This is a genomic window from Winogradskyella sp. MH6 (genome assembly GCF_022810765.1).
Lineage (GTDB): Bacteria > Bacteroidota > Bacteroidia > Flavobacteriales > Flavobacteriaceae > Winogradskyella.
In genome coordinates this window covers 346029-807401 of record NZ_CP094494.1, presented here as the reverse complement: position 1 = coordinate 807401, position 461373 = coordinate 346029, and the positions used below count along the sequence as shown (strand labels likewise).

Sequence of the window (461373 nt, the reverse complement as noted above, 5' to 3'; positions counted from 1 at the left end):
GGACCAAACATGTCTGGTAAATCAGCTATTTTAAGACAGACAGCTTTAATTGTTTTGTTGGCACAAATAGGAAGTTTTGTGCCTGCTGAGGAAGCTAGAATTGGACTTGTAGATAAGATTTTTACACGTGTTGGTGCCAGCGATAATATTTCTATGGGTGAATCTACATTTATGGTAGAGATGAATGAAACGGCATCTATCCTTAATAATATTTCTGAGCGTAGTTTGGTATTGTTAGATGAAATAGGACGAGGTACGAGTACTTACGATGGTATTTCAATAGCCTGGGCAATAAGCGAATATTTACACGAGCATCCTGCAAAGCCCAAAACGCTTTTTGCTACGCATTACCATGAGCTTAATGAGATGACAGAAACATTCACTAGAATAAAAAACTTTAATGTTGCTGTTAAAGAGTTAAAAGACAACGTTCTTTTTGTTAGAAAGCTTGTTGAGGGTGGAAGCGAGCATAGTTTTGGAATTCATGTAGCTAAAATGGCAGGTATGCCTCAGCAAGTTATTAGACGCGCAAATAAAATTCTTTCTAAACTTGAAAAATCACATTCTAGTGAAGAATTAACCGATAAGGTAAAGTCTTTAAAAGACGATATGCAGTTGAGTTTCTTTAATTTAGATGATCCTTTACTAGAAGAAATCAAAGAAGAAATTCTACATACAGATATAGATACATTAACACCAGTTGAAGCATTAATGAAACTCAATGAAATTAAGCGAATGCTGATCAAGAAAAAACAAGCTTAAAATAAATTATATTTATTTTTAAAAAAGGCTTTGCATTTATAAGATTTATTTTAAATTTGCATCCGCTTTTACAGCGAAATAGTTCTTTAAAAACTGCGAAAGTAGCTCAGGGGTAGAGCATCACCTTGCCAAGGTGAGGGTCGCGGGTTCAAATCCCGTCTTTCGCTCTACAAAAATATATACCAATTAAAGTTACAGTCTGTAACTTGGATGCTGAAGTGGTGGAATTGGTAGACACGTTGGACTTAAAATCCAATGGCCATTATGGCCGTGCGGGTTCAAGTCCCGCCTTCAGTACAAAAAGCCTTGTTAATCATTTGATTTTCAAGGCTTTACTTTTTTTAAGACCCTTTGTTGGTCAACCATAAGTCAACAAAGGTAAAAAAAGGTGTAAATCAACACAAAACGTACTATTTACATACTGGTTAGGAAATACTCTATTTAAGGCTTGAATATTTGTCTAAAAGATATCCGGTTTTAAAGCTTTTGATTGTGTCGATTTTATTTGTTTTAGGATTGTAGCTTACCTCAACAAAAAAACGTCCTATTGCATAAAGATTACAACGTTCTGAGTCACTAACAAAGTTGTCAATGTAAGTGCCTAAATCCCATAATTGTTTTAATTGCTGGTCTCTAGTTAGAAGGTTAAATTCGTATAGAGTCAATCTTATTTTTTTTCTTTTGCTCGAAGCTTTTTTATTTTTTTGTCATAGGCTTCATGAAGCGCACTCATGTTAACTAAAGGAAGGGATTGTCCTGTATTCAATGTTAATGAAGTGAGATTAAAAAATGCTAGTCTCAGATGATTAATGCCTAGTGATAAACTGCCGAAATGATATAATGAGTCATATTCCTTTTTTTTAACCTCTTGTTTTATTTTATAATGACCTTGAGTAAGAATGTTTAAACTTAATGCGTCCTCATCATTTTGGTTTTTTTCATTAATTTCAAGCGCTATAAGTATGTAGTGTTCCCTATCATCTTGATTATTAATATAAAGGTCGTATTCAATATTAATTTCGAATAATTCCGAGTCTAACAAATTTACGTTAGTTTCATTATTAACTCTATCCGAATAATGAGCTTCTAATACTCTTTGTTCTAAAATTTCTATATCAGAGAAAAAGTTTGTCTTTTGCATCTCAGTTTTTTGTTATTTAACCGTAAGTTTTTATTTCTTTTCCAGACTTAATGATTTTTCCTTCAATGATGCGTTGTTTCGTACTTTTTCGTATTACACCAGTTATCGTGTTTTTTGAAGAGACTTTATATGAGGACTGGCATTCGTTTACGACTAAGCTATACGCACAACTAGAATAAACTCTATTTTTCAATGGATTTTTATCTTTAAAATTTTCTGAAACCCAAATAAATTTTGCAGTTTCAAGAGGTTCGTCATTTTCATTATAAAACTTATTGTTGTGAGCTTCTTTAGATAAAGCTGTAGGTGGTTGTAGTATAACACCTAGAGCTTCTTGAATTAAGGCAATATGCCTCATGCTCAATTTCTTTTTATTGTTAAATATACTACTTAAAAAAGGTTGACTTAAACCTGTAAGTCTTTCTAAATCTGATTGATTATATTCTTTTTCATCCATTATCTCGAGTATGGAACTTAAAATACGTGATTGTACCATTTGAGTTTCATGTTCAATATCGAAATTCGGGTTTGTAAGAATGTTTTTGAATTTATTCAATGATTTCATAATCATAAGTTGAAACTATTTTATATCTATTGCTTAACTGTTTGTCAATACCGTTTGTTTTTTTACTATAATAAAATTCGGACATAATAATGCATTTCTTTCGTCGTTTTCTGTTTTTTACATTACAAATAATTCTATCATTTTCTCTATTTAAGAATGGCTTCATCGCCTTAGTGCCGAATGGCTCATCGCTATATTTTTTAGACTTTAGCCCCTCAAGTATTTGACTGAAGATTAACTTCATTTCTTTAAAGTGACTTGCGTCTTGCATTACATATTGCATAAACTCATCTAGGAGGTCGATATCACAACAAATATCAAATTTTGTACCTTTTCTTAATATGACCGCCTGTTTTTTCAATATAAATATAACTTATAGGTTATAAAATATGGCAAAATTAACATATTTTTTTACTTAGAGCCTAATTCACAAGTTTTTAAATGATATATTTTTCTACTAAAAACAAAAGGATTACAATGAGGAGGTATATTATGCCTAATTTAAAGCTGTCCAAATATTTTTTAGAATAGTTGTCAAAGTAATCATTATACTTTTTTTTGTTTTTCTTTTTGTATCGTTTCATACTGTAAGGTAATAAAAGTAAAACAATACGCGCGCGAGGTAAATTTATTGCATTTGAAAAAAGATTGAATATTCAAGTTTTTTTTATGTGTGAAAATCAAAAGTGATGTTTTGTATATTAATTTTCTTGATGTGTAATGATTACTACATTATATTAATCGTTAATTATTACACAGTTCTGTTTTAAGGTTTCTATTATTTGAATACTTATTTCACTTTGGATTTTATCAGAATACTTTAAAATTATATTCTTTAAGTACTTTTTTTGTCTGTCTCTTCTGTTTGGCTTTAGGTTCTGCCAGTATGAAGGGTTGCAAAAGTCTTTTAGTTTGTTTCTTTGGATTGTGTTTAGACTGTCAACTTTAATGGTATAATCGAACATTAAAATGTTATTCCACATCTCAACTAATTCGTTGTTAAAAAAAGTTAAGTGCTCATTTGATAATAAGTCTGCGAGGGTATTTATTCCTTTTTGATTTAGTTTAATCATTCTTTCAAAGCGCATTTCAAATCTTAGAATGTTTTTATTGTTGACTAGATTTAAATACTGTTCTGATTTATTATAAACTTTTAAGTGATAACGTTGATGTTCAAACCTAAAGTCAGAAAATCTCGGTTTTAATGGTGCTTGGTTTTTGTGAAGTAAAAGGTTGTTAAGTAAGATGTTGATATTATGCTTTGTTTCTATGTTTACACCGTACTCAATATTTTTGATAATACAGTTTTTAGCTTCTATTGAAAAAATATCTAAGAAGATTGAGACTGAACTAATAAAATTGTTAATACTGAACTGATTGTAATTGTGTTGTCCATTATTGTGAAATTTATGAAAACTTCCATAAAGATATAACTTGTCATGTTCTGAAAAATGATGGAATGATAAGCACTTGTAATGATAAACGGTTTTGTGAATGTGACCGAGTTCATGACAAAATGTATTCGTCTTATCAAATCCATCAAAATTCAAAATATGATTAGAATTGACTAATTGTAATTTAAAGCCATCAAACATAGCTCAAAAGGCTATTCAAATAAATCTAATTGGCTTTTAGGTGGAAAAAATTTGGGATTTGTTGTTAGGTATTCAACGAGTTGATTTGTGATTGCGCAATAGTCTAGTTTTACAACTACTATTTGATTATTGTCTCTCATCATATCAACATACCTACAAACATTTTGTATCATAACTTCTGTGCCGAAAGAAGCCATTAATCTTGATTTAGGTGCTTCAAAAAAAGAGATGAACACCTTCTTGTATTGAGTCTTCATATCTTTTAATTTTTAAGTTTAACGATTGCGTTTTCAATATCAGCACGTTTGAAATAAATGCGACCTGATATTTGGTAAGGTATTAGAATGCCTCGTTTAGTCCAATTGTAAACAGAACTAACATCAATTTTAAGCATTTCTGAGACTTCAGCTCTTGTAAGATACTCAGTAGGCTCTTTTGGTTTAAAATGTTGCTTAAGGTCGTTTAATTGAATTTTCACACCATCAATTATGGCTTCTTGTAGTTGTTCTGGTGTTACCTGAACAAACTGAATACTTTTTGTACTCATTTTATTAAATCATTAGGTTAATAAATTGGGTACTTATAAAAGCAACTAGTAAATATCTTTATTAAATATCAACAAGAAAGTGTTGATATATTTAGAAGCAACAATAATTATTTTTAATAAAAAAAATGTAATTTTGTTTTAGTTAAGACTTAAACCTCCAAGTTAAAAGTCTTTAAAGATATTTAAGGGTGCTTTTATAGTGCCCTTATCTGTTTATCAAAGGTATAAAATCGTTTAAGGTTTAAACTTTTAAAATTCCCCTTTTTTTTAACACTATTATTAACATAGAGATAACGTTAAATAATTATCAATGAATTAGGTGTGTTGGATGGTAATTCTGAATTTATTTTAAAAAAATGCAAATTTCAATGAGTTATTCTCATTGTTTTTTTTGGTTAAATAGTTTTGAACAAATATTTAACAATAATAGCTTATTAGGCATTTAATTCTTATGTGTTAAAGATTTTTTACAATCTTTAGTTGAGGTTCTTTTTTATCTTTTATGGACTGTAAAGCATAATAATCTGCAATTTGTTGAGCAAAGTCTAAAGAGTCTTTCCCTATGTAATTAAGGAACATTTTTTCTGTACTGTGTCCAGTAATTTGCATTATTAATGCAGTCGGTAATTTTCCATAGTTGTTTGTAGCAAATGAGCGTCTACAAATATGGCTGGTAATTAACTTATGTTTAGGATAAAAGCCTTGCTTTTTTCTTTTGCTTTCTTTGTCTAGTAGTTTTCCTTCGACCTCAGCATTGATTTCAGCGAGTTTGCAAATATCTTTTATGTATTTGTTGAACTTCTGAATTGATATCTTGTAAGGTAATCCAGTTTCAATAATTTCTTTTGTTGTTGGTAATACTGGAATTGTTATGTTTTTGCCTGTCTTTTGTTGTTTCAGTTCAATAACGTCATATCCATTTCTAGTAATGAAATTATTTTCGGTAAGATTAAGTAAATCACCACCTCTTTGACCTATATTACAGCCTAATAAAAGCCATTTACGTGCGTTTTGAAGTGCTTCTGATGATAACTCTAAGTCTTTTATATTAATCAATTCTAACTCGCTTAAATAGATTACAAAATCGTTCTTTACCTTAAGACTTTTTATTTTTCTTAATTGTGAGTTTACTTTTATTCCTTCTGACTCAGCCTCAAAGCAAACGGTCTTTAAATCAGCTATTTTTTTTGTAGCATAGGATTTTGAATAATTACACTCAGTGAGCATAAATCTGAGAAAATCATCAGCAAGTTTTTTGTTTACCTCTTTTACTTTATAGGATTTGTTTTTCTGAAATGATGTAAATATCCTTTTTAATGACTTGTAAGAGTCTTTTCTGCTTTTAGATAAACCAATACCGCCTTTAGAGTTCTTGCGTAAATCAGCGTTATCGATTAGGCTTTGAATTATGTCGATAACATATTCGCTTTTTTTGTTTTCTGCTATCCTTTCAAAGTGCAAGTCGATTTGATATTGTAGCCATGTTCCATTAATAATCTCGCCTTTTGTTTGTGCTTCATTTACCTTGTCAAAGATTTTGTCTTTTAGTTTTCTTAAATCGAAAGTAAGATTTTTGTTTTGTGCAGTCGTTTGTTTGGGTTGCTTTTTGTCTTTGTTCCATTCTTTAGGATTGATTGATAAGCCTGTTTTGCGTTTGTAAACAGCATTTCTCTTTAGCGATAATCTTAAATAAATCGGTGCGTTGTTGCTTGTGCTTTGTAGTAAATAGTTTATTGTTGCCATAATTCACATCCTTAATTCCTTCAATAAAAATAGTTCAAATTTTATATTTAGTCAACGATTAGTCAACAAAAATTAATTCTATTTAGGACTCATTAAATTATTTTAGATTTCAGATGCAGTTTGTAAAGCGCCGTAAAATATCGTATTTATCGGTAAATGTGCTTTTTTATTGATTTAAAGTTGTTGATGATATTTTATGGTTTCAAGTCCCGCCTTCAGTACAAAAGAAAAGCCGAAACGAAAGTTTCGGCTTTTTTGTTTTTAAACGTGTTCTGTTTATAAAAAATATCTATTTACTATAGAAGAAATAAAGATTCAAAATACAGAATAGATTATGTTTTGGAGTTTGTTTACTTTAGTCACAGGTAAGCGTGATAAAATATTTACCTTTTCCATTAGAAGACATGTCAATTTTTTTAAATCCAAACTGGCGACCATCAACATTTTTACGATGTTCTCCGCCCCAATAACTACCTGTACTGTCTTCAGCATAGTAATAGAAAATGGCATTTTTAGTATCGGCAAGGTAACCTTCTTCGTTTGTTTGTAGATTAAACCATGCTTTGGTAGTCCAGTTATCTGTTTTCATATCTAAAATACGCAGTGCTACTTGTGCTTTTTTACTGCATTTATTTTTAAAGTAGATTTTGTAATAATCTATACGCTTTTCATAGCCTTCACTTGCTTTAGATTCTAACTTGCCATTTACCCAAACTTCTTTATCTACTATAGTATTGCCTTTTATAATATATTTAATGGTTTTAATAAGTTTGTTGTTTTTGTAATGTTTTTCACCTTCGGTGTAGTAACTATTATCAGTTTCGTCGTATTTAGAGATATATTCAATACCGTCTTTTACTTTTTCAACTTCATCACCGTTTTTGTATATTGTGTAGTATTCTTGCTCTTCGTTTCTATTGTAAAAAATCCATTTGCCATCTCGTTCGCCATTAACGTAGTTGCCTTCACTGTATATTCTATATTTTTTGGAGTGGTGGTTGGTTAAGTAAATTTTCCAATACCCATTTTTTTCATCTTTTTTATAAGGACCTTCTTCTTCAATATTGCCATAAGAATCATATAATTTCCAATAGCCAGACTTTTCGTCGTTTTTGTAAAAGCCTTCTTCTTTTAGTTGTTTTTTGTCAATGTTCCAATCTTCGTATCTTCCTTCTTTTTGGCCGTTGTTGTAGGTGGTAAGTTCGCTAAGTTCTCCGTATCTGTATTCTTTTCTTACACCATGGCGCTCACCGTTGAGAGCTTCTCCAGTCTCTGATAAAGTACCATCTTTATTGTATTCTTTGTAAGGACCATCAGCAATATCATTTTTGTAATTGGCTATTAACGCAATTTGTCCGTTTTCATAATACTTTTTATGAGATCCATGCTTTTTTCCGTCTAAATATTGTGCTTCTTCTTTAAAATTTCCATTAGAATAGTACTTGTTTTCAATCCATAAGCCTACCTTTTCGCCATTTTTATAAGTGCCTTTTTCCCTTATTTTGTCAACGTCTTCATATGCAATATAGTCACCTTCTAAAACACCATTGATAATAGTTGCTCTTCCTTGTAGGCTACCATCTTCAAAATAGGCTAGTGCTAATCCATTTGGTACACCATTTACGTAGTTTGCTTTGGTTTCCAACTGACCATTTTCGTAGTATGAAACCCATTCACCAACCTTTACACCCTCATCATAATTCTCAATAGCATATAGTTGACCGTCATCGTAATAATACTTCCAGGTGCCATGTGTTTTGTCGTTTTTATATTGGCCTTCTTCCTCAACCTTACCGTTATCGTAATAGGTCTTATGTTGTTTTAGTTGAGCAAATGATGATGAAATAATTGAAATAGAAAGCAATACAAATAGAAGGTGTTTGTACATCATGATAAATTGAGGTTAGGGTTTTTAACGTAAGTTAAAAGTAAATTAATTTTGTCTAATGAAAAATTATTCGGAATTATTTTAGATAACCCCTCATATTTATTCCATTTTTACATAAAAACAAGGATTTATAATATTAAAAAAGGCTTCTCTTAGAGAAGCCTTTTTGCTCAAATAAACACTTAATAATTAGAGCTTGACTAACTTAGTTGTCTTAGTTTTATTACTATCCTCAACTTTTATAATGTACATTCCTGTGTTTAAACTAGAAATATCAAAGGTGTCATTTTTAGTAAAATCACCTTTAAAAGATTTCACCATTTTTCCGGTTAAATCATAAATTTCAATATTAGAAACATTAGAGTTTATATTGAATGACGATTGAGTTGGGTTAGGGTATATTGTAAATACTGATAGTACTTCGTTGTCTATACTTAGAACACTCGATGGTCTATTTCCAAGGATTCTAAACTGACCAGCAGGTATTGATATAGTTGTTGTTGAATTTGAAACCGTAGTATTACCAGTTGCATCCATTAAATCATACCATGTAGCTGTTACGCCAGTAGGGAAATTAGTGTTAACGGTTTGCGTATTAACATCAAAGTTTGCTAAAATTATAACATTTCGAAGTTCAGTTGTAGGAATAGAGGTGTCAAAAACATCTATTCTAGGTGTAAAATCACCTGAAGACATAGTGTAGCTGCCTTCAAAAACAGGTTCTTCAATTTTAAGCTTATGTAATTTAGACCAATCTTCGTAAATCTGCGCTCTTACAGCATCTGTTAACCAGTTATTAGCCCATTGCGGTTGTGGTTTAGTGTCTAACTTACAATCGCCAGGTGTGGCATCATCAGAGGTGTTTACTGTACCATTATTACATGTGAATATGGAATTGTTCATTCCTAATTCTCCAAAATGCCAAATCATTTTTGGTCCAGGAACCATAACCGATACAGCAGCTAAAGCCGACATGCGTGATAGTGCTGTATTTAAATCTTGAACGTTATGGCTGCTATTACTTGTGTTTCCATATTGAAGATTCTTATACATTAAACGTTCTTCATCGTGACTTTCAGGATAACCCATCACTCTTGGTCCATTGTATCCTGTACGAGCATTATGACCAATTCTATCTATATTTCTATCTCCATTCTGTCCCATGGTTAATTCATTGTACTGATGAGTCATAATTCCCCACATCATAACGCCTTTACCTTCATCAAGGCGGTAATTTGCCCATTCTTTTTCTTCATTGTCAGTGCCTAAATGCTCAAAAATCACATAATGATCTGGGTCTAAAGACCAAGAGTAATCAGCATATTCTTTTAGTACATCAACTCTATCTTGTTGGTAGCTATTTGTACAGCCTTCGTTACTAGCAGAGCAATTTTGAGTAAATCCTTTGGTAAGATCCCAGCGTATCCCATCTATTTTAAACTCTTGAATCCAATGTTTTAATGTGCTTTTTACGAAGTCTTTAGTGCGTGGATTAGAATGGTCAAAATCATTACCAACACTATAAGTATGCGTTGCTACTTGGTTGAAATATGGGTTGTCTGAACTTGGTCCACCCCAACCATCTCCATCAGGATCGTCCATCCACATGCGCACCATTGGGTTTCTTCCAAAAGCGTGATTAAAAGCTAAATCCAATATTACGGCAATGCCATTTTGGTGGCAAACATCGATAAGTTCTTTGAATTTTTCTTCTGTTCCGTAGAATTTATCTAAAGCCATGTGAAAAGAGGTGTTATAGCCCCAACTTTCGTTGCCTTCGTACTCCATAACAGGCATTAATTCTATGGCATTGATGTTTAAGTTTTTGAAGTAATCTATTCTATCAATGATATCTTGATAGTTTCTGTCGGCATCAAAATCTCTAACCAAGAGTTCGTAAACAATTAAGTCTTCTTTTTTTGGTTTTTCGAAATCAGTTACCTGCCAGTTGTATGGTGTTTGTCCGGTTTGTAAAACGGTTACTTCTCTTTCTTGACCTGCAGGATATGTAGGCATGTTTGGATAAGAAGCTGTAGAAATATAAGGATCATCAAAAGGAGAAAGGACTAATGTAGAGTATGGGTCAGCAGTTTTAACCAAAGTAGGTGAGTTTGCTACAGGAGTTTTATCCACTACCCAATATTGATAGGTTTCGATCTGGCCAGGCGTTAGTCCTGTTAACTCAATCCAAAACTTGTTGTTTCTTGTTGGGTCTTTTTTCATTGCATAAGATGCATCAGGTTGATAGTTGTTAAAACTACCAGCTAAATACACAAAATCTTTACCTGTGGCATATAATACCAATAAAGCAGTATTGTCATCAATATAATTGATGCCATCTTCATAGTCAGTGGTCATTATACCAAAATTAGAACCAGGATCTACCAATACGCTAAAAGTTCTTGTAATTGTTGTACCATTTAAGGTTGCTGTTAATTCGTAGTTTTTGTTTTCGGTAATATTCATATCTGTATATGAATAACTCGAAATAAAATTAGCAGTATCAATAACAGAACCATTTGCAGATAATGTATAGGTGGCAGGTCCACCAATATTAGAGGCAGATATGCTTAGGCTTTCTCCAGAATTTAGTATTGTTGTTTCAGAACTTGGTGAAGATAGACTCATCTGGAAGGTACCAACATCAAAAAAGAAATCTTGGCAGCCATTGGCTTTAAGTTCTTGAGAGCCATCAGCACTTCTAAAAACCATACCCATTCTAACCACATTTGCAGCTTCTGATGCACTGAGACCATAATAAGTTTCAGGTACAAAGCTAATGGTCCAAATACCACCTCCTTGGTTTGTCATTTCTCCAATTCCATCATCCATTCCCCAATTACCCACTACATGAGTCCAAGGGTCTGTGGTATCACCTACACCAGAGTGTAAATATACTTTTGAAGGGTTACTAAGCCCATTACAATCAGTAGCTGTACTGTTTACATTTAGTGTAATAGTGATAGACTCGTCAACCTCAAACGGATTTGGTGTTATTGTAACTTGACTATAGCCTACTAAGGAAAATATAGCAAGTAATGTAAATATGTAAATCTTTTTCATAAGGCATTATTTAAAAAAAGGGCTGACATTAATCAGCCCTTTTGGGTTAATAATAAGATATTTTATTATTGAATTTTATTCAGTTCATAGGTGCCATTAGCAACATCCATTTTTACACGGTATAAGCCAGCTGTAACAACAATATTATCTCCGCCATCGTCTAAAGTACCATCAGCACCAGTGTCACCGTAGTTAGTTCCCCAATCTTCATTAACTCTAAATTTAATTTCACCATCTAACAGTTCTACAATTTCTGCTTCATATACATCTGGTTGTACTTGTGTGAAACTATAATCAGCAGTAGCTCCCCAGTCGTTATAACCAGAACCTACAATACCAAAAACATTTCCAGTTTCCATTGTGTAAGCATTATTGTTGAAATCTAAAGTAATATTATAGAATCCAGCAGTAACTACAATATTATCACCACCATCTTCTAAAGTGCCATCAGCACCAGTATCACCAAAGTTTGTTCCCCAGTCATTATTTAAACGGAATTTAATTTCACCATCAATTAATTTTACACCAACTTTAAAAGTGTCTGTTGTATAATCGTAATAGAACTTAGCATCTGGAGTAGCTCCCCAATCATTATAACCAGAACCTACAACTCCCCATGTGAAAGGTTCCATTGTATAGGTGTTGTCATTAAGATTCATAGTTATTTTGTAAGAACCAGCAGTAACAGCGATGTTGTCACCACCATCATCTAAAGTTCCGTCAGCACCTGTGTCTCCGTAATTGGTTCCCCAATCATTATTTGCTCTAAATTTGATTTCACCGTCAATTAAATTAGCATAAGCCACAAAAACATTGTCTTCAGAAGTAGTGTAAAAAACACCATCCAAACCAGCACTGCCCCAATCATTATAACCAGAACCAACAATTCCCCACATAGAAGGCTCAATTCCTGATCCTCCACCTGAAGTTTCTTGTTGTAATTCTACATTAAGTCCTTGAATAGCGGAATAAGATGGTAAACCGTCATCACCAATAACCGCCATTAATCTGAAATAAAGTGTACCTGTATTTGTACCTTCATTATTGTCTAATCCTGCAGCGTTGGCTAATGCAATCATTTGTCCAACTGTTACAGGTATTTCATTAGCTTCAGGATTTGCAGTATTGCTTCCTAAATCATAAAGACTTTCTCCTGCTACGTAATCTGAAAAATCAGACATTGTAGCGCCTTGTAAATAGTATGTGATATTAGTTGGTACCCCAAAATCGGCACTTCCCCATGTGAAACGCTCAGCTAGATTCCCCGAAACAGATGAGTTTAATACATAGTTATCTAAAAATGAAGTATTAAACATCAGTCCTTCTGCTTCATTTGCCACAAACTCTAAATCGTCATCTTGCTGGCAAGCAGTAAAGCTAGCCACAGTGACAAATAGCAATAAAATTAATTTTATTTTTTTCATCATTCTTTGTTTTTTGTTTATTAGTAATTTGGATTTTGTGTTAAGTTAGGATTTGCTTGTAAGGCAGTTGCTGGAATTGGGAATAATCTATAACTGTCTGGTATAGATGATCCTGAAGCTGATCCGCCTTTCCAAGGCCATATGTAGCTACCTCCTGTAAACATACCAAAACGTATTAAATCTGAACGACGATGACCTTCTAAATTAAGTTCTCTACCACGTTCGTCTATAATAAAATCTAATGTTAAGTCTCCACTTGTAATTGTACTAGCTCCAGATCTAGATCTAACAGCATTAACATAACCCAAGGCATCTCCCATAGATGTGTTAGCAGCACCTCTTAGGGCTAACTCAGCATACATTAAATATGCGTCAGCTAGACGATAGAAAGGGAAATCTGTAGCAGAAAAATCAACCGCACCACCTGATCCGTCTGAGGCTGTATTTCTAAATTTAGTTACAGGGAATCCGTCTGTCCACTCTCTGTAATCATTCATTTCGTAGTTATGTCCATCTGTCCAAAATAAACTTGCTCTTACATCATTAGAAGCTTGTAATTCTGCAACACTATTTCCAAATAATCCGTACCATCCTTTTGAAGATCTATGGCCTGTCCAACCTTGAGTAGCACCAAATTGAGCTAAAGGCATAGTGTCTGCACTTAAGCTACCGTTAACAATGTACGTAGTATTACCATAACTTTGACTAGTTACAGATTCTGCTATAAGAGGAAAGATAATTTCTGGTGACATATTATTATCAGAAGAGAACATTCTAATAAAATTAGTATCTAAACTATAACCACCTTCATTAATTACTTTGTTAATGTAAATTGCTGCATCATCCCATCTTTCTGTACCTGTGTATACTTCAGCGTTGATGTATAATTTTGCTAAAAGCATATCTACCACATACTTATTAGCTCTACCATAATTAGAAGTTTCACTAATAACAGGTTCTATTGCTAATAACTCAGTTTCTACATAGTTAAATAAGACTTGTCTTGAAGCTTCAGGTAAAGGTTCTGACTGACCAAAGTTTTCATCTGTTGCTAAAACACCTTTGCCAAACACATCAATAATGTTGTAGTAAGCAAGCGCTCTTAAGAATCTTGTTTCTGCCACAATGTTTTCTTCATTAGGGAAATCTGCGATTTCTAATGCTTGTAAGAAGTTATTACATTGTGGTATAGTATAATAAGCTCTATCATAGAATAATCTAAAAAACTTATTATTTCTGTCCCAAGCAGATGTTGTGGTAAGCTGATCTAAACCATCATCTCCCCAACGATTTTTCATAGCATCTGCTGTAAAATCTTGCAAATTAATAATTGCTCTCAAAAAAGCTCCTTCACCTGCATCTGGACTTTCAATATCTGAACTACCAGGGCCACTTGGTCCTGTTAAAGCGTATGATGCATATAATCTAGAAACCAGTCCTTCTACTGCATTAGGATCGGAAGCTAATAATTCTTCAAGTGTTAATTCAGTTATAGGCTTTGTATCTAGGTCGTCTGTACAAGACATATAGAAGCCTATAATTGTTAAACTGAATAAAATTAAAATTCGTTTTTTCATAATTCTTTTTTTAAAAATCTATATTAACACCCAATGTATAAACAGTAGGTCGAGGATAAAAGTTTCTATCAATACCTCCAAAGTTTTCTGGGTCTTCACCAGAGTAATCAGTTATTAAGAAAGGATTAGTTACGGCAGCATATAAACGCATAGAACCATCCTTAATCAAGTCACTGAAGCGATACCCTAAAGCGATGTTGTCACATCTTAAGAATGTAGCATCTTCTAGGTAGTAATCTGAGAACTGGATGTTACCATTTACATTTTGGATGACATCATTAGCAGAACCATCATAGAAATTTAATACATTGGTTAAGTTATTTTGACTGCTAAAGACAGCACTGTCGGTCCAACCATAATTAAGTTGTGCAAAGTTATACACGTTACCGCCAATCTGACCTCTAAAGCTTGAGCTTAAATCCCAGTTTTTATAGTTTACATTAAGGTTAAAACCATAAGTCCAGTTTGGTGCAATTTGTTTGTAGTAACGGTCTGCATCAGTAATTTGATTATCTCCATTTAAATCAACAAATGCATTTGGAATAGGATCTCCATTGGCATCGTATACTTGTTTAAATACATAAGCACTTCCTGCTTGTTGACCAACAGCATGTCTTAATAAGTCTGCACCTGTACCTCTAAGTGTACCACCTGCATTTATATTATCAAGACCATTTAAGTCGGTAACTTCTGTGTTGTTGTAGGATAAATTCCCACCAATATTGATGGTTAGATCTTCTGTGCTTACTGGAACTAAGTTAAGATTAAGTTCAAAACCTTCACTTTCTGTTTCTCCAATATTGTCGATAAAAGCATTGGTTAAAGCTTGTCCTGGTGGTACAGGTGCTTGAGCCAATAGATCTCTAGTTTTACGCTTATATATATCGAAAGAACCTGATAGCAATCCGCTATTGAACAATGAGAAGTCTAAACCTAAGTTATAGGTTGTAGTTTTTTCCCATGTTAAGTTAGGATTGAAAGGTTGTGCCGAATATAAAGATGAATTAGGGAAATACTGACTATTAGCATCACCCGCTAAGAATAGTGGAATTGAAGGATAAAAGCCTACTACGCCTGTAATATCCTGTTGCCCAGTTTCACCCCAACTTAATCTTAATTTTAAGGAGTTAAAAACTTTAGAATCTCTTAAAAATGCTTCTTCGTCTATTTGCCATGCTAAAGCAGCTGCAGGGAAATAACCCCAACGATTTTCTTTGGTAAACAATGAAGATCCATCAGCTCTAATAGAAGCTGTTAATAAGAAGCGCTCAAGTACACTTACGTTTGCTCTTGCAAAATATGATTGTAAATTTAGAACGTTATAATATCTAAAATTAGGATTAGCCTCGTTATAAACTAATTCTCTTCTACCAGTATCTGTGTTGTATTGATAGCGAACTTGATTACCGTCATTTTTAAAGTTTTGATAAGAATGACCTACCTGTACATCGTAGCTGTCTATGAATTTATCAGTTAACTCCTTTTTGTATTGTAAGAAGGCATCAAAAGTAGTATTTGTAATATGTTGTTGCTCTTTATAATTAACACCAGGATTAAATACACCAAAACCTGTAGTATTGTCTAATCTAAAAGTTTCAAATGCACCATTAGTAAAACGTTCTTCTATTTTAGAACCAGATGCATCTAAACCAAGATTTACAACTGCTCTCAGTTCTGGTAAAAATGGCATTGTGTAGTCAAATTCTGCATTACCAACAAAACGATAAACATTTTCAGGACGCTCTCTTTGTTCTAATCTTGCAAGTGGGTTAGCTTGAAATATACCAAAGTTACCACCTCCATTGAGTGTTAAATAGTAATTTTGAAATCTGTTGTTTGGAGCTCTATTAAAGATTGGTTTAGTAGGGTCAGAATTAAGAGCTTCACCTATTGCACCACCAGCATCAACAGCATTTTTAAAAGCGAAAATACTCTTAGCGTTAATGTCTAACTTAAGATTATCATTTAATAAACGAGGTGTTAACTTTACAGACATCGTTAATCTTTCGTAGTCATCATTTTTTACAACACCTTCAGCGTAGGTATAACCTACAGAACCTCTAAAAGGAATAGCATCCCAAAGATTTGCTCTCGCACTAAAATTAGTATTAGATGTCGTTGCGGTTCTTGTAATAGCATCTCTCCAGTTGGTGTTGTAAATGGCTCTTCCGTTTATTATTTGTGCTACATTTTCGTGAGTGTTAACACTTCCAACAGGAACTCCTAAGCCACCAATAGTTGTTGCATCTCCAACTCTAGTTGGATGATATTCTTGGATAAATCTTGTAAATTCATTCCCGTCCATCATATCCAATCCATCTCCTAAAGAAGATACAGAATAGTCGGTAGTGAAATTATATTTTGCTCCACTAGATGTCCCTTTTTTTGTTGTAATGATAATAACACCATTAGATGCTCTAGAACCGTAAATTGCAGTGGCAGAGGCATCCTTTAATATTGAGAAACTTTCAATATCGTTAGGGTTTACTAAAGTTAATGGATTAGATACACCAGCAGGATTATCGTTACCAATAGGTACACCATCAATTACAATTAATGGATTGTTTTGCGCATTTAACGAAGATCCTCCACGAATTCTAATGTTAGGTGCAGCATCTGGTGAACCTCCATTGTTAGTAATTCTAACACCTGCAGCCTTACCGTTTAAAAGTTGATCTGTAGAAACAATTGCTCCTTGATTAAAATCTTTTGATGATACAACATCAACAGATCCTGTGGCATCTTTCTTAGTAGTAGAACCATAACCAATAAGTACGACTTCGTCTAATTGTGCTGCATCCTCTTCGAGTGCAATATCAAGACTAGATTGACCGTCAAATATTAATTCTTGAGTTTTGTAACCAACATATGAAACGATTATAGTTTCTCCTTGGTTGACTTCTAAGGTAAACTTACCGTCAAAATCGGTAGAAGCGCCTCTAGAAGTCCCTTTTACCAGTACATTTACGCCTGGTAAAGGCATAGCGTTTGCTTTATCTGTTACTGTACCTGAAACGGTTGTTTGAGCCAATAAAGTTGTAGGCACCATTATCAAACAGAACAGTAAAGCATTTAAGAATGTTTTCATACAATGTTTTTAAGTTAATTGCTTAGTTTATTGATTTATATTTTCACTTCTTGGGTTAAATCTATGTAAATTTAGTGTGATTCGTGTGTTAAAAAACATGACATAAGTCACGAAAACGTTTTCGTGTTAAAAACTTTTTAACAATCATTAACATTTTTAGTAAAATAGCGAAAAAATGAGGAATTCGCAATTAGATCTAGTTAAAATTAAGGAGTTTGGAATTCGATTTGTTAAAATAAGGTTATCTTCGTTCATTGATTTATGGCTAAAAATATGAAACGAAAAATTACATTAAAGCAAATTGCTAGAGAGTTAGAAGTATCCATTTCTACGGTGTCTAAAGCATTGAGAAACAGTGCTGAAATAAGTGAGGATACGAAGCAGAAAGTACAAGCGTTTGCAAAGTTGTATAACTATAGACCTAACAATATTGCTTTAAGTTTAAAAAACCGTAAAACAAACACCATAGGCATCATCATTCCTGAAATTGTACATCACTTCTTTTCTAAGGTGATCCGAGGAGTTGAGTTGGTGGCCAATAAAAGAGGTTATAATGTTATAGTAGGGCTTTCAAACGAGTCGTTTTCCAAAGAGGTAATTAATATGGAAATGCTTGCTAATGGTAGTATTGATGGTTTTATTCTTTCAATATCAAAAGAAACACAGCAGTTGCAAGATTATCATCATTTTGAAGAAACGATGAGTCAAGGAATGCCCATCGTTATGTTTGATCGAGTAGTTTCAGATATTAACTGTGATAAAGTTATTGTAGATGACTTAAATGGGGCGAAAAATGCTGTTGAGAAATTAATAAAGAATGATTGTAAGTCCATTGCGCTAATCACTACTAAAGACTATGTTAGCGTAGGTAAACTTAGAACACAAGGCTATCTTGAGGCTTTGGAGAATCATAAAATACAACCTAAAGCTGAACTTATTTTAAAAATCGATGACACGCTCGATTATGAATCGCATTTAGAAGCTTTAGAAAAAGAGATAGAGCAGCTTTTTAAGTCTAATAAAGATATTGATGGCATATTTGCTGTTAATGAGCTTTATGCCTTATCGGCAATGAAAGTGGCTAGAAAATTAGGATTAGATATTCCAAATGATATTCAGGTTATAGGGTTTACAGATGGTGTGTTATCTAAGCATTCTACACCGAGTTTAACTACTGTAAGTCAGCATGCGCAACAGATGGGAGAGCGTGCGGCAGACTTATTGATAAACAAATTAGAAAACAAAATAGAATCTGAAGAAGAAGAGTTTCAAACCATTGTTATTGAAACCGAATTGATTGAGAGAGAGTCTACCAAATAGAAATTTAACATTGGCTTTCTAAAATCTTTTATATCTTTACAGCTTAAATCAAGACTTATATTTTCACTTCACAAATAAGTTTTGATAAGCATAGCTTGTCAGAATAGTATAAATCAATAACATACTATTATGAAAAAGCGCAGGTTAAGCTTCATGGAAATCTGGAATTTAAGTTTCGGGTTTTTAGGAGTCCAAATGGGTTTTGCTTTGCAAAACGCTAATGCGAGTAGAATACTTCAAATTTTTGGTGCAGACGTACATGAATTATCATGGTTTTGGATTGTTGCTCCATTAACAGGATTAATTGTCCAACCTATTATTGGTCATTACAGTGATAAAACTTGGACAAAGCTAGGTCGAAGAAGACCTTATTTTTTGGTAGGTGCTATATTGGCATCTCTTGGTTTGATTTTAATGCCTAATTCTGATATGTTTACGGCATACATGCCAGCATTGTGGGTTGGAGCAGGTATGTTAATGATAATGGATGCTTCATTCAATGTGGCAATGGAACCATTTAGAGCACTGGTTGCAGATGTACTGCCTTCAGATCAACGAACATTAGGTTTTAGTGTTCAAACTGTATTGATAGGTATTGGTGCGGTTATTGGGTCTTGGTTACCATACGTATTAGCTAATTGGTTTGGGGTAACTAATGAAGCTTCTGTTGGCGAGGTGCCTTTAAATTTACTCTTGTCATTTTTTATTGGAGCAGCAGTTTTAATAGGAAGTATTTTAATTACTGTAATAACTACAAAAGAATACACACCAGAAGAAATGGAGCTTATCCATGAAGCTGAAGGTGAAATTTTGGAGGAAGAGTCTTCAAGTTTACTAAATATCTTTTCGGACTTTGCTAAAATGCCAGATACCATGAGGCAGTTGGCTTGGGTTCAATTCTTTTCTTGGTTTGGTCTTTTTGGTATGTGGGTGTTTGCAACACCTGCAATAGCATCTCATATCTATGGTTTAGATATATCAGACACGCATAGTAAAGGTTTTCAGGATGCGGGAGATTGGGTTGGAATTCTTTTTGGTGTTTACAATTTAGTTTCTGCTGTATATGCATTTTTCTTACCAGCAATAGCAAAAAAAGTTGGTCGTAAAAAGACCCACTCATATTCATTAATAATAGGTGCTCTGGGACTATTGTCTCTTTATGTTCTTCCTGATAAGAATTGGTTGATTCTGTCTATGGTTGGTGTTGGAATTGCTTGGGCAAGTATTCTAGCTATGCCTTATGCTATTTTAGCAGGTTCTATTCCTGCAAGAAAGATGGGTGTCTATATGGGTATTTTTAACTTTTTTATAGTTATACCTCAAATTTTAAATGCACTAATAGGTGGTCCAATGGTGAAGTACTTATATAATGACAAACCAATTTTTGCACTTGTTTTAAGTGGTGTGTCCTTTATTATAGCTGCTTTATTAGTGTCCAGAGTTCATGATGTAGATGAAGTAATAGAAAATAATTAAATGAATAAAAAAGGATTCATATTCGATTTAGATGGTGTCATTGTAGATACCGCAAAATACCACTTCTTGGCGTGGAAAAAACTAGCCAACGACTTAGGTATAGACTTTACCGAAGAAGAAAACGAACAACTAAAAGGTGTAAGCCGAGTAAAATCACTCGAAAAGATTTTAGCTTGGGGAAATAAAACCCTTTCAGAAAAAGATTTTAATCAGCAAATGGCTAAGAAAAATGAAGATTACTTAAGCCATATTGCTAAAATGGATGAATCCGAAATTCTTCCAGATGTACCAAAAGTACTTAACTTCTTAAGTAAAAATAATCAACCTATATCGCTTGGTTCGGCAAGTAAAAATGCCAGAACCATTTTAGAGCGTGTTAATTTAAAAGAACAATTCAATGCTATTGTAGATGGAAACGATGTTACCAAAGCAAAGCCAGACCCAGAAGTGTTTTTGATAGCTGCAAAACTATTAAATGTAGCGCCAGAAAACTGCATCGTTTTTGAAGATTCAGTGGCTGGTGTAGAAGCGGCTAATGTTGCCAATATGATTTCTATTGGTATCGGAAGTGAAGATGTATTGGGACATGCCGATTATGTATTCAAGGATTTTACTGAGATCTCAGAAGAATTCATAGAAAAATTGATAAACGAATAAAAATAAGCCTTTGTTCTTGGCTCAAAATAAGAAATAAATGAACTTAGATTATATCATACCTAACGCTTGGTCAATCATCGAAGAAGGATTCGACCCAAACAAAGTTAAAGCTTCAGAAAGTATCTTTAGCTTAGGAAATGGTGCAATGGGACAACGTGCCAATTTTGAAGAGAGGTATTCCGGACCTACGTTTCAAGGGAGTTACATCGCAGGTGTTTACTATCCAGATAAAACTAGAGTAGGTTGGTGGAAAAATGGTTATCCAGAGTATTTTGCTAAGGTGTTAAATGCACCAAACTGGATTGGTATCAACGTTATGATTAATGATGAAACTTTAGATCTGCATACGTGTAAAAAGGTTGAAAACTTCAGACGTGAACTTAGTATGAAAGAAGGTTGGCTGTCTAGAAGTTTTACAGCAACACTTCAAAATGATATAGAAGTTGAAGTTAATGTGAAACGTTTTCTAAGTCTTACAGAAGATGAAGTTGGTGCTATAAATTATGAAGTAAAACCACTAAATGCTGACACTAAAGTAACCTTTCAGCCATATTTAGATAGTGGAATTACAAATGAAGATACCAACTGGGACGACCAGTTTTGGGATACGCAAGATGTAGTTCAAGATGGTGAAAAAGCATTCATCAAAGCCAAAACAATGAAAACAGAGTTCCATACCTGTACATTTATGGAATCTCGTATTTTCCATAATGGAAATGAAGTTGAAGCTAACGCAACAGTTGATAAATCTTCAAACAAAATAGCATTTACATATACGCAAAATGCAAAGCAAGGCGAGACCGTTGCTATCCATAAATTTGGTGGTTACACGGTTGATAGAAATCACGATAAAGACCAATTAATCAATGCAGCAAGTTCAGTTTTAGACACAGCTGTAAAAGCTGGATTTTCAAACTTGTTAGAATCTCAAAAAGAAGCTTGGGCTAAGATTTGGGATATGGCAGATATTACCATTGATGGAGACTTAAAAGCGCAACAAGGTATTCGATTCAATATCTTTCATTTAAATCAGACCTATTTAGGAACAGACCCACAATTAAACATTGGTCCAAAAGGATTTACAGGCGAAAAATATGGTGGGAGTACGTATTGGGATACCGAAGCGTATTGTATTCCATTTTATATGGCGACCAAAGACCAAAGCGTTGCCAGAATGTTGTTAACCTACAGATATAAGCATTTGGAAAAAGCCATTGAAAATGCTGAAAAATTAGGCTTTAAAAATGGTGCAGCTTTATATCCAATGGTAACAATGAATGGTGAAGAATGTCACAACGAGTGGGAAATCACTTTTGAAGAAATCCACAGGAATGGAGCTATAGCATTCGCTATTTACAACTATTTCCGTTACACAGGAGACTTCAGTTATGTGCCAGAAATGGGACTTGAAGTATTGATTGGTATCGCAAGATTCTGGCACCAACGTGCAACCTTTTCAACATACAGAAACAAGTATGTCATTCTTGGTGTAACTGGTCCAAATGAGTACGAAAACAATATTAATAATAACTGGTACACGAACTACATTGCACAGTGGTGTATTAAATATGCTGCAGAATGCATAGACAAGGTTGAAGCTGATTATAATACAGATTACACACGTATTATGAATAAGGCTAAATTATCTAAAGCTGAGGTTTCGGAGTGGTTAGAAGTAGCAAATAATATGTACTTCCCACATTCTGAAGAACACAATGTATTCTTGCAACAAGACGGTTTCTTAGATAAGGAATTAATCACTGTGGCAGATTTAGACAAGTCACAACGTCCAATTAACCAAAAGTGGTCTTGGGATAGAATTTTACGTTCGCCATACATTAAGCAAGCAGATACTTTACAAGGGTTTTATTTCTTTGAAGACCATTTTACCACTGAAGAGTTAGAACGTCATTTCGATTTTTATGAACCATTTACGGTTCACGAAAGTTCATTGTCGCCTTGTGTACACAGTATTCAGGCAGCTAAGTTAGACCGAATGGAACAAGCTTACACGTTCTACTTAAGAACATCGCGTTTAGACTTAGATGACTATAACCACGAAGTACACGAAGGACTTCACATCACATCAATGGCTGGTACCTGGATGAGTATTGTAGAAGGTTTTGGTGGTATGCGAGTTAAGGACAATATGCTAACTTTTGAACCTCGCATTCCTGAGCAATGGGAAGGCTATTCATTCAAAGTGAATTTTAGACATCAAATTTTAAAAGTTATCGTTAATCAAGGTAAAACACACTTTGAAGTTGATGGTGACAAAGATTTACAAATAATAGTTAATGGGGAAAAGGTAACCATTTCACCAAATAACTTAGTGACAGTTTAAGCTGCTAAGTTTTACAAGAACATTAAATACATTAATTATGAAGAAATTATCATTAGTTATAACACTTTTTTCAATCGTTTTAATGTGGTCTTGTAAAGAAAAGGCAGATTCTACAACGACTGAAACTGAAGATCAGCCAGTAGTTGAAGCAAATGATATTGATAAGATTGAACCGCCATTTTGGTGGACAGGCTTTAAAAACAAATCGCTTCAACTTTTAGTAAAACATCCAAATATTGGAAGCACCAAAGTTGAGATTTCAAAATCTGGAATCACACTTAAAGAAGTCCACAAAGCCGATAGTCCAAACTATCTGTTTTTAGATTTAGAAATTGCTGAAGGTGTAAAGCCAGGTCAATTCAATATTGTTTTTAAACAGGAAGATGGCACTGAATTAACGCAAACCTACGAGTTAAAAGCCAGAGAAAAATCTGCTGAAGATTATGTAGGTTTCAATAGTTCTGATGCTATTTATCTTATTACACCAGATCGTTTTGCAAATGCCAACCCAGATAATGATGAGGTTGAAGGTTTACTGCAACAAGGCATCGATAGAACGGATGGTTATAAGCGTCATGGTGGAGATATTCAAGGAATTACTGAGCATTTAGATTACATTGATGAGATGGGCTTTACTGCGGTTTGGCCTTGCCCAGTTTTAATCAACGATATGCCAAGAGGTTCGTATCATGGTTACGCCATGACCGATTTTTATAAAGTAGATCCACGTTTCGGAACCTTAAACGAATATAAAAACTTAGCCAACCAACTTCATAGTAGAGATATGAAACTTATTATGGACCAAGTGGCTAACCACTGCGGATTAGAACATTGGTGGATGAAGGATTTACCATTTAAAGATTGGGTAAATTACCAAACGCATTACGAGCAGAACAAGGATAATTGGAACAGAGAAACAACAAAAATGTCTAATCATAGACGTACTACAAATCAAGATCCTTATGCTTCCAAAGCAGATTACGAAGGCATGTCACAAGGTTGGTTTGTGCCTAGTATGCCAGACCTAAACCAGAAAAACCCATTTATGGCTAAATATATTATTCAGAATAGTATTTGGTGGGTAGAAGTTTTAGGTTTGGATGGCATTAGACAGGATACTTATCCATATCCAGACAAGGATTTTATGAGCGATTGGGCAGGAGCCATTATGACCGAATATCCAAATTTCAGCATCGTTGGAGAAGAGTGGAGTTTAAATCCGTTGCTAATTGCGTATTGGCAAGAAGGACATGTCAATAAAGATGGCTATGATTCTAATTTAACATCGTCAATGGATTTTGCGATGCAAGCAAAATTAGTTGAGGCTTTAAATGAAGATGAAAGTTGGAACAATGGTTTGGTAAAGATATATGAAGGTTTAGCAAATGATTTTGCTTATACCGCACCAGAGAAGATTATGGCTTTTCCAGATAATCACGATATGAGTCGAATTTTCACTCAGCTCAAAGGAGATATTATCAATACAAAAATGGCATTGAGTTATCTTTTGATGTTGCCGAGAATTCCACAAATTTACTACGGAACAGAAATCTTAATGAACGATTTTGATAAGCCAGGAGACCACGGATTAATCCGTACAGATTTCCCAGGAGGTTGGCAAGGCGATACAGTAAATGCATTTACAGGTGAAGGTTTGACATCAGACCAAAAAGAAATGCAATCCTTTTTAAAGACCGTTTTAAATTACAGAAAAACGAGTGAAGCTATTCACAAAGGCAAGACAAAGCATTTTGCACCTTTTCAAGGCACTTACTTTTTATACCGTACCAATGGAGACGAAACAGTGGTTCATATTATGAATAAAAATGATGAGCCTATTGAAATTGATTTAAAGTATCACGAAGAAATGGGATTGAAAGGCAAAACCTTAAAAAACATCATTACAGGAGAAACTTTAACTTGGGGAGATAGTATAAAACTCAACGAGAAAGGAAGTTACATCTATACCACAAAATTGTAATTATGAAGTCTTTAAATATCCTTTTTTGCTTAAGTCTGATAGTTTTTTCCTGTAAAAATGAAAACGCAAAACAAGAAACTTCTGAATCCGAAACAATTGAAAAATCAACAATTGAATTCAAAACGGTTGAAAATGCCAAACTAGCTGCTGGGAAACTGTTGCGAGTAGAAGATTTTCCGTCAGAATACATTAAACCAAGACCAGTTGATGTTTGGTTGCCTGAAGATTATTCCGAAGACAAAAAATACAATGTCTTATATATGCACGATGGCCAAATGTTGTTTGATAGTACCACAACTTGGAACAAGCAAGAATGGAAGGTGGATGAATGGGCTTCAACCTTAATGTCAGATAGAAAAACTAAAGATTTTATTGTAGTTGGTGTTTATAACATTGCAGATATTCGTTGGCAAGATTTATTTCCTCAAAAAGCTTTTGATTACATTTCTGAAGAAGCAAAATCAGAATTAAAAAGTATAGCAGGTTCAAAAGATTTTAAGTTGAATGGTGACAACTATTTAAAGTTTTTGGTTGAAGAATTAAAACCAGTAATAGATAGTACGTATTCAGTTTATAAAGATCGAGAACATACATTTGTGATGGGTTCTAGTATGGGAGGTTTAATGTCTATGTATGCCATTAGTGAATATCCAGAAGTGTTTGGTGGTGCAGCCTGTATATCCACGCATTGGGTTGGTGCAATGCCAATTGACAATAACCCTTATCCAGATGCCATTTTTAAGTATATGGAAGCCAATTTGCAACAAGCTGGACAACACAAATTGTACTTCGATTACGGTAACAAAACTTTAGACGAACATTATCCACAATACGCACCAAGAGTTGACGCGATTTTAAAACAAAAAGGATACACAGAAGATAACGCCAAGAACTTGTTTTTTGAAGGTACAGACCATTCGGAAAATTCTTGGAACGCTAGGTTAAATCAACCTTTATTGTTTTTTTTGGGAAATAATTAATTGGCTTTGTCATTCCTGCGAAGGCAGGAATCTATTTTAAATTATATGAAACATATCATCCTATACATCTCTATTTTCTTCATAACGGTTTCAGTAGTTGCACAAAACCCAAACCGTGTATACCAATCGCATCAACTTGAAAATGGAAAATTAAGTGTTACCACTAACGATGGTGAATATGTATTTCAATTTTATTCTCAAAATACTATTGAGACCACGTTTATTCCAAAAGGCGAAAGTCAAAAAAAAGAAAGTCACGCTGTAGCTCAACATAATAAAAACTCTGATGTGAGTCTTAAAATAACTGATGGTGGTATTATAGAATTTATTGGTTCAAACAGTTTAAAGGATTGTTTGCCTTCAAACCTCAATTGTAACTATTTTACAACAGTAAAAATCCAGAAATCCCCCTTCCAAATCTCATACTACTACAAGGACAAACTCATTACTTCTGAAAAACGTGGTTACTACAAAAGTAAGCACGAGCCAATGGATATGGTAAAAGGCAATATCGTTGCCGATTCCACCGAAAAAATAGAATTCAATTTATCAAAAGATGAAGTGTTGTACGGAGGAGGAGCAAGAGCTTTGGGTATGAATCGCAGAGGACATCGTTTGCCATTATTCAATAGAGCGCATTATGGTTACGAAACATATAGCGAATTAATGAATTTCACAATGCCAATCGTATTATCGTCTAATCAATATATGATTCACTTCGATAATGCACCAATTGGATACTTAGATTTAGATAGCAAAGACGATAACACCTTAACTTACGAAACAGTTTCAGGACGTAAAACCTATCAAATTATTGTAGGTGAGTCGTGGTATGACATGCTGAATAATTACACCAATCTCACAGGAAAGCAACCTATGTTGCCACGTTGGGCTTTGGGCAATTTTTCAAGCCGATTTGGGTATCACTCACAAGAAGAAGTTGAAAACACGATTTCAAAATTCAAAGAAGAAAAAATTCCTGTAGATGCTATTATTTTAGACTTGTACTGGTTCGGAAAAGATATACAAGGTACCATGGGAAATTTGGAAGTCTTTAGAGATTCATTTCCAGATTTTGAAGGCATGGTAAAGCGTCTCAATGATAAAGGTGTAAAAACCATAACAATTACAGAGCCTTTTGTGTTGACTACGTCAAAAAAATGGGATGAAGCAGTTGCCAAAAACGTATTAGCGAAAGATTCTGTAGGCAATAATGCTAGGTATGATTTTTACTTTGGTAATACAGGACTTATTGATATTTATAAACCAGAAGGAGATCAATGGTTTTGGAACATTTACAAAGATTTAGCCAACAAAGATGTGGCTGGTGTTTGGGGAGATTTAGGTGAGCCAGAAGTGCATCCAGATTGGGTGCAACATCATACTGGTTCAGCTTCAGAAGTTCATAATATTTACGGTCACGATTGGGCACGTTTAATCTATGAAGGTTATCAACGCGATTTTCCAGAAACAAGACCATTTATTTTAATGCGTGCTGGTTATTCTGGTAGCCAACGCTATGGAATGGTGCCATGGTCTGGTGATGTTAACAGAACTTGGGGAGGATTGCAAAGTCAGCCGGAAATTGCGCTTCAAATGGGAATGCAAGGGTTGGCCTATATGCATAGCGATTTAGGTGGTTTTGCAGGCGCAAATTTAGATGACGAATTGTATGTGCGTTGGTTGCAGTATGGTGTCTTCAATCCAATATTTAGACCTCATGCTCAAGAAGAAGTGCCAAGTGAACCAGTGTTCAGAAGTGAAAAAGCAAAGCGATTGGCAAGTTATGCTATTGCGATGCGATATAGGTTGCTGCCGTATAACTACAATTTAGTTTATGAAAATCACAAATACGGAAAACCATTAATGCGTCCACTAATGTTTGAAGAGCCAAGTAATCCTGAGTTATTCAATTATACCAAAACCTATTTATGGGGAAATGATATTTTGGTATCACCAGTTTTAGAAGCTGGTAAAAAAGAGCAAGACGTCTACTTCCCAAAAGGTTCAAAATGGTTTGATATTGAAACCGATAATATTACCGAAGGAGGTACAACAAAAACCGTTCAGTTGCGAGAAGATTTTATCCCTGTTTATGTTAGAGCAGGTGCTTTTGTTCCTTTAACCGATGTGGTTCAAACTACCGAAAATTATGATGATAGTACATTTCAACTACAATACTATCACGATACTTCTGTAAAAGAGTCTGAGAGAGAATTCTATTTTGATAATGGAAAAACAGCCAATTCAATCGAGAATGAAGCTTTTCAAATTTTAGAGTTTGAAGCCGAAGTTGATGGCAATTGGTTAGAAGTAGAGTTTGAAGCTAAAACAGGAGCTAACTATTCAGCAGACACAAAAAACATTGCTTTAACAATCCACAACATTGAAAATAAACCAAAGAAGATTAAAATAGGAAAGGAAAAGGTTGAAGGGAAGTATAATTCAAAATATAAAACTCTAACGCTTAATGTGACTTGGGATACTGCAACCGAAAAAGAAATTAAAATAAAATTAGACAGATAAAACTAAATACCAAGACCTAGTTAGGTTTTCAAAACCTTGCAGGTCTACAATTGATAATGAAAACAAAAACAACATATATTATAGCTTTTCTATTGCTTACCTTTTTGGCTTGTAAAAATGAATCAAAAGAAAAGACTACACTTACCGAAAAAACAGTAGAAAAAATGCCCAAAATAAAAAAGAAGGAAGTCGTATATCAGGTGTTTACACGTTTATTCGGAAACACAAATACAACCAATAAACCTTGGGGGACACTTGAAGAAAATGGAGTTGGTAAATTCAACGACTTTACAGACAAAGCACTTGCTGAAATCAAGGATTTAGGAGTGACGCATATTTGGTACACAGGTGTACCACATCACGATGTAATTACAGATTACACAAAATACGGCATTTCAAATGATGATCCAGATGTGGTGAAAGGTCGTGCAGGTTCCCCTTATGCTGTAAAGGATTATTATAACGTGAATCCTGATTTAGCTGAAAATGTTGAAAATAGATTACAAGAGTTTGAAGCTTTAATAGAGCGTTCACATAAGGCAGGCTTAAAAATTATAATCGATATTGTGCCAAATCATGTGGCGCGTAATTATCAAAGTCTAACTAATCCTGAAGGTACAACGGATTTTGGTGCAGAAGATGATAAAACCGTGACTTACGCAGTCAATAATAACTTTTATTACAATCCAGGCGAAACTTTTGAAGTGCCAAATTGGGAAAACGGTTACCAACCTTTAGGTGGCGAAAATCATTCAGAAGCCGATGGTAAGTTTGAAGAAGTTCCAGCAAAATGGACAGGCAATGGTTCAAGAGCGTCGCAACCTAAAATGCACGATTGGTACGAAACTGTAAAAGTTAACTACGGAATAAATCCAGACGGTCAAAAGGATTTTGATGAATTGCCTGAAGGTTTTGATAATGAAGATTACAAAGCACATTATAACTTTTGGAAAGACAAAACCGTACCAAGTTCTTGGGTAAAGTTTAAAGACATAGCCTTGTATTGGACAGCAAAAGGCATTGATGGTTTTCGTTTTGATATGGCAGAAATGGTACCTGTGGAATTTTGGAGTTATATGAATTCGCATATCAAGATGAAGAATCCTGATGCATTTCTATTAGCTGAGGTTTACCAACCACATTTGTACAGAGATTACATTAAAAAAGGAAAAATGGATTATCTGTACGATAAGGTGCAATTGTACGATACCTTAAAACACGTAATGCAAGGTCACGGTAGCACAAACAATATTCCACCAATTCAAGAGGAATTGAAAGATATTGAACACCACATGCTTCACTTTTTAGAAAACCACGATGAGCAACGTATTGCGAGTCCAGATTTTGCAGGTAATGCCGAAAAAGGAAAGCCAGCAATGGTGGTTTCTGCAACTATAAGTACATCGCCAACAATGGTATATTTTGGTCAGGAATTTGGTGAAAAAGCTGAGGAAGATTTAGGTTTTGGCGACCCAACACGAACTTCGATTTTTGATTATGGAAGCGTGCCAAGCGTTGTGCGTTGGGTAAACAATAAGCAGTTTGATGGTGGTCAATCTACCGAAGATGAAAAATCATTGAGAGACTTTTACAAGCGCTTATTAAACTTCACGATTAGCAGTGATGCCTTAATGGGAGACTATCAAGATTTACAACATTACAACCAACAACATACAGAATGGTATAATGATAAAGTATTGAGTTTTGCACGTTGGAGTGAAGATGAAAAACTAATCATAATTTCAAACTTTAATACCGAAAACAATTATGGTTTTGAATTGCAATTACCAGAAGATTTGGTCTCAAAATTAGAGTTGAAAGATGGGAATTATGAAGTTGAAGACCAGTTGTACAAGAATTATACTTCAACTTTAAAAGTTGAAGACGGTAAAGCCCAAGTTCGTATTGATATAAAACCTTTAGAATCATTCATACTTAAAATAAAGTAATCATGAAAAAACTAATATTTACCTTTTTTGCAATTGCTCTGTTTGCAAGTTGCAAAGAAGAAAAAAAGGAAACTAAAATAGTAGAAGACGAGCCAAAAACCAGTGTAGAAATCGAACCGATTTCAGATGAGATTTTGGAAACGGCTGTAATCTATGAAGCCAATATTCGTCAATACTCGCCAGAAGGTACTTTTGATGAATTTACCAAAGACATACCAACGCTAAAAGAACTGGGTGTAAAAGTCATTTGGTTAATGCCAGTCTTTCCTATTTCTGAAACCAAACGAAAAGCCGAGGGAGGAAAGTTTGCTTCAGAATTTCCAGAAGAGGAACAGGCTAAATATTTAGGGAGTTATTACGCAGTAACCGATTTTACTAAAATCAATCCTGAATTTGGAACTAAAGAAGATTTCAGAAAATTAGTTAAAACGGCTCACGAGAATGGCATTTATGTCATTTTAGATTGGGTACCAAACCATACAGGTTGGGATCATGAGTGGCTAAAAAATCATCCAGATTATTATACACAAAACAAAGATGGCGAAGTTGTTCATCCAGAAGGTACAGATTGGACGGATGTTGCAGATTTAAACTACGACAATCAAGACATGCGTAAGGAAATGATTGAGGATATGTTGTATTGGGTAAAAGATGAAGGTGTAGATGGCTTTAGATGTGATGTTGCAGGTTCTGTGCCTGTCGATTTTTGGGAAACGGCTATTTCTAAGTTAAGAAGCGAGAAAAACGTTTTTATGTTAGCTGAAGCTTGGGAGCCAGAATTACTAAAAGGCGAACTGTTTGATATGGCGTATGCTTGGAATGGTCACCATTTAATGAATGGAATGGCAAAAGACGAAAAAACAACTCAGGATTTTGATGAGTATATGGCTAAAGTTTCAACGGATTATGAAGCCGATGATATTCTTATGAATTTTGTGACCAATCACGATGAAAACTCATGGAATGGAACCATAAAAGAGCGCATGGGAGATAAAAAAGACATATTTACTGCACTAGAATATATGATGCCAGGAATGCCATTAATTTATAGTGGACAGGAGTATGATATGGCGCATCGCCTTAAGTTTTTTGAAAAAGATTCTATCCCGAAAACTAAGGGTGAATATTTCAATTTGTTAAAAAAACTAGGAGAGCTTAAAAACACCAATCCAGCCTTGAATGGTGGTAAAAATGCTGCTGATTATAAGCGTTTGGAGTCAGAAACTGATATTTTAATGTTTGAACGTTCTAAAGGTGATGAAACTATTTTGTTTGTTGGGAATTTTTCAAACGAAGGAAATAAAATCACTATTCCAAAAGGTGTATACTTAGATTATATAACAAACAATAAAGCGATACTTTCAGGTGATGCTTTTGATATAAAGCCTTGGGCATTTCACATTTTAATCAAACAATAATGTACAAATATTTTTTAGTAACCATTATAGCTTTTTCAATGCTTAGCTGTAAAGAAAATAGAACTGTAGTCGAAGAAAAACCAAAGGCGCCATTTGTTTGGGAAGGAGCGAATCTCTATTTTTTGTTAACCGATAGGTTCAATAATGGGGATACATCAAACGATGTTAACTTCAATAGAACAAATGAAACAGGAAAATTGCGTGGTTTTGAAGGTGGCGACATCAAAGGGATTACACAAAAAATAAAAGAAGGCTATTTTACCGATTTGGGCATCAATGCCATTTGGATGACACCAATCGTAGAGCAAATCCATGGAGGAACAGACGAAGGAACAGGAGTCACTTACGGTTTTCATGGTTATTGGGCAAAAGATTGGACAAGTATAGATCCAAATTTTGGTACTAAAGAAGATTTACACGAATTGGTAAAAGAAGCGCATGCTAGAGGCATTCGTATTGTGTTGGATGCAGTGATTAATCACACAGGTCCTGTAACAGAAAAAGACCCAGTTTGGCCAGAAGAATGGGTGCGTACAGATGTACAGTGCACTTATGATAATTATGAACATACCGTAAGTTGTACTTTGGTGAAAAACCTACCAGACATCAGAACTGAAAGCAATGAAAATGTAGAGTTACCTCCGCAACTGGTTGAAAAATGGAAAGCTGAAGGACGTTTTGAGCAAGAAGTAAAAGAGTTAGACGAGTTTTTCGAAAGAACTGGCCACCCAAGAGCACCACGTTTTTATATCATGAAGTGGCTTACAGATTACATCACCGAGTTTGGTGTTGATGGTTATAGATGCGATACAGTAAAACATACCGAAGCCTATGTGTGGGAAGAATTCAAAAAAGAGTGTGATTATGCTTTTGCGGAATTCAAAAAGAACAATCCAGAAAAAGTTATGGATGATAATGATTTTTATCTGGTAGGTGAAGTTTATAACTACGGCATCAGTGGAGGAAAAATGTTTGATTATGGTGATAAAAAAGTGAACTATTATGATGATATGTTCAATGCGCAAATCAATTTCGAATTCAAATGGAATGCTAAAGGAAATGGTTACGAAGAATTATTCAAACGTTATTCAGGTATTTTAAATAACGAGTTGAAAGGGTTTGGTGTATTAAATTATTTAAGCTCTCATGATGATGGTGATCCATTCGATCCTAAAAGGGAAAAACCATTTGAGACCGCTAACAAATTACTGTTATCTCCAGGAACATCACAAGTATATTATGGTGATGAATCTGCAAGATCTTTAGTGATTGAAGGCACTCAAGGTGATGCAACCTTACGTTCGTTTATGAATTGGGATGCTGTAAAATCAGATATAAAAACAAAAGAAGTCCTAGAACACTGGCAAAAATTGGGTAAATTTAGAGAGCGTCATCCGTCTATTGGAGCTGGTACTCACCAGATGATAACTCAAGAACCGTATCTGTTTTATAGAAGTTATCAAAAAGGTGACTTTAATGATTTGGTTGTTATAGGTTTAGATTTAGATAAAGGCGAGAAAATTATTGATGTATCCAAAATTTATGAAGAAGGCACTGTATTGAGAGATGCTTATTCAGGTGAAACAGCAACCGTAGAAAATGGAAAAATTACTATTAATTCAGATTTTAATATCGTACTCATCGAAAAAGAATAACTATGAAATTTAAATATATTTTACCTCTATTTGTTTTAGCGCTTTATGCTTGTTCAACAGAAAAGGAACAGATCCTAGAGGTCAAATCACCTAACTCTGAAATAGCTGTTAACTTTAATGTTAATGCAAAAGGAAAACCGTTTTACACTGTTATGTTTAACAATAAAACAGTTGTAGATACATCGTATTTAGGTTTCGATTTTAAGGATGCTGAAGACTTTGGCGAAAACTTCAAAATAAAGCATACAGCAACATCATCTTTTAACGAAACTTGGCAAATGCCTTGGGGTGAACAATTGGATGTAGTAAACAATTACAACGAGTTAAAAGTAGAACTTCAGGAAAATAATGAAGCTGCACGCTCAATGAACATTGTTTTCAAAGTATATGACGATGGTATTGGGTTCAGATATGAATTCCCTGAACAAAACGGTTGGACAGAAGCACTGATTAAAGATGAGCATACAGAGTTCAATTTAACCGAAGACTATAAAACGTTTTGGATTCCTGGTGATTGGGATATTTATGAGCATTTATATAATACAACAAAACTATCAGAATTGGATGCATTGCAATACGCTAACCATAATGACTTAGCGCAAACGTATATCCCAGAAAATGCGGTTAACACACCTGTGACAATGGTTGGTGAAGATGGCACGCATTTAAGTTTTCATGAAGCCGCTTTATTAGATTATTCAGGAATGACTTTGAAGGTTGATACTGAAAATTTTGACTTAAAAAGTAACCTTGTTGGTTCTAGAAACACAGACTACAAAGTTAAAAAAACAGTGCCTTTTCACACTCCTTGGAGAACCATTCAAATCACTGATAATGCATCAGAATTAATAGAGTCAAAACTTATTGTGAACTTGAACGAACCAAACAAGTTAGGAGATGTGTCGTGGTTTGCACCAATGAAATATACAGGTGTTTGGTGGGAAATGCACTTAGGGAAATCCTCATGGGACTATGGTATGACACAGAATATGAGTACTTGGACAGACACAGGAGGAGCACACGGTAAACACGGAGCTACAACTGAAAACGTTAAGAATTTTATAGACTTCTCAGCAAAAAACAACATGAAAGGTGTTTTGGTTGAAGGCTGGAATACAGGTTGGGAACACTGGATTGGTTTTGAGGATAGAGAAGGAGTATTCGATTTTGTGACGCCATATCCAGATTACGATTTAGACGAGGTAACACGATATGCCAAAGAAAAAGGTGTTCAAATTATCATGCACCACGAGACATCTGCAGCAACAGAAACTTATACAAAACAACAAGATACAGCTTATGCTTTAATGCAGAAATATGGTATGCATTCGGTGAAATCGGGTTACGTTGGTAAGATTCTTCCAAAAGGAGAATACCATCACGGACAGTATATGGTAAATCACTATAACAATGCAGCTATAAAGGCAGCGGAATATGAAGTTGCAGTTAATGCGCACGAGCCGATTAAAGCAACAGGTTTACGTAGAACTTATCCAAATATCATTTCTCGTGAAGGTTTAAGAGGTCAAGAATTTAATGCCTGGGCTAGTGATGGTGGTAATCCGCCAGAGCATTTGCCAATTGTAGCTTTTACAAGAATGTTGTCTGGTCCTATAGATTTTACACCTGGTATTTTCAATATTAAGTTTGATGAATACAAACCAGACAATCAAGTAAACACCACTATTGCTCAGCAATTAGCTTTGTATGTGGTGATTTATAGTCCTATACAAATGGCTGCTGATTTAGTAGAGCATTACGAAGCGAATCCAGAGCCACTTCAATTTATAAAAGATGTTGGTGTAGATTGGCAACAAACCAAAGTGTTAAATGGCGAAGTTGGAGATTATGTAACTATAGCAAGACAAGAACGTGAAACAGGTGATTGGTTTGTTGGTGGTATTACAGATGAAAACGCAAGAACTTTAGATTTAACGTTTGACTTTTTAGATGATAACCAAAAGTACGAAGCTATCATCTACAAAGATGGAGAAAATGCACATTGGGATAATAATCCATTAGATATAACAATTGAAAAAATAGAGGTTTCTAAAGGTTCTAAATTAAGTCTAAAATTAGCTGAAGGTGGTGGTTTTGCTATAAGTATAAAGAAGATTTAGTTCTTGGTTTATTATAACAAATATTAGTGTAAGTTCGTCTAAATAAACACGACTACATTAAAAATTTGTAACTTAGGAAATAAAACTACTTTTATTCATTGAATATTTATAACCATAAAGAGTCGCCTTTAAATATAAAGGTTAGCTTTAATAAGCTACTAGAAACGTATGAACTGCTTATGCACTCCGATAGTAAAGCAGTGGTCTCTAATGCTGAGCGCGTATTAAAAATAGCTAAAGAAAACCCTATTTTAAGAGACGGTTTTAGCGATCCTTCTTTGTTTGAAAAGTACGAAGATGAAATAGCAGGTATCCTTCAAGATTCATTCAGTCCTATTTTAACTCATAACGAAATTAAGACGGCATCAATTCCTTTACAGGATGTGGTGTTTAATGCTTCCGAGCGCTTTAAAACGATTTTGAAAGATGCTGGTGAAGATTTCGAATTAGAAATTAAAAATCTTCCAGAGGATCATAATTATATTATTGCTTGTTCTATTATACTAAAGGTTTGTTATGGTTATGACCTAAGTTTTAAAAGGCCTTTTTTTTATGAAATTCCAGATAAAAAAGGCGTAATGCGTTATTATAAAATTCTGTATAATGCAGATTTTATAGAAATCACTCCAAATGAGAATGCTATAAAGATTACTCCTGAGGATTATGACCAACTCATAGATGGTTTTGAGGATTTAGAACTCTGGAAAGCAAAATTCCCACCAAATAGTTACGACTTCAAAGGATTTGTAATCTCAAATGTTTTTGATGTTACAGACGACCAATCTATATCTAACATAAAATCGTCTTTACTCGGTAAAGGCAAACGAAAAGACGAAGCCTTTATGGAAGATTTCCATGAAATTTTTCGTTCGCTTTTAGGGATAAAGGATATTAATGTTGGTTTTTCAATTTACAATAAGGATGACGATTCTTTCGTAAGGGTATATGGTACCGGAATGACAAGCTATCTTCTCAATGAGTTAGAAGCTTCTTACTGTAAAGATGCCTTATGTGAATGGTCTTATAATAGGTTGCTTAAAGAGAAGAAGTATTTTACTATTTCTAATGTAAAAAACATGTATGAGGATTCAGATTGTGATGAACCTCACATTAAAGTGTTGTATGAACAAGGTATACAAAGCGCCATCTTTGCACCAATTGCAAATGACGAAGGGTTGATGGGTATCTTAGAAATAGTATCTGAACAGCCAAGGGTTTTAAATAGTGTTAATGTTAATAAACTTGTGGATGTTATGCCTTTTATCGTTTCTGCTGTAGAACGATCAAAAGCAGAGGAAGAGAATTTAGTAGAAGCTATAATTCAGAAAGAATGTACTTCAATTCACTCTAGTGTACATTGGAAGTTTGTACAAGAGGCAAGAAATTATATCAAAAAACAATACCAAACTGGTGAATCACCAACGTTTAAGAAGATAGCTTTTGATAATGTATATCCATTATTTGGGCAAATAGATGTTAAAGGGTCTTCTAATGCAAGAAACGAGGCAACACAAAAAGATTTATCGCTTCAATTAAGTTTGGCAGAAAAAATATTGAATAAAACACTTCAGAAGAAGAGTCTACCTATTTTAGAGCAGATTAAATTTCAGGTAAATGAATACTGTAATGATTTAAGGTCAAATTTTAAAGTAGATAGCGAGCATGCAATCTCCGTTTTTTTGAAGGATGAGGTTAAACCTGTTTTTGAGTTGATTGCTCAAACCGAACCTGATATCAAAGAGGACATCGAAGACTATTTTAGTAAAATAGATGAAGATTTAAATGTTATTTATTTCTACAGAAAGCATTATGATGACACGGTAAAATTAATCAATACCAATATGTCCTCTTTACTTGATGAAAAACAGCTAGAAGCGCAAGAAATGTACCCTCATTTCTTTGAACGCTTTAAAACTGATGGTGTAGAGCATAATATGTATATAGGCGAATCTATTACTAAGCAAGATAGTTTTAATACGATTTACCTCTATAATCTAAGGTTGTGGCAGTTACAGGTAATGTGCGAAATGGAAAATTCGTATTATCAAAATCAACACGAATACCCGATAAGTTTAGATGTTGCTTCTATGGTATTGGTGTTTAATCAGCCGCTTTCAATTCGTTTTAGAATGGATGAAAAACGTTTTGATGTAGATGGTACTTATAACGCACGTTACGAAGTAGTTAAAAAGCGTGTAGATAAAGCTTTTATAAAAGGAACAGAAGAGCGAATTACCGAAAAAGGGAAGCTAACCATTGTCTATTCTCAAAAAGAGGATGAAGATGAATACAAAAGGTATATTAGCTTTCTGCAGTCTAAAAACGTCCTAGATAAAGACATGGAAGTTTTAGAGCTCGAAGACTTACAAGGTGTCACAGGATTAAAAGCATTAAGGGTAAGTATTCTGTATCATAATGAAAATGATGATAAGAACTTCTACACTTACAATGATTTAATGGAAACCATTAAATCATAAAGTCAATATTGCTTTCTTTTTTTGAATTTATAAAACCTGTTTCGGTATTGGTTTCGGGCAAAACATCTTTAATGTCAACGTTAGGATTGTCTTTTACAGCAATAGCAAATGATATTAAAGAGGTTATAATTCCTATCATAAATACAGTATAGGTTATTCTTAACAATCTGTATTTACGTTCCAAAACTTTTCCCAGAAAGTATAAATCTTTCGTAAGTGCCTTATAAATATAATCTTTGTCTTTTACCATTTCTCCTATAGCCCATTCAAACTCTTTGAGTTCCATTTTATGAAAGTTTCCAAAAAAACTAAGATTTACCTCTTGGTTTTCTACATCTTCTTTGGTAAACTCTCCACTAGTAACGTTGGGTCTAGTTGCTACAATTGAGAGCACCATAGAAATTACACAAAACGATAAAAATATTACTGTAGGCCACGTCAAATAAGGATTAGTGTCTAATTTTGAAATAAGATTGGCAAGTACAACCGAAATTATAATAGCATTAACCGAGAGTAGTATATTGGCTTTTGTATCGGCAATATCACTCAGTTTAATGTGATTTCTTAGTGCAGTTCTATAGAATGTTTGTACACCACGCTCTGGGCTTTCATTTTTGTATTGTGCTTTGTATTTAGCTTTTAGTTTTTCAACATCGAGTTTCTTTTTGCGTTTTTTCTTTTTGCCCATCAACTTAGCCAAGTTCTTCTCTTTTCGAGGCTGCCAGTTTTTTAAGGCATATTCTGTGTAAAAACTATGAGCAGTAAGAACTTTAATGTTTTCTGCTCGCCATTCAGCAGGCGAATAGCTTTTAATAGCTCTAAGCTCAAGTTCTTTTCTAAGAAATTCACTAGCCTCATCAAAATACTTCTTGCCAAAATGCGATATATCAGCATCTCTAATAATTTCTTCAAGTTTGTTGCTAGGTGCTTTATCATATTTTGTTGCCATAATGCAATCTGATACAGCTTTGATGATAGCCTCATCAACATCGTTTTCTTTTAAGAAAGTTTCAGCAAGCTTTGCGCTTTCAGCCTCATGATTTTCAGCGCTAACAGTATAACCTATATCATGTAATAAGGCAGCAAGTTCCAGTATTTGAGCTTCTTCTTTAGTAACTTTAGAATTCTCAATAAGTTCTCGAGTACTTTTTAATACGCGTTGTGTGTGTGTGTAATTATGGTATATAAAAGTGTTAGGAAGTTTATCGGATAAAAGATTAAAAACATATTCCTGTGTGTCTTCAATAAGAGACTTTGCCATAAGTAACGTAGATTATTAATTAGGTCTAAATTACGAAAATTACAAGACTTAACATTTAATTAGTTTAGTTAGTAATTACTAAATTGTATTTTTATACATAGATATTACAATAAGTCGCAACCACCAACATTACATTTCAGACTTAAGAGTCTTCATAACGTCTATATGGAATTAAAAATAGCAGATAGTTTTAATAAGGAGTTATCGCCCGACACCAATTTGGATAATGCCAGAAGAAAAGTATTTGGTGCTATGTATTCTTATGTAAAGCCAAAAGTACCTTCATCTCCAAAATTAATTCATGTATCTCAAGAAATGATTGAAAGTTTAGGGATTGATACAGTTGATGTTGGTTCTAAGGATTTTTTAAATGTTTTTTCAGGTATTGAAGTTTATAAAAATACAGAACCATATGCTATGGCTTATGCAGGACATCAGTTTGGTAATTGGGCTGGACAGTTGGGAGATGGCAGAGCAATCAATTTGTTCGAAGTTGTGCACAATCAAAAACGTTGGGTTTTACAGTTAAAAGGAGCAGGAGAAACTCCTTATTCTCGCCAAGGAGACGGATTAGCAGTTTTAAGATCATCTATTAGAGAATACCTTTGCAGCGAAGCCATGCACCATTTGGGAGTGCCAACAACTAGAGTTCTGAGTCTTATGCTTTCAGGAGATGATGTCTTAAGAGATATGCTATACAATGGTAATGCAGCTTATGAGAAAGGCGCAATTGTTTGTAGAGTGGCACCAACGTTTGTTCGGTTTGGTAATTTTGAATTGTTTGCGTCTAGAAATGATATTGAAAATCTCAAAAAGCTTACAGATTATACCATAAAATACTTTTATCCTAAGCTTGGTGAACCTTCTAAAGAAACTTATATCAAATTTTTTAAAGCGGTTACAGATAGAACTTTAGATATGATAATCCATTGGCAACGTGTCGGTTTTGTGCATGGTGTTATGAATACAGATAACATGTCAATTTTAGGCTTAACGATAGACTATGGACCTTATGGTTGGTTAGAAGATTTTGATTTTGGGTGGACACCAAATACCACAGATCGAGAACATAAACGTTATCGTTATGGTAATCAGCCAAATATTGCACTTTGGAATTTATTGCAACTTGCTAACGCATTATATCCTCTAGTTGAAGAAGCAGAACCTTTTGAAACTGTTTTAAATCAGTATCAAACAGATTTTGAAATTCAATTTTTGAACATGATGCGTTCAAAATTAGGATTAGAAATTATTGAAGAAGGAGATAAGAAATTGGTTGAAGATTTAGAAGAATGTCTTTTATTGTCTGAAACCGATATGACCATTTTTTATCGATTACTGTCTAATCATAGAAAAGGAAAAGCTGAAGAAAGTTTAAAGGTTGTAGAAGAGGCTTTTTACAAACCTGAAGAGATTAAGGACGAAATAGAAATGAAATGGAAATCTTGGTTTAATAATTACGACAAAAGATTAAAATTAGAAGAAGCAAATGACCAACAACGCCAAACCCAAATGAATGCTGTTAATCCAAAATATGTGCTTAGAAATTATATGGCACAATTGGCTATTGACGATGCAGATAAAGGTAATTACGATTTGTTGAATGCGCTGTTTCAATTACTAAAGTATCCTTACGACGAACAGCCAGAAAATGAAAAATGGTTTGCTAAACGACCAGAATGGGCAAGGCATAAAGTAGGATGCTCTATGTTGTCTTGCAGTTCTTAATTTTGGTTAGTATAGTTTTTTATGCTATAATATTTAAATATGAAATTGATATACAGAAAAATTACCATACTTGTTTTAGTGATTTTAAGTCATGCTTGCGCCACATACAAAGCGCAGTACGCAGAAGATGACTTTACGCTTCAGAGTTTGCCAGATAAACCAATCGACAATGTATTCTATTTAGTAGGTGATGCAGGCAAATCACCTATGAATGGTTACTCAGACGGACTAGAGGCTTTTAAAAAACATCTGGCTGAACAACAAGTTTCAAAAGAAGATTACACGCTTTATCTCGGAGATAATATTTATCCGGCAGGATTACCCAAAAAGGAACATAAAGACAGAGCAGAAGCTGAGAATGCTCTTAACGCCCAAGTTGGAGCAGTTGAAAATTTTATTGGCAAAACAATATTTATTCCAGGTAATCACGAGTGGTATGCAGGTGGATTAGAAGGCGTAAAGCGTCAGGAAAAATATATTGAAAAAGCCTTAGGGAAAAACACGTTTCAACCAGAAAATGGTTGTCCGTTAGAAAGTATAGACGTTAGTGAAACGGTTCAACTTATTATCATAGACACGCAATGGTATTTAGAAAATTGGAACGATAATCCAGGTATTAACGACGAATGCGAAATAAAAACCAGAGAACGATTTTTCTTAGAAGTTGAAGGTGAATTAAAAAAAGCCCAGAATAAAACAATAGTGTTTGCTATGCATCACCCAATGTATACTAATGGTGTACATGGAGGTCAGTTTGCTGCTTCAAAACATATTTTTCCAGGTCAAAAGAAAATACCAGTTCCAGGTTTAGCAACGCTAGTGGCTCAGGTTAGAACTCAGGGAGGAGTTTCTATTCAAGATCGCTACAATGAGCGTTATAACGAGTTAATGAAACGTTTAGAAACTCTGGCAGTAGATAGTCCAAAACTTGTTTTTGTATCTGGTCATGAACATACCTTACAATACATAGAGGAAGGGAGAATAAAACAAGTAGTCTCTGGTTCTGGCTCAAAAGAATCTTATGCAACCTTAAGTGATAATGGGTTGTTTTCTTATGGAAAACAAGGTTTTGCAAAACTTGTAGTATACAAAGATGGTAGTTCTTGGGTACAGTTTTTTAGTGCCATAGGAGGAGAACCAAAAGTAATATTTCAAAAAGAAGTTATACCGCCAAATAAACCAGATTTTGATATATCAACATTACCAGATAGTTTTCCTAATACAGTAGAAGTTTCTATTTATTCAAAAGAGGAAACAGATAAATCAGGTTTTTTTGAAGCCATTTGGGGAGAAAACTATAGAGATGTGTATAGTAAAAAAATAACAGCAAAAGTTGCCACATTAGATACGTTATACGGTGGTTTAGAAATTGTTCGCAAAGGAGGAGGACACCAAACACGCTCTTTGCGATTAAAGTTAAAGGACGGAAGAGAGTTAAACATGCGTGCCTTAAGAAAAAGTGCAACACAATACATTCAAACTGTAGTTTTTAAAGATAATTTTGTTAAAAATGAATTTGATGAAACCATTGTTGAAGATCTCATTTTAGATTTTTACACAGCAGCACATCCTTATGCTTTTTTGGTGGTTCCTAAACTATCTAATGCAGCACAGGTTTTACATACCAACCCAAAATTATATTATATACCCAAGCACAAGCATTTAGGCAAGTATAATGATGAATATGGCGGTGAGTTGTATATGATAGAAGAGCGGCCAGAGGATAATTATTCTAACGATAAAAACTTTGGATATGCAGATGATATCGAAAGCACCCACGATATTATTGAAAAAATAAGAAAAGATGAGGAGTATAAAATAGATGAAGTCGCTTTTGTTAGAGCACGACTCTTTGATATGCTTTTGGGAGATTGGGACAGACACCAAGATCAATGGCGATGGGCTCAATTTGATCAACCTAATGGTGATAAACTTTACAGAGCAATACCAAGAGATAGAGATCAGGTGTTTTCTAATTTTGATGGTACTTTGCTAGACATTGGAAGAACTATATCTAGCTCCACAAATCAGCTACAGGTATATGATTCTGAATTAAAAGACATCAAATGGATAAATAGCGCAGGTCACAAACTTGATAAAGCTTTAATAAAGCAATCCGACAAATCTGTATGGTTAGAGCAAGCCGAATTCCTTCAAAATGAGATTACAGATGAAATTATAGAAGAGGCTTTTTCAAATTTACCAGAAGAGATTCAAGGTGAAACTATAGAAGATATAAAAACCAAATTAAAAGGAAGGCGAGACAATTTATTGGATATCGCAACGCGCTATTCTAACTATTTAGATGAATTGGTGATTCTTACAGCAACAGATAAAGACGATTTTATAGAAATAACCAGAGTTGCCGATAAAGAAACCAGAGTACAAATTTGGAGAAATAAAGGTGGAGAAAAAGCAGATGTTATTGTAGATAGAACGTATCATAGAGATATTACCAAAGAAATTTGGGTTTATGGCTTAGATGACGATGATATTTTTGAGGTCAATGGTAAAGCCAATAACTTAATTTATACGAGACTTATAGGAGGGCAAGGTAATGACACTTACATCATCAATGAAGGAAGACGTATTAAGGTTTACGATCATAAATCCAAAAAAAATACTGTTGAAAAAAATAAAGGAGGTCAAATAAAGTTTACGGATAATTATAAGTCTAACCTTTATGATTTTCAGAAGTTTATAACAAAGACAGGTGTTATAACACCAAGTCTTGGTTTTAATCCAGATGATGGTCTTAAAGTCGGTATAAGTCTAACCAAAACTAAAAAAGGTTTTGAGCGTAATCCGTTTTCTCAACAGCATAGGTTTAAGGCAGGATATTATTTTGCTACAGAGGGTTTTGATGTTAGATATAATGGGCAGTTTGCCAATATTTTTGGAGATTGGAATTTAAAGTTGGGTGGTATTTTTACCAGTGAAAATTTCACCAATAATTTCTTTGGTTTTGGTAACGAAACAGTAAATAATGATGATGACTTAGGCTTGGATTACAATCGTGTAAAGACAGGAATAATAGGCCTAAATGTAGGTGCGGTTAAAAATTCTGGATATGGTAGCGAATATGGATTTAAAGCAGTTTTTGAAGGTATAGAATTAGAGGAGACAAGTAATAGATTTATTACAGATTTTGCTCCTACGGCAGATGAAGAGTTTTTTGAAAGACGCTTCTTTACCGCTTTAGAAGCTGAGTATGATTATCATAGTGCAGACGACGAAATTGCAACTTCAAGAGGTATGGATTTTAATATTATAGCTGGTGCCAAAACAGAGATTAACGAGTTGAATAATATTTTTGGTTACGTAAATGCCCATCTTGGATTCTATAATGCATTGAGTATTAATAGAAAGCTGGTTCTAAAGACAGATATAAGAACACAATTGCGATTTGGAGATGATTTTTTGTTTTTTCAAGGAGCCAATATTGGTGATGGTGGAGCAGGATTAAGAGGTTATAGAACCGAGCGTTTTACAGGAAAAAATTCTTTAGTAACCAATGCAGATTTAAGGTATAGCTTTAATAGTTTTAAAACAAATTGGTTTCCAATACAAATTGGAATCTTTTCTGGTGTAGACCTTGGTAGAGTTTGGGTGAAAAATGATACATCAGAAAAGTGGCACAACTCTTATGGAGGTGGATTTTGGGTTGCAGCAGCAGATTCTGTAGCAGGAACATTTAATTTCTTTACAGGAGAAGATGGTTTAAGATTTTCTTTTGGTTTTGGGTTAAACTTTTAGTTGAGTTTAAAACTGTAAATATTGCCGCCTTCATCTCCATTACGTTCATCTGTTATGTAAACCATAGAGTTATTTTTAAAGCAAATACCTTCTTTTTGAGAGTTATGGTCAAAAAGTATCTCTTCAATATTTCCAGAGAAGAAATCATCATTTTTAAAATCTGTGAGCTTCCACAATTTATTATGGTTTAGAAGTACTATGCTTTTGCCATCATCACTAATGTCAGCAGCAGTAATTTTATTGTTTTTACCGTCTAAATTAAAATCAGATCTTAAAATAGCTTCATGTTTTCCTGGTGAGTTAGGTACTTTTAATGTGATGAATTTCTTCGTTTCTTTACTAAAAAGATAAAATGAATTATTGTACAAAAAGAACGCTTCAAAGTCTTTAGAATATTTCTTTTTTGGTACAGTAAAGTCGATAATTTCAGCTTCAGCAGTTTCGCTATCTAAGTCGTTATGATTGATTTTTAAAATCCTAAAATGCTCTCTTTTTTCATTGTTGTTTCCAAAATCGCCAATGTAGATATTTCCTTGCGCGTCAGAAGTTAAATCTTCCCAATCAATATTACTGGCATTAGTAATCGTTATTTTTTTTACAATTTTTCCACTAGAGTCTAATCCGAACAAATTACTGTCGTTTCCAGAATCTTCAATAGTCCAAATTAAATCCGATTGAGGTATAACTTCAGCAGCAGAAGCCTCTTTTATAGAATTATTAATACTACCTTCTATTTTGAGTTGACCAGCAGATTGACAAGAAACCGCAATCAGCGTTATTAATATTAATCTTTTAAAGTGTATCATTGTAAATATTTTCATAGGTTAAGAATAACTATAGAAGTTAGTTTTAACAAAGATTTACTCATAAAATCTTCTTAAATCATCATTTTGAACGCACAAAAAGACATAATTGTTATTGGTGGAGGTGCAGCTGGATTTTTTGCTGCAATAAACATATCGGAAAAGCATCCTGAATTATCAGTTGCCATTTTAGAACGCGGTAAAGAAGGTTTGCAAAAGGTGAAAATTTCTGGTGGTGGACGTTGCAACGTTACACATGCAGAGTTTATACCTTCAGAATTGGTGCAAAATTATCCAAGAGGTGAAAAGGAGTTGCTTGGACCTTTTCATACCTTTATGACAGGAGATACTATTGCATGGTTTGAAGAGCGTGGAGTAGAATTAAAGATAGAAGAAGATGGTAGGATGTTTCCAGTCTCAAATTCGTCTCAGACTATCATAGATTGCTTTTTGTTTGAAGCTAAAAAGCATAAGGTTGAGGTGTTGTATAACCATTCTGTAAAATCAATAAAACCTACTGATAATGGATTTACAGTTAATACATCACAAGGAGATATTGAAGCAAAAAAAATAGTTTTGGCCACAGGAAGCAACCCTAAAGTCTGGAATCTTTTAGAGGATTTAGGACATTCTATAATTCCGCCAGTCCCTTCGTTATTTACTTTTGATATAAAAGATAAGCGCATAAAAGATATACCAGGAGTTGTAGCGCAAAATGTAGAAGTAAAAGTTTTAAATACAGATCTTTTTTCTGAAGGTCCTTTGCTTATAACTCATGTAGGTATGAGTGCGCCAGCGATTTTAAAATTATCGGCTTATGGTGCAGTAGAGTTAGCAAAGCTTAATTATAATTTTAAGATTGAAATTAACTTTATAAAACAAGATTTTGAAGATTGTCTAGATCAATTAAAAGATTTAAAACAAGATTTAGCCAAGAAACAGATTTATGGTACTGCACAGTTCGATTTGCCAAAGCGATTGTGGAGGAAATTAGTCTTAGCTTCAAATATTTCAGAGAATGAACGTTGGGCAGATCTTAATAAAGAGCAACTGACTGCTTTAGCAGAGCAGTTAACACAGGCGGTTTTTCAGGTAACAGGCAAGAGCACCTTTAAAGAAGAGTTTGTTACAGCAGGAGGAGTAGATTTAAAGGAAGTAAACTTTAAAACCTTTGAAAGTAAGTTAGTTCCAAACTTATATTTTGCAGGTGAGGTTATTAATGTAGATGCAGTAACAGGTGGTTTTAATTTTCAGAATGCTTGGACCGGAGCTTATATAGTTTCTCAATCAATTGCTGGTAAATGAAAACATACATAGCTTTACTAAGAGGAATTAATGTTGGCGGACACAGAAAGGTGCCAATGGCAGAGTTAAGAGACTTGTTAACTAAGATTGGATTTTCTAATGTAAAAACTTATATCCAAAGCGGTAATGTGATATTTAAAGTTGCAGAAACTAATGTACAAGAGATAGAAAATTCAATTCAAAAGTCCATTGCTGATCATTTTGGATTTGATGTATCTGTGATGGTAAGAACAAGACAACAGCTGCAAAAAATATTTGATAATTGTCCGTTTTCCGAAGACAAAAAAATCAACAGCTATTTTGCCATATTATCTCATAGTCCAGATAAGGATTTGGTTCAGGAAGCTTATGAGAAAACCTATGAAAATGAGGAGTATCATATCACAAATGATTGTCTTTATTTCTATTCAAACAAGGGTTATGGCAATGCAAAATTTAGCCTTAATTATTTTGAAAGAAAACTTAAGGTTAATGCCACGGCAAGAAACTATAAAACAATGCTAAAGTTACTATCTTTGTCGGCAGAAAATTAGATTATGATAGCCGAAGATTTTATTCTTAAAAATTACAACTCTAATGTAGAAAGTGGCTCAGTGAAATGGGAGTCTCCAAGTAATATTGCATTGGTAAAATATTGGGGAAAAAAGGAAAATCAAATTCCAGAAAACCCTTCAATAAGCTTTACGCTTTCTAATTGCAAGACTATTACGCAGCTTACGTACACTAAAAAAGAAAGTAAAGGATTTAGTTTTGATGTATATTTTGAAGGAGAACAAAACGAAGCCTTCAAACCAAAAATCCTAACCTTTTTTGAGCGTATTGAAGAATACGTGCCATTTTTAAGAGATTATCATTTTAAGATTGAAACCTCTAATACCTTTCCACACAGTTCAGGTATTGCCTCTTCGGCATCAGGTATGAGTGCTTTGGCATTGTGTTTAATGAGTGTTGAGGTAGATATAGGTGCTGATTACACTTCAGAATATTTCAATAAAAAAGCGTCCTTCTTAGCCAGGTTAGGCTCTGGTAGTGCCTGTAGAAGCATTGAAGGTGAGTTGGTAGTTTGGGGACAAAATGAAAGCACAGAAAGTTCAGATTTGTACGGAATTAAATTTGATGGCGAAGTACATCCTAATTTCAAAAATTATCAAGATACCATCCTTTTAGTAGATAAAGGCGAAAAGCAGGTGAGCAGTACAGTTGGTCATAAACTAATGTTTGGTCATCCTTTTGCTGAACAACGTTTTGCTCAGGCTCATGATAATTTAGCAAAACTCAAAAAAATTTTAGCATCTGGTGATTTACAAAACTTTATAAAAATTGTTGAAAGTGAAGCATTAACGCTTCATGCTATGATGATGACGAGTATGCCTTATTTCATTTTAATGAAGCCCAATACTTTAGAAATAATCAATAAAATCTGGAAGTATAGAGCCGAGAATAATTCTAATGTGTGTTTTACTTTAGATGCAGGCGCAAATGTACATATGTTATATCCTGAAAATGAAAAAGAAAGTGTGCTAAAGTTTATAAATGATAAATTAGCTGAGTACTGCCAAAATGGTCATTTTATCACTGATTTTACAGGTAAAGGTGCACAATTAATTGAAAAATAACATGGCTTAGGTCTTGAATGCAAACCATATAGCAGATTAATCCGTATATTTGTTAAAAGAAATTGTTTAATACCAATATGAAAGGACCTCTTTTCTACTCAAAAATTCTACTCTTTGGTGAGTACGGAATCATTAAAGATTCTAAGGGTTTATCTATTCCTTATAATTTTTACAACGGAGCTTTAAAGGTTGATGAAAATCCCTCTGAAGAGGCTTTAAAATCTAACGAAAGTTTAAAACGTTTTGCGTCTTATTTAGAAAGTTTAGACAAAGATTTAGTGTCTTTTGATATAGATAAACTTAAGGAAGATATTGAAGCTGGTATGTACTTCGATTCGTCTATACCGCAAGGGTATGGTGTAGGAAGTAGTGGAGCATTGGTTGCGGCAATTTATGATAAGTATGCTAAAGAAAAGATTACAGTTTTAGAAAATTTAACGCGCGAAAAGCTATTAAAGCTTAAAGCTATTTTCTCTGAAATGGAATCGTTCTTTCATGGTAAATCTTCTGGGTTAGATCCTTTAAATAGTTACTTAAGTTTACCAATATTAATTAACTCTAAAGATAATATTGAGGCTACAGGCATACCATCTCAAAGTACAGAAGGTAAAGGAGCTGTATTTTTATTAGATAGTGGTATTGTTGGCGAAACTGCACCAATGGTTAGTATTTTTATGGAAAACATGAAGAATGAAGGATTCCGTAGTATGCTAAAAGAGCAGTTTATTAAACATACCGATGCTTGTGTAGATGATTTCCTAAAAGGTGATATTAAATCTCTGTTTAGAAATACAAAGCAGCTATCTAAGATTGTATTAAATAACTTTAAACCTATGATACCAAATCAATTCCATGAATTATGGAAAAAAGGTATTGAAACTAATGACTACTACCTTAAGCTTTGTGGTTCTGGTGGAGGTGGCTATATCTTAGGCTTTACCGAAGATATAGAAAGAGCTAAAGCAGCTCTAAAAGGTCAGAAATTAGAAGTTGTTTACAACTTTTAGAACTAAAAATATTACATTTAAACCTCACAGATTCTAGTAATTTGTGAGGTTTTTTAATTCTAAATATATGCTAACAAGAAGGCAGAAACATATTCTGTTAAAATTCTTCAGCCTGTTTTCGGTGGTGCGTGGTTACAATATCTTGGTTGTAGTCATTGCTCAATATCTAGCATCTATCTACATTTTTGCACACGATAAGCCTTTAAAAGAAGTATTGTTTGATGTTAATTTGCTTATGTTGGTATTAGCATCATCTGCAACAATAGCCGCAGGTTATATTATCAATAACTTTTACGATTCCGAAAAAGACTTAATTAATAGGCCAAGAAAAACTATGTTAGACCGTTTGGTAAGTCAAAATACAAAGTTGTCATTTTACTTTGTGTTGAATTTTTTAGCAGTTGTCTTTGCAAGTTATGTGTCCTTTAGAGCTGTTATATTTTTTGCGCTCTACATTTTCGCTATATGGTTCTATTCGCATAAATTAAAGAAGCAACCAGTTATTGGTAATTTGGTGTCTGCTATACTTGCCGTAACTCCGTTTTTTGCCATATTTATTTATTATCGAAATTTTGAATTGGTCATTTTTGCCCATGCCATCTTTTTGTTCTTGTTGGTATCTATGCGAGAGTTTAGCAAAGACTTAGAGAATATTAAAGGAGATTTAGCATTAGATTATAAAACAGTTCCTGTAGTTTATGGAGAGCGAACTTCTAAGGTAATGTTAACGGTTTTAGCATTACTAACAATAGGTTCGGCAATAGCACTAATTTTGTTTTTTAAAATAGGGTATATGTACTATTTCTTTTATTTAAGTATAGTGTTGCTTTTACTTTTCTTGTTAATCCTATGGAAATCGAACAAAAAAACGCATTACCTCATTCTTCATAACATTTTAAAATTCATCATAGTAGCAGGAGTGTTTTCTATTTTACTCATAGATGTTTCAGTGGTTTTAAATCGCTTGTAATGTTTTTGTTGTAAGAACAAACAACCAAAAAATAAAGTCGTTGGTATTAACTAATATTATACCTTTGCCAAAAATTTAAATATGAGCAGACATCAAGATAGCAAAGGAAAAGGAAAAACTTCAGGAAGAGGACAAGCTAACAGCAAATCTAAAAGTTTTGCGAGAGGTAATGCTCCTTTCAAAAAGAAACCAAAACCAAAAGCGACATCTAATCCAGATGAAATTCGCCTAAATAAATATATTGCCAATTCTGGCATGTGTTCGCGTCGTGAAGCTGACGAAAACATAGCCATTGGCTTAGTAACTGTTAACGGAAAGGTCGTAACCGAAATGGGTTACAAAGTAAAGCGTACAGACGATGTGCGTTTTGATGGTCAGCGTATTGCGCCAGAACCTAAGGTATATGTGTTACTAAATAAGCCAAAAGGGTTTGCAACAACTACAGCAGAAGGTAAGGGTAGAACGGTAATGGATTTAGTAGCCAATGCAACCAGTGCTAATATTAGACCAATAGGTCGTTTGGGTAGAAATTCGCTTGGACTTTTGTTATTTACTAATGATGACAACGTAGTGCAAAAATTTACCAATTCTAAAAATGGTGTAGCACGATTGTTTCAGGTAGAGTTAGATAAAAACTTAAAGTTTGAAGACTTAAAAAAGATAAAAGAAGGCTTTAATGTAGATGGTAATTTAATTACTGTTGAAGATATAAGCTATGTCGAAGGAGAGTCTAAAAATAAAGTAGGCATAAAAATCAAAAACACTGGGAATACCATATTACGTACCATATTTGATACGTTGAAATACGATTTGGTAAAAATAGATTGTGTAGCTATTGGTCACTTAACCAAAAAAGATATTCCTAGAGGACATTGGAAACATCTTACAGAACAAGAGGTTAATACCTTGAAGATGTTGTAATCTTAGCCAAATAAATCTGAAGACAAATACCGATCTCCACGATCACAGATAATACTAACTATAACACCGCTTTCTAACTCGTTAGCAAGTTTTAAAGCGGCAGTTGTAGCACCTCCGCTACTCATACCAGCTAAAAGACCTTCTTCTTTTGCCAGTCTACGAGTCATAGCAATAGCTTCTTCTTGGCTAACTTCTATAACACGATCTACTTTAGAAGCATCAAAAATTTTAGGTAAATAAGCTTCTGGCCATTTTCTAATACCAGGTATTTTAGAGTCGTCTGTAGGTTGCACACCAACAATCTCAACACCTTTGTTTTGTTCCTTTAAATATGTTGAAGTGCCCATAATTGTACCAGTGGTTCCCATGGCAGAAACAAAATGCGTCACAGCACCTTCAGTATCTCTCCAAATTTCTGGACCAGTAGATTTATAATGCGCCCTCCAATTATCATTATTTTCAAACTGATTAAATGAAAAGTAGCCTTCGTTTTTAACCTTGTCTATGGCATAATCACGAGCGCCTTCTATACCATCAGGATGTAGAGTTACTTTAGCGCCATAAGCTTTCATAGTTTGCACACGTTCCTTTGTTGCTGTCTCTGGCATAACAAGTTCTATATCTAATCCGTAGATAGCAGCAATCATAGCAAGGGCAATACCAGTATTTCCACTTGTGGCTTCAATTAATTTTGAAGATTTGTTTATTCGCTTAGCTTCCAAGGCACTTTTAATCATGTTGTGGGCAGCTCTATCTTTAACACTGCCACCAGGATTATTACCTTCTAGCTTAAAATAAAGACTCACATTAGGATTAGTGTTTAAAGCTATCGATTTTACAAGAGGAGTATTTCCTATTCTATCAATTAACGTCTTGTTCATTTAGCCTGTGTTTTTTTAGAGTAAATTTCAACTTTATGATTGTGGATTACTGTGGAGTTTTTTGGTACTGAGGTTGTTAACCAAGTGTTGCCACCAATAATACTATTTTCGCCAATAACAGTATCTCCACCAAGGATTGTTGCATTAGCGTAAATCGTTACATTATTTTTTATTGTTGGGTGACGTTTCGTAAACTGATCTTGTTTCCTTACGATTAATGCACCTAATGTAACACCTTGATATATCTTTACATTATCGTGTATTTCTGTGGTTTCACCAATTACAACACCTGTACCATGATCTATAAAAAAGGAACTACCTATAGTTGCTCCAGGATGAATGTCTATACCTGTTATTTGATGTGCATATTCAGTCATTAACCTAGGAATTATAGGAAGCTTTAAGTTGTGGAAAATCCTTGCCATTCTATAGATTGAAATAGCAAAAAAACCAGGATAAGCCATATAGATTTCCTCGAGCGATTTTGCAGCAGGATCGTTATTAAGAATAGCTTCAGCATCTTTTTTTAAACTGCAATACAAATCTGGAATGTTTGTTAAAAAGTCAGTCCAACGTTTGCAAGGTTTACCTTTGGTTTTTGGGCAGGCAATATCTCTTAAAGATATAAACAGAGGTTCTAAAACAATAAATGCCTCTTCGGTATTAGTGTCACTATCAAAAAAAGCTTTAAAGAGTAATTTGGTAAAACGTTGAGATTCCTCTTTTAAAATCATAGGTACTTTAATAGCAGATTTCTGCTCATTTATTACCATTAATAACTTCTTATCCATTCTTGCCTTTTCTGTATGTTAACGACACTTATTAATCGTGTCTAAATAACGAATTTAGTGAAAGTGAAGTTGAAAGGAAAAAGCTTAACACTAATTTATTATTGTTAATTTATAGAAGTGCAAGTCTATTTTTTAACGTCAACAGTGTAAGTTGATATTAAATCATCATCGATATACAGATGCACATCATAAAAACCAGTTTGGTTAAACTGATGTTCCAGCTCTAGAGATTTATCCTTAATAGAAATTGAAGTAGGTTGGTCTTTCCAGGTACTAAAACCATTGTCAAAACCAAGTTTTACATTTTTTGGCTTTGTGTTGTTTTTTAATTCATACTTGAATACCACTTTTTGATGAGGCTTTATAGTATGATGCATTTGTTGAGGAGCATTGTGCAGCTCTAGATTTTTATAGGCATTACCATACAATACTGGCGCTTTTAAAAAAGTATCAAATGTAGGAATCTCATCATCATCTAAAAGCCACCAACGTTTATCAACAGGAAAATGATTTATGGCAAACAGCTTTGGGTTTGCTAAAAAGAAGCCATCGTTATAATGAAAATAGAATCTGTTGGTCTTAGGGTTTGGAATGCCACTGGCCCAAGTAGGATCACACAAATACCATTTGCTCTTAAGTTTTACAGCATTCCATGAGTGATTGGGTAAATCTAAAGTTTCAATATTTGTGGTACTTACACGACCAAAACCTTGTACTATCTCACATTTTAGATTGGCAAAATCAGCTAAAGTTTTTACCAAATAGGCATAACCTGTGCAAATAGTTCGTTTTTTCTTAAGCAGCCTGCTAAAAAGCTTAGATCTAAATTTTGTACTCCAGGTATCAAGCTTTAAGCTATCATCTTTAAAACGTTGTCGTTGTCGGTCGTTTTGTAGGTAAAGATTGTAGTCGTTAGCAATATTGTCGCAAACCCACTTATAAATGGCTCTAAACTTTTCTACATCTGTGTTTAGTGTATTGGTGAGTTTAAAAGAAAGTTCAGGTAGATTTGTAAGGCTTTCACCTTTTAATGATAAGGCAATACTATCTGCTTTTTTAAAATCTATATGGTCAAAGTCTGCGATTTGAGCATTAAGCCTACATAAACTTAAAAAAAGCAGTAGTAGTAATAGAAACGTTTTTTGCAAAACTTACACTTAATTCTTTTTGCGTTTAGACTTGTAAGGTTTGTTGGTGTCTACAGCGCCAATCATTTCTACCATATCTGGTGTAAGCTCTAAAATAATAAAGCTTGTTTTATCTGTTATAGATACCTTTTGGGTTTCGTAACCAAGATAGCTAAAGACCAATACATCACCAGTTTTTAATTTCTTCGGAAATGTAAATTTACCTTCATCATCTGTTACAGCGCCAACTCTGGTGCCATCTAATGTAATGTTAGCACCAGGTAAAGGACCATCTTCGTTAGATACGAGACCTTTTATGGTACGCTCTTGTGTAACTTCTTTAGTTTGACCGAAAGCGGTATTAAACGTAAATAATGTCATCATTAAAACCATTGCAAAACCAAAAGTTTTGAATGTGTTGCTCTGTGTTAATGTTTGTGTTTTCATAAAATCTAGGTTTTGTTTACCTCTAAACTAAAGCGTTTGGTTAAAGATATAAAATACACTTTAGTTATTAATACCTTTGGTTGAGTAAAGTGCTGATTGTAGTGAGGGAATTTTCATGTCTTAAACAACAAAAGCTCCTTAATGGTCTAAAAATCTTGTTTGGATTTTGAATTGCGTCCAACGGTCTCGGCTATGAGTAGTTGCGTGGGTTAGCACTAACTTTTACAAGTACACACCAAACTGAAAATCCGCAGGGATTTTCAGAAGTAGGCTCTCACTATCAATGGATTATATACGTTGTTGCCTGCTGGCTTTTTTATTCAAAATTTTTGTCATTCCAACTATAAGTACAATTCCAAATGAAATTAATAACGCTATGGTTTGATAATTATATATTAATTCCAGTTTATCTTTATCTCTAAAAACTGCTAATAGATAGTAGGTTGTGATATTATAAAACAAATGAGCAAAAATGTTCAAATAAATACTATTTGTTTTAAAGTAAATATAGGCTAATACTATTCCAGCGATGAAAGACGGTAAAATTCCAGTATCAGAATAGATATGAGCAATTGCAAAAATAAAAGCCGAAATCCAAATTCCTTTTCTAATTCCGAGAGTGTTTTTAATATTTTGTGCTAAAACTCTACGAAATAAAACCTCCTCGAATATTGATATAGAGATTAGAATTGGAACCATTAGATTCAAACCAATGATAATAGGATGCTTAGTGATGTCGATTCCAGCCATCTTGCTCGCAAGAACAGGAATAAGATTACAAACGGCTATAAGTCCGATTATTCCAGTTATAATTCCAATAATCTTATTGATTTTAAATTCGGCTTTTTCTTTTTTAGGAAGCTTTCCTTTTTCAGATGCGATAAGAATTAGTCCAGCTAAAGCCATTATTCCTAGATGATACAGATGAGCAATCCATAAATTATTTAATTCAGACGTAAAGTAAAAACCTACTAACAGAACTGAAATAAAAAGTAATAAATTCAGGTAGAGGTTTTTCGTCATTTTGATTTGGTCGAGTTGGTTTTTTCAGCTTGCAGGTAACGGTCTCCTTTACTTTGATATCATTAAATTTAACAAGAGAAGAGAGGAGAACTCGAACGGTCTTTAGATAATATCCATTACACGTAATAGTCCTCTCTGTCTCTTGTAGGATGTTTTGAAGAACTAATTGGAATACCTAGCCCTATAGGCTCATTAAAGGAAATAGTTACAAAACATCATTAATGATAATTTTTTTAAATATATGAAAAATGTTAGAGATGTAATCGGGATAGATGTATCCAAGAAAACCATAGATGCTACAGCATACCAAAGCGAGCATCATGCTGTATTTACCAATGATAGAGCAGGTTATTCAAAACTCCTTAAATGGGCAAATCACCAAGTTGGCAGTGATTCTTATTTTTTATGTTTCGAAAATACGGGCAATTACTCACTAAAGCTATCTGTTTTTTTATCAGAAAGTGGAGTTTGTTATGTAGAAGAAAGTCCTATGCGCATAAAGCGCAGTACAGGTCTTACAAGAGAGAAGACAGACAAGCTAGACTCTTATATGATAGCCAGGTTCGGATGGATGTATAGAGAAGAGCTTCAGCCAAGTCATATGAAACCACAGATCTTTCAAGAACTGGGAAGAATACTCTCATTAAGAGACCAATTGGTTAAAGATCGAAGTGGGTTAAAATCTACATTAAAAGAAAACAAGCACTTGCTGTCAAGCCCATCCACAGATGTTTGCTGCAAGATTTTAGAACGATCTATAAAACATATAGACAAACAAATAGAAGCCTTAGAAAGCCAGATGAAAACATTGGTAAAGACCGATGATACCTTAAGGCAAAACTATGAGTTGCTGCGTTCGGTAAAAGGCGTAGGTCTTATACTTAGCTGCCAATTGCTCTACCACACCTCTAACTTTATTAAATTCAGTACATGGAGAACCTTTTCAAGTTATTGTGGTATAGCACCGTTCGAGTACAGTTCAGGAAGCTCAATAAGACGGCGAAAACAGAGCCATTATATAGGTGATAGAAAAATGAAGACCCTATTGAGCATGGCAGCCGTATCAGCTATTCAATCAGACCAAGAACTTAAGAAATACTACCATAGAAAACTCGAAGAAGGTAAACACAAAATGATAGCCTTAAACAATGTTAGAAACAAAATATTGGCAAGAAGTTTTGCAGTAATAAAAAGAGGTACGCCCTTTGTAAATATAGCAGCTGTAAATTATTAAAAAAACACTTGTTTTTTACCTTGGAATACGTATAACTGTCAGTTACGGGATTAAAGATAAAGTTTTTTAGTTAGGTCTTAGTATAAGCCAGTTTTTTATTATCGCAAATAGAAGCAGCACAGAAAGCACCATTTTCATGTTTAACTCGATAAAAAGGGTAGTAAGCAAAAAAAAGCACTGTGCAATCATATGTATTTCCACAAAATACCATTATAAGTAAGTTAAACAAGGTAAAAGCAGCTATCCAAACCCAATTTATACCAAATATATACCGACTATATGCCGACTTTATGCCGTGTTAAAAGTGGGGCTACTAGCCCTATCATTAAGGTCATATGTAAAAAAAATACAAAAAAGTGTTGCGTATTAAAAAATAGTATACATTTGCTGCGAAATTTAGAGTCACTAACACAACAGATTCTAAATTTAGCTGAACACATTGAAAACTGTTTTTACGTTCGGGCTTTTGAAAATTAGGAAGTCATATTCAAAAGCAGCTTATAAGATAAGCATCCGAAATTTAAAGCTAACTCCCGTTTCTCCGATAGCTGCTAGCCAGCATAGTTATGGCTTTGTGCCAACTACAGAAAGCCAATTTCAGATTTGATATAGAGTTAACATTAATTGTAAATATATCTTTATACCTTTATTTTTTTTCTGAAAAACACAAACGAGAATTAAACAAAAATGAATACAAAATACATTGATCTTATCGATCAATCCTTTTACTTTCCTCAAGAAGAATTTCACCTAGAGGAAAACGCACTTCAATTTCATGGTATAGATTTAATGAAATTGATAGAGCAATACGGTGCACCTTTAAAGTTCACCTATTTGCCTCAAATATCTAACAACATACAACGTGCCAAGTCGTGGTTTGCAGATGCTTTTGCAAAACATAATTATAAAGCAACATACAATTATTGTTACTGTACAAAGAGTTCGCACTTTAAGCATGTATTAGACGAAGGTTTAAAGAACAATATTCATATCGAAACCTCTTCGGCTTTCGATATTGATATTGTAAATAGCCTTAAGAAAGAAGGAAAAATTACAGACAAAACCTTTGTAATTAGTAACGGCTTTAAGCGCGAAAAGTACATTAATAATATTGCCGATTTAATCAACGGAGGTCATCAAAACTGTATACCAATCATAGACAACTATGAAGAGTTAGATTTACTTACCGAAGAGATTAATGGCAAATTTAAAGTAGGTATTAGAATAGCTTCTGAAGAAGAGCCTAAGTTCGAGTTTTATACGTCGCGCTTGGGTATTGGTTACAAAAACATTGTGCCGTTTTATAAAAATCAGATTCAAAACAACGAGCAAGTAGAGCTTAAGATGCTGCACTTCTTTATCAATACTGGTATTAGAGATAATGCATACTACTGGAACGAGTTGACCAAATGTCTTAAAGTATATACGTCGCTAAAGAAAATCTGTCCGTCTTTAGATAGTTTGAATATTGGTGGAGGTTTTCCAATTAAAAACTCACTGGCTTTCGATTTTGATTATGCCTATATGGTAGATGAAATTGTTAACCAGATAAAAACTTTTTGCGAGCAGGAAGAAGTAGACGTACCACATATTTTTACTGAGTTTGGAAGTTTTACTGTGGGTGAAAGTGGAGGTGCCATTTACAAGGTGTTATACCAAAAGCAACAAAACGATCGTGAAAAATGGAACATGATTAATTCATCTTTCATTACAACATTACCAGACACTTGGGCAATAAACAAACGCTTTATCATGTTGCCAATCAACCGTTGGCAAGAAGGTTATGAGCGTGTGTTATTGGGTGGATTAACTTGCGATAGTGATGATTATTACAACAGCGAACAACACGTCAATGCTATTTATTTACCAAAGTATCACAAAGACAAACCGTTGTATATAGGCTTTTTTAATACAGGAGCATATCAAGAAACGATTGGTGGTTTTGGCGGATTGCAACACTGTTTAATACCAAGTCCAAAACATATATTAATTCAACGCGATGATAACGGAAACTTAACAACCGAAGTTTTCGCAGAACAACAAAAAAGTGAAGATTTACTGAATATTTTAGGATATTAGAAGTATTCAGAGTCAAATAAAAACAAACAATAAAAATAAATAATTAACTTCCCTTTCAGGAATTAAAAAAATGAAAACAAAAACTTACGCTGGTATTCCAGCAGAGCATTCAAAATTAGATCAGTCAAAGATTGTTTTAATCCCAGTACCTTACGATGGTACAAGTACATGGCAAAAAGGAGCAGATAAAGGCCCAGAGGCGTTTTTACATGCGTCAGAAAACATGGAATTGTACGATATCGAAACCGACTCTGAAGTGTATCTTCAAGGTATTCACTTAGCAGATGCGGTTACGGAAAATGCGTCACCAGAAGCTATGGTAGAGGCTGTGCACGAAGCAACCAAAAAGTACATTAAAAAGAACAAGTTTGTAACAGTTTTTGGTGGTGAACATTCAATTTCTATTGGTACTATTAGAGCTTTCAATGAAATGTTTGAGGATTTAACAGTGTTGCACATTGATGCGCATGCCGATCTTCGCGAAAGTTATGAAGGTTCTAAGTGCAACCATGCTTGTGCAGTGTATGAAGCTAGCCAAACAACAAACCTTATTCAGGTTGGTATTCGTTCTATGGATGCTATCGAGAAAACAGTAATGGACGAAGAAAAAACGTATTTTGCTCACGAAATGGCTGTAGATGATAACTGGATGGATTCAGCAATAGATCAAATGACGGATAATGTTTTTATTACTTTTGATTTAGATGCTTTTGACCCTTCTATTATGCCGAGCACTGGTACACCAGAGCCAGGAGGATTGTTTTATTATGAAACACTAGAGTTTTTAAAACAAGTTTTTGAAGAAAAGAATGTTGTTGGTTTTGATATTGTTGAGCTTTGCCCAAATGAAAATGAAAAGTCTTCAGACTTTTTAGCAGCAAAGCTTTACTACAAAATGTTAAGTTATAAGTTTCAAGATCAAGACGTAGACGACGATTTTGAAAGTAATTTCAATAACAATTCAAACGGAAATAATAAATTTTCTAAATTTAATGACGAAGATGAGTACTAATAAAGGACACATAACACAATTTATAGAGAAGTATTACCTACACTTTAATGCAGCAGCTTTGGTTGATGCAGCAAAGGGGTACGAAGATCAGCTTAATAATGGCGCTAAGATGTTAGTGTCTTTAGCTGGTGCTATGAGTACCGCAGAGCTAGGTAAGATTTTTGCTGAAATGATTCGTCAAGATAAAGTACACATCATATCTTGTACAGGTGCAAACCTTGAGGAAGATATCATGAATTTAGTAGCACATAGCCATTACAAGCGTGTGCCTAACTACCGTGATTTAACTCCGCAAGAAGAGTGGGATTTGTTAGAAAAAGGTTTAAACCGAGTTACAGATACTTGTATTCCAGAAGAGGAAGCATTTAGACGTATACAAGAACACATCGTAAAGATTTGGAAAGAGGCTGAAGCTAAAGGTGAGCGTTACTTGCCACATGAATACATGTACAAATTATTATTGTCTGGTGCATTAGAAGAGTATTACGAAATAGATTTGAAAGACTCTTGGATGTATGCAGCAGCAGAAAAGAACTTACCAATTGTTTGCCCAGGTTGGGAAGACAGTACTATGGGTAATATTTTTGCAAGTTATGTGCTAAAGGGTGAGCTTAAAGCCAGTACAATGAAATCTGGTATTGAGTACATGACCTTTTTAGCAGATTGGTACACAGATAACTCAGAAAATGGAATTGGTTTCTTTCAAATAGGTGGAGGAATTGCAGGAGATTTCCCAATCTGTGTAGTACCAATGTTATACCAAGACATGGAACGTACGGACACACCATTTTGGAGTTACTTCTGCCAAATTAGCGACAGTACAACAAGTTATGGGTCGTATTCTGGAGCAGTACCGAACGAAAAGATTACTTGGGGAAAATTAGATATTAACACACCAAAATTTATCATAGAAAGTGACGCAACTATTGTTGCGCCATTAATTTTTGCGTACCTTTTGGGTATGTAATCCAACCTAACAAGATGAACAGAAAAGACCAACACTTAAAACGCGTCATTGTAGACTTTAAAAAACTAACACCAGAAATACTAGCCTTATTGGTGGAGAAATATCCTGATGGTTATGATGAAGATCATATTATAACATTCAGAAATGCTAAAAACGAAATTATAGATGCCGTTGAGGTAACTACCGAGGATACCAAGTATTTGGTTAAAGTTAGTACAAAATTAGCGGTAACCATGGAGAATTACGATGAGGATGATTATGAGGATTATGACGATGATGATCCAGAAGCAGTACAAGATCCTGAGATTGCTGAGGATGCAGAAGATGATGATTTTTAATAATTACCGTAATTGGTGTTATATAATTTTGTAACTTTCTTTATATTAAAAAGTTATAAACTCTAAGTGCTTAAATTATGGAAACGTCATTTCACATGTCATTACCGTGTTTGAGTGTAAAGGAAACCCAAGACTTTTACATTAATAACATTGGAGCATCTGCAGGAAGAACCTCAGAAAACTGGGTGGATATAAATTTGTTTGGTCACCAGATAACATTTATAAAAGCCGAAAAATTTAACTTCAATAATCCAAATTATGTATTTGAAGGTAAGATTTTGCCATCCTTTCACTTTGGTGTTATTGTAGATGTTGATAATTGGAAAAAAATCTATACCAAGCTTACCAAGCAGAAGTTAGAGGTTGTAACCAAAACCACTTTTTTAAAAGATAAAACAGGAGAGCATCTATCATTTTTTATTAAAGATCCTAATGATTACATGTTAGAGTTTAAAAGTTTTACAGAACCTAAGGATATGTTTACTACATAATGTTACCAGTTGTCGCTTATCAGGTAGCAAATACTATCAGTATAAAATCTAGCAAACCGCAATTGTGTTGGCAGTTGTTGTTTCAAGATAGTGATGAGTTGTTTTATCTACACTCAAAAGACAAGTATATTTATTTGTTTCAATATGGAATGGTGAGCTTTTTCAACCTTTCAAAAGCAGAAATAAATGAAGCCTTGCAAGCTATTAAACCGTTTTGTGATACTTATTTTGCTGATAAAATTTCCGAAGAGGTTAACGTAGAAATACAAGCCAATACACTTCAAGTAAATTTTGAAAGTATTGTGTTGCCAGACTTTAATAGCGAAATGATACGATTAGTGATGCTTAATGCATCGCAATCTGTAGCCTTAAACCGTTTTTCGGAAATTACAGAAGCCTTATTAATAGAGACTAATGAACACACCAAATATTTAGAAGCTAAAGGAAAGCTCGATATTTCAGGGAATAAGTTAAAACGCTTCATTGGTAAGATTCTAAATATAAAAAACAAGATTTCTGAAAACCTGTATATTTTTGATTCACCAGAAATAACTTGGGAAGACGAACAGTTAAACAAGTTAAATTCTGATTTAAAACAGACCTTCGACCTTAAGGATCGTTACCATGTTATCCATGATAGGATAGAGATTATTAAAGAGAATTTAGAACTCTTTAAAGATATTATGGATCATAGAGAAAGTAGTCGACTAGAATGGATTATTATCATTCTAATCTTAGTAGAAGTTATAGATATGTTTATTCTAAAATTGTTTTAGACAAAGGACAGTAAATTCTTCACAATTATACCACAGATATCATTGTCTTAGATAGTGATCTAAAAGATATGGGCTTGAGGTGGTAAACTCCCAGCAATAAAACAAAATAAACAAAAGGTGTTTTCTAGATGTATAGACAATGAGAATGCCTATAAACGTATAAATTAAAATGAAAAACAAACATTTCTTAGTATTCGTGTTTTCAATTATAGCGTTTAGTGTAAACGCAATTGACGAAAATAAAAAAGTGACAAAAGAACAAGATACAGAAACAATCATGGCTACTTTTGATGGTTATGATGAAGAAGATGGTTATGCCTTTTTGGTGCAAGGTGAAGACGATGAAGATGATGAGGATATTATGTATTTCTATGAGGTAACAGAAGAGGTTTTAAAAACAGTAAACCTAAAATCGGATGATATGATAGGTGAGCGTTTTCAGATAACCTATAAGATTGAAACCTATGAGGAAGAAGATGAATATGGTTACAAAGAAACCTACGAAAAATATACTATTATAAAGATCGCAAAGATTTAATATTAAAGAGACTGCTAATTAAATTGGCAGTCTTTTTTTTAGAATGACTTCCCAAAAGAAAGCAGAAAATACTACGAAGTATTCTAGAGCAACAATCCACAAATTTTCAGATTTATCTGCTGTGCCAATACCAATGTAAGAGAGATAGCTTAAGATTATAATTGCACTCCAAATAAGTGTATACCTGTAGTTAGTGAATATGCAAAGCATTACCAAAGTAGCAATATACCAAGGATGTACTGTAGTACTTAAAAAAAGATAAATTGTAAAAACTAGTAGTATGGATGTACTAAGTTTAGGTATGGAATTATTTTTTTTAAAAAAGGAAAAGCCTAAAATTGCCAAAATTGAAATTAGAGGCAGAATCTTACCAATTATACCAATTTCATTATAACCAGTAATAGCATAACCAATAGCTCTTAATACATAGTAGATGCTGGCATTAAATTCAAAATTATTAAACCACAGTCCGACCGTTTTAGAGTAGTTGTCTACAAATGCCATTGAAAAGAATGGAAGGAAAAATGCAATTAAGGTGATGCCAACAATGGTATAGAATACAGATAATCTAGTCATTCCTGCGAAGGCAGACAAATTTTTAGGTTCAGCGTAGCTAATCCATTTTTGTGGGCTTCTATCTTGATTACTGAGCTTAGTAGAAGTGAACCACCAAAAAAACAAAGGCAAAAACATTAACGGAATCAATTTTACTGAAACCGAACAAGCAAAAACAACAGCAGCCCATTTCCAATAGCCTTTATGCAATAGATATAAACTCCAAACTAGGAAGAAAATCATAACACCCTCAAAATGGAGATTGCCAGTAAGTTCTATGATGATAAAAGGATTTAAGATGTACCAAAAGATTCGATTAGAAGGTAGTTTTAAAGCTTCTAAAAGTTTTTTTCCAAAATAGAGTGTTCCTATGTCGGCAGCAATGATAATGAGTCGCATACCAATAACTGAGCTCAAAATACTATGACCAGGAAAGAGATTGCCAATTACAAAACATAACTGATTTAATGGAGGATAATTAGTAAAGTGAGAGGAGCTAAGTGCTCCCATTCCATTATACAATTTTTGTGCTAAAGGAATTTTAGTCTCACCTTGATTTATTATAACATCTGGTGTATATAAATAAGGATTTAGCCCTTCTAAAAGCATCTGCCCATCCCAAATAAATCGATAGAAGTCTTGTGATAAATTAGGGATAGCAAATAAAAATAACAGTCTGAATATAATAGAGGCTATTACTAAAATTCTAAAGTAGAATCCAGACGTTTTCAAAATTTGGAAACCTAAAATAAATAAGATGCTATAAAGTAAAATGAGTTGTAAAGCATCGGTTCGCTTTGTGTAGTATGTAAACCATATGTAAAGCATACAACTTATTAAGATGTAAGCTAATGTTATCTTTTTGTATTTGTAAATATTGGCTAATCCAAACATAATAGAACCAAAGATAGAATTATTTAAATCTGCTATGTCTTAGATGTAAAAAAAGAATAATAACTTTAAATGGAATTAAAATGTATAGTTATGAGCCATTCTATTTATTTCAATTTTATGATTAATACAGATAAATTCAGTGTTTATAGAGCTGTGTCAGAGCCAGAGCATTTGGTGAATTGGTGGCCTTTAAAGTGTTCTGGAGTTCCGAAAGTAGGAGAGGAATACAATTTTAATTTTACAGATCAATACGATTGGTATGCCGAAGTGAAAAGCGTTCAAGAAGGGGAATACATTCACTATAAAATGACAAAGTCTGATAAAGACTGGAATCCTACAACTTTTGGTTTTGACCTAGAAGAAAAAAATAATGGTATTTATCTTCACTTTTTTCATGAAGATTGGCCAGAGTGTAATACACACTTTAAACATTCCTCCTTTTGTTGGGCAATGCTCTTAAAGGGTTTAAAAGATTATTTGGAAAATGGGATTATTGTGCCGTTTAAAGACAGAGAATAGTATTTATACTTTAGAGCCTAAAGATTTAAAAAATACATACCCAAATCCAATACAAAGCATTAAATGAAAAGGAAACAATCCAAAGTCTCCACCTTGGTCACCTACTATAAAAGCGCTATAAAGTCCAAATGCAAAATACAACATCAAAATACCTTCTAGGACGACGTTTTTAGATAGCGATTTTTTAAGGTACTTGTTGTTTTTCCAGTTGTCTTTAAAACTCTTAATATTAAACTTTGGTGTTCTAACAAACTCACTTTTTTTACCTACATGACCTTCTATTACAGCAATAGAGTTGTGAAGTGAAAAGCCCATAGCTATTGAGAAAAAAGTAAAGAACATACCAATGTAACTAAAGAATTTTTTGAAACCACTTCCGTAGATATTTCGGTACATAAACCAGTAACATACAAAGAAGATGATGGTACTCATTATAAAGAAACTCATAACATAGAAGTAGTCTCTTAAATGTGCATATTCATTCTTTATATACAACATCGGAATACTTAAAATAGCGACAATAAAGATGCTTAAAAACATAGAGCTATTAAGTAAATGCAATAAGCCGTGAACTTTGGTTTTTGCAGAAATATTTTTAGACTTAATAACACGCCAAAGCATTTTTCTAAAATTCTCTGCACCACCTTTATTCCAACGAAATTGCTGGGATCTTGCAGCACTAATAACTATTGGTAATTCTGCAGGAGTTTCTACATCTTCAAGGTATTTAAATTTCCAGTTTTTGAGCTGTGCTCTATAGCTTAAATCTAAATCTTCGGTAAGTGTGTCACCTTCCCAGTTACCTGCATCTATAATACATGCTTTGCGCCATACCCCAGCAGTACCATTAAAATTGATAAAGTGTCCTTTGCTGTTACGCCCAACTTGTTCTAATGTAAAATGTGCATCTAGAGCAAAAGCTTGTATTCTGGTAAGTAAAGAATAATTTCTGTTAATGTGTCCCCAACGCGTTTGTACAACACCTATTTTTTCATCTTTAAAATAAGGTACAGTGCGCTTTAACCAATTAGGTTTTGGTAAGAAATCGGCATCAAAAATGGCAATAAATTCACCTTTAGCAATTTCTAAACCTTCTTTTAAGGCACCAGCTTTAAAACCAACACGATTGGTTCTGGTTATGTGTTTTATATCTAAGCCTGTAGCTGCTAATTTATCTACATGTGCTTTGGTAGAATGCACAGTTTCATCTGTAGAATCGTCTAAAACTTGAATCTCTAATTTGTCCTTAGGATAGTCTAGTAAAGCAATGTTGTCTAGCAGGCGTTCCATTACATACATTTCGTTAAAAACAGGTAATTGTATAGTAACGTAAGGCACTTCTTCGGGATTATTTAAGTCAAGTTTTTCGCAAGTACTGCGTTTCTTTTTGGACGATAAATAATTATAAAGAAGGTTTAATTGCGCCAATGCGTACATAAAAATAAGTACGATAGCAATAGTATAAATTACAATAATGAAGTAATGCAGGTATATCACTTAAAACTATATTTAAAAATCCATCCAAGGATTTTTACGCCTGCAAATATAGCACCTTTTATCGTTCCTGAAACTTTTGAGACACCTATTCTGTTTTTATATTTTACAGGAATCTCTCGGTAGCTCAATTTTTGCTTTAGTGCTTTTAGTTGCATTTCTACCGTCCAGCCATAAGTTTTGTCTTCCATTTTTAGGTCTAAAAGCTTTTGGTATTTAATGGCTCTAAAAGGGCCTAAGTCTGTAAAGGTAGACCTAAAAAATAAGCGCATTAATTTGGTAGCTAGCCAGTTGCCAAAAATTTGAGGGTCAGTCATGGAGCCATCTTCACGAAATTCTTTAACACGAGCACCAACTACAAAATCGACATCGTCTTCTAAAATGGGCTGAACAATTTTTGTAAGCTCTTCAGGGTAATCACTGTAATCTCCATCTAAAAACACTATAATGTCTGGTTGTAGTTCTTTTTTAAATCCAGCAATATATTCCATGCCTTTTAAGCACGCATAGCCATAACCTTTTTGTTTTTCAATTAAAACTGTAGCACCTGCTTGTTTGGCATTTGTTTCGGTATTGTCGGTAGAATTGTTGCTTACAACAATAATTTCATCAACAATAGAAGGAATATCTTTTATTACAAGAGGAATGGAGGCTTCTTCGTTGTAAGCCGGAATGATGACTTTTATTATGGGCATTTTAGGCTGTCAAAGCGCAAAAATACAATTTAGTTTTTGTTATTTTCTAACTTTTGCTGCCTATATTCTTCTTGTTGTGCAGGTACAATGTGTTTGTCAAAATACCATGATGACCACTTCTCTAAAGATAAGAATATACCAACTCCTAAAACGGTAATAGTTAAGATAACAAGGATGAGGTTTTTCTTTTTTCTTTTTGGGTCAATAGAACATTGATTTTGCTTTTTTCTGTACATGTAGATGCCATATAAACCAATAACTACTGCAACACCTCTTAGAATCCAAGAGCCTAATCCAATAGAACCATCTTCAGCATAAAAAAAATCGGCAAAAGATATAGCGTAAACACCTCCCATTAATCCAAACATAAATAATACCGCAGGCGCAACACAGCATAAAATTCCTGCAATTCCAGCTGATGCGGCAAACTTAAATGCCCATTTAATAATGTTTGGTTCTGCTTCTTCCTTTTTTGTTTTTAAATTAGCCATAGTTAAGTTTTATCTTGTTACGGACTTCAGTCTAACAAATTAAGTAAACCTTTCAAAGTTAATTTAACTATTAATTAGAATTAACTAAATTTTAAGTATGAGAAGTATAGTATTACTTTGTATATTTTCTTTGTTGAGTGCATGTTCAATGGCACCAGTAAAGCAAAATAAAATTAATGGTGTGAGTTTTGTAGCTGCTAGAGATATTGTGGATAGTACACATGTTGAACCTGTAGTAAAAGTGAATGCGAATTATGCTGCTATTATGCCGTTTGGGTTTATTAAAAATCTTGAACACTCAGAAATTATTCACAACACAGACAGACAATGGTTTGGTGAAACCAGAGCAGGAGCAGAGCAATACATTTCTGAATTACGAAAAGCAGACATTAAGGTTATGATTAAACCTCAAATTTGGGTTTGGGGAGGCGAATTTACTGGTGAAATAATGATGACAACAGAAGAAGATTGGAAAGCTTTAGAAGCTTCTTATACAAGCTTCATTTTAGAATATGCAGATATGGCAGAAAAGGTAAATGCAGAGATATTTTGTATAGGTACAGAGTTAGAGTTATTTGTAAAATTTAGACCAGCATATTGGTCTCAACTTATTGAAAAAATTAAAACGATTTTTAAAGGAAAACTCACCTATGCAGCCAATTGGAATGAATTTGCTAAAACACCGTTTTGGGATCAGTTAGATTATATCGGTATCGATGCTTACTTCCCACTTAGCGATAAAAAAACACCGAGCTATGAGGATTGTTTAGAAGGCTGGAAGTCTCATAAATCCATTATTGAAAAACTTTCTAAGCAACAAGACCGACCAATTTTGTTTACAGAATATGGTTATAGAAGTGTAGATTATTCTGGTAGACAACCTTGGGTGTCAGATCATACCATGAGAGATGTAAATCTTGAAGCACAAGTAAATACCACAAAAGCCTTATTTGATACTTTTTGGCACGAGGATTGGTTCGCAGGAGGTTTTGTCTGGAAATGGTTTATTATGCACGACGAAGTTGGTGGACATGACAATCCTATGTTTACACCGCAGAATAAACCTGTTGAAGAAGTTCTGAGAGAATATTATAAGAATTAGTATTTTTGTGTATTAACTACACAAAAATGGCACTCATACAAAATATAAAAATTGCTGTAGATGCAGTGGTTTTTGGTTACGAATCCAAAAAGTCCTTATCCGTTTTATTGATTAAAAGAGGAGTAGAACCCTTTAAAGATACTTGGGCTTTACCTGGTGGATTAGTTTTAGAGGAGGAATCTTTAGAAGCAGCTGTTAAAAGAGAACTTAAGGAAGAAACAGGTGTTACCATTGATTATTTAGAGCAATTGTACACTTTTGGTGAGCCTAAACGAGACCCTAGAAATAGAGTAGTAGCCGTGAGTTATTTTGCTTTGGTAAAACCACATCATTTTAAAATTGCAGCTAGTACAGATGCTGTTGAAGCCCAATGGTTCACCCTTGATAAATTACCAAAATTAGCATTCGACCATAAGAAAATTTTAGAGATGGCGAAAGAGCGTCTTAAAGCTAAGTTAACCTATCAACCTATTGGGTTTGATTTGTTAAATAAAGAATTTCCGTTTTCAGATCTTGAACATTTATATACTTCCATTTTAGAAAAAGACATTGATAGACGTAACTTCAGAAAGAAAATCTTAAGCTTCGATATTCTAGAAGAGACAGATAAGATAAGCCAAAAAGGAAGTGGCAGACCAGCTAAACTCTTTAAGTTTAATCAAAAGAAATACAACGCACTTTTACAGGAAGGTTTCCATTTTGAAATTAAGTTTGTGTAAAAAAAACACAAATAATTTTTGTGGCTGAGTAAATTTAATCTAAATTTGTGTAAAAATAACGCAAAATGTATTTAAATTTAGATACTCAATTTCAGCCTTTTCAATCAGAAAATAACATTCAGTTTGAGGTTTTTACCTTTTCTGGTGGTGAGCCTCATATTAAGATTTTGACAGATGTTTCTAATCAAACCGAAGTTACTATCACGACTAGGATTCAATCTTTTAATGATTTTGGCTTGTTGCTCTTAGCAGTAGATGCACTAAGACGGTATGGTGTAGAGAAATTAAATGTATTCATGCCTTATTTTCCGGCAGCGAGGCAAGATCGAGTTATGGTAAAAGGAGAACCGTTGTCGGTAAAAGTGTATGCAGATTTATTAAACCAGTTGAATTTAAATAAAATCACTATATACGATCCTCATTCTGAAGTCACACAAGCGGTTCTAAATAAATGTGAGGTAATTACTAATCATACATTTATCCAAGAAGTCGTATCTGATTTGGGTAAGGATGTTTTGTTGATCTCACCAGATGGAGGAGCGTTAAAAAAGATTTATAAAGTATCTGAATTTTTGGGAGGAATACCAGTGGTAGAATGTTCAAAAAAACGAAATGTCAAAAACGGACAATTGGAAGGCTTTAGAGTTTTTGAAGATGATCTACTAGGCAAAAATTGTTTAATTGTAGATGATATATGTGATGGTGGTGGGACTTTTATTGGTTTGGCTAAAGAACTGAAAAAGCATAATGCAGGCAATTTGTATCTAGCTGTAAGTCATGGTATTTTTAGTAAAGGTCTTGAGGAACTCAATCAATATTTTACAAATATTTTTACCACCAATAGTTTTAAAAAAATAGATGAAGGGGTAGAACAGATCGGATTAAAGGAATTGATAAAATGAAACTTAAAATAAAATTACATAACGAACAAATAGAAAAGTGGCCACAACAAGGTCACCATATCATGGCGCAATATGATAATGAGAAGATTATTGTATACCAGTCATACAGACCAGAAATAGGAAATTTTGCGGTGCAAAACCAATATTTTGGTGGAGCTTTTAGTCTGAATAGAATGACCTGGATTAAACCAAATTTTCTTTGGATGATGTACCGTAACGGATGGGCAACAAAAGTTGGGCAAGAAGTTGTTTTAGCTATTCACTTAAAACGAGAAGCCTTTGAGCGCTATCTCAAGCAAGCGGTTTATTCGAGTTATCAATCCGATTTGTATATGTCTAGAGATTATTGGCAAGAACAAGTGAAAAATTCTTCTATTCGTTTGCAATGGGATCCAGATCACAATCCCTATGGAGCCAAACTAGAACGACGAGCGATCCAAATTGGTATAAGAGGAAAGGAAGTTGTAAACTATGCAAAAGATGATATTTTAGAAATAGAAGACATCACGCCTTTTGTAAAAGAGCAATACCAATTTGTTTTAAATAAGCAATTGGATCAATTAATGATTCCAGAGGAGCATCCTCTTGTGTTTAATGATGAGGTATTGAATAAAAATTTAAGATTACAATGAAATCAAAAATACACTCAGCATTATTTGGTTTGTCGGTAGGAGATGCTTTAGGTGTTCCTGTTGAATTTAAAAGCAGGGATTATTTAAAGCGATTTACAGTTGCCGATATGATGGAATATGGTTCGCATCGCCAACCAAAAGGAACGTGGAGCGATGATAGTTCGTTAGCGTTTTGTTTGGGTGAAAGTTTAGTCGAGGGTTTTGATTTAAGGGATATCGCATTAAGGTTTACGCGATGGGTATATTCGGGATTTTGGACACCGCACGGAAAGGTTTTTGACATAGGAATTCAAACTAGAAGCTCAATATATACATTACAAAAATACTGAATCAAAAAGATTATGAAGCCTTAGAGTTGTTAAAGTACGAAGCCGATGAGTATACAAACGGTAATGGTTCTTTGATGAGAATATTACCACTGCTATTTTATGTGAAGGATAAAAATATAAAAGAACAATTTGAAATAATTTGGAAAGTATCTGCTTTAACTCATGGACACATTAGAAGTGCGATATCATGTCTAATTTATTTGGTTTTTGCTGAAAAAATTATATATGGTTACAACAAGCAAGAAGCTTATGTTTTAACCCAAAATGAAATAAAACAATTCTTTAAATCCGAAGAGATGTCAGATTATGAAGTGAATAAATTCTCTAGATTAATTTATAGTGATATCTCAAAACTAAATGAAAGCGAAATAAGTTCAAGTGGTTATGTGCTAGATACTTTAGAAGCTAGTTTTTGGTGCTTACTTACTTCGAACACTTATGAAAAGAGTGTCCTGAAAGCAGTAAATTTAGGTGATGATACAGACACTACGGGAGCAGTAACAGGAGGTCTAGCGGGTCTATTATATGGCTATGAAGCAATACCAGAAAAATGGATAGATGTTCTGGCAAGGAAAGAGGATATCACAGATTTATGTGATAAGTTGTTTATTAAATATGGATAAAGATGAATGAAAAAGATAAAAAACAAATAAGTAAATTTTTAAGTTTGGTGCTACGACACCAACCAGACTATATTGGTTTACACTTAAATGAAAATGGTTGGGCAGATATTAATGAACTTATTAAAAAATCAAAACTCAAGAACTTAAATTTTTCATTTGAAGAATTGGAGGACATTGTAGTAACAAATGATAAACAACGTTTTGCCTTTAATGAAGATGAATCTAAAATAAGGGCAAACCAAGGTCATTCAGTTAAGACTATAGATTTGCAATTGCAAGCCGTTCAACCACCAACCCTTTTGTATCATGGTACAGTAGCTAAGTTTATGCAATCAATCAAAGCGAAAGGATTACAAAAACGAAGCCGACAACATGTACATTTAAGTGAAGATAAAGATACAGCAACCAAAGTAGGTAGTAGAAGAGGAGTTCCTGTAATTTTAAAGATTAGGGCTTTAGATATGCATCAAAAAGGCTATGAGTTTTACCGTTCAGAAAATAATGTTTGGCTAACGGATAGTGTGCCTTTTGAATTTATAATTTTTGAGTAAGATGAAAAAAACATACGCCATAGGCGACATACACGGAGGTTTAAAAGCCTTACAACAACTGTTAGAGCGTTTAGACTATTCCGATAAGGATACATTCATCTTTTTAGGAGACTATGTTGATGGTTGGAGCGAATCTGCTCAGGTCATTCAATTTTTAATCGAGTTTTCTAAAGTACATAAGTGTGTGTTTATTAAAGGTAATCACGATGCTTGGTGCGAAGAGTGGTTAGCTTCAGGTCATATAAACGAGGTTTGGTATGCACATGGAGGAAAAGAAACCATTATAAGTTACTTGGAGTTTTCAAAAGAAGATAAGAAAGCACATCTCAATTTTTTTGAAGCTATGGATATGTATCACATGGATGATAAAAATAGGTTGTTTGTTCATGCTGGTTTTACTTCAATGCATGGAGTAGAAAAGGAATACAATATTCAAACGCTATATTATGACCGTACATTATGGGAAATGGCATTGACTATGGATGCACGCATACAAAAGCAGTCAGAGCTTTATCCAAACCGATTAAAACATTATGCAGAAATCTACATTGGTCATACACCAACAATCAATTATTCTAAAATGTATCCAATGAATGCCATAAACGTTTGGAATGTAGATACAGGCGCAGCGTTTACAGGGCGACTATCAGCTATAGATATAGATACAAAGGAAGTCTTTCAGAGTGACGAGGTAATGTCTTTTTATCCTGAGGAAACAGGTAGAAATGATATATCGTATAAGAAGAGAATAATCAATTTTAAACGACGATTATAGAAATGAAGTACACAAGAGAAAATACAATTCAACGGTATAACTCAGGTGAGAATTTAAAGTTTTTATTTTTCTGGGGACATCAACCTAGTAAAGATGGCTCAATTAAAAGCAGTTGTTTTAGCCAATGGTGGGAATCTGACTTCAATGTGTCTGATATAACATATAAAACAGCAGAACATTATATGATGGCTGAGAAAGCGAGATTATTTGAGGACGAAAGAATATTAAAAGAGATTCTACTTTCAAATAATCCACATGAAGCTAAAATGTTAGGAAGAAAAGTAGCCAATTTTGATAATGAACTTTGGGAAAAGTTTAAGTATGAGTTCGTAAAGCAAGGTAATTATCATAAGTTTTCTCAAAATAAAAAATTAAAAGAGTATCTACTTACAACTTCAAATAGAGTTTTAGTAGAGGCAAGTCCAGTCGATCGTATTTGGGGAATAGGATTGGCTAAAAATGATGAGAAAGCACAGAATCCAAATCTTTGGAGAGGAGATAACTTATTGGGGTTTGCTTTAATGGAGGTACGAGATTTGTTAATTTCTTAAATAATGGTTTATACAGCTTTCAGTCCCTTACCGTCAAAAGAAAAAGAAAATTCATATTACTTTTTAGCGGGAAGTATTGACTTTAAAGCGTCAAATCCTTGGAGAGAAAGTTTGTGCAAAAACTCAAATGAATTCATTCATTTTTTTGATCCAACAAGACCAGATCATCATCTTTTAAAAGATAAAGAAATGAAGCAGCATATCAATTGGGAGTTAGATGCTTTAGAACTGGCGGATAAAATTTTTTTAAATTTTTTATCAGAAGCAAAATCACCTATCTCTTTGGTTGAACTAGGCTTATACTCAAAATCAGGTAAACTTGTAGTAATTTGCCCTCACGATTTCTATCAATATAGGTATGTAGAAACTCTTTGCGAGAAGTATGATATACCTCTATTTCAAAAGCTCGAACAAGTTAAATTTTAATATTGTGTATTTTTTACACAAAATAATTGTTTTGCAAAAAAATTCATTTTATATTTGTGTAATAATTACGCAAATTAATATATCATGAACCCATTATTATTCACAGACGGTTATAAAGTAGACCATCGCAGACAATATCCAGAGCAAACAACTTTAGTGTATTCTAATTGGACACCTCGCAAAAGTAGAATAGAAGGAATAGAAGAGGTCGTGTTTTTTGGGTTGCAATACTTTATCAAAAAATACATGATTGAAGCGTTTAATAAAGATTTCTTCAATCAGCCAAAAGATGCAGTTTGTCAGAAATATCAAAGACGTATCAATAATTATTTAGGCGAAAATAAAGTAGGTATAAAACATATCGAGGACCTACACGACTTAGGTTATCTGCCAATGGTTGTAAAGGCGTTACCAGAAGGTGTTTCTGTGCCAATTCGTGTGCCAATGCTAACCATGTACAATACAAAACCAGAGTTTTTTTGGCTAACTAATTATTTTGAAACGTTATTATCTACCACACTTTGGTTGCCATGTAATTCGGCTACTATTGCGAAACAGTATCGCAGGATTTTAGATAAGTATGCTGAAGAAACTTCAACAATACCAGAATTTGTAGATTGGCAAGGTCATGACTTTTCAATGCGAGGTATGGGAGGTTTGGAAGCTGCTATCATATCTTCAGCAGGACATTTATTGAGTTTTACAGGAACAGACACCATTCCATCAATTGATTTTTTTGAAGAGTATTACAATGCCAATTCAGATACAGAACTAATAGGAGGATCCGTTGCGGCAACAGAACATTCTGTTATGTGTATGGGAACCAACGAAGGAGAGGAAGAAACCTTCAAACGTTTAATCACAGAGATTTATCCTAACGGTATTGTGTCTGTAGTTTCAGATACTTGGGATTTATGGAAAGTGTTAACCGAGTATCTTCCAAATCTAAAGAATGAAGTCCTAAGTCGAGAAGGAAAAGTCGTCATCAGACCAGATTCTGGCGATCCTGCTGACATCATTTGTGGTAACCCAAATGGAAAAACAGAAGCTGAAAAGAAAGGAGTTATACAACTACTTTGGGAAATTTTTGACGGAAAAACCAACGAGAAAGGTTACAAAGAATTAGATAGCCATATTGGTGCTATTTATGGTGATAGTATCACTTTAGAAAGAGCTAAGGACATTTGCGAACGCCTTAAACAAAAGGGTTTTGCGTCTACCAATGTGGTGTTGGGTATTGGCTCATTTACTTATCAATACAACACCAGAGATACGTTTGGTTTTGCCATGAAAGCAACTTACGGAGAGGTCAATGGAGTTGGAAGAGAAATTTACAAAGATCCTATAACAGATGACGGCACTAAAAAATCAGCTAAAGGCTTAATTAAAATTGAAAAAACTGAAGGTGGTTATATTATGAAAGATCAGGTATCTTGGGAAGAAGAACAACAAGGCGAACTAAAAGAAGTCTTTAAAGATGGCGAGCTATTGATAAATGATACTTTACAAGAGATTAGAAATAGAGTGAAAAATAATCAGCCAATCCTTTTTTTATAATAATTATGCAATTCACTAGCTGAGGCTCCAAACCATTTTTTGAGATAAATTATTAAATAATAATACTGTAATTTCCAGACTCCAACTTTTTTGTAAAGTCTCGCAGAGGTTGTGATTTTCTGGTTAATTACAGTGAATTTATTACGCTTATAAAGTTCGTTTATTAGGATGTTATCTTCGTAAATGATGTAGTTTTCATTATAACCACCAATAGTGTTAAAAAGAGTTTTGGTGATAAACAAACTTTGGTCGCCACCACGACATACTTTTAGGTTGAATTTTGTAAGCCAGCCTGTAAGGTTTAGCCACCAATGTTTGCTGTTAAACTGCATTCTAAAGCAGCCTGCTTCATGCCCTTTTTGTACTTTGTCTAAAATGAATTGATCAAAGTCTTTAGGAGGAAACGTGTCGGCATGTAAGAAGTAAAGAATGTTTCCTGTTGAAGCTTTTGCTCCAGCATTCATTTGTTTGGCTCTTCCTTTTTTTGAAGATATGAGTTTAACGTCTGTTAGAGAGAAATTCTTTACAATTTCAGCTGTTCTGTCAGTGCTTTCGCCATCAACAACAATGATTTCTGAAACATTTTTAGACGAAGAATTCTCAGTAAGATAACGTAATAAACGGCCAATGTTTTCAGCCTCGTTGAGTACTGGGATTATAATCGATATTTTATTTAAATCCTTTGTCATTCTACCGAGTTCAGTCGAAATGTTGATACAGAATCATGTAAATTGAGATATGCAGAAATCAATTAATCATTCAGATCCCAACTATAATCTTTATAACTCTTTTTTGCTTTATTTGAAATTTCAATAGCAGTGTATTTGTTTAAGAAATCAATCAAGCTACCATCTTGCTCAAAATCCTTCTTAAACCATTTAAATATTTTAGAGAGTTTTATTTCGTTTTCTGAAATTTCATTTTTTGAGGTGTCTGCCAGAAATTCTTGAGTTGCTTTGGTGAGTTGCTCTTCTAAATTTTCAGCGGTAAATGCTGTATTCTGAAGTTTTGGGCAAGACTCAGAAGCACAAACAATCGCAAAGTGAATGCGAGGCTCGTTCATTTTGCGGAGAATGTTGTGTTCTATTTCATCTAAATTATAATCTAGGTCAGCTAGTTTCCAAAGACGTTGTTTCCAAGGGTCTTTGATGTCTTTTATGCTTTCTAATGGATAATTCCGTAGAATTAAATCTATGGTAAGCGCATTGTAAGCATTAATCCAGAAGGCAATTTTTTTGGTTTTCGAAAATGATTCAAAATACTTACTCTCATGCATCAAGCTTAAGCAATAAATATAATCGAGTAATTTTTTGTGCTCCGTTTTAAAAGATTTGTAATTTACTTTACCGTCGTTAGAAACATGCTTTTGTAATAATTCGTCCCAAAGTTCGTGATCTTTCAAAAGGCGTTTTATAACTGTTATATTATTTTTTAAGGTTGAATCTACTTTTGTAATGTTGGTATTTGTTGAATCTACAGATGTTTTGTGTTGAGCCATAGCATAGTTGGGTAGAAGAAAAAGGAGAATAAATACTAATGCATATTTCATAACTCTACTTTTCTTTTTTTGAAAATGCAGGATATAACTCCTGACTTACAAAATCCTTTGGGAAATCCTCATCACCTTCAAAACCTAATTCTATGTCGCGACCATCATGAGGAATATAATCAGTTTTAAAAAGGTAATCCCAAAGACTTAAGGTAATCCCAAAGTTAACACCATATCTTGCGTGTTTAGGAAGCTCCTTTGCATGATGCCAAATATGCATTTTTGGGTTGTTAAAAATGTATTTAAGAAATCCGTAGTTCCAACCTAGATTGGCATGATTAAGATGACCAACAGTAATGTTAAAAAAGTGAACGATGGCAACATCTTGAGCATCAAATCCACCAATAATAGCAATTGGGATATAGAGTAAGGATTTGTACATCACAGGTTCCATCCAATGGTAACGCAAATGCGCTGCAAAACCCATTTCTTTTACACTGTGGTGTACTTTATGAAAATTCCACAACCAATCAAAACGGTGAAGTAATCTATGTGTATTCCATTGTACAAAGTCGGCAACTATAAAAAAGATAAATAAGCCCAACCATGTTGGTAAACTGTCAATATCAAACAGCTCGAAATCTTTTATAGATAAACCAACAATTCCGAGTATATCATTAAAAAACTCTGCAACAGTATTAGATAAAGCTATAAAGACAATGAGATTTAGTAAAAAGAAATTAAAGAACATATAGAATGTATCTAACCAAAAATCTTTTCTAAAAATAGCTTGGTTCTTTCTCCAAGGAAAAGCGATCTCTAATAGCCATACAAGAACAGAAATACCAATAAGCCCATAGAAGTAATTGTCCCAATGGTTTATATCAATGAGCTCGTGTTTTAGATAGTTCCAATATCCTGAATAGGAGTTTTTGATTATGTCTATATACTTTTCCATAGTAATGTGGTCTAACAGCACCCACCACCATCATAGTGATATGTTGATTCACTAATAAAAATATCATCTCTGCCTAAACTAGCTAGTGCTCCAGCAGTTTTATCACAAATAGCTAAAGGTTGATTTTTTAATAATACATGTCCTGCTTTATCATCAAAATAATCATCTTCGCCATAATAGATAGCCGCTTTTCCTGTAAAAATACAAGGTCCATCTGCTGGCATTGGATCTTTGATTGCTGCAACTTCAATAGACTCTATATAGATTAATTCATCTGTTGGGTAATGTTTTGGGTCTAAAATTCGGTAGGGTTTACGCGCTCTAATTTCAATAGTGCTAAATCCAGCATCTGTAAGTGCTTTTACATAATCGGCAATTGGCAAACTACCACTGAGGCAAAGTGCTCTTAAGCGTTCGTCGTTTCGTAAGTCATCGTTCATAGGTTGCTCGCAAGTAGGATCGCTCATAACCAATCTTCCATGAGGTTTTAGCACACGATACATTTCTGCAATGGCTTTCTTTAGATCTTCAGCTTTGAAAATATTGAACAAACAATTTTGTGCAGCGACATCAATGCTATTATCTTCAACCGGAAGATTCATGGCATCTCCTTTTTTAAGATCAACAAATTCAGATTTAAACCAATCGTTTTGTTCTTCTGCAATTTTGAAATTTTTACGAGAAGCCTCTAACATTTCATCAACAACATCTACACCAATAACTCCACCTTTTTGTCTGCTGAAATAAGAAAATTGAAGCAACTCCATGCCACCACCAACACCAACATAGAGTGTTTTTGGATTATTGGTTAAGTCTCGAGCATGAACTGTAGAGCCACAACCGTAGTTCATCTCTTGCATAATTTTTGGGATTTTTAAACCTGGTAATTCCCAAATAGGATTTGTTGTGCAACACAAGCCAACATCTGGTGTTAATGCAGCTTCTTTATACACGTCTTTTGTGGTTTCTAAGTAACTCATGCTGACGATTAAATACTTTTAATTAATTCTTTAAATAGCGTAATCATATCAGGTTCAGCTTTATTGGCCATAGCTATGATTTCTGCGATGTCTACAGGTTTTAAATTATCTGGGTCGCATTCATCTGTTAAAACCGAAACTGCGGCAGCTTTTAAGTTAAGGTGATTAGCAACAATAATTTCTGGAACTGTGCTCATGCCAACAGCATCTGCACCCATAATTTTTAGCATTCGGTATTCTGCTCTGGTTTCTAGTTGAGGCCCTACAACAGAAGCATACACGCCTTTGTGTAATGTAATATTGTGTTCTGAAGCAATGCTTTCAAATTTTGAAATAATTCCTGCATCATAAGGTGCGCTCATATCTACAAAACGTTCGCCAAGTTTAGAAACACCTTTAAAAGCAAGTGGAGAACCTCCTTGAAGGTTAATATGATCATCAATTAGCATTAATTCACCTTTTTTAAAATCTAAATTTACTGCGCCAGCAGCATTAGATACTAAGAGTGTTTTAATACCCAGTTTTTCCATAATTCTTACAGGAAAAGTCACATCCTGAAAGGTGTAGCCTTCATACACATGGAAGCGTCCTTGCATAACGATTACTTTTTTTCCTCCGAGTGTGCCGTAGATTAATTTTCCTTTGTGGAACTCTACAGTTGCTGTTGGAAAATTTGGAATATGGTTGTAGCTCGCTTGTGCTATAATATCTATTTCGTTAACTAATTGTCCTAATCCAGTACCTAAAATGATACCAACTTCTGGATTATCAAAACCTTTTTCTTGAAGGTATTCTGTGCTTTCTGTTATTTGTTTAATCATTAAGCTGCTGTATTTTTTCTTGTAATTTTTGGTTGTTTTTGTAAAAATCTGAAGCGATTAAATCTTCATAAGTGTCAATATCATTTAAAGTCTCTAAAGTACTAACTGAAACATTTAAATTGTGTAACTCTTGTAACGTAGTTTTTAGTAAAGTAGATTGGCTCCAAGGTTTATTTTTGAATAGTTCTGGTATTAAACTGCTAAGTCCAATAAGATAATAACCACCATCTTCTGCTGGCCCAAAAACAACGTCGTTTTCCTCTAATGCGCTCAGCCCATTTTCAATATGCGATGTGCTAATGTCTGGTAAATCTGAGCCAATGAGTACAATATTTTTATAGCCATCTTCAAATCCATCTTTAAAGGAGTTAAGCATGCGTTCGCCCAAATCAATACCCTTTTGAACGGTTTTAAATTCATTGGGCCATTTGTTTTCAATAACAGCATCAGAGAAATAAATGCGTTTGTCAATTTGTAAATCTATAGTAGCCTTTTCGGTGATTTTTACCAATTCAGAATATACTTCAAAAGCGCCATAATCACCTATGGTTTTGGCCAACCGTGTTTTTACGGTTCCTAATTTCATGTTTTTTACAAAAACAATCACAAGAGCATTAGTCATAAATCTTATTACCTTTTAAGAGCCATTTGCTCCATTTTTTAGAAAATGCATGCACATTTTCGGTAGGTTCTTCTTTATTATCGTAAACTTTATGGTTGTTATTTTTCCATTCAAAAATACCGCCAAAAAGGTTATAAACATTGGTGTAGCCTTCTTTTTTTAATTGCTCTGCAATGTCTTCAGACCTAACACCCAAAGAACAATACACAACAATCATTTGGTCTTTATTATTGAGTTGTTTGGTGGTGTTTTTTAGGTTGAATTCATCATAGCCAACATACAGCGCATCCTTTAAGTGACTAACTTCATATTCCTTAAGTTCTCTGGCATCTAAAAGAATAGCATCTGTTTTTTGCATTGCTAATTCTTGAACTGAAATGTAAGGTATACTTTCGTTATTGTACTTTTTTAATAATTCTGAAAGGGATTCCTGAGAAAATATAATTCCTGATAAGAATAGAAAAATGTATATAATTTTATTTTTCATAGTTATGAGATTCCTGCGAAAGCAGGAATATGTTACGCTACAGTGCCTTGGCAACTACTACCTGCACCAGCTGTGCAGCCGTAGCAATGTTGAGATATTACAATGTTTCGGTCTTCTAAAAGATCTTCGTTATAGTCTGATATGTGTTTTGCTTTGCTATTTACAGGTAATTCTAACATTTGGTTAAAATCACAGTCGTAAAGATACCCATCCCAACTCACTGAAAGCGTATTGGTGCACATCACATTGGCAACAGCAGCAGGATTGTATGCATCAACCAATTGATACATGTAATCTTCATAATTTTCTGAAGCGATGAGATAGTCTAAAAAACGACTTATCGGTAAATTGGTAATGGCAAACAAATTATGAAATTGAATGCCAAAATCTTCCATTAAAGCTTTTTTGAAGTCTTTTTCCATTGAAGCTTGGTCGCTTGGCAAAAACGCACCTGAAGGATTGTAAACCAAATCTAGCTTTAAAGAACTTTCAGGCATACCATAACCAACTGCGTTGAGTTCTTGCAATGCTTTTATAGATTTGTCAAACACACCATCACCTCTTTGTTTATCTGTTTTACCGCGTGTCCAATGTGGCATAGAGCTTACAACATGAACGTTATGTTTTTTAAAAAACTCAGGTAAATCGTGATACTTTTTATTAGCGCGAATGATGGTGAGATTAGAACGTACTATAAAATCCTTAATACCTGCTTTTGAAGCTTCTTCTACAAACCATCTAAAATTAGGGTTCATTTCTGGAGCTCCACCTGTTAAATCTAGTGTGTGAGCACCAGTATTTTTTATGACCTCCAAACATTGTTGCATGGTTTCTTTGGTCATTATTTCTTTACGATCAGGACCAGCATCTACGTGGCAATGTTCACAAACTTGGTTGCACATATAGCCAACATTAATCTGAAGAATTTCGAGTTTTTTTGCTTTTAACGGAAACTGATTGGTTTCAGCAATTTTATTTTTAAAAGTAGGCAGTTCTCCATTTTGAAAAATTCCGTTAGACAGAATTTCTAGCTGCTTTTTACTTTGGGCTAATACGTTTTCTCGTTTGTGTAAAGATTTGGTAATCATTAATAAGGTTTTGCTCTTTTGCTTTGCAATTAGCTTTTAGATAAGCTAAAAGAAACTTTTATCCATCTAGTTTATTCACTTTATTCATCATTTGTACACCATGTACAAGCGTGGCTCCTCCTTTTATGGCTGCGCCAACATGTATGGCTTCCATCATTTCTTCTTTGGTTACTCCTCTTTGTAGTGTGTCTTTAGTGTAAGCGTCAATACAATAAGGGCATTGTTCTGTATGGGCAACTGCTAATGCAATCAATGCTTTTTCACGAGCGGTTAAGGCTCCTTCTTCAAATACTTTTCCGTAGTAGTCAAAAAATTTGTTGCCGAGTTCTTCGTCCCATTCGGTAATGTTTCCAAATTTTCTTAAATCGGCCGGATCGTAATAGGTTTTAGACATTTAATAATTTTTAAGAATTGTACGAAAAATCAATATAGCACTTTTTGTCGAGGATAATTATTAAAGATTACAGAAAGTATTCAAAAAATTATCTGGATTTTTTGCTTTTTCGTTTATAAAAATGAGAGTAATCTGGGTTTAATATTCGGTTTTGTCTTCTTTTTTCTCCCATTCAACAAATGGCTTAATGGCAATCTCTGGAGCTAATTGCTCAAAGGGAATGCTTCTTTCGTTGTATGGCAATGGAATTTCTTTATAAATAAATTCGTCATCAAAACCTATGTTAGCGGCATCTACTTGGTTGCTACCATAGTATACTTTATCTGGTCTTGCCCAATAAATGGCACCCAAACACATTGGGCAAGGTTCGCATGATGTGTAAATTTCGCAACCTTCTAATTGAAATGAATTTAAGTTTTTACAAGCATCTCTAATGGCTGTAACTTCTGCATGTGCTGTAGGGTCGTTGGTTGAGGTCACTTTATTATTGCCCTTGCCTACTATTTTTCCATCCTTAACAATTACACAGCCAAAAGGACCTCCTTCGTTGCTGTGCATTCCTTTTAGAGCTGCGTTAACGGCTTCGAGCATAAATTTTTCTTTCTCTGTCATATTTCAAAAAATCAATAGTCTTGTTTGTTCTGTAAAAATAAGTAATGCTAAAGTTGAATAACAATAATTTAATGCCTAAATATTAATAATTGCTTTAGCGTTACGTCTAAAAATAATATCTTTAAGATTCTGTAATTCGCCAAAATAATAGGCTTTTAAAACCTAATTAAATTTTATGCACACTGAACCAAAATTAGCACGTTTCAACCAAAATGTTCTTTCTAAATATCAGATTTACAATAGTATTTTTATGACGTTACCGTTTGATACATTATCAAAAACCGTAGCGTTGTTACCATTGTTTTATGAAACATGCAAATTAGGATTTGAAGACAAAAATGATCCTACAACTATTGTAAATACTTTTTTTGATAAGTATCAAAGTCAGTTGAATGAAAAAGGGCAGATAGATTTACTGTTCCGTTTTATACAGTATATAGAGCGTCAAGTGGTATTGTTTGATGCTGTAGAGGATGCGGCTTTCCCTATTGTGAATAACATGGAAGGTGTTGGATCCTTGAGAAGTTTAAAGGAAAATGCAACTGCACAACATAAGAAAGCACTTTTAAAAAGTTATCTAGAGACCTTTAATGTGCGTATAGTTTTAACAGCTCATCCTACGCAATTTTATCCTGGAGCGGTATTAGGTATTATTACAGATCTAGCTGAAGCTATTAAAACCGACAATTTAACTGAGATTAGTGAGCTACTAGGTCAGTTGGGTAAAACACCATTTTTTAAAGACCATAAACCAACACCTTATGATGAGGCTGTTAATTTAATTTGGTATCTAAAAAATGTTTTCTACCAATCCTTTGGAAGTATTTATGATTATGTGCAGCAGAATATCTTTGATTATGAAGAAATCAATAATTCTTTGGTAAATATTGGTTTTTGGCCAGGAGGAGATAGAGATGGTAATCCGTTTGTAACTCCACAGATTACACTAGATGTTGCTAAAAAATTAAAGGAGTCTATCATTAAAAACTATATTAAAGATATAAAGTACCTGAGAAGACGATTAACTTTTAGAGGTATTAGAGAACGTATTGTAGACATAAATCACAAATTGTATAATACGCTATTGCTCAAGGATGATCAAATCACTTTGGAGGAATTAAAATCTGAATTACATGAGATTAGAACCCGACTAATTGAAGATCATCAATCTTTGTATTTAGATAAGGTGACTTCGATGATAAACAAAACAAATTTGTTTGGTTATCATTTTGCCAGTTTAGATATAAGGCAAGATAGTCGTGTGCACGATGCAATGTTTAGGTCTCTTGTTGGTGAATTAATTGCTAATGGGAGCGAATTATTCCCAGAGAATTTCTTTGAGTTTTCTGAAGAAGATCAAAAATTACATTTGACAGCCATAAAAGGATCGATTGGAAATATTGAGTTTAAGGAAGAGTTATCACAAGATATTGTGGCGACCATAAAAGCTATGAAATCTATACAAGAAACCAATGGTGAAATAGCTTGTAGTCGTTATATAATTAGCAACAATCAAACCACAATGAATGTTTTGCAGTTATTCGCTATGTTAAAGATTGTGGCATTCCATGAGAAACTAACAGCAGATGTTGTGCCGCTATTTGAAACCGTAACAGATTTAGTAGCTGCACCAAAAGTAATGGAAGAGTTGTATGCAAATCCGCATTACCGCGCTCATCTAGAAAACAGAAACAACAGGCAAACGATAATGCTTGGTTTTAGTGATGGCACAAAAGATGGAGGTTATCTTATGGCAAATTGGGCAATCTTTAAAGCAAAAGAAGCCTTAACGACCTTATCGCGTCAATACGATATTGATGTTATATTTTTTGATGGTAGAGGAGGACCGCCAGCTCGTGGTGGTGGAAAAACACACCAGTTCTATGCATCTTTAGGCCCAACGATAGAGGATAAGGAAATTCAATTGACCATTCAAGGACAAACGATTAGCTCTAATTTTGGGACATTGGATTCTTCGCAATACAACATGGAGCAACTTATAAGTTCTGGTATTATGAATCGTCTAAATGATAAAAACCAAGAAATGGCACCCGAAGATAAAACGGTGATGAATCATTTGGCAGAATTAAGTTATCAGGCTTATGTGGATTTTAAAGGGCATCCTAAATTTTTATCCTATTTAGAGCATATGAGTACCTTAAAATATTATGCAAAAACAAATATAGGAAGTCGTCCTTCAAAACGTGGAAAATCTGAAGGATTAGATTTTAAAGACCTTAGGGCAATTCCGTTTGTAGGCTCATGGAGCCAGTTAAAACAAAATGTACCAGGTTTCTTTGGTGTTGGTACAGCCTTAAAATTTTATGAAGATAAAGGTGAATTTGAAAAAGTTCAACATTTATACAAAGAGTCTCGTTTCTTTAGAACACTAATTGCTAATAGTATGATGTCTTTATCAAAGTCTTTCTTCGATTTAACACGTTATATGGCAGACGATAAAGAATACGGTGAGTTTTGGAAATTGATTTATAAAGAATACGAAACCACTAAGCGTCTTATTTTAAAACTCTCAGGATTCAATGAATTAATGGAAAACGAACCAGTAGCAAAAGCGTCTATTGCTGTTAGGGAATCTATAGTATTACCACTACTGACCATTCAGCAATTTGCACTAAAGAAAATGCAGGAATTAAAGAGCGCTGATCAAAAAGATGAAGCTAAAATTGCTGTTTTTGAAAAAATGGTGACAAGGTCATTATTCGGAAATATTAATGCCAGTAGAAATTCAGCTTAAGTTTTTAAGACTGTGATGAAATAAAATACCCTCTCGATTATATTCAAGAGGGTGTTTTCCACAATTTAAATTAAAACAAGTATATAAAGCTTAATGTTCGTTCAATCTAAAGTCAGGATAAGCGTCCATGCCATGTTCATAAGCATCTAATCCTTCCAATTCTTCAAGTTCAGAAACTCTTATTCCAACAGTTTTCTTCAATGTAAAAATGATTAAAAACGACGAAACAAGGCAAATGGCAGCGTAAGCCAATACTCCGTAGAGTTGAGGTAAAAATGATAGTGCATTAGCTGCGTCTAATGTAGAAGCTACCACATTGCCGTCTGCATTTAAAAATTCTCCTGCATCATTGGTTAAAGGTTTAAAGCCAAAAATACCAACAGCTAAAGTTCCCCAAATACCGCAAACAAGGTGAACTGCTATGGCTCCAACTGGGTCGTCTAGTTTAAGCTTGTCTATAAAACTTACTGCAAAAACAATAATAACTCCAGAGATAGCACCGATTACAATAGCATCTGTAGGGGTCATGACATCTGCGCCAGCAGTAATGCCAACCAAACCACCTAGAATACCATTTAAAAACATAGTAAGGTCTAGGTTTTTGAACATTATTGTTGAGGTAATTGCAGAAAATACTCCGCCAGAAGCAGCAGCAAGACAAGTTGTAACTAATGTGAGTGATGTAAGTTCAGGATCTGCGGATAATACAGAGCCTCCGTTAAAACCAAACCAACCTAGCCAGAGAATCAATACGCCAGCTGTGGCAATAGGTATATTATGACCTGGAATGGCTTGAATTTTTCCGTCTTTAAATTTTCCGATTCTAGCTCCTAATAAACATACAGCGACCAAGGCTGCCCAGCCACCTACTGAATGGACAAGCGTTGAGCCTGCAAAATCATAAAAACCAAGTTTGTCTAGAAATCCGCCTCCCCATTTCCATGAGCCTGCTATTGGATAAACTAAACCGACATATAGCACAGTAAAAATCATAAAAGGACCAATCTTAATCCGTTCTGCTACAGCTCCAGAAACTATGGTTGCTGCTGTTGCTGCAAACATGCCTTGAAATAAAAAGTCGGTCCAATAGGTGTAGCCTTCGTTATAGGTTAGGTCTAAAGTGCCAGACTCGGTGAGTGGTGCTTCTAGTCCAAAACCTGAGAACCCGATAAAACCATTAAATTCTCCAGGATACATAAGGTTGAAACCTACAAGGTAGTACAGTAGTAGACCAACTGTAATGATAAATATGTTTTTGAATAATATGTTTATGGTGTTTTTTTGACGTGTTAAACCAATTTCTAAGAAAGCAAACCCTAAGTGCATAAAGAAGACCAAGGCCGTGCAAATCATCATCCAAATGTTATTGGTGGTAAATAATTCCATGGTGTTAATTTAAAGTTTGACCTCCTTTTTCTCCGGTTCTAATTCTGTAGCATTCTTTAATGTCTGATACAAAAATTTTACCATCACCAACTTCACCAGTTGCGGCAGATTCTAAAATGGCTTTTATGGTAACTTCTTCAAAATCGTCATTCACTACAATAGATAAGTAACGTCTTTGTATATCGCTAGTGCTATATGAAACGCCTCTGTATACATGTCCTTCTTTTTCGTTGCCAAGACCTGTAACATCCCAATAGGAGAAGAAATTTACGCCAACATCATGTAGTGCGCTTTTAACAGCAGAAAATTTAGATTTTCTAATAATGGCTTCAACTTTTTTCATTGAAATAAATTTTGAAATTTATTCAAATTTATAATAAATAAAATTATAGCCCTTAAAATTTTAGGGTATGAATAGTATAATTATGATAAAATCAATTTTTAACCCTAAAAATTAAGGGGTTCGTAATTTGAAAATAGATTGAAGTAGATTAAGGGTTGTTTAAAAGAAAATGTTTTAGTTGATTATAATTAGAAATTTTAATAGACTTCTTTTCTTTGTGTAGTATAGATTTAGTCTGTAATGGCATTTCCATATTGTCTGCTATTTGTTTTGGTATTACAGGTAAGAATTTAATAGGATGTGCAGTTTCTAGGAAAATACCGAAGGAATCAGGATTTTGGTTTAAGTAGTTTTTTAGTGCTAAATAACCAATGGCTCCGTGAGGATCTGCGATGTAATTATGATGTGTTTTTAAATAATTGATAGCATCAATAGTTTCAGAATCGGTATAGCTGTAACCTGAAAGATTTTCTTTTAATTGCTTAAAGCTATTATTGTGTAGTTCTTCAATCCTTATAAAATTACTTGGTGCACCAACATCCATAGCGTTACTTATTGTAGCTACGGATGGTTTGGTTTTGTAATCGCCTGTTTTTAAATATTCTGGTACAATATTGTTGGCGTTAGTCCCAGTAACAAAATGCTGAATTGGCAATCCAAGTTTTTGAGCCATCATACCTGCGCAAATGTTACCATAATTGCCACTAGGTACAGAGAAAATCAGTTTTTTACTTTTGTCTTTTAAAGTTTTATAGGCAAAAAAGTAGTAGAACATTTGTGGTAACCATCTGGCAATATTTATGGAGTTTGCTGAGGTAAGCGTTCTGGCTTTTTTTAAATCTTCATCTAAAAATGCAGTTTTTACCATGGTTTGGCAATCGTCAAAAACACCATCAACTTCTAAAGCCGTAATATTTTGCCCAAGTGTAGTGAGTTGTTTCTCTTGAATATCGCTAACCTTTCCGCTTGGATACAAAATAACAACGTCTACTCCGTTAACACCCAAAAATCCATTAGCAACAGCTCCGCCTGTATCTCCAGAAGTAGCCACTAATACCGTGACATTTTCGGTGTTTAGATTTTTGCTATTGAAATAACCAAGACAACGTGCCATAAAACGTGCTCCAACATCTTTAAACGCCATAGTTGGTCCATGGTATAATTCTAAAGTAGCAATGCTTTTATCAATTTCAACTAAAGGGAAATCAAAGCTTAAAACATCTTTTAAAATTTCTTTAAGTTGAGCTTCAGGAATTTCATCACCAACAAATTGTTTAATGGCCTCAAAAGCAATATCAACATGACTTAGGGTTTCAATATTTTGAAAAAATGAATCTGGTAATTGTTGAATGGTTTTCGGAAAGTATAAGCCCTTATCTGGCGCTAATCCTCTAACGACAGCTTCTTCAAATGTAACTTCTGGTGCGTTATGGTTTAAGCTAAAATATGTCATTGAATTCGTGTTCCTGTTTTACTAATATGAGATACGTATGTGCTGTATTCAATACCTGAATTTTTATAAACAGTATCCATTGCTTCTTCCACTTTTTTGGCCGTTTCTATATTTTTACTCAGTGCAAAAATTGAAGGTCCAGAACCTGAAATCCCAGCTCCTAGAGCACCTGCAGAAATAGCAGATTGCTTAACATCGTCAAAAAGTGGAATTAATTTTTTGCGGTTGGGCTCTGCAACTAAATCAACCAAAGAGCGACCAATTAAATCAAAGTCATTGCTGTGCAAGCCGCTGATGAGTCCACCTACGTTAGACCATTGCGTAATGGCAGTTTTTAGCTCAATTTGTGTTGGTACAACTTTACGAGCGTCTTCTGTTTTTATTTCAATCTGAGGATGAATAACTGTAGCCACGAGATTTGTAGGTGTTGGTATACTTACGATATCTAGCGGAACATAACTTCTAACCAAAATAAAACCTCCGTAAATTGCAGCAGCAACATTGTCTGCAATGGCAGAGCCACAAGCCACAACTTCACCATGCATGGCAAATTTGGTGAGTTCTAAGTTAGAATAGGTGTTGCCTAATAAATGGTTTACAGCAAATGCGGTTCCTGATGCACTTGCTGCACTACTCCCTAAACCACTACCTGGTTTAAAGTTTTTAAAGATTTGAATGTCTAGCCCAAAATTAGCATTACAGTCTTTTAGCATCATTTGCGCAACCACTCCAGCGGCATTTTTATGAGCTTCATACGGAAGATTTGCGCCTTCTATTTTAGAAATGATAACGTCTTTGGAGTTTGTTTTAGTAAAAATCATGTCATCACCCAAAGTCTCTAATGCAAATCCCATAGCATCGTAGCCACATGATACATTGGCAACAGTTGCAGGTGAAAAAACTTTAATTTGATCCATTTTTTAATTTCTTCCTAAGGTGATAATATCTCCAAACAAGCCAGATGCTGTTACTTCTGCGCCAGCACCAGCTCCTTTAATTATCAATGGTTGCTCAATATATCTTTCGGTAAAGAACAGTACGATATTGTCTTTTCCTTTTAGGTTGTAAAAAGGATGTTCTTTGTTAATTTCTTTTAGTCCTACACGAGCTTTACCGTTGTTAAACTCGGCAACATATTTTAGTTGACAGTCATTGTTTTTGGCAGAATTGTATAGTTTGCTAAAATGCGAAGCTTCAGTTTTTAAGGTGTTGTAAAAATCATAGACTGTTTTTGCTTTTAGACTTTCTTTTGGTAAAAACGATTGATTTTTAATGTCTTTTAAATCGAGTTTAAAACCTGCTTCCCTAGCAAGAATTAAGATTTTTCTAGCCACATCAACACCACTTAAATCTATTCTTGAGTCTGGTTCTGTGTAACCTTCTTCTTGGGCTTGTTTCACGATGTCATGAAAACTGCTGTTGTCATCAAAATTATTGAAAATAAAATTCAGACTTCCAGATAAAACGGCTTGAATTGAAGTAATCTTATCTCCTGAATTTATTAAATTATTAAGTGTGTTTATGACTGGTAATCCTGCGCCAACATTAGTTTCGAATAAAAACGAAGCATTGTATTTTCTCGATAAATCTTTTAACTCTTGATAGTCGGAATATTTAGAAGAACAAGCAATTTTATTACAGGCAATTACCGAAATACTTTCTTTTAAGTAGTCTTTGTATGTTTTTGCAACTTCTTCGTTTGCGGTTACATCTACAAAAATGCTATTGCTAAGGTTGAATTCTTTAACGGTATCAAAAAAAGATGTGTGAGATCGTTTTTTTCCTTTTTTCAACTGTTCGTTCCAAGAGTTGAGATCAATTCCTTCCTCATCAAAAATCATTTTTTTAGAATTACTAATGCCAACAACTTTGACATTAAGCAATAGATTTTCGTTCAGGTAGCTTTGTTGTTTGTTTATTTGATTTAATAAAATAGCACCAACATTACCAACGCCAACAATAAATAAGTTGAGGGTTTTGATTTGCTTTTCAAAAAAGCGGTTATGAAGTGCCGTAAGTGCTTTTTTAATGTCTTTGTTAGAAATAACCGCTGAGATATTTCGCTCTGAAGCTCCTTGTGCTATAGCTCTTACGTTGACATTGTTTTTACCCAATGCTCTAAACATTCTGCCGCTAATGCCTTGATGGTTTTTCATATTGTCACCAACAACGGCAACAATAGCCAAACCATCTTCAACCAGCAGAGGTTTTATTTTCTTTTTTGAGATTTCATAAACAAATTCTTCGTCAACTATTTGTTTTGCTTTTTTTGCATCAGCACTGTAAACACCTACACATATAGAGTGTTCTGAAGAAGCTTGAGTAATTAAAACTACATTAATATTACTTCTCGATAATGCAGAAAACAAACGCTTAGAAAAGCCGGGAACACCAATCATGCCATTGCCTTCTAATGTTAGTAGGGCAATATTTTCAATATGACTTATGCCTTTTACAGGTTCTTTTTTGTCTTTACTTTTTTTGGTAATAAAAGTGCCTTTGTCAGTTGGTGCAAACGTATTTTTTATGTGAATAGGAATATTCTTTTGCAAAGCAGGTTGAACCGTTGGTGGATACAATACCTTAGCGCCAAAATGCGATAGTTCCATGGCTTCCTGATACGAAATCTCTGTAATAGGAAAAGCTTGCTTTACCAATTTTGGGTTGGCTGTATACATGCCGCTAACATCAGTCCATATTTCTAAAACGTCTGCTTTTAAAGCTGAAGCAATTAATGCTGCCGTGTAATCTGAACCACCTCTTCCTAATGTTGTGGTGTCGTTGTTTTTGTTTCTGGAAACAAAACCAGGTAACAAAACAACTTTGTCTTTGTTCTTTTTAAAAAACGTTGAAATGTTAGTTGAGGTTTCCTTTGTTTTTACAATAGCATTTGTAAATGTAGAATCTGTTAAAATGAGTTCTCTGCTATCTTTTAAGGATGAATTTTGAAGAGTTTGTTCTAAGGCTTCAGAAATAATATAAGATGATAAAAGCTCTCCAAAACTTACAATTTTATCAATGGTTTTGTTAGAAAACTCGTTGATAAGGTAAATGCCTTGAAGAATTTGTTTTAACTCTTCAAGCTTTGAATTGACTTGTTTTAGAACGGTTTGCTTTTTTTGTCCTTTAATTAATCCTTCGACAACATTATTGTGACGATCTGCAATTTGTTGAAAAACCTCTAAGTAGTTTTCGTCTTTAGCTGTAGCAAGCTCACCAGCTTCAATTAGCATGTCTGTTGTACCACCAAGAGCTGACACTACAACAGCGATTTCATATTTTTTAGATTCGTTTTCTAGAATCTTAATGACCTTTGATATGTTTTCGGCATTGGCAACTGAAGTGCCTCCAAACTTGAGTACTTTCACTTGTAAATTAATCTTTTAACAATGATATTAAAAAATGTGTAAAAAAGGTACTTGCCTAAAGTAAATATATTATAGAAAGTCTGTGATAAAGGTGGTTATAGGATAAAAAACAAAATAAAGCAGTTATCTCTTTAAAGCAAAATGTGCCCTAAACTCTTTTCTCTCGCCTGAACTTGGCTCGTTATACTCTACAACAAACCAATAATCGCTAGATGGCATAAGGTTGCCATTATATGTACCATTCCATCCAGCACTATTAGCACTGATTTGTTTTAATAATTTGCCATACCTATCAAAGATAGAGATTAGTGCGTCTTGGTTTTCTATTATGGTTATATTCCATGTATCATGAATACCATCTCCATTAGGTGTAAAGTATTTAGGATAACCCATTACGGTTACTATATCATAGCTTTCACCACAGCCAAATTTATCTCTAACGGTAATAGTGTGTTCGCCTATAGAAACATCTGAAAAGGTTGAAGAGTCTTGCCAAGAATCACCATCTAGACTATATTCATAGATACCGCTTCCGGTTACAGTCACTTCAATACTATTAGAATTTGAAAATGCATCAGATGTAATATTAGCTTCAACTATTGGTGGTTCGCTAATGGTTACGGTTGTGCTAACTTCAAATGATTCACATTGCGTGTTGCTATTTGTTGCAATAACACTATAAATGCCTCCTTGCGATGGAAGATATTGTCCTTCATTAGCGCCTTGTATTTCAATACCGTCTTGATACCAGACAAAAGCATAGTCTGGTGTGCTTAATCCAGAATCTAAAATAGGCGAATCAATAATTTCGCTACCATTGGTGTTTATACAGAGTATATATTCATCATCTAGACTTACACGAGGTAAAGAGTTTACTTCTATAGTAGCGGAAGTTACATCATAGCAAATAGAGGTGTCGTTACCAGCCGTATCTAGAGTGTTGTTGTCTACTCTTATCCAAATTGTTTGTGGATTAGCAATGTTTTCATAATCTGTAGATAAAGGGTTTATCGCTAATTCAGCATCAGTTTCATTAAGATAGTAGCTTACAATGTAATTATTAGGATCTTGACCATCTAAAACTTCTTCGTTTAAAGTTGTTAAATCAAACGTAGCTGTATTGTTTGTGTCAACATTGTCATTATCCATTTCATCATCACAAATCTGATAAGTTAAATCTTCACCATCACTATTGGCAAGAGCTCCTTCTTGAACTTCGATATTAAAACTAGCTGAACTTACAGAGCAACCTGTTTGAGTATTTGTTAGCGCTACAAATATTTGTTGCGGATTACTAATATTGGTGTATGGACTTACAAGTGCATTTTCAATATTGTCGGCATCTTCTTGCGAAATATGATAGGTTACTTCGTATAATGTGGCATCAAGACCGTTTAAGATTTCGTCATTCTTTGATGCTAAATCAAAGTTGTAAATGTTGTCTGAATTTACCTCACAAACAATAAAATCTGTAATGGCGCTTATCTCCGGAAGTGGCAATACTTCAATTTCAAAATTTACGATGGTATAGCAGCCCGTTGTATCATTAGTAACCCTAACATAAATAGTTTGAGGAGAGCTAATGTTGCTATACATGGTTGGGTCTGCTATAGCTGCTAACCCGTTTTCAGCATCTTCATTTGAAATGTGATAAGTCGGTGATACACCATTTTCGCCATTGAGTAATAATAATTCGTGTGTAGTTAAATCAAATAGCTCCGTGTTGTCACCAGAATTATTATCGTCGCATAACTCAATACGAGGTAAGTTTTCTGTTGGTGTTGGGTTGGGTAAAACCCTTAGTGTTAGCGTTGTGTAATCTACACAGCCAGTATCTGTATCTGTAACAACAGCATATATTGTTTGCGGATTTGCTGCAGCTCCATTAACAGAAGTGTTAGTGTAAGCTTCGGCATTAATAGCATTGGTTTGCATTTCTGCCTCCTCTTGAGTTTCGTAATAACTTACTTCGTAACTATTATTTCCACCTGTTATTTCAGCGTTTTTATCTGTGAGATTAAAAACCGTTACTTCATCATCTATCTCATCATCACAAAGCTCTAATGGAGTGGGAGATATCGCAACAGGAGGTAACTCTACACTAATGTTAAATTCGCCTGTAGCATAACAATCGTTAATCGTACTTGCTAATCTTACATAGATTGTTTGAGGGTTGCTTGTATTTGTAAAATTTTGCGGATTTGATGTAGGATTATTACCAGATTCGGCATCTACCTCAGAGACATGGTAAGTTAACGCTACATTAGTTTGAGTACCTAAAATTTCAGTATTTTGAAGGGTTAAATCGAAAGCTGAAAATCCATTGTTGTCAGTGTCGCAGATGGTAATATCTTCTAAAGCCGAAGGAATTTCAGGAATTGCTAAAACAGAAATAGTTAAGGTTTCTGAAGCGTTATAACAACCTGTTAAAGTATTGGTGAGCCTAATATATATGGTCTGGCTATTTATAGAAATATTGGTGTAAGGACTAACTAGCGGGTTTATTCCAGAATCAGCATCGCCAAGGGTTTCGTGGTAGGTGACCTGGGTGTTTAGCTCTCCACCAATAATTTCTAGTGTTCTATCTTCTAGATTGAAACTGGTAAAACCGTCATTATCATCATCACAAACCTCAAGATTTGTTGGTGGAGTAGGCGATGGTATTGGGTTTACTCTAATTAACATAGTTATTGTACTTACACAACCTGACTCGTTAGTAGCTCTTACAAAAATGTTTTGCGGATTAACAATGTTAGTATAAGGACTTGTTATTGGATTGTCTCCATTATCTGCATCTAATTGTGTTAGGTGGTAAGTAAGGCTAATTCCAGTCTGTCCATTTAATATTTCATTAGAAGTATCTTCAAGATTGAAAGTTTCAATTTCATCACCTGAATTGTTTTCGTCACATAAATTTAAAGGTGAAGGTTGCGTTAAGACAGGTAATTGATTAACAATCAACTCTAGCGTTGTCAACTTATAACATCCAGAATTAACATCTTCTACACGTACCCAAATGATTTGGGTATAGCTGTTTATATTAGTAAAATTGTTTGGGTTTACTATTGAATTGGTTCCGGCTTCAGCATCACTTTCAGATATATAATATGAAACTGTATATAAAGTTGGATCAGCTAAATTTTGAAGAATTTCTGTTTCTTTGCTAGGTAAATCAAATTGTGCAAAACCATCTCCAGAAGCATCGTCGCAAACTACCAGTGGAGTAGGTACAGCACCTAGTTGAGGTGTTGGATTTACGATTAAATTCAATTCAACAATAGTTTCGCAATTGGTTGCAATTGTTGAACTTTCAACCCTTGCATAAACCGTTTGCGTATTAGCCATAATGTTATTATATGGGCTTACTAAAGCATCTACATTATTAGACGCATTCGCCATAGTGTCGTGATAGCTTACGGTAAGTGTTGGATCACCACCTGTAATTTCAAGATCTTTACTGGTTAAGTCAAAAACACCAAAGCCATCACTGTCTTCGTCACAATATTCTAATGGTGTTGGTGTATTGGCAGAAGGTGCTTGCTCTACAATCAGTTCTAAGGTGGTTGTGTTATAACATCCGGTATTAATATCTTCAACTCTTACAACTACAACTTGTCCGTTTACAGTATTAGTATATGGAATAGCTAAAGGATTTGCATCATTGTTGGCATCGTTTAAATCGATATGATAGCTCACGCTATAGTTGGGATTACTGGCTGTTATTTCTTCATTTTTTAATGTTAAATCTATACTTGTAATACCATCTGGAGTACCGTCGTCACAAACCTCTAAAGGTGTTGGGTCTATAATAGTAGGAACTGGAGTTACAATTATATTGAAGGATGAAATGGAATAACAATCTGTATTAAAATCATTTTCGGCTCTAACATAAATGGTTTGTTGCTGAATGTCTGTATTGGTGTAAGGACTTGCTAACGGACTTATATTACCCTCAGCATCTGTTAAAGAAGCGTGATATGTTATTGTAATATCTGTTGCGCCATCTAAAAGTAATGGAGTTTGCGTATCTAAATTGAATTGGGCAATACCATCATTGCTAGCATCATCACATTCATCTAGAGGTTGTACAGTAGCAACGGTTGGCGTGTCAAAAACTTCGAGAGCTATAGGAGCTATAGTAAAACAGTCGGTGGCATCAGAATCTACACGAGCATACACCGTCTGGTTATAAGCTGTAGTATTTGTGAACAAGGTTGGGTCTGCAATTTGTGGAGTTCCAGCTATAGCCTCAGTTTCAAGTACGTAATAAGTAACTGTTATTGCTTGTGTGTTTCCTGCTATAATTTCTGCCTCAGCATCTGTAAGATTAAAAGTTCCAATACCTTGGTTAGCGGCATCACAAGATTGAAGAGCCATTGGTGTATTGGCAATTGGAGCATCAATAACTTGCAGATTTAGTGTGGTGTAGTCTACACAGCCCAAATCGGTTTCAACACGAACAAATACCGTTTGGTTTGCCGAAGTGCTATCGTAAGGAGATACTAGAGCGTCTCCTGTATTTCCAGTTTCGGCTTCTAATTGTGTTTCATAATACGTTACTGTAACATTTGCTTCGTTATTTGAAATTGTAGCGCTTTGGGCATCTAAATCAAACGTTGCGGAATTAGGATTAGTACCATTGTTACAAGCCAAAAGTGGATTTGGGTCAATTACTGTTGGTAACGGATTTACCGTAATGGTTTCAGTAGAATTTATATTTAACACACAGCTGGCTGCGCTTGGACTGGTTACCGAAATAATATCAATAATAGTTGTTGCTGTTAAGTTAGCTAAGGTTAACGTGAAATTTCCTGTAGCATCTAACGTTAAATTTTGATTGGCTCCACCATCAACAGTATAGGTGATTTCGGTGTTTGCATCACCAGAAAACTGAAGTTCACCATCTTCGCCTTCACATATTGGGGAATTATTAATTACAGTTGGAGCGTTCAATGAAACAACAGTTACAGTTTCTGAATCGGTTTCTAATTGAGAGCAAACAATGGTTCCGTCGGCTGCTAAAACTTGAGCATTTTCTAAACTAACCGTAATGTCTACTGTTGGTGTCTCTGTTAAGATTGCTGTGCCAGAAGCATCTAATGTAATTTGCTGAGTTGTACCACCATCGATGTTATAATTTACAGTAGCATTTGGTGTTCCGGTAAATGTGAAATTTATAGAATCTCCTTCACAGATTTCGGTATCTGAAACCGCCATTGTAGCTTCTGGAATTGGAGAAACAACCAAATCGAATTCGGTGATATTATAGCAATCTGTTGAACCATTTGTTGCTTTTGCATAAATAGTCTGAGGATTTGAAGCATTGGCATAAATACCTGGCAACTGATTAATATTATCAACAGCATCTGCTAAACTTGCAAAATATTCAACTGTGGTACCAGCTTCAGAATTAATTGAATTACTAAGACCGTTTAAATCAAAAACAGCTAAATCTTGTGTGCTGCTACATTGTACAACGTCGTCAATTTCGTTTATATTTGGTTGCGATGGAAATGCACCTGTACCTTCGTTGGCAGTTCCTGTCCATTGTAATTCAAAACCGCCATCACCTGCAGGTCTGTCTATAACAATGAAATAAGATTCGCCTACATTTACATTAAGCCAATACACATATCCGTTTCCATTAGCTCCGGGACCTGTTTGCGTTAATGTTGTACTTCCGTTAATTCCTGTGTGATTGTTTGGAAGACCAGCCTGGTTTGGATTTGTTGTAGCGCATCTAATTGGGTTGCCAAGTGTGCCACAATTAACATTAGGACCATATACCCAAAAATCGTAATCTACATTAATATCTGGATCGTTAGGAATAAGGTCAAACCCTAAGGTTCCTGCTTGCACAATATTTACTTCTAGCCATAGAGAATTGTGCTCAAAGCCACTACAGGCATTTACTTCAAATTCATTACCAGAACCAACAGCATTAGACATAAAGTTACCGTTACCACAAACCGTTATAGCATTAACACAATCGTTAGGTTCTTGTGCAGATAACTGTATTGCAGAAAAGACTAAGCAAGTAAAAAATATTAAATGTTTCATATTAATACTCATAACACATTTTTCTATTTTCATTTGTATTTATAACAAGTAACTATGTAACCGTTTTAGACTAACTTCTCCTAGTTAAATTTTTAGTTCTTTTTGATTAAAAACTCTGACCTTCTGTTTTTAGCATCTTGGCTATCTGTGCAATTTGGTGTGCACTTAACAAGAGGTTCATTGCTTCCAACACCTTCAGAAGATAATCTAGATTTGTCAACACCTTTGGATATGAGATATTGTACTGTTGATTCAGCTCTTCTTTCAGATAATTTTTTGTTGTAATCTACAGCGCCTTTTGTGTCTGTGTGAGATCTCACTAAGATTTTCATTTCTGGATAATCTTTCATGATTTTTACCAATTTATCTAACTCTAATGCACCTTGTTGGGTGATGTTACTTTTATTGAAAGCAAAGTAGATGTTATTTAATTTAACTTCTCTTTCTGTAATGATTTCATTGATCGGCTCTAGGTCAACATTAATAGTTACATCATTCCCTTCTGATTCTTCAACAGGAATTATAATATCGTTGTAGCCTTTTTTTGATACTGAAATACTATACGAGTCCTCACAGCTTACATTAAAGTCTGTTTTTCCATTTTTATCAGACTTTTGAGTTGCTATTTCGCGATTTTGACTATCTAAAATAGTGATTTCAGCATTCTTTACAAATGCATTAGTAATTCTATCTTTTACAGTTATTAAGGTTTCAAATTGACAAATAGGAATAGCAAGATAGATATTGTCTGAGCCAGATCTGTTTGAAGAAAAGTAGCCGATTTTATTTAGAGAATTAACACTAAAAGAAAAATCGTCACTTTTAGTGTTAATCCCGTTTCCCAGATTTTCGGCTTTTGTATTGTTTTTTAAATCGCATTTAAAAATATCAAAACCACCAAAACCTTGTCTTCCGCTTGATGCAAAATAAAGAATGTCATCTTCGGCAATAAACGGAAACCCTTCTTTACCAGAAGTATTAACGTTATCTCCTAGGTTTACAGGCTTACCGTAGTTACTGCCATCAATGCTAATTTTCCAAATGTCTGTATCTCCTTGTCCACCTGGCATGTTAGAAGCAAAATATAAAGTTTTACCATCTGGACTCAGGCTTGGATGACTTACCGTATAGTCATTGCTATTAATAGGAAGTGCTGTTATGTTTTCCCATTTTCCATCAATTAAAGTGGCTCTATAGATGCCTTGTTGAGCTAGTTTTACTTTATTGTTTTTAATTTTTTTGTAAGTACCCATACTGTGCCCATCTCTAGAGAAATACATGGTTTTACCGTCTTTACTTATTGTTAGAGGGCCATCGTGGTACATTGTGTTTAGCTCTGCAACTTCCTCTGGTGTAGATAGTGTTCCGTCTTCGTTTCTTATAGATTTATAGATATCCAAGTAAGATTGTTTTGTCCATAAGTCCTGTTTTTTTGAACTCTTTCTTGTACTTACAAAGTATAAGATGTTATCGTTAGAGAGCACAGCACCAAAGTCGCTCTGCTTATCATCGTTGATAGAGGTTTCTTCAATATTGAACAGTTTGTCTTTTTCTACTAATTGCGGAATGTAATTAGGGTTTTTTAGATAGTTTTTTGCACGTTCGTCATCAGGTAATAGTTTAGCAAATTCGTCCATTTGCTTATTAGCTAACTTGTATTTACCTTGAGATTTTAATACCTGTGCATATTTGTAATAAGTTTCCGCACTTGGCTGTTTTTCTAATGCAGTTTTATACCATTTAGCAGCTTCCTCTATATTATAAATATTATAATAGCTGTCTGCCAATTGTGTGCTTATGTATGTGCTAATACCCTTATCTCCTGAGAGTTTTAAATACTCTTCTATAGCATCTACATATTGATAACTATTATAAAGCTTATCGGCTTTTTCTGTTTTTTTGTTTTGTCCTAAGCTAATGGAAGTAATTAGCAGTAGGCAAAATAAACTAATAATGTTTTTCATTTTTTTTGAAATTTTCATTTATATATTAGAAAAATCTAGGTGATATAGACACTTTCTTTGGGAAATTTAAATCGAATAAAAGCATAACTTCATGCGAAGAGGACGTTGCTCCACTTAGTTCTGAAGTTATGTGGTCGTAAGCATAGCCAACTCTTATGCTTGGTGATACAGCAAAATTTGCCATGGCACCTATAGAATCATCTAAACGATAGGTTGCACCAATTTCAAATTTATTATACAATAAAAAATTGGCTGAAACATCCAGCGAAGTTGGTGCTTCAAAAGCAGACTTCATTAAGAATGAAGGTTTAAACTTTGTGTTTTCTGAAAGATTAAACACATAACCTGCTGATAAAAAATAATGCAGCACTTCAGAGCCATAAGTATATTGTTGTCCGTTATTGCTAATGTCTAAAAACGTATTTTTTAGCATATTAGGAATAGAAAACGATACATAGTAATTGTCTGTGTAATAAAACAATCCTGAACCAATATTAAGATTAGCATTGCTAACGTCTTCGCTAAAAGCTTCATCATTAGAGTCGTTAACAAAACCATTTCCTATATCGCTAAAAAAGCCTATGTTTTGTAGTGTTACTCCTGCTTTTAGGCCAAAAGCCAAACGGTGTTCTCCACCCAAGTTTAAGGTATAAGAGAAATCTGCGTAAATGTTATTTTCTTCAACAGGTCCAATTTTATCTGAAATTACAGATAAACCTAAACCTACATTTTTGCCTATTGGACTATGAACTGATAGAGTTCCTGTTTTGGGAGCATCGTTAATGTTTATCCATTGGGTACGATACAACAAGCCTATAGCTAAATTTTCTTTAGAACCAGCATATGCAGGGTTTACTACATTCATGTTGTACATGTATTGCGTGTATTGAGGGTCTTGTTGCGCTTTAGAGCTTGTGATAAAAGCAATAGCAATACTTATAGTGATATATAATTTTTTCATTGGTATTAAATCTTTCATGTTTACTATTGATTAATGAGCTCTGTTTATGTATACCCAACCTGTAATGGTGCTGCCATCATCTTTTCTAATGCTATAGAAATATGTGCCATCAGGAAGTTCATCTCCTTTATTAGACTGTCCATGCCATTGGTTGGTGTAAGTACCTTTATATCTATATACTTCTGTTCCGTATCTGTTGTACATATAGATTTCTGTAACACCAAAGCCAGTTAAATCAAACGTATCGTTCTTTCCGTTGCCATCTGGTGAAATACCTCTTGGAATATCTCGGCATGCAGAACGCTCTGCTGTAAAAGATTGCGTTACCGAACAACCACCAAACTCTACAAGAACTGTAAACGTTGCTGGTACGCTAAATCCTGAGTTTTGATCTGCATAATCTGTTACATTGAATACCTCTGAAGTTTGATTGGTTACATTTCCATTGGCATCCATCCATGTGTAAGTTGCTTCATTTGGATTGTAAGAACCATCAACTGGAGAAGCTGTAAGTGTATAATTTTCAGCATTACATTCTCCAATGATAACAACTTCTATAGCATCTAAAATTGTAATATTGAAGCTGCTAGAACCACTTTCTGTACAGCTTGTTTCATCTGCAGCAATTGTGTAGGTTACTGTATAATTACCTAAAGAACTAGACGCTACATCTATTTCACCTGTTGAAGGGTTTATAATCAAGCCATTTTCTGCTGTGAATGTTCCACCTTGTGTAAAATCTGTATCAGTATTTGGGAATATAGCTCCGGCATCACCACAATAAATATCTTCATTATAAGTAAATGTAGTTACTGGAGTAGTCACTTCAGTTATTTCTATTGTTGTTGTAAACGTACCGCCCAAAATACAATTGGTTGTATCTTCTTCAAAAGTGTAAGTGATATCGTGTGAGCCTGCTGTTGCAGAAGTAATATCTATAGCTCCTGTGGTGCTATCAACATCTAAAGTAAGTGAGCTAAAGGTGCCACCAGATGTAAATCCTGTGGTTAAAACTGGAGAGAGTTCAGTAATTCCAATTGGGCAGATTACAGTATCTCCATAATTGAATTCAGTTTCTGGTGTTACTGAAGCATTAATCGTTATGGTAAACTCACTATTGCTGCTTGTTGTACAGTTAGCTAAATCTTCATCAATTGTATATGTGATTGTATAAGTTCCAGATGTGCTTGTATCTAAGTTTACGTCACCTGTTGTTGCATCTAAAGTAAGTCCAGTAGTAGAACTAAATGTTCCTCCCGTTGTAAAGTTGTTGCTAGGTACAATTGATATAGTTCCTGTGTTCTCACAATAAGTAGTTTGTTCGTAACTAAAATCTGTAACAGGATTTACAGTTGCAACCACTTCAATAGTTGTAGTGAATGTACTGCCTTCAATACAGTTGTCAATACTTTCTTCAATCGTATAAGTAATATCATGATTGCCTTCGGAAGCTGAGGTTAAATCAATTTCACCTGTAGAGCTATTGACAGTTACTGTAGTAGATGAGAATGTTCCTCCAGTTGCAAATCCAATTTCTAAAACTGGAAGTGCTGTAGTGCCATTAAGTAAACAGAAAGCTTCATTGCCATAGTTAAAAGTTGTAACTGGTGTTTCGGCAGCTGTAAATGTAATTGTTGTTGTAAAGGTTCCGCCTTCTAAACAATTGTCTTCATCTCCATCAAAAGTATATACAACATTATGTTGACCAGCAGAAGCTGAAGTCATATCAATTACTCCAGTAGTAGTTTCTACTGTAAGTGTGGTTGATGAGAATGTTCCTCCTGTATTAAAATCATCACTTAATGTAGGTGTTGGATTAACATCAGATAAAATACAAGTATCGTCATAACTAAATACTAATTGCGGTGTAAAGGACTCGCTTACAATAACTGAAATTTCAGCTCTAGGTCCTTCGCAACCTTGACTATCTTGATAAGCTACATAGTAAGATGTAGTACCTACAACAGAAGTATCTGGTGTTGGCGCTGTGGTGCTTCCCGTTCCTCCTGTAGCTACTGTGTACCAGACAAGGGTTAATGCATCAGTAGGTGTTGCCGTAAGTTGTTGGGCTGTATCATTTAAACAATATTCTACAGGCGATTCTACCGTTGGTGTTTCTGCTACACCATTATAGGTAATCTCTAAATCATAAGAACAGTAGCTAGTTTGCCATGTAAAAGTATATGTGCCTGGCTGAACAAAATCTGTAATATCTGTAGTATTATTATTTGGTGTTGCGATTGTAATATCACCAGGATTAGTGTCGCTGGCTATCCACATACCCATTCCATTAGCCTCAACGGTTGCCATGTTGTTGTCACAATCTATGGTAAGAGGTTGGGTAATAATTTCGTTATTAGCAACAAAATTAATAGCATCTAAGACGTTACCAATATCGTCGCCATCACTAGCTCTAAATATAAATCTAGTTTCTGTTTGATCCGTTGGAACCATATATTGCCCTGTTACCAAATCCCATCCTTGGGTTGTTCCTAGGTGGTTATTAATCATGGTGTAAGGACCACCAACAGGACCAGCAAATAGTTGAATTGTGTTACCATCAAATCTAGCTAGATGAGCAAAACTATAATCCATTAATGTCATTTGCGATGTGTCAAAATCTCGGTATAGCCCTTTAATGTTAGGATCGTTAGGATCTATAGTTGTGCCTTGGTCTGATAAAATTTGAACACATTGTCCGCCTTCATAAGGTGTAAATCCAGGAGCGTTTAATGATTCCCAATAAAAAATGTTATTAGATGAGTCTAAATTTGATCGCCATCCAGGAATTGTGTTTAAGGATATGATAGTGTTTATACCACTTAAGCCATTCAGTACAGGTTCTTCAAAACCTCCATTAACGGTATCAACTAAACATAAATCTTCTGGAGTTTTAATGCAAATACTAAATCTATATTCGGTAGATTCTGTAGTGTTTAGTGTAACTCTTACTTTGTAATTGTCTCCTACAACTAATTCTGAAGAATACATAGCAGCTAAAGCATTGTCATAGCTACATGTAATTTCTTCGAGAATGCCACCATTGTTTCTATACAGTGTGGTAATCATTTCGTAATAGGTAGGATCTCCTGCACTGTCTCTAAGACTTCCGTTAAAATTATTTAGTTCAATGATGTGAACTCTAGATTCGGCAGTAAAATCAAACCAAACATCTTTGCCGTTTTCACCTTCGCAAGTTCGTGCTTCAGGAGATACTGTCGCATTTAAAAATGAAACTTCAGTGATAGATTCCATACAAACGGTTGTATCATTTATTGGAACCGTTATAGCGTTTGAAACATCATCGTTTCTAACAAACTCAAAAGGTCCAGACCAGTAACTTTCATCATCTGTACCACAAACTGCTCTTACAAAATACTCGTAAGTAGCTACATTTAAATCTGTGAAATCATCATCAGATGGTGTATATGAATTTGTGGAAACTATGGTGCCAGATTGAGGTATTGTACCATTACCAAGAGGTTGTACGGCTACTTCCCATTGTGTTTCACTACCAGCTGGAGTCCAAGAGAATTCTGAAAATTCATTTATAGATAAGTTGGTAGGTTGAGGGCAACTTATAGCACCACAGACGGCTGTGCCTTCGTAAACAGTTGTTCTTAGAGGAATACCTGTTGGACTTGAATATACTAGGTTATTTGATGCGTCTAAAACATCAAACTGGTAGCTGTCGTATTGTGGTTGCGAACTTCCGAGAGTGTAAAAATATACTGAAAACTCTGTGCCAGAGCATAAGAATACAGTAAATGAGTCTCCTGTGTTGCCTTCAAAAGGAAGTGATTGCAAAAATTGATTGTTTTGCGAAATGTCTAATCTAGCTGAAACATCAGAATCACTAGTTAACACAAATGTGTATTGACATAAATCATCAAAATTACATCTTGTTGTTACAGATATAGGACCTGTCCATTGGCTATCTCCATCACATACAGCCCTAACATAGATGTCGTACATGGTTGAAGGATCTAGGTTTGTAACTGTAAAAGGATTTGTTGGAGCATTATAAAGGTAACTTGGGTCTGTGTCTCCAACTGGTGCTGGTGTTCCTGCTGGCTGTACTGAAATTTCCCAAGCTGTTTCAGATCCGTTGGCATCCCAAGAAACCTGTACCTCAGTATCTGTAATGTTATTTAATACGATGTTTGTTGGTTCTGGACATTCTGGTATGTCTTCAATATTTACATTGTCTATAGCTAGAGTTTGCCCTCTGTAAGATTGTGTGCTTGCATAAAATGGTACATGAAATGCAATATTAATATCTCCTGTAATACCTGAAGGGAAGTTTATAATCTTAACTTTGTATTCTACATTATTTATAATTTCTGTATCACTATCAGAATCGTATAGTACTGTGGTGAATTGATCTAAACCAATACCGTTTGTAGATAGAAGAACATCTAAATCTTCTGTAAAAAAGCTATCATTTACTCTGTAATAGTAGCGTAAACGTTGATTTTCTGTTATTGTGATGGTTGGTGAAATTAACCAATCGTCGTTTAGACCATTTGTACCAGTAAACATTACTGCTGCTTGGTCTCCTTCGTAAGAAAAGCCTGTGGTGTTTAGTTCCCAAGTTTCAAAATCGTCATTATTGTTAATTACGATCCAACATTCTTCTGTTGTTGAATCATAGTTAAAGGTTTCTGTAAAAGGAGAAGTGAAAGACTCACATAAAGTTGTAAATGTTACAGGTCCTACCCAATCACTTGTTTCTGTGCCACAGTTAGCTTGTACATAAAATTCATATTCTGTATTTGCTAACAAGTCTGATGCTGTAAAATTTGATGCTAAAACAGCTTCACCTGTAGTAGGTATGCCAGAACCTGCCAATTGTACAGCGATATTCCAGTCTGTTTCTTCAAAACCTTGTGTCCATGACAATTCTGCACTATCAGAAAATATGGTATCTACCGTTAATTCTGATGGGTTAGGACAAGCAGGTGCGTCGGTTATGCTTACATCATCAAGACTAAGTATTGACCAGCCTCCTGTAAATTCTGGTGGTACTCTAAAAGCAATGTAAACTGTTCCTGTAGCTTCAATAAATATAGATTTTTCTTCATATGAAGAATTTGTAAAAACTTCAAGAGGTGAAATAACTGTAAAACTACCAGGATTTGTATTGGTGGTTGACATTAATACCTCAAGACCAAATCGAGGAGGACCAGAGAAGAAAGAAAAATCGGCTCTATACTTATACTTTAGTTCTTTTACACCATCCATGTTAATAGCTGGTGATATTAGGTAATCATTAAAGCCAGAAGGAGGTGAAAAAGGTGGTGTTTGTATAAGTGCGTGATCTTCATCAATAGTCCATGTTGAACCGTCTGTATTTGCATCATTTATTTCCCAACAAAATTTTTGTGTATTGGCATCGTCGTCATCAAAGCTTTCATAAAAAGGAGTGTCGTACGATTCGCATAAAGTTGTAAATGTAACAGGACCTACCCATTCACTTTGGTCATCGGTAGCACAATATGCTCTTACATAGAACTCATATCTTCTACCAGAATCTAATCCATTAGCGATATATGGGAAGTTACTAGATACTAAATCTCCATCTGTAGTTGGAATGCCAGCTCCTTCATCTTGTATTACAACTTGCCATTGGGTTTCATTATCTCCTGCGGTCCATAACAACCATGCAGAATTTGTTGTGATTTGCGACTCTAGGACAAAAGGATCTAAAGGATCTGGACATGTAGGTTTATCTTCTATATAGACATCATCAAAAGAGACTCTTATTGCAGTTTCGGTTGTATTTGGCTCAACAACAAAAGCAATATTCACTTCGCCTATAATTGCTTCTGGAAGGTCTAGTATAACTTCTTGAAAGCTGGTGTTGTTTATTGTTGTTTCTGGTTGTACAATAGTTGTAAAATTGTCTCTACCAATACCAGTAGTAGATAATTTTACCGAATATGCAGAAATACCTTGTGTAGCTCTGTGTTTGAAGCGTAGTCTTTTGGGTGTAATACCATCAAAATTTACTCTTGGTGAGGCATAAATATCATTATTTAAACCATTAATGTTGTTGTTTTGTGTTCTAAGAGTAGCGTACCCTCCAATAAAACCAAAACTGTTACCATCGCCATTAACATCAAGAGTTGTCCAACATGGTTCTGGATTTTCGTTAGTGGCGTTTGTGAATTCGGTTGAATAAGGTGTGTTAAATGTAGTACATTGTGTTTTAAACGTTACGGCATCACTCCAAAGACCAGGAGTTCCGCTACAAACAGATCTTACATATATATCATAAACTGTATCTGGTGTTAGCCCAGATATAGCATTATCTAAATTGGTTGTTGTAGCAGTGCCAGATCCTGTTGGCTCACCAGATCCTGTTGGCATTACTATATATTCCCAAGAATCTGAAAAACCTCCTATGTTATCCCAGTTGAAACTAACACTGTCTTCTGTTAAATCGTTATAATAGATATCGCTTGGAGGAGCACAAGTAGGACTGCTAATTTCTAATGTAAAGCATATGCCTGCTGTTGTTGATAGCTGCGAAGACACAACTATTATATATGTTTGCCCAGCTTGTACCAACAGGTTAGATATAGATTTTGGCTCAAAAGCATTAGTGGTTATTGTGCCTGCTAAACATTCTATACCAACGTTTGCACAACTGTCGTATACAAATAATGAACTTCTGTCGTTGTAGCAATTATTTCCATTGGCTCCACCATCTGTTCCTGTTTCTTGGGTTAAGGTCAATAGGCCATCTTCAGTTGGTGTATAGGATAAGAAAATCTTATTTCCGTTAAGATAATTTGTTGTTGTTGAGCCTGGTAAACAATTAGAGCCTTGAGTAGAATAGGTAACATTTGGGTTTTCCCATTGATCTAGATTGTCTATAAGAACGTAAGGTGTGGTTGATACATCTGGAACAATAATAGGTTGGTCACAAGACAGTCCATATTTTAAAGTTTTAAAAGTAAAAGGACCTGAATACTCGCTAATAGTACTATTGTCGCAAATAGCACGTATGTAAATATCATATTCTGTATCTTCATCTAGATTGTTTAAGGTTGTTGTGTTACCTGTTACCGGAATTCCCGCTCCTGCAGGTATACCTCCTGTAGGTAATACTTGCAATTCAAAATTTGTAGCTGTAGGATGTGTCCATGAAACTTCTGCACCTTCTACTGTAATATTGTCTATGGTAACATTGTTGCTGTCAATTTCAGAACAACCTTCTAGGATAGAGACGTTGTCTATAAACCACTCGTCACCTGTTGGTGAAGCGCCGTTTTGTGTATTAACTGCTACAAATGCGATGTATATGTTTAATCCTGCTGGAATTGAAGTTGGGATTTCTACCACATTTTCTTCATAGTTGGTTTGAGATCCTGTATTTAAATTTGATTCTGTATAAGACTGTAAAACAATATTAAAACCATTTATATCTGGTTGAGCTGCAGTAGATAAACGTATTTGGTATTGCGTACCATTATCTGCTTCGCTTCCTTGTTTAGTGAAGAAATGTATTTCGCCATTTTCTGGAACAGCAAATTGTGGTGTTACCAAAAAATATTGTGCTGTGTTTTGGTCACCAATATTATCTAATGAAGGATTTATGGATACACCATTAGTGCCCAAATAACCATCTGCTGTTACTTGCCAAGTTTGAGTTCCTACTCCATTATCTACTATTGTCCATTCCGTAGGAATACCACTATCGAAATTTTCGTCTACTTGTGCTACACCTTGAGCCGAAAAAATAAAAGCAACCAACATTAACATGGCAACCTTTGATTTTTGTACCTGCTCAAAAACAGAACTCAAATTAGAGGGAAATTTTGATGAAAAAAAATGAGATTTGTCTACAACGATTAGTGACTTATTTTTCATATTGGATAATATTTTCTGTTAGTGTTTCTCTAGAATTTTACATTCTAAATGTACTAATACATATACCATATATAAAAGGCTAAGTCTTTTGTATTTGCGGAATTTTGAAAGAAAAAAAATAATATAAACAACTGTTTTTTAGTTGTTTATATTTTGAAAATATTAAAAAGTCTATTCTTGCTCTTGGAGTTTCTTTATTTCTTTTTTAAGGGTAATTATGTCGCTTTTGCTATTTTTTATAATAAAAAAACTAAAGAAAATAATTACTAAAAAAATAGCTCCCAACCATGTTAACTGATTTTTAAATTTACTTTTTATATGAGTTAATTCTTCAGATTGAACGTCTTCAATTTTACTTATTGAATCGTCAACAGATTTACGTTCAGAAGATTTTATGTCTAATTGAGTTTTGGAATAAAGGTTATAGTACTCTTCGTATTTTTCCCAATTATTTATGGCGAGATAGTTTTCAAAAAGTCCGTTGTAAATACTAGAGTTTAATATTATGTCACCTACATTTTGCGATTTTTCTAGTGCTTCATTTAACAATACTATTGAGTCTTCGTATCTGCCTTGATCTGTATAAACTTCTGCCAATCCTTTTTGAGCAAAAGCTATAAGGCTGTTGGCTTCTTCCATATTGGCGTATGTTATAGATTTATTGAAGCTATTAATTGCCATGTCATAATCGGCTAAAAGTGTGTAGCAATTACCTCTGTTGTAATAAGCAATACTTAAGTTGGTGTTTACTGCTACATTTTTTAGCTTTTTATATTCTTTTATGCCTTTGTCAAAAAACTCTAAGGCAATATCACAGTTAAGGTTGTCTTTATATATAAATCCTTTTACGGTATAGCTGTTGGCCAAATACTTACCTACTAATTCCCTGTCAGGATAAAGAAGCGCCATTTGCTCTGTTTTTTCTAAAAACTCTATAGACTTATCAAAAATCTTGAGTTGTTGATATAAAATTCCTGTCTTAAAAAGAATTTCAATCTGTAGCACTTTATCATCAAGTTCTTTTGAAAATTCTTCAGCCTTAACAGTGTATTCTAAAGCTTTTTGATAGTCTCTTTTTGAGGTGTAGGCAAGAGAGACCAACATAAGTGCTTTGGTTCTGGTTTTAACCGAATTGTTAGCGTCTTCAAAAATCTTTAAACCTAATTCTATAGATTCGCTAGGGTTGTCGTATACCTTAACAATACTAGCTTGTATTAGGCTGTCTGCTTGCTTACTTTGTACGTAATCTAGTGCCTGTGCAGAGCTAAAACTAAGACATATATACAATAAAAGATATGTGAAATTTTTACACATTTAGTTTGTTGTTTCAGGTTTACCTTTTTTTCGCTCTTCTTTAATTAACTTTATTAAAGTTACTGGAGACATCCCCACAATGGTCTTAAAAACAGTTGCAAAGCTACTGTGTGATGAAAAACCACATTCCTCTGCCAAATAGCTGATTTTGTAATTAATATAATTTGGTTCGTTTTTTAATTTATCTATTATGTAATTGATACGTAATTTATTAATGAAGGTATTAAAATTATCATCGTAATGATTGTTGATGACACCAGAAAGATATTTGGTGTTTGTTTCAAACTTACCAGCCAAACGTGCTAGAGACATTTCTTTGTGTAAAAACATTTTGGAACTTTCAAAACGCTTTAGTTTTTCTAGTATTTGTTTTTCCGTTTCTTCAGGAATATGAATACCTTTCTTTGTACTTATTTTTTTAGGTTTACTATCAGCTATAGAATTGTTTTTGCTAATTTCTAAATATTTAATAATCTCCTTTAATCTCTTTTTTCTTTCAATGTATTTTAGGGTTATAAAAAGAGAAATAATAAAAACTATGGTAAGTCCTGCTATAGCTAAATAAAGATAGTTGCTGTATTTTTTTTCTTGTTGCGATACATTTTCTTCCAACTTACCTGATAAGGTGTTATAAAGACTATTTACCGTCTCCTGCTCCATAAGATCTACCTGAGATGATAAAGCTAAAAACTTATCATTATATGTTTTGTGTTGAATTTTTTTGTTAGATGCTAAATAATTGATGGCTAGTCCTTTATTTATATCTCTCATTAAACTTGGGTTATCTATGATCTCTGCAAATTTTGAGGCAATAAAAAGTGTTTCCTCACTTTTGCTAAAGTCTTTGTTTTGAAGATAAAGTTGTCCTAGTTCGCTATAAATGATTGATTTATTAAGTATGTTACTGTAATTATTTAAGTCTAATAAAGTAAATATTTTATTAACATAAATTCTTGCAGAATCTCTATACATTAGTCTGTTAAAAGCCTTCTCTTTGGCTAGTAAGAAAGAAATCTTGCTATTTACATTTTTATTTATAAAATCTTTATAATCCTTTTCGAATGTATTTGCCAACTCTATAACCTTATTGTTGTTTCCTCGATCTAATGTCATGTAAATGCTCTCTAATGAGATAAGCGCATTTAAGGAATCTTTTAATTTTTGATTAAGTTGGGATGATCTAACAGTCTCTATGGCATTATTTAAATATAACTCAGCTTGTTTGTCTAAATATACAGTTCTAAAAAGCTTGGCTCTTATTATGTTTAGTTCTGCTTTAGCTTTCTCACTTATATTTTCTGAATAGTTTACTGAATCGAAAACATAGGGAACGACATCATTATATTCACCTTTAACAATATAACATTTAGCTCTAATGATGTTAGCCTCAACCTTTTCTTGAAGGTTTTGACTTGTGTTTAAGATATGTTCAGTAATTTTTAAGGCTTCATCAGGATTTGAATCTACAAGTTCTTTAGCTTTAAAGATTAGCTCACTATTTTGGGCAAAACTATTGACATGAAATGATAAGGATAGAAACACAATCCAAAAGACAGGTAGCTTAATAATCCAATTGTATTTCTGTTTCATTTCCTACTTTATGCTTAATTTACCTATAAGCTAGGTACTATAAGATAGTAAATATAGGAAACTTTGAAAAAGAATTATCTTAAACAAAAAAAAGACGATACCAAATGTATCGTCTTTTTATAATAAATTGATAGGCTAATTAATCAATTCTTAAGGATTTTAAAGGTTTTTTCTTTATTGTTTATACTAACTTTAATAAAATATACTCCACTTTTTAAATCACTTATATTTATTTCTGCATCAGAGACTTCTGGTGTTGCATACTGTACTTGTTGTCCCATAATATTGTATACAGCCACACTATTTATTACTTCCTGAGATTCTAAGTTCAAAACATCGTTCACAGGATTAGGATAAAGTCTAAAAGACTCAAAATTAGAGTTTTCCATTCCTAAGGTAGCATCTGGGTAAACAAAGAATTCAAATTCTGCAGCAGAAGAAGCATGTACTAGGATTAAGTATGTGTTTCCTGCTACAACATCTATTGGCTTATACGCAGAGTTATAGCAACTACTTATTCCATTTACATAATTCTCTTGTACACTTGCGCAGTTGCCAGTATCATAAATAGTATAGTAAGCAGAACCAGTAACTCTTGTAAATTCAAAATGGTAAGTGCCTGTGTATTCTGGTGTTAAAGTATACCATACCGACTCATAAGAAGACGATGAACAGCCTTGAGGAGAATAGTATGCGTTTTCTAAATTAGAAGAAATACTATTGCCTTCTGTATCGTTTATATCTGAAGATTCTGTTAGTTCTATAGCACCTGTACAATCACTATTTACTACAGCATCTGGTAATTGCCATACACATAGGTTAAAATCTATACCTTCACCTACCTGACTTGTTTGAACCATTACATAGTAAGTAGAAGTACTATCTAATGTAAGAATTTGATTAGAGTTTGAATTACAAGATGTTGTTACCTCTGTTAAAGCACCACAAGAACCTTCATATACTGAGTAATATGTAGATGGTGTTGTGCTTAGTCGCTCTAATGAAAATTCATAAATACCACTTACGGTTGGGTTAAATACATACCAAACATCACCATACCCATCTGTATTACAACTATTGTCTGAAGAAATAGTTGCACCAACTGTTGTGCCAGATACAGCATTATTACACATATCATCAGTTGAAGCTGTTAAAACAGCAGCATTTGTACACTCATCATTAGCTGGTGGTGCAGGCGCTTCTCTTAAACAGATGTCATAGTTTTGAGCAAACTCACCATTTAGTCTTGTGTTATTACGTATGTAATAAGTGTTTCCTATTGTTAATCCACTAAATGTAACATAGTTACTTGTGTAACAAGCTATGCTGGTTAATGCGCCACAACTTCCTTCTAACAATTCTGTTGCTTGAATTGATCCACCTGAGTTTATGGCATCAGTTATATTCAAATATTCTAAAATAATAACCTCGCTAGAAGCTGTAAAGGTGAACCATACATCATTGTGGTTATTACTTGCAGAAGCACAAGTGTCTGGGTCTGCAACAGATTCTGTAGCACCAGCATTTGTTGCACTTGTAAAGATAGTACAACTATCATCTGTATTAACAGTTAGGTTTATTGGTGCGCTACATTCATCATTCGTTGGAGGGCAATAAAAATAAGTTGATCCTGTATCAGAACATGTTCCGTCTTGCTCATTTGTTAGTGTAAAGTTAACTGTTGCTCCGCTTGGGTAAGGACCCATTGTTACTGTTCCTGTAGATGTAATATTAGTAATATCTGAAGTAGTTCCGTTATCATCAGAAAGAGTTAATGATGTTGCGCTTCCTAAATAATCAATATTTACGTCAACAGAGAATTGTCCATTACTACAATCTGCTACTGGAGTTAATGTGCCTAAGGTAGGGTTTATACAGCTATTGGCAGTAATGATTAAATCGTAAGTGTAGGTTCTTGTACTACCTGAGTTACTTAAAACAACAAAGTAGGTGTTACCTGCTAATAAAACTACTTCTGATAAACTTCTAGTCGTTCCAGAATAAGAACCAACATAATCTACACATTCTGTAGCAGCATCTGGGCAGCCATTTACAACATGGATACTAGCACCATTATTAGATATATTAGCTAACTCAATATTTATAGAAACATCAGTAGTTGGTGTTATTTCATAAAATACATCTTTACCACTCATGTAGCTATTGCTACAAGGACTAGTGTCAATATTGTCTTCATAATTATCGGTATCTCCACCTGCTTCGATAAAAGGAAATGAAGAAATTACTATTGGGCTGCTGCATGTTGCTCCTGGTATTGGGGCTGTTCTTGTAGTAAAACTCTCTTCTGTACATCCGTTCGCGCTTCCTACACCATTTGTAGGGATAATGTTTACAAAATATTCTGTTTCATAGTTTAATCCTGTTAACGGATAACTTGTTTCTGTTGTTGTAGCTCCATTTACTATATCTGTGCCACCTGTTGTGGTTCCAACATTTATTGTATACCCTGTTGGTAATCCTGTTGCAGCTTGCCACATCAATGTAACATCGCTGTCTGCGGTATTAGATCCATTTACTGGTGAAATTAAAGTAGCGTCACAGTTAGGTGTTGTTGTAGCAACTTGAGTAAATGATACATTATCTATATTAACCCATAATGCAAAGTTTGTAATATTTGCTACCGTTACTACAAAGCGAGCCTGAAAATCACTTCCATTCGCTATAGTGCCTACATTAATATTAGCAGTACTAGAGCAATCTGTTGGGCTAACGAAAGTATAATTAGAATCGTCTATTGTTGTAATAGTATTCCAGTTTGTGCCATCTGTAGTATATTCTAAAACTATAGAACCCCAATTAGTTGCTGGAGCAACTAAGCTAGGTGGTGGAAACTGACTGAATTGTTCAAAAATGTTGTAAGAAAAACTTACTGTAAGGTCTGTGCCGTTAGAAATGCCTGTGTAGTAGGGTGTTGTAAGAGTTTCTTGACCAGCACTAGTAAATGGAGATGCCATAGCTTTTGCAGAACCATCACATGTGTAATTTGATGAAGCTCCAAAATTTGTCTCAGTCCAACCTGTTGGTACTTGGTTGTTAGCAACGTCATCAAAATTTTCAATAACTTCGATTTGGGAAAATGCTGTTATGCTTAACAACATCATAAATAAGAGTGTAATTTTTTTCATCTTGGTTAAAGTTTTATTAGTTAAGACAGTTCAGGCAAAAATTGCAGAACGATGAGATTAAAACTAAAACTCTTATACCATACTATAAAGGAAAGTTCTTTAGCTTTTACGGAATTTTAAAAACAAAAAAACAGGATTAAATGCATGTAAATCAGACTTTTATAATTTTTAAAATTAGTTTTTAGGTTTTTTTTAATTAATTGGGATTTTGTAGAAAAAAGAGCTAAACTGGTGATTTTAAGTATGTATTTAAAGGATTATTGTGGTGTTTTTTTGTAGCGTAATTGAATCTAATTTCTACTTTTTTTAAAAGCTAAAATTAGCTGGTAATATTTTAGTTTTAATGAGTTAAAAAGGTGTGCATTCTAAAAATCCCCTTTTTTTGAGGAAAATGAGCTTTTGGCTTTGTGAGCTAGGTTACATCTGTTGAAGTTTCTTTAAAACCAAAAAGCCCGATTCATTTGAATCGGGCTTTTAGTGGTGGTGCCTCCAGGAATCGAACCAGGGACACAAGGATTTTCAGTCCTTTGCTCTACCAACTGAGCTAAGGCACCAGTTGCTTAATTAAGCGGATGCAAATATAAATTCATTTTTAGTATTACCAAAAAGAAAATTGTAAAATTTGATTTTATAAATTTGCTTCATATAAAAAACGTATGAATCTTATTGTAGATGTTGGGAATACTTTTGTGAAATTTGCTGTTTTTCAGAATGATAAGCTAATTCATAAGGTAAGTTTTGAACTTTCAGAATTTGAAAAGCAATTTAAAAAACTTAAAAAAGAGTTTCCGAAATTAAAAACTAGTATAATTTCTTCCGTAGGTAGGCTGTCTAAAAAACAGATTGAAACCGTTGAGGACGATTTAAAAGTCCTAGAGCTTAACCATGATGTAAAGCTGCCTTTTAAAAACCTTTACGAAACACCAAAAACGCTTGGCGTGGATCGTATTGCATTGGTGTGTGCTTCGGTGAATCAATTTCCAGACAGCAATGTGCTGATTATAGATGCAGGTACTTGTATTACTTATGATTTTGTAAATGATAAAAATGAGTATTTAGGTGGTGCGATTTCACCTGGTGTTAGATTGAGATATCATGCGCTTCATAATTTAACAGCCAACCTTCCGTTATTAGAAAAGAACCAACCAAAAAATATAATTGGCAGTTCAACCGAAACCTCTATACACTCAGGTGTTATTATAGGAGTTGTTAAAGAAATTGATGGTGTTATTGATCAATATAAAGCTGAACATCAAGATTTAACAGTTATTTTAACAGGTGGTGACGCCAATTTTTTGTCAAACCAATTAAAAAATAGCATATTTGCGAATTCAAATTTTCTACTAGAGGGTTTGAATTACATTCTAGATTTTAATTCAAAATAATGATAAAGAGACTCATTGTAATTTGTATTGCAATTATAAGTTCTAGTGTTTTTGCACAGCAAGGTACAGCATCGCCATATTCATTTTACGGTATAGGTAGCCTTAAATTTAAGGGTACCGTAGAGAATCGTAGTATGGGAGGTATTGGTGTTTATTTAGATAGTATACATCTTAATTTAAGAAATCCTGCTTCCTATGTAGGAAAAAATGTAGACGCTTACCCTTATGATGGGGAAAGTAGACCAGTAAAATTTGCAGTGGCAGGTACTACATCAAATGTGACTTTAAAAGGTAATTCTGGTGAAGCTGATGGTAATAGTTCTACTTTTGATTATATAGCCTTATCGGTTCCAATCGGAAAATTTGGTTTTGGTTTTGGGCTTATGCCATATACTTCTGTTGGTTACAAGCTAGATGATATTAATAATAATGATGACATTATCAATCGTTTTAGAGGAGAAGGTGGTGTCAATAGAGTCTTTGCAGGTTTTGGGTATCAAATTTCCAATAAATTAAGTGCTGGTGTAGATTTTAACTATAATTTTGGTAATATTCAGAATTCCGCTATTGAATTTGCTTACACACCAGATGGAGATTTGGTAGAGCTGCAAACCAGAGAAGATAGTAGGTCTGATTTGAGTGGTTTAAATTTTAACTTTGGATTGGCGTACAAAACCAAAATATCCAAAAGTTTAGAACTTTCTGCTACAGCAACCTTTGCTCCAGAAAGTAAATTAACTTCAGACAATACTCGTGCGATCTCCACAGTAGACGTAACGTCAATTGGTACAGAAACTGTGTTGAATACAGTTGAGGTAGATTTAGATAGTGAAAACCTAAGAAAGACAGATTTAACATTGCCATCACGTTGGTCTTTTGGTGCTGGTTTGGGTAAATCACAGTCTTGGTTTGTTGGTGCTGAGTATACTTTTCAGAATACAAGTAATTTTTCTAATCCTTTTTACACTAACGATGTTTCTTCCTTTGAGAATGCTTCGCAAATATCTCTGGGAGGGTTTTTTATTCCTGATTATGATGCTTTTACAGGGTATTTTAAGCGTGTAGTTTACAGGGCTGGAATAAACTTTGCAAATACAGGTTTGGTAGTGAAAAATGAATCGATTAAAGAGTTTGGCATATCTTTTGGTTTAGGATTACCAGTTGGTCAAAGATCTCGCGATCCTTTCTCAAATTTGAACCTAGGTCTTGAAATTGGAAAACGAGGAACAACTAACAATAATTTAATCCAAGAGAATTTTATAAACTTTAATGTAAGTTTATCTTTAAACTCTAGATGGTTTAGACAAAAGAAGTACAACTAACAATAAAAATAAAAGATGAAGACGAGAATTACTATACTACTAGCGGCTCTTTTTGTAAGCTTCAATATTAGTTTTGCTCAGCAAGATGAGGAGTGTATGAATAATCTATCGATTTTTGATAGTTATGTAAAAACAAAAAAGTATGATGACGCATACGAGCCATGGAAAATCGTTCGTAATAAGTGTCCAAAATTCAACAGAGCTATCTATGCACATGGTGAAAAAATATTAATGCACAAGATAGAAAACACTACAGGTGCCGAGCAAGTGGCTCATATTAATGATTTAATGTTGCTTTATGATCAAAGTAGAGAGAACTTCCCATCAAAATATGACGAAGGAGAAATCTTAGTAGATAAAGCAAACTTAGCATACAAGTATAGAAAAGAACTTAATAAGACTGATGAGCAGTTATATAATATGTTTGATAGTGCTTATGTGAAAGATGCTAAAAATTTCACGAGTGCTAAAGGACTTTATACTTACTTTTCTTTGGCAGTAGATTTATTTGATGCAGGTAAAAAACCAGCGCAAGAGATGTTTGATAAGTATGATGATGTTAATGAGTTAATTGAAAACTTAATAGCAGGATATACTACCAAACTTAATACTTACGCAGCGAAAGAAGAAGCAGGCACTTTAACAAGCAAAGAAGCAAGATATAAGTCTTCTTACGAATCTAATATCGAGGCATTTGAAGATCAAATTCTTGGTAGTATGGATAAAAAGCTTGGAGATAGAGCCAACTGTGAGGTGCTAGTACCATTATATGAAAAGAATTACGAAGAAAATAAGAATGATGGTGTTTGGTTACAAAGAGCCATGAACCGCATGTATGCAAAAGGCTGTAAAGAAGAACCATTATTCTTAAAGTTAGTTCAACAAAAGAATAGTATAGAGCCAAGTGCAGATACATCATACTACTTGTATTTATTAACAGGTGAGCAAAAGTATTTTAATCAAACATTAGACTTGGAGTCAGATCCTTTAAAAAAGGCAAAACTTTACAAAAAGTTAGCCAATGATTTAAAAGATAAAGGAAGCTACAGTCAAGCAAGACAATACTATACAGAGTCTATGAAATTAAACCCTTCAGATGGTTCGCCTCACTTAGCAATTGCAGCAATGTATGCTAAAAGTGCTAATAGCTGTGGAGACTCTAATTTTAATAAGAGAGCAGTATTTTGGTTAGCAGCTTTAGAAGCTGAAAAAGCAGGTAGAGTAGATGGTCGTTTAAAATCAGCATCAGCAAAATCTGCAGCTAGTTATAGAGCAAGTGCACCTTCTACATCAGACATTTTTACAGAAGGTAATGCTGGGCAAACCATAAAAATTGGATGTTGGATTGGGCGTTCTGTAACAGTGCCAAATATATAATGACAGTAAAAATTTCACATATTATAAAAAGCTTAGTCACAGTGTTTGCTGTGACTTTGTTTTTTTCTTGTGAAAATGATTTTGATAAGGTTCAAAAGGTTGGCGTGCTTCAAAACCAACCTATCGGTGAAGCAGAAAACATCGACTTAAAATATACAGAGTTCATCGAAGATTCGGTAAGGCTTAAGGCAAATCTTATGAGCCCAAAAATGCTCGATTATTCTAATAGAGATTTCGCATTCTCTGAGTTTCCAAAAGGTATTGTGCTAAAGGTGTATGATAAAGAAGGTAAAAAGACAACCATTACATCTCGCTATGCTATTTTTTACACAGATACCGATATTATAGATCTAAGGGGAAACGTCACCATTACAACCCATCAAAATGAAAAACTAGTAACAGACCAGTTATACTATAACGAAAAATTAGAATGGGTCTTTACCAATGAGCCTTGGGTGTTTAATAGAACAGTAGGTGTATCTCATGGTAGAGGTTTTGATTCTGATAAAGACTTCAAGAATTTTCAGATGTTAGAAATGGGTGGCGATTTTGAACTCGATAATTAACTATCTTTGTAACTTAATTTTACTTAGATAACTTACATATGAAACTTCTTAAAATATTTCAATACGCATATATCTTCTTTGCAGTTTTATTTCTTTGGGATGCTTACGCAAAATGGTCTAAAGACGGAAACATACCATATATGTCTTTGTTTTTGGCTGCCCTTGCAGTGTTTATGTTCTTTTTTAGAAAGCGTTTTGCAAACAAATTTCAAGATAGAAATAAAGATTAGTGTATGACTTTAGATATAGTCATAATAATAGTTACACTTATTCTTTCAGCATTTTTCTCAGGGATGGAAATTGCTTATGTGTCGTCAAATAAAATACACATAGAGCTAGAGAAAAAACAAGAAGATTTCTTGGGTAGAATATTAACCAAGTTAACAGCAAAACCATCTAAATATATTGCAACGATGCTTATTGGTAACAATATTGCATTGGTAATTTATGGTCTAAAAATGGGAGATGTGCTGGTGAGATGGTTTCAGTCTATGTTGCCATCAGATAGTACGGTTTTAACGTATCTGTTTCACGATTTTCAACTCCTAACACAGACTGTGATTTCAACCTTTGTTATATTAATTACTGCAGAGTTTTTGCCAAAAGTGTTTTTTCAAATTTACGCCAATACCTTAATGAAGGTTTTGGCTTTGCCAACCTATATTTTTTATGTGTTTTTTAGCTGGGTTTCTGATTTTGTACTTTGGATTTCGGATGCTGTATTAAAATATGTTTTTAAAGCTAATGGAGAAGACGTTGTGTTAGCAATGACCAAAGTAGAGCTAGGTAATTATATTAGCGAGCAAATGGAGTCTGTTGAAGACCATGAAGAAGTTGATAGTGAAATCCAGATATTTCAAAATGCATTAGAGTTTTCTGAGGTTAAAGCTAGGGAGGTTATGGTGCCACGTACCGAAATTTCGGCTGTCGACATCTCAGAATCCATTGAGAATTTAAGTCAGCTCTTTATTGAAACCGGACGAACAAAAATTATTGTCTATAAGGATAATATAGATGATATTTTAGGATATGTGCATGCTTTTGAATTGTTTAAAAAACCGAAAAATATTAAGTCAATTATTATTCCGGTAAGTTTTGTGCCAGAAACAATATTGATTAAAGATGTTCTCAATATTTTAACAAAAAAGCGTCAGAGTATAGCTGTTGTTATTGATGAATATGGAGGTACATCTGGTCTTATGTCTGTAGAAGATATTGTTGAAGAATTGTTTGGAGAAATAGAGGATGAGCATGATACACTAGAAATGACAGAAGAACAAATAGATGAAAATACCTATAGATTCTCTGCAAGGTTAGAGGTGGATTATGTCAACGAAACATACAAACTAAATCTTCCAGAAAGTGAAACCTATGAAACCTTAGGAGGGTTAATTGTTAATGAGACCGAAGGTATTCCAGAGAAAAATGAAGATGTTTTAATAGATAATTTTAAGTTTACTATTGAGGAAGTATCCTCAACAAAAATAGATATTGTAAGGTTAAAAATCCTCGATGTAGATTAAAGACTACAATAGCTTACAAAAACTATACTTCTCCTTTTATTATTTATTAGAAAATACTATTTTCGCAGACTTATTTATACGAAAAATTTAAGAAATGGCAATTTTAAATAAAATTAGACAGCGTTCACTAATCTTAATATTAGTAATAGCATTAGCATTATTTGCTTTCGTTATTCAGGGTGTAATTGACAACCCGAATGCGTTTTCAAATTCCCAAGGTGTTGTAGCAACAGTTAACGGTACAGATATCGATGTAACTGATTTTCAGAAAAAAGTAAAGAATTACCAAGATGGGGTTGGTGGAAACATATCTTCAACTCAAGCAAAAAATGCAATTTATAATCAAGAGGTGCGTAAGATCATTTTAGATGCAGAATACGAATCACTTGGTTTGTCTGTTGAAAAAGATGAAATGCGCGATTTACTTAAGAACAGTTTTCAATCTAACCCAGAATTTCAAGATGAAAACGGAAACTTTGATGTAAATCGTCTTAATGCTTTTATTAGTAACCTTAAAGATATTAGTCCAGATTCTGCACCGCTTTTGTATGCAGGACGAACTATTAACATTAACTATGATAGCTGGACAAATAACGAACAATCTATTGCGGCTAATTCACTTCAGCAAACATATTATAATATGATTAAAGCTGGTGTTAACACTACAATCGCTGAAGCAAAAGATGAGTACATGGCAGACGCTAAAAATGTAGATATTCGTTTTGTGCAAATTCCTTACACAACTATTGCAGATAGTTTAGTAGAGGTCTCAAAATCTGATATTAAAGCCTACATGAAAGAGCGTGAAGATAAGTTTAAAGTAGATGCAAGTAGAGAAGTCGTTTATGTAGAGTTTAAGGAAGAAGCTTCTAAAGCAGATGAGGATGCTATTAAAGCTGCACTTATAAAATTAAAGAGCGACAGAGCTGAGTATAATGACAGCAGCGGAAACACAGATACAATCCCTGGTTTTGATTCTGTAAAGAATGTTGCGGAATTCATTAACTCTAATTCAGATATTAAGTACAATGATGCTTTTGTAACAGCAGCGCAAATTCCTGCAGTAGCAAAAGATAGCTTAATGAAATTGGAAGTTGGTGAATATTATGGGCCTTACAGAGATGGAGAATTCTTTAAGCTTTCTAAAATGATTGCTAAAGAGCAATTACCAGATTCTGTTAAAACTAGACATATATTAATTCCTTTCTTAGGTGCTGCATCAGCTGGACCAGACGTTACATTAACAAGAGAACAGGCAAATAAGCAAGTAGATAGTCTTTATAATATCTTGAAAACTGATAAATCTAAGTTTGATGATTTTGTTACAGAATATTCTACAGATCAAGGTAGTGTTGACAATGGTGGGCGCTATGATTGGTTTCCTTATAATAGAATGGTAGCTCCATTTAGAGATTTTTCTTTTAATGGAAAAACTGGAGATATGGGTGTTGTAGAGACTGCTTATGGTTTTCATATTATAGAAATTGAAGGCCAAAAAGGTGAGGCAGATGTATATAAACTGGCAACTTTAGCAAGAAAGATTGAACCTTCTCAAGAAACATTAGACGACGTTTATAATAGAGCTACTAAGTTTGAAATTGCTGCAAAAGATGCTGACTTTAATGCATTAGCTAAAGAGCGTGAGTTAACAGTAAAGCCAATTACACTTAAGGAATTAGACGAAAATATCCCAGGTTTAGGAAGCCAGAGAGAGCTTGTGCGTTGGTTTTTTGAAGAAAATAGAGAAGAGGGTGACTTCAAAAGTTTCTCAGTTTCTGGATATGGATTCATCGTTGCTAAATTAGTAGAGAAAAATGAAGCTGGTTTAATGAGTGTAGAAGATGCGTCTGTAACTGTTTTACCAGAGATAAGAAAGGAGAAGAAAGCTAAAATGATTCGTGAGAAGATTAAAGCAACTTCTGTAGATGAGATTGCTAAGAATCAAGGTCAAAGTCCTAAAACAGCGGCAGCTTTAACCTTAAAGAATACAACTTTAGCAGGTGCTGGTGTAGAGCCAAAAGTAATTGGTGCTGCGTTTGGTTTAGAGCAAGGCAAAACATCTAAACCTATCAATGGAGAGAAAGGTGTTTATGTTATAGAAGTGACTAAAGTAACTGAAGCAACAGAATTAGATAATTATACTTCAATTGTAAATAGATTAAACGCTACAAGACGTGGAGCTGTTCAAGGAAAAGTATATCAAGCATTAGAAAAAGCTGCTGACATAGAGGATAACAGAGCTAAAACAGTTTTCTAAATAAAGAATATTTTAGTACAAAATAAAAGGCTTTACAGAAATGTAAAGCCTTTTTTAATTTAATACTATTTTAGAATAAGGAATTATAGTATCCAAACCTTTAGACTTAAAATAGTCGGTCGGGTCGTTTTCAGAAGTGACCAAAACAAAATCACCTCCCCAAGCACCAAGACTTTTAATAGCTCCATTGTAATCACTAAATGCCCTGGATTTGATAGGTGTTTGATTTAAAAGCTTGCCAATAATATTTTCATGCTCAGTTATTAAGTGTTCAAAAGCACTTAGTGAAGAAACTTCTACAATAGCTTCGGTTATGGCATTAATATCATTAATAATAGTATCACTGACTTTGTTTAAGGATCTATAAGCTTTAATACCATCTCTACTGTTTTGTTTCTGATTGAGGTAAACAAAATATAGATGATCTTTAAAAATAGGATTAAATCTTACTGAATTAACTAAAGGTTGATTTTTTGTGTTCAACTGAAAGGTTATCGGAGTATTGTGTTGTGCACAAGCAATATCATAACCACTGCCTCCAAATGTTTTTTCTAAAAGCTTATAAGCATCAACATTTGCCCATTGCGCAATATTATTTATAAGTGTAGAAGATGTGCCTAATCCCCATTCTCTGTTAAAATCTAAGTAGGTTGAAACTCTATGTCCTTTAGAATTTGCCAAGAATTCAGGGTTTAAAGTACGAGCAGCGCTTAGAATATTTTTGAGTCTGTTGGTAATTGCATTATCATCCTGAACTTGTTTCAGAATCTCGCCGTTATCAAAAATAAAATGACCTTTATACCAAACCTTTCCGTATTCATCATAACTTTTCCAAACAACAGTATTGCTATTGCTTTCTTCAGCAGTTAAGATTTGTCCATGTTTAGTGGGAATGGCTAGAGCCTTTGCACCATCTAATACAACGTATTCTGCTGTGACCAATAATTTTCCGTTGCTTCTAAAAGTTTTCATTAACCTCTTAGGTTTTCAATAGCTTCAACAACAGCACTATGTGTTACCACATTGGTTTTAAAATGTTCTACTATTTTTTCTTTCTCTTCAGCAGTTGCTTCAAACTGATTTAAAATATTTAATAGGTGCATTTTCATGTGCCCTTCTTGAATACCAGTTGTTGTTAAGGACTTCACAGCAGCAAAGTTTTGAGCTAATCCTGCCACAGCTACAATTTGCATTAAATCCTTTGCTGATGGGTTTTCTAGCATTTCTAGCGCAAACTTTACCAATGGGTGTAAGCTTGTTAAACCGCCAACAGTACCCAAAGCTAATGGAATTTCAATCCAAAATTTAAAGATATTATCTTCAATAGAACAATGGGTTAAACTTGTATATCTTCCACCTTTTGAAGCGTAAGCGTGCACGCCAGCTTCAACAGCTCTAAAATCATTTCCTGTTGCTAAAACCACGGCATCAATACCATTCATAATCCCTTTGTTGTGAGTTACAGCTCGGTATGGTTCTACTTCTGCAATGTTAACTGCTTGTTTAAATTTTTGAGCAAATAGTGTCGGATTAGAAATATCCTTACTTTTTAAGTCTTCAATAGGGCAAGAAACCTCAACTTTTACTAAACAATTAGGAACGTAGTTAGAAAGAATACTCATTACAATTTCGATCTCACCATCTAATTGCTTTTCAGCTTCTTGTATAAAGGTTTTGGCAAACTGCTCTAAACAAGAATTTATAAAATTGGCACCCATGGCATCTAGCGTTTCAAATGTAGCATGCAGTTGGTAGTAGTGCTCTAATTCTTCAGATTTATTTCTAAGTTCAATATCCAAAATACCTCCACCACGACGCTCCATGTTCTTGGTAATGGCTTTGGTGTCTTCAAAAAGTTTTGGTTTTATGTTTTTAAAAAAAGCTTGTAAAGCCTCAAAGTCACCATCAAAGGTAAAATGTACCTGACCTATTTTTTCCGTTGAAATAACTTCAGTTTTAAAACCGCCTCTATCTAGCCAAAATTTTGCAGATTTACTTGCGGCCGCAACAACAGAGCTTTCTTCAATAGCCATAGGAATGGTGTAAAGCTTGTTGTTTATTGAAAAATTTGGAGCAACTCCAAGTGGTAAATAATAATTGGTAATAGTGTTTTCTATAAACTCGTCGTGTAGTTTCTGTAGCTTTTCGTCTGTATTCCAATATTGATGTATCAGAGTTCGTGCGTTTTCTTTATCAGAAAAATAAGTCTCTAAAAGCCATTCAATCTTTTCAGATTTAGAAAGTTTAGAAAAGCCAGAAATAGCGTTGGGCATAAGTTTGTTGATTTTAAATTGCAAAGATACTTAGGATTGGCATAAAATGTGTGCCTATTCCACTATTATTGCCGATTTACTGTTAATAATGCCCGATTTTTGCATATTTTTTAGTAAACTTGGCATTGCTTTATTGAAAAAAGATTGATATGAAATTGAGATACTTCGTAGCTATTATTGGATTCCTAACTACTACGTTGATTTACAGTCAGGATAAACAAATTACCCTCGAAGAAATTTGGAGTGGAGCTTTTAGAACAGAAGGGATGCAAGCCTTACACTCCATGAAAAACGGCAAACAATATTCCGTTTTAAATTATAATAGGCAGAATGGTACTACAACTATAGATATTTACGACTACCAAACTTTAGAAAAGGTAAAAACCTTAGTGTCTTCTAACGATATACCAGAGATACAAGGTTTTTTTGATTATACGTTTAGCAAAGATGAGTCTAAAGTAATATTAACTACAAATGAAATTCCTGTATATAGAAGATCTTCTTTAGGTGAATATTATGTTTATGATTTTAAAACTAAACAGCTAACCAAAGTTGCAGATCAATTATTGCAAGAGCCAACTTTATCTCCAGATGGTACCAAGATTGCTTACGGTTTTGAAAACAATTTATATGTTAAGGACTTAAAATCTGGTAATGTTACACAGATAGCTTTTGATGGTGAAAAAAATAAAATTATCAATGGGATAACAGATTGGGTCTACGAAGAAGAGTTTAGTTTTGTAAGAGCTTTTGATTGGAATGCAGATAGTAATTTAATAGCGTTTATTCGTTTTGATGAATCTGAAGTTCCTGAGTTTTCAATGGATGTTTATGGCTCTGGTTTGTACCAAACGCAACAGGTTTTTAAATACCCTAAAGCAGGAGAAAAAAATTCAAAAGTATCTCTACATTTATACGATTTACAAACTAAAAAGCTTCAAGAATTAAAAGTAGATAAAGCTTACGAAGATTTTTATATCCCAAGACTAAAGTGGACAAACGATGCCAATGTTTTAAGTGCACAATACATGAATCGTCATCAAAACGAATTGGATTTATGGTTTATAAACACTAAAACTATGGATTACGATTTAGTTCTTGAAGAAAAAGACGATGCCTATATCGATGTTACGTTCAACCTAACGTTTCTAAAGGATAATAGCTTTATATGGACGAGTGAAAAGGATGGATATAATCATATTTATCATTATGATAAAAACGGAAAGTTAATTAATCAGGTTACAGATGGTGACTGGGAAGTGACTGATTATTATGGTTTTAATGAAAAGGCAAATACTATTTACTACCAGTCTACAGAAAATGGTTCAATTAATAGAGATGTATATTCTGTAAAGTTAAATGGTAAAAACAAAAACCGCTTAACAAAAACCGAAGGTACCAACAGCGCGTCCTTTAGTGCAGATTTCACATATTTTATCAATACACATTCTAGTGCCACCACACCTTATGAGTACACATTGCACGATTCTAAAAATGGCAACCTTGTAAAAGGTATAAAAGATAATGATAAGTTAGCTCAAAAAGTAGGCGACTATGTGACCTCTAAAAAGGAGTTTAGCACCATAAATGTTAATGGTAACGACTTAAATATGTGGATGATTAAACCTGCAGATTTTGATGAAAATAAGCAGTATCCACTATTTATGTATCAATACTCTGGCCCAGGTTCTCAGCAAGTAGCCAACCGTTGGAATGGTGCTAATGACTATTGGTATCAGATGCTGGCACAACAAGGGTATATTGTGGTTTGTATTGATGGAAGAGGAACAGGTTTTAAAGGAGCAGACTTTAAAAAAGTAACCCAGAATGAATTGGGTAAATATGAGGTTGAAGATCAAATCGAAGTTGCTAAAAAATTAGGAGAACTGCCATATATTGATGCCTCACGTATCGGAATTTGGGGTTGGAGTTATGGAGGCTTTATGAGTAGTAATGCTTTATTTAAAGGTAATGATGTCTTTAAAATGGCAATAGCAGTAGCACCTGTGACGAGTTGGAGATTCTATGATACCATCTATACAGAGCGTTACATGACTACTCCAGATGAAAACCCAAGTGGTTATGACGATAACTCACCAATTAATCATGTAGATAAATTAAAAGGAGATTTCTTGATAATTCACGGAACAGGAGATGATAACGTACATGTGCAAAACACCATGCGTATGGTTGAAGCTTTAATACAAGCCGATAAGCAATTTGAATGGATGATTTATCCGGATAAAAACCATGGTATTTACGGAGGTAACACCAGGTTACATTTGTACAAAAAGATGACGAATTTTATCCATAAGACTTTAGGTGACAAAATTAAAGAGTCAAATAAAGAAGAAAAGGAAACATCAAAGATTAAAGGCTAACTAACAAAAAAACTAACTAATACAAATTATATGTCAACAGCAATTAAACAACCACATCAAAAAGAACTATTTGGGCACCCAGTAGGATTATACATTTTATTCTTAACCGAAATGTGGGAAAGGTTTTCCTACTATGGGATGAGAGCATTATTGGTATTATACATGACGACAGCTACAATTGGGGATGATCGAGGTGCAGGTTTAGGATGGACAAGCAAAGAGGCTCTTGCGCTTTATGGTTGGTATACAATGCTTGTTTATGTTATGTCTATTCCCGGAGGTATGATTGCTGATAAGTTAATAGGTCAGAAAAAGGCAGTATTAGTTGGTGCAATAATTCTCTGTTTAGGACATGGAGTTCTTGTACTTACAGATATATGGGCTTTTTATACAGGGCTTGGTTTAGTAATTTTAGGTGTAGGGTTACTAAAACCTAATATATCAACAATGGTTGGTGGTTTATATAAAGAAGGAGATATAAGACGAGACAAGGGGTTTAGTATTTTTTACATCGGAATAAACTTAGGTTCACTATTAGCTACCTTAATAGTTGGTCTTGTTGTTGCTGAATGGGGTTGGCATGCTGGTTTTGGTCTTGCTGGAATAGTGATGGTTTTAGGACTGATTAACTACATCTATGGTCAAAAATATCTGAAAGAAGTAGGTGATTATATACCACCATCACAGGATGATCCAGAAGAAATATCTTATAGTAAACTCTACTCAAAACTTTTTAAATCTTCTACCCAATTAGTAATTGCTATGATTTTAGTTGGTTTATCTGCTGTAGGATGGTACTTTTTAGGCTGGGGTTATGGTTTGTTATTCTTATTCTTAACTGGAATTACAGCATTACTAATGATGATTTACAAAGAACTTGACTCAAAAACTTATAAAGATAGATTTCTTGTATTGTTGCTTTCGTTTATAATGGTGATTATTTTTTGGGGAGCATTTGAGCAAGCTGGAGGATTAATGAATTTATACACAGAAACGAATACAGATAGAATGTTGTTTGGTTGGGAAGTTCCAACCGTTATGTTTCAAAGTTTAAATGCAGGTTTTATAATTATATTTGCTACTATAGTAGCAGGCTACTGGGCAAAAAGAAAATTAAAAGGTAAAGAAGCATCTTCTTTATTTAAAATGGCTTTAGGTATTATAATAATGGGATTCGGTTTTTTATTCATGGTTTTTGCGGCTATGGAATTTGAAAAATCTGGTTCTTCAAGTATGTTATGGTTAGTTTTAGCATACTTATTTCATACAATTGGAGAGTTATGTATTTCTCCAGTAGCCCTTTCTTTTATAACAAAGTTAGCTCCGGTTAAGTATGCGTCATTAATGATGGGTGTTTACTTTGCTGCTACAGGTTTAGGTAATAAAGTTGCTGGAATAGTAGGTGAGTCTGCTACTGATTATGGTGAAAAGACTATCTTTATGGGTATCTTGATATTTACAGTTATCATAGGAGGTCTGTTTATTTCAATTTTGAAACCTCTAAAACGCTTAACTCATGGGGTTGAAGATCAAGAAAGAGATTTAAAGCATGAAGAAACTGAAGGCTTTGAATTAGCAGATAATTAAGAAAATATACTAAATAAACCTTAGGAGTTTATCTTCTAAGGTTTTCTCTACTAACTAAATACTTTAAGATTTATGAGTAATTCATCCGAAAATTTTTTCGAAACTAAAGTGATGGGACATCCAGCTGGTCTGTTTGTACTGTTCTTTACAGAAATGTGGGAGCGTTTTTCGTATTATGGAATGCGTGCAATATTGGTTATTTTTTTAACAGGTGCTTTGGTTGGTGACAATCCAGGTTGGGGCTGGGATAAGCCTGCAGCATTATCGCTTTTAGGTACTTATGCCATGTTTGTGTATTTAACTCCTATTGTTGGTGGTTGGTTAGCTGATAACAAGATTGGTTATCGTATGGCTGTTGTTATTGGTGCCTTGCTAATGACACTTGGTCATGCCTCTATGGCGATAGAAACACCAACATTTCTTTACATAGGTATTTCATTATTAATATTAGGAAATGGTTTCTTTAAACCGAACATGACATCAATTATTTCCAAAATGTACGAAGGCCATGATGAGAAAAAAGATGGTGCTTATAACATTTTTTATATGGGAGTAAATGCAGGAGCATTTTTGGGGATTATGCTCTGTGGTTGGCTAGGTGAAAATGTAGGATGGAGTTATGGGTTTGGATTAGCAGGAATTTTTATGTTTTTAGGGATGATTCAGTTCTATTATGCACAACCATTATTTGGGGATGTAGGTGCTAAGCCTCAAAATGAAAAGAAAGGTATCATTGATACTTTGTCTGAAGATGTTGAAACTTCAAAAGAAAAAATTAGTGGTAAATTAAATCACTTTATAACTGTAGATTATTTGTTAATTGGGGTTTTTATTATTTCGGCGCTTATCTTTATCGTTAACGATCCTCTAAGTAAAATAGGAGATATCAATACGCTTAATTTTACTGTGGCTGGGATGACAGATTCGTTATTCTTTGCATTGTTAGCAGCAATTCTCTTTATTGTCATTCTTGTTGTTAGGATTCCTCGTTACGAAAGAGTTGTTAGAGACAGAATGATTGCTTTTACAATCTTCTGTATTTTTACAATTTTCTTCTGGGCTGCTTTTGAACAAGCGGCAGGTTCCTTGCCTATTTATACTAGAGATTTTACGGATAGAGTATTAGAGGGGAATGCAGCTTCATTATTTAAGATTATTGATGCAATTGTTACAATAGTACCCATAGGAATTATAACCTATGTGTTGTTGAGTCTTTTTAGAAAAACATTTAGTAGAATAGGTTTTTCAAATATTGTGCTGGCAATAAGTTTTGTCATTATTTGGGCTTTAGTAATTTATAAGCTATACATCAACTTTAGTGCAGAAGCAAAAGAAGTTGAGATTACATGGTTTGCTATTTTAAATTCATTATTCATTATTGTTTTTGCTCCTTTATTTACAAAGTGGTGGGATAGTAAATACAATCCGCCAGCATCCGTGAAATATGGTTTAGGCCTAATTATAATGGCTGTTGGATTTGGTTTGTTAGCTTTTGCTACAAGAAACGTACCTTTAGGTGCTGAAACTGCCAAATTAAGTATGGTTTGGTTAGTTCTTGCCTATTTGTTTCATACACTTGGTGAGTTATGTTTATCACCGATGGGACTATCTTATTTAAGTAAATTAGTGCCTGCTAGAATGGTAGCCTTTATGTTTGGGGTTTATTATCTGGCTATTGCTATTGGTAATAAAATGGCACATTATGTAGGAGGTGATATTGAAAAGATTACAAAAGAGGATGGTCTATCTTACTTCTTTTTAATATTCACAGTAGTGCCAATAGGATTAGGTTTAGTGTCATTCGCATTACATCCATTATTAAAGAAATTAATGCACGGAGTACGTTAACATTACCGTTAAAAATAATAGAAAATGCTCCGCTTTAGGGGCATTTTTTGTAAGTTCGGTATAAGATTTGCAACAAATTAGTTATGAAAAAAATAAAACTACTTATAACCTTTGTAGCTTTTGGAACACTAGTGTCGTTTCAAAATGCTAGTGAAACTTCTGAAAAAGAGATAAATTGGATGACTTTAGAAGAAGCTATTAAGCTTCAGGAAAAAGAGCCTAAAAAGATCATAATGGATGTATACACCAATTGGTGTGGTCCATGTAAAATGCTTGATAAATATACCTTTCATAACGAGGATGTTGTAGATTATGTTAACGAACATTTTTATGCAGTAAAATTTAATGGTGAAGGGAATGATTCTGTGACTTACAAAGACAAAACGTACACCAATCCAAGATATGATGCTACCAAAGCAAATAGACGTAATAGTGCGCATGAGTTAACACGTTTTCTTAATGTAAGAGCATATCCAACAATGGTATTTTTTGATGAAAATGGAGATTACATAGCGCCAATTTCCGGATACTTAAAACCACGTCAAATAGAGTTGTACTTAAAGATGTTTAAAACAGATAAGCATAAAGAAATGACCACGCAAGAGAAGTTTAATGAGTATTATAAAAACTTTGAGCCTACTTTTAAGGAATAGGTTTGTAAGAATTATTCAACAATAAAAGCTCCCTTTTCATTGGTGTAATGGAAAGGGATTTTTTTATGTCTACAAGTGGCTTGCCAACGTTTTATGTAAGACTTATAATTACTGGCATCTGCAATAATGTGTTGTGGTTTTAAGCTATCAATAACTCTATTAAGATTCACTTTTGGAGAGTTACGAAGTAAAACAAAATGGGGTTGAAAAGACACGTTTTTATAAATACCCAAACTGTCTATAACTAATAATGTTTTGTTTTTAAATTGATATATGTCTTGCAGGTTTGATAAGGCTACATCGTCAATAAATTCCCCAACTTTATAATTCTTAATAACGTTGTCATTTCGAAGTTTTGAATCATCCAAATTATGATGAACCTCAAGTTTGTCATTCTCTTTATGTCCTATCATAGAAAAGCGACTTTTGTTAAAGACAATAAAGGCTTCATCTTGATTTTGAAACTTGTTATAAATGTAAGTGCCTTGCAGGCAAATGATACCAATAAGACATATTGCTGCCCATTTAAAAGTTTTAAATTTATAAATCTGAACCGTGCTAACAATTATAATATATGTACACAATACCTGAATTATAGTAAAAGGTATGTCTCTAAACAAAAAGGCTTCAAATTGAGCGACCCAAGCAACAAACTTGTTTAATAATTGAATTATAAAACTATAAATTTGAACTATAGGTTTAGGAATATACCCAATTAAAGTCATCACAATTACCAAAAGACCTAAGCCAAGAATTGCTTCTAAAAACGGAATAACTACAAGGTTAGATATAAAAAACAATCCCGGAAACTGATGAAAATAGAACAAACTAATTGGTAATACACCTATTTGAGCGGCAATTGTAACAGTTAAAATTTGCCAAGGCATATCAAAAATCCAATATTTGGGTTGCCAGAGTTTATATAAAATAGGCTGAATACTCACGATTCCTAAAACGGCTAAATAACTCATCTGAAAACCTACTTCAAATAAAAATGTTGGCTTAATAATTAAAATAAAGAATGCTGAAATAGCTAAGGTGTTGTAAATATTTGTTGGCCGTTTTAGATGCATGGCTATGCTTATAATACTAAACATAGTAGCTGCTCTTGTAACCGAAGGTGATAAGCCTGCAACTATTGCAAATAACCAAAGTAGTGTAACAATAATTAGAGGTCTTATGATTCGTCCATGCTTTAGAAGAAGTAATGGTTTAAAAATAAAATTGAGAATTAGTAATATAATCCCAACATGCAAGCCCGATACTGCTAGAATATGAATAGTGCCAGAGTTTACATAGTTGTTATAAATACTTTTATCTATAGTTTGTCTTTGTCCTAAGAGCAGTGCGTTGATGATGCTTAACACATCATCCTCAAAACCAGATTTAATAAGCCCACTATTGATTGTTGATCTCAGTTGGTCAGCATAACCATAAATAGTTGTAGATTGGTTTGAAAGTATTAAGAATTGATTGTGTTGAAGATAAATTTGACTGTAAACTTGTCGTAGTTCTAAATATTTGCTGTAATCAAATTGATGTGGATTTAAAGGTTTTTGAATATCTTTTAAATCTGATTTGGTATAGATAATAGCATCAACAGGTAAAGTGCCAGATATTGAATCTCTTTTAATATTGATAAGTAGTTGTCCTGAAGCTTCACTCTTATTGGCTGAGATCAATGAGACAATATATTTATCGTTATACAGATCTGGTTTTAGACGCTCTTTGATTTTGAATTTTAAAATAGGATATTCCTCAAATTTTAAATTTGTGTAATGTTGTGGCTGTAGTTTTTCGTTTTGGATGTTATAAGCGTTAATTCCAAGACTTACCATGCAACAGTAGGCAAGTATAGCAAAATAGGGTGAACGATTGGCTTTTTGTTTTAGACCTAAATAGTAGATAAAAAGTAAAGCCATTAACCCTAAGGATAGGTAAATGGCTATACTAAAATTTGGTTTAAAATAATGAGCAATACAAATGCCTAGAGTTAGACAAATTGTAAGTTTTATTATGGTAAAATTTAGTAACTTCATGATTATTAGTTACTAATATAATAAAATTTGTAGTCTGTTTCTTATTTATGATTTAGGTTGTTTGTCTTCTAAGCTATTCATAAAAGCAATAATATCTTTTATTTCCTTTGGTTGTAAGTTTAATGAATCTGGCGGCAAGGTTTGGTATTCAAACTCCAAACCAAGACCTACTCCACCACCGTTATTGTAAAAATCCATTAGTGTTTCTAAATCGTTATACGCACCATTATGCATATACGGCGCAGTTTTAGAAATGTTTCTAACCGTTGGTGTTTTAAAAAAGTGCTTACGCTGTTCGGTTTTAAAAACATCGTGCCTCCCTAAATCTGTGTCCGCAACAGCAGGTAAATTGGTTGACTTTGGTACTCCTAGTAATTCAAACTCAGTTTCTGTAAAATTTGGTGGAACAGTACCATTAAATACAGGTGCAAAATGACAAGTAGCACATTTGGCCTTTCCCATAAAAAGATTAAATCCGTTAATCTCAGATTCAGTTATGGTTTGCTCTAAGTTATTGATGTTATTGTCAAATTTTGAATTGAATTTATTTAGACTTCTAACATAAACAGCAATAGCATTTCTAATGTTAGCGTCATTAACACCATTAGAGTATAATCGGTTAAATGCTTTGAAATATGTGCTATCGGTTTTTATAACTTCGTGTAAGTTAGATAAGTCGCTATGAAATTCGTTAACATTATTAACCACATCAACTATTTGCCCTTCTAGATTACCTGTTCTGCCATCATAGAAAAAGCTTTGTTGCAATGCAGCATAGCTTAGCGTTGGTGTGTTGCGTTTTTGCTTTGGGAAAATCTTTAAACCATCTGTAAAAGCTAATTCTTGTTTGTGGCAAGTCGCACAGCTCATCGTTTTGTTAGTTGATAGCTTTTTATCATTAAAAAGTGCCTTTCCTAGTTGCTGTTTTTTTTGTTTTAAAGAATCTACTTCTACGTAGTCTGCAAAAAAATCAATATTGAAAGTGTCATTAGAAAATAATGAAGACATGTTGTTGTTGAAGGCTAATTCAAAAGGAAAATCCACATTCCAATCTTTCACAGTTTTATTAAGCAGTTCTAATTGTTGATGGGTGTGATTTTTAATGAAGGTATATCTGTCAAATTCATAAAAGTCTCCTTTGAGCATTTTGGTTGAGGCCTTAATTTCAGAATTCCATTGTTCTAATAGGTTTTTGTTAGAAAAATTTTCAGCATATAAGGTTAAAGTATTGGCAATGGTCAAATAACCTAACTGAGCTTCGGTTAAAGAAGCTTCTAATACAGGAGAATCAAAACCTGTGATACCTGTAAGGGCTATTCTAGCAATTTGATCTCTAATAAGCCAAATAATGTGGTAATCTTTGAGTTTTATATGTGTGTTTTGTTCTATAAGTTTTAATCTGTTTTTGGTTTTTTCTGTAATTATTGCAACAGATTTGAGGTCTATGGGGTCTTCATGTAAAGTTTCTTCTATAACCTGAAAACCGAATGGTTTTCTGATTTTTATATCTGTCGCATCTTCTTCTTCAATTTTTAAGATGTTAGGGGCATTTAAAGACATGTAATTGTTTTTGTCTATAAATGCTAGAATTGGTTCTATGCTCTTAAAATGATTTCTGGCGTCTTTATAGCTAGAAAGTGCAGTTTCAAAATTTGTTGCGTTCTCAAGTGTTTCAAGAGCAACAATGCACTTGTTTAACTTGTTTTTGAAGTCGTCTTCTAAAAGAGCTAGAGGAGTAGCCTTTTCATTTTTAATTGTTGCAGTATAATCTTTGTCGTTTTTGCAACTATAGTTTAAAGCAAAAAGGCATACCAATAAAATGTATGCCTTTTTTAATATGTTTATATTCATCTTATCTGTCTAATCCTTGTAGTACGTATAACATACTTCCTTCTTTTGAACTGTCTGCTGCTGGGTTGGCATTAGGGTCTGTAAAAGCAGAACCATCAGCAGGCTCCCAACCATGATTTTGTGTGATAAGAATAAAAGATTCATCTACACCAATCACATCTGAAATATCTATCATACCTGTAATCTCCCATATTCCTGAAGTTGTTCCATAACCTTGCGCTGCAGCTACATCTTGGTCACATTCTAAAACAACTTTTAACGCACCAGTGTTAAGATTGTATTGGTATAAACGTGCGTAGTGGGTTTTGTCAGCATTATCAAAATATCCATTAGGATCTTCTTGAATGTATGCATAGTTTTCTGTTACTAAGATGTTATCAGGACTGTGGAAAGCCTTGGCAATACCGTTTGGTAAATCACCATCTAAAACACAGGTAATTGTACCAGCAGCAGTTGGGTCGTTTTCATTTAAAACAACTTTATAAACGCGACCATAAGTAGTTCCTTTGCCAACTAAGTCTGGCTTTTGTCTTCCTGTTACACAGAAGTAGATTTCTCTGTTGTTTGAAGCAGAACCTCTTCTCCAATCGATGTCTTCTAATCTAGAGAAGCCCATTACTCCTTTAGTTTTAGCTTCCGCATCTAATAAATCGATGTTTGTTTCGTTTAAAGCAACAAAATCAATTGGGTAAGATTGACCTTCTTGCATATCCATTTCAAAGTTAATACCAGCTTGTGTAACTCTTAATCCGTATAGCTGACCACCGTTTAAGTCAGCAAAATCACCAACATACATACCTAACTGTCCAGAAGGTACTGTATTGTCTGAGTGATCATCTCCAATAAAAGCAACGGTTTTGTTTGGATAAGCATCTTTACCGATAACAACAGCATTTTCTGTAGACCATTGTCCTCAAGCTGGTAGCATTAATGCAGAAGATGCAGAGTTTGGAGATTTGAAAGGGTCTGTTGCAAATACACCTTTAGAAGCTCCTCCCCATTCACCACCAGAAAGGTATAGAGGTCCAAAGCCGTGCTCTTCCATAGTGATTAAAGAACCTGAGCATTGTGCAGTAGAAGCAGTAGCTGCAGCATTTAAAATGTATTCACCAGCAACGGGTTTAAAAGTTTCGTCTAATGTAATTCTAGCAATTGAATAATCTGCTTCAATGTTGTTTATAAGCGTGTAAGTGTTGTCTGAATTTTTTAATAAACCAGCACCATCTGCCATAGAGCCGTAAACAAAGTTTGGTGTGTCTTCTAATTGGTCTTCTGAAGATAAAAAATTGTAAATGTTTACGTCAGAGAATTCAGGTTCTAATTTAAGTAAAACAGGTGTTTGAGAGTGAGACGAAAGCTCAACTGAATTTTGTGGTTGACTGTTGTTGTCATCATCGCTTTTGCATGATACTATGCAACAAAAAGTAAATAATAATGTAATGTGTTTTAATGTTTTCATGGTAGTTATGTTAATTAATTGAAGCAAAACTACTCGGACAGTATTAACACATTTTGAATGCATTATTAAGAAAAAGTATTTCTATCGTAAACTTTGTTATTTAATTATTAATAAATAGAATGATAATAAATAAGGTATATGTTAAAGTATGCGCCTTGCCTGAACAAAGGCAAAATACCAGTATTTTTCTGCTAAAGAAGAAATCATAACACCTCTGCTTGTAGAGGCATGTATAAACTCTACATTACCTGTGCGTACATTGGTTACAATACCTACATGATTAACTTTTCTGCTATTCTTTTTAGTGGCAAAGAATACTAAGTCACCCACATTTACCTCTTTAAGGTCTATCCAATCTCCATGAGATGATAAGCTGCCAGTAGTTCTTGGAACAGAGATGTCATTATCTTTAAATGTGGTGTAGACTAATCCAGAACAATCCATGCCACGTTTTGTAGTGCCACCATACTTGTAACGTGTACCGTTAAATTTTTTGGCATATCTAGCGATAGCTTCTCCTTCTTGTGTAGGTTTAATGGTTGGGTTTACTTTTACAGTATGGGTTTGTCGCTTCTTTGAAGAAGAATATGTTTTCTTAGCTTTACAACTAGTTGTTAATGTTATAACACAAAAAAGTAATAAAATTTTTTTCATAAGATTTTTTATACTGTCTACTGTCTACTGCTTACAGATTCAACAATAAGTTTAGCGGCCTTTTCACTTGCTCCTTTACCGCCTAGCTTCTTTTCAAGTTCAAAATAGTCTAAAAATAATTGGTCTCTTTTATCCGAATTTAAAATAGTGTTAAGTTCCTGCTTTAAACGCTTTTTGTTGAGGTCGCCTTGTATTAATTCGGTAACCACTTCGCGGTCCATTATAAGGTTGACCAACGAGATAAACTTTAAGGTTATAATTCGTTTTGCAATATGATACGATATGGCATTCGCTTTATAACATACAACTTGCGGAACTTTATATAATGCGGTTTCTAAGGTCGCAGTGCCAGAAGTTACCAAAGCAGCATAAGAAATACTCAGTAGATCATAGGTTTTATTAGAAATAAAACTAACGTTGTTCTTTTTAATAAAGGTCTTGTAAAACTCGAAATCCTGACTCGGAGCACCTGCGATTACAAATTGATAATCTTTAAAATCATCAACCAGACTAAGCATTACACCAAGCATTTTGGTAATCTCTTGTTTTCTACTGCCTGGCAATAATGCAATAATGGGCTGATTACTCAGTTGATGTGTTTTTCTAAATTCAGTTTCATCAACTTGTGGTCGGTCTGCAATGGCATCAATTAATGGATGACCAACAAAATGAACATCATAGCCATAGGTTTTGTAAAAGTCTTTTTCAAAAGGAAGGATGCAATACATGGCATCAACATCGCGCTTTATTTTTTCAACACGACTTGCTCTCGAAGCCCAAACCTGAGGAGAAATATAATAGTGAGTTCTAAAGTTTTGTTCTTTTGCCCATTTGGCAATTCTTAAGTTAAAACCAGAGTTGTCTATAAATATGATAACATCTGGTTGAAACTGTGCAATATCTTTTTTGCAGAATTTTATATGACCAGAAATTTTTCTAAGATTCATAATCACCTCCGCAAAACCCATAAACTGACGCTCCTTGTAGTGCATTACCAATTCACCACCTACAGCTTGCATTAAATCTCCACCCCAAAAACGAATATCAGCTTTATCATCTTCTTTTAACAAAGCTTTCATGAGGTTAGATCCGTGTAAATCGCCAGAGGCTTCGCCTGCAATTATGTAATACTTCATTATTAATTAAAAAATTTAATAATCATCGTTATTATAAAAACTAACATAGTGGCTATGAGAACACCTTGAGCTCTATTGTCTTTTTTCTTCCTTAGAAAGAAAAAGAAAATTGCCAGATTAGGTAAAGCTCCAAGACTTATCATTTTGGTTAAAATACTGCGTTGTGCACTTTGTTTTAAAACCAGCAGCCAATTATCTCCATTCCCAAAAATTAATGTAGTTATCAGAAGTCCTATGAATGTAGCAATAATACCAACTAAAAATCCAATAATTATATCTTTATTCATGTTTGTATTTTTAGTTGATGTTAGTGTCACTCTATTCAGATAATTAATTCAACTTCCAAGTGTTCAACGATTGAATGGTGTGATGAGCCGTTAAATCAAACTGAACAGGAACTATTGAGACATAACCATGTTCTAAAGCCCATTCGTCAGTGTCTTCGCCATTGTCCATATTTACAAATTTACCGGCTAACCAATAATATTCTCTACCCATAGGGTTTACGCGTTTGTCAAATTCTTCAACCCAATTGGCACGTGCTTGTCTACAAACTTTAATGCCTTTTATGTCTTTTTTGTTAAGGTTGGGTAAGTTAACATTCAATACCACACCATCTGGTAAACCATGTTCTAAAACCTGTCTGGTAATGGTTTCAATAAAGGTTTTACAATGTTCAAAATTGGCATTCCAGTTATAGTCTAAAAGCGAAAAACCAATAGCAGGAATCCCTTCTATGCCAGCCTCTAAAGCAGCGCTCATTGTTCCAGAATAAATCACGTTGATAGAAGAGTTAGAGCCGTGGTTAATGCCAGAGACACAAATATCGGGTTTGCGATCCAAAATCTCTCTAACGGCTAATTTTACACAGTCGGCAGGTGTGCCAGAGCAACTGTATTCGGGTTGTTTGCCATCAATAGTTATCTTTTCTATGTAAAGTGTTGAGTTTACAGTAATAGCGTGTCCCATTGCGCTTTGAGGGCTATCAGGTGCAACAACTACGACATCTCCAATTGTGCTCATTATACTGATTAGCGTACGTATTCCAGGTGCAGTTATGCCATCATCATTAGTTACTAAAATTAAAGGACGCTTTGCCATATCGTAATTGAGATTTTAAGTAGGGTAAAAATACTAAAAACCTTAAGAAGTAGAAGTATTTGTACCTTTAACAAAAAATTAGTGCCGTGATTTTTTATGGCACGGTTTTTTCTTCTATTTTAGTGAAAATAATCATTACCTACTTGTGTAATTAGAAAAATTAGAAAGATGAGAGGGAATTATAAGTTTTTATTGTTAGCATTCTTAATTGCTTTTGCTTCATGTAGCTTTACTAGTAAGAAGTTTGACGATAATCCAGATAAAGATAAATTACTTATTCAATTAATTACTTATGTTTTAGATAACGGACATTTTAATCCTCAGGATTTAAATGATAGCTTTTCTGAAAATGTTTTTGAAGATTATTTAAATCAGTTAGATCCGTTCAAACGTTATTTTTATGAATCGGACATAAAGGAATTTGAAGCCTTTAAAACGCAATTAGATGATCAGATTAAAGATTACGATGTGGCGTTTTTCAATTTAACTCACGAGCGTTTATTAAAACGAATTGAAGAATCTAAAGCTATTTATGCTGAAATATTAGAAAAACCTTTCGATTTCACAAAAGATGAAAGCTATACTGCTGACTACGAAAAGTTAGATTATGTAAAGAATAAGCGTGAAATGAAAGAGCGTTGGAGACAACAACTTAAGTTTTCAACTATTGCTAATTATGACGATTTGGTAGGTGAAAGAAATTTTTCTGTCGGTAGTATTCAGGATACACCTGAATTGGATGATTTAGAAAATAGATCTGAGGTTTCTGATAAAAAAAATAAAAGTGAGATAAGAAATAAATCTGATAAAGAATTGGAAGAGGAGGCCAGAGAAGCGACTAAGCGTTCTCTAGATGAGCTTTACGATTTTATTGATGATAGACAACGTAAAGACTGGTTTGCGGTATACATTAATGCCATAGTTGAGGAATTTGACCCACACACATTCTATTTTGCACCAGAAGATAAAGACCGTTTTGATGTAGCTATGTCTGGTAATTTTGAAGGTATTGGAGCGAGATTGCAAAAGAAAATGGACGCTATCATGGTGAACGAAATTATCAGTGGAGGTCCTGCATGGAGAGCAAATGAATTAGAGGTTGGTGATCAGATTTTAAAAGTGCGCCAGTCAAATGAAGAAAAGCCTGTAAATATTGTTGGGATGCGTTTAGATGATGCCATTAAACTGATAAAAGGTCCAAAAGGAACAACAGTGGTTTTGACTTTAAAGAAAGTTGATGGCACAATAGAAGATATTTCAATCACCAGAGATATCGTTGAGTTAGAAGAAACCTATGCAAAATCATCAACTGTAATAAAAGATGATAAAAAGTTTGGTGTGATTAATCTTCCGAAGTTTTATGTAGATTTTGAAAATTATAACAAGCGAAATGCGGCTTCAGATATCAAACAAGAAATCATAAGATTAAAGCAAGAAGGTGTTGAAGGCCTGGTCTTAGATTTAAGAAATAATGGTGGTGGTTCTTTGCAAACCGTTGTGGATATAGCAGGTTTGTTTATAGAAGAAGGTCCTGTGGTGCAAGTAAAAGAGACAGGTCAACCAAAAGAGGTGTTGAAAGACAGAGACAAGTCTATTGTTTGGGATGGTCCTTTAGTAATACTGGTAAATGAATTATCGGCTTCGGCTTCTGAGATTTTAGCAGCTGCAATGCAAGATTACAAACGTGCCATTGTTATTGGTAGTAAGCAGACTTACGGAAAAGGAACGGTTCAGAATGTGTTGGATTTAAACCGCTTGGTTCGTAATAATTCTAATGGAGATTTAGGAGCCTTAAAGTTTACGACTCAGAAGTTTTATCGAGTAAATGGTGGTTCTACCCAGCTAGAAGGTGTTAAAAGTGATGTAGTAGTACCAGACAGATATAGCTATATTGACATAGGTGAAAAGGATCAGGAAAATCCATTGCCATGGGATAAGATTGATGCTGTAGATTATGATGTTTGGGCTAATTATTTTGATTATGATACTACTATAGAAAAAAGTAAAGCACGTATGGCGGCCAATGAGCAGCTAAAGTTAATTGATGCTAATGCTAGATGGGTGAAGAAAATAAGAGATCGAGAGATTTACTCTTTAAATTACGAAGATTACAAAAAAGATATGGAGCTCAATGAAGAAGAGGCAAAACGATTTGAAAAATTATCAGAGTATAAAACCAATTTAACGTTTAGTTCATTACCATATGAAGTTGAATTGATGGATGAAGATTCTATACTTAAAGAAAAGCGTGATCGTTGGCATCAAAGTTTAGCTAAAGATGTTTATATAGAGGAGGCATTAAATGTATTACATGATTTAAAAATGACTTACGCTATAAAAAACAAAGTAGCAGAAGTAAAGAATTAAATCTTTATCCATAGGATTGTCCCCTTGACGGGACTTTAGGGGTGTTTTTAGAAAATGAAAAATCAACGCAACTCATTAACAAGTTTAGCGCTTCAAAAGTTTAAAAAGAACTTTTGGGGCGTTTTCAGTTTAGGGATAATTGCTTGCATAGGTTTGGTCTCAGTTTTTGCCTATGTATTTGCTCCAGATGCTTCTAAGAATGCTAACCAGATGCATTTGTCTATTCACTCAAAACCTCCTGGATTTCAGGCTCAGATATTAACGCTTCCATCGAGTATTAAATCCGAACAGAGTTTCTTGTCTAAACTTTTTTTTGGAGCTCAGAATACAGATACGGAAATTCCTGTTCAGTCTTATGAGGTAAAAGATAATATGCTGACTTATGTTGAATATGCTTCAGATGGTCTCCAAGGCATAGAAAAGCAAATAAATTTAGATCGTTTTCAGAATTCAGATTATAAATCTTACATCGAAAACCGAAGTTTCATTTTTGGTACGGATAAATATGGAAGAGACTATCTAAGCCGTATTTTAATTGGGTCGCGTATTTCGTTTTTTATTGGTTTTATTGCGGTTTTTATTTCTTTGGTAGTTGGGCTTTTAATGGGAAGTCTAGCGGGTTACTATGGTGGTAAGGTAGATGCAATAATCATGTGGATTATTAATGTAACATGGTCTATACCAACACTGCTATTGGTTATAGCAATTACCTTGGCTTTAGGAAAGGGCTTTTGGCAGGTGTTTATAGCTGTAGGATTAACAATGTGGGTAGAAGTGGCAAGAGTGGTGCGAGGACAAATTATAAGTGCTAAAGAGATGCAATATGTTACTGCTGCCAGGGCTTTAGGCTATACAGATTACAGAATTATAACAAAACATATTTTACCTAATATTTTTGGGCCTTTAATTGTGATTTCAGCAGCTAATTTTGCAGCTGCAATACTTATTGAAAGTGGACTTAGTTTTTTAGGAATAGGAGCACAACCACCAATGGCAAGTTGGGGAGCAATGATCAAAGACCACTACAATTATATAATTCTAGGTAAACCATATTTAGCATTAATTCCGGGAATTTGCATTATGCTTTTGGTGATGGCATTTATGTTGGTTGGTAATGCTCTGCGTGATGCTTTAGATGTGAAGGCTTAGAAACTTATTCGTTTTTCAAAGCTTCAATTTCTTCGTTTGTCGCTTCAATGAAGTCTAAAACATCATCTTGACCTATTTTTTTAGAAGACGAAGTAATAAAATAAGGAGGTACTTCTTCCCAGGTTTTTAGCAATTCTTTGCAATAGTCTTCAACATGATTGTCTATAGCGTTAGGTTTAAGCTTATCTGCTTTGGTGAAAATAATTCCGAACGGAATACCATTTTCGCCCAAATATTGCATAAACTCTAAATCTATAGTTTGAGGTTTGTGTCTAATATCAACCAAAACAAAAGCAGAAACCAATTGTTGTCTTTGCTCAAAATAATTGGTGATAAATTTCTGAAACTTCTTTTTTGAAGTTTTTGAAACTCTGGCATAACCATAGCCAGGTAAGTCCACTAAATACCAATTGTCATTAATAATAAAATGATTAATAAGCTGTGTTTTTCCTGGTCGTCCCGACGTTTTTGCTAAGCTCTTTCTGTCGGTAAGCATGTTGATTAAAGATGACTTGCCAACATTACTTCTTCCTATAAATGCATATTCAGGAATACGATTCTTAGGGCATTTTGCCACATCAGAATTGCTCATTACAAATTCAGCTGATTTTATCTTCATGATAATTTCTGTGAGAGTAGAAGCCTCTTTTTATAGACCTCTTGATTCTAACCAATCATTCAATATTTTATTGAATTCTTCAGGATGTTCCATCATAGCTGCGTGTCCACACTTATCAATCCAAAATAAATCAGAATCTGGTAAAAGCTCGTGAAATTCTTCTGCAACTTCAGGTGGAGTTACGGTATCATTTTTTCCCCAAATAATACAAGTTGGTGTTTGCATTTTTGGAAGGTCTTTAGCCATATTGTGTCTTATAGCACTTTTGGCAATGGCTAAGGTTTTTATTAGCTTATTTCTATCATTTACGGTTTCGTAAACTTCATCCACAATTTCTTTTGTTGCTACGGCAGGATCGTAAAAAACGTCTTGGGCTTTTTTCTTTATGACCTCATAGTCGCTACGTTTTGTATAACCACTACCCATAGCACTTTCGTATAGGCCAGAACTACCTGTAATAACAAGTGCTTTTATTTTTTTGGGATATAATTTAGTATGGTATAGTCCAATGTGTCCACCTAATGAATTTCCTAGTAGGATAACATTGTCAAGACCTTTAAATTCTATGAAGTCTTTTAGGTAATTGGCAAAACTTTTAACATTGGTTTTTAACAGAGACATAGTGTATATTGGGAGTTCTGGAATAATAATTTTGTAGCCATTATTGCCAAAAAAACGGGTCACAGCATCAAAATTACTCAATCCTCCCATTAAACCGTGAAGCACTATAATTGGTGTGCCTTCACCTACTTCAATATATCTATAATCCTTTTCTTTTTTTAAAAGGTGTGTCATCTATAACATTAGTGCTTAGTGTTAAAAACAAAAGTACATGATTTTTTTTATTTATAAATCACTTAAACAGAAATGAAAAAAAATATACATACACTAATCAAGTGATTCTTGAATTGAATCTAAATTTTGGTACCTCTAAAACAAAATTTGTGTTTCTAATCTGTTGATAAACACCACTTCAAAAATTTCTTCTGGTGTATTGATTTTATTGGGCTTTTTGATTTTAAAAAATATCAAAATTCAAAACTTATCAACAAAAGTGGGAGTCTGTGGTAAATTGTGGTAAATTTTTCAATATATTTGATTCTTAAACGTTAAAGTGGAAAATCAAGGGTATTGAATTCATTTATTGGAACATACGAGTGTAAGGCAGATGCAAAAGGGAGGCTAATGGTCCCTGCTGCGCTAAAAAAGCAATTGTCTGCTGCTTTACAGGATGGTTTTGTGCTTAAGCGTGCGGTGTTTCAGCCGTGTTTGGAGTTGTATCCTATGTCTGAATGGAATGCGTTGATGACTAAGGTGAATAAACTCAATCGTTTTAAGAAAAAGAACAACGACTTTATAAGACGCTTTACAGCAGGTGTAAAGGTGGTGGAGGTTGATAGTGCAGGTCGTTTGTTGATCCCAAAAGATTTAATCGGTTTTTCAGGGATTTCAAAAGAAGTGGTGTTGGCTTCTGCTGTAAATATCATTGAGATTTGGGATAAGAATAAATACGAGCAAGCTATTGATGATGCAGCATCAGATTTTGCGGATTTAGCTGAGGAAGTAATGGGACAAGATGATGATGACCATGGAGTATCATAATGCAGTTTTACTCAAAGAAACAGTTGATGGTTTAGATATAAAACCAGATGGCGTTTATGTGGATGTCACATTTGGTGGTGGTGGCCACAGTCGAGAAATCTTGTCTAGGTTAGGTGATGAAGGAAAATTGTATGCCTTCGATCAGGATAAAGATGCTTTAGCTAATAAAATTGATGATGGTCGTTTTGTGCTTATCAATGAAAATTTTAGATACATCAAACGGTTTTTGAGGTTTTATGGTGTAAAGGAGGTTGATGGCGTGTTGGCGGATTTTGGAGTGTCGTCTCATCAGTTTGATGTTGCTGAACGTGGTTTTTCAACACGATTTGAAGCGAAGCTTGATATGCGAATGAATCAGGACAGCAAATTATCTGCATATGAGGTCATCAATGAATACGAGGAAGAACAACTAAGAGATGTTCTTTTACAATATGGTGAGTTAAGACAAGCGCCAGCTATGGCAAGAGTTATAGTTTCAGAGCGTAAAGTTGAGCCGATTGAAACAAGTGAGCAGTTAAAGTTGGTGTTGAAGAAGTTTCTTAACCATAGAAAAGAGAATAAGGTTTTAGCCCAAATCTATCAAGCTATTAGAATAGAGGTCAATCAAGAAATCCAAGTGTTGAAAGAATTGCTTTTGCAAATGCCAGAGATTCTAAAAAAAGGTGGAAGGTTAAGTTTTATTTCCTATCACTCATTAGAAGATAGATTGGTAAAACGCTTTATAAGAAGTGGAATGTTTGAGGGAGAGCCTGAGCGCGATGTCTTTGGGAATTTTGAAGTGCCATTAAAAAAAGTAGGTGGTTTAATTGTGTCATCAGAATCAGAAATAAAAATGAACAATAGAGCGCGAAGTGCAAAACTTCGAATTGCTGAAAAAATATGAAGAAAAGTATCTACAGCATATTAAGAGGTAAGTTTCTAATCAGTGATGATTCGTTTAAAAATTGGCGCATCATCATTTTTATTTCATTTCTAGCCATCATAATGATTGCCAGTTCTCATAGTGCTGATAAAAAGGTGTATGAAATTGCGAAGCTCAATAACGAGGTAAAAGAATTAAGATCTGCATTTGTTGATGGTCGTTCAAAACTAATGCGATTAAAAATGGAATCGACCATCATAAATAAAGTGGCAGATAAAGGAATTCATATTTCTGAGATTCCACCAACAAAAATTAAGGTACTTAGTTCGGAAGAGTAGAGTTAATAAAAATAAACAAGGTAATAATAAACTTTGGCAACAACAGAAACTAACATATTAAACAGATTATACTTTGTGGCAGGCATCATGTTTGTGTTTGCGCTTGCTGTGGTATTTAAGCTGGTTAGTATTCAGTTTATCCAAGGTGAAGAATACCGTCAGTTAGCAGAAAAAAGAACGGTTAAGGATTTTGATATAGAGCCTAATCGAGGTAATGTGTACTCTGCAGACGGAAGTTTATTAGCGACATCTATACCTAAATACGATATAAGGCTTGATGCGGTGCAAGCGCAGCAAGCGGTGTTCGATGAGCATATTGGTGCTTTAGCAGATTCACTTTCTGTGTATAAAGGAAAATCGGCTTCTTACTATAAAGACATTATTAGAAAAGCACGAAGAAACAAAAACAGATATTTTTTACTTGCTAGAAATATTAGCTACTCAGATTATATCAGGTTGAGAAACTTCCCTTTACTCAATAAAGGTGCTATTGGTGGTGGATTAATTGTGGAGCAAACAACGCGTCGAGAGCATCCAATGGGTGAAATTGCGGCAAGATCTATAGGTTATGAGCGTGTTGATGAAAACCAATATGCGACAAGGGTTGGGATTGATGGAGCTTTTGGTGAAAAATATTTACGTGGAGTAAAAGGAAAACGTTTAAAACAAAAGATAGGTAACGGACAGTGGAAACCAATTGCAGATTTTGATCAGGTAGAACCACAAGATGGTTACGATGTGTATACGACTATAGATGTTAATATTCAAGATATAGCACATCATTCGCTTTTAGGTCAACTTGAAAAGTATGAGGCAGAGCATGGTTGTGTTGTGGTGATGGAAGTGAAAACGGGTGAGATTAGAGCAATTTCTAATTTGGCAAGAACTTCTAAAGGAACCTATTACGAGAAGCTGAACTATGCGGTGGGAGAAAGCCATGAGCCAGGTTCTACCTTTAAGACTATGGCAATGATTGCTGCGTTAGAGGATAAGGTAATTGACACCTCTACAATTGTTGATACTAAAAGCGGGACGAAATATTTTTACGGAAGAACTATTAGCGATTCGCATCGTGGTGGTTATGGTAAGATTTCGGCTGCAAAAGCCTTGGAGGTATCTTCAAACATTGGTTTGGCAACAATAGTTGATGATCACTATTCGAAGAATCCAGAAAAGTTTTTAGATCGTCTAAGTAAATGGAAATTAGATCAACCACTTGGTGTGTCAATTATAGGAGAAGGGAAACCAGATATTCCAAGACCTGGTGCGTCTAATTGGAGTAGAAATGCATTGCCATCCATGGCTTACGGTTATAACTTAACAATGACTCCGTTGCAAACGCTTGCGTTTTATAATGCTATTGCAAATAATGGAGAAATGATAAAGCCACGATTCATCCGTTCGGTAAAGTCATTCGATAAACATGTTGAAGTATTCAAAAAGCAAGTTTTGGTAGATAAGATTTGTTCAGATAAAACCTTGGCAGAGATTAAAGATATTTTAAAAAACATTGTTATTCGTGGCACGGGAAAAAACATGTACTCAGAAACTTTTTCTATGGCAGGTAAAACAGGTACAGCGCGTACAGACTATGCTAATTACGAAGAATGGAGAAAGGATAAAAAGTATATTTCTTCTTTTGCAGGATATTTTCCGGCGGATAACCCAAAATACTCATGCATTGTCGTGATTCATAAGCCAAGTACAAAAGTGGGTTATTATGGTGCAGATGTTTCTGGTCCTGTTTTCAAACGCATTGCTCAAAAAATATATACAGATACACCATTAATTGACGATGTAAAGACACTAGATTTTAATGATAAGCTAGTTAATGAGGATTATGAGAATTACTTCGATAATGTAAACAAGTACAAAGCATTGATGCCAAGTGTTGTTGGGATGCCAGCAATGGATGCTATTGCCTTATTGGAAAATCTTCAGGTTAATGTTAAGGTGAAATTAAGAGGTAGTGGTACTGTGAAATCCCAATCTGTAGATAAGCATCAGAAATTAAAACCTAATCAAACAATTGTTCTAGAGGCATCATGAAGATTTTAAAAGACATATTGTATAAGGTTACTATAAATGCTGTTGTGGGTAGTACAAGTACTACTGTAAACAAAATAGAATTTGATTCTCGCAAGGTTGAAACTGATGATGTGTTTATTGCAATTAGAGGAACACTAGCAGATGGTCATAACTATATAGAAAAAGCAATAAAAGATGGTGCGACCTCTATTGTTTGTGAGGTGTTACCAGAGACGTTGCAAGACGGAATTACGTATGTTGAAGTTGAAAATTCTAATCAAGCTTTGGCTTTTATGGCTGCCAACTATTTTAAGCATCCTTCTGAAAACTTAAAACTAGTAGGTGTTACGGGTACTAACGGTAAAACAACAGTAACGAGTTTGTTGTATCAGTTGTTTAAAAAAGCAGGTTATAAGGTGGGATTGTTGTCAACCGTAAAAATTATGGTAGATAATACCGAATATAAAGCAACCCATACAACACCAGATTCATTAGCCATCAATAAGTATCTAAAACTTATGAATGATGAAGGTGTAGAATTCTGTTTTATGGAAGCGAGTTCACATGGTATTCATCAAAGCAGAACAGAAGGTTTAAAGTTTGCTGGTGGAATTTTCACCAACCTATCACACGATCATTTAGATTACCACGAGTCATTTGCGGAATACAGAGATGTAAAAAAGGCATTTTTCGATCACTTACCAAAAGATGCATTTGCATTGTCTAACATGGATGATAAAAATGGTTTGGTGATGTTACAAAATACTGAGGCTAAGAAATACACTTATGCCTTAAAGAATTATGCCGATTACAGAGCACAGATTTTAGAAAACGAATTTAGCGGTTTATTGCTGAAAGTGAATGATAGTGAGCTTTGGACAAAACTCATCGGAAGTTTTAATGCGTACAATATCCTTGCTATTTACGGTGCAGCAGAATTATTGGGTTTAGAAAAAGATGAAATTTTAAGATTGATAAGCGAATTAGATAATGTATCTGGTCGTTTTCAGTATTTCATTTCAGAAGAAAAGATAACAGCAATTGTTGATTATGCCCACACGCCAGATGCTCTAAAAAATGTACTTGAAACTATAAATAGTATTCGTACTAAAAATGAAGAGTTAATTACAGTTGTAGGTTGTGGTGGTGATAGAGACAAAACTAAGCGACCAAAGATGGCGCATATTGCTTCAGCATTAAGCACTAAAGTGATTTTTACAAGCGATAACCCACGAAGCGAAGTTCCGGAAGCGATTATTGAGGATATGGAAAAAGGAGTAGAACCTCAAAATTTCAAAAAAACATTATCAATAACAGATAGAAAACAAGCCATAAAAACAGCATGTCAAATGGCAGAAGCTAAAGACATCATCTTAATTGCAGGTAAAGGGCACGAAACCTATCAGGAAATAAAAGGCGAGCGCTTCGATTTTGATGACTATAAAACAGTACAAGAATTTTTAAAACAATTACAAAAGTAGATGCTATATTATTTATTTGAATATTTAGAAAAACAATTCCAATTTCCAGGAGCATCACTGTTTGGGTTCTTAACCTTTAGAGCTGCAATGGCAGTTATTTTATCCTTGTTAATTTCTACTATTTATGGTAAGCGTATTATAGAGTTTTTGCGCAAGAAACAAGTAGGAGAAACCATTCGAGATTTAGGTTTAGAAGGTCAGGTAGAAAAGGCTGGTACACCTACTATGGGTGGACTTATAATTATACTGGCCACGTTACTTCCTGTACTGTTGATAGCAAAATTGGAAAACATCTACATAATCTTATTGGTTATCACCACTTTGTGGATGGGAACCATTGGGTTTATAGATGATTATATCAAAAAATTCAAAAATGATAAGGAGGGCTTAAAAGGGAAGTTTAAAGTTTTGGGTCAGGTAGGCTTAGGGCTTATTGTTGGTTTAACCTTGTATTTTCATGACGATGTAACCATAAAAGAAGAGCTACCGCTTCAGCAACAGCAAGAATTGTTGGCTGAAAATCCAAATATACCAGAAGCGCAATTATTTGATGTTGCTAAAAAATCTACCAAAACAACAATTCCGTTTGTAAAGAATAATGAGTTCGATTATTCAGATTTAATTACCTGGATAAGTCCGGATTTGGAAAGCTATGCTTGGATCATTTTTGTTTTAGTGAGTATCATCATTGTAACTGCAGTTTCTAATGGTGCAAATCTTACAGATGGTATAGATGGTTTAGCGGCAGGAACTTCGGCAATCGTTGTATTGACCTTAGGAATTTTTGCTTGGGTGTCTGGTAATATTATTTTCTCTAAATATCTAGATATAATGTATATCCCTCAGGTAGAGGAGATAACAATTTATATAGCTGCATTCGTGGGAGCGCTCGTTGGGTTTTTGTGGTATAACGCGTATCCAGCGCAAGTGTTTATGGGAGATACAGGGAGCTTAACCATTGGAGGAATCATTGCGGTAATAGCAATAGCGGTAAGAAAAGAATGGCTAATACCAGTACTCTGCGGAATTTTCTTAGCAGAGAATCTATCAGTAATGATGCAGGTGAGTTATTTCAAATACACCAAGAAAAAATATGGTGAAGGCAGGCGGATTTTCAAGATGTCTCCATTGCACCATCATTATCAAAAATCAGGATATCACGAAAGTAAAATAGTCACGCGTTTTTGGATTGTAGGAATCCTATTAGCCATAATATCTATAGTGACATTGAAGATCAGGTAATGAAAAGATTAGTGATTCTTGGAGGTGGAGAAAGTGGTGTGGGTACAGCACTTTTGGCGAAGGCAAAAGGATATGACGTGTTTGTGTCCGACAAAGGGAAAATTAAAGAAAAATATAGAGACGTTCTTTTAAATAATGAGATTGAATTTGAAGATGAACAGCATACAGAATCTAAAATTCTGAATGCAGACATCGTCATGAAAAGTCCTGGTATACCAGATAAAGTGGCTTTGGTAAAACAGATTCGAGGCGCTGGTATTAAGGTGGTGTCCGAGATTGAATTTGCTTCAAACTATACAAATGCAACATTGGTTGCGATAACTGGTAGTAATGGCAAAACAACAACAGCAACTTTAACACATCATTTGTTAAAACAAGAGCTAGATGTAGGTTTAGCAGGAAATATTGGTGACAGTTTTGCAAAGCAAATTTTGGAAAAAGACCATGACAACTATGTGTTGGAAGTAAGTAGTTTTCAGTTGGATGATATCCTTGATTTTAAACCAAAAATTGCAGTATTAACCAATATAACACCAGATCATTTAGATCGCTACGATTATAAGTTTGAAAACTATATCGCTTCAAAATTTAGAATTGTAGAAAACCAAACCGAAGATGATTATTTCATTTACGATGCAGATGACGAGGTTATAACAGACTGGTTACAAAGTCATCAAATTCAATCTAAAAAGTTGCCTTTTTCATTGACGAGAGAAATTGAAGAAGGGGCTTATTACAAAGACAAAAACATAATAATAACAATAGATAACAACAAGATAATTATGCCAACAGAAAACATAGCATTAGAGGGTAAACATAACGTTAAAAACGCTATGGCTGCTTCTACAGTAGCACATTTGCTTAAAATAAGAAAACAAACTATAAGAGAGAGTTTAGAAAACTTTCAAGGGGTTGAACATCGTTTGGAGCAAGTGCTTAAGATTAATAAGGTGCAGTATATCAATGATTCTAAAGCGACCAATGTTAATGCAACTTACTTTGCCTTAGAGAGTATGGATGCGCCAACGGTTTGGATTGTTGGTGGTGTTGATAAAGGCAATGATTATAAAGAATTGTTTCAATTCGTAAATGAAAAAGTAAAAGCGATTATTTGTCTTGGTGTAGATAACAAAAAGCTAATCGAAGCTTTTGGAAACATGGTCGATGTTATTGTAGAAACGCAATACATGAGCGAGGCTGTTAAGATTGCATACAAAGTAGCTGAAGCTGGCGATAATGTGTTATTGTCTCCAGCATGTGCTAGTTTCGATTTGTTTGAAAACTATGAAGACCGTGGACGTCAATTTAAAGATGCGGTAAGAAACTTATAAAAATTTAAAACGTTGAATTAGGGACTCAACGATAAAAAGGTTAAGCGTGCAAAATATTTTTTCACAAATAAAAGGAGATAGAGCCATATGGGCAATAGTAACGCTATTGGCCATATTCTCATTTTTGCCAGTTTATAGTGCTGCCAGCAACTTGGCATATGTTGGCGGTACAGGTAACACTTTTTCTTTTTTTGTGAAGCACTTTATGCACTTGTCGCTAGGTTTTGCGATTATGTATGCGGTTCATAAAATTCCGTACAGGTATTTTAAAGGGCTTTCTATGGTGCTGATTCCTGTGGTATTAGTACTTCTTTTGATTACAATTTTACAGGGTTCAACCAATTCTCAAGGTACAAATACAAGTCGCTGGATACAAATCCCAATCGTAAATATGTCCTTTCAAACATCTACACTGGCAGCGGTTATTTTAATGGTGTATGTGGCGCGTTATCTTTCAAAAATAAGAGAGAAAAGTGTAAGTTTTAAAGAAACTATTTTACCACTTTGGGGACCAGTATTTTTTGTTCTAATTCTTATTCTTCCTGCCAATTTTTCTACAACAGCTATCATCTTTACTATGGTTATGATGTTGGCATTTATAGGTGGTTATCCAATAAAATATCTCGCAGTAATAATTGGTTCAGGATTGTTGGCTTTGGTACTATTTGTCTTGGTGGCGAAAGCATTTCCAGATGCCATGCCAAATCGTGTAGACACTTGGATGAGCAGAATTGAAAATTTTGCAAATGGAGAAGATACAGAAGAAGATTATCAAATTGAAAAAGCAAAAATTGCAATCGCAACAGGTATAAAACCATTAGGCCCAGGAAAGAGTGTTCAGAAAAACTTTTTGCCACAATCATCATCAGATTTCATATTCGCAATCATCATTGAAGAGTATGGTTTGTTCGGTGGTATATTTTTATTGGTGATGTATTCTTGGCTGTTGTTTAGAATTGTTGTGGTGTCGCAAAAAGCAGATACCGTATTCGGAATGTTGCTGGTGCTCGGTGTCGGTCTGCCAATTGTGTTTCAGGCACTAATTAACATGGCTGTTGCAGTTGAGTTATTTCCGGTAACAGGGCAAACCTTACCATTAATAAGTAGTGGAGGTACGTCTATTTGGATGACCTGTATGGCTATAGGAATAATATTAAGTGTAAGTGCTAAGCGCCAAGAGATAAAAGAAAATGAAGTTCTAGAGGGTGATAACCCTTTGGATATTTTAAGTGAAACAATTTAATGAGTAACTATAAATTCATATTGTCAGGTGGTGGTACAGGAGGTCATATATATCCTGCTATAGCTATTGCTAACGAACTGAAATCGCGCCATCCGGATGCTGAATTTTTATTTGTTGGAGCATCAGACCGTATGGAAATGGATAAAGTGCCACAGGCTGGTTATGAGATTGAAGGCTTGTGGATTTCTGGTATTCAAAGAAAATTGACACTGAAGAATTTAATGTTTCCTTTTAAGTTGATGACAAGCTTATTAAGATCTAGAAAAATCATAAAAACCTTTAAGCCAGATGTGGTAATAGGTACTGGTGGATTCGCAAGCGGACCATTATTACAAATGGCAACATCTAAAGGTATACCATCATTAATACAAGAACAGAATTCGTATCCAGGAATCACTAATAAATTGTTAGGTAAGAAAGTTGACACCATTTGTGTGGCTTATGATGGTTTGGAAAAATTCTTCCCAAAAGAAAAATTAAAGTTGACAGGCAACCCAATAAGAAAAGATTTGTTGGCTGTAAAAGGAAAGCATATTGAAGGTAAAGATGTATTTAAGCTTATTCATAGTAAGCATACATTGTTGGTGCTTGGAGGAAGTTTGGGAGCGAGACGCATCAATGAACTTATTGAAACAAATCTTAGTTTTTTTGAAGAACAAAACGTGCAGCTCATTTGGCAATGCGGTAAGTTGTATTACGATAGGTATAAGCAGCATAATGATTTAAAACATGTTCAGGTGCATGCCTTTTTAAATAACATGGATATGGCCTATGCAGCTGCAGATGTCATTATTTCAAGAGCTGGTGCGATTTCGGTCTCGGAATTATGTATTGTTGGTAAGCCAACCATTTTTATACCATCTCCTAATGTGGCAGAAGACCATCAAACAAAGAATGCACAGGCTGTAGCAGATAAAAATGCAGCGATTTTAATTAAGGAAAGTGATTTAGATAGTGACTTTCAAAATCATTTTTCAGAATTAATTTCAAACGAAGAAAAGCAGTCAGAACTAAGTAAAAATATTGAGGCCTTAGCATTGGTGAATGCAACAAATGATATTGTTGATGAGGTGGAAAAATTATTAAAAAAATAAATGAACCTAAAAGCTATAAATAACATCTATTTTATCGGTATTGGTGGTATCGGTATGAGTGCATTGGCACGTTATTTTGTAGCTAATGGCAAAGATGTTGCTGGTTATGATAAAACGCCTTCGGATATTACTGAGAGTTTACAGGAATTAGGTGTTGAGGTTCATTTTAATGATAGTATTTCAGAGGTTAAACCAGAGTTTTTAGATAAAGAAACGACGCTGGTTGTGTATACTCCAGCAATTCCAAAAAACCATTCAGAGTTAAACTACTTTAAGGATAACGGTTTTAAGGTATATAAACGTTCTCAGGTACTTGGTGAAGTTACTAAGCAAACGACCTGTCTTGCTGTTGCAGGAACACATGGTAAAACAACAACAACAAGCATTTTAGGACATTTATTGAATGAATGCGATGTGCCAGTTACAGCCTTCTTGGGTGGAATTAGTGAAAACTACAACTCTAACTTAATCCTAAATGGTACTGAAGTTACAGTAGTGGAGGCCGATGAATTTGATCGTTCTTTTTTAACCTTATCGCCAGATTTGGCGTGTATCACTTCTATGGATGCGGATCATCTCGATATTTATGGTGATGCTACTGAACTTACAAAAACATTCAAAGCGTTTTCAGAGTGTATAAAGCCTAAAGGTAAGCTGTTTGTAAAAAGTGGATTACCATTAAAAGGTATCACCTATGGTGTTGATGACAACGCTGATTACAGTGCGAAAAATATTAGAATAATTAATGGTAGTTACGTGTTTGATGTGAAAACACCTAACGGAATACATAAAGATTTTCAATTTAACCTACCTGGTAGACATAATTTGTCGAATGCAATAATCGCCTTGGCGATGGCTGCTGATTACGGTTGCCCTTACCACCAGCTCGCCAAGGGTTTAGCATCTTACAAAGGGGTTAAAAGACGATTTACGTACCAGATCAAAACTAACGATTTTGTGTTTATTGATGATTACGCACATCATCCCGAAGAAATAAACGCAGTGCACCAGGCTGTTAGAGAAATGTATCCAGATAAAAAAGTCCTAGCCATTTTTCAACCGCATTTGTACAGTCGTACCCGAGATTTTGTTGATGGTTTTGCACAGAGTCTTTCAAAATTCGATGAAATACTGCTGTTAGATATTTATCCAGCAAGAGAATTGCCGATTGAAGGAGTAACGTCGGAATGGCTGTTAGATAAAATTGAAAACCCAAATAAGAAGTTGATTTCTAAGTCAGCTATTATAGATGAAATTAAAGTTTCTGATGCACATGTTGTTTTAACAATAGGAGCAGGAGATATTGGAGTAGAAGTAAAACATATAAAAGAGGCCTTTAGTGTTGCGAGTTAATCTTAACTACATAAAAGTTGTTGTGTTGCTGATTTTGGTTGGCTTCCTTTTTGCGTTTTCTAATTACAGAAATGATAGGCGAATTATACCGAAAGAAAATATAGAATTTATAGGTAGAAGTAAGCTTTTTATGACCGAGTCAACTGTTAGTAAATTGTTAATACAAAATCAAGCCGCAGTTGCGGGACAACCTAAAGAAATTATAGATTTGAACGATTTAGAAGCTGCCCTAAATTCTAATCCAATGATAAAGAAAGCAGAGGTGTTTATGTCAGTAAACGGTGAGCTTTCAGCAGAAATTGAACAAAAACGACCTATCGCTAGAGTGCATACTAATGCATCGTATTACATAGATGATGAAGGCTCGTATATGCCCTTGTCTTCAAATTTTGCAGCTAGAGTGCCATTAGTTACTGGTAATATTAAGAAAAATAACCTCAATACAGTGTTTCAATTTGCAAAGGCGGTAGATGAGGACGAATTCTTAAAAAAGCATGTCATTGAAATTCATCAAAACGATGATGGAACCATTGATTTTAGAGTTAGAAAAAGCAATTTTAAAGTTCATTTAGGAACCTTAAAGCAGCTTCAGAAAAAGATAAATAATTTCAAAGCCTTTTATCAGAAGGCTTTAAAAGATAAGATTTTAGATAATTATAAGCTTGTAAATCTCAAATTTGACGAACAAGTGATTTGCACCAAAATTTAGACTATGGACAAGCATCAAATTTCGGTAGGTTTAGATATAGGAACCACAAAAATTGTGGCCATGATTGGTCGCAAAAACGAGTATGGTAAAGTTGAGATACTTGGTGTAGGTAAATCCAAAAGTTTGGGTGTGCATCGTGGTGTTGTAAACAATATTACGCAGACGATACAATCTATTCAGCAAGCAGTGCAAGAAGCAGAAGCTGCAGCATCAGAAAAGATAGAAGATGTGACTGTTGGTATTGCAGGTCAGCACATTCGTAGTTTACAGCATAGTGATTACATCACCAGACCAAATTCTGAATTGGTTATCGATGAAACAGATATAGATCGTTTAATAAACCAAGTTCATAAACTGGTAATGCTTCCAGGAGAGGAAATCATTCACGTGTTACCACAAGAGTTTAAGGTTGATGGTCAGGCAGAAATAAAAGAACCAATTGGTATGTATGGAGGAAGGCTAGAGGCTAACTTTCATGTGGTTGTTGGTCAGGTGTCATCAATTAGAAATATAGGTCGCTGTGTTAAAAGTGCAGGATTAGAATTAGATGGTATCACCTTAGAACCTTTAGCGTCAGCAAATGCCGTATTGAGTCAGGAAGAGAAAGAAGCTGGTGTAGCGCTAATTGATATCGGTGGAGGTACAACAGATTTAGCTGTATTTAAAGATGGAATTATTCGTCATACAGCGGTAATTCCATTTGGAGGAAATGTCATTACAGAAGACATTAAAGAAGGCTGCTCAATTATAGAAAAGCAAGCCGAATTATTAAAAATAAAATTTGGCTCTGCGTGGCCAGGTGAAAATAAGGATAACGAAATTGTGTCTATTCCAGGATTACGAGGAAGAGAACCAAAAGAAATTACCCTAAAAAACTTGTCAAAGATTATACATGCCAGAGTGGTGGAAATCATAGAGCAAGTTTATGTAGAAATTAAAAACTACGGACACGAAGAGCAAAAGAAAAAACTAATTGCAGGTATTGTTTTAACAGGTGGTGGAAGTCAGTTAAAACATTTAAAGCAATTGGTAGAATATATAACCGGAATGGATACCAGAATAGGATATCCTAATGAGCATTTAGCAGGAGATAGTGATGAAGATATTGCTAGCCCTTTATTTGCTACAGCAGTTGGTTTAGTAATGGATGGTCTTAAACGTCAAGACCGAAAAAAAGCTGAGCAAGTAGAAGAAGCGGTTCTTGAAACTGAAGGAGAAGAAACAATTGCCGAAACGCAAGAAAACATCGTCACTGAAGCACCTAAAAAAGAACGCCGTTCATTTTTAGATAAGTTAACAGAGCGTGTAAAAGAGTTTTTAGACAACGCAGAGTAGGGCTGAGTGTAAAGAAATTGTCCAGTGGACAATTTTAACGAAGAGCCAGCGCTGAGGCGAGGGCAACAAGAAATGTAATATGACGATTTAAATAATCATTATATAACAAAAAAATGAAATTAATTAAGACATATATAAAATCCCATAATCTCAAAAAATATGAGTAGTAGCAACGAATTTGGAAACATCGCATTCGATTTACCAAAACATCAATCTAACGTTATAAAGGTTATTGGTGTTGGTGGAGGTGGTAGCAATGCCATTAATCACATGTTTCAACAAGGTATTAAAGGAGTAGATTTTGTAATCTGTAATACAGATGCGCAAGCGCTTCAAAGTAGTGGTGTTCCAAATAAAATACAATTAGGAGTTAACTTAACCGAAGGATTAGGTGCTGGTGCTAACCCAGATGTTGGTGAACAAGCAGCAGTAGAAAGCTTAGAAGACATTCGTAGAATGTTAGATACCAATACCAAAATGATATTTATCACTGCCGGAATGGGAGGTGGTACAGGTACTGGTGCTGCACCAATCATCGCAAAAATGGCTAAGGAATTAGACATTCTTACCGTTGGTATTGTTACGATGCCGTTTCAGTTTGAAGGTAAGATGCGTAACGAGCAAGCGCAACGTGGTGTAGAAAACCTTAGAGAGCATGTAGATTCTTTAGTTGTAATCAATAACAATAAGCTACGCGAGGTTTATGGTAACCTTGGATTTAAAGCAGGTTTCTCTAAAGCAGATGAAGTCTTATCAACGGCATCTAGAGGTATAGCAGAAGTTATAACACATCACTATACGCAAAACATCGATTTACGCGATGCTAAAACAGTATTAAGCAATAGCGGAACAGCCATTATGGGATCGGCTACAGCTTCTGGTCAGACCAGAGCGCAAGAAGCTATTATGAAAGCTCTAGATTCACCACTGTTAAACGATAATAAAATTACTGGTGCCAAAAACGTATTGTTGCTTATCGTTTCGGGTTCTCAGGAAATTACAATCGACGAGATTGGTGAGATTAACGACCATATTCAAAATGAAGCAGGTCATGGAGCTAACATTATTATGGGTGTTGGTGAAGATGAGTCATTACAAGAATCTATTGCGGTAACAATTATTGCAACAGGTTTTGATATCGATCAGCAAAACGAAATTTCTAATACCGAAACTAAAAAAGTAATTCATGCTTTAGAGGAAGAGGTCATTGAAGAAGTAAGTACGCAAGAAAAAGAACCAGCAATCATTACTCCAGATATCTTTTTAGAAGAAAAGAAGGAAGATCCAATAGTGCGTCATACGCTTATAGATGAAAACGACACAGAAACATCAGCAAAGCATGATATGGATTTAATTCCTACGACAGATTTATTGAGAAACATGGATGTGGTATATGATGAAGTCTTAGACACTAAGGCAGAATTAAATGTAGAGCCAGAGGAATTTATCATTACACCAATTGAAAATAAAGCGGAAACTATCATTGAAGAGAAAGAAGAGCAGATTACATTAACGTTTGATTTGCCTTTATCTAACAATGAACCAGAAACCGTAGAGGAACCAGAATCTGGAGAAGAAATGATGTTCTTCAGTTTAGATGAAGATGTAAAAGATATTGATGTTAATGAGCCTGTTGAAATAATTTCGGTAACAGAAGTTAATGAAAAAGGGGAGAAGCGCTATGCATTAGACGATGTAGAAACGTATGAGTCATCGATGAACACTAAAGTAGAAACTGAGGTAAAAGAAGAGATTGTTTTTGAAAAGAAAGTACTTCCTGTTGAAGAAGCCGATGAGATTTCAGAGGATGATATCGACCCAATGAACAGTCCGATTTCAGATTTAATTAAAGCACGTGCAGATGAGCGCAGAAAGCACATGAAAGAGTTTAATTATAAGTTCAATACGGCTAAAATTGACGAAATAGAAAAAGAGCCTGCTTACAAAAGACAAGGTGTTAACTTAGAAGATGCACAGCATTCTTCAGAAACCAATGCTTCAAGACTATCTGTAGGTACAGATGATAATGACGATATTCAGTTAAGAAGCAATAATTCATTCTTACACGATAACGTAGATTAATAGCAATTCAGTTTAGTGTTATCACACCAGCGTCGAGCCCAAAAAGTACCCTCAAACTTTTTGGGCTTTTTGTTTTTTCAAAGTTTCCATATCATAAAGAAACCTAACTTTTTTAGTATCTTCGCACTTCTAATAGATTAAGGATATTATGAGTTTACAAGATAACGTAATGACTGCGATGAAGGCAGCTATGAAAGAAAAGAATCAAACAGCTTTAGCAGCTTTAAGAGCTGTAAAATCTGAAATTTTATTAGCCAAAACAGCATCGGCCGGAACTGATGAGTTAACCGAAGAACAAGAGATTAAAATCTTGTCTAAAATGGTGAAGCAACGTAAAGATAGTGCTGCCATTTTTCATGAACAAGGAAGAGATGATTTGGCGCAACCAGAGTTAGACCAGGCAGAAGTGATAAGTCAATTTTTACCAGAAGCTTTAAGCGAAGAAGAAATTGAAAAAGTAGTGGTGTCGACTATAGAAAGTATAGGAGCAGAAGGCATGAAAGATATGGGAAAGGTTATGGGTATTGTCAGTAAAGAATTAGCAGGTAAAGCAGACGGCAAAACAATTTCTACGATTGTAAAAGCTAAGCTGTCTTAATTTATAATATGTGTTGTGTTGTCACCTTGAGCGCAGTCGAAAGGTCTCATTCATCACAAGGCCTCGTAGTTCAACTGGATAGAATATCAGATTTCGGCTCTGAGGGTTGGAGGTTCGAATCCTCTCGAGGTCACGAATACATACTTCAATAAGAAAAAACGCCAAGCTTGCTTGAGCGTTTTTTCGTTTGAAGTATGTTCAAAGCGGAGCGCAAAAGGATGCGCAGCAATCCGTTGAGAACCGCTTTGTTGAGTATGTTCAAAGCGGAGCGCAAAGGATGCGATAGCAATCAGTTGAGAACCGCTTTGTTAAAGGGGTTAGACTATCTAGTCAAGTTCGCTTGAGCGGATACCTTCACCAAATAACCACAGGATATTTGATTTTGATAGGCAAAATAATGTTCAGGTAGTGTTTTCTGTAAATGTTTAGAGCTCCGCTTGCGTATTTCTTTCTATATTTAGGCAATGATCTTAATCTACGTTCAAGACACCCAAAACCCTGAGATAAGCCCAACGTTTAAGCTGGTGATGTTAATCATTTTTTTTGTCGGTATGGCCACTATAGTGCTGTCCAAGTTTTATGCGTTTTTTGAATCTATCTATGCTTCAAAATATCACAAACCCTTCTTTTTAAATACAATGTTGTTTAAAAAAGAACTATCAAACCGTCAGCAATCTATACTAGAGCAGCAGTTTAGTTTTTATAACAAACTAAAAAAAGAAGAACAAGCTATTTTTAGACATCGATTAGCAATATTTATTAATAGCAAGGAATTTATCGGTAGAGAAGGTTTAAAGGTAGATGATGAGATGAGAACATTAATTTCTGCTACTGCTGTAATGTTAACATTTGGGTTTAGAAATTATCGTATTGAATTGCTAGATAAAGTCATAATTTACCCAAAATCGTATTACTCAAAACTCAATGAAACCTACCACAAAGGGGAAACGAATCCGCAGTTAAAGGCGATTGTTTTTTCTTGGGAAGATTTTAAAAAAGGCTATGATATCGGTGATGATAATTTAAACTTAGGGATTCATGAGTTTGGCCACGCCATACATTTAAATGCTTTTAAAGAAAACGATGTTAGTAGTGAAATTTTTAAAAATGGCTTCAATACATTGGCTGCGTATTTGCAAGAGCATAAAATGGTTAGAGATGATTTAACGGCATCAAAATATTTTAGAGCCTATGCTTATACCAATAAGTTTGAATTTTTTGCTGTACTGCTAGAAAATTTTATGGAAACACCAGAGGAGTTTAAAACCAAATTCCCAGACTTATATAGATACATAAGGCAAATGTTGAACTTTAATTTTGCAGGATACTAAAGACTAAGAAATAAGCATTATTTTTGAAGTATAAGTAACGATAAATTACACATGAAAAGAATATTAGTAACAGGTGGAGCGGGATTTGTGGGCTCACATCTATGTGAGCGTCTTTTAAATGAAGGAAATGAGGTAATCTGCCTAGATAATTATTTTACAGGGTCTAAGCGTAATATAGAGCATTTAATGGACCATCATTACTTTGAATTGGTAAGACACGATATTACCAATCCCTTTATGGCAGAGGTAGATGAAATATACAATTTTGCTTGTCCGGCATCTCCTGTACACTATCAGTATAATCCTATAAAAACAACCAAGACTTCTGTAATGGGAGCGATTAACATGTTAGGATTGGCCAAACGCGTTAAGGCTAAAATATTGCAGGCGTCTACAAGTGAGGTCTACGGTGATCCTACGGTACACCCACAACCAGAAAGTTATTGGGGAAATGTCAACCCTATAGGTCTACGTTCATGTTATGATGAGGGTAAGCGCTGTGCAGAAACGTTATTTATGGATTACCATAAAGAGAATAAAGTAAAGATTAAGATCATACGTATTTTTAATACCTACGGCCCAAGAATGCATCCACAAGATGGTAGAGTGGTATCTAATTTTATTGTACAAGCTTTAAAGGGTGATGATATCACAATTTTTGGTGATGGTACCCAAACCAGAAGTTTTCAATATGTAGATGATTTAATTGAAGGAACTTTTAGGATGATGAATACTCCCGATAGTTTTATAGGGCCAGTAAATATTGGTAACCCAAAAGAGTTTACCATGCTCCAGTTAGCGGATGAAATTATTGACCTCACAGGTTCAAAATCTAAGATAACATACTTGCCACTTCCAGAGGATGATCCAATGCAACGTCAGCCAGATATAAGTTTAGCTAAAAAAGAGCTAGGTGGTTGGGAGCCGAAAATAAACTTAAGAAAAGGACTAGAAAGTACTATTAAGTACTTTGATGAATTATTAAAGATAGAGAGCTAATATCTCAATATGGGTACAAAAAAAAGTCTCTTTCAATAAAGAGACTTTTTTATTTCTATTTGTATTTGAAAATTACCATAAAGCAAATACAGCTTGTATATGTGTTTGGTAATGGTTGTTGTCTAATCCACTTTTAGCATGATCCATTGCAAATTTACCAATAACTTGTGCTCTTATCCCAAATGTTTGTCTTCTGTTTAACCAAAATAATACACCACCACCAAGGTTTAGAGAAATGTTTGTTTCATCTACAGAAAAGAAACCAACACCTGCGTTACCATAAAAGTCAATCCAATCAGCAGATGGGAAAATATGTTTACCAAAATAGTACTTAGCGTGTGTATCAAATGAGTAATAGGTATAGTCATCTTGAAGTTCTACACCGTCTATCTTATCACCTTTAGCAAATGAATTTAAGGTAAAGGCCTGCTCAATTGATAAGCCTGAAGTCCATCCCACTTCTATACCTAAAGAAATAGGTAGATTAGTGGCCCAATCTGTCATTCCATTTACAGGAGATTGTGTTCCGGCACTGTTAACAGCATTAAGACCAACACTTCCAAACCATTCAGCAGAATCAGACTGGCTATAGGAATTGAATGTTAAAGTTAAAAGGGTTGTTAGTAAAAGTAATTTTCTCATAAAAAATTTTTATTTAAAATTCAAAGTTAAACTTTATGGCTTATAAAACAAATAAAGACACAAAGTAATTTATTTTTTGATATAAATATATAATTAAGTGTTTTTCAAAACAGACCTAATATACTTAATAATTCGACTTCTGTCTTTTAATAAAGCAGTTCTGTAATCTTTATTTTTTATAAAATATGGGATTCTTCCCATAATTGTCCATAAAAAATCAGTAAGTTTTAAAATCTTATTCCATATTCTATAAAAACTGAGATGCTTCAATTTATAGCTATAAAACCAGGTTGTAAAATTTGCAGTCTTATAGGTTTTAGGAAAATCTTCAAAAAACAGACCTAGTATGCTAAAGTACTTTCTTATGACTTTAGTAGTTGTACCCAGAATCACATGATCTTTATTGTTCAGAACCACACTGTCATAAGCAGATCTAAAATTTATGCTATTGTATAGGCTGCCTTTATCATTAACCTGATAGTTAAGGATATTGTGAAGCATCAAGTGTTTTGGAGACGGCAAAGCAATATGATTAATAGTCTGTTTAGAAGCCAGTATATTCGTGTTGCTCAAGGTATCTTCTTTGTATGATACGAAGAGTTTTCTATGCAATTCAACAGCACATATATAGCTGTCGGTTTTTAATCTTGGTAAATGCTTATGCTCAAAAAAATCATTACCTAAGGTCTGTTCAATAGGATAGTAGCTGTTATCTTTTAATAACTGAAAAGCTAAATCAAGCTGGTCATTAGATATTAAGATATCAATATCACCCAGCATGCGTTCTGCTATGTCATCATAATAGTCACCAGAAATTAAAGCAGCCCCTTTTAAAAATACATGATCTATTTCATGAGTCTTCAATAACGCGGAGAGCGTGTTTACTTGATGTAATATTTGGAGATTTCTATGCTCATTGAGCGCAGTAATTTCTTTTAGATAAGTATCTAGCTCTTCGGGTAAAAGATGGGTAAGCTGTTTAGACTTTAAACGACAATAAATTGCCGGAAGCACAAGGTGTTTGCTGCCTTCAATCACAATGTTATCCCAATTAAATGCTTTGCCGCTAAGCGTTTTTTCTAATGTGTCTTTAGAAGACGTGTAGCTCAGGATGTCTGCTATATTTTGATATGTCGTGGCAAGGTTACCCATTAGGAAGCATATGTCTGCACTAAATATAATTAATGGTTCTTAAACCGATTAAAGCATTTAGTTATTTCTTCAGTAACACTCTCTGTATCACTATAGGTTAATTGATAAAGAGGTGTTTTAGATAACCAATCTAAAAACGACTTAGCATGCAGAGGATCTGGTGAAAGCCAAGACTCAGGGATTAGGGTTTCTAATGCCTCCTTTATAGAACGCAATTCAAGTGTGGTGTCGCTATCTTTAGTATAGTTTACCATAATAATTGCGCGGCAAGGGTAATGATTTTTATTAGGAGTTTTGCAAGGTAGGTATTTAATCACTCCTTTCGTCTTGTTAAAAACCGTATCTGGAAGCTCATCAAAACCATTAACCAGTGGTCTCAATAAACTAAATGCACCTTTTTTTATGGATATTGCCGAAGGGTTATGGTAAATATGAGAATCTGCAGCAAGCATGGGAGAGACATCATCAGCAACTAATTCAAAACCTTTAGCGGTCAATAAGGCGCATAAGGTACTTTTTCCTTTACCAGATGCACCAACGAATAAAATTGAGTTTTCGCCATCCGATATGGTTGAACCATGAAAAGTGCCCAGCCAATCCGATTCTTCGTTATCGTGAATAAAAGAAAGAAGTTCCATGGCAAACTTACCTTGTATGAAGTGGTAATTTTGCTTAGGTACTATTCTTACCAGTACTTCATTTTTAAATAAGCAAAGTTGATCGCTTTCTATATAAATGTCGAAAATAACACTTGGAGAAACGTTGTTTTCTGTTTCTAAATGTGCAATACTGGGATGAATGGTTTTTTTTATTAAATCAGAGTCGAAATTAACTTGAAATGCTTTATCCTTAAAGACGTACTGCTTTGAAATCTTACGTTTAGAAACTATAAAGTCTGTACTAAGTAATTCATCAGAACCATGCTCTGCATTACATTGTTCTAAATAGGATTGTAAGTTTTTAGCAATTGTATCAGCATCTAAACTTGAATCAACACGCGCTATTTTAGATTTGAATGCATCAAACGAAACACATTCTAAGTAGTCGTATAGAAGATGTTTAAAATCATCATCTACAACACTATAACTATTAGATGTTTCATACCAAAGTACCCAATAAGAACCAAACAACCGTTGGTATGTCGGTGCTAAGTTGTTATTCAAAGCGATTTGAGATTAACCTTATATAAGAGGATTTCCTCCTGGATCTGGAGGAGAAGATGTTTGTGCTTTAAGGGGATTTAAAATCACAAAAGTTCCTACAGCGGTTAATGCCGCATACTTACCCATTTTTTTTATGGCGTCTTTACGAGTGATTTTGTCTGTATGGTTGTCTTTCTTCATGACGAGGGTTTAATTCAAAATAATGTATTTAACAATGGATAAAATAAAAATTGATTTTTTATTTAAACTACATAAGTAAGGCTTTTTAACCAATTATTTGTCTAATATATAAAATAAAGTTAAAAAACCTTACAAATTCCATATACTTACGTTAATATTTTTAAGGTTATTTTATTTCAGAATAATTTTCTGAGTCTTAACCGTATTGCCATTAGCAAGTTTTACAATATATACACCTGTATTTAAATTGCTAACATCAATGGTCTGTAATGTTGTGTTAGAGGCAAGTGCTTTAGAAGCAACTACACGTCCTTGTATATCATAAACATTAGCAGAAGTACCTTCGGTTAACTGACCTGCAATAGTAACAGTTTTGTTAGACTGATGTGTATAAATAGAAACACCTTCAAAAACAGTATTTGTAATTGACAGCGCACTATTTGAAAATCTTAAATAAAAACGTCCGGTTCCATTTAAATCCTCAGATGGTGTTAATACATAATCCGAGGCATTTAATAATGTAGATGTGCTAGTTAATGTATCATCTAAATACACTTCAATAGAAGCTGGTAAAGTATTTTCAACAATACTGAATGTTAACTGCTCACTCATATTTGCATTTACGCCAAGTGGAATAATAACATTATTATAGTCTGTATCACTTAATGCTTGTAAAGCAATAGGAAGTCCTGTATTATCTTGAACTAGGTGTGAGTAAAGTGCAAAACTTGGTGCAGAACCACCCCAAATTACAGCATCGTAACCTGGATCAAGGCCTTGGCTAGCATCAGCATCAAAATAGAATTCTGTACTGTAATCATTGTTAGCTGTATAGGCTTTTAACTCAATAAAAGTTAAAGGGTTATTATTTCTTCCGGCAATAAAATCATCAGAAGTACCTGTCGTTCTCATAGCAGCCGTAAACTCTATATCATGGTCAGCAATTAAAGTACCGTTACCACTTGCGGCTACAAAGAATCCTTGTCCAGGTGCTAAGTAACGCCCAGCATCGTTTGCTAATGTAATAATGTCCCAGCCGTCAGATGCATCACCATCATAACCATAAATACCAGATAAAGCGTCTAATAAATCAATATTTCTTTCTCCAGAAGTTTGAGTGCTTACAACATGGGTTAAGAATGCTTCTACATCAATGTAAGAAGGATAAGGATTTCCTATCAAGTTCCATTCAGCATACGAAGCACCTGTACCTATAGTTATATTCTTAAGTACATCACCAGTGTTTACGGTTCCGGTAAAGGTTAAAGTTGCTCCATCAGTAGTAGCAGCTCTGTACCCTGTAGCGGCATCTAATGTTGTTGCTGCATTTGTTGTGGCATCATAATTTTCATAAACATCAGTATTGTTATTAAAAGGAGCAAAAGCTCTTACAGAACCAGATGCAAGTAAATTAGTATTTGCACTGTCAAAACTTCCAAAAGCTTGGCCTGTAACAGGTGCAGATATTAAGTCGTTATCGTTGTTGGTTGCGTCATTGGTATACGAATTAACAGCTCTTGCATAACTTACACTACCTGTAAGACTACCAGTACCCTCAATAATCAAACTTGAGTATGAGTTTGATACAGATTCTAGAGTAGTAGAGTTCGCTGTTAAGGTTACACCAGTATTTATAGTTAGACTTGCTCCAGGGTTTACTGTAACCATACTTATATCGGTATTAGTAGAAATAACAGCATCGCCAGAGTCTACAACAATATTGTCATTAACAGTAGCACTGCCATTAGGATCGCTCGGTGACCAACTACCATTATAAGTAAATACAGTAGGTGTTGTAGTTACGGTGACATCTGCATCTTCAAAACCACCTGAACCATTGAAACTAAATGTAAAGCCTACTATAATCTCGTTAACACCTGTTACATCTATAGTTGTCGGACCTACTGCTAGAGAACCTTGATAACTACTGTCAAATACAGAGCCTAAGTTAGTTGCTGAACCTCCGTCTAATTTATACCACCATTGGAATTGTTCACCACCAGCATTAAATGGGTCTCCAACTGTACTTCCAAAAGTTTCGATATCTATAGAAGTTTCTCCAGAGACATCAATAGCAAAAGTTTCAAAATTTCCTTCTCCACCCCAATCAGAACTCTCAATTAAGCCGTCAACAGCGTTAGATCTCAAGTAATTTCCACTACCATCTGTGCTAGGTGCGCTATTGTAATAAATTAAATAATTAGTTCCACAAGCTTCACCACTATTTCCTGGAGGGTTACCACTATCGTGTTCTAAGTTGGTGTTGCCACTTACACCATTAAAAGGAAAAGCTGTTGAAGTTCCTGCACAAGAAACAAAAGTGACGTCACCGCTTAAACTAATGTCTTGCTGTGTTGCACCTGTACTAGTTGCAGATAGAGTACCACTGTATGTGTTAACAGACAAGCCAGAAGCTAAACGCACATAGATCGTAGTTGTTGTTACGGTTCCGGCAGTTTCTGTAAGTGTTACAGATGAACCAAAACCAGAACCAGATGTTGTAGAAACTTCAAAATCTGCAGGTGCTGTTATAGTAATGTCTGTGGTTAAACTACTACCTTCGGCTGTAAATGTTTGTTCTGCTGAAGGACCACTACCATCAGCATAGTCAAAACCTGAAAGTGTACTTTCTGAAAGTGTAATGCTTGGTGTAGATGCTGTTGTAATATCAAAATCTTCGATTCTCCAAGCTTCTGTAGTTCCGCCACCAGTACCTGTTGAGGTATAGCGGAATGCAAAGTGTACCGCAGTACCAGAAATACCAGATATGTCAATATTACCAGAGTTTCCGCTAGAGTCATTAGCTGGCCAAGTAGGACTTAGTGTATCAACCCAAGTGGTTGTAGAAGGGTCTCCGGTATAGTTTGTGGTATACAATAACTCAATTTGTGGACTTGTAACATCTGCAAACGACGTGGAGCTATTAAAACTCAAAATCTCTCCAGTTTGAGCATCCATATCAAATGATGGACTTATAAGGTAATCATCAGCAGGGCCAGTAGAGCCAAAAGCATTAGCCTCAAAATAGCCACTGCCGCATGTCCACTCAGTATCTGCACCTACAGTAGCAACGGTCCATTCTTGGGTACCGCAATCAGAAAAGTCTTCATTATATGGTATAGAAGCTGATGGTAAATCGTCATCTATAACAGTAATGGTATGTTGACTTGTACTAATGGTTATACCTGTAGCAGAGGTCTCTGTTATATCTAAAATAATGGTCTCATCATCAGAGTCAGCGTCTGCATTGATATCTAAAGAAATGTTTAAAGTGCCATCAGCTGTAAAATTAAGTTCAGTTGTATTTAGTGTGTAGTCACCGCCCTCAGCAGTACTACTACCATTAACAGTAACACTTAAATCTACATCAGCGCTATAGTTACTTAAAGTAACTGGAATATCTACTGTAAAAGTACTGTTAGTTTCATTTTCTGTGGAAGAATTAGTGTCAAAACCAACAATTGGTGTGGATGCAGAATAAGCTGTCCAAGTAAAATTATCAACCATTAGTCGTTCAGTAGTGCCATTAGATATTATTCTTACACCAATATTGTTGTTTCCGCTATTTATAGTTCCATTTATTGTTTTCCAGTCTGAATCATTTGTGACTGAGGAGTTGATTGTGCTTGATGGTGTCCAAGAACTACCATTATCTGTGGTAGTTTCTACACTAAAGTCTGTAGCTGGTGAACCATCCCATCTTCTGACTTCAAATGAAAAGGTAGAGATACCTCCTGTACTAACAATCATTGTTAAAGAAGTAGATGCATTATTTCTTAGTCTAACGGAATAAGTTCCTAATGCACCAGGAAAACCATCTTGATTTGTTGTTCCATTTCTGAGCACATCGACACCAGTCGCAGTAAAGGTACCATCAGTGTATGTATAGTTTCCATACGATGTAGTACCTGGGTTCCAGTTTGACAAATTATCAAAGTCAACAGTCGTCTGCCCAAATCCAAGACTTGTAGCAAAAATAGCGATTAAAAATGCGTAAAAATTCTTCATATAATTTATATTATGTTTATAATTTATATGCAGGTGCGTATGTAGGTAGAAATGAGATTCAAAGATATGGAAACCGTAAATCTATGAACAGTTTGCAATATTAACAAACTGTTAATCTATAACTTTAGAAATTTTTTAATAAAAGTATCTTAATTTTTGGTGTTTGCTCCTTATTGAATTAAAAAAGCGCAACTGTTAAGTCGCGCTTTTTTTTCTTAATTTCTTAATGTTACAATAATGATTATCTAATAATCACTTTTTGAGATTTCTCTTGTACTCCATTACTTAAGGTCACCACATAAACACCATCAGAAAAATCAGAAGCATCTATTTGGTTCACTAAGTTATTACTGTTTAATACAGAGTGGTGTACTAAGCGACCTTGTAAGTCATACACTTTTGCAGTAGTCTCACCTTGTAATACTCCATGTACATATAGCGCTCTTGGAGTTGTTTTAGTGTAGATCTTAAGGTTATCAAAATCTACATCTGTAGTAGATAAGGATTGCTGAGCAAATCTAATATAGAATCTTCCCGTACCAGTAATATCAGATATTGGGTTAATCACATAATCAGAAGTGTTTAACAATGTCGTTGTATTATTTAAGGTATCGTCTAAATAAACATTTACAGTACTCGGTAATGTGGTTTCAGATATTGTAAACGTTAGCTGCTCACCAGCATTTGCATTAACACCTAACGGAATAACTGTGTTAGCCAAATCTGTTGTGTTTAAAGCTTGTAAAGCAATTGGCATACCAGTATTGTCCTGTACTAAATTTGAATACAACGCAAAACTTGGAATAGTGCCACCCCAAATCTGAGCATCATAACCGTGGTCTAAACCAGCAGTAGCATTATCATTAAAGTAGAACTGCGTTGTAAAGTCTTTAGTAGCTGTACCTGTGTTTAACTTTAAATATGTAAGGTCACTAGAGTTACGACCAACAATAAAGTCGTCTCCACTTCCTGCTACGCGCATCGATGGGTCAAAGGTAATGTCGTAACCAGCAACAAAGGCATCGTTTGCAGCAACAAAGAAACCTTGTCCAGGAGTCATATCTTTAGCACTAGCATTAGCTAAGGTAATAACATCCCAGCCGTTAGAAGCACTACCATCGTAGCCATAGATACCAGAAACATCTTCTAGTAAATCAATGTTAGTTGTACCATCTCCTAAGTCGTAATTTAAGAAAAGGGTCATGTCTAGATACGTGGTGTAAGGGTTTCCTATAAGATTCCAATCAGGGAAATTAGCTCCGGTATCCTCAATATTTACAGTAACCATAGAAGTCTCTACAGATCCAGTAAAAGATAATGTTGTACCAGCATCAGTTCCGGCTCTATAACCTGTACCACTGTTTAAGGTTGCTACCGTTGCATCGGTATAAAGTAACCAATCATCAGTAGTTTTATCAAAAGGACCAAATAAATAAGTCGTTGGGCTTGTGTTACCATCATCTAATAAATCTGCAGCATTACTACCGTCAGCTAAAAAGTCTGCCCATGTTTGTCCTCCAAGTGGTGGTGATATTAAATCGTTACCGTTGCTATTGGCATTTGTATAGCGTTCGTAAATCACGGTACCACTAACGGTTCCGTCTAGCATTAAATTAGAATAATCGTTAGATGCAGACTCTAAAGTCATGCTGTTAGTTAGTGCTAATGTAACTCCAGAGTTAACGGTCATACTCGCTCCTGGGTTTACAACAACATTATTACACTCCGTATTGGAAGATATAATAGCATTACCAGAAACAACAGTAATATCATCAACATAAGAAGCTACACCGTTAGGGTCGCTTGGTGACCATGCACCATTATAGGTATAGGTCATAGGAACCGGAATGGCCTCAACTCTAAAGTTATCGATATGGAAATCTATATCTCTTCCTGAAGCTCCTTCAGAAGTATAGAAAGCAAATTGTACCGTAGTTCCTGTAATACCTGTTAAATCAACAACCACCATCTCGCCAGAAGCTGCAGGTATATTGGCAGCAAAATCGTAAAGTGTCGTCCAGTTAGTACCATCGTTAGAATAGACTAAGCTAATGACATCTCCAGCGCTTAGTGCATCTGTCAACGCTGTAGATCCAAAGTCTGTCAAAGCAGCGTCAACACGGATTTGATACCCATCCGCAGATAAATCAAATGATGGAGTCAATAACCAATTAACATCTCCACTTTGCCACAAATTAATATTAGCAGCACCTCCTCCGCTAGTTGAGGTATGAGCAAATTCTTCTGCTAACCATCCACCAGATCCTGTAGTTGCAGGTCCAGCAGTTAAATCTCCATCTTCACCCTCTTCCCAACAATCAGGAATATAGCTTGCGAAATCTTCTAAATAATCAGGAAGAATGCTTACACAAGGATCAGCATCCGTAGTCGCACTTGCAGAAGGTACAGTGCCATCTGTTTTATAATCAATGTTAGTTCCAAAATTAGTATAAGGATAAATTTCAAACTCATATAATGTACTAGCGGTTAAACTTGTAAACGTATAGGTTTGTACTCCAGAAGCAACTTTAACTTCAGCCTCATCGTCAGACCAGTTAGTGTCAGTGGTGTCGTCGGTACCATCTACTGGGACGTAGAATGTAGCAGCACCAGTTTTAGCAACAATTAAGAAACCGTCAGCTTGTTGCGCACCATCATTATCATCCCATGTTAAAGTAATCTCAGTGTCAGAATCTGCTACTGCTGCAAAAGTCAATACGTGGTTTGTCGGTTCTGGCTTAGCGTTAACCGTTAATACACCAGAAACAAAGCTAGAGCCATTCCAGAAATCACCTCCATCACCATCACTAATGTCATTACCTCCATAGACATAAGGACCGCCATCTACACTAAATCTACTTACATAGTAATATGTGCCAGGTGCTAACGAAGCTCCAATGGCTAATGCGTATTCATCATTGTTTCCAGATTCCCCAAAATATGGAGCAGTAGTCCACGTCCAATCACCAGTTTCAAAATCGGCAACTTCTGTGGCGTCAACAGCACTAATACCTATTTCGGCAGTGATGTTTGTTCCGGCACCAGCACCTGCTGTATTGCTATCTTCATATATTTGAGCATAAACATCTGCAGTTCCACCAGCAGTAATTGTTGCTGTACCTGGGAATTGTAAATTAACATAGTCAGGAATATTTGGTGTGCTGGCATTTATGTATAAAGTACCTGCATCAGCAGTATCAGAAGTTGAAGCATTAAAGTTGCTAGCAAAAGTAGTGTTGAAAGCTCCAGCCACAACATAATAAGTTCCGGCAGATAACCCTTGTAGGGTCAATGAACTTAAGCTGCCTGTTCCTCCATCATCATCACTGCCTAATACATTTCCAAACACATCATAGAGTGCTATTTCTGTATCTATACCAGAGCTAGTTTCAGTATCCACAGTAATCTCAGAACAATTTCCGTCATAAATAAGTTCCACCCAAACAACATTGTCAGTTGCTGAGGCATAGGCAACATTAAAACTATCTGAAGCATTACATCCTGAGATATTAAGCGTAGCCGACGTAGTTGGTGGTGGTGGTAATACATCTAACTGTCCAGAAACAAAGTTGGTGCCATCCCAAAAGTTTCCACCAGAGCTACCAGGAGTGATACCTCCATAAGCAAAAACACCTCCGTCATATCTAAAACGACTTGCATAGTAATAATTACCACCAGATAGTGCAGAACCAATTTCTGCTTGGTATTCATCATTATTTCCACTATCTGAATTGTATGTTGCTGGTACCCATGTCCAGCTAGCAGTTTCAAAATCAGCTAAGGCAGTAGCATCTGTAGTGCTATAACCTATCCATGATTCTATATTTGCACCTTGGCCTATAGCTTCAGTAACACCAGCCTGATATATTTCAGCATAAGCAGTAAAATTGTCACCCTCGTTAATACTACCACTATTAGGGAATTGTAAATTACAATAATCTACAGTAGCACTAGATGGTATAGCAGCTACTCTAAATTTACCAACATGAAAATCGTAATCTTGTCCGCTAGCTGTGCCAGAATTAGCCCATATTGCAAATTGTACAGTTCCTGTATAAGCGGTTAAATCTTCAACATATTCTGTGCCTGATGGTAGTGGTTCATTGCTGGCATTCCAAGTTGTTAGGTTTGTCCATGTAGTTCCTCCATCAGTACTAATTAATAACTGTACTTCATCATCTGCTCCCATACTATCATCTGTACTAGAACTTTGCCAATCAGTAACAGCAACATTAATTTCTAATTGATAATCATCAGCACTCATGTCAAATGAAGGAGATAAAAGCCATTCTCTTATAGAGGTTCCGTAAATATTAACGGCATTACTACTGCCAATGGCATAAGAAGTGCCACTTCTCCAATCCGAGAAACCAATACCAGAAGGTCCTGTTCCAGGGTCTCCAGATCCTGCTTCCTCCCAACAAGAATCAGGAGCATTAGTTGACATATCAGCATTGTATTCTGGTACAATTGTAGCACATGGTGTCGTAAAACTAATAGGTCCAGCCCAGCTACTAGTGCCAGAACCTCCACAATCAGTTTGAACATATAAATCGTATGTTGTTTCAGCCGTTAAACCAGTAGCAGAAGCTGTAGTTGATGCAGATGTGCCACTTGCAGGAGCTCCTGCTGTACCTTGGGCAGTACCGGTTGGTTGTACTTCCCAATTATATCCCGTAGGAGTTCCTGTAGATGGGGCAGTCCAAGATAAATCGGCAGTAGTTGCGCCAGTAGCTGTTGCTGCTAAATCAGAAGGCTCAACACAAGAAGGGATTGGTTCAATTAAAATATTGTCTAAATAATAAGAATCATAGGTTCCTGTTTGTCCATGTTTAAATGCTAAGTGCATATCACTTCCTACAGGGATATTAATGGTGTAACTTTCGTAATCACTTGTAGCAAGTGTAACAGCTTGTATTTCAGTAAATGTTGAGGGGTCTGTCTCATCAGACATTGTTCCAACAGATAGTACTTGGCCAGAACTTCCATCGACATCAAATGAAACTCTATTTAATCCAGAGGATAAATCTGTGGTACTAGGACTTACAAGAATATAATTTCCGGTTGAATCCAAAGAATTATACATATAAAAAGAATTTGCACCATAAGAACTTACATAGCCATATCCAGTACCTTCATCTATAAACGACCAACAATTTGGTACATTTGGGCTAGAAGAACTACCCGTAGCTGTGCTGTCAAAATCTTCAGTATAAGGTACTGTAAAAACGCTGCAATCAGTTGTAAAACTAACAGGTCCAACCCATTCGCTAGTGTCTGAACCTCCGCAATCTGTTTGTACATATAAGTCATAAGTTGTACCAGACATTAAACCAGTAGCAGAAGCTGTAATTGAAGCAGATGTACCACTTGCAGGAGCACCTGTGTTACCTTGAGCAGTGCCTGTTGGTTGAACTTCCCAGTTATATCCCGTTGGAGTTCCAACAGTTGGAGCAGTCCAAGAGAGGTCGGCAGAAGTAGTTCCGGTAGCTGTTGCTGCTAAATCTGTAGGGTCGCCACAAGTAGGTGGTGCTGGTACAATGATTTCAAAAGAGGCTTCTAATTCATCTGCAGGAGTTTCCCAAGAGCTGGTACTGTCAACTGTTAATGGGTCATCTGGTGAGGCACCTCCGTTGTCACCAATTACGTTTCCGTAAGCTGTAACAGAAATAAGGGTGCCATCCCAGCCATCAGAGTACCTGTCATAGCAATTAACATAGTAAGTACCTGGTGCAATGGAGATATCTTCGTTGATAAGCCCTTGACCATTGCCATAGCTGCCATCACCTTGTCCCCATACCTGAGTGCCACTACCGTCAATACCAGTTGTAATGCTTACCCATTTTTCTGTGCCGTATGAGCCTCCAGAGGTAGTAATGTTGATTGTACTTTGTGCAAATCCAATTCCGCATATGAGTAGCGTAAATAGGAAAATGTAAATTTTCTTCATAATGATAGATTAATTAATACGTAAAACATCACACAGTAAGGTGATGACCAAGGTAGGTGAGGGTCTGTAGAATCTTTGGGAATCCTTAACAAATAGTTAAGTTTTTGTTAAGGGTGAAGACAAATATATAAATAATATTGAGTTAACAATAAAAATGTAGGTGAATGGTAGAAATTCTTTAAAAAGCGTTTAAAATTTTGAGATAAAAATACGTTTTAACTTAAAAAAATAAGCATCCCAAATCATGATTGCAGTCATTGCGAAGTTTTCATAGAAAACTGTGGCAATCTCAAAATAGAACAATCAAAAATCAAAAATTGTATATCGTAACGGTTTCTTAAACGAAAAGGCTACTATTTTCTTAGGAGGTTGTTGGAATTGGTTTAGATTTGCATTATAGTCTTTCACCCTAATCTTTTTTATATAGATACCAGAGGTTGATCAGGCTTTTTTACAAAAAAAATGGATATACTCAAAATACAAAAAGCACAACTTCAAGGTCAGGTAAGATTAAGTGGTGCTAAAAATAGTGGGCTTAAACTACTTACGGCGTCTGTGTTAACAGATGAAACAGTTGAAATCTCTAATGCACCTATTGGGTTGTTAGATATGCAGGTACATATTAAGATGCTCAATAAAATGGGTAAAACCTGCGAGGAAGGAGATAGGTATTTAAAAATAACAGAGAATACCATTAACCCAGAGCTTTTATGGGATGAGCGCTCCATAAGAAACTCTTTACTAATTCTTGGTACATTAACCACCAGATTTGGCCAAGGTAAAGTGCCACTACCAGGTGGTTGTAAGTTAGGTGAGCGCAAGTACGATTTGCACGTCATGATTTTAGAGCAAATGGGAGCCAAAGTTTGGGAAGAAGATGGTTATCTGTGTACAAAAGCTAACGGTAGACTTCAAGGAGGAGATATCCACTTATCAATGCGCTCTACTGGTGCAACAGAAAATGCCATTCTGTGCGCATCCTTAGCAAAAGGAACAACAACAGTCTGGAATCCACATATACGACCAGAAATTATAGACCTTATCACCATGCTCAATAAAATGGGAGCAAAAATTAAGGTCTTTGGTCAAAAATGTATTGTTATAGAAGGTGTAGAAAAATTAAACGGTGTAAAGCATAGTGTTATACCAGATAATATGGAAGCACTAACATGGGCTATTGGTGCTGTAGTAACCAATGGAGATGTAGAAATACTAGATTTTCCTTTTGAGCATCTCGAAGTACCTTTGGTACACTTAAGAGAAAGTGGTATGCAGTTTTACAGAGGTGAGAATTCGTTGATTGTAAGAGGAGGCGAAGCTTATCCTATAGATATTAGTACAGGCCCATATCCAGGTATCAACTCAGATATGCAACCTTTGTTTGCTGTGTTTGGTGCGGTATCCAAAGGAGAATCTCGTATTATAGATTTAAGATTTCCTGGGCGTTATGGGTATGCCGAAGAATTAGCCAAAATGGGAATGGATTATCAAATAGAGGGAGACTTACTCAAAATACATGGTGGTAATCCGCTTAATGGCGCTACAGTTACAGCTTTAGATCTTAGAGCAGGTATCGCATTGGTCTTAGCAGGACTAACTGCCGAAGGAGAAACCACCATTGAAAATGCTTGGCAAATTGGTAGAGGATATGAAAACCTACATGATAAATTGAATGGGCTTGGGGTATCTTTGTAATTACATGCTTTTATTTTGAATTCATTTTTAAAAGATATTTTTAGTGTAGGTGTTTCAAAAGTATTGATTATAGTTTTTGGACTTACTACATCTATAATTGTTGCAAGAGTTTTAGGACCAGAAAGAAATGGTATTATCGCAGCATTACTGGTTTATCCTTCATTATTTATGTCTATAGGCTCTTTAGGAATCAGACAATCTACCACCTATTTTTTAGGTAAAGGAATATTTACTGAGAATGAGGTAAAAAAAGCCATAACCCAAATATGGTTTATTACGACAGTTTTTAGTGTTATAGTGTGTTTTATACTCATCCGATATTTCAGTAAGTCTGGTGAAAATCTGTGGTTAGTACTGTTGGCGTTAATGCCAATACCATTTAAACTATTTAACACATACAATTCAGGGATTTTTTTAGGAAAGAACGAGATAAGTAGTTTTAATAAAATTAACTGGATACCAACGGCTTTAATATTATTGGTCACTGCTGTACTAGTGCTTTGGTTGTCCTTTGGGATTTCTGGTTATTTAATAGCTATGATTGCTGGTCCTGCATTTATAAGCTTAGTGTTACTCTTCAAAAATAAGTTTATTAAAGCTTTTGGATTTGATTTCAATTGGGTAATTATTAAACGAATGTTATCTTTAGGGGTAGTTTATGCAATAGCACTTTTAGTTATAAATTTAAATTATAGAATAGATGTCATTTTGTTAGATAGGTTGAGTTCTGCTTTTGAAACTGGTATTTATTCTAAAGGTGTTAGCGTTACAGAATATCTATGGCAAATTCCAATGTTATTGAGTACTATTGTTTTTGCACGTAGTGCAGTTTCAAAAAACGATATGGCCTTTTCAATTAAGGTTGCGCAATTGCTGCGGCTTTCAGTTTTAATTATAGGTATTGGGGCTTTATTATTATTTCTCCTCTCAAAACAAATTATAGTCTTAATGTATGGTGAAGCATTTGTTAATAGTGTCTTAGTTCTAAATGTATTATTGCCTGGTGTAGTTTTGTTGACTATTTTTAAAGTGATAAATATGGATTTATCTGGAAAAGGAAAACCTTGGGTATCTTTAAAAGCAATGCTACCTGCTTTAGCGATTAATGTTGTTTTAAATTTTATTTTTATACCGCAACAAGGTGCTTCTGGTGCTGCTTTGGCTTCTACAATAAGCTACACAATTGCGGCAATATTATTTATACATTTTTACAGTAAAGAAGTAAGCATACCAGTTAAAGAGATTCTAGGATATAAGAAATCAGATTTTAAGCCAATCATTCAAATTCTTAAAAAAGTAAAGAAGTAAGTTATGATAGCGTATAAAGATTTTGATTTAACAAATTATAACGCCTATAGAATAAAAGCGATTTGTAAGAATGCTTTTTTTCCAGAAAGTGAAGCAGATCTTATTGCACTTTATACCAAAAAACAAGACTATATACTTTTAGGTAGTGGTCATAATATTATTTGTTCTAAGCCGTATTATGATGCAGATTTTATCATCTTTAATGGTAATTTTAATACACTTAGGGTAGATGAGGCTACACGTGTAATTGAAGCAGAAGCTGGCGCAACCATTTATGAGGTAAGTAATGTAGCACAAAAACACAGCTTATCTGGCGCAGAGTTTTTTTACGATATACCAAGTTCTGTTGGTGGAGCTGTAGTGATGAATGCTGGTACCAAAGAAGGGGAGACCAAAAACATTTTAAGCAAGGTACGTTACCTCGATTTAGCAGACATGCAGGTTAAAGAAAAAAGCAGTAAGGATTTAGAGTTAAGCTATCGCAATAGTCTGTTTCAAAAACAAAAGGATAAAGTCATTCTAAAAGCTTGGTTTCAGTTACAAGTAGGAGATGCAGAAGAGATAAAAATAATAATGGAAGCCTCAAAAGCTAGACGTTGGGAAAAACAACCCAGAGAATATCCTAATTGTGGTAGTGTGTACAAACGACCTCCTGGTCGTTTTGTCGGACCCATGTTAGATGAGCTTGGTCTTAAGGGGTATAGAATTGGTGGGGCAGAAGTCTCAAAAAAGCATAGTGGGTTTATTGTAAATGTTGGTGATGCAACAGGTAAAGATATTTTAGAGCTTATTAAGCACACCAAAGAACAAGTAAAAGCTAACTTTGGTATAGATTTAGAGGTTGAGCAACGTATAATCTAAGAGAAGTAACTTTAGTAGGCTTTTTTACAGAATAATGATAATTAAATGGGTATAGCAAAATCAAAAAAAGGACTGGTATTAATACTCTTCTTTACGCTGTTGTCGTTCTTAGATTTACTGTATCCGTCAAAAGGTGATAATGTAGATAGAATAGTGCCGCAAATTGGTAGAGCAGCTTTTTTTGGTACTATGTTGGTGTTTGTTGTTTCTAATCTCATTAAAGGCTACAGAATACCACAATCTATAGTTGGTAAAGCGGTTAAATATTTGTTGTTTCTTTTTACAATTTTAAGCTTGCTGCATCTAAGTTTGGTATTAGACAATATAACTTCAGTAATAAAAATATTGTATTGGATAACAGGGTTTTACTTCTTTTATCAGGCTTTAATTTCAGGTGTGATAAAAACTAAGCATATAGAGTATTTTACTATTGCTGCCGTACTTATTTATTTCTTGGTAGTTCTACGAGATTATACGAACCGTAATCTATGGGAAGGTTCTAAAGACTTTTTTGTGTCTAATAATGCATATCATTTGCTTAAGTTTTTTCCTTTGGTATTACTGTTTCAAAACAAATTAAAAAATGTTTTAATACTGCTCATAGCAATTGGTATTGTTTTAGCATTTAAAAGAGGGGCATTGTTGGCGTTTGGTTTGTCGTTTGTTATATACTACTTGTATATCTTGTTTAAGGAGAAAAAAGGGAAACTAAAAAAACTAATCCTAGGGATTGCTATTGTGGCTGCTGGTGCTTACTATTTTATTCAAAATATTTCTGTGTTTCTAAGCCGATCAGAAGATTTAGAAAGTGTGGATTCTGCGGGTTCTGGTCGTGGACAAATGTTTAGACTTATTGCAGAAGATATGATTTTGGATAATTTTCAACCACTAAAGTTCATTTTTGGTAATGGAGTTTATGCGTCTAAAGAGTTTTTTCAAAAAACAATAGGTCACAAAATTGTAGCACATAGTGATGTTTTAGAGTTCTTTTTTGATTTTGGTCTTATAGGTCTTGTCATCCTTATATTATTTTATTATAGAGTATACAAGTTATATCGTTTTTTTAGAAAAGAATATTATGGCATGGTACTAAAGATTTGGTTGGTCGCTAGTGGGTTAAGTTCGTTATACTCAATTAACTTATTTGCCGCAGAAATGATTTATGCTATTTTGCCAATCGTGCTTTTAGAACTTGAGAGATTAAAGAGATTGAGAAACCATAACACAAACACATTAAAGCATTAGATGAAGAATTATGCATATGTTCATATAGAAAAATGTGCAGGAACCAGTTTGCATAAAATATTGGAGTACAACGATTCTAGATATTGGGTATTAAACCCAAAGGTGTTTCATACAAATGGGAAAGAGTATCCACTTCAAAAAGAAGATACCAATAAGATTTTTAAGTCTTATTTTGTTAACGGAATAGGCGGCCATGCTATCAGGCCTTATAGATTAGATGCTCAAAATATAAGTAGTGCTTTTACCTTTTTAAGAAATCCATCCGAAAGGTACGTAAGCCATTATTTGCATCAATTTTCAAAGATGAATCTTGTAAGAACTTTTGAGGAATATTTGCAAGAAGACTATTACCATAATTTTATTACAAAAGCATTGTCTCTTAATGGCGATGTTGTGGAGGCTAAAAACGTATTAGATAAAATGGCTTATGTTGGCGATATGAAAACCTTTAACCAAAGTTTATTAGAATTAAATGCAACGGTATTTAATAATCGCTTAAGCATGTACAAAAAGCATGATATGAAAGGTGTGTCTTCTAAAAAAGCTAACAAGATAATTTTGCAATTCAAAGAAGATATACACAACAACAATCAGAAAGATTGGGAGTTGTATGATTATATAAGTAGTGAAGCTTTCAGGTCAAAATTTAATGTTGGTATTGAAGATGTAAAGTATTTAGAGGTGTCAAAAATGTTAGACTTTAAGAGAAAAGTGTTTAGAGTAATTAAAAACAAGACATGGTCTTATTTATAGTATCTACTTGGGGAGAGGGTAAAGGAGGTCATTTTAATACTTTGGCTACATATATTAATGGTTACAAAGGCGAATATCACTTGCTTGTTGTGGGCAAAAAAATACCATTTGTATTACAGCACTTTCAGGCAAAAACAACCAGAATCGATTTTAAATGGATGCCAAAGGTAAAATGTGTTAAAGATGTAGAAGTGATTCACTGTTTCGATCAGTGGGCTTATCTATATGGTTATCGATTAGCTTTAAAGTATAAAGGTATAAAGCTAATACTTACAAAAAGTGGAGGTGTTAATGCAAAGTGGTTTCCAAAGGCAACCAATATGTGGTTGATTAGTAAGGAAAACTATGATTTTTACAAAAACTTTAAAGTAGTAAAGCACATAGATTACTATGATAACCGAATCATAGATTTTCCACTGGCAGAATTAAGTTCAGACTTACAAGTTATTAAAGATAAGAGTACCGTTGTACTCAGAATAGGAAGGGTTTCAGAATATTACAATACATCCTTTACAGCATTCATAAAAGCGGCAAAACAAATAAAGGACGCTAAGTTTATCTGTATTGGCTCTGTTGAAAGTGAAGCATTAAGAGAGCGAATGGTCAGCGCAAACATTCTTGTTTTAGATAATACAAAGTATACCTCTAATGCTAAACAATATTTGTCTGTTGCAGATGTTTTTGTTGGTCAGGGACGCAGTGCTATGGAAGCAATTGCTAAAGGCATTCCTACATTCGTTTACAATAAAAAAAATGATGACCTTTGTATGGTGGATGGAAACAACATTAATGAGGTAAAATGGGCTAATTTTAGTGAAAGGGCAAATTTCGATTTTAACACTAGACTTTCCTCATATTTAGAAGAGAATAACAACGCAAAAGTTGAAGAATTAAAAGATTTTGTAAAGTATAATCCTAACAGAATTGTAGAGTTTTACAAGGCAACAAAACCTCAAAAAACAAAATGGATGTACTTTCCAGTGCCACTTTTTTTAAGATATATATTAAGGTTAATTAAGCATAGGAGATGAAGATAATAATAGGAGGAGATGTAAGCCCAATAAATACTAATCACGATTATTTTAAAGAGAACAGTGCTTTGTTTGGTAATTTTCAGGAAGACTTTAATACATCAGATTTAAACATTATAAATCTTGAAGTGCCATTAACAGATAGTACTACCAGAATAACCAAATCTGGAGCAAATCTAAAAGGGCCAATTTTTGCGGCTGGGTCACTCAGAGATTCAAACATTCATGTAGTTAGCCTAGCCAATAATCACATGGGTGATTTTTCAGACGAGGGTGTAGTAGAAACTTTAGAAGTTTGTAAAATTAATAACATATTAACTGTTGGGGCGGGTGTAGATGCAGGTAGTGCGAGGAAACCATTAATATTTAATGAAAGATATAAAATTGGGATTTTGTCGTTTTCAGATACTGAATTTGGTGTAGCTAAAAAAGACAAGCCAGGGGTTAATCCGATGGATTTATGTGATGTTACACGAGACATATTAAATCTAAAAGATCAAGTAGATTTCACTATTGTTTTGTTACACGAGGGTAAAGAGCATTATGAGTATCCTTCACCAAACCTTCAAAAAATATGCAGATACATATGTGATATGGGTGCAGACTTGGTGGTATGCCAGCATTCTCATATAGCAGGTGCTTGGGAAAGATATGGGCAATCAAATATTTTTTACGGACAAGGTAATCTCATGTTCGATTATGTTAATCGTAATACCAATCATTGGAAAACAGGATATTTAATACAAGTTGAACTATCAGACGGAAAAACTGAAGTTCAGCAAATACCTTTTAAACAAGGTTTTCCAGGGATTTTAAAATTAAATAAAAACGAAGAAGCTGAGTTTTTTGCCAAGTCCAACGAAATGAAAAAGAATGTAGTCGATGAAGTATTTATTGAACAGGCTTGGAACAAGTTTATTAATAAGTATAGGTTAGTCTATTATAGCATTTTTAGAGGACATGGTAAATGGTTGAGGAAGTTAAATTCAAAGCTTGGATTAACCAATTGGTTGTATAACAAAAAGAACAAAGCAATACTTTTAAATGTTGTTAGGAGTAGAGTACATCGAGAAGTTGTTGTAGATCTTTTAGAAAAAGAAATTAAAAATTAATGGCATTTAAAGAAACTTCAGAGCATTTGTTTCAATCACCAAAATTTCTATCAAATAACTTAGTTTTTGATAGTTTTAATGAAGCACTTTCCAATACATCTTCAAGTGTAAATCTAGATATTGCTGCCATTCAGTCGTATCTGTCTTTTGGGTATATATGTGGTAATAGAACCCTTTTGCATCAGATTGAACGCCAACCATGGCTTTCAGATATTAGGGATAACAAGGTGGTATTAAGTAAAGTGCCTGAACATGGGTTGTTTACAGAGCAATTTCAGGTCCTTTCGGATGTGTTTTTTAAACTTTTGGTAGAAGAAGCTAGAGAAGTAGTCAGAGAATATAAGGATATATATATTCTACTTTCAGGTGGTTTAGATAGTAGGATTGCGGTAGGTGTTTTTAAATACCTTTACGATAATGGTGAGCTAAAAGAAAAGCCAAAAACAGTGTCTTGGGGATTAGAAGATTCAAGAGATGTAGTTTATGCTAAGAATATTGCTAATATTTTGGATTTTGAATGGATACATGTACCACTTCAACCAAATAATGTCCTTGAAAATATAAACGTTACAGCAAAAGAATTAGGTTTGTTGCATTCTCCAGAGATGTTGCATAGTATGCTTTGGTTTAGAGATTTACCAAAAGATGCTTTGGTAATAGCTGGTAGTTTTGGAGACTCTATAGGTAGGGCTGAGTTTAGTAATCTTCATTTACTACAACTAAAAAAGCCTAAACCAATTGATAGATTTAATTTACTTAATTCTGAAGCTCAAAAGTATGGGCAAGAGCAAGTATATCAGGATATAAACGCACTTCAAGATAGAAGTCCTAATGCAAAACCCTATGCGTTAAGAGAGCATTTTATGCAAGGTTATAGAATGAGAGGAGGGCTTTGTAATGCCTTATCGGTAATTAATGGTAATGCTAAAATTTACCAAATGTTTACATCACCAAAAGTATATAAATATATTTGGTCGCTTCACCCTTCGGTAAGAGGTAATGAAATGTATGAGCATCTGTTTAAAACCAATTTTCCAAAATTAGCACAGTTACCATGGGCTAGAACAAATAAAGCACTAAGTGGGAAAACTCAAGGTGCTGTAAATGGGTTAAGGCTACATTACCATGAATATACCAAATGGGCAAAGAATGAGTTAAGAGCAGATTTAGAAAATCTGATAGATTTAGATTGGTTCAATCAGTTTCAGATATTCAACATCAATAGTATAAAAGAACTTAGGGAGATTATTAGGTCAAGCGAAGTTAGAGTAGGTAGGGCTAATGATATTTGGCTTTGGTTAGCTGGGTTTAGAGTTTATGTAGATCATCTGGAAAAGCAAAACCACCAGTTAATTTTAAAACCTTATGCACATATTGAGAGTCAAACAGGTAAACAGAAGGTGTCTTTGATGGAACAGTTAAACAACAATGTTTTAAATAAAAACGAATTTATTAATTCGTTTTCAAAAGATATAAGAACCAAATTTAGAAAACATCAAACAAAGAAATTAAAGCAAGAGTATTTAGGTAAATATCCACCGCTTACATTAAATAAAGATTTGTTTTTATAGTTAATGAAAAAGAAGTTACTCATACTTAGCGTTCCTCCTCCATTTGGTGGCGGCGAAATAAGAGCTAGGCTTATGGCAGATTATTTTACTAGTCATGATGATTTTGTAATTATAGAAAATTCTAACAAATCCAAGAATAAGTCCAATCAAGGAAAACTACTAATAAGCAATGTTGTAATTAATATTGGCTATATCATAAAGAATTTATGGACTATTATTAAGGTAAGGCCAGCAGTAGTGTATTTGTCCATACCCAAAAATTTCATTCCACTTCTCAAAATAGTACCTGTTTTATTATTTGCTAAAGTGTATGGAGGTAAGGTTATAGGTGAGTTAGCAGGAAGAAATTTTTATTTCTTGGAACAAAAGGGGATGCCTTATAAATTAGGATTGAATATTTTAAAGAAGTTTGATAGCATAAGGGTCTTAGGAAATACAGTAAATAAGACATTGGCTGAACATGGATTAACTTCTATTACAGTTATAGATAATGGTGTTGAAATACCAAATCAAAGTGATAATAAGGTAAAAGCGTTGACAGGGCAAAAAATTAGAATAGGTTTTGTTGGAGCACTTCATAAAAATAAAGGCATATTTGTTCTGGCTGAAACGGCAAAAATTTTAGCAATTGAAGGGGTGGATTTTGAATTATCAATAGCTGGAGAGTGGGAAAACAATGAGGATAAATTAAAAGTTGAACAGTTTATAGATAAGCATCAGCTACATCAAAAGGTTAAATTTCTTGGATTAATACACAACGAGGATAAGTGGAATTTTTACAAATCAATAGATTTATTCTTATTGCCATCTTATAATGAAGGTCAACCATTGGTTTTAATAGAAGCAATGGCTTTTGGTATTCCTGTGGTTTGTTCAGGTATTGGGGCAATACCTGATACAGTTGTTTCTGGTTATAATGGGTTTATCATCAATGATTTTTCGGTGTCAAACTATGTGCTTAAAATCAAAGAACTTACAGATAGCAAGGAAATATATAAAACCATATCTTCTAATAATTTAGATACCTTTGACAAAAGATTTCGAGTAGAAGATTATTTACAAAACATCCATAGTTGGATTAACAGTAATTCTAAAAATTAAATGCAACAACTCACACAAAAACTAGGCTCAGGCGATATGATGATACAAGACGTACCTTATCCGCAATTAGGTAAAGGCATGGTCATTGTAAAAAATCATTATTCTATAATCAGTGCAGGTACAGAGGGCTCAACGGTTGTAGCCGCTCGCAAAAGTCTTATTGGTAAGGCTAAAGAGCGTCCGCAACAAGTAAAACAAGTGATAGATACCTTAAAAAAGCAAGGGCCTGTACAAACCTACAGAGCAGTGATGAAAAAATTAGATGCCTATTCACCATTAGGTTATAGCTGTGCAGGTGAAGTGGTAGAAGTAGGTGAGGGAGTTACCGAGTTCGAAATCGGTGATAAAGTAGCGTGTGCAGGTGCAGGATATGCCAACCATGCAGAGATTGTATCCGTTCCGGTAAACCTTTGTGTAAAATTAGAAAACGATGCCAACCTTAAAGATGCAGCCTACAATACACTAGGAGCTATTTCTATGCAAGGAGTGCGTCAGGCAGATTTACGATTAGGTGAATCTTGTGTGGTCATCGGTTTAGGATTGTTAGGTCAGCTGGCAGCATTAATTCTTAAAGCATCTGGTGTTACGGTGATTGGTATAGATGTGTCTGAAGCTGCGGTTAATCAGGCAGTAGAAAATAAAGTTGTTGATTTAGGGTTAACAAGAAATGCAGCAGGAGTTGAAGAACAAATTCTAAATGCTACAAAAGGTCATGGTGCAGATGCGGTAATCATAGCTGCGGCAACATCAAGTTTAGACCCAATTAATTTTGCTGGTGCCATAGCGCGCAAAAAAGGTAAAGTAGTGGTTCTGGGTGCGGTACCAACTGGGTTCGATCGCGATCCGTATTGGTATCGTAAGGAGTTAGAATTAAAAATGGCATGTTCTTATGGTCCTGGGCGCTATGATCTTAATTATGAAGAAAAAGGGATAGACTATCCATTGCCTTACGTGCGCTGGACAGAAAAGCGAAACATGGAGGCATTCCAAAGTCTCATGGCAACCAAGCGTATAGATATTGGCTACTTAACCACGCACGAGTTTGAATTCGATAATGCCAAGGACGCTTTCGATTTGGTAGTATCTAAATCAGAACCGTTCACAGGCATTGCTCTAAAATACGATACATCTAAAGACATTTCTAAAGCTAAAATAGCAACGTCTGATACTACTAAACTCGGAAAGGTTAATATTTCTTTTATTGGTGCTGGGAGTTATGCGCAAGGAAATTTATTACCTAACATTCCTGAGTCTGCTGAGGTTGGAAGAGTAGGCGTATTAACAAATACAGGAACAACATCTAAGCGTGTAGCAGAAAAGTTTAAGTTTCAATTTTGTGCTACAGAAGAAACCGATGTTTTAGACGACAAAACCAATACAGTCTTTGTGGCGACGCGTCACGATTCGCATGGGCCATATGTTCTAAAAAGTTTACAAGCCAATAAAAATGTATTTGTAGAAAAACCGTTGTGCTTGTTAGAGACAGAATTAGAACAAATTATTGAAGCACAAGCAGCAAATAAAAAATCAGTAATGGTTGGCTTTAATAGACGTTTCTCACCTTTAACCAAGAAACTTAAAAAAGCAGTGGGTAATAACCCAATGACCATGATCTACAGAATCAATGCAGGTGCAATACCAAAAGATACATGGATACAAGATGCTGAAATAGGTGGAGGTAGAATTCTTGGAGAAGCCTGCCATTTCATAGATTACTTAACATATCTCAACGGAAGTTTACCAACTAAGATAACGGCATCAGCATTGCCAGATGCCAATCAGTTAAATGATACCCTAAACATTTTAATTCAATTTGAAAACGGTTCTTCAGGAGTTGTTGGCTATTATGCAAATGGGTCTAAAGCAATGACTAAAGAATATGTTGAGGTGTTTTCAGCGGGTATGTCTGCAACGTTGAGCGATTTTAAAGAATTAAAGATTTACGGAAAAGGGAAGCCAAAAAAGAAAAAGCTCCTTAATCAGAACAAAGGTCAAAAAGAAATGGTAGAAGCCTTTGTTGATGGTTTACTTAAAGATGGTCAGGCACCAATTCCTTTTGAAGAAATTGTAGCAGTAACAAAAGCATCATTTAAAGTTTTAGAATCTATAAAGCGCGGAGGTGAACAAGTCGATGTTTAATTAGCGTCAGTTCGAGTGTCCCGACCGTTTACGTCGGGATGTATCGAGAACCAATGCAAAAACTACAGTTTTCTTTAAGTCAATCGAACATGACAAATAAAACAAATGCGGATAGAAATCTGATGAAGTTTAGAACAAGCTTCCAAAACCTCAAAACCTACTGCGAAACCCAAAACTTCGCAGGTTGGGACCCTTACGATGGTTTAAACTCTAAAGTGTTTCAAGCATTACCCTTAAAACATTGGGATTTGGCACGCTTGGCCTGGATACAAGGCTTTAAGCGCAGTCCTGTTAATTTTAGGAAACTATTACTGGTGCCTAAGCAGCACAACTCAAAAGGAATAGCATTATTTCTTTTAGGCTATTGCAGGTTATACCAAGCAGCCAGTAATGGTAAAACCGAATTCGGAACCTCAGAACAACTTTTAGAAAAGATAAAGTACATAACCCAACTACTTTTAGATATGAAAGTAGAAGGCTATGCAGGCGCATGTTGGGGCTATAACTTCGATTGGCAGGCAAGACGACTCTTCCTATTCAAAAAAAACACACCAACAGTAGTAGCAACAGCCTTTTGTGTAGAAGCATTGATAGAAAGCTATAAGATTACACAAGATGAAAACGTACTAAATACAGCCCTTTCATCAGCAGAATTCGTACTACAAGATTTATCCCGCACAGCACACGGTAATGGCCACATCTTTTCATACAGTATCAAAGACGGTAATAATACGGTAATCAATGCATCCCTATTAGGTGCAAAAATTTTAAGCTATGCCTACAAATACAAGCAAAAGCAAACGTATTTAGACATGGCAAAAAAAGCGGTTATAGCAGCATGCGATTTGCAAGAAGACGATGGCTCTTGGATTTATGGATTATTGCCAGTACAATCCTGGAAAGACAGTTTCCATACCGGCTTTAATTTAGATGCTATAGAAACCTATCAACAAAATACGGGCGATACCACGTTTCAGGAATACATAGATAAAGGGTGGAAATACTATACAGCGCACTTTTTTGAAGCAGATGGAAAGCCAAAATATTATCACGATAAAACCTACCCTATAGACATTCATTGTCCGGCACAAGTCATAGTAACAGCTTCAAAGCTCAAGCAATTCAAAGCACATACAGAGCTGTTAGAACGTACACTAAATTGGACGATTGAAAACATGCAATCTAAAAAAGGTTATTTTTACTATCAATACAGACAAGGCATGAGTTCAAAGATTCCATACATGCGATGGAGCAACGCTTTTATGTTCAATGCAATGGCACACTATTACCTAGAAAAAAACAAATAATATGCAGTCGCAAGCCCTAAATAACGTCATTACCTACGCACCAAAATCTAGAGAACAGCTCATAGACTATGCCTTTGAGCACCATAAAATCCTAGTAGCCGTAAATGCCGAAAAAATTCTACATGCTACCGATCAAAGTCGAGCAATCATTAACCGAAACTTAGGCTATCCAGATGGTATTGGTGCCGTTTGGGCATTACATAAAAAAGGCTATAAAGAGGTGGTTAAAATTCCAGGATGCGAACTTTGGTTAGACATTGTAAAAAAACACCATAAAACGAAGGCCTTTTATTTGGTAGGAGGCAAACAGGAAGTTATAGATGAAACAGTAGCGAAGCTAAAAGAAGACTTTAAAAGCATCAACATCTGCAATTACAGAAACGGCTACATTAAAACCGAAGTTGAAGAAAAAGAACTCATTGAAGATATCGTAAAACATCAACCAGATGTGGTCTTTGTAGCTATGGGCTCACCAAAACAAGAACTTTTAATGGAGCGCATACAACAGCAACATCAAGCCGTATATCAAGGTCTGGGCGGAAGCTTCGATGTGTACACAGGCAATGTAAAACGAGCCCCAAAATGGTGGGTAAAGAACAATTTGGAATGGGCCTACAGACTCATTAACCAACCCTCAAGGATCAAACGTCAAATACACTTGGTACGTTTTTTAGCAAATTTAATGCTCGGGAAATATTAAGTACTCATACAGTAATAGCTGTTTAGCATTTTGAACACAAGCCAAACCGCCACGTCAGTTCGAGTGTTTTATTCGAAGCATGAGAATAAAATGTATCGAGAACAACAAAACACAAATTACCCTCACTGCAAGGAACGAAGCAGTCTTATAAAAAAAAGCTACCAGAATAAACCATCACTGCGATGTAGACCTGAAAGCCTCACTAAAAGCAGTCTCAAAAAGAAAAAACACAAACAAAACCGCCACGTCAGTTCGAGTATTTTATTCGAAGCATGAGAATAAAATGTATCGAGAACTAACAAAACACAAATTACCCTCACTGCGAGGAACGAAGCAGTCTTATAAAAAAAGCTACCAGAATAAACCATCATTGCGATGTAGACCTGAAAGCCTCACTAGAAGCAGTCTCAAAAAGAAAAAACACAAGCCAAACCGTCACGTCAGTTCGAGTGTTTTATTCGAAGCATGAGAATAAAATGTATCGAGAACCCATGAACCCATACCCGCAGCAGCACATCAAACCCAAATTCCGACACAGTCGGAAACTGCTGTCAGCAGTATATATAAACAAAATCCGTTAAAAAAAAGCTGAAGCCATGGAAGCCATTATTGTCATGCTGAACTTGATTCAGCATCTCATCAAAGCACCACAACAATAACAAACTATCACAACAAGGCACAAACAGTCCCATAAAAAGATAACATACCAAACAATGAGATTGCTTCACTCGTACCTCACTCGCAATGACCTTACCCTTGTCTTTCGTCATTCCGAGAGCAGCGAAGGAATCTCAAAGAGAAAAAACATAAGCCAAACCGCCACGTCAGTTCGAGTATTTTATTCGAAGCATGAGAATAAAATGTATCGAGAACCAACAAAATATAGACAAATGTCATTCCGAGCCTGTCTTTCGGTTCACCTGCCGTAGACATGGCAGACATGGAAGCATGACGAAGGAATCTCAAAAAAGAAAAAGCTCGACCCAAACCGTCACTGCGAGGAACGAAGCAGTCCCATAAAAAGGTAACATATCCAACAATAAGATTGCTTCACTCGTACCTCACTCGCAATGACCTTACCCTTGTCTTTCGTCATTCCGAGAGCAGCGAAGGAATCTCAAAGAGAAAAAACACAAGCCAAACCGCCACGTCAGTTCGAGTGTTTTATTCGAAGCATGAGAATAAAATGTATCGAGAACCAACAAAATATAGACAAATGTCATTCCGAGCCTGTCTGTCGGTTCACCTGCCGTAGGCATGGCAGACATGGAAGCATGACGAAGGAGTCTCAAAAAAGAAAAAGCCCAGTCCAAACCGTCACTGCGAGGAACGAAGCAGTCTTATAAAAAAAGCTACCAGAATAAACCATCATTGCGATGTAGACCTGAAAGCCTCACTAGAAGCAGTCTCAAAAAGAAAAAACACAAGCCAAACCGCCACGTCAGTTCGAGTATTTTATTCGAAGCATGAGAATAAAATGTATCGAGAACCCATGAACCCATACCCGCAGCAGCACATCAAACCCAATTCCGATGGAATCGAAACCCGCTATCAGCAGTATATATAAACAAAATCCGTCAAGAATGGCTGAAGCCATGGAAGCCATTATTGTCATGCTGAACTTGATTCAGCATCTCATCAAAGCACCACAATAATAACAAACCATCACAACAAGGCACAAAACAGCCTCAAAAAGAAAAAACATAAGCCAAACCGCCACGTCAGTTCGAGTGTTTTATTCGAAGCATGAGAATAAAATGTATCGAGAACCAACAAAATATAGACAAATGTCATTCCGAGCCTGCCTGTCGGTTCACCTGCCGTAGACATGGCAGACATGGAAGCATGACGAAGGAGTCTCAAAAAAGAAAAAACCCAATCCAAACCGTCACTGCGAGGCACGAAGCAGTCTCAAAAACACATCAAAAACCATATATTAAGACACCCACCGCAGTGCGTCAATACTTTAAGTTTACATTAAATTTTATGCTATTAAACAGCGATGCTTCATTAGGGGCTCCTTCGGGTCTCCTCCGGATGTCCTTCGGGTCTCCTTCGGGTTTAATTCGGGTCAACGCTGGTTTTTTCCTACAAATCCTAAAGGTTTTAGCATAAAGAATGTGGAGTATGTCAAGAAGATTGTCAAAAAACTATAAATTTGTGCCATTACTAGTATAACTATAATAAAACCAATCAACCCAAAACTATCATGTACAACATTACAATCATAGCAGGAGCAAGGCCTAACTTTATGAAGATAGCGCCAATCATCCATGCTATAGAAAACGCAAAACAAAAAGGCGAAGCACTGGCATATAGATTAGTACACACAGGTCAGCATTACGATAAGAACATGTCAGGTAGCTTTTTTGAACAGCTCAACATACCAGAACCCCATGTTAATTTAGAATGTAGTGGAGGTACGCAAGCAGAGCAAACAGCTGCCATTTTAGTAAATTTTGAAAAGGAATTAATGGCAAATCCTGCCGATTTGGTTTTAGTAGTAGGAGACGTCACATCAACAATGGCTTGTGCTTTAGTAGCGCAAAAACTACATACCAAAGTAGCACACGTAGAGGCAGGGATTCGTTCAGAGGATTGGACTATGCCCGAAGAGATCAATAGACTAGTCACAGATAGTATTACCAATTACTTCTTTACAACATCAGAGTTGGCCAACCAGAACCTTCTTAAAAGCGGAGCAGATGAGCAACAGATATTCTATGTTGGTAACACCATGATAGACACGCTTTTAAAGCAAAGACCAAATTTTAGGCCACCAGCGGTATGGAATCAGCTAGAGCTAAAGCCTAAGTCTTATATTGTAATGACACTTCACAGGCCAGCCAATGTCGATGAAGAGAGTCAGTTAAAAGCCATGATAGATGAGATTATTGCCAATACCAAAGATTTACCCTTGGTGTTTCCGGTACATCCAAGAACCGCTAAGATCTTAGAGCGTTTAAAAGTGTCGCATCCAAGACTACACATGGTAGCTCCTTTACCTTATTTAGAGTTTAACTACTTGGTAGAGCATGCCAAAGCAGTAATTACAGATTCTGGTGGTATCACAGAAGAGACCTCTGTAATGAATGTACCTTGTATGACTCTCCGTGATAATACCGAACGACCAGAAACTATCACCTTAGGAACGAATGCATTGGTAGGTACCAATCCGCAGGCTATTAAACCCTATTTAGAAGAACTTTTTAATGGAGAATGGAAAGCCTATAAAACAATTCCGCTCTGGGATGGTAACACCGCAGAACGCATAGTAACCAGTATTCTAAGCTTAACAAAAAGATAATTTAGACTTATTTGTATAGACATCTTAGACTTCGCATAGAAATTTGTATATTTCCAATCCCCTAAGATGTTTTAAAATCAACCTTTATGATTGAAACATTACTGGAGAATTTTACTCCTGAAAATAATATAACCATCTGGCTTATTGCTGCATTCGTAATAGCGTTTTTTGTGGCCTACCAGACATTCCCAACCATATTATATGTAGCCAAAGAAAAACATCTCATGGATGAACCTGATAGTAGAAGTGTACACGCTGATAAAACACCTACACTTGGTGGTATAGGTATCTTTGTAGGGCTCATTGTAGTAATGACCATAGTAGGAGCATTTTTAAACACAAAGGTGCTGCTTTTGGTAATGGGGGGCTTAACAATACTCTTTTTCTTAGGACTCAAAGATGATTTAACAGTGCTTTCGGCTGGTAAAAAATTCATAGGCCAATTGTTTGCGGCAGGGCTTCTTATTGTCTTTACAAATACTAGAATCATAGGATTTTCCAAAATTTTAGATATAGATATACTACCCTATTGGATATCGGTAGGGTTTACACTCTTTGTGTACATTCTTATTATTAATGCTTATAATTTAATTGATGGTGTAGATGGCTTGGCTGGTACAGTGGCTTTTTGTATTAGCGGTATCTTTGTGTATCTCTTTGTGAATTCTAATGAATTGAGTTTAGCAACAATTGCTATAGCGCTTTGTGGGTGTTTATTAGCGTTTCTAAGGATGAATTTCTCAAGGAAGAATAAACTTTTTATGGGTGATACAGGCTCAATGATTGTTGGGTTTTTACTTGCCTTTTTTACGATTAGTTTTATAAATATGGCACAATTAGATGAAGACTCAGCTTACTTTAGAGCATCACCAGCTCTAGCATTTGCGCTATTGTTCTATCCGCTTATAGATACATTGAGGGTGTTCTTTATACGAGTGGTCATCCATAAGACAAGTCCTTTTAAAGCTGATAAAAATCACATACATCATAGATTTATAAGAAGTGGTTATAGCCATCTAATGACTACGATTTTAATTAGCAGTATTAATGTTGTTATCATAGGTATTGCGTTTAATTTACTACACCTCAATCTTAACACACAAATTATCTATTTATTACTTTATGGTTCTGCCCTTTATATGTTGCCATTTATAATAAAGAAAGTCATAAATAATTGAGCCTAATAAAGCACTAAGGTTTTATAATATGACAATTGCTTTTGCTAGTCCTTGAAATGCAGTTATATTTGCGGTACTTGTAATGATAAGTTTTTAATGAAAAGAAGAATATTAAGCCTGTTGGTATTAGTGGTTTTGAGTGCTTGTGCTTCAAAAAAGGACATCCTTTATATGCAAGACGCTATACAACAAGATAATAGTAAAGTCAACTATGAATCTGCCAACATTCAACCTAATGACATCTTAAAAATAACCGTAGAAAGTACAATGCCAGAAGCGGCAATACCTTATAATAAATCTACAGCTACAGGTGTGCAGTCCCAAAATTTACAAGTCCTTCAGTTAGATGGTTATTTGGTGTCTACAGAGAATACCATAAAGTTTCCTGTTTTAGGTGACATATCCACAGCAAATAAAACCACTAAGGAATTAGAAACGGAAATCAAAAACCAATTAACCTCAGGAGGTCATTTAACCAATCCGACAGTTAATATAAGACTCATAAATGCCAAAGTGACGATTTTAGGAGAGGTGAATAAGCCCGGAACCTATAGCTTTACGGAACAAAACATTACTATATTACAAGCCTTAGGTTATGCAGGTGATTTAACCATTAATGGCAAACGCGAGGACATTCTTATCACAAGAGAGGTGGATGGAGTACGTAAAATATCTCATATAGACCTAACGTCCGCATCGTTTATGGACAGCGAGTTTTATTTTATAAAACCCAATGATAATATCATTGTAAACCCTAATGATACAAAGGTTAAAACTGCAGGTTTTGTGGGCAATGTAGGGACGATACTAACCATTGCATCCTTAGCCCTTAGTGTCACAATTTTATTGACAAGATAACGTATGGAAAATCAATTTAATAGTAGTTTTTTTGGCGAAGAGGATAAAATTGATGTAAAGCAAATCATAAGGCAATATGTAAGCCATTGGCCTTGGTTTGTAATTGCTGTTGTGGTAGCCTTGTTAAGTGCTTATATCTATTTAAGATATGCACCGCGTATTTTTGAAACCCACTCCAAAATAAAAGTCCTGGATGAATCGGAAGGTTTAGAGCTGCCGACGTCTGCATTTGTCTTCAAAAGAACCAATATTAATCTTGAGAACGAAATAGAAATTATAAGTTCATTTCTTATCATGGAGAGAGTGGTTAGGGAATTAAATTTAAACACGGTGTTTTACGAGGAAGGCACAATTCAAACAAAACAAATAGAAGCGTTACCATTAGGCTTTAATCAAATCATTCTGCCTGATAGCATATCTCAAACATTATCTTATAAGGTTTTAGTGACAGATAAGGGGTTTCAAGTCAGTAACTTAGATACCGATAACGTCATTAACTTCAACGAGCATACAACATATACAACCGACCACAAATTACCATTTAATCTAAGCTTAAAGGATCAGATTCCCTTTAGTGATATCGTAGATACAGCTTACAATATTGTTTTTACAACAGTAAAGGAGGCGACGTTGTCCTTAAAAAGTAGAATTGTAGTCGAGGCTATTGGAGACCAAAGTGATATATTAAAGCTCTCCATTAAAGGGGAAAGTAAAGAGTTGTCCGAGAGCATATTAAATACCTTAACGACGGTCTTTGATAACGATGGCATTAAAGACAGGCAGTTGGTTTCTGAACGTACCATAGACTTTATAGATGCTAGATTTGAGTTTTTAGCAGGTGAATTAGATTCAATAGAAATTGACAGGCAAGGATTTAAGGAAGATAATAATATCGTCGATATTCGAACCGATGCCGAGCTAGGACTTCAGCAACGCACTAAATCTGAAGAAGAAGTATTTGCATTAGAAAACCAATTAGAGCTTTCAAATTTATTAGTGAATTCATTAACAAGTGATTCTGAATCAGACTTATTACCAGCGAATATTGGTATAGAAAATGTTAGTATTAATGCACTTATTTCAGAATATAATACTGCAGTTATAAATAGAGATAAATTGGTTAGTAGTGGTGGTGAGAACAACCCAATGGTACAGCTAGCGGTTAGTGAAGTGCAAAATTTAAAATCGAATATCAATAGGTCTTTAAAAACGTATTCGGAGCAAGTAAAAACGTCTCTAAATCAACTAAAAACTAAGAATAGAAGACTGGCAGGCAGAGTGTCTCAAATCCCAGAACAAGAACGCTTGTTTAAATCTATTGATCGTCAGCAGAAAATTAAAGAGAGTCTGTATTTATTATTACTTCAAAAACGAGAAGAAGCCGCAATTAATTTAGCCATAACAGAACCTTCAATTAAGGTTGTAGAGAATGCACTTTCAGGTGTTAGGCCAATCTCACCAAAGTCAACTATCGTTTATGCCGGCGCATTATTGGCAGGTTTACTCATTCCTTTTGGAGTGTTGTATCTTATTTTTATGCTAGATACTAAATTGCATAGTAAAGAAGATATTGTTGATCTAACGTCCAAAATTCCGGTTATTGGCGAAATCCCTGATTTAAAGAAGAAAAAAGACCTTATTTTTAATGATCCTAATGACCGTTCACCATTAGCAGAATCCTTTAGGATTTTAAGCTCAAATGTAGATTATATTCTCCCTGTTAAAGACGGTGAAAAGGGCAAGGTTATCTATTGTACCTCTACAATTAAAGGGGAAGGAAAAACCTATGTAAGCCTTAACTTATCGCTTGCGTTGTCTAGTATTAATAAAAAAGTGTTACTGATTGGTGCCGATTTAAGAAACCCGCAAATACACACACATATTAGTGAAGATAAACAAAAACCTGGTTTATCTAACTATCTGCACGATGTTGATTACAATTGGAAAGACGCTTTAATTAGTGGTTTTGAAAAGCACCCTAATCATCGTATTATCTTGTCAGGAAGTATTCCTCCTAACCCAGCACATTTATTAACTAACGGACGCTTTAAGAAACTAATTGAAGAGGCTAGAGAAGAATTTGATTACGTTGTTGTTGATACTGCTCCTACAATATTGGTTACCGATACGATGTTGATTTCGCAATTGGCTGATGCTACAATTTATATTGCCAGAGCCAACTATACTGAAAAGAATTTGTTGAAATTTTCAAAAGAATTATCAGAAAGCGGTAAGCTAAAGAACATGGCTTATGTCATTAACAGTGTTGGTGCTAATAAATCTCAGGGCTATGGGTATAACTACGGCTATGGCTATGGCTATGGTAGTGGAGACAACACTTAGTATTCAACGATTGCTTTAGTTTCAGTTTCTTACATGATATTTATCATGATTTCTGTCGGTTTTATAAGTTACTTTTAATAGTGAATTGTAAAACGAATAGTCATGGGATATATACCGCCAATTTCCGAAATAATGAGCACAAATATCATTGCGCTTAATAGAGATGATGATTTAGAGACTGCCGAGATACTGTTTAAAAGACATAAAATAAGACACATTCCTGTGGTTAATGGTGAAATAATCATAGGTATGCTTAGCTATTCTGATCTGTTACGCATTAGTTTTGCTGATGCCGTATACGATAATGAAGAAGAAGTAGATACTTTGGTGTATAATATGTTTACAATAGAGCAGGTGATGGCTAAAAATGTGGTCACAGTACCGCCTACAGCTACTATAAAAGACGTTGCCAAGATATTGGCAAAAAAAGAATTCCACGCTTTACCAGTAGTAGATGATGGAAATCTTGTAGGTATTGTTACAACAACAGATTTAATAAATTATCTCTTGAAACAATTATAAATAAAAAAGCGCCGAAAAGGCGCTTTTTTTATGAATTAGAATTAGCTAAAGATTTTAAATTTTTAATAGTCTCAACAGGACTACTGCTTTTAAAAACATGGCTTCCGGCAACAAAGGTGTCTGCACCAGCTTCTACTAAATCCTTAATGTTTTTATCGGTAACACCTCCATCAATTTCAATACGCGTATCTAGACCTTGCTCATCAATGAGCTTACGTAATTTTTTAATTCTCTGATAGGTAACGTCTTCAAATTTCTGACCTCCAAAACCAGGATTAATAGACATCAATAACACCATGTAGCATTCTGGCAAGATGTCTTCTAAAACATTAATTGGAGTCGTAATGTTAAGTACAACACCAGCTTTACAACCAGCATCTTTTATTTGTCGTAGTGTTCTATGTAAATGTAGGGTAGATTCGTAATGCACAGTAATAATATCTGCACCAACTTTGGCAAATTCTTCGATATAGCGTTCAGGTTTTTCTATCATTAAATGAACGTCTAAAGGTTTTGTAGCATGCTTTTTTATAGCGGCTATTACAGGCATTCCGTAAGAAATGTTTGGTACAAAATGACCATCCATAACGTCTATGTGAAACCAATCGGCCTCACTATTGTTTACCATTTCTGTATCGCGTTGTAAGTTGCCAAAATCTGCGGCAAGCATAGAAGGTGCTATTAATTTTGAAGCCATTTTTGCAGTGTTTATAAGTTTTTGCAAATGTACTCAAAATGTAAAAGAATGGTTTGATGTAATAGTTTTTTGTTTTTAGCTCAAAGCGCTCATAACAAAGTTTTTTGCAAAGACACAGAGGTGCTTCATCAAAAAAAGATAATAGATAGCAAAGTTCTTTTCCTTTGGGATTGGATTTTGGGAAGGGCTCTGTAAAAAGTGAACCCACGGTAATCAGCCGTGGGTTCTTTCATCAATCAAAAAACGAACAGTTATGTTTTGTAACTGTTGTTACCTTTGTTAGGTTGGTGCCTAAATATACAAAAAACCAAGCCTAATCAAACCTTTATATCATTTTAACTCTAAATACTTTTATAATTATTTTGAATAATTATGGCTAAAGTATTCTGTTTCAAAAGTTAACCTAGATAGGTCTTTAATATTTTACTTCTAGACGTATGTTTTAATCTACGAATAGCTTTTTCTTTAATTTGTCTTACACGCTCACGAGTTAAGTCAAAAGTCTCACCAATTTCTTCTAAGGTCATTGGGTGTTGATTTCCAAGCCCAAAATATAAACGAATAACATCGGCTTCACGAGGTGTCAAAGTCTCAAGAGCACGCTCAATCTCAGTTCTCAGAGATTCGTGTAATAAATCCTTATCTGGATTTGGTGATTCTCCACTGCGTAATACATCGTATAAATTAGAATCTTCACCTTCAACTAATGGAGCATCCATACTAACGTGACGACCAGAATTTTTCATGGACTCCTTAACATCGTTAATCGTCATGTCTAATTCCTTAGCAATTTCCTCAGCAGATGGAGGACGTTCATGGCTTTGCTCTAAAAACGCAAAGGTCTTATTGATTTTATTTATAGAACCAATCTTGTTTAACGGTAAACGTACAATACGCGATTGTTCTGCTAATGCTTGTAAAATAGATTGACGAATCCACCATACGGCATAAGATATAAACTTAAATCCACGTGTTTCATCAAAACGCTGTGCAGCTTTTATTAAACCTAAATTACCTTCGTTAATTAAGTCTGGTAATGTTAAACCTTGGTTTTGGTATTGTTTTGCCACAGATACAACGAAACGTAAATTAGCTTTTGTTAATTTCTCTAAAGCGACTTGGTCGCCAGCTTTAATACGCTGTGCTAATTCTACTTCTTCGTCTGCTGTAATTAAGTCGACTTTACCAATTTCTTGTAGGTATTTGTCTAATGATGCGGTTTCTCTGTTGGTAACCTGCTTGGTAATTTTAAGCTGTCTCATTTACTTTTTTATGATTTGTGCAATTTACAACATCGTTGTTGCTTTCTATTATACGTAATAAAGCACTAAAATGTTACAGAGTTTATAAAAAAAATTAAATTTTAATGAGTTTAACAGTATTGAGGTTAATATCGTCAACAGTTTCGTTGGTGAACTTATAATGTCCTTTTGTTGTTATTAAACGGAATCTATATGACTTTAATTGGCTCAAAGTATTGAGAAAAAGCCATTTGGATTTAAGCAATCTTGGTTTTTGAGATTTAAGGCTTAAATCAAAGATGTGTTTGCGTCCTTCTTTTTCTGCAACAATGTCTGGTGTGATTTCAATTTCGCTTCCTTTTTTTAAGTAAGATTTTGGTGATTCATAGCCTTCTAAATCTGCTTTTATTTTTGAATAGCCCAAACTCTCGAGATAGGAAATCGATTGACTTAATTCTTCTGTGTATTTATTTTTGTCTTGTGTAATCATAGCCTAAAATATAACGATTTTCAATCAAAAAATCAAATTATCGTTGTGTTTAGTAAATCTCAAGAGGTCTAAACACGTACATGACCATCGCCAAATACATAATATTTATTGGTTACCAACTGGTTTAAGCCTAAGGGACCTCTGTGGTGAAGCTTATCGGTACTTATGGCGAGTTCAGCACCAACTCCCATCTGTCCTCCATCGGTAAAACGTGTGGATGCATTGTGGTAAACGGCTGCACTATCTACCTGTTGCATAAACTTAAGCGCTTCATCTTGATTTTCGGTTATGATGGCTGCCGAATGTTTGCCAGAATGGGTGTTGATAAGATTAACAGCTTCATCTAATGAGTTAACTTCTCCTATAAGTAGTTTAAGGGCTAGAAATTCCTCTTTCCATATCGAAGTATCTGAAATGACCTCTTGTTCAGACAACACATTGGAGACTTTTGGGTCTACGATAAGTTCTACATCATGCTGTTCTAGCTTTTGCTGTAACATTTTGAGCTTTAAATGATATTCAGGTAGGTTTTTGTTAATTAATACTTTGTCTAAGGCATTGCATCCTGAAATTTTATGGGTTTTAGAATTAATTATCACATTAACGGCCTTGCTCCAATCGGCATGTTCTGAGACATACAAAAAATTATTACCTCTGCCACTTACTAAAACCGCACAAGTGGCATGTGTTTTTACAAAATTAATGAGACGTTCTCCTCCTCTGGGTACGATAAGGTCTAAAGGCTCTGAAGGGTTTTTTAAAAAGGCTTGGGTTTCTTCACGTTTAAGGTGCAATAACTTAATCCATGCTTTAGACAAACCATGGGTCGTTAAAGCTTCGTGCCAACATTGTTCTAAAATAACATTACTGTGATAAGCCTCTTTACCTCCCTTTAGTAAAATTTTGTTGTTAGCTTTAAAGGCTAGTACTGCGGCTTCAATAGTCACGTCTGGTCGCGATTCATATATAATAAGAATCGTTCCAAAAGGTGCTGTGCTATTGACAACATTGAGCCCATTGGCCAAAGTAAGATTAGAGATTTCGCGTCCTACAGGATCATCTTGTTCACGAACAGTATTAACAGCGGTAATCATCTCATCTACCTTTTTATGATTGACTATAAGGCGCTGAAATAATGCATGGTCTTCTAATTGAAAAGCATCTAAATCTTTTTTATTAGCAGCAATAATAGCGTCGCGTTCGCGATCTAAAATCTCTGCCATGGTTTGTAATACGTTGTTTTTTAGTGTTGTATTTAATAATTGCATAGTTCTGTTTTGTTAGGCATTAATAAATTTAGTGCCTACGGGTTTATTGTTAATAATATCTACAATGACATTTTCGCGTTTGCCATTAGCGATATAGGTTGGAATGTCTTTACGGGCAGTGCCTTTGGCTATTTTTAGTTTTGAAGCCATTCCACCTCGACCTTCGCCTTCTTTTTTGTTAGAGGCGCAGACATAGCGTTCTACATTTTGGTTGGTTTTTACAATACTTAATTTTTCTGAATCTTCATCATCAGGATGACCAGTGTATAAGCCATCTGTATCAGATAGAATAATAAGGCGATCAGCATCAAGAAGCTCAGCAACTAAGCTGGCTAACTCATCATTGTCTGAAAACATAGACATGGTAAGGGAAACGGCGTCGTCCTCATTGGCGATTGGAATGACTCCTTCTCCTAAAAGACCTTCATAACAATTAATCATGTTTTGACGGTGTTTGCCTGGGTCAAAATCGCGTTTTGTTGCCAAAATTTGAGCACAGCGCATACCATAATCATGAAAAATACTATAGTAATGTCGCATCATTCTTGGCTGTCCTACAGAAGAGTACACTTGGCGTCTTACAGATTTGTCTGTAATGTTTGTATCTCCTAAAACTTCCATGCCGGCAATGGCTGACCCTGAAGAGACCAAAATCACCATAATATCCTGCTCGTAAAGCACAGAGATTTGTCGTACCAATTCTCGTAGTACAGGTCCTAATATTCTATTATCCTTGTTTGTAAGTACGTTGGTGCCTACTTTTACCACCACACGTTTTATATCATCTGCCATCTTACTTGTCTTTACCTAGTTCTACAGCTCTGTCAAATGCCGCATAAGCCGCATCTTGTATGAGCTTTTTTACATTGTTGTCTTCCATAGAGTCTATGGCGGCTTGAGTGGTGCCACCCTTAGAGGCTACTTTATCGATCCAGCGCTCAGGTGAGATGTTAGATTGATTGAATAACTCAATAGCCCCTTCAAATGTATTACTAACTAAGACTTTAGAATCATAATCTGAGAATCCCATGTTTTGAGCAGCTTCTAACATCGACTGCATAAAATAAAAGACATAAGCAGGTCCACTACCCGAAATTCCGGTAGAGGCATCAATAAATTTTTCAGAATCTACATGGATAGATGTTCCTGTAGTGTCTAAGAGTTGACGTACCATAATTAGCTCTACACGAGATATAGCTTTAGCGCCAGTATACGAGGTTACACCTTTGCCTACTTTTGCTGGTAGGTTGGGCATGGTACGGATTACTTTTTTAATGCCTAAACGTTCTTGTATGGTTTCTATACTAACACCTGCCATTAAGGATACAAAGATTTGCTCATCATTAATAAAAGGTTTCATGTCTTTAAAAAGTGCATCACAGTGATAGGGTTTTACTGCTAAGAACACAATATCTGATTTTGGAAGTGCATCGTCGAGAGCAGTGTAAACATCGAACTTTTGTGTAGCTCTTAAACTTTCAATTTTGTTTGGATCGGTATCATAGATTCTTAATTTTTGTTTTCCTAAAAGAACGGAATCTGCCATACCTTCGGAATAGGTTAAGCCCATATTACCGGCACCTATTACTAATACTTTCATAATTAATTTTTAATTAAACTTTATTTGTCAGTGCTATTAAAGCCACAAACACCATGCGACAGTGCCAAACTAAAAAGTTGATTTTGAGTTTTTTGAAGTTTAAAAAGAAAAAGTGGAATTGTTGAGAATATACCAAAACATTGCTTGTATGCATAAGGATATGTGAATCTTAAGAAATGTTAAATACATTAAAACTGTCAGCTTGTCGGTGACAAAATGTGAGTTTCACATAGGGATTAGCCTTAAAATTTGCTAATGAATGGGCTTGTCTGAAGGTGTAAAATAAAAAAAGAGACTGTAAAAACAGCCTCTTTCTTTAATTTATATGTTGTTTCTATATTTAGTTTTCTTCATAGGTTTGAGCATCTCCAAAGTGAGCCATTCTTGAATTGATTGTATAGGCATCACCATTAAAGTTTTCGTTAGTAATAAAGGCAACAACACTCATTTTAGATGTGTTTACAACATTAGAAGGTACGTCTGCAGTAATAGTTCTGCTGTAAACAGAGTTTGTTACTTCATTATTAGGAAGATTATCGCCCAAAATATTGGTTAAACTAGCTCTTAGTACATGGTCATGCTCAAAACTTGAAATAACATCCACACCACCATAATAACTAGTATAATTTTCTTGGTCAAATATTAAATCATCTTCTAAGACCACAACAACAAGCTTGGTGTTTGCAAAGCTAAAGTTTTGGCTAAACTTTGCATCTACTTTTATGGTCATAGTGTTACCAGATAATGAAGGAGTAATAGCTAAACCTAATGGTGCATTATCACACAAAGTTTTGTTAACTACTTGGCTTACATTACTTGGTTCTGGGTAAGTCCAAGTAGTGCCTCTGTCTATCATAGCGGTTGGGTAACCTGTAAGTCCAATAGAAGATTCTAAAACACCAGCACCTTCAAAATTATATGGGTCATAACCACTACCAGATGGATTTGAATTATATCTATGAATAGCAACGACATTTATTTGGTCTGTCTGTTGATTTGTTAGCTCAATAGCATGAGATACTCTTGGGCAATAACCACACCAAGTACCTGTATAGTCTTCAACTAAAACATTTTTAGTAAACTTATAATAGTCCTCAGCTACATTTACATTAAGAGAATTGTTTGTGGTAATATCTTGATAGGTAGCAGTAACTTGCAAAGATCCTGCTGTTGTGGTTGTGTAAGAATTGCCTGTTATGGCTGTTCCGTTAACAGAAATTGTTGCTGAATTAGTGACATCTTGGTTGTTATTTCCCTTAACAGAGAAACTAACGGTGTCTCCAACATAGATGCCGCAAGTTACAGAACTTGAAACTTGAACAGAAATACTTGTAATTTCATTACCGCCTCCATTGACACTTCCATCTCCATCACTATCACTACTACAAGCACTAAAGCTAATGGTTAAGGCAATAAACAAGAGATTGATTAAGTGTTTTGTTTTCATAAAATGCAAAATTTTAATAATTAGTTAGTAGAAGTATAATTTAAAAAAACGCAAATTATACTTATTTTTCAAAAAACAGGTGTTATTATTGCAAAATGTTAAAAAAACTAAAAATATAAATACAATGAAACACCTAATTTCTGTCCTATTCATTTTAAGCTCACTACTCATTAATAGTCAGGAACTTCCAGATATAACGTTAAATGATGTCGAAGGAAATAGTGTGTCTGTAAAAGAACTTTCAGATTCAGATGATATAAAAATCTTTAGTTTTTGGGCAACGTGGTGTGTGCCATGTATTAACGAATTAGATGCCATAGCAGATGTTTACGAAGACTGGCAAGATGAAACCAATGTAGAGCTCATCGCTATTTCTACAGACGATGCCAGAACCAATAAAAGGGTGATTCCTCTGGTAAATGGTAAAGGCTGGGACTATCAGGTTTTGCTTGATGATAATCAAGACCTAAAACGTGCCTTAAATATTAGTGTATTGCCATACGTTGTCGTTGTTAAAAACGGCAAAATAATCCATACAAGAACGGGTTACACTCCAGGAAGTGAAGAAGAGCTTTATGAGGTTGTAAAGGAATACTCCAAGAAATAATTAACGTCGCACTCACTAACTAAACTAAAAAAACTTATTTAAAATATGAGAAAGCTATTAGTGCTGTTAACATTTTGTTTTACAGTAAACCAAATGTCAGCACAATTATTAGATAACCTACGCGTTGGCCTTGAGTCTAATATGGCATGGTATAATGATGATGAAAAAACAGGCCCTTTTTATGATGCTGTAAACAATGATGGAGATAAGCATCTAAGGGTCAATTCGTATTTAAAATTAGACTATAATTTTCTTGAAAATTTTACAGCCACCGTTCAGTTAGAATCCTATGAGCCTTTAGCGTTGCTAAATTACTCACCAAATTTTGATGGTACCAATCTTGGGATATATTCACTTAATTATAGAAGTGATAAATTTGAAGCAAACGCAGGTCACTATTACGAACAGTTTGGTAGTGGTCTTATTTTAAGAAACTGGGAAGACCGACAACTTGGACTTAATAACGCATTATTGGGAGGGAGAGTAAAATATAAGCCTACGGATTTTTTATCTGTAACAGGATTGTACGGAAAGCAACGTGTAGGCTTTGAAACTGCAGATAGCGATATTTTTGGGTTTAATACCGAAATTGATATCTCTACTATTTTAAAGTTTGAAAATTCGTCACTAAATCTTGGCTTTAGCTATGTCGGAAGACAAGAAAAGACTGATGTTGCAGACCCAAATTTTGATGAGTTGACCAATGCCTTTTCTGGTCGTGTAGACTTTTCTAAAGGCAGTTTTTACGCAAATGCCGAGTATGTAGCTAAGTCTGACGATGTTTATGTTTTTAACGGACAAGTCATAAATAATTTTGTAAATCCAGGAAGTGCTTTATTGTTTAATACCGGATTTTCTAAAAAAGGATTTGGTTTAGATGCCACGTTTAGGCGATTAGAAAACATGGGCTTTTATTCCGAACGTGAAAAAACAGGCAATGTGTTTTTAGAAAACAACATCAATTTTACGCCAGCATTAACAAAGCAGCATGATTATTTATTGACAAACATTTTTGTATATCAAGCACAATCACAAGTTGTTTTTGCCGATCCTGAGCTTATGGAAGCAGGTGAAATAGGAGGTCAATTAGATGTGTTCTACAATATTAAAAAAGGAACTGCTCTGGGTGGTAAATATGGTACTAAAATAGCTTTTAATGCATCGTATTGGGCAGGTTTAAAAGGTGATTATGATTTTGGTAATCTATCTTATGATGTTGATTATTTTGGTTTTGGGGATAAGTATTTCTCTGATGTAAGCTTGGAAATTAGAAAAAAATGGAATAAAAAAGTGAATTCTATTTTCTACTATGTCAATCAATATTACAACCAAAGAACTATTGAAGATAATTTTTCTGGTGAGCAGATTAAAACCAACATTGTAGTAGGCGAAACCATTTATAAATTTGGAAAAATTGGTCAATCAGTACGTTTGGAGTTACAGAAGATGTGGTCGAGCTCAGAAAAGCATGATTGGGTAGGTGGAACCCTAGAGTATAATGCAAGTCCTAGATTATCGTTTTACGTTAATGATATTTACAATAGTGGTGACGATAGCAGTACTTCAAAAAATCACTATTACAATTTTGGTGGTAGTTTTAATAAAGGCACCACACGTTTTTCTTTAAACTATGGTAGACAACGTGCTGGTCTGGTCTGTGTAGGAGGGGTTTGCCGTTTTGTGCCAGAAGCTACAGGCTTATCGGCTAGTTTGTTGATGTCTTTCTAGACATGTAAAACATAATAAAATAGTCCTAAAAAACAAAAGCCCATCAATATTGATGGGCTTTTTATTGTATATCTCTTTTATTCAAAATCTAAAATTTGAGAAGCTTCAATAAGTTGATGTAATGCATCAATTTTAGAGTAAACTTTATTGAAAAAAGTAAGCTTTTCTTTTTCGCCTGCGGTGTTTAAAAGTTTAGAGCTTTGTAATTGTTTGTTTAAGAATGCCTCAGCTTGCAGACAAGTAATTCTATCAGAGGTTTGAAAATAAGATAGTATAGTAAACGGTACGAAAAGAGATTGTCGTTCTTTTGTAGATACTAGAACGTTATTATTCATCAATAAAAGTTCATTGTAATAGAACTTATAGTTTTCATTTTCTGTTTTTACTTTTTCTGAAATAGTTGTAATTAATAGCTTAAGGTCCTTACAGAGTTTAAGTGCTGTGATATTGGATAAAAGTCCGGCCTGATTGTAAAAATGTATTTGTTTTAATGTACTATTTACGGTAGTAATATCCCATATTTCTGTGATGTTCAAATTCTGATATAAGTTTCCTAAAGCAGTTGCTGATTGTAAGGTCGAAAGACTTACGGAAAAGCTATCAAATTCTTTAGAGACCATTGCGGAATCTAAAAGTTTTAGCCAAACATACATTTTGAACCGACTCAGTAAGTTATTTTCTAGAGTGTAGAAAAGAGGAATATCCTTTGCCGAATATAATATGTGGCTCTCCTTTTTATTTAAAAGAGGATGTAGAGATTCGTATGATTTTTCAAAATAATGCTGAAGTTCAGTTTCGTTATGAATTAGTTTTGTTTTTTCTACCGCAATGATTTCATCCTTTGTATTCTCAAACAGTCTATCGAGGGATAGATTATAGTATTGGGCCAAAATCACACTTTCTTCTAATGAAAATTTACTTTTAAATGAGCTGCGTCTGTGTGCTGCATCATAACTAATATCCAATGCTGTAGCTATAGCTTCATTTAAAGAAGTGTTAGCAGGCAATTCCAATTGTAACTTATCTAATAATTGTTTTTGAAACATGTTTCGAAATATACTTATAATTTGTGATAATCACAAATTATAAGTTTGACTTTGGTGTTTTTTAAAAGTTTTAATGCGATAATAGCAATATTTTTGAATTGAATTTTTAAAACAAAATACCATGAAAAAAATACTTACAGCTAGTTTATTTTTATTGCTATCTATAAATTTAATTGCTCAAAGAGACTCTTTTTCAAAAAACCAAGATTATAATTTCTACGATTCTTTTAATGCTTATTGGAAAACAGTGACATTTAAAATAGGTGGAGGTATATATATACCTCAAGGAGACTTAAAAAAATACTTTGGGTCTTCGCCTTTGGTAGAATTAAGTTTGGATTTTCCGGTTACTGAGACAAAATCATTAGAGTTAGCCGTACAATTCATAATACCTGAACAAAGGCAAGCTTTTGAATATGTTAGGGTAACAGATAGTGTAGAAACTAAAGCCACATTTTTATTTAATCCTATGATAAGGTTTAAAAAGAATTTTAGTAAATCAGAATCTAGCAAAGTATTATTTGGTTTAGCACTAGGAGCTTCGGTAGTTACAACCGACGCTAGAAATACTAATTTCTTTGATATGTCAGAAGATAGGAGCAAATATGAGATAATCTCAGCATTATTGATTTCACCAAGCTTAGATTACGTTAAGGCTTTTAAAAACAATAATGAGTTTACTCTTAGTGTAGGTCTTAATTATTCGCCTTACAAAATAGAAGGTGCATTGCAAGAAGATATTGGGAGAATAGCAATTACACCAAGAATTTTGTATAGTTTTTAATAAATTATTGGGAGGTCGAATAGGTATTCTATTCGCCTCCCCAAGGATTATCTAGATTTTAAATTAAAGCATATTAATATTCTTTATTATTATCTCTTCGATTTATATCGTCTCTACGGTTATTACATATGTCATTATTGTTATCGTGTTTAGGCTTGTCTTCCCAACCTTTTGGTTTTGGTAACATAGCTTTGCGAGAGACATTTTCTTTACGTTGCCATGTGAGTTAGCTTAGGTGTAATAAAACGCATATCTCGGAAATGCTGATGATCTTAAATTGATAAATGTCATTGTATAAGACTTACATTCTATCTAAATTTTACTTAGTTAGCTGTATAATAATGTATTGTATCGACAAATACTTTAAACGGATCATTTTATTAACCTATCTAATGATGGGATTCTATAGCTATGCTCAAGATAGCGATAAGTCTAAATTAAAGTTTAAATCCTGGTCTGTTACTCCAGAGTTGTATGAGTTTTCTAATAGAAATTCGGAGATGTTTTCTGGTATATTACCACTGTCGTTAAGTATAGATTTTACCTACGCTTTATCTAATAACCTATTTAGTTTTTCTGCATCCTATGGAGGGGAAACAGGAGTTTTTAGCGGTTCGGCCAATTATAAACAAATGAGCTTGCTATATGGAAGGGAATTTGTATTAGAGGACTGGTTTTTGGTAGAAACCCATCTCGGTGGAGGCATGTTCTTTTATGGAAGCAGTGATTTATAAGGAAATATTAGTGAATTTGCTCTTCCATTGGTCGGAAAATTAAGGTTTAAAACAGGAGAAAGGTTTTCTGTAGGATTAAGATTTACTTACATTTTTAATTCATTTAGCAATCTGTATTCTGGTGGCTTGTTGCTGCAATGGGACTATTAAAAAAAAAGCCCATCAAAATTGATGGGCTTTCTTAATAGTAAGTATAAAGAATATTAATCTTCTTTATTGTTATCTCTTCGATTTCTATCGTCTCTGCGGTTATTACCTCTGTTGCGGTTATCGCGTCCTCGATTGTTGTCTCTGTTTCGATTGTTATCGCGTTTTGGTCTATCTTCCCAACCTTCTGGTTTTGGTAAAATAGCTTTGCGAGATACTTTTTCTTTACGTGTTCTTGGATCTATACCAAAGTATTTTACATCAAATACATCTCCCATGTTTACCACGTCAGATACATTTTCTGTACGCTCCCAAGCAAGTTCACTTACGTGTAACAGTACTTCATTTCCTGGTGCCTCAGTATATTCTACTACAGCTCCAAAATCAAGCATTTTAATCACTTTAACTTCATAAATGCTACCCACTTCTGGTTTAAAGGTTAAAGAATCTATTTTAGCTAAAACAGCATCAATACCAGCTTGGTCAGTACCTAAAATTTCAACAATACCTTCTTCAGTTACAGGATCTTCATTAATTACAATTGTAGTTCCTGTTTCTTTTTGTAACTCTTGAATTACTTTTCCACCAGGTCCAATAAAAGCACCAATTAAATCATTTGGTAATTTAGCAGTTACCATTTTTGGTGCATGTGCCTTAACATCTGTATTAGGAGTAGCAATAGTGTCTATTAATTTACCAAGTATGTGCATACGACCTTCCTTAGCCTGATTTAAAGCATTTACTAAAATCTCGTAGCTAAGCCCTTTGATTTTAATGTCCATTTGGCAAGCAGTAATACCATCTTCGGTACCAGTAACTTTAAAGTCCATGTCACCTAAATGATCTTCATCACCTAAAATATCAGATAATACAGCGTAACGCTCACCATCAGAAATCAATCCCATAGCAATACCAGAAACTGGTTTTTTCATTTGTACACCAGCGTCCATAATGGCCATTGTACCAGCACAAACCGTTGCCATAGACGATGATCCGTTAGACTCTAAGACTTCAGATACCACACGTACTGTATATGGGCAATCTTCAGGAACCATACGTTTTAAAGCACGTTGTGCTAAGTTTCCGTGTCCAATCTCACGACGAGATGTTCCTCTTAAAGGTCTAGCTTCTCCAGTTGAAAATGGTGGGAAGTTATAATGTAAGTAGAAACGCTCTTCACCTTCTAAAGATGGGTTGTCAATCATATTAGCTTCGCGAGACGTACCTAGAGTAACGGTTGCCAATGCTTGAGTTTCACCACGTGTAAATATTGAAGACCCATGAGTAGAAGGTAAGTAATCTACCTCACACCAAATTGGTCTAACTTCTGTAGTCTTACGACCATCTAAACGAATACCTTCTTCTAATACTAGGTTACGTACCGCTTCTTTTTGAATTTTACTGAAGTATTTTGATACTAAACCACCAACTTCTTCGAGCTCTTCTTCTGTGTATTCAGCTTTTAAAGCATCCTTTACTTCAGAGAATGCTGCACTCCTGTCTTTTTTAGACGATGCAGCTTTGGCAATTTCGTAACATTTATCGTAAGCAAATGCTTTTACTTTTTCTAATACTGCTTCGTCTTCAGCTTCAGGCTCGTACTCACGAGTTTCTTTTTTGCCTACTTGAGCAACTAAACGTTTTTGAGCTTCAATCTGAACTTTAATAGCTTCGTGAGCAACTTTGATAGCTTCTACCATTTCGTCTTCAGAAATTTCACTCATTTCACCTTCAACCATCATCACAGAATCTTCTGATGCACCAATAACCATATCGATGTCAGATTGCTCTAATTGTGATAGACTTGGGTTGATGATAAATTCACCATTAAGACGCGCCACACGAACTTCAGAAATTGGAGTTTCAAAAGGAATGTCAGATAACTGAATAGCAGCAGAAGCAGCTAAACCAGCTAAGGCATCTGGCATTACATCTTTGTCTAAAGACATTAACTGAATCATTACTTGAGTTTCAGCATGGTAATCTTTAGGGAATAAAGGACGTAATACACGGTCTACAATACGCATTACTAAAATTTCTTCTGTGCTAGGACGTGCCTCACGCTTAAAGAATCCGCCAGGATAACGACCAGCAGCAGCAAATTTTTCACGGTAATCTACCGTTAATGGTAAAAAGTCTACGTTTGCAGCTTCATAGTTAGAAACTACAGTACAAAGTAGCATGGTTTCACCCGATTGTACAACAACAGAGCCATGAGCCTGTTTTGCGAGTTTTCCGGTTTCGATAGAAATTTCTCTACCATCACCAAGGTCTATGACCTCTTTGTAAGTTTTTGGAATCATAAAATTTTAAATCTTCAGCTGATATGCTCTGCATAACCAGCGATGTTAAACAATGGTCGTTGTGTTGTTGTGTAGTTGTTGTTGTGACCAATGAAAAACTATTGTAGCTTCTTCAATTCGAAAATTAAACGCTTTCGAAGACGTTATGTATTAAACAAAAAACCACGCTAGAGGCGTGGTCTTTATGTTGAAATTACTTTCTTAATCCTAATTCTTTAACGATAGCACGGTATCTTAAGATGTCCTTTTTAGTTAAGTAGTCTAATAAAGCACGACGCTTACCTACTAATTTTACTAGAGAACGCTCAGAGTTATAATCTTTACGATTATTTTTTAAGTGCTCAGTTAAATGGTTAATTCTGTACGTAAATAACGCAATTTGTCCTTCAGCAGAACCGGTATCATTTTTTCCTTTACCGTGTTTTGTGAAGATTTCTTCTTTTTTCTCTTTAGATAAATACATTCTAATATTATTGTAAATGATTGTTATGTACTTTGAAAGGTTTTCTTTCAAGCGGCAAATATAATACTTTTTTGTGATTTGTGGTTTTTTTTGTAACTTTTAATCTGTATTACAGTGTTTTAATATAGTCTCCCCTCGACTGGTTAAGAGCTTTTTCTATTAATCCTAAAGTTTAATAGGATGAAAGCTATTCGACCTTCCCAAAATGTTTCTAATGCTTACGATGTTCTAGATCGTGTATTTAATAATACCTACAACGGTATTGCTGTTGTAAGTATGGATGGCAACTGGCTGAAAATGAATGAAGCCGTTTCTGATATTTTTGGCTATACAAAATCCGAACTTTTTAATATGGATATTGACAACATAGTCTTTATAGAAGACTTAGGTGTGCATGAGAAAAAGTTTGAAAAACTTATAAGCGGTAAGACAGATAAATACAGGGTTAAACAACGCTATTTTCATAAGAATGGAGATGTTATTTGGGTTTTAATCTATGTAACTCTTGTGTATTTTAAAGCAGGAAGACCACATATGATTTGGCAATTTACAGATATAACTAACCGTCAAAAAAATCAGGATAAATTAAAGGCTATGCTTAGCGTGGCCAAAGAACAGAACGATAGATTAACGTCTTTTGCAAATATTGTAACACACAACCTTAGATCACATTCAGGTAATTTAGCATCGCTTACTGAATTTTTAGAAGTTGATTGTGGAGAAATCACATCTAATGAAAATTACAAGTTGTTAAAACAGGCCGTAGATAATTTACAAGAAACTGTTGCTCATCTTACGGAAGTTGCTAAGATTAGAGAAATAGAACCTTCAAAATTACAAAAGCTTAATCTTTATGACTATGTAGAAAAAGCGATGTATAATATTATTGCAATGGCACAAAATTCTAATGCTTTAATTTATAATCAAATCGATGAGTCTCATCGTGTAAAGGGTGTGCCAGCTTATTTAGATAGTATAATTCTCAATTTTCTCACCAATGCCATTAAGTATAGATCCGAAAAAAGAACACCTATCATTGAGCTTACATCTTTAGTTGAAGATGATTATGTGGTTTTTAAAATTAAAGATAACGGGCTTGGCATTGATATGAATAAGTTTGGGGATAAGTTATTTCAGATGTACAAGACCTTTCATTATAACGAAGACGCTATTGGTATTGGTCTTTTTATTACTAAAAACCACATAGAATCTTTAGGTGGCAAAGTTACTGTAAACAGTGAGGTAGATGCAGGAACTGAGTTTTCAATCTATTTTAAAAAAGCATGAATTTTAGTTTTTGATTAAACGTTTTTCAATTGTTATGGTCTTAACAACATATTAACAATAAAAAAGTAATCATGAATTATTCAAATCACGAGCTCAAAGAAGTCATAAATAATGATGTGAGTAAAAAATTCAATGTAATTAAAAAAGGAATTTTAAGCCTTATGGTTTTAGTTTTAACATTTACATCATGTAGTAACAATGATGAAGTTACAGAAACAGAAGATGTAACCCAAAGCACCTTAGAAGTACAGCGTTCTACTGAGATAGATCAGATAGATAGTATTTTGGGAGATATTGTAATAGATGCCTATGAAGCACAAGAATCTACAGCAGAAAGAAACGGAGTAGCAACAAATAGTTCTGATGATACATTTTATGCTAAAGATATTCCTGATTGTGTGACGATTACTGTAGTAGCACAACAAAATTATAGAGAGGTAACCTTAGATTTTGGAACAGAAGGTTGTGTTGTTAATGAACATCTTATTCAGGGACAGATTGTTTTTGATTACACAAGAAATCCAGAGGCACAACAAATAATGGTTAACTACAATTTGATTGATTTTTATTTTGATGCTAAAAATGTAATAGCGAGCCGTTCTATTTTAAAAGAATTGTCTAACGATAATGGAAATCCTCAGTTTACACACGATTTGAGTATTACCGTTATATGGCCAAATGGAGTACAAGCTTCTAGAGAAGGCACAAGAATTAGAGAATGGGTTGAAGGTTTTGGTAGTGGTGTTTTTAGTGATAATGTATTTGAAATTACTGGAGATTGGACAGCAACATTTGTTAATGGTAATACACATACCTATGAAGTTATTACTCCATTAAGAAGAGAGGTTATTTGTGCCTATTTTGTAAGTGGTTCTTTTGATGTACAACGTACAAATTTTGGAGGTGTTTTTGATTTTGGTGAAGGAGAATGCGATAACCAAGCAACCTTTACTTTTAATAACGGTACTGAGGTGCCTATAACATTAAATTAGATTTTGTGGTTTAATTGTTTTTAGTTGATTGGAGAAAAAAAGCGAGCTATTTAGCTCGCTTTTTTTATGCTCTTAAAGGTTGATTTTTTATTAAATCTATATATTGATTTACCTTTTTCTTTAAATCTCTTCTATGCGTTATAAAATCTAAGAAACCATGCTCTAATAAGAATTCTGAAGTTTGGAAACCTTCTGGTAATTCTTGGCCAGTAGTATCTCGCACTACTCTTGGGCCTGCAAAACCAATTAAAGCACCTGGTTCAGCTATATTAATGTCTCCTAACATAGCGAATGATGCTGTTGTACCACCTGTGGTTGGGTCTGTACACAATGAAATATACGGAATGCCAGCATCTGCTAATTGTGCTAATTTTGCTGAGGTTTTAGCCAATTGCATTAATGATAAAGCCGCTTCCATCATACGAGCACCACCAGATTTGCTGATAATCATAAATGGTGTTTTTTTCTTTAAAGCATAGTCGGCAGCTCTTGCAATTTTTTCACCAACAACACTTCCCATAGATCCGCCAATAAAGTTAAAGTCCATACAAGCTACTACTAAGTCTTCTCCCATAGATTTTCCAACAGCTGTACGTACCGCATCTTTAAGGTTGGTTTTAGATTGTGCCGCCTTTAAACGGTCTGGGTATTTTTTAGTATCAACAAATTTTAGAGGATCCTTTGAAGTTAAATCGGCATCTAACTCTTTAAATTTATTGTCATCAAAAAGAATTTCGAAGTATTCTTTACTTCCGATTCTTACATGGTAGCCGTCTTCTGGACTCACATAAAAATTTTGTTCTAATTCTTTAGTGTCAATTATTTTTCCGGTAGGAGATTTATACCAAAGTCCTTTGGGAGTATCTTTTTTTTCTTCTGTAGACGTTTGAATTCCTTTATCTTTTCTCTTAAACCAAGCCATATGAAATTTGATTTTTTTATACCCTTTAACAAAGCTAAGGGTTATTTTATAATCATAGATTTAAAAAGATTTCTATAATTATGTTATTAGTTAGTTAGAGCAAAATTACTACTAATTAATTAAACTCAAAAGCAGTTATTTCATGTTATTGTTAAAATGAACAAACCTATCAAAATTAAACAATAACTTTGATAGGTCTGAAAATATGAAATACGTCTTTATAACGTATCTACGTTGTTTAAGTCTTCAAATGCTTTTTTAAGACGCTCAACAAAGGCTTGCTCTCCTTTTCTTAACCAAACTCTAGGGTCGTAGTATTTTTTGTTTGGTGCATCATCTCCTTCAGGATTGCCTATTTGGGTTTGTAAATAATCGTGATTGTCTTGTATGTAATCTCTAACACCACTAAGGAATGCCCATTGCATGTCGGTATCTATATTCATTTTTATAACTCCATAACCAATAGCTTCTCTTATTTCTTCTACTGTAGAACCAGAGCCACCATGGAATACAAAATCGATGTGGTTATGACCAACATTGTATTTTTCTGCAATGTACTCTTGTGAGTTCTTTAAGATTTTTGGAGTTAGTTTTACATTACCAGGTTTGTATACACCATGTACATTACCAAAAGCTGCAGCAATAGTAAACTGGTCGCTAACTTTACTTAATTCTTCGTAGGCATAAGCCACTTCTTCAGGTTGTGTATATAGTTTTGAAGCATCGACATCACTATTGTCTACACCATCTTCTTCACCACCTGTTATACCAAGCTCAATCTCTAAAGTCATACCCATTTTGCTCATACGCGCTAGGTATTTTTTACAGATTTCTATATTCTCTTCAATTGGCTCTTCAGATAAATCTATCATGTGAGAACTGTAAAGTGGTTTTCCTGTTTCTTCAAAATGTTTCTCACTTGCGTCTAATAAACCATCAATCCAAGGCAATAATTTTTTAGCACAGTGGTCTGTATGTAAAATTACAGGAACTCCATAAGCCTCTGCCATATGATGTACGTGTTTTGCACCTGCAATTCCACCAGCAATAGCACCTTTTTGGTCATCGTTTCCTAAACCTTTTCCTGCGTTAAATTGCGCACCTCCATTAGAAAACTGAATAATTACGGGAGCATTTAGGGCCTTAGCAGTTTCTAAAACACCATTTATGGTATTAGAACCAATAACATTTACTGCTGGTAAGGCAAAGCCTTTTTCTTTAGCTAATTTGAAAATTTCCTGAACTTCTCTTCCTGTTGCAACGCCAGGTTTGATATTGTGACTCATGATTTTATGATTGAAAATTAAATATCAAAAATACATAATTTTAAGCATCTTTTGATGCGTTTTAGAAGATAAAAAACCGAAAACGATGTAGGAGGAATAAGGTGTTTAAAAAGGATAGTTAATACCAATGTTGTATACAGCATTTCTAAAGTTATAGCTTCTAAACCAGCGACTGCCTTCTTGTTCTGAAGGATCGTAAGTTTTAAAACCTGTGTCAAAACGAAGTACAAAAAAGTCAAAATCGTAACGAAGCCCAAAGCCAGAGCCAACAGCAATATCTTTGAGAGAATTTAAGTTTGTAAACGTGGCTCTGTCGTCTGTAACATTATCTAATACATTCCATATGTTGCCAGCGTCAACAAAAAGCGCACCTTTTAAATTTCCAAATAAGCTAAAACGTTGTTCGGCACTTAAATGAATTTTAAAGTTTGCTTCGTTAAACTCGTTTGTAGAACTAGAACTGCCTGGACCAAGGTTGTAAGCTGTCCATGCTCTGTTGTCGTTTGGTCCACCAGCAAAGAAACTTTTGGCAAAAGGAATACTATTAGAATTACCATAAGGAATTGCAATACCAGCAAAACTTCTAAATGCAAAAACGTTGTTTCTCCCTAAGTCAAAATATTTAATGTAGTCTATTTCGGTTTTAAAATATTGAGAAAAAGCGACGCCAAAGACTTCGTAGTTTCCGTTTTCATTTTTTGAAGATCCAAAGACTTCAGAAAGGTTGGATAAAAGGTTGCCAGCTAACTCAACACGCCACTTAAAGATGGAAAAATCATTGTCAAAAATACTGGTGCGTTTATCTTTCTTATAATCAAAACTTGTAGAAAAAATAAGGTTGTTTTCCGTGAGTCGTTGTTTTCGCTCTTCAATATTGTGTACAGTTTTAAAATCTTCGTCTTCGGGAATTAAACTTGTGTTTTCATTGAGTACATCATTGATAAATTGATTGGCTTCTGTAGGTATGCTTAAGTTTTCATTAGAAGTAATATAGCCGATGTCTTGTGCTATATTATTAAGTCTGCTGTATGAGTTAGTATAAACACCAAAGTAATTGCTGGTGTTTAGGTTTTTTACAAACTGAACATTAAAAAGTTCTAGCGTGTTGGTAACGGTTCTAGATGGAGACCAATTGTAGCTTAAAAGTCCGGATAAAGTTTGTTTATCGAGTCCAATATTCTGTTGGCTTGTGGTAGAAATGTTTATAGCTGTGCTTGGCGACATGTATTTAGGTATAATACTATCGGTATTAAAAGGTGTAAATAACCTAGGAATAGTTAATCTAATATTTCCACCAAACTCATTAATATCAAAAAAGGAACTCACATCGTCACTTCTGTTTTTTGAAGCACCAATTGCAGCAATACCGCTAATTTCTAAAGTTTCTGCACCTCTAAAAATATTTCTTATTTTTAATCCTGGAGTTACAGAAAAACCGATGGTTTGGATATTACTTTGCGAGACATCTAAATCTAAACTTAGTGCGTATTTTTTCTTAGGTTCTAGATATATGTTAGCTGTTAGCGTAGTATCCTCAGGATTTTCTATGTATTCTATACTTGGGTATCTAAACATTTGCAAATCGTTGAGGTAGCGTAGCGACCTACTACGTGCTAAATCTGTATAAATATCTCCTTTGTTAATAAAAACAGCATCGGTAAGTGCTTTGGGCCTGAATCTCAGTTTTTCTTTACTGTAAAGATTATAATTTTTATAAACTGTTGTGTCTGAAATTGCTTTATCCTGATTATTGAAATTCTCGTCAGTAAAAATGTTAACTTCTTTAATTTTAAATATTTTAAAAGGGGCAACTCTAGTAGAATCTTCTGTTCTTATAAGTCTGTTTGCTATTATAAAATCGGTGTTGACTTTATGGTTGGTGTCAATAGTGTCGGTTTCAAATCTAATGTAGTCTTGTCCGAAGTAATAAAAGCCAGCATTTCTTAGATAGTTAGTGACGCGTTCGCGTTCGTTCTCATAATTCTGTTCATTGTACTGTTCGCCTTTTTTAAGAAGTGTTGGTTTAATAAATTTAGGATACAAAGAGTCTATTAAAGGACTGCTTATAATTGGGTTTAATGAATCTAAAAAATAAGGTTTCTTTTTAACAACGTTATATGTTACTTGAGCTCTTTTGGTACTGTCTTTATTAACTTCAAAAGTCACCTCATTGTCAAACCAACCTATACTGTAGTAATATTTTCTTAGATTGTTTACAGTTTTAATTGTTTTATCTTCGTTGTAGATTGTAGGTGCTTCACCTGTACGTTTTAGCCAGCTATTAAAGTTTTTTCTAGATTCTATTTCTTTGTCAAATTGTTTTTTAGATAGCAGTTTTGTCTTCCAGCGTACTTTAGAAGAATCACTCAATACTTTAGCATCTATAATAGAATCTATATTTGGTCTAGCTAAGTTGTAAACATGGAGTTTTAAAGGGAAACCTAATAAACTATTCATGCCAGAATTTGTTTTCTGAACGATAATATTATTAACACGCTCTTCCTTGTTAACCTTGTCGTCAACAATTATGGTGTTTTTAGTAATGAGATGCTCATTAGACTTTACACGTTTTACAACATCGCAAGAATTGAATAGGGTGATAAAAACCAACATCAAAATACAGTATAGTATTCTAGGATATTTAGCTAATATTGAAAATTGAATTTGCAAGCTTATTTGATGTATGTTTTTTTGATATTGGTTGTTATAAACAAAAATTAGTCCAAAAAAGGTTTACTTTGTATTTAATCTAAGCAAATGTAAAGACATTTTAATGGTTACAAAGCAAGAAATAAAGTTAATTAAAAGTTTAAATCAAAAAAAATATAGACAACAATTAGGCTTGTTTATTGTAGAAGGAATAAAAGGAATCGAAGAATTTCTAAATTCTGATTTTAAACTTCATCGCTTATATACTACAAAACAGATTTTTGAAGCATCAAAAAATGAAACTACAGAAATATCTGAAAATGAATTAAAAAAAATCACGTCTTTAAAAAACCCAAATACAGCTTTAGCCATTTTTGAAATTCCGAAACCAGTCAAAGTAGACAATAGAGGGTTAATTGTAGCCTTAGACGATGTAAGAGATCCAGGAAATTTAGGAACCATTATAAGACTTTGCGATTGGTATGGTGTAAAAGATTTGGTTTGCAGTCTTAATACCGTAGATTGCTACAATTCTAAAGTGGTACAAGCGACCATGGGCTCTTTAACCCGAGTTAATATTACATACCTTGATCTGGCAGAGTTTATGTTTAACAGTAACACTCAGGTTTTTGGAACTTACATGAATGGAGAAAACATTTATAGCTCCAATTTGCCAAACGATGGTGTTATTGTTTTGGGTAACGAAGCCAATGGTATTTCAGAAAAAATAACATCTATTATAGATAGAAAATTAACAATCCCTCAATTTGGAAATAGTAAGGATACAGAAAGCCTAAATGTCGCCAACGCAACAGCTATTGTATTGAGCGAATTTAAAAGACGAACTATTGAAATGTAAAGTTGATAAAAATGCCTCTGGTTTGCATTTTAGCAACATTACCAGTCCATGGACTGTTGGGATCAGCATCTCTTACAATTTCGTCATTAATTGCAAAAATACCACGTATTGAAGGCGTAAATTTAAAATACAATAGGTACAAATCGATACCAAAACCAATTTCGTAGAAGTAGGTGTTTTTCTTCATTCTAAATTCACCAGCACTATTATCATCTGGATTATCTTGATTGCTAGAAAGGTTTAAAGCTGTTGAAAAACCACCAATAATAAATGGTTTAAAATTATTAATTCGTTTGGTAGATACCTTTAACAATAACGGAATGTGTATATAGGTAGATTTTACTTCTCGCAATAAATCAGAGTCGTTATAATCTGTTCCGGCAAAATAGCTTTGGTTGTACATTAAATTTCTGGTTGTAAAAAACACACCAGGCTCTAGCCTAAGATTCATGTAGTCATTAATACGCATGTCTCCAATGAGCCCTAGGTGAAATCCAAACGTTTTGTCAACTAAGATATCATCAAGGTTTTCTTCGTAATCAAACTTAAAATCATATTGATTGAAACCTAGAAAATAACCCCAAGACAGAAATTTTTGGTCTAAATTGTCAATGTTATTAGCGACCTTTTCTTTGGTAAATAATTGCGCAGTTGTAGTTTGAAACGCTATTAAAAAGGTTAAGAAAACTAAGATCTTTTTCATTTATATTAAAATTTTCAAGCAACACAAGTTTATTAATTTATAATACAATTAGGCGATTTTCATTGTATGCTAATTGCTTATTGCCTTCATAATTATGCTTTAGATGCTGTGTAAATAGTGGCCACACCCATTGTTTGTGGCTTATCCTCGACATTAATAAACCCAATTTTTCTCAAAATATTGTTTAATACCTCACCATATGGAAAAACAGAAGCCGATTCGCTTAGGTAATTGTAAGCTATTTTATCTTTTGAAAATAATTTTCCTATGGTTGGTAAAATAAATTTTGAGTAAATCTTGTATCCAAACTTGTAAATTGGGTTGGTTGGTACCGACGTTTCTAAAATAACAAAAATTCCGTTGGGCTTTAATACCCTTAATATTTCTGATAGTCCTTTTTCTAGGTTTTCAAAATTTCTAACACCAAAAGCCACTGTTATAGCATCAAAGGTATTGTCCTCAAAAGGTAAATTTTCAGAATCACCAATAACCATAGAGATTATACTCTCTAATTTTTTTGAAGCTATTTTTTTTCTGCCAACCTCTAGCATGCCATTACTAATGTCTAAACCAATAATTTCTTTGGCATTGGTAGAGGCGAGGTTAATGGCCAAGTCGCCTGTACCTGTTGCAATATCTAAAATGTTTTCAGGCTGTTTTTTGCTGACAATTTTAACGACTTTATTTCGCCATTTTACATCAATGCCAAAAGAAATAACACGGTTAAGTCCATCGTATTCTTTAGAAATGGTATCAAACATTTCGGTGACCTGCTCTTTTTTAGAAGCATCACTGTCTTTGTAGGGTTTAACTTTTTCGGCCATTAAAATTTTTTTGGCAAAAATACATGAATTTTTTCGTTTCAAAATTCACAAAAAACAAATGAAAAATTTTATGTATTCCTAAAGTGATTAGAGAAATAGAATTAAATTTTTAAATACACAAAGCATAATAGAACTTTAAACCTTTGAAACACGTTAACTTATTACTTCTTACTATATTTGTATGTTTATTTTGAATAAGACATAGATGAAACCTACATGTTAAAAATAATTGACAATCTACAATAGGTCTATTATTTTTTAACATCAAAGGTTCCATGTGACCATTAAAAAACAATAAGAGTAAACACATGAAAATAATTATCGCAGGTGCTGGAGAGGTAGGATTTCATTTGGCTAAATTATTATCCTACGAGTCGCAAGAGATAACCCTTATTGACACAAGAAAAGAGAGTTTAACCTACGCAGGTGAACATCTAGATATAAAAACGATTAAAGGTGATGCCACGTCAATTGCAATCCTTAGGGAAGCACGCATAGAGTCGGTAGAATTATTTATCGCTGTGACATCTTCCGAGACTACAAATATCACAGCATGTGTGTTGGCTAAGCAGTTAGGAGCACAACGTACCATAGCCAGAATATCTAATACAGAGTTTATTGAAGAAAAAGAGACTATCGGTTTTTCTCAGTTCGGTATAGACGAATTAATTTCACCAGAATCTTTAGCGGCATCAGAGATTGAGTTGTTATTAAACCAGTATGGCTTTAACGACACCTATGAGTTTGAAGGAGGTGCCTTAACCATGCTAGGCTTAAGACTTTCGAGAACAGCAAAATTTGTCGGAAAAACTGTAAAAGAAGCTGCAGAACTTTATTCTGAGTTGCATTTTATTCCAATTGCTATTCAGCGCTACGGAACCCAATATACTATTATTCCTCGTGGTGACACACAATTTAAGGAAGGTGATAAGGTGGTGTTTATGACTTCTGAAGGAGGTGATGCCGAATTGTTTGAACTTTCGGGTAAAGTAAAATCTGAAATTAAGAATGTAATGATTCTTGGTGGAAGTAAAATAGGATTTAAAACAGCCAGAGATCTTTGTAAGAGTAAATTTAATGTAAAGCTTGTAGAGAGTAGACAAGCTATGGCCGAAGATTTGGCAGATAGGCTTCCTAATGCACTTATTATTTGTGGTGACGGTAGAAATGTTGATATTTTAGATGAAGAAAATATTATAGATATGGATGCTTTTATATCTGTAACTGGCAATTCTGAAACCAACATTATGTCTTGTCTTTTGGCAAAATCTAAAGGTGTAAGAAAAACAATTGCCTTAGTCGAAAATATGGATTATTACCAGCTCTCACAGTCTATTGGTATCGATACGCTAATCAACAAAAAACTGTTAGCAGCAAATAACATATTTAGATACATAAGAAAAGGTGAGGTTGTAGCTATGACCAAGCTTACTAACATGAATGCTGAGTTGTTAGAATTTATGGTAAAGCCTAACTCTAAAATCACAAATAAAGTTATTAAAGACTTAAATTTCCCAAGGTCTGCTATATTTGGTGGTGTCATTAGAGATGGTGAAGGTATGATTCCGCTAGGAAGCTTTAAAATTGAAGCTGGTGATAGAGTCGTAGTGTGTTGTTTACCGCGTTCAATCTCTGAAGTAGAAACCTTTTTCTCTTAAGCTGAATTATGTCTAGAATCCGACTAAACTATAAAATCATTTTCCATTTTTTTGGACTGTTATTGCTTTTCAATGGTGGTTTTATGATGTTGGCGGCATTAATTAGTCTTATTTACAAAGATGGTGTCACCTTAAATCTATTTTTAGCAAGTTTATCTACTTTGCTCATTGGAGCTGCTGCTATGTATGGCACCAAAAACCATAGTAAGGAGATGAATAAGCGCGAAGGTTACATTGTTGTTGCTTTTGGTTGGATAGTAATGTCGCTTACAGGAACTTTGCCCTACATGGCAACAGGAGCCATGCCAACTTTTACTGAAGCTTTTTTTGAAACCATATCTGGTTATACCACAACAGGTGCTAGTATTCTTAACGATATCGAAGTGCTTCCAGAAGGTGTATTGTTTTGGCGAAGTATGACACATTGGATTGGTGGTATGGGAATTATTGTACTAGCCATTGCAATTCTTCCGTTGTTAGGAGTAGGAGGTATGCAGCTTTTTGCTGCTGAAGCACCAGGTCCTGGCGGAGATAAATTGCATCCAAGGATTACAGATACTGCAAAGCGTCTATGGCTAATATATTTTGGTTATACTGTGGCAGAAACCATCTTATTACAAGTAGCAGGAATGTCGTTTTTTGATGCCATTAATCATGCTTTAAGTACGCTTTCTACAGGAGGTTTCTCAACCAAAAATGCCAGTGTGGCGTATTGGAATGATAATCCGGCAATTCAATATATTATTATTTTCTTTATGTTTTTGGCAGGGACTAACTTTGTGTTGAGTTATTACTTGTTTAAAGGGAAAGTCTCTAATATTGTAAAAGATGAAGAGTTTAAACTTTACTTTAAGTTTATAGCCATCTTTACTATCATAGCTGCGCTTTTAATTTATTTTAAGGCAGATGTGTCGCAATCTACAATAGCGCATCCAATGGTTTTAGGTGAAGGAGAAAGCGCGTTCAGGCATGCCTTATTTCAGGTGTTAACTGTAATAACCACAACAGGATTTGTTTCTGCAGATTATACCATGTGGACTCCATTTTTAACGGTGTTTTTCTTTGGATTGATGTTTTTAGGTGGTTCTGCAGGTAGTACTTCTGGTGGTGTTAAGGTGGTAAGACATTTAATCTTAATAAAAAACGGATTTTTAGAATTTAAGCGTTCATTGCATCCCAACGCTATTTTACCGGTTCGCTACAATACAAAGTCCATTTCAAAAGATATTGTATTTAACGTATTAGGATTTTTTATCCTATACATGCTATCTTTTATTATTGGAGCCTTGGTGTTTTCTATGTTTCAAATGGATTTTGAATCTGCTATAGGTCTATCTGCCTCTAGTTTGGGTAATGTAGGGCCAGCACTTGGGGAATTTGGACCTGTAAATAATTATGCCGCATTACCACCTTTAGGGAAATGGTGGGCTTCTTTTTTAATGCTCATTGGTAGATTGGAATTGTTCACCGTACTTATTATTATGACACCTTTTTTCTGGAGGAACAGATAAATTTTTAATTTTTTTTCAAAGTTTTTTAAAATTAAGCTAGCCTATAATTTTACTGCTATTTTTTAAGTTTTAGGTACTCAAAATCAAGCTGTTGTTGTAACATGGTCTGTAACATTTTTAGTTCTGTTGCGTCATATTTGCGTAACCAATTAAAAATTATCAATCATGGAATTAGTATTAAATCAAGAATTAGAATCTGTACCAGAACCCATTGTGGTATCTCATTACACAACAAATGGTTTGTTAAATTCTAGTTACAAATCTATTGTGAAGTACAACTTTAGCAGCGCTACTGCAAAATCTGTTTTCGGAATTAGACAACGTGTAAAGGCTTCACAGTTTAGCAATGTAGATCACATAGCGGCAATCTTAAAATTGTCTGTATTTGTGATAGCTTTAATCGCTATTTTCTAAAACATACACCTCATTTTCTGAACGTTACCTGTCATTCTGTTATTTGGGTTAGTTTAAATAATTAATAAGGAAATAAAGTAACGACATTATGCCACTAGCAGAATCAATGATAAGCTCTTTGAAGAGCAATAAACGTGTTATGCTTGATAAATCTAAACGATTTAGAAAGACACTAGGTGGTTATGATAAAAACAGAAAGAGAAATTACGACTTCCCTGAAGCGACACCTGAAATGTTGCTTGAAATAAGAAAGAAGTTAAAAAGAGAGCAAAATATCTTATGGTTTAAGATTAGTGTTGCCTCAGCAATAATAATAACAATTTTGGTTTGGATGCTAGTGGCATCATAAAAGAAAAGCTATAACACAAACGCTGTGTTATAGCTTTTTTATAAAATTGTTATTGGGTTTTCTAACTTAAGGCTTCCTTAATCCTTTTAACGGCTTCAATAATCTGTTCTTTCGACGCAGCATAAGAAATACGTATACAATCTGGATTTCCAAAAGCTTCGCCAGTTACCGTAGCTACTAGAGCTTCTTCCAGTAAGAATAAAGACATGTCAGTCGCATTATTAATGGTTTTTCCTTTTATAGTTTTTCCAAAATAAGCAGACACATTAGGAAACACATAAAAAGCACCTTCTGGCTCGTTAGTTTTAAAACCTTCTATATCTTCTAATAAGCCTAAGATCAACTTACGACGTTCTTTAAACTCATCAATCATATATTTTATACGAGAAGGGTCAGCTTCTAAGGCAGAAATGACTGCGCGCTGTGCAATACAATTTGCTCCACTAGTCACTTGGCCTTGCATTTTGTTACAAGCTCTGGCAATCCAGTCTGGCGCACCAATATAACCGATTCTCCAACCTGTCATCGCAAAGGCTTTAGAGACACCATTTACAGTAATAGTTCGGTCATACATATCTTCAAACTGTGCCATGCTATGGTGTCCACCAATAAAATTGATGTGCTCATAGATTTCATCAGAAGCCACATATATGTTTGGGTGTTTTTGTAATACATCTGCAATAGCTCTTAATTCTTCTTTACTATATACAGAACCACTTGGGTTGCAAGGAGAGCTATACCAAAGCATTTTTGTTTTTGGTGTAATGGCCGCTTCAAGTTGCTCTGCAGTTATCTTAAAGTCGTTAGAAATATCTGTTTTTACTTCAACCGGAACACCTCCATTAAGTTTTATAATATCAGCGTAGCTAACCCAATAAGGACACGGTAAAATAACTTCGTCACCATCATTAAGCATTACGGAGGCAATGTTGAATAATGATTGCTTAGCACCTGTAGATACCACAATTTGAGATCTTGAATAATCTAGCTCATTATCGCGCTTAAACTTGGTTATGATGGCGTCTTTTAGCTCTACATAACCATCAACAGGTGTGTAGCTGTTATAATTATCATTTATAGCTTTTATGGCGGCTTCCTTTACAAAATCTGGTGTGTTAAAATCGGGTTCACCGAGACTTAAGCCAATAATGTCTTTACCCTCTGCTCTGAGTTCTCTGGCTTTTGCAGCCATAGCTAGGGTTGCTGAAGTTGATAGATTATTAATTCTATCAGAAAGTTGGTTCATGTGTTAGTTATAATAGAATTATGCTTGCATTGCTGGGCGCATTCCCATTTCTTTGAGAAATCTAAAATGCGCTACAATCGCTTTTCTTGTGGTTTCGTATTCTTTATAAGGTAAATTAAATTCTTTGGCAGTGTCTTTTACAATTTTAGCTATTTTTCCGTAGTGAATATGGCTTATATTTGGAAAAATATGATGCTCTACCTGATGATTTAAACCTCCAGTATACCAGTTTACCAACCAATTTTTAGCACCAAAATTAACGGTAGTTTTTAGCTGATGAATTGCCCAAGTGTTCTTCATGGTACCATCTTTTTCTGGCATTGGCATTTCAGCCTCGTCCATAACGTGAGCTAATTGAAAAACAACGCTTAGAATTAGGCCAGCAACATAATGCATAATAAAAAAGCCTATTAATACTTGATACCAAGCTAAATCGGTTAAAACGATAGGAAGTACAATCCACATAGAAACATATAGTAACTTAGAAATAACCAATTTACTCCAGTTAACAATAGGGTTTGGAAATTTTCCATAGGATAATTTACGCTTCATATAACGTTTCATTTGCTGAAAGTCTGTGGTAATTGCCCAGTTTATGGTTAATAAACCATACAAGAAAATAGAATAATAATGTTGAAATTTGTGGTGCTTATGCCATGCTGCGTGTTCTGAAAATCTTAGAATTCTACCTGCTTCCAAATCTTCGTCATGACCATGAATATTGGTGTATGTATGATGAAGTACATTGTGTTGTACTTGCCAGTTGTAAACATTTCCTGCCAAGATGTAGATGCTGCTTCCCATTAAGCGGTTAACCCATTCTTTATTAGAAAAAGCACCATGGTTACCGTCGTGCATTACATTCATACCAACTCCTGCCATACCAATACCCATAACAACAGTTAGTAGTAATTGAGCCCATGTAGGAATGTCTAAAGTAAGAAGCAGAAAATATGGAGTTAAGAAGATTGCAAACATAACAACCGTCTTTATCCAAAGTTGCCAATTACCTGTTCTTTTAATATTGTTTTCTTTAAAATAATTGTTGACGCGTTTGTTTAAGGTTCTAAAGAACTTCGCCGAGTCAACACGAGAGAATGATAAGGTTTGTTGAGCCATAAATCTATGTTTTTATTTATAACGAAAAGGGATTAACTTCATTATAAGTTGCCAAAGATAAATAATAAATAAAATGCAGCCTTATGCTAAAGCGTTAATTTATGCACACTAAAATAGTTATTTTTGCACAAATTAAAATTGATGGATTTAATTCTAAAATACTTTCCGGATTTAACAGCGCGTCAAATTGAACAATTTGCAGCACTAGAAGCATTGTATAAAGACTGGAATTCTAAGATTAACGTTGTGTCTCGTAAGGATATTGATGAATTGTACTTAAGACATGTTTTGCATTCGTTAGGTATAGCTAAAGTAATTCAGTTTTCTGATAACTCTTCAATCTTAGATGTTGGAACAGGTGGCGGATTTCCTGGAGTACCCTTAGCTATTATGTTTCCTAATTGTCAGTTTCATTTGGTGGATAGTATTAATAAAAAATTAAAAGTTATCAATGCAGTTAGCGAAGCTATTGGTTTAACTAATATAAGAACAACTCATAGCAGAGTAGAGGTAATTAACGAAACCTACGATTTTATTGTTAGTAGAGCTGTAACGGCAATGCCAGAATTTACAAAATGGGTGAAGGGTAAAACTGCTAAAAAGCAACGAAATGAATTAAAAAACGGTATTCTATACTTAAAAGGAGGAGATTTAACAGAAGAACTAAAGCAGTACACAACAGTTAAAGCCTATCTATTGTCAGATTATTTTGAAGAAGAATTTTTTGATACTAAAAAAGTGATTCACTTACCCTTAAAGCATAATTGAAAAAAGCGCTTCTAAAAAGAAGCGCTTTTTTGATGTATTACTCAGATTAATTGGCGATAAACTTGGTTGTAAAATTTGCGTTGTTTTCAGAAGTTACATTCAAAATGTAAAACCCTGAAGCTAGATTTACAGGAATTGCAGTTCTATTGCTTAATACTGTTTGAGTTTTGAAAACCATTTTCCCAGAAACATCCACAATTTGTATTGAGGCATTTGATTCTGTATCTGTAAGAAGTACTAATTCATTTTTTACCGGATTGCTTTCCAGTTGAAATGCAATGGCCTCATTATCTGAAATTCCTAATGGAGGAGTTAAGATTTCTATCAATGCAAAATTAACATTAGCCTCAGTCAATTGTACATGTGGCTCATTATCATCTGGTAAAAAAGTATTGTCAAAAGGTGTCATGTTTGTTGTGCCACGACCCGCTAAGTTGATGTCGTGATGCCAATCGATCTCATCATCGGTAATTTCTAATGCTAAAGCACTAACAGAAGGAATAAAACTAAACTTATCTATTTGTAAGGCGTTTACAAAATCGGCAGCTGTACCGCCTCCTGAAGCGATATCGCCAGTTAAAGCCGCTAAATCAAAAAGTCCGCCAGGTGCTGAGTCTACACCATCGGAATATGAAAATGATTGACTGCTTGCTTCAGAGCCTTCTACTTCAAAACCAAAAATAGAAATGCCAATATCACTTACTATAGATGTTAGGTTTGCAGCTGGTGTAAAGTTTATTTCTACATCAACAGTTGCTGTAAAGCTACCTGCAGGAACGCTAAAACTGTCATTAATTACGGTATAACCATTTGTAACTGTAGGACCACTGCTAGCCATTGCAAAATATGAATTGCCAATACCACTTCCGTTAATTATAGCCACATTTCTAGTGTTTTCAGGGAAACCAGAAACATTAAAACTATTGATATTATTTTCAAATTGAGTTCTAAAAGGATGAGCTTGAGGTAGTGTTAAGGTTGGATCAAAATTCACAGGACTTCCAGATTGAAGATGCGCTTCAAAATGATCAACCAGTAATTGTCTTGCAGCAGGAGATTTTAAAAAGGAATCGATAAGCGGTTGTACTTCAGCAATGGGTTGTGTGCCATTATAAGCAAGGAAATTCAATTGGTGTTGCAAGCCAATAGGGACATTTGCACCATGATGCGGTGAATCAAACGACATATATAATCTGGTGTCGGCATCCAACATGTTAGCTTCCATGTAGTTTAATGCATAGCGAGAAATTAATCCTCCCATGCTTGGGCCAATAATGACATTTTGTTCTGGATTGTTACCAGCTTTTGCAGTATTAATAATGTCTAATAGCTCTACAAGTAACATGGCATTGCGCTCTATAAAATCGGTGCCGCCATCCACTGTTGCACCATCAGCTGCTCTTACATAAACAGGGAAGTTTAAAATAATAACATCAAAACCTTCTGCTCTTACTAAATCTGCTAAGTTTTGTGAGCCAGAGCTGCCAGTAAAATCTAATAAACTGTATAGTCCAGCGATATCTCTGGAATCTCCAGGGTCAAAGCCATCAACCACAATGATCGGTTTGTCCAACACATTGTCAGAACTTAAAAACATCTGGTACTCTCCTTCGCCAGGATAATTGGCCGTTTCACCATAAGCTGATAAATCGGGAGTAATACTCGAGGAGAAAGACGTTTGGGCTAAAAATAAAGAGGGAACAATCAAAAAGATGAAAATGTAAAGTTTCTTCATATTGAGGGTGTTTTTGGTTTTAGACTCAAAAGATACAAAGTTTCAAAAGGGCATAATTAAATTCTGTGTTATTTTCTATTAAGCGCAAAAAAAATCCTTAAAAGCACATTGCTTTTAAGGATTTGTAATTCAGTTTGTTATATAGGTTATCCTAAGAAAGGGTATCTGTAATCTGTCGGAGTTACAAATGTTTCTTTAATTAATCGTGGAGATACCCAACGTAATAGGTTTTGAGCACTACCAGCTTTATCATTTGTTCCAGAAGCTCTGGCACCACCAAATGGTTGTTGACCAACAACAGCACCAGTTGGCTTATCGTTGATGTAGAAGTTACCAGCCGAATTTTGTAATGCTTTAGTAGCTTCGTCAATGGCATAACGCTCAGTTGCTAAAATTGCACCAGTTAAAGCGTACTCACTTGTTTCATCTACAAGTTTTAAAGTTTCTGAATACGCATCATCTTCGTAAACATAAATCGTAATCACTGGACCAAATAACTCTGTACACATCGTTGTGTATTTAGGGTTTGTAGTTAAAATAACTGTTGGTTCTATAAAATACCCTTTAGATTTATCGTAATTACCACCAGCAATAATTTCAGCATCACTATCAGCTTTAGCTTGGTCAATATATTTAGCTAATTTATCAAATGAACCTTCGTGGATTACTGCAGTGATAAAGTTACTCATATCTTCAGGAGAGCCCATTTTGAATGAAGCAAGATCTTCTAAAACATAGTTTTTAACATCTGCCCAAATCCCTTTTGGTATGTATGCTCTCGATGCTGCACTACATTTTTGACCTTGCAATTCAAAAGCACCACGAGAAATAGCTGTTGCTACTTGTTTCGCATTTGCAGACTTATGTGCTACGATAAAATCTTTTCCGCCTGTTTCACCAACAATTCTTGGGTAGGTTTTGTAATTGTGAATATTTTCGCCGATTTGTTTCCACAATTCTTTAAAAATAAATGTAGAACCTGTGAAGTGTAAACCAGAAAAATCTGGACTAGCTAAAACAGTATTGGTAATCATTACAGGATCTCCAAATACAACGTTAATTACGCCATCTGGTACTCCAGCTTCTTTAAAGACGTCCATAATAACTTTAGCAGAATATACTTGGCTATCACTTGGTTTCCAAACGACCACATTACCCATTAATGCCATACAAGCAGGTAAGTTACCAGCAATAGCAGTAAAGTTAAATGGTGTTACAGCATAAGTGAAACCTTCAAGTGGACGATACTCAACACGGTTCCAAGCATCGCTTGTACTTTCTGGTTGCTCCATATAAATGTCAGTCATAAACTGAACATTAAAACGTAAAAAGTCTATCAGCTCACATGCAGCATCAATCTCTGCTTGGTGGATTGTTTTAGACTGTGCAATCATAGTTGCAGCATTAATCTTTGCTCTGTAAGGGCCAGCAATTAATTCTGCAGCTTTAAGAAAAATACCAGCGCGTTGTTCCCAAGGTAATTGAGACCACGTCTTGCGAGCTTCTAAAGCTGTTGCAATGGCTTCTTCAACGTGAGTTTGTTCAGCTAAGTGATATTCGCCAACGATATGTTGATGGTCGTGTGGAGGAGACATAGTTCTGGTGTTTCCAGTTTTTACATCTTTTCCGTTGATATATAAAGGGACTTCTACTTTGCTGTTAAACATAGCTTTGTAAGTTTCGGCCACAGCTTTGCGTTCTGGTGAACCTGGTGCGTAAGACTTTACAGGCTCGTTAACTGCTACAGGTACATTAAAGAATCCTTTTGACATAATATGATTGTTTTTATTTGAATTTTTGAAAGTGCAAAGGTACAATTTTTATAGGAGAAAGTTGTTTTCAAACGTTATAGTTCTGTGAAACTTAAAAGCATAATTTTTTGTAAGTTGCTGTCAAAATTATCTACAAAGAAGCATGTTGAAAAATGATGCCTTTATTTTAACGCTCGCTTATCCTGAAACTATTGTATCTCATGCAGACGAATGGTATTCTAAGTATTTGAAATATCTTTCAATCGGAAATAAAAATCATGTGAGGGCTGGTCATGCAGCTATGGTTTTAATTCATAAAGAAACAGGTGTTTTAGAGTATCATGATTTTGGACGCTACATCACCTCAGAACCTAATGGGCGGGTAAGAGGACGAGAGACTGACTTTGAATTGCATTTTCCTGTAAAAGCAAAAATTGAAGGGAATGTGATAAAAAACTTAGAGGAAATTCTTGAATTTTTAGCTGTGAATCCAAAATTGACGCATGGTGATGGTCATTTGTATGCGTCGGTTTGTAGTGCTGTGAATTATGAGTCAGCCCGAAACCATATTGATGCCATGCAGACTAAAGGCTTTATTAGGTATGCTGCTTTTATAAAGGACGCTTGTAATTGTGCTAGGTTTGTGACCGACGCTTTAATTGCAGGTGTTTTGGATCCTAAGGTTAGGAAAGAACTTATCAGATCTAAGTGGTTCACGCCAAGTACTATTGGCAACGTTGTTATTGCAGATACAGAAGATTTGGTCTATCTAGTAAATGAAAAAGGTCATATAGGTGAATTTAAATCCACTGTTAGCAGAGAAAATAGAAGATTGTTTTTAGATAGGCTTAAAGGCTATAATCCAAGTTTGGTTGGAACGCTAAAACCCAAACACAATGAAGTTAAAGAAGAACATGCACAATGGTTACCTGGTATTGCTGCTGGAGCTTGGTTTGAATTACATGATTTAGGACACGATTCTGAATTTCGTTTTAGAAGAATCTCACCTTATGGAAATATGGATTGTGATGGTATTTACAAAGTGAATGATGAAAGTTTCGATATTTCAAAAGGCTATCAGTTTGTGCATTACTCCAATTGTTTGTTTTTTAATATAAAACAAGAGGGTAGGGAATATAAATTCGAACTATTAAAAAAGTAGATTAGTGTTAGTTTTGTTTTTTGTCAGTTATCATATTTTTCCATTCAGTAAAAATCACCTCTGAACATCTATCAAAACACTTGTAACCTTTTCTTTTTCTTTTTTTCTCACTCATATAGTAATAAGACATCAAACAACTCATATCAAAATCACCAAATGTTTCCAAATTAAATAGAAACAACTCGTCCTCTGTGCTAAAAGAGTATTCTTGTATGTCGTCGATAAATTCAACAACATCATTAGAATCAAATCCGCCAATTCTATAGAATTTTTCTTTTTTTAGATTATAAGCTAGGTAATAATTGCAATTTCCAAACCAAGAATGAGTAGTATTGTCCTTTGAGTAAACTATTTGATCAAAGTAGATTTTCATTAAAACTATATTTTCAGATGTGTTTTTTGTAAACTCTATTTTCTGAGATTGTATGGTTTTAATCAGCTTAGTGCTATCAGTAATGCCTTGTCTATACATTGTCATTAGTTTAGCTTTGAAGGCTATATTGGCACTGTCAACTTTTACTTGCTGAGCCATTCCAGTAATACAATAACCAATAAGGAAAATATATACAAAATAATATTTCATTACTATCTACGCTTTAAAAGATAATATGATAAAAATACAATAATTTGAATGGCTGAAGTTGTGATTTCTAATTAAGCGCAAAAGGAGCACTCAATTTAAAAGAAGGGATATAGACTTTAAACTTATTGGCTTTAGTAAAGTTTACCATATTATAATGACCTTGCATTGCACCAAAAGGAGAGGTTAGCAAGCAGCCAGAATTGTAAGTGTGTTTTTCGCCTGGTTTAAGTACAGGTTTTTTTCCAATAACACCTTCGCCTTCTATAATCTCTTCGTTATTAAGAGCATCTAGTACTTTCCAATGGCGAGAATGCAACTGAACAGAGTCTTTACTTTGGTTTTCAATAGTTACCTTATAACCAAAAGCAAAATGCACTTTATAGTTCTTATAAAAAGTGCCTTCAAAATTGGTTTCGACAGAAATTTTAATGCCGCTTGTAACTTGTTGTACCATAGATTTTTTAGTCTTGTACTTGCTAAAATAAGATAAAATTTTAATCAAATAGTATATTTTAGGTTAAGTCGTAGGTATTTTTAACATTTTTTCATCAACGTAGGTTTCTAATGTTTCAAAAAATGCTATGATATCAGTTTTTTCCAAAACACTATTTATAGTCACCATGCGCACAAATTGTTCGTTTTTATAAAAACCAAAACCTACCATGAGTTTAGCATCTTCGTATAGTGCAGTACACAATTTTTTAGGGTCTATGTCTTTATAGTTAAAGCAAACTGAAATAGAATCATCAAAACTGTACAGCTCGTAATTTTTGTTGTCTTTGATATAATTTCTGGCGACTTGAGCCATTTCAAACTGCTTGTCAACAATTTTTTCTAGTCCTTTGGTACCAACAGATTTCCAAAGTGTCCAAATTTTAAGAGCATCATTCCGTCGACCACATTGCATGGAGGTTTTGCCTAAGTTAAAGTCATCTCCATCGGTTTGGTAGAGGTAGTCTGCCTCATTTGAAAACGAATGATGCATTTGTTCAGGATGTTTTGTGACGATAATAGAGCAACTTAAAGGTGTGCCAAGCATTTTATGTGCATTTACACTAAACGAATCGGAATGTTCAAGCCCCTTTACTAAATGCTTGTATTTCTGGCTAAAAATAACACTGCCGCAATATGCGCCATCAACATGAAGCCAAAGATTATAGGTTTTGCATATAGGACTTAGTATTGTTATGTCATCAAAAGCGCCCAACACCGTTGTGCCTGCAGTGGCATTTACAAAGAATGGTATGTGGCTGTTTTTAAGATCTTCTTTAATCAATGTTTCTAAATGACTGGCAAGCATTTCTCCTTTTTCATTAGTGTCAACCAATCTTACCTGCTCTCTTCCAATGCCAGTTAAGGCTGCATTCTTTGCTATGGAATAATGCGATTCAGCAGATGTGTAAACAATCATTTTAGAAGTAAGACCTTTAGCTCTTATGGATTCATTTTTGGCATCTCTAGCCATAATAAGTGCCATCATATTACTCATAGAGCCACCTGGTGCAAAAGTTCCGTCGCTGTTTTCTGGATATCCTGCTAGTTTAGAGATGTTTTTTAGAACTTGTTTTTCTATGCCAACTTGGGGTCCTGCTACCTTGTAAGTGTACATGCTGTTGTTGAGCATTACAGCAAGCAAATCTCCAAGTGTTGCTTTTCCTATTCTTCCTCCAAATAGTTGATTAAAAAACGATTTTGAAGCTGTTTTTGGTGTGCTTTTTATGATGCCTTTTAGGTTTTTAATAAAAGCCTCATCAGTCATACCTTCATCATCTAATGATAAGTCTAATTTATTGTATAGTTTAGAGGTAGGTATGTGCTCTGCCACAGGATGTTTTGTTTCTTCAGATAGTAGCTGTTCAACTAGTTCAGTAAATATATTTAGATCTTTTTGCATTAGTTTGAATTCAAATTTTGCATAGCATAAATTTATTCCTATTTTTCGGTATTAAAGAAATATTTCCCTAGATATTGAAAACTCAGGAGCATATTCATTCACTTATCAATCTATTGTCGAAATCATCTAAAGAAGATTACACAGAAATTTTACTAAATTTTAATTTTGATGCTATCGACTTTCCTGAAATTGAATTTTGGGAACCTCAATGCTATACGAGAAATTGTTTTTATAAGGATGAAAATTTTGAACTTATTTTAATTTGTTGGGATAAGGGACTGCAAACAGCGATACATAATCATGATGGTGAAGATTGTTGGGTCTATTTACTAGAAGGGGAACTTGAGGAAGATTTTTATCAACTTGATGAAAATGAGCAATTAAAATATTGTTCTACCAATAATCTAAAGCCAAAGCAAGTAACAAAATCTGAGGAGTTAAAAGATTTTCATAGATTAAGAAATGGCGAAAAGGCTAGGGCAATGAGTATTCATGTGTATGCCAAGCCAATAAATCAGAGCCTCACTTATGATGAGCGTTTAGGAAAGCTAGTTGATAAAAAATTAAAATACGATACGTTTAAAAGTGTTGTTTCTACTCAGGTGCTTTAATTGGAGATATTTACAGAGGTTGCTTCTCCATAACCTATAAGCTTATCGTATCTTGCGCCAAGATCTCTGTAGTATACCAGTACTTTGTAGTTGTTTTCGGTTTGCCAATAATCTCCACTTATGGCTCCTTCATCAAGTTCACCGGTTTTACTATCTACAACAACATATTTGTAGTTATAAAAGCCTTGTTTTAGTCTAAATCTTGTTTCGTATACTCCTTTTTCAGAATTGTATTCCATTCTAGTTAGCGGTTCAATAGCAAAAGCATTAAAGTTACCGTAAACATGAATATCTTTTCCTGTTAATTCCTCTTGAGCTAAAGAAAAATGTACCATTGTATAGTCTGCTTCAATATCAATATCTGAACGGTCTAAAGCTGTGACCTGAAAGTTGCCATTTAAATCTGGATTATAAGTATAGGGCTTGCCAGACCTTACAACATTAGTGTATAAATAACTTTGGTAAATGTCTTCTAAGTCAATAAACTGAACACCAACATTAGAGGTTCTTACATCCTTGGTTTCAAACCATAAATATTCATTACCTCCCCAAAAAGCAGACTCAGTATCGTAACGATAAATAAGTTCGTTGCCCAATGTGTATTGTGGTTTTAAGTCTGATATTGAAGTATTAAGATTGTTATTTTGAATGATAACGGTTTTAATAGTTTCAAGTGGATTATTAAAATTGATGCTGTTAGTTGATATGGCTATGTCTACAGATTGTTTTTCTTCGATAACTCTAACATCTCTGGAGCGTTTAACGCTAACACCAACACTTATCATGTCTTCATAAATCATAAATTTTCTGCTGAACATAAGCTCATCATATTCATCATAGATAGAGATCATATAATTGCCACTTTTTAAAAGACCTCTGGTCTGAATATTTGGAACTTGCAATGTGTAATGCGAATACACTTGATACGTGTTAAAAGAGTTTTTGTAAGACATTATGCGTTGATTGTCTAAGCCTCTTAGGTATTCAGCTTTTGCAAGAACGGAAGGTGTCCAGTCAAAATTAAAATGCTCTATGACATAATAAAAATCTTCTTCGTTGGCATTAAGTGCATCAAATTCTAATACTAAAGGTTCACCTAATTTTAAAACTGGCAATTGGCCTTGTGTGGTGTTACTTTTAAAGGTTATGGTTTTTATAAAGTCTGGTGGGCTTACCTCTTCTGCTTGAGCAAATAAAGCTACTGGTATTAATAAGAAATATAGAAAGTGGTAAATATTCTTTGTTATCATATGTTAAAAGTAGAATGGGTATAAAGATAATCAAATTCTATGCCTTAAAGCAGTGCTCTTATTTATAATCATTATAAATAAAAATGTTGATGTTAAATTGAAAATATATTCCCCTTTAATTCTTAAATTTGCACGGATTTTTAGATAACTAATCTTTAACTATATGTCAAAAGACATCAGAATAAAAAAAGGTTTAGATATAAAATTAGTTGGCGAAGCCGAGAAAACTACCGAAAATGCTATTGTTAGCAATTTTTATTATATCAGGCCAGAAGATTTCCACAGTATTATCCCAAAACTTGTTGCAAAAGAAGGTACACGTGTAAAAGCAGGTGAAACTTTGTTTTACAATAAAGATATTGAGGCTATGAAATTTGTTTCGCCAGTATCTGGTGAAGTTACAGAAGTACAACGTGGACCAAGACGTCGTATCGACGCTATAAAAATTACTGCAGACAAGGAGCAAACTTACCTAGACCACGGCAAGCTTTATGCATCAGCTGATGCTGATAAAATTAAAGCACGTTTATTAGAGTCTGGTTGTTGGGCTTTTATTAAGCAACGTCCTTATGATGTTGTTGCAAACCCAGAGCATTCGCCAAAGGCAATTTTTATATCAGGATATGCAAGTGCGCCTTTAGCAGCAGATTTAGACTATACTTTGGCAGGAAAAGAAGCAGAGCTTCAAGCTGCAGTAACAGCTTTATCAAAACTTACTGATGGGCAAGTTCATGTTTCTGTAGGAAACAACAACTCTCCTCTTGCAGGTTTAAATGATGTTACAGTTCATAAAGTTTCTGGGCCACATCCATCAGGTAATGTAGGTACTTTGATTAACAAGGTAGATCCTGTTAATAAAGGAGAAGTAGTTTGGACCGTAAACGCACAAGATTTAGTAATCATAGGTGAGTTATTATTAACAGGTAAGTTTAATGCTGAGCGTATAGTAGCTCTAGCAGGATCATCTGTTAAGAAGCCTAGGTATTTTAGAACAAAAATTGGTTCTGAAGTTGCAACTATGGTGTATGACAATGGTGTAGACAAAGATGGTAATGACAGAATTATCTCTGGTAATGTGTTGACAGGAAAAAAAGTAGCACCAGATGGAGCTTTAGATTACTATAGTAATGTAATCACAGTAATTCCTGAAGGTGATGATTATGAATTCTTCGGTTGGAATAAACCTGTATTTAACAAAATCTCTACGTCTAGAGCTTTAACCTTTTCTTGGTTAAACCCTAAGAAAAAGTACGACCTAAACACTAATACAAACGGGGAGCATCGTGCATTTGTAGTAACAGGTAGTTACGAAGAAGTTTTTCCTTTAGATATCTACCCAATGCAGATATTAAAAGCTTGTATGTACAGTGATTTAGATGAAATGGAAGCTTTAGGAATGTACGAGGTTGCACCAGAAGATTTTGCTTTAACAGAATTTATTTGTGTGTCTAAACAACCACACCAAAAGATAATAAGAGAAGGATTAGACTTAATGCTTAAAGAGATAGGATAATGGGTTTAAAACAAAATTTACACAATTTTAAAGAGAAAAATAAAGACAAAAAGTGGATTCCAGGATTTAATGCCCTTTTTACGTTTTTATACATGCCAAATGAGACCACTCATGGCGGAACTCATATTAAAGCAGCTGACGACTTAAAGCGTACAATGAACACGGTAATCATGGCTTTAATTCCATGTTTAATATTTGGTATGTTCAATGCTGGATACCAGCACTACTTAGCGCAAGGAGTTATTGAATCTGCTCATGGATTTTTTGGATCTTCTTTCTGGACATGGGATAACTTTGTTGTAGGTCTTTGGAAAGTCTTACCATTAGTTATTGTTTCTTATGGTGTTGGTCTTGCGGTAGAGTTCGTCTTTGCTATCATTAAAGGCCACGAAGTAGAAGAAGGCTACTTAGTAACAGGTATGTTAGTGCCATTAATTGTACCAGTTGATATTCCGTTATGGATGTTAGCAGTTGCAGTTATTTTTGGAGTTGTAATTGGTAAGGAAGTATTTGGTGGTACTGGGATGAATATCCTTAACCCAGCATTAACAATAAGAGCATTTTTATTCTTTGCTTATCCGACTTGGATGTCTGGTGACAAAGTATGGGTACATGGTGCTGTAGAGCGTGATCAAATGATCGCAGCAGGACAGAACCTAGATGCCATCTCTGGTGAAACTATTTTAGGTACGTTAGCACAAAATAAAGATGTAGGCTACAGTGTAATGGATATGTTCTATGGAATTATTCCAGGTTCTGTAGGTGAGACTTCAACATTGTTAATTTTATTAGGTGGGTTATTCCTAATATTTACTAAGATTGGAAGCTGGAGAATCATGTTGTCTTCAGTAATAGGGGCTTTAGTAATGGGATTAATCTTTAACGGAGTTGTAAGCTCTGGTTGGATAACTGAGTCTAGTAAATTTTACGGATTAATGAGTACAGAGTTCTGGCATCATCTTCTAATTGGTGGATTTGCATTTGGTACTGTATTTATGGCAACAGATCCTGTTACAGCATCTCAAACTACAAAAGGTAAATGGATATATGGTTTCTTAGTAGGTTTTATTTCTATTATGATTCGTGTATTCAACCCAGCTTACCCAGAAGGAGTAATGTTAGCAATATTATTAATGAACGTTTTTGCACCAACCATTGACCATTATGTGGTACAAGGTAATGTGAAGAAAAGAATGAAACGTGTTAAAGTAAAAACAGCTTAAGATGAGTAATAGAACAGATAGTAATATTTACACAATAATATTTGCCGTTATAATGGTATTTATTGTAGGAGCTTTATTAGCCTTTACAGCGTCATCTTTAGCTTCTAAAATTTCTGAAAATCAGCGTATAGAAAAACAACAAAACATTCTATATGCTATGGGAATAAATAATAATGATGAGAGTAGTGCGGTTTTTGTTTCTACTGAACAAGCACCAGAAGATTTTTCTAAGTATATCAAAGAACAAATTGTTATTACTGTTGATGCTAACGGAAAAATTTTAAAGACTCAAACAGGTGATGAATATGTGGCTGAATATAAAAAAGAGCCTTATCTAATAGATATAAAAAAGCAAAAGTCTAACGCAGCAGCTGGTGAACCTAGACAACTACCCTTGTTTATAGGAGAAAAGGATGGTAAGACTTTTTATGTAGCACCAATTTATGGTAAAGGTTTATGGGATGCTATTTGGGGATTCGTATCTATGGATGAAAATATGGTGGTTCAAGGAGCTTATTTTGATCATAAAGGGGAAACACCAGGTTTGGGTGCAAATATTAAAGAGCGTTTCTTTATGGATGATTTTAAAGGAGAACATCTATTAAATGACGCAGGAGTCTTTAAAGGAATTGATGTTGCCAAAGGTAACGCAGACCCTAAAAACTTAGATAAAACAGATAATGAGGTTGATGCCATTGCTGGTGCTACCATTACAGGAAATGGTGTTACAGCGATGATAAAAAGTGACTTAAAACTTTACAAGCCTTATTTCGATAAATTAAAAAATAAATAATCATATGGGACTTTTATCAAAAAAAGATGCCAAGTTAATTACAGATCCATTAGCGGATAACAACCCAATTACAATTCAAGTATTAGGTATATGTTCTGCTCTGGCAATTACAGCGCAATTAAAAGCGTCTATAGTAATGGCAATATCAGTAATGGCTGTATTGGGAATAGGAAACGTGGTTATCTCTTTAATGAGAAATATCATTCCTTCTAAAATTAGAATTATAGTTCAGCTTGTAGTGGTAGCGGCTTTAGTAATTATAGTTGATCAGGTACTTAAAGCTTTCTCATATGAATTAAGTAAAACCCTATCTGTATTTGTTGGACTTATTATTACAAACTGTATTATCATGGGACGTTTTGAAGCTTTCGCTTTAGGTAATGGACCATGGAGATCATTTCTTGATGGTATTGGTAATGCCGCAGGTTATGGTTTAATATTAATAATAGTAGGATTTTTTAGAGAACTTTTAGGTTCTGGTACTTTATTAGGTTTTAAAGTATTGGGTGACCCTATTGAAAAAACAGGGCTATATTCCATAGGTTATGAAAATAACGGTTTCATGTTATTATCACCAATGGCACTTATAGTTGTAGGCATTATTATTTGGGTACAACGTTCAAGAAATAAAGACTTAATAGAAGACTAATAATTAAGTAATCAGTAAATAAGTTACAAGTATGCAGATTTGCTACTGATGACTGAAAGCTGAAAACTGAAGACTTTTAAAAATATGGAACATATAGAATTATTTTTCAAATCGATATTTATAGATAACATGGTATTTGCGACATTCCTTGGAATGTGTTCTTACCTTGCTGTATCTAAAAAAGTATCTACTGCAGTTGGTCTAGGTGCTGCTGTAATTTTCGTATTAGCAATTACAGTGCCTTTAAACTGGTTGTTAGATCAATATATATTACAACCTGGAGCTTTAAAATGGTTAGGTGAAGAGTATGCAGTTTATGATTTAAGCTTCTTATCCTTTATCATGTTTATTGCTACTATCGCAACAATGGTACAATTAGTAGAAATAGTGGTTGAGAAATTTTCACCATCACTTTATAACTCACTAGGTATATTCTTACCATTAATTGCTGTAAACTGTGCTATTTTAGGTGGTTCTTTATTTATGCAATCTAGAGAAATACCAACCTTAGGTTTGGCAACAACTTATGGTGTAGGTTCTGGTATCGGTTGGTTCTTGGCTATTTTAGCCATTGCAGCTATCCGTGAAAAAATTAGATATAGTAACGTACCACCAGCTTTAAGAGGTTTGGGTATTACGTTTATTATAACAGGTTTAATGGCGATTGGTTTTATGAGTTTTGGTGGAATGTTGACAGGAGGTGATGAAGATTCAAAATCCGAAAACCAAACTGCAACTGTCGAAACAATAAAAGAAGAAGTTAACAAAGAAGCTAAAGTTGAGTCTAACTTAAATGTAGCTGAAAATACAAACAAGTAATTGATTAGTATGATGATATTAGCCGCAAATACAATCGGAACAATAGTAGCAACAGTAAGTGCATTTTTATTAGTCACATTAGTACTAGTCGCATTATTATTATTTGTAAAACAAAAATTATCACCATCTGGTCCTGTAAAGATTACTATTAATGGTGAAAAGGAATTAGAAGTAGCTTCAGGCGGTACGCTTTTAAGTACTCTAGGTGGTCAAAAAGTCTTTTTACCATCAGCTTGTGGTGGAGGAGGAACTTGTATTCAATGTGAGTGCCATGTATTGTCTGGTGGTGGTGAAGCATTACCAACTGAAACTCCTCACTTTTCTAGAAAAGAATTACAGCACGGAGCACGTTTAGCGTGTCAGGTAAAAGTAAAGCAGGATATGGAAATTACCATTCCTGAAGAAATTTTTGGTATTAAAAAATGGGAAGCTGTTGTTGTACGTAACTATAACGTGGCATCCTTTATCAAGGAATTCGTAGTCGAGATTCCTGAAGATATGAATTATAAAGCAGGTGGATATATTCAGATTGAAATTCCACCATGTGAAATTAAATATTCAGATATAGATATTACAGCACACCCAGAAGAGCATGAAACTCCAGATAAGTTTCAAGCAGAATGGGATAAGTTTGGTCTTTGGCCTTTAGTAATGAAAAATACTGAAACTGTAGAGCGTGCATACTCTATGGCTTCTTACCCAGCAGAAGGTAGAGAAATTATGCTTAATGTACGTATTGCTACTCCGCCATGGGATCGTTCTAAAAACCAATGGATGAATGTAAATCCAGGTGTAGCATCATCGTATATATTTGCTCAAAAGCCAGGTGATAAAGTTGTAATTTCTGGACCATACGGAGAATTCTTTATCAATGAGTCTGATAGCGAAATGCTTTATGTAGGTGGTGGAGCAGGTATGGCGCCAATGCGTTCACACTTATATCACTTATTCAAAACATTAAAAACTGGTCGTAAAGTAACATATTGGTACGGAGGACGTTCTAAACGTGAGTTGTTCTATTTAGAGCATTTCAGAGAGTTAGAAAGAGATTTCCCTAACTTTAAATTTTACTTAGCATTATCTGAACCTTTAGAAGAAGATAACTGGAAAGTGAAGAAAGACATTAATGATGAAGCAGGTGACGGTTTTGTAGGATTTATTCATAACTGTGTGATTGATAATTACCTAAGCCTTCATGATGCACCAGAAGATATCGAATTATACTTCTGTGGTCCACCATTAATGAACCAAGCTGTTCAAAAAATGGGTGAGGATTTTGGTATCCCAGATGAGCACATTAGATTTGACGACTTTGGTGGATAAACACTAAAGTAAACTATACAGAAAATCCTATTCAGAATTAATTTTGAATAGGATTTTTTTATTGTGTTAATGTTTCGCTAATGTGTACAATGCTTTCTTTGCTAAAATCTTTCTTTAATTATTTACTTCGTATCTTTGACCTCTAGAAAAAGAATGTGAATGGAAACTAAAGTTGCTTCAAATATACTGCCAGAACGTAAGCCTAAATGGTTAAGAGTTAAGCTTCCAACAGGAAAAAAATATACTGAGCTAAGAAGCTTGGTGGATAAGTACAAGTTGAATACTATTTGTACCTCCGGAAGTTGCCCAAACATGGGAGAATGTTGGGGAGAAGGAACAGCAACCTTTATGATATTGGGTAATGTGTGTACGCGCTCTTGTGGCTTCTGTGGTGTTAAGACTGGAAGACCAGAAACGGTAGATTGGGATGAACCAGAAAAAGTGGCTCGTTCAATAAAACTGATGCAAATTAAACATGCAGTTTTAACGAGTGTAGATAGAGACGACCTTAAAGACATGGGAAGCATTATGTGGGCAGAAACAGTTAAGGCTGTTAGACGTATGAACCCTGAAACCACATTAGAAACTTTAATTCCAGATTTTCAAGGCATAGAAAGACACATCGATAGAATTGTTGAGGTAGCTCCAGAAGTGGTATCGCACAATATTGAAACCGTACGTCGCCTAACCAGAGAAGTGCGCATACAAGCTAAGTATGATCGTAGTATGGGTGTTTTAAAGTATTTAAAACAACAAGGACAGCGTAGAACCAAATCTGGTATTATGCTAGGTCTGGGAGAAACTAAAGAAGAAGTTATTGCAACGCTTCACGATCTTAGAGAAAATGATGTTGATGTGGTTACTATTGGGCAATATCTGCAACCGTCAAAGAAACACTTACCAGTGCAACGTTTTATAAATCCAGATGAGTTTGACGAGTACAAAGCAGTAGGACTAGAGCTTGGATTTAGACATGTTGAAAGTAGTGCACTAGTAAGATCTTCTTACAAAGCTCAAAAGCATATTAATTAATGATTAGAGTTGCCATAAACGGTTTCGGTAGAATTGGCCGACGTGTGTTTAGGTTAGCACTAAATCATCCTAAAATACAGATTGTAGCTATCAACGATTTGGCTGATGCTAAAACATTAAGCCACCTTCTTAAATACGATAGCATACATGGAGTTCTTAACAACGATGTATCTTTTAATACACATAATGTCATAGTAGATGGAGTTGAGATTCCGTTATTCAATGAAAAGCATCCAAAAACAATTAATTGGAAAAGCGTTCAGCCAGATATCGTTATTGAATCTACCGGGAAATTCAAAACCAAATCAGAGCTTCAGCATCATATTAATAATGGAGCCAAACAAGTTATACTATCTGTTCCGCCAATTGAAGACGATATTAAAACCATAGTTTTAGGCGTTAATGATAAAAGCATAGAAGGTTCTGAGACTATTATTTCTAATGCTTCTTGTACTACTAACAATGCAGCACCAATGATAGCATTGATCAAAGCGCATTTTGGTATTAAACAAGCTTATATTACAACCGTACATTCCTATACGACAGATCAAAGTTTACACGATCAACCGCATAGAGATTTAAGAAGAGCGAGAGCTGCAGGTCAATCTATTGTGCCAACTACAACAGGTGCAGCCAAAGCATTAACTAAAATTTTCCCTGATTTATCCAATGTCATTGGTGGTTGTGGTATTAGAGTACCTGTTGCAAATGGTTCTCTTACCGATATTACTATTAATGTTGAAAGAGATACAACTATAGAAGAAGTAAATTCTATTTTTAAGAAGGCATCTCAAGGTGCACTAAAAGGTATTTTAGAATATACCGAAGATCCAATAGTTTCAATAGATATCGTAGGTAATTCACATTCTTGTATCTTCGATTCTCAGATGACCTCTGTCATCGGGAATATGGTAAAAATAGTGGGCTGGTACGATAATGAAACGGGTTACAGTTCAAGAATTTTAGATTTAATTTGCAATTTATCGGATAAAAAAGCACTTTTGTCGAATAAATAATTATATTTGTTCTAATAAATAGAGCTGAAATGTCCCGAATCAAATATCACATATTTGTTTTTTTAGCATGTTTTTCTAGTCTGCTTTTTGCACAACAAGGGGTTGTGGAAGATGCGGACATGCTTGCTTTACGCCTTCAAGAGCGTGTTAGCCAAGCGAAAATAGAAACCGACAGAGGTGATTATTACAATGCTTTAAATAACCTTGATAAGGCTCTAGAGATTTCAAAAACCATTGAAGACGTAATAAGCCAAGGGACAATACTTACTAAAATGGCCAGAGTACGTTACTTAGTTGGTGAAACCGACAAGGGCAATGTGGCACTCGGAAAAGCGGTAGAATTACAACGAGAAAATAACGATTACGGAAATCTTGCCGTTAGTTATAACATTCAGGGTGTTGTATACAGCACTAACGAGAAGTATGAACTTGCTCTAGAGTATTATAATTCTGCTAAAAACTTGTTTGAGCAAGAGGATTTGGAAGAGTATATTTCTGAGGTTACTTTAAATGAAGCCAAAGCATATATTGCGCTTGGTAGATATGAAGAAGCTAAAACACAGCTCGAAAAGACGATTATCATTGCTAAAAAATATGAGCAAAGAAGAGTTTTGAGTAGTGCCCTAATTCAGTCTGGTAAAGTCTCAAGTGCACTTAACAGTAATGATTTGGCTTTGTCTCAAGTAGAAGAAGGACTTTCTATAGCAAAAACTTACAAGATTGTTGAAAATATTAATGATGCTTATATAACCCTAAGTGAGATACATGAAAAAAGAGGTGACTATAAAAGTTCATTAGAGAATATAACGAAACATCTTCGTCTTTCAGATTCTATATTAGATGTAAAGCGTGAGAACTTAGCGCCAGGAATTTCTAGCCAATTTATCAATAAATATAAAGACGCTCAAAATGAGCAGTTAAAACAACAAATTGATGAGGTGAGCGCAGAGAGTAATTTTACAAGAATTACAACCATCTTAAGTATTGCCTTAATTACAATTCTGTCGTTATTAACCTTATCGTTATATAAAAACAATAATATTAGGCTAAAGACTAACAATATGCTTCACAAAAAAAATGATGAACTTATTGTTGCTAAAGAAAAAGCCGAGCTCGCTTCAAAAACAAAAGCTAACTTTTTGTCTACGGTAACACATGAGCTAAGAACTCCGCTATATGCAGTTACAGGTTTAACAAATATGTTGTTAGATGAAAGTCCTAAGGAGCATCAAGTACCGCATTTAAAATCACTAAAATTTTCCGGAGATTATTTATTGACATTTATTAATGATATTCTTCAAATCAATAAAATTGAAGCTAATAAAGTTGAACTCGATCCAGAGGTATTCAACCTTAAAAATAAAATAGAAAATGTAATGTCTGCCTTAGGCAATTCTGCTAAAGATAATGGCACCACATTACATTTTAACTATGAAGATGGGTTGCCAGAAACTTATAACGGTGACCAATTAAAGATTTCCCAAATCTTAATCAACCTACTAGGAAATGCTATTAAATTCACAAAAGATGGTGACATCTGGGTAAGAGCGTACAAAATTGACCAAAAGGACAATAAATACACCTTACGTTTTGAAATTGAAGACAATGGCATTGGTATTACAAAAGAAAAGCAAGATCAAATGTTTGAGAGCTTCTCCCAAGGCTCCGTACAGATTAACCGTAAATACGGTGGAACAGGTCTTGGTTTGTCTATTGTAAAAGGACTTATCAAAATTCTTAAAGGTAAAATCTATTTGAAGAGTGAACTTGGAAAAGGTACCACATTCTTTTTTGAGATTCCATTAGAGAAGGCTGAGAAAGTTGATACACCTACGGTAGAAGAAACTAAACAATCAAATAAGATGGAAGATTTGGATCTAAGCAATGTTAAGATTTTAATTGTCGAGGACAATAAAATCAACCAGATGATTACCAAAAAGATTCTCAACAAAATGGGACTTTATTGTGATGTAGTTGATAATGGTGAAGCTGCCGTAGAACAAGTAAAATCAACAGATTATAATGTTGTTTTAATGGATATTCATATGCCAGGTATTAGCGGTTTAGAAGCCACAAAGATTATTAGAACTTTCAATAAGGACTTAGTCATTTTTGCGCTTACAGCGGTAACGCTAGAGGATAAGATGCATGAGTTTGGAGAAGCTGGGTTTAATGATATTATCTCTAAACCATTTAAACAAGAAGATTTTGAAGGTAAGCTATACGATGTCCTTTCTGGTAAGGAAGTAGTATCTAGTTTCTTTTAGTAGTCTACAAAAGATTTAATAGCATCATCAAAAACATCTTTTCTATCAATAGTGATTTCAATAGGAAGGTAGAATAATTTAGATTCTAAACTTTCATTGTCGGTTAATCGAACAAAATCTTTTTCCGTAGTAATAATCAATTCTTTTTTTGCCAATTCTTCAATATCATTTATTCTGAAGCTATAGTGATCAGGAAACTCTAAATGATTAAATTTTAACCCTTTATTTTTTAGAAATTCAACTAAAGGTTTCGCATTAGCAATACCAGTTACAAGCGTAAATTCTGATAAAGATTGTAATGCTATTTCAGAATGCGAAGAAATAACCTTTTCAGCATAGTTTATAGAGCTGAATACTAATTTTTGATGTGGCTTTATTTTTAGGTCTTTAGATATTTTACTTTTTTCACTTTCAGAGATATCTGCAGGGCATTTAGTTACAACAATAATATCAGCACGCTTAGCACCAGATTTTGGTTCTCGTAAGTTTCCTGTTGGTAATACAATGTCATTACCATAGAGGTTGTAATAAGCTGTAAGCAAGATATTAAAACCAGCTTTTACTTTTCGGTGTTGGTATGCGTCGTCTAGTAAAATAACTTCAGGTTTATCCTCTAATTTTAGCAACTGTGCAATACCATTTTGACGATTGCCATCTACAGCAACTTTTATATCCTTAAATTTTCTGTAAAATTGATAAGGTTCATCACCAATGGTGTCTGCGGTTGCACCTTGATCGGCTATCTCGTAACCTTCAGTTATACGTTTGTAACCTCTGCTAAGAGTAGCAACAGATTTTTTATCTTTTAGTAATCGAATCAAATACTCTATCATCGGTGTTTTTCCTGTGCCACCAGTACTAAGGTTTCCAACGCAAATAATAGGAATATCATACGATTTTGAAGACTTAATACCTTTGTCGAATAACCAATTCCTAAACCACGTAATCAAATAGTAAATTGGCACAACAGGAAACAATATGATGCGTAGAAATTTCACAAGCACTAAATTATATTATTTTTGAAAACAAATATACGCTTATGATAGTACAAGACGTAATAAATCATTTACACGAGTTAGCACCCTTAAACTATGCTGAAGATTTTGATAATGTAGGCCTTTTGGTAGGTGATAAAAATCAAACAGTTTCGGGTATTTTGGTAGCCTTAGATACGCTTGAAGCCGTTGTTGATGAAGCCATAGAAAACAATTGTAATCTTATTGTAAGTTTTCATCCCATTATTTTTAAAGGTCTAAAAAAGTTAACAGGTAAAACGTACGTAGAGCGTGTGGTGATAAAAGCTATTCAACATAATATTGCCATTTTCTCCATACATACGGCTCTAGATAATGCATTTCAAGGTGTAAATTCTATAATATGCAATCAGTTACAATTACAGAATAAGAAGATTTTAATGCCCCAATCAGGTACACTAAAAAAGTTACAAACCTATGTGCCAAAAGATAATGCAGAAGCATTAAGAGTAGCTTTATTTAATGCTGGTGCAGGTAATATTGGTAATTATGATTCTTGCAGTTTTAATCTTGAAGGCAAAGGAACTTACAGAGGTAACGAAGATTCTAATCCTACAATAGGAAAACAAGGTGATTTGCATACCGAAAGTGAAACTCAAATTTCAGTTGTGTTTGCGAAACATCTTGAGGCTAAAGTTTTAAAAGCACTTTTTAATACACATCCATACGAAGAAGTTGCTTATGAAGTCACTACTTTAGATAATTCTAATCAATATATAGGAATGGGAATGATAGGTGAGCTTAAAACTGAGATGGATGAGATTGAATGTCTAAAATATATAAAGCAAAAAATGAATACTGAGTGTGTTAGGTATTCAAAATTATTAGGCAAACCAATAAAAAAGATAGCAGTTTTGGGAGGTTCGGGTAGTTTTGCAATTGGCGCAGCAAAAGCTTCTGGTGCAGACTTATTGGTTACCGCAGACCTTAAATATCATGATTTTTTTAGTGCAGAAAACAGTATTGTATTGGCAGATATAGGTCATTATGAGAGCGAACAGTTCACAAAATCGTTTTTAGTAGACTATCTCTCGAAAAAAATTACTAATTTTGCAGTCGTTTTATCAAAGACAAATACAAATCCGGTAAAGTATTTATAATTATGGCGAAAAAAGCTGAAGTGACTGTAGAAGAGCGTTTAAGAGCGCTTTATGATTTACAGTTAATTGACTCTAGAGTAGATGAAATAAGAAATGTAAGAGGAGAACTTCCTTTAGAAGTAAGAGATTTAGAAGATGAGGTAGAAGGGTTGAATACCAGACTAGAGAAATTAAATGACAGTCTTGCTGTTATAGATGATGAGATTAAAGGAAAGAAAAATTTAATCGAAGAAGCAAAAGCTTTAATCAAAAAGTATAGCGAGCAACAAAACAACGTTAGAAATAACAGAGAATACAATTCCTTAACTAAGGAAATTGAATTTCAGGAATTAGAAATTCAATTAGCTGAAAAGCATATCAAAGAATTTAAGGCGCAAATAGAGCAGAAAAAAGATGTTATTTCTGAAACTAAAGACCGTTTAAAGGATCGTAAAGATCACCTTAAGCACAAAAAAGGTGAGCTAAACGAAATCTTAAAAGAAACTGAAAAAGAAGAAGAAGCGCTTATTGGTAAATCTGAAGAGTACCAAAAGAAAATTGATGAGCGTTTAGTAAAAGCATATCTAAGAATTAGAAATAACGTAAAGAATGGTTTAGCTGTTGTGCCAATAGAGCGTGGTGCATCTGGTGGTTCTTTCTTTACTATTCCACCACAAGTGCAAGTAGAAATTGCTTCACGTAAAAAAGTAATTACTGATGAGCATAGTGGTCGTATCTTAGTAGACGCTGCTTTAGCAGATGAAGAAAAAGAAAAAATGGATAAGTTATTTGCTAAGCTAGCAAAGTAATTGCCATTAAATAATATTCAAAAAAGCCTTCACAAACTGTGAGGGCTTTTTTTATTTAATATAACTTTAAAAGATTTCTTTTTAAGGAATTGTATTTTTATACGTCAATAGAAAAAGAAAAAAGAAATCCATGAAAAAGTTACTTATTATTTTAAGCATAAGTTTGTGCTTTAATTGTCATAACCAGGCGCAAACCAATCCAAAACAACAAGAAATAATTAATGCAGAACCTGTAGAAGTTCCTATGGAAGATGGTAAGGCAAAAGCCTATTTTGCCAGTGGATGTTTTTGGTGTGTAGAAGCAATTTATGAAAGTGTAAAAGGTGTTGAAGAGGTTTACAGTGGTTTTTCAGGAGGACATACAGATGATATTACTTATGAAAAAAGTCATTCTGGTACAACAGGACATGCAGAAGCTGTTGAAGTGATTTACGATCCAGAGGTTGTGAGTTTTTCAACATTGGTAGATGTGTATTTTGGTTCTCAGAATCCGACGCAAGTTAATGGTCAAGGGCCAGATAAAGGACCACAATACCGATCAATCATATTTTATCAAAATGATGAGCAAAAACAAATTATAGAGGATAAGAAAGCAGCTCTTGCAAAAGAATTAGACGCAACAGTCGCAGCTGAAGTATATCCATTCTTAAAATTTTATAAGGCTTCAGATTATCATCAGGATTTTGAAAAGCGAAATCCAAATCAAAGTTATGTGAGAGCAGTTTCTATTCCTCGATTAAATCGTTTTAAAGCAAAATTTCCTGAATTATTAAAAGACGAAGAAAAACATTAATTAAAAAGTAATAGCCTGAAATTTGTTTCAGGCTATTACTTTTTTGTCGCCTTAATCTCAAAAATCATAGGAAATAATTGGTTTTTCATCTTATATAATCCTGTTTCAGTTTTTATCAAATCAGGAAATACATCATAAGGACTTTCATCATATTCGTTAAGGTGGTCTGTTTGTAAACCTGCTTCTATAAGAGCATTTATTACTTCACTCAACCCATGATTCCAGCCATATTCCTTACTCACCATTTTTGAAGATTGATTAGCATACGTACCTTCGTATTCTTCATAAATCACCTCGTCTTGACTGTAATGATATTTTAGTTTTGGTTTACCATCAACATAATCAAACATCCAAAGAATAGGATGAAATTCAACCATATAAAAAGTACCATCAACCTTAAGGCGTTCAGCAATCATCTTAGCCCAAGGCTTTAAGTCGGGTAACCATCCAATAACTCCATAACTCGTATAGACAATATCAAAGGTTTTATTAATGTGCTTTGATGTGTCTAAAACATTGCAGCATATAAACTCAGCATCAAGCTTCAATTCGTCATTAAGCTTCTTGGCAAGCTTTATACCTTCATCACTTAAATCTACACCAACACATTGCGCTCCCATACGTTGCCAACTTAAGGTGTCTTGTCCAAAATGACATTGTAGATGTAAAAGCGATTTTCCATTGACATCTCTCAAAGCCTTCAATTCATATGGCATTAAAGAAGATTTGCCTGATTTAAAAGACTCTAAATCATACATCTTACTTTCTGCATGTACAGCTACTTTTTTGTTCCAGGTTTCCTTATTAACATCAAAATAATTAGTGTACTTATTCATGGTTGATTAATTTTGATGTAATTTAAAACATCTTTTTATATGAAACCGCTTTGTTTGAGCTTTATATGCCTATTAATTCTTTCATCATGCAAATCCGAAAAGAAAGAAACTACTATTGAGGAAGAAGTAATAGAAATGAGTATTGCTGAGAAAATTGCCAATGCTCACGGTTACGAGAGTTGGAAAGATGTTGAAAAAGTAGCTTTTACGTTTAAGGTTGATAGAGATTCAATTAAAGGAAATGGAAGAAGATGGACTTGGGAACCAAAGAAAGACAGAGTAACCTATTCAATAGGTAGAGATTCAATAATTGTAATAGAAAGGAGTAAAATCGACTCAACGAATATTAGCATAGACAAAGCTTTTATAAATGACAAATTTTGGTTTTTAGTACCATTTCAGTTGGTTTGGGATACGTCTGCAACTATTTCCGAGCCCAAAAAAGTAGAATCACCTATAAAAAAAGACATTTTGCAAATGATAACTATTACGTATCCAGACGAAGGTGGTTACACACCAGGAGATGCTTACGATATTTATTTTGATGAGAACTATTTAATTAAAGAATGGTCTTACAGGCAAGGGAATTCTCCAGAACCATCATTGTCTAATACATTTGAAAACTATCAGAATTTTAATGGAATTAAGATTGCAATAGACCATAAAAAAGATAATGGTAATTGGAATTTAAATTTCACAGATGTTAGCGTAACATTAGAATAAGGAAATTAAAAATTTTGGCATTACTTTTGAAACCTATAATGTAAGTTTCACGTGGGTCAAACCGACTTAAAACGTATAGCTTACATTTTCCGCCTTATGGCGTCTATATATTCAAGCACTTTAATTTACGAGTTAAAGTGCTTTTTTCTTATCCTTCAAAATCTTGCTTAATATGGGCTCCATCACAGTATGGTTTGTTTTGTGAAGCACCGCAACGACAAAACGCTGTTGTTTTGTTTTTGGTTTCTTTTTTTCCATCTTTGTGAGTAACTTTAAGTGTTCCATAAATCAAGAGCGGACCATTTTCTAATACCTCAATTTTAGTTTCTAAAGTCTCAGATGTTTTGTCTTCAGTGTCATTCATATAATAGCTCAGTGCACCCGAAGGACATTTTTTAACGGTTTCAATAATTTTATCGGTTGTTGAGGAGTCAATTTTTATCCAAGGTCGTTCTTTAGGTTGAAAAACATTTGGTAAACCCTTTACGCACATTGCAGAGTGTATGCATTTTTCAGCCTTCCAAACAACAGAGACTTCACCGTTAGTATATTCTTTTGTCTTACTCATATACTTTTTTCACAATTGTGAGAATTTTTAAATTAGACTTCTTTTTTCTAAAGATACTTAAAATTTTAATGCTTAAAAACACCTTTAATCCCTCATATTAAATCCTTATTTTTGTTACAAACTGAAAAATCAATACTACATTGTCTGACTATAAAACAGGTCTTGATTACGCAAAAACACAAGACCAAAACGATTCTTTAGCGCAGTACCGCAATCAATTTCATATTCCAAAAGACAAAGACGGAAATGATTGGTTATACTTTACAGGAAACTCGTTAGGATTACAACCAAAAAGCACACAAAAGTACATTCAACAAGAATTAAACGATTGGGCAAACCTTGGTGTAGAAGGTCATTTTGAAGCCAAAAATCCTTGGATGCCATACCACGAATTCTTAACCGAAAGTATGGCAACAATTGTAGGTGCAAAACCTATAGAAGTTGTAGTGATGAACACGCTAACTACTAACCTACACTTGCTAATGGTTAGTTTTTATCAACCTACAAAAACCAAATATAAAATTGTAATTGAAAGTGATGCGTTTCCATCAGATCGATATGCTGTACAAACACAACTAGATTTTCATGGTTTTGATGCTAATGAAGGTTTAATTGAATGGAAACCTCGCGAAGGCGAAGAATTACTAAACATTGAAGATTTAGAAAACATTTTAGACCAACAAGGTGACGAAATTGCTTTACTTTTAATTGGTGGCGTTAATTATTACACTGGTCAATATTTAGATTTAAAACGAATTGCCGAATTAGGTCACGCCAAAAACTGTATGGTTGGTATCGATTTAGCTCATGGCGCAGGAAACATTCAACCAGAATTACACAACTCAGGAGTTGATTTTGCAGCTTGGTGTACTTACAAATATTTAAATTCTGGACCAGGTAGTTTAGCAGGTCTTTTCGTTCACGAAAAGCACGCACACAATAAAGATTTAAAACGTTTTGCAGGTTGGTGGAGTCACAATAAAGACACACGTTTTAACATGCGTCAGCCATTAGATGTTACACCTGGCGCTGAAGGTTGGCAACTTAGCAATCCGCCAATTTTATCTATGGCTGCCATAAAAGCATCTTTAGATATGTTTAATGAGGTTGGTATGGAAGCTTTACGCAAAAAATCAGAACAACTAACAGGTTATTTTGAGTTTTTAATTAAGGAATTAAACAACGATAAAATAAAAATAATTACACCAACAGATCCAAAACAACGTGGTTGCCAATTATCGATTCAAGTTAAAGATGCCGATAAAAGTTTACATCACAAATTAACCGAAGCCAACATTATTACAGATTGGCGCGAACCTGATGTGATTCGTTGCGCACCTGTACCACTTTACAACAGTTTTGAAGATGTATTTAGAATGGTTGAAAAGTTGAAAGAAATTTTAAATTAAAAAGTCACCTCGAGCGCAGTCGAGAGGTCACAAAAAAGGTCTCGACTGCGCTCGACCAGACAACTAACATAATGAAACAAAAAGAGAATATATTAATCATTGGCGCAGGTTTATGCGGTTCACTTTTAGCACTACGTTTAGCACAAAGAGGTTACAATGTCAATGTTTATGAAAGCAGACCAGATCTACGCACAACAGACATTTCCGCAGGAAAATCAATCAACCTTGCCTTATCAGATCGCGGTTTTAAAGCCTTACGTTTAGCTAGTGTTGAAGATAAAGCGCGTGAAATTTGCATACCTATGAAAGGCCGATTAATTCATGATATTGAAGGCAACACCTTTGCGTCCAACTATTCTGGTCGTGATAACGAATACATCAACTCAATTTCAAGAGGCGATTTAAATGGCATGTTATTAACCGAAGCCGATGAATACGATAATCTAACTATTCATTTTAATACAGAATGTGAAACAGTAGATTTAGATACAAACACCGTTCATTTTGTAAACCGAAACACAAAAGAAACGTTTAACGTCTCTGCAGACGTTATTTTTGGTACTGATGGAGCAGGTTCAGAATTAAGAAAAAGCTACTTTTTGCAGCGTAAATTCTTGTTTAGTTTTTCTCAAAATTTCTTAACGCATGGTTATAAAGAATTAGAAATTCCTGCAGCAGCAGACGGAAGTCATCAAATTAGTAAAGACTATTTACACATTTGGCCAAGAGGCGAATATATGCTTATCGCTTTAGCTAATTTGGACGGAAGCTTTACAGTTACCCTATTTTTAGGACATGAAGAAGGCACTTATAATTTCAAAGATTTAGATACTGAAGACAAAATAAAAGCCTTTTTCCAAGAGCAATTTCCGGATGCTTTAGCGCTAATTCCAAATATTGCTGAAGAATTTGCAAACAACCCAACAGGTGCGTTAGGAACTATAAAATGTTCACCTTGGCATTATCAGGGTAACACTTTAATTTTAGGTGATGCCGCGCATGCTGTTGTTCCGTTTTACGGTCAAGGAATGAATGCCTCTTTTGAAGATGTTGCTGTTTTAGATGGCATAATCGATAAACATGAAGGAGATTGGGAAACCATTTTTAAAACCTACCAATCGGTTAGAAAAGCAGATGCAGATGCTATTGGCGAATTAGCAGAAGAAAACTATTACGAAATGCGAGATCATGTTGCTAATCCTATTTTCAAGAAAAAACGCCAGCTAGAAATGCAATTAGAAAAACATTTCCCAGAGCAATATTTTTCAAAATATTCGATGGTCACATTCAATGAAAATATTGGCTATCATGAAGCTATGACCAAAGGTCGTGCGCAAGACAAAGCCATTTTAAACATGATTGCAGACAACGAGATTGATTTAAATGATGACCTTTCAGTTTTATTAAAAATAGTACAAGAAAAAACTAACGACATTATTGATGATGACAACGTTGCAAAAACGATGCATCATTAAGATAACAATATTATGAATACAAACGAAGGAACTAAAGTAACACCAAGAGGCGCGTATCCACACGTGAAAGTGGTTGGCGATTTCATTTTCGTTTCAGGAACCAGTTCAAGACGCGCAGACAATACTATTGCTGGTGTGGAACTTATTGACGAAATGAACACCAAAAAATTAGATATCGAAGTTCAAACCAGAGAAGTTTTAAAAAACATCGATAAAAATTTACAAACCGTTGGTGCAAGTCTAAAAGACGTGGTTGATGTGACCACTTTTTTAGTAAACATGAATGATTTTGCAGGTTATAACAAAGCCTACGGTGAGTTTTTTGAAAAAGCTACTGGACCAACAAGAACAACCGTTGCTGTACACCAGTTACCACATCCAGACTTATTGGTTGAGATTAAGGTGATGGCATATAAGAAACAATAATATGAAGAGAATTTTAATAGTTTTATTTCTTTTTTTCTCTATCAGTTCATTCGCTGATGCTGGTTATGCATATAGATTTCACTTAAATCTCCAATCTGAAAATGGAGAAATGATAAATGGGTACATCTACTTATATACTGAAAAGAAATTCATTAATGAATATAACGGGAACTTCAAAGAATATTATGAAGGTAAAGATGAAATTATATTATATTCTAATGTTATTACAATAAATTTAGGTGCTCTCATTTTAGACTTCACAAATGAAGACAACAAAACTAAAATTAAATTAAGTGATTTCTGGCGTATTGAAATTAATGAATTCGTTGATTTTGGAAATACAGATAGACTTTTTGAGCTATCAAAAGATGAGTTAAATTTAATTAAGGGTAATAAGCCTAAATCAACTTCAATATATAATGAAAAATACGCTGAAAATTGCAGCATAATATTACTTACATGGAATGAAAATGTAGAGTTATTAGAAGATAAAAACGAAATTTCAAAAAAAATGAAGTCTTTCGAAGAAGATTTTACTAAATATAATGACGAACTTAATCATTATTTTAGGAATAAGAAGAAGGTACTACTGAATAAAGGTGTTTTATTAATTTTTCATTGTGATGAGTTATAGATGAAAATTCAAAACTACATAAACGGAAAATTTTCCCTTCCAATTGCTAATGAGTGGATTGACAACTACAACCCTTCAAACGGTGAAGTTTATGGACAAATTCCAAACTCATCAAAAGAAGATGTAGAACAAGCTTTTAAAGCTGCTAAATCTGCTTTTCCAAGTTGGAGTCAAACCACTTTAGAAGAACGTAGCAGAATTCTAATTAAGATTTCAGAATTATTAGAAGTAAATCTAGACCGTTTTGCAGAAGCAGAAAGTAAGGACAACGGAAAACCAATAAGTCTTGCCAAAATGGTAGATATACCAAGAGCAGCAAGTAATTTCAGGTTTTTTGGTAATGCCATTACCCAATTTGCAAGCGAAAGTCACGAAAGCGTTGGTCAAAACGCTGTAAATTATACACTACGCCAACCTATTGGTGTTGTTGGCTGTATCAGTCCTTGGAATTTACCATTATATCTGTTCACTTGGAAAATTGCACCAGCAATCGCCGCAGGTAATTGCGTCGTTGCCAAACCAAGCGAAGTCACACCAATGACAGCTTATTTATTAGGCGAAATTTGTAATGAAGCTGGTTTACCAAAAGGTGTGTTGAATATTGTTCACGGTTTAGGCACTACGACTGGACAAGCTATTGTAGAGCATCCAAATATCAAAGCTATTAGTTTTACTGGCGGAACAGCAACTGGTGCACATATTGCCAAAGTTGCAGCACCTATGTTTAAAAAATTGTCTTTAGAATTAGGTGGAAAAAACCCAAATATCATCTTTGACGATTGTGATTATGAAGATATGCTGAATACTACAGTACGCTCGTCATTTGCTAATCAAGGTCAGATTTGTTTATGCGGAAGCCGAATTTTTGTAGAAGAAACTATTTATGAGAAATTCAAAGCAGACTTTGTAGAAAAAGTAAAAAGCTTGAAAGTTGGTCATCCTTTTGAAACAGACACCAATATTGGTGCTTTAGTTTCAAAACAGCATCTTGAAAAAGTAAAAAGTTACATCGAAATAGCTAAAGAAGAAGGCGCTACTATTTTATGTGGCGGAAACGAAGTTACTGTTGAAGGCTACGAAAACGGCTACTATTTACAACCAACAGTTATCGAGGTAAAAACAGACGATTGTCGCGTGAACCAAGAAGAAATTTTTGGTCCAGTAGTGACTATTATGCCTTTTAAAACCGAAGACGACGTGTTAGAAATGGCTAACAAAGTAAAATACGGATTATCAGCAACACTTTGGACGAATAATCTAAAACGAACGATGAGAATGAGCAACCAACTACAAGCAGGTATTGTTTGGGTAAACACTTGGATGATGCGCGATTTACGTACACCTTTTGGTGGCGTTAAAGCAAGTGGCGTTGGTCGCGAAGGTGGCTTTGAAGCTTTACGCTTTTTTACTGAGCCTAAAAATGTATGTATAAAATATTAAATCTATAGTTATGGGAAATAAATTATTGATGCTTTCAGCTTTGTTTTTTAGTTTAATACTTTTTGGTCAGAAAGATAATTGGAAGACGTTTGAAAAAGATAGCTATTCTATACAATATCCTAAAAGTTGGACCTATAGCGATCAGAAACCACAACCAATGGTTCAATTTGTATTATTGTCTGAAGAAGATTCACAAGAAGAGGATGAGTTTAGGGAAAATATAAATCTTTCTACTGAGTCTCTTCAAGGTCGTAAGATGACTCTTGATGCTTATGTAGAACTTGCTTTAGGTCAAGTTACGGAGCAAATACCATCTGCAAAAATTTTGGCTACTGAAGACGTTTCATTAAATGGAAAAAAAGCTAAATCTTTTATATGGACTGCAGATTTTGGAAATGGTGTCATGCTAAAATTCAAACAATATATCTTGATTAGTGATGGAACAGCCTATATATTAACCTTTACTAGTACTGAGGCTGAATTTGATGAATATGTAAACAAGGCAACAGATATACTTGATACTTTTAAAATTAATTCATAAATGAATCTAAACTTAAATAATAAATACGCATTAGTTTGTGGTAGCACAGCAGGTATTGGAAAAGCAACTGCTTTAGCTTTAGCTGAAGAAGGTGCAAATATCACGTTAGTAGCAAGAAACGAAGACAAATTAAAGGCTGTTTTAGCCGAATTACCAAAACACAGAAACCATGATTATATCGTAGCCGATTTTTCTAATCCGATGGAATTAAAAGAAAAAATTGAAAGCTATATTAAAAACAATCACGGATTTCATGTGTTGGTAAACAATACGGGCGGACCAGCTGGTGGACCAGTTTTTGATGCGAAAATTGAAGAATTTGAAAGCGCTTTTACACAGCATTTAAAATGTAATCATGTATTAGCACAAGCTGTTGTTCCGTTTATGAAAGATGAAAATTATGGACGTATTATTAATGTCATTTCTACATCTGTAAAACAGCCTTTAGACGGACTTGGGGTAAGCAATACCATTCGAGGTGCTGTAGCCAACTGGAGTAAAACGCTGGCTAATGAGCTTGGACAGTTTGGTATTACCGTTAACAATGTTTTACCTGGCGCAACAGGAACAGAGCGTTTAACCGAAATCATTAAAAACAAAAGTGCTAAAACTGGTAAAACAGAAGAAGAATCTGCTAACGCCATGAAAAGTGCTGTACCAGCAAAACGTTTTGCAAAACCAGAAGAATTAGCTGCTGCAATCACCTTTTTAGCAAGTGAATGTGCCAGTTATATTAACGGAATTAACCTTCCGGTTGATGGTGGTAGAACAAAAAGTTTATAAGCCTAATATTTCAAAAATATTATTCTTAATTTTATTGAATTGATGAATCTGCGTTAAGGATTGAAGCGACATCCTTTTTTACGTCAGTTTGAGTGTTTTGCGAAGCATGAGCAAAATGTATCGAAAACAAGTAAAAAAGATATAGCGTAAAGCCTGACCCGATAGGGTAACGCCCAAAATATTATACTATGAGCAAATTATATCCTCCAATTAATTTTAAAGCATGGATTGAAGAAAACCGTCATTTACTTAAACCACCAGTTGGTAATAAAGTGGTTTGGAAAGATGGTGATTTCATCGTAATGGTTGTTGGTGGACCAAATAGTCGTAAAGATTATCATTATAACGAAACACCAGAGTTTTTCTATCAAGTAGAAGGTGATATTGTTTTAAAAGTTATTGATGGTGGTGAACCTAGGGACATTCATATAAAAGAAGGTGAAATCTTTTTGTTGCCACCAAAAGTACCACATTCACCTCAACGTGGTGCAAATACGGTTGGTTTAGTGATAGAGTATCCACGTGAAGAAGGTGTGCAAGATGCATTACTTTGGTATTGCGAAAACTGTACTACCAAGCTATATGAAGAAGATTTTACCTTAGACAATATCGAAACCGATATGCCTAAAATTTTTGACGCTTACTATGGTGATAAAGTAAAACGTACTTGCCCTAATTGTGGGTCTATAATGGAACCACCTAAAAAGGTACAGTTAGAAGACTAGTTGTTAACATAACAAAGCAAACAATCTATTGTGAAATAAAAAAATCAAGACTATTATCTTGTTGTGATTTCTCCCATGAGCAAACGAAAACTTAGAATTAACGGCCATTCGCACTTATTACCTTATCCTGAAGAAATTCCTGAATTCATGAAAGATAAAGGGATCTTTTGGGTCGATAAAGATCGAAAATTCATGCTTCAAAAAGATTGGAACAGACCAATTACAGATTCTAGTTTTTTCTTGAATGAGAAATTAGCTTGGATGGAGCATTTTAAAATAGACCATGCAGTTGTTTTGAATTTATCTCAACTTTATGGTAACGGTCTTCGTTTAGAAGAGATGAAGCAAGCGTTGCGTTTTCAAAATGATTTTAATGCTCGTATTCAGCACGAAAATCCGAGCAAATTTACTACAGGTTTTGTTGTGCATCCTGGCTTTGTGCGTGGTGCTTGTTGGGAAATAGAGCGTTGTGTTGAGGTTTTGGGCATGCGCTTGTTGTGTTTGCCAACACATTATATGGATACTATAGGGACTTGGCGCTGTATTTTTGATGAGGAAAATGAACCTATTTTTGAACTGGCAGATAAGTACAACTTAGCCGTTGAGATTCATCCTTATGATGGTGAAAAATTTATAAAGCTTGAAAACACATCTTGGCGTTTTCATTTAATTTGGATGCTGGCACAATGTGCTGATGCTTATCATTTTTTGACTTTAAATGGTTATTACGAAAAGTATCCTAATATGCGTATTTGTTTTGCTCACGGAGGGCAAGTGGCACAAATTAATTTAGGACGACGTATTCAAGGTTTTGATGGTAGGCCAGATTTGTTTGAAGGTAAGGTACACCCAAGAAAAGCTGTGGGACATAAAAATATTTTCTTTGATACTTTGGTGCATGATACTGGTGGATTAGATCTTTTAATAAAAAACCAAGGTACAAAACAGGTTTTAATGGGATTGGACGACCCTTATCCTTTAGGTGAAATGGAAAGTGAAAAACAATCATCCTATCCAGGTAAAATACTAGATTTAGCCATAGAGCGAAAAATTATAAATGAAACTGAGCGAGATGCCATTTGGGAAGATAATGTTATACAGTGGTTGTGTGGTGATGATGAGCAGGCAAAAAAAGATTTGGTAGCAAGAATAACTTCATAGAGAACTAAACTTCATTTTTTTGTCTATATTTAAAATCTAATCATCAACTATAAATTATGAAAAAAGTAGGTTCTTACATGGCAATTATTGGTATTGCATTGATTTTATTGCCTTTTATTGGTTTAACTGTTAGATTCACAGATTGGATTTATAATTGGGGCGAAGGAGTCGCTTGGGCCATAAAAATAGGTTTGGTAGTCGTAGGAGCTGTGTTGTTTTTTCTAGGTAAGCCAGAGGCTGAAGAGGTTGAATTAGAGCTTCCGGAAGAACCAAAAGCCGAATAAAAATTCAATTTTAAATTTTATTGATATGTATTTTTTGCCAGAGGCATTAGACAATTATGTTGTTTCACATTCTGAGCAAGAACCAGAGTTGTTACAACAATTAACAAGAGAAACGTATCAGAAAATTTTACAACCTATCATGCTCAGTGGTCCATACCAAGGCAGAGTGCTGAGTATGATTTCTAAACTTGTAAATCCAAAATCTATTTTAGAATTAGGAACTTTTACAGGTTATGCTACATTGTGCTTAGCTGAAGGATTGCAAAAAGATGGAGTTATTCATACTATTGATATTAATGAAGAATTGTATGATTTTCAGCGTAAGTATTTTGATATGTCTGAATATGGATCTCAAATTATACAACACACAGGAAGCGCATTAGACATTATACCAGATTTAGATACTTCATTTGATTTGGTCTTTATTGATGCTGATAAACCCAATTATAGCAATTATTTCCATTTAATTATTGATAAGCTAAATTCAGGAGGTATTATACTTTCTGATAACGTGTTATGGCATGGAAAAGTCGTAGAAGAACTTAACGAAAAAGATGTTTCTACAAAAGCTGTTTTAGACTATAATACACTTTTAAAGGAAGACGAACGTATTGAAACAGTAATATTGCCAATACGAGACGGATTAACAATTAGTAGGAAGAAATAAAAAAGAGCTTTGTATTAATTCACAAAGCTCTTTTCAGTTTTTGATTGGTTATATTGCTATTGAACGGCTTGTAAAGCATCTATATTTCCATAGCCAAAACTACCATTTTTATTAGGATAGAATTCGGCCGATTGCTTCAATCTATTCAATACCTGAGTTCTAGACCAACTTGGATATCTAGACCAAATTAAGGCAGCTATACCAGCTGTTGTTGCTGTGGCTACAGATGAGCCACCAGTATATCTTCTTTGACCTGTGTTAAACCCTAAAACAGGAGGTGCTTTGCTAGTGTTGTTGTCTCCTTCCATAATAATGGTAAAGTCTATTTTACTTCCGCTATGGCATGTATCACATCTTTCATAATTAGATCCGTCGTCTACACCTGTAACCGCAACCGTTTCGCTCATTGTTGCAGGGAAGATGACTCCAAAGCCATTGGTAAAGCTTGTTGAAGTTCCACCTGCAGCAAAAATTAATTTTCCTTTACTATATGCGTATTTAACAGCATCTTTAATATTACCTATAGACCAAACATAACCTATTGACATGGAGATGATTTTAACATCGCTTCTGTTGCCTAATTGTGTTAGTGCCATAGATACACCTTTGCGTTCGTGGTAATCGTTTAAAAGAACATCTTCCGTAGCTCTATAAGCAACGAGGTTAGCATTATATGCTACACCAACTGGCATTCCGTCGTTGTTTCTTGGAGCTGCCATTGTAGAACCCATTGCAGTACCATGTCCGCATTTATCGTGTGGACCATCATAGTTGCTACTCCACCACCAAGAAGAGTCAATAAAAGTTCCGTATTTCTGAACAAATCGACCTGTTGAAGCTCCATCATTAAATCCAGATGAGTTTAATAGATATTGAGATGCAGAAATGCCAGTGTCTATAAGACCAATGGTTACACCAGATCCTGTACTATAATTCCATGCTTGAGGAATATTATGCTCACTAAAATGCCATGAAACCTGTGCATTGTTAGGGCTTACAGTTGAGTAATGTGCTGAATTTATAGTGTCAGGGTTTTTGTCGCAACCTGAACTGCTTTTAGCTGTAATTGAGTAGAGATTGTAGCCATTAGGTTCTAGATAGCGAACAAAGTCACTCTTTCTCAATTCAATTATGGTTTCAATTTTTGTAACTTCTACATCTATTACGTTAATAATTTCGTGCTCTACCAACTTTAAATCTTCTTTTTCAACAGCTTCGGTGTTTAATACAATACTAATTAATGCGCTTTTTTTAGATTGTAAAACAGGATCTTCTGTTTCGCTAAAGCTTTGACCAGGATTTCCATAACCGATGGTTAACACATTTTGTCCATGAACAACAGCACTCCATAAAAAATGCTCGTCTACGGCATTCCAATCGAAATCACCTGTATTTTCTATGGTTTCAGAAATTCTAGAATTAATTTGTTCAATGGTAAGTGGGTTTTTGGGAAATTGAACAGTTTCTGATTGGCTTTCAATATTGGTTTCATCTTTAGAACATGATACCAATACCATTACTACTAATAGTAATAGTTTGAAAAAGTTTCTTTTCATTTGATATGATTTAGACGGTTAGTAATTGTCTAAATATATTAAATAATTCTTCAAAAAATAGATTAAATAATGAAGATGTGTTAAAAAATTAATGTAAAAATAAAGAATATTGTACTTTACATTTTTCTTTTTACAGAGCCGGTAAAGTCTTCAAGATCGTCTTTTACCTTATTAATTTCTTGTTGAATCTCTTTTGCAGCATCAGTATCTATGATATTGCTTTCTTTAGCGCTTTTTGTAACTTCATGCTTTATATCGTTGGTAGCATCTTTTAAAGTACGCATACCTTTTCCCAAACCTCTTGCAATTTCAGGTAATTTATCTGCACCAAAAACCAATACTACAATGAATAGTATAAAAACAATTTCGGTTCCTCCGATAAATAATAATGTTGCTAATTGTATCACGATGCAAATATAGAGTGACTTTATGTAATAAAAAAAGCCGACTCGTTAAAGTCGGCTTTAATTTTAAATAAATTTTTCTTAATCTTTTATTTTGTTCTTAAACTTGTCGAAATCACTTTCTTTAGTTTCTCTTGGCCAAGAGTTATTTGATGTGTCGATATCCGCAGTTTCTAAGTCTGGATCTACAGTTATTGAAACAATTTCTTTATCTGTTGCTACAGCTCTGCTCACTTCTTTGTCATTGTATCTCCATATTTGTGCAGGATAGGTTATTTTTTCCTTTGAACCATCTGAATATTCATATTCCACTATTAAAGGCATTACTAATCCACCAGGTTTGTCAAAAGTTACTTGATAGAAATACTTTGGTGATTTTTTCATGTTCTTTTGTTCTTCTGCAGTGAAATTATCCATAATATATTCTTTCACTGTTGGAAGATCTTCTACAGACTTACCATTTTTTACAGCATCTTCATAGCCTTCATCACCTTCGCCAATAAAGTATACTAGTGCATTAGGATCCATGTTGTAACGCTCAGCTAACTTTCTTCCGTTTTCATTAGGATTGTTTGTTACGGCAAATTTCTTAACTTCTTTTACACCTATATCTGTATAGTCAGTAGTATAAAACCAACCTCTCCAGAACCAATCTAAATCTACAGCAGAGGCATCTTCCATAGTTCTAAAAAAGTCTTCAGGTGTTGGGTGTTTAAACATCCAGCGTCTAGCATATTCTCTAAATGAATAATCAAATAAATCACGTCCCATAATCGTTTCACGAAGTATATTTAAACCTGTTGCAGGTTTGCTATAGGCATTGCTTCCAAATTGATATGTATTTAATCCTTTGGTCATGATAGGTGCAATAAAATCTTGGTCACCTCCCATATATCTTACGATATTTTGAGCAGGTCCTCTACGTGAAGGATATTTGTCGTGTCCAGGAGATAAAGCCGTTGGATTCCACTCACCAAAATCTTGCTCTGCTACATACTGAACAAATGTGTTTAAACCTTCGTCCATCCATGTCCATTGACGCTCATCGCTATTTACAATCATAGGGAAGAAGTTGTGCCCAACTTCATGAATGATAACGCTTATCATTCCGTACTTCGTTCTATCAGAATAGTTGCCGTTTTCGTCAGGGCGTCCAAAATTGTAACAAATCATTGGGTACTCCATTCCCATTGGTGCGTGTACAGAGATAGCTTTGTGGTAAGGGTAATCAAAAGTCATACGAGAGTAAGACTTTAATGTACTCGCTACGGTTCTTGTAGACCATTGCTCCCAAAGCGGATTTCCTTCTTTAGAGTATAAGGAAACAGCCATTACATCTTTGTCTCCAATTTTTACGGCCATCATATCCCAAATGAATTTACGAGATGTGGCGAAGCCAAAATCTCTAACCATTTGTGCAGAAAGCTTCCATGTTTTTTTCTTGTTACTCTTCGTTTTTTCAGTTTTACGAGCTTCGTCTTCAGTTACAATCATTACAGGTTTGTCAAAAGACTTTTTTGCCTGATTGTAACGTTTCATCATACCTTTTGTAAAGACTTCTTCTCTGTTGGTTAAATAACCTGTACCGTCTAAGATATGGTCTGCAGGCACGGTAATATTTACATCAAAATCACCGAATGGTAATGCAAACTCATCTCTTCCCCAAAATTGAGAATTTTGCCAACCTTCTACATCATTATATACAGCCATACGTGGATAAAACTGTGCCATAACATAGATTCTGTTGTCATTTTCTTCAAAGTATTCGTAACCAGAGCGTCCGCCATCTTTAACGTGGTCGTTAATGTTGTACCACCATTTTATTTTGAATGAAAATTGATCTCCAGTTTTCATTGGTTTTGGTAATTCTATACGCATCATGGTGCGATTGATGGTGTGAGGTAAATCTTTACCATTAACATCCTTTACATGTTCTATATTGAAACCTCCATCAAAAGGTTCGTTAAGATATGTTTTTGCAGCTCTAGAAGCTGAAGTTGCAGGACCAATACCTGAGCTGTTGATTAAAGGTGTTTTAGAATCCTTAGCTCTCATGTTTTGGTCTAATTGTACCCAAAGGTATGTAAGCTCGTCTGGAGAATTGTTGGTGTAAGTAATAGTTTCGTTACCATACAGTTTGGCATTAACATCATCTATTTCTATATCCATTTTGTAGTCTGCTTGTTGTTGGTAGTAAGCAGGACCAGGTGCTCCAGAACCGGTTCTAAACATGTTTGGAGTTGCAAATTCATCATATAACTGTTTGAATTTGTTTTGGTTAGTGTGACCAGGTTTGCGCTCTGGCTTAATGTCGTTTTGTGCAAAAGTACTTGCCGAAACAAAAAGCATAGCACCAAAGAAGTACTTGAAAAATTTCATTACAATTAGTGTTATTTAAAAATGATTCCGAAAATAGAGAAATTAAGGCGTTTTAACAGAATTTTTAGTTAAAGTTTAACATGCACTCATCATTCTCAGGGATGAGTAAAAAACTCTTGTTTTTGTTTAATAGTTTTAGCCTTACTATATTTTGTTGTTCTGGGAGAATATCAAAAAGTATGCGATTGACAACGCTAATTGATTTTATGTCTTTTATGTTTTCTATTTCGAGATAGCAATACGTGATGTCGTCTTTATATTCCTTGCCTAAAAAGTTAAAATTATAAGCTTTGCCGTTGATTGAAATTTTTAGTTTGTCTTCTAGATATCGTTTCATGTATTCATCTACAATCTTTGGTTCGTCATCTTCGGCAAGTGTTATGGTTTCGTCGTAACGTTGACGTATTAATGTTTCAAAATCATCTATAAAAACCTGACTAATTATCTGAACAGATTGTTGCTCCTTGGCATATTCTATATTGGTGACGCTAACGTAATAATCGTGTTTGGTATTGCTAGAGGTTAGTGTTAAACCTACTAATAATATAAAAATAAGGTATATCGATTTCATGTGTAATGTCTAATTGTTTTTCTAAAACCAAAAAGTATTCCAAAGTTAATCATTATTAGAACTATTGAGGTTTTCTCGGTAAGCTTTTAATTTTTGCTGTAAAAATTCTAGTAGTTTAATGTCATTGTCTTCTTTGCATAAGCTGAGAAAGTTTTCATCTTCTTGAGAGAACAAAAAATACTCGTTTCTTAGGTTTTTGGCGAGTGTGTCGTTTTCAAATAGAATTGATTCGTAATCAATTCTGAGTCTATTAATACATTTGTCTCTGTCATCTAACTCAACAATATCTTTCAGTTTTTTGGTTCTGCCACTTATTTTATTGAGTAGTTTATGAAAATTAACACCAAAACCAAGACCTATGTGTCCCCAAGAACCACCATCTGCATCGTGTAGTTTTTTTTCGTTTTGAGTAAGTGGTAGTTTAGTATTGCCTGGTATGCCAAGGTCGTAGAAATTAATTTCGGTTTTAGCATCCGAGTTTTCTAAATCAGATTGTAAGCTTCCTGTTAGTATTTTGCCAACAACAACTTTGTCTAATTCGCTTACTTTTTCTTCTAATTTAATTTCGATAGAGTTTGAACTTTCTTGCTCTTCTGTAATTATGATTTCTTTATTCTCATAAACTAAGCTAGAAATAAATAAGGTGTCTGTTGCTTTGGCTACAATTGTAAATTCACCTTTATCATTAGATATGGTAAATTTTGATGCCGTTTTGTTTAATATATGAATACCTTCAACATCATCACTGGCAATGAGCTTGCCTTTAATTTCTGATCGTTGGGCTTGCAACAAGAAAGCAAACAATGATGCTACAAGACTAAATAAGAGCTTAGTCTTTTTCACTTTTATCTTTAAGGAAAGATTTACTTAGTTGCGTTATACGTTCTAAAAACTGCATTTCCTTATCTTCGGCTAATAAATCTTCATCAATGCCTTCGTTTTCGATGTAATCTATAAAAGCGTCTACTTGCTCTAATGGAATGTCGAAATTATTGTGAATGTAGTTAACACTGTATTTATCTAACGCCTCTTTAAAAGGTGTTTTGTTAATAGCTTTTTCTGCATTGGTTTTATTGTCTTTCTCAATGTCTACTACTTGACTTACAATAAATCCGGCAAGATTAACAATGTTGAGCATGTTGCCTACATGAGGATTGTTTTCATTAAATGCTAAATTGTCTGCTTTTGTTTTATAATCGGCAGAGAATTCAAAATCTTCAATGTTGTCTAAGCCAAGATATACATAATCTAAACTTACATTGTAGGTTCTAACATTTTCTAAGTCGACATTAATGTTACCAGTTAAGCCAAAAGGTAAAATAACTACTTCGTCTAGTTTATTGACTTCTTCAACAAGAATAACGGTCAATTTTTTTGATTTAATAATGTCTTCAGTTATGGTAACTTTAAAATCTTTAAACTGAATGGCGCTAAATTCTAAAACATCATTTAGAGTTACCATAGCGGTAAATTCACCATTTTCATCTGTGATTGTGCCTTTATTGGTTGTTGTGTTAAAGACAGTGACTCCTTCTTTATCCTCGGATGCAACCGAAATTCTTCCGTTTACCGAAATCCTTTCAACATCTTGCCCATAGATTGAAAGAGTTAAAAAACAACTTATTATAATTAGTATGTGTTTCATGTTGGTGGTATTGATATATAAAGTTCGTGCTTATTCATCAATTTTCATAAAAAAGGCTTAATAAATCTTTGTTAAAGTGATGAGGTACTGTTTTATTTATTAAAACTTTAAATCATAAATTTGTAATATGAAATCAATTATAATAGCAAGTACATCAACAGTTCACGGAAGTGGTCCTTTAGAATATCTTTTAGAAAAGTTGAAAGGTCACTTTGAATCTGCAAATGAGATATTATTTATTCCTTATGCAAGACCAGGAGGTATATCGCACGATGATTATACCGCTAAGGTAGCAGAGCCCTTTAAAAAAATTGGTAAGACAGTAAAAGGTATCCATACATTTGATGATCCTAAGAAAGCCATTAAAGAGGCTGAAGGTATTTTTACAGGTGGAGGAAATACGTTTGTTTTGGTCAATCAGTTATATAAAAATGATGTATTATCTTCAATAAAAGAGGTTGTAAATAATGGAACACCTTATTTGGGCACAAGTGCAGGAAGCAACATCTGTGGATTAACAATGAACACTACAAACGACATGCCTATTGTTTATCCTCCAAGTTTTAAGACTTTAGGTTTGGTGCCATTTAATATTAATCCGCACTATTTAGATCCAGATCCTACAAGCACTCACATGGGAGAAACCAGAGAAACACGTATTAAAGAGTTTCATGCATTTAACACGCAACCAGTTATTGGTCTTAGAGAAGGAAGTTGGGTAGAGGTGAAAGGAGATAGCTTAACGCTAAAGGGTAATTTAGATGCCAGAATTTTTGAATATGGAAAGGAACCTTATGAAGTGCCAACGAATTCTGATTTGAGTTTTTTAAAATAATTTAAATCCTTTTTAGGAAGTGATAGCCTAAAATTTTAAAGCCTTCATTATAATAAAATTTATGTGAAGGATGATTCTGAACATAAGTGTTTAGTTCAATAGATTCAAAACCTTTTTTCTTACAGTAAGTATGAATCCAAGTCATAAACTGCTTACCTAGACCTTTATTTCTATGGTCTGGTTTTATATAAACATGGTCAATTTCTACAGATTTTCCTGAATAATGTCTTGTGCAAAACCACAGGCCTGTAACACCAACAATTTCTTTGTTATTTGTTATAACAGCGCATTCATAGTTTTGATTCTTCATTTCGTTAAATCGTGATGATAAAACAGATTTATCAACTTTACCTTGGTTTAGATCAAAAACTAAAGGTACTATAGACTCTAATTCAGAATTTGGTAATATTTTAAAACTGTAGTTCATCTTAATTTTTTAGCTATGTAAAATTAATGTTTTTGAAAATTTGAAATCACCAGCAATGACTTTTTTGGAAATTATGTGTCAAACTTTTGTAAATTTAGCATACTAAGACCATCATTATGAGAAGAGGTAATTTTAAAGTTAGGATTTTTATATTCATAGCCATTGCAGCATTTGCTTATTTGAGAAAATGTAGTCAGGAAGAAATTAATCCCTATACAGGAAAAAAACAAGCGATTTCCTTATCACCTGAAGAAGAAATAGCCATAGGTTTGCAGAGTGCGCCTGGTATGGCGCAACAACATGGTGGATTGTATCCAAACAACCAATATCAGGCTATTGTAGATCAAGTTGGCAATAAATTGGTAAATAGTAGTATTGCAAAGAAAACTCCTTACCAGTACGAGTTTCATTTGCTTGCAGATGAAAATACCATTAATGCCTTTGCTTTGCCAGGTGGTCAAATATTCATTACTTATGCATTATTTTCTAAACTAGAAAATGAAGATCAATTAGCCGGAGTTTTGGGTCATGAAATAGGTCATGTTTTAGGAAAACACTCAAATGAAAGAATTACTAATTCTAAATATTGGCAAACATTAATTATGGGAAGTTCTGCTATAGATATGGGAGGAGTTGCTCAGCAAATGGGACAAGGTCAATTGCTTAAAAATGGAAGGGGAGATGAGTTGGAAAGTGATGAGCTTGGTGTAAAATTTATGATTGATGCAGGTTACAACCCAGTAGAAATGATTGGAGTTATGGAAATACTTAAAGCGGCAGCTGGCCCCAATCGTGTTCCAGAGTTTCAAAGCACACACCCAGATCCAGAAAACCGTATTGAAAAAATTCAAGAGGCCATTAAAAAATACAAAAATGCGTCTTAAATATTAAGACGCATTTTTTAATTAACTAACTCAAATAATTGTCTTTAATTAGACTATTTCTTTTTAAAGCGTTTCAAAAACTGTGCCGCTTCCTTGGCTTTAGATAGTTCTGCGTGGTTTAAAGCAGTATATCCTAAGTCGCAAGATTTATGAACGTCAGCTCCAGCTGTAATTAATACTTTAATTAATTCTACTCGGTTGTACTTTGCTGCATAGTGAATAGGGCTCATACCATTAGATTTGGCATTAACATCAGCACCTTGTTCTATTAAGGTTTTGGCAAGCTCAACATCTCCTGTGGCTACTGCCTTACAAAGAGGGCTGACTTCTATAGTTCTTACAGTTACTTCACTGTCGGTTGAAGTTAAAAGATCGTTTGATGCATTTAAATTTGTGATTGAAAAGCCCAATGCTAAGGCTAAAACTACTACTGTTTTTTTCATGATGAAAGATTTAAAAATTAATTGATTTGTTTTTTGATTATACTAAAGAGACGACATAAATTCTATTATGTTACACTAAAAAATTTTATATAACATACATTTAACGTTTTGAAAACAAATCTGTTAAGGCTTTCATAAAAACTTGTATTTGTTTAACAATCAGAATTATATAGTTTTAAAATTAAATAACATTCAAAATTTTTTGAATACAGAATTATAGTCGTATACTATGCCTTATATTTGAAGTAATAAACCGAGAAACATGAATAAGAAGGTAATCTTAATGATATTAGATGGTTGGGGAAAATCACCAGATCCAAAAGTTTCTGCTATAGATAATGCAGAGACTCCGTTTATAGATTCGTTGTATACAAAATACGCTAATGCTAGTTTACGTACCGATGGTTTGCACGTAGGTTTGCCAGAAGGGCAAATGGGAAATAGCGAAGTAGGGCATATGAACCTTGGAGCGGGTAGAATTGTGTATCAGGATTTAGTAAAGATTAACCTTGCTGTAGAAAATAAAACACTTCAAGACGAACAAGTGCTTAAAGATGCTTTTGAATATGCAAAAGCTAACGAGAAAGATGTTCACTTCCTAGGTTTGGTTAGTGATGGTGGAGTACACTCTCATATCAATCATCTTTTTGGATTGTTAGATGCAGCCAAAGAGAATAACTTAGACAATGTTTATGTGCACGCTTTTACAGATGGTAGAGATGTAGACCCAAAATCTGGATACGGTTTTATTTCAGATTTAGAAGAACATTTAGCCAAATCAACAGGAAAGTTGGCAACAGTTACAGGGCGTTATTATGCCATGGATAGAGACAAGCGCTGGGAACGTGTTAAGCTAGCTTATGATGCTGTTGTACATGGCCAAGGAACACAAACAACTAATGTTCTAAAGGATATTCAAGAAAGCTACGAAGACGATGTTACAGATGAATTTATAAAACCACTTGTGGTTAATGAAAATGGCAAACCCGTAGCAACAATAAAAGATGGAGATGTTGTTATTTTCTTCAATTTTAGAACAGATCGTGGACGTCAGTTAACACAAGCACTTTCGCAAGAAGATTTTCATGAATACAACATGCATAAATTAAATCTTTATTATGTAACCATGACAAATTATGATGATAATTTCAAGGGCATAAATGTTATTTTTAATAAAGATAATTTATCAGAAACCTTAGGTGAGGTTTTAGAAAAGCATGGCAAAAAGCAAATAAGAATAGCTGAGACGGAAAAATATCCTCACGTTACCTTTTTCTTCTCTGGAGGAAGGGAAAAACCTTTTGAAGGTGAAACAAGAATTCTAAGAAATTCTCCAAAAGTTGCTACCTACGATTTAAAGCCAGAAATGAGTGCTTACGAATTGCGAGATGCATTAGTAACAGAACTCAAAAAAGGAGAAACAGACTTTGTATGTCTAAATTTTGCCAACGGAGATATGGTAGGTCATACAGGTGTTATGCAAGCTGCCATTAAAGCCTGTGAAGCTGTTGACGAATGCGTGAAAGATGTTGTAACTACTGCTCTAGAAAATGATTATACAACTATTTTAATAGCAGATCATGGAAATTGTGAAACCATGATAAATCCTGATGGAACACCTAATACAGCACATACCACTAATCCTGTGCCAATCATTTTAATTGATAAAGAGCTGAAAGAAATTAAGGATGGTATTTTAGGTGATATAGCTCCAACTATATTAAAATTAATGGGCATAGCGCAACCAGAAGCAATGACGCAACATAGTCTTGTATAAATGGTACATTGTTTTAACTTTGCCCCCTAATTGATTGATTACATGAATTTTCAGGATAGATTAATAATAGCAGTAGATTTTGATGGAACTATAGTTGAAGATGCTTACCCTAAAGTAGGGAAAACAAGAATCTTTGCTTTTGAAACCCTAAAGCGCCTTCAGCAAGATGGTCACAGACTTATACTTTGGACATATAGAAATGGTACTAGGCTACAAGAAGCTGTAGATTTCTGTAAAGAAAACGGCATAGAATTTTATGCTGTTAATGCTAGTTTTCCTGAAGAAAAGTTTGACTACAGCCGAAGCCGAAAAATCCATGCCGACTTATTTATAGACGATAGGAATATTGGAGGTATTCTCGGTTGGGGAGAAATCTACCAAATGATAACCAATGAAGAACCAAAAATGAAACAATCTAAACGCAAAGGTGGATTGTTTGGTTGGTTTAAATAAAGGTTATACTTACATCAATTCAAAATAAGCTTTGTCAATCTCCTCTCTATGATCTGGGTGAGCAATATCTACCAAGGCTTTAACGCGTTGTTTAATAGTCTTTCCAAATAAGTTAGCAATACCATACTCAGTAACTACATAATGTACATGCGATCTTGTTGTAACAACACCAGCACCAGGTTTTAATGACGGTACAATTCTACTAATCCCCTTTTTAGTAACAGAAGGTAAAGCAATAATAGCTTTTCCGCCCTTACTTAGAGATGCACCTCTAATAAAATCCATTTGTCCACCAACGCCTGAGTACATTTTAGATCCTATAGAATCAGCACAAACTTGTCCGGTAACATCCACTTCAATTGCGGAATTTATAGCTACCATTCTAGGATTTTGCTTTATGTAAGATGTATTGTTGGTGTAATTAGATGCTCTCATTTCTACAAAAGGATTGTCATCTACATATTCGTACAAACGTTTGGAGCCCATTAAGAACGTCGTTAATGCGCGACCTCTATTTATTTTTTTATAATTACCATTAATTACATCGCTCAATATTAAATCGATAACACCATCAGAAAACATCTCGGTATGTAAGCCTAAGTCTTTATGGTTTGTAAGTCTAGATAAAACAGCGTTAGGGATATTTCCAATTCCCATTTGAAGTGTGCTTCTATCTTCAATTAAACCTGCTACATAATCTCCTATTTTACTTTCAATTTCTGATGGTTCAGAAGCATGCATAGTAGGGATCTCGTCATCAGCTTCCACAAAGTAATCTATTTCGGTATAATGTATAATACCTGCGCCATGTGTGCGCGGCATGTTTTTGTTAATCTGTGCAATAACTGTTGTAGCATTATCAATTGCAGCTAAAGTAGCTTCAACAGATACACCTAGCGATAAGTAACCATGTTTGTCTGGTTCAGAAACATGAATTAGAACAACATCTAAATCTAAGATGTTTTGTTGAAATAAGGTTGGTAACTCACTCAAAAAAACAGGAGTGTAAGAACCATTGCCCGCATGCAATGTATGTCTTACATTTTTGCCAATAAAGAAAGAGTTAACATGAAAACTGTCTTTTAATTCAGGATTGGCATACGGAGCTTCACCTTCAATATGTAAATGGCATACTTCAACGTTTCGTAATTCTTCATGTCTTGCAGACATGGCATTAATTAATTGTTGAGGTGCTGCTGCTGCTGCCTGTATGTATACTCTATCGTTAGATTTAATGACTTTTACTGCTTCTTCTGCGCTTACTCTTTTGAACATTTGTTGAATTTTAGATTACAAACTTACTGCTCCTAAGGTAGAAAAAAACTGTCTTTTATCATGTTTTTCATAAATTATTTAATGTTATAAATGCCTATCTTTGCACCTTAATTTAGAAGACCATGATAATAGTAAAAACCAAGGAAGAGATTGAGTTAATGCGTCAAAGTGCTCTTATTGTTTCTAAAACTTTAGGAATGCTTGCAAAGGAGATAAAAGAGGGAGTAACAACAAATCATTTAGATACACTTGCCGAAGAATTTATAAGAGATCATGGTGCTTTACCAGGTTTTAAAGGGTTGTACGATTGTCCTTCAACATTACTTTGTAGTGTAAATGAGGCTGTAGTACATGGTTTACCAACAGATGCACCATTGAAGGATGGAGATATTGTTTCTGTAGATTGTGGAGCGCTTATGAATGGTTTTTATGGAGATCATGCCTATACGTTTGAGATAGGTAACGTTGCAGAAGACACCAAAAAATTAATAAAAACCACAAAAGAGTCTTTATACGTAGGTATAGAACAACTGAGAGTAGGAAATCGCGTTGGAGATGTTGGCTTTGCTATACAACAATATTGCGAAGCCGAAGGTTATGGTGTGGTGAGAGAACTTGTTGGTCATGGATTGGGACGAAAAATGCACGAAGATCCAGAAATGCCAAACTATGGTAGGAGAGGACGTGGTAAAAAGTTTGTAGAGGGTATGGTTGTAGCTATTGAGCCTATGATTAACATGGGAACTCATAAAGTGAAACAACTTAAAGACGGATGGACGATTGTAACACTAGACGGTAAACCAAGTGTGCATTTTGAGCACGATATTGCTATTGTAGATGGTAAGCCTGAAATTCTATCAACATTTGCTTATGTGCATGAAGCTTTAGGTATAACATCAGATGAAGAAGACAGGTTTAGACAAAATGCACTCTCAATATAAAAAGTATACATGAAAATTAATCAATTAGAGCAAGAGCTATCTTTATTGCGAGAAGAACTAAACAACCATAAACTATATGGTGTTTTAAATACGGTTGAAGATATAAAAGCCTTTATGCAACAACATGTCTTTGCAGTATGGGATTTTATGTCTTTGCTCAAGGCTTTACAAAATAATTTAACTTGTACTTCTGTGCCTTGGTTGCCTGCCGCTAATCCTAATATTTCACGCTTTATAAATGAAATTGTTCTAGATGAAGAAAGCGATGTTAATGAGTTGGGAGAACCAATGAGTCATTTTGAAATGTATTTGGATGCTATGCGCCAAATTGGAGCTGAGATTAAAGATATACAGTTCTTCTTAGAGGATGTAAAACAAGGAAGTAATATAGCTGACGCGTTAAATAATGTTACTATAAATAAGCAGACTAAAGATTTTGTAAACTTTACTTTTTCTGTTATAGATTCTAATGAAATTTATAAAATAGCAGCTGCATTTACATTTGGAAGAGAAGACGTAATACCAGATATGTTTTTTCAAATTATCAACCAATCTAAAAGCAAGGAAACATCTTTTAGTAAATTAACTTACTATCTCAACAGGCACATAGAACTAGATGGTGATGAGCATGGGCCTTTGGCCTTAAAGATGATGGAAGCATTATGTGGTGACGACTCAAAAAAATGGAATGAAGTTTTAGAAATTTCTAAATTAGCATTACAACATAGAATTGCTTTGTGGGATGGTATCTACTATTCAATAATAAAAAATAAGGCTATTGAAGAAGTGTCATAGCTAATGAAAACAATTTTTAAATTTTTTCTAAACCTTTTTCCTAGACCTTTATTAATTAGGTTAAGCTATGTTGTAAGACCTCTCTTAGCTTTTTTTTTAAGAGGCAATAAGTATACAGATCCAATAGATGAAAAAAGCTATAGAACTTTTTTGCCTTATGGTTATGGTAAGCAACGACCAAATGTATTGTCACCTTCAACATTGTCGTTAGAAAGGCATCGTTTATTCTGGTTGTATCTTAAAAATGAAACACAGTTTTTTTCAAGCAACTTCAAAGTTCTTCATTTTGCACCAGAACAATGCTTTCTAAAACGGTTTAGAAATCTTAAAAATTTAGACTACACCACTACAGATTTATTATCTCCAATCGCTGATGTAAAGGCTGATATTTGTGACCTTCCGTTTGAAGATAATAGTTACGATGTTATTTTTTGTAATCATGTATTAGAACATATTCCAGATGATACTAAGGCTATGCAAGAATTATATCGTGTTATGAAACCAGGAGGATTTGGCATCTTTCAAATTCCTCAAGATTTAAATAGAGCCACCACTTTTGAAGACGACTCAATTACGGATAAAGTAGAACGAACTAAAATCTTTGGGCAATATGATCATGTTAGAGTTTACGGTCGTGATTATTTTGATAAGCTTAGACGTATTGGTTTTAAGGTAGAAGAAATAGATTATACAGCAACCTTATCAGATTCTGAGATTGATAAATACCGATTGGCAAAAGGTGAGATTATTCCGGTTGTTTATAAAAATTAAATTATGATGAGTCAGCAGATATTTATAATTACAGGAGCATTATTTGGAATGCTGGCTATAATTTTTGGTGCGTTTGGCGCTCATGCTTTAAAGAAAATCCTATCCGAAGATCAACTTAAAAGTTTTGAAACTGGTGTAAAATACCAGATGTATCACGCTATTGTTTTGCTAGTATTAGGATTTAATTTTGAGTTTTCAACCTCTGCAATGTATTGGTGTTTTACGTTCGGAATTTTACTATTTTCTTTTAGTATTTATGGTTTGGTTTTAAGTGATGCTAAAGGAAAGAAATTACGATTTTTAGGACCAATCACACCTATTGGTGGTTTGCTTTTTGTTGTAGGTTGGTTGCTTATAGTATTAAGAGTTTGGTAAAAAAAAAAGCCGCACCAAAAAACGAACAAAGATGCGGCTAAATTATATAAATAGTGATCAATAGCTATTATAAGACACGCTTATAATATTTAGGTCACATATTATTCAGGAAAATTATTCAAGTTTAAAGTTTTTAAGGTCTTGTGATTATCTTCGTAGATAAAATAGGCTTTAAGTTCAGAGTGCGATTCTAGGAATTTAGTTACCCTTTCCATTCCCATAGCTTGAAAAGCAGTTGCATAAGCATCAGCTGTCATACAATCTGGTCCTATGACAGAAACGCTCAATACATTTGTTTTTGTCGGGTAACCTGTTTTTGTATTGATGATATGTGCATATCTGTTTCCGTTTTCATCTAGCTTAAATTTTCTGTAAGTACCAGAAGTTGCCATGGCCTCATCTTTTAACTCTAATGCTTTAAAAACAGATTGTTCTCCATCAAAGCGAGGTTCATCTAGTCCAACTTTCCAAGGAGATTGTTTTTCAAGATTTATACCTTTTACTCTAATCTCACCACCAATTTCAACCAAATAATTTGTGATTTTTTTTGATTCTAAAAATTCGCCTATGACATCTACGCCATAACCTTTAGCAATGGCATTAAATTCTAAATACGACGTTTTTTGTTTTATGATTTTAGAAGCTTTTAAACCTATTTTATTTAAACCTACAAACTTCATAAGGCTATCTATTGTAGTGCTATCTGTTAGAAATTTGTTTGTATCAGCACCAAAATTCCAAGCATTAACTACATTTCCTATTGTAGGATCGAAAGCTCCTTCTGTAAAACGATACACCTCTTTAGATTTTTTAAACACACGTTTAAAATGTTCATCAATATCTACGTCTTCATTTCTGTTAATTCTTGAAATATCTGAATCTGGAATGTAGGTTGAAAGCGATTGATTAACAACATTAAAAAGACTATCAAATTGTTTTTGATAATTCTCACCATCTTCAGAATAAAATTGAATATTGTAACTAGTGCCAAAAACAGGCCCTGAGACCTTGGTATTCTTATATTCTTTTTGGCATGAAAATATTGTAAAAAGAAGTGCTATAAAATAAAATTTCTTCATTTAAATTAATTAAGATTCATTTCAATAACCTGAATACCATTGTATTCAATAAGATATTCTTCATTAAGGTAGATTGGCAAATTTTCACCTTCAGGATTTCCTAATCCAACACCAGCATATAAAACTTTAGCGTTTTTTTCGAAGGCATGTTTTTTGAAAGTTTCCATCCAAACTACATCATAATTATTAGGGTTTTCGGGTAACATTACCGCTCTTACAATTACAAAATAGTATTGGCTGTTTTTATCAATACAAACAAATTGAGGATGTCTTTTAAGCTTGCTATTTATGGCAATAAATTCAAAACCTCGAGATTCTAAATCTTTACCAACATGATTCATAGCTAAGTTATGTAATTCTTGCTTTGTAAGTGCTTTGCTCATGTGGCAAAGATACAAAGATGCTTACTTAAATCTAACAAATTTCGCGCTACTAAACGTGTAATTGGAAACAGGTGTAATCGCATCATCTTCTAATTTATACCATGGAGAGATAGAAGAATCGGTTAAGTTTTTAACGAGGTGTACACTTTGCGCAGGTGTATTGCCTTGAAACAAAAGAAACAATTTTTCGCCTTTATCATTAATGACTTCGTCACAAAGTATAACAATATGCCCAGGACTACCACCTTTTATTAGCATATCTCCAATTTTTAAATCTTTGGCTTTTACAGATTTTAGTTCGTTGTAAAGTGATAAGGTGCCAGAATAGGTATAAATAAGATTTAAGTACTTATAAAAATTGTCTTTTGTGTGATTAGCACTTGCTGTTTTGTGAAAGGAGACTTTATTGCCACTAATTTTAGGTCTGTAGCCTTCCGCATATTTTTTCCAGGAGCAATAATGACCAGATGTAAAGTTGAAACCAATTTCGTCCTTTCTGTTGTTATCCCAAAGATATTCGCTTCGTATTCTAATAAGGGCATCTGCACATTGTTGCAAGCCATTTTTTGGTACAGGAACTTCTAGTATGCCAATGTGTCCTCGTTGCCAAAAGTATTCTGTATTATCATAGTTTATAATTTTGCTACCAAAGGCTTTGAGTTTGTAATTTCTAAGGTATGCTTCAAAACTACCTTTGGGATATTCAACACGCTTATAGCCTTCAGGTATGTTGACTCTAGATTTTATGGTTAAGCTATCTTTGTTGATTAAACTTGGAGTTTCAATTACAGCTTTTACCGTGTCGTAAGCTTTTTCTTCAGGTTTAAATTGAAAGGCAACAAAAATTAAACCGATAATAAGTAAGAGGAGTATTAGTTTCTTCATAACTGATAAACGTTATTTTTTAAAGATTTCGTATTATATTCCTACTTTATTTAACATGAATATGTATCCACTATCAAAACGTTTGGGTTTAATACTAGGTCCTTTATTGTTTATCTTCCTTCAAGTTTTTCAATTTAACCTAATTTCAGACAAAGCTGATATTGTTATTGCAGTTGCATTATGGATGATAATTTGGTGGATTACAGAAGCGGTTTCTATTTCGGTTACTGCATTATTGCCCTTGTTTCTGTTTCCTTTGTTTAAAGTGATGCCAATAGATGAGGTTGGTGCCAATTACGGAAGTCCAATTGTATTTCTCTTTTTCGGTGGATTTGTTTTGGCTTTAGCCTTGGAAAAAGTAAATCTACATAGGCGAATAGCTCTAAACATAATAAGACTTACAGGTACAACTCCCAATAAAGTTATATTAGGTTTTATGCTAGCTACAGCTTTTATGAGCATGTGGATAAGTAATACGGCTAGTGCTGTGGTAATGTTGCCAATAGCTATGTCTGTAATCAACTTACTTATAAATGATGCTGATGGTTTTACAAAGCAAGATCAAAATTTTGCACTAAGTGTAATGCTTGGTATTGCGTTTTCTGCCAATGCTGGTGGAATAGCAACAATAATTGGTACACCACCAAACTCTATTCTAATAGGTTTACTAGAGAATGAATACAATATGGAGATGTCATTTTTGAATTGGTTGATTGTCGGCTTACCTTTTTCTGTCATTTTAATCACTATAATTTATTTTGTTCTGATAAAATTATTCCCGAATAAGGGATTAGAATTTGGTGCTTCAAAAACAGTAATTGTAGACGAGTTGAATAAGTTAGGTAAACTCTCACCCAAGGAAAGACAGGTGTTAGTAACATTTGCTGTAATAGTATCCCTTTGGATTTTTAGAACAGTCATTAACGGTATATTTCCAAAACTTGGACTAACAGATACCATGATTAGTATTTTAGGAGCTTTAGCGCTGTTTACAGTACCACATAAGTTTAATAAAGGCGAGTTTATTTTAGAATGGAAAGACACTCAAAAATTAGCTTGGGGAATTTTAATACTATTTGGTGGAGGACTGGCTCTAGCCAAAGGCATGTCTGCAAGTGGTATTGTAGATATTGTTGCAGAAACGATTTCTAAAAGCGAAGTGAGTATTTTGTTTACAGCTTCTTTGCTTATTTTTTTAATGTTGTTTATGACGGAGTTGATGAGTAACGTAGCACTTACAGCCGTTTTAGCACCAGTAGTGGCTGGTATTGCTATTGGTTTAGAAGTGCCAATATTGTATTTACTAATACCTGTTACAATGGCAAGTAGTTGTGCGTTTATGTTACCAATGGCAACACCACCAAACGCTATTGTTTTTGCAAGTGGTTTTGTAAAAGTGCATCAAATGGCAAGGGTAGGTGTGATATTAAATCTTATCTCTGTGATCTTATTAATTTTAATGTTTCAGTATATTCTGCCACTCATATTTTAAAAGATTCAATTATGAATTTTAAAACTGTAAAACCAATACGTGTTGTAAATATTTTGATTCTATTCTTACTGTTTTTAGGCTGTAAGTCAGTAGAAAAATTACCGGATCCATTACAAGCAGGATGGAAGGGAAAGAAAGTTTGCAAAGTTGTTGAAGAGAACAAATCTCTACGTGTTTTAAAATGTACATTTCCGCCAAATGTTGGTCACGAGAAACATTATCATAAACCACACTTTGGTTATACGTTATCAGGAGGTAAATTCAGAATTACAGATACTACAGGCACTCGCGAAGTAGATGTGCCAAAAGGTTACCATTTTTCTAATGATGTTAAAACTATTCATGAAGTGCTAAATATTGGTAAAACCACAGCTGTTTTTTTGATTATTGAATACAAGTAAATTATTAGTATCTTTTATAGCGAAAAAGAAATGCTATGAGTTCTACAACTAAAAGATTTAATGAAGCTTTGAAAAAGCTCTATGTAGCCTTTCATAACGATACTCTAAATCCTGAAGACTGTAAACAATGCGCTGTCGGAAATATTCTTGATAATAATGACAGTTGGAGGCATATGACGGATTTGCATGGCTCTAATCGATTAAACTATGTCGGCTTAGTTCACCAAAATTTAGGAAGACGTTTTAATGGCTATTCACCGATAGAATTATTAAAAATTGAAGCTTCCTTTTTAGAAGGTTGTGGTTATCGTATGGGTAAAACCTATTGCCATAAGCCAGATTATTATAAAAATCAAGATATTTTATTTAATGGTTTAAATACTGTTGTTGCGACTTTATGCGAGTTGGATGGCGCCAAAAATGTTATGGATTGTAGTTCTCTGTTTAATTATGAACTTAAAGATAATTTCAATCTACAACGTGCTTAGGTACCAAATACTGAAACCTAATAAGAAAGCAATACCTAACCAAGACAAAAGATGTAATCCTAAACTCGGTCTCCAGTTTTTTGGAGTATGTTTACTACAAAGCAGTTTGTAATTTATAATAGCATAGAAAGGTGCTGTTACAAAAGATAGAATTGTTGCTACTTTAATGAGCAATCCCATCTCAGAAGCCAGAAATAAAAAGATAATTATGGTTCCGAAGGTTAAAATTAATATCCAGTTGAGGTAGCCTTTTCTGTAGCTTTTATTATTTAGTATTTCTAAACTTTTGTTCATAGCTCTTGGAGAAGCATCCAGTGTGGTAATGGTAGTACTAAACATAGTAGTAAAGGCAGCAATACCTATGAGAATTTTAGCCCAATCACCTAAACTTTTGGTGTATAATTCTATAAGTTGGTTAGAAAATACACCAGCTTTATTACTAAAGCTATTACCAGAATCGTGCATTACAAAGTAGCCTAAACTGACAAAAGCAACACCTAAAAGTATAGCGCCAAAAAAGCCGACGTTAAAATCTAACAACGCATTTTTTGGATTAAATGACTCTTCATCTTTTTTCTTTTCTAATGCCCAAATAGAATGCCATACAGAAATATCTAAAGGTGCTGGCATCCATCCCATAAAGGCAATTAAAAAAGCAATTTCAATTTTATTGTTTGGTAATACCTGATTGAAATCTATGGTTTTGTCAAATTCAGTAAAAGCAAAATAGACAGCAACCAAAGTACTTATCGTAAGTGTAACTATAATCACTTTAATAAGCTTGTCTAAGGTGTTGTACTTTCCAATTAATAGAGTAAATAGACAAATAAAGAGTAAGATAATCGTCCATATTTCTACACTGCTTATACTTTCAACACCAAAATTTAAAAATGAAATATCTCCAAAGAGCGAATTAGCCAAACCAGCCGTAACTATAGTTACAGCAGCTTGAATTGTAAACATAGTAGCTAAGCTTAAAATGAAATAGGCTATTAAAATTGGCTTGCCCAATTTATGATAACCTGCTAGTAAACTCTCTCCCGTTGCTGCAGCATATCTTGGGCCAAATTGAAAAAATGGATATTTGAATAAGTGAACAAGTAATAATGCCCATAAAAGACCTAATCCAAAATCAGCACCAGCCCGTGTAGATTGTACCAAGTGCGAAACACCAATTGCTGCACCAGCAAATAGTAAACCAGGACCTAATTTTTTGATGTGAGATAGCATTACGTTTTAGTAATAATAGCAGCTAATAGTTTTTTTGCTCGTAATAGTTTTACCTTAACATTGTTAATAGGTTCGTTAAGTTCCTCAGAGATTTCTTTGTAGCTCAATTCCTGAAAATACCTTAGATTAATAACTTCCTGGTAATGCGGTTTCAGCTTTTTAATATCTCTGAGTAGTTTGGCAAGATTCTGTTCGGTAATGATTTTATCTTCTGGTGTTGGAGAGTCATCAATAATCTCTAAATAGTTGTCTTCACTGTCTTTTGAAGTATTCTGAATAGTCTTTTTTTGCTTTCTTACTAAATCTATATGTATGTTCTTAGAAATAGTTATAAGCCATGTTTTAAACTTATAATTGTCATCATAAGTGCCTATTTTGTCAAAAGCTTTAGAAAAGGTCTGTATGGTGATATCTTCGGCATCATTTTCATTTTGAGTGCGCATTAGCTGAAAAGAATACACATCGTTCCAGAATGTATCAAGAAGAAAATTAAACGCAATCTGGTCATTTTGTTTGGCTTTGTTAATTGCGTCTGTTATTTCCAATGTTTAGGTGTAGATATAAGATTAGCAATAAAGATACTTAATTGTGTGGTAACTAAAAATAATTCTAGAAAAGGTGCAAAAAAGATAAGATTAACATCGTCTAGTTTTTTAGCAGTAAAACCAAAGCATAAAAGTTGAATGACAAACCGAAGAACAATAAGTGCTAGTACCCACTGAATATTATACCCAAAGATTATAAGTGTTACACCAAAAACCCAAAACAAAAGTTGAGATATGTAACACATACCTAAAAGAATTTTATGTTTTGTTTTATAAAATGAAGCAGTACTTACATGTCTTCGTTTTTGCAATATCCAATCTTTGAATGTTTTTTTAGGTTCTGAGATTGTGAAGCTTTCTTTTGTAACACAGATTTCTGTATTCTTAGCATTGGCTGCTTCGTTTATAAATAAGTCATCATCTCCAGATTTTATGGCCATGTGTCCGTTAAAACCATTATTGTTGAAAAACAATTCTTTCCTGTATGCCATATTTCTTCCAACTCCCATGTAAGGTAAACCTAATTTAGCATAAGAAAAGTATTGCAGTGCGGTAATAATAGTTTCAAACCGTATAATCGCATTTAAGATTGAATATTTCTTTTTGGAGTATGCTCCATAACCTAAAACAATGGCTTTTTGGTTAGAAAATTTACTACTTATTTGTGCAAGCCAATTATTGGAATTTGGTTTGCAATCGGCATCAGTAAAAACAAGAAAATCGTTGCTTGAAGCCTTTATGCCAAGCGTTAATGCATATTTTTTATTTCCCCAAAACGCTTCATTAGATTTTACATCTACTATTTTGATGTTATCACTTTCGGCTTCGAAACGTTTCATAACTTCTAGAGTCTCGTCAGACGAACTGTCATTGACTAAAACAACTTCAAAATTTTTGTAATCCTGTTTAAGGACAAATGGAAGGTTTTTTTCTAGGTTTTCAGCCTCATTTTTGGCACAGATAATTACAGAAAGCGATATGTGTTTTTTAAGCTTAGTTTCTGCACGCTGTATAGCAAAAGAAAAAAGAAATGTCGAATAATAGATAAGCTGTATACCAACTATAACTACAAATACTATAAATAGTATAGAGGTAAGGCTCATTAAAACTTAAGAATGTTGAGGTTCGCTACAGTCTTTGAATTGATCTGGAGTTTTTCCGCAAAAACCACAAGCTTCTCCTTCTGTATTTAACATTGGGTTTTGACTAGCACAAGTACCAGCAAATTTACCATCCTTTTTTGCCCAGATTTTTATTGCAATTCCGGCAACGGCCAAAGCTAACATTCCTAAAGTGAGGAGTAATAATTTCATTTTACTTAAAAATTTAGTGCAAAGATAAGGTTTTTACATTTATTTTTATAAATGTATAGCTGTGACTTAATCTGTTTTTTGTGTGTCTTATAAACATTAAATATTTGTTTTCTAACTAATTAAATAATCAATTATGAAAAAATTATTTGCTGAATTTTTTGGAACATTCTGGTTGGTCTTTGGTGGCTGTGGTAGCGCAATATTTGCTGCCGGAATTCCAGATTTAGGAATTGGATTTGTAGGTGTGGCCTTAGCCTTTGGTCTCACAGTGTTAACGATGGCTTATGCTATAGGTCATATTTCTGGAGCACATTTAAATCCTGCTGTATCTATAGGTCTTTGGGTAGGCGGTAAGTTTGAGTCTAAGGATTTGTTGGGTTACATTATAGCTCAAGTTGTAGGAGCAATTGCAGCGGCAGTTGTGTTGTATTTGATTGTTTCTGGAAAACCAGGTTTTGAATCTGTTGGTAGTTTTGCTGCAAATGGTTATGGAGAGTTATCTCCAGAAGGTTATTCTATGATGTCTGTTTTAATTACAGAGTTTGTGCTAACAATGTTCTTTTTGTTAATAATATTGGGAAGTACTTATGTTAAGGCGCCTGAGGGTTTTGCTGGTATTGCTATTGGTTTGGCATTGACTTTAATTCACTTAATTAGTATTCCTATATCTAACACATCGGTAAACCCAGCACGTTCAATGAGTCAGGCAATTTTTGCAGACGGAGCATATTTGTCACAGGTATGGTTGTTTTGGTTAGCACCAATAGCAGGAGCTGTAGTGGCAGGCTTAATACACAAAACATTTTTTGATAAGGTGTAATAAAGTATTAACTTAGTTAGTATAACCTTATATTAATATGTCAACTAACAAAAAAATTACTCTAAAAGATGCTATTTCTATTGGAATAGGTGGAATGGTAGGTGGAGGAATTTTTGCAGTATTGGGATTGGCTGTTTCGCTGGCAAAAGGCGGAACTCCAATCTCTTTTTTATTTGCTGGTATTTTAGCACTTATTACCTCTTACAGTTATGTAAACCTTTCAAAAAAGTATCCTGACAGAGGAGGTACAGTGAAATTTATCAATCAAGGGTTTGGTAAAACTGTTTTTAGTGGTGCTATTAATAATTTGTTGTGGGTGAGCTATATTGTAATGTTATCACTTTACGCTTCTGCATTTGGTTCGTATGCACCCAATCTCTGGGAAATTACACAAAATAAAACAGTGGACTTTCACATCTATGCTAGTGCCATAATTTTACTGGCTACGGCAATAAACTATTACAGTATTGCAGTTGTTGGTAAAATTGAAGCCTATGCAGTAATCATAAAATTAATAATACTAATAGGTTTTATAGGAATTGGAGCATACGGATTAATAGGTAATCCCAATCTTGCCCAATTATCTGCTGCCAATTGGGAAAGCCCATTGAAATTATTTGCAGGCGGAATGATAATTTTTGTAGCGTATGAAGGTTTTGAACTTATTGCAAACGCAGCACCAGATATAGAAAATCCCGAGAAGAATATTTCTAAGGCCTATTATTTTTCGGTAATCTTTGTTATTTTGTTATACATTATAATTGCGTTAGTTACCGTTGGTTCACTTCCGTTTGAAGATATAGCTAAGGCAAAGGATTATGTATTGGCAGAGGCAGCTAAACCTATGTTAGGAAAAGTAGGCTTTACCATAATTACTATTGCAGCACTTATTTCAACATTTTCTGCAATTAACGCCTCGCTCTATGGAGGAAGCAAGGTGAATTATGAAATTGCAGAGGATGATGAGTTATCACACCATTTTATTGCCAAACTTTGGGGTCAGCCAATAGGTTTAATGATCACAGCAATAGCAACTCTTGTTTTAGTAAACTTGCTCAATCTCGAAAGTATTTCTACAGCAGGTAGTGTTGGTTTTATACTCATTTTTGGTATTGTTAATTATGTGGGATATAAGTTGGCAGCTAAAATGAAGACGAATAAAATAATTCCACTGCTTGGCTTTGTACTTTGTGCATTGGCATTGATAATTCTTATAATGCAGCAGGTGAGTGATAACCTAACGGGAGTAATGATTTCAATTGGTATTATTCTTTTTTGTTTTATAATTGAATGGGTGTATAAAAAGAGTGAAACTTCTGAAAAGTAACCTTTACTTATGAATAAATCAATTGAAAATATCAGTCAAATATGGTATGAATGATGAAATAATATGCATAAAAAAAGACGCATTTATTGCGTCTTTTTTTATTTATGTGTGATTTGAAAAATTAATCTTTTAAAGAGATTTCAGCAACCTCAGTGTTATTTTCATTGGTGTTATCACCATTCTTACCAATTTTAATACTTAGTGCTAAAGCATCTTCCATGTACGGAATTTGTTTCATCTTACGGTCAGACTCATCTAGTATGCCTAAGTTCACCATTCTGTCTTGTAGCTCAGCCCATATTTGATAATGCTGGTCTTCAGGTAATTCAGGTAGTTTAATAACGTCTATCATCGATGTTCTTTCTACTGGATTTATATAGGCAACAGTCTTAAGGTCTTTAGCTCTGTCGTTACCACTAAAAATATATTTTCTTGCATCTGGATCATTCAATTTGTTTAATTCAGAGGACATTTCAGATAACATAGCATTATTCTTTTCAATGTCACTTCTTAGGTCATAAATCTCATCGATTACTACATTGTTCTCTTCTAAAAGATTCTGATTTTTTTGATATAAGAAAAATGAAGATACAGCAAATAAAACAGCAGCAGCAGTTGCAGCAATAGTATACCAAGATGTCTTACTGTGTTGTACCAGCTGAATTACTTTAGTCTCGTTAGTTTCATCTAAAGCATCTAAAATATTTCCTAATATATGTTTAGGAACATCTACTGCACCAGCTTTGGCAATAATCTCTAAATTATTCTGAAGCTTTTCGTATGCTTCGGCAGCCTCAGGATAATTACTAATGAAAAATTCTACCTCCTTTGTTTCTTCATAGGAAGCCTCACCTACTAAGTACTTGTTTAGTAAGTTAGAATTTAAAAAGGTATGTAATTTTGTTTCCATAATTCTGTTATTCTGGATCGTAAACTTTTTTGAGCTCACGTAACCCTATTTTTAATCTCGATTTTATAGTACCAAGCGGAATGTCTAGCTCATCGCTGGCTTCTTGCTGTGTCATGCCTTGAAAAAATAAGGCATCTAACACAATTTGATACTTTTCTTCGAGTCGTCCAACATGCTCTTTAATGTCCAATACATCTTGGTTTAAATTACTTGAAGGTAAGATATATACGTTTGAAGTGTCGATTTGGACTTCTTTCTGATATCTGTTATTAAAACTTCTTAGTTTATCTATAGCTGTGTTTCTTGCTATTCTAAACAGCCATGTAAATAATTTTGCCTTTTTAGGATCATACTTATGAGCATTTTTCCAGACCTTAATGAAAGTTTCTTGTAAGGCATCTTGAGCGATTTCTTCGTTTATGGTGACTTTTAAAATGACACCATAGAGACTGTTAGAATAGTTTTCGTATAACAAATCTAACGCACGTTTGTCGCCTTTGCCTAGTAAATCGATTATTTTCTGTTCGGTTGGTGTAACACTCAAAATGTTAAAATCTTAGTTTTTAGATTTTTACGACATCCAAAATGGATTTATAAACGTAAATATAGTTAAATACAGTAATATAAGTATTTAGTATTATAAAGTTAGAATAATCATTTTTCAGAGAGATTGGTTAATAGCATATTTATAAGATTATTCTAAATTCAAAAGTCGTAACCCTTATTACGACTTTTGTTTTTATATAATGTTTACTTCGGTTTCAATAGAAATATCAAAAATTCGTTTTATGGTTTTTTGGATTAATTGTGCTAGTCTGTATACGTCACTCCCTTTAGCATTTCCATAATTAACTAATACTAGAGCTTGTTTATTGTGTACTCCATAATCATTAAAACGTTTGCCTTTAAAACCAGCTTGTTCTATAAGCCAACCTGCAGGAACTTTTACCATGCTATCCGAAACTTTATATGAAGGCACATCAGGAAAATTAGATTGTAATTTTTTAAATTGCTCTATCGTAATAACAGGATTTTTAAAAAAACTACCGCTATTTCCTATTTCTTTTGGATCTGGTAATTTGCTTTGTCTAATTGCTATTACAGCATTAGACACATCCTTAATTGTTGGCTTTGATATATTAGAAGCTTCGAGTTGCTGTTTTATAGCACCATAATCTGTATGAAGTTTATGATTCTGCTTAGTTAGTTTAAAAGTAACACTTGTAATAATATATTCTCCTTTTAACTCTTGCTTGAATATGGACTCTCTATAACCAAATTTGCAATCGTCTTTTGTAAATACTCTAGCGTTTTGATTTTTGATGTTAATGGCTTCGCAACTTTCAAATACATCTTTTAACTCTATACCATAAGCACCTATATTTTGAATAGGAGAGGTGCCAACATTACCAGGAATTAAGGACAAATTTTCAATACCTCCATAGTTGTGTTTTATACACCATAGGACGAATTGATGCCAGTTTTCGCCAGCCATAGCTTTAACAAAAACAACATCTTCAGTTTCGTTTATAACCTCAATGCCTTTTAAGTTAATATGAAGCACTAAAGCTTCAATATCTTTGGTGAGTAGCATGTTGCTTCCGCCACCAAGAATGAATAAAGGTTGATTGTTTTCAGTTTTTAAAACTTCGGTAAGAGTAGTTTCATTTGTAATGTTACAATACGATTTAGCCTTAGCGTTTAAGCCAAAGGTATTGTAAGGTTGTAATGAAACATTGTGCTCTATAACCATTAGTCTTTGTAAACTTTTAAAGCCTCTTCTAAGATTTTAATAGCAGTTTTTAGACTGTTTTCATTTAATACGTAGGCAATTCTAATCTGATTGCGACCAACACCAGGAGTAGAGTAGAAGCCAGCAGCTGGTGCTACCATTATTGTACTGTTTTCATAATCAAAGGATTCTAATAGCCAACGTGCAAAATCATCTGAGTTTTTAACAGGTAATTCTGCAATACAATAAAATGCACCATTTGGTTTGGCAACTTTTACACCAGGAATTTTTTCTAAACCTTCAATCAATGTATTTCTGCGTTTTACATATTCTTCTTTTACGTCATCAAAATAACTTTGCGGAGTATCTAATGCGGCTTCGCTGGCAATTTGTGCCAAGGTCGGAGGGCTTAGCCTTGCCTGAGCAAATTTTAATGCCGTTTTTATTACTTCTTTATTTTTAGAAACTAAATAGCCAATACGAGCACCACACATGCTATAGCGTTTAGATACAGAGTCTATAACTATGGCATGCTCTTCTAAACCAGTCTCTTGAAGAATCGAATAATGCTCTATGCCATCGTAAACAAACTCTCTGTAAACTTCATCAGCGATTAAGAATAAATCGTGTTTTTTAACAATTGCAGCTAGTTTGCTTATTTCTTCTTTAGAATATAAATAACCTGTCGGGTTACCAGGATTACAAATAAGAATCGCTTTGGTTTTTGGTGTGATTAATTTTTCAAACTCTTCAATTGGAGGTAAGGCAAAGTTATCTTCAATTTTTGAAATAACAGGAACGACTTTAACGCTAGAAGCGGTTGAAAACCCATTGTAATTGGCATAAAATGGTTCTGGAATAATAATTTCATCTTCCTCATCCATGATGCTTCCAAAAGCAAATAGTAAAGCTTCACTACCACCTGTGGTAACAATAATGTCGTTATGTGTTACTTCAATATTATTGCGCAAATAATATTTAGCAATCTTCTTTCTGTATTCTTCTGATCCTTCGGATCGAGAATAAGCAAGGATATCTAGAGAATGCACCTTAACAGCATCTAGCGCAATTGTAGGTGTTTTTATATCTGGTTGTCCTATATTTAGGTAGTAAACAGTTTTTCCTTGTTTGTGAGCTTCTTCAGCGTATGGCACCAATTTTCTAATAGGTGACTCTGGCATGTTAATACCTTTCTCGGAAATTTTCGGCATGATAAAAAAATTAAAGTGCTAAGTTCTGAAATTTCTTAAAGTTTCTACAAAAAATAACACTGAAAATGCAAAGTTGGATAAAGATTTGTAAATTCAGTAAAATCTATTTGATTTGAAACGTTGGCTCGTACATATAATAATACTTTTTTTTTATGGTAATAGTTGGCTATTATTTAGTCAAGGTCAGTTCTTTTTGAAGGATAAAGTAAGTGAAAAAATAAATTTTGAGTTTGCCGCCAATCTTATCATAATTCCAATAGAAGTAAATGGTGTAGAACTATCTTTCGTTTTAGATACAGGTGTTAGTAAGCCTATATTGTTTAACTTAACTGCAAATGATTCCCTTGATTTAAAAAACACAAAAACATTCTATTTACATGGTTTAGGTGCTGATGGTAAGATCGAAGCTTTAAAGTCTAGTTACAACAGGTTCAAGATTGGTGATGCTGTAGGTAGTAATCAAGATTTATATGTGGTTTTTGATACTGCTATAAACTTTACTCCTCGATTGGGAGTTGTTGTACATGGTATTATTGGGTATGATGTGTTCAAAGATTTTGTAGTAGAAATTAATTACAGTTCTAAATATATAAGATTGCATAAACCAGAATCTTTTAGGCCTAAAACATCAAGACAATGGCAATCTATTCCTATGGAGGTACATAAAAACAAACCTTATTTAGATGCTAAAATTGCTGTAGGTGCCAATTCTGAAGGTGTAAAATTGCTTATGGATACTGGTAGCAGTGATGCTTTGTGGTTGTTTGAAAATATAGAAAGAGGTATAGTACCAAACGATTCACTCTTTTTTAGAGATTATCTGGGTAAAGGATTAAGTGGTTCTGTGTATGGAAAAAGATCTAAGGTTAAGAGTTTTCAGTTAAGTAATTTTAATCTTGAAAACGTGAATGTCGCCTACCCTGATTCTGTTTCGGTAGATATTAATAAGATTTATGAAGAAAGAAATGGTAGTGTAGGTGGTGACATTTTAAAACGCTTTAATTTATATATAGATTACACTAATAAGAAATTGCATTTTAAAAAAAACCACTATTATAAAAAGCCATTTACTTATAATAACAGCGGAATAGTATTGGAGCACAACGGAAGCATGTTTGTAAAAGAACAGATTAAAATGCCCAAAACCGATGGTTATAGTTTGAATAATGACATGAATTCTGTGAAAATTGATCTTTCAATTAGCCATAGAATGTTATTGAAACCAATGTATAGTGTTGTTGAATTACGTAAATCTTCTAATGCTTATGCCTCAGGTCTAAGAGTTGGTGATATTTTGTTAAGTATAAACGGAAAAGAAGTTTATAACCTTAAGTTAAATGAAATCAATGAAATTTTACATGGCAAAACAGGCAGGCCGATAAAGTTGAAAATTGAGCGTTATGGTGAGGTAAAAGTATTTAAATTTAAGTTAGACAATGCCTTTAAAAAGAATGAGCCCTCAAATTGAGAGCTCATTAAATTTTATAAAACAATTGAGTTTATTGCTCAATCATACTTTTTTCCTTTTTGTCTAAAACACTTGTTTTATCAGGATCTATAACTAATCCTTTAATTTTTAGAGCAACTGTAGGAGTTTCAGCATTAGAAAAAACTGTAATGGTTTTTCTTATTGGGTTAACTCTTTTAGTGTCGTATTTTACTTCAATTTCACCACTTTCACCAGGCATAATTGGGTCTTTTGGTTTTTTAGGTACCGTACATCCACAAGTAGATTTTACATTTGAAATTACTAAAGGAGCGTTTCCTGTATTAGTAAATTCAAATGTTCTTACACCATTAGAACCTTTTTCAATTGTTCCGTAATCAATAACTGTGGTCTTAAACTCTATCTTAGCTACTTTCTTTTCTTGAGCAAAAGATCCAAAACTGATTAAACCTACAAATAGAATTGCTATTAAATTTTTCATCATTTAAATTTTTAAATTGATACTACCAAAACTACTTACTTTTTAATTCCCATCAAAATTAATTAGACGTAATACATGCTATTTAACAGAATTTGAAGCATAATATGCACTTTAAGCATCTAATAATTTTTCAAAAAAAGAAATATAAGTACTTTTGTCAGTTACTTAGCAAAAACGATACCAAATATGGAAATTCCATCAAAATATAACGCATTGTCAGTAGAAAAGAAGTGGTACGACTACTGGATGCAGCACAATTATTTTCACTCTACACCAGATGAAAGAGAGCCATACACCATAGTAATTCCACCACCTAACGTTACAGGAATTTTACATATGGGACATATGTTGAATAACACCATTCAAGATGTATTAATTCGTCGTGCACGTTTATTAGGAAAAAATGCATGTTGGGTTCCTGGTACAGACCATGCCTCAATCGCAACAGAAGCTAAAGTTGTTGCCAAGTTAAAAGCTGAAGGCATAGATAAAAACGATTTAACACGTGATGAATTTCTAAAACATGCATGGGATTGGACGCATGAATATGGAGGCGTTATTCTAGAGCAATTAAAGAAATTAGGATGTTCTTGCGATTGGGACAGAACCAAGTTTACCATGGACGACGATATGTCTGAAGCTGTAATAAAGGTTTTTGTTGACCTATATAATAAAGGACTTATTTATCGTGGTTACCGCATGGTAAATTGGGACCCAGAAGCTAAGACAACACTCTCTGATGAAGAGGTAGAATATGTTGAAAAACAAGGAAAGCTTTACTATGTAAACTATAAAATAGAAGGGTCTGATGATACCTTAACTATTGCTACAACACGGCCTGAAACTATTTTAGGTGACTCGGCAATTTGTATTAATCCAGAAGATCCAAGACATCAAAATCTTAAGGGTAAGAAAGCTATTGTGCCAATTTGCAATCGAGTTATCCCAATTATTGAAGATGACTATGTAGATGTAGAGTTTGGTACTGGTTGCTTAAAAGTAACACCTGCACACGATGAAAATGATAAGGTGTTAGGCGACAAGCATAACTTAGAAGTTATAGACATTTTTAATGAAGATGCTACGCTAAATAGTTACGGTATGCATTACGAAGGTCAAGATCGTTTTGCGGTTCGTAAAGCTATTGTGAAGGAATTAGAATCTTTAGGTCAAATCGAAAAGATTGAAGATTACACCAATAGAGTTGGTATTTCTGAGCGTACAAAAGCGATTATAGAACCTCGTTTAAGCGACCAATGGTTCTTAAAAATGGAAGATTTGGCTAAGCCAGCTTTAGATGCTGTTCTTACAAATGGAGATGTGAAGCTTTTTCCTAAAAAGTTTGAAAATACATACCGTCACTGGATGGAAAACATCAGAGATTGGAACATTTCGCGTCAGTTACTTTGGGGACAACAAATTCCTGCGTATTACTATGGTGATGGAAAAGAAGATTTTGTTGTTGCAGAAACTATTGAAGACGCTGTAAAACTTGCTCAAGAAAAAACATCTAATTCAGAGCTTCAAACTTCAGACTTACGTCAGGAAACTGACGCACTAGATACATGGTTTTCATCTTGGCTATGGCCAATGAGTGTTTTTGATGGAATACGAAATCCTGAAAACGAAGAAATAAAATACTACTACCCAACCAATGATTTGGTAACAGGTCCAGACATTCTGTTCTTTTGGGTAGCTCGTATGATTATTGCAGGTTATGAGTATAAAGGAGAAAGACCATTTGAAAATGTTTACCTAACCGGATTGGTAAGAGATAAGCAGAGAAGAAAAATGTCTAAGTCGCTTGGTAATTCACCAGATGCCTTAAAGCTTATTGAAGAATATGGTGCAGACGGCGTAAGAGTTGGTTTGTTATTGAGTTCTGCAGCAGGTAATGATTTGTTGTTTGATGAAGCTTTATGTCAACAAGGTAAAGGATTAGGAAACAAAGTTTGGAGTGCTTTTTATCTAACAACACTTTGGGGTGTATCTGATAAAATTGAACAACCTCAATCGAGCAAAATTGGTTTAGAGTGGTACGAAGCTAAATTTCAAAAAGTACTAGTAGAAATCGAAGATCATTTTAGCAAATACCGTCTTAGTGATGCGTTAATGGCTATTTACAAATTAATTTTTGATGATTTCTGTGGATGGTTGTTAGAGATTGTAAAGCCAGCTTATGGTGAGCCTATTGATGCAATAACATACAATAAATTAATCGCATTATTTGAAGATAACTTAAAAATTATGCACCCATTTATGCCATTTATCACTGAAGAAATTTGGCAAACTATGAAATCGCGCTCACCAGAAGAAGCCTTAATCATAGCAAAATGGCCAGCTCAAAAGGATTCAAATGATGCATTAATTTCGCAGTTTGACTTTGCATCTGAAGTGATTTCTGGAATCAGAAATATCAGAAAACAAAAGAATATTGCATTCAAAGATGCTATAGGATTCTCAGTTGTAAATAACGAAAATGTTGAACCAGCTTTTGATGAGGTTATTGCCAAAATGGGTAATCTAAGTAGTTTCGATTATGTTAATGAGTCTGTAGATGGTGCTTTAACCTTTAGAGTAAAATCTAACGAATACTTTATTCCAATGGAAGGAAGTATTAATGTTGAAGCAGAAGTTAAAAAGTTGACAGAAGAATTAAATTATACAGAAGGGTTCTTAAAATCGGTTCAAAAGAAATTATCTAACGAACGTTTTGTAAACAATGCGCCAGAGCAAGTTGTAGCTTCTGAAAAGAAAAAGGAAGCAGATGCTTTAGCTAAAATTGAAACAATTAAAGCAAGTTTAGCAAGTTTGAATTAATTCAAATTTTTAAATAAAACGATAATAAAAGACTACTGTTAAAGTGGTCTTTTTTTTTACCATTCATTAATTTTATTACTATCCAACTTCACAAAAATGAAGAGTAAAATGGTAAAGCCCCAAAGTCCTGAGCCACCATAACTAAAAAAGGGCAAAGGGATACCAACAGTAGGTATTAAGCCCATTACCATGCCAATATTTATAGTAAAGTGAATAAAAAGAATAGAGGCGACACCATAGCCATAAACACGGCTAAATTGCGATTTTTGAGCTTCTGCTAAATACAGGATTCTAATAATTAAAAACACAAACAGAAAAACTACAATACTACTGCCAACAAATCCCCATTCTTCGCCTACAGTACTAAAAATATAATCTGTTTCTTGTTCTGGGACAAATTTCCCTGTTGTCCTTGTCCCTTCAAGAAATCCTTTTCCTGTTAACCCACCAGAGCTTATAGCTTCTTCTGATTGAATAAGGTTATAGGCTTCAGATTTTCTCATTTTTTCGAGTTTTGCAGGATCTTTTTCTAAACGCAACCAAAGACTAATTCTATTTTGTTGATGGGTTTGTAAGCCATGGTTGTAGAATAGTTTTACACCATAAGCAAATCCAATGGCTAAAAATAATACAAGTACATATTGAAGTTTTGAAGCACGTTTCTTTTTTCTTGTAAAATAGCGTATTGTGAGTACAATTGCTGCAGCGATTGTGGTAGCTATAATACCAAACTTTAAAGATAGAACTGCTAAAAAGATAAAAGATAAGGCAGCGATTAAATAAATTTGTTGCAAGCCTTCCCTGTAAAAAACAAAGAAAAAGGCAGTATAAACAATAGTACTTCCTGCATCATTTTGTAGTAATATTAATAGAGCAGGAATAAAAATAATAGCGGCAACACGAATTTGATCCTTTAGGGTCTTCATGTTGGTCTGCAAATCGCTGATGTACTTCGCTACGGCTAAGGCTGTGGCAAACTTAGCAAACTCACTAGGTTGAATAGTCATGCTACCAATGCCATACCACGAGCGTGCTCCATTTACATCTTTACCAAAAATAAAGAGACCGACTAATGCTAAAATGGCGACCAAATATATAATACTAGCAAAACGTTCATAAAACTTGGCTTCAAGAGATAGAATCAAAATAATGATTACAAAGGTTAATCCAATAAAAACCAATTGTTTTCCATAAAGTTCAGTCATGTTAAGATAACTCGTTACCTCTCCATCATGAGATGCGGATAAAATATTAATATAGCCAAAACCTACTAACAAAAGAAAAAGGATAATTGTAATCCAGTCAAACTTAAAACGTCTTTGATTTTCTCTAAGCATTAACTATTGTTTTAAGGTCTCTTGTCCCTCCGGTTTTATAGCGTAATTATCTATAACTTGAAGTGTTGTTTCTTTATTGATCTTAAAAGGTTCTCCAGACAAAGGTTTTGCATATTCATCTTCAAGGCTATGCGTTAGAATCCAATTCTCTAAGTCTGTTCTGGTAATATGACCTTTAATGTATTTTTCAATCATTAAACTTGCCATTCGACCAGCAAAGCGACTTCCCCAATATCCGTTTTCAACAAAAACAGCTATAGCTATTTTAGGATTATCTTTTGGTGCAAAAGCCACAAAAATAGAATGATCGGTTAATTGTGTTTTTTTACCATCAATTATAGCAAAATTTTCGGCTGTACCTGTTTTTCCACAAATTTCGATACCCTCAACTCTTAGAGCTTTTGCGGTACCATCGTTATATACATCAAACATACCTTCTATTATAGGTTCAAAATGTTTTCTGTCTATCGTTGTATATTTTGGTGTGGTGAAATTTGAAGGAATGGTATCGCCTTCAATAGTTTTTATAATATGTGGTGTGTAGTAATAGCCGCGATTTCCGATGGCAGCAGCCATATTGGCTAATTGAATTGGAGTGGCTTCAACTTCGCCTTGGCCAATCGCATTAGAAACAATATAGGTTGAGCCCCAACGATTATCTCCGTATGCTCTATCATAATAATTTCCATCTGGTATTCGGCCAGGACGACCAACAGATAAATCGTTATTTAAAAAGTCACCTAAGCCAAAACTTTTAGCATGCTTAGCCCAAACGTTCATGCCATCTCCAGCATCATCATATTTGTCAACAATACGTCTGTAGACATTTACAAAATAAGCATTACACGACTGTGCTATTCCCATGTTCATATCAACAGGGCTTCTGTGGTGGTGGCAACCGGTTAAACGTCTGCTGCCATAATAATAACCCATTTTGCAGCTAAAAGTGTCGTGTTCATCTACAACACCTTCTTGTAAGCCTATTAGTGCATTTATAACCTTAAAAGGTGAGCCAGGAGGATATTGTGCTAGCAATCCTCTATCATATAATGGTTTTGCAATAGTATCGTAGTGCAATTTATTGTAATTCTCAGAGCGGTTTCTTCCAACGAGAATATTTGGGTTGTAACTTGGACCTGTAACCATAGCTAATATCTCACCGCTACTAGGTTCTATAGCGACTATACCTCCTCGTTTATGTTTCATTAAAAGCTCTCCATAAGCTTGCAATTCTGAATCTATAGTAATGGTGATATCTTTGCCAGGAACAGGTAATGTGTCTAGAGTTCCTTCCTTAAAAGGACCAATATTTTTATTAAATCTATCTTTTTGAATAAATTTTATGCCTTTTGTTCCTCTAAGGATGTCTTCATAGGATTGCTCAACACCTTGTTTACCGATTAAATCTCCCAACTTGTAATAGGGCTGTTTTTCAATAATACTTCGATTAACTTCGCCTATATCGCCTAATACATTTGCTCCAATTGTGGTTTGGTATGATCTTAATGAACGCTTCTGAATATAGAAACCTGTATACTTTCGCATTTTTTCCTGAAGTACAGCATAATCAGATTTTGATAACTGTGGAACAAAAGGTGATGGTAATCGTGGAGAGTAGTTCTTGGCGCGCTCTAATTTTTTGTCATAGTCTTCTTTTGTAATCTTCAGAAGATTGCAAAACTCAATCAGTTCTAAAGAATCTAATGGTTCTACTTCTCTGGGAATGACCATAACATCATATGATGGTTGGTTGGCCACGAGTAATTTTCCGTTTCTGTCATAGACATAACCACGCTTAGGATAAGTGTACTCTTTCTTTATTGCTGTATCTTCAAAGATGTCATACTCATAACCTCCATAGACTTGTAGATAGAACAGACGTGCTATAAAAACAAGGCCAACAAGTATAACAGTGGTTAAGAGTAAAAGTTTTCTCATTTTTTATTTCGACTAAATAGGACTATGATTAGGATACAAAGTATTATAGTAAAAATACTGGAGAATAACGTTTTTTTCAAGATTAAAAGTATGCCAGAAATGTTAAAAACTTCTAACGAAAATAGAATGAGGTGGTGAGTAAAAGTACCGAGAGTAATGTATGTAATTAAACTACCTAACTCTGTATTGCTAAATTTTATGCTTTGATGCTCGTAGAGCATACCAAAAGAAGTTTTTAAGAATACTGGTCTGGCATAAGCTAATACAACAGAGGCGGCTGCATGTACACCACCAGAATCCAAAAACATATCAACTAACATGCCTAATAAAAAACTTGTTATTAATAAAATAAGTCGATTTTCTCTAATAGGAAATAGAAAGATGAAAATGATGTAGATATATGGGTTAATGTAACCCATGAAATTTATATGGCTGCAAATAACAACCTGTACCAGAAACAATATTATAAAACGAATACTATTTATACCAAAAACATTATTCATTGCTGCTACTTTGTAAATTCAAAATTTCGTCCCTGTCTTGGTTTTCGAGGATGTAAATGGTTCCGATATTGGTCATATCGTTAAACAATTTTACCTGAATCGTATACGTATCTCCGCTAATGTCGGTTTCAAAACTTTCAATGCTTCCTATGTTAATTCCTTTTGGGAAAATTGAGGATTGACCACCAGTAACAATAGTATCTCCAACTTTTACAGGCGCAAACTTAGATACATCGATTAGCTGAACAAATTCAGGTGATTTAACGTTCCAAGTTAAAGAACCTATATGGTTTGAGTTTTTCAATTTGGCATTAATTCTACTTTTTTTACTTAAAATGGAAAGTACAGTAGCGTAATTTTTTGAGGTGTTATCAATAATACCAATAATGCCTTTTGATGTTATGACTCCAAAATCTTGTTTTACGCTATCGTTCTTACCTTTGTTGATGGTAAGAAAATTATTGGTTGAAGAATAACTGTTTTTATAGACATCTGCAGTTGTTATTCTGTAGTTTTCTCTAGAGATTGTAGTATCTATAACTACATTGTTTTCTGAGTCGATAGAATTGAAAAGCTGCTCCTTTAAGCGTTTGTTCTCTTCAGCAAGTATTTTGTTTTCTTGCTCTAAATCAAAATACTTATCAATTGAGTTTACAGTACCATAAACACCTCCAGATAATGCATTTGCAGAGTTTATAAACTTACTTCTGTGATAGGAATGTGATTGGATAGTGAGCGCTAAACCAACACTAAAAAGGAAAAAAAACAACAGAAAGGTTTTGTTTCTAATAACAAAATTTATGATTTGTTGCATTTATTTTCCTTTTATTTTATCAATACGCTTTTGAATTTTGGTAAGTTTTTAAGTACAATTCCTGTACCTCTTACTACGGCTCTTAATGGGTCTTCTGCGATATAAACTGGTAAATCTGTTTTTTGAGACAAACGTTTGTCTAAGCCTCTTAACATAGATCCACCACCTGCAAGATAAATACCTGTGTTGTATATGTCTGCGGCTAATTCAGGTGGAGTTTGAGATAAGGTTTCCATTACAGAATCTTCAATTCTTAAGATAGATTTATCTAATGCTTTAGCAATCTCTCTATATGAAATCTGAACCTGTTTAGGCTTACCGGTTAATAAATCACGTCCTTGAACGCTCATATCTTCAGGTGGTAATTCAAGATCTTCCGTTGCAGCTCCAATTTGAATTTTTATCTTTTCGGCAGTTCTATCTCCAACGTACAAGTTATGTTGTGTACGCATGTAATAGATAATATCGTTGGTAAATACATCACCAGCAACTTTAACAGATTTGTCACAAACAATACCTCCAAGTGCTATAACTGCAATTTCAGTAGTACCACCACCTATATCTACAATCATATTACCTTTTGGTTGCATAATATCTACGCCAATACCAATAGCTGCAGCCATTGGCTCATGGATAAGGTAAACCTCTTTACCATTAACACGCTCACAAGATTCTTTTACCGCTCGCATTTCAACTTCAGTAATACCAGAAGGAATACAAACAACCATTCGTAATGCAGGATTAAAAAACTTTTTCTTTAGTGCAGGTATGTTTTTTATAAACATACTTATCATTTGTTCAGAGGCATCAAAATCTGCAATTACACCATCTTTTAGAGGTCTAATCGTTTTAATGTTCTCGTGCGTTTTACCTTGCATCATGTTGGCTTCTTTACCAACAGCAATTATTTTATTACTAATACGGTCTCTTGCTACTATAGAAGGGTTATCTACAACAACTTTATCGTTGTGTATAATTAGTGTGTTTGCGGTTCCTAAATCTATGGCTATTTCTTCCGTTAGGAAATCAAAAAATCCCATGCGCGTTTATAATATTATTTGGGTTATTCTTGTCATAAGTTTATGACTAAGCGTAAATGTAATAAATTATACGTTATTTCTGCCTTTATAGATGTTTTAACTCAATATATTTTTTAGTGCTTAAAATGACGTGTTCCTGTAAAGACCATAGCAACATTATTTTCATTACAATAATTGATACTTAATTCGTCTTTAATAGAGCCACCAGGTTGAATCACAGCAGTGATACCAGCATTATCTGCAATCTCTACACAATCAGGAAAAGGGAAAAATGCATCGCTTGCCATAACAGCTCCTTCTAAATCAAAATTAAAAGATTTTGCTTTGTGAATAGCTTGGTTTAGTGCATCTACACGGCTTGTTTGTCCTGTTCCGCTTGCTAAAAGTTGCTTGTTTTTTGCAAGAACTATGGTGTTAGATTTTGTGTGCTTACATAGTTTTGAAGCAAAAATTAAATCTTCTTTTTCAGCATCTGTTGGTGCTTTTGTTGTTGCAGTATTTAGATCTTCTAAACTGTCAGTTTTGTTGTCTTTGTCTTGAACTAAAACGCCATTCAAGCAGGTTCTAACAGTTTTTTCAGATAGTTCAACATCATTTAAGATTAAAAGAATTCTGTTTTTCTTTCCTTTTAAAATCTCTAAAGCTTCGTTACTAAATGAAGGTGCAATAACAACCTCACAGAATAACTTGTGAATTTCTTCTGCAGTTGCTTTATCAATCTCTGTATTTGAGATTAAAATACCACCAAAAGCAGAAACAGGATCACCAGCTAAAGCATCTACATAGGCTTGATGAATAGTATCTCTTTGTGCAAAACCACATGCATTATTGTGTTTTAAAATAGCAAAAGTAGGGTCTTCACCTTTAAATTCTAAAATAAGATTTACAGCAGCATCAACGTCTAAAAGGTTGTTGTAGCTTAATTCTTTACCGTGAAGTTTTGTGAACATTGCATCAAAATCACCAAAGAAAAAGCCTTTTTGGTGAGGGTTTTCGCCATAACGCAATACTTTTCCTTTTGTCTCACTAATCTTTAAAACTGTTTCTTCTTCATTCTTATTGAAATAGTTAAAAATAGCAGAATCATAATGAGAAGATACATTAAATGCCTTTGTAGCAAAACGCTTACGATCTTCTTCAGAAGTTTCACCTTTTTTAGATTCAAGTAATTCTAAAAATTCAGCATAATCATCTACAGAAGATACACATGTAACATCTGCATAGTTTTTAGCGGCAGCTCTAATGAGTGAAATACCTCCAATGTCAATTTTTTCAATAATATCTTGATTGCTGGCACCAGAAGCCACCGTTTTTTCAAAAGGATATAAGTCAACAATTACCAAGTCTATTTGCGGAATTTCAAACTCAGCAAGCTCTGCTACGTCACCTTCGTGATTTTGACGGTTTAAAATACCACCAAAAACTTTTGGATGTAAAGTTTTAACTCTTCCACCTAGGATTGAAGGGTAAGATGTAACATCTTCTACAGGAACGACATTAATGCCTAAGTCTTTAATAAATTTTTCTGTTCCACCAGTTGAATAAATAGTAACGTTAAGGTCGTTTAATTTTTTTACGATTGGTTCTAATCCGTCTTTACTAAATACCGAAATTAGTGCTGAGGAGATGGTTTTGTTGCTCATAATGTTGTGTTGCGATTTTGATGCTGCAAAAATAAAATAAACAATAGTATAATCTTAGGGGTTATCTCAGTTTCTTTAAGTTTTTTGTAACAATAAATTGTTGAAAACGTCCTATCTTTAAATTGTTTTAAAACAACCAACACATGCTTGTCTATTTAAGAGTATTCAAAGAGAGCTTTTCGTTTGCGTTAAATGCCCTTAGGAATAATAAGTTACGTACCTTTTTATCACTTTTAGGGGTTACGGTTGGTATCTTTTCAATTATTGCAGTTTTGGCGGCTGTAGATTCTTTAGATAGAAATATTAAAGAAAACCTATCAGGATTAGACAAAAACACTATTTATCTTACCAAATTTTCATTTGGTCCTACAGATGTGCCAAGATGGAAACGTGATAATTTTCCTCAAACAGATTACGATGATTTTGAATATATAAGACGTAATGTGCCAGATATTGAAGAGTCTGCATATGTAATTTTTGGTGGCGCTGAAACTATAAGATATCAAGCGGAGACCATCACAAATGTGGAAGTAACACCAATATCTCATGGTATTTATGCAATAGAAGATTTAAAAATTGATAAAGGTAGATTTTATTCAGAATTAGAATCTGATACTGGTGCATCAGTGATTGTTATAGGTTATGAATTGGCTGAAAATTTATTTGATCAGTCTAATCCGATAGGTAAAGTTGTGCGTGTTTATGGTAGAAAATTAACTGTCATTGGTGTATTAAAAAAATATGGATCGGGTTTAGGAGACTCTCCTGATGGAAAGGCCTATGTTCCAGCAAATTTTGTGAGACAATTTAGAAACGGAGGAGTAGATGGTTTGCCTGGTGCCATAGTTATTAAACCAAAAGCTGGTGTTGATATTGGTGCTTTTGAAAGTGTTTTAAAACAAAAATTCAGAGCTTACAGAGGGCTTAAAGCTGATGAGGATGACGACTTCTTTGTCAATAAATTATCAGGTTTAGTGTCTTTCGTTGATGCGATTATAGGTACACTTAATCTTGTAGGTTGGGTTATAAGTGGATTCTCACTATTAGTTGGTGGCTTTGGTATTGCCAATATTATGTTTGTGAGTGTAAAAGAACGTACTAATCTTATCGGAATTCAGAAATCTTTAGGAGCTAAGAACCGTTTTATTTTATTTCAATTTTTATTTGAAGCTGTAATCTTAGCAGTTGTTGGTGGCTTAATAGGATTGTTTCTTGTTTATATAACAGCTTTAATAATGAATGGTGTAGTAGGAGATAGTTTTGAGTTTGTACTTTCCTTCGGAAACATGTTCTTAGGTTTTGCACTTTCTACACTTATTGGTTTGATTTCTGGAGTGATACCTGCGTTTTCAGCATCCCGTTTAGATCCTGTTGAGGCTATTAGAACTGGAATGTAATAGTTTTATGAAGCAACAGTTTTGGAAATACTATTTTTCTGTATTTATAACCTTAATCCTGATATTATTTAGTTATTTCTACTTCTCTGAAGAGGTAATAGGGATAAATAAAACTGTAAACTGGGCTTGAGATTTAACCAATTTTGTTTTTTGGTTAGAACTAATAATATATTTAACCATTATATTTCTAATGGTATATATACTTACCAAAATATTGGTTTACATCATCAATTACTTTACTAAATAATTTTTGCAACTTCCTCACAAACAAATTCTAAAAAGCGTTCATCAGCTTCAGAAAATGGATCTGGAGTATTAGAATCTATATCTATTTGTCCGATATTTTCACCGTTTACAAAAATTGGGATTACAATCTCAGCTTTTACCGTAATGCTACATGCTATGTAATTATCTTGTGCAGAGACATCTGGCACTACAAAGTTTTTGTTACTCACGGCAACTTGTCCGCAAATCCCTTTTCCGAATGGAATAATAGTGTGGTCTGTTGGTTCACCAACATAAGGCCCTAGTTTTAATTCGTTTTTATCACCATTTTTAAAATAGAAACCAACCCAATTGTAATAGTCTATATTAGCTTCAAGAAACTCACAAATTTTTAAAAGACGCTCGTCTATATTAAAGTTTGTGTTTGATACTATTGATTTTATTTTAGGTTTTAGGGTTTCAAAAGTCATAATTGCAAGTGTTTTTGGCAAAAATATCCAAAAGCGTGAACTTTTAAATTAGGGTTTTCATAAATTTAACAGCGTACTAATAACAAATTTTATTTGAGAGAGCTCTTAACAAAATATAAACTCGTTATAAGATTTATTATCACCTTTTTATTGGTTTATGGTGTATTAACCATTGGTTATAATGTGTATTTAAAATTATCAGATGGTTCTAAATACTATCCAGATTATATGACCAATTTGGTTGCTAGACAGACCAATTCCTTACTTAATACTATTGGCTATGAAGCTAAGATTTTGCCACATCCAGATGAGGCTTCGATGAAAATTATTATTAATGGAAAATTTGTTGCCAGAGTTATAGAAGGTTGTAATGCTGTGAGCATTATCATTTTGTTTCTATCATTTATTGTTGCTTTTGCAGGAAAGTTTAAAACAACATTATTTTATTGTTTTGCTGGTAGTATAATCATATATGCCTTTAATCTTATTCGAATAGTTATTTTATCAGCAGGACTTTACCATTACCCATGGAGACGTGAGGTATTGCACAATGTTATTTTCCCAATGTTGATTTATAGTACAGTGTTTTTACTTTGGATGTTTTGGGTGAACAGGTTTTCTAAAAATGTAAAAGCAAATGCCTAAACTTACGCGTTACATATTAGCTGTTCTATTGTTACTTGTTTTGGTAGCAATTAGAGGCTTTGAGGATTATTTGTTTTATGACCCTTATCTCACATTTTTTGAAAATGACTATCTCTATATGGATAATCCAAGACGAGAAGTTGCTAAATTAGTATTCTACACCAGTCTTCGATATGTGCTAAATACTTTCGCATCATTAGGAATCCTTTACTTTGTTTTTAATGATAAAGTGATGATAAAATTTACTACATTATTGTATGTTATCGCTTATGTACTATTACTGATTCCTTTTCTATATTTTGTCATCAACCCTAGGCAAGAAGATTATTATTTATTCTTTAATGTAAGACGGTTTTTAATTCAGCCTATAGGTTTAATACTGCTATTACCAGCATTTTACTATTATAAGCTTAATCGTTAAGGATTTTATAAAATCATTTCTGTTTGTGTCAATTTTGTAACTTTGCATTGTGAAATTTTCATTTCTAAATAGAACCATTGCTGTAACACTATCTTTTTTAGTGCTATTTTCTACGCTTTCTTTAGCGATAGAAAAACATTTTTGTGGTGATACTTTAGTCGACGTTGCTATTTTCACTAACGTAAAAAAATGCGGTACCGAGATGCAAGACATGAATCAATCGGAAATCGTAAAAAAGTCTTGTTGTAAAGATGAAACAGAAATCATTAATGGACAGGATGAATTAAAAATTAATTCATTTGATGATTTGTCAAGCATACAAAAGCAAATACTTGTTGCTTTTAATTTTAGCTATATCAACCTGTTTGAAGGTTTACCTAAAAAAACCATACCAAACAGAGATTACTCACCTCCCGAAATAGTGAAAGACATACACGTTTTGGACGAAACTTACCTTATTTAATATTTTGAAATTTCAGAAAAATTGGCACCAATTATTGATGCCATATAATTAAAAAATTTCAAATTAAATAAATCATGACACATACATATAATGTTACGGGAATGACCTGTAACGGTTGCAAGGCTTCAGTTGAAAAATCGTTGTCTGAATTACAACATATTGAAAGCGTTGAGGTGAACCTCAATAGTAATACTGCAACCATAAAAATGAACAAGCATATTGAAGTAGATACACTTCAAAATGCCTTATCTGATAAATACACGATTTCAGAACAAGAAGCTAAAAATGTTTTTAGTTCAACTCAAACTGTTAAAGAGGAAAAAAGTGAACTGAAACAGCTGTTTCCACTATTTTTAATTCTTGGTTATATATTGATAGCCTCGACCCTTTTGAATATAAAACCATGGAATATTGATGGTTTTATGCTAGATTTTATGGGTCTATTTTATATTGTTTTTAGCTTTTTCAAACTTCTAGATCTTAAAGGGTTTCCAGAAAGCTTTAGAATGTACGACCCATTGGCAAAAGCTATTCCTGCTTACGGCTGGATATACCCATTTATTGAAGTTGTACTAGGCTTAATGTTTCTTGTGCGCTTTCAAACAGATATTGCTTTGATAGTTACTTTGGTGATTTTAGGTATCACAACTTTTGGTGTTACCAAAACGTTGTTAGATAAAAAATCTATTCAATGTGCTTGTTTGGGTACAGCATTAAATTTGCCAATGACCAAAGCAACCTTTATTGAAAATGCCATAATGATAGTTATGGCCATATTTATGATTATTAAAACTTTTGATGTATGAAAAAGTTTTTAATTATAATGTTGTTTTTACCTTTTATAGGATCATCTCAAGATCAATTAGAAGGTATGGTTTTAGAATCAAGCACAGGTAAAGAAATGCCGTTGCCTGGTGCCAATGTGTATTGGCTAGGTTCTACAGTTGGAACAATTTCTAATGATGACGGTACATTTACGTTACCTTATAAATTCTCATTCAACAAATTGGTGATAAGTTATGTAGGTTTTAAAACTGATACTATAGAGGTTGCTGAAAACAGATACATCAAACATGTATTACAAGCTTCTGAAGAATTAGATGCTGTTACGGTGACCTCACGAAAAGTGGCAACAGCTAAATCGTATTTAAAAGCTACAAATACACTAATAGTCAGTAGTGATGAACTGTTGAAGGCGGCTTGTTGTAATTTGTCTGAGAGTTTTGAAACTAACCCATCTATTGATGTGAATTTTGCTGATGCAGTTTCAGGAACAAAGCAAATAAAAATGCTAGGCCTTACAAGTCCATACATTTTAATAACTACCGAAAACATTCCAGCCATTCGAGGAGCATCGCAAGCTTATGGATTAAGTTTTATTCCTGGTACTTGGGTGGAAAGTATCCAGATTACTAAGGGAGCAGGTAGTGTAGTCAACGGATTTGAAAGTATTGCAGGTCAAATAAACACAGAATTAGTAAAACCTGTAACAGACGATAAGTTGTTTGTAAACGCTTATGCTGGTCTTAATGGTAGATATGAACTTAACACACACATTAACCAAAAAGTATCGGATAAGTGGAGTACAGGTTTGTATGTGCATGGTAATTTAAGAGATCAAAAATTTGATAGAAATGATGATTCTTTTCTAGATGTGCCATTAAAACAGCAAATTAATGTGATGAATCGTTGGCAGTATACTAATGGAGAAAAAGGTTTGGTAAGCTTTATCAACCTAAGATATCTTAATGACAATACGCAGTCAGGACAGATGAATTTTGATCCAGATAGAGATAGAGGTACAACCAATTTTTGGGGAAGTGAAATTGATACCCAACGTTTTGAAGTCACTACTAAACTAGGCTATGTAAATCCTGAAATTCCGTATCAAAGTTTGGGTGTACAGACGGCATATAGTTATCATAAACAAGATTCTTATTATGGGTTGAATGACTATGATATAACACATAATAGCTTTTATTCTAATTTGGTTTACAATAGTATAATTTCAGATTCGCGCCATAAGATAAAAACAGGTCTAAGTTTTACTTATGACCATTATGATGAATTGGTAAATGTTGATTCATTTGAACGTGTGGAAAATTCGTTTGGTGGCTTTTTTGAATACTCGTACGACAATTTGGATAAGCTGACAATGACAGCTGGTATTAGAGCAGATCAACATAATAGATTAGGCTTTTTTATTACGCCAAGATTTCATGTGCGTTATACTCCTTGGGAAAAATCAGCTTTTAGATTTTCTGTAGGAAGAGGAAAGCGAAGTGCTAATGTTTTTGCTGAAAATCAAAATATGTTTGCCAGCTCAAGGCAAATTAATATTTTAAATTCAGGTGGAAAAATCTACGGTTTAGATCCTGAAATTGCATGGAATTATGGTGTAAGTTATCTCCAAGGATTTAATCTTTTTGATAGAAAGGCTGATATCACGTTTGATTTTTACAGAACAGACTTTCAAAATCAGGTTGTTGTTGATTGGGAAAATCCTTATCAAGTCAATTTTTATAATCTTGAAGGAGATAGCTATGCTAATAGTTTTCAATTTGAGTTCAACTATAATCTTTTTGAAAATTTTGATTTGCGTACAGCTTATAAGTTTTATGATGTCAAAACCGACTACAACTCTGGGGAATTAGAAAAACCGTTAGTGCCAAAACATCGTTTATTTGCTAACGCAGCTTATGAAACCGAAAAGAACGATAACGGTGCACAATGGAAGTTTGATGCAACATATAATTGGTTAGACTCTCAGCGCTTTCCGAGCACAAATTTAAGTGATGTAGAATATCAATTAGATGAATATTCTCCAACCGTAGGAACACTTAACCTTCAGGTCACAAAAGTCTTTTCTCCTAAGTTTGAAGTATATTTAGGAGGAGAAAATGTAACCAATGTAAAACAAGATAATCCAATAGTTAGTGCAGACAATCCGTTTGGTTCAAATTTTGATACTAACTTTGTATATGGTCCAATATTTGGAAGTATGTATTACGCAGGATTACGATTTAGAATAAATTAATAACAATTCCTGTTTACAGGAATTAAAAAACAATATTAAAATGAAACGAGTAACTTTAATTTTAGCATTATTAGTAACCACTTTAACATTTGCACAAAACAAGAATGCCAAAGCTTCAATGGAAGTTGACGGAGTTTGCGGAATGTGTAAAGAGCGTATAGAAAAAGCAGCTATAAAAACCAAAGGTGTAAAGTCTGCGGTTTGGAGTATTGAGACGCATGAATTGAAATTAATTTATGATGAAAACAAAACGAATCTTGAGGCTATTTCTAAGAATATCGCTGCTGTTGGCCATGATACCAAAGAAGTAAAAGCAACGGATGAAGCTTACGATTCTGTTCATCCTTGCTGTAAGTATCGTGATAAGGAAACGGTTAAAGACCATGAAGGAGAAAAGAAAAAAGAGAATAAAAATTAAGATAAAAACCTGAATGCTAATTCAGGTTTTTTTATGGCTTTAATTTGAATGTTTTAAAATTTTAATCGAACTTGGTTAGCATGTAATTGAAAACATTAAAAATGAGAGACCTAAGCTATGTATTTCTGTTTTTAGCCTTGATTGCTGAGGTTTTAGGAACAATAGGTGGATTTGGGTCATCTGTTTTCTTTGTTCCAATTGCAAACTTTTATTTCGATTTTGAATCGGTTTTAGGTCTTACGGCTATCTACCATTTATCAAGTAACTTGAGTAAAATTGTTTTGTTCAAAAAAGGTCTGGATAAAAAACTGCTTATTAATATAGGAGTGCCTTCTGTGATTTTTGTTGTTGTAGGTGGCTTACTTGCAAAGGCTTTTAATAGTCATTATCTCGAATTGTTTCTTGGTCTATTCTTAGTTGTTTTGGCGATTGTGTTTTTAATTAAAAAAGATTTAATAATAAGTCCAAACAAACGAAATGCTTTAATTGGTGGTGGCTTGTCTGGGTTCTCTGCTGGACTCTTGGGAACAGGAGGTGCAATTAGAGGATTGACAATGGCAGCTTTCAATCTAGAAAAAAGTGCCTTTATTGCAACATCAGCTTTTATAGATTTTTTAATTGACTTCTCAAGAACATTTGTGTATTACTATAATGGATTTATTCATAATCATGATTTAATTTATATTCCATTTTTAATAGTTATTGGTTTTATTGGGACAGCAATAGGGAAAAAGATATTGAATTATATTCCACAAAATAAGTTTAAAAAAATATCACTAAGCTTAATTTTATTAATAGGACTTATAACATTAATGAATGTTGCATTAAAATAGATAAAAAACAAAAGCCCTTGATTTTGATCAAAGGCTTTTGTTTTCTCACTGACCATAGTCAATGTTTTATCTATGGCGATTCGCCATTACATCATGCCTGGCATTCCGCCTCCACCCATTGGTGGCATAGCAGGAGCATCTTCTTTAATGTCAACTAAAGCGCACTCGGTAGTTAAGATCATACCAGCTACAGAAGCCGCATTTTCTAAAGCAATACGAGTTACTTTTTTAGGATCAATAATACCAGCTTTAAGCATGTCTACGTATTCTTCAGACTTAGCATCGTAACCAAAGTCTTTTTTGCCTTCTAATACTTTATTGATAACAACAGATCCTTCACCACCTGCATTTTCAACAATAGTTCTTAAAGGAGCTTCAATTGCTTTATTAACGATTTGTACACCTGTAGTTTCGTCAAGGTTATCAGTCGTGATTTTTTCTAAAGTCTTTTTAGCTCTTACTAAAGCAACTCCACCACCAGCAACAATACCTTCTTCTACAGCAGCACGTGTAGCATGTAAAGCATCATCAACACGATCTTTCTTTTCTTTCATTTCTACTTCAGAAGCAGCACCTACATAAAGTACAGCAACTCCACCAGCTAATTTTGCTAAACGCTCTTGAAGTTTTTCTTTATCATAGTCAGATGTAGTTGTTTCTATCTGAGCTTTAATTTGGTTAACTCTTGCTTTAATATCAGAAGAATTACCGTTACCATTTACAATAGTTGTGTTGTCTTTGTCTATCATTACAGACTCAGCTGTACCTAACATAGAAAGATCAGCGTTTTCTAATGAGAAGCCTCTTTCTTCAGAGATTACAGTACCACCAGTTAAGATAGCAATATCCTCTAACATTGCTTTACGTCTGTCTCCAAAACCAGGTGCTTTTACAGCCGCGATTTTAAGACCACCTCTTAATTTATTTACCACTAACGTTGCTAAAGCTTGTCCTTCTACATCTTCTGCGATAATCAATAATGGACGACCAGATTGTGCTACTGGTTCTAAGATTGGAAGAATTTCCTGTAAGTTAGAAATCTTCTTGTCAAATAATAAAATGTATGGATTTTCTAAATCAGCTATCATTTTATCAGCATCAGTTACAAAGTAAGGAGATAAGTAACCTCTGTCAAACTGCATACCTTCTACAACATCTACATAGGTGTCTGTTCCTTTTGCTTCTTCTACAGTAATAACACCTTCTTTACCAACTTTACCAAACGCTTCAGCGATAAGTTCACCAATAGTGTTGTCATTATTAGCAGAAATAGAAGCTACTTGTTGAATTTTTTCAGAAGAATTACCAACTTTTTTAGCTTGCTTTTCTAAGTCTGCAGTAATAGTTTCTACAGCCTTGTCAATACCACGTTTTAAGTCCATTGGGTTAGCACCTGCAGCAACGTTTTTTAAACCTTCTTTTACAATTGCTTGTGCTAAAACGGTTGCAGTTGTTGTACCATCACCAGCTAAATCGTTAGTTTTAGAAGCGACTTCTTTTACCATTTGAGCTCCCATGTTTTCTAGCTCATCTTCTAGCTCAATCTCTTTTGCTACAGAAACACCATCTTTAGTGACTTGAGGTCCACCAAATGATTTTCCGATAATTACGTTACGTCCTTTAGGTCCTAAAGTTACTTTTACTGCATTTGCTAAAGCGTCGACACCACGTTTAAGTCCGTCGCGTGCTTCAATATCGAATTTTATATCTTTTGCCATTTTGTTTTATGTTTTTGTTTGTCCTGCGAATGCAAGAATCTTATTAATGTTAGTTTTTGTTTGAATGCGATTCCGTATGATTTACGGAATTACAGAATAGATTAAACAATTGCTAATATGTCGCTTTCGCGCATCATTAAATAGTCTTTACCTTCTAACTTTAATTCTGTACCACCATACTTTCCATAAAGTACAGTATCGCCAACTTTAACAGTTAAAGGTTCGTCTTTTTTGCCATTGCCAACAGCAACAACAGTTCCCTTTTGCGGTTTTTCTTTTGCATTATCTGGAATAATAATACCAGAAGCTGTTTTTGTCTCAGCTTCCATTGGTTCTACAAGAACTCTGTCTGCTAAAGGTTTAATGTTTAAAGCCATTTGTTATAATATTTTTGATTAATTAAAATTTGTTTTAACGCTTTAGCGTTATTCGAAAATTATGCCAAGACAAACAGACTGACAAACTTTCAGATAAACGTGTTCAAACTATTTAGAAATAAAAAAGCCAACTTTATAAAAGTTGGCTTAGTTGTTTTGTTAATGAAGGAAATTATTTAGTTCCCGTCAGTAGTACCAGCATCTTCTGTGTTGGTTGGAGTTGATGCAGGTATCTCAATAGCTTCTTTTTCATCTAAAGCTTTAGAGTCAATATCGTTACCAGAATCTATGGTTAAGTTAGAAGCAAGGATTAAAACAATTAATGCTGTACCTAAAAACCAAGTACTCTTATCTAAGAAATCTCCTGTCTTCTTAACACCACCTAATTGTTGTGTGCCTCCACCACCAAAAGAAGATGATAAACCTCCTCCTTTAGGATTCTGTACCATAATTACTACTACCAATAGAAAGGCTACTGCTACGATTAAGATTAAAAATATTGTAAACATTTTATATAGTATTATCTTTTAATTCTTCTACCAATTTTATTTGGTCTGCAAAGAAACTACTTTTTTCTGGATATTTCAAACTTAAAATTTTATAAGATTGAATAGCCTTGTCATAGTTTTTTTGTTCTAAATAAATCCTTGCCAAAGTTTCGGTCATTAAGCTGTCAGAAACATCATCGTCATTGTTTACCAATTTAGGTTTTGGCGTATGACTGGCAACAGGCTTTATCTTAGGATTTTCGCTTATAAATTTATCAATGATGTCTAACTTATCAGCAAGTGGCTGCGAAGTGTCCTCTTTTTTAACTTCTTCGTTTTTAGTCTCTGTTTCCCTTTCAATGGGTTTAAAACTTGTAATTTTTAACCATTCTGTAAACGAGTGATTTTCGTTTTTGTCGAATTCTAAAGGTTTGCCAATGTTAAGTTTTTCTTCTGTAGTAATGTTTTTAACATCAACCGATATTATAGAATCTTCAATTTTTGGTGTTTCTTCTTTTATGGTCTGTTGCTGTTGCGGTTTAGCTTCAAATAAGTTTGGGTCTAAAACACCTTCAGTAGCTTTAATGTGTTCTTTTAAAGCATCATCAATGGTAACGCTTTTATTAATTGAAATATCATCAGCTTCATTGACCTCCAAAGATTTAATGTGCTCCGAGTTTTGTTTTATTTGATTAGAAATTTCATTCTGATTAAATACTTCAGATGTGATATAATCAAACAAAACGCTACGATCTGCGGTATGAGCAGCGGTTACCTTTAGCGCATTATTATACTTGTAACTTTCTTTTTGCTTAAGCCCTTTTAAGTATAAAGCGCGTAAGGGCTGAAAGTAAGGATACTCGCTAATTTTAGCCAAGAGCGCATCGGTTTGAGACGCTGTAACAGCCTCAGGATGCTGAAGTAAATATGTCAATTCTTTTAGTTGCATATATTACCAATCGGCTAAGGTGGCGTTAATAATATCTTGCGTTAGACGCTCAAAAATAACCTCATGGGCTTCATCTTTAAGCCCTCCAACTAATTGTTCATCTGCTCCATAATCAAAGAAAAATGAAAAGCGTTGCTCAATGTCTTTTTCTGAGTCAAGGGTGTTGATATATCTTACATTAATACTAATTGTAAGTCGGTTTTGTGCAGCTCTGTTATCAGAAGTTGCTGTCATGGGAGCAATTCTATACTCAACAATTTCACCTTCATAAATAACTTCACCTCCAGAGGTTACTAATTGCGCACTTGTTTGATTTTGAATTAAATCTTGAAGTGCATTGGTAAATTGAATATCTAAACCAGGCTCGACTAAATCAGCATTGTTTTGAAAGAAATTTACCTGAAAGCTATCAGGTGTTTCAGTAAGACCTGTAAAAGAATAAATGCCACAACCAGTAAGGGTTATTGTGAGAAACAGTATGCCAATATATTTTAATAATCTCATGAAGCGTTTTTTTATCTGAACGTCTTAGCTTTTTTAATAGTACTTGTGTTGTGCTAATCTTTTCTTAAAGATCGTATTGCTTAATTTTTCTGTAAAGTGTACGTTCACTTATACCCAATTCTGCAGCGGCAAGTTTTCTTTTACCGTTGTGACGTTCCAAGGATTTTTTTATAAGTTCTAGTTCCTTGTCCTGTAAAGATAAGGTTTCTTCTTCTTCAATCTCTTCAGCAAAGTGATATTTATCGTCTACATCTATGATATCTGAGTCATTATCTTCAGTATGCTGAGGTATAGATAGTACTTCTAAATTCTCTACTTCTGATGCAGTTTCGTAATCGTCACCATCATCATCGCCATAGATCTTTTGTATTAGGTGTTCATTTTCCTTTTTAACATCAGAAACACTGCCAGACTTCATTAGTTCCATAGTTAACTTTTTAAGGTCATTCAAATCACTTTTCATGTCGAATAACACTTTGTAAAGTATTTCTCTTTCACTGCTAAAGTCACTTTCAGATTTAGTGTTATTTATTACTGCAGGTAAATTTGAACCTGTATTTGGTAAATAATTCTGAAGTGTAACTGCATTAATAGTACGATTATGCTCCAAAACCGAAACTTGCTCAGCAACATTTCGTAATTGGCGAATGTTACCATTCCAACGGTATTTTAAAAGTAAAGCAACAGCATCATCAGTTAATTTTACTGTTGGCATTTTATATTTTAAAGCAAAGTCACTTGCAAATTTTCTAAACAATAAATGAATATCCTCTTTGCGCTCTCTTAAAGCAGGAAGATTAATTTCTATAGTGCTCAAGCGGTAGTAAAGATCCTCTCTAAACTTTTCTTTCTTAATGGCTTCAAACATGTTAACGTTTGTAGCAGCCACGATTCTTACGTTGGTTTTTTGAACCTTACTAGAACCTACTTTAATAAACTCTCCATTTTCTAAAACACGAAGCAAGCGTACTTGTGTTGTTAATGGCAACTCACCAACTTCATCTAAAAAGATGGTTCCGCCATCAGCAACTTCAAAATAACCAGAACGTGTTTGTGTAGCTCCTGTAAACGCACCTTTTTCGTGACCAAACAGCTCACTGTCTATGGTACCTTCTGGTATAGCACCACAGTTTACAGCAATGTATTTGCCGTGTTTTCTGTGAGAAAGTTGGTGTATGATTTTTGGAATACTCTCTTTACCAACACCACTTTCACCAGTAACCAAAACAGAAATATCTGTAGCAGCAACCTGAATGGCTTTTTCTATGGCACGATTGAGTTTAGGGTCGTTACCAATAATGCCGAAGCGTTGTTTTATGGCTTGTACTGATTCCATTAATAATAGGTGTAGGTTTTGTAAACTACGGTTGAATAAAAATCCTGTGATCCATTGTCATTATTAATATTTGACACAGTCTCAACAGAAGATATTGGGTAGTCTAAATCATTATATTCATATTCATATTCAATAACATTAATTGTATTTGAAGATGGTATATTACTCGTTATATTAAGAATATTATTGGAAGAAATTTTATTGTCTTGTAAAATAAAGGAAAATAGTTGTACACCAAAATTATTTAGAATTGCAGGTACACTTACAGTATTGTTTTTATATGGGTTGATTTTATCATCATAAGTGAAATTTTTAGTACGCCAGATTACATAATCGTCTATGTCGGCAATATATTTTGATTCAACTATAGAAGTTACATTAGAATTTGAATCATAAGTAAAATCTCTTTTAATTGTGAAATTATTTTTATTTTCTACCAAAGATATAAGTAAATCATAGTTGCTATTGTTGAACGTATATTTAGTTTGCTCAAAAGAATTATCAAATTCATAAAAACTATCAAATGTCATTATAATTTCATTATCATTATAAGTGAAACTGTATGTTCCTGGTTGTAATTGAAACCACAAGACATCAAAAGACTGTAGTTCAGTGTTTTGATAGTTGTACTTTACATGTCCAGGAAAATTAGATGTAGCTATATATATACTGTCAATAGAATTATCAGAATTATAATAAATCCTCTGAGTGTCTCGAATATTGGTTGTTGAATTCTCATAAAATTGTTCATAACGTATTGGATTCCCATCTTCACGATAGTGATATTTTTCAAATGAAAAATCACTAGTTGATGTAGATTCTCTAAGTTGAGAAACTTCTTTTAAAATTAATTCAGAATCATTTTGATTATTCGAGTCATCATTATTACTGCATGAGCAAATTATAAATGATAGAAATAAAATTTTTATTAGTGTTTTCATAATAAAGTAATATTAAATACCTAGTTAACGTAGTTAAATCTTTCGTTAATTTCTATCATTAAGTCAGCTCCAAAATCGTAAGCAATATCACGACTTGTAATTCTTCCGGCTGTATTGTATGATAAATCAAAAGTGAAGGTGTCTCCGTTAAATGTAGCTCCATTCCAATTGTTTGTAGAGTGAAACTGAGCAATTAAAGGTCCTATTTCGTCAGAATAATCATCACTTAAAAAGTTTAATAAGTAATTGTCGTTATATACAACTTGTAATGGGTTGGTGTTGTCGTCAAAATCATAGGTATAGTTGCTGTCTAATTCACCTGTACCTACACTGTTGTTAATATTGCCAAGTCCATTATATGTAATTGTTTCTACTTGTATAGAAGTAGTACCATCAAAAGATTCCTTTTTTATAACTCTGTCAAACCCATCTATTGTAAATACTGTAGAAATGTTTGAGCCTTCAACAGTTCTTGTAATTAAGTTACCGTCATATGTGAAGTTGTAAACGTAGTCTTCAAAGTCATCTTCAAAATAGTCATATGTAATTTGTGAGATTTGTCCGTTGGTGTACGTAATGATATATTCATTGGTAGTTGTACCATTAGAGTTTACAGATACATTACTCGTTATTTGTCCTTGAGCATTACGAGTAAAGGTTTGGTTTTCTGTTTCACTTGGCGCTCCTTCAAATTCAAAAACCGTTGTACTTGATACAACTTTATTATCCGAAATATTAAGATCAGAGTTTGTGATTGTACGTATAGGAAGACCAAAGAAATTAATAGAAGTGTCTGTGTCTAACTCATACATAGATAGTGTAAGGTCAGCACTGTTGCTACCTCCATTGTTACCACCACCATTATTATTTCCACCACCAGTAAAGGCAGGGTCTAAAGGTTCGTTTTCACAAGCTGTTACTAAAGTAAATGCACAAAGTAGTAATAAGATTTTTTTCATCGATAGATTAATTAAGAGTTGTTTTTTGAATAGCCTACAGCTTCACCAATAAGTGTGGCGCTTGTACAGTCTAATATTTTTACGTTAACAAAGTCACCAGGTTTGTAGTGTTCTTTTGGAAAAACAGCAACCATATTTTGACTGTTTCTACCAGACCAATGCTCGTCAGATTTTTTAGAAGCTTTTTCTATTAAAATTTCTTCAATATTACCAACATGTTTTTGGGTATTGTGTAAACTATGTCTGCGTTGTAAGGCTTGTATTTCGTTAAGTCGTCTTTGTTTTACATCTGCAGGTACATCATCCTCCATTTTTCTGCCAGCAAGTGTGCCTGGACGCTCAGAATAGGCAAACATAAAACCGTAATCGTATTTTACGTATTCCATAAGCGTTAGGGTATCTTGATGGTCTTCTTCAGTCTCTGTTGGGAAACCAGCAATCATATCTTGGCTAATCGCTACATCTGGAATGATTCTTTTAATATTGTCTATAAGTTCAAAATATTCCTCGCGAGTATGCAAACGATTCATTTCTTTAAGAATACGGTTGCTTCCGCTTTGCACAGGCAGGTGTATATAATTACAAATGTTTTCAAACATAGACATAGTTTCAATAACATCTAAAGTCATATCTTGAGGGTTAGATGTCGAGAATCTAAAACGCATTTTTGGTTGCGCTTTTGCGCACAATTCTAATAGTTTAGCAAAGTTTACGGCTGTAGCTTTTTGTAATTCTGAAGCTTTTTCATAATCCTTTTTAAGTCCACCACCATACCATAAGTAGCTATCTACATTTTGTCCTAAAAGCGTTACTTCCTTATAACCTTTGTTCCATAAATCGTTAACTTCTTCAATAATACTTTGAGGATCTCTACTACGTTCTCTTCCTCTTGTAAACGGAACAACGCAGAATGTACACATATTGTCACAACCTCTGGTTATAGATACAAAAGCACTAACACCATTGCTGTTTAATCTTACAGGAGATATATCTCCGTAAGTTTCCTCTTTAGATAAAATAACATTGATGGCATCTCTTCCTTCATCTACATCAGCTAAAAGATTAGGTAAATCTTTATAGGCATCAGGACCAACAACTAAATCAACGATTTTTTCTTCATCTAGGAACTTAGTTTTAAGACGCTCTGCCATACAACCTAGCACGCCAACTTTCATTGAAGGGTTTTTATCCTTGATTTTGTCGTAATATTTAAGGCGTTTTCTAACAGTTTGCTCTGCTTTGTCTCTAATAGAGCAGGTATTCACCAAAACCAAATCAGCATCTTCTAGGTTTTGAGTTGTATTATATCCTTGATTAGATAAGATTGAAGCTACAATTTCACTGTCGCTAAAATTCATTTGGCAACCGTAACTTTCAATAAATAGCTTTTTGGTGTTACCGTCTTTTTGGTCTAAAATTAAGGCTTCACCTTGTTTGTTTTCGTCGATTATTTTTTCCATCTATTCAAACTCACTTGCATGAGAAGTAATTGTTTTCTCTAATAGTCAATAAGCATGCAAAGATAGTATTATTTTATAGATTGTGACAAAGTGGCAGTTGTTAAAAGTAATTTATAATTGCTTCAAATTATTATTTTTACAAAGTTTTTTTATTTTACTGAGCAACCATTTCGTTTAATTACATCTTATATATAAAACTAAATCTATGAAATTTTCAAAAATTATAATGTCTGTGCTGTGTGTTGCTTTATTTTTAAATATGCAGTGCGATGATGATGGCATGTCTTTGCCCGAAAGCAACTGTGCTGGTTTTACTGTTATTGATAGCTTTACTTATGCAAATTCTGCTACGAGTCCATATTCTATAAATAGTGTGTCAATTAATGGCGACTGTTTAGTGATTGATGTTTCTGCTTCTGGTTGCGATGGTAATACTTGGGAAATGCAATTAATAGATTCAGGATCGGTTTCAGAGTCCAATCCACCTCAACGCAATGTAAAATTCTTTTTAATAAATACTGAAGATTGTTTAGCTGTTGTTGATAGAGCTCGTTCATTTGACCTTACGTCGTTGCAAATTGAAGGTGAAAATGAAATTATTATAAATGTAGATGACTATTCTGATCCTGTTATTTATACATATTAACCATTACATTTGAATACTAAAATTAGAGTCTTGTTTTTGCAAGGCTTTTTTTAGTTTCAAACAGTTAATGCCGCAATAAAATAGATGCTATTTAAAACCAAATTAGGATTGTAAATTTATTTTCGCCTACATTTGTAACCTCAAAAAAAAGAAGAATGCCGAAGAATCTAGTTATAGTTGAGTCTCCTGCAAAGGCAAAAACCATAGAGAAGTTTTTAGGAAAAGATTATAAAGTTGAGTCCAGTTTTGGGCATGTTTCAGACTTACCTTCCAAAGAATTAGGGGTTGATGTAGAGGGAGATTTTGATCCAAAATATAGGGTGTCAAAAGACAAGCGCGATGTTGTAAAAAAATTAAAAGAGTTAGCTAAGAAAGCTGAAATAGTATGGCTAGCAAGTGATGAGGATCGTGAGGGAGAAGCTATAGCATGGCATTTAGCAGAAGCACTAGATTTAGATAAAGAAAAGACAAAGCGCATTGTTTTTCATGAGATTACAAAAAGTGCTATCAATAAAGCGATTGAAAATCCTCGCGGCATAGATTATAATTTAGTAGATGCTCAGCAGGCAAGACGTGTTTTAGACCGAATTGTTGGTTATGAGCTGTCACCAGTTTTATGGCGAAAAGTTAAAGGAGGTTTATCTGCTGGTAGAGTACAGTCCGTTTCTGTTCGACTTATTGTTGAACGTGAGCGCGAAATACAAAATTTTAATGCAGAAGCATCCTATAGAATTGATGCGGAGTTTACATCAGAAGACGGAAAATCGTTCAAAGCAAAATTACCAAAGAATTTTAGTTCAGAAGAAGAAGCTTTAACGTTTTTAAATAATAATAAAGGCGCAACTTATGAGGTTGCTGACTTGCAAAAAAAACCAGCAAAAAAATCACCAGCAGCACCATTTACAACATCTACATTACAACAGGAGGCATCTAGAAAATTAGGTTTTTCTGTGAGTAGAACGATGAGCAATGCACAACGCTTGTATGAGGCTGGTCTCATAACTTATATGAGAACAGATAGTGTTAACTTGTCTGATGAAGCAAGACAAGGTGCTGAGAAAGAGATTATCTCTGCTTATGGTTCAGAATATAGTAAACCGAGAAACTACAAGGGAAAATCTAAAGGTGCTCAAGAGGCTCACGAAGCCATTAGGCCAACAGATTTTTCTAATCATACAGTAAGCGTAGAGCGTGATCAGGCTAGGCTTTACGATTTAATATGGAAACGCGCAATTGCATCACAAATGAGTGAGGCTAAGCTAGAGCGTACCAATTTGAAAATTCAAATTAATAGCTCTCAAAAAGTAAGTGAACAATTTACTGCTAATGGAGAAATTATAACGTTTGATGGATTCTTAAAAGTGTATCTAGAAGGAACAGATGATGAGGATACAGAACAAGATGGTATTTTGCCAGACTTAAAGGTAGGTGAGGAGTTAGCTAATAGTTATATCACGGCAACACAGCGTTTTACTAGACCTCCGTCAAGATATACTGAGGCATCTTTGGTAAAGCAATTAGAGGAATTAGGAATCGGTAGACCATCAACATATGCGCCGACAATTTCTACAATTCAAAATAGAAATTACATAGAAAAAGGTTCACACGAAGGTGATGAAAGAGCATACAAACAATTGGTTTTTGAAAACCAAAATATTAAAGAGAACAATCTTACAGAAAAAGTAGGTTCTAACAAAGGAAAATTAGTGCCGACAGATGTTGGTATTATAGTTACCGACTTTTTAGTAAATCATTTTGAAAGCATTTTAGACTATAACTTTACCGCAAAAGTAGAGGAGAGTTTTGATGATATAGCTGAAGGTAAAGAAGACTGGAAAGCTATGATGAAAGATTTCTATAAAGGCTTTCATCCACAAGTTGAAGATGTACAAGAAAATGCAGAACGTGAAACAGGAGAGCGTATTCTAGGTACTGATCCTAAAACAGGTCGCCAAGTTAGTGTGCGCTTAGGTAAGTTTGGTCCAATGGTTCAGATCGGTACAGTAGACGAGGAAGAGAAACCACAGTTTGCTAGCTTATCACCAGATCAGCAACTCAACACCATAACTTACGAAGAAGCAATGGATCTTTTTAAGCTTCCAAAAGCTTTAGGTCATTATAATGATGATGAGGTAGAAGTTAACAACGGACGTTTTGGGCCTTATGTTAGATACGGCAAAAAGTTTGTCTCTTTGCCTAAAGGAGTAGATCCTCTTAGTGTAGAACTAGATGAAGCTATTATATATATTAAGGAGAAAGAAAAAGCAAATGCTCCTATATATATGTATCAAGGTTTAGAAGTTACAAAAGGAAAAGGACGTTTTGGACCATTTATTAAGTGGAACAATATGTTTATAAATGTGAATAAAAAATACGATTGGGACAATTTATCTGAAGAAGACATCGTAACTTTGATCGAAGATAAAATCCAAAAGGAAAAAGATAAGCTTATTCATGTTTGGGAAGAGGAAGGCATTAGAGTAGAAAAGGCACGTTGGGGAAGGCACAATGTTATAAAAGGTAAGCAGAAAGTTGAGCTGGCTAAGACAGTTGATGTATCTGATATGACCTTAGAAGAGGCTAAAGCTATTCTAGAAAAAAATGCTCCAAAAAAGAAAACAAGAAAAACCACAAAGAAGAAAACGACTACCAAAAAGAAGTAATACTTTATGAATTTTAATTTTCTAACGCCTGTTTCAGATGCGGTTTTAGCTCATTCAGAACTATTAGCGCAACAAGCGCTGGGAAAAAAAATCAAAATTCACTCTAAGCAAAACGGTATTCCAGATTTAGAAGATGTCCAAATTGCTATCATTGGTGTTCTAGAAAACAGAAATGATGTTAATTATATAGGAGTCAATATCAATTTCGATTCTGTTAGAAAAACACTCTATACTCTATTTCCTGGAAATTGGATTTCAAATATTGCCGATTTAGGAGATATACTTCCGGGAGAATCTGTAGAAGATACTTATTATGCTATTCGTACAGCTATTTCGGTTTTAGTAGAGAAAAACATTATTCCAATTATTCTAGGGGGAAGTCAAGATTTAACCTACTCTAATTATCGTGCATATGATAATTTGATGCCCATGGTTAATATTGTTAATATAGATACCAACTTCGATTTAGGTGATGCCAACTTACCGATTAAGAATAATAGTTATGTAGGGAAAGTAATTGTAGAAGAACCTTATAACCTATTTAATTATTCTACAATAGGATACCAAACGTATTTCAATTCTCAAGAAGAAATAGATCTTATGGAGAAGTTGTACTTTGAGTCATATCGTTTAGGTGAGATATCTGGAGATATAAACAAGGTAGAGCCATTGTTAAGAGATGCACATATAGTTTCAATAGATTTAAAATCTATTAGAGCAGCTGAGGTAAGTGATAGTTTAAAATATTCTCCTAACGGTTTTTCAGGAAAAGAAATTTGCGCAATTACTCGATATGCAGGTATCAGTAATAAAGTATCTTCATTTGGGATTTATGAGTATATTAATTCTAAAAATGATTCTGCGTCTTCTATGCTAATAGCGCAAATGATCTGGTATTTTATAGAAGGAGTTAATTGTAGAGTCAAAGATGATAACTTTAATAATGAAAATGAGTTTCAGAAGTATAATGTTTTGGTTGAAGATGATGAGCTCATATTTTTTAAAAGTATAAAAACAGGTCGCTGGTGGATAGAAATACCTTTTTTACCAGATGTTAATAATAAATTAAAAAAGCACACGTTATTACCATGCATGCATGCCGATTATGTGCTTGCTACTCAAGGTGAAATACCCGAACGTTGGTATAAGGCCTTTAGGAAGAACAGCTTTTAAAGGGAGCACTTAGTCGATAATTTAACATTTAGACTATCGATGAAATGCATTTTTTAAGGACGAAATGCAAAAAAAAATCAAAAAAAGTTGTTTTTTAGAAAATATATAAATATGTTTACGACCTTAAAATTAAGGACGACTAATTTAACCTCGAGTTACTATGAATATTAAGAGATTTATTTTACTTACCACTGTATTGGTTTTGGTTGCCAGTTGTAATTCTGGAGACCGCGGACAATTAGTAGGTGTTAAAGGTAAAAAATGGCACCCAGAGAAGCCTTATGGCATGACTTTAGTTCCAGGAGGGGCTTTTATTATGGGTAAATCAGACGATGACATTGCTGGTGTTCAAGATGCTCCAACTAAAACGGCTACAGTACGTGCATTTTATATGGATGAAACTGAGATTACGAATAGTGAGTATAGACAGTTTGTGTTTTGGGTAAGAGATTCTATTCTTAGGCTTAAATTAGCTGAGATGGCAGATTTAGAAGGTAAAACTCCAGGCAATGGCGATATTGGTGAGTTTGCTTATTTAGATGCTAATCCTGAGGATTTAAATGCTTACGAGAGTTACATGCAAAATACTTATGGTAACGAGCAAAGAAAAATTAATCATGATGTAGATTTATATTTTGATACTGACGATTATCCAGATGAGCTTTATGCTGAGGTTATGGATGGTATGTACTTGCCACTAGAAGAGTCTTACAATGGACAGCGTACTTGGGATGTAAAGCAATTTAAATTTCAGTATACATATATGGATATAGCTAAGGCTGCAAAAGATAGAAGCCTTAAGCGTTCTCAAGTTATACAGCAAGAAGAAGTAGAGGTATATCCAGATACTACAGCTTGGATTAGAGACTTTGCGTATTCTTATAATGAGCCAATGCACAATGATTATTTTTGGCACGATGCTTACGGAGACTATCCTGTTGTAGGTGTGTCTTGGAAACAAGCACAAGCATTTTGTCAATGGAGAACACTTTATCATAATGGTTACCAAAAGAGTAAAGGAAGACAGGCAGTAAACTCCTACAGATTACCTTCAGAAGCAGAATGGGAATATGCTGCTCGTGGAGGATTACAAGGTGCTTCATATCCTTGGGGTGGACCTTACACTAAGAATGATAGAGGATGCTTCATGGCTAACTTCAAACCATTAAGAGGAGATTACGCAGCAGACCAAGCATTATATACTGTAGAGGCTGATGCTTATGATCCAAATGATTTTAATTTATATAACATGGCAGGTAACGTTTCAGAATGGGTAAACGGTTCTTATGATCCTGCTTCTTATGAATTTTCATCAACAATCAATCCTAATGTCAATGATCCTGAAAACTCTCGCAAGGTAGTAAGAGGTGGATCTTGGAAAGATGTTGCTTACTTCTTACAAGTAAGTTCTAGAGATTATGAGTATGCGGACTCAGCAAGAAGTTATATTGGTTTCAGAACCGTACAAGATTACATGGGAACTGAGGTAACTAAAAACGCAGCAACTAACTAAAATAAACAAAACCGATAACCTAAATAAATTAACCTACTTAAGTTATCATCCATTTAACTTAAACTAAAAAACTAAACAAACAAATTATGGCACAGAAAGGTAAAATCACAGTAACAAACATGGTCTACGGATTAGGAGCAGCAATCGTAATTGTTGGAGCATTATTCAAAATCCAGCACTGGCCTTACGGTTCTCTAATCTTAACAATAGGTATGGTTGTTGAAGCATTGGTATTTACTTACTCAGCGTTTGAAAGGCAACAATCAGACTTAGATTGGTCGTTAGTATATCCAGAATTAGCAGGTGGTCAGTCTACAGGCAAAAAAGCTAAAAAAGAAGAGCCAAAAGATGCTGAAGGATTATTATCTAAAAAATTAGATAACTTATTAAAAGAAGCTAAAATTGATGGTGAATTAATGGCAAGCTTAGGTAACAGCATTAAAAACTTTGAAGGTGCAGCTAAAGGTATCAGCCCAACAGTTGATTCTATGGCAGCTCAAAAGAAATATAGCGAAGAAATGTCTTTAGCAGCAGCTCAGATGGAATCTTTAAATAGCCTTTACAAAGTACAAATGGAAAGTGCAAATCGTCAGGCAGCAATCAATGAAGAGGCTGTAGAAAATGCACAGAAATTAAAAGAGCAAATGGCTTCTTTAGCATCAAACCTTTCATCATTAAATGGTGTATATGGTGGAATGTTATCTGCTATGAACAAAAACTAATTAGTTTTTATAAACAATTTAATTAATTAACATTTAAAAACTAATTTACAATGGCAGGAGGAAAATTATCTGCAAGACAGAAAATGATTAACTTAATGTACTTGGTGTTTATTGCAATGATTGCAATGACAACGAGTAAGGAGATATTATCTGCTTTCAGTTTATTTAATACAAAATTTGAAAACGCAAATGAGTTAGCTGTTGCTTCAAACACTACTCTTTTGAAAGGCTTAGAAAAGCAAGCTAGTGAAAAACCAAAGGATTTTGGTGTTGCTTATAACAATGCGCAAAAAGTAAGTTCTATTTCTAATGAATTTTTCACTTATTTAGAATCACAAAAATCAATGATTTTAAATAAAGGAAACTATGCTGAAAAGTTCAAAGAAGAAGGTGGTTTACCGGCAGAGGAAATGGACAAAGGTGATGCATTAGATGAATTATGGTTTACAGGAGATCGTCTAACAAAAGAAGGTCAGGCATTTGTTGATAGAATTAATAAATACAAAGCTGATATAAATGAGCTTTTGGGTGACGACGTAGCTTACAACCCAGCTAAAGAGACTTTAGAACGTCGTTTTAGTACTGCAGAAGTAATTAATAAAGATGGTAAAAAACAAAGCTGGTTAGATTATAACTTTCAAGGATTTCCAGCTGTAGCATCTTATACCAAGTTAACTGCAATGCAGAATGATATTAAAGCAACTGAAGCTAACCTTTATAATGTATTCTTAGGAAATACTGTTGATGAAGCAACGTCTTTAAAAAACTATACTGCAATCGTTATACCAGACAAAAATGCATTTTTTGCTGGAGAGAAGTTTACAGGTTCTGTAGTTTTAGGAAAATATGCTAATGTAACACCAACAAAATTAAAAGTTGGGGATACTGATTTAGATATGAACAGAGAAGGTGCGATTGACTCAACTGGTGCTGCAAGAATTGAGTTTACAGTAGGTAACGTTGGTGAGCACGATATTAACGGACAGTTTACATTCTTAGAAAAAGGTGAAGAACTGCCTATTAATTTCAATGGTAAGTATGTAGTTGTACCAAGACCAAACTCTGCTACAATTTCAGCAGATAAAATGAATGTTGTATATCGTGGTGTAGAAAACCCAATGACTATTTCATTTGCAGGTATAGCAGACAATAAAGTACAAGCTAGTGGAACAGGATTAAAACCAGTTGGTGGAGCAGGTAAATATGTAATGAATCCAGGAACTGGTAGCGAAGTAACAATCAATGTAACAGGTACTTTAGATGATGGTTCAAAAGTAAGCGATCGTAAAACGTTTAGAATTAAAGATATTCCTGCGCCAACAGGTGTTATAGCTGGTCAGACAGGTGTTGTAAAATTACCTAAGCGTAACGTTGAGATAGGTACTGTATCTGCCAAGTTAGACGATTTTGTTTTTGATTTACCGATTGTAGTTACTTCATTCAAAATGAGAGTGCCAGGTCAACCTACAATTAGTGTTGTTGGTACAAAAATGAATGCGCAAGCTAAGTCTGCTATAAGTAAAGCTAGACGAGGTGATAACATTACAATTTTTGATATAAAAGCAAAAATCCAAGGTAATTCAAAATACAATCTTAAAAACGTTTCACCTGTAATTGTTGAAGTTACTAGTAACTAATCAAAGACAATTAATCAATATTAGTAACGTTTAAAAAAGAAAGAAACCCAAATAAATAATAAGATGAAATTTAAAAGCTTTATATACACAGGATTAATGGTTTTAGCTGCAAATAGTGTTTTAGCTCAAGCTAATATCCTAAACGCAAAAATACCTGAAGAAATAGGTATGAAGACTGAAGCTGAATTGCTTTTAGACAATGATAAGCCTTTAGAATATGGTTATGTAGGCGATAGAGACATCTTATTCTCAAAAATGATTTGGGAAAAAGTTGTATTAGACGAGCGTGTAAATTTTCCATTATATTTCCCTGTAGAAGGAAACTTGGGAGATGATCGTAAGTCTTTATACAAGGTTTTGATGGAGAATATCGAAAGCGGTATGATTTCCAGAATTTATGGTGATTCTTATTTTACTGAGGAGCGTACGCTTAAGGATATTGAAGCGGCTTTAAAAATGAGAAAAATCACTAATGCTGGTATTGATTACATGAATGAAAATGGCGTAGGTGAAGATGAAGTGCCAGAAGAATATGTTATCGAAAGAAACATTGAACCTGCAGATATTAGCTCTTACCTTATAAAAGGGTTGTGGTACTTTGATAAGCGTCAAGGCGAATTAAAGTACAGAATACTTGGTATAGCACCTGCAGCGCCAGATGTTAACTTCATTGATTCTGAAGATGAAACCCAGAAAGAACCTATAGCGATGTTTTGGGTATTCTTCCCAGAAGTAAGAGAGATACTTCATGAAGCTAAAGCTTTTAACAACAAAAATAGCTCTTCTCCAATTTCTTTTGATCACTTACTAAACAGTCGTCGTTTTCACGGTATTATATACAAGGAAGAGAACGTTTATGGTGATAGAGAGATTAAAGAATATGTAGCTGAGAATGCTTTAATGCAGTTATTAGAATCTGAACGTATCAAAGATAAGATCAGAGATTTTGAACAAGATATGTGGAGTTACTAATAACTCTCAAACAATACAAAAAACGCTCACTTTTAAGTGGGCGTTTTTTATTTTTGTATAATGATGAAAAGTATTGATTACATAGTTGTTGGTTGTGGTTTAGCTAGTATTGCCTTTTGTGAGCAATTAAGGACTAACAATAAAACATTTGTTGTTTTTGATGACAGCTCACAACAGTCATCTATTGTTGCAGCTGGTTTGTACAATCCTGTTATTTTAAAACGATTTTCGGAGGTTTGGAAAGCTAAAGAACAATTAGATATTGCTTTACCTGTCTATAAAAAAATAGAAGACGATTTAAATATTAAAATAGATTATAAGCTTTGTTTATTAAGAAGGTTTTCATCAATCGAAGAACAAAATCTTTGGTTTAATGCTTCCGATAAGCCTAAACTAGAACCTTATCTTTCAACACAGTTAGTTAAAAATACTAATGATGCAATAGACGCTCCATTTGGTTTTGGTGAAGTATTGCATGCTGGTCGATTAGATACTGAAAAACTTATAAGTTCCTACAAAGACTTTTTAAAACAAAATCAAAGTTTAATAGAAGATAGTTTTGTTCATCAAAAGCTTCAAATAGAATCTACTCTAATTAGATATGGAAATATTGAAGCCAAACAAATAATTTTTGCAGAAGGTTTTGGCGTTAAGAAAAATCCTTATTTCAATCACATTCCATTAAACGGAACAAAAGGAGAAGTATTAATTATCAAAGCTCCAAACCTTAATATTAATTATGGTATAAAGTCTTCAGTCTTTATTATTCCATTAGAAAATGATATGTATGCTGTCGGTGCAACATATAATTGGAAAGACAAAACCAATCAACCAACAAAGGAAGGAAAAGAAGAATTGATGAGTAAGCTCAAAACGTTTTTAAGTTGTGAATTTGAAGTTGTTCAGCACTTGGCAGGCATACGTCCAACAGTAAAAGATAGAAGGCCTTTAGTTGGCAGGCATCTCGAACATAAAAATTTATATGTTTTAAACGGATTAGGAACTAGAGGAGTAATGATTGCACCTTATGTGTCAGAAAAACTCTATCAATTCATTGAAAATAATGAGCCTTTAGATTCTGAAATTGATGTAAATAGATTTGCTTAGATTAGAGTTTAATACAAAACTCAATAAGATACAGGTATTAACTTTGTGACTTTGTCACTTTATTAGCTAGTTCTTTATCGTATTTCATAAAGATGTTTATCCAAATATTACGCGAAAGCCTCATAATTACAGGAAATAAAAGCACCAAGGTTAAAACAATACTGATAAATGCAGTAGTAACTGAAGTTTCAAAAATGACATAAGTTGTTATAAATGCAGCTACCGCAAAAGCAATACCTACACCATAACTCACATACATAGAGCCGTAAAAAAACGAAGGTTCCATTTGGTATCTTGTTTTGCAATGCGAACAATGGTCGTGCATTTTTATAACCTTAGAAAGAACATAAGGATTTTTATTAACGTACATAGATTCTTGGTGACACTTTGGGCAAACACCAAAAAGTATACTATATAATTTCATTCCTTTTCTTATCATAGCTAAAACCTTTATTTTTGCGTTTTTAAGGCTTACAAAGATAAGTCATTACCATGCAACCATTGTAACAATTGTAACAATAATAACAATTGTAATATTTAATCAAATTATGCTAAATATCCATAACCTATCTATATCATTTCAAGGCGAATATCTTTTTGAGGACATCACGTTTAAACTAGGTCTAGGAGACCGCATTGGCTTAATAGGAAAAAATGGTGCAGGTAAATCAACTATGCTTAGAATTTTAGCCAAAGAACAAGAGTCTGATTCTGGGCAAATAGCAGCAGATAAAGACCTTAAAATAGGATTTCTTAAGCAAGATATTGATTTCGATTTTGGTAAAACAGTTCTAGAAGAGTCTTACGAAGCTTTCAAAGAAATAAAAGAGTGTGAAGCTAAGTTGGAAAAAATTAATACTCAGCTAGCCGAACGCTCAGATTACGAAAGCGAAGCTTACCATCAGTTAATGGTAGATTTAAACGACATTCAGCATCAGTACGAAATATTAGGTGGTTACAATTATCAAGGAGACACCGAAAAAATTCTTCAAGGTTTAGGTTTTAAGCGCGAAGACTTTAATAAACTCACAGACACTTTTTCAGGTGGTTGGAGAATGCGAATAGAGTTGGCAAAGTTATTACTTCAAAATAACGATTTGTTATTGTTAGATGAGCCTACCAACCACTTAGATATTGAGTCTATTATTTGGTTAGAAAACTTTTTGAAAATCTATCCAGGCGCAGTAGTCATCGTGTCGCACGATAAGATGTTTTTAGATAATGTAACCAACAGAACTATTGAAATTTCATTAGGTAGAATTTACGATTACAATAAGCCATATAGCAAGTTTCTAGAGTTAAGGAAGGAAATGAAGGTACAACAATTAGCTGCACAAAAAAATCAGGAAAAGCAAATACAGCAAACCGAAAAGCTAATTGAAAAATTTAGAGCCAAAGCTTCAAAAGCTACAATGGCACAGTCACTTATTAAAAAGCTCGATAGAATTGAACGCATAGAAGTCGATGAGGATGACAATAGTGTAATGACGCTAAATTTTCCGGTGTCTATTACACCTGGAAAGGTTGTAGTTGAGATAGAAAACGTATCAAAACATTATGGAGATTTGCAAGTGCTCAACCATGTAAATTTAACCGTACCAAGAGATGTGAAAACAGCCTTTGTTGGGCAGAATGGTCAAGGAAAATCAACATTAGCAAAAATTATTGTTGGCGAAATAAAACACGAAGGTAACGTCAATCTAGGGCATAATGTTCAAATAGGTTATTTTGCTCAAAATCAAGCGGAATATTTAGACGGTAACAAAACCGTTTTGGATACGATGATTGATGCTGCTAATGAAACTAATCGAAGTAAAGTTCGCGATATTTTAGGTGCCTTTTTATTTAGAGGAGAAGAAGTAGAAAAATACGTTAAAGTCTTGTCTGGTGGTGAACGTAACCGTTTGGCATTGGCAAAATTGTTGCTTCAACCGTTAAATGTCTTAATAATGGATGAGCCAACAAACCATTTAGATATTAAGTCTAAAAACGTCCTTAAAGATGCGCTCAAAAAGTTTGAAGGGACTCTAATTTTGGTATCTCACGACAGGGATTTTCTTCAAGGGTTAACCGAAACGGTTTATGAGTTTAAGGATCAAAACATCAAGGAATATCTTGGAGACATCGATTATTATTTAGAGCAACGCAATATTGAAAACCTGAGAGAAGCCGAAAAGCGTACAGTTATTGAGGATAAACCTAAAGAAAGCAATAAACAAAGCTACGAAGACCAGAAAAAAGTAAAGTCGTTAAATAATAAGCTAAGTAATATTGAAGCTAAAATCAATCAGCTGGAAAAAGCTATAAAAGAAGATGATTTTAAGCTAGAAACAGATTACGATAACACCGCTTCTGACCCAAAATTCTTTGACCACTACCAAGAAAAGAAGAAAAGCTTAGAACAATTGATGGAAGATTGGGAAGAGGTAACGCTTCAAATCGAGGAAATTTCATAGTAACATTAAGATTATTTTAACGATTGCGCATAATGATAAGAATAACTTTGCAAGTTATTGATGACCGCTTTCATTATGACAAGAAAAATTATTCTTTCCATTTTAGGTATTGCTCTAATCGTTGGTGCATTCCTTTTTGCAAAATATCTTATTGCTAACAAAAACAAACCCAAGCCAGTAGTGCCAAAAGTGGTAAAGACGGTTTTGGTAGATACTGTAAAAAATACAACAGTACCAATTGTAATTTCAGCAAATGGAAATCTTATGGCGAAGCAACGTGTAGAGTTGTATTCTGAGGTTCAAGGTGTGTTTAAAACCGGGAATAAACTTTTTAAGGCTGGTGAAAAATTCAATAAAGGTGAAACGCTTATTCGTTTAGATGCTTCAGAATATTATGCAAGTGTACAATCTGCAAAAAGCAATCTTTATAATAGTATTGCTGCGATTATGCCAGATTTGAGATTAGATTTTACAGATGTATATCCTAAATGGCAAGCCTATCTTAATGGTTTCGATTTAAATAAAAGCACACCACAATTACCAGAAATGTCTGGTGAAAAGGAAAACTATTTTATAACAGGTCGTGGCATTGTGAGTGCATATTACAATGTAAAAAATCTAGAGCAACGCTTAGCAAAATATAGAATTACAGCACCATTTACAGGGATATTAACAGAAGCACTAGTTACAGAAGGAACACTTGTAAGAAGTGGACAAAAGTTGGGTGAATTTATTAATCCATTGGTTTACGAAATGCAGGTTGCCGTAAGTAAATCTTATGCAGATGTGCTAAAAGAAGGTGAAGCTGTAACACTTACCAATTTAGAAAAAACAAAAACATACGAAGGAACAGTCTCTAGAGTTAACGGAAGTATAGATGCCACAACCCAAACCATCACAGCTTTTGTTGAAGTAAAACACGATGATTTAAAAGAAGGAATGTACTTAGAAGCAAGTCTTAATGCAGAAAAGGTAAATGATGCTATAGAAATAGATAGGAATTTGTTGTTAGATAGTCAAGAAATATACGTGGTAAAAGACAGTCTTTTGGATGTTATTCCAGTAAAACCTGCACATTTTTCAGATGCCACAGTGGTTTTAAAAGACGTGCCAAATGGAACGATTATTCTAAGAAAACCAGTGCCAGGAGCTTATGCAGGTATGCAAGTTAAAGCTGCAACTACAGATTCTACTGAGTAATGAGAAAAATAATAGAATATTTTATAAGGTACCACGTTGCAGTCAACGTTTTTATACTTGCATTTTTTGTGTTTGGTATTATTGGCGCTTTGTCGTTAAAATCTTCGTTTTTCCCATTAACCGAATCTAAGATAATTAATGTAGCCATTACTTATCCTGGTGCTTCGCCACAAGAGATTGAAGAAGGTATCGTGCTTCAAATTGAAGATAATCTCAAAGGATTAAAAGGCATTGATAGAGTTACTTCAATATCTAGAGAAAACAGCGGTACAATTACTGTTGAGATTGAAAAAGGTGAAAACCTCGATTTTATGCTACTAGAAGTTAAGAATGCAGTTGATCGTGTGCCATCTTTTCCGACAGGAATGGAGCCTTTGGTGGTTTCAAAACAAGAAGCGATTAGAGAAACCATTTCTTTTGCCATTAGTGGTAAAGATATTCCGTTGGCGACCCTAAAGCAATTAGCAAGACAGGTAGAAACCGATTTGAGAGCCATTGACGGCATTTCCCAGATAGAACTCTCTGGTTTCCCAGAAGAAGAAATCGAAATTGCAGTCAACGAAACCGATTTGCTGGCTTACAATTTAACATTCAACGATGTTGCTACTGCAGTGAGCAATTCAAATATTCTGGTAACAGGTGGAAACGTAAAAACCGTTGCCGAAGAATATTTAATTAGAGCCAATAATAGAGAGTATTACGGTAAAGAGCTGTCTAACATCATTGTTAGAGCTACAGCAGACGGAAAAGTTATTCGTCTTAAAGATGTCGCAATTATTAGAGACCGTTTTTCAGAAACACCAAATGCTACTTATTTTAATCAAGAATTGGCAGTTAACATATCTATTACAAGCACCAACAATGAGGATTTAATAAGTTCTGCGGATAAAGTAAAAGAGTACATAGAGGAGTATAATCATAAGTACACCAATGTTCATCTTAGTGTAGTGCGCGACTTATCCATTACGCTTAACCAAAGAACACAATTGCTTACAGAAAATGCCATAGTCGGTATGCTGTTGGTTTTATTGTTCTTGTCTATTTTCTTAAATACAAGATTAGCATTATGGGTGGCCTTTGGTTTACCGATTTCCTTTTTAGGAATGTTTATGTTTGCTGGCCAATTCGATGTTACTATTAATGTATTGTCACTTTTCGGGATGATTATCGTTATTGGTATTTTGGTAGATGATGGTATTGTTATTGCAGAAAATATTTATCAACATTACGAAAAAGGAAAGAAGCCAGTACAAGCTGCAATAGACGGAACTTTAGAAGTAATTCCACCTGTGGTTTCAGCAATTACAACAACGGTTTTAGCCTTTTCATTATTCTTCTTTTTAGAAAGTAGAATAGGTGAATTCTTTAGTGAGGTTTCGGTCATTGTAATATTAACGTTGGTGGTATCACTTATTGAAGCATTGATTATCCTTCCTGCACATTTGGCACATTCTAAAGCTTTAAGGATAAAAAAAGAAGACTTACACAATAAGAAATCGTCCAACGGATTTTTTGCTTTTATGCGTGGTTTAAACCGATCTGGAGATCGTTTTATGTCTTACTTACGGGATAGGGTATATGCGCCAACTTTAAAGTTTATTATGGAATTTAAGCTATTGGCACTTGGTATTTTTATAGCGCTTTTGGTCTTAACCTTTGGCTCGCTTTTAGGTGGAATAATTGGTATTACCTTTTTTCCAAGAATAGCCAGCGATTCGGCAAATATAGAGTTGGTAATGCCAGCTGGTACCAATGTTAAGATTACCGATTCCATCATTTCTATGATTGAAGAAAAATCATTCATCGTTAATGAAGAACTCACAGAAAAGTATCTAAAAGGCACAGGAAAACAGCTATTTGAAAATACCATAGTATCCATTAATAGTAGTTCTTCGGCCAATTTAAGAATTAACTTATTGCCAGGTGAAGAACGACCAGATGAGATTCAATCTTTTCTAATTACAAAACGATTAGAAGAGTTGGTTGGTCCTGTTATTGGTACAGAACGATTGATATATGGTTCTGGTGGAAACTTTGGAGGAAATCCTGTTTCAGTCTCTTTGTTAAGTAATAATATTGAAGAACTAAAAGCATCTAAGGAAGCACTTAAAAAATACTTACAGTCTAATCCTTTACTAAAAGATATTGGTGATAACGATCCTGCAGGTATTAAGGAGATTCGACTAGAACTCAAGGAAAGTGCTTACTTATTGGGCTTAGATTTAAGGACGGTTATGTCTCAAGTGCGTTCGGGTTTTTTTGGTGCTCAGGCACAACGTTTTCAACGTGGGCAAGACGAAATTAGAGTTTGGGTACGTTACGATAAAACCAACCGAAGTTCTATTAACGATTTAGACGATATGCGTATCGTAACACCAACAGGCGAGCGTGTAACTTTAAAAGATATAGCAACCTATAGTATAGAGCGTGGAGATGTGGCTATCAATCACTTAGAAGGTAAACGAGAAATTCAGGTTTATGCAGATTTAAAAGATCCTACTACAAGCAACACTGATATTTTAGAAGATATTAAAACTGAGTTCATACCACAGTTACAATCAAAGTATCCAACTATAAATGCATCGTACGAAGGGCAAAATAGAGAGGCTGGAAAATTAACGAGTTCATTGGCAGTTGCAGGTCCAATAATATTGCTGTTAATTTATATTACCATAGCATTTACGTTTAGAAGTTATTCGCAACCTTTATTGTTGATTTTGTTAATTCCTTTTAGTCTAACAGCTGTAGCTTGGGGACATTGGCTATTAGGTTTTCCGGTAAATATATTGTCACTTTTGGGTATCATTGCCTTAATTGGTATTATGGTCAATGACGGATTGGTGCTCATTGGAAAATTCAACAGTAATCTAAAAGAAGGAATGAAATTTGACGACGCACTTTCCGAAGCTGGTAAATCGCGTTTTAGAGCTATCTTCCTAACCTCATTAACCACTATTGCAGGTTTAGCACCTTTATTATTAGAGAAAAGTAGACAAGCTCAGTTTTTAAAACCAATGGCAATTTCCATTTCCTTTGGTATTGCTTATGCTACTATTTTAACATTATTGGTATTACCATTATTTTTATCATTCAGTAATAATATTAAGAAGAATACTAAATGGTTAGCTACAGGTAATGATGTCACTAAAGAGGAAGTAGAACGCGCTATAAAAGAAAAAAATGAAGGTAATGAAGATCACTAAGAAGATATTGATTGTCTTGGGCGTTTTGTGTTGCGTAAATCTACAAGCTCAAAATGTACTAACAAAAGAAGAAGCTGTTTCTAAAGCGTTAGAAAACAATTATGGTGTACAAATAGCCAAGAATGATGTTGCTGTGGCTGAAAATAACGCAAGTATCTTAAATTCTGGATATTTACCTACAGTTACAGGAAATGCTGGTGCTACCTACAATTTAGATAATACAGAAGCCGAATTTTCTAATGGTAACGTCACGGTTTTAAATGGGGCAGAAAGTTCAAGATATAATGCTAGTGTTAACCTTAACTACACCTTGTTTGATGGTTTAGGAAGACGTTACAACTACAAACGTTTGAAGGAACAGTACCAATTAACCGAGTTACAAGCAAGAGAAACCATCGAAAATACAATTATTCAGATGTTTTCTGTGTATTATAATGTGGCACAATTGTCTGATAATTTAAATACTTTAGAAGAGACTCTGATAGTTACTAAAGATAGATTGGTAAGAGCAGAATATCAGTTTGAATATGGGCAAAACACAAAACTTGAAGTTTTAAATGCCGAAGTTGATATCAATAACGATAGCATTAATATCATCAATACAAAGCAGCAATTAAAAAATGCTAAGCGCGATTTAAAATTGGTTTTGGGAGAAACATTTACTGAGGATTATGATGTAGAAACAGAAGTGGATTTTACATTGCAATTTCAAAAAGATAGTCTTTTTCAGCAGGCAAAAAGCCGAAATGTAGCTTTACTTCAAACCGAAAAAAATATTGCAATCAGTAAGTTAGACATTAATTCTGGTAAGTCAGCCTATTTACCAACTGTTGGGTTAACGGGTTCGTACGGTTGGAACAAGAATAACAACAATGCAGCATCATTTTTAACAACATCTACAAACACAGGATTGTCAGGTGGTTTAAATTTAAGTTGGAATCTTTTTGATGGAGGAGCAACCATCAATAGAGTGAGAAATGCCAAGATTAATCTTGAAACGCAGCAACTTCAAAAAGAAAATATTCTACTGAGTATTGAGCGCGACTTTAACAATGCTTGGGATGATTATATGAATAAGTTAGAAATTTACAATATTCAAGATAAAAACATTACAACAGCACAAAACAACTTCGATAGAACTCAGGAAAAATTCAAAATAGGGCAAGTCAATTCAATTGAATTTAGACAGGCTCAAATTAATTTGTTAAATGCAGAATTGAGTAGAAATCAGGCAAAATACGATGCAAAATTAGCTGAGCTTACCTTACTTCAAATAAGTGGTGAGTTGTTAAATGTTCAATTCTAAAAAGCAATGCATATGGAAGAACATTTTTTTCAATGCCCATACTGCTGGGAACAAATTTCAATGCTCATAGACGTGTCCCAAAGTCAACAAACCTATATTGAGGATTGTGAAATTTGTTGTAATCCTATTCAAATTTCGCTAGTTATAGAATCACAACAAATAGTCAATTTTCAGGCTGAAAGTATAGAACAGTAAGAATGAATAAATCATTGATAATCAACGATTTGAAAATTTAGCTTATGTAGTTCGTCGAAAAAATTTGCAGTTTAAAGTATAAGTATCTATTTTCGAATAGTTTATGTGCCCCTCCACAAAATCTGCTATTATGAAAACTTTAAAATTAACCCTACTATGTTGCTTGCTTTCTGTATTTACATATGCCAACGTTTCTCAAAGTCAAAAAGACGCACTAGTAGTACTTTACAACACAACTAATGGTGATTCCTGGAATACTTCCTGGGATTTAGACCAACCAATAACCGAATGGTATGGTGTAACCATAGAGAACGACGAAATAGTTGCTATTAACCTTAGTTTTAACAACCTTACTGGTAATTTACCAAGTGAAATATCTAAGTTAACGTCTTTAAGAACACTAAACTTAGCATTCAATAAATTAGAAGGTAAGTTGCCAAAAACCTTAACGGAGATGACTAGTTTAGAGACACTTCAGTTATTCTCTAACAATTTCTCAGGAGCTATACCAACAGATATAGGTCGAATGGAAAATCTTAAAACACTAGAGTTATATAACAATAGTTTTTTTGGAGAGATTCCAAGTTCTATAGGTAACTTAACAAAATTGGAAAGCTTAATATTGAGTAGTAACCAATTGATAGGTAAGCTACCAGCCAGTATTTCTAATCTTAAATCTTTAAAAGTATTGAGTTTGTTTGATAATAGCTTATTAGGAACTATTCCTTCTGCAATTGGCGAGTTAACTCAATTAGAAGAGCTAGTATTATCTAATAATGCTTTTTATGGTAACCTACCAGGTGAATTAGCGCAATTATCAAATCTTAAAACCTTGTTGCTTAGCAATAATGGTTTTAAAGGAAACTATGCGGCTTTAAAAGATAAATTACCAAATATTGTTGACTTTGATTTAGATGAAGTTAACATGAAAGGTGCATTAGCAACATTAGATTCGGAAGAAGGGGATGATTAATGTTTTTTGCCATAAATATTGATTAAGAAAAAGTGTTCAAATACAATGAACACTTTTTTTTATTATAAAAACTTGCGAGAACTAAAAAGGGTTGTATATTTGCAGTCCAATATCGCGGGATAGAGCAGTAGGTAGCTCGTCGGGCTCATAACCCGAAGGTCACTGGTTCGAGTCCAGTTCCCGCTACAAAATGCAAATCGCAACAAAATCAACGGTTTAGTTCACTCTAAACCGTTTTTTTATGCATACTATTTACAAATTAGTTACCTTAGAGTGTCAAAATGAACACGTTTTAGAACACGATTTGGAACACAAGAAACAATTTTCAGAACCAAAAATCTTCGATGCCGACGGTGACCTTACCAAGCGTTGGTATGTTTATTTCTCGTACCGTAACCCTAAATCAGGCAAACTTCAGCGGATGAAGAACATTTATGGAAAGACCAACGGTTTTAAGACCAAGGCAGAACGCTACGCTGCTTTAAATTTATATAGGAAACGTCTTTTAAAACTACTAAGGGAAGGCTATAGTCCTTTTCAGGATAATACAGAATTGTATAAAAGCAAACAAAATCCTAAACATGTACAATCAAATATTTTAAAATCCGATCAACCAACATCTTTGGTTGCTGAGGTAGAATTGACCAAAAATGAATCAACTAAAAACGTTCTTTCCGTAAAGGAAGCTTTAAATAAGGCGATTATATTAAAGACCAATATTGTTAGCCCTACTACACTTAGTGACTATAGGAGCCGTATCAACCAATTTCAAAAGTGGTTGCTCAACCACTATGAAACGGTTGATGACATCAACCAGATAAATAAAAAAATGGTTGTTGAGTTTTTAAACCACGTGCAATTAAGTACATCACCCAGAAACCGAAATAATTACCGTACGGTTTTGAGTAGTATTTTTCAAGTACTTGAGGACAATGAAATAATTAGCAAAAATTTCATTAGCCAGATAAAGGCAATTAGATCAATGCCCAAACGACATAAAACATATTCACCAAAGGAACAAGAGGATATATTTGATTACCTTGAAAACCACGATAAACTTTTATTGCTCTATATAAAGTTTATATCCTACAATATGTTAAGACCAATCGAAGTTTGCAGATTAAGGGTAAAGGACATTGATATTGAAGAACGTAAATTAAGTTTTCAGGCTAAAAACAAAGTGCTAAAAACTAAGATTATACCAGATATATTAATCAAAGAGCTTCCTGAGCTCAATCGTCTAAATCCAGATGATCTATTATTTACGCCTGATGGAATTGGTGGTACTTGGGATGCCAAATTGGTCAATCGAAGAGATTTTTTTAGCAAACGCTTCAAAAAGGTCATCAAGGATCAATTCGGGTACAATGAAAACTATGGACTTTACAGTTTTAGACATACTTTTATTACCAAACTTTATCTAGGTTTAAGACAGGAGCTATCTACTAATGAAGCTAAAAGTAAACTGATGGATATAACGGGTCATACAACAATGGCAGCATTGAATAAATATCTAAGAGATATTGATGCAGAATTACCCGAAGACTATTCTAAATTATTGAAGTAAGAACTATGAATAATAGTATGGAAATATTATTAAAACGCATTAACTGTAATATTATATTTTATTTATCCAGAAAATTACTTGAACAGCAATCAGGTGAGGATTTAGGAGTATTGGATGAGATAAGAATGACAAGTAATCTTGTTCATATAAGTAGTAGTGGTGAACCAAAATATATCACAAGTGGTTTTAGATCCATAGCATTATTATCAAAAGAAAGAGAGTTAAAGCTTAATGTTTTTGAATTACTTAAAATGAAGTCTTCTGAAGAAAAGAATGCATTAAGTTTTTTAATAGATAATTATTTTACTGAACTAGATACCTATATCAGGTTGACAGAACTAGTAAAAAAACATGCTAGGTTCGAAACCGTTAATTATTTACCAGCAATACAAAGTGCTTTAGATATGCAGTATCGTGTTTTAGTAGAGCATAAAAAAGAAGTCCAAGAACACTTTGGAAAATGGAAATTAAACGTTGACCTTGAACGTGTTTTCGGATACCCTCCACCAAAGCCACAAATAAATATTGACCAAAAGCTATTAGATACTAGAAGACCTATTAAAACAGACAAAATGGCAACCAAAACAAACAAAATGCCATTACTAACAAAAAAAGAGGTTGATTATTATCTTTTAAATACTGTTTTTGGTATAGATTTAACAACACTTAATAACAAAACTTAACAGAAAAATCATTATTTTGCGTAAAACAAACGTTTATTTTACGTAAAATGAAAGATGATAAATATTACATCTGTAAATATTGTTACAAGGAATTCGAGCCAAAAAGGCGAAGAGTACAGAAGTTTTGCAGTAATACTTGTCGTTCGAAGGATTTTCATGCAAGGAATACAAATAAAACTACCGATTTTGCTAAGGAAGCTTTACCTAAAATAGTAGAACAGTCAAAACGTACAGAAAAAATAAGTATTGCTGGTATTGGTAATGCAACAGCAGGGACTTTATTAGCAAATGAGATTAAGTCATTTTTTACTTCAGAAAAAAACAAACCTGCTAGAGTAGGTGATATTCATTTATTAATTGAAAAACTTGAAATGCGATACCACCCTATTAATAACAGACCACCTAATTCATTCGGACAATTACCTTATTTTGATTTAATGACTAATGAAATAGTTTTTAGATGAAATCATTAAAAATAATCTTGAAATTAAAAATTACCACCTTTTTTAATTAAGTAATAACAATTGATTTTGTGTAATTTATACGATTTGTCATTTTACGAAAACTGTTTAAGTTCGGAGTATTCAACTTTATTTATAATCCATTCTGCGTTACTATTCACTTTAGGACTAAACAATTCTTTGCTTACCGAATAAGTCTCCAATTCGACTTCTGGAAAATTGAAGTGAAGAATATCTTCTATATCTGTTTCTTTTAAATCAACGGACAACCAATTGTGAGTTAACTCTTCATCTAGGATTAAAGGTTGTCTATTCTTCTGATTATGAATTTTAGCAAATAAAGGTGACGCTTCTTTCGTCAGAATGGTAAAAGTGATGTAAGTGTCAATTACAGTATAAAGTCCTGCTAAAGCTAGAGGTTTATCAGCTTTGTCTTTAAAATGAAAAGGATATTTTTTGCCTTTATGGTCATGCGGCTCAAAAAAACCTGAGACTGGAATTATGCAACGGTTGTCCATAATCGCCTCCTTGTAAATAAAGTGATCAAATGCTTTTTCTGACCGTGCATTTAGACCACCACCATAGCGCACAGATTCTTTATGGTATTCTTTTATTTCGTCCTTAGTTTTATAGTTTGGTACTATTCCCCAAATTCCTGGTGCCAGAACGTCTGAACGCTCTTGAGGTATAACAAGCATATTTGGGTGCGAAAAACCGTTGTGATGATAAGTAGGCTTATCAAAATAGGATTCCAATGAAGGGTCAACTATGTCAACTTTGAAATGCTTCTCTAATTTTTTAACCTTATCAGTAGTGCTAGTGTGAAAACACATATTCTATTTTTTCTTAAAATTAAGAAATCCTGTTGATAGTTTTTAAATTAAGATGAGATGTGTTTCTTGGATCAGGCTTTATCGATAATTTTTTGCTCTTAACTATTACCATGCTGTAAAAACCAAACCGATCCTTTATTGTACCATAACATGCATAAACGCCTAAACCATTAATAGGATATTTGTCAACGACGTCAGTAAAGTGTACTGCGTCAAAATAATTACCCATTTTATCAATAAATGTACTTAATCTCATAAGTTTACCTTGAGATGTCTTATTAAATCTTGTGGTTACCAAACTGCCATAAATAAGTACATTTTTACCAACAAAATCTTTCATCTCATTAGCCATAACATCGCTGTTTATTTCTTCATCGATTAAGTTAAAGTAATTGCATAAAGGAAATCCTAAAAGTTCCATTTCATCATAGGCATCTTCGACCCAATTCGTTTTAAGTTTAGGAAGATTAAATTGTCTATGCTGGATTTTAAAAAGCTGTGCCTGTTTATTTTTAGATCCATTAGCATTGATTTTAAAAATGGCTTGCCACAACAATTCCGTTTTATGTTTTTTTGTAAATCTAAATGCGTTGATACGTATGAGAATCGTTAACTGTTCAATGCTAATAGCTAAACGGTCTATAAAATCATCAAGGGATTTATAAATTCCATGTAATTGCCTTTCACTTATGATTCTTTGAATGGTATAAGTTTCCAAATTTTTAAGATAACCGAAACCTAAGTAAATAGAAGTTCCTATTAACCTATTAGGATGGTCGCTTTTATTGATACAAGGCAAACAAATATTTGCACCTTGTTTTTTAGCTTCATGTAAATAATGTTCTGTGCTATAAAAACCTCCACCATTGTTTAAAACAGCAGTCATAAACTCTAATGGATAATAACATTTCAAAAACAAACTCTGATAGCTTTCTACAGCATAAGAAGCCGAATGACCTTTCGCAAAGGCATAGCCTGCAAAACTTTTAATCTGATTCCACACCTCAAAAATCAAATCATCATTAAAGCCTTTATTTCTACAATTGGATATGAACTTTTGTTCCACCTCTAAAAACTCTTTTCTTGACCGATATTTACCGCTCATTCCACGTCTTAATATATCAGCTTCACCAAGTGTAAGACCTGCAAACTGATTAGCTACTTTTAGCACATCTTCTTGATAAACCATAACTCCATAAGTTTCTGGCATTATTTGCATTAATATAGGATGTGCATCTTTTTGTTTTTCTGGGTTTCGATGACGTTTTATGAATTCATCTTTCATTCCCGATCCAGAAACTCCTGGTCGAATAATTGAACTTGCAGCTACCAAACCCAGATAGTCATCAGTTTGTAATTGTTGCATTAAACCACGCATTGCTGGTGATTCAACATAATAGGCACCTATTGCACCACCAGTTTTTAAAAGTTGATTGATGTTTTTATCAGACTTAAATGCTTCAACGTTCGTAATATCTATATCTCCAACTTCAGGTCTGTTGGTTTTAATTATTTCCAAGGCATCTTTAATTTTAGCTAAGCCTCGTTGACCTAAAATATCAAACTTAAATATGCCAACATCTTCAGCTATAATCATATCGAATTGTACCGTCGGAAATCCTTTAGGCGGTAAATCTGTAGCAGAATAGTAGTGTACAGGTTTCTCTAATATTATTATACCTGCGGAATGTACACTTAGGTAATTAGGGAATCCTTCTATCAATTTACCGTACTGTAAAACCAGTTTTGATAGGTCGTCTAAATTAGAATATGAATAACTGCCTTTACTTAACTTATCGATTTCTTCTTTTGGTAGACCGAAAACTTTGCCCAATTCTCGAACTACAGCGCGATACTTAAACGTATTGTATGTAGCCATTAATGCGGTATTTTTAAACCGTTTAAAAATATATGCGGTTACGTCATCTCTATCTTTCCATGAAAAATCTATATCAAAATCTGGTGGCGATGCCCTAAACGGATTTATGAACCGCTCAAAGTACAAGTCTAGTTCTATTGGGTCAACATCGGTAATACCAATAATGTAGGCAACTATGCTATTAGCACCGCTACCACGACCTACATGAAAATAGCCTTTGCTTTTGGCATAACAAATAATGTCATAATTGATTAAAAAGAAGGATACAAACCCTAATGTTTTTATTGTGCTTAGCTCAGTTTTTAACCGTTTTTTGACTGGCGGTAATGGATTTTTATAGCGTTTGTTTATGTTCTCATAGCATAAACGCTCCAATAATGCATAATCATTTTCTGAAGAATCCGTATAGAGTTTTAGGTTTTGTGATGTTCTATTATTACCAAATGAGAAGTTAATTCTGCAATCTTCAAGTATATGCTTTGTGTTATCTAGCATAAATGGAAAATCTTTAAAGACTTCTTCTAGATTCACTTTTGAGTACATTTTATCTGTAAATAAGCATTCTTCAGATTTATCTAACTTGCTTAATAAGCAATTTTTATCAATAGCACGAAGTAAACGATGCGCATTAAAATCTCTTTTATTTCTTACCGTTACTTGTTGTTGTATAACTAATTTGTTCTTTTGTGAAAGTAATTTAGAGAAGCGTAATTTCCTGAGTTCTTCAATAGAAACACCTATAAATTCGTTATCCCTAAATACCGTTTTTTCTAGTTCTAAAACTTTTTCAAAAGGGTAAATTATATAACAGTTTTCAAGCGGTAAATTAGGAATGTCAGGTAATTCTATTCCTTTTTCAGAATAATACGACAAGTATTCATTTAACTCCCTAAAACCCTCATTATTTTTGGCTAAACCAACATATAATTGGTCATTACCGTTTCTATAATCAATTCCAATTACTGGTTTAATTTCAAACTCTTTTGCTTTCCTGATAAAGTTCAAACAAGCTGAAGTGTTGTTGATATCGGTCAAAGCCAAAACGTCAATATCATTTTCCTTGGCAAGCTCTAATAACTCAATTTCAGAAAACGTACCGTATCGTAAGGAATAATATGTGTGACAATTCAGATACATTACTGTTTTCGATGTGCCAATAATATTGGTGGTTCACCACTAAAAGGATTTTGAAAACGCCCTATAGTTTTTGCTCCCATTGATGAAGCTCTCATAATGCTCAACTCTCCATAACGCATCCGTACTTTGTCCATGGCATTATAAAGGCTAATCATCTCTTCGGTATCATCAAATAGATTTATTTGATAATGTCCACTAACTATATCACTGATTTTAACTCCAACTAATCGTATTAATAAACGGCGATGGTACAATTTTTCAAATAGTTCAAGTACTCTAGGAATTATGACATGATCCGCACTTGAATATGGAATTTTTACTTGTTTGCTATAGGTGTTAAAATCCGAATATCTAATTTTAACACTTATCGTTCCTGCCAATTTATTTCCTCTTCTAAGTTGAAAAGCTAAATTTTCCGCCATTGCAAAAATTGTGGTCTTTAAAACGTGTAGATCGATAGTATCCTTATTGAAAGTTCTTTCGGTTGAAATTGATTTTCGTTCATGAAATGGTACAAGTGGTGGGTTATCTATACCATGGGCACGTTTCCATATTGTTTTACCGTTGATACCCAATGCACTAATCATCATTTCCAATGGCATTTCTTGCACTACTTTTACCGTATCGACACCAAGGTTCCGCAATACCTGATATGTTTTTGTGCCTACTGATGGAATTTTTCTAATGGATAGTGGTGCTAAGAAGTCTTTTTCAAAACCATTGTCTATTTTCAATTGGTTATTAGGTTTTGCTTCGCCAGTAGCAACCTTGGAAACTATTTTGTTTGCGGATAAACCGAAAGAGATAGGCAGTCCAGATTCCTTGATAATACGCTTTCGTAATTCTGAAGCATATTTATAGCAACCATAAAACTTATCCATACCACTAAGGTCTGCATAAAACTCGTCGACACTGGCCTTTTCAAAAACAGGAACACTTTCCTTTATAATCTCTGTTACCAAGTGGGAATATTTGGTGTATATGGAAGAATTACCTCGAATAACTACTGCTTCGGGACATAATCTTCTGGCAACCTTCATGGACATACCAGAATGAACACCAAAAGGACGTGTTTCATAACTGCAAGCTGCTACAACACCTCGATCACCAGTTCCACCAACCAACAAAGGTCTGTTTTGTAAACGTCTATCAATAAGACGTTCGCAAGAGACAAAAAAAGTGTCTAAATCCAAGTGTAAAATATTCTTTTCCATGATACAAAATTAGCTACATATAAAAGTAATTATTGCTTATATTTGTAGTATTATGAGTATCGTAGCAAAAAACATTCGTCATCTAAGAAAGCTCAAGGGCTTAACGCAAGAAATACTGGCAGAAAACCTAAATGTATCAAGATCTAGGATTGGATCGTATGAAGAGGGTAGGTCTGCACCAACTATTGAATTTCTTATTCAGTTGTCCGATTTTTTTAGATTACCAATCGATATCTTGTTAAGAAATGATTTGACAAAATCTAAAGATGCATCATTTATTGAAATAGGGAAACAGCGTGTACTGTTCCCTATAACAGTGGATGCAGATAATGATGATTTAATTGAAATAGTTCCAGCAAAGGCATCCGCTGGTTATCTTAATGGTTATGATGATCCTGAATACATTGAGCAACTTCAAAAGATTAAACTTCCTTTTTTACCAACTGGAAAGCATAGAGCTTTTCCAATAAAAGGAGACTCCATGTTGCCAATGAAAGATGGTGCTTTTGTTATAGGTAGGTTCATAGAAGACAGAAACGAGATTAAGACAGGCAGAACCTATGTTTTGGTTACACTAAACGATGGGATGGTTTATAAGCGTGTTATGAATAACATAGATTTTAATGGCTCGTTGCTATTAATGTCAGACAATAAAACTTACAACGATTATAGTGTACCCATTGATGAAGTTCTAGAAATATGGGAATTCACTTGTAGTATTAATACACAGGAATACACAGAGGAAGAACTTAAAATAAGTAGTATTCTAAGTATGTTTAATGAACTTGGAGTTGAATTGAAGGCTTTGGAGAAAGTTTTGGAATAACGTTTGTGTATAAATTTCAGTTGTGGAAAATCGGTACGATTTTCCGATTGTGACTGAAAGATAGAAAATTGCAATGAATTTCCGCAGGAAATTCAGCCGCAATTGAATTTATACATTGTTGCCATTTCGTTGTTTTATTTCGATTAATATTTTTTCAATTCCAGATTTTCATTCAGAATTTGAGTGAGTAATCCATTCCACGTTCTATTATTCAATTCCGATTGAGTTTTTACTTTATTGCGAAAAAAAACAAGCTCAAAGGAATTAAGTGGTAAACAATAGCAATTAAATTTAAAATAACTCCGCTTTTTCCAAATTTGTTTTTTCTTCTCATTCCGATTACGCTCAAAATTAATGATATTGAAATAGGGATTAAATAAAGTATAGCAACTTTAATTCCACCTGCAACTAAAGTTGGTTGTATATCACCATTTCCAGATTCCAATTCAGTCGTTAATATTCTGTAAGTTTCTATATCGAAAAAAGCTTTTTTGATTATAAAAATTGACGCAACTAATATTGAAATTAAGGATAAATGTTTTCCGATTTTCATTTAAAGTTCTGTTTGTTCACAATGGATGGCAACGGTTTTGTGTATGCCTCGTTGCGGGAAATCCGCGAGGATTTTCCGCCGTAAACTGAAGATAGCAAATTTGCTTCTGACTTTCCGAGAGGAAATTCAGAAGCAATTAATTATACACAGTGTTGGGTACAGTTATTTTTATCGGTTTAATATTTTCATAAGGTTCATTATCAGCTTTAAATTCCAGTCTGTCGAAAGCGATAGCAGATTTACTCTTTTTAATTTCCGAGTTCACTAATTTTTCTAAAAATCCGATTCCAATTGCATCTACACCATAATAGTCCAACATTATACATTCGTTTTTCTCAAAAAGAGCTTTTATTATCAATGCCTTTTTATTCGTGAAATTCAAATATTCAAATTTATCTATTAGCTTAATTCCGATTTCGTCCGCAATCTTTTCCGCTGTGAGTTTTTCAATCCGCATTTTATTAATCAGATATTTTTCAACGGTCAGAGGATTTAGTAATTCCACAATTGAATTTTGTCGGTAGTTTTTCGCCCAAGGGAAATCAGACTTTATATTTTGAAAATGCTTTATTAATTCAATTGTCAAGTCAAAACCTAAAGGTTGATTTTCAGAGTCAAAATTTGGAATGTAAATTCTAATTAGATTTCCGCTTTTCAGTTCAAATTCAGGTACAGAAATTCCGTTCAACTCAAACTCTTTGTTATGGAAAATACTGTTTGTCATAATTGTACCCAACGGTTTTGTGTATGATTTCGTTGCGTGTTTCAGCAACTAATTTAATAAAAAATAAAAGGCGATAATTCGGCGCGAGGATTTTCCGAAAGGAAAATCAGAAGCAATGAATTATACACGTTGTTGGCACTAGTTATTTTCAAAAGTTGGATAATCTACAGTGAATATTATTCCAGGCTCTAGAATAGTTTCATTTCCGAGAGAATCAATTTTAAATCCTCCTCCTGGTAACATAAATTTATATGCATAAATCTTATTTTTATCTATTGAATCCAAAACAGTTTTACTTAAAACATGTAGCATTTTTATTTCAGTTCTATTGTCCAATTCATTAACGTAATAGAATTTTGGATAGTTACTTCCATACTGTTCAGAAAACTGAGTATTCAGAATACCATTTTTTGGAATCCTATAGATTCTTTTGTCGTTTTCATATTCAATTTGTTCTCCATTAGCTTGATTAAACCAAATTTCTACAGTTCCAGTATAACCTTCTGGAATTAAAGTTATAGTATCTTCCATTCGATTACAACTAGACAAGAACAAAAGAAATAATAAGCATATTTGACTTAATATTAATTTAATCTTGGATTTCATAATTACTGGCAACGGTCTCCTTTACTTTGATATCATTAAATTTAACAAGAGAAGAGAGGAGAACTCGAACGGTCTTTAGATAATATCCATTACACGTAATAGTCCTCTCTGTCTCTTGTAGGATGTTTTGAAGAACTAATTGGAATACCTAGCCCTATAGGCTCATTAAAGGAAATAGTTACAAAACATCATTAATGATAATTTTTTTAAATATATGAAAAATGTTAGAGATGTAATCGGGATAGATGTATCCAAGAAAACCATAGATGCTACAGCATACCAAAGCGAGCATCATGCTGTATTTACCAATGATAGAGCAGGTTATTCAAAACTCCTTAAATGGGCAAATCACCAAGTTGGCAGTGATTCTTATTTTTTATGTTTCGAAAATACGGGCAATTACTCACTAAAGCTATCTGTTTTTTTATCAGAAAGTGGAGTTTGTTATGTAGAAGAAAGTCCTATGCGCATAAAGCGCAGTACAGGTCTTACAAGAGAGAAGACAGACAAGCTAGACTCTTATATGATAGCCAGGTTCGGATGGATGTATAGAGAAGAGCTTCAGCCAAGTCATATGAAACCACAGATCTTTCAAGAACTGGGAAGAATACTCTCATTAAGAGACCAATTGGTTAAAGATCGAAGTGGGTTAAAATCTACATTAAAAGAAAACAAGCACTTGCTGTCAAGCCCATCCACAGATGTTTGCTGCAAGATTTTAGAACGATCTATAAAACATATAGACAAACAAATAGAAGCCTTAGAAAGCCAGATGAAAACATTGGTAAAGACCGATGATACCTTAAGGCAAAACTATGAGTTGCTGCGTTCGGTAAAAGGCGTAGGTCTTATACTTAGCTGCCAATTGCTCTACCACACCTCTAACTTTATTAAATTCAGTACATGGAGAACCTTTTCAAGTTATTGTGGTATAGCACCGTTCGAGTACAGTTCAGGAAGCTCAATAAGACGGCGAAAACAGAGCCATTATATAGGTGATAGAAAAATGAAGACCCTATTGAGCATGGCAGCCGTATCAGCTATTCAATCAGACCAAGAACTTAAGAAATACTACCATAGAAAACTCGAAGAAGGTAAACACAAAATGATAGCCTTAAACAATGTTAGAAACAAAATATTGGCAAGAAGTTTTGCAGTAATAAAAAGAGGTACGCCCTTTGTAAATATAGCAGCTGTAAATTATTAAAAAAACACTTGTTTTTTACCTTGGAATACGTGTATGATTTCGTTGCGTGTTTCAGCAACTAATTTAGTAAAAATAATAGGCAATAATTCAGCGCGAGGATTTTCCGAAGGAAAATCAGAAGCAATGAATTATACACGTTGTTGTGCAACGTATTTTATATTTTAATTTCAGGCAAAACAATTTCAATTTCTTCATTTTCATTTATCAAGAATTCGATTTGTTCAGTTGGTATTTCCAATTCATAAGATTTAAATTCTCCTGCGTGGTCTCTCTTTTCTTCCGTAATGCGAATCGGATATTTTTTCACTTTTTTAAAAACTCTTTCAATTATCAATTCTGCATTCATACAGAAATCAGAACTCAAATGCGAACGAAATTTGGTTGAAAATAGGTCAGATCCGAGTTCAACATAGTAAAATCCAGTTTGTGAATCAAATTTGTCATATCCAACTAAAAATGTGGTTGAAGGCAAATAAATTCGGTCAAGCTTAATTTTGTCCGAAGTAACTTTCCCACTAATTTTAAAATCCAAAACACAACAAGCCTGTGAAAAACTCAATTGGCTAATCAAAACTAAAATTAATATTATGATGAGTTTTTTCATATGTTACAACGGTTCGTATAACCGTCAGTTACGGTTTTAAAGTTAATTATTTTCGGTTAAAAACTGACGTTAGCAATTCCGAGTGGATTCGGACGTAGTCGAATCCGCCGTAATTGCGGTTATACATTGTTACCACCAGTTTTTATTTCCAAAATTCCCACCATCTTTTTTCATCCACAATCTCATTACCATTGTCATCTTTTGTTAAGTCAATCGTAATTCCTCCTTCATTATCAAAGTCCATAATGCTGACGTTATTCAAATTAATTGCGTTTAGATTGAGAAAAGATTCGGCTTTAGATAATAGGATTCTGTCTTTAAATTCATTCCATTCATTCACAATTTTTTGGGAACTTTCAATCTCAAATTTTTTATCAAAATGCGTAAGCTCACCATCCATTTTAAAATACAGATTTCCGATTTTTTCTTTTTCTTTCGGATTATCTACTGACGACAAAAATTCGCTTAAAATGTCTCTTCTTTCTTTATGTGTAAGACGTGGGACAAAAAGAATATCCTTGTCATCTTTATCAATTCTTTTTATTAGAGTTACTAACTTATTTTGATTCTGTTCAGAATAACTTGTCGTTGTGTTTTTTGCTAAATCCAAATTATCATCTAACATAAAATAGTCCGTTACAACAATTGAAAAGAACTTTTCTTCTTTTTTGTCAAAGTAGAAACTTTCATTCAGACTATTAGGCGATTGAGAAATTCCAATCATTAGCCAGTTCAATATTTGGTTTCCAGCGTTGTTCATCAAATTGGTGGTAACGGTTGGGCTATGGTTTCGTTGCGTGAAAATCCGCGAGGATTTTCCGCCGTAAACCGAAGATAGCAAATTTGCGAGGACTTTCCGAGAGGAAAGTCAGAAGCAATGAACTATAGCCGTTGTTATGTGCTGTACTTTTTGTGAACATATATTACAACATTTTCAATTTCACTTTCGTCCATTGTAGTAATCCGTAAAATGTTGTCAGATTCATCTCGTTCGTAAATTCTAACTTTCCATCTTTTAGTTCCATCTGACCTAAACGAGAAAGCTCCTTCTCTTGTCAGATAATTATTTTGATTATATTCTTTTTCAGTTAACAAGGATTTTTCGTTTCCTACTATTCTGTAGATTTTTGTTGCGTTGCCTCTGGAATCATATTCGTATTCAAAATTCCGATTCTTATTTTTTTGTGCTTCTCTTTTCTTATCAGATAAGTCAAATTTTTGTTCAATCCGTTTTAATTCTGTTTGGGTTGAGTCAACTGAAATCTTGATTCTAATTGTGTCATTTGGATATTCAAATTTTGAATGAGAATCCAATTTTCCATCAAGAGTATAGCTTTTTGTATCTATTGTTCGACCATTTCTGTCATAAAGGTTTGACTGGAACAAAATCGCATTAGTTGATTTCGATTTATCTAGCATATAGATGTCAGTTTGCTTGATTCCATTCTGTTTTTTCAGGTCAGCGTCTTTTCTGTAAACACTTTGTCCAATTGAAATCAGTGTTGTCATTAGAAAAACAGGGACTAAAATTTTTTTCATAAGTTCTTTTCAGTATTGCACATAACGGTTAGTATAACCGTCAGTTATCGGTTTGGTTTACTGTATTTTTCGGTTAAGAACTGGTCTTAGCAATTCCGAGTGGATTCGGACGTAGTCGAATCCGCCGTAATTGCGGTTATATAATGTTGTGCATAGTTTTTTATGCATTAAATATTGATTTTATTTTCTCCCAAAACGAGCCTTTGTCGATGTAAAGTTTATTAATCGATTCAGCTATTTTTTCTATATGTCTTGTCTCGTGATTCCAAAAATATAGTTCATCGGTTAAATTTCCATTTCCGTTATGAGTCAAGATTAGTTGATTCCCAAATCCGTCCGCTCCAATTGCGATTCCATTGTCAGGAAATCCACTCCATTTTCGAGCATTTTTTGTTTCAAGTGCTATATGGTTACAAGTCCGACTTATTCTTTTTCGGTCAGATTTATCAAAGAATGGATGCAATTCAAATCCAAACTCGTCCGAAATCAATAATTCTCCACCATTTGATTTAATCATTTGGTTTTTAAATTCAGTCGGGAATTTTACATTTAATTCCGATTCAGTTTCTATTATATATTTTATATCAATTGGAAACGGCATTTTGTGGTTTGATTAAATTATGCACAACGTGTTTGTGTATGATTTCGTTGCGTGTTTAAGCATTAAAGTTAGCAAATAAATCACAGATAGAAAGTCCGCGAGGACTTTCGTAAGTAGGCTATAACTAGCAATGAATTATACACGGTGTTACCTGTAGTTTTTTTTCAGTTCAAAATGATTCAACCATTCTTTTTCGGTGTTAAAATCTCCATTTTTATTCTTATTCAAGAAAATCGCATTTTGTTTCCTATCCAACAATAATGTGTCAGGAATAAAATCATTGTCATAAGGTTTTACAATAAAGATTATCGTGTCTCCAGTCATTTTATATTTTCCGTCATATTCATCTTTAAACCCCAAAAATCCGTTTACTTCATTTTCACAAGTTCCGTCTTCACGAAATACAAGGGTATAATGAAAAAGGTCATCTTTTAATGTTCCACTCAAAACAGTTTTTGACTTAAAAATTTCAGATTCGATTAAATTCGTTGTTAGAACAAAAATTATGAAAATCAGATGTGCTCCAAAAATCAATTTATTTGCTTTTATTCCGCTTTTCGAAAGTTTGGTTATTGTTCCGATAAGCGTAATTAAATAAAGAATTACAATTGGAATTATTACAATCCAATACTGTAATAAATAAATAATCATTCCGCCAAAATAGTCGGTAATATTCCAACATATCATTCCGATTACAGAAATAATAGTTAAGATTTGAAAGGTTTGTTTTATGCTCAAATTTGGTTTTTCAAATTACAGGTAACGGTTGGGCTATGGTTTCGTTGCGTGAAAATCCGCGAGGATTTTCCGCCGTAAACCGAAGATAGCAAATTTGCGAGGACTTTCCGAGAGGAAAGTCAGAAGCAATGAACTATAGCCGGTGTTGTAGCACGTTTTTTATTTGTTTTTAATTTTTTCTCTAATTAACATAAAACTTAAAATTAGAACAATACAAATTCCAATTATAAATAATCCATATTTTATTAACCCTGTCAGTAAAAACGTAGCAAATCCATTGTAGCGAAGTTTACTTGATTTTTCAACAAGTTCGGGTATGATATTAGAATTGTCTAATAAAAAGAAAAAGACAATACATAATAAACCAACAATGTAAAGTCTTATAATTTTTAAATTTCTTTTATTCCGATTTAATGTCATCTTTAGTCCCAAATTGTCCGTCAGAACCAGCTGACACAATTAAAAATCCATTTTCTTTAACCGAGTATTGATAAGGTCGATTCCATGAATCTTTTTTCCAATCCTGTCTTATTGGGCTATTTCCAATCAATTCGTTTAGGTCAGTTGGATATTTTCCAAATTTTTCATTCCACTTTTCCATTCTGTCACTCATTTCCGTTATTTCTTTTTTGGTTTTTTCTGGGAAAATCGAAGTCCTTTGGTAGCTAAAGAACAGAAATGCACTTAAACTTCCAATAATCAAAACTGAAAGAACCATTATTGAACTCGGTTGTAGAAAATATTTCTGAATCGGTCTTTTAATTCCGTCTTCTTTTTCTTTTTTACTAATCCGTTTTCGGTGTTTATAATCCTCCCGAATTAGTCCAAATTCTGCTAAAGTCGAAAGTATTAATTCAATCATTTAGTTGGTTTTGGTAAATGTGCTACAACGGTCGTGGCTATGAGCAGTTGGGGATTTTACACCTAACTTTTCAGTTTAGCACTGACCTTTGTTTTATTTACGTTTTTTTAATTAAGTACCTAAACCCCAATTGATTATAGCCGTTGTTGTGCAACGTACTTTATTTTAAGTATGCAAAAGATTGAGGTGGTCGAATTCCAAAATTCTGCATTATGCAAAGTTCTTTTTCATATTTTTTCGGATTCTTTACCTTAATCGCATAACCAGCTTCTTTACCTTGGAAATACTCAAAATAGTAGTCAAATGATATTCCTGAATAATCAGATGTTTTATTCCAAAGAGTATCGACATCTTCGTGAACTATATCTTCAATTTCAAATTCGCCAATTACTTTACTGATTGGTGCTGAAGCATAAACAACAATTTTGTTAACTTCTTTTTTCTTGAAAAGAGTTCTCCTAAACTCAAACTTCTTTGTTCCGTTGAATATTTTATTTGCAAACTCTGGTTTAATCGATAATATAACTTTCATTAGCTCTTGCTAGGTTTAAAATTTCATTAAATTGTTCATTAGTTAGTGGTTCAAAGCCACGTGGTGCGTTTTGAATAATATTTAAAGCTCTTAATCGAGCCAAGTTAACTTTGGGCATTGGAAAAGAATCGAGATACAAAAAATTAACAATGAAAGGTCTATTGTTTCTTCTATAATTCCAAAATGCTCTCAAGCCTGCATTATCAAAAACGCTCCTTTTTCTGCATATTTCAATAAAGTGATTTTCATCTCTTATGTCAGTCACTACATTTTCTACAACACCAATTGTAGAAACTACACCTGCGTAATGACCACCAGTTCTATAAAATAATACCAAGTCTCCTCCAGAAAGATTTCTATTGAATGAACGAGAGATATAGACTTTTTTTATGGCATTTCTATAAGGTTCGTTTTCCGTGAAATCATTTGGGGACTCATTGTTTAGAATAGAATCTGGGAAAAGTTCTGTATGATATTCAGGATAAATTGGTACAATCCATTTGCTCGTTCTTCTGGAAACTGACGGAAAAGATAATTTTGGTGCAGTCAAATTTGGTGCAGGTTTACATTCTCTAACATATACTTGTTCAGTTCCGTTCTCTGTTGTTTTTTCGCCCCAATGTGTAAAGCCCCAATCTTCTAATAGATAAATTAATCTTAATTGTTCATCTCGTTTATTAAAGATTGTCACATATATTTCGTCGACATTAAATTGTAAGGCGTTATCAAAAATTATTTTTAAAAATCTTTCGCCCAATTTATAACCTGTAGAAGTGACTTTAAAAGTTCCAATTTTCAATCTATTTTTTCTTGGAAAACGAGGTGCGATGTTATCGTAATTCTCTTCCTGTCCTTCTTGTTTTAAATATAAAAATGCTTTTACCGAATCATCAGTAACACATATATAAGAAATATTGTCCGCCTTTCTGTTGAACCAATCCGCAAACTCATTATAGTCTTCCTTGAATGAATCAAAAAATTCGTCATCTAAATTGATATTCCCAAAGTATTCTTTTTTAACAGCTAATACTCTATAATCCTTTAATTCAGGATTTTCCGCAATACATTTTTCTAGGAAAGCATCTATTTTGAAGATTTTTTCAGAGCAACCAAGTATTCTTGCTTTTCTGTGAATTCCTCTATCTTCTGTTATCAAGTAGTCTACTCGATTATTGTATACTTCTTTTAAAATACTTGTGTCAATAAAATCATTCCGAGTTGAATCAGTTGCTCTAATTTGCTGAATTTGAGCATCATCTGGTGATTCAGTTTTTAAAAGATTGTAATTAGCAATCTTTATCTTCATTGTATTGACGACCTGTTCATCTTGATGAGTAGAAATCTCTTCTATTGATAGTGGATGAACACATTTTTCATATCGTAGTCTATCTAACCAATTGAAAAGTAAACCAATGTCCTCATTTACAATTCGGCTGGCTTCTCTATGAATAATGATATTTGTGTCAATCAGAATCCTCATAAGTTTTTCAAATAATTATAAACCAACTGGCTGTCCTTGTCTTTAATCTCAAATAAAGGGATATTTAGTTTTTTTGAAATATGATTTGCGTGTTCAACTTCCATTTCTTGCATTTTCTGAATAGTACTCAAGTCATACTTCGAATCGTCTCTGTTAGTTAATCTTGATAAAATAGTTCTTGTTTCGCAAGTTAATAGAATAATCGAGATTGGATTAATACCGACAAAAGTTTCGTCTTCAATTTTTAGCGGAATTCCGCTTGAATTCAACAAAGTAAAATGTCCGTCTAATAAGTAGTTTTGATTAGGTTTTACAATTTTGGCAAGATTATTAATTAATCTTTCTTGCGTTGAGCTAATATCTTTAACCTTTTTGTTTTTCAAATTACTTATTTCATTCCATTTTAGGACTTCACTTGCAGTTAGGTGCTCCAAGTTGTATTTTTTAGAAATATCATTACAGAAAGTCCCTTTTCCAACTCCGTGAATTCCTCCAACAAAAACTATTTTACTTTCTGGCATATTGTTCGTTCAGTATGTTGCACAACGGTCTCCTTTACTTTGATATCATTAAATTTAACAAGAGAAGAGAGGAGAACTCGAACGGTCTTTAGATAATATCCATTACACGTAATAGTCCTCTCTGTCTCTTGTAGGATGTTTTGAAGAACTAATTGGAATACCTAGCCCTATAGGCTCATTAAAGGAAATAGTTACAAAACATCATTAATGATAATTTTTTTAAATATATGAAAAATGTTAGAGATGTAATCGGGATAGATGTATCCAAGAAAACCATAGATGCTACAGCATACCAAAGCGAGCATCATGCTGTATTTACCAATGATAGAGCAGGTTATTCAAAACTCCTTAAATGGGCAAATCACCAAGTTGGCAGTGATTCTTATTTTTTATGTTTCGAAAATACGGGCAATTACTCACTAAAGCTATCTGTTTTTTTATCAGAAAGTGGAGTTTGTTATGTAGAAGAAAGTCCTATGCGCATAAAGCGCAGTACAGGTCTTACAAGAGAGAAGACAGACAAGCTAGACTCTTATATGATAGCCAGGTTCGGATGGATGTATAGAGAAGAGCTTCAGCCAAGTCATATGAAACCACAGATCTTTCAAGAACTGGGAAGAATACTCTCATTAAGAGACCAATTGGTTAAAGATCGAAGTGGGTTAAAATCTACATTAAAAGAAAACAAGCACTTGCTGTCAAGCCCATCCACAGATGTTTGCTGCAAGATTTTAGAACGATCTATAAAACATATAGACAAACAAATAGAAGCCTTAGAAAGCCAGATGAAAACATTGGTAAAGACCGATGATACCTTAAGGCAAAACTATGAGTTGCTGCGTTCGGTAAAAGGCGTAGGTCTTATACTTAGCTGCCAATTGCTCTACCACACCTCTAACTTTATTAAATTCAGTACATGGAGAACCTTTTCAAGTTATTGTGGTATAGCACCGTTCGAGTACAGTTCAGGAAGCTCAATAAGACGGCGAAAACAGAGCCATTATATAGGTGATAGAAAAATGAAGACCCTATTGAGCATGGCAGCCGTATCAGCTATTCAATCAGACCAAGAACTTAAGAAATACTACCATAGAAAACTCGAAGAAGGTAAACACAAAATGATAGCCTTAAACAATGTTAGAAACAAAATATTGGCAAGAAGTTTTGCAGTAATAAAAAGAGGTACGCCCTTTGTAAATATAGCAGCTGTAAATTATTAAAAAAACACTTGTTTTTTACCTTGGAATACGTATAACCGTCAGTTACGGGTTAATATGCGTTAATTTTCGGTTTGATACTGACGTTAGCAATTCCGAGTGGATTCGGACGCAGTCGAATCCGCCGTAATTGCGGTTATACATTGTTGGCTGTAGTGTTTTTTTCAATCCCATATGTTTGGTCTATCAATTTTCATTGCTCTTAAATACGACAGAAATTGTCCTGCGTGAACTGATTCGTGATATCCAATCCGTAACAAATATTTTGCAAGGATTTTCTTGTCTCCATTTCCAGGGTGAACGATTTCGGTTTCGTTTAATTCCTTATCCGAAAAATGTTTAATACTTTCTATAAATGTTTTTCTATAAGGTTCGGCAAATTCAAGTTCATCAGTAAGGCTAATAAATGCTCGGTTTTCCCAAGGTGTTTTATAATTTGTCATATCACCTTGATTAATAATAAGATTCCATCCATAATCAGCCTCCAAAACGTGTCTTATCATTTCTGACGCACTCATTGCTTTTTCGTCAGGTTTCCAATTATAATATTTCTCAGGTAGTCCATTCCAAAGTTTTATACTTCTTCTCCTTATTTCTGTAAAATTTAAAATTATAAGTTCAGATTGGGTCATTTTCATTGTTTTCGGGAATGTCGTTTTACATTACAGCCAACGGTCTCCTTTACTTTGATATCATTAAATTTAACAAGAGAAGAGAGGAGAACTCGAACGGTCTTTAGATAATATCCATTACACGTAATAGTCCTCTCTGTCTCTTGTAGGATGTTTTGAAGAACTAATTGGAATACCTAGCCCTATAGGCTCATTAAAGGAAATAGTTACAAAACATCATTAATGATAATTTTTTTAAATATATGAAAAATGTTAGAGATGTAATCGGGATAGATGTATCCAAGAAAACCATAGATGCTACAGCATACCAAAGCGAGCATCATGCTGTATTTACCAATGATAGAGCAGGTTATTCAAAACTCCTTAAATGGGCAAATCACCAAGTTGGCAGTGATTCTTATTTTTTATGTTTCGAAAATACGGGCAATTACTCACTAAAGCTATCTGTTTTTTTATCAGAAAGTGGAGTTTGTTATGTAGAAGAAAGTCCTATGCGCATAAAGCGCAGTACAGGTCTTACAAGAGAGAAGACAGACAAGCTAGACTCTTATATGATAGCCAGGTTCGGATGGATGTATAGAGAAGAGCTTCAGCCAAGTCATATGAAACCACAGATCTTTCAAGAACTGGGAAGAATACTCTCATTAAGAGACCAATTGGTTAAAGATCGAAGTGGGTTAAAATCTACATTAAAAGAAAACAAGCACTTGCTGTCAAGCCCATCCACAGATGTTTGCTGCAAGATTTTAGAACGATCTATAAAACATATAGACAAACAAATAGAAGCCTTAGAAAGCCAGATGAAAACATTGGTAAAGACCGATGATACCTTAAGGCAAAACTATGAGTTGCTGCGTTCGGTAAAAGGCGTAGGTCTTATACTTAGCTGCCAATTGCTCTACCACACCTCTAACTTTATTAAATTCAGTACATGGAGAACCTTTTCAAGTTATTGTGGTATAGCACCGTTCGAGTACAGTTCAGGAAGCTCAATAAGACGGCGAAAACAGAGCCATTATATAGGTGATAGAAAAATGAAGACCCTATTGAGCATGGCAGCCGTATCAGCTATTCAATCAGACCAAGAACTTAAGAAATACTACCATAGAAAACTCGAAGAAGGTAAACACAAAATGATAGCCTTAAACAATGTTAGAAACAAAATATTGGCAAGAAGTTTTGCAGTAATAAAAAGAGGTACGCCCTTTGTAAATATAGCAGCTGTAAATTATTAAAAAAACACTTGTTTTTTACCTTGGAATACGTATAACCGTCAGTTACGGGATTAAAGTTAATAATTTTCGGTTTAGCACTGACGTTAGCAATTCCGAGTGGATTCGGACGTAGTCGAATCCGCCGTAATTGCGGTTATACATTGTTGTAAGCAGTTTTTATTCTTTTATAGGGTTCCTAAATTCAGTTTTAATTTCAGTCGGTTTTTTGCTAAATTCTATTGCGTTTAAGTCCGTTTTTAAGCTCAAAAGAGTTTCCACCATAAACTTATCCAAGTCGGATGGAATTTCCATTTTACTGTCTCTAAATTGATTAATTAAAACACTTAAATATTCCGAAATTGTTTTTTGTCCGTCAGCATCTAAAAACATTTCTTGATGCCAATAATCCATTGTTGTCATTTTAATTTTTCCGTCAGAGTCTTTTTCCAACAAAGCGATTTGTTCGGGATTTAACCAATTCCATTTTTTTGTTCGTACAAAGTATTTTTCCTTTTCAGAGTATGATTTTATAAAATCAAATTCAGGTAAATCTCTTTTCTTTTTTAAGAAACTAAACATATTAATTCAGTTAGATTTCGGTTTTCGCAAATTGCTTACAACGTGTTCGTATATGGTTTGTTGCGTGGTTTAGCACGTAATTTAGCAAATAAAAACTGAATAGAAAATCCGCGAGGATTTTCGTAAGTAGGCTAGAACTAGCAATAAATTATATACGTTGTTAGCCACTGATTATTTACCGCTAAATTTTTTTGTTTTCGGATTGTAAGTAAATAAAGATTTCAATTTTTCAGATTCCCCTTTTTTATTTGTTGCGAAAAATGTTAATTCCTCATTTTTGTCTATTATAATGTCACTTTTTATATTTCCTCCAACGTCTATTGTTATAAATTTTGTAATATCATTTTCTTTTGAACCTTTAACAATTCTCCCGCTTAAAATTGTAGCATCTCTTTTCACGAATTTTACATATACACTTGATGTTAATCCCAAAAGTTTGATTTTTTTTATATCTGTTGATTTTATATAATAATCATTAAAGTCAAGTTTGAATTGTATAGGGAAAGATTCGTCTTTTTTCGATTCTTCCAATTTTATCCATTCAACAATAGCAAGGTTCATCATTACCCTTTTATTATTTTCAATAGCCTCAATTAAAAGCGTTTCTATTTTAATAGGTTCATTAATGTTCTCTCTGTAAACAATTCCATTAAACTCTTTTAAAATAGTATCTAATATTTCCTGTGTAGTATCTAAATATAAAGTTGGTGCGATAAATTTTGACTCAATTTGAAGTCCCATTTGTTTTATTGGAAACCAACTTTGAATATCTTCTTTTTTGAGTTTATTTGCGGTATGTAATTCAATTCCGTAATATTTTGCTGTATTTATTGCGTCAGCCTGATATCCGTTTGTACTAACAAAAACTTTCTTATTAATTTGTTTAATCCTATCACATTTCGATTCGAATGCTTCAATTTCTTTAACAGGAACTTTTTTATTATAATCTTTACATTCAATCGCAATCTTAATATCAAAGTCATTTATTGAGGAAACGATTAATATGTCAATTTCTCGCTTCTGACCACTTTCGTTTTCGATTTTATAATTATTGAAAATTTTTGTGTTTTCAGAATCTTTTAAAGTCTCTTGGATAAGTCGGATAGTTTTTTCTAACGATTTTCCATTGTTCTTCATAGTTTCTGGTAATTTGTGGCTAACGGTTCGTATAACCGTCAGTTACGGGTTTATATGTTTTAATTTTCGGTTAAGAACTGACGTTAGCAATTCCGAGTGGATTCGGACGTAGTCGAATCCGCCGTAATTGCGGTTATACATTGTTGCCCACAGTATTTTTAGTTTTGATAATTAAATTTCTTTCCGCCATCTTGGATTTCAATTTTCACAATGCTATCTATTGGGATTTGTCTTTCCAAACTCTGAACAAATCTTGAACGTCCACCTTTCAGAGTATCGTTTTCTAAAATTACGGTATCGAAATACATATGATATTTTTTTCCGTTCTTATGAGTAACTCTCATTTCTATTGAACCAGAATTATTAAGATAGGAACTGTTTCCGTTTTTGTCCACAACAATAATTCGGTCAATATTATTTGCAGAATATGAAATACTTCCATATGTAAGAGGATTATTTACGGTCACATCTTTCATATTTGACGAATTTGTATTTTTCATTTGTTCTTTAAAACTTTCAACTGGAATCGTATAGGTTTTACAAGACAGGGTCAGCATAATAATTCCAACTCCGATAATTCTCGAAATATTTCTTTTCATTAATTTTTGCGTTTAGTTTTTCAATATTGTGGGCAACGGTCTTGGCTATGGTTTCGTTGCGGAATGGTTCGGCAGAACTATTCCGCCGTAAACCAAAGTTAGCAAACACGCAGGAATTTCCGAGAGGAAATTCCGCCGCAATGAACTATAGCCCTTGTTGTGCGTAGTTTTTTTAAACATCCAGTTCGATAAAAGTAGTTTTTTTATCTTCCCAGACTTCTTTTGCTTTTTTCTCCCAATCATTGCCAAAATTTTGAATAAGAAACCTTTTTAATTCGTCAGCTTTACCTGCGTATTGAAGCACTAAAAATCCGATTCGAGCGTAGTAATTGCTGTCAGATTTAAGCTCATTTAAAATCAATTTTTGAAAATTTTCATCATTGATAAAAGAGAATAATAGTTCGGCTCCAACATTTTCAAATTCTACTTGTCGGTCATTAAATTCATTTGCGCTTTCATCACCTATAATTGCTATTTTATCACCGAACCAATATCCAGTTCCGAACTTTTCTTCGGTTAAGTTGAAGTCAGACAATAAAAGTCGTCCAATTACATAGGGATGGATTCCATTCATTACCGCTCCCAGTTTCACACCGTCATTAAAAATGTCAGGTGAAAAGAATTGTTTTTTGTCTAGATTAACGACTTTATAATATTGGCTCATATTTTTTCCAAATTACGCACAACGGACGAGTGTATGAAAAGTAGCCCATACACAGACGTTCGGAATTATTACAAAACTTAATTAGGCTATTTTTTATACACATTGTTAGCATTAGTACGGTGTTAGCAAGCAATAAACAAAAAAAAAAATGAAAGCATTATTAAATAAGGTTTTTAGCACACATGAAAAGTATGAATGTGCTGTTGAAAAGGTAAATGACAAATTAAAAGAAGTGTGTGATTTTAATGCGGTACTAACTTGGTGTGCGGGTGATGGACACTTAGTTTTAAATGAAGATACAAGTAATGTAGCGACACTAAATTGCTTGAATGGTAAAACTGCAAAAAATAAGCTAACAGAGGAAGAGCATGATGAATACACAGTTTAGTATTGATGCTAACAATTGGATATAGTTATTAACTATATCCAACTTATATGTTGACTAAGATAATAAATCTTTTATATCCGAAAAGGAACTGTTAGCAACGTGCGTATAAATTTCTGTAGTCTTTGTAGAACTGTGTCCTAGGAGAAGTTGTATATGTCTGAGATCTGTGCCATTTTCCAAAAGATGAGTTGCAAAACTGTGCCTAAGCACATGGGGCGTAACCTTTTTATAGATACCTGCTTTTTGGGAAGCTGATTTTACAATGTTCAAGACACTTGATACACTATATTTACCACCTTTCTGTCCTTCAAAAAGATAGGTTTCAGGTCTATACTCTTTGTAATATTCTTGAAGATTCTTCAGAAGCTTTGGGCTCAAGACCGTAACCCTATCTTTGTTTCCCTTTGCATCTTTAACCACAACCACCATCCGTTTACTATCAATATCCTTAATTTTAAGGTTCAAAAGCTCACTGCGTCGCAGACCAGAAGAGTAGAGTAGCCCAACTATACACCTGTGCTTTAAATTGCTGGTACAGTCAATAATACGGAGAACTTCTTTTTTGGACAATACCTCAGGTAGTGACTTTTTTTTTCTTGGACGTTCAATCGAATAAAAACGGTTTGGCATACCCAGCACTGTTTCGTAATAAAACTTTATACTGTTTATTGTGAGATTTACTTGGGAATTAGAGAGCCCCTTCTGAATCAATAATTGAAGGTATGTTCGTATATCCATTTCATTGATTTCGTTCAGTTCCTTCTCTTTGAAATGGTTTATGAAAGATTCGAAACTCGAAATATAGTTTTTTACGGTGTTGAAAGAGTATCTTTTAAGCTCCAGTTTAAGTAAATACGACTCAGGACATGTTTTGTAGCCTTCCATTGGTTTTCTCTTTCTATAGCTATCTAATTTTAATACTGGGTTATTTACGTTCACTACCTTTTCATGAAAGAAATAATTGCCATTTATCCATGCTACACCATTGAAAGTTTTGAAAATCAGGTCTAAGTTCAACTTTGTGTTTGGTACGTAATACATTTCAAATTTATCGCTCCAATCCACATTAGGCAGACTCTCGATGAGAACCTGTAATATTTTGTCGGACTTAAATTGAATACCTATACATTTTTTCTGGTCGAGAAATAAGTGCTTTAAGGTTATGTTTTTTCGTAGTTCCATCTGTTTTTTTTTCAAATTATGAAACTAAAAAAACAAAACCCATATATTATTCGCATAACTTACGAATAAAATACATTTAAGTTGATAATATGAAGAGATTACAGGAACATTGCCTAAACTGCGGAAAGAAACTTAAGGGAAGAATAGATAAAAAGTATTGTGATGCGAGGTGCAAGAGCGCAAATCAGTATAAGATCGAGAGGGAACGCCCAGAGCGATTTTACAATAAGGTAGATAACAAATTACGTTTGAACAGAAGGTTGTTGAAGCAATACAATAGGGCAGGTAAAGCTATAGTTAGACAGTCGGTTTTGATTAAAGAAGGTTTTGATCCTAACTTCTTTACACATTATTGGAAGAACAAAAAGGGAGATGTTTATTTGTTTGTATATGAATTTGGCTTTTTGAGAAAAAAGGAGAATAGTAATGATAAATTTGTACTAATTAAGTGGCAGGATTACATGAACTATTGAAATGGATTAAACTGAAATTACTTTTTATGTCTTCTAAAAAAAGAATATATTTATACCTTAACAAAGTGAACACGAAACTGAACACGTTTTGGAACACGATTTAAGCTAATTAAGGCGGAATAATAGTTGATTTAGGGTGTTTTTGAGATAAAATTAGAACTCATAACCCGAAGGTCACTGGTTCGAGTCCAGTTCCCGCTACTAAATGAGACTCAAGCAGTTTTTCTGTTTGGGTCTTTTCTTTTTTTTGGTCATATTGTGTTAAAAATGAATTAGTTAGTTCAAATAATAGGTTCATTTTACTGGTTCGACATTCCTTGTTTTTCATGGAAAAACGGAAACCCTCAGGAAAAAGGATATTTTGTAGTAACCTTTTATTATGGTAATCTAGTGATTCGTAGAATTGACTTGGGTTTTCGGCAATTTTAAGAAAGAATTTCATTACTTTTTTGTGGTTCGATATTTTTGATGGCAGATTCAGAAGAAATTGTTTTTTCTTTTCAATTTGTTGTTTAAGTTTTAATCCATGTCTTTCAAAAATTTCTTTCGATATTTCATCTGTAGCGTACCTGAATTCTATTTTGTCAAATTGTTCCTGAAGCTTATTGATTTCAGAGCTTAGTTGTCTTTTTTTATTCGTACTGGATGATATTTCATTTTCAATAATCTTCTCAAGTTGCTTTGAGAACAGATTTTGAAATGCTTTTGATAACTTCAATGATTCTAATACTTCAGAAAACTGCTGATGCATACCAGCTGAAAGTGATTTCATTCTTGTATTTGCATTTACAGTTTTATTACATGATGAACATTTATAATATAAGATCTGCTTTCGTTTGTTTTTATATGAGGTCATGTTGGTGTCGCAATCATCACAGACCAGAAACTTTGGCACCAAAGGGGTTTCGGTATTGCCATTTATTTTAGGGATTCCTATTTGGTTTGAATTATTTAGCTTCTTTTGAAGCAGATCAAATTCCTTTCTTGTAATGATTGGTTTCCAATGGCCTTTGATTTCGGTATCGGGAACTAAACTGTTCGTAAAGTATCCTGCATAAAACAGGTTAGACCACATTTTACTCAGCGTCTGTTTTGGGATGTACAGACCTTCTAGCTTTAAGAGATCTTGAATTTCCTTATCAGTATGATTTTTGTAAAGTTTTAGTCTAAACGCTTCTTTAATCAGTTTTCCGTGAGCGTTAAGTTTAATCTCCTGCTTTGCTTGTACTTTAGATGGGTCGGAAACTCTAGGGCCAAAGTGATCGTAACCTCTTGGAGCTCTTCCGAGAAATGTACCTTTCTCAAGAACGTTGATCATTCCAGGTATGATAACATCTTGACGGTTAAAATTTTCTTTTTGTGCATATAGTAGTTGCGTAGAGAATTCGTTTTCATTGCGCTCAGTAAACGTATTATGGCCAGTACTCACAGAATACAGATACACATTGTACTTACGTCTAAGACTGACGAACAGTTCAATATGTTCCGATCCGGCACGTCCAAACCGACTGGGAGACCAAATAAGTATGATCTGGGGCCTTTGTGCTTTAGGAGTGGTTTTAATAGCATTCAACAACTCGTTCAAAGTCTTTTGGGTATTGATTCGCCTCGAACTTTCGTACTCAGCATCGAATTCCTTGGTAATAATTAAACCGTTGTCAGAAGCACATTCTTTGAGCCGTTTGACTTGGGTCTCAATACTTCCGTTTTTTAAAAATTGCTCTTTTGAGGACACGCGTGTGTATGACCATACAATAGCTCCTTTAAAGTCTGAAATTGTTACTTCGTTCTTTCTGCTCATATAAAAGTTATTTAGCTGAATCAAAAATGAGTTTTGTGAATTGGTATATACTCAAGGCTAATTCATTTTTTTGTGCTTCGTTTAAATCAATGAATTCTTTAGTTAGGTAGTCTTCGAGTTCATTATTGTCAAGTAATTGTTTCTGTTGAAGTTCCTGACTTGATTTTCGGCCCATAACGAGATAGGATTAAATCAGGCTGTTTTTTCAGGGACTGAATGGGTTCTACATAGGTTTTCATTCTATTTTGTAATTAAAGTTAATTTATAATTGTCTTGGCTTCTAGGGTCAATTAAAAGCTTTGATCCTTTAGGAATTTTATTTTTTAAAAGGAAGTCGGCCAGTTCGTCCTGCTTCACGTGCTTTTCGGTAATGGTTCTAGGTTTGATGTGTCCATCATCAAAAGCAATCTCCACTATTCTTGGTTTTTTGAAAAGTACAATTTCTCTGATCTGGTTTTCGAGGTCATTCAGGTATTTCAGTTTCTTGTGTTTTATATTGAGATCGATACTTATGATCTTAGACAGTTTGCCCAATATAGGGATGGAAATCAGGGGGTAATCAAAAGATAGACTCCCAAGTTTTTTTAGTAGAATATCGTTGTTTACCAAAAATGAATGTTCATTCGTCAACGGACTGTAAACCATACCATGTGGTTGGCTTACGTTGGCTATGCACGACTTTAGCATATCGGTATATTGGTTTATTTCTTCCCTAAGGGTGTCCATGACCATTTCATTTGACAGGGTATCTTTTAGACTGGATTTTCCCGTTTCTGACACCAGAGGTTTTTTTGAATGAATATACTTTAAGATGACCTGGTCGGCATACTTGTTCTTCTTTGGAACATTCCATACCTGATAGGATAGGATTTTCAATTTTTCAGTACTGATGCCAATGTCGCTGAGTTCCTTCAGTATCATCATCCAAATGGCTTCAGGTATGTTCATCCGACCATGTTTTTGATGTGTCTCAAAGAAATAGGGAATGACTTTATTTTCTCTCCAATAGGAAACCTGTCGAGACTTAAGGCCCAGATCCTTGGGCAGAATGTATTTTTCGTAGAAGGATTCTCCGAATTTGATATAGAATTGATCGTTCATAAAATTAAAATTTACACAAATGTACATTTTAAAATTTTAAAAAAGCTATATTTGTAAATATTATTTGAGCGAATTACTATGAAAAACGAAATTGAAAATCGGATTTGCCCTCATTGTGGATTAGAGTTTATACCAAAACGATCTAATCAGATATTTCATAATGGCGATTGCAGGACGGCGCATCACAACAAAAGAAATAACGCCAAGCGAAAAGAACTGGCCAAATTGTTTAAACCGATAGAGAAGCAATATTATGCACTATTAGGATTGTTAAAAGGTGAAAAAGAAGTTACAGTGCACAAGGAATACCTCAGAGGTATTGGGGTAAATTTTTCTCTCTTTACACATATCCACTACAATGAAACAATAGAGAAGAACTGTTATGCGCTACATACAGTTCACTATTATAAAGTTGATAACGAACACTATAAAATTTGCACAAATGATTGATACTGATCTATATGATATTGAAATTTTGTCTCCACAGGACATAAATATGGTTGAGCTTTCCAATGTGAGGCAATTGAAGCAGGAAAACAAGTTTTTAAAATATGGGATTATAATCATTGGGCTAGCGTTAGTTGGCTTTACGGCTTATAACTTGTACCAAAAGAATACCCTAAGAAGAAACGCTAGCTCATTAGACGAAAATTATTTTGCGTAAAGGTGTTGCTGAGATTAAATAAAATGGAAGTTTAAATACTATTTAAATTTCTTCATCTAATTTTTCCCCAATATTGTCGAGGTATTCTTTCAGATTGATTGCTGGTATAGTGCCTATTGCTTGTTGTAAATACCTTGTTAATTGAAAAAAGAATGTAACCATTGAATTATCAGCCTTGCTAAACTTTATGCTTTTGAATGTTCTATTGTTATAAAATTCTAAGTAAGCTTTATGACCAGCATCAATTATTTCATCGTTTGGGTCGTAATCGACATAAAAACTTCCGTAATCTGCAATACACCCCAAATCTATCGTTTTCAGCTTAGTTTGATTTTGAATGTGTCCTTTAATTGTACTGTTGTTATTCCTAGTATAAGTATTCGTACTGCAAAGAATACCCCCAATAATTTTGGTTAATGGTCTCGCTGGTCTAGGAATTCCACCGTTAATAAAGCCTGCTGCTTTTCTTTTAAGAACCCTTACGCTTTCAATTTTTTCAGCCGAGTACTCAATATAATTTTTGTCATCAACATTCCCTTTAATATCTGGCTTTACTTCAAAAACGGCATAAACTCCTTCCGCAGGTATGTAATGAAACCCGTTTTGAGTAAAAATGAAGGGAGTGTACCAGTTATCATAAATTACTATATCCATTTGATGGCTAGTACTGCCCTCTGAATCTATTACAATTGCCTTATCCACATTATATCTATTTGGCAAATATGTTCTAAGCCATTCAATCCAAGCATTTTCTAATGAGTCTCCTTTGGAGCCAGGGTGGGTAATAAACTCTCTATTTGTATTTAGTTGGGCAATCATTTGTTTTTGAAGCCCAGCGAATAGTAATTTTATATCTATTTTACTCATAAGGTATTAATTTTTTGTTATCGTAAATGTAAAAAGTTGCTTGGTTAAGTTGCTTTTCTGAAATACTCAAAATGAGTAAAACAGGGTTCTTAATATTAACACTTGGAGATGCTTCGATGTTAATCATTGCGTTTAAATCGATATCACTAAAGCCAGTACTTCCATTCGGGTGGGTGTGCCATTCACCAACATAAAATTCTTTTTTCTTTTTGAATAATTTAGAAAAAAAAGACTTCATTCCTTTAGAACTTCTTTCAAATAAATACCTACTGCCTTTATAGCTTTTGGGGAGAATATAATCGGTTATAAATAATGTTTTGTAATCATCTGAATATTTACCAATCAAAAATCCTCCAAATTCATTCGGAAAATGATCTATTCCCGTCTTACCAATTTTTTCGAGCAACTCTTGGTCTATTATTAGTTCTACTTTTCTATGCTTATTGTACAGCTTCAATACTCTACTATTTTTAAGTTGGAAGAATCACTTTCAATAATAAAGTTGTTTTTTCTCAAGCCAGTTTCATACAAATGATGAATATGTTTTATCGCCAGATGAACTAACAATGATATGTCATTATAGGATGCCTTGAAAGTTGGATTCCAACAACCAGTCGGATTATATAAATCAGATGTGTCATTTTCTAAAACATTCATAAACTGATTCATTACAAAATTGTAGATATTGGGGTTAAAGGCGCAAATCAATTCTTTTGCAAAGTTTGTAATAGAAAGGTTTATTAAATCACATTTTATATCGAGCGAATCAAGAATGTACATGAGGTCATTGTCTGTTGTGCAATCAAAAACTAAACCGTATTGATTTAAGCCTTTTTCAAAACTGCTTTTTGCTCCTTTTTCTTTGTGATATAGCTTTATGATACCTTGAAAATAGTCCTTCTCAACTATGCTGGTTTCAACAAATGGAGAAATCGTACCTAGAATAATTTTAAGTTCTTCGGTTTTATCCATCAATCCAGTATTAAACTGATATTCTGACCGACATACATTTTCTGGTTCCTTAATGTCATAATCTGCAATATCAATGAATTTACAACCGCATCTTGCTAGTATTTTAGCAACCATACTTCCTAATGCACCAACTCCGATAATCAGTATTTTCTTTTCAGTAAAGTTTTGTGAAAAAGAACCTCTCCCGAAAAAATACTTATATGAAGAATTTCTAGTGATACCCCAATTTATATCTAATTCGTATCTTGAGGTTGTTATCCATTCTTCGTTTGGTAATTGATAACCTAAAATCGGAAAATCACCTATTTCCAATAAAGCAACTTGCCAATGTATATTGACTTCATCAATTTTATACCCAAAAAAAACAGGGAACAATTTCCCTCTTTCTTTGATGAATTTTTTTTGAAATTCGAGTAGAAAATTTAAAAATGCTTCAGGAAGGTGGTCTTGTAAATCTAACCATTTAGTAAAAATGAACTTACCATAGGTAGCGGGAGGTGTTTCTATAAACAAATAGGCTCCGTAATATGAAATACCCATATTCTTATAAAGATTGCTCCATTGGCAATCTAATTGTTCACCACTTCTTCTAATAAAGCTTTGAACTATATGGTTTGAAATGGAATCGCCTCTAAACCCTCCGGGTTGAAGTGCGGTAATTGTTACATCTCCAAATTCTCCTTTTTCAAAGCTATGCCCAGTATCTGTAAACAGAAATGAGCGATACTGATTGTTTATTAATTTTTCATCAACTATAATATGTTCGTAATGGTCATCTAGGTCATTATTGATGAAGTATTTAACTATCCAATTCTTCAAAGAATGGAAATCATAATTTAGCTTTGATTTTAAATTTGTGTGATGCGATGTGTGAATACATATAGCGCCATCTCCCATTACGTGTCTATACTCCAATAGACTCAAGTTTTTAAACTTTATGGAATCTGAATCATAATTTTTTAGAGGGTAGCATTTGAATACCTCTACTACGAATTCTAAAGGGGTTGATAATTCTTTGAGAGATATTTTAACCTTTCCCTTTATTAGTAAATCTTCCTCTACAAAATCATAGGCTTTTTCAACAAATGGAATATCGCTAATAAGTTTTGTAACATCATCTAAAAACCCCATTTATCCGAAACGTTCATTTTTTGGTGGTGTAGAATAGGCTGATCCCCCAGTTTTTATTCCGTAACCGCTACTACTTGATGATTTGTCATCATCTTCAAAATCTTTATTTGTTGGAAAATAACTTTTGATATTATCGCTATTGCTATTAATCCTTTCAAGCATCCTTTCCATTCTGTTTGATAAATTGGTTTTTTCCCAACTTTCCAAGGTGTCCATTAAATCATTGTTGCTGTTTCCTGGGTCAATTAATTTAAATCCATCTTCTGCAACTTTATCCTTAATATACTCCATCACTTTCTCCAATTTTTCCCAAAGATTACCCGAAATACTTTCCTTGTCAAAGGCTTTTATCGTAATAAGTTCTAATAAAAAGGATTTATATTCTTTACCATCGTTATTATTCCATATTTTTAATAAACGGATAATTTTTCTTTCGTTTTCTTTAGCTTTTATATGGTCAATTTGCGCTTGGATGTTAGTTTGTATATAAGTGCTGCTTGAGAAAATCCCATATTTGCTGAAAACAAAAAGATTTAACTTGTTGTCTTCTGAATATTGGTCTTGATTAAGTTCTCTCCCCGGAACAATATCTAAGCTAATTACATCTCCATCGTCATCTTCATCAAAAATTATCCCGATTGATACTTTTTGTTTTCTTATTTGGGCAACTTCACCGTATTCATCATAAAGGAAATCATAAAGGCTATCAAACATTTTATCGAGTGTCTCGAATGAATCTTTTTTAAAAGGTACAACTACATCTAAATCAAATTTTGTATTTATTGCAGTATGCTTTTTGAATGAACCTGAATTAAAAGGGTTGTATATATTAGAACCATAGTGAGATTCTAAAGCTTCTTTTACTTCATTTCTTTTGGTCTTGAATTTGTCCACTAGATTCTGAACGTGTGTCATTCGATGTGTCTCTAGTACGTTTTGCAGGTATTCTTGTTTGTTTGTTGCCATATTCCTAATATTTTAAGAATTTCAGTGTCAATAATGCTGCCAAATTCAATATCAGCTATTTATGTCAAAGTAATTTTGGTGAATAATGCCAACTTGGCAGATATGTTATAAACTATATACAGAAAAAATAATTACGTACAGTAATTTTAAGCACATTAAAAATTTGCAAATTTAATTTTGATTAAAATAATTTAATCCATCTTGAAAATGCTTTAATTCGTTTTAATACATCTTGAAAACATATAGAAGCGAATTAGAAATATTTCAAAAAGCTTTAACACTCTAGATTTTTTATCAGTTTGTTGTAAATTAGGCTGATATGATTGAAAATCAACATACTGGACAATATATTCTAGATTTTGGTAACGAGCAAATCGCACCGCCAGAGTCTTGGCCTAAGCAAGAACATTTCCCACTTAACTTAAAAACGTATAACAGAACTGTTCAAGAAACTCTGCAAGGCGATATAGAATCTTCTAAGGAGTTGACTATTTTAACAGGTTTTACATCGCTTTCCCATCTTATCGATACCTTCGGAAATAAGAAACTTGAGAATTTAAAAGACATCAAAATTGTACTTGGCTTTGAGCCGAATCCGTTAGGAAGAAAACGTTATCACGTTTGGCCACTTGAAAAAGAGATAAGGGAATATTGGTTAAAAGAGGGCTTGTCAATTCTTTCTGGAGGAAGTGTAATCAACCTCATTCAAAAAATCAAAAACAAATCGGTTCACATTAGATTTTATGATAAACTACATGCAAAAATTTATGCAAGTGATCGAATGGCCATGCTGGGCTCTTCTAATTTTAGTAAGAATGGTTTGACTATTCAAACTGAAGCTAATATAAGGGTGTTGGCACATGTTGATCGTGATAAGTATACAGATATTAAATCGATAGCGAATAACTATTTTGACAGGGCAAATGATTACGATAAGATTATTGATCTTTTACAGGATTTAATAAAAGAGGTAGGTTGGAAAGATGCTTTGGCCAGAGCAATAGCAGAAGTTTTGGAAGGTGAGTGGCTCGATGAATATAAACTACTCATGTCTAAATTGGAGAACACTAAACTTTGGCCAACCCAATGGCGAGGGCTGGCGCAAGCTATTTCAATATTGCAAGAAAATTCAAACGTATTGATTGCAGATCCCACAGGTGCAGGTAAAACGAAGTTATGTTCGACCATTGTTTTAGCACTGAAGAATTGGCTATGGGAAACGGGAAGAAGAGACAAAGACAATTCGCTGATTGTATGTCCGCCTTTGGTGGTTGACAAATGGCGGAAGGAATTTTTGAGCCTTTCTACAATAACTAATAATCAGACTTCCTCAGGGATACTTAGTAATGCTAAAAAGCAAACTCTTGAGAAAGCACTTAACGAATTGAAACTGGCGAATATTCTTGCCATTGATGAAGCGCACAATTATCTGAATCTTTCCACGAAAAGAAGTGAAGCAATTCGTAAAAATACAGCGGATTTTAAAATCTTGATTACAGCCACACCAATAAATAAAAGAATCAATGATCTGCTGAAAATTGTAGAATTATTGGATGTGGATAATTTGGATGATGATAGTTTTAAGGCGTATTCGGAATTGAAGGGTAAGCCGAATTTAGAGAACGAGGCCAATATTGAAATGCTCAGAAGCTTTGTCAGTAAATTTACGGTTAGGCGTACAAAAGTTATTCTTAACAAGCAGATTGATAAAGAACCTGAAAAGTATATAAATGCCCTTGGAACCGAATGTCGTTTTCCAAATCAAATAGCAAAAACGTATCATACAAGAGAGACCGAATGGGACACACAAACCGTTGTGAAGATTAATGCTCTATGTCAGAAATTGAAAGGACTGACATATTTAAAACGAATAAACAAACCAAAATTTGAGCTTGATGAGGAGCACAAGCAAGGTTACTTGAACAATAGAATTCATGCTGCGCAAAAATTATCAATTTACATGATTCGATCGAGACTGCGATCTTCTAAGATGGCTTTATTAGAGCATATTATCGGACTGGATGAGGTTCTTAAGATGGAGGATTTTCATTGTCCTAAAAATCAGCAAAATAAAATTAAGCTATCAGAAATCAATAAGTTGATCACTAATAACAAAGTTCCAACAATCAGCAGAATTTTCAAAGATTGTGAAAAGCCTTTATGGCTAACAGATTTAGCAGAGTACATCAATGCATGTGAAGTGGAGTATAAAACCTACATGGAAATCGCCGATTTGACAAAAACACTTTCCAATAGCAGAGCTATGGGAAAGGTTGATGTTTTGGTTGATCAAATGAACAGACATAAAAAAATCATTGCTTTTGATAGTTCTGTAGTAACCTTAAATTATTTTAAACATTTGATTAAGAAAAACTATCCGAAAATCAATGTTTTGGCTGCCACAGGTTCAAATAAAAAGGATAGTGAAGTTGTTTTAAAGAAGTTTAATCTAACTTCAGAGAATAAAGAACGCATAATAGCCCTGTGTTCTGATAAAATGTCAGAAGGCGTGGATTTACAGTTAGCTTCTTCCGTGACCCTTTTGGATTTACCGAGTGTCATTAGAATAGTTGAGCAACGCTTTGGAAGAGTTGATCGCATGGATACTTTACACAAATCTATAGACATGTATTGGCCTATTGATTCAGAGGTTTATTCATTAAAAGGAGATAAAAGGTTACTTAAGCTAAATGATATTATTTCAACAATGTGGGGCGCAAATTTTCAGCCACCAAAAGAATTAAAGCATAGGCATTTTGAAAATGTTGAAAGTATCGATGATATTATTGAAGAGTTTGAAAACTACCTTTCCGAAGATAGCTCATGGGAAGGGATACATGATAGCTTTCAGCCAATAATGGATTTAAAAGAAGGGGATAAACAGTTGATTTCAGAAAAGGAATATGAACAATACAAAGGGATAAAGAATACAGTAAAAACAAAAGTTAGTTTTTTGAAGACCGAATCTGAATGGTGTTTTTTTGCAACTAGAGGGGATGGGAATAAAAGTCCGAAATGGTATTTTATCAAACCGAGTTCTGAAAAAGGTATTTATACTGAGTTTCCTGAAATATGCGATCAGCTTAGAAGTCATATTTCAAAGAAAAGTAGTTCAGTGAAATGGAATGACAAGTATCTTAGAAAGTATCTGAAAATCCTTCAAGATAAAGAAATAGACTTGCTTCCAGTCAAGAAGCGAAGGGCATTGAAAGTTGCAGAAATTATTTTAAAGGCAAAATTAAAGGATAAAAAACTTGACTATAAATACAAGTTAAAAGTTAGAGAGCTTCTAGATTTATTTCACCCAAGAAAAAAGGATGTTGACTTTGAAGCATACGCAAAAATTTGGATAGACATTCTACAGCCATATCTAGAAGAAAAAAGAAATCGATATAAATCCTCTCGCTATGTTTATAATTTAAATAGTTTGACAACTAAGGCAGAAATAAGTCGGATTCAAATTTCTTATGAAAGACTTCAATCAATTTTGGAAGATTTACCTGTGAATGAAAATATTGATCATAAAATTGCTGCTTGTATAGTTGGGGTTCTGGACAAAATAAATTAGCTACTTATACGAAAGATTAGACAGACTTACTTTTTTCAATGTCTAAAATGATTGTTTCCAATTTGTGTCCGATAATCTTACAGCCCTTATATAATATAGTCTAAAATCATATAATGAGTTTTTCTTTGGTTATTAATCTGTTTATTTGATTTATATAAAATTTATTGTTACCGTATAATTATCACTTAGTTTTTTTCGACTAAAAACTATTTAAAGTTTATTAATTAAGATAAAAATATCCTAATTAAGAATATTATTCCTTAACTTTGTATCATTAAGTAAAAAAATATGTTTTCAAAGGCTTGTGAATATGCTATTAAGGCATGCATTTTTGTCGCAAAAAGTTCCATGCGAAATGAACGTGTGACGCCAAAACAAATCGCTGATCAAATAAATTCTCCAGTAGCTTTTACTGCAAAAATTATGCAAGAATTAGTGAAAAGTGATTTGGTGGATTCATATAGAGGTGCTTATGGCGGATTTGAAATAGATAAAGCTAAAATAGACCAGATTTCACTATCAAAAATTGTTAAAGTTATAGATGGTGACAAACTATACGACGGTTGTGGTTTGGGGCTTGATGTCTGTAATGAAAATCATCCTTGTCCAGTACATTATCAATATAAAACGATTAGAGAAGACTTAAAACAGCTTTTAGATTCTACTAATTTAAAACAGTTAGCTTTAGGAATTGAGAATGGTCTATCTTACCTTAAAACATAAAAAAATTTACATCAAAATAAGATAAAAACATCCGAATTAAAAAATTATATATTATGGAACTTACAATGGATAAAGAAAAACAAATAGGAGAGTATGTAGCCGAGGATTTTAGAACTGCTGCCATATTTTCTAAATACAAAATTGATTTTTGCTGCAATGGCAATCGTACCGTTTCAGAAGCTTGCAAAACCAAAAGTGTAGATGAGCAAAAGGTAAAAGAAGAAATACATTTTATCTTAAATTCTGTTTCTGAAGAAACGATTGATTATAAGTCTTGGCCTTTGGATTTACTTATGGACTATATAGAAAAAAAGCATCATAGGTATGTTGAAGAAAAAATACCAGTGCTTCGTCAGTTTCTCGATAAGCTTTGTAAAGTACATGGTAAGAGACATCCCGAACTTCTAAAAATTTATGAGCTTTTTATGGCTTCGGCTGGAGAGTTAACAGCTCATATGAAAAAGGAAGAACTTATACTTTTTCCTTTTGTGAGACGTATGGTAGAAGCTAATTTGAGTAATACCACAATAACATCTCCTCAATTTGGAACTGTTGAAAACCCAATTGCAATGATGAAACATGAACATGATAATGAAGGCCAGCGTTTTAGACAAATAGCAGAGTTAACAAACGACTATACTCCTCCGGCAGATGCCTGTAATACATTCAGAGTTACGTATGCTATGTTAGATGAGTTTGAGAAGGATCTGCATTTACACATTCATTTAGAAAATAATATTCTGTTCCCAAATGCAATTAAACTAGAAAATGCACTCAGATAACCCTTAAAACTAAAGCTTAGTTAAATCCCAGAGCGTTGTTGTGTCTGGGATTTTCTATATATTTTTAATTGGAATAAAAACTAAAAGGACTATGCTTAAAAAGTTTAGTATAATTTGTCTCTCTAATTTTTTCATAGCTTCGGTATTAGGACTTTTGTTGCGTTATGCATCAGTAGATTCAATGGGTATTAACTATAGATATCTTACTCATGCACATTCTCATATAGCAATGTTGGGTTGGGTGTATTTAATGCTGTTCTCCTTTATTGTCTTTATCTTTATAAAAGTGAATCGAAAAAAATATATCAGACTTTTTTGGATCACTCAAATTTCGGTTTTAGGAATGCTCTTTAGCTTTCCATTTCAAGGATATGGCGCCGTATCCATATGCTTTTCCACCTTACACATATTGTGTAGTTATCTCTTTGTTTTTTGGATTTGGAAAGATTTGAAAAATAAAACTGGAGCTTCTGTACTTATGTTGAAATCTGCTTTAGTATTTATGCTAGTATCAACTATTGGTATTTGGTCCTTAGGACCAATTATTGCAATATATGGAAGTGGCTCAATGTATTATGATATCGCTATTCAATTCTTTCTTCATTTTCAATTCAATGGTTGGTTTTTGTTTGGAGTGTTAGCTTTATTAATAAAAGAATTGAATATGAAAAATAGCACTTTATTCAAACCATTTTATCTTTTACTCACTTTTGCTACCATAGCTACGATTGCTCTACCCATTTACTGGAATCAACCTAGTATTGTCTTATTTTATGTTAATGGATTGGGTGTTTTTTTACAATTAATTGCTGTACTTATATTATTTAGATTAATTTATCTTCATATAAAGAAATCAAAACCCACTTGGTCTTCCTTGAGTATTTTTACTTATGCGTTTGTGTTGAGTTGTATTGGGTTTAAGGTACTAACACAAGGTTTGTCTTTAATTCCTGAGTTAGCAGAAGAATTATATCAATATCACAGTTTAATAATAGGATTTATACATTTAGTGATGCTTGGTGTTATTACGGGCTTATTGTTTTATATGTTGCTAAATAGTTTTTTGTATCAAAAACCAGTGGTGCTAAAATTAGGATTTTATAGTTTTTATTTTGGTTTTGTTACAGCTGAGTTCCTTATTCTATATCAGGCGATTAGCTATTACTTTTGGGAATCTGGAATTGAGAACTATAATACATTATTATTTGTAGCAAGTATTTTTCTTTCTTTAGGTATTTTTTTAATTACATTAAGCATCATATTTTCTATACCAAAGCAACAAGATGAGTTAGACCTTTCTATTGGTTAAAAATAGTTTAACACTATCTTATACATCCATTTTCTTTTTTTTTAGGAGCCTTCTGGGATACTGTTAATAACCTTTTTAATAACTATAAGCAACTAAAATTCTCTATAGAAAACTATTTGGGTATTTTTATAAAAGACTAAAAGGTCTTTTATTGTTAATATGTATTATCATGATTTTAATGTAGTGCTTCAGGAAGTGCCAGGAGAAATAAGTTTATGTTTTACCATATCTGGCTGCCCATTAAGATGTAAAGGGTGTCATTCTCCCTTTCTTTGGAAAGAGGGGAGTGGTTCTAAACTCACCAACAAAGCATACAACGAGATACTATGCAAATATCTCAGTTTTGCCACTTGTGTTGTTTTTATGGGAGGTGAATGGCATGCAAAGGAACTAATTTATAAATTAAAATATGCAAAGTCACAAGGCTATAAAACTTGTTTATATACTGGAGAAGAAACCATAGACTCTAAAATTACCAAGCATCTTACCTGGTTAAAAACAGGTAAATGGGATTTTACAAAAGGCGGACTAAGTAGCCCAAATACAAACCAACAGTTTATAGAAGTTGCAACAAAGAAGAAACTAAACCATTTATTCCTTAAATAATATACTATGATAAGATTATCTCAAGAGCAAATAAACAAAAAGATTGATTTTATTCAGCATTACCTACATTCTGCAAATGCAGCAGATGGCTCTAAAATGGATGCAAATGCAAATGTTACATCCAAGAATATTGCAACAATGGAGGCCGAAATAAATAAGGATATTAACATTCAGGTTAATCGTGAATTAATAAAACAGAAGATACAAGAACTCTTCGGACACCAATTAGCCAATGAATATATCCGTCAAATTGAAGATCACGAAATATATGTTCATGATGAAACATCTCTAAAACCTTATTGTACATCTATTAGTATGTATCCATTTTTGTTAGATGGTCTTACAAAATTAGGTGGAGAAAGTAGAGCTCCAAAGCATTTAGAAAGCTTTTGCGGTGAATTTGTAAACCTTGTTTTTGCTATTAGTTCCCAGTTTGCTGGTGCTTTAGCAACGGTAGAGTTCTTAATGTATTTTGATTATTTTGCATCAATAGATTATGGTGAACATTATCTTCAAACTCATCAAAAAACAATTGAAAATCATTTACAACATGTTGTTTATGCCATAAACCAACCTGCAGCAGCCAGAGGCTATCAATCTGTTTTTTGGAATATTTCGTTGTATGATGAGCCTTATTTTAATAGTATGTTTGGTGATTTTGTATTTCCTGATATGAAGAAGCCTAAATGGAGTAGTTTAAAACAACTTCAGGAATTTTTTATGTCATGGTTTAACAAAGAGAGAACAAAGGCTATTTTAACCTTTCCTGTTGTTACAGCTGCAATGCTAACCAAGGAAGGCAGTCCTGTGGACTTAAATTTTACAGAAATGTGTGCACAAGAGCTCAGTGAAGGTAATTCGTTTTTCATATATCAGTCTGAAAATGCAGATAGTTTAGCGTCTTGCTGTCGTTTAAGAAATGAGATAAGTGATAATACCTTTAGTTATTCATTAGGCGCAGGTGGTGTAGCTACTGGTTCTATTAACGTAATTACCCTTAATATGAGTAGACTTATTCAGAAGAATGCCAATATTTTGGAAGAAGTACAAAAACTCCATAAATACCAAGTAGCCTATAGAAGACTAATGGAAGCATATTATAATGCAGGACTTTTACCTGCTTATAATGCTGGTTTTATTTCGTTAGACAAGCAATTTCTCACCATTGGTGTTAATGGTATGGTTGAAGCTGCTGAGAGTAAAGGAATCACTGTTGGTAATAACAAAACGTATAAAAGCTTTGTAAACAAGTATCTAAAATTAATTTTTGTTGAAAACAAAGTAGCAAAAAGCAAGTATGGCTACATGTTTAATACGGAGTTTGTGCCTGCAGAAAACTTAGGTGTAAAAAATGCTAAATGGGATAGAGAGGATGGTTTTGTTGTAAAAAGAGATTGCTATAATTCTTACTTTTATGCCGTTGAAGATCATAATATTAATGCGTTAGATAAAATAATCCTTCACGGAAAAGAGACCATCAAATACTTGGATGGTGGTTCTGCATTGCACCTTAATTTAGAAGAAACACCAAATAAAGCTGGTTTTATAAATCTTATAAACGCAACCGCAAAAGCAGGTTGTAATTATTTTTGTTTCAATATCCGAATTACTATTTGTAATCACTGCTCTCATATCGACAAAAAAACTACTTCGGTTTGTAAGAAATGCAATTCAACAGATGTTGACCATGCCACTCGTGTTATAGGCTATTTAAAAAGAGTCTCTAATTTCAGTTCAGGAAGACAGCGAGAACATCATTTAAGACACTATCATAGAGAAGAAAAAGATGATTCACTAAATAAAAAACGAATAGCTCAGGTAAAACATTATCTAAGTAAAATAGATGCCATTAAAGACCATGCTGCTTATAGCTAAGAAAGAGTGTGCTAATTGATGTCTAATCCTTTTAAAGATATTAAGGTTTTGTTCGCCTCAATGTCATTTGCTAATTCATTTATTGTTTTTTCTTTAAAGTCTGCAAGTATTTGTTCTTTAAAGGGTGAAACTATGTAGTGAACAGGGCATGGGTTTTGGTCATCGCAACGCGATAATCCTAAAAAGCAACTATCAAATTTAGTAGTGCCATCTATATTAATTATGATGTTCAAAATGTTTTTATGTTTATCGTTATCTGTAAGGTAGAAACCGCCAGTTGGCCCTTTAGATGATGAAATAATTTCTTTAGAAGCAAGATCTCGTAATAACTTTGCCAAAAAAGGAGGTGGAGCCTGTATGTCTTTAGCAATTGTTTTTGAGCCTATTTTATTTTGGGTATCACTATATTTTGCGAGATATAAAACAGCTCTTATTGCATACTTTGCAGCATTAGAAATCATAGTATTTTTTTATAAAGATATAAAAAGATCGATTAGTCTTATTTTATCCAAAACAGCCGTGACTTAAGGCTACTGCACCTGCTGTTGTGATTAAGCTAATAACTAATAAAATCCCAAAATTATGCATGCAACACCAAAAACGATGATCCATGCATGATTTAGCACCCATTATCATAAAGTTAATTAAGGCAGATAAACCTTCTAACAGTGTTGTTATTTTAACTGTATCGCAAACTTAACTTCAAATGTTTTAATATGTAAATTCTTTTTTTTTTTTTTTTTTTTTGTTTATGTTTAAGTGTTTGTAAATTAAGGAAATAAATAAGATAAGTTGATATAAAAATTTCGTCCTTGTCTTGGTATGTTATTCCAATCTGCAAAGGTTGAATAGTTGGTATCTAAAATGTTTTCAACACCATATTTTAAAATTGTTCTACCATGATTTCCATAAAACGCATGCCCCAAATTAAGATTTAATACAGCATATGATGCGGTTTCATTTTCACCATAAAAGCTACTAAAGTGACTTTGGTTACCATTACCTTCTAGCTGTATTGCAGCGTTAAAGTTGTGTTGTGTATAGTTAAGTTCTGCAAAGTAGCTAAAGGGTCTTATTAATGGTAAATTTTCACCATTGCTTCCTTTTCCTAAGTTATATCCAATTGTAGTGTTGGTAGAGAAATGGTCAGAAAACTTATAGCTGCCGTTAAGGTACACATCAAAAATAGAAGCATGGTCTAAAGCTTCATAAACACGTACACCATTAGCTCCAATAGTCATAGAGCTAATATTTGGTGCAATTTCTCCAATAATATAATCCATAATGTAGAAATATGATGATTCTAATCCTAGTTTTAAATTGCCAAAAGATTGTTTGTAGCCAAAACTAGCTTCTATAGCTTTTTCATTTTTTAGATTCGGATTACCGATATAATCATAATTATCAAAACTATTGAATAAATAAAATCCGTAACCTTCACTAACTGAGGGAGCACGTTCGCCATAACCTAACCCAAATGATACATTCTTTGTATCTTTTTTAATGTTATAAGATGAAGAAAGACTCATTAACAAACGGTTTTTACGATCGCTAATATTTGGGTGAAAAATCTGAAGGCTTTCAACACCTACTCTGTCTTCAATTTTATTGGTATGGTGCCCAAGTCTTAATGAGGTAGATAGTGTTTTGTTACTATTGATATGCCAATCGTCTTTAGCAAAAATACCAGTATAAAGTGTTCTTATATCTGGCCATGTAAGCATAAACATGTCTGGTTCATTTGGGTTGTTAGAAAACATAGTCATTTCAGCCAAAGAACGATTGTAAAAACCATTTGCATTAAAGGTAAAATGATGGTTGTTTATAACAATATCTGCTTTACTGTAAAAGCCATAAGTATCGCTCCAACCAGGCATATCCATCCGAATAGGTACATCTGGGCGCTTACTATCATCCATAATGTGGGTTATAGTGTTAAAATACAACTTGGTTTCTAAAGATTTTAAGCTTTTCTCTTCTGGGCTGTAATAATGAGTTAAAGATGTGATTAAAGCTTCTGCCAACGAAACATCCATTGGTAATGCAGGATAACCGACATCTGTTGCTCTATCATAAATGATGTTAGCATCGATATGCTGAGTTTCGGAAAACTTATATCCTGACTGCAATGAGATATTATACTTTTTAAACTGAGAAAATAATACTTCTTGGTTGCCTCCAGCATCATAATTATCAGATTTCCTTAAGATACCGTCTGCACTGATGTAAAATTTACTACCTGTATATTCAATATCTATACCTGTTGCAAAAAAATTACCATTGGTTTCGTAGCCTAAATCTGTGCTGGTTTTTAGACCAGTATCTGTAAATTTAGATGTTGGTAGCTTTAAGTCTATGCCACCACCAACGCAATGCCCATTCTCAGTGCCCGATTGGCCAGAGCCAATAGTTACTTTTTCTAGATTAGAAACATCTACATAAGAGGTTATAGGATCCATTTTGTCAGTACAAGCTCCAAAAATCTGCATGCCATCAATGGTAACAACCAAACGATCACTTACCATATTGTTTATAGCAGGTTCCCAGGCGTAGTTACCTCTTTTTATCATAGTGATGTCGTTAGACTTTTCTAAATAATCATCAATACTAGATAAGGTTTTTTCTTGTCTGTTGTTACTTAGTTTTCTTCTAGTTACTATAATGACTTCCTCGAGTTCTGTGGTGTCATTCTTTACTTCTTTAATTTCTTTTTCTTGAGAAAAACCATGATTAAAAAAGACGGAGCAAACAATTATAAAGATTAGCTGTTTCATAGCTAAAAGGTTTTAGATTATATGATTTTCATAGTAGAGCGTAGCCGAGAGTTGTAGTAACTCTCGACTGCTAACTCTACAAAACAATGTTTTAGCTTGAAGGGAATCTAGAATTCAAGTTCTAAATACAGACTGCTCGATTCATTTTGTTCGGTTACATCTTCACCTTTTAATACGTCGTTTTCTACATTTAAAAGTTTTAGATTTAACTTCCAATATCCTGTCATAGTCAATGATAAATCTCCGTAATAAAAGCTATCTGCGTTGTTGAATGATAAATCGGTATTATTAGGCGAGCTATGATTACCCATACCAGGCATACGAGGATCTAAAGCAATTGTATAATTTTCTACCACAGGAAATGTCATCATGTTTTCCATTTTAAATAAGCCTACTTTCATTTCGTTAATAGCAATGCTTGGATTTATAGGTTCAATTAAAGCTAAAATGTAACGCGTATCATCAGTACCTATAAAGCTTGCTACATTCTGGTTTTCATACTGAAACACATCAATGGTTTCTGTAACACTATACGCTTCACCATTAATGTTATAATTAATTGTAAGTGACCAACCAGAACCATCTGTGTTTGTCATTTGATAAATTATAAAGCCCTCATAAACGGTATTCTTCCCTATAGCTTTTGTAATATTAGATTTAGGGCATGAATGTTGCATCGTAGGCATTTGCATTACTGGCATCCAGGATAAAGAAGCATCTTCAATATAGGTGTTAGTGGTATTGTCTTTTATTCTAAGACTTATCGCATTGTAACCAGTTTTAAACATCCCTGTTTTATTGAATAATTCAATGGTTTGGTCGCCATTTGTGATTTCTTGAATGAGAAATAAATTAGCGACTTCATTATCAGGTGTTGTGTCGTCGTTGTCGTCTGTTGAGCACGAGAATATAAGTGCCATCAGCACTAATGGTAAAATATATTTAAGTTTCATTTTATTTTTATTTTAAGTTAATTTTAATGTGTAGTCATCTTAAATAAAGCTTTTAAAAGCCCATTTTAAGAAGTTATACGCTCTAAGCGTGCCGATAAAAAATTAACCTAAAATAGGTGGAGGAGTATCTATATCGTAGTATATAGAGATTGTACTCTTAGCGTAAAAATTCACTTGACTACTTCTGTCATTATTAATAATGATTTGCTCTTCTGCGCTGTGTTCTTCATTTAAAAAGACAAAAACATCTAATCGTGTACGTTCTGTTTTTTGTAGAGGATTATTTGGTGTATTACTGTTGCTTTCTTTTAGCTCTTTACGTAACTGACATTTTCCATTACAACCCTTTTGTTCGTCTTTTTGAATACAAAGTGTTTTCGCTATTATGTCTTGGTTAATCACAAAATCTGCAACTATAACAACAGTTTTAATGTTGTTAAATAACAACGCAATAGTTAATATTATTGCTAAGGCTTTATGTAGTACTTGAGCGATCACGATACAAATTTCGGACTAAAATGTCTTAAATAAGATGATAAATGTCATGAGAAATTAAACTTTAAAAAACTCAAAATACTTGGCAACAAGAAGTTTTAATCGTTTTATTTTTTGTGCTTTAGCAGTATCATTTTCTTCGTCTTTTAAATCTGATATTTCTTCAAGTATAGGTACAAGAACAATGTGAAGCTGATCGTGTGCTTCACCTTTCATGTTGCAACTTTTAATGATGTAACTAGTCTCTTTTGAAAGGACGTTGCCTAATGTTTTTGTATCAATTGAGGTTTCTGTTTTTAAGATGGAATCGATGCGTTTCATTCCGATGTGCGTTTCCTGGTTTGCTACCCACTGTTTACCATTGTTTAGAGCTAGGCCTTCTAAAACGATGTTAGCCTCTGTTTTTTTGTTTTTACATCCAAACAAAGCCAATATAAATAGAAGTGCAATACCATAAACTGTTTTGAGCTTCATACTAAAAGTCTTTTTTCTTTGATTTATGGATAATTCGTAAAACTGGAAGAGCTACCCAAATAATTAAGGCAAAGATAGAAATAATCAACCCAAAGCTAGTGCCAAAAAACTGTTTAAAAACAGCACCTGTATATCCTAATAATGCAGAGATGTCTAGCTTTAAAAGAATAAGTGTTCTGGACAGGTCTATTGGGTTGAGCATTGTGCCAATTAAAGAGACTTTATCAAGAGGGTAATCTTCAAAAATTATTAATGACATTAAAAATAATCCATCGTAAATAATGGCAAGAAATAGCCACATAAGAATGGCGTAACCAAATCCTTTAATTTTATTTTCGTTAGATAGCGCAATATTAAAGGCTAAAGCACTAAATATAAATGTTAGAAACACGCCTACTATTAGTAGCAATGAAAAATCCCAAATGGCATTAGATTTAAATAAACCATAAACAATAAATGGAATACCAAGACCTAAGATTAAACTCATTGATAAAGAAAGTGCAACACCAAAATACTGTCCTAAAAAAATGGACGAGCGTTTTAAAGGCTGAGCGAGTAGAAGCTCTGTAAACTCTTTTGAATTGTAGTAATACATTACGCCGAAAATGGTGCCTATTAGAGGGACCAAAACTATTATAACATTCATTAGTGTAATAACAGCCTTAGATAAATCACTATTTAGAAAAAGCAGTACAATACCCAACAGCAGATAAAAGGCAAAGTAAACATAACTCCAACTGCTACGCATTAAATCGAAAAAACTGTATTTTAAAATCTTAAGCATGGTTTTTGTTTAAAATGTTAGCAATGGCATGTTCAAAATCGTTCTGTTCTGTTTTGGTTTTAAGCTCTTCTATGCTGCCTTTAAAGTATATTTTTCCTTCTAGAATAAATACAATCTGATCAGCTACTTCTTCAACAAAACTCATTATGTGAGATGTAATTAAAATGGCCTTTCCTTTTTTCTTTTCTACTGTAATTAACTCTTTTAGACGTATTAAAGAAATAGGATCTAAGCCTGTCGTTGGCTCGTCTAAAATTACAATTGGACTATCGAACATAAAGGTGAGCACCAAATTAACCTTTTGCTTTGTACCGCCAGAAAGCGTTCCCAATTTTTTGTTTAAAAAAGGTTGAAGCTTAAAGGTTTCTATAAGTTTTTGATCGTTGTTAGTTTGTCCCCTAAGGTCTTTTATCATTTTAATGAGCTCTATGACTTTGAGGTTGCTGGGAAAGTTAGCTATCTGAGGGAGATAATCTATTTTGCTTCTATAATTAGAGTTCTTTTTAATGTTTGTGTTAAAAACTTTAATTGTGCCATTGTCTGGTATTACCATCCCTAAAATGCTTTTTATAATGGTGGTTTTTCCAGAGCCATTAGGACCTAAAACAGCAAATATACCTCCTTCATTTATGTTAAGGTCTACACCGTTTAGTACGTTATTTTTACCGAATTTTTTATGTAGATCTACTATTTCTACCATGTTACCTTATGCATTAGTGGTTTGTTATCAATGAGATTTTCTGGTGTAAAAACTGGTGATACTTTTTCAGAAAAGTTAATTATATCAATAAATAAGCTTCTAAGTAGTACAATACTTTCTGGAGTGCGATTTACCAAATATGAAAACAATTTTACTGGTCTGTAGGGAACGTCTCCAATACCATCTTTATCTAAATCGTAACCTGTGTAATTACTCCAGTAATTATTTTCAAACTTATTACTGTTTAGTTTGCCTGAATAAGATAAGTCAAAAGAGTTGTGCAAAAAGTTATTTTTTGAATAAATGTTATCATAACAAGCTCCATGTACCTTTATAGCATATCCATTATTTTTAAATGTGTTTTCGGTAAATGTTATTCTATTGGTGCCATCTGCATTAACACCAATAGTGTTGTCTTCAAAGATATTGTTCTGTAGTTCTGCATCGTTAATCTCCTTAAGTAAAATTCCATAAGATGCTGTTCCCCAATTTTTCTTAAACAAATTGTTGAACATTTTTATTCGCTTAGAAAACATTACGGCAACACCAGCACCATTGGCTTCAAAAGTGTTATTTTCATAAGCATTGTCATTAGAAAACATAAAATGAAGACCGTAACGCATATTTTGGGTAGAGTAGTTGTTGGCAATATAGCTGCTGTTCCCAAACTCTAGATATATGCCATCTCTCATTCTGCGCACATCATTGTTTAGAACTTTTACATTTTCACAATGCCAAAGATGTATGGCGTTACCAGAATCTGCTTCAGCTTTGCCTTCACCAGATATAGTATTGTTTTTTATAATACCATCCTTAGATTTTTGAACTAAAAGGCCAAAAAAGGCTCTTTCTACTGTAATATTTTCAATAACAAAGTCATATGATTTAAATAGCAAAATTGCTGCATATTCTTTTGTATAACTAACTTCAATATTTTTTATTGTTAAGTTTTTGATGATAATATCGGTAGCCTCTACAGAAAATCCGTAGCCTTTATTCTGAGTGTCTATTACAGTGCCTTTTTCTCCTGTTATATAAAGTGATTTTTTGTAGATGACAATATTGGATTCCTTGTACAGACCAGTTTTAATAAAAAGACTATCTCCACTTTTAGAACTATCTACAGCAGTTTTAATGGAATTAAAATCACAACCTGTTTTGCAAATGGTTATTGTTTTAGCAAATACAAAACAGGTTGAGAAAAGAAATAATAAAAAGCTAATAGTTGTTTTAGGGTTCATCCAATCAATTAATTTTGTTAAAAATACCTTCCCAATCATAGTATTGGGCTGGTCTGCCATTGATGATTTTTTTCGCTGTTTCGGTATTTTTGAAACCTGAGAGATTTGCTCCCATAGGACTAGTAATTTCTTCACAAACAGCATATGTAGCGGTTTTTGCATCTATCATTGTGCCAGGTTGATTGTAATTGGCAATGAATAAGTTGCCAGAAGCCATAATATCTTGTTTGTCTTCTAAAAAGCGAATCATACATTCTATAGCATCAAACTTATATTGTTTGCCTTTAGTGGTAACCATTTGTGCCGCGTGTGTTTTTGTAACAATGGTCATTTGGCAGAAATGGCACATATCTGTTCCGTAATTTATAGTTTGAGGTGTTTTACTACAACTAAAAAAGCTGCATAAAAATATTAATAGACTTAGACGTTTCATGCTTTAACAGTTTTCATTTTTTTATTACCTAACCAATAGGCTATAAAGGTTAAGAACATTCCAAATCCCATCATGTAGGCACCTGTATGCGGATAAGAATGAGCCACAAAATTTAAGATATGTCTTGTTCCAAATAATGGTGGTTTATAACTTAAAGGATTACCATTTGCGTCTGTCATTTTCATAATAGCTTTAGGATCTAAATTGGTACCGTAATCTACCATCCAAGCATTAAAATCGTACATTCCTAACACACCTAATATAACCATTAAAATGAGCCATCCCAAAAACCACTTTGGTGAAATACCTTTAAATAATCCTAAAAAACCAAGTAAGATACCAAATAAGGCCATACCTCCAACAACCATTGGAAATACTGAAAACTCCCACATTTCATTTGGTTTAGGCAACTTGCTCATACCTATATAATGGTTTAGTCCATCAATGTTCTGTAAATCGTGTTTTTCTTTTCCTACTAACCCATCTAAGTGAATATTCATACCGATACCACTTGGATATTGAGGTGCTTCTAGAGATATACTCCACAAAGGAAATATAAATAAACCTAAAAGCAATGCGGAACCTATGATCATTAATATACTAGCGGATTTCATGTTTAATTTATTTTAAAAATTATGGGCGAGCAATACACTCGCCCATGTCTGAGTTAATTGATATTTAACACTAAAACTATTAACTCATTTTATTCATCTAAAGTGTATTTTAGAGGAGTGTTAGAATTTTTCCCAGATACTCTTATATATCCTTGCATCTCTTGGTGTAATGCAGAACAGAAATCTGTACAATAGAAAGGCCATACACCTTCGCGTTTAGGCTCCCAAACAATTGTTTTGGTTTGACCTGGCATTACTAGAATTTCAGAAGTATTAGCGCCAATCATTGAGAAACCATGCGGTACATCAAAATCTTGTTCTAGATTTGTTAGATGGAAGTACACTTTATCTCCAACTTTTATACCTTCAATATTGTCAGGTGCAAAGTGGCTGCGTATCATAGTCATGTTGATATGAACTTCGTTACCATTTCTAGTAACTTTTGCATCTGCTTCACTTTTAGCTACGTAAGGATGTTCGTTTTCAGCCAATTCATAGTACTTTTTACTTTTTTCCTTTATGATGTCAGCTCTAATACCAGCAGCGTAATGAGGTTCTCCATGAGTAGGGAAGTCTAATAAGAGTTCCATTTTGTCACCAGATATGTCGTACAGTTGAGCAGAGTGCTCTAACTCAGGACCAGTTGGTAAGTAACGGTCTTTTGTAATCTTATTCATGGCAATTAAATATTTACCAAAAGGCTTACGAGAGTTTCCTCCAGGTATCATTAGATGGCCTACAGAATAGAATGTTGGTTGTCTGTCTAAAATTTCCCAAGTACCTAATTTCCACTTAACCACTTCAGATGAAATAAAGAAAGTCGTATAAGCATTTCCTTTGCCGTCAAACTCTGTGTGTAAAGGCCCTAGTCCTGGCTGTTGTACAACACCTGCTAGAGTATTTTCATAGCTTAAAATAGGTATTCCATAAGCATCACCTTCGTAATCTTTATTGGCAATTGCGGTTTGGATTTTATCAAAATCGTAAACGCTCAAATCTGTAGACAATTTACCACTACCTACAATATACTGTCCTGTTGGGTCAACATCACAACCGTGAGGAGACTTAGGTATTGGGATATAAAAAACAGAACCTTCTACATCTCTTGGGTCAACCGAAATAACACCTTCTTTTATAGTAGATGTTGCAGTATGTGTCTTTTCGTCATATATGTTATGTGCATATTTTCCATCAACTTTGGTTCCTCCACCGTTTTTTACATATTCTACAATTTTTTTCCAGTTAATTGCAGCAATGAAATCCTTATCATTTTGTGATGCATTTACCTCTAATAGAGTGTTTGCTTCTTCTGTGTTATAACTTGTAAAGAAGAACCAACCATGAGATTTTCCACGTCCAGGGTGGGAGAGGTCATAGTTAAAGCCAGGCATGTTTAATTGAAAATCTAAGTTAAGCCTACCGTTATCAGCAATGCTTACAAAAGATAATGGGCCTTTGAATTTCCCTTTCATCTCATTAATTGGCATATCTTTTTGTGGGTTTGGTACAGCAAATCGAGTACCAGCAACTATATATTCTGTGTTTTCCGTAATAAATGAAGAAGCGTGGTTACCTGCGCTATTTGGTATCTCAATGATTTCTTCAGTTTCAAATGTTGCTAAACTCACTCTTGCAATACGAGGAGTATTGTTTTCATTGATAAAAATCCATCTGCCATCTAACTCTCCATTGGTTTGAGAAATGTCTGGATGGTGAGAATCTCCCCATGGAACAAATCCAAACGAAGTATTTAACATAGGTTTTGTTTCTTCAGAGTATCCATATCCAGAAGTAGGAAATTGAGAAAATACAGGAATTTCTTTTAGCATTCGTCCACTTGGTATGCCATATACTGTAATGTTTCCACTATAGCCACCAGACATAAAGCCGTAATACTCATCGTGTTCGCCAGGTGCTACATAAACTTTCTCAGCCTTGCTAGAAGTCATAGCACTTGAGTTTTTTGTATTGTTGTTATTGCCACAATTGACTAAAAAAGCCGAGACAGCAATAGCTAATACGTATTTGCTTAGTTTGTTCATTTTTAATGATTTATTTAGTTAATAGTTTTAGTTTTTTGGAAGAATAACGTCTTCAACAATATGTACCCAACCGTTACTCACGTTGACTGTTGCAATAATTTTGGTGCCGCCAACGTATAAGTCACCATCTTGCTGTGTAACCTCTACATATTCTCCAGAGGCCATGTAAAGTTTTCGATTTTTTTCAGCGTTCTTTTTCAGCATCTCAACAGGAAAATTACTTGGAGCTACATGGTTTGTTAGTATTAAGGCTAATTTGCCTTTGTTTTCCGGTTTTAGAAGATCGTTTAAGGTAGCTTCGTCAATTTTAGAAAATGCTGTATTATTAGGTGCAAAAACCGTTAAAGGCCCAACATTGACTAGTGCATTTTCTACGCCAGCAGCTTGTACAGCGGTAACCAATGTTGTATGGTCTTCTGATTGCATTGCCAATTGTAGTGCATTTGGTGTACCTCCTTCATCTTTTATAAAGGCCTGTCCGGTTTTTTCGTTAGATGTGTCATTGGTTGTGGTTTGGGCATTGTCTTCAGATGACTTTGCTGAATTATTACATGCTATAAAGCATCCCAAAAAAGCAAAGAGTAATAGTGATTTGATTAGTGTTTTCATGGTTATAACATTTAATTAAACGAGAAGTTTAGAGTGTTCTAAAATATTCAAGGACAGCTCTAGCTTCATCTTTGGTTAAATTTTGATTAGCCATAGGTGATCCATTAAACTCAATTAATAAGTCCTTTGCTAAAGGATCTTCTTTTACCATTTTTTCAGGTGCTAGAATCATGTTCATTATCCATTCAGGTGAGCGTCGTGATAATATACCTTTTGGGGCAGGTCCAATATGTTTTTTGTCTGGTTTATGACATGCTGTACACATTTTTTCATATATTATTTTTCCGTTGGCAGCCATTTCATGGTCCACTACAAGTGCTAAATCTACTTTAGAAACTGGCCCAACACCTTTATTAGTTAATTCAACTCTTTTTGATGCTGGTTCTTTTTTTTCTGTTTTTTCAGGTGTTTTTTTAGCATAAGGATCTTCCTTTTTTTTAGTGTCACCTCCACAATTGAAAAGAAATAGCGTTAAAGCTAAAATGCAAATTTTTGATATTGTTTTCATAAGATTTAAATTAAATTAGAGCAAATTTAGCAAGGATAGAATCGATATTTTATGATAAAAATCATATTTAAGATAAAAATGTCTTTTTTATTTTAGCTTCTAAATTTATATTACTATGTTTTCTAATACAGCTAAGTATGCTATAAAAGCTTGTCTTTTTCTTGCGGTTAATTCTAGTGAGGTAAATAAGTTAGTCATAAAAGATATAGCGGAACCAATCAATGTACCATCAGCATATATTGCCAAAATTTTACAAGCTCTTTCCAAAAAAGATATTATATCTTCAACTCGAGGTCCCAAAGGAGGGTTCTATTTAACAAAAAATCAGTTTCAAACTAATGTCATGCAAATTATAGAAGCGGTTGATGGTGAAGAGCGGTTAAACTCTTGCTTATTGAGTCTTGAGAAATGTAATAGTGATAATCCATGTTCGTTACATCATTTGGTCTATGAAGAAAAACATAAGATTAAACAAAGGTTAGAACATACGACTCTTGAAGATTTAAGGAAACACATAGCAAGTGGAAAGTCCATACTACCGCTTTGATATTGTCGTTTCCATCTTGTAATTTATAGAATCCATTAGTAATACACCTTAATTATATGTTATCTGCGTTGTACAACTATAGATACATGTTATTACTGTAATGCTTAAAACAACTATAAGAATATGATGCATTTTTTTGTTTTCACAATGATGACTTTTGTTCAAAGTTCAGTTAACTGATTAAATTTATTGATTTCTTGTAATAATTGGTTCGATATTTTTTCTGTACGCTCTACTAAGCAAAGAGTTAACAGTAATGTTAGCTCTTTTTTTATTTTGTTATAATAGGTTTTGCAAGAGAAGTTTGTATTGAGCTCAGTGGAATGAGATTTAGTTCCTCTAAAAGTATGAGAGTTTGAAAACTTCTCATTTAGAAAGTAACTATTCATAAAGATATATCTACAGGTATATTGTGCTTGTTTTTTGCTTTAAATACTTAATTTTAAAACTAGTTTTCACTTCTTATTTTCTTATTGAATTGGTACATAAGGTTAATATAACGCTCAATTTCTGTTTCAAAATCTTTATATAGAGGTTCGTATTTTGGACCAAGATTAGCCGATACCTTTAATAGTGTTTCAGTAGGTGTAAGTCCTTTTTCATAGTCTAGTTTTACCTGCTCACAAACACTCGATAATAATTGAACGTCTCTTAATACGGACGCTGCTGTTGTTACATTTCCATGTCCAGTCAACACAACAGAAGGGTTTAGCTTTGCTACAGTTTGAAGCGTATTGATTAAATTCGAAAGGTTGCTGTAATTGGTAATTATTGGCATCCAATCTGAACTCAATACATCTCCTCCAAAGATAATTTTCTGTTCTGGCAACCACATTAAAACATCGCCTTCAGAGTGGCCATCGTTAGCGAAAATGAACTCAACTTCCAGTCCTCCGAAAGTACGTTTCTGTGGCTCGTGTAACAATAGATTAGGATACTTTAGTTTCGTTGATCCAATTGTGCCATTGGTTACTTTAGCATAAAATGCAACATCATCTTTTCCATACTTTTTCATTGTTTCAAAGGCTTGGTTGCTAGCAATAATTTCTGCATCAGCAAATGCTGCATTACCTAACCAATGGTCTGCATGACTGTGCGAATTAATCACCCAGCGAACAGGTTGGTTTGTAATAGACTTGATGGTACTCTTAATTTTATTTCCAATTAACTCAGAAGAACCCGTGTCAAAAAGCAACACTCCTTTACCAGTAACTATAAAATGAACATTAGAATTCCAGCCTTTGTTCTCAGGAGTGGGTAATCCAATGGATGGAGAAACAATGCTGTAAACATTTTCTGAAACATTGGTAACTGTAAAGTTATCAGCTGGCTCAGAACATTTGCCAATAAATATAGCCAAACTTAAAACGCAAATTAGTTTTGTTTTATAAATCATTGTTAGCACTATTTTTTAAGTGTTTTTAATATTGATTTTGCATTTTCATTATTTGGATTTAGCTCTAGTGATTTTTCATAATTTGCAATAGCGAGCTCAGTATTACCTAAGGTCATATTTGCCTCAGCTAAACTGTCATAAGCATTATACGACTGAGGGTAGAGTAGAGTGTTGAGTTTAAACATTTCTAATGCTTTCTCTTTACCCATTTGTAACCAGTAATACCCAATTCGGTTAACAAGTGCTTCAGGTGGTTTTACATTCCATGAAAGTCGATTAGAAAGCTTCTCAAAGTGCTGAGTTAGCTGTTCTGTGCTCAATATGTTTCGATAGTATACTCCATAGCCTTCAAAAATTGCAGATATGCCATTGTAAAAAGCTAAAATGGGCACGGAGCCATGATTTTCATTTTCAAAATATTCTAGTTTAGCAGGAAAAATTCCTTCACATTTACTATTCAATGATTCATAAAATCTTACATGTCTATCACGATTTCTGATATTCCTTTTTCCCCAATTGGCCGTAGCGATGTAAATAAATCTTTTAAAAGACTGTTCTGTTAATGAATCTAATTTACTGTCCATGGTTTCTGAATCCCATGTTCCAAAACTTGGGTCAACTGCAATAAAGGCGTTAAAAAGTGTGTACTCCTTCATATAAGTGTACGTAGCGAGTAATCCACCAAGAGAATGTCCAAAAAGTATACGATAGGGTTCGGTTCTGTATTTTTTGTCTAGATTAGGAATGAGTTCCTTTTCTAAAAAACTTAGGAATTTTTCCCCTCCACCAGTATCGTTTTTCCTTTTGGTAATAATTTTATCAGGTGTGAAATCTCTTCGTCTATTAACATTTTGAATAGCCACCACAATCATTTCTGGAATTTGTAGATTGCCGTTATGCCCAGCGCTCATATAATCTACCATCCCTGTTATGGATTGGAAATGAATGTTTCCATCTAATACTATTAATATAGGATACCTCTTGTATGATGCACCTTCCTCGTAATAGGATTCCGGAAGATTTACCCAAAATTCTCTATTCTCATTTAAGACATTTGAAAACAGTTGGTCTTTAAAACCTATGCTAATTTGGTTGTTTTCTTGAGCATAGTTTGCACTGATAGCCGAAATCAAGCAGAATAGTATTACAGTAAATTTTTTCATGATATTGTAGTATTATTAATAAAATTATCTATTATCATGCGCCTATTGCGGAGGTGGAGGAGGTAATTCCCTGTCTATATCCACAGCCATGTTGTTTCTCAATTTGTTCAAATTCGCTTCTATGTAGTTTATGTTTTTATAACCTGTTTTTTTGGCTAGTTCATACGCCTTTTCGTAAATGGCTAATGCTTCATTTTTACGTCCGGCCATAATCAAAGCTTCAGCATAGCTATCGTATGTGTTTACTGACTGAGGATAATAAATCATGGCTAACTCAAAAATACCGAGAGCATCGTTCACTTTATCTTCACGCAGTAGATTGTATCCTTCAGCATTCAAATAAAATTCTTCGGGCTTGTAGGTTTCCCCAATTAATTGACTGTATTGTTCATAGTGTTTGATTGCAGCTTTCACATAGCTCTCCTTTAAAGTGTTGGACTCGAAGGATTGCATTAGTACATTAACCGCTGAAAGGTCTATTTCATTCTGTACTGGTTCTTTTGAAAAGTTTAAATGCTTGTAAATTTTTAATACACCAGTAGATTCTAAAATACCAGTCATTTCTTCCTTATTCAAAGAAATTCGAATTGTTGAATTTAGATTTCTTAATGAGTCATACTGGGTCAGTATCAATTCATTTTCTTCAATTACTGCGTCTGTAATATTCATACAATCTTGTGCATGAGGAGAATAAAATGAGAGACTCACTTTAGGTTTCCCATCCATGTTTTCAATTTTCATGATTTGGCCTAGATAGTCAGAGCCATATGTGCTAGTGCCAAACCATCTACCGGTAATATTGGCAAGCTCAATTTTTTCGCCCTTGGCAAGTACAGGAATTGTATAGGTTGGATCGGGCTTTTCGAAATTGAGGTAATCATCTGCTTTTTGTATAGCATTTACTACTTTCCAACTTGCATTTTGAATCAGTTGAGCGTCCTCAGTATTGAGATCGACCAATTGCTCTTGATTGGAAGAAGGTTCGCCACTATTGGATAATCGATGTCCTGTGAGCGTTCCTGATAATCCTATCGGATCTTCGCCAAGCAATGTTCCATAAAGTGTTGAGGCTATTAAATAAGAGCCAGCAGTAGATGGGTGATTACCATCATTGGCATATAGGTTAATATTGGGGTTAGATCGAACATGGTCCCACACCAAACCAACAGGTGCCACAATTGCATCTAGCTCCTTAGCAATAGAGGCATAAGCATGCGATAAAATTGCTTGCTCATTTGGCCGATCTTTAACCGACCAGGTCATCATGAATACAGTTTTAGATCCAGCTTTTTTTACTTCAGCATCAAACTTTCGAGCGTATTCAAAGAACTTGTTTGTTTGCCCGAAAAAGATGTCTTTATCGATCATAACAGCCATTCCGAGTTTGCTTTGTTCTTGTAGCACAACGTAATCCCATTTACCAGATTGAATAGCTTCTAACGCTCTGTTGTCCTTCCAATGATGGGCCAAGGTCATGCCACCATCACTAATCAACTTTGTTTCTACAACTTTTTCTGGATGCTTTTCCTGTATTAATGCTTTTAGCAATTCAGGGGAGCTATTGAAATAGGTATAACTGTTTCCAATAAATAAAATACGTATGGCATCTGTATTGGTAGAATGAGAGCACGAAAATGCTACAACTATCAACAGTAGCAGACTGAAATGTTTTTTTAAATAATTCATTTAGATGGGTTCAGGTTTGAAAATTGTATGCGCATATAAAATTAATAATTGTTCTTTCGAGAATCTTTATAAAGCCATAATAGATTGATAATTTTCCATTGCCCATTAACTTTTGCTAAGTGTAAATATTCAACCCAGTTATCTGATACTAGTTTTACAGAAGCGGCTTTTTGGTATGCATCTAATATTGTCACATGATTTTTAGGATTTGTTGGGAATTTTGCTCCAGATTTATTCCAAGATTCAGCAAATTTCAGCATCTGCTCGTGGGTAGTTTCTCTAATAGTTTCCTTTTTCTCTCTAAAATCATATCCGATAGTACGTTTTGCTAGTTGTTGGTGCATTACTTCTTCCATGAGCTTAGGTTTTAACTGTTGCAACGCGATTAAATAGCCTAGTGCTATCCGCTTTATTTCAGTGGAGTCCTCCTTTGAAATAGGAGAGGCCATCTTAGTGTAAACATTAGAGAAATCAATTCTTTCATTGAGTAAGTTGTTGTCAACGTCATATACTGCTCTACCAGTTTGATTTCCTTTGGCATCGTATTTTTTTTCTCCAATGGAAAAACCCCATTGATTTATTGTAAGGTTGTCATCTTTGTCGTGATATTCATATTTAATGTGGTTGCCGTTTTCATCATACGTATCATGATAAGAGGCTACACCTGAAGCATTTTCAACAGGTTTTAGATTTTTGTCTAGGTTGTAATTGGCTTTAGGAAATCCTTTTTTGTTATATACAATTCCGGTAGTACCAAACTCAAAGTAAGGTGAAATATTAACTGTTGAACCTTCTAAGTTATACCGATTTTCAATTACCATTTTTTTGTATTTTTTCCAATGGTATCGGCTTATATTCCAGTTAGAAAGCATAGGGTTGTCTTCTAAGTCGTAAAAATTCAAATCAGTTATAAAACCATTTTTGTTCTTTGTATATACCTCTTTGTAAACACCTCTATCGTTGGTAACATATTTACCGTTTGGATCTTGAAATGTTCGTGTTTCTTGGTTACCATTATATGTAAATACAATTCGGTAAGCACCAAATGTTGTTAGTGGATGTTGGCGTTGTGTATTATAATGATGGTTTTCAATTTCTACGAGCTGCTTTTTGTCGTTATAGATAAAAACATAATGCGAAGTAGAGTCCGCTTCCTGTTGTGATATTGGGTATATTCCCATAAGAGGTACATGTAGAGAAACATGATTGTATCTAATGTGTCTAAAATGTTTTTTGCGCTTTTGATTCTGTGCTTGTAGACCAAAGCAAAAACAAAGAATTACCAGAGATATGATGTGTCTATTCATTTTTTTTGAGTATTTGATGATATGCAAATAAACATTATAGAGTTGCTCTCCAATTTAAAAGTAGATGTACAAGAGGTTTTAGCAAATAGAAAGGGAGTTGTCTGCAAGAAGGGTTTTTGGCTACGTAGATTATGTTTTCATCTACTTCTAATGCTTATTTATCTATTAAAGTAATTGTGTAAAGGAAAATTCTTTAAGTTAGTCGTTTGGTGTAAATTTATTAGATGCTACAAATTAAACGCATATTGAATACGGTTGCGAGTCATGCCATTTTTTGGATACTCTTGTTCTTGTTTTCTGTACTGCCAACTATAAGCTATCAAGAAATGAAGTTGGCCTATACATGTGCTTATGCTACCAAGCTACTGCCACAAATGTTTGTGGCCTATACTATGATATTTGTATTGGTGCCATATATACTTAATAAATGGGGTAAAATACTTTTTGGTTTAGCCACTTTTGCAACATTATATCTCTCTTTTGTACTGTACACTTTTTTGCGCTACTATGGATTTGAAACGATATTTCCAGAATTTTATAAAGTACCCAAAGAAGTAGACTTTTGGTGGCGAGCAACAGACTATTATTATTTTGTACGCAATGTTATTTGGTTTTTTCTACCTGCTGTTTTACTTATGGCTTTACGTAATTACCATCATCAAAAAGAAACTTTAGAATTACGTGAGCAAAAAAGAAGTGCTGAGCTTAATGCGTTAAAAAATCAATTGAATCCTCACTTTTTGTTCAATACTCTTAATAGTTTGTATGCATTGGCAATTAAAAAATCAGATCAAACTCCAGAGGTGATTGCAAAATTATCTGAGATTTTAGATTACATACTTTACCGCTGCAATAGCGAATTTGTAGCACTTAGTGATGAAGTCAAGTTGTTGAGTAACTATATAGCACTAGAGAAAATTAGGTACGGAAAAAGAGTAAACATAAGTTTTGAGAGTAATGTGGATAATAAAATAACAATAGCGCCTTTACTTTTACTTACTTTTTTTGAAAATGCTTTTAAGCATGGAGTGAGTCAGGAAATTAGAGAAGCGAGCATTAAGGCAAGATTAAAAACAGAAGAAAGTGTCATTCATTTTTATATTGAAAACACCATCTCCACCCATGAGTATGATGAGGAAAATCGAGAAGCCATTGGTCTAAGCAATGTTAAAAAACAGTTGGAGTTAATTTATCCTGATAAACATATATTAGAGGTTCGTAAAGATGGCCAAATGTTTAAGGTTAATTTGAAAATTGAGACAAAATGAAGTATAAGTGCGTAATTGTAGATGACGAAGAACTTGCTAGAGAGTTAATAGAGACACATCTTTCTCAACTCGATGAATTTGAGTTGGTGGCATCTTGCGAAAGTGCCTTGGAAGCTACTAAAGTACTGGCTTCAAATTCGATCGATTTATTGTTTCTGGATATTGAAATGCCAGTTCTTAAAGGAACCGATTTTTTAAAAAGCCTCAGCAATATGCCTAAAGTGATTTTTACAACCGCTTACAGAGATTACGCCATAGAAGGGTTTGAGCTTAATGCGGTTGATTATCTGCTAAAACCCATTGTTTTTGAGCGGTTTTTTAAAGCCATTCAAAAATTTTTAGAAAGCGTGCAGCTAAAAACTGAAGAAGCAGAAAAGGATGAAGCATCATTGTCAACAGACTTTGTTTTTGTTCAGGCTAACCGAAAAAACATTAAAATTCAGTTTGATGATGTTTTGTATATAGAGAGTTTAAAGGATTATATAAAAATATATCTTAAGGAAGATAGTGTGATGACTAAATATAGCATTACAGCCTTTAATGAATTATTAGATCATCGCTTCTTAAGAGTTCACAGGTCGTTTATTGTTAATAAGGACGCTATTTCAGCATTTACAAAGCACGATATTGAAATTGGAAAAATTGAGATACCTATTGGCAATAATTATAAGCAACAAGTGATGGAAAGCTTAATTTCTTCTTGAGCAAGATTTAATTTATAAGCTTGAGAAATTTTTAATAGCATCTGCCCATCTCCATTCAGATTTTCCAAAATTACCAGAATCTTCAATGACTTTAATATGCGTTTCGTCAATTATTTGGATGATTATTTTTCCAGACAATTGATCTTCACCAGCAGGAATATCAGCCCAAGAGAGTTCTATTTTGTTGCCCTTTATGGTTCCATGACCAACATGGCACCAATTTTCACCAAAATTAACATCGTTGGTTTTTTGATTCATACCTAACCAAAATACACGGTTGTTTACAACGTTTATCCAAAACGGATTGTTGCCAGCAGATTGCCAAAAGCCAGGTTTGATTGATGAATTTGAATTTTGCATAAGTAACTATTAAATTCGGTTAAAGTAACAATTGCAGGTTCTGAAGTGTCTAATTTAGTAAAAAAAGAGCTGTTGTATTTTTAAAACAGAAAATCATAGTAATTAGTAAAAATCTAATCCTTATCGATTTTAATTTTCAAGACTATTGTTAATTAGAATGACTAAAATCATACTAAATTTGGATTATGATTACTACATTTAGTTTATGAAAAATATATTATTACTTACCGACTTTTCAGATAATTCTATTAATGCCTTACACTATGCTTTAAAGTTGTTTAGTGGAGCTAGCAACAATTTTTTTGTGTTGTATGTAGAAGCTGCTAATACGTTTTTGACAGATGATTTAATGGTGGCTGGAAATAAAAGTATCTATGATTCACTAGTGAAAAAACCAAAAAACAGATTGAAAAACATCGTCGCTGAATTAGAAGAAGTATCTAAGGATGAAAATTTCAACTTTGAGATGCTTATAGATCATGATGTGTTTGCAGATTCTGTAAATCAAGTTGTAGCATCAAAGGAGATTGACTTAATTGTTATGGGAACCAACGGAGTTACAGGTGCAAAAGAAGTGCTATTTGGAAGTAATACAATCAACGTTATACGAAAGGTAACTTGCCCAACTCTGGTAATTCCAGAAGACTTTACATACACATCACCAAAGGAGATACTATTACCACTAGATCTTAATGATTCAATTGGAGGAGAAGCTTTTTCAAATTTGTTGACATTTGCGAATACATATTCTGAAAAATTACACCTTCTGAGAATAAAGCCTAATAATGAAGTTTCACCAGAGGAACATAGCGATACTGAGCATATTGAAAAACACCTAAAAGATATCAATTATGAATATCATGTTGTAAGTGATACACCAATGGACCATGTGGTGAATTCTTATACACAGACGCATAATATAGATGCGATTGCCTTATTGGTGCAGAAAGAAAGCCTTTTTGAGAGATTCTTTACAGGTTCGTCAACGACTGAGATTAGTAAGAAACTTAAAGTGCCGTTACTTGTGTTTCATGTGTAAATCATTATTCTATACAAATAGAATTAGTTGATTAGCTTGTTTCCTTTTCAGTGCTTAGTGCAATTGGGTTTATTAACTGCTCAACTTCTAGAGTTTCAATGATTAAATTAATGTAATCATTTACAGTTTTGTCTATAGATTGAGGGTCTACAATGTTTATTGAGCCTTTCCAGAGTAGTTCACTTTCTTTTGTTGGGCAAATACAAAATATTGAAGTTTCTGCATGGTAAACCGTGTATTCTTCATAATATTCAGGATTGTAGAAACTGTCCTGATATCTTAAATAATCTTCTTTAAATTTTATAATGGTTTCATCGTACACATCAAAGTTTTTGGTATATGCTATTTTATCTTCAGAGCCTACTACTTTTGAGAAGATGATGGTGTCAAAACCATCTTGTGAAAGCTGTTGTTCTAGAGAATCTAATTCATTTGTAGTAAGCTTTTCGGTTTTAAAGGATTTAGGAAAAACTTCAAAACTAGTATAAGCATCTGTACCTCGCATAAGAAACTCGTCCTTAAGCTTAGTCTCAAATTTTTGTTTGGCTTCTATATTAGAAGTGAGTCCAACAACCAAAACTTTAGAAGGAGCATAGGTTTCTATATCCGGATTTTTCCAGCTGTCTGTTAACTGTGTTGAGGTACAGCTGCTTACAAGAGCTATTAAAATTAGAATTATCAGCTTTTTCATAATAAGGTTATTCCTTTTCTAATAAGTAATTTTGTTTACTTTCTTTCATTACTGCTTTTATAAACTTAAAGAACTTAGCCTTAAGAACTCTGTATCGTTTTCTAAATTCATCAACAAGTTCTGTAAGATTACGGTGTTCATTTTTATATGCTGTTTCTTCCTCTATCTGGTCTATACCGTCTACCATTATAGATAATTTTTTTTCATGTTTTTTAACAGCATTAAGTAATGTCTGTGTTTGATCTACAATTTTTGTTAGTTTATCAATGAGTCTTTTACTTTCATCAAAGTGATTGTTGTCTATAATCTGAAGTGTATAAGAACGAATTAAGTCTTCAAAAAACCATTGTTCTTCTTTACAAAACTCTAATTCTGAAAGCCATTTTTTGGATTCGAAGTGCATTTCGTCTGCACTCAGCCATTCGGTATGTTTGGCATTGGTATGTATTGTTTTCATGATTCATAAAATTTAAATCGGCAGAGTGTATGGTCTTAAACGTACACTCTGCCTTAATTAAGAGATTTTAGATAACTTCAACCTTTTTAGGTTGTTTTGCTTTAGCCTCTTCTTTTTTTAGAAGATTTAGTTTAAGGATGCCATTTTTATAGGTAGCCTTAACTTCTTGATCTGTATTAACAGATTTAGGTAGGGTCATAGATCTTTTAAATGAGTTGTAGCTAAACTCTTTACGAGTAAAGTCTTCTTCTTTTTCTTCAGCTTCATGTTTTTTCTCACCACATACGTTAAGAATATTATCGTCTATAGTTACCTCAAAATCTTTTTTGTTGAAACCAGGAGCTGCAAACTCTATTTCAAAATCATCATCATGTTCTTTAACATTCATAGCTGGCATTAAGCTATCTTCTTCAAAAAAGTCGTTGTTAAAGAAATCATCGCTGCTTAAAAAATTTTTTAAGCCCTCATTTGTCCAACTTGGGAACAAGCGTTGTCTGTTGTTAAATTTAATTAGTGACATAGCTCTAAATTTTTAGTGTTAAACTTCGATTTTACTGTCTCTAATTTACTGATCTAAAGATGGTTTTGAAATGATTTTGATCAGTTTGAAGCAAGTTGTTCAAAATTAAATAATGAGTTTTTCTACATCAGTCAATTGAGGGATTTTTACACGCCAACCATAAGTGTTTTCAATTTTAGATCTAAAGGCATCTAAGGCTGTTGGCTCGCCATGAATGAGATAGACCATTTCGGGAATGTTTTTAATGGTTTTCATCCAATTGAGTAAATCCTCTTGATCTCCATGTGCAGAAAGACTTTCGATACTTTTTATAGTGGCTTTTATAGGATAATATTTTCCGAAAAATCGAATTTCGTGCACACCTTCTTTTAGTTGTCGTCCTCGTGTACCTTCGGCTTGGTAACCAACCAAAAGCACAGTAGTTGAAGGTTCATCTATAAGTTGTTGCAAGTAAGTGAGAACGCGTCCTCCTGTAACCATTCCGCTACCAGCAATAACTATTTTTGGGCGCTTGTCATCTATGGTTTCCCAGGTTTCTCTGTAAGATTGTACAATGTTTACATGATTGCACATGGCATGATAATCTTCGGTTGAAAGTCTGTGCCATTTAGGAAAACGTTTAAAGACCTCAAGAACGTTGTTTCCCATAGGGCTATCTATAAAAATAGGAATGTTGGGAATTCTACGTTGTTTGTACAATTGCCATAAAATATACATCAGTGTTTGTAAACGCTCTACTGCAAAACTCGGTATGATGAGATTCCCTTTTTTCTGAATCGTTTCTTTGATGATATCTTCTAAAATGGTTTCTACATCTTCTTCTGGATGTAGTTTGTTGCCATAGGTACTTTCAATAAACAGATAATCTGCCCATTCAGGTGTTTTTGGGTTATTAAGTAAATAATCGTTGGTTCTTCCTATATCTCCAGAGAATACAAAACGTTTACCATCAATATCTAATTCTATAAATATGGCACCAATAATATGACCATTATATTGAAAGCGATATGAGATGTTTTCGGATAAATAGATCCATTTATCATCTACTTCTGTATGAAATAATTTAATGGTTTCTTCTGCTTCTTCAACGGTATAAAACGGTAAAGCAGGATGGTGCTTGGTGTACTTTTCTTTGTTGGCTTTTTCGGCTTCTTCTTCGTGAATTTTGGCGCTGTCTTTTAGAATAATTCCGGCAATGGCCAATGTTGGTGCTGTACCCACAATTTTGCCTCTAAAGCCTTGTTTTAAAAGTCTTGGTAGATAACCTACGTGGTCTAGATGACCATGCGTTAAAAGTACAATGTCTATAGATTTAACATCCACAGGAAGATTAGACCAGTTAAGTTCTCTCAACGTTTTTAAACCTTGAAACATACCACAGTCTATTAAAATGTTTTGCTCAGAGGTTTCTATTAAAAACTTTGAACCAGTAACTACACCAGAGGCACCTAAAAAATTAACCTTTACAAACTTTTCCATGACTATTCACTTTTAATGGTACAGAGTTCTGAGATTTCGTTTAGTATTTTTTCTTTTCTGGCATCAGAAATTCCCAAATGATCTAGATAGAATTTATCGTGTATCAGCTCTCTGCATAAAACCACATTTCTGCTTAATAAAAATTGTTTTTCTCTGTTAGATAGTAAGGTTGAAACGGTAATTGGATATAGTCCCAAACGGTCAATTCGGTCTTTTAATCCGTTGTTTTCAGGATAATCCCAACTTAGTAAAAACAGTCCACAACACTTGCTGTATTGAATGGCATCTTCTGTAAATCTGGTATTAGTTACTACCCAAGCTTTTGTTAAGGTTGTTCCGTTTTTAGGATTTGCATTCCAATGTGCTTTTACATCTTGATAGCGCGAGTTGATATATAGTGGCACTTTTACATTACAGTTAATACCTTGCTCACCATGAAATTTACACTCAATAATTGTAGTTTCATTGCCTTTATGCGCTACAACATCAATCTCATGAGTGACGCATTTGCCTTGTAAAACTTCTCCAATTTTCACATTATAACCAGAGTACTTTAAAACGGCTCCGACAAAACGCTCAAACGGAAATCCTGTTGGACCTAATTCATAGATGGCTTTTTTGAGTTTGTATTTAGAAGCAAAATGACTTTTCTTTTTCTTTAGTAAGGCAAATGCTCTATTGTAAATTTCCTTGGTAGAAATACCTTGATACAACTCATCTCTAACCTTATCTATGATTTGGTCTATGGTTTCTCTATCTGCTCCAGTTCGTTTTAAGGATGAGCGCAATTTATTAAGTGAAAATTTTACTTTATCACCTGATGATTTGGTTATTATGATGCCATCGTTTTGCATTTCAATTCAATTAAAAAAATGCTGCCTAAAACATTTTTGGTCTAGGTAATTTCTAAAACTTAATTTCTAAGATCGTGCATCGCTAGTATTGGAACATTTAAGTGAAATGAAATTTCCTTAACCAATGGGCTAGTAAGTATGCTGCCAAAAAACTTATGCTTTTTATTGATAAAGGCTACCATATCGCTGTCTCTACTTTCAACAAATACATTTATTGCTGCAATTACTGAATTATGCGATAATGTATGGTGTTTGTATGTTGAGCCTTCTAAGATTTCTTCTAAAAGTGCTTTGTTATCTTTTTGATTACCGTCTAATTCATCTTTTTCCTTAACGTGTAAAACTATAATTGATGCCTCAGATTTTTTAGCAATATCTGTTAGGTAAACCAACTCTCTACGTTTGTATGGTACTTCAAAACCTGTAGGAAAAACAATTTCTTTAGGTAGTTTTATTTCCGCTTCTAGCGGAACTACAATGACTGGACAATTACGCACTTTTTCCATCACATAAATTGCTGTACTACCAAAGGCAGTAGCTCTGGAGTGCGTTTCGCCTTTAGTGCCCATTATTATCATTTCTATATCCTTTTTATCTACAATTTCTTTAATAGCATCAATAGTGTTATTAAACATGGATACAGTTTTGAAATGATGTTTCGGGTTGTTTTTCTTTGTTAGTACTAACTTGTCTAAAACTTTAGCTAATCCATCTTCTGAATCCCATTTTTTAGATTCGTAAATATCACTTCCTGTTTGAGGTTTCATTAAACTCTCTACAAGGTTTCCTGTTGCAGAAAATACATTGAGGATGTAGAAATCGGTCGGCTCATTTTTATAAAGCTTAGTGGCATAATCTATAGCATGCCAAGCATTGTCCGAAAAGTCTGTTGGTAATAATATCTTATGCCTCATGATTGTATGTTTTAAGTTGTCGTTTTTTGAGTCTATCGTTTATTAATCTAAGCAGAAGACGGAATTACAAAAAATGGTATTGTGGCATGGAAACCTATTTTCTTTATCACAGGCTCGTTTATAATGCTCTCTATAAAGCTGTGTTCATAGTTAACCATTACTAAAATCTCTGTATTCAGTTCTTCAATAAAATCCTGTATTGCATTTTCTTTCTTACTATAATCTGGCATCCAGTGGAAGGTATGCGGATAATCTTCTAAATAGGCCTTTAGCATTGCCAAATTATAATCTTGTTGGTGGCTTAGATTTTTTTCTTTATTAATATGTAGTATTCTAATTTTAGAATTATAAAGTTTAGAGAGTTCTTTCAGATGCAATAATTCTTCTCCATAAAACCGATTAAAATCTGTTGGAAATGTAATTTGTTTTGGTTCTTCAAAATCAAATTCATTAGGAACTAAAAGAATAGGGCAAGACTTTACGTGATTAATAATCTTAACGGTATTGCTACCCATAAAAATCTCTTTGGCACCAGTAGCACCTTTTGTTCCCATAACAACGAGGTCTATATTGTATTTGTTTATAGCCATATCAATAGCATTATCCATAGCATCTGCACTAAGTAGAATCTCAAAGTTATGGTTAAGGTTATCATTGGCTCTTTCTGCCATGTCTTTAAGATCTAACAACTCTTGATTTGCATTATCTGCCATATATCTCAATAATTTATTTGAAATATTAGACATTGCAGAAGTTTTCATTTTATAAGAATGTAGAAAATAAAATGTGCATTCTTCTTTCTCATAGAGCTTAAGTGCATATACGGCTGCACACCAGGCATTATCCGAAAAATCCGTTGGTAATAGTATGTTTTTCATGGCGATTAGCTTTAGTCTTTCAGCAAAAGTTACTTTTAACTTTTACGTTTTGAAATGATTATAATCAGTCTTAATTACAGTTGCGATGGGATAACCATAAAAGGCACATTAAGATGAAAACCTATATGTTTTATGTTAGATTTAAAGAATAGATTTTCAAAAAAAGAATGCTTATTGTTAATCATCACTAACAGGTTAATACGTGTTTTTATCTGAAATTCTGTAATTGCTTCTGGTATATTTTTATTTTTAATATTGTGGAATAAATGTGCAATACCTTTAAACTTTGTTTCTAGTTTTTGTCGGTTGCTTTCTTGTCTTTCCGTTAACGTTTCCCCATAGTGCACATGCATAATATTGATACGAATGTTATACAGATTAGCAATATCTATAAGCGGATCTAAGTGCTGGTCGTTAAACTCAATGTCATAATCTGAAGGAAATAACAGTTCGTGTGGTCTTTCAAAATTAAAATCGCTAGGTATAGCAATTACAGGGCACTTAACATTATTAAGTACGTGCATAGTGTTAGATCCGAATAAAACTTCTTTTACGCCAGATGCTCCTTTAGTACCCATAATTATAAGGTCCATTACATTGCCTTCATACAATTCGCTAATCTCACCTGTAAGTGTGTTAAAGGATGAAATGGTTGTAAAATGGTGATTAGGATTAGGAAACTCAGTTTCTATTTTTCCCACTAAATCCTGAAGTTTTTTCTTGCTGGTTTCTTTAACAGCTTCCATAAGCTGAAACTGAGGCTCGCTAGATTGCATAAACTCTACCTGATACATAATGGGAGTATACGTATTCAATAAAATGAAATTACATTTTTCATTTTTATATAGTTGTAATGCATATGTAATGGCATTCCATGCATTATCCGAAAAATCCGTTGGTAATAATATTTTTTTCATGACGATAGATTTTAAAAGTTAATAACGTCTAATGTTTTGCAGTGCCAAAAACGGAATATCAATTCGTAAGGTTATTTCATCTAGTTTAGATTTAAAGAATATGTTTTCAAAAAAGGAGTGTCTTGTGTTAACCATCACTAACATATCTACATTGTTTTTATCTATATAATTGCAAATAGCGTCAGTAATACTAGAATCTTTAACAGTCTTAAAATTAATCTCATTTTTGCACAACTCATCCCTTACAAAGCTCTGGTTGTTTTGCTGTCTCATAGAAAGATTATCGTTGTCAGACACATAGAGCATATCTATAGTAGCTCTGTATGGTGAAGCCAGTTCGCACAGTAATTTTAATTCTCTTCTTTTATACGGAATTAAATAATTGGTAGGGAAGAGGATATGTCTAGGCTGAATGCCAGCATAATGTTCTGGTATGGCCAGTACAGGACTCTGCACGTATCTTAATACTTGAAGCGTGTGGCTACCAAAGGTTAGTTTTTTATTGTTGGTATTACCACGAGTACCCATAACGATAATATCTATATTTTCTTCATCTACAATTTTATCTGCTTCGTCTACAAGCATATTGTTGGCAGAAATAATAGCGTAGCTGTGTCTTGGATTTGGAGAAATCTTTTTAATCTCATCTAAGACTTTCTCTAGGTTAGATTGCGATTTATCTGCAATGCGTTTGGTAACTTTAACCAAAGTTTCCTCTTTAATGAGTTCTTCGTCCTCAAAAATCTCATCTTGGTAAGCATGCATTATAAAAAATCGGCTCTTATCGTATTTAAACAACTCAGATGCATATTTTAATGCATTCATGGCATTAGCGGAAAAGTCTGTTGGAATTAGAATATTTCTCATGATAAATTCATTTTATAGCTTACTAAAGCTAAGGTATTTAGCACCATTTTACAATGATATTTATCATACAATATAATCTGGATGTCTTGTGGAATTTATATGAGAGAAAAAAGAAACAGGAAGCTTAAACTTCCTGTTTCCGAAAAAGTGTTTAATTCTATAATTCACCTCTTATTTTGAAAACCCTAAAAATCCTCTTACAAAAAAGAATTACAAAGGATTACTTTTAATTCAACCAAAGCATTAAACACTTTTTTTATTCATAAATCCTCGACTAATAAATTAAATATGAATGCACTTTTAATAGCATTATAAATGTAATTACTAGGTCTGTTTTCTAAAATGAGGAAAATCAGTTTTGGTAAGAAATAACAATAATGTGTTTACCAAAAAAAGCCAGAGATTGCTCTGGCTTTTTTCGTGATTAATAGCACCTGATATTAAATTACCCTATTTTAATATTAGATATTAAACATAAATAACTTGTTAATATTAGAAAATGATAAATATCAATTTTGGCTAATAAGGTATAATTTGATAGACTATATTTAACAAAAATAGTCCTACTAAAAATAATAGCATATAAATAAGCTGAACCATTTTAACATTGGTTAAAATTAACCACGATACCGTTTTGTTGGGAAAAATAAAGAGCGCTAAACCAGAAAACAAGAATGACCATCCTATTAATGTAATTACCAGTTTATAATTTAATTCCCAAATGTTGTGTAAAATAATAGTGGTTAGTCCTAGCGTAATACAAATAAAAGCAGCCAGAATTAAAAATTTTTCGTCTTTAAGGTTGCTAAATATCTGTTTAATACGTTTTGGATTAAAGCTGAGTATAAAAAAGAAAATGATAAGATACCAGCCCCAAAATTTTGTAAAGAATAGTGAATTTTCCATGGCTTTGTTAATTTTTTTCGTGTAATACTAATAATGGTTTGTCGGTGTGGTAGCTTATTTTTTCAACTTTACTGTGAAAAAATATTTGTTGAAAATAGTTGAGGTTTTTGGCTACCATACAAATAAGATCTATAGTTCTGCTTTCTACAAAACATTGCACAGCATCCTCTACTTTTTTGTTAGTTAGATGATGAAAACTACTTTTAATATCTGTAAAATAGTCTTTGAGCAACGTTATGTTTTCGTCTAGATCTTCGTTTAAATGTTCTTTGTTTTTATTGATATGAAGTATTCTCAGTGATGCTTTAAAGTGCTCAGTTATTTCACTTAAAGGATGCAATACATCAAGATTATATGTTAAGTTTAAATCTGTAGGAAAAGCAATTTCTTTTGGTGGTACAAATTCTGCATTTTCGGGTACAGCAAGTGTGGTGCATTTAACTTTGGTAATAACGTCTGCCGTATTGGTTCCAAGAATAATTTCACTTAAACCAGAAGCGCCTTTGGTTCCCATTACAATAAAATCTATTTGCTTCTCTTTTACAATCTTCCGAATAGAATCAATAAAAAAACCAGTTTCAGTAAGAGCAAAGAATTTGTGTTTGTCTTTGTTTGGGCTTAACTTAGAAATACGTTTTATAAAACTGCGCAATTTTTGTTTTGCAGGTATAGTATAGGTACTTTCTAGATAGTAAGAATCTAATGTTAATGTTTCATCTTGCGGAATAAAGTTGTTTAAGCTATTAACATGTAATACATAAAAGCCGCATTCAATAGAATTAAAAAAATGGATGGCATACTTTATAGCATTCCACGAGTTTTCTGAAAAATCCGTTGGTAAAAGCACATTTTTCATGATATCAATAATTTAATATCTTAAATGTAGGTTCTAAAAACGGATTTTAAAATGACAAGAATCATTTTAGAAAGATGCACTTATTTAATTTGTTTAAGTCCTTCAACATCTAAAACAACGATGTTTCTTCCTTCAGATTTAATTAATCCTTGTTCTTTAAAATTAGTTAACGTACGAATAAAGGTTTCTGTGGCTATACCAGCAACACTAGCCAAGTCATTTCTAGATATTTTGATTGGGTCGTTAGGTCTGCGATTTATTTTTTCTGCAAATTGAAGAATAGTACTAGCCGTTTTTTTATTAACCGAACTATATGCCATTTCCAAAAGCTGGTCTTTAATGTGAGACAAATCGTCTGTTAGATGATCAATTAGGGCAACGGCTAGTTTGTTGTTGTTCTTTATGATTTCTGATAATTGAAGTATTGATAGACCCACCAATTTTGTTTTTTTTATAGCTGTAGCTGTTTCTTTATGCGGTAAATTATGGGTAAAAGAGGTGTAACCAAACAAATCGTCTTCTTTGTAAAGGCTTGTGGCTAATTCTTTGCCTTTGCTGTCTAGTTTGTGGCACTTTACAGCACCTTTTGTAATGAGGTATATAAAATTTGAGTGGTCACCTTCTCTGTAAATGACATCGCCTTTATTATATGTAAATTCATTACCGTAATCGTCAAAGAAATTTTTTAAATCGTTAAGGTTGATTAATTCGTCTTTTTCAGAGTAATTTTGAACATTGTCTTGACCTTTATCCTTCAAGATACTGGCTTTGGCCAGTCTGCTTTTTATGGCACTTATTAATTCGTCTTCAGTAAAAGGTTTGGTGATGTAATCGTCTGCTCCCAAATTCATACCTTTTCTAACGTCTTGATGTTCGGTTTTTGCAGATAAGAAAATAAAAGGAATATGCTTTGTTTTACTGTTTTTGGTTACTTCGTTTAAAACGCCATAACCATCAAGTTTTGGCATCATAATATCACAAACTATAATATCTGGTGTATTAATGTTTATGGCTTTTAAGCCAAGCTCACCATTTGGTGCTGTAATGACTTCAAAGTTTGAAAGTTCTAAAAGTTCAGCAGTGTTTTCTCTTAAAACAGTATCATCTTCTATGAGTAAAATCTTAGTCATATTTAGCTTTGTTAGGGATTTTTAATGTTACGAGTGTGCCTTTGTGCTCTATACTTTCAATTTTTATGTGTCCGCCTAAATTTTCCAAATGTGTTTTTACAATGTTAAGACCAATTCCGGTGCCTTGCATATTGAGCACATTTTCTGCGCGATAATAACGTGCAAATATGTTTTCCATATCTTTTTTTGGTATGCCAATACCATGGTCTTCAATCTCAAAAATAGTATCGTTTTTGTTTTGGCGAATCCTAATATCTATTTCTGAATTTTTACCAGAATACTTCACGGCATTTTGAAGGATGTTGGATAGGATAATTTCAATAATTCTTTCATCTTGGTACATCGATATGTCATCAATATCAGCTGGGTAATTTATGTGTTGTCCTTCTTTTAAAAGCATATTAGAATTGTAAACCACTTCATTAATAACCTTACTTAATCTAAAGTCAGAAAAGGAATAGTTAAATGTTCCTGTTTCTAATCTTTCAATAGATAAAAAGTCATTTAATATGGTGTTGAGGTAATTTACTTTGTCCTTTAAGATGGCTAAGTGTTTGTTGCGTTTTGGTTGTTCTTCTGTGAGCTTATACTTTTCTAAAAGCATTAAAGATGTGGCTATGCCGCTTAATGGTGTTTTAAACTCGTGCGATACAAGCGATAAGAATTTTGTTTTTAATTCGTTGAGTTCTTTTTCTTTACTTAATGCTTCTTGTAGTTGCAAGGTTCTTTCTTGTACCGTTTTTTCGAGCTTTATGGTGTAGTTTTTTTGCTCTGTAATATCTACAACTATGGCAACAAACACTTTTTTGTCTTTTAAAAATGAAAGCTGTAAATGTACCATTACAGGATAGGAAGTGCCATCTTTTCTAATATGAATGGTTTCAAACTCTATCTGCTCTTCTTGATTTTTTAGAAGTTTATAAATGTAATTTTTTCTAAAAGTTGTTTCATCTATACCAGATTTTAAATCAACAGGTGTCATATATTTAAGCTCGTCTAAAGTGTAGCCAATGTTTTTAAGAGCTCCTCTATTGGCATTGATAAACTTGAGGGTTTCAGCATCAAAAACATAAATTTCGTTAAGTGACTCATTAAAAATTTTAGCTAAATGGTTCTTTTCTTCTTCAGCTCTTACGCGTTCGGTAACATCGTTTTGTACACCAATAAAGTGTGTTACAATACCTCTTTTGTTGGTGATGGGAGTGATGTACAAGTCATTATAAAAAAGGGTGCCATCTTTTCTGTAATTTCTAAGTGTTACGATACAGCTTTCACCATTTTTTATGGCTTTTCTTAGTTTAGGTAATCCTTTTTGATCTCTGTCATTACCTTGTAGAAACCTACAGTTTTTGTTTAAGATTTCTTTTTTTGAATAACCTGTTAATTTTTCAAAAGCAGGATTGTAATAAATAACAGGATTATCTGGTTTTAAAGCATCTGTAATTAAAATACCATTACTTGCAGATTCTAGTGCCTTGCTTCTAAGCATAAAATCAAATTCATTTTCCTTCTGCTTAGAAATATCTCTAACCAATGCCATAACATAGGTTTTGTTATAGATATTAAAAGGATTAAGCTCAACCTCAACTGGGATGATGTCTCCATTTTTTTTTAGGCCATAAACATCTGCGGTTTTTCCCATTTTAGTACGCTTGTAATCTTCAATAAAACGTTCTACATTTTTACTGTGAGATTTGTGGTAGTTAGAAGGTATGAGAATGTCTATCGATTTGTCTTTGAGCTCAGACTTTTTATAATCAAATACATGTTCTGCCATACTGTTAACTTCAATAATATGTTGTTTTTCGTCAACAATAATTATAGCTTCTGAGACGGCTTCGAGAAGAATATTGAATATTTCCTGGTCTTGTTTAATCATGCCAAACAAGTAATTGGTGTATCCTTTAAAGGTAAGCAATAAATAGTGATTATTTTATGATAATGATCAATATCATTCTTTGTTTCTTAGGATTTAAATATCTTTTGTATGCGGTAATTTTTATCAAAATGAATAGGGACTTTTTAATACATTTAGGATATGTGTTTTATGCTATTTCTAAGGCAGATAATAACTTGTCTTTTGAAGAATATGTAAAGTTGTCTGAAAGCCTAAAAAAGCGATGGCTTCATCTTACGGAACTTGAACAAGATGTCATAAAAAATCAGTTCAATACATTACAAAAAGACAATGCTTCAGCAGAAAACAGCTTTTCTAGGTTTATTGAATTTCTACATCGAAATCCTAAATTATTTACAGAGGAATTACAAAAGCTCATTCTTAAGACTGGGAATGACATTGCCTATGCTTTTGCTAAAATCAATAAATCTGAATTAAACTTTATGGTAAAGTTGAGTCTTGAGTTTAAGAAGCTACAAGAATAGTTCTAATACGAAGTCTAAATAGAATCAATTTTCTTGCTCATTTAAATTTGTTAAAGTGCATAAAAAATCACCTAAGTTGATGAATATCATTGTGCTATATTTATAGTTTGCTTTCCTTTGGATAAAATTTAAGATATGTTGTTAACTATTATCATATTGTTGTTTTTATCGTTGATTATGTACCTATTGTTAATGCCAATGATTTTGGTTATAGATACAAATAATGAGCAATATTATATTCAGTTAAAAGGCCTTGCAAGGGCAGATGTAATTAAAGATGATAAAGAGATTTTTATAATAAGATTAAAGTTGTTCTTTTTAAAATTTTACATCCATCCGCTAAAAGCCAAAAAAGAAAAGAAATCTGAAACATCAAAAGCAATAAAGGTTGATAAAAAAACAAAGAAATTAAGCTTTAGAACTGTAATAAGAATTATAAAATCCTTTAAAGTAACACAGTTTTACATGAACATAGATACAGGAGATTGTATTGCAAACTCAAAATTGTACCCAGTATTTTCTTTTTTAAACTATCAATTTGGAGGATTCCATGTTAACTATAAAGGTCAAAACACATTAGTATTGGCTGTTGAGAATAGACCAATACGCATTATAAAATCATTTTTCAACATTTAAAATATTAATATTATGGAACTACATTTAGAAGAATTATTAGGACAAGTGACAGATTTTATGAAAACAGAAGCTAATGCCGATACTGTAATTGGTAAAGAGTTTCAGCTGGGAGAATTTAAGTGTGTACCTGTAATAAAAGTAGGCATGGGATTTGGCTCAGGTGGAGGAGAAGGTTCTGAAACTAAGGGTAAAAAAGGTGAAGGTATAGGTGCAGGAGCAGGTGTAGGAATTGAACCTTTAGGATTTTTAGTTACTCGAGAAAATGAAATCTCTTTTATTGAAGCTGGTAAAGCTCATGGTCTTGCAGCTGCATTTGAAAAAGTACCAGATTTAATTGAAAAATTTGCTGAAAGTAGAAATAAAGAGGTTATTGCCAATTAGTCGTTTCTACAGTAAAAACTGAACTTAAAAAGCTGAGCGACATAGTTGCTCAGCTTTTATTTTAAAATGTTTATTCCTAATCGCTTTTTGCTTTGGCAGCTTTCTTTTCTTGGCGTTCTAACTTTCTAAAATAACCACGTGTTAAAAAGTTATGCTTCAAAGCTTCCATGTTTTCATTAAACTTTTCGGTGCCTTCATTAATGTTTTTTATGGTGGATTTTAAATCATTGACCAGAGCAGTGTCTTTTGTAATATAGTTATAGGCACCTTCGCTAGAGTTCAAATCATTTACAACGGTATTTATGTTGTTTAAAATTGAATTGATTTCATTACTAGACGTTTCAAGATTATTTACTATACTTTTTAGTTGTTTTCCTGAAATTGAATCATTCAATACCATGCCCAAAACAGAATCGTCATTAGTTTTTATTGAAGAAATAATATCCGTTAATTCATTTATGGCTTTTGTTGCCCCTTTACTTGCTGTTTTAAGATTATAGACCGACTGTTTAAGGTCTTGTGCCATAATGGTGTCGTTTAGTAACAAGCCAATGGTGCCTTCACCTTCGAGCATCTCGGTTGTGATTTTTAGTAAATCAACAGTTAACAACGCTGCATTTTCTGAGCCGACACTCAATGTGCTAAGAATATCATCGGCACCTATTTTGCTGAATGACTCAATAATATCACCGTTTTCAATAATAGATGCTGTACCTTTTCCAGGAACAATATTTACAATCATATTACCCACCAATCCATCTGAACCTATTGTGGCAATGGCATCTTTTTTAATATGTTGTATAATTTTTTCCTCTATATTCATATCTACTTTAATGGTTGAATCGTTAACCATGTTAATAGATTTTACTGTACCAATATCAATACCTGCATATCTAACATTGTTGCCATTTTGTAAACCATTTACATTCTGAAAATAGGCGCTAATGGTAAAGGTTTTTTTAAACAGATCTTTACCTTGACCAATCATATAAACGGCTACCACAAATAAGATGGTACTAATAATAACAAATATGCCAAGCTTGGTTTTTTGTGATGCTGTTTTTTTCATGTGTTTCAAATTTTCGAGAACCTGTGATTCTGTAATTTCTTTCTTTCTTTAGCGGTATTCATTGCCTCTCAAATGCCCATTATGGGCTTTCATAATTCTTGTTTAAAAAATGCTTTAATTTTTGGGTCTTCTGATGCTGAAAGCTCTTTGTAAGTGCCTTCAGCATAGTCAATACCGTCTATGAGTAAAATCATCCTATCAGAAATAACTCTTGCACAATCCACATCGTGTGTTATAATGAGTGCTGAGGTGTTATATTTTTTCTGAATGCTTTGCATTAAGATAATAATTTCTTTGGCAGTAATAGGATCTAATCCACTTGTTGGCTCGTCGTACAGAATAATTTTTGGTTGAAGTATTAGCGTTCTTGCTAATGCTACGCGTCGCTTCATTCCACCAGATAATTCAGAAGGCATTAAATCTATGGCACTGGCCAAACCTACATTTTCTAATGCTTCAATAATCATACTTTCGGTATCTGTATCTTTTTTAAATTTTTTTGAATGACGACGCAATGGAAATTCCAAGTTTTCACGAACACTCATAGAGTCATATAATGCACTACCTTGGAATAGGAATCCGATATCAGCTCTTAAAATATCAAGCGCTTCTCTATCTAGTTTGGTAATGTCGTTTTTCATCACGGATATTGTACCACTATCAGCTTCCATAAGACCGACGAGACACTTTATCATCACAGATTTTCCAGAACCAGATTTTCCCATGATAACGAGATTTTCACCTTGGTGTAACTCTAGATTAAAACCGTTCAATACATGATTATCACCAAAGCTTTTGTGCAGGTCTTTGATTTTTAGAACAACGTCTCTTTTTGATATGTCTGTGTTTTCATTCATAAGTCATAAAAAATATCAGCAACAAAAACAGCTATAAAGTCTATTATAAATAGTAAAAGTGATGTAAATACAACAGCAGAGTTTGCGGCTTTCCCAACACCAGCAGTTCCTTTTGTGCTGTAATAACCTTTATAACATCCTACAATACCAATAGCTAAACCAAAAAAGAAAGTTTTGATGGTCGCCGGAATAATGTCGCCAAATTCTAAAGAGTTAAAAACCTGATTAAAGAAAAGCGTAAAAGACACATTACCTTTTACATTTTCTACCAGAAATGAGCCAAATAATGCCAAGGTATCACCAAAGATTACAAGCAAAGGGAGCATTAATGTTACTGCCGAAACTCTCGTAACTACTAAAAATTTAAAAGGATTTGTGCCAGAGACTTCCATGGCATCAATCTGCTCTGTAACTCGCATAGAGCCTAATTCTGCACCAATACCAGAGCCAATACGACCTGCACAAACCAAAGCCGTAATAATTGGACCAATTTCTCTAACGATAGATATACCAACCATTGATGGCATCCATGATACCGCACCAAATTCCATTAACGTTGGTCTGGTTTGAAGGGTTAATACCAAGCCAATTATAAATCCTGTGATTCCCACTAAAAGCAGTGATCGATTTCCCATATTATAGCATTGGCGAAGCAGTTCTTTAAACTCAAAAGGCGTCTTAAAAACTTCTTTAAAATATCTAATGGTGAAATATGAGAGGTCTCCAATTTCTGTGAAAAAGGATTTTAATTGTTTGTTTATGGAAGTAGTTTGTTCCATAGGATGTTGAATTTTCGGTGATACAAAATGTACTATCCTGTTAATTCATTGTCGTTTACTATGTTGTTTTCCCAACAATCTAGATTGTAAATGGTAGTCTCAGCAATATTGGTTAGAGCTTCATTGGTTAAAAATGCTTGGTGGCCAGTAACCAATACATTTGGCATGGCTATAAGCTTTATTAGAGCATCGTCATCAGGAATGTCATGAGACAAATCTTTAAAATAAATGCCTTTTTCATTCTCATAAACATCCATGCCATAAGCTGCAATTTTTTTGTGGTCTAAAGCTATAATTAGGTCATCTGTATTAACTATAGCACCACGTGCTGTGTTGATGAGATATACATTTTCCTTCATTATATCAAATAAGTCTTCGTTAACCATGTGGTGTGTGTCGCTATTTAGTGGTACATGAAGGGAGATGATATCTGACTGCTCACATAAATTCTCTAGAGAAACATATTGTAAGCCGTAGAGTTCTGTCAATAGGTGGTCTTCTTCAAGGTCATTACCTAATAATTTACATCCAAATCCATGCATGATTTTAGCCATAACAGAGCCAATCTTTCCAGTTCCAATAATACCTACGGTTTTACCATTAAGGTCGAAACCGATGAGGTGATTTAAATCAAAATTGAAACGTTTAATGTTATTATTGGCTTCGATAAGTTTTCGGTTTAAAGCCAAAAGAAGTGTTACTGCATGTTCTGCAATAGCATTGGGAGAATATGCTGGTACGTTGGCAACTTTAATACCTTCTCGTTTAGCAGCCTTAATGTTTACATTATCGTATCCCACAGATCGTAAGCTAATATACTTAACACCAAAACCGTGAAGTTTTTCTATGGTTAAAAAGCAAGCTTCATCTGCAGAAAAAATAGAAACTGCATCGTAACCTACAGCTTTAATAGCTGTTGATGATGATAAGGTTTCTTTGGTAAATGTAAGACTGTGCTTATTGTTATTAGCTTGCTCTAAATACGCTTTCTCAAAATCTCTGGTGCTGTAAACAAGAACTTTCATGACTTTAATTTTACTTCAGTTATAATATCTAATTTTTACGCAGGAATCACCATAAAAGGTGTCTGTAAATGCATTGCAATTTTTGATATTGTTGGTTTAAAGAACAGGTTTTCAAAAAAGGAATGTTTGTTGTTAATCATCACAAGTAATTCAGATTTATGCTCTTGTTGATAATCATAGACCACATCTGCAATGTCTTTCTCTTCTAAAATATCGTATGTTGTTTTGTAATCCGTAAATGTTTCCTTTATAAACTCTTTATGAATTTTTTGTAAGGATGTGAGTTCTTGCATTGTTATATGCAGAACTTTAATATTGCTTTTATGTAATTCTAATATTTTTAGGATTGGTTGAAAATGCTTGTGTTTAAACGACAGATTTAAATCTGAAGGGAATAATATATTCTCTAAACCAGCAAACTTATAATCATCTGGTACAGCAATAACAGGACAGCAACGTTTGTTTATAATTTGTGTGGTATTGCTGCCAAAAATTACTCTGTCAGAGTCTGTTTCTCCTTTTGTTCCCATGACAATGAGATCTATATTATTATCAGACACTGCTCTCGAAATACGATCTGGTAAAAAGCCTTTTACGACTTCAACCTCGAACTCTTGTTCCATACCATGTTTTCGCATTAAAGAAAGCGCAAACTCATAAAGTCGCTCTTTAGATTCTTCCTGAAGAATTTTATGGATATCTTTTCCAATAAGTCCTTTCTCTATTTGATATTCATAAGAAAAGATGACTGGAGGATAGCAGTGCAAAAAGTGAAATTTACAGTCTTCATTTTTATATAATTCTAAAGCGTAGGTAATAGCATTTTTAGAATTCTCTGAAAAATCGGTAGGCAACAAGACAGATAACATAATCAACAGGTTTTGTAATTCTTTGCATCTAAAGTTATAACTAAGATTCAAATTTTCTCATGATATTTGTCAGCTAAAAAATTAATAAACAGTAGTTTAAGTTTAGTGAAATAAAAAATGATTGCTTGTAAGTGAGCAATCATTTTTTATTGTTTCAACTCTATATGAGGCTAAGCAGAAAAAGATTGCTTTACATTGGCATTAGTAGACCAGAATTGATAATCTGGACTATGTAACATCTTACGGTAAAGATGTTTGTTTACTTTAACTGGTACTTCGAGATTAGGGAATTTTATATGGTAAACGTTTCCCTCTTGATTGATTAACTTGACTTTTATAGGCTTATTTTTCATAATCTAATGTTTTAATTATTAAACCATAGAAATTATTACACCTGTTTCTTTTCGATAAAATTTGTTTTCTTTTCTTTAGGTTCTGTCTTTTCTGGTGGGATAATATATCTATGCGTATCGTTAAAAAAGTTTTGTCGCATAGCTTCCATTTGCTTTAATATATCATCCATGTTTTGAAATCCAGAAGGCATACCATTAGAGAAGAAATCATCTTTAAAAAAGTCATCAGAAAAGAATTGTCTCATAATCGAATCTCGTTCTGAGAATCCATTTAGTCTTGGAGACTGTAGCATAGAAAAACGCTTTTGCATCATGGAGTGCATTTGGTTAAGAATGCTATCGCTCTCCATACCTTTTATATTTCCAGAAGACGACCAGCTGTAAATAGAATCGTAACGGATTATATTGCCATTTTCATCAACTTCTTTATTTACTTTCCATGTGCCTTTAGGTTTTAGAAGGCTATCTTTTTGACTTTCTAAATCTGAAGAATTTTTAGAAGAATTCTCAGTGTCTTGAGCATTACAACTTGTAGCTAAAATTGCTACAAATAAAAAGAGCATTACTTTTTTCATTTTTTACAATTTTAAATTAGACATCTGCCTCCAAAAAATCAAAAAAAATGCCATTTCAATATGAACTTACATTTTGTCAGTATGTCTTATTTTTGCAACTATGACAGACAATTTTGTAAACGAATTTTTTGGTATAGGTATACAAAATGGTAAAACGCCAGAGAATCTTGGTGTACTATGGAGATCAGCCCAAAACTTAGGTGCTAGTTTTATTTTTACCATTGGTAATCGGTATGCAAAACAAGCCTGCGATACACATAATGCTGTAAAATCGATGCCTTATTTTCATTATGAAACTTTTGATGAATTTTTTAATAATTTACCTAAAGGTGCGCGTTTAGTAGGTGTAGAGTTAACAGATGAAGCGGTAGATTTAGAAACATTTCATCATCCAAGACGATGTGTTTATCTTCTCGGAGCCGAAGACCATGGACTCTCTAATCAAGCCATAGAAAAGAGTCATTTTTTGGTGAAATTCAAATCACAATTAAGCCTTAATGTGTCTGTAGCAGGTAGTATTGTAATGTACGACAGAGGAATTAATAAGCCTAGATCGTAAGTTTTTATTTAAAACAAACCACTAATTTCACCACTGTCGCTAATGTCAATACCTTCAGATGCTGGATGCGTTGGTAAACCAGGCATACGCATTATTTCGCCAGTAATAGGAATTAAAAAACCAGCTCCAGATGCAATCTCAATCTCACGTACCGTAATTATAAAATCTTTTGGTCTGCCCAGTAATTTAGGATTATCTGACAATGATTTTTGAGTTTTGGCTATACAAACAGGTAAGTTTTCCAAGCCAAGCTCCTTTATTCTGGTTAGTTGCCGTTTTGCATTGGTGTTATAATCTACATGTTCTGCGCCATATATTTTTTGGGCAATGGTTTCAATTTTTGTTTCAATATCCATATTCCAATCGTAAAGCGGTTTAAATTTTGCTTTACTGGCTTCTGCAACTTCAATAACATGTTCGGCAAGTTTTAACGCTCCTTTACCTCCTTTAGCCCAAACATCAGCTACGGCAACTCTAATATTTTTAATCTTAGCTAAATCTTTTATGAGTTGAATTTCTTCTTTGGTATCAGATTTAAATTTGTTGATAGCTATAATAGGAGTAACTCCAAATTGTTTAATATTTTCAAGATGTTTTTCCAAATTAGGAAGGCCTTGTCTCAGTGCCTCAACATTTGGTTCATTTAAAGTTTTTAAATCGGCACCTCCATGATATTTAAGGGCACGTATTGTTGTGGTTAACACGACAGCTTTTGGAGATATGTTGGCACTTTGGCATTTAATATCAAAAAATTTCTCAGCACCTAAGTCAAAACCAAAACCAGCTTCAGTTACAGTATAATCAGAAAAAGACATTCCCATTAAAGTGCCTATAACGGAGTTGGTACCTTGAGCAATATTAGCAAATGGTCCGCCATGAATTATAGCTGGATTACCTTCAATGGTTTGTACTAAATTGGGTTTTATAGCATGTTTTAAAAGTGTGGCCATAGCTCCAGCGACTTTTAAGTCTCTAGCATATATAGGCTGTTTCGAAAATGTGTAACCAATAAAGATATTTCCTAGTCGCTTCTTGAGGTCACTAAGATCTTTTGAAATACATAAAATTGCCATAATCTCAGAAGCGGCTGTAATGTCAAATCCTGTTTCTCTTGGTATACCAGACGATGTACCTCCAAGACCAACAATAATACGTCGTAGCGCTCTGTCATTCATGTCCACAACACGTTTCCATGTAATGGTTCTTGGGTCTAAACCAAGAGAATTGGTCTTGCTTTGTATATTATTGTCTATTACTGCAGCTAATAAGTTGTGTGCTTTTTCAATGGCTGAGAAATCACCAGTAAAGTGTAAGTTAATATCTTCTAAAGGTAAAACTTGCGAATAACCACCACCAGTTGCTCCTCCTTTTATACCAAACACAGGACCCAAAGAAGGTTCTCTTAAAACAACAGTTGTTTTTTTGTTTAATTGGTTGAGGGCTTCAGATAACCCGATGGAAATAGTTGTTTTACCTTCGCCGGCAGGAGTAGGTGAGATTGCAGAAACCAGTATAAGATTACTTTTCTTGGCTTTATTTCTGTTAATGCAAGACAAAGGAAGCTTGGCTTTATCATTACCGTACATTTCAATATTATTTGGATCAATACCAAACTTCTCGGCAATTTCGGTTATGGGCTTTAGTTTTACTTTTTTGGCAATCTGAAGATCAGTCATTTTTTTTGATATGAATTAATACAAATTCAAATTTAGACCTTTGGATTTAGATAAATGGTGATTTTTGTCATGTGAAGAAATGTAGTCATCAATTCTAAAACTAATAAAGTTAAAGGTTGTAACTTTGCCAAAACTTTGATACATGCATAAAGCTGGTTTTGTAAATATTATTGGTAATCCCAACGTCGGTAAATCTACCTTAATGAATGCCTTTGTTGGTGAAAAGCTGTCTATTATAACCTCAAAAGCACAAACGACAAGACACCGAATTTTGGGAATTGTTAATGGTGAAGACTTCCAAATGGTGTTAAGTGATACACCAGGAATTATAAAACCTGCTTATGAGCTGCAATCCTCAATGATGGATTTTGTAAAATCTGCTTTTGAAGATGCTGATGTACTTATTTACATGGTAGAAATAGGCGAGAAGGAACTTAAGGATGAAGCCTTTTTTAAGAAGATTACCAACTCTAAAATTCCAGTATTATTACTACTGAATAAAATTGATAACTCAAATCAAGAGCAATTAGAAGCGCAAGCTGAGCTATGGCAAAGTAAAGTGCCTAATGCTGAGTTTTATCCAATTTCTGCTTTAAATGGATTTAATGTTCAAAATGTATTTCAGAGAATAATTGAGTTATTACCAGAGTCACCTCCATTTTATCCAAAGGATCAATTAACCGATAAGCCAGAGCGCTTTTTTGTTAATGAAGCGATTAGAGAAAAAATATTACTGCACTATAAAAAGGAAATCCCATATTCTGTAGAGGTTGATACCGAAGAGTTTTTTGAAGAGGAAAATATTATAAGAATTCGTTCTGTTATTATGGTAGAGCGCGATACGCAAAAAGGTATCATAATTGGTCATAAAGGTTCAGCTTTAAAACGCGTTGGAGTAGAAGCTAGAAAAGATTTAGAAAAGTTTTTTGGTAAGCAAATTCACTTAGAATTGTATGTTAAGGTGAACAAAAACTGGAGAAGTAACCAAAATCAGCTAAGACGTTTTGGTTATAATCAAAAGTAAATTATTCGACTGCATGGATGTCTTTACTACGTAAGGTGTCTCGCATAAAGTGGTGTAGCTGGTGCATTTGTTCCATACCAGCTTTTTTACCAAGTCTTCCACTAAAATAAAGAGCAAACCATACAACTACCATAAGTAAGGTAACAAAAAGTTGTATGGCAAAATTATTTCCCAAAGACCAATTAACATAAGCCCAAATCCCAAAGCCAATAAAGAAACCTGCAACAGCAAAGTGAAAGAACATAAACATGGTCCATACTGTTGGGTTAGGTCCAAATAGGCCATAAATGGTGCTAAGCTGCTTATTGTCGTAATCCTCATTGATTTCAAGATGCAATTGTGGTGACCAAAAATGCTGATTGACTTTTGGTATCTTTATAAATACATGGTCATCGACACGAGTTACTATAAATTCTGACTGGTTTTTACCTTCAGTTTCAAATAGTGAAAGCAAACTTTCATTGTCTTGATTGACATTGAATTTAAATCGTGGTCTTAAAATAATTTCGTTAGAAAGTTCCATTGCAAATAATATTAATTTCAATTTACATATTTTCTTAATGAAACTCAAAACTTAAATTCCAAATACATAAATCGTTAATCTAAAATTAAACCCTACCTTTGCTACCGCTTACAGGATATGTAATGCAGATTAAATTATAATTTATGGGAAACATTGTTGCAATAGTAGGAAGACCAAATGTTGGTAAATCAACGTTTTTTAATCGTTTAATAAAAAGGCGTGAAGCTATAGTTGATGCCGTTAGTGGTGTAACTAGAGATCGTCATTATGGCAAAACCGATTGGAATGGAAGAGAGTTTTCACTCATTGATACTGGTGGTTATGTCGTTGGTAGTGATGATATTTTTGAAGCCGAAATAGACAAGCAAGTAGAGTTGGCTATAGACGAAGCAGATGCCATCATCTTTATGGTAGATGTAGAGACAGGTGTTACTGGTATGGATGAGGACGTGGCTAAGTTGTTGAGAAAGGTAGAAAAACCGGTTTTCCTTGTTGTAAATAAAGTAGATAACAATAAGCGAGGTGAAGATGCTGTTGAATTTTATTCGCTTGGTTTAGGTGAGTATTATACCATTGCGAGTATTAATGGTAGTGGAACGGGAGATTTATTAGATGCTGTTGTAGAAGCCTTACCAGAAAAAGAAGAAGTAGAAGAAGAGCAACTGCCAAGATTTGCTGTAGTTGGTCGTCCTAATGCTGGTAAATCATCATTTATAAATGCATTAATTGGAGAAGATCGCTACATCGTAACAGATATTGCTGGTACCACAAGAGATTCTATAGATACGAAGTATAATCGTTTTGGATTTGAATTTAATCTTGTAGATACTGCTGGTATTCGTCGTAAATCTAAAGTTAAAGAGGATTTAGAGTTTTACTCAGTAATGCGAAGCATAAGAGCTATAGAGCATTGTGATGTATGTTTGTTAGTTTTAGATGCAACAAGAGGATTTGATGGTCAGGTTCAGAACATTTTTTGGTTAGCTGAACGTAACAGAAAAGGGGTTGTAATTCTGGTAAATAAATGGGATTTGGTTGAAAAAGATAACAAAACAGCCAAAGAATTTGAGAAGTATATCAGAAAAGAAATAGCACCTTTTACAGATGTGCCAATTATATTTATTTCGGTATTAAATAAACAACGAATATTTAAAGCGATTGAAACGGCAGTTGAAGTTTATAAAAACCGTACGAAGCGTATTAAAACAAGTGTACTAAACGAAACGCTTTTACCAATTATAGAAAATAATCCTCCGCCAGCATACAAAGGAAAATATGTGAAGATAAAGTATATTATGCAGTTGCCAACTCCGCAACCACAGTTTGCATTTTTCTGTAATTTACCTCAATATGTTAAAGATCCTTACAGACGTTTTTTAGAAAATCAACTTAGAGATCACTTTGATTTTAATGGAGTACCTGTAAGTGTTTACATGCGAAAAAAGTAATATCTTTACTTTGCTATGAAAATCCATAAGTTGTTTTTGTTTGGTGCATTAGTACTATCATTTAGGCTATTTGCTCAAGACGCTCCGCCAGAAATAAGTGTAATAGGAGAGCAGTATTATTGTTCAGATACTCCAATGAATATTGTGACATCTGTTTCTATTACAGACCCAAACCCAGAAGATACAACCTTACAAGAGGTATTTATACAAATTGCAGAAGGTTATGAGTTAGGTGAAGATACATTAGTTTTAAGTGGTGTACATCCAAATATCTCTTCAGTTTGGAATGCAGCTCAGGGGCAACTTGCATTATTTGGACCAGCAACTTTTGCAGAGTTCGAATCTGCAATTGAGGATGTGCTTTTTCAGACCACTCAAACCAACTTTACACAAGATAGACAGTTTTCTATAAATCTTGGTAATGCTAATTATTTACCAAGTACAGGTCATTATTATTTTTATGTCTCTAGTCCTGGTATAACTTGGACGCAAGCTAGAGACGCAGCTGCTAATCAAGATTATTATGGATTAACAGGTTATTTGGCAACAATAACTTCAGAAGAAGAAGTACAATTAACTGGTGAGCAAACCTCTGGTACCGGATGGATAGGTGCATCAGATGCAGAAACAGAGGGAACGTGGAAATGGGAAACAGGACCAGAAGCAGGTACCGTTTTTTGGCAAGGTACTGCTAATGGCAATCCAGTAAATGGTGAGTTTTCATATTGGAATTCTGGAGAACCTAACAACGCAGGTGATGAAGATTATGCACATATAACTTCACCAAATATTGGTATCCTTGGGTCTTGGAATGATCTAGCTGTTACAGGAGATACAAATCCTGGTGGTGATTATCATCCTCAAGGATATATTGTAGAATTTGGAGGATTGCCCAATGAGCCCGAAATTAATCTCTCCGCATATAGTACTATTATAATGCCGAGGATTTTGTCTGAAGATGTATCCGTTTGTGGTACAGAACAGGTAACAATAAATATAGAGTCTTCAACTAACCAAGCGGATTGGTATACTTCAGAAACTTCTATAATTCCAGTCTATTCAGGGCTTTCATATAATGTTATGTTAACAGAATCTACAACGTTTTGGATAGATCCTTCCGTGTCAATGTGTTCTAACGCATCACAGCGTTTTCCTGTTGCGGTAACGGTTAATCCAATACCAAGTGTAAACGATATTACAATAGTACAATGTGAGGATGAGGTTATAGATGGTTCTGCAAATTTCAATCTAAGTGAATACAATGATGCTATTGTAAGTGGAGATTTGTCTAATATCGAGGTTGCATACTATTCTGATGCCGATTTTTTAAATCAGATTGATGATCAGAGTTATATCAATACAGTCAATAATCAAACCGTTTTTGTTGTAGCAACCAATACAATAACACAATGTAGTAATCAGGCAGAAGTACTTTTGGTTGTAAATACTGAGTTGTCTCAATCTGTTACTTTAGAAGCGTGTGATAGTTTAGATGAAACAGGATTGGTAAGCTTTGATCTCATGGTAGCAGAAACAGTTATTTATGCAAACGAAGGGTTTGATAAAGAGGTTGAAGGGTTTTATGAAACCTATAACGATGCTTTGCTGCTTCAAAACCCGTTAAATACTAATTACACAAATAACCAACCGTACTATCAAGTTATTTATGCTCGTGTTCAACAAGATGGTAATTGTCATAGTATAGTTGAAGTGGTGTTGAATGTTAAGCCACTTCCTGAACTCTTAGAGGACGAAACCGTTTTTTATTGTTTAAATACATTTCCGGAAACCATTTCACTATATGGAGGTATAGTTAATGATGTGCCAAACAATTATTATTACAACTGGTCAACAGGAGAAACAACAATTAATATTGATGTTAACGAACCAGGAACATACACGGTAGATGTTACAAGACCAAATGGTTGTACAAATCAGCGTGTGATTACGGTTTTAGCTTCTAACACAGCTACGATTGAAACGATTGAAATAACGGACATTTCTGAGAATAATACCATTACAATTTTAGCCTCAGGAGAAGGTGAATATCTCTATGCCTTAGATGATGAAAATGGACCATATCAAGAGTCTAATACTTTTGAAGATGTGGCAGCAGGAGTGCATACAGTTTACATCAAAGACATAAAAGCAGATTGTGGTATTGTTTCAGAAGATATATCAGTTTTAGGATTTCCAAAATTCTTTACACCAAATGGTGATACAGTTAATGATACCTGGCAGATTAGTGGATTCTCATCTCAGTTTCCTGTAACTGCTTCGGTTAAGGTTTTTAATCGATTTGGAAAACTCATCACAATTCTGAATGAGTCAAACTCCCAATGGGATGGTACTTACAACGGGAAATTATTACCATCTGATGACTACTGGTTTGAGGCAAAATTAGCTGAAGGAAGAACTTTTAAAGGCCACTTCGCTTTAAAGCGTTAGAAAAATTTTATAGTTCTTTTAAGAAAATTCATACGATTTATTATTTTATTGCGTTAAAGCTTTAGCTATTTTATTAACCATCAATCAATCTCTATGAAAAAACTAAGTTTAGTTTTTGCATTACTCTTTGCATGTTTTACTTTTTCTCAAGAAAAAACTTTCAAAATTACAGGAACACTAATCGCCGAAGATTCTAATCTGCCCATAGAATCTGCAACAGTTTATTTAGAGCGTATTAAGGATAGTAGTATTGTTTCTTATACCATTTCAGACAAAAACGGCTTTTTTAAAATTGAAGGACGAACCTTTGATGAGCGTCTTAACTTTTTTGCATCTTATGTGGGTTATGGAGTCTATAAAAAGGAAATAGATGTAACAAAGGATGTGATAGATTTAAAGACCATTTCTATGCAGTTAGATAATCAGCTCAATGAAGTGCTTATAAAATCTACGGCTCCTATAACCATAAAAAAAGACACCTTAGAGTTTAATGTAAAGTCTTTTAAAACCAAAAAAGATGCAACTGTAGAAGATTTATTAAAGCAGTTGCCAGGAGTAGAAGTAGACGAAGAAGGTAAAATAACTGTAAATGGTAAAGAAGTAAATAAAATTTTGGTGAACGGAAAACCGTTTTTTGGTGATGACCCAACCATAACAACAAAAAATCTAACTAAAGATATTATTGAAAAAATTCAGGTTGTAGATACCAAAACAAAGTCCGAAGCTTTCTCTGGAGAAGCTGGAGACAAAGAAAATAAAACCATAAACCTAACCATAAAAGAAGAAAACAATAAAGGTGTTTTTGGTAGAGTTGCTGCTGGTGCTGGTACAGATGATCGCTACGAATACGCTGGTATGGTTAACCTTTTTGATAATGATAGACGTATCAGTGTTCTTGCAGGTGGAAATAATATAAACTCACCTGGTTTTAGTTTTGGTGAACTGTCTAAAATGTTTGGTAATGCCAGTAGTGTATATATTAATAGTAATGGTTCTTTTAGATTTGACGGTCGATCTTTTGGCGGAGGCCAAGGTATTACAACATCTAGAAATGCTGGCTTAAATTATGCCGATGTAATTGGAGAAACTGTAGATATTTCTGCAGATTATTTTAACTCATCCAGTAATTCTGAAAATGAAACCATAACAGAGCGCGAAACCATTTTAGCAGACTCAAGATTTTTTACAAATTCTAGATCGCGATCAGATAATGATACCGATAGCCATTCTGCAAATCTCGAATTTGAGATTGAAACAGATTCTACATTTCAAATTAATATAGAACCTTCTTTTGGGTATTCTAAAACCAGAACATTCTACAATAGCAATGAGGAAACTTTAGATGAAGATATGGTGCTTACCAATCAATCTTCGGTAAATTCTGATGTAGAAAGTTATGCTAGGGAATTTTCGGCAGATATATCTGCGACAAAGCGTTTTGGGAGCAAAGGCGCCTTTGTAAGAGCAGAGCTAGAAACTAATGTGAGCAAACAAGAAAGTGACGATTTTTTGAACTCGGTTGCTGAAATTTTTGGCACCGAACCAGAAACTATTGTTAGAGATCAGTTTACGGATGGAGTTAATGATAGTTATGGATTTTCAACTCAATTAACCTATAGGCTGCCAATAATTGCCAAGAAGTTTTTTCTAAATTTTGAATATGAGTTTTCAAGAGACAAAGAAAAAAATCGAGAGAGCACCTTTGATTTTAATGATGTTTCTCAAGAGTTTGGTGAGTTTAATACAGCATTGAGTACAGATTTTGAATATACAGACTCAAGGAGTATACCTACAGTTGGTGTAACTTACAGTGGTGAAAAATTTTATACAAGATTAAATATTGGTTATAATATTCGCACGTTAGAAAATAATGACTTATTGAGACCTCAGTTCAATGTAGAACGACAGTTTAAAAACTTGGAAGCAAGTTATAGAGTAAATTATCGATTTAGTCCTAAAGCCTCTATTTATGGTAGTTACTGGTTGAGTAATAATCCTCCAGCCTTGCGTCAGTTACAAGCATTTACAGATGTGTCAAACCCATTAAGCATTATCATTGGTAATCCTAACTTAGAGCCATCTAACAGACATAGTTTTTATGCAGGTTATAATGGGTTTGATTGGCAAAAACGAACAGGGTTTTACGCCAATGTCAATGCTAGTTTTACCAACAATCAGGTCGTTTCTAAAACAGTTATAGATCCTGAAACATTAGTGAGAACAACAACATATGAGAATGTAGATGGTAACTCTAGTTTTGGTGTGTCTGCTACTTATAGTAAGGAAATTAAGTTAGATACCTTAAAATCTGTAAAGCTTAATTTTAGAACACGATACAACAGAAGTAAGAACATCAACTTTAATAACGATGTGCAATACGCTAGTACAGTAAATACTATAACTCCACGATTAGGTATAGATTTTATTTGGGATAAGGTGATGGAATTAAAACCTTATTACGAAATCAATATTTCAAACAATGCCTATGATATTGAAGCGTTTGATGACAGAAACTTTACGCGTCACAATGCAGGATTAAGAACAGCAACGTTCTTGCCCAAGAAATTTGAGTGGGAAAACGATATTCGATTTAATTATAATCCTAATGTGGCTCAAGGCTTTCAGAAAAGTGCATGGTTTTGGAACTCTACTTTAACTTATAGTATTCTAAAAGATAAAGGGTTGATTTCTTTAAAAGTGTACGATTTACTTAATCAAAACACCAATGCAAGACGTATAGCAACACAAGATTATATTCAAGATTCTCAAAGTACTGTTTTACGACAATACTTTATGCTTGGCTTTAGCTACAAGTTTAATAGCTTGGGTTCTAAAGGCGAGACTAGAGATGATGATTTCTTCTTTTTTTAGTTAATCCCATAAAATAAAAAGAGAGTCTAATGCTCTATTAAAACCATCGTAATATTTGTTTTCTTTAAACTTGGGAATCATAATATTATCTATTATGATTTTACATTCGTAATCAGAAATTGTTTTTTCAGTACCTAAACCAGTATTGATAGCAATTTTTCTATCGTATTTGGAAATTGTAATGAGCAACCCATTATCTTTTTCCTTGGTGCCAATTCCCCAAGAATTTGCAACTTCTTTGCCAAATTCCATGATGTCCATATTTTTTGGAATGGAATCTATGGTAAGAATGACGGTTTGATTTGTGGTTAGCTGTTCGAATTGAATTATCTTATAGGTTAATGAATCTCGTTCTGTTTTGGAGAATAATTCAGTACTATCATAAACAATATTTTGGTTAATGTTTTCAGGAATATCTATACTAATACTGTTTTTCGTTTCTTTACAATTCAACAGAAACAGAGAAATAAAACATAGAATAAATAACCTATTGCCTAAAGGTTGAAGCATAAATTTAAAGAAATATAATATTACAAATTACCATCCACCAGAGGCACCTCCACCACCAAAGCTTCCGCCTCCGAAGCCACCACCAAAGCCTCCGCCTCCAAAGCTTCCACCAGATGAAGAGCCACCAAAAATACCACCTCCAGAAGATGAACCTCTAGAGTAGCTTCCGCGTCCCATATTACTCAATATAATGGCTTCAAGAATACTTCTGGCATCATCGTCTTTTCTGTTGCCTCTGTTACCGCCACCACGTCCTCCACCACGTGTTTTAGAAATAGCTATGATGAAAATGATAAAAAAGACCAATAGCACAAAAAAGAATGCTATAGGGAATTCACCGTTGCTGTTTTTTCTGGTGCCTTTGTATTCACCTTGCATGACTTCAAAAATAACGTCAACACCTCTGTTGAGTCCACCATAGTAATCATTGCGTTTAAAATATGGTATGATTTCTCTGTCAATAATACGTTTGCTTAATGCATCTGTAAGTAGGTGTTCTACACCTTTACCAGTATTGATGGCGATTTTTCTATCATTTTTTGCTAATAGAATAAGTACACCATTGTCCTCTTTTTCTTGTCCAATTCCCCATTTTTCTCCCCATTGTGCACCAAGATAATTAATGTATTCCCCTTCAGTAGAATTAATGATAGCTACAACAATCTGTGTTGAAGTAGTATCTGCATACCTCCTCAGTTTTACATTTAGGGCTGAGCTATCTTGTTTAGTTAATAAATTAGAATAATCATAAACAAAATGTTGCTTGGCATCTTTAGGTTTTGGTGGAATTTTAAATTGAGAATACCCAAGAGATATCCACACAAAAGATAGTACAGTTATTACAACTTTAAATGATGTGTTTTTTAGTCTGTACATTAGCCTTTAGAAATAGAATTATCCAACTCGTTTTGGTCTCCATGTTCCCAAGGAAAATGTTGTGCAAGTACTTTGCCAGCTTCCTTAATACCATTAATAAGCCCTTGTTTAAAGTTGCTATTTTTAAATTGAGAGGCTATTTTGTCTCTTGTAGAATTCCAAAAATCCGAACCCACAATATCATTAATGCCTTTGTCACCATAGATTACAAAAGCCTTATTGTCTACTGCCACATAAATAAGAACACCATTTTGCTCCTTAGTATTATCCATTTTGAGATAATGAAAAACTTCCAAAGCATGTTCGTAGATATCCATGTTGCATTTTTGTTCTATGTGCACACGGATTTCGCCAGAGGTTTCAAGTTCTGCAATGCGAATGGCTTCAATGATTTCCTGTTCTTCTTGTTGTGTCAGGAAATCTTCAATATATGGCATAATGTAGTATTGTTATTAAAAGTTGAATTCTACATCAGGAACTTTTTCACTTCCAGGGTCAGCTTTATATCTAGCCATTTCTTTAAAACCAAACAAGCTAGCTAATAATTTGTTTGGGAATTTAGTAGTATAAATGTCGTATTTGTTTACAGCTTCATTATAACGATCTCTTGCAATGTTAATTCTGTTTTCAGTGCCTTCTTGTTGCGCTTGGAAATCCCTAAACTGTTGAGAAGCTTTTAGATCTGGATAGCGTTCAAAAGAGGCTATTAGTCTACTAAAAGAACCACTTAATTGACTTTGAGCTTGTTGAAATTTTTCTAAATTTTCAGGAGTTAAATCATCAACATTTATATTCATAGAAGTAGCTTTAGATCTAGCTTCTATAACCTCATTTAGTGTTTTTCTTTCAAAATCGGCTGCACCTTGTACAGTTTTAATAACTGTACTATAAAGGTCATTTCTTCTTTGATAGGTGCTTTCTACATTAGACCAAGCTGTTTTGGCATTAGCTTCTAATTCTACAGATTTATTATTAATACCAACAGCCCATTGGTAGACGCCAAATGCTATTATAGCAATAACAATAACAGGTACTAACCATTTTTTCATAATTGATAAGTTTTAAAGTTGTGTTTTTATTTTAATAAGCTGTGCTTTTATGCTTTCCAGCTTTTCAATAATTTCAAATTTTTCGAGAGATTGTTTTTTTTCTTCTTTTAAATGCACTTTTGCACCTTCTAATGTAAACCCTCTTTCTTTTACAAGATGGTAAATAAATTTAAGGTTTTTAATGTCCTCTGGTGTAAATTTTCTGTTACCCTTTGCATTTTTTTTCGGCTTAAGTATATCAAACTCCTTTTCCCAAAAACGAATTAAAGATGCGTTCACCTTAAATGCCTTGGCGACTTCACCAATACCATAATAACGTTTTTCTGGTAAATCTATATGCATATTAATCGAGGGATTGGTTTTCTAGAGATGCTTTTCTTAGCAACTCATTAAACTCTGTAGCCGATAGGTTACCATAGTAGAAGTTAATAGGATTAATGCGCTCCTCGTCTTTAAACACTTCATAGTGCAAGTGAGGCGCTTCTGAACGTCCTGTGCTACCAACATAACCTATTAAATCTCCACGTTTTACACGTTGGTTAACACGTACATTATATTTGTACAAATGTGCATATAATGATACATATCCAAAACCATGGTCTATACGAATATGTTTTCCATACCCAGAAGCTCGATTGTCGGCACGTTTTACAATACCATTTCCCGTGGCATAGATTGGAGTACCTCTTGGTGCTGTAAAATCCATACCAAAATGAAACTTTCTAGCTTTTGTAAATGGGTCTGTTCTATAACCGTAACCCGATGCCATGCGCGTTAGGTTTTCGTTGCGTACAGGTTGAATTGCAGGTATGGCTTCTAAAAATTTTTCTTTGTCTTCAGCTAATTTCGCAATTTCGTCCAAAGACTTAGATTGTACAACAATGGCTTTTTCTAAAATATCTAAACGTTTGTTACTTTCTGCAATTAATTGAGAGTTGTCATAACCTTCAAATTTTTTATATCTATTTACACCACCAAATCCAGCACGTCGTTGTTCTTCAGGTATTGGGTTGGCTTCAAAATACAGACGGTAAATGGCATTGTCGCGTTCTTCTACATTTTCTAATGCTGCGATAGCATCGTCCATGCGCTTGTTTAACAATTCGTACTGAATTTGCATGTTTTGGAGTTCTCTTGCGAGTTGGCGCTCTTTAGGAGATTCTATGTATTGCCCGGCAATAAAAATAAATAAAAAGGCAAAAAGTGCAGCGGCAACTAAAAACACAAAAGCGTACTTAAATGTTGTGCGTTTTTTTCGCTTTATCTTGCGATAAGAAAGCGTTTCAGCATCGTAATAATATTTTACCTTAGCCATGTTCTAATTTATACTATTTTTGCAGCAATAATGGACATTAAGTGTTCTATAAACTTTGCGAACTTTCAAACCTACAAAAATATTTCCATTTTAGGTTTAATTACCAAAATTGAAATATTTGAATCAGGTTCTCTCTGACCATAAAATTAAATAAAAATGACAGAGAAAATATAAAGATTGTTTTGCAATTGTGGTAATATTAACAAAACAAGCTATAATTTTAATATATGACGTCTCAAGAAATTCGTTCTAAGTTTTTAAATTTTTTTGAAGAAAAGAAGCATCTTGTAGTGCCTTCTGCACCACTGGTTCTTAAAAACGATCCAACCTTAATGTTTGTAAATTCTGGAATGGCGCCTTTTAAAGAATTTTTTCTTGGAAATAGTGAGCCAAAAAGTAACCGAATTGCAGATACCCAAAAATGTTTAAGAGTTTCAGGTAAACACAACGATTTAGAAGAAGTGGGTTATGATACTTACCATCACACACTTTTTGAAATGCTCGGTAATTGGAGTTTTGGCGACTACTTTAAAAAAGAAGCTATTGCTTGGGCTTGGGAATTATTGACCGAAGTTTACGGCATAGATAAAGATATTTTGTACGTTACTGTTTTTGAAGGAAGCGACGATGATAATCTAAAAATAGACCAAGAAGCTTATGATATCTGGAAGCAATACATTTCAGAAGATCGTATTCTTATGGGAAATAAAAAGGATAACTTCTGGGAAATGGGAGACCAAGGTCCTTGTGGTCCATGTAGCGAAATACATGTAGATATACGTTCTGCAGAAGAAAAAGCCAAAGTAGATGGTAAATCTTTAGTGAACATGGATCATCCTCAGGTTGTAGAAATATGGAACTTAGTCTTTATGCAATACAACCGAAAAGCCAATGGTTCTTTAGAAGCACTCCCAAACAAGCATATAGATACAGGTATGGGCTTTGAGCGTCTTTGTATGGTGCTTCAAAGTGTGCAATCTAATTATGATACAGATGTATTTACACCAATAATTCGTGAGATTGAAACTATTACAAACAAAGATTATGGTAAAGACGAAAAAGTAGATGTTGCTATAAGGGTTATTTCTGACCACGTTAGAGCTGTAGCATTTTCTATAGCAGATGGTCAGTTGCCTAGTAATACTGGTGCAGGCTATGTAATACGTAGAATTTTGCGTCGAGCTGTGCGTTATGGATTTACGTTTTTAAATCAGAAAGAACCGTTTATATATAAACTTACCGATACTTTAAGTAAGCAAATGGGAACTGCCTTTCCAGAGCTTAAGAGTCAAAAACGACTTATTGAAAACGTGATTAAGGAGGAAGAACATTCTTTTTTGAGAACTCTAGACCAAGGCTTATTGTTATTAGAAACAGTTATTACTAATGCTAAGTCTAAAACGATTGCTGGTTCAAAGGCTTTTGAATTGTATGATACCTATGGTTTTCCGTTAGATTTAACTCAACTTATTGCCAAAGAAAAAGGATATGAAGTTGATGAAGCTGGTTTTAATACTGAAATGAAAAAGCAAAAAGACCGTTCTAGAGCGGCTTCGGCTTCCGAAATGTCTGACTGGGTTGTATTGAAAGAAGATGATGAAGAAGAATTTATTGGATATGACACCTTAACTGCTAATGTAAAGTTAACGCGTTATCGAAAAGTGACATCAAATAAGGAAGGTGAGCAGTACCAATTGGTGTTTAATATGACACCATTTTATCCAGAAAGTGGAGGACAAGTTGGTGATAAAGGAACCATTAAGGCTTCAAACGGAGAGGTGATATACATACTAGATACTAAAAAAGAGAACAATGTGATTATGCATATTGCCAAAAATCTACCAGAGTATCTAAACGATACATTTAAGGCACAGGTTAATGAAGAATATAGACGATTATCTGCAAGCAATCACACGGCAACACATTTACTTCACCAAGCATTAAGAACTATTTTAGGAACTCATGTTGAGCAAAAAGGATCTTTAGTGCGACCAAAATCTTTGCGTTTCGATTTTTCGCATTATTCAAAAGTTGAACCCGATCAATTACAACAAATAGAGGATTTTGTAAATGCCAGAATTAAGGAAAATCTGCCTTTAGAAGAACAACGAAACATTCCGATGCAGAAGGCTTTAGATGAAGGTGCTTTGGCATTATTTGGAGAGAAGTATGGAGATAGTGTTAGAGCTATTCGTTTTGGGCAATCCATGGAATTGTGTGGAGGTACACATGTGCAAAATACAGGAGATATATGGTATTTCAAGATAAAATCTGAAAGTGCAATAGCGGCAGGTATAAGACGAATAGAGGCTATTACCAATATGGCTGTTGGTGATTATTTTGAAACTATAGATAAGGAGTATCATACTCTAAAAGAGGTTTTGAAAAACCCTAATGAACCTGTAAAGGCTGTAGAAAATCTACAGGCAGAAAATGCTGAACTAAAAAAGCAAGTAGAGCAACTGCTTAAAGACAAAGCTAAGAATATTAAAGGTGAACTTAAGAGCGAGTTGGTAGAGATTAATGATGTTCTGTTTTTGGCAAAAAAGTTAGATTTGGATGCTGGTGCTATAAAAGATGTATGTTTTGAGCTTGGAAGCGAGTTCAATAATCTCTTCTTAATGTTTGGTGCTGAGGCAAATGGTAAAGCTATTCTTTCTTGTTATATTTCTAAAGAACTGGTGTCTGAAAAAGACTTAAACGCAGGTCAAATTGTGAGAGAATTAGGTAAGCACATTCAAGGAGGTGGTGGAGGCCAACCTTTCTTTGCTACTGCAGGTGGTAAAAATCCAGCAGGTATTGAGGAAGCTTTAAAAGCAGCAAAAGATTATCTTTAGCCGTCTTCCTGAACTAGTTTCAAGGTCCCGTTGAATATGAATCTTCAAACCAACATAAAATTAGAAAAGCAACCACATCATCAAATAGATTACAGTTCTAAATTGATGCTCTTAGGTTCGTGTTTTTCAGAAAATATTGGAGGAAAGTTTGAGTATTTAAAATTTCAATCTGAGATAAATCCGTTCGGAATTTTATTTCATCCTGTGGCTTTGGAAAATTTAATCACTAGAAGTATAAATCAGGATTTTTACACCGAAGATGAACTTATATACCACAATGAAATTTGGAGTTGTTTTGATGCACATTCTAAGTTGAATTCTGTTTCAAAAGACGATTTATTAAGTAAATTAAATGAGCAAATTGAGTTGATGCATCAACAAATCAATGCATCAACTCACATCATTATTACTCTGGGTACAGCTTGGGTTTACAGGTATATTGCAACAGATAGAATAGTGGCTAATTGCCATAAAATTCCCCAAAAACAATTTCAAAAGGAATTATTATCTATTAACGATATTGTTGCATCATTAGAAAATATAATTGCTTTAGTACGTAGAGTAAATCCTAAAGTCAATTTCATTTTTACAGTTTCTCCTGTAAGACATCTTAAAGATGGTTTTGTAGAAAATAATATAAGCAAATCGCATTTGTTGTCTGCGATTCATCAGATAGTAGAACCTAGAAAGCAAATGTTTTATTTTCCGTCTTATGAGATTATGATGGATGAATTGAGAGATTATAGATACTATAATCAAGATATGATTCACCCAAATAACGTAGCTTTAGAGTACATTTGGGAAAAGTTTAAAGCCGTTTGGTTAACCGAAGACGCTATAGGCATCTCTCAAAAGTTGGCCAATATTCAAACAAAAAAAGCGCATCGTCCTTTTAATCCAAATTCAGATGCGCATCAAAAATTTCTTGCTAATCTTCAGTTAGAGATAGAAGATATTCAGAAAGAATTTCCGCATATTAAGTTCAGTTGATTTTTATCGAATAGGCCGTTTCAATCTTTCTTTTACCATTTCAAAAGATTTTTTGCTAGTACGTTCCCAACGATAAATATTGTGTTTTTTAACTTTAGCACTTTTTTGCCGTTCCTCTTTATCACGTAGGTTCTTAACCCAATTAAATCGTTTTCTTATAATTGATTTTATCAATTCATCTTTAGTTCCTAAACGCTCTAAGGTATTTAAAGCCGCAATGGATACGTTTTGGATTTTATCGTCTATAGCAACCAATAACACCGGAATTGAGGATGGTTGTCCAACAAATTCTAATGCTTCTGCAGCTAATTGCCTAGTCTTATAGTTACCATGGATTAAGGCATATTCAAGTTTGTTAACTGCGTTTGTGTCAATCCAATAGTTAATTGCATTCTCAGAAGGTTGAGAAAGTTTCAATTTGAAGAACCAATATGAAATTTGATAAAACATGAATGGCATTTTCGGTTAATTATAGGTAGTGGATTTTTGAGTTTTGTTACATAAGAATTATCAAATATCGATGTAAATCACAAGATATTTAATTTTAAAATTCTAAAAATCAATTGTTTATAAAAATATACGCAATTCGTCGTATGTTTTACCATCCTCTTATTGTTGAGATTTGCTTCTGTATTAACCAATAAATTAAATCAACAATGAGAACTTTAAAGAACTTTATGTTATTAGTAATGACACTATCATTAGCAACATTTACATCATGTAGTAATGATGATGATGGTGGAAGTGGAGGTAATGCTCCTTCAGGAACTTTAATTGCAAAAGTAGATGGAACCAGCTATGAGTCTTGGGAGATATCATCTTCTGCAACAATAGCTAACAATGGTAATAATTTAATAATTATTGCTTCTAACAGTGATGGAAATGCATTTTCATTCACAGTTTGGGGTTATGATGGAGTAGGAACTTACGATTTAGATGGCTCTAATATTAATAACGTAAATGTAGCGTCTTACACAGAAACAGATGTAGATCTTAACAATCCTCAAAATTCAACTACAGAAATTTGGCAAGCACCATACGATAACTCTATGGTAGGATCATTAAGTATTTCTGAAGAAACAGATGATAAATTAATAGGAACATTTGAGTTTACTTGTAAAAATATTAATGGAGACCAGTCTGTAAAGACAATTACAGATGGTTCATTTAATTTAAATAAACAAGTTCAGTAATAGTTTGTGTTATGAAAATGCTATTGACTCAAATAAAAAACACAATGATGTTGGCACTTTTTATAAGTGCTACATCTTTGTTTGCTCAAGAAACTCCAGATCAGAGTTATGATCTTGGTGCTAAGATAAATGAGATGACACTTACCGTTGGTGGAGTTTTGGTTGTTGCCACTAACGATGGTCTAGCAGGTATAAGACCAGATCAAAGTCAACCTGTTTTTACTTTTAATAACTTTGGAAAATTAAAACCTGAAGAAACAGAGTTTATTCCAGGGTCACCTTATATCGTTGTATCTCAGGGTGCAACTTCTAAATTTGCTGGTATCGCAAAAACTAAGCGTGCAGTTATAGATTATATGCAGGGTAAGGTAATCTTTAACTCAGATGATGATAGTTGGAACCAAATTTACACCTGTGATGTTGTCTTACCACAGAACAAACTCATAGTAAGCGGGATTCAAAAAATAGGGACTAAAGCAGAGAAAGTTACACCAAAAGTTGCGGTTTATGATTTGAATTCTTCAAAATTAGATTATAGTTTCTTTTTAGATAAACCAGGAAGAGTAGGTGTAGCTAAAAACTTTAGTGTTACTGGTCGACCTTTATTATTAAAAGAATTTTTAATCATACCAACTGCTCAAGGTTTAATCGCAAAATCACATACAGGAGAGGAACTTTGGCAAAACAAAATCAAAAATGTAAGCTGGTTAGTGGCAGATGAGACTGAAAAAGAGATTTATGGTTTTGAAACTACTACGAACGGAAAGAACACAAGAATACATAAAATTGGTACAAGTGGTCAAGAACTTTGGGAAGATGATAGAAAGGTAAAAGGTATCGTTTCAAAATTCGAAATTCTACCTCAAGGTCTCGCTGTTGTAAGTAATGTAGCTGGTGGTGATGGAGCGTTTGCTGCAAAATCAGAATCTAAAATTACCATGTTCAGTGCAGCTACGGGAGAAGATCTTTGGGATAAAGCGCCAAAAACAAAAGGATACGTTCAACACTTTTATATTATGGAAGATGGTATTCTTTTTGGAATTTATTCAGGAGGAATCAATAAAATCTCATTTAATGGTGAGACATTGTTTAAGAAACCATTAAAAACGGGTGAAAACATTATGATGATGGCACATACACCTCAAGGATTAATCTATATCACAGGTGAAGATACAAATATTGTAAATCTAGAAACGGGTGAACAAGTTTGGGATAAACCCTTAAAGTATAAAAACTCTGCTTCTGTAGCTTCAACCTACGATGCAGCTAATGAACGTTACTTAATTGCAGCAGGTGATGTTTTATATGCCATAGATGCCAATTCTGGTGATGTTACGGAGCTTTCTAAAATAAAGTTCGAAGAAAAAGAATCCCCAAATACTATGGAGGTTAGAAATGGGAATATCTTTTTAAGTTCTTCTCAAAATGTAATGTCATTGGAGAGTAATGGTTCAGAAAAATATCATGGTTATTACAAGTCGCCAGGTAAGAGTGGTTTTATGAAAATTGTTGGTGGAGTAGTAGCTGCGGCATCATTGGTGGCAACAGCTTCTACAGCTTATGCAGCCGGAATGAATAATAATGGTATAGGAATAAACAATCTTAGAAATTATAATGATTATGGCAAGGAGGCAAAACGCGCTTCAGATATGTTTGCGTCTATTGCAGGTGCGTCTTTTGATATGATGTCTCAACGTTTTAAATCTTCAGCTGCGACCGAAAATGCTCAATTTATACTAACAAAATTAGATAGTGGAGTAGGATTGGTAAAAGTAAATAAGGATTCTGGTAAGATAGAAAAGGAAATTTTGCTTAAGGATAAAAAACCAGAATATAAAGTTGATGAATATGGTGGTTACCTTTATTACAAAGCAAACGATAAGACTATATATGCTTATGACCTTAAAAAATAAATTTTTTTGTTGAGATTTATTTTTGATTAAGCGTAACTGAGATGGTTACGCTTAATCTTCTTAAATTGTACCTTAGTCGAATAAAAACAAGCTTACAGATAAAAAAATTATATATTAGAAATGCTATTAATCAATTTCCTTAAAAAAGCATCATCTATAATTTCTGCTAATCTCAGCAGATTTTACTTGATGCTTTTTTTATTCTTTTTATCGTTACCAAGCTTTTATTCTTACGCTCAAAATTTAGACAGCTTACTTACCGTTGCTCGCAGTACAAAAAATGATTCTGTAAAAATTAGGATGTATAACAAAATAGCCTTTGGCTATATTTTTAATGACACAGACAAAGCGCTCAAGGTTATCGAAGAAGGTAAAGCGTCTGCTAAGGCTGTTAATTTTAATTTTGGTTTAACTGAATTGGTAAATACTCATGGTATATACATGGATGTAACCGGAAAATCGGATTCGGCAGCTCACTATTTTGAAAAAGCGCTGAAGATGAGTAGAGATTTTGGATTTAAGAATATTGAGTCCATGTGTATTAATAATCTTGGGATGTTTAATTGGAACCGAGGGAATTATAACGAAGCTTTAGATTACTTCTTTCAATCTTTAAAAATGGATGAAGCCAGACAGAGTGAAAAATCAACATCATCTTCACTAAATAACATAGGTCTCATTTATCAAGAGATGAATTTAAATGAGAAAGCCTTAGAGTATCACAAGAAAGCACTAGATGTTAGGGAAAAATATAACTTGGATAACGAACAAATTGCTTCGCACAATAATATAGGCATAAACTTAAAGGATTTGGGTAGGATAGACAAAGCTATTTTGTCTTACAAGAAAGCATTGGCATTAGCGAAAAAGTTAGATAATAGAATAGAGTACTACAAAATCTTAGATAATTTGGCTAATGCATACCATGAAAAAGGCGATAAAGATTTAGCATTAGAAACCTATTTAGAGGCTTTAAAAAAGAAAGAAAATTATAAAGGAGACGAGCGCGGAATGCTCTCTACTTACAATAATGTAGCAACTCTTTACAATGAAAAAAATCTGCCTAAAGTTGCGAAACACTATATAAACGAAGGTTTTGATTTAGTAAAAAAATATCCAGAGATAGAATTGGTTTCTGCAGATTTATATCTAACCATGGCAGAGAGTAATTATATGTTAGGAAACCATGAGCAGGCCAGGAAACAGAAACAAACCTATATAAAGTTAAAAGATTCAATATTTTCTGAAAAAAATGCACAAAAAATAGCAGACTTAGAAGTAAAGTATGAAACTGAAAAAAAAGAAAAGGAAATTCTCATTCAGCGCGCAGAAATTGCAGAACAAGATCTAGTAATTCAAAAACGAAATTATCAACTTTACGGATTGGCAATCTTAACCCTAATATTAGGCTTAATAGGTTTTCTCTTTTACAACCAGCAAAAACTAAAAAACGATCAGTTGCAAAAAGAAAATGAGCTTAAAGATGCCTTAATAAAAATTGAAACTCAAAGCAAATTACAAGAACAACGCTTAAGAATTAGCCGAGATTTGCACGATAATATAGGTGCGCAATTAACCTTTATTATTTCATCTATAGACAATCTAAAATATGGTTTTGATATCAAAGACAAAAAACTAACCCATAAACTCGAAACCATTAGCGATTTTACATCTGGTACTATTTATGAATTAAGAGATACCATTTGGGCTATGAATAAAAGTGAAATTACTTTTGAAGATCTGCAAACCAGAATTTCTAATTACATAGACAAGGCACATTTGTACGATGCAAATATTCAGTTTTCGTTTAGAGTAGATAGTGGTGTAGATACTAGTAAAACCTTTACTTCTGTTGAGGGTATGAACATTCATCGTGTTATACAAGAGGCGATACACAATAGTTTAAAATATGCAGATGCTTCTCAGATTAAGGTTGAAGTGTCTAAAGAAGTTTCAAACTTAGTTTTTAAAATTTCAGATAATGGAAAAGGCTTCGATTTAGACTCTGTTAAAAGAGGAAACGGTCTTACCAATATGGAAAAGCGAATAGCAAATATTGGTGGGGAAATTCAAATTAACACACAATTAGAGACAGGGACAGAAATTAAAATTATAGTATAACTAAGAGTTGTTTCAAATGATTATCTTAAGTCCTTGTTTAATTATTCTTTAGGTTATATGAGATTTTATCTACTCATTTTTTTAAGTTTTACAATTCTTGGCTATTCTCAATCAAACACTAAACTGGTTGATAGTCTTCTTCTAGAAACCAAAAAAGATACTAGTTATGTACAATTAGATGATACTGATTTTATTCATTTTTCAAGAGAAAAAATAGATAGTATCAACGCTATTAAAGTACAAGGAGTGGGCATTAGTCAAGATTCTTTAAAACGTTTGTTAGAGGCTACAATACTAAGCGCAAAGGCAATTGGTTACCAAAAGGGAGCAGCCGATGCTTATCTAAATTTAGGTGTTAATTATTATTATATAGGCAATTACAAAGCCAATTTTGAAAGTCAATTAGAAGCTATAAAAATTTACGAGACCATAGGTGAAAATGCTCTGGCGGCAAAGGCTTATGGAGAACTAGGTTATTCTTCGCGACGTAGAGATTTAAATATGGCTAATTCTCTAATGCAAAAAGCGATTCAGTTAGCTAAAACCGATAGTGTCAAGTCTAAAGTTCAGGATATTTATAATAATTATAGTATTCTAAAGCTGATGGAAAAGAAGTACGATAGTGCTAAGTATTTTGTTAAAAAAGGATTGGTTATTAAAGAAGCACAAAAGGATAGCTTTGGGATACCATACAGTTATGCAAACCTAGCCAATACCTATGTAGAAGAAGGAAATTTAAACGAAGCACTTGTCTATTTTACTAAGGCATTAGATATCAGAAAAAAAATAAATGATTCCATAGGTTTAGGAGAGAGCTATGTACAGATTGCTGAAGTTCTAAAGCAACAAAACAAACTAAATAAAGCTTTAGATAATTTTAAAAGCTCTATGTATTATGCATCCAAGAAAAAGTACGGAAGGCTTTTGTCTTATAACTACTATCAATTATCAGATATCTATAAGAAAACAAATAAAACAGATTCTGCATTACACTATTTAGAACAGCATTTAAAACTAAAAGATAGTCTTGAAGGGCAAGAAGTTTTAGAAGAATTGGCGACATTAAGGGTAAAGTTTGATACCGAAAAAAAAGAAAAAGAAATACTATCTCAGCGAGCAGATCTAGCAGAAAAAGAATTAGACCTTAGTAAGAAAAATATATACATCTTAGGTTTAGGTGCACTTGCAGTAGTTTTAGGACTTTTAGGATATTTGTTTTACAATCAGCAGAAACTAAAAAATCGTCAATTGCAAAAAGAAAATCAGCTTAAAGATGCATTGTTAAAAATTGAAACCCAAAGCAAATTACAAGAGCAACGTCTAAGGATTAGTAGAGATCTGCACGATAACATAGGTGCACAACTCACCTTTATTATTTCATCATTAGACAATCTTAGGTATGGTTTTAAAATTCCAGAAAAATTAGGGAATAAACTTAGAGGAATTAGTGAATTTACAACTACGACTATCCATGAGTTAAGAGACACTATATGGGCAATGAATAAAGATAAAATCACTTTTGAGGACTTACAGATACGCATCTCAAATTTTATAGATCAAGCGAATCTTGCAGCCCAGAATATAAAATTTAGTTTTAATGTTGATACATCTTTAGATGATGACATTGCCTTTACATCAGTAAAGGGAATGAATATTTACCGAATTATACAAGAAGCCATAAATAATGCTTTAAAATATGCAGAGGCAACTTATATAAATGTTGATATTTCAGAAGAGAAAAATAAGATGATTGTTAGAATAAAGGATAATGGAAAAGGCTTTGATGAAAACAGCGTAAAGCTAGGTAATGGACTTAACAATATGAAGAAACGAGCAGAAGATATTAAAGCCCAATTATCAATACAATCAGTTGTTGGTGAGGGTACAGATATAAGATTACAAATATAAATACGATAAAATACGTATAGTATTTAATAGTTATTTTAATGATATTTAGAATCTAATTAAAAATTACATGATTATAAGAATAGCCATAGTAGACGATAACACTTTTCTCATAAAAGCAGTAGAAGAGAAACTATCTTTTTTTGAAGATTTGGAGGTGAGATTTACAGCTATGAACGGCAAGGATGTTCTTGAAAAACTAGAAGAAAACAATAATATAGATTTAATTTTAATGGATATTGAAATGCCTGTAATGAATGGTATAGAAGCTACGGAGCTAGCAAAACAAAAGTATCCTCATATTAAGATTATAATGCTTACTGTTTTTGATAATGATGAAAACATTTTTAACGCCATAAAGGCTGGTGCAGATGGTTATTTGCTAAAAGAAATTAATGCAGGAGATTTGCATTCAGGTATTTTAGAAACCTTAAACGGAGGTGCAGCTATGAACCCTTCAATAGCTTTAAAAACTTTGAAGTTACTTCGTAATCCTTTTGTTGAAGAAAAAGAAAAAGAAGAAATAAAACTCACCAGTAGAGAAGTAGACGTTTTAGAGCAATTAAGTAAAGGTTTGAGTTACAATGCTGTTGCAGAAAATCTTATACTTTCAACAGGAACTATAAGAAAACATATTGAAAATATTTATCGCAAACTTCAGGTACACAATAAATTAGAGGCTGTGCAAAAGGCAAAACGAAATAATATTATTTAGAAGTTACTCTAACACTTTCAGGGACTAAAACGGTATAATCGCCATTATTTCTTATAACATCGCGGACAATCGAAGATGAAATGTAAGATGTCCTTGAGGCTGTAAGTAAAAATACAGTTTCAATTTTTGAAAGTTTACGATTGGTATGTGCAATCGCTTTTTCAAACTCAAAATCAGCAGGATTACGTAGTCCTCTCAAAATAAATTCGGCATCAATTTCTTTACAAAAATCTATAGTTAAACCTTCGTAAGTCACCACTTTTACTTTTGGCTCATCTTTAAAAGCTTCTTCAATAAAATGTTTACGTTCTTCTAGAGAGAACATATATTTTTTTTCAGAATTAACACCAATCGCAACAACAACTTCATCAAAAAGCTTTACACCACGTTTAATGATGTCGTAATGTCCATTAGTAATAGGATCAAATGATCCAGGAAAAAGTGCGCGTCTCATTTTAGTAAACTTCTTTATGGCTTCAAAGATAACTATTAATTCTTCATTGCTTCCTCAATGGCATTACTAAATAAATCTTGCATACTTATACCTGCGGCAGCAGCTTGCTGAGGTAAAATACTTTCTTTGGTTAGACCTGGTACAGTATTTACTTCGAGAAGGTGAGGTTCGTCATTTTTAAAAATAAACTCACTGCGAGAAAAACCTGTCATGCCCAAAACTTCATATATTTTTTTGGCTACAGATTCAACTTTTGTTTTGTAATCATCAGATATTCTCGCAGGTGTAATTTCTTGAGATTTTCCTTCGTATTTAGCTTGGTAATCAAAAAAGTCATTTTCTGATACAATTTCTGTAATTGGTAAAACAGTAGTTTCACCTTTGTAAGAAATGACACCAACCGAAACTTCGGTGCCATCTAAAAACTGTTCAATAATTATTTCGTTATCTTCTTTAAAAGACGTCTCAATGGCAGTTTTTAAATCTTCTTTTTTATACACTTTAGAAATTCCAAAACTACTACCAGCTTTATTGGCTTTTACAAAACATGGTAAGCCCACTTTAGCGACTATAGCTTCTTCATCAATCTTATCACCAAGATTAAGAAAATAGCTTTCAGCTGTTTTAATAGCATACGGTTTTAATGTTGATAGTAAATCGCGCTTATTAAAGGTTAAAGCGGCTTGGTACATGTTACAACTCGTCTGTGGAATATTTAAAAGTTTAAAATAGGCTTGCATATACCCATCTTCGCCAGGTGATCCGTGAATGGCATTAAAAACACAATCAAAAGTAACTTTACTATTATTTACCATAACCGAAAAATCATTTTTATCAATTGAGTATTCGTTATTGTTTTCATCAACATATACCCATTTATCTCTAAAAATATGGATGCGATAAGCGTTGTATTTGTCTTTTTCTAAAGTGTCGTAAACAACATTGCCACTCTTTAACGAAATTTTATATTCGCTAGAGTAGCCTCCCATAATTATGGCGATATTTTTCTTCATTTTTAAAGCCTAAAAACTAGGTGATATAAGTTGAACAAGTTGTAATGTAAAAGTATCATTTATTTTCAATAATCTAAATGAAACGTAGCATACGTATATTAATTTTTTAACGTTAGATTATTTATTTAGATTTGTCAACAAGTTAGCAGCCTATGAGTATAGTAAAGTTTTTAACCAGTAAAGTGTTTTTTAAGCAATTAGCATTGGCCATTGTTGCTATTGTTGTTTTAAGTTTCTTAATTCTAAAATGGTTAAACATTACAACTAATCATGGAGAGTTTGTAACCGTTCCAGACTTAAAAGGTAAATCTCTAGAGACTGTAGAGATAGAACTCAACGATAACGACTTAAGAATGGAGATTCAGGATTCTGCAAACTATAATCCTAACTATCCCAAATATTCTGTTATAGAACAAAACCCAGTTGCAGGTGCTCAGGTAAAAGAAAATAGAAAAATTTATCTCATCCTCAATCCTTCTGGTTACCGCAAAGTTGAAGTACCAAATGTCTTAAAACGTACTTTTAGGCAAGCTAAACCACAATTGGAAGCCTTAGAATTTAAAATTGGCGAAATTACTTATATAGATAACATTGGTAAAGACGTTGTATTAGGGCTAAAACACAAAGGCAAAACTCTTGAGCCTGGAACAATGTTACCGCTAACATCTAAGATAGATGTAGTTTTAGGAAACGGAAATCGTTAATTAGTATGGCAGATATTGTAGATATGTCTGAGGAGGAAGATGAACTTTATGAGCATTACGCTTTTAAAGTAGAAAAAGGACAGCAACCTCTTCGTATTGATAAATATTTAATGAATTTTGTTGAAAATGCGACGCGAAACAAAATTCAACAGGCTGCAAAAGACGGTTCTATTTTTGTGAACGGTACTCCTGTAAAATCTAATTACAAGGTAAAACCCAACGATCATATTACTGTAAAATTTGAGCATCCACCGCACGAGTACTTATTAGTTGCAGAAGATATTCCTATCGATATTGTTTATGAAGACGATGATTTACTTGTGGTAAACAAACCAGCAGGTATGGTGGTGCATCCAGGTCATGGTAACTATTCCGGAACTTTAATCAATGGATTAATTTATCATTTTGAAAACTTACCAAACAATTCGAGTAATCGTCCCGGTTTGGTACATCGTATTGATAAAGATACGAGCGGACTTTTAGTTGTAGCGAAAACTGAACAAGCTATGGCGCATTTGTCTAACCAGTTTGCTGAAAAAACCAGTGAACGCGAATACGTGGCTATAGTCTGGGGAAATATGGAAGAAGAAGGTGGAACAGTTGAAGGTAATATTGGTCGCCATCCTAAAAACAGATTACAGAATACTGTTTATGAAGGTGATGAAGCCTATAAAGGCAAACCGGCAGTAACCCATTACAAAGTTTTAGAACGCTTAGGCTATGTAACTTTAGTAAGCTGTAAGCTCGAAACAGGTCGCACACACCAAATCCGTGTGCATATGAAGCATATAGGTCACACTCTTTTTAACGACGAGCGCTATGGTGGTGAAAAAATCTTGAAAGGCACAACCTTTACCAAGTATAAGCAGTTTGTAGAAAATGCATTTAAGGTATTGCCAAGACAAGCACTACATGCTAAAACTTTGGGCTTTGAACATCCAACAACTGGTAAGTGGTTAAGTTTTTCAACCGATATTCCAGAAGATATGCAACAATGTATAGAGAAGTGGAGAGGCTATGCCAAGCATCAAGATAATTAATAGTACTATTGCGATTATTTTTAGACTGGCTTTTTAGAAATACTTTCAAGTTCGTAAATTTGAATTGAATAAAAAAATGAACTATGAAACTTGTATTGTCACCAGCGAAGTCATTAGATTTTGAAAGCAAATTACCAACAACCAAAACTACAGAAGGTTGCTTTTTAGCAGAAGCAGAACGCTTAAATAAATTACTGAAAAAGAAATCAGCAAAGAGCTTATCTAAGTTAATGCATATTTCTGATAATTTAGGACAGCTGAATTACGAGCGTAATCAAGAGTGGGAATTGCCATTTACTAAGGACAATGCCAGACAGGCCATTTACGCTTTTAATGGTGATGTGTACAGAGGACTTGATGCCTATACTATTGACACCAAAAAGTTAGATAAAGTTCAAGATACGGTTCGTATAATTTCTGGTTTATATGGAATTTTAAAACCTTTAGATTTAATTCAACCTTACCGATTGGAAATGGGTACCAAAATGCCAGTTGGTAAAAACAAAAACCTTTACGAATTCTGGAAGAGAAAAGTCACTCAAGCTTTAAATGATGAACTAGAAGAGGATGAATTATTTTTAAATCTTGCGAGTAATGAATACTTCAAAGCCATAGATACCAAAGTTTTAAAAGTACCAGTTATAGATGTTAACTTTAAAGAATTTAAAGATGGGAAGTATAAGACTATAGCCATTTTTGCAAAGTTAGCACGTGGATTAATGACAAGGTACATCATAGATACAGATGCTAAAACGCTAGAGGATGTCAAAGGTTTTAATTATGAAAACTATGGTTTTAGCGAAGAATTGTCTTCTGAAAAAGAGTTGGTGTTTACGAGATAGTGTTTCTTCACGAGCATCCATATCCACCATTTATAAAAGATAATACGGAAAAACTAATTGTAGGCACTTTGCCACCTCCAAGATTTTCTACAGGTGAATTATTAGAGCAAGATGTTGATTTTTGTTACGGGAGTTATTACAATTCATTGTGGTTATTTATAGATAAGATTCATAATCTCAATTTTAGGTACGACAACTCTGAAGAAGCCATAGAACAGCGAAAGCAGTTTCTGATTAAAAACAAAATAGGAGTTTGCGATATTGTAGCCTCATGTGATCGCGAAAAAATTGATGCTTCAGATCTTGGAATGAGTAATGTGAAATTAAGAGATATAGTTGGTTATTTAAAAGAATACCCAAACATTAAAACCATTTTATTTACAGGTGGAAATAGCAAAAATGGACCAGAATATTTCTTTCGTAAACATCTTAAAGATTACAATCGTAAATTGGAAATGGTAACTAACGAAGTACCGAGAATTCATAAATTTACTCTAAGTCATCCTGAACCCGTTTCAGGATTTCATAAAGAGAATGAAAGAACTATTAAAACCGTTTCTCTAACTTCAGCTTCTGGAGCTGCAAACATATCCATTAGTAGATTGCCACTTTATAGACAACTAAAAGCGAAAAACCCAGATTTTAATACCTTTGATTTTAGGGTGATGCAGTATTCTGAGTTTTTTAAGTAGTCATAAAAAAATCCCCTTGCCTAAGCAAGAGGATTTTCTATCAAATCAATCAATCAATCAATCAATCAATCAATTTTTACCAGGTTTACGCTTTGGTCTTTCTTTTCTGTGATTTTCGACAAAGGCTTTATATTCTTCTAAATCTACAGTTCCGTTGCCATCTTTATCCATTTCTGAAAAACGATCTTCAATACGTTTTTGCTTCATTAACTCTTTTCTGGCAATAAACTCTTCTAAGGATAATGAACCATTAGAATTTGTGTCTAATTCTTTAAAGTGTTCGCCAATTGTTTCTTCTTTAACCTCCTTTCGTTGACGCTGATCTTTAAATTCTTCTAATGATAATGCTCCATCATCATTTGTGTCTAGTTTTTTAAATAATTCTTCAGAGCTAGGTCTCTGTTTACGTTTTCTTTCTTGAGCATCTACAAAGGATACAGCACAAATAGCAATAACCAATACGCTTAATTTTAATGTTTTTGAAATCATAATTTATGTGTTTTAATTAATGAACACCTCTATGACTTCATAGTTTGAAAAGCGTTTAATTAGAATGTTTATTTTGTGATATTTTTAACGAAGTTGCCGTAAACCTTCATATAAAATAATGCTTACAGCATTGGCAAGATTAAGACTTCTAATATTCTTACTATACATTGGTATTTTGAAAAGGTCTTCTTTTCGTTCTTCAATTAGAGGTTTTGGTAAGCCAACAGATTCTTTACCAAAAACAAGAAACATATCGTCTTCAAACTCTATATCCCAATGCGATTTAGTACCATGACTGCTTAAAAAAGCCATTTTCTTATCTGTGTTTTTAGTAAAGAATTCCTCTTTGCTTTCGTAATAAATGACTTCAAGATACTGCCAATAATCAAGTCCAGCACGTTTTAGGCGTTTGTCATCAATTTCAAAACCAAAAGGTTTTACCAAGTGTAATCGAGATCCTGTAGCCAAAGCTAATCGACCAATATTACCTGTGTTGTTAGGTATTTCAGGTTCTATAAGGACAATGTTTAAAGGCATACTTTTAATTTGATTCTTTTTTAGCAGGAATAATTTTTAAGATTATTAGTCGAACTAACAATAAAAATGGAAATCCATGCAAAAGTACATCAAAGTAATCCATTGAAGACATGCCAACAGCACCTCCTGCAAGCCATCTTACTTTTCCAACAATATGTGGTTCGGGAAAAAATGGTGCTAAACCAAGAGTTAAACATAGTAGAATAACAAGTTTCCAGTCGTTTATTAATTTTTTCATATTAAAAAGCCTGTTCAAATATATGAACAGGCTTTCTTATTTTATTGTTTAATACTTATTTTTTCTTCTGTTGATCCTTAATGGTATTTTCATCAATGTCAAATTCATTTGTAGACTGATTCACATTACCAGTGGGATTTGTTGGATTACTTTGTCTTTTAGTTGGTTTAAACTTTCTCTTATCTGCTATAATGCCCATAATTCATTTGTTTTTTGTGTTCTCTTTAATATAAGGAATTAAGGGGTTTAATGTCTCAAAAGCATCTTAAAATCTAAGTTTTAATTGTTAAAAACTATTAATTCTTAAAAAGTATTGGGTTAACAAAGTTGTTTAATTCGTTTATCCCGTTTTCAGAAATATATTTAATAAACGCACTACCAATAATAGCTCCTTTCGTATGAGTTGAAGCTTGGGTAAAGGTGTCGTTGTTTGAAATACCAAACCCAACAATTTGAGGATTGTTCAAGTTCATTTTAGAAATACGTTCAAAATAATTGGTTTGTTCTTCTCCAAAGCCAGATTGTGCACCAGTTGTACTCGCCGAACTCACCATGTAAATGAATCCGTTTGAAATAGAATCGATATATCTAATACGTTCATCCGAAGTTTGAGGCGTGATTAAAAACACATTGATAAGTCCATATTTTTCGAATATAGCTTTGTAGTCTTCATCATAAACATCAGCAGGTAAATCTGGAAGTATTAGTCCATCGATACCGATCTCTTGACATTTTTTGCAAAAGGCCTCAACACCATATTGTAACACAGGATTAAAATAACCCATAATGATTAACGGTATTGA

At 33.9% G+C, this 461373-nt stretch carries 411 protein-coding genes, 5 tRNA genes and 1 pseudogene (2 of these 417 running past the window's edge); 207 read left to right on the top strand and 210 right to left on the bottom strand.

Features of this window, described 5'->3' with window-relative positions; translation table 11 throughout:
* The 3 genes from mutS to MST30_RS03710 form a co-directional block, all read left to right on the top strand.
* On the top strand, positions 1-762 hold the 3' end of the coding sequence (gene mutS / locus MST30_RS03720; protein WP_243473065.1) for a DNA mismatch repair protein MutS. It extends 1851 nt beyond the left edge of the window; 762 of the gene's 2613 nt are visible here — the last part of the coding sequence; its start codon lies beyond the left edge, outside the window; it ends in the stop codon at positions 760-762.
* Between the two features lie 95 nt (positions 763-857).
* Positions 858-929 (top strand) — tRNA-Gly (locus MST30_RS03715).
* A gap of 45 nt (positions 930-974) precedes the next feature.
* Positions 975-1059, top strand: a tRNA-Leu gene (locus tag MST30_RS03710).
* A 370-nt stretch (positions 1060-1429) separates the two neighbouring features.
* On the opposite strand, the gene MST30_RS03705 is transcribed toward MST30_RS03710, so the two are convergent.
* The 12 genes from MST30_RS03705 to MST30_RS03650 form a co-directional block, all read right to left on the bottom strand.
* The gene (locus MST30_RS03705; protein ID WP_243473064.1) at positions 1430-1903 is read right to left on the bottom strand and encodes a hypothetical protein; all 474 of its coding nucleotides are present in this window, start codon (positions 1901-1903) and stop codon (positions 1430-1432) included.
* Between the two features lie 16 nt (positions 1904-1919).
* Positions 1920-2468 (bottom strand): helix-turn-helix domain-containing protein, encoded by a 549-nt coding sequence (locus MST30_RS03700; protein ID WP_243473063.1) that lies wholly within the window; start codon positions 2466-2468, stop codon positions 1920-1922.
* Positions 2452-2712 (bottom strand): hypothetical protein, encoded by a 261-nt coding sequence (locus MST30_RS03695; protein ID WP_243473062.1) that lies wholly within the window; start codon positions 2710-2712, stop codon positions 2452-2454. Before MST30_RS03695 ends, MST30_RS03700 begins: the two co-directional genes overlap by 17 nt.
* Positions 2713-3205: 493 nt before the next feature.
* A complete protein-coding gene (locus MST30_RS03690; protein WP_243473061.1) occupies positions 3206-4063 on the bottom strand; it encodes a hypothetical protein in 858 nt (285 codons plus the stop codon).
* A gap of 11 nt (positions 4064-4074) precedes the next feature.
* Positions 4075-4320 (bottom strand): hypothetical protein, encoded by a 246-nt coding sequence (locus MST30_RS03685; protein WP_243473060.1) that lies wholly within the window; start codon positions 4318-4320, stop codon positions 4075-4077.
* Positions 4321-4325: 5 nt separating this feature from the next.
* On the bottom strand, positions 4326-4610 hold the full coding sequence (locus tag MST30_RS03680) for a helix-turn-helix domain-containing protein (protein WP_243473059.1): 285 nt from the start codon (positions 4608-4610) through the stop codon (positions 4326-4328).
* A 456-nt stretch (positions 4611-5066) separates the two neighbouring features.
* Positions 5067-6353 (bottom strand): phage integrase SAM-like domain-containing protein, encoded by a 1287-nt coding sequence (locus MST30_RS03675; RefSeq protein ID WP_243473058.1) that lies wholly within the window; start codon positions 6351-6353, stop codon positions 5067-5069.
* Positions 6354-6708: 355 nt separating this feature from the next.
* Positions 6709-8244 carry a toxin-antitoxin system YwqK family antitoxin gene (locus tag MST30_RS03670; RefSeq protein WP_243473057.1) on the bottom strand — a complete coding sequence of 512 codons (1536 nt, stop codon included), beginning with the start codon at positions 8242-8244 and terminating at the stop codon, positions 6709-6711.
* 186 nt (positions 8245-8430) lie between these two features.
* Complete coding sequence (locus MST30_RS03665; protein WP_243473056.1) at positions 8431-11304, bottom strand: alpha-amylase family glycosyl hydrolase; 2874 nt, start codon at positions 11302-11304, stop codon at positions 8431-8433.
* A 65-nt stretch (positions 11305-11369) separates the two neighbouring features.
* A complete protein-coding gene (locus MST30_RS03660; protein ID WP_243473055.1) occupies positions 11370-12731 on the bottom strand; it encodes a SusF/SusE family carbohydrate-binding protein in 1362 nt (453 codons plus the stop codon).
* Positions 12732-12748: 17 nt separating this feature from the next.
* Complete coding sequence (locus MST30_RS03655) at positions 12749-14305, bottom strand: RagB/SusD family nutrient uptake outer membrane protein (RefSeq protein ID WP_243473054.1); 1557 nt, start codon at positions 14303-14305, stop codon at positions 12749-12751.
* Between the two features lie 10 nt (positions 14306-14315).
* On the bottom strand, positions 14316-17393 hold the full coding sequence (locus MST30_RS03650) for a SusC/RagA family TonB-linked outer membrane protein (protein WP_243473053.1): 3078 nt from the start codon (positions 17391-17393) through the stop codon (positions 14316-14318).
* A gap of 273 nt (positions 17394-17666) precedes the next feature.
* Here MST30_RS03650 and MST30_RS03645 point away from each other — a divergent pair, with 273 nt between their 5' ends.
* From MST30_RS03645 to MST30_RS03590, 12 genes are all read left to right on the top strand, one after another.
* Entirely contained in the window at positions 17667-18713 is a 1047-nt protein-coding gene (locus tag MST30_RS03645) for a LacI family DNA-binding transcriptional regulator (RefSeq protein ID WP_243473052.1), read from the top strand.
* A gap of 129 nt (positions 18714-18842) precedes the next feature.
* Positions 18843-20189: an MFS transporter gene (locus MST30_RS03640; protein WP_243473051.1), complete on the top strand. Its 1347-nt coding sequence runs from the start codon at positions 18843-18845 to the stop codon at positions 20187-20189.
* Entirely contained in the window at positions 20190-20846 is a 657-nt protein-coding gene (gene pgmB / locus MST30_RS03635) for a beta-phosphoglucomutase (RefSeq protein WP_243473050.1), read from the top strand.
* A 37-nt stretch (positions 20847-20883) separates the two neighbouring features.
* A complete protein-coding gene (locus MST30_RS03630) occupies positions 20884-23190 on the top strand; it encodes a maltose phosphorylase MdxK (protein WP_243473049.1) in 2307 nt (768 codons plus the stop codon).
* A 37-nt stretch (positions 23191-23227) separates the two neighbouring features.
* Entirely contained in the window at positions 23228-25171 is a 1944-nt protein-coding gene (locus tag MST30_RS03625; RefSeq protein ID WP_243473048.1) for a glycoside hydrolase family 13 protein, read from the top strand.
* Between the two features lie 2 nt (positions 25172-25173).
* On the top strand, positions 25174-26151 hold the full coding sequence (locus MST30_RS03620; protein ID WP_243473047.1) for an alpha/beta hydrolase: 978 nt from the start codon (positions 25174-25176) through the stop codon (positions 26149-26151).
* A 45-nt stretch (positions 26152-26196) separates the two neighbouring features.
* The gene (locus MST30_RS03615; RefSeq protein WP_243473046.1) at positions 26197-28677 is read left to right on the top strand and encodes a TIM-barrel domain-containing protein; all 2481 of its coding nucleotides are present in this window, start codon (positions 26197-26199) and stop codon (positions 28675-28677) included.
* Between the two features lie 56 nt (positions 28678-28733).
* Complete coding sequence (locus tag MST30_RS03610) at positions 28734-30626, top strand: alpha-amylase family glycosyl hydrolase (RefSeq protein WP_441372747.1); 1893 nt, start codon at positions 28734-28736, stop codon at positions 30624-30626.
* A 2-nt stretch (positions 30627-30628) separates the two neighbouring features.
* On the top strand, positions 30629-32044 hold the full coding sequence (locus tag MST30_RS03605; protein WP_243473045.1) for an alpha-amylase family glycosyl hydrolase: 1416 nt from the start codon (positions 30629-30631) through the stop codon (positions 32042-32044).
* Positions 32044-33699 (top strand): alpha-amylase family glycosyl hydrolase, encoded by a 1656-nt coding sequence (locus MST30_RS03600; protein WP_243473044.1) that lies wholly within the window; start codon positions 32044-32046, stop codon positions 33697-33699. The genes MST30_RS03605 and MST30_RS03600 overlap by 1 nt, the downstream gene beginning before the upstream one ends.
* A gap of 2 nt (positions 33700-33701) precedes the next feature.
* Complete coding sequence (locus tag MST30_RS03595) at positions 33702-35819, top strand: glycoside hydrolase family 97 protein (protein WP_243473043.1); 2118 nt, start codon at positions 33702-33704, stop codon at positions 35817-35819.
* A gap of 179 nt (positions 35820-35998) precedes the next feature.
* A complete protein-coding gene (locus tag MST30_RS03590) occupies positions 35999-38296 on the top strand; it encodes a GAF domain-containing protein (RefSeq protein ID WP_243473042.1) in 2298 nt (765 codons plus the stop codon).
* Here the strand turns inward: MST30_RS03590 and MST30_RS03585 are convergent.
* The gene (locus MST30_RS03585; RefSeq protein WP_243473041.1) at positions 38286-39557 is read right to left on the bottom strand and encodes a Pycsar system effector family protein; all 1272 of its coding nucleotides are present in this window, start codon (positions 39555-39557) and stop codon (positions 38286-38288) included. The genes MST30_RS03590 and MST30_RS03585 overlap by 11 nt on opposite strands.
* A gap of 165 nt (positions 39558-39722) precedes the next feature.
* Here MST30_RS03585 and MST30_RS03580 point away from each other — a divergent pair, with 165 nt between their 5' ends.
* Together MST30_RS03580 and MST30_RS03575 are read left to right on the top strand one after the other, a co-directional pair.
* Positions 39723-41285, top strand: a complete 1563-nt coding sequence (locus MST30_RS03580; protein WP_243473040.1) for a protein adenylyltransferase SelO — start codon at positions 39723-39725, stop codon at positions 41283-41285.
* 39 nt (positions 41286-41324) lie between these two features.
* Positions 41325-45041 carry a metallophosphoesterase gene (locus MST30_RS03575; protein WP_243473039.1) on the top strand — a complete coding sequence of 1239 codons (3717 nt, stop codon included), beginning with the start codon at positions 41325-41327 and terminating at the stop codon, positions 45039-45041.
* On the opposite strand, the gene MST30_RS03570 is transcribed toward MST30_RS03575, so the two are convergent.
* A complete protein-coding gene (locus MST30_RS03570) occupies positions 45038-45862 on the bottom strand; it encodes a YjiK family protein (protein WP_243473038.1) in 825 nt (274 codons plus the stop codon). The two genes, MST30_RS03575 and MST30_RS03570, sit on opposite strands and share 4 nt — an antisense overlap.
* A 69-nt stretch (positions 45863-45931) precedes the next feature.
* Between MST30_RS03570 and MST30_RS03565 the strand changes: the two genes are divergently transcribed.
* The 6 genes from MST30_RS03565 to MST30_RS03540 all read left to right on the top strand — a co-directional run bounded on the left by MST30_RS03565 (position 45932) and on the right by MST30_RS03540 (position 51663).
* The gene (locus MST30_RS03565) at positions 45932-47149 is read left to right on the top strand and encodes a BaiN/RdsA family NAD(P)/FAD-dependent oxidoreductase (protein WP_243473037.1); all 1218 of its coding nucleotides are present in this window, start codon (positions 45932-45934) and stop codon (positions 47147-47149) included.
* On the top strand, positions 47146-47682 hold the full coding sequence (locus tag MST30_RS03560; protein WP_243473036.1) for a DUF1697 domain-containing protein: 537 nt from the start codon (positions 47146-47148) through the stop codon (positions 47680-47682). Before MST30_RS03565 ends, MST30_RS03560 begins: the two co-directional genes overlap by 4 nt.
* A gap of 3 nt (positions 47683-47685) precedes the next feature.
* Positions 47686-48765 carry a diphosphomevalonate decarboxylase gene (locus MST30_RS03555; RefSeq protein WP_243473035.1) on the top strand — a complete coding sequence of 360 codons (1080 nt, stop codon included), beginning with the start codon at positions 47686-47688 and terminating at the stop codon, positions 48763-48765.
* Between the two features lie 77 nt (positions 48766-48842).
* Positions 48843-49772: a mevalonate kinase family protein gene (locus tag MST30_RS03550; protein WP_243473034.1), complete on the top strand. Its 930-nt coding sequence runs from the start codon at positions 48843-48845 to the stop codon at positions 49770-49772.
* A gap of 67 nt (positions 49773-49839) precedes the next feature.
* Positions 49840-50742 (top strand): geranylgeranylglycerol-phosphate geranylgeranyltransferase, encoded by a 903-nt coding sequence (locus MST30_RS03545; RefSeq protein ID WP_243473033.1) that lies wholly within the window; start codon positions 49840-49842, stop codon positions 50740-50742.
* An 81-nt stretch (positions 50743-50823) separates the two neighbouring features.
* Complete coding sequence (locus tag MST30_RS03540; RefSeq protein ID WP_243473032.1) at positions 50824-51663, top strand: pseudouridine synthase; 840 nt, start codon at positions 50824-50826, stop codon at positions 51661-51663.
* A gap of 2 nt (positions 51664-51665) precedes the next feature.
* Here MST30_RS03540 and cysM read toward each other — a convergent pair whose 3' ends face one another.
* The 5 genes from cysM to MST30_RS03515 form a co-directional block, all read right to left on the bottom strand.
* The gene (cysM, locus tag MST30_RS03535; RefSeq protein ID WP_243473031.1) at positions 51666-52544 is read right to left on the bottom strand and encodes a cysteine synthase CysM; all 879 of its coding nucleotides are present in this window, start codon (positions 52542-52544) and stop codon (positions 51666-51668) included.
* A complete protein-coding gene (gene epsC, locus MST30_RS03530; RefSeq protein WP_243473030.1) occupies positions 52541-53335 on the bottom strand; it encodes a serine O-acetyltransferase EpsC in 795 nt (264 codons plus the stop codon). Before epsC ends, cysM begins: the two co-directional genes overlap by 4 nt.
* A gap of 125 nt (positions 53336-53460) precedes the next feature.
* Positions 53461-54483, bottom strand: a complete 1023-nt coding sequence (locus MST30_RS03525) for a transglutaminase domain-containing protein (RefSeq protein ID WP_243473029.1) — start codon at positions 54481-54483, stop codon at positions 53461-53463.
* A 9-nt stretch (positions 54484-54492) separates the two neighbouring features.
* Positions 54493-54909 (bottom strand): carboxypeptidase-like regulatory domain-containing protein, encoded by a 417-nt coding sequence (locus MST30_RS03520; protein ID WP_243473028.1) that lies wholly within the window; start codon positions 54907-54909, stop codon positions 54493-54495.
* A 288-nt stretch (positions 54910-55197) separates the two neighbouring features.
* Positions 55198-55932 carry a CPBP family intramembrane glutamic endopeptidase gene (locus MST30_RS03515; protein ID WP_243473027.1) on the bottom strand — a complete coding sequence of 245 codons (735 nt, stop codon included), beginning with the start codon at positions 55930-55932 and terminating at the stop codon, positions 55198-55200.
* A 241-nt stretch (positions 55933-56173) separates the two neighbouring features.
* Between MST30_RS03515 and MST30_RS03510 the strand changes: the two genes are divergently transcribed.
* From MST30_RS03510 to MST30_RS03475, 8 genes are all read left to right on the top strand, one after another.
* Positions 56174-57166 (top strand): IS110 family RNA-guided transposase, encoded by a 993-nt coding sequence (locus MST30_RS03510; RefSeq protein ID WP_243472310.1) that lies wholly within the window; start codon positions 56174-56176, stop codon positions 57164-57166.
* A gap of 687 nt (positions 57167-57853) precedes the next feature.
* Entirely contained in the window at positions 57854-59245 is a 1392-nt protein-coding gene (locus tag MST30_RS03505) for a type III PLP-dependent enzyme domain-containing protein (RefSeq protein ID WP_243473026.1), read from the top strand.
* A gap of 70 nt (positions 59246-59315) precedes the next feature.
* Positions 59316-60257 (top strand): agmatinase, encoded by a 942-nt coding sequence (gene speB / locus MST30_RS03500; protein ID WP_243473025.1) that lies wholly within the window; start codon positions 59316-59318, stop codon positions 60255-60257.
* Complete coding sequence (locus MST30_RS03495; RefSeq protein WP_243473024.1) at positions 60247-61224, top strand: deoxyhypusine synthase family protein; 978 nt, start codon at positions 60247-60249, stop codon at positions 61222-61224. The genes speB and MST30_RS03495 overlap by 11 nt, the downstream gene beginning before the upstream one ends.
* Before the next feature lie 14 nt (positions 61225-61238).
* A complete protein-coding gene (locus tag MST30_RS03490; RefSeq protein ID WP_243473023.1) occupies positions 61239-61562 on the top strand; it encodes a hypothetical protein in 324 nt (107 codons plus the stop codon).
* Between the two features lie 77 nt (positions 61563-61639).
* Complete coding sequence (locus MST30_RS03485) at positions 61640-62053, top strand: VOC family protein (RefSeq protein WP_243473022.1); 414 nt, start codon at positions 61640-61642, stop codon at positions 62051-62053.
* Positions 62053-62829 (top strand): RMD1 family protein, encoded by a 777-nt coding sequence (locus MST30_RS03480; protein WP_243473021.1) that lies wholly within the window; start codon positions 62053-62055, stop codon positions 62827-62829. Before MST30_RS03485 ends, MST30_RS03480 begins: the two co-directional genes overlap by 1 nt.
* A 169-nt stretch (positions 62830-62998) precedes the next feature.
* On the top strand, positions 62999-63367 hold the full coding sequence (locus MST30_RS03475) for a hypothetical protein (protein ID WP_243473020.1): 369 nt from the start codon (positions 62999-63001) through the stop codon (positions 63365-63367).
* An 18-nt stretch (positions 63368-63385) separates the two neighbouring features.
* On the opposite strand, the gene MST30_RS03470 is transcribed toward MST30_RS03475, so the two are convergent.
* Positions 63386-64816, bottom strand: a complete 1431-nt coding sequence (locus MST30_RS03470; RefSeq protein WP_243473019.1) for an MptA/MptB family glycosyltransferase — start codon at positions 64814-64816, stop codon at positions 63386-63388.
* A 90-nt stretch (positions 64817-64906) separates the two neighbouring features.
* Between MST30_RS03470 and MST30_RS03465 the strand changes: the two genes are divergently transcribed.
* Entirely contained in the window at positions 64907-65335 is a 429-nt protein-coding gene (locus tag MST30_RS03465; protein WP_243473018.1) for an SRPBCC family protein, read from the top strand.
* A gap of 3 nt (positions 65336-65338) precedes the next feature.
* Here MST30_RS03465 and MST30_RS03460 read toward each other — a convergent pair whose 3' ends face one another.
* Genes MST30_RS03460 through MST30_RS03450 form a run of 3 tightly spaced genes read right to left on the bottom strand, consistent with a single transcriptional unit; the run spans position 65339 to position 68015 of the window.
* Positions 65339-66772: a cellulose synthase family protein gene (locus tag MST30_RS03460; RefSeq protein ID WP_441372797.1), complete on the bottom strand. Its 1434-nt coding sequence runs from the start codon at positions 66770-66772 to the stop codon at positions 65339-65341.
* Between the two features lie 56 nt (positions 66773-66828).
* Entirely contained in the window at positions 66829-67524 is a 696-nt protein-coding gene (locus MST30_RS03455; protein WP_243473017.1) for a glycosyltransferase family 2 protein, read from the bottom strand.
* A gap of 29 nt (positions 67525-67553) precedes the next feature.
* On the bottom strand, positions 67554-68015 hold the full coding sequence (locus MST30_RS03450) for a hypothetical protein (RefSeq protein ID WP_243473016.1): 462 nt from the start codon (positions 68013-68015) through the stop codon (positions 67554-67556).
* 97 nt (positions 68016-68112) lie between these two features.
* Here MST30_RS03450 and MST30_RS03445 point away from each other — a divergent pair, with 97 nt between their 5' ends.
* From MST30_RS03445 to MST30_RS03400, 11 genes are all read left to right on the top strand, one after another.
* Positions 68113-69117 (top strand): glycoside hydrolase family 113, encoded by a 1005-nt coding sequence (locus tag MST30_RS03445; protein ID WP_243473015.1) that lies wholly within the window; start codon positions 68113-68115, stop codon positions 69115-69117.
* Between the two features lie 26 nt (positions 69118-69143).
* A complete protein-coding gene (locus MST30_RS03440) occupies positions 69144-69836 on the top strand; it encodes an NUDIX hydrolase (protein WP_243473014.1) in 693 nt (230 codons plus the stop codon).
* Positions 69837-69901: 65 nt separating this feature from the next.
* Positions 69902-70738, top strand: a complete 837-nt coding sequence (gene prs / locus MST30_RS03435) for a ribose-phosphate diphosphokinase (RefSeq protein ID WP_243473013.1) — start codon at positions 69902-69904, stop codon at positions 70736-70738.
* Complete coding sequence (locus MST30_RS03430) at positions 70735-71370, top strand: DUF4291 domain-containing protein (protein WP_243473012.1); 636 nt, start codon at positions 70735-70737, stop codon at positions 71368-71370. The genes prs and MST30_RS03430 overlap by 4 nt, the downstream gene beginning before the upstream one ends.
* Positions 71367-71699 carry an ADP-ribosylglycohydrolase family protein gene (locus MST30_RS15755; RefSeq protein ID WP_262914438.1) on the top strand — a complete coding sequence of 111 codons (333 nt, stop codon included), beginning with the start codon at positions 71367-71369 and terminating at the stop codon, positions 71697-71699. Before MST30_RS03430 ends, MST30_RS15755 begins: the two co-directional genes overlap by 4 nt.
* Before the next feature lie 26 nt (positions 71700-71725).
* Complete coding sequence (locus MST30_RS15750; protein ID WP_262914437.1) at positions 71726-72322, top strand: ADP-ribosylglycohydrolase family protein; 597 nt, start codon at positions 71726-71728, stop codon at positions 72320-72322.
* Positions 72323-72324: 2 nt separating this feature from the next.
* The gene (locus tag MST30_RS03420; protein ID WP_243473011.1) at positions 72325-72873 is read left to right on the top strand and encodes an RNA 2'-phosphotransferase; all 549 of its coding nucleotides are present in this window, start codon (positions 72325-72327) and stop codon (positions 72871-72873) included.
* Between the two features lies 1 nt (position 72874).
* A complete protein-coding gene (locus tag MST30_RS03415) occupies positions 72875-73648 on the top strand; it encodes a metallophosphoesterase family protein (RefSeq protein ID WP_243473010.1) in 774 nt (257 codons plus the stop codon).
* Between the two features lie 2 nt (positions 73649-73650).
* Entirely contained in the window at positions 73651-74199 is a 549-nt protein-coding gene (locus MST30_RS03410; protein ID WP_243473009.1) for a riboflavin biosynthesis intermediates N-glycosidase, read from the top strand.
* Between the two features lie 3 nt (positions 74200-74202).
* The gene (locus MST30_RS03405) at positions 74203-74625 is read left to right on the top strand and encodes a nucleoside 2-deoxyribosyltransferase domain-containing protein (protein ID WP_243473008.1); all 423 of its coding nucleotides are present in this window, start codon (positions 74203-74205) and stop codon (positions 74623-74625) included.
* A gap of 84 nt (positions 74626-74709) precedes the next feature.
* Positions 74710-76182, top strand: coding sequence for a nicotinate phosphoribosyltransferase (locus MST30_RS03400; RefSeq protein ID WP_243473007.1), 1473 nt, complete (start codon positions 74710-74712; stop codon positions 76180-76182).
* Here MST30_RS03400 and MST30_RS03395 read toward each other — a convergent pair.
* The 10 genes from MST30_RS03395 to MST30_RS03350 form a co-directional block, all read right to left on the bottom strand.
* Positions 76161-76871, bottom strand: coding sequence for a TIGR04283 family arsenosugar biosynthesis glycosyltransferase (locus MST30_RS03395; RefSeq protein ID WP_243473006.1), 711 nt, complete (start codon positions 76869-76871; stop codon positions 76161-76163). The genes MST30_RS03400 and MST30_RS03395 overlap by 22 nt on opposite strands.
* Before the next feature lie 62 nt (positions 76872-76933).
* Positions 76934-77731, bottom strand: a complete 798-nt coding sequence (locus MST30_RS03390; RefSeq protein ID WP_243473005.1) for a DUF547 domain-containing protein — start codon at positions 77729-77731, stop codon at positions 76934-76936.
* Positions 77732-77735: 4 nt separating this feature from the next.
* Entirely contained in the window at positions 77736-78629 is an 894-nt protein-coding gene (locus MST30_RS03385; RefSeq protein WP_243473004.1) for a sterol desaturase family protein, read from the bottom strand.
* A gap of 11 nt (positions 78630-78640) precedes the next feature.
* Entirely contained in the window at positions 78641-79609 is a 969-nt protein-coding gene (arsM, locus tag MST30_RS03380; RefSeq protein WP_243473003.1) for an arsenosugar biosynthesis arsenite methyltransferase ArsM, read from the bottom strand.
* An 8-nt stretch (positions 79610-79617) separates the two neighbouring features.
* Positions 79618-80430, bottom strand: coding sequence for a purine-nucleoside phosphorylase (locus MST30_RS03375; RefSeq protein WP_243473002.1), 813 nt, complete (start codon positions 80428-80430; stop codon positions 79618-79620).
* The gene (locus MST30_RS03370) at positions 80423-81052 is read right to left on the bottom strand and encodes a TIGR04282 family arsenosugar biosynthesis glycosyltransferase (protein WP_262914436.1); all 630 of its coding nucleotides are present in this window, start codon (positions 81050-81052) and stop codon (positions 80423-80425) included. The genes MST30_RS03375 and MST30_RS03370 overlap by 8 nt, the downstream gene beginning before the upstream one ends.
* Positions 81045-81539 (bottom strand): rhodanese-like domain-containing protein, encoded by a 495-nt coding sequence (locus tag MST30_RS03365; RefSeq protein WP_243473000.1) that lies wholly within the window; start codon positions 81537-81539, stop codon positions 81045-81047. Before MST30_RS03365 ends, MST30_RS03370 begins: the two co-directional genes overlap by 8 nt.
* 32 nt (positions 81540-81571) lie before the next feature.
* On the bottom strand, positions 81572-82627 hold the full coding sequence (gene arsS / locus MST30_RS03360; RefSeq protein WP_243472999.1) for an arsenosugar biosynthesis radical SAM (seleno)protein ArsS: 1056 nt from the start codon (positions 82625-82627) through the stop codon (positions 81572-81574).
* A gap of 58 nt (positions 82628-82685) precedes the next feature.
* Positions 82686-83021, bottom strand: coding sequence for an arsenosugar biosynthesis-associated peroxidase-like protein (locus MST30_RS03355; RefSeq protein ID WP_243472998.1), 336 nt, complete (start codon positions 83019-83021; stop codon positions 82686-82688).
* 138 nt (positions 83022-83159) lie between these two features.
* Positions 83160-83633 (bottom strand): nucleoside deaminase, encoded by a 474-nt coding sequence (locus tag MST30_RS03350; RefSeq protein ID WP_243472997.1) that lies wholly within the window; start codon positions 83631-83633, stop codon positions 83160-83162.
* Between the two features lie 175 nt (positions 83634-83808).
* Between MST30_RS03350 and MST30_RS03345 the strand changes: the two genes are divergently transcribed.
* Positions 83809-86388, top strand: coding sequence for a phosphoenolpyruvate carboxylase (locus MST30_RS03345; protein ID WP_243472996.1), 2580 nt, complete (start codon positions 83809-83811; stop codon positions 86386-86388).
* Between the two features lie 90 nt (positions 86389-86478).
* Here the strand turns inward: MST30_RS03345 and MST30_RS03340 are convergent, their stop codons facing one another.
* The 13 genes from MST30_RS03340 to MST30_RS03280 all read right to left on the bottom strand — a co-directional run bounded on the left by MST30_RS03340 (position 86479) and on the right by MST30_RS03280 (position 116405).
* Positions 86479-87774, bottom strand: a complete 1296-nt coding sequence (locus MST30_RS03340) for an ammonium transporter (RefSeq protein ID WP_243472995.1) — start codon at positions 87772-87774, stop codon at positions 86479-86481.
* 4 nt (positions 87775-87778) lie between these two features.
* Positions 87779-88117 (bottom strand): P-II family nitrogen regulator, encoded by a 339-nt coding sequence (locus tag MST30_RS03335; protein ID WP_243472994.1) that lies wholly within the window; start codon positions 88115-88117, stop codon positions 87779-87781.
* Positions 88118-88265: 148 nt separating this feature from the next.
* Positions 88266-89570 (bottom strand): threonine synthase, encoded by a 1305-nt coding sequence (thrC, locus tag MST30_RS03330; protein WP_243472993.1) that lies wholly within the window; start codon positions 89568-89570, stop codon positions 88266-88268.
* Positions 89567-90487, bottom strand: coding sequence for a homoserine kinase (locus tag MST30_RS03325; RefSeq protein WP_243472992.1), 921 nt, complete (start codon positions 90485-90487; stop codon positions 89567-89569). Before MST30_RS03325 ends, thrC begins: the two co-directional genes overlap by 4 nt.
* A gap of 3 nt (positions 90488-90490) precedes the next feature.
* Positions 90491-92938 carry a bifunctional aspartate kinase/homoserine dehydrogenase I gene (gene thrA, locus MST30_RS03320; protein ID WP_243472991.1) on the bottom strand — a complete coding sequence of 816 codons (2448 nt, stop codon included), beginning with the start codon at positions 92936-92938 and terminating at the stop codon, positions 90491-90493.
* Between the two features lie 123 nt (positions 92939-93061).
* Positions 93062-98998 carry a T9SS type B sorting domain-containing protein gene (locus MST30_RS03315; RefSeq protein WP_243472990.1) on the bottom strand — a complete coding sequence of 1979 codons (5937 nt, stop codon included), beginning with the start codon at positions 98996-98998 and terminating at the stop codon, positions 93062-93064.
* Positions 98999-99090: 92 nt separating this feature from the next.
* Positions 99091-100962 (bottom strand): OmpA family protein, encoded by a 1872-nt coding sequence (locus MST30_RS03310; RefSeq protein WP_243472989.1) that lies wholly within the window; start codon positions 100960-100962, stop codon positions 99091-99093.
* 25 nt (positions 100963-100987) lie between these two features.
* Complete coding sequence (locus MST30_RS03305) at positions 100988-101923, bottom strand: PorP/SprF family type IX secretion system membrane protein (RefSeq protein ID WP_243473850.1); 936 nt, start codon at positions 101921-101923, stop codon at positions 100988-100990.
* A gap of 30 nt (positions 101924-101953) precedes the next feature.
* Positions 101954-109801 (bottom strand): choice-of-anchor J domain-containing protein, encoded by a 7848-nt coding sequence (locus MST30_RS03300; protein WP_243472988.1) that lies wholly within the window; start codon positions 109799-109801, stop codon positions 101954-101956.
* 171 nt (positions 109802-109972) lie between these two features.
* Positions 109973-111115 carry a tetratricopeptide repeat protein gene (locus tag MST30_RS03295; RefSeq protein WP_243472987.1) on the bottom strand — a complete coding sequence of 381 codons (1143 nt, stop codon included), beginning with the start codon at positions 111113-111115 and terminating at the stop codon, positions 109973-109975.
* A complete protein-coding gene (locus tag MST30_RS03290; protein ID WP_243472986.1) occupies positions 111116-112705 on the bottom strand; it encodes a helix-turn-helix domain-containing protein in 1590 nt (529 codons plus the stop codon). It abuts the gene before it with no gap.
* Positions 112706-112848: 143 nt separating this feature from the next.
* Positions 112849-115851 carry a T9SS type A sorting domain-containing protein gene (locus MST30_RS03285; RefSeq protein WP_243472985.1) on the bottom strand — a complete coding sequence of 1001 codons (3003 nt, stop codon included), beginning with the start codon at positions 115849-115851 and terminating at the stop codon, positions 112849-112851.
* A 478-nt stretch (positions 115852-116329) separates the two neighbouring features.
* Positions 116330-116405: transfer RNA gene (locus MST30_RS03280), tRNA-Phe, on the bottom strand.
* Positions 116406-116507: 102 nt separating this feature from the next.
* Here MST30_RS03280 and MST30_RS03275 point away from each other — a divergent pair.
* The 7 genes from MST30_RS03275 to MST30_RS03245 all read left to right on the top strand — a co-directional run bounded on the left by MST30_RS03275 (position 116508) and on the right by MST30_RS03245 (position 124281).
* Positions 116508-117236, top strand: a complete 729-nt coding sequence (locus tag MST30_RS03275) for a type III pantothenate kinase (RefSeq protein WP_243472984.1) — start codon at positions 116508-116510, stop codon at positions 117234-117236.
* Positions 117236-118558 carry a beta-barrel assembly machine protein BamG gene (locus MST30_RS03270; RefSeq protein ID WP_243472983.1) on the top strand — a complete coding sequence of 441 codons (1323 nt, stop codon included), beginning with the start codon at positions 117236-117238 and terminating at the stop codon, positions 118556-118558. Before MST30_RS03275 ends, MST30_RS03270 begins: the two co-directional genes overlap by 1 nt.
* A gap of 15 nt (positions 118559-118573) precedes the next feature.
* Positions 118574-119935: a hypothetical protein gene (locus MST30_RS03265; protein ID WP_243472982.1), complete on the top strand. Its 1362-nt coding sequence runs from the start codon at positions 118574-118576 to the stop codon at positions 119933-119935.
* Positions 119935-120501: an LPS export ABC transporter periplasmic protein LptC gene (gene lptC / locus MST30_RS03260; RefSeq protein WP_243472981.1), complete on the top strand. Its 567-nt coding sequence runs from the start codon at positions 119935-119937 to the stop codon at positions 120499-120501. The genes MST30_RS03265 and lptC overlap by 1 nt, the downstream gene beginning before the upstream one ends.
* 38 nt (positions 120502-120539) lie before the next feature.
* Positions 120540-120731: a hypothetical protein gene (locus tag MST30_RS03255; RefSeq protein WP_243472980.1), complete on the top strand. Its 192-nt coding sequence runs from the start codon at positions 120540-120542 to the stop codon at positions 120729-120731.
* A gap of 3 nt (positions 120732-120734) precedes the next feature.
* Positions 120735-122024 carry a hemolysin family protein gene (locus tag MST30_RS03250; protein WP_243472979.1) on the top strand — a complete coding sequence of 430 codons (1290 nt, stop codon included), beginning with the start codon at positions 120735-120737 and terminating at the stop codon, positions 122022-122024.
* A 94-nt stretch (positions 122025-122118) separates the two neighbouring features.
* Positions 122119-124281: a peptidylprolyl isomerase gene (locus tag MST30_RS03245; RefSeq protein ID WP_243472978.1), complete on the top strand. Its 2163-nt coding sequence runs from the start codon at positions 122119-122121 to the stop codon at positions 124279-124281.
* Between the two features lie 54 nt (positions 124282-124335).
* On the opposite strand, the gene MST30_RS03240 is transcribed toward MST30_RS03245, so the two are convergent.
* Together MST30_RS03240 and MST30_RS03235 are read right to left on the bottom strand one after the other, a co-directional pair.
* Positions 124336-125253 (bottom strand): GYDIA family GHMP kinase, encoded by a 918-nt coding sequence (locus MST30_RS03240; protein WP_243472977.1) that lies wholly within the window; start codon positions 125251-125253, stop codon positions 124336-124338.
* Entirely contained in the window at positions 125253-126566 is a 1314-nt protein-coding gene (locus MST30_RS03235) for a hydroxymethylglutaryl-CoA reductase (RefSeq protein WP_262914444.1), read from the bottom strand. Before MST30_RS03235 ends, MST30_RS03240 begins: the two co-directional genes overlap by 1 nt.
* Before the next feature lie 137 nt (positions 126567-126703).
* Between MST30_RS03235 and MST30_RS03230 the strand changes: the two genes are divergently transcribed.
* The 4 genes from MST30_RS03230 to MST30_RS03215 all read left to right on the top strand — a co-directional run bounded on the left by MST30_RS03230 (position 126704) and on the right by MST30_RS03215 (position 133023).
* Positions 126704-128935 (top strand): S9 family peptidase, encoded by a 2232-nt coding sequence (locus tag MST30_RS03230; protein WP_243472975.1) that lies wholly within the window; start codon positions 126704-126706, stop codon positions 128933-128935.
* 30 nt (positions 128936-128965) lie between these two features.
* Positions 128966-130522, top strand: coding sequence for a peptide MFS transporter (locus MST30_RS03225; RefSeq protein ID WP_243472974.1), 1557 nt, complete (start codon positions 128966-128968; stop codon positions 130520-130522).
* Between the two features lie 72 nt (positions 130523-130594).
* Positions 130595-132370 carry a peptide MFS transporter gene (locus MST30_RS03220; protein ID WP_243472973.1) on the top strand — a complete coding sequence of 592 codons (1776 nt, stop codon included), beginning with the start codon at positions 130595-130597 and terminating at the stop codon, positions 132368-132370.
* An 83-nt stretch (positions 132371-132453) separates the two neighbouring features.
* Entirely contained in the window at positions 132454-133023 is a 570-nt protein-coding gene (locus tag MST30_RS03215) for a thioredoxin family protein (protein ID WP_243472972.1), read from the top strand.
* Positions 133024-133034: 11 nt separating this feature from the next.
* Here MST30_RS03215 and MST30_RS03210 read toward each other — a convergent pair whose 3' ends face one another.
* From MST30_RS03210 to surE, 8 genes and pseudogenes are all read right to left on the bottom strand, one after another.
* The gene (locus MST30_RS03210; RefSeq protein ID WP_243472971.1) at positions 133035-135062 is read right to left on the bottom strand and encodes a ComEC/Rec2 family competence protein; all 2028 of its coding nucleotides are present in this window, start codon (positions 135060-135062) and stop codon (positions 133035-133037) included.
* A 45-nt stretch (positions 135063-135107) separates the two neighbouring features.
* Entirely contained in the window at positions 135108-136913 is a 1806-nt protein-coding gene (locus MST30_RS03205; protein ID WP_243472970.1) for a cytochrome-c peroxidase, read from the bottom strand.
* A 1-nt stretch (position 136914) separates the two neighbouring features.
* Positions 136915-137814, bottom strand: a pseudogene (locus MST30_RS03200) (alkaline phosphatase PhoX); the annotation flags it as partial.
* Between the two features lie 12 nt (positions 137815-137826).
* Entirely contained in the window at positions 137827-138372 is a 546-nt protein-coding gene (locus MST30_RS03195; protein ID WP_243472969.1) for a hypothetical protein, read from the bottom strand.
* Positions 138373-138513: 141 nt separating this feature from the next.
* Positions 138514-139026 carry a C40 family peptidase gene (locus MST30_RS03190; RefSeq protein ID WP_243472968.1) on the bottom strand — a complete coding sequence of 171 codons (513 nt, stop codon included), beginning with the start codon at positions 139024-139026 and terminating at the stop codon, positions 138514-138516.
* 17 nt (positions 139027-139043) lie between these two features.
* A complete protein-coding gene (gene lpxB, locus MST30_RS03185) occupies positions 139044-140162 on the bottom strand; it encodes a lipid-A-disaccharide synthase (protein ID WP_243472967.1) in 1119 nt (372 codons plus the stop codon).
* Between the two features lie 2 nt (positions 140163-140164).
* On the bottom strand, positions 140165-140449 hold the full coding sequence (locus tag MST30_RS03180) for a hypothetical protein (protein ID WP_243472966.1): 285 nt from the start codon (positions 140447-140449) through the stop codon (positions 140165-140167).
* 43 nt (positions 140450-140492) lie between these two features.
* Complete coding sequence (surE, locus tag MST30_RS03175; protein WP_243472965.1) at positions 140493-141263, bottom strand: 5'/3'-nucleotidase SurE; 771 nt, start codon at positions 141261-141263, stop codon at positions 140493-140495.
* Positions 141264-141431: 168 nt separating this feature from the next.
* Here surE and MST30_RS03170 point away from each other — a divergent pair, with 168 nt between their 5' ends.
* Positions 141432-143630, top strand: a complete 2199-nt coding sequence (locus tag MST30_RS03170; protein ID WP_243472964.1) for a carboxy terminal-processing peptidase — start codon at positions 141432-141434, stop codon at positions 143628-143630.
* A gap of 54 nt (positions 143631-143684) precedes the next feature.
* Positions 143685-144779, top strand: coding sequence for an ABC transporter permease (locus MST30_RS03165; RefSeq protein ID WP_243472963.1), 1095 nt, complete (start codon positions 143685-143687; stop codon positions 144777-144779).
* 4 nt (positions 144780-144783) lie between these two features.
* On the opposite strand, the gene yihA is transcribed toward MST30_RS03165, so the two are convergent.
* Together yihA and MST30_RS03155 are read right to left on the bottom strand one after the other, a co-directional pair.
* Positions 144784-145398, bottom strand: a complete 615-nt coding sequence (yihA, locus tag MST30_RS03160; RefSeq protein WP_243472962.1) for a ribosome biogenesis GTP-binding protein YihA/YsxC — start codon at positions 145396-145398, stop codon at positions 144784-144786.
* A gap of 30 nt (positions 145399-145428) precedes the next feature.
* Positions 145429-146193, bottom strand: a complete 765-nt coding sequence (locus MST30_RS03155) for an alpha/beta fold hydrolase (RefSeq protein WP_243472961.1) — start codon at positions 146191-146193, stop codon at positions 145429-145431.
* 336 nt (positions 146194-146529) lie between these two features.
* Between MST30_RS03155 and mraZ the strand changes: the two genes are divergently transcribed.
* From mraZ to MST30_RS03070, 17 genes are all read left to right on the top strand, one after another.
* The gene (mraZ, locus tag MST30_RS03150) at positions 146530-147000 is read left to right on the top strand and encodes a division/cell wall cluster transcriptional repressor MraZ (RefSeq protein ID WP_243472960.1); all 471 of its coding nucleotides are present in this window, start codon (positions 146530-146532) and stop codon (positions 146998-147000) included.
* Complete coding sequence (rsmH, locus tag MST30_RS03145; protein ID WP_243472959.1) at positions 146987-147883, top strand: 16S rRNA (cytosine(1402)-N(4))-methyltransferase RsmH; 897 nt, start codon at positions 146987-146989, stop codon at positions 147881-147883. Before mraZ ends, rsmH begins: the two co-directional genes overlap by 14 nt.
* Positions 147880-148200, top strand: a complete 321-nt coding sequence (locus MST30_RS03140; protein ID WP_243472958.1) for an FtsL-like putative cell division protein — start codon at positions 147880-147882, stop codon at positions 148198-148200. The genes rsmH and MST30_RS03140 overlap by 4 nt, the downstream gene beginning before the upstream one ends.
* An 87-nt stretch (positions 148201-148287) precedes the next feature.
* A complete protein-coding gene (locus tag MST30_RS03135; RefSeq protein WP_243473848.1) occupies positions 148288-150249 on the top strand; it encodes a PASTA domain-containing penicillin-binding protein in 1962 nt (653 codons plus the stop codon).
* Positions 150246-151709, top strand: coding sequence for a UDP-N-acetylmuramoyl-L-alanyl-D-glutamate--2,6-diaminopimelate ligase (locus tag MST30_RS03130; RefSeq protein ID WP_243472957.1), 1464 nt, complete (start codon positions 150246-150248; stop codon positions 151707-151709). The genes MST30_RS03135 and MST30_RS03130 overlap by 4 nt, the downstream gene beginning before the upstream one ends.
* On the top strand, positions 151710-152951 hold the full coding sequence (gene mraY, locus MST30_RS03125; protein ID WP_243472956.1) for a phospho-N-acetylmuramoyl-pentapeptide-transferase: 1242 nt from the start codon (positions 151710-151712) through the stop codon (positions 152949-152951).
* Positions 152951-154282: a UDP-N-acetylmuramoyl-L-alanine--D-glutamate ligase gene (gene murD / locus MST30_RS03120; protein ID WP_243472955.1), complete on the top strand. Its 1332-nt coding sequence runs from the start codon at positions 152951-152953 to the stop codon at positions 154280-154282. The genes mraY and murD overlap by 1 nt, the downstream gene beginning before the upstream one ends.
* Positions 154283-154328: 46 nt before the next feature.
* Positions 154329-155525 carry an FtsW/RodA/SpoVE family cell cycle protein gene (locus MST30_RS03115; protein WP_243472954.1) on the top strand — a complete coding sequence of 399 codons (1197 nt, stop codon included), beginning with the start codon at positions 154329-154331 and terminating at the stop codon, positions 155523-155525.
* On the top strand, positions 155525-156619 hold the full coding sequence (murG, locus tag MST30_RS03110; RefSeq protein ID WP_243472953.1) for an undecaprenyldiphospho-muramoylpentapeptide beta-N-acetylglucosaminyltransferase: 1095 nt from the start codon (positions 155525-155527) through the stop codon (positions 156617-156619). The genes MST30_RS03115 and murG overlap by 1 nt, the downstream gene beginning before the upstream one ends.
* The gene (murC, locus tag MST30_RS03105) at positions 156620-157972 is read left to right on the top strand and encodes a UDP-N-acetylmuramate--L-alanine ligase (protein WP_243472952.1); all 1353 of its coding nucleotides are present in this window, start codon (positions 156620-156622) and stop codon (positions 157970-157972) included.
* Between the two features lie 130 nt (positions 157973-158102).
* Entirely contained in the window at positions 158103-158681 is a 579-nt protein-coding gene (locus MST30_RS03100; RefSeq protein WP_243472951.1) for a cell division protein FtsQ/DivIB, read from the top strand.
* 3 nt (positions 158682-158684) lie between these two features.
* A complete protein-coding gene (ftsA, locus tag MST30_RS03095) occupies positions 158685-160016 on the top strand; it encodes a cell division protein FtsA (protein WP_243472950.1) in 1332 nt (443 codons plus the stop codon).
* 159 nt (positions 160017-160175) lie between these two features.
* The gene (gene ftsZ, locus MST30_RS03090; protein WP_243472949.1) at positions 160176-162098 is read left to right on the top strand and encodes a cell division protein FtsZ; all 1923 of its coding nucleotides are present in this window, start codon (positions 160176-160178) and stop codon (positions 162096-162098) included.
* Between the two features lie 148 nt (positions 162099-162246).
* On the top strand, positions 162247-162696 hold the full coding sequence (locus MST30_RS03085; RefSeq protein WP_243472948.1) for a GatB/YqeY domain-containing protein: 450 nt from the start codon (positions 162247-162249) through the stop codon (positions 162694-162696).
* A gap of 59 nt (positions 162697-162755) precedes the next feature.
* Positions 162756-162829, top strand: a tRNA-Arg gene (locus MST30_RS03080).
* Between the two features lie 331 nt (positions 162830-163160).
* A complete protein-coding gene (locus MST30_RS03075; protein WP_243472947.1) occupies positions 163161-164027 on the top strand; it encodes a zinc-dependent peptidase in 867 nt (288 codons plus the stop codon).
* 51 nt (positions 164028-164078) lie between these two features.
* Positions 164079-165026 carry a UDP-glucuronic acid decarboxylase family protein gene (locus MST30_RS03070; RefSeq protein ID WP_243472946.1) on the top strand — a complete coding sequence of 316 codons (948 nt, stop codon included), beginning with the start codon at positions 164079-164081 and terminating at the stop codon, positions 165024-165026.
* Positions 165027-165098: 72 nt separating this feature from the next.
* On the opposite strand, the gene MST30_RS03065 is transcribed toward MST30_RS03070, so the two are convergent.
* The 6 genes from MST30_RS03065 to MST30_RS03040 form a co-directional block, all read right to left on the bottom strand.
* A complete protein-coding gene (locus MST30_RS03065; protein WP_243472945.1) occupies positions 165099-165668 on the bottom strand; it encodes a hypothetical protein in 570 nt (189 codons plus the stop codon).
* 93 nt (positions 165669-165761) lie between these two features.
* The gene (locus MST30_RS03060; RefSeq protein WP_243472944.1) at positions 165762-166820 is read right to left on the bottom strand and encodes a nucleotidyltransferase family protein; all 1059 of its coding nucleotides are present in this window, start codon (positions 166818-166820) and stop codon (positions 165762-165764) included.
* Positions 166821-166849: 29 nt separating this feature from the next.
* Positions 166850-167983 (bottom strand): hypothetical protein, encoded by a 1134-nt coding sequence (locus tag MST30_RS03055; protein ID WP_243472943.1) that lies wholly within the window; start codon positions 167981-167983, stop codon positions 166850-166852.
* A gap of 18 nt (positions 167984-168001) precedes the next feature.
* Positions 168002-168163, bottom strand: coding sequence for a hypothetical protein (locus MST30_RS03050; protein ID WP_243472942.1), 162 nt, complete (start codon positions 168161-168163; stop codon positions 168002-168004).
* Positions 168164-168334: 171 nt separating this feature from the next.
* Complete coding sequence (locus MST30_RS03045; RefSeq protein ID WP_243472941.1) at positions 168335-172171, bottom strand: T9SS-dependent choice-of-anchor J family protein; 3837 nt, start codon at positions 172169-172171, stop codon at positions 168335-168337.
* Positions 172172-172412: 241 nt separating this feature from the next.
* A complete protein-coding gene (locus MST30_RS03040; RefSeq protein WP_243472940.1) occupies positions 172413-178121 on the bottom strand; it encodes a fibronectin type III domain-containing protein in 5709 nt (1902 codons plus the stop codon).
* Positions 178122-178583: 462 nt separating this feature from the next.
* Here MST30_RS03040 and murA point away from each other — a divergent pair, with 462 nt between their 5' ends.
* The 17 genes from murA (at position 178584) to MST30_RS02955 (ending at position 201152) form a co-directional block, all read left to right on the top strand.
* Entirely contained in the window at positions 178584-179816 is a 1233-nt protein-coding gene (gene murA / locus MST30_RS03035; protein ID WP_243472939.1) for a UDP-N-acetylglucosamine 1-carboxyvinyltransferase, read from the top strand.
* 15 nt (positions 179817-179831) lie between these two features.
* The gene (locus MST30_RS03030) at positions 179832-181124 is read left to right on the top strand and encodes an oligosaccharide flippase family protein (protein WP_243472938.1); all 1293 of its coding nucleotides are present in this window, start codon (positions 179832-179834) and stop codon (positions 181122-181124) included.
* A gap of 3 nt (positions 181125-181127) precedes the next feature.
* Positions 181128-181985, top strand: coding sequence for a UDP-N-acetylmuramate dehydrogenase (gene murB, locus MST30_RS03025; protein ID WP_243472937.1), 858 nt, complete (start codon positions 181128-181130; stop codon positions 181983-181985).
* Positions 181986-182030: 45 nt separating this feature from the next.
* Positions 182031-183230: an O-antigen ligase family protein gene (locus MST30_RS03020; RefSeq protein ID WP_243472936.1), complete on the top strand. Its 1200-nt coding sequence runs from the start codon at positions 182031-182033 to the stop codon at positions 183228-183230.
* Positions 183231-183983: a sulfotransferase family 2 domain-containing protein gene (locus MST30_RS03015; protein ID WP_243472935.1), complete on the top strand. Its 753-nt coding sequence runs from the start codon at positions 183231-183233 to the stop codon at positions 183981-183983.
* Positions 183968-185014 carry a glycosyltransferase family protein gene (locus tag MST30_RS03010; protein ID WP_243472934.1) on the top strand — a complete coding sequence of 349 codons (1047 nt, stop codon included), beginning with the start codon at positions 183968-183970 and terminating at the stop codon, positions 185012-185014. Before MST30_RS03015 ends, MST30_RS03010 begins: the two co-directional genes overlap by 16 nt.
* Positions 185011-186126, top strand: coding sequence for a CapA family protein (locus MST30_RS03005; protein WP_243472933.1), 1116 nt, complete (start codon positions 185011-185013; stop codon positions 186124-186126). Before MST30_RS03010 ends, MST30_RS03005 begins: the two co-directional genes overlap by 4 nt.
* Positions 186126-187697 (top strand): asparagine synthase-related protein, encoded by a 1572-nt coding sequence (locus tag MST30_RS03000; protein WP_243472932.1) that lies wholly within the window; start codon positions 186126-186128, stop codon positions 187695-187697. Before MST30_RS03005 ends, MST30_RS03000 begins: the two co-directional genes overlap by 1 nt.
* Before the next feature lie 3 nt (positions 187698-187700).
* Positions 187701-188798 (top strand): glycosyltransferase family 4 protein, encoded by a 1098-nt coding sequence (locus MST30_RS02995; protein ID WP_243472931.1) that lies wholly within the window; start codon positions 187701-187703, stop codon positions 188796-188798.
* Complete coding sequence (locus MST30_RS02990) at positions 188799-190937, top strand: bi-domain-containing oxidoreductase (protein WP_243472930.1); 2139 nt, start codon at positions 188799-188801, stop codon at positions 190935-190937.
* 89 nt (positions 190938-191026) lie between these two features.
* The gene (locus MST30_RS02985; RefSeq protein ID WP_243472929.1) at positions 191027-192244 is read left to right on the top strand and encodes a delta-aminolevulinic acid dehydratase; all 1218 of its coding nucleotides are present in this window, start codon (positions 191027-191029) and stop codon (positions 192242-192244) included.
* A gap of 1 nt (position 192245) precedes the next feature.
* Positions 192246-192944, top strand: coding sequence for a WecB/TagA/CpsF family glycosyltransferase (locus MST30_RS02980; protein WP_243472928.1), 699 nt, complete (start codon positions 192246-192248; stop codon positions 192942-192944).
* Between the two features lie 2209 nt (positions 192945-195153).
* Positions 195154-196251 carry a non-hydrolyzing UDP-N-acetylglucosamine 2-epimerase gene (gene wecB, locus MST30_RS02975; RefSeq protein WP_243472927.1) on the top strand — a complete coding sequence of 366 codons (1098 nt, stop codon included), beginning with the start codon at positions 195154-195156 and terminating at the stop codon, positions 196249-196251.
* 86 nt (positions 196252-196337) lie between these two features.
* A complete protein-coding gene (locus tag MST30_RS02970; protein ID WP_243472926.1) occupies positions 196338-197429 on the top strand; it encodes an MraY family glycosyltransferase in 1092 nt (363 codons plus the stop codon).
* Between the two features lie 96 nt (positions 197430-197525).
* Complete coding sequence (locus tag MST30_RS02965; RefSeq protein WP_243472925.1) at positions 197526-198287, top strand: polysaccharide biosynthesis/export family protein; 762 nt, start codon at positions 197526-197528, stop codon at positions 198285-198287.
* 3 nt (positions 198288-198290) lie between these two features.
* Entirely contained in the window at positions 198291-200630 is a 2340-nt protein-coding gene (locus MST30_RS02960; RefSeq protein ID WP_243472924.1) for a GumC family protein, read from the top strand.
* A 102-nt stretch (positions 200631-200732) separates the two neighbouring features.
* Complete coding sequence (locus tag MST30_RS02955) at positions 200733-201152, top strand: CBS domain-containing protein (RefSeq protein ID WP_243472923.1); 420 nt, start codon at positions 200733-200735, stop codon at positions 201150-201152.
* A 28-nt stretch (positions 201153-201180) separates the two neighbouring features.
* Here the strand turns inward: MST30_RS02955 and rpe are convergent, their stop codons facing one another.
* The 7 genes from rpe to MST30_RS02920 form a co-directional block, all read right to left on the bottom strand.
* Complete coding sequence (rpe, locus tag MST30_RS02950) at positions 201181-201849, bottom strand: ribulose-phosphate 3-epimerase (protein ID WP_243472922.1); 669 nt, start codon at positions 201847-201849, stop codon at positions 201181-201183.
* Between the two features lie 398 nt (positions 201850-202247).
* Positions 202248-203111: a sigma-70 family RNA polymerase sigma factor gene (locus MST30_RS02945; RefSeq protein WP_040247666.1), complete on the bottom strand. Its 864-nt coding sequence runs from the start codon at positions 203109-203111 to the stop codon at positions 202248-202250.
* 94 nt (positions 203112-203205) lie between these two features.
* A complete protein-coding gene (locus MST30_RS02940) occupies positions 203206-203580 on the bottom strand; it encodes a hypothetical protein (RefSeq protein WP_243472921.1) in 375 nt (124 codons plus the stop codon).
* 68 nt (positions 203581-203648) lie between these two features.
* A complete protein-coding gene (locus MST30_RS02935) occupies positions 203649-204848 on the bottom strand; it encodes a glutamate-5-semialdehyde dehydrogenase (RefSeq protein WP_243472920.1) in 1200 nt (399 codons plus the stop codon).
* Between the two features lie 12 nt (positions 204849-204860).
* On the bottom strand, positions 204861-205640 hold the full coding sequence (gene proB, locus MST30_RS02930) for a glutamate 5-kinase (RefSeq protein WP_243472919.1): 780 nt from the start codon (positions 205638-205640) through the stop codon (positions 204861-204863).
* A gap of 1 nt (position 205641) precedes the next feature.
* On the bottom strand, positions 205642-206448 hold the full coding sequence (gene proC / locus MST30_RS02925; protein ID WP_243472918.1) for a pyrroline-5-carboxylate reductase: 807 nt from the start codon (positions 206446-206448) through the stop codon (positions 205642-205644).
* Positions 206449-206788: 340 nt separating this feature from the next.
* Positions 206789-207895, bottom strand: a complete 1107-nt coding sequence (locus MST30_RS02920) for an Omp28-related outer membrane protein (RefSeq protein WP_243472917.1) — start codon at positions 207893-207895, stop codon at positions 206789-206791.
* 124 nt (positions 207896-208019) lie between these two features.
* Here MST30_RS02920 and MST30_RS02915 point away from each other — a divergent pair, with 124 nt between their 5' ends.
* Together MST30_RS02915 and MST30_RS02910 are read left to right on the top strand one after the other, a co-directional pair.
* A complete protein-coding gene (locus MST30_RS02915; protein ID WP_243472916.1) occupies positions 208020-208502 on the top strand; it encodes a TlpA family protein disulfide reductase in 483 nt (160 codons plus the stop codon).
* Between the two features lie 45 nt (positions 208503-208547).
* Positions 208548-210230 (top strand): DUF6029 family protein, encoded by a 1683-nt coding sequence (locus tag MST30_RS02910; protein WP_243472915.1) that lies wholly within the window; start codon positions 208548-208550, stop codon positions 210228-210230.
* A gap of 77 nt (positions 210231-210307) precedes the next feature.
* Here the strand turns inward: MST30_RS02910 and MST30_RS02905 are convergent, their stop codons facing one another.
* The gene (locus MST30_RS02905; protein ID WP_243472914.1) at positions 210308-211276 is read right to left on the bottom strand and encodes a helix-turn-helix domain-containing protein; all 969 of its coding nucleotides are present in this window, start codon (positions 211274-211276) and stop codon (positions 210308-210310) included.
* A gap of 121 nt (positions 211277-211397) precedes the next feature.
* On the opposite strand from MST30_RS02905, the gene MST30_RS02900 reads away from it, so the two are divergent.
* Positions 211398-212060: a hypothetical protein gene (locus MST30_RS02900; protein WP_243472913.1), complete on the top strand. Its 663-nt coding sequence runs from the start codon at positions 211398-211400 to the stop codon at positions 212058-212060.
* Between the two features lie 392 nt (positions 212061-212452).
* Complete coding sequence (locus tag MST30_RS02895) at positions 212453-212794, top strand: hypothetical protein (protein ID WP_243472912.1); 342 nt, start codon at positions 212453-212455, stop codon at positions 212792-212794.
* Between the two features lie 203 nt (positions 212795-212997).
* Here the strand turns inward: MST30_RS02895 and MST30_RS02890 are convergent, their stop codons facing one another.
* Positions 212998-215244 (bottom strand): polyribonucleotide nucleotidyltransferase, encoded by a 2247-nt coding sequence (locus MST30_RS02890; protein ID WP_243472911.1) that lies wholly within the window; start codon positions 215242-215244, stop codon positions 212998-213000.
* A 193-nt stretch (positions 215245-215437) separates the two neighbouring features.
* A complete protein-coding gene (gene rpsO / locus MST30_RS02885) occupies positions 215438-215707 on the bottom strand; it encodes a 30S ribosomal protein S15 (protein WP_243472910.1) in 270 nt (89 codons plus the stop codon).
* A 180-nt stretch (positions 215708-215887) separates the two neighbouring features.
* Between rpsO and MST30_RS02880 the strand changes: the two genes are divergently transcribed.
* Complete coding sequence (locus MST30_RS02880) at positions 215888-216994, top strand: sensor histidine kinase (RefSeq protein ID WP_243472909.1); 1107 nt, start codon at positions 215888-215890, stop codon at positions 216992-216994.
* A 71-nt stretch (positions 216995-217065) separates the two neighbouring features.
* Positions 217066-217986, top strand: a complete 921-nt coding sequence (locus MST30_RS02875) for a hypothetical protein (RefSeq protein WP_243472908.1) — start codon at positions 217066-217068, stop codon at positions 217984-217986.
* A 64-nt stretch (positions 217987-218050) separates the two neighbouring features.
* Here the strand turns inward: MST30_RS02875 and accD are convergent, their stop codons facing one another.
* The 3 genes from accD to tamL all read right to left on the bottom strand — a co-directional run bounded on the left by accD (position 218051) and on the right by tamL (position 222807).
* Positions 218051-218908: an acetyl-CoA carboxylase, carboxyltransferase subunit beta gene (gene accD, locus MST30_RS02870; protein WP_243472907.1), complete on the bottom strand. Its 858-nt coding sequence runs from the start codon at positions 218906-218908 to the stop codon at positions 218051-218053.
* A gap of 218 nt (positions 218909-219126) precedes the next feature.
* Positions 219127-220194 carry a class II fructose-bisphosphate aldolase gene (gene fbaA / locus MST30_RS02865; protein WP_243472906.1) on the bottom strand — a complete coding sequence of 356 codons (1068 nt, stop codon included), beginning with the start codon at positions 220192-220194 and terminating at the stop codon, positions 219127-219129.
* A gap of 105 nt (positions 220195-220299) precedes the next feature.
* On the bottom strand, positions 220300-222807 hold the full coding sequence (gene tamL, locus MST30_RS02860; RefSeq protein ID WP_243472905.1) for a translocation and assembly module lipoprotein TamL: 2508 nt from the start codon (positions 222805-222807) through the stop codon (positions 220300-220302).
* Positions 222808-222967: 160 nt separating this feature from the next.
* Between tamL and MST30_RS02855 the strand changes: the two genes are divergently transcribed.
* Positions 222968-223702, top strand: coding sequence for a TrmH family RNA methyltransferase (locus MST30_RS02855; protein ID WP_243472904.1), 735 nt, complete (start codon positions 222968-222970; stop codon positions 223700-223702).
* Here MST30_RS02855 and porT read toward each other — a convergent pair.
* On the bottom strand, positions 223689-224405 hold the full coding sequence (porT, locus tag MST30_RS02850; protein WP_243472903.1) for a type IX secretion/gliding motility protein PorT/SprT: 717 nt from the start codon (positions 224403-224405) through the stop codon (positions 223689-223691). The genes MST30_RS02855 and porT overlap by 14 nt on opposite strands.
* A gap of 92 nt (positions 224406-224497) precedes the next feature.
* Positions 224498-225229 (bottom strand): bifunctional demethylmenaquinone methyltransferase/2-methoxy-6-polyprenyl-1,4-benzoquinol methylase UbiE, encoded by a 732-nt coding sequence (gene ubiE, locus MST30_RS02845; RefSeq protein ID WP_243472902.1) that lies wholly within the window; start codon positions 225227-225229, stop codon positions 224498-224500.
* Between the two features lie 308 nt (positions 225230-225537).
* Between ubiE and trkA the strand changes: the two genes are divergently transcribed.
* The 4 genes from trkA to MST30_RS02825 all read left to right on the top strand — a co-directional run bounded on the left by trkA (position 225538) and on the right by MST30_RS02825 (position 229161).
* The gene (trkA, locus tag MST30_RS02840) at positions 225538-226887 is read left to right on the top strand and encodes a Trk system potassium transporter TrkA (RefSeq protein ID WP_243472901.1); all 1350 of its coding nucleotides are present in this window, start codon (positions 225538-225540) and stop codon (positions 226885-226887) included.
* 8 nt (positions 226888-226895) lie between these two features.
* Entirely contained in the window at positions 226896-228398 is a 1503-nt protein-coding gene (locus MST30_RS02835; RefSeq protein ID WP_243472900.1) for a TrkH family potassium uptake protein, read from the top strand.
* A gap of 165 nt (positions 228399-228563) precedes the next feature.
* Positions 228564-228812 (top strand): hypothetical protein, encoded by a 249-nt coding sequence (locus MST30_RS02830; RefSeq protein WP_243472899.1) that lies wholly within the window; start codon positions 228564-228566, stop codon positions 228810-228812.
* 88 nt (positions 228813-228900) lie between these two features.
* Positions 228901-229161, top strand: a complete 261-nt coding sequence (locus MST30_RS02825; RefSeq protein ID WP_243472898.1) for a hypothetical protein — start codon at positions 228901-228903, stop codon at positions 229159-229161.
* Between the two features lie 61 nt (positions 229162-229222).
* Here MST30_RS02825 and MST30_RS02820 read toward each other — a convergent pair whose 3' ends face one another.
* On the bottom strand, positions 229223-230407 hold the full coding sequence (locus tag MST30_RS02820) for a pyridoxal phosphate-dependent aminotransferase (protein ID WP_243472897.1): 1185 nt from the start codon (positions 230405-230407) through the stop codon (positions 229223-229225).
* An 18-nt stretch (positions 230408-230425) separates the two neighbouring features.
* A complete protein-coding gene (locus tag MST30_RS02815; protein ID WP_243472896.1) occupies positions 230426-231526 on the bottom strand; it encodes a fatty acid desaturase family protein in 1101 nt (366 codons plus the stop codon).
* A gap of 141 nt (positions 231527-231667) precedes the next feature.
* Between MST30_RS02815 and rsmG the strand changes: the two genes are divergently transcribed.
* Positions 231668-232294 (top strand): 16S rRNA (guanine(527)-N(7))-methyltransferase RsmG, encoded by a 627-nt coding sequence (rsmG, locus tag MST30_RS02810; RefSeq protein ID WP_243472895.1) that lies wholly within the window; start codon positions 231668-231670, stop codon positions 232292-232294.
* A 46-nt stretch (positions 232295-232340) separates the two neighbouring features.
* On the opposite strand, the gene MST30_RS02805 is transcribed toward rsmG, so the two are convergent.
* Together MST30_RS02805 and pruA are read right to left on the bottom strand one after the other, a co-directional pair.
* Positions 232341-234029, bottom strand: coding sequence for a T9SS type A sorting domain-containing protein (locus MST30_RS02805; protein WP_243472894.1), 1689 nt, complete (start codon positions 234027-234029; stop codon positions 232341-232343).
* A 146-nt stretch (positions 234030-234175) separates the two neighbouring features.
* The gene (gene pruA, locus MST30_RS02800) at positions 234176-235801 is read right to left on the bottom strand and encodes an L-glutamate gamma-semialdehyde dehydrogenase (RefSeq protein WP_243472893.1); all 1626 of its coding nucleotides are present in this window, start codon (positions 235799-235801) and stop codon (positions 234176-234178) included.
* Between the two features lie 142 nt (positions 235802-235943).
* Here pruA and MST30_RS02795 point away from each other — a divergent pair, with 142 nt between their 5' ends.
* Positions 235944-236942 carry a DUF6695 family protein gene (locus MST30_RS02795; RefSeq protein ID WP_243472892.1) on the top strand — a complete coding sequence of 333 codons (999 nt, stop codon included), beginning with the start codon at positions 235944-235946 and terminating at the stop codon, positions 236940-236942.
* 7 nt (positions 236943-236949) lie between these two features.
* On the opposite strand, the gene MST30_RS02790 is transcribed toward MST30_RS02795, so the two are convergent.
* From MST30_RS02790 to MST30_RS02780, 3 genes are all read right to left on the bottom strand, one after another.
* A complete protein-coding gene (locus tag MST30_RS02790) occupies positions 236950-237525 on the bottom strand; it encodes a hypothetical protein (protein WP_243472891.1) in 576 nt (191 codons plus the stop codon).
* 67 nt (positions 237526-237592) lie between these two features.
* A complete protein-coding gene (apaG, locus tag MST30_RS02785; protein ID WP_243473847.1) occupies positions 237593-237979 on the bottom strand; it encodes a Co2+/Mg2+ efflux facilitator ApaG/CorD in 387 nt (128 codons plus the stop codon).
* A 63-nt stretch (positions 237980-238042) separates the two neighbouring features.
* Positions 238043-239419 carry a pyridoxal phosphate-dependent decarboxylase family protein gene (locus MST30_RS02780; protein ID WP_243472890.1) on the bottom strand — a complete coding sequence of 459 codons (1377 nt, stop codon included), beginning with the start codon at positions 239417-239419 and terminating at the stop codon, positions 238043-238045.
* Positions 239420-239532: 113 nt separating this feature from the next.
* Here MST30_RS02780 and MST30_RS02775 point away from each other — a divergent pair, with 113 nt between their 5' ends.
* On the top strand, positions 239533-240030 hold the full coding sequence (locus tag MST30_RS02775) for a cysteine dioxygenase (RefSeq protein WP_243472889.1): 498 nt from the start codon (positions 239533-239535) through the stop codon (positions 240028-240030).
* Here MST30_RS02775 and MST30_RS02770 read toward each other — a convergent pair.
* Positions 240027-241280, bottom strand: a complete 1254-nt coding sequence (locus tag MST30_RS02770) for a type IX secretion system plug protein (RefSeq protein ID WP_243472888.1) — start codon at positions 241278-241280, stop codon at positions 240027-240029. The genes MST30_RS02775 and MST30_RS02770 overlap by 4 nt on opposite strands.
* A gap of 163 nt (positions 241281-241443) precedes the next feature.
* Here MST30_RS02770 and MST30_RS02765 point away from each other — a divergent pair, with 163 nt between their 5' ends.
* The 9 genes from MST30_RS02765 to MST30_RS02725 all read left to right on the top strand — a co-directional run bounded on the left by MST30_RS02765 (position 241444) and on the right by MST30_RS02725 (position 251915).
* Positions 241444-242793, top strand: coding sequence for a Na(+)-translocating NADH-quinone reductase subunit A (locus MST30_RS02765; protein WP_243472887.1), 1350 nt, complete (start codon positions 241444-241446; stop codon positions 242791-242793).
* Complete coding sequence (locus MST30_RS02760; protein ID WP_243472886.1) at positions 242793-244016, top strand: NADH:ubiquinone reductase (Na(+)-transporting) subunit B; 1224 nt, start codon at positions 242793-242795, stop codon at positions 244014-244016. Before MST30_RS02765 ends, MST30_RS02760 begins: the two co-directional genes overlap by 1 nt.
* A gap of 1 nt (position 244017) precedes the next feature.
* Positions 244018-244809 carry a Na(+)-translocating NADH-quinone reductase subunit C gene (locus MST30_RS02755; protein WP_243472885.1) on the top strand — a complete coding sequence of 264 codons (792 nt, stop codon included), beginning with the start codon at positions 244018-244020 and terminating at the stop codon, positions 244807-244809.
* Between the two features lie 4 nt (positions 244810-244813).
* Positions 244814-245458 (top strand): NADH:ubiquinone reductase (Na(+)-transporting) subunit D, encoded by a 645-nt coding sequence (locus MST30_RS02750; protein WP_243472884.1) that lies wholly within the window; start codon positions 244814-244816, stop codon positions 245456-245458.
* Positions 245459-245542: 84 nt separating this feature from the next.
* The gene (nqrE, locus tag MST30_RS02745) at positions 245543-246277 is read left to right on the top strand and encodes an NADH:ubiquinone reductase (Na(+)-transporting) subunit E (RefSeq protein WP_243472883.1); all 735 of its coding nucleotides are present in this window, start codon (positions 245543-245545) and stop codon (positions 246275-246277) included.
* Positions 246278-246289: 12 nt separating this feature from the next.
* Complete coding sequence (gene nqrF / locus MST30_RS02740) at positions 246290-247600, top strand: NADH:ubiquinone reductase (Na(+)-transporting) subunit F (protein WP_243473846.1); 1311 nt, start codon at positions 246290-246292, stop codon at positions 247598-247600.
* A gap of 159 nt (positions 247601-247759) precedes the next feature.
* Positions 247760-248632: a lipoyl synthase gene (gene lipA, locus MST30_RS02735; RefSeq protein ID WP_243472882.1), complete on the top strand. Its 873-nt coding sequence runs from the start codon at positions 247760-247762 to the stop codon at positions 248630-248632.
* Positions 248632-249648, top strand: a complete 1017-nt coding sequence (gene gap, locus MST30_RS02730; protein ID WP_243472881.1) for a type I glyceraldehyde-3-phosphate dehydrogenase — start codon at positions 248632-248634, stop codon at positions 249646-249648. The genes lipA and gap overlap by 1 nt, the downstream gene beginning before the upstream one ends.
* 29 nt (positions 249649-249677) lie before the next feature.
* Positions 249678-251915 (top strand): tetratricopeptide repeat-containing hybrid sensor histidine kinase/response regulator, encoded by a 2238-nt coding sequence (locus tag MST30_RS02725; RefSeq protein WP_243472880.1) that lies wholly within the window; start codon positions 249678-249680, stop codon positions 251913-251915.
* On the opposite strand, the gene lpxK is transcribed toward MST30_RS02725, so the two are convergent.
* On the bottom strand, positions 251912-252913 hold the full coding sequence (gene lpxK / locus MST30_RS02720) for a tetraacyldisaccharide 4'-kinase (protein ID WP_243472879.1): 1002 nt from the start codon (positions 252911-252913) through the stop codon (positions 251912-251914). The two genes, MST30_RS02725 and lpxK, sit on opposite strands and share 4 nt — an antisense overlap.
* A 41-nt stretch (positions 252914-252954) precedes the next feature.
* Between lpxK and MST30_RS02715 the strand changes: the two genes are divergently transcribed.
* From MST30_RS02715 to msrA, 3 genes are all read left to right on the top strand, one after another.
* Entirely contained in the window at positions 252955-254049 is a 1095-nt protein-coding gene (locus tag MST30_RS02715; RefSeq protein ID WP_243472878.1) for a Nif3-like dinuclear metal center hexameric protein, read from the top strand.
* Positions 254050-254051: 2 nt separating this feature from the next.
* Positions 254052-254837, top strand: coding sequence for a zinc ribbon domain-containing protein (locus tag MST30_RS02710; RefSeq protein ID WP_243472877.1), 786 nt, complete (start codon positions 254052-254054; stop codon positions 254835-254837).
* 130 nt (positions 254838-254967) lie between these two features.
* Positions 254968-255630 (top strand): peptide-methionine (S)-S-oxide reductase MsrA, encoded by a 663-nt coding sequence (gene msrA, locus MST30_RS02705; RefSeq protein ID WP_243472876.1) that lies wholly within the window; start codon positions 254968-254970, stop codon positions 255628-255630.
* A gap of 35 nt (positions 255631-255665) precedes the next feature.
* On the opposite strand, the gene MST30_RS02700 is transcribed toward msrA, so the two are convergent.
* A complete protein-coding gene (locus MST30_RS02700) occupies positions 255666-256466 on the bottom strand; it encodes a class I SAM-dependent methyltransferase (RefSeq protein WP_243472875.1) in 801 nt (266 codons plus the stop codon).
* Positions 256467-256505: 39 nt separating this feature from the next.
* On the opposite strand from MST30_RS02700, the gene MST30_RS02695 reads away from it, so the two are divergent.
* Positions 256506-257189 carry a hypothetical protein gene (locus MST30_RS02695; protein WP_243472874.1) on the top strand — a complete coding sequence of 228 codons (684 nt, stop codon included), beginning with the start codon at positions 256506-256508 and terminating at the stop codon, positions 257187-257189.
* Positions 257190-257337: 148 nt separating this feature from the next.
* On the opposite strand, the gene MST30_RS02690 is transcribed toward MST30_RS02695, so the two are convergent.
* Complete coding sequence (locus MST30_RS02690) at positions 257338-257757, bottom strand: (4Fe-4S)-binding protein (protein WP_243472873.1); 420 nt, start codon at positions 257755-257757, stop codon at positions 257338-257340.
* Between the two features lie 140 nt (positions 257758-257897).
* Here MST30_RS02690 and kynU point away from each other — a divergent pair, with 140 nt between their 5' ends.
* The 11 genes from kynU to MST30_RS02635 all read left to right on the top strand — a co-directional run bounded on the left by kynU (position 257898) and on the right by MST30_RS02635 (position 267302).
* The gene (gene kynU / locus MST30_RS02685; protein ID WP_243472872.1) at positions 257898-259166 is read left to right on the top strand and encodes a kynureninase; all 1269 of its coding nucleotides are present in this window, start codon (positions 257898-257900) and stop codon (positions 259164-259166) included.
* Between the two features lie 71 nt (positions 259167-259237).
* Positions 259238-260641 (top strand): FAD-dependent oxidoreductase, encoded by a 1404-nt coding sequence (locus MST30_RS02680; RefSeq protein WP_243472871.1) that lies wholly within the window; start codon positions 259238-259240, stop codon positions 260639-260641.
* Between the two features lie 12 nt (positions 260642-260653).
* Positions 260654-261067, top strand: coding sequence for a RidA family protein (locus MST30_RS02675; protein ID WP_243472870.1), 414 nt, complete (start codon positions 260654-260656; stop codon positions 261065-261067).
* A 1-nt stretch (position 261068) separates the two neighbouring features.
* On the top strand, positions 261069-261701 hold the full coding sequence (locus MST30_RS02670) for a hypothetical protein (RefSeq protein WP_243472869.1): 633 nt from the start codon (positions 261069-261071) through the stop codon (positions 261699-261701).
* Positions 261702-263141, top strand: coding sequence for an aldehyde dehydrogenase (locus tag MST30_RS02665; protein ID WP_243472868.1), 1440 nt, complete (start codon positions 261702-261704; stop codon positions 263139-263141).
* A 10-nt stretch (positions 263142-263151) separates the two neighbouring features.
* A complete protein-coding gene (locus MST30_RS02660) occupies positions 263152-263682 on the top strand; it encodes a PsbP-related protein (RefSeq protein WP_243472867.1) in 531 nt (176 codons plus the stop codon).
* Positions 263683-264465 carry an SDR family oxidoreductase gene (locus MST30_RS02655; protein ID WP_243472866.1) on the top strand — a complete coding sequence of 261 codons (783 nt, stop codon included), beginning with the start codon at positions 263683-263685 and terminating at the stop codon, positions 264463-264465. It abuts the gene before it with no gap.
* A gap of 188 nt (positions 264466-264653) precedes the next feature.
* Positions 264654-265190 carry a 3-hydroxyanthranilate 3,4-dioxygenase gene (locus tag MST30_RS02650; protein ID WP_243472865.1) on the top strand — a complete coding sequence of 179 codons (537 nt, stop codon included), beginning with the start codon at positions 264654-264656 and terminating at the stop codon, positions 265188-265190.
* Positions 265191-265265: 75 nt separating this feature from the next.
* On the top strand, positions 265266-266351 hold the full coding sequence (locus MST30_RS02645) for an amidohydrolase family protein (protein ID WP_243472864.1): 1086 nt from the start codon (positions 265266-265268) through the stop codon (positions 266349-266351).
* A gap of 56 nt (positions 266352-266407) precedes the next feature.
* A complete protein-coding gene (locus MST30_RS02640) occupies positions 266408-266635 on the top strand; it encodes a hypothetical protein (protein WP_243472863.1) in 228 nt (75 codons plus the stop codon).
* Between the two features lie 25 nt (positions 266636-266660).
* On the top strand, positions 266661-267302 hold the full coding sequence (locus MST30_RS02635; protein WP_243472862.1) for an O-methyltransferase: 642 nt from the start codon (positions 266661-266663) through the stop codon (positions 267300-267302).
* Positions 267303-267358: 56 nt separating this feature from the next.
* On the opposite strand, the gene MST30_RS02630 is transcribed toward MST30_RS02635, so the two are convergent.
* From MST30_RS02630 to MST30_RS02605, 6 genes are all read right to left on the bottom strand, one after another.
* The gene (locus tag MST30_RS02630) at positions 267359-268858 is read right to left on the bottom strand and encodes a S8 family peptidase (protein ID WP_243472861.1); all 1500 of its coding nucleotides are present in this window, start codon (positions 268856-268858) and stop codon (positions 267359-267361) included.
* Between the two features lie 116 nt (positions 268859-268974).
* Positions 268975-269265 carry a Sec-independent protein translocase subunit TatA/TatB gene (locus MST30_RS02625; protein ID WP_243472860.1) on the bottom strand — a complete coding sequence of 97 codons (291 nt, stop codon included), beginning with the start codon at positions 269263-269265 and terminating at the stop codon, positions 268975-268977.
* Between the two features lie 78 nt (positions 269266-269343).
* Positions 269344-271641 carry a M1 family metallopeptidase gene (locus tag MST30_RS02620; protein WP_243472859.1) on the bottom strand — a complete coding sequence of 766 codons (2298 nt, stop codon included), beginning with the start codon at positions 271639-271641 and terminating at the stop codon, positions 269344-269346.
* A 64-nt stretch (positions 271642-271705) separates the two neighbouring features.
* Positions 271706-272212 (bottom strand): DUF6702 family protein, encoded by a 507-nt coding sequence (locus MST30_RS02615; RefSeq protein ID WP_243472858.1) that lies wholly within the window; start codon positions 272210-272212, stop codon positions 271706-271708.
* A 45-nt stretch (positions 272213-272257) separates the two neighbouring features.
* The gene (locus MST30_RS02610) at positions 272258-273055 is read right to left on the bottom strand and encodes a carboxypeptidase-like regulatory domain-containing protein (protein ID WP_243472857.1); all 798 of its coding nucleotides are present in this window, start codon (positions 273053-273055) and stop codon (positions 272258-272260) included.
* Positions 273042-273857: a carboxypeptidase-like regulatory domain-containing protein gene (locus MST30_RS02605; RefSeq protein WP_243472856.1), complete on the bottom strand. Its 816-nt coding sequence runs from the start codon at positions 273855-273857 to the stop codon at positions 273042-273044. Before MST30_RS02605 ends, MST30_RS02610 begins: the two co-directional genes overlap by 14 nt.
* Before the next feature lie 127 nt (positions 273858-273984).
* Between MST30_RS02605 and pepE the strand changes: the two genes are divergently transcribed.
* Positions 273985-274692: a dipeptidase PepE gene (pepE, locus tag MST30_RS02600; RefSeq protein ID WP_243472855.1), complete on the top strand. Its 708-nt coding sequence runs from the start codon at positions 273985-273987 to the stop codon at positions 274690-274692.
* 1 nt (position 274693) lies between these two features.
* Here the strand turns inward: pepE and MST30_RS02595 are convergent, their stop codons facing one another.
* The gene (locus MST30_RS02595; RefSeq protein ID WP_243472854.1) at positions 274694-275119 is read right to left on the bottom strand and encodes a GNAT family N-acetyltransferase; all 426 of its coding nucleotides are present in this window, start codon (positions 275117-275119) and stop codon (positions 274694-274696) included.
* A gap of 116 nt (positions 275120-275235) precedes the next feature.
* Between MST30_RS02595 and MST30_RS02590 the strand changes: the two genes are divergently transcribed.
* On the top strand, positions 275236-276003 hold the full coding sequence (locus MST30_RS02590) for a M48 family metalloprotease (RefSeq protein WP_243472853.1): 768 nt from the start codon (positions 275236-275238) through the stop codon (positions 276001-276003).
* A 53-nt stretch (positions 276004-276056) separates the two neighbouring features.
* Here the strand turns inward: MST30_RS02590 and MST30_RS02585 are convergent, their stop codons facing one another.
* Complete coding sequence (locus MST30_RS02585) at positions 276057-276446, bottom strand: ankyrin repeat domain-containing protein (protein WP_243472852.1); 390 nt, start codon at positions 276444-276446, stop codon at positions 276057-276059.
* Between the two features lie 262 nt (positions 276447-276708).
* Here MST30_RS02585 and gpmI point away from each other — a divergent pair, with 262 nt between their 5' ends.
* Positions 276709-278223, top strand: a complete 1515-nt coding sequence (gpmI, locus tag MST30_RS02580; protein WP_243472851.1) for a 2,3-bisphosphoglycerate-independent phosphoglycerate mutase — start codon at positions 276709-276711, stop codon at positions 278221-278223.
* A gap of 42 nt (positions 278224-278265) precedes the next feature.
* On the top strand, positions 278266-278676 hold the full coding sequence (locus tag MST30_RS02575) for a BT0820 family HAD-type phosphatase (protein WP_243472850.1): 411 nt from the start codon (positions 278266-278268) through the stop codon (positions 278674-278676).
* A 9-nt stretch (positions 278677-278685) separates the two neighbouring features.
* Here MST30_RS02575 and MST30_RS02570 read toward each other — a convergent pair whose 3' ends face one another.
* Positions 278686-279951, bottom strand: coding sequence for an acetyl-CoA hydrolase/transferase family protein (locus tag MST30_RS02570; RefSeq protein ID WP_243472849.1), 1266 nt, complete (start codon positions 279949-279951; stop codon positions 278686-278688).
* 122 nt (positions 279952-280073) lie between these two features.
* On the opposite strand from MST30_RS02570, the gene map reads away from it, so the two are divergent.
* From map to MST30_RS02550, 4 genes are read left to right on the top strand one after another with little or no spacing between them, the layout of a single operon-like run.
* Positions 280074-280892 carry a type I methionyl aminopeptidase gene (gene map / locus MST30_RS02565; protein WP_243472848.1) on the top strand — a complete coding sequence of 273 codons (819 nt, stop codon included), beginning with the start codon at positions 280074-280076 and terminating at the stop codon, positions 280890-280892.
* Positions 280893-280901: 9 nt separating this feature from the next.
* On the top strand, positions 280902-281687 hold the full coding sequence (locus MST30_RS02560; RefSeq protein ID WP_243472847.1) for a DUF3050 domain-containing protein: 786 nt from the start codon (positions 280902-280904) through the stop codon (positions 281685-281687).
* Positions 281688-281690: 3 nt separating this feature from the next.
* A complete protein-coding gene (locus MST30_RS02555; RefSeq protein ID WP_243472846.1) occupies positions 281691-282458 on the top strand; it encodes a class I SAM-dependent methyltransferase in 768 nt (255 codons plus the stop codon).
* Between the two features lie 6 nt (positions 282459-282464).
* A complete protein-coding gene (locus MST30_RS02550; RefSeq protein ID WP_243472845.1) occupies positions 282465-282833 on the top strand; it encodes a DUF423 domain-containing protein in 369 nt (122 codons plus the stop codon).
* A gap of 101 nt (positions 282834-282934) precedes the next feature.
* Here MST30_RS02550 and MST30_RS02545 read toward each other — a convergent pair whose 3' ends face one another.
* From MST30_RS02545 to MST30_RS02535, 3 genes are read right to left on the bottom strand one after another with little or no spacing between them, the layout of a single operon-like run.
* On the bottom strand, positions 282935-283912 hold the full coding sequence (locus MST30_RS02545) for an FAD:protein FMN transferase (RefSeq protein ID WP_243472844.1): 978 nt from the start codon (positions 283910-283912) through the stop codon (positions 282935-282937).
* A gap of 5 nt (positions 283913-283917) precedes the next feature.
* A complete protein-coding gene (locus MST30_RS02540) occupies positions 283918-284295 on the bottom strand; it encodes a DUF8840 domain-containing protein (protein WP_243472843.1) in 378 nt (125 codons plus the stop codon).
* Positions 284296-284316: 21 nt separating this feature from the next.
* Positions 284317-285180 carry a DUF4846 domain-containing protein gene (locus MST30_RS02535; RefSeq protein ID WP_243472842.1) on the bottom strand — a complete coding sequence of 288 codons (864 nt, stop codon included), beginning with the start codon at positions 285178-285180 and terminating at the stop codon, positions 284317-284319.
* A 61-nt stretch (positions 285181-285241) separates the two neighbouring features.
* Here MST30_RS02535 and MST30_RS02530 point away from each other — a divergent pair, with 61 nt between their 5' ends.
* Genes MST30_RS02530 through MST30_RS02520 form a run of 3 tightly spaced genes read left to right on the top strand, consistent with a single transcriptional unit; the run spans position 285242 to position 287561 of the window.
* The gene (locus tag MST30_RS02530; RefSeq protein WP_441372695.1) at positions 285242-286672 is read left to right on the top strand and encodes an SLC13 family permease; all 1431 of its coding nucleotides are present in this window, start codon (positions 285242-285244) and stop codon (positions 286670-286672) included.
* 11 nt (positions 286673-286683) lie between these two features.
* A complete protein-coding gene (locus MST30_RS02525; protein WP_243472840.1) occupies positions 286684-287073 on the top strand; it encodes a cupin domain-containing protein in 390 nt (129 codons plus the stop codon).
* 35 nt (positions 287074-287108) lie between these two features.
* Positions 287109-287561, top strand: coding sequence for a Na(+)-translocating NADH-quinone reductase subunit F (locus tag MST30_RS02520; protein ID WP_243472839.1), 453 nt, complete (start codon positions 287109-287111; stop codon positions 287559-287561).
* Here MST30_RS02520 and MST30_RS02515 read toward each other — a convergent pair.
* The 4 genes from MST30_RS02515 to MST30_RS02500 are packed head-to-tail and all read right to left on the bottom strand — an operon-like array spanning position 287547 to position 290649.
* Positions 287547-288791, bottom strand: coding sequence for an Nramp family divalent metal transporter (locus MST30_RS02515; protein WP_243472838.1), 1245 nt, complete (start codon positions 288789-288791; stop codon positions 287547-287549). The genes MST30_RS02520 and MST30_RS02515 overlap by 15 nt on opposite strands.
* On the bottom strand, positions 288791-289336 hold the full coding sequence (locus MST30_RS02510; protein ID WP_243472837.1) for an RNA polymerase sigma factor: 546 nt from the start codon (positions 289334-289336) through the stop codon (positions 288791-288793). Before MST30_RS02510 ends, MST30_RS02515 begins: the two co-directional genes overlap by 1 nt.
* Entirely contained in the window at positions 289327-290439 is a 1113-nt protein-coding gene (locus tag MST30_RS02505; RefSeq protein ID WP_243472836.1) for a glycosyltransferase, read from the bottom strand. The genes MST30_RS02510 and MST30_RS02505 overlap by 10 nt, the downstream gene beginning before the upstream one ends.
* 6 nt (positions 290440-290445) lie before the next feature.
* Complete coding sequence (locus tag MST30_RS02500) at positions 290446-290649, bottom strand: membrane or secreted protein (protein ID WP_243472835.1); 204 nt, start codon at positions 290647-290649, stop codon at positions 290446-290448.
* 133 nt (positions 290650-290782) lie between these two features.
* Here MST30_RS02500 and aqpZ point away from each other — a divergent pair, with 133 nt between their 5' ends.
* The gene (aqpZ, locus tag MST30_RS02495) at positions 290783-291469 is read left to right on the top strand and encodes an aquaporin Z (RefSeq protein WP_243472834.1); all 687 of its coding nucleotides are present in this window, start codon (positions 290783-290785) and stop codon (positions 291467-291469) included.
* A gap of 37 nt (positions 291470-291506) precedes the next feature.
* The gene (locus MST30_RS02490) at positions 291507-292796 is read left to right on the top strand and encodes an APC family permease (RefSeq protein ID WP_243472833.1); all 1290 of its coding nucleotides are present in this window, start codon (positions 291507-291509) and stop codon (positions 292794-292796) included.
* Between the two features lie 121 nt (positions 292797-292917).
* On the opposite strand, the gene MST30_RS02485 is transcribed toward MST30_RS02490, so the two are convergent.
* The 4 genes from MST30_RS02485 to MST30_RS02470 all read right to left on the bottom strand — a co-directional run bounded on the left by MST30_RS02485 (position 292918) and on the right by MST30_RS02470 (position 296649).
* A complete protein-coding gene (locus MST30_RS02485; RefSeq protein ID WP_243472832.1) occupies positions 292918-293706 on the bottom strand; it encodes an anti-sigma factor domain-containing protein in 789 nt (262 codons plus the stop codon).
* 7 nt (positions 293707-293713) lie between these two features.
* Positions 293714-294250: an RNA polymerase sigma factor gene (locus MST30_RS02480; protein WP_243472831.1), complete on the bottom strand. Its 537-nt coding sequence runs from the start codon at positions 294248-294250 to the stop codon at positions 293714-293716.
* Between the two features lie 195 nt (positions 294251-294445).
* Entirely contained in the window at positions 294446-295459 is a 1014-nt protein-coding gene (murB, locus tag MST30_RS02475) for a UDP-N-acetylmuramate dehydrogenase (RefSeq protein ID WP_243472830.1), read from the bottom strand.
* The gene (locus MST30_RS02470) at positions 295459-296649 is read right to left on the bottom strand and encodes a pyridoxal phosphate-dependent aminotransferase (protein WP_243472829.1); all 1191 of its coding nucleotides are present in this window, start codon (positions 296647-296649) and stop codon (positions 295459-295461) included. The genes murB (MST30_RS02475) and MST30_RS02470 overlap by 1 nt, the downstream gene beginning before the upstream one ends.
* Positions 296650-296761: 112 nt before the next feature.
* Between MST30_RS02470 and MST30_RS02465 the strand changes: the two genes are divergently transcribed.
* The gene (locus MST30_RS02465; RefSeq protein WP_243472828.1) at positions 296762-298117 is read left to right on the top strand and encodes an aspartyl protease family protein; all 1356 of its coding nucleotides are present in this window, start codon (positions 296762-296764) and stop codon (positions 298115-298117) included.
* Between the two features lie 31 nt (positions 298118-298148).
* Here the strand turns inward: MST30_RS02465 and MST30_RS02460 are convergent, their stop codons facing one another.
* Complete coding sequence (locus MST30_RS02460; RefSeq protein WP_243472827.1) at positions 298149-298577, bottom strand: DUF1573 domain-containing protein; 429 nt, start codon at positions 298575-298577, stop codon at positions 298149-298151.
* Between the two features lie 186 nt (positions 298578-298763).
* On the opposite strand from MST30_RS02460, the gene MST30_RS02455 reads away from it, so the two are divergent.
* Positions 298764-301397 (top strand): valine--tRNA ligase, encoded by a 2634-nt coding sequence (locus MST30_RS02455; RefSeq protein WP_243472826.1) that lies wholly within the window; start codon positions 298764-298766, stop codon positions 301395-301397.
* A gap of 56 nt (positions 301398-301453) precedes the next feature.
* Here the strand turns inward: MST30_RS02455 and rodA are convergent, their stop codons facing one another.
* The 6 genes from rodA to purH form a co-directional block, all read right to left on the bottom strand.
* Entirely contained in the window at positions 301454-302734 is a 1281-nt protein-coding gene (gene rodA / locus MST30_RS02450) for a rod shape-determining protein RodA (protein ID WP_243472825.1), read from the bottom strand.
* Between the two features lie 3 nt (positions 302735-302737).
* Positions 302738-304672 (bottom strand): penicillin-binding protein 2, encoded by a 1935-nt coding sequence (mrdA, locus tag MST30_RS02445; RefSeq protein WP_243472824.1) that lies wholly within the window; start codon positions 304670-304672, stop codon positions 302738-302740.
* A complete protein-coding gene (locus MST30_RS02440; RefSeq protein WP_346346977.1) occupies positions 304669-305091 on the bottom strand; it encodes a rod shape-determining protein MreD in 423 nt (140 codons plus the stop codon). The genes mrdA and MST30_RS02440 overlap by 4 nt, the downstream gene beginning before the upstream one ends.
* Before the next feature lie 76 nt (positions 305092-305167).
* A complete protein-coding gene (gene mreC / locus MST30_RS02435) occupies positions 305168-305989 on the bottom strand; it encodes a rod shape-determining protein MreC (protein WP_243472822.1) in 822 nt (273 codons plus the stop codon).
* 11 nt (positions 305990-306000) lie between these two features.
* Entirely contained in the window at positions 306001-307029 is a 1029-nt protein-coding gene (locus MST30_RS02430; protein ID WP_243472821.1) for a rod shape-determining protein, read from the bottom strand.
* 113 nt (positions 307030-307142) lie between these two features.
* The gene (purH, locus tag MST30_RS02425; RefSeq protein ID WP_243472820.1) at positions 307143-308672 is read right to left on the bottom strand and encodes a bifunctional phosphoribosylaminoimidazolecarboxamide formyltransferase/IMP cyclohydrolase; all 1530 of its coding nucleotides are present in this window, start codon (positions 308670-308672) and stop codon (positions 307143-307145) included.
* A 143-nt stretch (positions 308673-308815) separates the two neighbouring features.
* On the opposite strand from purH, the gene MST30_RS02420 reads away from it, so the two are divergent.
* Positions 308816-310069, top strand: coding sequence for an ABC transporter permease (locus tag MST30_RS02420; protein WP_243472819.1), 1254 nt, complete (start codon positions 308816-308818; stop codon positions 310067-310069).
* Between the two features lie 239 nt (positions 310070-310308).
* Here MST30_RS02420 and MST30_RS02415 read toward each other — a convergent pair whose 3' ends face one another.
* Positions 310309-310764 (bottom strand): XrtF-associated fRMsr-like GAF protein, encoded by a 456-nt coding sequence (locus MST30_RS02415; protein ID WP_243472818.1) that lies wholly within the window; start codon positions 310762-310764, stop codon positions 310309-310311.
* Positions 310765-310857: 93 nt separating this feature from the next.
* Here MST30_RS02415 and xrtF point away from each other — a divergent pair, with 93 nt between their 5' ends.
* The 7 genes from xrtF to MST30_RS02380 all read left to right on the top strand — a co-directional run bounded on the left by xrtF (position 310858) and on the right by MST30_RS02380 (position 316581).
* On the top strand, positions 310858-311409 hold the full coding sequence (gene xrtF / locus MST30_RS02410) for an exosortase family protein XrtF (protein WP_243472817.1): 552 nt from the start codon (positions 310858-310860) through the stop codon (positions 311407-311409).
* Complete coding sequence (locus tag MST30_RS02405) at positions 311402-311830, top strand: exosortase F system-associated membrane protein (RefSeq protein WP_243472816.1); 429 nt, start codon at positions 311402-311404, stop codon at positions 311828-311830. The genes xrtF and MST30_RS02405 overlap by 8 nt, the downstream gene beginning before the upstream one ends.
* A gap of 46 nt (positions 311831-311876) precedes the next feature.
* Positions 311877-312293 (top strand): HYC_CC_PP family protein, encoded by a 417-nt coding sequence (locus tag MST30_RS02400; RefSeq protein WP_243473845.1) that lies wholly within the window; start codon positions 311877-311879, stop codon positions 312291-312293.
* A 74-nt stretch (positions 312294-312367) separates the two neighbouring features.
* A complete protein-coding gene (locus tag MST30_RS02395; RefSeq protein ID WP_243472815.1) occupies positions 312368-313099 on the top strand; it encodes a heavy-metal-associated domain-containing protein in 732 nt (243 codons plus the stop codon).
* Positions 313096-315330 carry a TonB-dependent receptor gene (locus MST30_RS02390; protein WP_243472814.1) on the top strand — a complete coding sequence of 745 codons (2235 nt, stop codon included), beginning with the start codon at positions 313096-313098 and terminating at the stop codon, positions 315328-315330. Before MST30_RS02395 ends, MST30_RS02390 begins: the two co-directional genes overlap by 4 nt.
* 40 nt (positions 315331-315370) lie before the next feature.
* On the top strand, positions 315371-315748 hold the full coding sequence (locus tag MST30_RS02385) for a heavy-metal-associated domain-containing protein (protein ID WP_243472813.1): 378 nt from the start codon (positions 315371-315373) through the stop codon (positions 315746-315748).
* 101 nt (positions 315749-315849) lie between these two features.
* Positions 315850-316581 (top strand): sulfite exporter TauE/SafE family protein, encoded by a 732-nt coding sequence (locus MST30_RS02380; protein ID WP_243473844.1) that lies wholly within the window; start codon positions 315850-315852, stop codon positions 316579-316581.
* 86 nt (positions 316582-316667) lie between these two features.
* Here the strand turns inward: MST30_RS02380 and groL are convergent, their stop codons facing one another.
* The 9 genes from groL to miaB all read right to left on the bottom strand — a co-directional run bounded on the left by groL (position 316668) and on the right by miaB (position 325313).
* Entirely contained in the window at positions 316668-318299 is a 1632-nt protein-coding gene (gene groL, locus MST30_RS02375) for a chaperonin GroEL (protein WP_243472812.1), read from the bottom strand.
* A 101-nt stretch (positions 318300-318400) separates the two neighbouring features.
* On the bottom strand, positions 318401-318676 hold the full coding sequence (locus tag MST30_RS02370; protein ID WP_243472811.1) for a co-chaperone GroES: 276 nt from the start codon (positions 318674-318676) through the stop codon (positions 318401-318403).
* A gap of 176 nt (positions 318677-318852) precedes the next feature.
* Positions 318853-319185, bottom strand: coding sequence for a preprotein translocase subunit SecG (gene secG, locus MST30_RS02365; protein WP_243472810.1), 333 nt, complete (start codon positions 319183-319185; stop codon positions 318853-318855).
* 1 nt (position 319186) lies between these two features.
* Positions 319187-320113 (bottom strand): DUF8458 domain-containing protein, encoded by a 927-nt coding sequence (locus tag MST30_RS02360; protein WP_243472809.1) that lies wholly within the window; start codon positions 320111-320113, stop codon positions 319187-319189.
* 3 nt (positions 320114-320116) lie between these two features.
* Entirely contained in the window at positions 320117-320617 is a 501-nt protein-coding gene (locus tag MST30_RS02355; RefSeq protein ID WP_243472808.1) for an LptE family protein, read from the bottom strand.
* Between the two features lie 64 nt (positions 320618-320681).
* Positions 320682-321953 (bottom strand): sigma-54 interaction domain-containing protein, encoded by a 1272-nt coding sequence (locus MST30_RS02350; RefSeq protein WP_243472807.1) that lies wholly within the window; start codon positions 321951-321953, stop codon positions 320682-320684.
* A complete protein-coding gene (locus MST30_RS02345; RefSeq protein WP_243472806.1) occupies positions 321953-322894 on the bottom strand; it encodes a hypothetical protein in 942 nt (313 codons plus the stop codon). The genes MST30_RS02350 and MST30_RS02345 overlap by 1 nt, the downstream gene beginning before the upstream one ends.
* Before the next feature lie 20 nt (positions 322895-322914).
* Positions 322915-323853, bottom strand: a complete 939-nt coding sequence (locus MST30_RS02340) for a hypothetical protein (protein WP_243472805.1) — start codon at positions 323851-323853, stop codon at positions 322915-322917.
* Between the two features lie 11 nt (positions 323854-323864).
* A complete protein-coding gene (gene miaB, locus MST30_RS02335; protein WP_243472804.1) occupies positions 323865-325313 on the bottom strand; it encodes a tRNA (N6-isopentenyl adenosine(37)-C2)-methylthiotransferase MiaB in 1449 nt (482 codons plus the stop codon).
* Between the two features lie 205 nt (positions 325314-325518).
* Between miaB and MST30_RS02330 the strand changes: the two genes are divergently transcribed.
* From MST30_RS02330 to MST30_RS02295, 8 genes are all read left to right on the top strand, one after another.
* A complete protein-coding gene (locus tag MST30_RS02330) occupies positions 325519-325959 on the top strand; it encodes a hypothetical protein (RefSeq protein ID WP_243472803.1) in 441 nt (146 codons plus the stop codon).
* 155 nt (positions 325960-326114) lie between these two features.
* A complete protein-coding gene (gene topA, locus MST30_RS02325) occupies positions 326115-328622 on the top strand; it encodes a type I DNA topoisomerase (protein ID WP_243472802.1) in 2508 nt (835 codons plus the stop codon).
* Between the two features lie 6 nt (positions 328623-328628).
* The gene (locus MST30_RS02320) at positions 328629-329795 is read left to right on the top strand and encodes a formimidoylglutamase (RefSeq protein ID WP_243472801.1); all 1167 of its coding nucleotides are present in this window, start codon (positions 328629-328631) and stop codon (positions 329793-329795) included.
* Between the two features lie 160 nt (positions 329796-329955).
* Positions 329956-331308: a T9SS ring complex lipoprotein PorK/GldK gene (gene gldK / locus MST30_RS02315; protein WP_243472800.1), complete on the top strand. Its 1353-nt coding sequence runs from the start codon at positions 329956-329958 to the stop codon at positions 331306-331308.
* Between the two features lie 86 nt (positions 331309-331394).
* A complete protein-coding gene (gene gldL / locus MST30_RS02310) occupies positions 331395-332030 on the top strand; it encodes a type IX secretion system motor protein PorL/GldL (RefSeq protein WP_243472799.1) in 636 nt (211 codons plus the stop codon).
* A 50-nt stretch (positions 332031-332080) separates the two neighbouring features.
* Complete coding sequence (gldM, locus tag MST30_RS02305; RefSeq protein WP_243472798.1) at positions 332081-333667, top strand: type IX secretion system motor protein PorM/GldM; 1587 nt, start codon at positions 332081-332083, stop codon at positions 333665-333667.
* Between the two features lie 63 nt (positions 333668-333730).
* The gene (gene gldN / locus MST30_RS02300; protein ID WP_243472797.1) at positions 333731-334639 is read left to right on the top strand and encodes a type IX secretion system ring subunit PorN/GldN; all 909 of its coding nucleotides are present in this window, start codon (positions 333731-333733) and stop codon (positions 334637-334639) included.
* A 63-nt stretch (positions 334640-334702) separates the two neighbouring features.
* Positions 334703-335746, top strand: a complete 1044-nt coding sequence (locus MST30_RS02295; RefSeq protein WP_243473843.1) for an NAD(P)/FAD-dependent oxidoreductase — start codon at positions 334703-334705, stop codon at positions 335744-335746.
* A 37-nt stretch (positions 335747-335783) separates the two neighbouring features.
* On the opposite strand, the gene MST30_RS02290 is transcribed toward MST30_RS02295, so the two are convergent.
* Positions 335784-336185: a DUF983 domain-containing protein gene (locus MST30_RS02290; RefSeq protein WP_243472796.1), complete on the bottom strand. Its 402-nt coding sequence runs from the start codon at positions 336183-336185 to the stop codon at positions 335784-335786.
* 109 nt (positions 336186-336294) lie between these two features.
* Between MST30_RS02290 and MST30_RS02285 the strand changes: the two genes are divergently transcribed.
* The 10 genes from MST30_RS02285 to MST30_RS02240 all read left to right on the top strand — a co-directional run bounded on the left by MST30_RS02285 (position 336295) and on the right by MST30_RS02240 (position 347793).
* Positions 336295-338202: an ABC-F family ATP-binding cassette domain-containing protein gene (locus tag MST30_RS02285; RefSeq protein WP_243472795.1), complete on the top strand. Its 1908-nt coding sequence runs from the start codon at positions 336295-336297 to the stop codon at positions 338200-338202.
* Between the two features lie 75 nt (positions 338203-338277).
* Positions 338278-339402 (top strand): efflux RND transporter periplasmic adaptor subunit, encoded by a 1125-nt coding sequence (locus MST30_RS02280; RefSeq protein ID WP_243472794.1) that lies wholly within the window; start codon positions 338278-338280, stop codon positions 339400-339402.
* Positions 339402-342605, top strand: a complete 3204-nt coding sequence (locus tag MST30_RS02275) for an efflux RND transporter permease subunit (RefSeq protein ID WP_243472793.1) — start codon at positions 339402-339404, stop codon at positions 342603-342605. The genes MST30_RS02280 and MST30_RS02275 overlap by 1 nt, the downstream gene beginning before the upstream one ends.
* Positions 342592-343911, top strand: coding sequence for a TolC family protein (locus MST30_RS02270; protein WP_243472792.1), 1320 nt, complete (start codon positions 342592-342594; stop codon positions 343909-343911). The genes MST30_RS02275 and MST30_RS02270 overlap by 14 nt, the downstream gene beginning before the upstream one ends.
* 12 nt (positions 343912-343923) lie before the next feature.
* Positions 343924-344106, top strand: coding sequence for a CPXCG motif-containing cysteine-rich protein (locus tag MST30_RS02265; protein ID WP_243472791.1), 183 nt, complete (start codon positions 343924-343926; stop codon positions 344104-344106).
* A 130-nt stretch (positions 344107-344236) separates the two neighbouring features.
* Positions 344237-345079 carry a leucine-rich repeat domain-containing protein gene (locus MST30_RS02260; RefSeq protein WP_243472790.1) on the top strand — a complete coding sequence of 281 codons (843 nt, stop codon included), beginning with the start codon at positions 344237-344239 and terminating at the stop codon, positions 345077-345079.
* 113 nt (positions 345080-345192) lie between these two features.
* Positions 345193-345265: transfer RNA gene (locus MST30_RS02255), tRNA-Met, on the top strand.
* Between the two features lie 55 nt (positions 345266-345320).
* Complete coding sequence (locus tag MST30_RS02250; protein WP_243472789.1) at positions 345321-346646, top strand: tyrosine-type recombinase/integrase; 1326 nt, start codon at positions 345321-345323, stop codon at positions 346644-346646.
* Positions 346647-346663: 17 nt separating this feature from the next.
* Positions 346664-347329, top strand: coding sequence for a hypothetical protein (locus MST30_RS02245; protein WP_243472788.1), 666 nt, complete (start codon positions 346664-346666; stop codon positions 347327-347329).
* A 47-nt stretch (positions 347330-347376) separates the two neighbouring features.
* Positions 347377-347793 carry a hypothetical protein gene (locus tag MST30_RS02240; RefSeq protein ID WP_243472787.1) on the top strand — a complete coding sequence of 139 codons (417 nt, stop codon included), beginning with the start codon at positions 347377-347379 and terminating at the stop codon, positions 347791-347793.
* Positions 347794-347885: 92 nt separating this feature from the next.
* Here the strand turns inward: MST30_RS02240 and MST30_RS02235 are convergent, their stop codons facing one another.
* The 3 genes from MST30_RS02235 to dinB are packed head-to-tail and all read right to left on the bottom strand — an operon-like array spanning position 347886 to position 352853.
* Positions 347886-348623 carry an SOS response-associated peptidase gene (locus MST30_RS02235; protein ID WP_243472786.1) on the bottom strand — a complete coding sequence of 246 codons (738 nt, stop codon included), beginning with the start codon at positions 348621-348623 and terminating at the stop codon, positions 347886-347888.
* Positions 348624-348642: 19 nt separating this feature from the next.
* On the bottom strand, positions 348643-351639 hold the full coding sequence (locus MST30_RS02230; RefSeq protein WP_243472785.1) for a DNA polymerase III subunit alpha: 2997 nt from the start codon (positions 351637-351639) through the stop codon (positions 348643-348645).
* On the bottom strand, positions 351639-352853 hold the full coding sequence (gene dinB, locus MST30_RS02225) for a DNA polymerase IV (RefSeq protein ID WP_243472784.1): 1215 nt from the start codon (positions 352851-352853) through the stop codon (positions 351639-351641). Before dinB ends, MST30_RS02230 begins: the two co-directional genes overlap by 1 nt.
* A gap of 52 nt (positions 352854-352905) precedes the next feature.
* Between dinB and MST30_RS02220 the strand changes: the two genes are divergently transcribed.
* Positions 352906-353679, top strand: coding sequence for an XRE family transcriptional regulator (locus MST30_RS02220; protein ID WP_243472783.1), 774 nt, complete (start codon positions 352906-352908; stop codon positions 353677-353679).
* A 229-nt stretch (positions 353680-353908) separates the two neighbouring features.
* On the opposite strand, the gene MST30_RS02215 is transcribed toward MST30_RS02220, so the two are convergent.
* The 3 genes from MST30_RS02215 to MST30_RS02205 all read right to left on the bottom strand — a co-directional run bounded on the left by MST30_RS02215 (position 353909) and on the right by MST30_RS02205 (position 355562).
* Complete coding sequence (locus MST30_RS02215; RefSeq protein WP_243472782.1) at positions 353909-354232, bottom strand: hypothetical protein; 324 nt, start codon at positions 354230-354232, stop codon at positions 353909-353911.
* 136 nt (positions 354233-354368) lie between these two features.
* Complete coding sequence (locus MST30_RS02210) at positions 354369-354956, bottom strand: hypothetical protein (protein WP_243472781.1); 588 nt, start codon at positions 354954-354956, stop codon at positions 354369-354371.
* Between the two features lie 138 nt (positions 354957-355094).
* Positions 355095-355562, bottom strand: a complete 468-nt coding sequence (locus tag MST30_RS02205) for a DUF6843 domain-containing protein (RefSeq protein WP_243472780.1) — start codon at positions 355560-355562, stop codon at positions 355095-355097.
* Positions 355563-355776: 214 nt separating this feature from the next.
* Here MST30_RS02205 and MST30_RS02200 point away from each other — a divergent pair, with 214 nt between their 5' ends.
* Complete coding sequence (locus MST30_RS02200; RefSeq protein ID WP_243472310.1) at positions 355777-356769, top strand: IS110 family RNA-guided transposase; 993 nt, start codon at positions 355777-355779, stop codon at positions 356767-356769.
* 154 nt (positions 356770-356923) lie between these two features.
* Here MST30_RS02200 and MST30_RS02195 read toward each other — a convergent pair whose 3' ends face one another.
* The 9 genes from MST30_RS02195 to MST30_RS02155 form a co-directional block, all read right to left on the bottom strand.
* Positions 356924-357373, bottom strand: coding sequence for a hypothetical protein (locus tag MST30_RS02195; protein WP_243472779.1), 450 nt, complete (start codon positions 357371-357373; stop codon positions 356924-356926).
* A 142-nt stretch (positions 357374-357515) separates the two neighbouring features.
* Complete coding sequence (locus tag MST30_RS02190) at positions 357516-358133, bottom strand: hypothetical protein (RefSeq protein ID WP_243472778.1); 618 nt, start codon at positions 358131-358133, stop codon at positions 357516-357518.
* A gap of 134 nt (positions 358134-358267) precedes the next feature.
* Positions 358268-358912, bottom strand: a complete 645-nt coding sequence (locus MST30_RS02185; RefSeq protein WP_243472777.1) for a hypothetical protein — start codon at positions 358910-358912, stop codon at positions 358268-358270.
* Between the two features lie 160 nt (positions 358913-359072).
* Positions 359073-359513: an SMI1/KNR4 family protein gene (locus MST30_RS02180; protein WP_243472776.1), complete on the bottom strand. Its 441-nt coding sequence runs from the start codon at positions 359511-359513 to the stop codon at positions 359073-359075.
* Positions 359514-359660: 147 nt separating this feature from the next.
* Positions 359661-360251: a hypothetical protein gene (locus MST30_RS02175; RefSeq protein WP_243472775.1), complete on the bottom strand. Its 591-nt coding sequence runs from the start codon at positions 360249-360251 to the stop codon at positions 359661-359663.
* Positions 360252-360651: 400 nt separating this feature from the next.
* Positions 360652-361113, bottom strand: coding sequence for a type II secretion system protein GspG (locus MST30_RS02170; RefSeq protein ID WP_243472774.1), 462 nt, complete (start codon positions 361111-361113; stop codon positions 360652-360654).
* A gap of 160 nt (positions 361114-361273) precedes the next feature.
* Complete coding sequence (locus MST30_RS02165; RefSeq protein ID WP_243472773.1) at positions 361274-361645, bottom strand: ASCH domain-containing protein; 372 nt, start codon at positions 361643-361645, stop codon at positions 361274-361276.
* Positions 361623-363125, bottom strand: a complete 1503-nt coding sequence (locus MST30_RS02160; protein WP_243472772.1) for a hypothetical protein — start codon at positions 363123-363125, stop codon at positions 361623-361625. Before MST30_RS02160 ends, MST30_RS02165 begins: the two co-directional genes overlap by 23 nt.
* Positions 363122-363646, bottom strand: a complete 525-nt coding sequence (locus MST30_RS02155; protein WP_243472771.1) for an ATP-binding protein — start codon at positions 363644-363646, stop codon at positions 363122-363124. Before MST30_RS02155 ends, MST30_RS02160 begins: the two co-directional genes overlap by 4 nt.
* Before the next feature lie 227 nt (positions 363647-363873).
* Here MST30_RS02155 and MST30_RS02150 point away from each other — a divergent pair, with 227 nt between their 5' ends.
* A complete protein-coding gene (locus MST30_RS02150; RefSeq protein WP_243472310.1) occupies positions 363874-364866 on the top strand; it encodes an IS110 family RNA-guided transposase in 993 nt (330 codons plus the stop codon).
* Positions 364867-365027: 161 nt separating this feature from the next.
* Here the strand turns inward: MST30_RS02150 and MST30_RS02145 are convergent, their stop codons facing one another.
* Positions 365028-365501 carry a DinB family protein gene (locus MST30_RS02145; RefSeq protein WP_243472770.1) on the bottom strand — a complete coding sequence of 158 codons (474 nt, stop codon included), beginning with the start codon at positions 365499-365501 and terminating at the stop codon, positions 365028-365030.
* A gap of 236 nt (positions 365502-365737) precedes the next feature.
* Here MST30_RS02145 and MST30_RS02140 point away from each other — a divergent pair, with 236 nt between their 5' ends.
* Positions 365738-366730 (top strand): IS110 family RNA-guided transposase, encoded by a 993-nt coding sequence (locus tag MST30_RS02140; protein WP_243472310.1) that lies wholly within the window; start codon positions 365738-365740, stop codon positions 366728-366730.
* A 156-nt stretch (positions 366731-366886) separates the two neighbouring features.
* Here the strand turns inward: MST30_RS02140 and MST30_RS02135 are convergent, their stop codons facing one another.
* The 4 genes from MST30_RS02135 to MST30_RS02120 all read right to left on the bottom strand — a co-directional run bounded on the left by MST30_RS02135 (position 366887) and on the right by MST30_RS02120 (position 369688).
* Positions 366887-367288, bottom strand: a complete 402-nt coding sequence (locus tag MST30_RS02135) for a hypothetical protein (RefSeq protein ID WP_243472769.1) — start codon at positions 367286-367288, stop codon at positions 366887-366889.
* Between the two features lie 171 nt (positions 367289-367459).
* Positions 367460-368425 (bottom strand): restriction endonuclease, encoded by a 966-nt coding sequence (locus MST30_RS02130; protein ID WP_243472768.1) that lies wholly within the window; start codon positions 368423-368425, stop codon positions 367460-367462.
* Positions 368426-368583: 158 nt separating this feature from the next.
* Entirely contained in the window at positions 368584-369024 is a 441-nt protein-coding gene (locus tag MST30_RS02125) for a hypothetical protein (protein ID WP_243472767.1), read from the bottom strand.
* 172 nt (positions 369025-369196) lie between these two features.
* Positions 369197-369688 carry a hypothetical protein gene (locus MST30_RS02120; RefSeq protein WP_243472766.1) on the bottom strand — a complete coding sequence of 164 codons (492 nt, stop codon included), beginning with the start codon at positions 369686-369688 and terminating at the stop codon, positions 369197-369199.
* A gap of 148 nt (positions 369689-369836) precedes the next feature.
* Here MST30_RS02120 and MST30_RS02115 point away from each other — a divergent pair, with 148 nt between their 5' ends.
* Positions 369837-370076: a hypothetical protein gene (locus MST30_RS02115; protein WP_243472765.1), complete on the top strand. Its 240-nt coding sequence runs from the start codon at positions 369837-369839 to the stop codon at positions 370074-370076.
* Positions 370077-370130: 54 nt separating this feature from the next.
* Here the strand turns inward: MST30_RS02115 and xerA are convergent, their stop codons facing one another.
* Positions 370131-371258: a site-specific tyrosine recombinase/integron integrase gene (gene xerA, locus MST30_RS02110; protein ID WP_243472764.1), complete on the bottom strand. Its 1128-nt coding sequence runs from the start codon at positions 371256-371258 to the stop codon at positions 370131-370133.
* 89 nt (positions 371259-371347) lie between these two features.
* Here xerA and MST30_RS02105 point away from each other — a divergent pair, with 89 nt between their 5' ends.
* The gene (locus tag MST30_RS02105; RefSeq protein ID WP_243472763.1) at positions 371348-371731 is read left to right on the top strand and encodes a hypothetical protein; all 384 of its coding nucleotides are present in this window, start codon (positions 371348-371350) and stop codon (positions 371729-371731) included.
* A gap of 160 nt (positions 371732-371891) precedes the next feature.
* Here the strand turns inward: MST30_RS02105 and MST30_RS02100 are convergent, their stop codons facing one another.
* From MST30_RS02100 to MST30_RS02090, 3 genes are all read right to left on the bottom strand, one after another.
* A complete protein-coding gene (locus MST30_RS02100; protein ID WP_243472762.1) occupies positions 371892-373532 on the bottom strand; it encodes a recombinase family protein in 1641 nt (546 codons plus the stop codon).
* 7 nt (positions 373533-373539) lie between these two features.
* The gene (locus MST30_RS02095; RefSeq protein ID WP_243472761.1) at positions 373540-373707 is read right to left on the bottom strand and encodes a hypothetical protein; all 168 of its coding nucleotides are present in this window, start codon (positions 373705-373707) and stop codon (positions 373540-373542) included.
* A 65-nt stretch (positions 373708-373772) separates the two neighbouring features.
* Complete coding sequence (locus MST30_RS02090; RefSeq protein WP_243472760.1) at positions 373773-374633, bottom strand: hypothetical protein; 861 nt, start codon at positions 374631-374633, stop codon at positions 373773-373775.
* Positions 374634-374711: 78 nt separating this feature from the next.
* Here MST30_RS02090 and MST30_RS02085 point away from each other — a divergent pair, with 78 nt between their 5' ends.
* Positions 374712-375083, top strand: coding sequence for a hypothetical protein (locus MST30_RS02085; RefSeq protein ID WP_243472759.1), 372 nt, complete (start codon positions 374712-374714; stop codon positions 375081-375083).
* Positions 375076-375297 (top strand): hypothetical protein, encoded by a 222-nt coding sequence (locus MST30_RS02080; RefSeq protein WP_243472758.1) that lies wholly within the window; start codon positions 375076-375078, stop codon positions 375295-375297. Before MST30_RS02085 ends, MST30_RS02080 begins: the two co-directional genes overlap by 8 nt.
* A gap of 42 nt (positions 375298-375339) precedes the next feature.
* Here the strand turns inward: MST30_RS02080 and MST30_RS02075 are convergent, their stop codons facing one another.
* Genes MST30_RS02075 through MST30_RS02060 form a run of 4 tightly spaced genes read right to left on the bottom strand, consistent with a single transcriptional unit; the run spans position 375340 to position 379233 of the window.
* A complete protein-coding gene (locus MST30_RS02075) occupies positions 375340-376164 on the bottom strand; it encodes a DUF6602 domain-containing protein (protein WP_243472757.1) in 825 nt (274 codons plus the stop codon).
* On the bottom strand, positions 376157-376621 hold the full coding sequence (locus MST30_RS02070) for a Mov34/MPN/PAD-1 family protein (protein WP_243472756.1): 465 nt from the start codon (positions 376619-376621) through the stop codon (positions 376157-376159). The genes MST30_RS02075 and MST30_RS02070 overlap by 8 nt, the downstream gene beginning before the upstream one ends.
* On the bottom strand, positions 376618-378267 hold the full coding sequence (locus tag MST30_RS02065) for a ThiF family adenylyltransferase (RefSeq protein WP_243472755.1): 1650 nt from the start codon (positions 378265-378267) through the stop codon (positions 376618-376620). Before MST30_RS02065 ends, MST30_RS02070 begins: the two co-directional genes overlap by 4 nt.
* Entirely contained in the window at positions 378268-379233 is a 966-nt protein-coding gene (locus MST30_RS02060; RefSeq protein WP_243472754.1) for a nucleotidyltransferase family protein, read from the bottom strand.
* Between the two features lie 319 nt (positions 379234-379552).
* Here MST30_RS02060 and MST30_RS02055 point away from each other — a divergent pair, with 319 nt between their 5' ends.
* From MST30_RS02055 to nrdD, 6 genes are all read left to right on the top strand, one after another.
* Positions 379553-382801 (top strand): SNF2-related protein, encoded by a 3249-nt coding sequence (locus MST30_RS02055; RefSeq protein WP_243472753.1) that lies wholly within the window; start codon positions 379553-379555, stop codon positions 382799-382801.
* 288 nt (positions 382802-383089) lie between these two features.
* Positions 383090-383524, top strand: a complete 435-nt coding sequence (locus MST30_RS02050; protein ID WP_243472752.1) for an RrF2 family transcriptional regulator — start codon at positions 383090-383092, stop codon at positions 383522-383524.
* 53 nt (positions 383525-383577) lie between these two features.
* Positions 383578-384306 carry an iron-sulfur cluster repair di-iron protein gene (gene ric, locus MST30_RS02045; protein ID WP_243472751.1) on the top strand — a complete coding sequence of 243 codons (729 nt, stop codon included), beginning with the start codon at positions 383578-383580 and terminating at the stop codon, positions 384304-384306.
* Between the two features lie 91 nt (positions 384307-384397).
* Positions 384398-385615 (top strand): heme-copper oxidase family protein, encoded by a 1218-nt coding sequence (locus MST30_RS02040; RefSeq protein WP_243472750.1) that lies wholly within the window; start codon positions 384398-384400, stop codon positions 385613-385615.
* 159 nt (positions 385616-385774) lie between these two features.
* Positions 385775-386221 carry an anaerobic ribonucleoside-triphosphate reductase activating protein gene (gene nrdG, locus MST30_RS02035; RefSeq protein ID WP_243472749.1) on the top strand — a complete coding sequence of 149 codons (447 nt, stop codon included), beginning with the start codon at positions 385775-385777 and terminating at the stop codon, positions 386219-386221.
* A gap of 6 nt (positions 386222-386227) precedes the next feature.
* On the top strand, positions 386228-388096 hold the full coding sequence (gene nrdD / locus MST30_RS02030) for an anaerobic ribonucleoside-triphosphate reductase (RefSeq protein WP_243472748.1): 1869 nt from the start codon (positions 386228-386230) through the stop codon (positions 388094-388096).
* Between the two features lie 11 nt (positions 388097-388107).
* Here nrdD and MST30_RS02025 read toward each other — a convergent pair whose 3' ends face one another.
* From MST30_RS02025 to MST30_RS01965, 13 genes are all read right to left on the bottom strand, one after another.
* Positions 388108-388557, bottom strand: coding sequence for an RrF2 family transcriptional regulator (locus MST30_RS02025; protein WP_243472747.1), 450 nt, complete (start codon positions 388555-388557; stop codon positions 388108-388110).
* Positions 388558-388866: 309 nt separating this feature from the next.
* Positions 388867-390870: a TonB-dependent receptor domain-containing protein gene (locus tag MST30_RS02020; RefSeq protein WP_243472746.1), complete on the bottom strand. Its 2004-nt coding sequence runs from the start codon at positions 390868-390870 to the stop codon at positions 388867-388869.
* A 107-nt stretch (positions 390871-390977) separates the two neighbouring features.
* Positions 390978-391823, bottom strand: coding sequence for a hypothetical protein (locus MST30_RS02015; protein WP_243472745.1), 846 nt, complete (start codon positions 391821-391823; stop codon positions 390978-390980).
* Positions 391824-391925: 102 nt separating this feature from the next.
* A complete protein-coding gene (locus MST30_RS02010) occupies positions 391926-392321 on the bottom strand; it encodes a hypothetical protein (protein ID WP_243472744.1) in 396 nt (131 codons plus the stop codon).
* A 54-nt stretch (positions 392322-392375) separates the two neighbouring features.
* Positions 392376-392792 (bottom strand): hypothetical protein, encoded by a 417-nt coding sequence (locus MST30_RS02005; RefSeq protein WP_243472743.1) that lies wholly within the window; start codon positions 392790-392792, stop codon positions 392376-392378.
* 1 nt (position 392793) lies between these two features.
* Positions 392794-393576 carry an ABC transporter permease gene (locus tag MST30_RS02000; RefSeq protein WP_243472742.1) on the bottom strand — a complete coding sequence of 261 codons (783 nt, stop codon included), beginning with the start codon at positions 393574-393576 and terminating at the stop codon, positions 392794-392796.
* Positions 393569-394276 (bottom strand): ABC transporter ATP-binding protein, encoded by a 708-nt coding sequence (locus MST30_RS01995; RefSeq protein ID WP_243472741.1) that lies wholly within the window; start codon positions 394274-394276, stop codon positions 393569-393571. The genes MST30_RS02000 and MST30_RS01995 overlap by 8 nt, the downstream gene beginning before the upstream one ends.
* On the bottom strand, positions 394270-395517 hold the full coding sequence (locus MST30_RS01990) for a nitrous oxide reductase family maturation protein NosD (protein WP_243473842.1): 1248 nt from the start codon (positions 395515-395517) through the stop codon (positions 394270-394272). Before MST30_RS01990 ends, MST30_RS01995 begins: the two co-directional genes overlap by 7 nt.
* Positions 395518-395521: 4 nt before the next feature.
* On the bottom strand, positions 395522-395950 hold the full coding sequence (locus tag MST30_RS01985; protein ID WP_243472740.1) for a nitrous oxide reductase accessory protein NosL: 429 nt from the start codon (positions 395948-395950) through the stop codon (positions 395522-395524).
* A complete protein-coding gene (locus MST30_RS01980; protein WP_243472739.1) occupies positions 395947-396564 on the bottom strand; it encodes a hypothetical protein in 618 nt (205 codons plus the stop codon). Before MST30_RS01980 ends, MST30_RS01985 begins: the two co-directional genes overlap by 4 nt.
* A gap of 89 nt (positions 396565-396653) precedes the next feature.
* Positions 396654-398606: a Sec-dependent nitrous-oxide reductase gene (gene nosZ, locus MST30_RS01975; RefSeq protein WP_243472738.1), complete on the bottom strand. Its 1953-nt coding sequence runs from the start codon at positions 398604-398606 to the stop codon at positions 396654-396656.
* Positions 398607-398633: 27 nt separating this feature from the next.
* On the bottom strand, positions 398634-399215 hold the full coding sequence (locus MST30_RS01970; RefSeq protein WP_243472737.1) for a fasciclin domain-containing protein: 582 nt from the start codon (positions 399213-399215) through the stop codon (positions 398634-398636).
* 28 nt (positions 399216-399243) lie between these two features.
* The gene (locus MST30_RS01965; protein WP_243472736.1) at positions 399244-399723 is read right to left on the bottom strand and encodes a c-type cytochrome; all 480 of its coding nucleotides are present in this window, start codon (positions 399721-399723) and stop codon (positions 399244-399246) included.
* A 115-nt stretch (positions 399724-399838) separates the two neighbouring features.
* Here MST30_RS01965 and MST30_RS01960 point away from each other — a divergent pair, with 115 nt between their 5' ends.
* Positions 399839-400270 (top strand): RrF2 family transcriptional regulator, encoded by a 432-nt coding sequence (locus MST30_RS01960; protein ID WP_243472735.1) that lies wholly within the window; start codon positions 399839-399841, stop codon positions 400268-400270.
* A 448-nt stretch (positions 400271-400718) separates the two neighbouring features.
* On the opposite strand, the gene MST30_RS01955 is transcribed toward MST30_RS01960, so the two are convergent.
* Genes MST30_RS01955 through MST30_RS01940 form a run of 4 tightly spaced genes read right to left on the bottom strand, consistent with a single transcriptional unit; the run spans position 400719 to position 405822 of the window.
* Positions 400719-401666: an MBL fold metallo-hydrolase gene (locus MST30_RS01955; RefSeq protein ID WP_243472734.1), complete on the bottom strand. Its 948-nt coding sequence runs from the start codon at positions 401664-401666 to the stop codon at positions 400719-400721.
* A gap of 8 nt (positions 401667-401674) precedes the next feature.
* Positions 401675-402829, bottom strand: a complete 1155-nt coding sequence (locus tag MST30_RS01950) for an alpha/beta hydrolase-fold protein (protein ID WP_243472733.1) — start codon at positions 402827-402829, stop codon at positions 401675-401677.
* A gap of 42 nt (positions 402830-402871) precedes the next feature.
* On the bottom strand, positions 402872-404515 hold the full coding sequence (locus MST30_RS01945) for an SGNH/GDSL hydrolase family protein (protein WP_243472732.1): 1644 nt from the start codon (positions 404513-404515) through the stop codon (positions 402872-402874).
* A gap of 41 nt (positions 404516-404556) precedes the next feature.
* Positions 404557-405822, bottom strand: coding sequence for a nuclear transport factor 2 family protein (locus MST30_RS01940; protein ID WP_243472731.1), 1266 nt, complete (start codon positions 405820-405822; stop codon positions 404557-404559).
* Positions 405823-406046: 224 nt separating this feature from the next.
* Between MST30_RS01940 and MST30_RS01935 the strand changes: the two genes are divergently transcribed.
* Both MST30_RS01935 and MST30_RS01930 read left to right on the top strand, forming a co-directional pair.
* Positions 406047-407090, top strand: a complete 1044-nt coding sequence (locus tag MST30_RS01935) for a sensor histidine kinase (RefSeq protein ID WP_243472730.1) — start codon at positions 406047-406049, stop codon at positions 407088-407090.
* Positions 407087-407794, top strand: coding sequence for a LytR/AlgR family response regulator transcription factor (locus MST30_RS01930; protein ID WP_243472729.1), 708 nt, complete (start codon positions 407087-407089; stop codon positions 407792-407794). Before MST30_RS01935 ends, MST30_RS01930 begins: the two co-directional genes overlap by 4 nt.
* A 12-nt stretch (positions 407795-407806) precedes the next feature.
* On the opposite strand, the gene MST30_RS01925 is transcribed toward MST30_RS01930, so the two are convergent.
* Positions 407807-408154: a hypothetical protein gene (locus MST30_RS01925; protein ID WP_243472728.1), complete on the bottom strand. Its 348-nt coding sequence runs from the start codon at positions 408152-408154 to the stop codon at positions 407807-407809.
* Positions 408155-408359: 205 nt separating this feature from the next.
* On the opposite strand from MST30_RS01925, the gene MST30_RS01920 reads away from it, so the two are divergent.
* Positions 408360-409193, top strand: a complete 834-nt coding sequence (locus tag MST30_RS01920) for a universal stress protein (RefSeq protein ID WP_243472727.1) — start codon at positions 408360-408362, stop codon at positions 409191-409193.
* A gap of 31 nt (positions 409194-409224) precedes the next feature.
* Here the strand turns inward: MST30_RS01920 and MST30_RS01915 are convergent, their stop codons facing one another.
* The 13 genes from MST30_RS01915 to MST30_RS01855 all read right to left on the bottom strand — a co-directional run bounded on the left by MST30_RS01915 (position 409225) and on the right by MST30_RS01855 (position 421541).
* Positions 409225-409884, bottom strand: coding sequence for a hypothetical protein (locus MST30_RS01915; protein WP_243472726.1), 660 nt, complete (start codon positions 409882-409884; stop codon positions 409225-409227).
* Between the two features lie 7 nt (positions 409885-409891).
* Positions 409892-410341 (bottom strand): hypothetical protein, encoded by a 450-nt coding sequence (locus tag MST30_RS01910; RefSeq protein ID WP_243472725.1) that lies wholly within the window; start codon positions 410339-410341, stop codon positions 409892-409894.
* Positions 410342-410408: 67 nt separating this feature from the next.
* The gene (locus tag MST30_RS01905) at positions 410409-410861 is read right to left on the bottom strand and encodes an Hsp20/alpha crystallin family protein (RefSeq protein WP_243472724.1); all 453 of its coding nucleotides are present in this window, start codon (positions 410859-410861) and stop codon (positions 410409-410411) included.
* Between the two features lie 105 nt (positions 410862-410966).
* Positions 410967-412340 carry an MBL fold metallo-hydrolase RNA specificity domain-containing protein gene (locus MST30_RS01900; RefSeq protein ID WP_243472723.1) on the bottom strand — a complete coding sequence of 458 codons (1374 nt, stop codon included), beginning with the start codon at positions 412338-412340 and terminating at the stop codon, positions 410967-410969.
* Between the two features lie 2 nt (positions 412341-412342).
* Positions 412343-413194, bottom strand: a complete 852-nt coding sequence (locus MST30_RS01895) for an ATP cone domain-containing protein (RefSeq protein WP_243472722.1) — start codon at positions 413192-413194, stop codon at positions 412343-412345.
* Positions 413195-413253: 59 nt separating this feature from the next.
* A complete protein-coding gene (locus tag MST30_RS01890) occupies positions 413254-414108 on the bottom strand; it encodes a universal stress protein (protein ID WP_243472721.1) in 855 nt (284 codons plus the stop codon).
* A gap of 47 nt (positions 414109-414155) precedes the next feature.
* Entirely contained in the window at positions 414156-414986 is an 831-nt protein-coding gene (locus tag MST30_RS01885; RefSeq protein WP_243472720.1) for a universal stress protein, read from the bottom strand.
* A 74-nt stretch (positions 414987-415060) separates the two neighbouring features.
* Positions 415061-415903, bottom strand: coding sequence for a universal stress protein (locus MST30_RS01880; RefSeq protein ID WP_243472719.1), 843 nt, complete (start codon positions 415901-415903; stop codon positions 415061-415063).
* Between the two features lie 18 nt (positions 415904-415921).
* Positions 415922-416770: a universal stress protein gene (locus MST30_RS01875; RefSeq protein WP_243472718.1), complete on the bottom strand. Its 849-nt coding sequence runs from the start codon at positions 416768-416770 to the stop codon at positions 415922-415924.
* A 519-nt stretch (positions 416771-417289) separates the two neighbouring features.
* The gene (locus MST30_RS01870; RefSeq protein ID WP_243472717.1) at positions 417290-417676 is read right to left on the bottom strand and encodes a hypothetical protein; all 387 of its coding nucleotides are present in this window, start codon (positions 417674-417676) and stop codon (positions 417290-417292) included.
* 7 nt (positions 417677-417683) lie between these two features.
* Positions 417684-418532 (bottom strand): universal stress protein, encoded by an 849-nt coding sequence (locus MST30_RS01865; RefSeq protein ID WP_243472716.1) that lies wholly within the window; start codon positions 418530-418532, stop codon positions 417684-417686.
* A gap of 80 nt (positions 418533-418612) precedes the next feature.
* Entirely contained in the window at positions 418613-419662 is a 1050-nt protein-coding gene (locus MST30_RS01860) for a response regulator (RefSeq protein ID WP_243472715.1), read from the bottom strand.
* Complete coding sequence (locus tag MST30_RS01855; protein WP_243472714.1) at positions 419655-421541, bottom strand: sensor histidine kinase; 1887 nt, start codon at positions 421539-421541, stop codon at positions 419655-419657. The genes MST30_RS01860 and MST30_RS01855 overlap by 8 nt, the downstream gene beginning before the upstream one ends.
* Before the next feature lie 128 nt (positions 421542-421669).
* Between MST30_RS01855 and MST30_RS01850 the strand changes: the two genes are divergently transcribed.
* The 3 genes from MST30_RS01850 to MST30_RS01840 all read left to right on the top strand — a co-directional run bounded on the left by MST30_RS01850 (position 421670) and on the right by MST30_RS01840 (position 423061).
* Positions 421670-422044, top strand: coding sequence for a hypothetical protein (locus MST30_RS01850; RefSeq protein ID WP_243472713.1), 375 nt, complete (start codon positions 421670-421672; stop codon positions 422042-422044).
* 177 nt (positions 422045-422221) lie between these two features.
* Positions 422222-422680, top strand: a complete 459-nt coding sequence (locus MST30_RS01845; protein ID WP_243472712.1) for a hypothetical protein — start codon at positions 422222-422224, stop codon at positions 422678-422680.
* Positions 422681-422692: 12 nt separating this feature from the next.
* Positions 422693-423061: a GerW family sporulation protein gene (locus MST30_RS01840; RefSeq protein ID WP_243472711.1), complete on the top strand. Its 369-nt coding sequence runs from the start codon at positions 422693-422695 to the stop codon at positions 423059-423061.
* A 76-nt stretch (positions 423062-423137) separates the two neighbouring features.
* Here MST30_RS01840 and MST30_RS01835 read toward each other — a convergent pair whose 3' ends face one another.
* From MST30_RS01835 to MST30_RS01805, 7 genes are all read right to left on the bottom strand, one after another.
* Positions 423138-424130: an MlaD family protein gene (locus MST30_RS01835; protein WP_243472710.1), complete on the bottom strand. Its 993-nt coding sequence runs from the start codon at positions 424128-424130 to the stop codon at positions 423138-423140.
* Between the two features lie 89 nt (positions 424131-424219).
* Positions 424220-424987 carry an ABC transporter ATP-binding protein gene (locus MST30_RS01830; RefSeq protein WP_243472709.1) on the bottom strand — a complete coding sequence of 256 codons (768 nt, stop codon included), beginning with the start codon at positions 424985-424987 and terminating at the stop codon, positions 424220-424222.
* Positions 424984-425766, bottom strand: a complete 783-nt coding sequence (locus MST30_RS01825; RefSeq protein ID WP_243472708.1) for an MlaE family ABC transporter permease — start codon at positions 425764-425766, stop codon at positions 424984-424986. Before MST30_RS01825 ends, MST30_RS01830 begins: the two co-directional genes overlap by 4 nt.
* A gap of 32 nt (positions 425767-425798) precedes the next feature.
* A complete protein-coding gene (locus MST30_RS01820; protein ID WP_243472707.1) occupies positions 425799-426791 on the bottom strand; it encodes a 2-hydroxyacid dehydrogenase in 993 nt (330 codons plus the stop codon).
* A gap of 35 nt (positions 426792-426826) precedes the next feature.
* Positions 426827-427660 carry a universal stress protein gene (locus MST30_RS01815; RefSeq protein WP_243472706.1) on the bottom strand — a complete coding sequence of 278 codons (834 nt, stop codon included), beginning with the start codon at positions 427658-427660 and terminating at the stop codon, positions 426827-426829.
* Positions 427661-427830: 170 nt separating this feature from the next.
* Complete coding sequence (locus tag MST30_RS01810; RefSeq protein ID WP_243472705.1) at positions 427831-428013, bottom strand: hypothetical protein; 183 nt, start codon at positions 428011-428013, stop codon at positions 427831-427833.
* A 35-nt stretch (positions 428014-428048) separates the two neighbouring features.
* Positions 428049-428588 (bottom strand): hypothetical protein, encoded by a 540-nt coding sequence (locus tag MST30_RS01805; protein WP_243472704.1) that lies wholly within the window; start codon positions 428586-428588, stop codon positions 428049-428051.
* A 100-nt stretch (positions 428589-428688) separates the two neighbouring features.
* On the opposite strand from MST30_RS01805, the gene MST30_RS01800 reads away from it, so the two are divergent.
* Positions 428689-429147 (top strand): RNA methyltransferase, encoded by a 459-nt coding sequence (locus tag MST30_RS01800; RefSeq protein ID WP_243472703.1) that lies wholly within the window; start codon positions 428689-428691, stop codon positions 429145-429147.
* Between the two features lie 8 nt (positions 429148-429155).
* On the opposite strand, the gene MST30_RS01795 is transcribed toward MST30_RS01800, so the two are convergent.
* Complete coding sequence (locus tag MST30_RS01795; RefSeq protein ID WP_243472702.1) at positions 429156-430823, bottom strand: formate--tetrahydrofolate ligase; 1668 nt, start codon at positions 430821-430823, stop codon at positions 429156-429158.
* A 142-nt stretch (positions 430824-430965) separates the two neighbouring features.
* On the opposite strand from MST30_RS01795, the gene era reads away from it, so the two are divergent.
* Complete coding sequence (gene era / locus MST30_RS01790; protein WP_243472701.1) at positions 430966-431847, top strand: GTPase Era; 882 nt, start codon at positions 430966-430968, stop codon at positions 431845-431847.
* A 1-nt stretch (position 431848) separates the two neighbouring features.
* Here the strand turns inward: era and MST30_RS01785 are convergent, their stop codons facing one another.
* Entirely contained in the window at positions 431849-432391 is a 543-nt protein-coding gene (locus tag MST30_RS01785; RefSeq protein ID WP_346346975.1) for a GTP-binding protein, read from the bottom strand.
* A 122-nt stretch (positions 432392-432513) separates the two neighbouring features.
* On the opposite strand from MST30_RS01785, the gene der reads away from it, so the two are divergent.
* The 3 genes from der to MST30_RS01770 all read left to right on the top strand — a co-directional run bounded on the left by der (position 432514) and on the right by MST30_RS01770 (position 439137).
* Positions 432514-433818 carry a ribosome biogenesis GTPase Der gene (der, locus tag MST30_RS01780; protein ID WP_243472700.1) on the top strand — a complete coding sequence of 435 codons (1305 nt, stop codon included), beginning with the start codon at positions 432514-432516 and terminating at the stop codon, positions 433816-433818.
* A 15-nt stretch (positions 433819-433833) separates the two neighbouring features.
* Entirely contained in the window at positions 433834-436266 is a 2433-nt protein-coding gene (locus tag MST30_RS01775) for a T9SS type B sorting domain-containing protein (protein ID WP_243472699.1), read from the top strand.
* A 93-nt stretch (positions 436267-436359) separates the two neighbouring features.
* Positions 436360-439137, top strand: a complete 2778-nt coding sequence (locus MST30_RS01770) for an outer membrane beta-barrel protein (RefSeq protein WP_243472698.1) — start codon at positions 436360-436362, stop codon at positions 439135-439137.
* On the opposite strand, the gene MST30_RS01765 is transcribed toward MST30_RS01770, so the two are convergent.
* From MST30_RS01765 to MST30_RS01740, 6 genes are read right to left on the bottom strand one after another with little or no spacing between them, the layout of a single operon-like run.
* Positions 439138-439647, bottom strand: coding sequence for a TPM domain-containing protein (locus tag MST30_RS01765; protein ID WP_243472697.1), 510 nt, complete (start codon positions 439645-439647; stop codon positions 439138-439140).
* Between the two features lie 27 nt (positions 439648-439674).
* Complete coding sequence (locus tag MST30_RS01760; protein ID WP_243472696.1) at positions 439675-440523, bottom strand: TPM domain-containing protein; 849 nt, start codon at positions 440521-440523, stop codon at positions 439675-439677.
* Entirely contained in the window at positions 440523-440960 is a 438-nt protein-coding gene (locus tag MST30_RS01755; RefSeq protein ID WP_243472695.1) for a TPM domain-containing protein, read from the bottom strand. Before MST30_RS01755 ends, MST30_RS01760 begins: the two co-directional genes overlap by 1 nt.
* Positions 440961-440975: 15 nt before the next feature.
* Positions 440976-441572, bottom strand: coding sequence for a LemA family protein (locus MST30_RS01750; RefSeq protein ID WP_243472694.1), 597 nt, complete (start codon positions 441570-441572; stop codon positions 440976-440978).
* Positions 441573-441584: 12 nt separating this feature from the next.
* The gene (locus tag MST30_RS01745) at positions 441585-441914 is read right to left on the bottom strand and encodes a MerR family transcriptional regulator (RefSeq protein WP_243472693.1); all 330 of its coding nucleotides are present in this window, start codon (positions 441912-441914) and stop codon (positions 441585-441587) included.
* 1 nt (position 441915) lies between these two features.
* A complete protein-coding gene (locus MST30_RS01740; RefSeq protein ID WP_243472692.1) occupies positions 441916-442887 on the bottom strand; it encodes a M23 family metallopeptidase in 972 nt (323 codons plus the stop codon).
* A gap of 227 nt (positions 442888-443114) precedes the next feature.
* Between MST30_RS01740 and alaS the strand changes: the two genes are divergently transcribed.
* Positions 443115-445724, top strand: a complete 2610-nt coding sequence (gene alaS, locus MST30_RS01735; protein WP_243472691.1) for an alanine--tRNA ligase — start codon at positions 443115-443117, stop codon at positions 445722-445724.
* A 36-nt stretch (positions 445725-445760) separates the two neighbouring features.
* Positions 445761-446714, top strand: a complete 954-nt coding sequence (locus MST30_RS01730) for a GSCFA domain-containing protein (RefSeq protein WP_243472690.1) — start codon at positions 445761-445763, stop codon at positions 446712-446714.
* Between the two features lie 3 nt (positions 446715-446717).
* On the opposite strand, the gene MST30_RS01725 is transcribed toward MST30_RS01730, so the two are convergent.
* Positions 446718-447164, bottom strand: coding sequence for a HEAT repeat domain-containing protein (locus MST30_RS01725; RefSeq protein ID WP_243472689.1), 447 nt, complete (start codon positions 447162-447164; stop codon positions 446718-446720).
* A 206-nt stretch (positions 447165-447370) separates the two neighbouring features.
* Between MST30_RS01725 and MST30_RS01720 the strand changes: the two genes are divergently transcribed.
* From MST30_RS01720 to MST30_RS01700, 5 genes are all read left to right on the top strand, one after another.
* The gene (locus MST30_RS01720) at positions 447371-447907 is read left to right on the top strand and encodes a DUF6252 domain-containing protein (RefSeq protein WP_243472688.1); all 537 of its coding nucleotides are present in this window, start codon (positions 447371-447373) and stop codon (positions 447905-447907) included.
* Positions 447908-447918: 11 nt separating this feature from the next.
* Entirely contained in the window at positions 447919-449820 is a 1902-nt protein-coding gene (locus MST30_RS01715) for a BamB-related PQQ repeat family beta-propellar protein (RefSeq protein ID WP_243472687.1), read from the top strand.
* Positions 449821-450120: 300 nt separating this feature from the next.
* A complete protein-coding gene (locus tag MST30_RS01710) occupies positions 450121-451941 on the top strand; it encodes a tetratricopeptide repeat-containing sensor histidine kinase (RefSeq protein ID WP_243472686.1) in 1821 nt (606 codons plus the stop codon).
* Between the two features lie 57 nt (positions 451942-451998).
* Positions 451999-453849 (top strand): tetratricopeptide repeat-containing sensor histidine kinase, encoded by a 1851-nt coding sequence (locus tag MST30_RS01705; RefSeq protein WP_243472685.1) that lies wholly within the window; start codon positions 451999-452001, stop codon positions 453847-453849.
* Between the two features lie 67 nt (positions 453850-453916).
* A complete protein-coding gene (locus tag MST30_RS01700) occupies positions 453917-454561 on the top strand; it encodes a response regulator (protein WP_243472684.1) in 645 nt (214 codons plus the stop codon).
* On the opposite strand, the gene coaD is transcribed toward MST30_RS01700, so the two are convergent.
* Both coaD and MST30_RS01690 read right to left on the bottom strand, forming a co-directional pair.
* Complete coding sequence (gene coaD / locus MST30_RS01695) at positions 454554-455015, bottom strand: pantetheine-phosphate adenylyltransferase (RefSeq protein ID WP_243472683.1); 462 nt, start codon at positions 455013-455015, stop codon at positions 454554-454556. The genes MST30_RS01700 and coaD overlap by 8 nt on opposite strands.
* Positions 455016-455050: 35 nt before the next feature.
* Complete coding sequence (locus MST30_RS01690; RefSeq protein WP_243472682.1) at positions 455051-456028, bottom strand: D-alanine--D-alanine ligase; 978 nt, start codon at positions 456026-456028, stop codon at positions 455051-455053.
* A 152-nt stretch (positions 456029-456180) separates the two neighbouring features.
* Between MST30_RS01690 and MST30_RS01685 the strand changes: the two genes are divergently transcribed.
* The 4 genes from MST30_RS01685 to MST30_RS01670 all read left to right on the top strand — a co-directional run bounded on the left by MST30_RS01685 (position 456181) and on the right by MST30_RS01670 (position 459306).
* The gene (locus MST30_RS01685) at positions 456181-456732 is read left to right on the top strand and encodes a PASTA domain-containing protein (protein ID WP_243472681.1); all 552 of its coding nucleotides are present in this window, start codon (positions 456181-456183) and stop codon (positions 456730-456732) included.
* A 5-nt stretch (positions 456733-456737) separates the two neighbouring features.
* Entirely contained in the window at positions 456738-457772 is a 1035-nt protein-coding gene (locus MST30_RS01680) for an RluA family pseudouridine synthase (RefSeq protein ID WP_243472680.1), read from the top strand.
* 83 nt (positions 457773-457855) lie between these two features.
* Positions 457856-458614 carry a peroxide stress protein YaaA gene (gene yaaA, locus MST30_RS01675; RefSeq protein WP_243472679.1) on the top strand — a complete coding sequence of 253 codons (759 nt, stop codon included), beginning with the start codon at positions 457856-457858 and terminating at the stop codon, positions 458612-458614.
* Positions 458614-459306 (top strand): uracil-DNA glycosylase family protein, encoded by a 693-nt coding sequence (locus MST30_RS01670; RefSeq protein ID WP_243472678.1) that lies wholly within the window; start codon positions 458614-458616, stop codon positions 459304-459306. Before yaaA ends, MST30_RS01670 begins: the two co-directional genes overlap by 1 nt.
* A 69-nt stretch (positions 459307-459375) precedes the next feature.
* Here MST30_RS01670 and MST30_RS01665 read toward each other — a convergent pair whose 3' ends face one another.
* From MST30_RS01665 to trpA, 5 genes are all read right to left on the bottom strand, one after another.
* Entirely contained in the window at positions 459376-459795 is a 420-nt protein-coding gene (locus MST30_RS01665; protein WP_243472677.1) for an EF-hand domain-containing protein, read from the bottom strand.
* 84 nt (positions 459796-459879) lie between these two features.
* On the bottom strand, positions 459880-460332 hold the full coding sequence (locus MST30_RS01660; RefSeq protein WP_243472676.1) for a tRNA (cytidine(34)-2'-O)-methyltransferase: 453 nt from the start codon (positions 460330-460332) through the stop codon (positions 459880-459882).
* 4 nt (positions 460333-460336) lie between these two features.
* Positions 460337-460570 carry a hypothetical protein gene (locus MST30_RS01655; protein ID WP_243472675.1) on the bottom strand — a complete coding sequence of 78 codons (234 nt, stop codon included), beginning with the start codon at positions 460568-460570 and terminating at the stop codon, positions 460337-460339.
* A gap of 55 nt (positions 460571-460625) precedes the next feature.
* A complete protein-coding gene (locus MST30_RS01650; protein WP_243472674.1) occupies positions 460626-460769 on the bottom strand; it encodes a hypothetical protein in 144 nt (47 codons plus the stop codon).
* A gap of 97 nt (positions 460770-460866) precedes the next feature.
* A protein-coding gene (gene trpA / locus MST30_RS01645) for a tryptophan synthase subunit alpha (RefSeq protein WP_243472673.1) crosses the window boundary here: on the bottom strand, positions 460867-461373 show its 3' portion. The gene runs 264 nt beyond the window's last position; 507 of the gene's 771 nt are visible here — the last part of the coding sequence; the start codon falls outside the window, past its right edge; the stop codon is at positions 460867-460869.

What these genes read in the sequence shown, in the direction of transcription:
- MST30_RS01750 (WP_243472694.1), bottom strand. Translation starts at nt 441,572, where the DNA reads ATGAAAAAATGGTTAGTACCTGTTATTGTTATTGCTATAATAGCATTT.
- MST30_RS03390 (WP_243473005.1), bottom strand. Translation starts at nt 77,731, where the DNA reads ATGAAATATGCATTAGTATTTATTCTCCTTTTTCTTCTACCCAACTAT.
- MST30_RS01655 (WP_243472675.1), bottom strand. Translation starts at nt 460,570, where the DNA reads ATGAAAAAATTAATAAACGACTGGAAACTTGTTATTCTACTATGTTTA.
- MST30_RS03620 (WP_243473047.1), top strand. Translation starts at nt 25,174, where the DNA reads ATGAAGTCTTTAAATATCCTTTTTTGCTTAAGTCTGATAGTTTTTTCC.
- MST30_RS02695 (WP_243472874.1), top strand. Translation starts at nt 256,506, where the DNA reads ATGAAACCGCTTTGTTTGAGCTTTATATGCCTATTAATTCTTTCATCA.
- MST30_RS02180 (WP_243472776.1), bottom strand. Translation starts at nt 359,513, where the DNA reads ATGCCGTTTCCAATTGATATAAAATATATAATAGAAACTGAATCGGAA.
- MST30_RS02360 (WP_243472809.1), bottom strand. Translation starts at nt 320,113, where the DNA reads ATGCAACTAAAAGAATTGACATATTTACTTCAGCATCCTGAGGCTGTT.
- MST30_RS02270 (WP_243472792.1), top strand. Translation starts at nt 342,592, where the DNA reads ATGAAGATCACTAAGAAGATATTGATTGTCTTGGGCGTTTTGTGTTGC.
- MST30_RS03515 (WP_243473027.1), bottom strand. Translation starts at nt 55,932, where the DNA reads ATGACGAAAAACCTCTACCTGAATTTATTACTTTTTATTTCAGTTCTG.
- MST30_RS01930 (WP_243472729.1), top strand. Translation starts at nt 407,087, where the DNA reads ATGAAGTATAAGTGCGTAATTGTAGATGACGAAGAACTTGCTAGAGAG.
- nrdG (WP_243472749.1), top strand. Translation starts at nt 385,775, where the DNA reads ATGTATTATCATGATTTTAATGTAGTGCTTCAGGAAGTGCCAGGAGAA.
- MST30_RS01890 (WP_243472721.1), bottom strand. Translation starts at nt 414,108, where the DNA reads ATGAGGCATAAGATATTATTACCAACAGACTTTTCGGACAATGCTTGG.
- pruA (WP_243472893.1), bottom strand. Translation starts at nt 235,801, where the DNA reads ATGTCAAAAGGATTCTTTAATGTACCTGTAGCAGTTAACGAGCCTGTA.
- MST30_RS02555 (WP_243472846.1), top strand. Translation starts at nt 281,691, where the DNA reads ATGAAAACAATTTTTAAATTTTTTCTAAACCTTTTTCCTAGACCTTTA.
- accD (WP_243472907.1), bottom strand. Translation starts at nt 218,908, where the DNA reads ATGGCTTGGTTTAAGAGAAAAGATAAAGGAATTCAAACGTCTACAGAA.
- rpsO (WP_243472910.1), bottom strand. Translation starts at nt 215,707, where the DNA reads ATGTATTTATCTAAAGAGAAAAAAGAAGAAATCTTCACAAAACACGGT.
- MST30_RS01775 (WP_243472699.1), top strand. Translation starts at nt 433,834, where the DNA reads ATGAAAATCCATAAGTTGTTTTTGTTTGGTGCATTAGTACTATCATTT.
- MST30_RS02990 (WP_243472930.1), top strand. Translation starts at nt 188,799, where the DNA reads ATGCAACAACTCACACAAAAACTAGGCTCAGGCGATATGATGATACAA.
- MST30_RS03010 (WP_243472934.1), top strand. Translation starts at nt 183,968, where the DNA reads ATGGTCTTATTTATAGTATCTACTTGGGGAGAGGGTAAAGGAGGTCAT.
- MST30_RS03650 (WP_243473053.1), bottom strand. Translation starts at nt 17,393, where the DNA reads ATGAAAACATTCTTAAATGCTTTACTGTTCTGTTTGATAATGGTGCCT.
- trkA (WP_243472901.1), top strand. Translation starts at nt 225,538, where the DNA reads ATGAAAATAATTATCGCAGGTGCTGGAGAGGTAGGATTTCATTTGGCT.
- MST30_RS02895 (WP_243472912.1), top strand. Translation starts at nt 212,453, where the DNA reads ATGATGGGATTCTATAGCTATGCTCAAGATAGCGATAAGTCTAAATTA.
- mreC (WP_243472822.1), bottom strand. Translation starts at nt 305,989, where the DNA reads ATGCAACAAATCATAAATTTTGTTATTAGAAACAAAACCTTTCTGTTG.
- MST30_RS03695 (WP_243473062.1), bottom strand. Translation starts at nt 2,712, where the DNA reads ATGAAGTTAATCTTCAGTCAAATACTTGAGGGGCTAAAGTCTAAAAAA.
- nqrF (WP_243473846.1), top strand. Translation starts at nt 246,290, where the DNA reads ATGATATTAGCCGCAAATACAATCGGAACAATAGTAGCAACAGTAAGT.
- MST30_RS01880 (WP_243472719.1), bottom strand. Translation starts at nt 415,903, where the DNA reads ATGAAAAAAATATTATTACCAACGGATTTTTCGGATAATGCATGGAAT.
- MST30_RS02760 (WP_243472886.1), top strand. Translation starts at nt 242,793, where the DNA reads ATGGGTTTAAAACAAAATTTACACAATTTTAAAGAGAAAAATAAAGAC.
- MST30_RS02005 (WP_243472743.1), bottom strand. Translation starts at nt 392,792, where the DNA reads ATGAAGCTCAAAACAGTTTATGGTATTGCACTTCTATTTATATTGGCT.
- MST30_RS02135 (WP_243472769.1), bottom strand. Translation starts at nt 367,288, where the DNA reads ATGTTTAGTTTCTTAAAAAAGAAAAGAGATTTACCTGAATTTGATTTT.
- MST30_RS02910 (WP_243472915.1), top strand. Translation starts at nt 208,548, where the DNA reads ATGAGAAAGCTATTAGTGCTGTTAACATTTTGTTTTACAGTAAACCAA.
- MST30_RS01765 (WP_243472697.1), bottom strand. Translation starts at nt 439,647, where the DNA reads ATGCTTCAACCTTTAGGCAATAGGTTATTTATTCTATGTTTTATTTCT.
- MST30_RS03660 (WP_243473055.1), bottom strand. Translation starts at nt 12,731, where the DNA reads ATGATGAAAAAAATAAAATTAATTTTATTGCTATTTGTCACTGTGGCT.
- proB (WP_243472919.1), bottom strand. Translation starts at nt 205,640, where the DNA reads ATGGCAGATGATATAAAACGTGTGGTGGTAAAAGTAGGCACCAACGTA.
- MST30_RS03315 (WP_243472990.1), bottom strand. Translation starts at nt 98,998, where the DNA reads ATGAAACATTTAATATTTTTTACTTGCTTAGTCTTTTCTGCAATACAG.
- MST30_RS03265 (WP_243472982.1), top strand. Translation starts at nt 118,574, where the DNA reads ATGAAGACGAGAATTACTATACTACTAGCGGCTCTTTTTGTAAGCTTC.
- MST30_RS01835 (WP_243472710.1), bottom strand. Translation starts at nt 424,130, where the DNA reads ATGAAAAAAACAGCATCACAAAAAACCAAGCTTGGCATATTTGTTATT.
- coaD (WP_243472683.1), bottom strand. Translation starts at nt 455,015, where the DNA reads ATGAGACGCGCACTTTTTCCTGGATCATTTGATCCTATTACTAATGGA.
- MST30_RS02040 (WP_243472750.1), top strand. Translation starts at nt 384,398, where the DNA reads ATGCTTAAAAAGTTTAGTATAATTTGTCTCTCTAATTTTTTCATAGCT.
- MST30_RS02825 (WP_243472898.1), top strand. Translation starts at nt 228,901, where the DNA reads ATGCCACTAGCAGAATCAATGATAAGCTCTTTGAAGAGCAATAAACGT.
- MST30_RS02295 (WP_243473843.1), top strand. Translation starts at nt 334,703, where the DNA reads ATGAAAAGTATTGATTACATAGTTGTTGGTTGTGGTTTAGCTAGTATT.
- MST30_RS02105 (WP_243472763.1), top strand. Translation starts at nt 371,348, where the DNA reads ATGAAGAGATTACAGGAACATTGCCTAAACTGCGGAAAGAAACTTAAG.
- MST30_RS03705 (WP_243473064.1), bottom strand. Translation starts at nt 1,903, where the DNA reads ATGCAAAAGACAAACTTTTTCTCTGATATAGAAATTTTAGAACAAAGA.
- MST30_RS03225 (WP_243472974.1), top strand. Translation starts at nt 128,966, where the DNA reads ATGTCAACAGCAATTAAACAACCACATCAAAAAGAACTATTTGGGCAC.
- MST30_RS02220 (WP_243472783.1), top strand. Translation starts at nt 352,906, where the DNA reads ATGAGTATCGTAGCAAAAAACATTCGTCATCTAAGAAAGCTCAAGGGC.
- MST30_RS01800 (WP_243472703.1), top strand. Translation starts at nt 428,689, where the DNA reads ATGACAGACAATTTTGTAAACGAATTTTTTGGTATAGGTATACAAAAT.
- MST30_RS03665 (WP_243473056.1), bottom strand. Translation starts at nt 11,304, where the DNA reads ATGAAAAAGATTTACATATTTACATTACTTGCTATATTTTCCTTAGTA.
- MST30_RS03680 (WP_243473059.1), bottom strand. Translation starts at nt 4,610, where the DNA reads ATGAGTACAAAAAGTATTCAGTTTGTTCAGGTAACACCAGAACAACTA.
- ftsZ (WP_243472949.1), top strand. Translation starts at nt 160,176, where the DNA reads ATGAGTAGTAGCAACGAATTTGGAAACATCGCATTCGATTTACCAAAA.
- MST30_RS02050 (WP_243472752.1), top strand. Translation starts at nt 383,090, where the DNA reads ATGTTTTCAAAGGCTTGTGAATATGCTATTAAGGCATGCATTTTTGTC.
- aqpZ (WP_243472834.1), top strand. Translation starts at nt 290,783, where the DNA reads ATGAAAAAATTATTTGCTGAATTTTTTGGAACATTCTGGTTGGTCTTT.
- MST30_RS03085 (WP_243472948.1), top strand. Translation starts at nt 162,247, where the DNA reads ATGAGTTTACAAGATAACGTAATGACTGCGATGAAGGCAGCTATGAAA.
- MST30_RS03335 (WP_243472994.1), bottom strand. Translation starts at nt 88,117, where the DNA reads ATGAAAAAAGTTGAAGCCATTATTAGAAAATCTAAATTTTCTGCTGTT.
- MST30_RS02560 (WP_243472847.1), top strand. Translation starts at nt 280,902, where the DNA reads ATGAAAATTAATCAATTAGAGCAAGAGCTATCTTTATTGCGAGAAGAA.
- MST30_RS02535 (WP_243472842.1), bottom strand. Translation starts at nt 285,180, where the DNA reads ATGAAGAAACTAATACTCCTCTTACTTATTATCGGTTTAATTTTTGTT.
- MST30_RS03595 (WP_243473043.1), top strand. Translation starts at nt 33,702, where the DNA reads ATGAAATTTAAATATATTTTACCTCTATTTGTTTTAGCGCTTTATGCT.
- MST30_RS01720 (WP_243472688.1), top strand. Translation starts at nt 447,371, where the DNA reads ATGAGAACTTTAAAGAACTTTATGTTATTAGTAATGACACTATCATTA.
- MST30_RS02620 (WP_243472859.1), bottom strand. Translation starts at nt 271,641, where the DNA reads ATGAAATTTTTCAAGTACTTCTTTGGTGCTATGCTTTTTGTTTCGGCA.
- MST30_RS02385 (WP_243472813.1), top strand. Translation starts at nt 315,371, where the DNA reads ATGAAACGAGTAACTTTAATTTTAGCATTATTAGTAACCACTTTAACA.
- MST30_RS02025 (WP_243472747.1), bottom strand. Translation starts at nt 388,557, where the DNA reads ATGATTTCTAATGCTGCAAAGTATGCAATAAGAGCTGTTTTATATCTC.
- MST30_RS02525 (WP_243472840.1), top strand. Translation starts at nt 286,684, where the DNA reads ATGAATTTTAAAACTGTAAAACCAATACGTGTTGTAAATATTTTGATT.
- MST30_RS03550 (WP_243473034.1), top strand. Translation starts at nt 48,843, where the DNA reads ATGAAAGGACCTCTTTTCTACTCAAAAATTCTACTCTTTGGTGAGTAC.
- MST30_RS01865 (WP_243472716.1), bottom strand. Translation starts at nt 418,532, where the DNA reads ATGAAAAATGTGCTTTTACCAACGGATTTTTCAGAAAACTCGTGGAAT.
- MST30_RS03450 (WP_243473016.1), bottom strand. Translation starts at nt 68,015, where the DNA reads ATGGCTAATTTAAAAACAAAAAAGGAAGAAGCAGAACCAAACATTATT.
- arsS (WP_243472999.1), bottom strand. Translation starts at nt 82,627, where the DNA reads ATGATTACCAAATCTTTACACAAACGAGAAAACGTATTAGCCCAAAGT.
- MST30_RS02320 (WP_243472801.1), top strand. Translation starts at nt 328,629, where the DNA reads ATGAATTTTAATTTTCTAACGCCTGTTTCAGATGCGGTTTTAGCTCAT.
- MST30_RS03215 (WP_243472972.1), top strand. Translation starts at nt 132,454, where the DNA reads ATGAAAAAAATAAAACTACTTATAACCTTTGTAGCTTTTGGAACACTA.
- rodA (WP_243472825.1), bottom strand. Translation starts at nt 302,734, where the DNA reads ATGCTTAGAGAAAATCAAAGACGTTTTAAGTTTGACTGGATTACAATT.
- MST30_RS03485 (WP_243473022.1), top strand. Translation starts at nt 61,640, where the DNA reads ATGGAAACGTCATTTCACATGTCATTACCGTGTTTGAGTGTAAAGGAA.
- murG (WP_243472953.1), top strand. Translation starts at nt 155,525, where the DNA reads ATGAGTAACTATAAATTCATATTGTCAGGTGGTGGTACAGGAGGTCAT.
- MST30_RS01820 (WP_243472707.1), bottom strand. Translation starts at nt 426,791, where the DNA reads ATGAAAGTTCTTGTTTACAGCACCAGAGATTTTGAGAAAGCGTATTTA.
- MST30_RS02935 (WP_243472920.1), bottom strand. Translation starts at nt 204,848, where the DNA reads ATGCAATTATTAAATACAACACTAAAAAACAACGTATTACAAACCATG.
- MST30_RS02065 (WP_243472755.1), bottom strand. Translation starts at nt 378,267, where the DNA reads ATGGGGTTTTTAGATGATGTTACAAAACTTATTAGCGATATTCCATTT.
- MST30_RS02350 (WP_243472807.1), bottom strand. Translation starts at nt 321,953, where the DNA reads ATGGAATCAGTACAAGCCATAAAACAACGCTTCGGCATTATTGGTAAC.
- MST30_RS03300 (WP_243472988.1), bottom strand. Translation starts at nt 109,801, where the DNA reads ATGAAAAATAAGTCACTAATCGTTGTAGACAAATCTCATTTTTTTTCA.
- MST30_RS01920 (WP_243472727.1), top strand. Translation starts at nt 408,360, where the DNA reads ATGAAAAATATATTATTACTTACCGACTTTTCAGATAATTCTATTAAT.
- MST30_RS02440 (WP_346346977.1), bottom strand. Translation starts at nt 305,091, where the DNA reads ATGGGTTACATTAACCCATATATCTACATCATTTTCATCTTTCTATTT.
- MST30_RS03050 (WP_243472942.1), bottom strand. Translation starts at nt 168,163, where the DNA reads ATGAAGAAAGACAACCATACAGACAAAATCACTCGTAAAGACGCCATA.
- MST30_RS02765 (WP_243472887.1), top strand. Translation starts at nt 241,444, where the DNA reads ATGTCAAAAGACATCAGAATAAAAAAAGGTTTAGATATAAAATTAGTT.
- MST30_RS02665 (WP_243472868.1), top strand. Translation starts at nt 261,702, where the DNA reads ATGAAAATTCAAAACTACATAAACGGAAAATTTTCCCTTCCAATTGCT.
- MST30_RS02670 (WP_243472869.1), top strand. Translation starts at nt 261,069, where the DNA reads ATGAAGAGAATTTTAATAGTTTTATTTCTTTTTTTCTCTATCAGTTCA.
- MST30_RS01875 (WP_243472718.1), bottom strand. Translation starts at nt 416,770, where the DNA reads ATGAGAAATATTCTAATTCCAACAGACTTTTCCGCTAATGCCATGAAT.
- MST30_RS01910 (WP_243472725.1), bottom strand. Translation starts at nt 410,341, where the DNA reads ATGAAAACAATACATACCAATGCCAAACATACCGAATGGCTGAGTGCA.
- MST30_RS03155 (WP_243472961.1), bottom strand. Translation starts at nt 146,193, where the DNA reads ATGACACACCTTTTAAAAAAAGAAAAGGATTATAGATATATTGAAGTA.
- MST30_RS15755 (WP_262914438.1), top strand. Translation starts at nt 71,367, where the DNA reads ATGAAATCAAAAATACACTCAGCATTATTTGGTTTGTCGGTAGGAGAT.
- murB (WP_243472937.1), top strand. Translation starts at nt 181,128, where the DNA reads ATGATAGCGTATAAAGATTTTGATTTAACAAATTATAACGCCTATAGA.
- miaB (WP_243472804.1), bottom strand. Translation starts at nt 325,313, where the DNA reads ATGGAAAAAATAATCGACGAAAACAAACAAGGTGAAGCCTTAATTTTA.
- MST30_RS02200 (WP_243472310.1), top strand. Translation starts at nt 355,777, where the DNA reads ATGAAAAATGTTAGAGATGTAATCGGGATAGATGTATCCAAGAAAACC.
- MST30_RS02405 (WP_243472816.1), top strand. Translation starts at nt 311,402, where the DNA reads ATGCCTAAACTTACGCGTTACATATTAGCTGTTCTATTGTTACTTGTT.
- prs (WP_243473013.1), top strand. Translation starts at nt 69,902, where the DNA reads ATGTATTTAAATTTAGATACTCAATTTCAGCCTTTTCAATCAGAAAAT.
- cysM (WP_243473031.1), bottom strand. Translation starts at nt 52,544, where the DNA reads ATGAACAAGACGTTAATTGATAGAATAGGAAATACTCCTCTTGTAAAA.
- MST30_RS02790 (WP_243472891.1), bottom strand. Translation starts at nt 237,525, where the DNA reads ATGAAATATTATTTTGTATATATTTTCCTTATTGGTTATTGTATTACT.
- MST30_RS01795 (WP_243472702.1), bottom strand. Translation starts at nt 430,823, where the DNA reads ATGACTGATCTTCAGATTGCCAAAAAAGTAAAACTAAAGCCCATAACC.
- xerA (WP_243472764.1), bottom strand. Translation starts at nt 371,258, where the DNA reads ATGGAACTACGAAAAAACATAACCTTAAAGCACTTATTTCTCGACCAG.
- MST30_RS02015 (WP_243472745.1), bottom strand. Translation starts at nt 391,823, where the DNA reads ATGAAACTTAAATATATTTTACCATTAGTGCTGATGGCACTTATATTC.
- gldL (WP_243472799.1), top strand. Translation starts at nt 331,395, where the DNA reads ATGGCACAGAAAGGTAAAATCACAGTAACAAACATGGTCTACGGATTA.
- MST30_RS01995 (WP_243472741.1), bottom strand. Translation starts at nt 394,276, where the DNA reads ATGGTAGAAATAGTAGATCTACATAAAAAATTCGGTAAAAATAACGTA.
- MST30_RS03295 (WP_243472987.1), bottom strand. Translation starts at nt 111,115, where the DNA reads ATGTGTAAAAATTTCACATATCTTTTATTGTATATATGTCTTAGTTTT.
- MST30_RS03005 (WP_243472933.1), top strand. Translation starts at nt 185,011, where the DNA reads ATGAAGATAATAATAGGAGGAGATGTAAGCCCAATAAATACTAATCAC.
- lipA (WP_243472882.1), top strand. Translation starts at nt 247,760, where the DNA reads ATGGAAACTAAAGTTGCTTCAAATATACTGCCAGAACGTAAGCCTAAA.
- MST30_RS01870 (WP_243472717.1), bottom strand. Translation starts at nt 417,676, where the DNA reads ATGGAAAATTCACTATTCTTTACAAAATTTTGGGGCTGGTATCTTATC.
- MST30_RS02630 (WP_243472861.1), bottom strand. Translation starts at nt 268,858, where the DNA reads ATGAAAAGAAACTTTTTCAAACTATTACTATTAGTAGTAATGGTATTG.
- MST30_RS02165 (WP_243472773.1), bottom strand. Translation starts at nt 361,645, where the DNA reads ATGAAAGTTATATTATCGATTAAACCAGAGTTTGCAAATAAAATATTC.
- MST30_RS02805 (WP_243472894.1), bottom strand. Translation starts at nt 234,029, where the DNA reads ATGAAGAAACTTTACATTTTCATCTTTTTGATTGTTCCCTCTTTATTT.
- topA (WP_243472802.1), top strand. Translation starts at nt 326,115, where the DNA reads ATGCCGAAGAATCTAGTTATAGTTGAGTCTCCTGCAAAGGCAAAAACC.
- MST30_RS02205 (WP_243472780.1), bottom strand. Translation starts at nt 355,562, where the DNA reads ATGAAATCCAAGATTAAATTAATATTAAGTCAAATATGCTTATTATTT.
- MST30_RS03570 (WP_243473038.1), bottom strand. Translation starts at nt 45,862, where the DNA reads ATGAAAATATTTACAATGATACACTTTAAAAGATTAATATTAATAACG.
- MST30_RS03405 (WP_243473008.1), top strand. Translation starts at nt 74,203, where the DNA reads ATGGTTTATACAGCTTTCAGTCCCTTACCGTCAAAAGAAAAAGAAAAT.
- MST30_RS01960 (WP_243472735.1), top strand. Translation starts at nt 399,839, where the DNA reads ATGTTTTCTAATACAGCTAAGTATGCTATAAAAGCTTGTCTTTTTCTT.
- MST30_RS01830 (WP_243472709.1), bottom strand. Translation starts at nt 424,987, where the DNA reads ATGAATGAAAACACAGACATATCAAAAAGAGACGTTGTTCTAAAAATC.
- MST30_RS03395 (WP_243473006.1), bottom strand. Translation starts at nt 76,871, where the DNA reads ATGACAAAGGATTTAAATAAAATATCGATTATAATCCCAGTACTCAAC.
- MST30_RS03610 (WP_441372747.1), top strand. Translation starts at nt 28,734, where the DNA reads ATGAAAACAAAAACAACATATATTATAGCTTTTCTATTGCTTACCTTT.
- surE (WP_243472965.1), bottom strand. Translation starts at nt 141,263, where the DNA reads ATGGCAAAGCGTCCTTTAATTTTAGTAACTAATGATGATGGCATAACT.
- MST30_RS03415 (WP_243473010.1), top strand. Translation starts at nt 72,875, where the DNA reads ATGAAAAAAACATACGCCATAGGCGACATACACGGAGGTTTAAAAGCC.
- MST30_RS02995 (WP_243472931.1), top strand. Translation starts at nt 187,701, where the DNA reads ATGAAAAAGAAGTTACTCATACTTAGCGTTCCTCCTCCATTTGGTGGC.
- MST30_RS02575 (WP_243472850.1), top strand. Translation starts at nt 278,266, where the DNA reads ATGAATTTTCAGGATAGATTAATAATAGCAGTAGATTTTGATGGAACT.
- MST30_RS01915 (WP_243472726.1), bottom strand. Translation starts at nt 409,884, where the DNA reads ATGAAAAAGCTGATAATTCTAATTTTAATAGCTCTTGTAAGCAGCTGT.
- MST30_RS02420 (WP_243472819.1), top strand. Translation starts at nt 308,816, where the DNA reads ATGCTTGTCTATTTAAGAGTATTCAAAGAGAGCTTTTCGTTTGCGTTA.
- ftsA (WP_243472950.1), top strand. Translation starts at nt 158,685, where the DNA reads ATGGACAAGCATCAAATTTCGGTAGGTTTAGATATAGGAACCACAAAA.
- MST30_RS03490 (WP_243473023.1), top strand. Translation starts at nt 61,239, where the DNA reads ATGAACAGAAAAGACCAACACTTAAAACGCGTCATTGTAGACTTTAAA.
- MST30_RS03285 (WP_243472985.1), bottom strand. Translation starts at nt 115,851, where the DNA reads ATGAAAAAAATTACACTCTTATTTATGATGTTGTTAAGCATAACAGCA.
- MST30_RS02955 (WP_243472923.1), top strand. Translation starts at nt 200,733, where the DNA reads ATGGGATATATACCGCCAATTTCCGAAATAATGAGCACAAATATCATT.
- MST30_RS02095 (WP_243472761.1), bottom strand. Translation starts at nt 373,707, where the DNA reads ATGGGCCGAAAATCAAGTCAGGAACTTCAACAGAAACAATTACTTGAC.
- MST30_RS02290 (WP_243472796.1), bottom strand. Translation starts at nt 336,185, where the DNA reads ATGATAAGAAAAGGAATGAAATTATATAGTATACTTTTTGGTGTTTGC.
- MST30_RS03675 (WP_243473058.1), bottom strand. Translation starts at nt 6,353, where the DNA reads ATGGCAACAATAAACTATTTACTACAAAGCACAAGCAACAACGCACCG.
- secG (WP_243472810.1), bottom strand. Translation starts at nt 319,185, where the DNA reads ATGTTTACAATATTTTTAATCTTAATCGTAGCAGTAGCCTTTCTATTG.
- MST30_RS02170 (WP_243472774.1), bottom strand. Translation starts at nt 361,113, where the DNA reads ATGATTGAATTAATACTTTCGACTTTAGCAGAATTTGGACTAATTCGG.
- nosZ (WP_243472738.1), bottom strand. Translation starts at nt 398,606, where the DNA reads ATGAACAAACTAAGCAAATACGTATTAGCTATTGCTGTCTCGGCTTTT.
- pgmB (WP_243473050.1), top strand. Translation starts at nt 20,190, where the DNA reads ATGAATAAAAAAGGATTCATATTCGATTTAGATGGTGTCATTGTAGAT.
- MST30_RS02545 (WP_243472844.1), bottom strand. Translation starts at nt 283,912, where the DNA reads ATGAAGAAATTTTATTTTATAGCACTTCTTTTTACAATATTTTCATGC.
- MST30_RS03475 (WP_243473020.1), top strand. Translation starts at nt 62,999, where the DNA reads ATGAAAAACAAACATTTCTTAGTATTCGTGTTTTCAATTATAGCGTTT.
- MST30_RS02645 (WP_243472864.1), top strand. Translation starts at nt 265,266, where the DNA reads ATGAGCAAACGAAAACTTAGAATTAACGGCCATTCGCACTTATTACCT.
- MST30_RS02195 (WP_243472779.1), bottom strand. Translation starts at nt 357,373, where the DNA reads ATGAAAAAACTCATCATAATATTAATTTTAGTTTTGATTAGCCAATTG.
- gldN (WP_243472797.1), top strand. Translation starts at nt 333,731, where the DNA reads ATGAAATTTAAAAGCTTTATATACACAGGATTAATGGTTTTAGCTGCA.
- MST30_RS02595 (WP_243472854.1), bottom strand. Translation starts at nt 275,119, where the DNA reads ATGAACTACAGTTTTAAAATATTACCAAATTCTGAATTAGAGTCTATA.
- MST30_RS03445 (WP_243473015.1), top strand. Translation starts at nt 68,113, where the DNA reads ATGAGAAGTATAGTATTACTTTGTATATTTTCTTTGTTGAGTGCATGT.
- MST30_RS01700 (WP_243472684.1), top strand. Translation starts at nt 453,917, where the DNA reads ATGATTATAAGAATAGCCATAGTAGACGATAACACTTTTCTCATAAAA.
- MST30_RS02155 (WP_243472771.1), bottom strand. Translation starts at nt 363,646, where the DNA reads ATGCCAGAAAGTAAAATAGTTTTTGTTGGAGGAATTCACGGAGTTGGA.
- MST30_RS03460 (WP_441372797.1), bottom strand. Translation starts at nt 66,772, where the DNA reads ATGTACGCATTGGCGCAATTAAACCTTCTTTATAATTATTTATCGTCC.
- MST30_RS02780 (WP_243472890.1), bottom strand. Translation starts at nt 239,419, where the DNA reads ATGCAAAAAGATCTAAATATATTTACTGAACTAGTTGAACAGCTACTA.
- MST30_RS01725 (WP_243472689.1), bottom strand. Translation starts at nt 447,164, where the DNA reads ATGTTTTATCAAATTTCATATTGGTTCTTCAAATTGAAACTTTCTCAA.
- MST30_RS02150 (WP_243472310.1), top strand. Translation starts at nt 363,874, where the DNA reads ATGAAAAATGTTAGAGATGTAATCGGGATAGATGTATCCAAGAAAACC.
- MST30_RS01955 (WP_243472734.1), bottom strand. Translation starts at nt 401,666, where the DNA reads ATGATTTATAAAACAAAACTAATTTGCGTTTTAAGTTTGGCTATATTT.
- MST30_RS03165 (WP_243472963.1), top strand. Translation starts at nt 143,685, where the DNA reads ATGAAAAATCAACGCAACTCATTAACAAGTTTAGCGCTTCAAAAGTTT.
- MST30_RS02275 (WP_243472793.1), top strand. Translation starts at nt 339,402, where the DNA reads ATGAGAAAAATAATAGAATATTTTATAAGGTACCACGTTGCAGTCAAC.
- MST30_RS02550 (WP_243472845.1), top strand. Translation starts at nt 282,465, where the DNA reads ATGAGTCAGCAGATATTTATAATTACAGGAGCATTATTTGGAATGCTG.
- MST30_RS03625 (WP_243473048.1), top strand. Translation starts at nt 23,228, where the DNA reads ATGAAGAAATTATCATTAGTTATAACACTTTTTTCAATCGTTTTAATG.
- apaG (WP_243473847.1), bottom strand. Translation starts at nt 237,979, where the DNA reads ATGGTACAACAAGTTACAAGCGGCATTAAAATTTCTGTCGAAACCAAT.
- MST30_RS01935 (WP_243472730.1), top strand. Translation starts at nt 406,047, where the DNA reads ATGCTACAAATTAAACGCATATTGAATACGGTTGCGAGTCATGCCATT.
- MST30_RS03015 (WP_243472935.1), top strand. Translation starts at nt 183,231, where the DNA reads ATGAAGAATTATGCATATGTTCATATAGAAAAATGTGCAGGAACCAGT.
- MST30_RS02430 (WP_243472821.1), bottom strand. Translation starts at nt 307,029, where the DNA reads ATGGGATTTTTTGATTTCCTAACGGAAGAAATAGCCATAGATTTAGGA.
- MST30_RS01970 (WP_243472737.1), bottom strand. Translation starts at nt 399,215, where the DNA reads ATGAAAACACTAATCAAATCACTATTACTCTTTGCTTTTTTGGGATGC.
- ubiE (WP_243472902.1), bottom strand. Translation starts at nt 225,229, where the DNA reads ATGGCCGAAAAAGTTAAACCCTACAAAGACAGTGATGCTTCTAAAAAA.
- MST30_RS02570 (WP_243472849.1), bottom strand. Translation starts at nt 279,951, where the DNA reads ATGTTCAAAAGAGTAAGCGCAGAAGAAGCAGTAAAAGTCATTAAATCT.
- MST30_RS03255 (WP_243472980.1), top strand. Translation starts at nt 120,540, where the DNA reads ATGAAACTTCTTAAAATATTTCAATACGCATATATCTTCTTTGCAGTT.
- speB (WP_243473025.1), top strand. Translation starts at nt 59,316, where the DNA reads ATGAAAACAAAAACTTACGCTGGTATTCCAGCAGAGCATTCAAAATTA.
- MST30_RS01855 (WP_243472714.1), bottom strand. Translation starts at nt 421,541, where the DNA reads ATGATTAAACAAGACCAGGAAATATTCAATATTCTTCTCGAAGCCGTC.
- MST30_RS03325 (WP_243472992.1), bottom strand. Translation starts at nt 90,487, where the DNA reads ATGGATCAAATTAAAGTTTTTTCACCTGCAACTGTTGCCAATGTATCA.
- MST30_RS02710 (WP_243472877.1), top strand. Translation starts at nt 254,052, where the DNA reads ATGGCGAAAAAAGCTGAAGTGACTGTAGAAGAGCGTTTAAGAGCGCTT.
- MST30_RS01850 (WP_243472713.1), top strand. Translation starts at nt 421,670, where the DNA reads ATGAATAGGGACTTTTTAATACATTTAGGATATGTGTTTTATGCTATT.
- MST30_RS02770 (WP_243472888.1), bottom strand. Translation starts at nt 241,280, where the DNA reads ATGATAACAAAGAATATTTACCACTTTCTATATTTCTTATTAATACCA.
- MST30_RS02285 (WP_243472795.1), top strand. Translation starts at nt 336,295, where the DNA reads ATGCTAAATATCCATAACCTATCTATATCATTTCAAGGCGAATATCTT.
- MST30_RS02855 (WP_243472904.1), top strand. Translation starts at nt 222,968, where the DNA reads ATGGTTACAAAGCAAGAAATAAAGTTAATTAAAAGTTTAAATCAAAAA.
- MST30_RS03520 (WP_243473028.1), bottom strand. Translation starts at nt 54,909, where the DNA reads ATGAAAACACAAACATTAACACAGAGCAACACATTCAAAACTTTTGGT.
- MST30_RS02675 (WP_243472870.1), top strand. Translation starts at nt 260,654, where the DNA reads ATGAATACAAACGAAGGAACTAAAGTAACACCAAGAGGCGCGTATCCA.
- MST30_RS02650 (WP_243472865.1), top strand. Translation starts at nt 264,654, where the DNA reads ATGAGCAAATTATATCCTCCAATTAATTTTAAAGCATGGATTGAAGAA.
- lptC (WP_243472981.1), top strand. Translation starts at nt 119,935, where the DNA reads ATGACAGTAAAAATTTCACATATTATAAAAAGCTTAGTCACAGTGTTT.
- MST30_RS02340 (WP_243472805.1), bottom strand. Translation starts at nt 323,853, where the DNA reads ATGAAAAAAATCTTATTACTACTTTGTGCATTTACTTTAGTAACAGCT.
- MST30_RS02160 (WP_243472772.1), bottom strand. Translation starts at nt 363,125, where the DNA reads ATGAGGATTCTGATTGACACAAATATCATTATTCATAGAGAAGCCAGC.
- MST30_RS02130 (WP_243472768.1), bottom strand. Translation starts at nt 368,425, where the DNA reads ATGAAGAACAATGGAAAATCGTTAGAAAAAACTATCCGACTTATCCAA.
- MST30_RS03670 (WP_243473057.1), bottom strand. Translation starts at nt 8,244, where the DNA reads ATGATGTACAAACACCTTCTATTTGTATTGCTTTCTATTTCAATTATT.
- MST30_RS02725 (WP_243472880.1), top strand. Translation starts at nt 249,678, where the DNA reads ATGTCCCGAATCAAATATCACATATTTGTTTTTTTAGCATGTTTTTCT.
- rsmG (WP_243472895.1), top strand. Translation starts at nt 231,668, where the DNA reads ATGGATTTAATTCTAAAATACTTTCCGGATTTAACAGCGCGTCAAATT.
- MST30_RS02210 (WP_243472781.1), bottom strand. Translation starts at nt 354,956, where the DNA reads ATGACAAACAGTATTTTCCATAACAAAGAGTTTGAGTTGAACGGAATT.
- MST30_RS03640 (WP_243473051.1), top strand. Translation starts at nt 18,843, where the DNA reads ATGAAAAAGCGCAGGTTAAGCTTCATGGAAATCTGGAATTTAAGTTTC.
- MST30_RS02750 (WP_243472884.1), top strand. Translation starts at nt 244,814, where the DNA reads ATGGGACTTTTATCAAAAAAAGATGCCAAGTTAATTACAGATCCATTA.
- MST30_RS02880 (WP_243472909.1), top strand. Translation starts at nt 215,888, where the DNA reads ATGAAAGCTATTCGACCTTCCCAAAATGTTTCTAATGCTTACGATGTT.
- map (WP_243472848.1), top strand. Translation starts at nt 280,074, where the DNA reads ATGATAATAGTAAAAACCAAGGAAGAGATTGAGTTAATGCGTCAAAGT.
- tamL (WP_243472905.1), bottom strand. Translation starts at nt 222,807, where the DNA reads ATGTTGGTTTTTATCACCCTATTCAATTCTTGCGATGTTGTAAAACGT.
- porT (WP_243472903.1), bottom strand. Translation starts at nt 224,405, where the DNA reads ATGAAAAAGATCTTAGTTTTCTTAACCTTTTTAATAGCGTTTCAAACT.
- MST30_RS03275 (WP_243472984.1), top strand. Translation starts at nt 116,508, where the DNA reads ATGAATCTTATTGTAGATGTTGGGAATACTTTTGTGAAATTTGCTGTT.
- MST30_RS03585 (WP_243473041.1), bottom strand. Translation starts at nt 39,557, where the DNA reads ATGGCAAAGTCTCTTATTGAAGACACACAGGAATATGTTTTTAATCTT.
- MST30_RS03655 (WP_243473054.1), bottom strand. Translation starts at nt 14,305, where the DNA reads ATGAAAAAACGAATTTTAATTTTATTCAGTTTAACAATTATAGGCTTC.
- MST30_RS02505 (WP_243472836.1), bottom strand. Translation starts at nt 290,439, where the DNA reads ATGAGCCTTACCTCTATACTATTTATAGTATTTGTAGTTATAGTTGGT.
- MST30_RS02875 (WP_243472908.1), top strand. Translation starts at nt 217,066, where the DNA reads ATGAATTATTCAAATCACGAGCTCAAAGAAGTCATAAATAATGATGTG.
- MST30_RS03495 (WP_243473024.1), top strand. Translation starts at nt 60,247, where the DNA reads ATGAGTACTAATAAAGGACACATAACACAATTTATAGAGAAGTATTAC.
- MST30_RS02245 (WP_243472788.1), top strand. Translation starts at nt 346,664, where the DNA reads ATGGAAATATTATTAAAACGCATTAACTGTAATATTATATTTTATTTA.
- MST30_RS01745 (WP_243472693.1), bottom strand. Translation starts at nt 441,914, where the DNA reads ATGCATATAGATTTACCAGAAAAACGTTATTATGGTATTGGTGAAGTC.
- MST30_RS02940 (WP_243472921.1), bottom strand. Translation starts at nt 203,580, where the DNA reads ATGATTACACAAGACAAAAATAAATACACAGAAGAATTAAGTCAATCG.
- nqrE (WP_243472883.1), top strand. Translation starts at nt 245,543, where the DNA reads ATGGAACATATAGAATTATTTTTCAAATCGATATTTATAGATAACATG.
- MST30_RS02370 (WP_243472811.1), bottom strand. Translation starts at nt 318,676, where the DNA reads ATGGCTTTAAACATTAAACCTTTAGCAGACAGAGTTCTTGTAGAACCA.
- gldM (WP_243472798.1), top strand. Translation starts at nt 332,081, where the DNA reads ATGGCAGGAGGAAAATTATCTGCAAGACAGAAAATGATTAACTTAATG.
- MST30_RS02020 (WP_243472746.1), bottom strand. Translation starts at nt 390,870, where the DNA reads ATGAAACAGCTAATCTTTATAATTGTTTGCTCCGTCTTTTTTAATCAT.
- MST30_RS03385 (WP_243473004.1), bottom strand. Translation starts at nt 78,629, where the DNA reads ATGGAAAAGTATATAGACATAATCAAAAACTCCTATTCAGGATATTGG.
- MST30_RS03345 (WP_243472996.1), top strand. Translation starts at nt 83,809, where the DNA reads ATGCACACTGAACCAAAATTAGCACGTTTCAACCAAAATGTTCTTTCT.
- MST30_RS02120 (WP_243472766.1), bottom strand. Translation starts at nt 369,688, where the DNA reads ATGAGCCAATATTATAAAGTCGTTAATCTAGACAAAAAACAATTCTTT.
- MST30_RS02915 (WP_243472916.1), top strand. Translation starts at nt 208,020, where the DNA reads ATGAAACACCTAATTTCTGTCCTATTCATTTTAAGCTCACTACTCATT.
- MST30_RS03470 (WP_243473019.1), bottom strand. Translation starts at nt 64,816, where the DNA reads ATGTTTGGATTAGCCAATATTTACAAATACAAAAAGATAACATTAGCT.
- MST30_RS02250 (WP_243472789.1), top strand. Translation starts at nt 345,321, where the DNA reads ATGCATACTATTTACAAATTAGTTACCTTAGAGTGTCAAAATGAACAC.
- MST30_RS01840 (WP_243472711.1), top strand. Translation starts at nt 422,693, where the DNA reads ATGGAACTACATTTAGAAGAATTATTAGGACAAGTGACAGATTTTATG.
- MST30_RS03020 (WP_243472936.1), top strand. Translation starts at nt 182,031, where the DNA reads ATGGGTATAGCAAAATCAAAAAAAGGACTGGTATTAATACTCTTCTTT.
- MST30_RS01985 (WP_243472740.1), bottom strand. Translation starts at nt 395,950, where the DNA reads ATGAAACGTCTAAGTCTATTAATATTTTTATGCAGCTTTTTTAGTTGT.
- MST30_RS02460 (WP_243472827.1), bottom strand. Translation starts at nt 298,577, where the DNA reads ATGAAAAATTTAATAGCAATTCTATTTGTAGGTTTAATCAGTTTTGGA.
- MST30_RS01710 (WP_243472686.1), top strand. Translation starts at nt 450,121, where the DNA reads ATGTATAACAAAATAGCCTTTGGCTATATTTTTAATGACACAGACAAA.
- arsM (WP_243473003.1), bottom strand. Translation starts at nt 79,609, where the DNA reads ATGAGTTACTTAGAAACCACAAAAGACGTGTATAAAGAAGCTGCATTA.
- MST30_RS02080 (WP_243472758.1), top strand. Translation starts at nt 375,076, where the DNA reads ATGATTGATACTGATCTATATGATATTGAAATTTTGTCTCCACAGGAC.
- MST30_RS03000 (WP_243472932.1), top strand. Translation starts at nt 186,126, where the DNA reads ATGGCATTTAAAGAAACTTCAGAGCATTTGTTTCAATCACCAAAATTT.
- MST30_RS01680 (WP_243472680.1), top strand. Translation starts at nt 456,738, where the DNA reads ATGGCAGATATTGTAGATATGTCTGAGGAGGAAGATGAACTTTATGAG.
- ric (WP_243472751.1), top strand. Translation starts at nt 383,578, where the DNA reads ATGGAACTTACAATGGATAAAGAAAAACAAATAGGAGAGTATGTAGCC.
- MST30_RS02660 (WP_243472867.1), top strand. Translation starts at nt 263,152, where the DNA reads ATGGGAAATAAATTATTGATGCTTTCAGCTTTGTTTTTTAGTTTAATA.
- MST30_RS03220 (WP_243472973.1), top strand. Translation starts at nt 130,595, where the DNA reads ATGAGTAATTCATCCGAAAATTTTTTCGAAACTAAAGTGATGGGACAT.
- murA (WP_243472939.1), top strand. Translation starts at nt 178,584, where the DNA reads ATGGATATACTCAAAATACAAAAAGCACAACTTCAAGGTCAGGTAAGA.
- MST30_RS02470 (WP_243472829.1), bottom strand. Translation starts at nt 296,649, where the DNA reads ATGCCGAAAATTTCCGAGAAAGGTATTAACATGCCAGAGTCACCTATT.
- MST30_RS03505 (WP_243473026.1), top strand. Translation starts at nt 57,854, where the DNA reads ATGAATACAAAATACATTGATCTTATCGATCAATCCTTTTACTTTCCT.
- MST30_RS03580 (WP_243473040.1), top strand. Translation starts at nt 39,723, where the DNA reads ATGGAATTAAAAATAGCAGATAGTTTTAATAAGGAGTTATCGCCCGAC.
- MST30_RS02755 (WP_243472885.1), top strand. Translation starts at nt 244,018, where the DNA reads ATGAGTAATAGAACAGATAGTAATATTTACACAATAATATTTGCCGTT.
- gldK (WP_243472800.1), top strand. Translation starts at nt 329,956, where the DNA reads ATGAATATTAAGAGATTTATTTTACTTACCACTGTATTGGTTTTGGTT.
- mrdA (WP_243472824.1), bottom strand. Translation starts at nt 304,672, where the DNA reads ATGAGAAAACTTTTACTCTTAACCACTGTTATACTTGTTGGCCTTGTT.
- MST30_RS02985 (WP_243472929.1), top strand. Translation starts at nt 191,027, where the DNA reads ATGACAAATAAAACAAATGCGGATAGAAATCTGATGAAGTTTAGAACA.
- MST30_RS02680 (WP_243472871.1), top strand. Translation starts at nt 259,238, where the DNA reads ATGAAACAAAAAGAGAATATATTAATCATTGGCGCAGGTTTATGCGGT.
- MST30_RS02390 (WP_243472814.1), top strand. Translation starts at nt 313,096, where the DNA reads ATGAAAAAGTTTTTAATTATAATGTTGTTTTTACCTTTTATAGGATCA.
- MST30_RS01705 (WP_243472685.1), top strand. Translation starts at nt 451,999, where the DNA reads ATGAGATTTTATCTACTCATTTTTTTAAGTTTTACAATTCTTGGCTAT.
- MST30_RS03180 (WP_243472966.1), bottom strand. Translation starts at nt 140,449, where the DNA reads ATGAATAAAGATATAATTATTGGATTTTTAGTTGGTATTATTGCTACA.
- MST30_RS03045 (WP_243472941.1), bottom strand. Translation starts at nt 172,171, where the DNA reads ATGAAGAATTTTTACGCATTTTTAATCGCTATTTTTGCTACAAGTCTT.
- MST30_RS03510 (WP_243472310.1), top strand. Translation starts at nt 56,174, where the DNA reads ATGAAAAATGTTAGAGATGTAATCGGGATAGATGTATCCAAGAAAACC.
- MST30_RS01965 (WP_243472736.1), bottom strand. Translation starts at nt 399,723, where the DNA reads ATGAAAACAATATCAAAAATTTGCATTTTAGCTTTAACGCTATTTCTT.
- MST30_RS03340 (WP_243472995.1), bottom strand. Translation starts at nt 87,774, where the DNA reads ATGGAATTATTTACCACCAATAACATTTGGATGATGATTTGCACGGCC.
- MST30_RS03305 (WP_243473850.1), bottom strand. Translation starts at nt 101,923, where the DNA reads ATGAAAAAATTATATATCACTATAAGTATTGCTATTGCTTTTATCACA.
- pepE (WP_243472855.1), top strand. Translation starts at nt 273,985, where the DNA reads ATGAAATCAATTATAATAGCAAGTACATCAACAGTTCACGGAAGTGGT.
- MST30_RS01755 (WP_243472695.1), bottom strand. Translation starts at nt 440,960, where the DNA reads ATGCCATATATTGAAGATTTCCTGACACAACAAGAAGAACAGGAAATC.
- epsC (WP_243473030.1), bottom strand. Translation starts at nt 53,335, where the DNA reads ATGGATAAGAAGTTATTAATGGTAATAAATGAGCAGAAATCTGCTATT.
- MST30_RS03230 (WP_243472975.1), top strand. Translation starts at nt 126,704, where the DNA reads ATGAAATTGAGATACTTCGTAGCTATTATTGGATTCCTAACTACTACG.
- MST30_RS01690 (WP_243472682.1), bottom strand. Translation starts at nt 456,028, where the DNA reads ATGAAGAAAAATATCGCCATAATTATGGGAGGCTACTCTAGCGAATAT.
- MST30_RS02920 (WP_243472917.1), bottom strand. Translation starts at nt 207,895, where the DNA reads ATGAAAACAAAACACTTAATCAATCTCTTGTTTATTGCCTTAACCATT.
- MST30_RS02115 (WP_243472765.1), top strand. Translation starts at nt 369,837, where the DNA reads ATGAAAGCATTATTAAATAAGGTTTTTAGCACACATGAAAAGTATGAA.
- MST30_RS03540 (WP_243473032.1), top strand. Translation starts at nt 50,824, where the DNA reads ATGAGCAGACATCAAGATAGCAAAGGAAAAGGAAAAACTTCAGGAAGA.
- MST30_RS01980 (WP_243472739.1), bottom strand. Translation starts at nt 396,564, where the DNA reads ATGAAATCCGCTAGTATATTAATGATCATAGGTTCCGCATTGCTTTTA.
- MST30_RS03645 (WP_243473052.1), top strand. Translation starts at nt 17,667, where the DNA reads ATGAAACGAAAAATTACATTAAAGCAAATTGCTAGAGAGTTAGAAGTA.
- MST30_RS03205 (WP_243472970.1), bottom strand. Translation starts at nt 136,913, where the DNA reads ATGAATATAAACATATTAAAAAAGGCATACATTTTATTGGTATGCCTT.
- MST30_RS03075 (WP_243472947.1), top strand. Translation starts at nt 163,161, where the DNA reads ATGATCTTAATCTACGTTCAAGACACCCAAAACCCTGAGATAAGCCCA.
- MST30_RS03600 (WP_243473044.1), top strand. Translation starts at nt 32,044, where the DNA reads ATGTACAAATATTTTTTAGTAACCATTATAGCTTTTTCAATGCTTAGC.
- MST30_RS02615 (WP_243472858.1), bottom strand. Translation starts at nt 272,212, where the DNA reads ATGAAATCGATATACCTTATTTTTATATTATTAGTAGGTTTAACACTA.
- MST30_RS02215 (WP_243472782.1), bottom strand. Translation starts at nt 354,232, where the DNA reads ATGAAAATCGGAAAACATTTATCCTTAATTTCAATATTAGTTGCGTCA.
- murC (WP_243472952.1), top strand. Translation starts at nt 156,620, where the DNA reads ATGAACCTAAAAGCTATAAATAACATCTATTTTATCGGTATTGGTGGT.
- MST30_RS01945 (WP_243472732.1), bottom strand. Translation starts at nt 404,515, where the DNA reads ATGAATTATTTAAAAAAACATTTCAGTCTGCTACTGTTGATAGTTGTA.
- MST30_RS02055 (WP_243472753.1), top strand. Translation starts at nt 379,553, where the DNA reads ATGATTGAAAATCAACATACTGGACAATATATTCTAGATTTTGGTAAC.
- MST30_RS03465 (WP_243473018.1), top strand. Translation starts at nt 64,907, where the DNA reads ATGAGCCATTCTATTTATTTCAATTTTATGATTAATACAGATAAATTC.
- MST30_RS02715 (WP_243472878.1), top strand. Translation starts at nt 252,955, where the DNA reads ATGATAGTACAAGACGTAATAAATCATTTACACGAGTTAGCACCCTTA.
- MST30_RS02605 (WP_243472856.1), bottom strand. Translation starts at nt 273,857, where the DNA reads ATGAAACACATACTAATTATAATAAGTTGTTTTTTAACTCTTTCAATC.
- MST30_RS03690 (WP_243473061.1), bottom strand. Translation starts at nt 4,063, where the DNA reads ATGTTTGATGGCTTTAAATTACAATTAGTCAATTCTAATCATATTTTG.
- murB (WP_243472830.1), bottom strand. Translation starts at nt 295,459, where the DNA reads ATGGTTATAGAGCACAATGTTTCATTACAACCTTACAATACCTTTGGC.
- MST30_RS02190 (WP_243472778.1), bottom strand. Translation starts at nt 358,133, where the DNA reads ATGAACAACGCTGGAAACCAAATATTGAACTGGCTAATGATTGGAATT.
- MST30_RS02230 (WP_243472785.1), bottom strand. Translation starts at nt 351,639, where the DNA reads ATGTATCTGAATTGTCACACATATTATTCCTTACGATACGGTACGTTT.
- MST30_RS02640 (WP_243472863.1), top strand. Translation starts at nt 266,408, where the DNA reads ATGAAAAAAGTAGGTTCTTACATGGCAATTATTGGTATTGCATTGATT.
- msrA (WP_243472876.1), top strand. Translation starts at nt 254,968, where the DNA reads ATGAAAAAGTTACTTATTATTTTAAGCATAAGTTTGTGCTTTAATTGT.
- MST30_RS02980 (WP_243472928.1), top strand. Translation starts at nt 192,246, where the DNA reads ATGCAGTCGCAAGCCCTAAATAACGTCATTACCTACGCACCAAAATCT.
- MST30_RS02970 (WP_243472926.1), top strand. Translation starts at nt 196,338, where the DNA reads ATGATTGAAACATTACTGGAGAATTTTACTCCTGAAAATAATATAACC.
- MST30_RS02125 (WP_243472767.1), bottom strand. Translation starts at nt 369,024, where the DNA reads ATGAAAAGAAATATTTCGAGAATTATCGGAGTTGGAATTATTATGCTG.
- MST30_RS03630 (WP_243473049.1), top strand. Translation starts at nt 20,884, where the DNA reads ATGAACTTAGATTATATCATACCTAACGCTTGGTCAATCATCGAAGAA.
- MST30_RS01665 (WP_243472677.1), bottom strand. Translation starts at nt 459,795, where the DNA reads ATGATTTCAAAAACATTAAAATTAAGCGTATTGGTTATTGCTATTTGT.
- MST30_RS03555 (WP_243473035.1), top strand. Translation starts at nt 47,686, where the DNA reads ATGATAGCCGAAGATTTTATTCTTAAAAATTACAACTCTAATGTAGAA.
- MST30_RS02090 (WP_243472760.1), bottom strand. Translation starts at nt 374,633, where the DNA reads ATGAACGATCAATTCTATATCAAATTCGGAGAATCCTTCTACGAAAAA.
- MST30_RS03365 (WP_243473000.1), bottom strand. Translation starts at nt 81,539, where the DNA reads ATGAAAAATAAAATTATATACATTTTTCTATTCTTATCAGGAATTATA.
- MST30_RS03685 (WP_243473060.1), bottom strand. Translation starts at nt 4,320, where the DNA reads ATGAAGACTCAATACAAGAAGGTGTTCATCTCTTTTTTTGAAGCACCT.
- MST30_RS03605 (WP_243473045.1), top strand. Translation starts at nt 30,629, where the DNA reads ATGAAAAAACTAATATTTACCTTTTTTGCAATTGCTCTGTTTGCAAGT.
- MST30_RS03290 (WP_243472986.1), bottom strand. Translation starts at nt 112,705, where the DNA reads ATGAAACAGAAATACAATTGGATTATTAAGCTACCTGTCTTTTGGATT.
- yihA (WP_243472962.1), bottom strand. Translation starts at nt 145,398, where the DNA reads ATGAAGATAAAATCAGCTGAATTTGTAATGAGCAATTCTGATGTGGCA.
- MST30_RS02145 (WP_243472770.1), bottom strand. Translation starts at nt 365,501, where the DNA reads ATGAAAATGACCCAATCTGAACTTATAATTTTAAATTTTACAGAAATA.
- MST30_RS01990 (WP_243473842.1), bottom strand. Translation starts at nt 395,517, where the DNA reads ATGAACCCTAAAACAACTATTAGCTTTTTATTATTTCTTTTCTCAACC.
- MST30_RS02000 (WP_243472742.1), bottom strand. Translation starts at nt 393,576, where the DNA reads ATGCTTAAGATTTTAAAATACAGTTTTTTCGATTTAATGCGTAGCAGT.
- MST30_RS01685 (WP_243472681.1), top strand. Translation starts at nt 456,181, where the DNA reads ATGAGTATAGTAAAGTTTTTAACCAGTAAAGTGTTTTTTAAGCAATTA.
- MST30_RS02485 (WP_243472832.1), bottom strand. Translation starts at nt 293,706, where the DNA reads ATGGAAACAAAATTACATACCTTTTTAAATTCTAACTTACTAAACAAG.
- MST30_RS01885 (WP_243472720.1), bottom strand. Translation starts at nt 414,986, where the DNA reads ATGAAAAACATACTATTACCAACGGATTTTTCGGATAATGCCTGGTGT.
- MST30_RS02905 (WP_243472914.1), bottom strand. Translation starts at nt 211,276, where the DNA reads ATGTTTCAAAAACAATTATTAGATAAGTTACAATTGGAATTGCCTGCT.
- MST30_RS01650 (WP_243472674.1), bottom strand. Translation starts at nt 460,769, where the DNA reads ATGGGCATTATAGCAGATAAGAGAAAGTTTAAACCAACTAAAAGACAA.
- MST30_RS03140 (WP_243472958.1), top strand. Translation starts at nt 147,880, where the DNA reads ATGAAGAAAAGTATCTACAGCATATTAAGAGGTAAGTTTCTAATCAGT.
- MST30_RS02085 (WP_243472759.1), top strand. Translation starts at nt 374,712, where the DNA reads ATGAAAAACGAAATTGAAAATCGGATTTGCCCTCATTGTGGATTAGAG.
- MST30_RS03700 (WP_243473063.1), bottom strand. Translation starts at nt 2,468, where the DNA reads ATGAAATCATTGAATAAATTCAAAAACATTCTTACAAACCCGAATTTC.
- MST30_RS03190 (WP_243472968.1), bottom strand. Translation starts at nt 139,026, where the DNA reads ATGAAAAAAATTTTATTACTTTTTTGTGTTATAACATTAACAACTAGT.
- MST30_RS02415 (WP_243472818.1), bottom strand. Translation starts at nt 310,764, where the DNA reads ATGACTTTTGAAACCCTAAAACCTAAAATAAAATCAATAGTATCAAAC.
- MST30_RS01810 (WP_243472705.1), bottom strand. Translation starts at nt 428,013, where the DNA reads ATGAAAAATAAGCCTATAAAAGTCAAGTTAATCAATCAAGAGGGAAAC.
- MST30_RS03455 (WP_243473017.1), bottom strand. Translation starts at nt 67,524, where the DNA reads ATGCCCATAATAAAAGTCATCATTCCGGCTTACAACGAAGAAGCCTCC.
- MST30_RS03420 (WP_243473011.1), top strand. Translation starts at nt 72,325, where the DNA reads ATGAATGAAAAAGATAAAAAACAAATAAGTAAATTTTTAAGTTTGGTG.
- MST30_RS02900 (WP_243472913.1), top strand. Translation starts at nt 211,398, where the DNA reads ATGAAAAAAATACTTACAGCTAGTTTATTTTTATTGCTATCTATAAAT.
- MST30_RS02265 (WP_243472791.1), top strand. Translation starts at nt 343,924, where the DNA reads ATGGAAGAACATTTTTTTCAATGCCCATACTGCTGGGAACAAATTTCA.
- MST30_RS01940 (WP_243472731.1), bottom strand. Translation starts at nt 405,822, where the DNA reads ATGAATAGACACATCATATCTCTGGTAATTCTTTGTTTTTGCTTTGGT.
- MST30_RS03350 (WP_243472997.1), bottom strand. Translation starts at nt 83,633, where the DNA reads ATGACAGAGAAAGAAAAATTTATGCTCGAAGCCGTTAACGCAGCTCTA.
- MST30_RS01730 (WP_243472690.1), top strand. Translation starts at nt 445,761, where the DNA reads ATGAATCTTCAAACCAACATAAAATTAGAAAAGCAACCACATCATCAA.
- MST30_RS03270 (WP_243472983.1), top strand. Translation starts at nt 117,236, where the DNA reads ATGATAAAGAGACTCATTGTAATTTGTATTGCAATTATAAGTTCTAGT.
- MST30_RS03170 (WP_243472964.1), top strand. Translation starts at nt 141,432, where the DNA reads ATGAGAGGGAATTATAAGTTTTTATTGTTAGCATTCTTAATTGCTTTT.
- gpmI (WP_243472851.1), top strand. Translation starts at nt 276,709, where the DNA reads ATGAATAAGAAGGTAATCTTAATGATATTAGATGGTTGGGGAAAATCA.
- MST30_RS03370 (WP_262914436.1), bottom strand. Translation starts at nt 81,052, where the DNA reads ATGACTAATGCTCTTGTGATTGTTTTTGTAAAAAACATGAAATTAGGA.
- era (WP_243472701.1), top strand. Translation starts at nt 430,966, where the DNA reads ATGCATAAAGCTGGTTTTGTAAATATTATTGGTAATCCCAACGTCGGT.
- MST30_RS03440 (WP_243473014.1), top strand. Translation starts at nt 69,144, where the DNA reads ATGGCACTCATACAAAATATAAAAATTGCTGTAGATGCAGTGGTTTTT.
- MST30_RS03375 (WP_243473002.1), bottom strand. Translation starts at nt 80,430, where the DNA reads ATGATTAAACAAATAACAGAAAGCACAGAATACCTTCAAGAAAAAGGT.
- MST30_RS01815 (WP_243472706.1), bottom strand. Translation starts at nt 427,660, where the DNA reads ATGTTATCTGTCTTGTTGCCTACCGATTTTTCAGAGAATTCTAAAAAT.
- MST30_RS02140 (WP_243472310.1), top strand. Translation starts at nt 365,738, where the DNA reads ATGAAAAATGTTAGAGATGTAATCGGGATAGATGTATCCAAGAAAACC.
- MST30_RS01825 (WP_243472708.1), bottom strand. Translation starts at nt 425,766, where the DNA reads ATGGAACAAACTACTTCCATAAACAAACAATTAAAATCCTTTTTCACA.
- MST30_RS02700 (WP_243472875.1), bottom strand. Translation starts at nt 256,466, where the DNA reads ATGAATAAGTACACTAATTATTTTGATGTTAATAAGGAAACCTGGAAC.
- nrdD (WP_243472748.1), top strand. Translation starts at nt 386,228, where the DNA reads ATGATAAGATTATCTCAAGAGCAAATAAACAAAAAGATTGATTTTATT.
- MST30_RS02395 (WP_243472815.1), top strand. Translation starts at nt 312,368, where the DNA reads ATGACACATACATATAATGTTACGGGAATGACCTGTAACGGTTGCAAG.
- groL (WP_243472812.1), bottom strand. Translation starts at nt 318,299, where the DNA reads ATGGCAAAAGATATAAAATTCGATATTGAAGCACGCGACGGACTTAAA.
- MST30_RS02590 (WP_243472853.1), top strand. Translation starts at nt 275,236, where the DNA reads ATGAGAAGAGGTAATTTTAAAGTTAGGATTTTTATATTCATAGCCATT.
- MST30_RS02815 (WP_243472896.1), bottom strand. Translation starts at nt 231,526, where the DNA reads ATGGCTCAACAAACCTTATCATTCTCTCGTGTTGACTCGGCGAAGTTC.
- MST30_RS03060 (WP_243472944.1), bottom strand. Translation starts at nt 166,820, where the DNA reads ATGGGTAACCTTGCCACGACATATCAAAATATAGCAGACATCCTGAGC.
- MST30_RS02890 (WP_243472911.1), bottom strand. Translation starts at nt 215,244, where the DNA reads ATGATTCCAAAAACTTACAAAGAGGTCATAGACCTTGGTGATGGTAGA.
- MST30_RS02500 (WP_243472835.1), bottom strand. Translation starts at nt 290,649, where the DNA reads ATGAAATTATTACTCCTCACTTTAGGAATGTTAGCTTTGGCCGTTGCC.
- MST30_RS02330 (WP_243472803.1), top strand. Translation starts at nt 325,519, where the DNA reads ATGAAATTTTCAAAAATTATAATGTCTGTGCTGTGTGTTGCTTTATTT.
- MST30_RS03065 (WP_243472945.1), bottom strand. Translation starts at nt 165,668, where the DNA reads ATGAGAAAATTACTTTTACTAACAACCCTTTTAACTTTAACATTCAAT.
- MST30_RS02835 (WP_243472900.1), top strand. Translation starts at nt 226,896, where the DNA reads ATGTCTAGAATCCGACTAAACTATAAAATCATTTTCCATTTTTTTGGA.
- MST30_RS01950 (WP_243472733.1), bottom strand. Translation starts at nt 402,829, where the DNA reads ATGAAAAAATTTACTGTAATACTATTCTGCTTGATTTCGGCTATCAGT.
- MST30_RS01895 (WP_243472722.1), bottom strand. Translation starts at nt 413,194, where the DNA reads ATGCAAAACGATGGCATCATAATAACCAAATCATCAGGTGATAAAGTA.
- MST30_RS03545 (WP_243473033.1), top strand. Translation starts at nt 49,840, where the DNA reads ATGCTAACAAGAAGGCAGAAACATATTCTGTTAAAATTCTTCAGCCTG.
- MST30_RS03310 (WP_243472989.1), bottom strand. Translation starts at nt 100,962, where the DNA reads ATGAAAAACATTATTAGTTTATTTTGCCTACTGCTAATTACTTCCATT.
- MST30_RS02455 (WP_243472826.1), top strand. Translation starts at nt 298,764, where the DNA reads ATGGAAATTCCATCAAAATATAACGCATTGTCAGTAGAAAAGAAGTGG.
- MST30_RS03245 (WP_243472978.1), top strand. Translation starts at nt 122,119, where the DNA reads ATGGCAATTTTAAATAAAATTAGACAGCGTTCACTAATCTTAATATTA.
- thrC (WP_243472993.1), bottom strand. Translation starts at nt 89,570, where the DNA reads ATGACATATTTTAGCTTAAACCATAACGCACCAGAAGTTACATTTGAA.
- MST30_RS01900 (WP_243472723.1), bottom strand. Translation starts at nt 412,340, where the DNA reads ATGGAAAAGTTTGTAAAGGTTAATTTTTTAGGTGCCTCTGGTGTAGTT.
- MST30_RS02060 (WP_243472754.1), bottom strand. Translation starts at nt 379,233, where the DNA reads ATGGCAACAAACAAACAAGAATACCTGCAAAACGTACTAGAGACACAT.
- MST30_RS03410 (WP_243473009.1), top strand. Translation starts at nt 73,651, where the DNA reads ATGAAGTACACAAGAGAAAATACAATTCAACGGTATAACTCAGGTGAG.
- MST30_RS03100 (WP_243472951.1), top strand. Translation starts at nt 158,103, where the DNA reads ATGACCGAGTCAACTGTTAGTAAATTGTTAATACAAAATCAAGCCGCA.
- MST30_RS02490 (WP_243472833.1), top strand. Translation starts at nt 291,507, where the DNA reads ATGTCAACTAACAAAAAAATTACTCTAAAAGATGCTATTTCTATTGGA.
- MST30_RS02345 (WP_243472806.1), bottom strand. Translation starts at nt 322,894, where the DNA reads ATGAAAACACTAATAAAAATTTTATTTCTATCATTTATAATTTGCTCA.
- rsmH (WP_243472959.1), top strand. Translation starts at nt 146,987, where the DNA reads ATGGAGTATCATAATGCAGTTTTACTCAAAGAAACAGTTGATGGTTTA.
- rpe (WP_243472922.1), bottom strand. Translation starts at nt 201,849, where the DNA reads ATGGCTTCAAAATTAATAGCACCTTCTATGCTTGCCGCAGATTTTGGC.
- MST30_RS01740 (WP_243472692.1), bottom strand. Translation starts at nt 442,887, where the DNA reads ATGGCTAAGGTAAAATATTATTACGATGCTGAAACGCTTTCTTATCGC.
- MST30_RS02235 (WP_243472786.1), bottom strand. Translation starts at nt 348,623, where the DNA reads ATGTGTTTTCACACTAGCACTACTGATAAGGTTAAAAAATTAGAGAAG.
- MST30_RS02540 (WP_243472843.1), bottom strand. Translation starts at nt 284,295, where the DNA reads ATGAGCAAAGCACTTACAAAGCAAGAATTACATAACTTAGCTATGAAT.
- MST30_RS02585 (WP_243472852.1), bottom strand. Translation starts at nt 276,446, where the DNA reads ATGAAAAAAACAGTAGTAGTTTTAGCCTTAGCATTGGGCTTTTCAATC.
- MST30_RS01715 (WP_243472687.1), top strand. Translation starts at nt 447,919, where the DNA reads ATGAAAATGCTATTGACTCAAATAAAAAACACAATGATGTTGGCACTT.
- MST30_RS02515 (WP_243472838.1), bottom strand. Translation starts at nt 288,791, where the DNA reads ATGCTATCTCACATCAAAAAATTAGGTCCTGGTTTACTATTTGCTGGT.
- MST30_RS01660 (WP_243472676.1), bottom strand. Translation starts at nt 460,332, where the DNA reads ATGCCTTTAAACATTGTCCTTATAGAACCTGAAATACCTAACAACACA.
- MST30_RS02260 (WP_243472790.1), top strand. Translation starts at nt 344,237, where the DNA reads ATGAAAACTTTAAAATTAACCCTACTATGTTGCTTGCTTTCTGTATTT.
- MST30_RS02960 (WP_243472924.1), top strand. Translation starts at nt 198,291, where the DNA reads ATGGAAAATCAATTTAATAGTAGTTTTTTTGGCGAAGAGGATAAAATT.
- wecB (WP_243472927.1), top strand. Translation starts at nt 195,154, where the DNA reads ATGTACAACATTACAATCATAGCAGGAGCAAGGCCTAACTTTATGAAG.
- mraY (WP_243472956.1), top strand. Translation starts at nt 151,710, where the DNA reads ATGCTATATTATTTATTTGAATATTTAGAAAAACAATTCCAATTTCCA.
- MST30_RS03135 (WP_243473848.1), top strand. Translation starts at nt 148,288, where the DNA reads ATGTTTGTGTTTGCGCTTGCTGTGGTATTTAAGCTGGTTAGTATTCAG.
- MST30_RS03590 (WP_243473042.1), top strand. Translation starts at nt 35,999, where the DNA reads ATGCACTCCGATAGTAAAGCAGTGGTCTCTAATGCTGAGCGCGTATTA.
- MST30_RS01860 (WP_243472715.1), bottom strand. Translation starts at nt 419,662, where the DNA reads ATGACTAAGATTTTACTCATAGAAGATGATACTGTTTTAAGAGAAAAC.
- MST30_RS02520 (WP_243472839.1), top strand. Translation starts at nt 287,109, where the DNA reads ATGAGTTCTACAACTAAAAGATTTAATGAAGCTTTGAAAAAGCTCTAT.
- MST30_RS02795 (WP_243472892.1), top strand. Translation starts at nt 235,944, where the DNA reads ATGTTGAAAAATGATGCCTTTATTTTAACGCTCGCTTATCCTGAAACT.
- MST30_RS02100 (WP_243472762.1), bottom strand. Translation starts at nt 373,532, where the DNA reads ATGAGCAGAAAGAACGAAGTAACAATTTCAGACTTTAAAGGAGCTATT.
- MST30_RS02820 (WP_243472897.1), bottom strand. Translation starts at nt 230,407, where the DNA reads ATGAACCAACTTTCTGATAGAATTAATAATCTATCAACTTCAGCAACC.
- MST30_RS02530 (WP_441372695.1), top strand. Translation starts at nt 285,242, where the DNA reads ATGTATCCACTATCAAAACGTTTGGGTTTAATACTAGGTCCTTTATTG.
- MST30_RS03575 (WP_243473039.1), top strand. Translation starts at nt 41,325, where the DNA reads ATGAAATTGATATACAGAAAAATTACCATACTTGTTTTAGTGATTTTA.
- MST30_RS02240 (WP_243472787.1), top strand. Translation starts at nt 347,377, where the DNA reads ATGAAAGATGATAAATATTACATCTGTAAATATTGTTACAAGGAATTC.
- MST30_RS01845 (WP_243472712.1), top strand. Translation starts at nt 422,222, where the DNA reads ATGTACCTATTGTTAATGCCAATGATTTTGGTTATAGATACAAATAAT.
- alaS (WP_243472691.1), top strand. Translation starts at nt 443,115, where the DNA reads ATGACGTCTCAAGAAATTCGTTCTAAGTTTTTAAATTTTTTTGAAGAA.
- MST30_RS02380 (WP_243473844.1), top strand. Translation starts at nt 315,850, where the DNA reads ATGAGAGACCTAAGCTATGTATTTCTGTTTTTAGCCTTGATTGCTGAG.
- MST30_RS03355 (WP_243472998.1), bottom strand. Translation starts at nt 83,021, where the DNA reads ATGTCTAAAACCTATTACGATCCGGCCGATTTAAGAAAATTTGGAAAC.
- MST30_RS03130 (WP_243472957.1), top strand. Translation starts at nt 150,246, where the DNA reads ATGAAGATTTTAAAAGACATATTGTATAAGGTTACTATAAATGCTGTT.
- MST30_RS02075 (WP_243472757.1), bottom strand. Translation starts at nt 376,164, where the DNA reads ATGAGTAAAATAGATATAAAATTACTATTCGCTGGGCTTCAAAAACAA.
- MST30_RS03240 (WP_243472977.1), bottom strand. Translation starts at nt 125,253, where the DNA reads ATGAAAACTTTTAGAAGCAACGGAAAATTATTGGTCACAGCAGAATAC.
- MST30_RS03430 (WP_243473012.1), top strand. Translation starts at nt 70,735, where the DNA reads ATGAAACTTAAAATAAAATTACATAACGAACAAATAGAAAAGTGGCCA.
- MST30_RS03040 (WP_243472940.1), bottom strand. Translation starts at nt 178,121, where the DNA reads ATGAAGAAAATTTACATTTTCCTATTTACGCTACTCATATGCGGAATT.
- der (WP_243472700.1), top strand. Translation starts at nt 432,514, where the DNA reads ATGGGAAACATTGTTGCAATAGTAGGAAGACCAAATGTTGGTAAATCA.
- MST30_RS02690 (WP_243472873.1), bottom strand. Translation starts at nt 257,757, where the DNA reads ATGAGTAAGACAAAAGAATATACTAACGGTGAAGTCTCTGTTGTTTGG.
- MST30_RS01760 (WP_243472696.1), bottom strand. Translation starts at nt 440,523, where the DNA reads ATGTACAGACTAAAAAACACATCATTTAAAGTTGTAATAACTGTACTA.
- MST30_RS03250 (WP_243472979.1), top strand. Translation starts at nt 120,735, where the DNA reads ATGACTTTAGATATAGTCATAATAATAGTTACACTTATTCTTTCAGCA.
- MST30_RS03210 (WP_243472971.1), bottom strand. Translation starts at nt 135,062, where the DNA reads ATGAAGTTACTAAATTTTACCATAATAAAACTTACAATTTGTCTAACT.
- MST30_RS03615 (WP_243473046.1), top strand. Translation starts at nt 26,197, where the DNA reads ATGAAACATATCATCCTATACATCTCTATTTTCTTCATAACGGTTTCA.
- MST30_RS03480 (WP_243473021.1), top strand. Translation starts at nt 62,053, where the DNA reads ATGTTACCAGTTGTCGCTTATCAGGTAGCAAATACTATCAGTATAAAA.
- MST30_RS01770 (WP_243472698.1), top strand. Translation starts at nt 436,360, where the DNA reads ATGAAAAAACTAAGTTTAGTTTTTGCATTACTCTTTGCATGTTTTACT.
- MST30_RS02355 (WP_243472808.1), bottom strand. Translation starts at nt 320,617, where the DNA reads ATGAGATTATTAAAATATATTGGCATACTGTTTCTCACAATAACCCTT.
- MST30_RS03560 (WP_243473036.1), top strand. Translation starts at nt 47,146, where the DNA reads ATGAAAACATACATAGCTTTACTAAGAGGAATTAATGTTGGCGGACAC.
- yaaA (WP_243472679.1), top strand. Translation starts at nt 457,856, where the DNA reads ATGAAACTTGTATTGTCACCAGCGAAGTCATTAGATTTTGAAAGCAAA.
- MST30_RS01905 (WP_243472724.1), bottom strand. Translation starts at nt 410,861, where the DNA reads ATGTCACTAATTAAATTTAACAACAGACAACGCTTGTTCCCAAGTTGG.
- MST30_RS03195 (WP_243472969.1), bottom strand. Translation starts at nt 138,372, where the DNA reads ATGAAAACATTAAAACACATTACATTATTATTTACTTTTTGTTGCATA.
- MST30_RS02655 (WP_243472866.1), top strand. Translation starts at nt 263,683, where the DNA reads ATGAATCTAAACTTAAATAATAAATACGCATTAGTTTGTGGTAGCACA.
- MST30_RS01805 (WP_243472704.1), bottom strand. Translation starts at nt 428,588, where the DNA reads ATGAAAAAAGTAATGCTCTTTTTATTTGTAGCAATTTTAGCTACAAGT.
- MST30_RS02280 (WP_243472794.1), top strand. Translation starts at nt 338,278, where the DNA reads ATGACAAGAAAAATTATTCTTTCCATTTTAGGTATTGCTCTAATCGTT.
- MST30_RS01925 (WP_243472728.1), bottom strand. Translation starts at nt 408,154, where the DNA reads ATGCAAAATTCAAATTCATCAATCAAACCTGGCTTTTGGCAATCTGCT.
- MST30_RS02635 (WP_243472862.1), top strand. Translation starts at nt 266,661, where the DNA reads ATGTATTTTTTGCCAGAGGCATTAGACAATTATGTTGTTTCACATTCT.
- murD (WP_243472955.1), top strand. Translation starts at nt 152,951, where the DNA reads ATGAAAAGATTAGTGATTCTTGGAGGTGGAGAAAGTGGTGTGGGTACA.
- lpxB (WP_243472967.1), bottom strand. Translation starts at nt 140,162, where the DNA reads ATGAAGTATTACATAATTGCAGGCGAAGCCTCTGGCGATTTACACGGA.
- purH (WP_243472820.1), bottom strand. Translation starts at nt 308,672, where the DNA reads ATGAGCAACAAAACCATCTCCTCAGCACTAATTTCGGTATTTAGTAAA.
- MST30_RS02945 (WP_040247666.1), bottom strand. Translation starts at nt 203,111, where the DNA reads ATGAGACAGCTTAAAATTACCAAGCAGGTTACCAACAGAGAAACCGCA.
- proC (WP_243472918.1), bottom strand. Translation starts at nt 206,448, where the DNA reads ATGAAAGTATTAGTAATAGGTGCCGGTAATATGGGCTTAACCTATTCC.
- MST30_RS03400 (WP_243473007.1), top strand. Translation starts at nt 74,710, where the DNA reads ATGAACCCATTATTATTCACAGACGGTTATAAAGTAGACCATCGCAGA.
- fbaA (WP_243472906.1), bottom strand. Translation starts at nt 220,194, where the DNA reads ATGAGTCACAATATCAAACCTGGCGTTGCAACAGGAAGAGAAGTTCAG.
- MST30_RS02830 (WP_243472899.1), top strand. Translation starts at nt 228,564, where the DNA reads ATGGAATTAGTATTAAATCAAGAATTAGAATCTGTACCAGAACCCATT.
- MST30_RS03070 (WP_243472946.1), top strand. Translation starts at nt 164,079, where the DNA reads ATGAAAAGAATATTAGTAACAGGTGGAGCGGGATTTGTGGGCTCACAT.
- gap (WP_243472881.1), top strand. Translation starts at nt 248,632, where the DNA reads ATGATTAGAGTTGCCATAAACGGTTTCGGTAGAATTGGCCGACGTGTG.
- dinB (WP_243472784.1), bottom strand. Translation starts at nt 352,853, where the DNA reads ATGGAAAAGAATATTTTACACTTGGATTTAGACACTTTTTTTGTCTCT.
- MST30_RS02965 (WP_243472925.1), top strand. Translation starts at nt 197,526, where the DNA reads ATGAAAAGAAGAATATTAAGCCTGTTGGTATTAGTGGTTTTGAGTGCT.
- MST30_RS02185 (WP_243472777.1), bottom strand. Translation starts at nt 358,912, where the DNA reads ATGAAAAAAATTTTAGTCCCTGTTTTTCTAATGACAACACTGATTTCA.